The 461,373-nt window shown below is 64.7% G+C and carries 391 protein-coding genes, 8 pseudogenes and 1 other annotated feature (2 of these 400 only partly in view); of the genes and pseudogenes, 184 read left to right on the forward strand and 215 right to left on the reverse strand.

Annotated features, from left to right (window positions below):
• On the forward strand, positions 1-101 hold the end of the coding sequence (locus DBO33_RS24245; RefSeq protein ID WP_107657108.1) for an aromatase/cyclase. Its footprint begins 742 nt before the window's first position; 101 of the gene's 843 nt are visible here — the last part of the coding sequence; its start codon lies off the left edge, out of view; the stop codon is at positions 99-101.
• Complete coding sequence (locus tag DBO33_RS24250; RefSeq protein ID WP_107657109.1) at positions 98-847, forward strand: cyclase family protein; 750 nt, start codon at positions 98-100, stop codon at positions 845-847. Before DBO33_RS24245 ends, DBO33_RS24250 begins: the two co-directional genes overlap by 4 nt.
• Before the next feature lie 32 nt (positions 848-879).
• Here the strand turns inward: DBO33_RS24250 and DBO33_RS24255 are convergent, their stop codons facing one another.
• The 3 genes from DBO33_RS24255 to DBO33_RS24265 form a co-directional block, all read right to left on the reverse strand.
• Positions 880-1,425: an acetyl-CoA carboxylase biotin carboxyl carrier protein gene (locus DBO33_RS24255; RefSeq protein WP_107660550.1), complete on the reverse strand. Its 546-nt coding sequence runs from the start codon at positions 1,423-1,425 to the stop codon at positions 880-882.
• Between the two features lie 36 nt (positions 1,426-1,461).
• Positions 1,462-2,646 carry a GGDEF domain-containing protein gene (locus DBO33_RS24260; RefSeq protein ID WP_107657110.1) on the reverse strand — a complete coding sequence of 395 codons (1,185 nt, stop codon included), beginning with the start codon at positions 2,644-2,646 and terminating at the stop codon, positions 1,462-1,464.
• Between the two features lie 207 nt (positions 2,647-2,853).
• A complete protein-coding gene (locus DBO33_RS24265) occupies positions 2,854-4,287 on the reverse strand; it encodes a M14 family zinc carboxypeptidase (RefSeq protein ID WP_107657111.1) in 1,434 nt (477 codons plus the stop codon).
• 452 nt (positions 4,288-4,739) lie between these two features.
• Between DBO33_RS24265 and DBO33_RS24270 the strand changes: the two genes are divergently transcribed.
• On the forward strand, positions 4,740-5,687 hold the full coding sequence (locus DBO33_RS24270) for a LysR family transcriptional regulator (RefSeq protein WP_107660551.1): 948 nt from the start codon (positions 4,740-4,742) through the stop codon (positions 5,685-5,687).
• 188 nt (positions 5,688-5,875) lie between these two features.
• The gene (dnaE, locus tag DBO33_RS24275; RefSeq protein ID WP_107657112.1) at positions 5,876-9,436 is read left to right on the forward strand and encodes a DNA polymerase III subunit alpha; all 3,561 of its coding nucleotides are present in this window, start codon (positions 5,876-5,878) and stop codon (positions 9,434-9,436) included.
• A gap of 31 nt (positions 9,437-9,467) precedes the next feature.
• On the opposite strand, the gene DBO33_RS24280 is transcribed toward dnaE, so the two are convergent.
• Together DBO33_RS24280 and DBO33_RS24285 are read right to left on the reverse strand one after the other, a co-directional pair.
• Positions 9,468-9,764 carry a DUF6300 family protein gene (locus tag DBO33_RS24280; protein WP_234391390.1) on the reverse strand — a complete coding sequence of 99 codons (297 nt, stop codon included), beginning with the start codon at positions 9,762-9,764 and terminating at the stop codon, positions 9,468-9,470.
• A 148-nt stretch (positions 9,765-9,912) separates the two neighbouring features.
• Positions 9,913-10,689, reverse strand: coding sequence for a phytanoyl-CoA dioxygenase family protein (locus DBO33_RS24285; RefSeq protein WP_107660552.1), 777 nt, complete (start codon positions 10,687-10,689; stop codon positions 9,913-9,915).
• A gap of 189 nt (positions 10,690-10,878) precedes the next feature.
• Here DBO33_RS24285 and DBO33_RS24290 point away from each other — a divergent pair, with 189 nt between their 5' ends.
• Both DBO33_RS24290 and DBO33_RS44455 read left to right on the forward strand, forming a co-directional pair.
• Complete coding sequence (locus DBO33_RS24290) at positions 10,879-11,808, forward strand: alpha/beta hydrolase (protein ID WP_199856741.1); 930 nt, start codon at positions 10,879-10,881, stop codon at positions 11,806-11,808.
• Between the two features lie 256 nt (positions 11,809-12,064).
• The gene (locus tag DBO33_RS44455; protein ID WP_107657115.1) at positions 12,065-13,522 is read left to right on the forward strand and encodes a matrixin family metalloprotease; all 1,458 of its coding nucleotides are present in this window, start codon (positions 12,065-12,067) and stop codon (positions 13,520-13,522) included.
• A 71-nt stretch (positions 13,523-13,593) separates the two neighbouring features.
• Here DBO33_RS44455 and DBO33_RS24300 read toward each other — a convergent pair whose 3' ends face one another.
• Complete coding sequence (locus tag DBO33_RS24300) at positions 13,594-15,537, reverse strand: YhgE/Pip domain-containing protein (protein WP_107657116.1); 1,944 nt, start codon at positions 15,535-15,537, stop codon at positions 13,594-13,596.
• Positions 15,534-16,226 carry an ATP-binding cassette domain-containing protein gene (locus tag DBO33_RS24305; RefSeq protein WP_159080457.1) on the reverse strand — a complete coding sequence of 231 codons (693 nt, stop codon included), beginning with the start codon at positions 16,224-16,226 and terminating at the stop codon, positions 15,534-15,536. Before DBO33_RS24305 ends, DBO33_RS24300 begins: the two co-directional genes overlap by 4 nt.
• A 189-nt stretch (positions 16,227-16,415) precedes the next feature.
• Here DBO33_RS24305 and DBO33_RS24310 point away from each other — a divergent pair, with 189 nt between their 5' ends.
• The 3 genes from DBO33_RS24310 to DBO33_RS24320 all read left to right on the forward strand — a co-directional run bounded on the left by DBO33_RS24310 (position 16,416) and on the right by DBO33_RS24320 (position 19,358).
• The gene (locus DBO33_RS24310) at positions 16,416-16,814 is read left to right on the forward strand and encodes a hypothetical protein (RefSeq protein ID WP_159080458.1); all 399 of its coding nucleotides are present in this window, start codon (positions 16,416-16,418) and stop codon (positions 16,812-16,814) included.
• Between the two features lie 100 nt (positions 16,815-16,914).
• Positions 16,915-18,027, forward strand: coding sequence for a PLP-dependent cysteine synthase family protein (locus DBO33_RS24315; protein ID WP_107657119.1), 1,113 nt, complete (start codon positions 16,915-16,917; stop codon positions 18,025-18,027).
• Positions 18,024-19,358, forward strand: a complete 1,335-nt coding sequence (locus tag DBO33_RS24320; protein WP_107657120.1) for an MFS transporter — start codon at positions 18,024-18,026, stop codon at positions 19,356-19,358. Before DBO33_RS24315 ends, DBO33_RS24320 begins: the two co-directional genes overlap by 4 nt.
• Here DBO33_RS24320 and DBO33_RS24325 read toward each other — a convergent pair.
• A complete protein-coding gene (locus DBO33_RS24325) occupies positions 19,258-20,508 on the reverse strand; it encodes an oxygenase MpaB family protein (RefSeq protein WP_107660553.1) in 1,251 nt (416 codons plus the stop codon). The genes DBO33_RS24320 and DBO33_RS24325 overlap by 101 nt on opposite strands.
• A 134-nt stretch (positions 20,509-20,642) precedes the next feature.
• Here DBO33_RS24325 and DBO33_RS24330 point away from each other — a divergent pair, with 134 nt between their 5' ends.
• Positions 20,643-21,200: a TetR/AcrR family transcriptional regulator gene (locus DBO33_RS24330; RefSeq protein ID WP_159080459.1), complete on the forward strand. Its 558-nt coding sequence runs from the start codon at positions 20,643-20,645 to the stop codon at positions 21,198-21,200.
• A 266-nt stretch (positions 21,201-21,466) separates the two neighbouring features.
• Positions 21,467-22,432, forward strand: a complete 966-nt coding sequence (locus tag DBO33_RS24335; protein WP_107657122.1) for an alpha/beta fold hydrolase — start codon at positions 21,467-21,469, stop codon at positions 22,430-22,432.
• 65 nt (positions 22,433-22,497) lie between these two features.
• Here DBO33_RS24335 and DBO33_RS24340 read toward each other — a convergent pair whose 3' ends face one another.
• Together DBO33_RS24340 and DBO33_RS24345 are read right to left on the reverse strand one after the other, a co-directional pair.
• Positions 22,498-23,706 carry a PucR family transcriptional regulator gene (locus tag DBO33_RS24340; RefSeq protein ID WP_107657123.1) on the reverse strand — a complete coding sequence of 403 codons (1,209 nt, stop codon included), beginning with the start codon at positions 23,704-23,706 and terminating at the stop codon, positions 22,498-22,500.
• Positions 23,707-23,961: 255 nt separating this feature from the next.
• The gene (locus tag DBO33_RS24345) at positions 23,962-24,597 is read right to left on the reverse strand and encodes a TetR/AcrR family transcriptional regulator (protein ID WP_107657124.1); all 636 of its coding nucleotides are present in this window, start codon (positions 24,595-24,597) and stop codon (positions 23,962-23,964) included.
• 105 nt (positions 24,598-24,702) lie between these two features.
• Here DBO33_RS24345 and DBO33_RS24350 point away from each other — a divergent pair, with 105 nt between their 5' ends.
• Entirely contained in the window at positions 24,703-26,079 is a 1,377-nt protein-coding gene (locus tag DBO33_RS24350; protein WP_107657125.1) for an ABC1 kinase family protein, read from the forward strand.
• Positions 26,080-26,126: 47 nt separating this feature from the next.
• Here the strand turns inward: DBO33_RS24350 and DBO33_RS24355 are convergent, their stop codons facing one another.
• Positions 26,127-27,155 carry an RICIN domain-containing protein gene (locus DBO33_RS24355; protein WP_107657126.1) on the reverse strand — a complete coding sequence of 343 codons (1,029 nt, stop codon included), beginning with the start codon at positions 27,153-27,155 and terminating at the stop codon, positions 26,127-26,129.
• A 700-nt stretch (positions 27,156-27,855) separates the two neighbouring features.
• Between DBO33_RS24355 and DBO33_RS24360 the strand changes: the two genes are divergently transcribed.
• The 4 genes from DBO33_RS24360 to DBO33_RS24375 all read left to right on the forward strand — a co-directional run bounded on the left by DBO33_RS24360 (position 27,856) and on the right by DBO33_RS24375 (position 32,955).
• Entirely contained in the window at positions 27,856-29,271 is a 1,416-nt protein-coding gene (locus DBO33_RS24360; protein ID WP_107657127.1) for an FAD-binding protein, read from the forward strand.
• A gap of 1 nt (position 29,272) precedes the next feature.
• Positions 29,273-30,292: a 3-hydroxyacyl-CoA dehydrogenase NAD-binding domain-containing protein gene (locus DBO33_RS24365; RefSeq protein WP_107657128.1), complete on the forward strand. Its 1,020-nt coding sequence runs from the start codon at positions 29,273-29,275 to the stop codon at positions 30,290-30,292.
• A gap of 39 nt (positions 30,293-30,331) precedes the next feature.
• Complete coding sequence (locus tag DBO33_RS24370) at positions 30,332-31,510, forward strand: hypothetical protein (protein ID WP_107657129.1); 1,179 nt, start codon at positions 30,332-30,334, stop codon at positions 31,508-31,510.
• A 113-nt stretch (positions 31,511-31,623) separates the two neighbouring features.
• Positions 31,624-32,955, forward strand: a complete 1,332-nt coding sequence (locus DBO33_RS24375; RefSeq protein WP_234391391.1) for a UDP-glucose dehydrogenase family protein — start codon at positions 31,624-31,626, stop codon at positions 32,953-32,955.
• 76 nt (positions 32,956-33,031) lie between these two features.
• On the opposite strand, the gene DBO33_RS24380 is transcribed toward DBO33_RS24375, so the two are convergent.
• Both DBO33_RS24380 and DBO33_RS24385 read right to left on the reverse strand, forming a co-directional pair.
• On the reverse strand, positions 33,032-34,036 hold the full coding sequence (locus DBO33_RS24380; protein WP_107657130.1) for an alpha/beta fold hydrolase: 1,005 nt from the start codon (positions 34,034-34,036) through the stop codon (positions 33,032-33,034).
• Between the two features lie 48 nt (positions 34,037-34,084).
• Positions 34,085-35,659 carry a carboxylesterase/lipase family protein gene (locus DBO33_RS24385; RefSeq protein ID WP_107657131.1) on the reverse strand — a complete coding sequence of 525 codons (1,575 nt, stop codon included), beginning with the start codon at positions 35,657-35,659 and terminating at the stop codon, positions 34,085-34,087.
• 144 nt (positions 35,660-35,803) lie between these two features.
• Here DBO33_RS24385 and DBO33_RS24390 point away from each other — a divergent pair, with 144 nt between their 5' ends.
• Positions 35,804-36,400 carry a TetR/AcrR family transcriptional regulator gene (locus DBO33_RS24390; RefSeq protein WP_107657132.1) on the forward strand — a complete coding sequence of 199 codons (597 nt, stop codon included), beginning with the start codon at positions 35,804-35,806 and terminating at the stop codon, positions 36,398-36,400.
• A gap of 19 nt (positions 36,401-36,419) precedes the next feature.
• Here the strand turns inward: DBO33_RS24390 and DBO33_RS24395 are convergent, their stop codons facing one another.
• The 8 genes from DBO33_RS24395 to DBO33_RS24430 all read right to left on the reverse strand — a co-directional run bounded on the left by DBO33_RS24395 (position 36,420) and on the right by DBO33_RS24430 (position 45,439).
• Positions 36,420-37,208 carry an aminoglycoside adenylyltransferase domain-containing protein gene (locus tag DBO33_RS24395; protein ID WP_107657133.1) on the reverse strand — a complete coding sequence of 263 codons (789 nt, stop codon included), beginning with the start codon at positions 37,206-37,208 and terminating at the stop codon, positions 36,420-36,422.
• A gap of 63 nt (positions 37,209-37,271) precedes the next feature.
• Positions 37,272-38,888: a flavin-containing monooxygenase gene (locus tag DBO33_RS24400; protein WP_234391008.1), complete on the reverse strand. Its 1,617-nt coding sequence runs from the start codon at positions 38,886-38,888 to the stop codon at positions 37,272-37,274.
• Positions 38,885-39,511 carry an SRPBCC family protein gene (locus DBO33_RS24405; protein ID WP_107657134.1) on the reverse strand — a complete coding sequence of 209 codons (627 nt, stop codon included), beginning with the start codon at positions 39,509-39,511 and terminating at the stop codon, positions 38,885-38,887. Before DBO33_RS24405 ends, DBO33_RS24400 begins: the two co-directional genes overlap by 4 nt.
• A gap of 27 nt (positions 39,512-39,538) precedes the next feature.
• Complete coding sequence (locus DBO33_RS24410) at positions 39,539-41,092, reverse strand: flavin-containing monooxygenase (protein ID WP_107657135.1); 1,554 nt, start codon at positions 41,090-41,092, stop codon at positions 39,539-39,541.
• A gap of 28 nt (positions 41,093-41,120) precedes the next feature.
• Positions 41,121-42,176: an alpha/beta hydrolase gene (locus tag DBO33_RS24415; protein ID WP_234391009.1), complete on the reverse strand. Its 1,056-nt coding sequence runs from the start codon at positions 42,174-42,176 to the stop codon at positions 41,121-41,123.
• Positions 42,173-43,717 (reverse strand): flavin-containing monooxygenase, encoded by a 1,545-nt coding sequence (locus DBO33_RS24420; RefSeq protein WP_107657136.1) that lies wholly within the window; start codon positions 43,715-43,717, stop codon positions 42,173-42,175. The genes DBO33_RS24415 and DBO33_RS24420 overlap by 4 nt, the downstream gene beginning before the upstream one ends.
• 7 nt (positions 43,718-43,724) lie before the next feature.
• Complete coding sequence (locus tag DBO33_RS24425; RefSeq protein ID WP_107657137.1) at positions 43,725-44,585, reverse strand: SDR family NAD(P)-dependent oxidoreductase; 861 nt, start codon at positions 44,583-44,585, stop codon at positions 43,725-43,727.
• Positions 44,582-45,439, reverse strand: coding sequence for an SDR family NAD(P)-dependent oxidoreductase (locus DBO33_RS24430; RefSeq protein ID WP_107660557.1), 858 nt, complete (start codon positions 45,437-45,439; stop codon positions 44,582-44,584). The genes DBO33_RS24425 and DBO33_RS24430 overlap by 4 nt, the downstream gene beginning before the upstream one ends.
• A gap of 187 nt (positions 45,440-45,626) precedes the next feature.
• Here DBO33_RS24430 and DBO33_RS24435 point away from each other — a divergent pair, with 187 nt between their 5' ends.
• Genes DBO33_RS24435 through DBO33_RS24445 form a run of 3 tightly spaced genes read left to right on the forward strand, consistent with a single transcriptional unit; the run spans position 45,627 to position 49,191 of the window.
• Positions 45,627-46,301 (forward strand): TetR/AcrR family transcriptional regulator, encoded by a 675-nt coding sequence (locus DBO33_RS24435; protein WP_159080460.1) that lies wholly within the window; start codon positions 45,627-45,629, stop codon positions 46,299-46,301.
• A gap of 50 nt (positions 46,302-46,351) precedes the next feature.
• A complete protein-coding gene (locus DBO33_RS24440; RefSeq protein WP_107657139.1) occupies positions 46,352-47,797 on the forward strand; it encodes an ABC1 kinase family protein in 1,446 nt (481 codons plus the stop codon).
• Between the two features lie 20 nt (positions 47,798-47,817).
• A complete protein-coding gene (locus DBO33_RS24445; protein ID WP_107657140.1) occupies positions 47,818-49,191 on the forward strand; it encodes a serine hydrolase domain-containing protein in 1,374 nt (457 codons plus the stop codon).
• 15 nt (positions 49,192-49,206) lie between these two features.
• Here DBO33_RS24445 and DBO33_RS24450 read toward each other — a convergent pair whose 3' ends face one another.
• Both DBO33_RS24450 and DBO33_RS24455 read right to left on the reverse strand, forming a co-directional pair.
• Positions 49,207-50,355 (reverse strand): MCE family protein, encoded by a 1,149-nt coding sequence (locus DBO33_RS24450; RefSeq protein ID WP_107657141.1) that lies wholly within the window; start codon positions 50,353-50,355, stop codon positions 49,207-49,209.
• A 116-nt stretch (positions 50,356-50,471) separates the two neighbouring features.
• Positions 50,472-51,455: a LysR family transcriptional regulator gene (locus DBO33_RS24455; protein WP_159080461.1), complete on the reverse strand. Its 984-nt coding sequence runs from the start codon at positions 51,453-51,455 to the stop codon at positions 50,472-50,474.
• A gap of 730 nt (positions 51,456-52,185) precedes the next feature.
• Between DBO33_RS24455 and DBO33_RS24460 the strand changes: the two genes are divergently transcribed.
• Positions 52,186-52,557 (forward strand): hypothetical protein, encoded by a 372-nt coding sequence (locus DBO33_RS24460; protein ID WP_107657143.1) that lies wholly within the window; start codon positions 52,186-52,188, stop codon positions 52,555-52,557.
• Positions 52,558-52,709: 152 nt separating this feature from the next.
• Positions 52,710-54,095, forward strand: a complete 1,386-nt coding sequence (locus DBO33_RS24465) for an FAD-binding oxidoreductase (protein WP_234391010.1) — start codon at positions 52,710-52,712, stop codon at positions 54,093-54,095.
• Between the two features lie 49 nt (positions 54,096-54,144).
• Here DBO33_RS24465 and DBO33_RS24470 read toward each other — a convergent pair whose 3' ends face one another.
• The 4 genes from DBO33_RS24470 to DBO33_RS24485 form a co-directional block, all read right to left on the reverse strand.
• On the reverse strand, positions 54,145-54,492 hold the full coding sequence (locus DBO33_RS24470) for a DUF6766 family protein (RefSeq protein WP_107657144.1): 348 nt from the start codon (positions 54,490-54,492) through the stop codon (positions 54,145-54,147).
• 102 nt (positions 54,493-54,594) lie between these two features.
• Positions 54,595-55,728 (reverse strand): 4-hydroxyphenylpyruvate dioxygenase, encoded by a 1,134-nt coding sequence (gene hppD / locus DBO33_RS24475; RefSeq protein ID WP_107657145.1) that lies wholly within the window; start codon positions 55,726-55,728, stop codon positions 54,595-54,597.
• Positions 55,725-56,267 (reverse strand): EF-hand domain-containing protein, encoded by a 543-nt coding sequence (locus tag DBO33_RS24480; RefSeq protein WP_107657146.1) that lies wholly within the window; start codon positions 56,265-56,267, stop codon positions 55,725-55,727. The genes hppD and DBO33_RS24480 overlap by 4 nt, the downstream gene beginning before the upstream one ends.
• Before the next feature lie 162 nt (positions 56,268-56,429).
• Entirely contained in the window at positions 56,430-56,831 is a 402-nt protein-coding gene (locus DBO33_RS24485; protein ID WP_107657147.1) for a hypothetical protein, read from the reverse strand.
• A 182-nt stretch (positions 56,832-57,013) separates the two neighbouring features.
• Between DBO33_RS24485 and DBO33_RS24490 the strand changes: the two genes are divergently transcribed.
• A complete protein-coding gene (locus DBO33_RS24490; protein ID WP_107660559.1) occupies positions 57,014-57,958 on the forward strand; it encodes a GlxA family transcriptional regulator in 945 nt (314 codons plus the stop codon).
• Positions 57,959-58,041: 83 nt separating this feature from the next.
• Here DBO33_RS24490 and DBO33_RS24495 read toward each other — a convergent pair whose 3' ends face one another.
• Positions 58,042-58,581, reverse strand: coding sequence for a hypothetical protein (locus tag DBO33_RS24495; RefSeq protein ID WP_234391011.1), 540 nt, complete (start codon positions 58,579-58,581; stop codon positions 58,042-58,044).
• 195 nt (positions 58,582-58,776) lie between these two features.
• Between DBO33_RS24495 and DBO33_RS24500 the strand changes: the two genes are divergently transcribed.
• Positions 58,777-60,417 (forward strand): hypothetical protein, encoded by a 1,641-nt coding sequence (locus DBO33_RS24500; protein WP_159080462.1) that lies wholly within the window; start codon positions 58,777-58,779, stop codon positions 60,415-60,417.
• Positions 60,418-60,438: 21 nt separating this feature from the next.
• Here DBO33_RS24500 and DBO33_RS24505 read toward each other — a convergent pair whose 3' ends face one another.
• Complete coding sequence (locus DBO33_RS24505; protein WP_234391012.1) at positions 60,439-61,776, reverse strand: DoxX family protein; 1,338 nt, start codon at positions 61,774-61,776, stop codon at positions 60,439-60,441.
• Positions 61,773-62,459 carry a M15 family metallopeptidase gene (locus tag DBO33_RS24510; protein ID WP_107660562.1) on the reverse strand — a complete coding sequence of 229 codons (687 nt, stop codon included), beginning with the start codon at positions 62,457-62,459 and terminating at the stop codon, positions 61,773-61,775. The genes DBO33_RS24505 and DBO33_RS24510 overlap by 4 nt, the downstream gene beginning before the upstream one ends.
• Positions 62,460-62,548: 89 nt before the next feature.
• On the opposite strand from DBO33_RS24510, the gene DBO33_RS24515 reads away from it, so the two are divergent.
• Together DBO33_RS24515 and DBO33_RS24520 are read left to right on the forward strand one after the other, a co-directional pair.
• On the forward strand, positions 62,549-63,244 hold the full coding sequence (locus tag DBO33_RS24515) for a response regulator transcription factor (protein WP_107657149.1): 696 nt from the start codon (positions 62,549-62,551) through the stop codon (positions 63,242-63,244).
• Positions 63,245-63,254: 10 nt separating this feature from the next.
• Positions 63,255-64,313 (forward strand): sensor histidine kinase, encoded by a 1,059-nt coding sequence (locus DBO33_RS24520; RefSeq protein WP_107657150.1) that lies wholly within the window; start codon positions 63,255-63,257, stop codon positions 64,311-64,313.
• An 11-nt stretch (positions 64,314-64,324) separates the two neighbouring features.
• Here the strand turns inward: DBO33_RS24520 and DBO33_RS24525 are convergent, their stop codons facing one another.
• The 4 genes from DBO33_RS24525 to DBO33_RS24540 form a co-directional block, all read right to left on the reverse strand.
• Positions 64,325-65,776: a hypothetical protein gene (locus tag DBO33_RS24525; RefSeq protein WP_107657151.1), complete on the reverse strand. Its 1,452-nt coding sequence runs from the start codon at positions 65,774-65,776 to the stop codon at positions 64,325-64,327.
• The gene (locus DBO33_RS24530) at positions 65,773-66,393 is read right to left on the reverse strand and encodes a TetR/AcrR family transcriptional regulator (RefSeq protein WP_107657152.1); all 621 of its coding nucleotides are present in this window, start codon (positions 66,391-66,393) and stop codon (positions 65,773-65,775) included. The genes DBO33_RS24525 and DBO33_RS24530 overlap by 4 nt, the downstream gene beginning before the upstream one ends.
• 177 nt (positions 66,394-66,570) lie before the next feature.
• Positions 66,571-67,218 carry a hypothetical protein gene (locus DBO33_RS24535; RefSeq protein ID WP_234391013.1) on the reverse strand — a complete coding sequence of 216 codons (648 nt, stop codon included), beginning with the start codon at positions 67,216-67,218 and terminating at the stop codon, positions 66,571-66,573.
• Positions 67,219-67,314: 96 nt separating this feature from the next.
• Entirely contained in the window at positions 67,315-67,683 is a 369-nt protein-coding gene (locus tag DBO33_RS24540; RefSeq protein ID WP_107657154.1) for a VOC family protein, read from the reverse strand.
• A 62-nt stretch (positions 67,684-67,745) separates the two neighbouring features.
• Between DBO33_RS24540 and DBO33_RS24545 the strand changes: the two genes are divergently transcribed.
• The gene (locus DBO33_RS24545) at positions 67,746-68,198 is read left to right on the forward strand and encodes a MarR family winged helix-turn-helix transcriptional regulator (protein ID WP_107657155.1); all 453 of its coding nucleotides are present in this window, start codon (positions 67,746-67,748) and stop codon (positions 68,196-68,198) included.
• Between the two features lie 101 nt (positions 68,199-68,299).
• On the opposite strand, the gene DBO33_RS24550 is transcribed toward DBO33_RS24545, so the two are convergent.
• Entirely contained in the window at positions 68,300-69,058 is a 759-nt protein-coding gene (locus tag DBO33_RS24550; RefSeq protein ID WP_107657156.1) for an LGFP repeat-containing protein, read from the reverse strand.
• Positions 69,059-69,185: 127 nt separating this feature from the next.
• Positions 69,186-70,622 (reverse strand): MFS transporter, encoded by a 1,437-nt coding sequence (locus DBO33_RS24555; protein WP_107657157.1) that lies wholly within the window; start codon positions 70,620-70,622, stop codon positions 69,186-69,188.
• A 142-nt stretch (positions 70,623-70,764) separates the two neighbouring features.
• On the opposite strand from DBO33_RS24555, the gene DBO33_RS24560 reads away from it, so the two are divergent.
• From DBO33_RS24560 to DBO33_RS24570, 4 genes are all read left to right on the forward strand, one after another.
• Entirely contained in the window at positions 70,765-71,448 is a 684-nt protein-coding gene (locus tag DBO33_RS24560) for a winged helix-turn-helix transcriptional regulator (protein WP_107657158.1), read from the forward strand.
• A gap of 186 nt (positions 71,449-71,634) precedes the next feature.
• Complete coding sequence (locus tag DBO33_RS24565; protein WP_407670626.1) at positions 71,635-72,414, forward strand: SDR family NAD(P)-dependent oxidoreductase; 780 nt, start codon at positions 71,635-71,637, stop codon at positions 72,412-72,414.
• Positions 72,415-72,554: 140 nt separating this feature from the next.
• Positions 72,555-72,731, forward strand: a complete 177-nt coding sequence (locus DBO33_RS42970; protein WP_159080463.1) for a hypothetical protein — start codon at positions 72,555-72,557, stop codon at positions 72,729-72,731.
• Between the two features lie 152 nt (positions 72,732-72,883).
• A complete protein-coding gene (locus tag DBO33_RS24570; protein WP_159080464.1) occupies positions 72,884-73,156 on the forward strand; it encodes a hypothetical protein in 273 nt (90 codons plus the stop codon).
• Between the two features lie 19 nt (positions 73,157-73,175).
• On the opposite strand, the gene DBO33_RS24575 is transcribed toward DBO33_RS24570, so the two are convergent.
• The 3 genes from DBO33_RS24575 to DBO33_RS24585 all read right to left on the reverse strand — a co-directional run bounded on the left by DBO33_RS24575 (position 73,176) and on the right by DBO33_RS24585 (position 75,937).
• A complete protein-coding gene (locus tag DBO33_RS24575) occupies positions 73,176-74,564 on the reverse strand; it encodes an MFS transporter (RefSeq protein ID WP_107657161.1) in 1,389 nt (462 codons plus the stop codon).
• Positions 74,565-74,705: 141 nt separating this feature from the next.
• Positions 74,706-75,290 carry a dihydrofolate reductase family protein gene (locus DBO33_RS24580; protein ID WP_107660563.1) on the reverse strand — a complete coding sequence of 195 codons (585 nt, stop codon included), beginning with the start codon at positions 75,288-75,290 and terminating at the stop codon, positions 74,706-74,708.
• A 77-nt stretch (positions 75,291-75,367) separates the two neighbouring features.
• Positions 75,368-75,937, reverse strand: coding sequence for a QsdR family transcriptional regulator (locus tag DBO33_RS24585; RefSeq protein WP_234391014.1), 570 nt, complete (start codon positions 75,935-75,937; stop codon positions 75,368-75,370).
• A 100-nt stretch (positions 75,938-76,037) separates the two neighbouring features.
• Between DBO33_RS24585 and DBO33_RS24590 the strand changes: the two genes are divergently transcribed.
• The 3 genes from DBO33_RS24590 to DBO33_RS24595 all read left to right on the forward strand — a co-directional run bounded on the left by DBO33_RS24590 (position 76,038) and on the right by DBO33_RS24595 (position 78,213).
• Entirely contained in the window at positions 76,038-76,685 is a 648-nt protein-coding gene (locus DBO33_RS24590) for an SGNH/GDSL hydrolase family protein (protein ID WP_199856743.1), read from the forward strand.
• Between the two features lie 51 nt (positions 76,686-76,736).
• Complete coding sequence (locus DBO33_RS43630; protein WP_199856744.1) at positions 76,737-76,898, forward strand: hypothetical protein; 162 nt, start codon at positions 76,737-76,739, stop codon at positions 76,896-76,898.
• Between the two features lie 109 nt (positions 76,899-77,007).
• The gene (locus tag DBO33_RS24595) at positions 77,008-78,213 is read left to right on the forward strand and encodes a glycoside hydrolase family 76 protein (RefSeq protein WP_107657163.1); all 1,206 of its coding nucleotides are present in this window, start codon (positions 77,008-77,010) and stop codon (positions 78,211-78,213) included.
• A 135-nt stretch (positions 78,214-78,348) separates the two neighbouring features.
• Here DBO33_RS24595 and DBO33_RS24600 read toward each other — a convergent pair whose 3' ends face one another.
• The 6 genes from DBO33_RS24600 to DBO33_RS42975 form a co-directional block, all read right to left on the reverse strand.
• Positions 78,349-79,098, reverse strand: a complete 750-nt coding sequence (locus DBO33_RS24600) for a P-loop NTPase (RefSeq protein ID WP_107657164.1) — start codon at positions 79,096-79,098, stop codon at positions 78,349-78,351.
• Positions 79,099-79,156: 58 nt separating this feature from the next.
• Positions 79,157-80,419: a YcaO-like family protein gene (locus tag DBO33_RS24605; protein ID WP_107657165.1), complete on the reverse strand. Its 1,263-nt coding sequence runs from the start codon at positions 80,417-80,419 to the stop codon at positions 79,157-79,159.
• Positions 80,416-80,730 (reverse strand): PqqD family protein, encoded by a 315-nt coding sequence (locus DBO33_RS24610; protein WP_159080465.1) that lies wholly within the window; start codon positions 80,728-80,730, stop codon positions 80,416-80,418. The genes DBO33_RS24605 and DBO33_RS24610 overlap by 4 nt, the downstream gene beginning before the upstream one ends.
• Positions 80,731-80,740: 10 nt before the next feature.
• On the reverse strand, positions 80,741-82,672 hold the full coding sequence (locus DBO33_RS24615; protein ID WP_107657167.1) for a phenylacetate--CoA ligase family protein: 1,932 nt from the start codon (positions 82,670-82,672) through the stop codon (positions 80,741-80,743).
• Positions 82,669-83,697 (reverse strand): SagB family peptide dehydrogenase, encoded by a 1,029-nt coding sequence (locus DBO33_RS24620; protein WP_107657168.1) that lies wholly within the window; start codon positions 83,695-83,697, stop codon positions 82,669-82,671. The genes DBO33_RS24615 and DBO33_RS24620 overlap by 4 nt, the downstream gene beginning before the upstream one ends.
• Before the next feature lie 149 nt (positions 83,698-83,846).
• Positions 83,847-84,113, reverse strand: a complete 267-nt coding sequence (locus DBO33_RS42975) for a hypothetical protein (protein ID WP_159080466.1) — start codon at positions 84,111-84,113, stop codon at positions 83,847-83,849.
• 327 nt (positions 84,114-84,440) lie between these two features.
• On the opposite strand from DBO33_RS42975, the gene DBO33_RS24625 reads away from it, so the two are divergent.
• Entirely contained in the window at positions 84,441-85,574 is a 1,134-nt protein-coding gene (locus tag DBO33_RS24625) for a protein-L-isoaspartate O-methyltransferase family protein (RefSeq protein ID WP_159080467.1), read from the forward strand.
• A 73-nt stretch (positions 85,575-85,647) separates the two neighbouring features.
• Here DBO33_RS24625 and DBO33_RS24630 read toward each other — a convergent pair whose 3' ends face one another.
• Both DBO33_RS24630 and DBO33_RS24635 read right to left on the reverse strand, forming a co-directional pair.
• The gene (locus DBO33_RS24630; protein ID WP_107657170.1) at positions 85,648-87,192 is read right to left on the reverse strand and encodes a GMC oxidoreductase; all 1,545 of its coding nucleotides are present in this window, start codon (positions 87,190-87,192) and stop codon (positions 85,648-85,650) included.
• An 82-nt stretch (positions 87,193-87,274) separates the two neighbouring features.
• Positions 87,275-88,174, reverse strand: a complete 900-nt coding sequence (locus DBO33_RS24635) for an acetoacetate decarboxylase family protein (protein ID WP_159080468.1) — start codon at positions 88,172-88,174, stop codon at positions 87,275-87,277.
• 403 nt (positions 88,175-88,577) lie between these two features.
• Between DBO33_RS24635 and rph the strand changes: the two genes are divergently transcribed.
• Entirely contained in the window at positions 88,578-91,166 is a 2,589-nt protein-coding gene (gene rph, locus DBO33_RS24640; RefSeq protein WP_107657172.1) for a rifamycin-inactivating phosphotransferase, read from the forward strand.
• Positions 91,167-91,282: 116 nt separating this feature from the next.
• Here rph and DBO33_RS44735 read toward each other — a convergent pair whose 3' ends face one another.
• The 5 genes and pseudogenes from DBO33_RS44735 to DBO33_RS24660 form a co-directional block, all read right to left on the reverse strand.
• A complete protein-coding gene (locus DBO33_RS44735) occupies positions 91,283-92,254 on the reverse strand; it encodes an MSCRAMM family protein (RefSeq protein ID WP_234391392.1) in 972 nt (323 codons plus the stop codon).
• A gap of 12 nt (positions 92,255-92,266) precedes the next feature.
• Positions 92,267-94,567: pseudogene (locus DBO33_RS24645) on the reverse strand (MMPL family transporter); the annotation flags it as partial.
• 641 nt (positions 94,568-95,208) lie between these two features.
• Positions 95,209-95,790: a hypothetical protein gene (locus tag DBO33_RS24650; RefSeq protein ID WP_107657173.1), complete on the reverse strand. Its 582-nt coding sequence runs from the start codon at positions 95,788-95,790 to the stop codon at positions 95,209-95,211.
• Positions 95,791-95,912: 122 nt separating this feature from the next.
• Positions 95,913-96,317: a hypothetical protein gene (locus DBO33_RS24655; protein ID WP_199856745.1), complete on the reverse strand. Its 405-nt coding sequence runs from the start codon at positions 96,315-96,317 to the stop codon at positions 95,913-95,915.
• Between the two features lie 186 nt (positions 96,318-96,503).
• A complete protein-coding gene (locus DBO33_RS24660) occupies positions 96,504-97,127 on the reverse strand; it encodes a hypothetical protein (RefSeq protein ID WP_159080469.1) in 624 nt (207 codons plus the stop codon).
• 184 nt (positions 97,128-97,311) lie between these two features.
• Between DBO33_RS24660 and DBO33_RS24665 the strand changes: the two genes are divergently transcribed.
• The 6 genes and pseudogenes from DBO33_RS24665 to DBO33_RS44740 all read left to right on the forward strand — a co-directional run.
• Positions 97,312-98,208 (forward strand): hypothetical protein, encoded by an 897-nt coding sequence (locus DBO33_RS24665; protein WP_199856746.1) that lies wholly within the window; start codon positions 97,312-97,314, stop codon positions 98,206-98,208.
• Between the two features lie 392 nt (positions 98,209-98,600).
• Positions 98,601-99,500 (forward strand): M23 family metallopeptidase, encoded by a 900-nt coding sequence (locus DBO33_RS24670; protein ID WP_159080470.1) that lies wholly within the window; start codon positions 98,601-98,603, stop codon positions 99,498-99,500.
• A 217-nt stretch (positions 99,501-99,717) separates the two neighbouring features.
• The gene (locus tag DBO33_RS24675; protein WP_107657178.1) at positions 99,718-101,670 is read left to right on the forward strand and encodes a GMC family oxidoreductase; all 1,953 of its coding nucleotides are present in this window, start codon (positions 99,718-99,720) and stop codon (positions 101,668-101,670) included.
• Positions 101,671-101,891: 221 nt separating this feature from the next.
• Entirely contained in the window at positions 101,892-102,278 is a 387-nt protein-coding gene (locus tag DBO33_RS24680; RefSeq protein ID WP_107657179.1) for an SseB family protein, read from the forward strand.
• A 21-nt stretch (positions 102,279-102,299) separates the two neighbouring features.
• Positions 102,300-102,920, forward strand: a complete 621-nt coding sequence (locus DBO33_RS24685; protein ID WP_107657180.1) for a type VII secretion target — start codon at positions 102,300-102,302, stop codon at positions 102,918-102,920.
• Positions 102,921-103,018: 98 nt separating this feature from the next.
• Positions 103,019-103,591 (forward strand): annotated as a pseudogene (locus DBO33_RS44740) (putative T7SS-secreted protein); the annotation flags it as partial.
• Between the two features lie 587 nt (positions 103,592-104,178).
• Here DBO33_RS44740 and DBO33_RS42985 read toward each other — a convergent pair.
• On the reverse strand, positions 104,179-104,361 hold the full coding sequence (locus DBO33_RS42985) for a hypothetical protein (RefSeq protein ID WP_159080472.1): 183 nt from the start codon (positions 104,359-104,361) through the stop codon (positions 104,179-104,181).
• Between the two features lie 903 nt (positions 104,362-105,264).
• Positions 105,265-105,813 (reverse strand): hypothetical protein, encoded by a 549-nt coding sequence (locus tag DBO33_RS42990; RefSeq protein ID WP_159080473.1) that lies wholly within the window; start codon positions 105,811-105,813, stop codon positions 105,265-105,267.
• A 112-nt stretch (positions 105,814-105,925) separates the two neighbouring features.
• On the opposite strand from DBO33_RS42990, the gene DBO33_RS42995 reads away from it, so the two are divergent.
• From DBO33_RS42995 to DBO33_RS24705, 4 genes are all read left to right on the forward strand, one after another.
• Positions 105,926-106,156: a hypothetical protein gene (locus tag DBO33_RS42995; protein ID WP_159080474.1), complete on the forward strand. Its 231-nt coding sequence runs from the start codon at positions 105,926-105,928 to the stop codon at positions 106,154-106,156.
• A 116-nt stretch (positions 106,157-106,272) separates the two neighbouring features.
• A complete protein-coding gene (locus tag DBO33_RS24695; protein WP_107657182.1) occupies positions 106,273-110,349 on the forward strand; it encodes an RHS repeat-associated core domain-containing protein in 4,077 nt (1,358 codons plus the stop codon).
• On the forward strand, positions 110,346-110,759 hold the full coding sequence (locus DBO33_RS24700) for a hypothetical protein (protein ID WP_107657183.1): 414 nt from the start codon (positions 110,346-110,348) through the stop codon (positions 110,757-110,759). Before DBO33_RS24695 ends, DBO33_RS24700 begins: the two co-directional genes overlap by 4 nt.
• Before the next feature lie 78 nt (positions 110,760-110,837).
• A complete protein-coding gene (locus DBO33_RS24705; RefSeq protein WP_159080475.1) occupies positions 110,838-111,572 on the forward strand; it encodes a hypothetical protein in 735 nt (244 codons plus the stop codon).
• Positions 111,573-111,629: 57 nt separating this feature from the next.
• On the opposite strand, the gene DBO33_RS24710 is transcribed toward DBO33_RS24705, so the two are convergent.
• Positions 111,630-111,878 (reverse strand): F0F1 ATP synthase subunit C, encoded by a 249-nt coding sequence (locus DBO33_RS24710; RefSeq protein WP_107660564.1) that lies wholly within the window; start codon positions 111,876-111,878, stop codon positions 111,630-111,632.
• Between the two features lie 135 nt (positions 111,879-112,013).
• Here DBO33_RS24710 and DBO33_RS24715 point away from each other — a divergent pair, with 135 nt between their 5' ends.
• Positions 112,014-112,604 carry a TetR/AcrR family transcriptional regulator gene (locus DBO33_RS24715; protein ID WP_107657185.1) on the forward strand — a complete coding sequence of 197 codons (591 nt, stop codon included), beginning with the start codon at positions 112,014-112,016 and terminating at the stop codon, positions 112,602-112,604.
• A 73-nt stretch (positions 112,605-112,677) separates the two neighbouring features.
• On the opposite strand, the gene DBO33_RS24720 is transcribed toward DBO33_RS24715, so the two are convergent.
• From DBO33_RS24720 to DBO33_RS24730, 3 genes are read right to left on the reverse strand one after another with little or no spacing between them, the layout of a single operon-like run.
• Entirely contained in the window at positions 112,678-114,174 is a 1,497-nt protein-coding gene (locus DBO33_RS24720) for a PP2C family protein-serine/threonine phosphatase (RefSeq protein ID WP_107660566.1), read from the reverse strand.
• Positions 114,175-114,178: 4 nt separating this feature from the next.
• Entirely contained in the window at positions 114,179-114,940 is a 762-nt protein-coding gene (locus tag DBO33_RS24725) for a GAF and ANTAR domain-containing protein (protein WP_234391016.1), read from the reverse strand.
• On the reverse strand, positions 114,941-115,270 hold the full coding sequence (locus DBO33_RS24730; RefSeq protein WP_107657186.1) for a hypothetical protein: 330 nt from the start codon (positions 115,268-115,270) through the stop codon (positions 114,941-114,943).
• A gap of 235 nt (positions 115,271-115,505) precedes the next feature.
• On the opposite strand from DBO33_RS24730, the gene DBO33_RS24735 reads away from it, so the two are divergent.
• The 3 genes from DBO33_RS24735 to DBO33_RS24745 all read left to right on the forward strand — a co-directional run bounded on the left by DBO33_RS24735 (position 115,506) and on the right by DBO33_RS24745 (position 118,661).
• Complete coding sequence (locus DBO33_RS24735) at positions 115,506-116,363, forward strand: type II CAAX endopeptidase family protein (protein WP_107657187.1); 858 nt, start codon at positions 115,506-115,508, stop codon at positions 116,361-116,363.
• Between the two features lie 128 nt (positions 116,364-116,491).
• Positions 116,492-117,091 (forward strand): hemerythrin domain-containing protein, encoded by a 600-nt coding sequence (locus tag DBO33_RS24740; RefSeq protein ID WP_325050738.1) that lies wholly within the window; start codon positions 116,492-116,494, stop codon positions 117,089-117,091.
• 118 nt (positions 117,092-117,209) lie between these two features.
• Complete coding sequence (locus DBO33_RS24745) at positions 117,210-118,661, forward strand: MFS transporter (protein ID WP_107657188.1); 1,452 nt, start codon at positions 117,210-117,212, stop codon at positions 118,659-118,661.
• On the opposite strand, the gene DBO33_RS24750 is transcribed toward DBO33_RS24745, so the two are convergent.
• Together DBO33_RS24750 and DBO33_RS24755 are read right to left on the reverse strand one after the other, a co-directional pair.
• On the reverse strand, positions 118,632-119,123 hold the full coding sequence (locus DBO33_RS24750) for a glycine-rich domain-containing protein (protein ID WP_199856747.1): 492 nt from the start codon (positions 119,121-119,123) through the stop codon (positions 118,632-118,634). The genes DBO33_RS24745 and DBO33_RS24750 overlap by 30 nt on opposite strands.
• Before the next feature lie 12 nt (positions 119,124-119,135).
• Positions 119,136-120,353 carry a hypothetical protein gene (locus tag DBO33_RS24755; RefSeq protein WP_107657190.1) on the reverse strand — a complete coding sequence of 406 codons (1,218 nt, stop codon included), beginning with the start codon at positions 120,351-120,353 and terminating at the stop codon, positions 119,136-119,138.
• A gap of 472 nt (positions 120,354-120,825) precedes the next feature.
• Between DBO33_RS24755 and DBO33_RS24760 the strand changes: the two genes are divergently transcribed.
• The 6 genes from DBO33_RS24760 to DBO33_RS24785 all read left to right on the forward strand — a co-directional run bounded on the left by DBO33_RS24760 (position 120,826) and on the right by DBO33_RS24785 (position 126,090).
• Positions 120,826-121,182, forward strand: a complete 357-nt coding sequence (locus DBO33_RS24760) for a hypothetical protein (protein WP_107657191.1) — start codon at positions 120,826-120,828, stop codon at positions 121,180-121,182.
• Between the two features lie 425 nt (positions 121,183-121,607).
• Positions 121,608-121,739 carry a keywimysin-related RiPP gene (locus DBO33_RS43000; RefSeq protein ID WP_159080476.1) on the forward strand — a complete coding sequence of 44 codons (132 nt, stop codon included), beginning with the start codon at positions 121,608-121,610 and terminating at the stop codon, positions 121,737-121,739.
• Positions 121,740-121,984: 245 nt separating this feature from the next.
• The gene (locus tag DBO33_RS24770; RefSeq protein ID WP_159080477.1) at positions 121,985-123,619 is read left to right on the forward strand and encodes an asparagine synthase-related protein; all 1,635 of its coding nucleotides are present in this window, start codon (positions 121,985-121,987) and stop codon (positions 123,617-123,619) included.
• Positions 123,616-123,864 carry a lasso peptide biosynthesis PqqD family chaperone gene (locus DBO33_RS24775; protein ID WP_107657194.1) on the forward strand — a complete coding sequence of 83 codons (249 nt, stop codon included), beginning with the start codon at positions 123,616-123,618 and terminating at the stop codon, positions 123,862-123,864. Before DBO33_RS24770 ends, DBO33_RS24775 begins: the two co-directional genes overlap by 4 nt.
• Positions 123,865-123,872: 8 nt before the next feature.
• Complete coding sequence (locus DBO33_RS44745; RefSeq protein WP_107660568.1) at positions 123,873-124,310, forward strand: lasso peptide biosynthesis B2 protein; 438 nt, start codon at positions 123,873-123,875, stop codon at positions 124,308-124,310.
• Positions 124,300-126,090 carry an ABC transporter ATP-binding protein gene (locus DBO33_RS24785; RefSeq protein ID WP_107657195.1) on the forward strand — a complete coding sequence of 597 codons (1,791 nt, stop codon included), beginning with the start codon at positions 124,300-124,302 and terminating at the stop codon, positions 126,088-126,090. The genes DBO33_RS44745 and DBO33_RS24785 overlap by 11 nt, the downstream gene beginning before the upstream one ends.
• 130 nt (positions 126,091-126,220) lie before the next feature.
• Here the strand turns inward: DBO33_RS24785 and DBO33_RS24790 are convergent, their stop codons facing one another.
• The 3 genes from DBO33_RS24790 to xylA form a co-directional block, all read right to left on the reverse strand.
• Positions 126,221-126,526, reverse strand: coding sequence for a hypothetical protein (locus DBO33_RS24790; RefSeq protein ID WP_107657196.1), 306 nt, complete (start codon positions 126,524-126,526; stop codon positions 126,221-126,223).
• A 77-nt stretch (positions 126,527-126,603) separates the two neighbouring features.
• Positions 126,604-127,800, reverse strand: a complete 1,197-nt coding sequence (locus DBO33_RS24795) for an ROK family protein (protein WP_107657197.1) — start codon at positions 127,798-127,800, stop codon at positions 126,604-126,606.
• Between the two features lie 43 nt (positions 127,801-127,843).
• Positions 127,844-129,025, reverse strand: coding sequence for a xylose isomerase (gene xylA / locus DBO33_RS24800; protein WP_107657198.1), 1,182 nt, complete (start codon positions 129,023-129,025; stop codon positions 127,844-127,846).
• A gap of 177 nt (positions 129,026-129,202) precedes the next feature.
• On the opposite strand from xylA, the gene DBO33_RS24805 reads away from it, so the two are divergent.
• The 4 genes from DBO33_RS24805 to DBO33_RS24820 all read left to right on the forward strand — a co-directional run bounded on the left by DBO33_RS24805 (position 129,203) and on the right by DBO33_RS24820 (position 131,349).
• Positions 129,203-130,015 (forward strand): Imm49 family immunity protein, encoded by an 813-nt coding sequence (locus tag DBO33_RS24805; RefSeq protein WP_159080478.1) that lies wholly within the window; start codon positions 129,203-129,205, stop codon positions 130,013-130,015.
• Positions 130,012-130,437 carry a hypothetical protein gene (locus DBO33_RS24810; RefSeq protein ID WP_107657200.1) on the forward strand — a complete coding sequence of 142 codons (426 nt, stop codon included), beginning with the start codon at positions 130,012-130,014 and terminating at the stop codon, positions 130,435-130,437. The genes DBO33_RS24805 and DBO33_RS24810 overlap by 4 nt, the downstream gene beginning before the upstream one ends.
• Before the next feature lie 136 nt (positions 130,438-130,573).
• A complete protein-coding gene (locus tag DBO33_RS24815; RefSeq protein ID WP_107657201.1) occupies positions 130,574-130,900 on the forward strand; it encodes a DUF3618 domain-containing protein in 327 nt (108 codons plus the stop codon).
• A gap of 83 nt (positions 130,901-130,983) precedes the next feature.
• Positions 130,984-131,349, forward strand: coding sequence for an STAS domain-containing protein (locus DBO33_RS24820; protein ID WP_107657202.1), 366 nt, complete (start codon positions 130,984-130,986; stop codon positions 131,347-131,349).
• 22 nt (positions 131,350-131,371) lie between these two features.
• Here DBO33_RS24820 and DBO33_RS24825 read toward each other — a convergent pair whose 3' ends face one another.
• Positions 131,372-131,830, reverse strand: a complete 459-nt coding sequence (locus tag DBO33_RS24825) for an ATP-binding protein (protein ID WP_107657203.1) — start codon at positions 131,828-131,830, stop codon at positions 131,372-131,374.
• Between the two features lie 117 nt (positions 131,831-131,947).
• The gene (locus tag DBO33_RS24830; protein ID WP_107657204.1) at positions 131,948-132,886 is read right to left on the reverse strand and encodes a helix-turn-helix transcriptional regulator; all 939 of its coding nucleotides are present in this window, start codon (positions 132,884-132,886) and stop codon (positions 131,948-131,950) included.
• 310 nt (positions 132,887-133,196) lie between these two features.
• Here DBO33_RS24830 and DBO33_RS24835 point away from each other — a divergent pair, with 310 nt between their 5' ends.
• Positions 133,197-134,012, forward strand: coding sequence for an RNA polymerase sigma factor SigF (locus DBO33_RS24835; RefSeq protein ID WP_234391017.1), 816 nt, complete (start codon positions 133,197-133,199; stop codon positions 134,010-134,012).
• 23 nt (positions 134,013-134,035) lie between these two features.
• Here the strand turns inward: DBO33_RS24835 and DBO33_RS24840 are convergent, their stop codons facing one another.
• The gene (locus tag DBO33_RS24840) at positions 134,036-134,791 is read right to left on the reverse strand and encodes a D-alanyl-D-alanine carboxypeptidase family protein (protein WP_234391393.1); all 756 of its coding nucleotides are present in this window, start codon (positions 134,789-134,791) and stop codon (positions 134,036-134,038) included.
• Here DBO33_RS24840 and DBO33_RS44070 point away from each other — a divergent pair.
• Together DBO33_RS44070 and DBO33_RS24845 are read left to right on the forward strand one after the other, a co-directional pair.
• Positions 134,688-135,065, forward strand: coding sequence for a hypothetical protein (locus tag DBO33_RS44070; protein WP_234391474.1), 378 nt, complete (start codon positions 134,688-134,690; stop codon positions 135,063-135,065). The two genes, DBO33_RS24840 and DBO33_RS44070, sit on opposite strands and share 104 nt — an antisense overlap.
• A gap of 493 nt (positions 135,066-135,558) precedes the next feature.
• Positions 135,559-137,019 (forward strand): flavin-containing monooxygenase, encoded by a 1,461-nt coding sequence (locus DBO33_RS24845; RefSeq protein WP_107657206.1) that lies wholly within the window; start codon positions 135,559-135,561, stop codon positions 137,017-137,019.
• 98 nt (positions 137,020-137,117) lie between these two features.
• Here the strand turns inward: DBO33_RS24845 and DBO33_RS24850 are convergent, their stop codons facing one another.
• The 4 genes from DBO33_RS24850 to DBO33_RS24865 are packed head-to-tail and all read right to left on the reverse strand — an operon-like array spanning position 137,118 to position 141,036.
• Positions 137,118-138,137, reverse strand: a complete 1,020-nt coding sequence (locus DBO33_RS24850; protein ID WP_107657207.1) for an ABC transporter substrate-binding protein — start codon at positions 138,135-138,137, stop codon at positions 137,118-137,120.
• A 16-nt stretch (positions 138,138-138,153) separates the two neighbouring features.
• Entirely contained in the window at positions 138,154-138,975 is an 822-nt protein-coding gene (locus DBO33_RS24855; protein WP_199856749.1) for an ABC transporter ATP-binding protein, read from the reverse strand.
• Between the two features lie 10 nt (positions 138,976-138,985).
• Positions 138,986-140,023 carry a FecCD family ABC transporter permease gene (locus tag DBO33_RS24860; protein WP_234391018.1) on the reverse strand — a complete coding sequence of 346 codons (1,038 nt, stop codon included), beginning with the start codon at positions 140,021-140,023 and terminating at the stop codon, positions 138,986-138,988.
• Positions 140,020-141,036 carry a FecCD family ABC transporter permease gene (locus DBO33_RS24865; RefSeq protein ID WP_107657209.1) on the reverse strand — a complete coding sequence of 339 codons (1,017 nt, stop codon included), beginning with the start codon at positions 141,034-141,036 and terminating at the stop codon, positions 140,020-140,022. Before DBO33_RS24865 ends, DBO33_RS24860 begins: the two co-directional genes overlap by 4 nt.
• A 318-nt stretch (positions 141,037-141,354) precedes the next feature.
• On the opposite strand from DBO33_RS24865, the gene DBO33_RS24870 reads away from it, so the two are divergent.
• The 6 genes from DBO33_RS24870 to DBO33_RS24895 all read left to right on the forward strand — a co-directional run bounded on the left by DBO33_RS24870 (position 141,355) and on the right by DBO33_RS24895 (position 146,084).
• Entirely contained in the window at positions 141,355-141,801 is a 447-nt protein-coding gene (locus tag DBO33_RS24870) for a hypothetical protein (RefSeq protein ID WP_107657210.1), read from the forward strand.
• A 57-nt stretch (positions 141,802-141,858) separates the two neighbouring features.
• Positions 141,859-142,086, forward strand: coding sequence for a hypothetical protein (locus DBO33_RS24875; RefSeq protein WP_159080479.1), 228 nt, complete (start codon positions 141,859-141,861; stop codon positions 142,084-142,086).
• A gap of 817 nt (positions 142,087-142,903) precedes the next feature.
• Positions 142,904-143,245, forward strand: coding sequence for a hypothetical protein (locus DBO33_RS24880; RefSeq protein ID WP_107657212.1), 342 nt, complete (start codon positions 142,904-142,906; stop codon positions 143,243-143,245).
• Positions 143,246-143,272: 27 nt separating this feature from the next.
• Positions 143,273-144,169, forward strand: a complete 897-nt coding sequence (locus DBO33_RS24885) for an esterase/lipase family protein (RefSeq protein WP_107657213.1) — start codon at positions 143,273-143,275, stop codon at positions 144,167-144,169.
• A 575-nt stretch (positions 144,170-144,744) separates the two neighbouring features.
• Positions 144,745-145,407 carry an RNA polymerase sigma factor gene (locus tag DBO33_RS24890; protein WP_107657214.1) on the forward strand — a complete coding sequence of 221 codons (663 nt, stop codon included), beginning with the start codon at positions 144,745-144,747 and terminating at the stop codon, positions 145,405-145,407.
• Positions 145,404-146,084: a hypothetical protein gene (locus DBO33_RS24895; RefSeq protein WP_107657215.1), complete on the forward strand. Its 681-nt coding sequence runs from the start codon at positions 145,404-145,406 to the stop codon at positions 146,082-146,084. The genes DBO33_RS24890 and DBO33_RS24895 overlap by 4 nt, the downstream gene beginning before the upstream one ends.
• A gap of 18 nt (positions 146,085-146,102) precedes the next feature.
• Here DBO33_RS24895 and DBO33_RS43005 read toward each other — a convergent pair whose 3' ends face one another.
• Entirely contained in the window at positions 146,103-146,285 is a 183-nt protein-coding gene (locus tag DBO33_RS43005) for a hypothetical protein (RefSeq protein WP_159080480.1), read from the reverse strand.
• Positions 146,286-146,837: 552 nt separating this feature from the next.
• Here DBO33_RS43005 and DBO33_RS24905 point away from each other — a divergent pair.
• Together DBO33_RS24905 and DBO33_RS24910 are read left to right on the forward strand one after the other, a co-directional pair.
• Complete coding sequence (locus DBO33_RS24905) at positions 146,838-150,257, forward strand: WD40 repeat domain-containing protein (RefSeq protein ID WP_159080481.1); 3,420 nt, start codon at positions 146,838-146,840, stop codon at positions 150,255-150,257.
• A gap of 183 nt (positions 150,258-150,440) precedes the next feature.
• Positions 150,441-150,848 (forward strand): hypothetical protein, encoded by a 408-nt coding sequence (locus DBO33_RS24910; protein ID WP_199856750.1) that lies wholly within the window; start codon positions 150,441-150,443, stop codon positions 150,846-150,848.
• An 87-nt stretch (positions 150,849-150,935) separates the two neighbouring features.
• On the opposite strand, the gene DBO33_RS24915 is transcribed toward DBO33_RS24910, so the two are convergent.
• The 3 genes from DBO33_RS24915 to DBO33_RS24925 all read right to left on the reverse strand — a co-directional run bounded on the left by DBO33_RS24915 (position 150,936) and on the right by DBO33_RS24925 (position 153,567).
• Complete coding sequence (locus DBO33_RS24915) at positions 150,936-152,048, reverse strand: alkaline phosphatase PhoX (protein WP_107657218.1); 1,113 nt, start codon at positions 152,046-152,048, stop codon at positions 150,936-150,938.
• Between the two features lie 266 nt (positions 152,049-152,314).
• Entirely contained in the window at positions 152,315-152,710 is a 396-nt protein-coding gene (locus tag DBO33_RS24920) for a VOC family protein (RefSeq protein ID WP_234391019.1), read from the reverse strand.
• 302 nt (positions 152,711-153,012) lie between these two features.
• Positions 153,013-153,567, reverse strand: a complete 555-nt coding sequence (locus DBO33_RS24925; RefSeq protein ID WP_107657220.1) for a GNAT family N-acetyltransferase — start codon at positions 153,565-153,567, stop codon at positions 153,013-153,015.
• Between the two features lie 197 nt (positions 153,568-153,764).
• On the opposite strand from DBO33_RS24925, the gene DBO33_RS24930 reads away from it, so the two are divergent.
• On the forward strand, positions 153,765-154,289 hold the full coding sequence (locus DBO33_RS24930) for a histidine phosphatase family protein (protein WP_234391394.1): 525 nt from the start codon (positions 153,765-153,767) through the stop codon (positions 154,287-154,289).
• A 69-nt stretch (positions 154,290-154,358) separates the two neighbouring features.
• On the opposite strand, the gene DBO33_RS24935 is transcribed toward DBO33_RS24930, so the two are convergent.
• Complete coding sequence (locus DBO33_RS24935; RefSeq protein ID WP_107657221.1) at positions 154,359-154,808, reverse strand: nitroreductase family deazaflavin-dependent oxidoreductase; 450 nt, start codon at positions 154,806-154,808, stop codon at positions 154,359-154,361.
• A gap of 239 nt (positions 154,809-155,047) precedes the next feature.
• On the opposite strand from DBO33_RS24935, the gene DBO33_RS24940 reads away from it, so the two are divergent.
• A complete protein-coding gene (locus DBO33_RS24940) occupies positions 155,048-155,461 on the forward strand; it encodes a nuclear transport factor 2 family protein (protein ID WP_107657222.1) in 414 nt (137 codons plus the stop codon).
• Positions 155,462-155,510: 49 nt separating this feature from the next.
• On the opposite strand, the gene sigJ is transcribed toward DBO33_RS24940, so the two are convergent.
• Positions 155,511-156,398 carry an RNA polymerase sigma factor SigJ gene (gene sigJ, locus DBO33_RS24945; RefSeq protein ID WP_107657223.1) on the reverse strand — a complete coding sequence of 296 codons (888 nt, stop codon included), beginning with the start codon at positions 156,396-156,398 and terminating at the stop codon, positions 155,511-155,513.
• A gap of 133 nt (positions 156,399-156,531) precedes the next feature.
• Here sigJ and DBO33_RS24950 point away from each other — a divergent pair, with 133 nt between their 5' ends.
• From DBO33_RS24950 to DBO33_RS24985, 7 genes are all read left to right on the forward strand, one after another.
• Positions 156,532-157,116 (forward strand): NADPH-dependent FMN reductase, encoded by a 585-nt coding sequence (locus tag DBO33_RS24950; RefSeq protein WP_107660572.1) that lies wholly within the window; start codon positions 156,532-156,534, stop codon positions 157,114-157,116.
• A 9-nt stretch (positions 157,117-157,125) separates the two neighbouring features.
• The gene (locus tag DBO33_RS24955) at positions 157,126-157,584 is read left to right on the forward strand and encodes a YybH family protein (protein WP_107657224.1); all 459 of its coding nucleotides are present in this window, start codon (positions 157,126-157,128) and stop codon (positions 157,582-157,584) included.
• Positions 157,585-157,953: 369 nt separating this feature from the next.
• A complete protein-coding gene (gene coaD, locus DBO33_RS24965; protein WP_199857016.1) occupies positions 157,954-158,460 on the forward strand; it encodes a pantetheine-phosphate adenylyltransferase in 507 nt (168 codons plus the stop codon).
• Positions 158,461-158,554: 94 nt separating this feature from the next.
• Positions 158,555-159,547 carry a hypothetical protein gene (locus tag DBO33_RS43010; protein ID WP_159080482.1) on the forward strand — a complete coding sequence of 331 codons (993 nt, stop codon included), beginning with the start codon at positions 158,555-158,557 and terminating at the stop codon, positions 159,545-159,547.
• Entirely contained in the window at positions 159,537-159,848 is a 312-nt protein-coding gene (locus DBO33_RS24975) for a type VII secretion target (protein WP_107657226.1), read from the forward strand. Before DBO33_RS43010 ends, DBO33_RS24975 begins: the two co-directional genes overlap by 11 nt.
• Positions 159,845-160,738 (forward strand): hypothetical protein, encoded by an 894-nt coding sequence (locus tag DBO33_RS24980; protein WP_107657227.1) that lies wholly within the window; start codon positions 159,845-159,847, stop codon positions 160,736-160,738. Before DBO33_RS24975 ends, DBO33_RS24980 begins: the two co-directional genes overlap by 4 nt.
• Entirely contained in the window at positions 160,735-161,295 is a 561-nt protein-coding gene (locus DBO33_RS24985) for a hypothetical protein (protein WP_107657228.1), read from the forward strand. Before DBO33_RS24980 ends, DBO33_RS24985 begins: the two co-directional genes overlap by 4 nt.
• A 233-nt stretch (positions 161,296-161,528) precedes the next feature.
• On the opposite strand, the gene DBO33_RS24990 is transcribed toward DBO33_RS24985, so the two are convergent.
• From DBO33_RS24990 to DBO33_RS25025, 8 genes are all read right to left on the reverse strand, one after another.
• A complete protein-coding gene (locus tag DBO33_RS24990) occupies positions 161,529-162,260 on the reverse strand; it encodes an alpha/beta fold hydrolase (RefSeq protein WP_159080483.1) in 732 nt (243 codons plus the stop codon).
• A gap of 290 nt (positions 162,261-162,550) precedes the next feature.
• Positions 162,551-163,492 (reverse strand): CAP domain-containing protein, encoded by a 942-nt coding sequence (locus DBO33_RS44460; RefSeq protein ID WP_107657230.1) that lies wholly within the window; start codon positions 163,490-163,492, stop codon positions 162,551-162,553.
• 256 nt (positions 163,493-163,748) lie between these two features.
• The gene (locus DBO33_RS25000) at positions 163,749-165,425 is read right to left on the reverse strand and encodes a hypothetical protein (RefSeq protein WP_107657231.1); all 1,677 of its coding nucleotides are present in this window, start codon (positions 165,423-165,425) and stop codon (positions 163,749-163,751) included.
• A gap of 130 nt (positions 165,426-165,555) precedes the next feature.
• On the reverse strand, positions 165,556-165,966 hold the full coding sequence (locus DBO33_RS25005) for a cupin domain-containing protein (protein WP_107657232.1): 411 nt from the start codon (positions 165,964-165,966) through the stop codon (positions 165,556-165,558).
• Positions 165,967-166,005: 39 nt separating this feature from the next.
• On the reverse strand, positions 166,006-166,836 hold the full coding sequence (locus DBO33_RS25010) for a phosphoenolpyruvate hydrolase family protein (protein WP_107657233.1): 831 nt from the start codon (positions 166,834-166,836) through the stop codon (positions 166,006-166,008).
• A complete protein-coding gene (locus DBO33_RS25015; RefSeq protein WP_107657234.1) occupies positions 166,826-168,064 on the reverse strand; it encodes a Tm-1-like ATP-binding domain-containing protein in 1,239 nt (412 codons plus the stop codon). Before DBO33_RS25015 ends, DBO33_RS25010 begins: the two co-directional genes overlap by 11 nt.
• A gap of 19 nt (positions 168,065-168,083) precedes the next feature.
• Positions 168,084-169,265 (reverse strand): acyl-CoA dehydrogenase family protein, encoded by a 1,182-nt coding sequence (locus DBO33_RS25020; RefSeq protein WP_199856751.1) that lies wholly within the window; start codon positions 169,263-169,265, stop codon positions 168,084-168,086.
• Between the two features lie 510 nt (positions 169,266-169,775).
• Positions 169,776-171,422, reverse strand: a complete 1,647-nt coding sequence (locus DBO33_RS25025) for an MFS transporter (RefSeq protein ID WP_159080484.1) — start codon at positions 171,420-171,422, stop codon at positions 169,776-169,778.
• A 1,492-nt stretch (positions 171,423-172,914) separates the two neighbouring features.
• Between DBO33_RS25025 and DBO33_RS25035 the strand changes: the two genes are divergently transcribed.
• The 5 genes from DBO33_RS25035 to DBO33_RS25055 are packed head-to-tail and all read left to right on the forward strand — an operon-like array spanning position 172,915 to position 183,355.
• Positions 172,915-173,937 (forward strand): DUF1702 family protein, encoded by a 1,023-nt coding sequence (locus DBO33_RS25035; protein ID WP_107657237.1) that lies wholly within the window; start codon positions 172,915-172,917, stop codon positions 173,935-173,937.
• Positions 173,934-175,913 carry a CRTAC1 family protein gene (locus tag DBO33_RS25040; protein WP_107657238.1) on the forward strand — a complete coding sequence of 660 codons (1,980 nt, stop codon included), beginning with the start codon at positions 173,934-173,936 and terminating at the stop codon, positions 175,911-175,913. Before DBO33_RS25035 ends, DBO33_RS25040 begins: the two co-directional genes overlap by 4 nt.
• Positions 175,910-176,971 carry an enediyne biosynthesis protein gene (locus DBO33_RS25045; protein ID WP_107657239.1) on the forward strand — a complete coding sequence of 354 codons (1,062 nt, stop codon included), beginning with the start codon at positions 175,910-175,912 and terminating at the stop codon, positions 176,969-176,971. The genes DBO33_RS25040 and DBO33_RS25045 overlap by 4 nt, the downstream gene beginning before the upstream one ends.
• 3 nt (positions 176,972-176,974) lie before the next feature.
• Positions 176,975-182,872, forward strand: a complete 5,898-nt coding sequence (locus DBO33_RS25050) for a type I polyketide synthase (RefSeq protein ID WP_107657240.1) — start codon at positions 176,975-176,977, stop codon at positions 182,870-182,872.
• A gap of 3 nt (positions 182,873-182,875) precedes the next feature.
• Positions 182,876-183,355: an acyl-CoA thioesterase gene (locus DBO33_RS25055; protein ID WP_107657241.1), complete on the forward strand. Its 480-nt coding sequence runs from the start codon at positions 182,876-182,878 to the stop codon at positions 183,353-183,355.
• Between the two features lie 12 nt (positions 183,356-183,367).
• Here the strand turns inward: DBO33_RS25055 and DBO33_RS25060 are convergent, their stop codons facing one another.
• The 6 genes from DBO33_RS25060 to DBO33_RS25085 all read right to left on the reverse strand — a co-directional run bounded on the left by DBO33_RS25060 (position 183,368) and on the right by DBO33_RS25085 (position 189,443).
• Positions 183,368-184,066 (reverse strand): winged helix-turn-helix transcriptional regulator, encoded by a 699-nt coding sequence (locus DBO33_RS25060; RefSeq protein WP_107657242.1) that lies wholly within the window; start codon positions 184,064-184,066, stop codon positions 183,368-183,370.
• A gap of 390 nt (positions 184,067-184,456) precedes the next feature.
• Positions 184,457-185,371, reverse strand: coding sequence for a homocysteine S-methyltransferase family protein (locus DBO33_RS25065; RefSeq protein WP_107657243.1), 915 nt, complete (start codon positions 185,369-185,371; stop codon positions 184,457-184,459).
• Positions 185,368-186,498, reverse strand: coding sequence for a trans-sulfuration enzyme family protein (locus DBO33_RS25070; protein WP_107660575.1), 1,131 nt, complete (start codon positions 186,496-186,498; stop codon positions 185,368-185,370). Before DBO33_RS25070 ends, DBO33_RS25065 begins: the two co-directional genes overlap by 4 nt.
• A gap of 5 nt (positions 186,499-186,503) precedes the next feature.
• Positions 186,504-187,376, reverse strand: a complete 873-nt coding sequence (locus DBO33_RS25075) for a class I SAM-dependent methyltransferase (RefSeq protein WP_107657244.1) — start codon at positions 187,374-187,376, stop codon at positions 186,504-186,506.
• A 15-nt stretch (positions 187,377-187,391) separates the two neighbouring features.
• Positions 187,392-188,711 carry an aminotransferase class V-fold PLP-dependent enzyme gene (locus DBO33_RS25080; protein WP_107657245.1) on the reverse strand — a complete coding sequence of 440 codons (1,320 nt, stop codon included), beginning with the start codon at positions 188,709-188,711 and terminating at the stop codon, positions 187,392-187,394.
• Between the two features lie 33 nt (positions 188,712-188,744).
• Positions 188,745-189,443, reverse strand: a complete 699-nt coding sequence (locus tag DBO33_RS25085) for a crotonobetainyl-CoA--carnitine CoA-transferase (RefSeq protein WP_234391020.1) — start codon at positions 189,441-189,443, stop codon at positions 188,745-188,747.
• Between the two features lie 66 nt (positions 189,444-189,509).
• Here DBO33_RS25085 and DBO33_RS25090 point away from each other — a divergent pair, with 66 nt between their 5' ends.
• On the forward strand, positions 189,510-190,163 hold the full coding sequence (locus tag DBO33_RS25090) for an NHL repeat-containing protein (protein WP_107657247.1): 654 nt from the start codon (positions 189,510-189,512) through the stop codon (positions 190,161-190,163).
• Here DBO33_RS25090 and DBO33_RS25095 read toward each other — a convergent pair.
• The gene (locus DBO33_RS25095) at positions 190,150-191,448 is read right to left on the reverse strand and encodes an ABC1 kinase family protein (RefSeq protein WP_107657248.1); all 1,299 of its coding nucleotides are present in this window, start codon (positions 191,446-191,448) and stop codon (positions 190,150-190,152) included. The two genes, DBO33_RS25090 and DBO33_RS25095, sit on opposite strands and share 14 nt — an antisense overlap.
• 5 nt (positions 191,449-191,453) lie before the next feature.
• Positions 191,454-192,503 carry an adenosine deaminase gene (gene add / locus DBO33_RS25100; protein ID WP_107657249.1) on the reverse strand — a complete coding sequence of 350 codons (1,050 nt, stop codon included), beginning with the start codon at positions 192,501-192,503 and terminating at the stop codon, positions 191,454-191,456.
• Between the two features lie 371 nt (positions 192,504-192,874).
• On the opposite strand from add, the gene DBO33_RS25105 reads away from it, so the two are divergent.
• The 9 genes from DBO33_RS25105 to DBO33_RS25145 all read left to right on the forward strand — a co-directional run bounded on the left by DBO33_RS25105 (position 192,875) and on the right by DBO33_RS25145 (position 202,670).
• Positions 192,875-194,203, forward strand: a complete 1,329-nt coding sequence (locus DBO33_RS25105) for an aminotransferase class V-fold PLP-dependent enzyme (protein WP_107657250.1) — start codon at positions 192,875-192,877, stop codon at positions 194,201-194,203.
• Positions 194,200-195,903: an ABC transporter substrate-binding protein gene (locus DBO33_RS25110; RefSeq protein WP_107657251.1), complete on the forward strand. Its 1,704-nt coding sequence runs from the start codon at positions 194,200-194,202 to the stop codon at positions 195,901-195,903. Before DBO33_RS25105 ends, DBO33_RS25110 begins: the two co-directional genes overlap by 4 nt.
• Positions 195,904-195,999: 96 nt before the next feature.
• Positions 196,000-197,568: a sensor histidine kinase gene (locus DBO33_RS25115; protein WP_159080485.1), complete on the forward strand. Its 1,569-nt coding sequence runs from the start codon at positions 196,000-196,002 to the stop codon at positions 197,566-197,568.
• The gene (locus DBO33_RS25120; RefSeq protein WP_107657253.1) at positions 197,569-198,258 is read left to right on the forward strand and encodes a response regulator; all 690 of its coding nucleotides are present in this window, start codon (positions 197,569-197,571) and stop codon (positions 198,256-198,258) included.
• Positions 198,248-198,622 (forward strand): hypothetical protein, encoded by a 375-nt coding sequence (locus DBO33_RS25125; RefSeq protein ID WP_107657254.1) that lies wholly within the window; start codon positions 198,248-198,250, stop codon positions 198,620-198,622. The genes DBO33_RS25120 and DBO33_RS25125 overlap by 11 nt, the downstream gene beginning before the upstream one ends.
• Positions 198,623-198,945: 323 nt before the next feature.
• Positions 198,946-199,479 (forward strand): EF-hand domain-containing protein, encoded by a 534-nt coding sequence (locus DBO33_RS25130; protein ID WP_107657255.1) that lies wholly within the window; start codon positions 198,946-198,948, stop codon positions 199,477-199,479.
• Positions 199,480-199,786: 307 nt separating this feature from the next.
• Complete coding sequence (locus tag DBO33_RS25135) at positions 199,787-200,224, forward strand: SRPBCC domain-containing protein (protein WP_107657256.1); 438 nt, start codon at positions 199,787-199,789, stop codon at positions 200,222-200,224.
• A gap of 325 nt (positions 200,225-200,549) precedes the next feature.
• Positions 200,550-201,395 carry an SAM-dependent methyltransferase gene (locus DBO33_RS25140; protein WP_107657257.1) on the forward strand — a complete coding sequence of 282 codons (846 nt, stop codon included), beginning with the start codon at positions 200,550-200,552 and terminating at the stop codon, positions 201,393-201,395.
• Positions 201,396-201,413: 18 nt separating this feature from the next.
• Positions 201,414-202,670 carry an MFS transporter gene (locus tag DBO33_RS25145; RefSeq protein ID WP_107657258.1) on the forward strand — a complete coding sequence of 419 codons (1,257 nt, stop codon included), beginning with the start codon at positions 201,414-201,416 and terminating at the stop codon, positions 202,668-202,670.
• 80 nt (positions 202,671-202,750) lie between these two features.
• On the opposite strand, the gene DBO33_RS25150 is transcribed toward DBO33_RS25145, so the two are convergent.
• A complete protein-coding gene (locus tag DBO33_RS25150; RefSeq protein WP_234391396.1) occupies positions 202,751-203,644 on the reverse strand; it encodes an NAD(P)/FAD-dependent oxidoreductase in 894 nt (297 codons plus the stop codon).
• 183 nt (positions 203,645-203,827) lie between these two features.
• On the opposite strand from DBO33_RS25150, the gene DBO33_RS25155 reads away from it, so the two are divergent.
• Positions 203,828-204,370, forward strand: coding sequence for an EF-hand domain-containing protein (locus DBO33_RS25155; protein ID WP_107657260.1), 543 nt, complete (start codon positions 203,828-203,830; stop codon positions 204,368-204,370).
• 58 nt (positions 204,371-204,428) lie between these two features.
• Here DBO33_RS25155 and DBO33_RS25160 read toward each other — a convergent pair whose 3' ends face one another.
• The 4 genes from DBO33_RS25160 to DBO33_RS25175 all read right to left on the reverse strand — a co-directional run bounded on the left by DBO33_RS25160 (position 204,429) and on the right by DBO33_RS25175 (position 208,764).
• Positions 204,429-205,775 (reverse strand): cytochrome P450, encoded by a 1,347-nt coding sequence (locus DBO33_RS25160; RefSeq protein WP_107657261.1) that lies wholly within the window; start codon positions 205,773-205,775, stop codon positions 204,429-204,431.
• Between the two features lie 33 nt (positions 205,776-205,808).
• Positions 205,809-206,348, reverse strand: coding sequence for an SRPBCC family protein (locus DBO33_RS25165; RefSeq protein ID WP_107657262.1), 540 nt, complete (start codon positions 206,346-206,348; stop codon positions 205,809-205,811).
• Positions 206,349-206,441: 93 nt separating this feature from the next.
• Positions 206,442-206,927 (reverse strand): SRPBCC family protein, encoded by a 486-nt coding sequence (locus DBO33_RS25170; RefSeq protein WP_107657263.1) that lies wholly within the window; start codon positions 206,925-206,927, stop codon positions 206,442-206,444.
• A 106-nt stretch (positions 206,928-207,033) separates the two neighbouring features.
• Positions 207,034-208,764, reverse strand: coding sequence for an ABC transporter substrate-binding protein (locus DBO33_RS25175; RefSeq protein ID WP_234391021.1), 1,731 nt, complete (start codon positions 208,762-208,764; stop codon positions 207,034-207,036).
• Between the two features lie 76 nt (positions 208,765-208,840).
• Between DBO33_RS25175 and DBO33_RS25180 the strand changes: the two genes are divergently transcribed.
• Complete coding sequence (locus tag DBO33_RS25180) at positions 208,841-210,553, forward strand: ABC transporter substrate-binding protein (protein ID WP_107657264.1); 1,713 nt, start codon at positions 208,841-208,843, stop codon at positions 210,551-210,553.
• Positions 210,550-211,809 (forward strand): DUF885 domain-containing protein, encoded by a 1,260-nt coding sequence (locus tag DBO33_RS25185; protein WP_107657265.1) that lies wholly within the window; start codon positions 210,550-210,552, stop codon positions 211,807-211,809. The genes DBO33_RS25180 and DBO33_RS25185 overlap by 4 nt, the downstream gene beginning before the upstream one ends.
• Here the strand turns inward: DBO33_RS25185 and DBO33_RS25190 are convergent.
• The 4 genes from DBO33_RS25190 to DBO33_RS25205 form a co-directional block, all read right to left on the reverse strand.
• Positions 211,796-212,434: an NHL repeat-containing protein gene (locus DBO33_RS25190; RefSeq protein ID WP_107657266.1), complete on the reverse strand. Its 639-nt coding sequence runs from the start codon at positions 212,432-212,434 to the stop codon at positions 211,796-211,798. The genes DBO33_RS25185 and DBO33_RS25190 overlap by 14 nt on opposite strands.
• Positions 212,434-213,240 carry a 50S ribosomal protein L11 methyltransferase gene (locus DBO33_RS25195; RefSeq protein ID WP_234391022.1) on the reverse strand — a complete coding sequence of 269 codons (807 nt, stop codon included), beginning with the start codon at positions 213,238-213,240 and terminating at the stop codon, positions 212,434-212,436. Before DBO33_RS25195 ends, DBO33_RS25190 begins: the two co-directional genes overlap by 1 nt.
• Positions 213,241-213,436: 196 nt before the next feature.
• Positions 213,437-214,639: a DUF6004 family protein gene (locus tag DBO33_RS25200; RefSeq protein WP_107657268.1), complete on the reverse strand. Its 1,203-nt coding sequence runs from the start codon at positions 214,637-214,639 to the stop codon at positions 213,437-213,439.
• A 201-nt stretch (positions 214,640-214,840) separates the two neighbouring features.
• Positions 214,841-217,336, reverse strand: a complete 2,496-nt coding sequence (locus DBO33_RS25205; RefSeq protein WP_107657269.1) for an ATP-dependent Clp protease ATP-binding subunit — start codon at positions 217,334-217,336, stop codon at positions 214,841-214,843.
• A 163-nt stretch (positions 217,337-217,499) separates the two neighbouring features.
• On the opposite strand from DBO33_RS25205, the gene DBO33_RS25210 reads away from it, so the two are divergent.
• From DBO33_RS25210 to DBO33_RS25225, 4 genes are all read left to right on the forward strand, one after another.
• The gene (locus DBO33_RS25210) at positions 217,500-218,213 is read left to right on the forward strand and encodes a DUF899 family protein (protein WP_107657270.1); all 714 of its coding nucleotides are present in this window, start codon (positions 217,500-217,502) and stop codon (positions 218,211-218,213) included.
• Positions 218,214-218,350: 137 nt separating this feature from the next.
• Complete coding sequence (locus DBO33_RS25215; RefSeq protein ID WP_234391023.1) at positions 218,351-219,016, forward strand: TetR family transcriptional regulator; 666 nt, start codon at positions 218,351-218,353, stop codon at positions 219,014-219,016.
• 188 nt (positions 219,017-219,204) lie between these two features.
• Positions 219,205-220,539, forward strand: a complete 1,335-nt coding sequence (locus DBO33_RS25220) for a lipase family protein (protein ID WP_107657271.1) — start codon at positions 219,205-219,207, stop codon at positions 220,537-220,539.
• A gap of 141 nt (positions 220,540-220,680) precedes the next feature.
• Entirely contained in the window at positions 220,681-222,261 is a 1,581-nt protein-coding gene (locus DBO33_RS25225; RefSeq protein WP_107657272.1) for a GMC oxidoreductase, read from the forward strand.
• Between the two features lie 259 nt (positions 222,262-222,520).
• Here the strand turns inward: DBO33_RS25225 and DBO33_RS25230 are convergent, their stop codons facing one another.
• From DBO33_RS25230 to DBO33_RS25245, 4 genes are all read right to left on the reverse strand, one after another.
• Positions 222,521-222,979, reverse strand: coding sequence for a hypothetical protein (locus DBO33_RS25230; RefSeq protein ID WP_107657273.1), 459 nt, complete (start codon positions 222,977-222,979; stop codon positions 222,521-222,523).
• A complete protein-coding gene (locus DBO33_RS25235; RefSeq protein ID WP_107657274.1) occupies positions 222,979-223,326 on the reverse strand; it encodes a GntR family transcriptional regulator in 348 nt (115 codons plus the stop codon). The genes DBO33_RS25230 and DBO33_RS25235 overlap by 1 nt, the downstream gene beginning before the upstream one ends.
• A 277-nt stretch (positions 223,327-223,603) precedes the next feature.
• Positions 223,604-230,029, reverse strand: a complete 6,426-nt coding sequence (locus DBO33_RS25240; RefSeq protein WP_107657275.1) for a PA14 domain-containing protein — start codon at positions 230,027-230,029, stop codon at positions 223,604-223,606.
• Between the two features lie 1,337 nt (positions 230,030-231,366).
• The gene (locus DBO33_RS25245; RefSeq protein WP_107657276.1) at positions 231,367-232,260 is read right to left on the reverse strand and encodes an NADP-dependent oxidoreductase; all 894 of its coding nucleotides are present in this window, start codon (positions 232,258-232,260) and stop codon (positions 231,367-231,369) included.
• Positions 232,261-232,346: 86 nt separating this feature from the next.
• Between DBO33_RS25245 and DBO33_RS25250 the strand changes: the two genes are divergently transcribed.
• Positions 232,347-232,931: a TetR/AcrR family transcriptional regulator gene (locus tag DBO33_RS25250; RefSeq protein ID WP_107657277.1), complete on the forward strand. Its 585-nt coding sequence runs from the start codon at positions 232,347-232,349 to the stop codon at positions 232,929-232,931.
• A gap of 30 nt (positions 232,932-232,961) precedes the next feature.
• Here DBO33_RS25250 and DBO33_RS25255 read toward each other — a convergent pair whose 3' ends face one another.
• Positions 232,962-233,099 carry a hypothetical protein gene (locus DBO33_RS25255; protein WP_159080486.1) on the reverse strand — a complete coding sequence of 46 codons (138 nt, stop codon included), beginning with the start codon at positions 233,097-233,099 and terminating at the stop codon, positions 232,962-232,964.
• 1,249 nt (positions 233,100-234,348) lie between these two features.
• Positions 234,349-235,491: a PucR family transcriptional regulator gene (locus DBO33_RS25265; protein WP_107657280.1), complete on the reverse strand. Its 1,143-nt coding sequence runs from the start codon at positions 235,489-235,491 to the stop codon at positions 234,349-234,351.
• Positions 235,492-235,615: 124 nt separating this feature from the next.
• On the opposite strand from DBO33_RS25265, the gene DBO33_RS25270 reads away from it, so the two are divergent.
• Together DBO33_RS25270 and DBO33_RS25275 are read left to right on the forward strand one after the other, a co-directional pair.
• A complete protein-coding gene (locus tag DBO33_RS25270) occupies positions 235,616-236,527 on the forward strand; it encodes a poly(ethylene terephthalate) hydrolase family protein (RefSeq protein ID WP_199856752.1) in 912 nt (303 codons plus the stop codon).
• Between the two features lie 803 nt (positions 236,528-237,330).
• Positions 237,331-238,515 (forward strand): cytochrome P450 family protein, encoded by a 1,185-nt coding sequence (locus DBO33_RS25275; protein WP_107657281.1) that lies wholly within the window; start codon positions 237,331-237,333, stop codon positions 238,513-238,515.
• 105 nt (positions 238,516-238,620) lie between these two features.
• On the opposite strand, the gene DBO33_RS25280 is transcribed toward DBO33_RS25275, so the two are convergent.
• From DBO33_RS25280 to DBO33_RS25310, 7 genes are all read right to left on the reverse strand, one after another.
• Complete coding sequence (locus DBO33_RS25280; RefSeq protein WP_234391024.1) at positions 238,621-239,871, reverse strand: cytochrome P450; 1,251 nt, start codon at positions 239,869-239,871, stop codon at positions 238,621-238,623.
• Positions 239,872-240,061: 190 nt separating this feature from the next.
• Entirely contained in the window at positions 240,062-241,831 is a 1,770-nt protein-coding gene (locus DBO33_RS25285) for an acyl-CoA dehydrogenase family protein (protein ID WP_159080487.1), read from the reverse strand.
• Between the two features lie 1,167 nt (positions 241,832-242,998).
• The gene (locus tag DBO33_RS25290; protein WP_159080488.1) at positions 242,999-243,424 is read right to left on the reverse strand and encodes an Rv0361 family membrane protein; all 426 of its coding nucleotides are present in this window, start codon (positions 243,422-243,424) and stop codon (positions 242,999-243,001) included.
• Between the two features lie 50 nt (positions 243,425-243,474).
• Complete coding sequence (locus DBO33_RS25295; RefSeq protein WP_159080489.1) at positions 243,475-243,717, reverse strand: hypothetical protein; 243 nt, start codon at positions 243,715-243,717, stop codon at positions 243,475-243,477.
• On the reverse strand, positions 243,714-244,190 hold the full coding sequence (locus DBO33_RS25300; RefSeq protein ID WP_159080490.1) for a hypothetical protein: 477 nt from the start codon (positions 244,188-244,190) through the stop codon (positions 243,714-243,716). The genes DBO33_RS25295 and DBO33_RS25300 overlap by 4 nt, the downstream gene beginning before the upstream one ends.
• Positions 244,178-244,909, reverse strand: coding sequence for a hypothetical protein (locus DBO33_RS43015; RefSeq protein ID WP_159080491.1), 732 nt, complete (start codon positions 244,907-244,909; stop codon positions 244,178-244,180). The genes DBO33_RS25300 and DBO33_RS43015 overlap by 13 nt, the downstream gene beginning before the upstream one ends.
• Before the next feature lie 521 nt (positions 244,910-245,430).
• Positions 245,431-246,078, reverse strand: coding sequence for an MspA family porin (locus DBO33_RS25310; protein WP_234391025.1), 648 nt, complete (start codon positions 246,076-246,078; stop codon positions 245,431-245,433).
• Between the two features lie 697 nt (positions 246,079-246,775).
• Between DBO33_RS25310 and DBO33_RS25315 the strand changes: the two genes are divergently transcribed.
• The 5 genes from DBO33_RS25315 (at position 246,776) to DBO33_RS25335 (ending at position 256,214) form a co-directional block, all read left to right on the forward strand.
• Positions 246,776-250,636, forward strand: a complete 3,861-nt coding sequence (locus DBO33_RS25315; RefSeq protein ID WP_107657286.1) for an AAA family ATPase — start codon at positions 246,776-246,778, stop codon at positions 250,634-250,636.
• On the forward strand, positions 250,633-251,979 hold the full coding sequence (locus DBO33_RS25320) for a family 1 glycosylhydrolase (protein WP_107657287.1): 1,347 nt from the start codon (positions 250,633-250,635) through the stop codon (positions 251,977-251,979). The genes DBO33_RS25315 and DBO33_RS25320 overlap by 4 nt, the downstream gene beginning before the upstream one ends.
• Before the next feature lie 464 nt (positions 251,980-252,443).
• On the forward strand, positions 252,444-254,399 hold the full coding sequence (locus DBO33_RS25325; RefSeq protein WP_199856753.1) for an MMPL family transporter: 1,956 nt from the start codon (positions 252,444-252,446) through the stop codon (positions 254,397-254,399).
• 2 nt (positions 254,400-254,401) lie between these two features.
• The gene (locus DBO33_RS25330; RefSeq protein ID WP_107657288.1) at positions 254,402-255,568 is read left to right on the forward strand and encodes a sensor histidine kinase; all 1,167 of its coding nucleotides are present in this window, start codon (positions 254,402-254,404) and stop codon (positions 255,566-255,568) included.
• 1 nt (position 255,569) lies between these two features.
• Complete coding sequence (locus DBO33_RS25335) at positions 255,570-256,214, forward strand: response regulator (protein WP_107657289.1); 645 nt, start codon at positions 255,570-255,572, stop codon at positions 256,212-256,214.
• A gap of 53 nt (positions 256,215-256,267) precedes the next feature.
• Here the strand turns inward: DBO33_RS25335 and DBO33_RS25340 are convergent, their stop codons facing one another.
• A complete protein-coding gene (locus DBO33_RS25340) occupies positions 256,268-257,020 on the reverse strand; it encodes a TetR/AcrR family transcriptional regulator (protein WP_107657290.1) in 753 nt (250 codons plus the stop codon).
• A 112-nt stretch (positions 257,021-257,132) separates the two neighbouring features.
• Here DBO33_RS25340 and DBO33_RS25345 point away from each other — a divergent pair, with 112 nt between their 5' ends.
• On the forward strand, positions 257,133-257,789 hold the full coding sequence (locus tag DBO33_RS25345; protein ID WP_107657291.1) for a carboxymuconolactone decarboxylase family protein: 657 nt from the start codon (positions 257,133-257,135) through the stop codon (positions 257,787-257,789).
• 91 nt (positions 257,790-257,880) lie between these two features.
• Here DBO33_RS25345 and mug read toward each other — a convergent pair whose 3' ends face one another.
• The 3 genes from mug to DBO33_RS25360 all read right to left on the reverse strand — a co-directional run bounded on the left by mug (position 257,881) and on the right by DBO33_RS25360 (position 259,598).
• Positions 257,881-258,444: a G/U mismatch-specific DNA glycosylase gene (gene mug / locus DBO33_RS25350; RefSeq protein WP_107657292.1), complete on the reverse strand. Its 564-nt coding sequence runs from the start codon at positions 258,442-258,444 to the stop codon at positions 257,881-257,883.
• Positions 258,445-258,573: 129 nt separating this feature from the next.
• A complete protein-coding gene (locus tag DBO33_RS25355) occupies positions 258,574-259,143 on the reverse strand; it encodes a hypothetical protein (RefSeq protein WP_199856754.1) in 570 nt (189 codons plus the stop codon).
• Between the two features lie 32 nt (positions 259,144-259,175).
• Positions 259,176-259,598: a hypothetical protein gene (locus DBO33_RS25360; RefSeq protein WP_199856755.1), complete on the reverse strand. Its 423-nt coding sequence runs from the start codon at positions 259,596-259,598 to the stop codon at positions 259,176-259,178.
• A gap of 94 nt (positions 259,599-259,692) precedes the next feature.
• Between DBO33_RS25360 and DBO33_RS25365 the strand changes: the two genes are divergently transcribed.
• A complete protein-coding gene (locus tag DBO33_RS25365; protein ID WP_159080492.1) occupies positions 259,693-260,295 on the forward strand; it encodes a TetR-like C-terminal domain-containing protein in 603 nt (200 codons plus the stop codon).
• 239 nt (positions 260,296-260,534) lie between these two features.
• On the opposite strand, the gene DBO33_RS25370 is transcribed toward DBO33_RS25365, so the two are convergent.
• The 10 genes from DBO33_RS25370 to DBO33_RS25415 form a co-directional block, all read right to left on the reverse strand.
• Positions 260,535-261,302 (reverse strand): CmcI family methyltransferase, encoded by a 768-nt coding sequence (locus DBO33_RS25370; protein WP_159080493.1) that lies wholly within the window; start codon positions 261,300-261,302, stop codon positions 260,535-260,537.
• A gap of 258 nt (positions 261,303-261,560) precedes the next feature.
• A complete protein-coding gene (locus DBO33_RS25375; RefSeq protein ID WP_267897921.1) occupies positions 261,561-262,979 on the reverse strand; it encodes an amino acid permease in 1,419 nt (472 codons plus the stop codon).
• Positions 262,980-263,038: 59 nt separating this feature from the next.
• Positions 263,039-264,253 carry an MFS transporter gene (locus tag DBO33_RS25380; RefSeq protein ID WP_107657296.1) on the reverse strand — a complete coding sequence of 405 codons (1,215 nt, stop codon included), beginning with the start codon at positions 264,251-264,253 and terminating at the stop codon, positions 263,039-263,041.
• A complete protein-coding gene (locus DBO33_RS25385; RefSeq protein WP_107657297.1) occupies positions 264,253-265,284 on the reverse strand; it encodes an endonuclease/exonuclease/phosphatase family protein in 1,032 nt (343 codons plus the stop codon). Before DBO33_RS25385 ends, DBO33_RS25380 begins: the two co-directional genes overlap by 1 nt.
• 36 nt (positions 265,285-265,320) lie before the next feature.
• Complete coding sequence (locus tag DBO33_RS25390) at positions 265,321-266,460, reverse strand: nucleotidyltransferase family protein (RefSeq protein ID WP_107657298.1); 1,140 nt, start codon at positions 266,458-266,460, stop codon at positions 265,321-265,323.
• On the reverse strand, positions 266,457-266,720 hold the full coding sequence (locus DBO33_RS25395) for a hypothetical protein (protein WP_159080494.1): 264 nt from the start codon (positions 266,718-266,720) through the stop codon (positions 266,457-266,459). The genes DBO33_RS25390 and DBO33_RS25395 overlap by 4 nt, the downstream gene beginning before the upstream one ends.
• Before the next feature lie 29 nt (positions 266,721-266,749).
• Entirely contained in the window at positions 266,750-267,949 is a 1,200-nt protein-coding gene (locus DBO33_RS25400) for an NAD-dependent epimerase/dehydratase family protein (protein WP_234391398.1), read from the reverse strand.
• Positions 267,925-268,947 (reverse strand): Gfo/Idh/MocA family protein, encoded by a 1,023-nt coding sequence (locus DBO33_RS25405; protein ID WP_159080495.1) that lies wholly within the window; start codon positions 268,945-268,947, stop codon positions 267,925-267,927. Before DBO33_RS25405 ends, DBO33_RS25400 begins: the two co-directional genes overlap by 25 nt.
• Positions 268,944-269,984, reverse strand: a complete 1,041-nt coding sequence (locus tag DBO33_RS25410) for a FomB family phosphonate monophosphate kinase (protein ID WP_107657302.1) — start codon at positions 269,982-269,984, stop codon at positions 268,944-268,946. The genes DBO33_RS25405 and DBO33_RS25410 overlap by 4 nt, the downstream gene beginning before the upstream one ends.
• A gap of 4 nt (positions 269,985-269,988) precedes the next feature.
• Positions 269,989-270,480: a CYTH domain-containing protein gene (locus DBO33_RS25415; RefSeq protein WP_199856756.1), complete on the reverse strand. Its 492-nt coding sequence runs from the start codon at positions 270,478-270,480 to the stop codon at positions 269,989-269,991.
• A gap of 371 nt (positions 270,481-270,851) precedes the next feature.
• On the opposite strand from DBO33_RS25415, the gene DBO33_RS25420 reads away from it, so the two are divergent.
• The 8 genes from DBO33_RS25420 to DBO33_RS43025 all read left to right on the forward strand — a co-directional run bounded on the left by DBO33_RS25420 (position 270,852) and on the right by DBO33_RS43025 (position 277,004).
• Positions 270,852-271,901, forward strand: coding sequence for a myo-inositol-1-phosphate synthase (locus tag DBO33_RS25420; RefSeq protein WP_107657303.1), 1,050 nt, complete (start codon positions 270,852-270,854; stop codon positions 271,899-271,901).
• 14 nt (positions 271,902-271,915) lie between these two features.
• Positions 271,916-272,521 (forward strand): DJ-1/PfpI family protein, encoded by a 606-nt coding sequence (locus DBO33_RS25425; RefSeq protein ID WP_107657304.1) that lies wholly within the window; start codon positions 271,916-271,918, stop codon positions 272,519-272,521.
• The gene (locus DBO33_RS25430; protein ID WP_159080496.1) at positions 272,518-273,306 is read left to right on the forward strand and encodes an SDR family NAD(P)-dependent oxidoreductase; all 789 of its coding nucleotides are present in this window, start codon (positions 272,518-272,520) and stop codon (positions 273,304-273,306) included. The genes DBO33_RS25425 and DBO33_RS25430 overlap by 4 nt, the downstream gene beginning before the upstream one ends.
• Positions 273,299-273,730 carry a RidA family protein gene (locus DBO33_RS44750; RefSeq protein ID WP_107657306.1) on the forward strand — a complete coding sequence of 144 codons (432 nt, stop codon included), beginning with the start codon at positions 273,299-273,301 and terminating at the stop codon, positions 273,728-273,730. The genes DBO33_RS25430 and DBO33_RS44750 overlap by 8 nt, the downstream gene beginning before the upstream one ends.
• The gene (locus tag DBO33_RS25440) at positions 273,720-274,658 is read left to right on the forward strand and encodes a carbohydrate kinase family protein (protein ID WP_107657307.1); all 939 of its coding nucleotides are present in this window, start codon (positions 273,720-273,722) and stop codon (positions 274,656-274,658) included. Before DBO33_RS44750 ends, DBO33_RS25440 begins: the two co-directional genes overlap by 11 nt.
• A 2-nt stretch (positions 274,659-274,660) precedes the next feature.
• Positions 274,661-275,677 carry a nucleoside-diphosphate kinase gene (locus DBO33_RS25445; protein ID WP_159080497.1) on the forward strand — a complete coding sequence of 339 codons (1,017 nt, stop codon included), beginning with the start codon at positions 274,661-274,663 and terminating at the stop codon, positions 275,675-275,677.
• Positions 275,678-275,802: 125 nt separating this feature from the next.
• Positions 275,803-276,204 (forward strand): hypothetical protein, encoded by a 402-nt coding sequence (locus tag DBO33_RS43020; protein WP_159080498.1) that lies wholly within the window; start codon positions 275,803-275,805, stop codon positions 276,202-276,204.
• The gene (locus DBO33_RS43025; protein ID WP_159080499.1) at positions 276,204-277,004 is read left to right on the forward strand and encodes an inositol monophosphatase family protein; all 801 of its coding nucleotides are present in this window, start codon (positions 276,204-276,206) and stop codon (positions 277,002-277,004) included. The genes DBO33_RS43020 and DBO33_RS43025 overlap by 1 nt, the downstream gene beginning before the upstream one ends.
• 352 nt (positions 277,005-277,356) lie before the next feature.
• Here DBO33_RS43025 and DBO33_RS25455 read toward each other — a convergent pair whose 3' ends face one another.
• Both DBO33_RS25455 and DBO33_RS44465 read right to left on the reverse strand, forming a co-directional pair.
• Positions 277,357-277,746: an Imm7 family immunity protein gene (locus tag DBO33_RS25455; RefSeq protein ID WP_107657310.1), complete on the reverse strand. Its 390-nt coding sequence runs from the start codon at positions 277,744-277,746 to the stop codon at positions 277,357-277,359.
• A gap of 18 nt (positions 277,747-277,764) precedes the next feature.
• Positions 277,765-278,418, reverse strand: coding sequence for a restriction endonuclease fold toxin (locus DBO33_RS44465; RefSeq protein ID WP_107657311.1), 654 nt, complete (start codon positions 278,416-278,418; stop codon positions 277,765-277,767).
• Here DBO33_RS44465 and DBO33_RS25465 point away from each other — a divergent pair.
• The 3 genes from DBO33_RS25465 to DBO33_RS25475 all read left to right on the forward strand — a co-directional run bounded on the left by DBO33_RS25465 (position 278,392) and on the right by DBO33_RS25475 (position 281,807).
• The gene (locus DBO33_RS25465; protein WP_107657312.1) at positions 278,392-279,753 is read left to right on the forward strand and encodes a carotenoid oxygenase family protein; all 1,362 of its coding nucleotides are present in this window, start codon (positions 278,392-278,394) and stop codon (positions 279,751-279,753) included. The genes DBO33_RS44465 and DBO33_RS25465 overlap by 27 nt on opposite strands.
• 670 nt (positions 279,754-280,423) lie before the next feature.
• Positions 280,424-280,825: a DUF4232 domain-containing protein gene (locus tag DBO33_RS25470; RefSeq protein ID WP_159080500.1), complete on the forward strand. Its 402-nt coding sequence runs from the start codon at positions 280,424-280,426 to the stop codon at positions 280,823-280,825.
• 103 nt (positions 280,826-280,928) lie between these two features.
• Positions 280,929-281,807, forward strand: a complete 879-nt coding sequence (locus tag DBO33_RS25475; protein ID WP_199856758.1) for a PaaX family transcriptional regulator C-terminal domain-containing protein — start codon at positions 280,929-280,931, stop codon at positions 281,805-281,807.
• A gap of 21 nt (positions 281,808-281,828) precedes the next feature.
• On the opposite strand, the gene DBO33_RS25480 is transcribed toward DBO33_RS25475, so the two are convergent.
• The 3 genes from DBO33_RS25480 to DBO33_RS25490 form a co-directional block, all read right to left on the reverse strand.
• Positions 281,829-282,986 carry an NAD(P)/FAD-dependent oxidoreductase gene (locus DBO33_RS25480; protein ID WP_107657314.1) on the reverse strand — a complete coding sequence of 386 codons (1,158 nt, stop codon included), beginning with the start codon at positions 282,984-282,986 and terminating at the stop codon, positions 281,829-281,831.
• A gap of 14 nt (positions 282,987-283,000) precedes the next feature.
• A complete protein-coding gene (locus DBO33_RS25485; RefSeq protein ID WP_107660586.1) occupies positions 283,001-283,984 on the reverse strand; it encodes an alpha/beta hydrolase family protein in 984 nt (327 codons plus the stop codon).
• Positions 283,985-284,591: 607 nt separating this feature from the next.
• A complete protein-coding gene (locus DBO33_RS25490) occupies positions 284,592-285,725 on the reverse strand; it encodes a hypothetical protein (RefSeq protein WP_159080502.1) in 1,134 nt (377 codons plus the stop codon).
• A gap of 398 nt (positions 285,726-286,123) precedes the next feature.
• Here DBO33_RS25490 and DBO33_RS25495 point away from each other — a divergent pair, with 398 nt between their 5' ends.
• Positions 286,124-286,984 carry a haloalkane dehalogenase gene (locus DBO33_RS25495; RefSeq protein ID WP_107657316.1) on the forward strand — a complete coding sequence of 287 codons (861 nt, stop codon included), beginning with the start codon at positions 286,124-286,126 and terminating at the stop codon, positions 286,982-286,984.
• A gap of 9 nt (positions 286,985-286,993) precedes the next feature.
• Here DBO33_RS25495 and DBO33_RS25500 read toward each other — a convergent pair whose 3' ends face one another.
• Positions 286,994-287,857, reverse strand: a complete 864-nt coding sequence (locus DBO33_RS25500) for an alpha/beta fold hydrolase (protein WP_107657317.1) — start codon at positions 287,855-287,857, stop codon at positions 286,994-286,996.
• Between the two features lie 147 nt (positions 287,858-288,004).
• Positions 288,005-288,478 (reverse strand): GNAT family N-acetyltransferase, encoded by a 474-nt coding sequence (locus DBO33_RS25505; RefSeq protein WP_107660587.1) that lies wholly within the window; start codon positions 288,476-288,478, stop codon positions 288,005-288,007.
• A gap of 301 nt (positions 288,479-288,779) precedes the next feature.
• On the opposite strand from DBO33_RS25505, the gene DBO33_RS25510 reads away from it, so the two are divergent.
• From DBO33_RS25510 to DBO33_RS25525, 4 genes are all read left to right on the forward strand, one after another.
• Positions 288,780-289,670, forward strand: a complete 891-nt coding sequence (locus DBO33_RS25510; protein ID WP_159080503.1) for a hypothetical protein — start codon at positions 288,780-288,782, stop codon at positions 289,668-289,670.
• Between the two features lie 239 nt (positions 289,671-289,909).
• A complete protein-coding gene (locus DBO33_RS25515) occupies positions 289,910-290,416 on the forward strand; it encodes a hypothetical protein (protein WP_159080504.1) in 507 nt (168 codons plus the stop codon).
• Positions 290,417-290,708: 292 nt separating this feature from the next.
• Positions 290,709-291,095, forward strand: a complete 387-nt coding sequence (locus DBO33_RS25520; RefSeq protein ID WP_107657320.1) for an effector-associated constant component EACC1 — start codon at positions 290,709-290,711, stop codon at positions 291,093-291,095.
• Positions 291,092-295,513, forward strand: a complete 4,422-nt coding sequence (locus DBO33_RS25525) for a caspase, EACC1-associated type (RefSeq protein ID WP_107657321.1) — start codon at positions 291,092-291,094, stop codon at positions 295,511-295,513. Before DBO33_RS25520 ends, DBO33_RS25525 begins: the two co-directional genes overlap by 4 nt.
• Positions 295,514-295,522: 9 nt before the next feature.
• On the opposite strand, the gene DBO33_RS25530 is transcribed toward DBO33_RS25525, so the two are convergent.
• Positions 295,523-295,810, reverse strand: coding sequence for a hypothetical protein (locus DBO33_RS25530; protein ID WP_107657322.1), 288 nt, complete (start codon positions 295,808-295,810; stop codon positions 295,523-295,525).
• A gap of 149 nt (positions 295,811-295,959) precedes the next feature.
• Between DBO33_RS25530 and DBO33_RS25535 the strand changes: the two genes are divergently transcribed.
• A complete protein-coding gene (locus tag DBO33_RS25535) occupies positions 295,960-296,694 on the forward strand; it encodes an IclR family transcriptional regulator (protein ID WP_199856759.1) in 735 nt (244 codons plus the stop codon).
• A gap of 18 nt (positions 296,695-296,712) precedes the next feature.
• Here DBO33_RS25535 and DBO33_RS25540 read toward each other — a convergent pair whose 3' ends face one another.
• Together DBO33_RS25540 and DBO33_RS25545 are read right to left on the reverse strand one after the other, a co-directional pair.
• Positions 296,713-297,225: a flavin reductase family protein gene (locus tag DBO33_RS25540; protein WP_107657323.1), complete on the reverse strand. Its 513-nt coding sequence runs from the start codon at positions 297,223-297,225 to the stop codon at positions 296,713-296,715.
• A complete protein-coding gene (locus tag DBO33_RS25545; RefSeq protein ID WP_107657324.1) occupies positions 297,222-298,019 on the reverse strand; it encodes an SDR family NAD(P)-dependent oxidoreductase in 798 nt (265 codons plus the stop codon). Before DBO33_RS25545 ends, DBO33_RS25540 begins: the two co-directional genes overlap by 4 nt.
• A 101-nt stretch (positions 298,020-298,120) precedes the next feature.
• On the opposite strand from DBO33_RS25545, the gene DBO33_RS25550 reads away from it, so the two are divergent.
• Complete coding sequence (locus DBO33_RS25550) at positions 298,121-299,233, forward strand: LLM class flavin-dependent oxidoreductase (RefSeq protein WP_159080506.1); 1,113 nt, start codon at positions 298,121-298,123, stop codon at positions 299,231-299,233.
• 6 nt (positions 299,234-299,239) lie between these two features.
• Here DBO33_RS25550 and DBO33_RS25555 read toward each other — a convergent pair whose 3' ends face one another.
• A complete protein-coding gene (locus DBO33_RS25555; RefSeq protein WP_159080507.1) occupies positions 299,240-300,052 on the reverse strand; it encodes an IclR family transcriptional regulator in 813 nt (270 codons plus the stop codon).
• 117 nt (positions 300,053-300,169) lie between these two features.
• Between DBO33_RS25555 and DBO33_RS25560 the strand changes: the two genes are divergently transcribed.
• From DBO33_RS25560 to DBO33_RS25605, 10 genes and pseudogenes are all read left to right on the forward strand, one after another.
• Positions 300,170-301,513: an NtaA/DmoA family FMN-dependent monooxygenase gene (locus DBO33_RS25560; protein WP_159080508.1), complete on the forward strand. Its 1,344-nt coding sequence runs from the start codon at positions 300,170-300,172 to the stop codon at positions 301,511-301,513.
• Positions 301,510-302,538 (forward strand): NAD-dependent epimerase/dehydratase family protein, encoded by a 1,029-nt coding sequence (locus DBO33_RS25565; protein ID WP_107657328.1) that lies wholly within the window; start codon positions 301,510-301,512, stop codon positions 302,536-302,538. Before DBO33_RS25560 ends, DBO33_RS25565 begins: the two co-directional genes overlap by 4 nt.
• Positions 302,535-304,205, forward strand: a complete 1,671-nt coding sequence (locus tag DBO33_RS25570) for a thiamine pyrophosphate-binding protein (RefSeq protein ID WP_107657329.1) — start codon at positions 302,535-302,537, stop codon at positions 304,203-304,205. Before DBO33_RS25565 ends, DBO33_RS25570 begins: the two co-directional genes overlap by 4 nt.
• A 14-nt stretch (positions 304,206-304,219) precedes the next feature.
• Positions 304,220-305,389, forward strand: coding sequence for an LLM class flavin-dependent oxidoreductase (locus tag DBO33_RS25575; protein ID WP_107657330.1), 1,170 nt, complete (start codon positions 304,220-304,222; stop codon positions 305,387-305,389).
• The gene (locus DBO33_RS25580; RefSeq protein ID WP_107657331.1) at positions 305,379-306,719 is read left to right on the forward strand and encodes an LLM class flavin-dependent oxidoreductase; all 1,341 of its coding nucleotides are present in this window, start codon (positions 305,379-305,381) and stop codon (positions 306,717-306,719) included. The genes DBO33_RS25575 and DBO33_RS25580 overlap by 11 nt, the downstream gene beginning before the upstream one ends.
• Complete coding sequence (locus DBO33_RS25585; protein ID WP_107657332.1) at positions 306,716-307,291, forward strand: 3,4-dihydroxy-2-butanone-4-phosphate synthase; 576 nt, start codon at positions 306,716-306,718, stop codon at positions 307,289-307,291. The genes DBO33_RS25580 and DBO33_RS25585 overlap by 4 nt, the downstream gene beginning before the upstream one ends.
• A complete protein-coding gene (locus DBO33_RS25590; protein WP_107657333.1) occupies positions 307,288-308,091 on the forward strand; it encodes an SDR family NAD(P)-dependent oxidoreductase in 804 nt (267 codons plus the stop codon). Before DBO33_RS25585 ends, DBO33_RS25590 begins: the two co-directional genes overlap by 4 nt.
• Positions 308,088-309,410, forward strand: coding sequence for an LLM class flavin-dependent oxidoreductase (locus DBO33_RS25595; protein ID WP_107660589.1), 1,323 nt, complete (start codon positions 308,088-308,090; stop codon positions 309,408-309,410). The genes DBO33_RS25590 and DBO33_RS25595 overlap by 4 nt, the downstream gene beginning before the upstream one ends.
• Positions 309,411-309,427: 17 nt before the next feature.
• Positions 309,428-309,622: pseudogene (locus DBO33_RS25600) on the forward strand (cupin domain-containing protein); the annotation flags it as partial.
• 208 nt (positions 309,623-309,830) lie between these two features.
• On the forward strand, positions 309,831-310,763 hold the full coding sequence (locus tag DBO33_RS25605; protein WP_107657334.1) for an aminoglycoside phosphotransferase family protein: 933 nt from the start codon (positions 309,831-309,833) through the stop codon (positions 310,761-310,763).
• Positions 310,764-311,477: 714 nt separating this feature from the next.
• Here the strand turns inward: DBO33_RS25605 and DBO33_RS25610 are convergent.
• From DBO33_RS25610 to DBO33_RS25625, 5 genes are all read right to left on the reverse strand, one after another.
• The gene (locus DBO33_RS25610) at positions 311,478-313,562 is read right to left on the reverse strand and encodes a TerD family protein (protein ID WP_234391029.1); all 2,085 of its coding nucleotides are present in this window, start codon (positions 313,560-313,562) and stop codon (positions 311,478-311,480) included.
• Positions 313,559-313,849 (reverse strand): hypothetical protein, encoded by a 291-nt coding sequence (locus tag DBO33_RS25615; protein ID WP_107657335.1) that lies wholly within the window; start codon positions 313,847-313,849, stop codon positions 313,559-313,561. Before DBO33_RS25615 ends, DBO33_RS25610 begins: the two co-directional genes overlap by 4 nt.
• A 37-nt stretch (positions 313,850-313,886) precedes the next feature.
• Positions 313,887-314,066, reverse strand: a complete 180-nt coding sequence (locus DBO33_RS44095; RefSeq protein WP_234391030.1) for a hypothetical protein — start codon at positions 314,064-314,066, stop codon at positions 313,887-313,889.
• 85 nt (positions 314,067-314,151) lie between these two features.
• The gene (locus DBO33_RS25620; RefSeq protein WP_107657336.1) at positions 314,152-315,414 is read right to left on the reverse strand and encodes a hypothetical protein; all 1,263 of its coding nucleotides are present in this window, start codon (positions 315,412-315,414) and stop codon (positions 314,152-314,154) included.
• Positions 315,411-316,604 (reverse strand): coiled-coil domain-containing protein, encoded by a 1,194-nt coding sequence (locus DBO33_RS25625; protein ID WP_159080509.1) that lies wholly within the window; start codon positions 316,602-316,604, stop codon positions 315,411-315,413. The genes DBO33_RS25620 and DBO33_RS25625 overlap by 4 nt, the downstream gene beginning before the upstream one ends.
• Before the next feature lie 237 nt (positions 316,605-316,841).
• Between DBO33_RS25625 and DBO33_RS44755 the strand changes: the two genes are divergently transcribed.
• Positions 316,842-317,237: a phospholipase A2 gene (locus DBO33_RS44755; protein ID WP_407670531.1), complete on the forward strand. Its 396-nt coding sequence runs from the start codon at positions 316,842-316,844 to the stop codon at positions 317,235-317,237.
• Between the two features lie 363 nt (positions 317,238-317,600).
• On the opposite strand, the gene DBO33_RS25635 is transcribed toward DBO33_RS44755, so the two are convergent.
• From DBO33_RS25635 to DBO33_RS25670, 8 genes are all read right to left on the reverse strand, one after another.
• Entirely contained in the window at positions 317,601-318,317 is a 717-nt protein-coding gene (locus DBO33_RS25635; protein WP_159080511.1) for an SNARE-associated domain-containing protein, read from the reverse strand.
• Between the two features lie 66 nt (positions 318,318-318,383).
• Positions 318,384-319,622 (reverse strand): SAM-dependent methyltransferase, encoded by a 1,239-nt coding sequence (locus DBO33_RS25640; RefSeq protein WP_107657340.1) that lies wholly within the window; start codon positions 319,620-319,622, stop codon positions 318,384-318,386.
• Positions 319,619-320,893: a class I SAM-dependent methyltransferase gene (locus tag DBO33_RS25645; RefSeq protein WP_407670532.1), complete on the reverse strand. Its 1,275-nt coding sequence runs from the start codon at positions 320,891-320,893 to the stop codon at positions 319,619-319,621. The genes DBO33_RS25640 and DBO33_RS25645 overlap by 4 nt, the downstream gene beginning before the upstream one ends.
• Positions 320,872-321,543 (reverse strand): DUF1365 domain-containing protein, encoded by a 672-nt coding sequence (locus DBO33_RS25650; protein WP_234391032.1) that lies wholly within the window; start codon positions 321,541-321,543, stop codon positions 320,872-320,874. Before DBO33_RS25650 ends, DBO33_RS25645 begins: the two co-directional genes overlap by 22 nt.
• Positions 321,544-321,578: 35 nt before the next feature.
• Entirely contained in the window at positions 321,579-322,865 is a 1,287-nt protein-coding gene (locus DBO33_RS25655; protein WP_107657343.1) for an NAD(P)/FAD-dependent oxidoreductase, read from the reverse strand.
• A gap of 58 nt (positions 322,866-322,923) precedes the next feature.
• Positions 322,924-324,207: an oleate hydratase gene (locus tag DBO33_RS25660; RefSeq protein ID WP_234391033.1), complete on the reverse strand. Its 1,284-nt coding sequence runs from the start codon at positions 324,205-324,207 to the stop codon at positions 322,924-322,926.
• Positions 324,204-325,028: a patatin-like phospholipase family protein gene (locus tag DBO33_RS25665; protein ID WP_107657345.1), complete on the reverse strand. Its 825-nt coding sequence runs from the start codon at positions 325,026-325,028 to the stop codon at positions 324,204-324,206. Before DBO33_RS25665 ends, DBO33_RS25660 begins: the two co-directional genes overlap by 4 nt.
• The gene (locus DBO33_RS25670) at positions 325,025-325,717 is read right to left on the reverse strand and encodes a lysophospholipid acyltransferase family protein (RefSeq protein ID WP_107657346.1); all 693 of its coding nucleotides are present in this window, start codon (positions 325,715-325,717) and stop codon (positions 325,025-325,027) included. The genes DBO33_RS25665 and DBO33_RS25670 overlap by 4 nt, the downstream gene beginning before the upstream one ends.
• An 830-nt stretch (positions 325,718-326,547) precedes the next feature.
• Between DBO33_RS25670 and DBO33_RS25675 the strand changes: the two genes are divergently transcribed.
• Positions 326,548-328,644, forward strand: coding sequence for an NACHT domain-containing protein (locus DBO33_RS25675; RefSeq protein WP_107657347.1), 2,097 nt, complete (start codon positions 326,548-326,550; stop codon positions 328,642-328,644).
• Positions 328,645-328,848: 204 nt separating this feature from the next.
• Here DBO33_RS25675 and DBO33_RS43035 read toward each other — a convergent pair whose 3' ends face one another.
• The 4 genes from DBO33_RS43035 to DBO33_RS25685 all read right to left on the reverse strand — a co-directional run bounded on the left by DBO33_RS43035 (position 328,849) and on the right by DBO33_RS25685 (position 330,760).
• Positions 328,849-329,067 (reverse strand): hypothetical protein, encoded by a 219-nt coding sequence (locus DBO33_RS43035; RefSeq protein WP_159080512.1) that lies wholly within the window; start codon positions 329,065-329,067, stop codon positions 328,849-328,851.
• 422 nt (positions 329,068-329,489) lie between these two features.
• A complete protein-coding gene (locus DBO33_RS25680) occupies positions 329,490-329,948 on the reverse strand; it encodes a B-4DMT family transporter (RefSeq protein WP_107657348.1) in 459 nt (152 codons plus the stop codon).
• A 154-nt stretch (positions 329,949-330,102) separates the two neighbouring features.
• On the reverse strand, positions 330,103-330,279 hold the full coding sequence (locus tag DBO33_RS43635) for a hypothetical protein (RefSeq protein ID WP_199856760.1): 177 nt from the start codon (positions 330,277-330,279) through the stop codon (positions 330,103-330,105).
• A 226-nt stretch (positions 330,280-330,505) separates the two neighbouring features.
• Positions 330,506-330,760 carry a hypothetical protein gene (locus tag DBO33_RS25685; protein ID WP_159080513.1) on the reverse strand — a complete coding sequence of 85 codons (255 nt, stop codon included), beginning with the start codon at positions 330,758-330,760 and terminating at the stop codon, positions 330,506-330,508.
• 420 nt (positions 330,761-331,180) lie between these two features.
• On the opposite strand from DBO33_RS25685, the gene DBO33_RS25690 reads away from it, so the two are divergent.
• The gene (locus tag DBO33_RS25690; protein WP_234391034.1) at positions 331,181-332,458 is read left to right on the forward strand and encodes a PucR family transcriptional regulator; all 1,278 of its coding nucleotides are present in this window, start codon (positions 331,181-331,183) and stop codon (positions 332,456-332,458) included.
• 6 nt (positions 332,459-332,464) lie between these two features.
• On the opposite strand, the gene DBO33_RS25695 is transcribed toward DBO33_RS25690, so the two are convergent.
• Positions 332,465-333,838 (reverse strand): ABC1 kinase family protein, encoded by a 1,374-nt coding sequence (locus tag DBO33_RS25695; protein WP_107657351.1) that lies wholly within the window; start codon positions 333,836-333,838, stop codon positions 332,465-332,467.
• A gap of 109 nt (positions 333,839-333,947) precedes the next feature.
• Between DBO33_RS25695 and DBO33_RS25700 the strand changes: the two genes are divergently transcribed.
• On the forward strand, positions 333,948-334,610 hold the full coding sequence (locus DBO33_RS25700) for a TetR/AcrR family transcriptional regulator (RefSeq protein WP_107657352.1): 663 nt from the start codon (positions 333,948-333,950) through the stop codon (positions 334,608-334,610).
• Positions 334,611-334,761: 151 nt separating this feature from the next.
• Positions 334,762-336,840 carry an AMP-binding protein gene (locus DBO33_RS25705; protein ID WP_107657353.1) on the forward strand — a complete coding sequence of 693 codons (2,079 nt, stop codon included), beginning with the start codon at positions 334,762-334,764 and terminating at the stop codon, positions 336,838-336,840.
• Positions 336,841-337,256: 416 nt separating this feature from the next.
• Here the strand turns inward: DBO33_RS25705 and DBO33_RS25715 are convergent, their stop codons facing one another.
• Genes DBO33_RS25715 through DBO33_RS25760 form a run of 10 tightly spaced genes read right to left on the reverse strand, consistent with a single transcriptional unit; the run spans position 337,257 to position 347,399 of the window.
• Positions 337,257-337,922: a hypothetical protein gene (locus tag DBO33_RS25715; RefSeq protein ID WP_234391035.1), complete on the reverse strand. Its 666-nt coding sequence runs from the start codon at positions 337,920-337,922 to the stop codon at positions 337,257-337,259.
• 8 nt (positions 337,923-337,930) lie between these two features.
• Positions 337,931-338,560 (reverse strand): hypothetical protein, encoded by a 630-nt coding sequence (locus DBO33_RS25720; RefSeq protein ID WP_159080514.1) that lies wholly within the window; start codon positions 338,558-338,560, stop codon positions 337,931-337,933.
• A 28-nt stretch (positions 338,561-338,588) separates the two neighbouring features.
• The gene (locus DBO33_RS25725; RefSeq protein WP_107657356.1) at positions 338,589-339,830 is read right to left on the reverse strand and encodes an MCE family protein; all 1,242 of its coding nucleotides are present in this window, start codon (positions 339,828-339,830) and stop codon (positions 338,589-338,591) included.
• Positions 339,827-341,077 carry an MCE family protein gene (locus tag DBO33_RS25730; RefSeq protein ID WP_107657357.1) on the reverse strand — a complete coding sequence of 417 codons (1,251 nt, stop codon included), beginning with the start codon at positions 341,075-341,077 and terminating at the stop codon, positions 339,827-339,829. The genes DBO33_RS25725 and DBO33_RS25730 overlap by 4 nt, the downstream gene beginning before the upstream one ends.
• Complete coding sequence (locus tag DBO33_RS25735; RefSeq protein ID WP_107657358.1) at positions 341,074-342,303, reverse strand: MCE family protein; 1,230 nt, start codon at positions 342,301-342,303, stop codon at positions 341,074-341,076. The genes DBO33_RS25730 and DBO33_RS25735 overlap by 4 nt, the downstream gene beginning before the upstream one ends.
• Before the next feature lies 1 nt (position 342,304).
• On the reverse strand, positions 342,305-343,318 hold the full coding sequence (locus DBO33_RS25740; RefSeq protein ID WP_107657359.1) for an MCE family protein: 1,014 nt from the start codon (positions 343,316-343,318) through the stop codon (positions 342,305-342,307).
• The gene (locus tag DBO33_RS25745; RefSeq protein WP_107657360.1) at positions 343,318-344,391 is read right to left on the reverse strand and encodes an MCE family protein; all 1,074 of its coding nucleotides are present in this window, start codon (positions 344,389-344,391) and stop codon (positions 343,318-343,320) included. Before DBO33_RS25745 ends, DBO33_RS25740 begins: the two co-directional genes overlap by 1 nt.
• Positions 344,388-345,719, reverse strand: a complete 1,332-nt coding sequence (locus DBO33_RS25750) for an MCE family protein (protein WP_107657361.1) — start codon at positions 345,717-345,719, stop codon at positions 344,388-344,390. Before DBO33_RS25750 ends, DBO33_RS25745 begins: the two co-directional genes overlap by 4 nt.
• A gap of 15 nt (positions 345,720-345,734) precedes the next feature.
• A complete protein-coding gene (locus tag DBO33_RS25755) occupies positions 345,735-346,601 on the reverse strand; it encodes an MlaE family ABC transporter permease (RefSeq protein WP_107657362.1) in 867 nt (288 codons plus the stop codon).
• Positions 346,602-346,604: 3 nt separating this feature from the next.
• Positions 346,605-347,399: an MlaE family ABC transporter permease gene (locus tag DBO33_RS25760; protein ID WP_107657363.1), complete on the reverse strand. Its 795-nt coding sequence runs from the start codon at positions 347,397-347,399 to the stop codon at positions 346,605-346,607.
• A 147-nt stretch (positions 347,400-347,546) separates the two neighbouring features.
• Between DBO33_RS25760 and DBO33_RS25765 the strand changes: the two genes are divergently transcribed.
• On the forward strand, positions 347,547-348,116 hold the full coding sequence (locus DBO33_RS25765) for a MarR family winged helix-turn-helix transcriptional regulator (protein WP_107657364.1): 570 nt from the start codon (positions 347,547-347,549) through the stop codon (positions 348,114-348,116).
• Positions 348,117-348,178: 62 nt separating this feature from the next.
• Here DBO33_RS25765 and DBO33_RS25770 read toward each other — a convergent pair whose 3' ends face one another.
• From DBO33_RS25770 to DBO33_RS25780, 3 genes are read right to left on the reverse strand one after another with little or no spacing between them, the layout of a single operon-like run.
• Positions 348,179-350,800: an aminotransferase class III-fold pyridoxal phosphate-dependent enzyme gene (locus tag DBO33_RS25770; protein WP_107657365.1), complete on the reverse strand. Its 2,622-nt coding sequence runs from the start codon at positions 350,798-350,800 to the stop codon at positions 348,179-348,181.
• A 23-nt stretch (positions 350,801-350,823) separates the two neighbouring features.
• Positions 350,824-351,867 (reverse strand): 3-oxoacyl-[acyl-carrier-protein] synthase III C-terminal domain-containing protein, encoded by a 1,044-nt coding sequence (locus DBO33_RS25775; protein ID WP_107657366.1) that lies wholly within the window; start codon positions 351,865-351,867, stop codon positions 350,824-350,826.
• Position 351,868: 1 nt separating this feature from the next.
• A complete protein-coding gene (locus DBO33_RS25780; RefSeq protein ID WP_159080515.1) occupies positions 351,869-353,923 on the reverse strand; it encodes a fatty acyl-AMP ligase in 2,055 nt (684 codons plus the stop codon).
• Between the two features lie 257 nt (positions 353,924-354,180).
• On the opposite strand from DBO33_RS25780, the gene DBO33_RS25785 reads away from it, so the two are divergent.
• The 3 genes from DBO33_RS25785 to DBO33_RS25795 are packed head-to-tail and all read left to right on the forward strand — an operon-like array spanning position 354,181 to position 358,271.
• Entirely contained in the window at positions 354,181-354,894 is a 714-nt protein-coding gene (locus DBO33_RS25785; RefSeq protein ID WP_107657368.1) for a 4'-phosphopantetheinyl transferase family protein, read from the forward strand.
• 15 nt (positions 354,895-354,909) lie between these two features.
• Complete coding sequence (locus DBO33_RS25790; RefSeq protein WP_199856762.1) at positions 354,910-356,055, forward strand: hypothetical protein; 1,146 nt, start codon at positions 354,910-354,912, stop codon at positions 356,053-356,055.
• A gap of 11 nt (positions 356,056-356,066) precedes the next feature.
• Entirely contained in the window at positions 356,067-358,271 is a 2,205-nt protein-coding gene (locus tag DBO33_RS25795) for an MMPL family transporter (RefSeq protein ID WP_234391036.1), read from the forward strand.
• 71 nt (positions 358,272-358,342) lie between these two features.
• On the opposite strand, the gene DBO33_RS25800 is transcribed toward DBO33_RS25795, so the two are convergent.
• Genes DBO33_RS25800 through DBO33_RS25840 form a run of 9 tightly spaced genes read right to left on the reverse strand, consistent with a single transcriptional unit; the run spans position 358,343 to position 370,479 of the window.
• Complete coding sequence (locus DBO33_RS25800; RefSeq protein ID WP_107657370.1) at positions 358,343-358,660, reverse strand: RedY protein; 318 nt, start codon at positions 358,658-358,660, stop codon at positions 358,343-358,345.
• 14 nt (positions 358,661-358,674) lie between these two features.
• The gene (gene redW / locus DBO33_RS25805; RefSeq protein ID WP_107657371.1) at positions 358,675-359,832 is read right to left on the reverse strand and encodes an L-prolyl-[peptidyl-carrier protein] dehydrogenase; all 1,158 of its coding nucleotides are present in this window, start codon (positions 359,830-359,832) and stop codon (positions 358,675-358,677) included.
• A gap of 5 nt (positions 359,833-359,837) precedes the next feature.
• On the reverse strand, positions 359,838-362,525 hold the full coding sequence (locus DBO33_RS25810) for a beta-ketoacyl [acyl carrier protein] synthase domain-containing protein (protein ID WP_107657372.1): 2,688 nt from the start codon (positions 362,523-362,525) through the stop codon (positions 359,838-359,840).
• Positions 362,526-362,531: 6 nt separating this feature from the next.
• Entirely contained in the window at positions 362,532-365,195 is a 2,664-nt protein-coding gene (locus DBO33_RS25815; protein ID WP_107657373.1) for a PEP/pyruvate-binding domain-containing protein, read from the reverse strand.
• Positions 365,192-366,241, reverse strand: a complete 1,050-nt coding sequence (locus DBO33_RS25820; RefSeq protein WP_107657374.1) for an SAM-dependent methyltransferase — start codon at positions 366,239-366,241, stop codon at positions 365,192-365,194. Before DBO33_RS25820 ends, DBO33_RS25815 begins: the two co-directional genes overlap by 4 nt.
• Positions 366,238-367,008: a thioesterase II family protein gene (locus DBO33_RS25825; protein WP_199856763.1), complete on the reverse strand. Its 771-nt coding sequence runs from the start codon at positions 367,006-367,008 to the stop codon at positions 366,238-366,240. The genes DBO33_RS25820 and DBO33_RS25825 overlap by 4 nt, the downstream gene beginning before the upstream one ends.
• A gap of 47 nt (positions 367,009-367,055) precedes the next feature.
• Complete coding sequence (locus DBO33_RS25830; RefSeq protein WP_107657375.1) at positions 367,056-368,591, reverse strand: amino acid adenylation domain-containing protein; 1,536 nt, start codon at positions 368,589-368,591, stop codon at positions 367,056-367,058.
• Positions 368,588-370,225: an aminotransferase class I/II-fold pyridoxal phosphate-dependent enzyme gene (locus DBO33_RS25835; RefSeq protein ID WP_107657376.1), complete on the reverse strand. Its 1,638-nt coding sequence runs from the start codon at positions 370,223-370,225 to the stop codon at positions 368,588-368,590. The genes DBO33_RS25830 and DBO33_RS25835 overlap by 4 nt, the downstream gene beginning before the upstream one ends.
• An 8-nt stretch (positions 370,226-370,233) precedes the next feature.
• Complete coding sequence (locus tag DBO33_RS25840; RefSeq protein ID WP_107657377.1) at positions 370,234-370,479, reverse strand: acyl carrier protein; 246 nt, start codon at positions 370,477-370,479, stop codon at positions 370,234-370,236.
• A 278-nt stretch (positions 370,480-370,757) separates the two neighbouring features.
• Here DBO33_RS25840 and DBO33_RS25845 point away from each other — a divergent pair, with 278 nt between their 5' ends.
• Positions 370,758-371,627, forward strand: coding sequence for an AfsR/SARP family transcriptional regulator (locus DBO33_RS25845; protein WP_107657378.1), 870 nt, complete (start codon positions 370,758-370,760; stop codon positions 371,625-371,627).
• 14 nt (positions 371,628-371,641) lie between these two features.
• On the opposite strand, the gene DBO33_RS25850 is transcribed toward DBO33_RS25845, so the two are convergent.
• Both DBO33_RS25850 and DBO33_RS25855 read right to left on the reverse strand, forming a co-directional pair.
• Complete coding sequence (locus DBO33_RS25850; RefSeq protein WP_107657379.1) at positions 371,642-372,829, reverse strand: PucR family transcriptional regulator; 1,188 nt, start codon at positions 372,827-372,829, stop codon at positions 371,642-371,644.
• Between the two features lie 357 nt (positions 372,830-373,186).
• Positions 373,187-374,326 carry an epoxide hydrolase family protein gene (locus DBO33_RS25855; RefSeq protein ID WP_107657380.1) on the reverse strand — a complete coding sequence of 380 codons (1,140 nt, stop codon included), beginning with the start codon at positions 374,324-374,326 and terminating at the stop codon, positions 373,187-373,189.
• A gap of 105 nt (positions 374,327-374,431) precedes the next feature.
• Between DBO33_RS25855 and DBO33_RS25860 the strand changes: the two genes are divergently transcribed.
• From DBO33_RS25860 to DBO33_RS44100, 3 genes are all read left to right on the forward strand, one after another.
• Positions 374,432-375,136 (forward strand): TetR family transcriptional regulator, encoded by a 705-nt coding sequence (locus DBO33_RS25860; protein WP_159080516.1) that lies wholly within the window; start codon positions 374,432-374,434, stop codon positions 375,134-375,136.
• The gene (locus DBO33_RS25865; RefSeq protein WP_107657382.1) at positions 375,129-375,749 is read left to right on the forward strand and encodes a pentapeptide repeat-containing protein; all 621 of its coding nucleotides are present in this window, start codon (positions 375,129-375,131) and stop codon (positions 375,747-375,749) included. The genes DBO33_RS25860 and DBO33_RS25865 overlap by 8 nt, the downstream gene beginning before the upstream one ends.
• A 427-nt stretch (positions 375,750-376,176) precedes the next feature.
• Positions 376,177-376,452, forward strand: a complete 276-nt coding sequence (locus tag DBO33_RS44100) for an HAD family hydrolase (protein WP_234391037.1) — start codon at positions 376,177-376,179, stop codon at positions 376,450-376,452.
• Here the strand turns inward: DBO33_RS44100 and DBO33_RS25875 are convergent.
• Positions 376,440-376,865 carry a helix-turn-helix domain-containing protein gene (locus tag DBO33_RS25875; RefSeq protein ID WP_107657383.1) on the reverse strand — a complete coding sequence of 142 codons (426 nt, stop codon included), beginning with the start codon at positions 376,863-376,865 and terminating at the stop codon, positions 376,440-376,442. The genes DBO33_RS44100 and DBO33_RS25875 overlap by 13 nt on opposite strands.
• Positions 376,866-376,904: 39 nt before the next feature.
• Here DBO33_RS25875 and DBO33_RS25880 point away from each other — a divergent pair, with 39 nt between their 5' ends.
• On the forward strand, positions 376,905-377,732 hold the full coding sequence (locus tag DBO33_RS25880; RefSeq protein ID WP_107657384.1) for a class I SAM-dependent methyltransferase: 828 nt from the start codon (positions 376,905-376,907) through the stop codon (positions 377,730-377,732).
• 179 nt (positions 377,733-377,911) lie between these two features.
• On the opposite strand, the gene DBO33_RS43040 is transcribed toward DBO33_RS25880, so the two are convergent.
• Complete coding sequence (locus DBO33_RS43040; protein ID WP_159080517.1) at positions 377,912-378,079, reverse strand: hypothetical protein; 168 nt, start codon at positions 378,077-378,079, stop codon at positions 377,912-377,914.
• A 192-nt stretch (positions 378,080-378,271) separates the two neighbouring features.
• Positions 378,272-378,658, reverse strand: coding sequence for a hypothetical protein (locus DBO33_RS25885; protein WP_107657385.1), 387 nt, complete (start codon positions 378,656-378,658; stop codon positions 378,272-378,274).
• 489 nt (positions 378,659-379,147) lie between these two features.
• Between DBO33_RS25885 and DBO33_RS25890 the strand changes: the two genes are divergently transcribed.
• A complete protein-coding gene (locus DBO33_RS25890) occupies positions 379,148-379,708 on the forward strand; it encodes a hypothetical protein (protein WP_107657386.1) in 561 nt (186 codons plus the stop codon).
• A gap of 591 nt (positions 379,709-380,299) precedes the next feature.
• Here the strand turns inward: DBO33_RS25890 and DBO33_RS25895 are convergent.
• Together DBO33_RS25895 and DBO33_RS25900 are read right to left on the reverse strand one after the other, a co-directional pair.
• The gene (locus DBO33_RS25895; RefSeq protein ID WP_107657387.1) at positions 380,300-380,617 is read right to left on the reverse strand and encodes a hypothetical protein; all 318 of its coding nucleotides are present in this window, start codon (positions 380,615-380,617) and stop codon (positions 380,300-380,302) included.
• 104 nt (positions 380,618-380,721) lie between these two features.
• On the reverse strand, positions 380,722-383,154 hold the full coding sequence (locus DBO33_RS25900) for a NucA/NucB deoxyribonuclease domain-containing protein (RefSeq protein WP_159080518.1): 2,433 nt from the start codon (positions 383,152-383,154) through the stop codon (positions 380,722-380,724).
• A 1,134-nt stretch (positions 383,155-384,288) separates the two neighbouring features.
• Here DBO33_RS25900 and DBO33_RS25905 point away from each other — a divergent pair.
• Together DBO33_RS25905 and DBO33_RS25910 are read left to right on the forward strand one after the other, a co-directional pair.
• Positions 384,289-385,962, forward strand: coding sequence for a recombinase family protein (locus DBO33_RS25905; RefSeq protein WP_234391038.1), 1,674 nt, complete (start codon positions 384,289-384,291; stop codon positions 385,960-385,962).
• 607 nt (positions 385,963-386,569) lie between these two features.
• Positions 386,570-387,217 carry a HEPN domain-containing protein gene (locus DBO33_RS25910; protein ID WP_159080519.1) on the forward strand — a complete coding sequence of 216 codons (648 nt, stop codon included), beginning with the start codon at positions 386,570-386,572 and terminating at the stop codon, positions 387,215-387,217.
• 142 nt (positions 387,218-387,359) lie between these two features.
• On the opposite strand, the gene DBO33_RS25915 is transcribed toward DBO33_RS25910, so the two are convergent.
• Positions 387,360-389,777, reverse strand: coding sequence for a P-loop NTPase family protein (locus tag DBO33_RS25915; protein WP_107657391.1), 2,418 nt, complete (start codon positions 389,775-389,777; stop codon positions 387,360-387,362).
• A gap of 650 nt (positions 389,778-390,427) precedes the next feature.
• On the opposite strand from DBO33_RS25915, the gene DBO33_RS25925 reads away from it, so the two are divergent.
• The 4 genes from DBO33_RS25925 to DBO33_RS25945 all read left to right on the forward strand — a co-directional run bounded on the left by DBO33_RS25925 (position 390,428) and on the right by DBO33_RS25945 (position 396,553).
• Complete coding sequence (locus DBO33_RS25925; RefSeq protein ID WP_159080520.1) at positions 390,428-392,314, forward strand: hypothetical protein; 1,887 nt, start codon at positions 390,428-390,430, stop codon at positions 392,312-392,314.
• 218 nt (positions 392,315-392,532) lie between these two features.
• Positions 392,533-392,751: a hypothetical protein gene (locus DBO33_RS25930; RefSeq protein WP_107657393.1), complete on the forward strand. Its 219-nt coding sequence runs from the start codon at positions 392,533-392,535 to the stop codon at positions 392,749-392,751.
• Between the two features lie 553 nt (positions 392,752-393,304).
• The gene (locus DBO33_RS25940; RefSeq protein ID WP_107657395.1) at positions 393,305-395,323 is read left to right on the forward strand and encodes a hypothetical protein; all 2,019 of its coding nucleotides are present in this window, start codon (positions 393,305-393,307) and stop codon (positions 395,321-395,323) included.
• A gap of 237 nt (positions 395,324-395,560) precedes the next feature.
• Positions 395,561-396,553 (forward strand): hypothetical protein, encoded by a 993-nt coding sequence (locus DBO33_RS25945; protein WP_159080521.1) that lies wholly within the window; start codon positions 395,561-395,563, stop codon positions 396,551-396,553.
• 418 nt (positions 396,554-396,971) lie between these two features.
• On the opposite strand, the gene DBO33_RS25955 is transcribed toward DBO33_RS25945, so the two are convergent.
• The 4 genes from DBO33_RS25955 to DBO33_RS25970 all read right to left on the reverse strand — a co-directional run bounded on the left by DBO33_RS25955 (position 396,972) and on the right by DBO33_RS25970 (position 400,883).
• On the reverse strand, positions 396,972-398,108 hold the full coding sequence (locus tag DBO33_RS25955; RefSeq protein ID WP_107657397.1) for an Eco29kI family restriction endonuclease: 1,137 nt from the start codon (positions 398,106-398,108) through the stop codon (positions 396,972-396,974).
• 267 nt (positions 398,109-398,375) lie between these two features.
• Positions 398,376-398,816 (reverse strand): NUDIX hydrolase, encoded by a 441-nt coding sequence (locus DBO33_RS25960; protein WP_107657398.1) that lies wholly within the window; start codon positions 398,814-398,816, stop codon positions 398,376-398,378.
• Between the two features lie 157 nt (positions 398,817-398,973).
• Positions 398,974-399,552 carry a GNAT family N-acetyltransferase gene (locus DBO33_RS25965; protein ID WP_107657399.1) on the reverse strand — a complete coding sequence of 193 codons (579 nt, stop codon included), beginning with the start codon at positions 399,550-399,552 and terminating at the stop codon, positions 398,974-398,976.
• Positions 399,549-400,883 carry a helix-turn-helix domain-containing protein gene (locus DBO33_RS25970; protein WP_107657400.1) on the reverse strand — a complete coding sequence of 445 codons (1,335 nt, stop codon included), beginning with the start codon at positions 400,881-400,883 and terminating at the stop codon, positions 399,549-399,551. The genes DBO33_RS25965 and DBO33_RS25970 overlap by 4 nt, the downstream gene beginning before the upstream one ends.
• A 217-nt stretch (positions 400,884-401,100) precedes the next feature.
• Between DBO33_RS25970 and DBO33_RS25975 the strand changes: the two genes are divergently transcribed.
• Positions 401,101-401,463 (forward strand): hypothetical protein, encoded by a 363-nt coding sequence (locus DBO33_RS25975; RefSeq protein ID WP_107660594.1) that lies wholly within the window; start codon positions 401,101-401,103, stop codon positions 401,461-401,463.
• Between the two features lie 556 nt (positions 401,464-402,019).
• On the opposite strand, the gene DBO33_RS25985 is transcribed toward DBO33_RS25975, so the two are convergent.
• Positions 402,020-402,217 (reverse strand): hypothetical protein, encoded by a 198-nt coding sequence (locus tag DBO33_RS25985; RefSeq protein WP_107657402.1) that lies wholly within the window; start codon positions 402,215-402,217, stop codon positions 402,020-402,022.
• Positions 402,218-402,485: 268 nt separating this feature from the next.
• Positions 402,486-403,007 (reverse strand): hypothetical protein, encoded by a 522-nt coding sequence (locus tag DBO33_RS25990; RefSeq protein ID WP_159080522.1) that lies wholly within the window; start codon positions 403,005-403,007, stop codon positions 402,486-402,488.
• A gap of 43 nt (positions 403,008-403,050) precedes the next feature.
• Between DBO33_RS25990 and DBO33_RS43045 the strand changes: the two genes are divergently transcribed.
• From DBO33_RS43045 to DBO33_RS26000, 3 genes and pseudogenes are all read left to right on the forward strand, one after another.
• On the forward strand, positions 403,051-403,224 hold the full coding sequence (locus DBO33_RS43045; RefSeq protein WP_159080523.1) for a hypothetical protein: 174 nt from the start codon (positions 403,051-403,053) through the stop codon (positions 403,222-403,224).
• Between the two features lie 214 nt (positions 403,225-403,438).
• Positions 403,439-403,810 carry a hypothetical protein gene (locus DBO33_RS25995; protein ID WP_107657404.1) on the forward strand — a complete coding sequence of 124 codons (372 nt, stop codon included), beginning with the start codon at positions 403,439-403,441 and terminating at the stop codon, positions 403,808-403,810.
• A gap of 116 nt (positions 403,811-403,926) precedes the next feature.
• Positions 403,927-404,412, forward strand: a pseudogene (locus DBO33_RS26000) (Tn3 family transposase); the annotation flags it as partial.
• Between the two features lie 216 nt (positions 404,413-404,628).
• On the opposite strand, the pseudogene DBO33_RS44910 reads toward DBO33_RS26000, so the two are convergent.
• Positions 404,629-405,045 (reverse strand): annotated as a pseudogene (locus tag DBO33_RS44910) (IS6 family transposase); the annotation flags it as partial.
• A gap of 221 nt (positions 405,046-405,266) precedes the next feature.
• Between DBO33_RS44910 and DBO33_RS43050 the strand changes: the two are divergent.
• The 7 genes from DBO33_RS43050 (at position 405,267) to DBO33_RS26035 (ending at position 418,703) form a co-directional block, all read left to right on the forward strand.
• Complete coding sequence (locus DBO33_RS43050) at positions 405,267-405,593, forward strand: hypothetical protein (protein ID WP_159080524.1); 327 nt, start codon at positions 405,267-405,269, stop codon at positions 405,591-405,593.
• 134 nt (positions 405,594-405,727) lie between these two features.
• Positions 405,728-412,402 carry a type I polyketide synthase gene (locus DBO33_RS26010; protein ID WP_107657405.1) on the forward strand — a complete coding sequence of 2,225 codons (6,675 nt, stop codon included), beginning with the start codon at positions 405,728-405,730 and terminating at the stop codon, positions 412,400-412,402.
• On the forward strand, positions 412,399-413,397 hold the full coding sequence (locus tag DBO33_RS26015) for a zinc-binding dehydrogenase (RefSeq protein ID WP_107657406.1): 999 nt from the start codon (positions 412,399-412,401) through the stop codon (positions 413,395-413,397). Before DBO33_RS26010 ends, DBO33_RS26015 begins: the two co-directional genes overlap by 4 nt.
• Positions 413,397-415,706, forward strand: a complete 2,310-nt coding sequence (locus DBO33_RS26020; RefSeq protein WP_107657407.1) for a TIGR03617 family F420-dependent LLM class oxidoreductase — start codon at positions 413,397-413,399, stop codon at positions 415,704-415,706. The genes DBO33_RS26015 and DBO33_RS26020 overlap by 1 nt, the downstream gene beginning before the upstream one ends.
• A complete protein-coding gene (locus DBO33_RS26025; RefSeq protein ID WP_107657408.1) occupies positions 415,703-417,202 on the forward strand; it encodes a flavin-containing monooxygenase in 1,500 nt (499 codons plus the stop codon). Before DBO33_RS26020 ends, DBO33_RS26025 begins: the two co-directional genes overlap by 4 nt.
• Positions 417,203-418,111, forward strand: coding sequence for an alpha/beta hydrolase (locus DBO33_RS26030; RefSeq protein WP_107657409.1), 909 nt, complete (start codon positions 417,203-417,205; stop codon positions 418,109-418,111).
• Positions 418,112-418,166: 55 nt separating this feature from the next.
• The gene (locus tag DBO33_RS26035; protein ID WP_107657410.1) at positions 418,167-418,703 is read left to right on the forward strand and encodes an acyl-CoA thioesterase; all 537 of its coding nucleotides are present in this window, start codon (positions 418,167-418,169) and stop codon (positions 418,701-418,703) included.
• Positions 418,704-418,724: 21 nt separating this feature from the next.
• Here DBO33_RS26035 and DBO33_RS26040 read toward each other — a convergent pair whose 3' ends face one another.
• Positions 418,725-419,489, reverse strand: a complete 765-nt coding sequence (locus DBO33_RS26040) for a GGDEF domain-containing protein (RefSeq protein ID WP_234391039.1) — start codon at positions 419,487-419,489, stop codon at positions 418,725-418,727.
• A 355-nt stretch (positions 419,490-419,844) separates the two neighbouring features.
• On the opposite strand from DBO33_RS26040, the pseudogene DBO33_RS26045 reads away from it, so the two are divergent.
• Positions 419,845-420,771, forward strand: a pseudogene (locus tag DBO33_RS26045) (dioxygenase).
• A gap of 138 nt (positions 420,772-420,909) precedes the next feature.
• Here the strand turns inward: DBO33_RS26045 and DBO33_RS26050 are convergent.
• The 13 genes and pseudogenes from DBO33_RS26050 to DBO33_RS26105 all read right to left on the reverse strand — a co-directional run bounded on the left by DBO33_RS26050 (position 420,910) and on the right by DBO33_RS26105 (position 439,069).
• Positions 420,910-421,836, reverse strand: coding sequence for an IS3 family transposase (locus DBO33_RS26050; RefSeq protein WP_407670534.1), 927 nt, complete (start codon positions 421,834-421,836; stop codon positions 420,910-420,912).
• Positions 421,744-421,872: a sequence feature (AL1L pseudoknot), on the reverse strand. Its footprint overlaps the gene before it by 93 nt.
• Complete coding sequence (locus tag DBO33_RS44770; protein WP_407670535.1) at positions 421,833-422,156, reverse strand: transposase; 324 nt, start codon at positions 422,154-422,156, stop codon at positions 421,833-421,835. (Overlaps the previous feature by 40 nt.) The genes DBO33_RS26050 and DBO33_RS44770 overlap by 4 nt, the downstream gene beginning before the upstream one ends.
• Before the next feature lie 52 nt (positions 422,157-422,208).
• Positions 422,209-423,144 carry a lipase family alpha/beta hydrolase gene (locus DBO33_RS26055; protein ID WP_107657412.1) on the reverse strand — a complete coding sequence of 312 codons (936 nt, stop codon included), beginning with the start codon at positions 423,142-423,144 and terminating at the stop codon, positions 422,209-422,211.
• Complete coding sequence (locus DBO33_RS26060) at positions 423,092-424,657, reverse strand: beta-N-acetylhexosaminidase (protein WP_107657413.1); 1,566 nt, start codon at positions 424,655-424,657, stop codon at positions 423,092-423,094. Before DBO33_RS26060 ends, DBO33_RS26055 begins: the two co-directional genes overlap by 53 nt.
• Complete coding sequence (locus tag DBO33_RS26065) at positions 424,654-426,198, reverse strand: CocE/NonD family hydrolase (RefSeq protein WP_159080527.1); 1,545 nt, start codon at positions 426,196-426,198, stop codon at positions 424,654-424,656. Before DBO33_RS26065 ends, DBO33_RS26060 begins: the two co-directional genes overlap by 4 nt.
• Before the next feature lie 551 nt (positions 426,199-426,749).
• Positions 426,750-430,499 (reverse strand): Pls/PosA family non-ribosomal peptide synthetase, encoded by a 3,750-nt coding sequence (locus DBO33_RS26070; protein WP_107657415.1) that lies wholly within the window; start codon positions 430,497-430,499, stop codon positions 426,750-426,752.
• Positions 430,500-430,859: 360 nt separating this feature from the next.
• Positions 430,860-431,840: a LysR family transcriptional regulator gene (locus DBO33_RS26075; protein ID WP_107657416.1), complete on the reverse strand. Its 981-nt coding sequence runs from the start codon at positions 431,838-431,840 to the stop codon at positions 430,860-430,862.
• Positions 431,841-432,015: 175 nt separating this feature from the next.
• Positions 432,016-434,025: an ArnT family glycosyltransferase gene (locus DBO33_RS26080; protein WP_107657417.1), complete on the reverse strand. Its 2,010-nt coding sequence runs from the start codon at positions 434,023-434,025 to the stop codon at positions 432,016-432,018.
• A gap of 34 nt (positions 434,026-434,059) precedes the next feature.
• A pseudogene (locus DBO33_RS26085) lies at positions 434,060-434,908 on the reverse strand (glycosyltransferase); the annotation flags it as partial.
• 101 nt (positions 434,909-435,009) lie between these two features.
• Entirely contained in the window at positions 435,010-435,942 is a 933-nt protein-coding gene (locus tag DBO33_RS26090) for a UTP--glucose-1-phosphate uridylyltransferase (protein ID WP_107657419.1), read from the reverse strand.
• A gap of 124 nt (positions 435,943-436,066) precedes the next feature.
• Positions 436,067-437,608 (reverse strand): sensor histidine kinase, encoded by a 1,542-nt coding sequence (locus DBO33_RS26095; RefSeq protein ID WP_107657420.1) that lies wholly within the window; start codon positions 437,606-437,608, stop codon positions 436,067-436,069.
• Positions 437,586-438,290: a response regulator transcription factor gene (locus DBO33_RS26100; RefSeq protein ID WP_107657421.1), complete on the reverse strand. Its 705-nt coding sequence runs from the start codon at positions 438,288-438,290 to the stop codon at positions 437,586-437,588. Before DBO33_RS26100 ends, DBO33_RS26095 begins: the two co-directional genes overlap by 23 nt.
• A 257-nt stretch (positions 438,291-438,547) precedes the next feature.
• Positions 438,548-439,069: a phenolic acid decarboxylase gene (locus tag DBO33_RS26105; protein ID WP_107657422.1), complete on the reverse strand. Its 522-nt coding sequence runs from the start codon at positions 439,067-439,069 to the stop codon at positions 438,548-438,550.
• 118 nt (positions 439,070-439,187) lie between these two features.
• Here DBO33_RS26105 and DBO33_RS26110 point away from each other — a divergent pair, with 118 nt between their 5' ends.
• From DBO33_RS26110 to DBO33_RS26120, 4 genes are all read left to right on the forward strand, one after another.
• A complete protein-coding gene (locus DBO33_RS26110) occupies positions 439,188-439,619 on the forward strand; it encodes a MarR family winged helix-turn-helix transcriptional regulator (RefSeq protein WP_159080529.1) in 432 nt (143 codons plus the stop codon).
• A gap of 83 nt (positions 439,620-439,702) precedes the next feature.
• The gene (locus tag DBO33_RS26115; RefSeq protein WP_107657424.1) at positions 439,703-440,863 is read left to right on the forward strand and encodes a GGDEF domain-containing protein; all 1,161 of its coding nucleotides are present in this window, start codon (positions 439,703-439,705) and stop codon (positions 440,861-440,863) included.
• Positions 440,854-441,030 carry a hypothetical protein gene (locus DBO33_RS43055; RefSeq protein WP_159080530.1) on the forward strand — a complete coding sequence of 59 codons (177 nt, stop codon included), beginning with the start codon at positions 440,854-440,856 and terminating at the stop codon, positions 441,028-441,030. The genes DBO33_RS26115 and DBO33_RS43055 overlap by 10 nt, the downstream gene beginning before the upstream one ends.
• A gap of 262 nt (positions 441,031-441,292) precedes the next feature.
• Complete coding sequence (locus DBO33_RS26120; protein ID WP_107657425.1) at positions 441,293-441,526, forward strand: hypothetical protein; 234 nt, start codon at positions 441,293-441,295, stop codon at positions 441,524-441,526.
• Between the two features lie 305 nt (positions 441,527-441,831).
• Here the strand turns inward: DBO33_RS26120 and DBO33_RS26125 are convergent, their stop codons facing one another.
• The 3 genes from DBO33_RS26125 to DBO33_RS26135 form a co-directional block, all read right to left on the reverse strand.
• Positions 441,832-442,623: a hypothetical protein gene (locus tag DBO33_RS26125; protein WP_107657426.1), complete on the reverse strand. Its 792-nt coding sequence runs from the start codon at positions 442,621-442,623 to the stop codon at positions 441,832-441,834.
• 8 nt (positions 442,624-442,631) lie between these two features.
• Positions 442,632-444,029 carry an FAD-dependent oxidoreductase gene (locus DBO33_RS26130; RefSeq protein WP_107657427.1) on the reverse strand — a complete coding sequence of 466 codons (1,398 nt, stop codon included), beginning with the start codon at positions 444,027-444,029 and terminating at the stop codon, positions 442,632-442,634.
• Between the two features lie 138 nt (positions 444,030-444,167).
• Positions 444,168-445,898: a phytoene desaturase family protein gene (locus DBO33_RS26135; RefSeq protein WP_159080531.1), complete on the reverse strand. Its 1,731-nt coding sequence runs from the start codon at positions 445,896-445,898 to the stop codon at positions 444,168-444,170.
• 1,443 nt (positions 445,899-447,341) lie between these two features.
• Here DBO33_RS26135 and DBO33_RS26145 point away from each other — a divergent pair.
• The 4 genes from DBO33_RS26145 (at position 447,342) to DBO33_RS43060 (ending at position 455,445) form a co-directional block, all read left to right on the forward strand.
• Positions 447,342-448,691, forward strand: a complete 1,350-nt coding sequence (locus DBO33_RS26145) for an acyltransferase domain-containing protein (protein WP_107657430.1) — start codon at positions 447,342-447,344, stop codon at positions 448,689-448,691.
• Complete coding sequence (locus DBO33_RS26150; RefSeq protein WP_107657431.1) at positions 448,688-454,420, forward strand: type I polyketide synthase; 5,733 nt, start codon at positions 448,688-448,690, stop codon at positions 454,418-454,420. The genes DBO33_RS26145 and DBO33_RS26150 overlap by 4 nt, the downstream gene beginning before the upstream one ends.
• Positions 454,417-454,965, forward strand: coding sequence for an acyl-CoA thioesterase (locus tag DBO33_RS26155; protein WP_107657432.1), 549 nt, complete (start codon positions 454,417-454,419; stop codon positions 454,963-454,965). Before DBO33_RS26150 ends, DBO33_RS26155 begins: the two co-directional genes overlap by 4 nt.
• 165 nt (positions 454,966-455,130) lie before the next feature.
• Positions 455,131-455,445: a hypothetical protein gene (locus tag DBO33_RS43060; RefSeq protein ID WP_159080532.1), complete on the forward strand. Its 315-nt coding sequence runs from the start codon at positions 455,131-455,133 to the stop codon at positions 455,443-455,445.
• 86 nt (positions 455,446-455,531) lie between these two features.
• Here DBO33_RS43060 and DBO33_RS26165 read toward each other — a convergent pair whose 3' ends face one another.
• The 3 genes from DBO33_RS26165 to DBO33_RS44110 form a co-directional block, all read right to left on the reverse strand.
• A complete protein-coding gene (locus tag DBO33_RS26165) occupies positions 455,532-456,524 on the reverse strand; it encodes a spirocyclase AveC family protein (protein ID WP_159080533.1) in 993 nt (330 codons plus the stop codon).
• 369 nt (positions 456,525-456,893) lie between these two features.
• On the reverse strand, positions 456,894-457,892 hold the full coding sequence (locus DBO33_RS26170; protein ID WP_107657435.1) for an NAD(P)/FAD-dependent oxidoreductase: 999 nt from the start codon (positions 457,890-457,892) through the stop codon (positions 456,894-456,896).
• Positions 457,893-458,256: 364 nt separating this feature from the next.
• A complete protein-coding gene (locus DBO33_RS44110; protein WP_234391041.1) occupies positions 458,257-458,916 on the reverse strand; it encodes an NAD(P)/FAD-dependent oxidoreductase in 660 nt (219 codons plus the stop codon).
• 237 nt (positions 458,917-459,153) lie between these two features.
• Here DBO33_RS44110 and DBO33_RS44470 point away from each other — a divergent pair, with 237 nt between their 5' ends.
• Both DBO33_RS44470 and DBO33_RS44115 read left to right on the forward strand, forming a co-directional pair.
• A complete protein-coding gene (locus DBO33_RS44470) occupies positions 459,154-459,288 on the forward strand; it encodes a hypothetical protein (RefSeq protein ID WP_267897895.1) in 135 nt (44 codons plus the stop codon).
• Positions 459,289-459,300: 12 nt separating this feature from the next.
• Positions 459,301-459,498, forward strand: a complete 198-nt coding sequence (locus DBO33_RS44115; RefSeq protein WP_234391042.1) for a hypothetical protein — start codon at positions 459,301-459,303, stop codon at positions 459,496-459,498.
• Positions 459,499-459,513: 15 nt separating this feature from the next.
• On the opposite strand, the pseudogene DBO33_RS44775 reads toward DBO33_RS44115, so the two are convergent.
• Positions 459,514-459,663, reverse strand: a pseudogene (locus DBO33_RS44775) (hypothetical protein); the annotation flags it as partial.
• Positions 459,664-460,753: 1,090 nt separating this feature from the next.
• On the opposite strand from DBO33_RS44775, the gene DBO33_RS26180 reads away from it, so the two are divergent.
• Positions 460,754-461,373 carry the 5' portion of a spirocyclase AveC family protein gene (locus DBO33_RS26180; protein WP_107657437.1) on the forward strand. 397 nt of this gene lie beyond the right edge of the window, so 620 of the gene's 1,017 nt are visible here — the first part of the coding sequence; the start codon lies at positions 460,754-460,756; its stop codon lies off the right edge, out of view.

Below are 461,373 nucleotides of genomic sequence, written 5' to 3' on the forward strand. Positions count from 1 at the left end.
TGCTGCAGGCCGCGGTCGAGCGCAACAGCGTCGCCGATCTGGCCGCGGTCAAGATGGAGGCGGAGCGAATCACCGCGGAATTGGCCGGGACCGCAGCATGACTCGCCTGATCGATCTGAGCGTGGTGCTCCGGGACGCGCCGAGCGAGGCGACGCCGGTGAAGATCGATCTGCTCGATCATCGCAGCGGTGCGACCGTGCTCGGCCTTGCGCCCGAGGACTTTCCGGACGGGACGGCGATCTCCAACGAGACGGTCACGCTGACCACGCACACCGGAACCCACATGGACGCACCGCTGCACTACGGTCCGCTCTGTGCGGGGCAGCCGGCCCGCAGCATCGATCAGGTGCCGCTCGAGTGGTGCTACGGTCCCGGCGTTCGCCTGGACCTGCGGGCCGTGCCGGCGGGCGACGCGATCACCCCGGCGGATCTGGCCGGTGCGCTCGACAGCATCGACCACCAGCTGACCCCCGGTGAGATCGTGCTGCTGTGGACCGGTGCCGACCGGTTCTGGGGTACGGCGGCCTACCTGGACCGCTATCCGGGCCTCAGCGGTGAAGGCACGCAATTCCTTGTGGAGCAAGGGATTCGGGTGATCGGCATCGACGCGTGGGGTCTCGACCGGCCGATGCGGCAGATGATCGACGAGTACCGCCGTAGCCGCGATCCCCGCGCGCTGTGGCCCGCCCACATCTACGGGCGGCAACGCGAATACCTGCAACTGGAGAAGCTGGCGCATCTCGAAGAACTGCCCACCGCTACCGGGTTCACCATCGCGTGTTTCCCGATACCGGTGGGCGGGGCAGGCGCGGGCTGGACTCGCGTCGTCGCCATCGTGCCTGCCTGAGCTCCTCCGCGGCCAGCGCCTGAACGAAGTGTTCAGGCGGTGGCCGCATCCGGTTCGATGGCGAACAACGGCTCGTCGAACTCGACCGGGCCACCCTCCGGGCCCAGCACCTCCGCCACCCGTCCGGCGACTCCGGCGGGCACCGGGATCATCAGCTTCATGACTTCGACGATCGCCACCTGGGTGTTCGGCTCGACGTGGTCGCCGACGGCGACGAACGGCGCGGCGCCAGGTTTGGGAGCCCGGTAGAACACACCGACGGAAGGAGCGCGCACGACATGACGCGCGTCCACCGCCACCGCTCCCCCGTCCTCGACGGAGTTCGAAACATGCTGGTGCGCAACGACGCCCAAGTCAGGCGCGGCGGCTTGCGCCCACTCGGCCTCGACCGTGACCTCCCCCGCGCGGATGCGCAGCACGCTCGGCGGGACACCGAAGTCCGCTTGCAGGCGCAGCGCGTTGGCGCGCACATGATCGAGCAGGTCGTTCAGTTGCGCCACCTCGGCGGCGTCGGGTGGTCCGGCACGACCGTTGTCGACCGCGGCCGCGGGCCTGACGTTGTCGGACGCTGCTGTCATCGCTGTATCCATTCCTCGTGGGTAGACCGTACGAGGTCAGGATCGGCGGTGCTGCTCGTATCGCGGTCGAGTGAGCCTGGAAACCTCGGCGCCGGCCTTGGCGAAACAGCTCGGGTCCGGCTCGGGTGCGGTCGGACCCACCTCGGTGAGGACAACGGTGTTGCCGCCCAGTCGCTTCGCTCGATACATCGCCGCATCGGCGGCGCGCAGGACCTGCGGATGCGGCGGCAGCTCGCCGGTCCGGGACGCCGTGAACAGTGCGGCGCCGACGCTGGCGGTGATGGTGATCGGCAGGCCGGGCATCGTCGCGATCGCGTCACGCAGCCGCTCGGCGACCACGGCGGCCGGCACGTCGCGCACCCAGCCGACCACCGCGAACTCCTCGCCGCCGGTACGCGCGATGAGGGCATCGGAGTCGGCCGCCGATCGCAGCCGATCCGCGGTCCGCTGCAAGACCTCGTCGCCGAACGGGTGGCCGAACGTATCGTTCACGGCTTTGAACCGGTCCAGGTCCAGCGCGATCGCGTAACCCGTTGGGCGCCCGGCCCATCCGGTGCGTTCCGACCAGTGCGAGTCGAGACCGCGCCGGTTCAGCAGTCTGGTGAGCGGATCGGACAGCGCGTCCATCCGCAGCAGCCAGTGCGAGAGCTGCACGGTCGGCAGGACCACACCGATCACCGCAAGATTGGCCACCACGACCGCGATGCCGAGCGCGATATCGCCGCGCCATCGTCCGGTGCCGAGCACCATCGTGGCCGACAGCACCAGGATCGACAGCAGCGACCAGCCCAAACTCAGGGCCAGGATCCGCGGACTGTGGAAGACCGCCACGTAGGTGCCGGTCGCGACCAGCATGATGGTGCCGAGGGCGCCCAGGACACGATCCTGGACGAGCATGCTGTCGACGGTGGTGATGACGTCGATGGCGGCGATCCAGGCCAGCGATTCGGCCTCGCGCGGCCACGGCAGCGTCCACCAGCGCACCGCCCACAAGCCGCCGATTACGGCGGACAGCATGGTCACCGCGGTACCGGCCCTGCCGTGCACACCGGCGGGCGAGATGGCCATCAGCGTGGCGTTCACCAGCATCAGCAGGCCACCCGCGCCGATCACGACCTTGATCCGGCCGAGCACGGAATGGTATTCGAGAAAATCGACCACCCAGCGGTAATCGACCCGGTATTGCCACCGGGACCGAAATGACAAGCGGTTGTTGGTCATCGCGATACCGCCCTTACTTCGGCGGTGAGATCATGACCGGAATTCGACTACCGGCCAGCGATCGCCCGCGTGGCGCAAGCATGGCCAGCACAAGCTATCAGTTTTACATTCGAAAGAATCTGTCCAGTTACCAACGTCACCGTTCCCTGAGCACGCAGCCGCGCGCCGACCCGGTCACCAAGGACCAGGTCGGCGCGCGGAATGGAATCAGTTACCTGCGGGAAGCTGCTGTGTTTGGTTGTCGGCGGGACTCGGCTGTGTTTGCTTGTACGGTGCGCCCGCGGATTGCGCCGCGGTGGTGAACGCCCGCTTGATCTGCGGCCAGAAGGTGTCGTTCACGCAGGAGTAGCGGGGCATGAAGCCGCCACAGGACGACGAATTGTTCGGGCCGATTTCGATGGTGAGGGCGGCCAGCCCCAATGCGCCGTGGGCCTGATCGTCGGTTGTTCCGGTGGTCGAGTATCCGACGGTTTCTTCGGAGGTGCCGACGGTGAACCCGGGAACGATCTTCCTGGCCAATGCGCGCAACTGGCTGGCATTCTTCGTGGTGGCGCCGCTCGGAATGATTCCGTAATTACCGTAGGCGTGCAGATCGATCACGATTCCCTTGGCGGTATCCGGAACATCCCGGCTGCCCGCGGGGCGCTGATTGGTGAACAGGCTCGCGTAAAGCCGCTGTACCGCTTGGGTTTCCGGTTCGGAAGCGGCGCGCGGACCCTGGAACGTCTGCGAGCAGGGGTTCCGCGAGTCGCCACCCCAGCGGATGGTGAAGTTGCGGTTCAGATCGACGCCAGGACCGTTGCCGGACCCGTCGACCACCGAGCAGGACGAGGGAGTCTGGGTGTTGTTGACGTTCTTACGCTGCATCTTCGGCCGGTTGCCGCCGCTGGCCGTCACGTCGACCCCGTCCGGGTTGGTCACCGGGACCACCCAGATCTCGGTGTTGTCCAGGATCGAGGTCGCCGTGGCGTCGGTGCCGTAGCCGTTGGCGAGGTAGTCGATCCACTTCCAGGCCAGTTCGCCGGTCGCCAGCTCGCGGGCGTGGATCTGCGCGGTCAACAGGAAACGCGGCTTGGTCGAGGCAGTGGGCGACATCGCGCAGCCGTTCGGGGCGAGCGTCGTTTTCGCCGCGGCCTTCTCCTGATCGGTGGCCTGCTTCGCGACTCCGGTCAGGCAGATGACCTTCATGGTGTGCCCGCCGGTGCCTCGTTCGGCCTTCCAGCTCTTGCCGATGTCGTGCACCTGGGCGATGCCCGGGTATTTGGCCGCCACATCCGAGGCGTGCTTGAGCAGGTCCGCCGCGGTGTGATAACCGCCGTAATACGTAGCGTCCGGAGCTTTTCGCTCCTGCGGTAACGACTTGTAAACCGGCGCACCCTTTTTCGGTTGAAGTCCGCGTTCCCGCAGCGCCTTGGCGGTCGCCTCGTCCGCCGCGATGGTCACCTGCCCCGGGCCCGCCGGAACCATTTCGATCCCGGCCTCCTCGATGATGTCCTTCTGCGCCTGCGTCGGCACCGGGACTTCCCAGTAGTAAGGCGAATCATCCTGGCCGTTCGCCGTCGCCGGATTCAGGGCCAGCGTCGAAAAACCGCACACCGTCACCGCGGTCAAAGATGCCAGAATATTGCGTACTCTGCTCATGGACTTCCCTTGTCTCTCGCACAACCGCCGGCCACCGCAGTGCGCGGCGCGACGTTGTTCGCAGTCCCCGGCGCGGACTTCGCCTGTCCCGATGCCCGCCGCGCCCGCACACAGGACGCCGCCCGGCACGAGGCCGGGCACCTGGATCGAGTCGGCCGGAAGATACGGGACATATCGGCTCCTCCAAAGGGACGTATGAATTCCCGATGGGCGGAGATTAAGCCGCGGCATCGGCTCGGTGAAACCCCAGATGACGAGTGGGGAATACAGCTGCCGTCGCCGAATGACCTACTTGCGAGAAAATATGTGTTGCCCGAAAGACGCTGCACCTCTTGCCGATGCACGGCCGCGCCCCGGCAATATTTCGGCGACCCACCGGAGCTGGCTGTCCACGCCCGGCACGCCTAGTGTGGCTCTTCGGCTGACAACCCCCTGTTGTGAAAGGAACCGAGTTGGAACTGGATCTCGGCGCGGTCCGAGCCTTCCTCGTGCTCGCCGACCACCAGCATTTCGGCGCGGCAGCAGACCATTTGGGGCTGACCCAGCAGGCCGTCTCCAAGCGCATCGCGAAGCTCGAAACCGCGCTGGGCACGGCACTGTTCCACCGCACGCGCCAGGGCAGCGACGTCACCGAAGCCGGGGCTGCCTTTCTCGTCCACGCCCGCGCTCTGATCGCACTGGCCGATCAGGCCGTCGCCTCGATACAGGGCAACGACCGCCCGCTGCGGGTGGACGTGCTCGGCACCCGCCTCGCGCCCACCGAGCTGATCAGGACGTTCCACGAGACCCATCGCGGGGTGGAGATCGACATCGTGACGTCCAGCGGGCTGCGCAGCGGCCGATCCACCCTCGTCGACGGCACCATCGACGTCGCCTTCGCGCGAGTGGTCGGCGCGCTGGACCCCGCCATCGACCACATGCCCGCCTACCTCGAACCCCTGCACATCCTGGTAGGCCACAAACATCATCTGGCCGATCGACGCCGGGTCACGCTTGCCGACCTCGCGGGTTCGATCGCCCGAATGCCCGGCAACGAGCCAGGCAGCGAATGGGCGCAGTTCTACGACGATCTCGCCGAGGACTTCGGGCTCACCATCGATACCGCGGGCCCGGACTTCGGCCTGGACCACCTGCTCGACGAGATCGCCGAGTCCGCCGACGGCTATCTCTTCTCCGGCGAATTGTTGCGCGTCCCTTGGCATCCCGATATCCGCCGGATCCCGCTCGCCGAGCCGACCCCCTGCTATCCGCACTCCATGCTCTGGCTCCGGAGCAACCGGCATCCCGTGCTGCCCCGCCTCCTCAGCCATATCGCCGCCTACCTCGACCCGTTCGACCCCGAACGCCACTGGCTCCCGCCGACCGAGATCCGCAGCGACAGCTGGGGCCGATCCGCTTGACCGCGTGCCGTGCACGGGCAAGACGGTCGGCACCGGCACTTCGGGCCTGCGAACGGAATGGCTTGCGGCACAGGGCCAGCCAGGACAACCACTGGTTGTCACGAGGTGCGTGTTGATTGTTTGACCCGCGATCGCCCGCTCGGCTCGAATAGGCCGATCCGAGTCCGAGTCGCGCCTGGAGGCCTCCGTTGTCCTCGTTCGTTCACCTGCATGTGCACACCGAGTACTCGATGCTGGACGGTGCGGCGAAGATCCAGCCGCTGTTCGAGGAGGCCGGGCGGCTCGGGATGAGCGCAGTGGGCATGACCGATCACGGGAACATGTTCGGGGCCGACGAGTTCTATCAGGTCGCCACGAAAATGGGCATCAAGCCGATCATAGGGATCGAGGCTTATCTCGCCCCGGGCAGTAGATTTCACAAGAAGCCGGTGTTCTGGGGGCAGGCGAATCAGCGCGGGTCGAATGGGGAAGGCGTCGGCGGCGACGTCTCCGGTGGTGGTGCGTACACGCACATGACGATGCTGGCACGCGACGCGCACGGGTTGCGCAACCTGTTCAAGCTGTCTTCGCTGGCCAGCATCGAGGGCTACTACCGTAAGCCGCGGATGGACCGGGAACTGGTCGCCGGGCACGCCGAAGGCATCATCGCCACCACCGGCTGCCCGTCCGGCGAGGTGCAGACCCGGCTGCGGCTCGGTCAGCACGCCGAGGCGATCCAGGCGGCCGCCGATTACCGCGACATCTTCGGCAAGGAGAACTTCTTCGTCGAACTGATGGACCATGGTCTGCCCATCGAGCGCTCGGTCCGCGACGGGCTGCTCGAGATCAGCGCGAAGCTGGGCATTCCGCCGTTGGCCACCAACGACTCTCACTACGTCACCAAGGATCAGTCCGAGGCGCATGCCGCGCTGCTGTGTGTCCAGGCGGGGAAGACACTCAGCGATCCGACGCGGTTCAAGTTCGACGGCGACGGTTACTACCTGCAGTCGGCCGAGGAGATGCGGGCGTATTGGGATACCCAGGTGCCCGGCGCGGCCGACAACACGCTGTTGATCGCCGAACGGGTCGAGTCGTACGCCGAGGTGTGGGAGCACACCGATCGGATGCCGATCTACGAAGCGCCCGAGGGTTACGACGTGACCTCGTGGTTCCGCGCGGAAGTCATGCGTGGCCTCGCCTGGCGGCTGCCCGGTGGGGTGCCCGAGGAATATCTGCGCCGCGCCGAGTTCGAGATCGACATCATCGTGCAGAAGGGGTTTCCCGCCTACTTCCTCATCACCGCCGACCTGATGAATTACGCTCGCCAGCAAGGCATCCGGGTCGGCCCGGGGCGTGGTTCGGCGGCCGGGTCACTGGTGTCCTACGCGATGGGCATCACCAATCTGGACCCCATCCATCACGGCCTGCTGTTCGAGCGATTCCTGAATCCCGAGCGCATGTCGATGCCCGATATCGATATGGACTTCGACGATCGCCGCCGCGGTGAGATGGTGCGTTACGCGACGGAGAAATACGGCAGCGACCGCATCGCCCAGGTGATCACCTTCGGCAAGATCAAAACGAAAGCGGCGATCAAGGATTCGGCACGGGTGCACTTCGGCCAGCCGGGTTTCGCCATCGCCGACCGCATCTCCAAGGCGCTGCCGCCGCCGGTCGCCGCGAAGGATATTCCGCTGTCGGGCATCGTCGATCCGAAGCACGAGCGCTATCCCGAAGCGGCCGAGGTGCGTTCGCTGATCGAGACCGACAAAGACGTCGCCACCATCTTCGAGACCGCGCGCGGCCTGGAGGGCCTGATCCGCAACGCGGGCGTGCACGCCTGCGCGGTGATCATGTCCTCGGAGCCGCTGGCGAACGTCATCCCGCTGTGGCGGCGCGAGGACGGCTCGATGATCACCGGGTGGGACTACCCGTCCTGTGAGGCCATCGGCCTGCTCAAGATGGACTTCCTCGGGCTGCGCAACCTCACGGTGATCGGCGACGCGATCGAGAACATCGAGGCCAACCGCGGCGAGACGGTCGACCTCGACTCGCTCGGCACCGACGACCCGAAGACCTACGAGCTGCTCGGTCGCGGCGACAGCCTCGGCGTCTTCCAGCTCGACGGCAACGCGATGCGCGAACTGCTTCGGCGATTGGGGCCCACCGGGTTCGAGGACATCATCGCCGTCAACGCGCTGTATCGGCCCGGGCCGATGGCGATGAACACGCACAACAACTACGCCGACCGCAAGAACGCCAGGCAGGCGATCGAGCCGATCCACGCGGAACTGGCCGAGCCGCTGCGCGACATCCTCGCCGAGACCTACGGCCTGGTCGTGTACCAGGAACAGATCATGCAGATCGCCCAGCGGGTCGCGGGCTTCTCGATGGGCCGCGCCGACGTGCTGCGCCGGGCGATGGGCAAGAAGAAGCTCGAGGTCCTGGAGAAGGAGTTCGAGGGCTTTCGCGCGGGCATGCGCGAGAACGGCTTCTCCGACGAAGCGGTGCAGGCCCTGTGGGACACCGTGCTGCCGTTCGCCGGATACGCGTTCAACAAGTCGCACGCGGCGGGGTACGCGCTCGTCGGTTACTGGACCGCCTACCTCAAGGCCAACTATCAGGCCGAATACATGGCGGCACTGCTCACTTCGGTGGCCGACAACAAGGACAAGTCCGCGATCTACCTGGCCGAGTGCCGTCAGCTCGGCCTCAAAGTGCTTGCGCCGGACGTCAACGAGTCGTCGCTGCGGTTCTCCGCCGTCGGCACCGACATCAGGTTCGGACTCGGCGGTATTCGTAACGTCGGGGCCAATGTGGTCGAGTCGATCATCAAGACCCGCACCACCAAGGGCAAGTACACCTCGTTCGCCGACTTCATCGAGAAGTCGGAACTGGTCTGCTGCAACAAGCGTGTGCTGGAGTCGCTCATCAAGGCCGGCGCGTTCGACTCGTTCGATCATCCGCGCAAGGCGCTCATCGACGTGCACGAGGAAGCGGTGGACGCCGTCACCGGGCTCAAGCGCCAGGAGGCGATGGGACAGTTCGACTTGTTCGGGGTCGAGAGCGGCGCCGAGGAGACGTCCAGTCATTCTTCACCGCTGAGCCATCTGAAGTTCGACGGCGAAGAGTGGCCGCGCAAAATCTTGCTCGGGCTGGAGCGAGAAATGCTGGGGCTCTACGTTTCCGGGCATCCACTCGACGGAACGAATCACATTCTCCGCAAGGCGGCACCGAAGCCGATTGCCCATGTGCTGGCCAACGCGCCACGAGAAGGGACGATCGTGATTTCTGGCATGATCTCCGCATTGGAACGCCGGGTCAACAAGAAAGGTGAAAGCTGGGCGATCGCGGTGATCGAGGACCTGGACGCCTCGGTCGAAGTCCTGTTCTTTCCGAAGAGTTACAACCTGTTCACGACCGATCTGGTCGTGGACGCCGTTGTGGCAGTGGAAGGCCGAGTGAATTGGCGGGAGGACAGGATGGGCATCTTCGGCACCCATCTGGCTCCGCTCGATATCAGTTCAGTGGAACGCGGCGAGCACGCAGCTCCGCTGATGCTGGAAATCAATGCGGAGTCCACTCGCCGCGACAGTGTGCTCGAATTGAAATCGGCGCTGCGGTCACACCGCGGCGGGACCCCGGTGCGCCTCGTGCTGTGCTACCGCGACCGGCGCACCACGCTAGCGGTCGACAACTACCCGGTGACAGTCAGTTCGGCGCTGCTCGGTGAACTGCGGGCCGTACACGGCGTCAAAGTGCTGACGTGACAGGCGATTTCGGCACCGTCCGCGTCGACCGTCAGGTGCGGACGGTGCACTCGGCCCGGAGCAGCGCCAGCTGAGCGTCGTCGATCCGCGCGGGCAAGACCTCGCGCAGCCAGTCCCCGAGCAGTATCGCCGCCTCGGGCTCACCCGCCACCTCGCCACAGCCCGCGAAATAGTCGATGAGCGCTCGGGCCGCCGGATTTTCCTTGTCGCAGCCGGCGCAAAGTCCTACCGTGCGAGTCCCACTCACCTCGGTACCGTCGGCGCGCAAAAACGAATGCGGCACCCGCACCGCGCAGAGCAAAGCGTCACCGCACCGATGGCATGGCATATCCAGCAATACGAGCTCGCAATCCAGACCCGACACGAAGTTGATTCGACTCGATTCGCGGCCCGGTGTCCAACAAACGACACGCACCAATCCCCAACCAGCAGTTGTGAACAGCACGCACCGATAGAACGTTGCAACGGTTTTCGCCTTACTGCATACCGAGCCCCACCCGAATGGCCTCCTCGACAGGTGAATAGGTGCCGTCGGCCCGATCCAATTCCAGCGGAGCGGCGGGTTCGAGGGTGGGGGTCGCCATGAAGCGTGGCGTATCGCCGTGATGGGCCTGGGCGGCGTGGATCAGGAAGGGGTGACACAGATAGACATCACCGGCGCTGCCGGTGGCGTAAGCGACCGGCAGGTCGGCGGTGGCTTCGAGTACGCCGGTCTCGTCGATGCGGGTGGCATCGATGCCCGCGTCTCCGTAGCGGCGCAGTCGGCCGGGTAGAGCCAGATGGGAGCCGACGCGAATTCTGGTCGGTGCGTCGGACTCGGCGACATCGGTGAACAAGAACAGCATGAGCAGCGCGCAGCCACGGGAACGGTAGTTGGTGAACGAGTGCCCTTTCCAGCCCTCGGGGAGGTAACTGCCCTCGAAGTGCCAATAGTCGTCGCCCGGCGGATCGGTGTGCGGGAAACGGACCGGGATGGGGCCGATACCGGACCTGCGCAGCCACCGACGGGGGCCCACCAACTGGTCGAAAGCGTGTTCCAGATCAGGCATCTGCATGGCGGTGCGGAATGGCTCGTCAGTGCATTCGGGCAAGCGGACGAGCGGCTTTGTCCAGGTGGTGCGATCGTGCGGAGCACATCCGGTGCACGACCACATGATCTCCACGCAGCGCTCAGCGATCGCGCGCGGAAATGATCCGGCTACGTGAACGAATCCGTCCTCGATGAACTTGGTGAAGTGTTCTGCCTCGAGCATCGCGCGGAACCTCACTTTTTGTGTGGAGATGGGCTATTTCTCCCGGCATACCCGGCTGCGGCCCCGGGTCACCGACTGTCAAGCAGTGCATAGCCATTCGATAACACTGCTGCGTGGCGCGCGTGTTCGGCGCCGACCAGCGATTCGTGCGACGGTATAACCGAGAGGATGGCGAATTCACGGTGTTGGATGGCACTCGTCAGCGTGCTGGTGACCGCAGTCGCGGTCACCGCCCTCTCGGCGCCCGCAACCGCGGCGCCCGCCGAGGTCCGCGTGATCAGCGAAACGCCGATCACCCGGGCCGTCACCCGCATCGACATCTACTCACCGTCGATGGATCAGGTTGTCAGCAATCACGTGATCCGGGCGGCCGACGGCCCGGCGCCGACGCTGTACCTGCTCACCGGCATCGGTGGCGGCGAGGACGGTATCTCGTGGTGGCACAACACCGAAGTCCGGGACTTCTTCGCCGATAAGAACGTGAATGTGGTGCTGCCGATCGGCGGGGCGTTCAGCATGTACACCGACTGGCGGGCCGACGATCCGATCATCGGGCGCGCCCGCTGGCAGACCTACCTCACCCGCGAACTGCCCGCGATCGTCGATGCCTACCTGCACACCACCGGCCGGAACGCGATCGCCGGGGTGTCGATGAGCGGTGGCTCCGCGGTCGATCTCGCGATTCAGGCTCCGCACCTGTACCGCGCCGTTGCGGCGTACAGCGGATGCCCGTGGTCCGCAGACGTATTCGGGGTGGCGATGATCAGCGCGCAGGTGTTACGTGGCGGCGGCAACCCGGTGAACATGTGGGGTGCGCCGGGCTCGGACGGGTGGCGCGCGCATGACGCGTTCGCGCGGGCGGGCGCGCTCGCCGGAAAAGCCGTCTATCTCTCGGCCGCGTCCGGTATCCCGGGCGTGATCGATCGCAGCGGTCTGCCCATGCCACCGATCGAGGCGATCGCGAGCCGGTGCACCGCCGCCTTCGCGGGCAGATTGGCTGCGCTCGGTGTGCCTGCCGTCCATGTCGACCGGCGGACGGGGTCGCACACCTGGGGTCTGTTCGAAACGGACCTGCGCAACTCCTGGCCGCAGCTGGCTGGCGCGCTCGGCACCCGTTAGCCCGAAAGTACTGGGCCGCAATCGAACTAACAAATCTTGCAACGCAGGCTTAACTGCTCCGTAGATATATCTTCACCAGTTAAGACCTCCCTTACATATTGTGCTCATTCGCCGTTTCCTCGGTACAGTCGTGCGTGCCGATCACGAGCACATAACGCGCTCTTCATGATTCGCGGCTGATAATAGTTCCGGCATCAGCCGCTATTCGGGCTCGGCAGAAATCCCACCTTTAGCACTCATCGGAGGTCTCCGCGCTATGCCGCCCGCTGCCAACCGTCGCCACTACCGCGGAAAACATCGCGCCAAGAAGTCACCCACGAATGCCACACCCCGGCTATTCGCCGCCCTGGTCGCAGGCACCCTGATCGGGCCCGCCGCGCTCAGCCTGACCAGCACCGCCACCGCGGCAGCTCAGGCGCCCAACTTCGGCTTCCGAGCGAAGACCCAGGGCTACGACTCCGACGGCAGGGCAATCATCCACTACAACAACAAGATCAAAGACGCGGGCATCGAGAACGCCGTCAAACACCTGAACTCGACGCCGGGCCTGAACTTCGTGTTGAAGCCCGGAACCGGCAACGGCGCCATCGACATCAGCAATGAAACATTCCAGGGTGATGTGGCCGGCCTCGGCGGGTGGGACAACGGCCCATTCGTGAAACTCGACCCGAAGACGCGCAATTACGATCCGGCGGACCGCACCGAGGTGGCCGCACACGAACTACTCCACTCCATCGGCCTCGATCACAATGACAGCGGCTGTAGCATCATGGCCAGCTCGGTCAACCGGTGCAACAATGGCCCGACGCCGCTGAGCAAAAATGAGATCAATCAGCTGAACAGCATGTATAAGTCTGGGAAGCCCGGTAATTCGAGCGACCCGGCCAAACCCAACAAGCCGAACGATCAGACAAAGCCGGGCGATAGCAGCAAACCGGGCGACAGCGGCAAGCCGGGTGGTCCGAACAATCAGCGGCCGAAGCCATCGCCGGGTCAGCCGGGGCAAGACGGCGGGGATGATCAGTCGAGCCAGCCCGGTGACGGATCCGATCCGTCCGGCGACGGCGACAACGCCTCCGACGGTGGGAACCCGTACGGCGACGACAGTAACCCCTACGGTGACGACAGCGGCGACGACAGTAACCCGTACGGCGATGACAGCGGCGACGGCAGCAACCCGTTCGGTGACGACAGCAACCCATTTGGTGACGACAGCGGCGACGGCAGCAATCCATTCGGTGACGACAGCGGCGACAGCAGCAACCCGTACGGCGATGACAGCGGCGACGGCGGTGACCTGTTCGGTGACGGCGACGGTGGCGACGGATTCGACTGGTCCGACGACAGCTGGACCAATGATTCCTCCGACGGCGGCGATATGTTCAGCGACAGCGGCGACAGCGACATGTTCAGCAGCGACGGCGATAACGACATGTTCAGCAGCGACGGCGGCGATACATTCAGTACCGGCGGCGACATGTTCAGCGATGTCGGCGACATGTTCAGCGGTGGCGACAGCGGTGACATGTTCAACACCGGCGACCTGTTCAGCAGCGGCGGCGATCTGTTCAGCGGCGGCGGCGGTGACGACTTCGATTGGTTCGGCGGTGGTGGCCGGCGCAACCAGTCCGGCGGCGGAGATCTGTTCGGCGGCGGCGGATTCGGCGATCTCGCGAGCGTCGGCGGCGGATTCGACGGCGGCGGCCTCTTCTAGCCGGTTACCGCCCCAGGCACGCAGCTGGCCGGACTCCCTTGTACCGCAAGGGAGTCCGGCCCTACCGCCACTCAGACCTCGACGGCGGGATGCAGGCGGTTGATCGTCCAGACCCGCTGCCGGCGCACCACGAGAGCGGTGCATGCGAGGGAGCCGAGCAAGAACGCGAGCAGAATCACGCAGTCCCGCAGCAGGTTACCGGTGAGCCCACCGGAAATCGTGACCCGCAGCCCATCGACGAGGTAGGTCATCGGCAGGAACGGATGAATGATCCGGAACGGCGCAGGCGTTGTTTCGATCGGATACAGACCGCCGCAAGAGGTCAGCTGCAAGATCAGCAGTACCAGCGAAAGTGCCTCGCCGACAACACCGAACGCGACGCGCAGGAAGTGGTCGATCGCCACGAAAGCCGCCGCGGCGAGGATCATCAACCCCGCGGTCTGTATCGGACGCACTGGGTCGAGCCGAAGCCCCACCTGGACCACCCCGTAGAGAATGAGACCGCCCGCAACAGCGATCCCCGCCACCGGCAGCCACCCGGCGACCGCCACGGTCCACGGACTGACCCGGCTCGCCACCGCGCGTTGATTGAGCGGTTGGATGAACAGGTAAGCCAGCAATCCCAGCACCCACAGGGCGATCGCGAAGAAGAACGGCGTCAAACCACGCCCGTACAACCCGGCCGGGTTGAGATTGTGGCTGACGATCCCCACCGGCGAGCCGAGTACATCCGCTGCGGCCGCGGTCTGCTCGGGACTGGTATCCGGAATCTTCACCAACGCCGAGTCGACGGTGTCGGCGACTTTGGTTGCCCCGGAATGTAATTGGTCCGCGCCGGTCTGCAACGTGCGACTGCTCGCCTGCAAGGATGCGAGGCTGTTGGTGATCTGGATGGCGCCACCGGACACGGTCGAGGCGCCCGCGGTCAGGGCGTGCAACGGTGCCGCGGCGCCGCGCAGATTCTGCCGCACGATATCGACACTGCCCGCCAGCTGACCCGCCTGGTTGCTGGCCTGCGCCGCGGCATCGTGCGCCTGCCGCGCGGTGTCGGCGACGCTGCCCGCGGTCGATCCGACGGCCTGCACGTGGTCGAGCGCCTGTCGGAACGTGGGGTCGAGCAGTAGTTCGGGGTGCGCGACCGCCAGCTGGCGCAGGTCGGCGCTGCCCTGGTCGGCTTGCTGACGCACCAGATCGGCACCGCCCCTGACGAGTTCGAGCGATTGCGCGGCGGCGCCGGTCGCGTTGGACAGTGCCCCGGCGGCCGTCGGCAGGGTCGCCGTGCCGGTATCGACGAGCTGGGTCACCGCGGTGTCGACCTCGTTGCTCGCCTGCGCGAGTCGCGCGACCCCGTCGGAGATCTGGGCCGTGCCCGCGGTCGACCCGTCCAGTCCGGCGGCCAGCGCGGCCGTGCCCTGCTGGGCGAGCACCGACGAGTCCACCAGCGCGTGCACGCCGGTTGCCGCGACCTTGAGCTGCTGTTTCACCAGCGTGAGGTCGCCGTAGATGGCTTTGGCGTAGGCCGCGTGGGCGGCGCTGTTCACTTGGTTCTGTAGCTCGGAGCGCGCCACGTCGGCGACCACGCCGACGATGAAATTGTTGGCGTCGTTGAGCGTGATGCCGAGGGTGGCCCGTTCCGGGATCGGTTTCTCGGCGCTGATCAGTTTCCGGCTGAAGTCCGGCGGGACGGTGATGGTGAAGTAGAAGCGCCCGTGCACGAGGCCGTCCTCGGCGGCGGGCCGATCGACGAAGTGCCACTGGAACTTCGGGGTGGCGCGCAACTGTTGCTCGAACTGTTTGCCCGCGTCGACCACCTGCCCGTTCGCGGTGACCGGGCGGTCTTCGATGACGACGGCGACCGGGATCTGATCGGTTTTACCGTAGGGATCCCAGTTCGACCACAGATACAGCGAGCCGTACAGCAGCGGTATCAGCGCGAGCCCGATCGGCACCAGCTTGCGCAGCAGCGGACCGCGGAATCGCCGGAACTCGAGCAGCGCCAGCCGTAGTGCCTTCACGCGTTCTCCTGGAGGTCGGATCGGTCGGCGGCCCGCGCGTCCGCCGTGCGCGGTGGGGTCAGGGTGAGCACCGTGATGTCGTCGAACGGCGGCGGCGCGGTGGCGGCGGCGAGCACGGTGCAGCCGTGAACGGTCAACTCCCGCAAGCACTGCCAGACCCACCGCGTCTCGCTGCTGGTGCAGCCCGCGCCCACGTCGTCGACCACCACGGCGCCCGGTTGCTCAGCGGCCGCCAAGGCCACCGCGAGTACCAACGCTTCGCCGGGCGCCAGCTCCCCCACCAGGCGCTGTCCGGCGGGTGCGGAGGTTCCCATCGCGGCGAATGTCGTCGCCAACGCGGACTCGGTGAACCGTGGTCCGCCGATCAGTGTGCGCTCGGCGATCACCTCCTCGACCCGCAGCCACGGATCGAGCACACAGCCCGGTTCGAGCCGCGCGATCGCCACCGAATCCTGGATCGCGCCGGGTTGTTCGTCGTAGCGGTGACCCCCGACGACGAGGCGACCGGTGACCAGCCGCATCCGCCCCGACAACGCCCACAGCAGCGACGTGCGGCCCGAGCCTGCCGACCCGACGATCACCGCCAACTGACCGGCCGCAACCTCCAGGTCGACGTTTTCGAACGCACACCCCGACGACCCGCGTGCAGCGAGATTGTCGGCCACGACCTCAACACCCACCCATGTCACTCGACCGATCATAGAGACCGTTCCGTATGCCGAGCGGCAACGCCGCACCCCTACGATTCATGCGCCAGCAATCTTGTACAGATGGGTTGGTGCGCTGGAGGTGACGGCTCGCCGAACATAATGTGAAACGGCAGCAACTGGGGAGCCACCGGCCTTGGTACCGCGTTGTTTTCCGCTATCGTGAATTTCGTGACAGTGCGAGTCGAGGCACCACGCAGGCGTGGCATCGCCGTCGTGCTCGGGGCGGCCGCGCTGTTGCTCGCCCACGCACTGTTCATGTGTGTGCTGGGACTGCCCGGCGTTTCCGGGACGGCCGAGCCGGTGTCCACGCTCGTCGCCGCGGAGAAGTCGCTCGGCACGTCCACCCATGCGGATCCGGCTACCGAGGGCCACGAGCAGGGTTGTCTGGCCAGAACGCCACAGCGCGCGGCCGAGTATGAGGTCGGCACCACCACGACAGACCTCGATGGTGCTGACGCACAAGCGGATACGAGCCGGCGGCCACGATTCGCCGGCTGGGGGCCGTGGCGGATCGCCGCGCCGGACGGCCGTGGCATTTTGCGAGATCTCTGTATCGATCGGTGCTGACGGGCACCCGGTCGGCCGCCGGAAACGGCGGGCCGACGCGCGGGTTCGTCCGATACTCACCCGGCATCCGGGATGCCGATTCGATGCTAGGAGTTCACGCATGTGCAGTGCCGTTGTCGATCGTGTCGTCTTGTCCGCCGATCATCTCCACGCTCAGGAACAGGCGCGCCGCCGCCCGGCGACGCTCGTCGGGGACACCCCGGTGCTCTGGATCGGGGAGCCTTTCGCCATGGCCGGGCAGGGTTTCTGGGCCAAACTCGAGGGCCATAATCCGGGCGGGATGAAGGACCGCCCCGCGCTGCACATGGTCGAACGCGCGGTGGCGCGCGGCACGCTGCGGCCGGGCGCACGAATCATCGAATCTACCAGTGGCACACTCGGTTTGGGATTGGCGCTGGCCGGTATCGCGCATCGCCATCCGGTCACCCTGGTGACCGACCCCGGCATGGAGCCGATGCTGCGACGGATGCTGACCGCCTATGGCGCGACCGTCGACCTGGTCACCGAACCGTGCGCGATCGGCGGCTGGCAGCAGGCACGTCGCGATCGGGTGGCGCAGCTGCTGGCCACCTATCCGGGTTCCTGGTGCCCCGATCAGTACAACAATCCGGACAATGTCGACGGCTACCAGTCGCTGGCACTGGAGCTGCTCACCCAGCTCGGGCACATCGACGTGCTGGTGTGCTCGGTCGGCACCGGCGGCCACTCGGCCGGGGTGGCGCGGGTGCTGCGCCGCTTCCAGCCCGACCTTCGGCTGGTCGGGGTCGACACGATCGGGTCGACCATCTTCGGGCAGCCCGCCGCGGCGCGGCTGATGCGCGGGCTCGGCTCCAGCATTCATCCCGCGAACGTGGACTATCCGGCCTTCGCCGAGGTGCACTGGGTCGCTCCGCACGAAGCCGTTTGGGCGGCCAGAACATTGGCGTCCACACACTATTGCAGTGGCGGGTGGAGCGTCGGCGCGGTGGCGCTGGTCGCGGGGTGGCTGGCGCGCACCCAGCCGGCGGGTACCCGGATCGCCGCGGTGTTCCCGGATGGACCGCACCGCTACACCGACACCGTCTACAACGACGACTACTGCACCGAGCACGGATTCTTCGACCTGCCGGTGCCGACCGAACCCGACGTGGTCGGTGACCCGAGCGAGCAGGTGGTACGGCACTGGACCCGCTGCACCACGGTCGTCGCACCGGCCGCGGCGGTGCCGCGATGAGCGGGTTGTGGCGGCGCTGGGCCGCCTTCGATCGGCCGAGCCAGGTGCTGATGGTCAACCAGTTCGGCATCAATCTGGGCTTCTACATGCTGATGCCCTACCTCGCCTCGCACCTGTCCAGTGGGCTCGGGATGGCTGCCTGGACAGTTGGTCTCGTGCTCGGCGTGCGAAACTTCACGCAGCAGGGCATGTTCCTGGTCGGCGGCACGTTGGCCGACCGATTCGGCTACAAGCCGCTCATCGTTGCCGGATGCGCCTTGCGCACAGCGAGTTTCGCGTTACTCGCACTAGCCGACACCTTGCCCGCCGTGCTGATCGCGGTAGCGGCAACTGGATTCGCGGGCGCGCTGTTCAATCCCGCCGTGCGCGCCTACCTGGCCGCCGACGCCGGCGACGAACGCCGAGTAGCGGCCTTCGCCATGTTCAACATCTTCTATCAGGCGGGCATCCTCGCGGGCCCGCTGGTCGGATTGGCTTTGACGGCCTGGGATTTCCGCGCCACCGCCGGCGTGGCCGCGGTGGTATTCGCCGTCCTCACGGTGGTGCAGCTGCGCTGGTTGCCGACCACCCGCGACACCGACCGCACCGGCACGCGCGATTCGGTGCTCGCCAATTGGCGCTCGGTGGTGCGCAACCGGCCGTTCCTGTTGTTCTCCGTCGTCATGGTCGGCTGCTACGTGCTGTCCTTCCAGGTGTACCTCGCCCTGCCGCTGCAAGCCGGAATCGTCGTCGGCCCAGGCAGATCCGACACCGGGCTGATCGCCGCGATCTTCGCGGTCAGCAGCATCGTCGCCATCGCCGGACAACTGCCGATGACCAGATGGCTCGCCCGCCGCGGCGGCTCCGGCCGCGGCCTGGTGCTCGGCATGGCTCTCATGTCGACCGCCTTCATTCCCCTACTCCTCGCCCCGAACGCCACCATCCCCGGCGGCCTCCCGGTCGCCACCACCGCCCTACTCACCTGCGCCGCCCTCTTGGCCCTAGCCACCGCAGCCGTATTCCCCTGCGAGATGGACACCGTCGTCACCCTCGCCCGCAACCGCCTCGTCGCCACCCACTACGGCTTCTACAACACCATCGTCGGAATAGGCATCCTCCTAGGCAACCTCACCACCGGCGCCATCTTCGACCACCTCACCAAATCCGGCCACCCATCACTGATCTGGGCAATCCTGACCCTCATCGGTGCCACCTGTGCCGCCGCCCTGTGGGCACTGAACCGCTCGGCTGTCAGCGGCGGAACTCCTCGATCGGGCGGAACTCCGCGTGCCGATCACCGACCTCGTGGCGGTACCACGCCTCGCGTCGTCGGCACTGGATCCGGTCGGTGAGGTTGTCTACTCCGGGGAGCGTGCGGCGCAGGGTTTCCCAGGTGAAGATGAGGGGGGCCTGGGCTATTGGGTGGAGGATCCATGGGAAGCGGTGGGGCATTGCGTGGTTGGCGTAGGTGGTGGGGGGTAGCCAGACTGCGGTGTAGCCGATTTGGATGCGGTAGTTGAGTTCGTCGCGGAGGCGTTTGCGCCAGGGGGTGACGGGTTTCGGGGCGAAGGCGGGGAGGTAGGACTCCACGAGTTCGGCGCCGTCGGTGCCTGCGGTGTTGGCGCGTTTGACCATCGCGGCGAACATCAGCTGGGCGCCCTCCTTGAAATCGGTGGGGTACCAGTCGGGTTGGACGCCGAGGAGGTGTCCGACGTAGCGCCAGAAGTGCATGGTGGCTTCGATCTCGCGGATGGTGGTCTGGTAGCCCAGGCTCCAGAGCGCGAGGCCGGGCACCACGCTGCCTGCCATCAGGGTGAGGGTTGCGTCGCCGACGCTGATGGGTACGCCCCAGGCGTCGAGGTCCCATTCGGGGCGCTGCATCAGTTTGCGCCGGATGAACACGTGCATGATCCGTACTCGCATCGCGGTCTGGCGTCCTCGGGCGCCGGGTGCCAGGCCGCCCGCGTCGGAGACGTCGATCCAGAATCGCACGGTTTCGAGCTGTCGTTTGTGGGCGCGTTCGCCGGCGTAGCCGCCGGTGTAGGACAGGGGTTTGGCGATGGAGCTCTCCGAGTACATCTCCAGGGTGCTCGTCGTGGCAAAGCTAAAAACCGATGTGCCCCAACGGCGGAAGACTCGGGCGCCGAGGTCCACCAGCTCCTGGTCCAGCCAGGGTGGTGCGGTGTCGAACTCCTCGAACAGGCGGACCAGCGAGCGAGGTGCGTCGGGCACCGAGCCGATGCCGTGGGTGAGGGCTTGATCGAGCATCGCCCGGCCTGCCTTGGGGCCGAGATCGCCCAGGTACACCTCGTCGACGAAGGCCTCGGCGACGGGGTCGGCCTGATAGTAGGCGGCGGCGAAATTCCGGACCAGTTCGTCGTCCGGTTGGGGATCGAATCGTGCGACGCGTCGAACCAGTCGGCGCATCCGCTGTACGCGCGGATCGGTGATGCGCGCCCAGTAGCGGAACTCGGCGGGGGCCCGTTCGGCGTCGATCGTCATGAATAGACTGTAAGTTGAGTAAATGCTCACCTTCTACTCCAGTTTGTGACGGCCATTCGATGACTCCGAGCGACCGCCCCGATCAGCGGAAACGTCCGCAGCAAGCCCGCTCCCGAGAAACCCGGGACCATATCGTGGCCAACGCTGCTCAGCTTTTTGCCGAACGCGGCATCGCCGAAACGTCGACCAATCACATCGCCGCCCGAGCAGGCATCAGCATCGGCTCGCTCTACCGCTATTTCGCCGACAAGAACGCCATCCTCGACGTGCTGCGCGCCCAGCTGCTCACCGAGTTGGAGGAGCGTTTCGCCGAAACCGTGGTGACCGGAGTGACCGTCACGCCACGGGAAGCGGTGGCGAACAGCCTCACCGCGGTGCTGGACGTGGTGTGCGAGCGGGAGGGTCTGGTCCGGGCACTCGCCGCCGACGCCACCGCGCACGGCGTCGGCCTGCCCGATCTCGAACGCCGCCTACTGCTGCTCACCCGGGCATATCTGCTGCACCGACTCGGACCGACACCACAGCAAGAACTCGACGTCAGAGCCTTCGTGATGGTCAATGCCGGGCTGGCGGCGTGCTTGCGCTTCGCACTCGGCCCGACGCCGGATCTGAACCGCGATCTCCTGATCGCCGAAACCGCCGACATGATCGGCGACTGGCTCGACGCCGTCGTGCAACGGCAGAACGGCTGACTCGACCAGCTGCCGTTCAGTCCCCTAGCCAAAATTCCGGCTTCCTTCCGGGCCCGCAATACCGTTGTCCCTCAGCGTTGTTCGAGCCTCCGACCAGCGGCGCGCCGATCCAGCGGCGGCCATGCGGATCGATCCAGCGCCCAACCGAAATGGACAACAGACCAACTCCTTTCGGGTCGCACCCTTGACGCAATGAGGTCCGCGGCCGCAAATTTATCTTCCGAGATACGAAACACCGTTTCTCACAGTGAAACACAGGAGTTACGTTGGTCATCATCCAACGTCTGCTGGTCGCCATCGGCCTGAGCGCCGCCGCCACCGCATTCACCGCCCCCGCCACACACGCCCAATCGACGGCGACCAAGGTGGAGAACACCGTCGAAATCCGTTGCGCGTTCACCATGCTGCGCCAGAGCAGCGACTGGTATTTCCCCGCAGGCACCCCCAAGGCGCTGCTCTGGCTGCAGCACGGCTTCGCCAGTTCCAACGACGCGGTCGACGAGACCGCGAGAAAGTTTGCCGCGCAAGGCTTTCTGGTTTTCTCCCCGACCCTGCCCACCGCCAATATCTTCGGCTGCACCGTGGAGAACCTGGCCAACAACACCAACTTCCTGCACAACGTGGCCGATCTGTTCGGTAAGTCCGCCGACCCCGGCGACAAACTCGGCCGCAGCTTCGCCGATGCGAAGAAGAAAGCCGGACGACCGGATATGGCACTACCGAACGCCAAGGTTTTCGCCGGGCACTCCGCCGCGGGCGAGGCCGTACCGTACGTCACCCAGGTGCTGCGCGCGGATTATGCCGCTGCGTTCGGCTCGGTCCGCGGACTCATCCTGTTCGATCCGGTGAAGAGTTTCCTCGGCAACAACCTCAGCAGTTCGCTCAATCATCTGAGCAATACCACGTTGCCGATCCTGGCCATCTCCGCTCCGCCGTATAGCTGCAATCGCGACGGCAACGGCACCGAGGAGCTCATCGAACAGATCTCCCGGCCTTTCCGCGGTGTCCGGCTCACCAGCGGATCGCATATCGATGTCGAGGCGTCCAGCGCACCCGCCCCCGACAAGGTCAACTGTGGCACACCGCAGGCGAAGAACGTGTCCGCCCTGCAAACGCTCGCCATCGCCTGGGCGGGCGATTTCGTCACCGGCGCGCCAACCGCCGACTACTACCCCGGCGGCACCTACTACGAAGCCCAACGATCCGCCGGGACCATCCAAACCCTGCAATAGCCCACACAACTCGATCGGGGGCCAACGGAACCCGTTGGCCCCCAGACCGAGTCGGCGCGGCCGAGCTAGCGCGAACGCCGCCGACCGTGCGCCGCACCCATCCGGGCAACCAATGCCGAACGCAGGTACCAGACTCCGCTGGCTCGGGCCGGATCGAAACCGGTGAGCTCGCCGATGCGGCGCAGACGGTAGTCGACGGTGTTCGGGTGGATGCCGAGGCGTTCGGCCGACCGCAGCCTGCTCAGATCGGTGTCGATGTAGATCTGCAAGGTCTCGCGCAGTTCGGGGTGGTCGTCCAACGGTGCGAGGTGGTCGCCGAGCAGGTCACGGGCGGCACCGGGGCGGCTCAGTTGGTGTTGCAGGGCCAATTCGGCGAAACGGTGCACACCGGGCTCCAGTCCCATCCGTTGCGCCGTATCGAGGAGTTCGTGGGCTTGACGCGCCGCGGTGGACACCTCGTCGGGGCGGGCGGTGACCACGGTGGCGGTGATCGGCACGCACGCCGCCTCGGCCAAAGCCTGTACCAGGTCATCGAGTTCGGCGTCGGTCCGCGCGGTGGTCGGCACGAGCACCGTTCCCCCGTCGACGGACAGCAGCGACAGCGCCTCGCCGCCGAGCAGCGTCGCGAGCGCCGATTGCAGGCGGCGCAGTTTACGCCGGGCGACGACCCGACGATCGAGGCCGGGACGGCTTTCGTCGGGGTGCGCGGGCAGTGCGATGGCGAGCACGAAATACTCTGCGGCGAACCGCATTTCCGGCGGCATCGGCTGACCGCCGAGCAGCACCGACGTCAAGTTGTGGGTGGCGGTGTGATGTTCGGCCGCGTCGGCTTTGTGTTCGCGCACATAGGCTTTGCACACCGTGGCGGTCACCAGCTTGGACAGTTCGACGACCCGGCCCATGCCGGTGACGACGCCGAGCATGTCCGCCGGACCGGATCGCGCGATCAGGTCGAGCCCCATCTTGCAGCCCACATTGACGGCGTGCAGCACGGTATCGACGGGAACACCGGCCCGGGCACAGCCTGCCGCCGCCGCTTCCAGCCCGTCGGTCGCGGCGCGCACCGGGTGCCCGTTCAACCGGTGGATCAGCCAGCCGAGGCAGATCCGGACCACGACTTTGACCTCGCCGTGTAGCGCGGCCGCGGGCAACGGCCCGGCCGCCGCGACATGGTCTAGCACGGCGCGGGTCAGTTCATCGAGATCGCGCGCCGTCGACGAGATCTGTCGCTCGAGCACACCGAGCTCGGGTCGGTCGAGACTTTCGATCGTCACCGGTGGCCTCCTTCTCTGCCGTGAACCGCAGCGACTGGGGGCCGGCCGCAAGCAACTGAGCGTCTGCCACGGCCGAGAACTTCGCTGTTATCGGACTCTTGCTGTTTGGAAGCAACGGTAAACCGAGCGCCCGCTCACCTTCTACTCCTCTTTCAACGCTCGTCGCCGAAGGCATTCCGACGCGCTCACCAGGCGAAATACCGAATCAGTAGTAGTGCTGTGTCGCGGCGAACTCGACAGTAGATAGCGAGGTGCTCACTTTTTGCCGTGTACCGCTCGAGTCTCCACGTCGACCCACGCTGCGATCATGCGCGCCGTCATCTGCAGCGCCTCCGCCCGCGCCGCGCTGTCCACCTCCAGCGCCGTCGCCCGCAGCACCGCCGCGAAGCCGGTGTTGATGATGACGAAGGTCATCACGTCGTACTCGTGATCGTCGCCGGGACCGAGCATTTGGATCACCATCACCTTCACCAGCAGCCGCAGCCGTGGTTCGAATTCGGGGATCCCGCTGCTGTAGAACTGCACGCCGGCGACCAGTGCGCGGACCAGCTGGGCGTTCTCCACCAGCTCGTCGGCGATGACCTCCAGGATTCCGCTGATCACCTCGACGCTCGGCTTCTCGCCGAGGCCGAATACCCGCTGGGAGAACCGTTGTTCGATGTTCTCCAGCAGGCGCCGCAGCAGTTCTTCGACCATGACCGAGCGGTCGGCGAAATACCGGTAGACCGTGCCGATGCTCACCCCGGCCGCCGCCGCGATCTTGTTGGTCGAGGTATTGGCGATGCCGCGTTCGCCGAACAGCTGCGCGGCGGTGTCGAGGATGTGCTCGCGGGTCGCCTTGGCCCGTTCCTGCGTGGGACGGCGGCGCTGACCCACAGCTTTCGGCGGCATCGCGTACTCCTTCGAAGTGAGCTTTGCTCAGTTTAGTCCGGGCGTCGAGTGTGCGAGAGTGATGCCACCGCGACGAGCGGCCGGTGGGCCGATGGAGGTACGACAGTGGGCGATCGGGTGCCGAAGGGTCGCCTCGCGCGCGGGAGCAAGCTGGGCCGATTGGCGGCTGGCCAAGCGCTGCGCGGGATGGGCACGCGGTTGTCGATGCTCGGGCGCACCGAACAGGCACGGCAGGTGCTCGCCGAACGGTCGACTTTGCAAGCGGCGCAACAACTGGTCACCGTCCTCGGCGGGCTGAAGGGCGCGGCGATGAAGCTGGGCCAGATGCTGTCGGTGCTAGACGTGGACCTGCTGCCGGAGGCGCACCGGGAGATGTTCCGGGCCAAGCTCGCCGAGCTGCGCGATCAAGCACCGACCGTGGCGTTCCCCGCTATGCGGGCGGTGATCGACGGCGATCTCGGGCCGATGGCGCGCGTGTTCGCCGACTTCGACGAGACGCCGATCGCCGCGGCATCGATCGGTCAGGTGTATCGGGCCCGGCTGCACGACGGGCGTGCGGTCGCGGTCAAGGTCAAATATCCGGGCGTGGACGACGCCGTCGAAGCGGACATGCGCAATCTGGCCACGTTCAGCAGGCTGTGGAAGTCCATGTTGCCGAGCGCGGCCGACACCGACGTGCTCGACGAGATCGCGCGCAACATCGGCAGCGAGCTCGACTATGTGCGCGAAGCACAGACCCAGCATCGGGTCGCCGGGCGGTATCGGGGCCATCCGTTCGTCACGGTCCCGGACAGCATCGAAGAATATTGCGGGCCACATGTTTTGGTGACGGAGTTCCTGGAAGGCGAACCGTACCAACGGATCAGGGCGCTGCCGGACGCGGAACGCAATCGGATCGGCGAGCTGATCTATCGTTTCTACATCAGTGCACTCTTCACGGACTTCGAGTTCTGTGGTGATCCGCATCCCGGCAATGTCATGCTCGCGGCGGACGGCAGGCTCGGTTTCGTGGATTTCGGGCTGTACCACAGCATGGACCCGGTGCATGTCGAGCTGGAGCGGGCGTGCCTGCGGGCCGCGGGCGAGTACCGCGGCGACGACCTGTACGGCATGTGGGTCCAGCGCGGCATCGTCGACCCTCGATCCGATGTCACCGCACAGGAGTGCCTGGAATACGTCTGGGCGGCCGCCGGCTGGCATCTGGTCGACGAGGAGATCACCATCACGCCCGAACTCGCCACCGGCGCTTTGATTCTCGCCGTCGACCCCAGGGCCGCGGAGTTCCGCGGCATGCGACAGCAGCGACTACCCCCCGAGCATGTGTTCTCGCGCCGGTCCGACCTGTTCACCTTCGCCGCCCTCGGCCAGTTGGAGATCACCAACAACTGGCACCGGATCGCCAGGGAATGGCTCTACGACGAGCCGCCGGTCACCGAGATCGGGCGGGAGACGGCGCGCTGGCGCGCCGGTGCGCAGCCGTAATACGCTACGCGGGAACGGGTTTCAGTCCGGCTACCGCAACCGCTCGGTTACGCGGGCGGGATGAGGTGGATCAGGAATTCCTGGTCTCGGGCTCCGGAACATCTGCCCTGTACGATCTCCGCACCGTCGACGGTGTCCTGGTCGCGCAGCGCCAGGCAGTGGTTGGTGGCGGTGGTGCGGATGCGAAAGCGTGCCGCGGTCGTGGGGCCCGTCGGCTCTATCCGGAACTGCTGGGCGGGGTTGTCGTCGGCGCAGTCGTCCCGTGGTTCCAGCAAATCGTCGCCCGGCCCCTCGACCAGGACGGTGAGGCAGCCGATGCCGTATCTCGAGTGGTGCCATTGGATTTGCACCACGCCCTCGTCGATCGGGTCGAGGTAGACGCGGGGCGTCGATTGCGAGCAGGGGCGCTGCGCCGCGATGGCGGTGGGATAACGCTGGGTACGGTCGCGCCCCTCGGCCAGGCACAGTTCCGGTGTGCGGGCCGGTTGGATGCGTACCCAACTCCCCACATCGGCGAGCGCCAAACCCGCGACCGGCTGACTCGCCGTGGGCACGGTGTCGTCGCGGGTGTGCAACACGAGGTCCTGCACACTCAGGGTGACCGCGACGCCGAGCACCGCGGCCACCACGAGGTTGACGAACTGCCACCAGCGCGAAACACGGCGTCCCGGAGGGCCTTCCGATGTCTCGGCGACCGCTTCCGGCTCGTCGGCGGGAACGCTCTCGGCGGCGGCCCTGACCTGCTGCGACTGGTCTCGCACCGCGATCCGCCTGCGGGCATCGAGCCACTTCTTCACTTGGTCGTCGTCCAGCCCACACGCGTGGGTGAACGCGATGACGAATCGTTCCCGGGGCAAGGTGTCGCGCCCCAGCGTGGTCGCGATCGTGCTGGACGGCAGCACATCGCCGGACGCCGCGGCCTTGCCCTCCAATTGCCGGTAAGCCAACCCGGACCATGCCTTCAACAGCCGCAGTGCGGCGATGAACTCCGTGGGAGAACCGACCCCTTGCGGCTCGGGTAGGCAGGTCGACGATAGGGCGGGTTCCCCCTCCTCACGCTCCATAGCCTCCAGCATGGCAGAAGTTTTTCGAATCGGTATACCCAACTTCACCCGTCTTTAACGTCCCGAACCGATTGGTGCGCAACAGATTGCACCGAATCGCCTAGTAGCAGGTACTTGCCGTTGCGCAAATTCACTGCGCCACTTGTGTTTCCAAGACCCCCCATTCGGGGCTAACCGCATAGCGTTGTCCGACACCGTATTTCACACATACTTTGCGAGTGCGAGCGGCCAGCGCCGGACCGAACGTTCGTTCACGCCCGAATTCGGACAAGGGCGCGGCACCGCCGGAACCGCGGCTGCCGAAACCGCGCGTCGATGCTGGTAGCCGGGGCAAGCCGAGGCGGCCGGCGGGCGTTCGAGCGCGTTCACGAACATGCCCGATTTGTCCCGAACACGGCCTGAACAGCGCGAACGCTTGTCGGGCCGCAGCGCCCGCCGCAAGACTGAAACGACCACACGCCGCTGCCGGCCGCCCCGCCGGAGCTCGGATGCCGGAGGGATCTCGAACTCCCCGACGGAACCGCGCCCGCTGGACCACGGATATCCACCCCGGTCATCGGTTCACCCACGATGGGCCCGCCCGCGCACATTGCGGTCCGCGAGCAACAGCCCATCCCCACTCGAGCAGAAGACGTGCGTCTCACGGCGCTTACCGGCTATTCGGCGATGCCGCCTACTGCCCCAGGGGAATTCACCTAAAGGAGGGTCCTGAATGAATGCCCGAAAAAGTATCCCACATGAATGGCAGGTCGTTGTCGTCGGGGCAGGAAATGCGGGGCTCTGTGCGGGAATAGCGGCATTGCAGGCCGGCGTGAATTCTGTCGCCGTCCTCGAGTCGGCGCCGAAAGAACTGCGCGGCGGAAACAGCGCCTTGACGAAGAGCGTGCGATTCCCCTGGCACGACCGGTCCTACATCGCCACCTTGCTCGGCGAGCCGGACGACCACCGCGTGGATGACCTGCTGGCCGGGCGGCGCGAATACACCGAGGACGACTATCTCGACGACTGGCTCCGCGTCTCCGGCAGCCAGGTCGACGCCGCGCTCATCGAGTCCATTATTCATCGCGCCAACAACGCCATTACCTGGCTGCACGGCCTCGGCCAGCGGTGGGTACCGAGGAAGAATCCGCTGCCCGGCGACGTACCCGTGGTTTTCGACGGCGGCGGGCAGGGCCTGCAAGAACGAAACTTCGATCAGTACGAACGCCTCGGCGGTGTCGTCTGTTACGACAGTCCGGTGACGGGCATCGAGCCGGTCGGCGGCAAGTACCGCCTGCACGGTTCCGGCCCGGCTTTTCCCGTCGTCTGCGATGCCCTGATCCTCGCCTCCGGCGGATTCGAGGGAAACGCGCAGATGCGCGGACACCACCTCGGGGAGCCGTGGCGAGAGGTGAAACTGCGCGGCGTGCCGTTCAACGACGGACTTCCGCTGGCGGCGGCCATCGCGGTCGGCGCGGACACCGCGGGCAACTGGCGGAAATGTCATACGACGCCGCAAGGCATCGGGCTGCCGAGTTACCTGCTGCCAGGGCAGATGTCGAGGTCCCATGAACTGACGCGCTACGCCTTTCCGCACGGCATCGTCGTCAACCGATCCGGGCGCCGATTCTTCGACGAGTGCGCCGAATACAGCAATCTGGCCTACGTCACGCTCGGGCAGAAGATCATGGACCAGCCGGGCAAGATCGCCTATCAACTATTCGACAGCAAGGTGATCAACGCTGGGCTGCTGCCGGACAGCTATTTCAGCGATCCCGCCTCCATCATCACCCCGACCCTGGAGGACGGCGCGCGGCAGCTCGGCATCGATGCCGGCCAGCTGCTCGACGAGGTGAAACGCCTGAACAGTGACCCGCAAGCGGTCACGCATCTCGACGCGCCACCGTTCCTTTTCGTTCCGGTGGTCTCCGGATTGACCTTCACCTACGGCGGGCTCTCGGTGACGGAAAACGCCGAGGTGCGCGGTGGTGGCGAGCCGATCGACGGACTGTATGCGGCCGGCGTAATAGTCGGCGGACTATACGACCAAGGTTATCCAGCAGGCACCGGACTGATGGCCGGTGCGGTGCTCGGCCGCGCGGCTGGAACGCACGCCGCCGAATACGCCCTTCGCGCCAGGGCGGTCTGACATGCGCATCATTGTCATCGGCGCCGGAATGATCGGCGCACGGCACGCCGCGTACTTCGCGCAGGCGGGTCATCAGGTCAGCACCGTCGACCAGCAGGCCGCGGCGGACTTCGACCGATTGGCGCTGGTACCCGACCCGGCGGAGGTGGCGGCCTGGGTCGTCGCCACGCCGACCGCCACGCATCTCCCGGTACTCGGCGAAGTGCTGAGTTACCAACGGGACGCCCGCATCCTGCTCGAGAAACCCGCGTGTTACCCAACGGAATTCGCCGATCTGACGCGGCTGGTCCGGCGGTATCCGCGCGCGCGAATCGTCGTCAACGACGTCTACGCCTACAGCGCGGCCGTGCGGCGCTTCACGGAGTCGGTGCGGCAGTTCGGCGCATCGGATCAGATCAGGAAGATCACGATCGAGTTCACCAAGAATCGGGAGCGCGACGTCGCGAACGGCAGGTTCGTCGATACGCAGTACGGCGAGCCAGGTTACGAGTTCTTCCACATGCTGAGCATTCTTCGTTCGGTCCTGCCGACCGACCAGTATCAGACCTACCTGCGCACGGTGCCGATATCGGTGACACCCGAGATGCGGGTATGCACGTCGATACCGGGCATGCCCGAAGTCGAGATCTACGCCTCGTCGAAGGGCGTGATCGGATTCGCGGAGCTGGCCGGTTTCGCCTTCTCCGGAGATATCGCGAAGGACCACATCCATCGTTCGCTGATCCCCTACGGCGACGAGCTGCGCTACCGCTTCGCGGACGTGGCGTTCGCCTCCGGCAGGCACGTGACCCTGGTATTCGAACCGCATTACGGCGTGGCGGTCGACTACAAGAACGAACACGCCGTCCATATCCGCGATGCCGCGTCGCAGCATCGTTTCACGGTCTCCGGAAACCATTTCAAGGAGGCGTTGCTCATCCAGTTGGATCTATTGTGCCGCACCGCGGTATCCACTCCCCCGCTGCGGCTGCCGGAGCATCAGTTCATGGCAGACCTCGGCGGTCAATTCATCAAAGTTTAAGGCAATGCGATGTATTCGCACGATCGAAAGAGATTCACCATGCAAACCTTCGAGGACGTTTCGACACTCCTGCGTGTGGCCCCCGACATGCTGCCCGAAGTCACGGATGTGGAGTCGGCTCGCACGCGGATCGCGACCGAGATCAAGTCCGCGGAGTCCGCATACGACTTGTTCGCGCAGGCTTGCCGATTCGAGCACCCCTACACCGTGAGCTGGGTGCACCGGCCCGGCGAACGGTCGGCGTACCTGTCGCTGGAACTGGCCGCGGAGTCGCTGGACGACGACCGGCACCGGGCCCTGCTGGCCGGCGTCGTGCTGTCGACCTCGATGTCCATCCCCTACGACTATCGAGCGCACGCCGCCGAGGAGCTGGTCCGGCTCGGGCTGGGTGCGTTCGCCGGCGCATTCCAGGAGGTCGTGGACTCCTACGTGCCGCTGCCCGCGCGCAGTCTCGAGGCGAAGATCAACGTGCCGACCGACGGCATCGATCACCTGTTCACCATTCCGGACACCGCCGAGGCGCGGATCGATCTACTGATCACCGCGAGCAAATTGAAGACACTCGAGACCCGATACCTGCTTGCCGGGCGGGTCCTCGGGCACGCCCAGGTGCCGGCCACGACCACGGACGCGGAGCGTCTGATCGTGGAGGATGCCGGCACGACCATGATCGCCCCGTCGGACTACCTGGTGCCCTGGGACCAGGAGTTCCCCGGTCCGGACGGCGCCGGGATCACGCTCGCGGAACTGATGCGAATCGTCCTGCTGTGCCCGGAGTTCAAGCTGCCCGACGCCAAGGTGCGTCCGATCCTGGTGGACTTCTACAAGTCCATCCTGCGGATCAGCGGCCGCTCGATCATCGGCCTCTCGGCCGGTGTCTTCCACGTCGAACACGGCACCCTCGCCACGCCGTCCTACTACTACCAGGGTCGCGATTCCATTCTCGGCAAGGGTTTGGTGATCGACTGCGTCGGCGGTGCGATCTTGCAGAACGGTTCGTTCCTCGGCGGTGGCTTCATGCCCATCCTGATCCACACGCACAAGCACATTCGTAAGAGCGGTGGCTCCGGCGCCTCGGAACGCAAGACGATCCAGCCGTGCATCTTCGCCGCCGAGGCCGGTGCCCGATTCCCGATGGACGCGGTCGGTCTGTTCGAGACCGTCGACTATCTCGGAAAAGAGGCTCCGTTCAAGGGCATTCGAGCCATTCCGCTCTGAGCTCGGCCGTCCGTATTCCGCTTTACCCCTTAGTTCGTGAGATTTTCTCTGCCCGTAGGCCCCGCGTGTCACTCGTTCACTGCTCGGTGCTGGGAGGTGAGATGTTCAAGGAGATGAATGCTGTGTTCAATACTACTGTCGCCGTGGTCGGCGCCGGCTATGTCGGACTGACGACGGCGGTGTGCCTGGCTTCGCTGGGCCACCGAGTGATCTGCGCGGATGTCGATCCGGCGAAGGTCAAAACATTATCCGGCGGTGAATCCACCATCGCGGAGCCGGGCATGTGCGAGCTCGTCGTGGACGGATTGGCTACCGGGCGATTGACTTTCGTGCTCGGCGCCGGTGCGGCGGTCGCCGAGGCCGAGTTCGTCATCCTGTGCGTCCCGACACCGATGGGGCGCGACGGAGCGGCGAATCTGAGCACGCTCGAGTCCGTCGTGGCGGAGTTGCGGCATCAGCTGCTGCCCGGTTGTGTCGTGGTGAACAAGTCGACCGTGCCGGTGGGTACCGCGGTGCGCATCAACGATCTGATCGGCCGCGAGGATGTCACGGTCGTATCCAACCCGGAGTTCCTGCGGGAAGGGTCCGCGATCTACGACTTCCTGAATCCCGATCGCATCGTGGTCGGCTCCGACGATCCGGACTCCGCCGAACGTGTTGCCGCGCTGTACCGGCGGCTCGACGCGCCAGTTCTGCTGACCGGTTCGGCGAGCGCGGAGATGATCAAATACGCGGCCAACTGCTACCTGGCCACTCGCCTGTCCTATGTGAATGCCATCGCCGAGTTGTGCGAGTATCTCGGCGCGGACATCAGCGACGTGACCATGGGCATGGGGTACGACCAGCGCATCGGCAAGGAATTCCTGCGCCCCGGTCCGGGGTGGGGCGGGTCCTGCCTGCCCAAGGACACGGTGGCGCTGTTGCGATCGGCGCAGACCGTCGGTTGTGAGTTCCCGCTGCTGCGCGCCGCCATCGACACCAATACCCGGCAGCACGAGCTGGTGGTGGACAAGGTTCGCCATGCGGTCGGCGGCCGATTGGCGGGGGTCCGAATCGGCATGCTGGGGTTGACCTTCAAGGCAGGCACCGACGATCTACGCGACTCGCCCGCGTTGGCGATCGCGCAGCGGCTGGTCGCCGAGGGCGCGGACTTACGCGCGTACGACCCCAGCGTCCGGAAAGCGGTGCCGGGCAGCACCGATGGCGTGCGGGTCATGGAGACCGCGTACCACGCGGCACACGGTTCGGCCGCGATCATGGTGCTCACCGAGTGGCCCGAGTTCCGCGACCTGGACTGGAAGCGGATGGCGGGCTTGCTCGTCGGCCGCTCGGTGATCGACGCCCGCAATCACCTGGACCCGCTGGTCCTGCACCTCGCGGGACTGTCCTGCGAACGTGTCGGTCGCGGGAGTCCGAAGGTGTCCGATCTGGATCTCGCAGGCTGACAGAGCATCTCGCGGGATGACGCGAAAGGCCTGGAACCGCCCCCGGTTCCGGGCCTTTCGCGGTGTTGTGATCCCGTCAGCGCACTCTCGCGAGGAATGCGGCTGTGTCGGAGGCGATCTCGTCGGGATACTCACCGATGATCGCGTGCGACGCGTCCGGGTAGACCCGCACGGTGGCGTCGGCGAGCACGGACTCGGCCCGCCGAGCCGCCGCCGCGCTGTCGTGCATCACCGACCGGCCCGCCAACAGGACCAGGATGGGCATCTTCAAACTCTTCAGCTGATCATCGGAGAACTCCGTCGGCGCGGGCAGATGCAGCGCGTAGGTCTGCATGCCCGCTTCGATCATGTCCGCGACGGGGACATCCTCGACCGGCGCGCCGCCCGCGGTCCAGCTGTTGAAGTCGTCGCGCCAGCTCTTCGGAAACCAGCGCACGGAGGCCGGTATCGACCGGATGATCGTGCGAAACGGCATGCCCGCGAACGTCATCGCCGGATCGAGCAGGATGACGCCTGCGATCTTGCCCGGTTGCCGGATCGCGAGATTGGTGGCCGTCCAGCCACCGATCGAGACGCCGAGCAGGTACAGCTGCTTCTCGGGCAACTGCCGGAGGGCCTGATGTAACCAGCGCGCTTGGTCATCATCGTGCTCGATGGGGCGGGTCTGGATACTCGCACCTGGTTCACCGAGCAGGTCGATGGCGTAGACGGTGCGCAGCTTGGTCAACGTGGGCAGGTTGTCCGCCCACATCGGTGTCGCGGCGGCGCGTCCGGGCAGCAGCACCAGTGGGGGCGCGGTCGGGTCGGCGCCGTCGAAGCGATACACCCGGACCACGCCGTAGTCGGTCCGCAGATCCAGTGTGGCGCTCGGTGCGGGCAGGTCGCGCATCGCTCGCGTGTAGGCGTCGAAGAATCGGTCGTGGCCCGCCGCGGAGGTGAAGTGGCCGACCGGGGAGGTGTCACGGACCGCGAGCCAGGCCACCAGGCCGAGCGTGACCACTCCCGCGGTGATTGCCAGCAGTCGTCGTTTGCCCCAGCGCCGCCGAATCGCGTTGGGCGCCGGTTCCTTTTCGTCGTTCATCGAGCACCTTTCGATAGGGCCGTGCACAGTTCGCAGCACCGGATCGCGTCAGCGGTGCCCGAGGCGAAGCCAGAAGTCGATGTGGTGTCCGGCGTCGAAGTCAGTGGGTCCGATCCCGCCCGGCCCCGGGGCCAGCGACTGAACGAACGGCCGCTCTCCTGCGACCGGCGCCCACGCGGGCCGGTTCGGGACAGCGGGCACACCGTCGTGCGCGAACGCCGACCAGTAGTCGATCATCGCATCGGCGAGTTCGCGTTGCGCGTCATCGAGTCCGCGCGCCAAACCGGGCAGGTCGAACAGGTAAGCCAATTCGGCGCCGTGGTAGGCGCCGTACGGAAACGGTGCGGCGGGCAGGTCGGTGAACTGCGGCGGCGCCGGGTCGGCGAACTCGTAGGCGAAGACGGTGGCCGACCGGGCCAGGGCGTCGCGGGCGTTCCTGGTCGGGTACGCCCAGGTGCGATCGGTGTTGAGCTGGGCCAGCGTCTTCGCGTTGTCGCCGGGCTGCGCGGGGTAGGCGGCGGCCACGGCGTCGGCGTGGGTGCCGAAGTCGGCGTCGAGCACTCGCCGGTATTCGGCCGCGGTCAATGGTGACGGCACCGAACCGACGATCGATACGCGCGCCTCGTCGCGGTTGTTGCCCAGGATGATCGGCATGCGCGCGAATCGGCCCTCGCGCAACGCGATTGCCGGGTGTTCGGGCAGCAGTGCGTTGCCGTAGCTGGGGCCGAACTGTGCGTGGCCGGCCAGCAATCGGTCGGTCGGGGCTTGCCGGAGGCAGGTGAGGTCGATACCGTGCGGCGGGCAGCCGAGGCGCTCGGACAATGCGCGACCCTGATCTTCGGCGTATGCCGGAGTATCGAACGCGGTGCTGCCGGTGCCGTCGGCGGCGTAGGGCGGCCACTCCGACATGCAGGTCCCGCTCTGCATGACGGCCTTGTGGAACAAACCCGTTGCGGCGGGTGAAGTGAGCTGCGCGCAGGTGCTCATCGCGCCCGCCGACTCGCCGAACAGGGTGATATTGCCGGGATCGCCGCCGAATGCGGCCGCGTTGGCCGCGGCCCAGCGCAGGGCCAACTGCTGGTCCTGGAGTCCGAACGTGCCGCCGTCGGCCAGGCCGGGCAGGCGCAGGAAGCCGAAGACGCCGAGGCGGTAGTTGGCGGTCACCACGACCACGTCACCCTGACTCGCCAGCCGGGCCGCGCCGTACTCGGCCGCATTGCCCTGATAGAAACCGCCGCCGTATAGCCACACCATGACCGGTCGTGGACGGGTGGGTTTCGCTGCCGGAGTGGTGACGTTGAGGTACAGGCAGTCTTCGGATTGCGGCCCCTCGGACGGATCGGCCGGATTCTGCATGCACAACGAGCCTGGCGTGGTCGCGTCTCGTTCACCCGTCCAGGCTGGTGCGGGTCGCGGTGGCTGCCAACGCAATTCGCCGACGGGCGGTTGCGCGAATGGAATCCCTTGAAACAGGCGGTGATTCGGCTGCACCGCGCCGCGAACAGTGCCACCAGTTGTTTGCACCACCGCCGGGTCGGCCCGTTCCTGCGCACACGCGGTGAGCAGGAATGCGATCAGCACTGCGGCGAGTGCGCAGCTTCCGGCAGCGAGACGTGACTTCATCGGACGGCCTTTCCTGATTTCCGGCGGATCTCGGCCGGCGGTCTGCCGCCTGTCCAATACAGGCAAACTCCAAAATAGGACACTACTGTCTCATAAACAACCGTGTTCGTCCCATCGATTCCTTGGGGGTGCTAATGTTCGGCCATGGCCAGCCGCGGAGACGTCGACGCGTCGCCCACCCCGTCGAGCGGCGTTCGGAGCCGCACCCGGACCGCCATCATGACCGCCGCGCTCGCGGCATGGACGCGCGACTTCTCCGCTTCGCTCACCGACATCGCCGATCGCGCCGGCGTCAGCCGCAGCACGCTGCACCGCTACTTCCCGGAACGGCAAGATCTCGTCGATGCCGTGCTCATCGACTCGTTGCAGGTCGTCGATGCGGTGGCGACCGCGGCGAACAACGGGACCCGCGCCCCGCTCGACCATCTGATCTACCTGCTGCGGTCCCTCGTCGAAGTCAGCGACCGCGTGGTCTTCCTCTTCGCCGACCCACGCCGCTTCGCGGGCAACCCGCACTGGGGCGATGCGAACGATGCGAGCGTGCGGACGCTCATCGCCGCCGCACAGGCCGAGGGCACGCTCGACCCCGAGTTACCGACGGAGTGGATCGACGGCGTCTACAACGCGCACATCTTCCTCGCCGCCGAAGCCGCCCAGCGGGGTACCGCGCCGTCACATGCGGTCGCGGACAACGCGATTCGCACGTTCCTCGGCGGTGTGGGCGTTCCGCGGTCGACCTAGCCGCAAGTACTCGGCCGAATCATCGTTCGATCGCGGCCTTTTCGACCTGACCGCGCACCCATGCCAGGAACGTCTGCACGTCGGCGGCGGGTAGCGCCAGCGCTGCCGTGCGAGGGCGCTGGAAGCTGCGCAATGCCGCGTCGATGAGATCCCGGAAGTCCGCTTCGGATTCCATCATCAGCTGCGCGGCTTCGCTTTTGGCGAGCCACCGCCCGGTGCGGCAGAACGCCACCGAGCGGCAGCCGTTGAGTACCTGGTTGTCGCTCAGATGGCCCTCCCCCGTGGCGTGCTCGCGGACCGAGGCGAGGAGCGCGGCGAAAAGGTCGCGCGGTGCGGGTGGTGCGAGCACCTGCCGCACCGGGCTGCCGTAGAGGAGGCATCCCGTCTGATAGGCGATCGACCGATCGATGACATACCAGAAGTCCGATGATTGCCCCGGATCGAAGCTGGCGCGATTCGACAGCAGCGGACCGGTATTGAGATCCAGCAGATACCCCGCTGCGGCGGCGGGCTGGGCGGCGAAAGTGGCGTCGTAGACGACCAATTCGAGCCCGGCCGCAGGACACGGCAGAGCAGGGTGCGCGAGCGCTTCGGCCAGTTCGCGTATCGCGGATGCGGGTAACGACGGTTCGACCACGAGGATCACGTCGATGTCGCTGCGCCCGTGGCGGTAATCCGCCAGCGCGATCGATCCGACCGCGAAGGCGCTGCGCAGCTGCTCCCCGCACGTCTTGTGCGCCCGCTGCACGAGCTCTGCCAGGTACGGACGCACCTCGGCGGGCACCGCGGCTGGGTCTACGAGAGCCATGCGGCCAGTATCCATCAGCGCCCCTCCGCCCAGCCGTCAGGAGGGCGGAGGGGCGCGGCCGGGCTACCCGAGTTCGGCGTCGGCCAGTTCGACCGGCGCGGTGTCGATCGGGTCGTCGTAGCGGACCGCATGGCGGTAGCTGTAGTCGTCACGGTCGAAACGAACGGCCTTGCGGTAGGTCTTCAGCAACGACCACGGGCGGATATACGGCGACTTGCCTTGGGAGTTGACGAAGTAGCTGTTCGACCCCTCGCAGCGAGTTTCCAAGTAGTACGACAGGTTCCGGCCGCTACGCAGCATCTCCTGATGGAACCGCTCCTGCGCTTCCGGCCGCACCTCCACCGTGGTGGCGCCGCGCCGCCGGGTCTCGTCGATGACGGTGGCTATGTGGCGCATGGCGTTCTCCACGAAGTAGTGGAACGCGGTGCCGGTCCAGGAGTAGGGGCCGATCATGATGAAGCGGTTCGGCACGCCGGCGACGGAGGTGCTGTAGTAGGCCTTCAGCTCCTCGGTGTTGTAGAAGACGCCCAGGTCGAATCCGTCTCGGCCGATCACGGTTCCGGGTTTGTAGCTCTCCGGGTCGGAGAACACCTCGTAGCCGGTGGCCAGCACCAGCGCGTCGATCTCCCGCTCGACGCCGTCCGCGCTGCGGATGCCGTTCGGCTGGATCTCGGCGATGCCCGCGGTGATCAGCTCGACATTGTCGCGGTTGAGCGTCGGCAGATAGTCGCCGCCCGCACCGCCACGGATGCATACGATCCCGAAGCCGGGCCGCAGCACACGTCGGATCTCCTTGTCCTTCACCTTGATTCGCAGCCACCCCGCGTAGGCTGCGCGTCCGACGGCATCGACCAGCCGAGCGCCCATTTTCCACAGCGGCGCGGGCGTGAAGACCGCGATGCGCAACATCGTGTCGATGACCGTCTGCGCGATCCCGTTGACGGCAGCGGAACCGCCGGGCAGCGCGAGCAGCCGTTGCATCCACGGGCGCAGGACGAAATCCGGCTTCGGCAGGTACACCTGCGGCGTGCGCTGATAGATGTCGAGCCGGTCGACCTGCGCGGCGAGCTTCGGCGCGATCTGCATGGTGCTGGCGCCGACACCGATGATGGCCACCCGCTTGCCGGTGAAGTCGAAGTCGTGATTCCAGTCGGCCGGATGCATGGAAGTCCCGGTGTAGGAGCCCAATCCGGGGATGTTCGGCTCGGTCTTCGGGTTGATGTAGGCGCCGACCGCACTGATCACGAACCGGGCGGTGATCACCTCGCCGGTGTCGGTGTGCAGCCGCCACAGCGCGTGGTCGTCGTCCCATTCTTCGCGAACGATGGTGGTGTGGAAGCGCATTCGGCGCGGCAGGTCGTGCTCGGCGGCGACCTCCTGGAGATACTGCAGGATCTGGTCGCGTTTGGCGAAGAATCGGTCCCAGTCCGGTTTACGCGCGAAGGAGAATTGATAAGTCGTACTGGGGATGTCGCAGCCCGCGTCGGGGTAGCTGTGGCTGTACCAGGTGCCACCGAGTCCGCCGATCCGGTCCACGATCAGGAAGTTGTCGACGCCGATCTCCTGCAGCTTCACCCCGGCACAGATGCCGCCGATGCCCGCGCCGATCGCCACGACCTCGTACTGCGGCGTCTCCACCGTATCCACGAATTCTGCTGCGATACCGTTGGTTTCGGTCACTGGACGCCTTCCTCGGCACGATGGGTACCCTGTGGGTCGGTGGTCCGGCCATTGGTGGGGATGTCGCGGGGCGGACCGGTGCGCACGACTTCGTCGACGCGACGGCGAAACAGCGGTCCCAGTCCGGCGATTCGATAAGCCGCCCGCCACAGCGGTGGGAACCACGTCGCGAAGCGCAACGGCAGGCGCGGGGTGACCGCGACCGTCCACGCCACCCTCGTCTGATCGGCGCCGACATCATCGAAGGTCATGTTCTCGGCGTACTGGCGGACGAGTATGTACTGCAGCCAGGTGGCGCTCACCACGCCGAAGGTGATGCGGCGGTTCGGTTCATAACGCCAGAACCGTTCGCGTTCCACCCACAGGACCCGCAGCGGCGCGAAGACCGAACCCATCTCGCGGATCACGCCCACGCCGCGAGCCGGCGAGTCGTAGCGCACGCCGGTGCGCGGAATCGGCAGCCACCGCCACGCGTGCTCGTCGTCCAGGGCGGTCCACACTGCCCAGCGTGGTGCGTCGAAGACGTCTTCGACGGTGAACACCAGTGCGGCGGTGTCGAAGACGGAATCGTCGACGGGCTGTACCGCGGGATACTGCTTCTGCAAGAAAGAGGTGACACTCATGATCGTCTCCGATTCGGGGAATAGTGCTCAGCGAGCGACGGCGTGCCGGGGCGCGGCATCCGCGTCGACCGGCCGGGTGGTCGTGTACCGGTAGTGGTCCAGCGGGAAATGCCGGTTGCTCCAGTACATTCCGAGCTGGGTGGTGGCCCGGAAAGCCGGACCGTCACCCTGATAGTTGATGTAGTAGGTGCGTGACTCCGCGCATCCCTGCTTGAACAGGTAGGTGTTCTTGTTGCGGGCATACATTCGGGTGAAGTACTCGTCGTGCGGTTCCCGGCGGATCTCCGCGCGGGTGGCGCCCCTGCGCAACGCCTCACCGATGACCCGCGCGCTGTGCGCCGCGGTGGCTTCGATGAGCGGGATCACCGAACCCGGTGCGTAACCGTAGGGCCCGAAGATGTGGAACATATTGGGGAACCCAGGCACCGACACGCCCTCATAGGCCTGGTACCTGTTCGTATGCCAGAACTCGCCCAATTCGGTTTCGCCGCAGCCATATACGGGGTACGGCGGGGTCGCGCCCCGGTCCATCACCTGGAATCCGGTGGCCGTCACCACCAGATCGAACTCGCGATGCACAGCGTCCTCGGTGACGACGCCGCGCTCGGTGAACCGCTCGATCGCCGTGGTGACCAGGTCGACGTGCGGCTTGGTATAGGTCTTGAAGTAGTTGTTGGAAATCGACGGCCGCTTGCAGCCGAGCCGATAGGTGGGCGTGAGCGCACGCCGCAGCGCGCGATCGCGGACCTGGGTGAACAGGTAGGCCTTCAACGCCACTTCGCCGGCGCCGAGCACTGCGGAGGTCAGGCGCGGATAGTCCGACAGCGCGAACCCGACCCCGAGGAACGCGTTCACGGCGACATTCCCGATCAACCGGACCGCCTGCTGGGCGGGCGGCAAGTCGAGCACCCGATTGCTCAGGCTGCCCAGCGGAAAGTCCGGCTTGGGGGCCACCCAGATGGCGGTGCGCTGGAACACGGTCAGCTGCTCGGCCTGCGCGGCCAACTGCGGAATCACCTGCAGGGCAGTGGCTCCGGTGCCGATCACCGCAACCCGTTTGCCGCGATAGTCGTAGGAGTGGTCCCAGCGCGCGGTATGCATGAGGGTGCCCGCGTAGTCGGCTATGCCCGGAATCGCCGGCGGTTTCGGCTGTTCGAGCGCGCCGACCGCGCTCACCAGGAAACGAGCGGTGATCTCGGCGCCGTCGGTGGTCCGCACCCGCCACAGGTCGGCCGTCTCGTCGAACCGTGCCTCGACCGCGCCGCACCCGAGCCGCAGCTTGCCGCGCAAACCCTGCCGGTCCACCACTTCCTCGGCATAACGCTGGATCTCGTTGCCGGGGGCGAAGAATCGGGACCAGCGCGAGCGCTGCTGGAAGGAGAAGTTGTAGATCGGTGACGGAACATCGACGGCCACACCGGGATAGGTGTTGGCGTTCCAGGTACCGCCGACCCGATGCCACTTGTCGATGATCAGGAAGTTCTCGATACCCGCGCGGCGCAGCGCCGCCCCGGTGCCGATACCGCCGAATCCCGCGCCGATCACGAGCACGTCGTGCTCGGGAATGCTGGTGGAGCTCATGGAAACCTACCCGTGGTCGTGCGGCGGGTCATGCCGCGGTGGTCTGGTCGGTGGCCCGGCTCGGGGCCGACGCGTCGAGCACACGACGCAGGAACGCACCGATCTCGGCGATGGCCGCGCGCGCGTCCGGCAGCAGGTCCGCGCCCGCGTGGAAGACGTGAATGGCGTTGTCCCAGATCTGCAAGGTGTGCGGCACACCGGCTTGGGCGCAGCGGCGGGCGAGCGCCTCCGAATCCGGCAGCAGCACTTCGAGATTGCTCACCTGGATCAACGTCGGTGGCAGGCCGGCGAAGTCGTGGTTCACCGGCGACCAGGCCGGATCGAGCACGCCCTCACGGGCGAAGCCGATCAGGGCAGGCACCGCGAGGGCCCGCGCCGACAGCAGCGCGTCGCGCCGATCGTTCGGGTGCTCCCGCCGGATGGCCGGGTCGAGATCGGCCCACGGCGCGATCGCCGCGATGGCCGCGGGCATGGGCAGCGCCAGGGTGCGGGTGGCGAGCGCGGCGGCGAAGGCGATACCGCCGCCCGCCGAATCACCGGCGAAGACAATACGTTCGGCGGCGAACCCGCTGTTCAGCAGGTGACGGTAGGCGGTGATCGCGTCGTCGACGGTGTCGGTGATATGCCCCTTGGGCAGCTGCCGGTAATCCACGTTCAGCAGCGCGACACCGGCCGAGCGGGCGATCCGCGCGGCCAGCCTGCGATGGCTGTGCAGGCCGCCGGCCAGAAATCCGCCGCCGTGGAAGTACAGGATGGCCGCACCCTGTTCCGTGTTGTCGGGACCGAGATGGTCGCGGTGCCAGAGCCATTCGGCGCGAAAGTCCGTAAACAGGACGGCTCGGCGCTTGGTGCCGCGGGCAGGCCGCAACGGGATCGCTAGCAGCTCGGCCACATTGGCTATCCGGAAGGCCCGGCTGCCACGCAGCGCGGCCGACTCAGCGAAGACGCAGAGCAGGTCGACGGCGGGCCGCAGCGTGCCACGCAGCAGTGCGTGCGCCAGGCGCAGCCGCAGGCTGGCCCGGCTGGCGAACTCGACGTGCACGCCGTCGCGGGTCGTGGGCAGGGCGAGCGGCGCGGCGGTCACGACGACGCTCCGGCCAGCGCAGGTACCTGGTAGCGGTAGTCGTCGAGCGGGAATCGACGGCTGCCCCGGCGCGCTTCGAAGAACCCCGAGGGCCGGACATAAGTGCTGTCGCCCTGCGAGTTCCGGTAGTAGGTCGGGACGTGGCCGTTGAGATCGGCCAGGTAGTAGCGCAGCGACTCGCCCCTGCGGTGGATCTCGCGGTGGTAGGCGTCGGCCGCTTCCTTGCGCACCTCACACCACACCGCACCGCGGCGACGCGCTTCGCCGATGGCGCGCACCGCGTGATCGGCGGTCATCTCCACGAAGGCGTGCCAGCCCGAGCCGGTCCACGAGTACGGGCCGACCAGCGTCCACCGGTTCGGCAGACCGTGCACCGAGACGCTCTGGTACGCCTGCAAGCCTTCTTCGTTGTAGAACTTCGCCAGATCGAAACCGTTGCGGCCCAGTACTGTTCCGGGCCGGTAGGTCTCCGGATCGGAGAACACCTCGTAGCCGGTGGCCAGGATGAGCGCGTCGAACCGGTGCAGCGCCTTATCGTCGGTGCGGATCCCGGTCGGCGTGATCTTCTCGATCGGCGTGGTCACCAGGGTGACATTGTCCCGGTTGTAGGCCCGTAGATAACTGTTCGACAGGGTCGGGCGCTTGGCCACCAGCCCGAAGTTCGGCGTCAGCGCCGCCCGCGTCGCCGGGTCGGTGATCACACGCGCGAGGTAGCGCCGATACAACGCCTGGCACACCGCGTCGAAGCGGTCCATCACCGGATGCACCACGCCGCCGGGCAGGCCGACGATGGCGCGCAACGCCAGATCGACCACCACCAGCGCGCCGCCGTGCAGCATCGGCTGGAGTCCGGGCACCCCCAGAACCCGTTGCAGTGCAACGGGAATGCGGAAGTCCGGCTTGGGCAGCGACCAGACCGGCGTGCGCTGGAAGACGGTCAACTGCCCGACCTCGGGCGCGATGGACGGAATGATCTGCACCGCACTGGCACCCGTGCCGATGATGCCGACCGCCTTGCCGGACAGGTCGTAGTCGTGATCCCAATCGCTGGGGCGCAAGACTTTACCCTTGAACGACCGGGTACCGGGGATGCCGACCTCGTCCTTGGGCCGGACGAATGCGCCGACCGCGCTGATCACGAAGCGCGCCGTCACCACCGACCCGTCCGTCAGGCGCAGCTTCCAGTACCCCGAGTCGTCGTCCCACTCCTCCCGATCGACCTCGGCGCCGAAGCGCACCCGCTCGCGCACGCCGAACCGGTTCGCGACGTCGACGTGGTACTGCTTGACCTCCGGCCCCAGCGGAAACACCCGGCTCCAGTTCGCCTTGCGGGCGAAGGAGTACTGGTAGGCCAGCGCCGGAATGTCCACGCCCAGACCGGGATAGTGGTTCTCGTGCCAGCTGCCGCCGACCTCGTCGGAGCGCTCCAGCACGATGAAGTCGTCGATGCCCGCTTGGCGCAGTTTCACCCCGGCCGCGATGCCGCCCGGGCCCGCGCCGATCACGGCGACCTCGTATTGCGGCTCTGCTGTGTCTTTCATGGCTGTCTCACTTCGTGATTCGGTTCAGCAACGGCTGAATGCGGGGTAGCAGCTTGTCGGCCAGATCGAAGGACCCGATGCTGCCGACCGTGCGGATCAGGCCGGGCGACAGGCGGAACAGTCCGTACCCGAGCCAGGCCTCGGGATTCACCGGCACGATCGCCCGATTCCGGCGGATCGCGCGTTCGATGGCGCGCGCGACCTTGTCCGGCCCGGCAAACGACAGACTCTGGACCCGGCCGATGTCCGCGCGCCAGGCCGCCTGCTGATCGGCGTCGAGTCCCGCGCGCTCACCGTGGGCGAGCAGGTCGGTCCGGATGGCGCCGGGACAGATGGCCGTGACGCCGATCCCCTTGGGCCGCAACTCCACCCGCAGCGCCTGGCTGGCCATCAGCACCGCGGCCTTGGCCGACGCGTAGGCGGGGATGTACTTGGCCGGGAAGAACGCTGCCCCGGAGGAGACGTTGACGATGTGCCCGTCGATACCGGCATCGATCATCTGCCGGGCGAACGCCCGCGACCCGTAGATCACGCTCATCAGATCGATGTCGACCGTGCGCTGCCACTGCGCCGCACTGGTTTCGTAGAACCCGCCGGTATCCATGACTCCCGCGTTGTTCACCAGGACGTGCGCCGGTCCGAACTCGCCGCGCACCCACGCGGCGCACGTGTCCCATTGCGCTTCGCTCGCCACATCCAGCCGATAAGGATGCCCGCGCCCGCCCGCGGCGACGATCTCCTCGGCCACCGACTGCGCGGTGTGCTCGTCGATATCGGCCACTACCACTCGATATCCGGTGTCCGCGAGCAGCAGTGCGGTCTCACGCCCGATGCCCGCGCCACCACCGGTGACGATCGCTGTTCTCATCGCCGCTCACCCAGCACTCGATCCGACAGCTGAACTGCGCGCTCCGCCAACGGCATCCGGGCCAGCCCGACGATGCCGCGCATGAGCCCCGGCGACAGGCGCGCCAGATACCAACCGGCCCAGGCTTCGAGGCCTACCGGCACGGTGGCGAGGTTCCAGCGCACCGCCCGCTCGACCGCCGCGGCGACTCGGTCCGGGGAGCGGCCGAAGATGCGCTGCCCGCGCGCGAGTTTCGTGGCCCACTCGGTGCCGTGCTGCTCGTCTGTGCCCGCCCGGGTTCCGTTGGCGGACAGGTGCGTATCGATCAGTCCGGGGCACACCGCGCTCACTCGGATACCGCGACCGGCGAATTCGGCTCGCAGCGCCTGCGTGCCAAGCCACGCACCGGCTTTCGCGGTCACATACGACGGCGCCAGCGGTGTGGGCAGGAACGCGCCGACCGAGCAGATGTTGACGATGGCGCCGCGCTTGCCCGCCTCGACCATCTGCTGCACGAACAGCCGCGACCCCAGCAGCGGACCCATCATGTTGATGGCGATCATGCGCCGCCAGTCGTCACCGGTCTGCTCGAGGAAGCCGCCCGAGATCAAGATGCCCGCGTTGTTGACCACCACGTCCGGGACGCCGTGTGTCTGCGACACCTGCGCGGCGAACACCGCCAGGTCGGCGGCGTCCGCGACATCGAGCGGGTAGTACTCCGCCTGGCCACCCGTCGCGCGGACCAGCCCGGCCGTTTCCTTACCGCCGCGTTCATCGATGTCGGCGACGATCACCGTCGCGCCGCGCTTCGCGAACCGCAGGGCGGTTGCCCGGCCGATCCCGCTACCGGCCCCGGTCACCACCGTCACGGTCATGATCGACAACCTGGTCGTGCACTGGCGAACAAGGGGAAATGAATCATGCCGCGACTCCTGTGTCGTCCTCTGCCGGAACAGCCGATCGAGCAGCGATCAATTAATCGACGCTGATGTCACTAAAAGTAAACTGTCTCAGACAGAAGCGCAAGAGAAGGTCTGCCGCCAGGGGCATACGATGTGCGGGATGACCGAAGCAGCCAAGCGCGGCCGCGGGCCGGGCAGGCCGCGCGACGAACAGAACACCGAGCGACGCAGGCGCGAGCTGATCGCCGCCGCCTACCAGGTGTTCACCACGAAGGGTTATGCCGCGGCGTCGACCGCGGACATCACCGCGGCGGTCGGCATCGGCTACGGCACCTTCTACCGCTACTTCGACAGCAAGCGAGCCATTCTCGACGAGGTGGTCGACTACGGCCTCGATCGGATCCTCACCGAGATAGCGGACGACGTGTTCGAGCCCGCCTCGATCGAGTCCGAGATGACCGTCGACCGGCTGGTCCAGACCTGGTCCGGCGCGGTGGACCGGATGTGCCGGATCGCCGAATCCGACCCGGCTCTGATGCAGGCGATGCTGTTCGAACTGCCCGGCATCGACGACGAACTCAACACCCGGCTGATCGGGCTCGGCGGCATCCTCGCGGCCGCGGTCGAGCGCTTCCTGTCCCGGGCCGTCGACGCCGGCGTCCTGCGCGCGGACGTGAACACCACCGATGTCGCGTGGATGCTGATGGCGCTGACCATTCCCCCGGTGATGCGCACCTTGCAGGGCGGCGGCGAACTCGATCGGCGCCGGTACACCGACACCGTGCTGGCCGTGCTCACCCCCGGGCTGCGCGGCACCGAACCAGCGGCGAATTAGTCGACATAGACGTCTGCTAATCTCGGCCGATCCCTGCGGAAGGGCGTTCGATGGCGGAGCAGATACCCACCTCACGAGTGCGGCGCGGCGCCGTGTTCGGCAAACTCGTTGCCGGACAGGCGGTTCGCGGTGCGGGCGTCAAGCTGTCGATGGTCGGCGACACCGACGCGGAGCGGATCGCACGCACCGAACGCGCGCTCGCCGACGCGGCCGAGGACATCGTCACCGTGCTGGGCAGCATGAAGGGGCTGGCCATGAAGGCCGGCCAGCTGCTGTCGATGTTCGATCTGCTGGCCGCGTTCGGCATCGAAACTCTGCCTACTGCCCAGCGCGAACGATTCCAGCGCAAGCTCGCGGCCCTCTACGACCAGGCGCCGCAGCTGCCGTTCGCGCGGATGCGCACGGTCATCGAGGACGACTACGCCCGCCCGCTCGGCGAGGTGTTCGCGGAGTTCGAGCCCGAGCCGATCGGCGCGGCCTCGATCGGCCAGGTCTACCGCGCGCGGCTCACCGACGGCCGCCCGGTGGCGGTCAAGGTCCAGTACCCGGGCATCGACGTCGCGGTCCGGGCCGATCTGAAGAACCTCAGCCTGGTCATGCGGATGCTGCGCACGGTCGCGCCGGCGGTCGCCGACCACGCGCTGTTCCGCGAGCTCACCACACATTTCGCCGACGAGACCGACTATCGTGCCGAAGCCGAGCATCACCGGCTCGTCGCTGACGTCTACCGCGACCACCCGTTCATCCGCATCCCCGAGGTAGTGACCGAGCTGTGCACGGCCCGGGTGCTCGTCACCGAACTGGTCGAGGGTCTGAGTTTCGACGAGATCGTCGCGCTGCCCGATCCGGAGCGGGACCGCGTCGGCGAGATCCTGCACCGCTTCTACCTGGGCACCATGGCGCGGGAACATTGCTTCTCCGGCGATCCGCACCCGGGCAACATTCTGCTCGCCGCCGACAGCAAGGTCGCCTTCCTCGATTTCGGCCTGTTCAAGCACATGGACGAGTCCGCAGTCGAGTTCGAGTTGCACTGTGTGCGAGCGGCCGCCGAGTATCGCGGCGCCGACATGCGCGCGCTACTGGTGGAATACGGTGTGCTGGAGCAGGATTCGCTGGCCAGCGCGGACGACTGCCTGCGCCTGGTGCACGAGGTCTCCGGCTGGCTGCTCACCGACGCCGAGATCCGGGTCGCCGAGGACGCCGCGGCGCACGCCGTGCTCGCCTTCGTCGACCCGCGCCGCGGCTACTTCGACCGCTGGCGGCGTGAGTACGCGCCCGCCGAACACGCTTTCGCGCGCCGGGTGGAATACGGCACCCTCGCCCTGCTGGGCAAGCTCCGCGCCAGCGGCAACTGGCACCGCATCGCTCGCGAGTGGTGCTACCACGAACCACCCCGCACCGAACTGGGCGTGCTCGAACATGATTGGCTGACTCAGCGGAGCAGGCCGGCGACCGACGGTGCGCTGCCGGTCGCGGGAAACGCCGATCCGTCCTAGTACCGAAGGGAAGTCGCAGGATGCTGTTGCCATCGACCGAGCGGGCGTTGTTGCACCGGGTCGCCGTCGAGCAAGCGGAGTACCGGGTGCCCTCGCTGATCGCCGCCGTGGTGCGCGACGGCGAGCTGGTGTGGTCGGGGGCCAGGGGCCGGGTCGACGGCGGTCAGCCGACTATCGATACCCAGTACCGCATCGGCTCGATCACCAAGTCGATGGTGGCCACCATGGTGCTGCGGTTGCGCGACGAAGGCAAGCTCGACCTGGCCGACCCGCTGACCAAGCACGTGCCCGGCGCGCCACTCGGGGATCGCACTGTCGCCCAACTGCTTTCGCACACCGCGGGCCTGCGCGCGGAGTCGCCCGGCGACTGGTGGGAGCGCACCGAAGGCGGGGATTGGGCCGGCCTCGCCGACAGCATGAACGGCGACCCGGGCAGCAAAGCACTGTTGCATCGGGCGGGCCGCCGATTCCACTACTCCAATGTCGGTTTCGCCGCGCTCGGCGAGTTGGTCGCCCAGCTGCGCGGCCACAGCTGGTTCGAGGCTTTGCGCGCCGAGGTGCTCGTCCCGCTGGGCATGGGCCGCACCACCGTGTCGCCCGTCGCGCCACACGCCACCGGCTGGGCGGTGCATCCTTGGGCCGACGTCGTATTGCCGGAGCCCGCTCACGATCACGGGGCGATGGGCGCGGCGGGTCAGCTGTGGTCCACGGTGTGCGACCTGGCCCGCTGGGCGGCGTTCCTCGGCGGCGACACCGGCGACGTGCTCGCCGCCGACACGCTGGCGGAGATGCGCGAGCCCGCCATCGTCACGGACGGCGACCGGTGGGACGCGGGCTACGGGCTCGGCCTGCAATTGCAGCGCCGCGACGGCCGTCGGCTGGCCGGGCACACGGGGGCCATGCCCGGCTTCATCGCCGAGGTCTGGGCCGACCCGAAGGACCGCACCGGTGTGCTGTTCCTGTCCAACACCACCTACGGCGGTATCCGCGGCAAGCTGGGCGGTGGGATGCTGGACATCCTGGCCGAGCACGAACCGAACCTGCCCGAAGAGTGGTTGCCCGCGCCCGAGGTGGACCCGAAACTGTTGGCGCTCACCGGAACCTGGTACTGGGGCAGCGCCTCGATCGCGCTGCACCTGCGGGCCGATGGTCTGCTATCACTCGAAGCCCTCGCGCACGGCGGGCGGGAGTCGCGGTTCCGGCCAGAGGCCGACGGCTCCTGGACCGGACTCGACGGGTACTACGCCGGTGAACGCATGGAGGTCGTGCGCGGGCCCGACGGCGTGGCCGAGCGGCTGGAGCTCGTGAGTTATGTGTTCACCCGGGCGCCCTACGAGCCGGTCGAGCCCATCCCTGGTGGAGTCGACCCGGCGGGCTGGCAAGGACGCGAATAGGACGTCCCACGCAGATCACCGATGGCCACCCGATACCCGGGACTGCACGAGTTGCAGCACCTGAATCAGGCTGCCGACGAAGTCCTGCAGATCCGGTAGCAATTGCCCCTTGGGATCGGTCAGCGCGCTGACGTCCAGCGCGGTCACGCTGAAGAAGATGCCGATGCTTTTGCCGCGGAAGGACGCGTCCAGCTTGGGACGCAGCGTGTGCATACGATCCAGCATCGTACCGAGATCGTCGCCGGCCGCGGCCAGCTCGCCCATCAACCGGCGGGTGTTGTCCAGCAGGTCGGCGAGGTGCCGACCGGAGGTATCGGCGTAGTCGCCTAGCGCCGCGGTGGTCGCCGATACCTTTGTCAGCAAATCGCCGATGGCTCTGTTGTTTTGGGCGAGCGTGCCGAGCAGGTCGGGCAGCGCGCCCGCCCCCCGGCCCAGCTCGGCGTGCCGGGCCTCGATACTGCCTGCGAGCGTGCTGAACTCGGTGAGCACCGCGTCCACTCGGGCGCTGTTGTCGTTCAAACTGCGGACCACAGCGGTCATTTCGGTGGTCAGGCGGGACACCTGACCGCCACGACCACCCACGATCGCGTCCAGCTCCGAGGTCAGCTCGGCGAGTGCGGCCAAGCCACCCCCGTTGAACAGCAAGGAGATCGAGACCAGCAGCTGTTCGGCGGACGCGGCCGAGGACGTCTTGTCGAGACCGAGGGTGGCGCCGTCGCGCAGCATCGGCGCACCCGGTGCGGTGGGCGGCGTGGACACCGCGACGAACATCTCGCCGAGCGGGGTGTCCTGGCGCAGTTCGGCCGTGCTGCCCTCGGGCAGCTCGACGGCCGTGCTGATGGTGAGGTCCACGAGCGCCCGGAAGTTCTTGGTGCTGATCTTGGTGACCACTCCGACATTCGAGCCGCCGATCCGCACCTTCGCCTGGTCCGCCAGGCTCAGCGCGTCCTCGAATATCGCGTGCACCGTGTAGGTTTCACCGGACATACCCGGCATGGGCAACGGCAGCTTCTGCACCGTGAGACCGCACCCGGAGATCACCGTCACCGCGACGATCGCCGCCAAAACCCTGATCGCCGTTCGGACGCGGCGGCGAGCAAGGCCGGTCTGTGTGCTTTCCGGGTTCGCGTGCTCCAGCGTCTCGACTTCGAGCTCTGCCCTCATGTCCGACTCCCCCCACCGCAGCCTGAAACTACCAGTCGGAAGCACCCCGCCGGGCCGGAATCGAAGTCCCATGCACTTCGAAAGTTCTTCTCCCGCAGCAGAAGAACGTCGGCACGTCAGGTGGGCAGGGGACCGATCGGCATGGTCGGGCGGTGTTGCCCGGCTGCATGATCCGGGTTCCGGGTTGCCAATAGGCCTGCGACACCGAACTTTCGGATGAGTTCCGGGTCGCTGATGACCTCGAGGAACTTCACCACCTGAGGTGACTTGTCTCGCGCGTGCACTGCCAGCTCGCGCCGGACCGGACGGGACAGCCGAATGACCGACAGCAGTCTGGCCGAACCGTGCAGTGCCATCCGCGGCACCAGTGCGATGCCGACGCCGTACTCCACCATGCTCAACGCGGTGGACACATCCGGCGCGCGGACCGCGAATCGGATCGGTACACCGGCGCGGGCCCCCTCACGCAACAACGTGTCGGTGAGATCGGAGTTCGCGCCGCAGCGGATCCACGGCGCCTCGACCAGTTGTTTCCACGAGCCGTCGAAGTTGCCGCGCTGGCTGGGGTGGCACACCACGACGAGCTCTTCCTCGCCGAAGCAGTGCACGAGGCGCGAGCCGGCCTGTCCGAGCGGTCCGACGGCGAGATCGAGGCCGCCCTCTTCCAGCGTCGCGTCGAGCTCACGGAGATCGGTGAACGCCCTGACCTCGACGCTGTCGAGATGGCGTTCGTGGCGCATCCGGTAGACCAGCGGCGGCAACAGCTTCTGCGCGATCGTCGGCGTGGTGCCGACGGTCATCACGCCGTCGCCGAACGACTCCCCCATGGCCATCGCCTGCCGGGCGGATTCGACGACTTTCGAGGCCTGGACGAAGAACGCCCTGCCGAAATCGGTGAGCCTGGATCGGCGCGACTGCGGATCGAACACGTTGCGGCCCAACGAGGTCTCCAGCACATCGATCTGCTGCGACATCGCGGACGGCGTGATGCCGAACCGCCGCGCCGCCGCGGACAGCGAACCCAGTTCCACCGCGTGCACGAAGTAGTCGAACTGTCGCAGCGTGATCGCAGTGGAACTGAGTACAGGGTTTTCAGACATCGGCAACCTTCGTGTCGAGCCATCGGCAATCCACAGCCACGGTCCATTCGAATTCTTTTGCGCGCCGTTCATCCTATGAATTCGAATAGCGAGTCCTCGACGGAGCCGCCGTCGAGTTGTTACTCCGGCTTGCGCAAGCAGTATCTACTGGAGACGACTGTTAGTCAAACCTCGGGTAACACTAATTCGACTGTTGCCTGGATCACCGTTCAGCTCGAGGCCGGATCGTCGGATCTATTTGAAACCCACCTTTCGATTTGCCGATTTGTGAGGTCGGGTTCCAGCTGCTCTGTGCCCCGGTTGCGTTGCCGCACAAGGTAACCGGCCGCCACTATTTTATCGATCGTCGAATTGGTCAAGCGTCCACTCCGGTGGCGCCGCCCGATTGAAGCAGAGCTCAATGGTGGTAAGTCGGCATTCTCATTACCGAGCACGCATATGTGCAGAAACACAAAGGGGCGGACATGCCTTCATGCACTTTTATCAAAACCGCCTATCGGCGGCACCGAGAATTTGCCGGACGTGAATCGAGACCTGTCGGATATTCGGCCGACGCGGCTCAGCCGGCGAGATAAATCGCCGACGGCGGGTCCGTGCGGCTCGGGATCTCGGCCGGCCGCGGCATAGGACGCGAGGATCGCCTCGCCGGGAACAACCCGGTCGTGGCGAAATCACGGTTACGCGAGGACACTGGTGGCGAAGCGACGAATCCGTCTCGAGGAGCAATGTGATGGCACCTGACAGACCTTTTGGGATCGGTCCGGAAGACCTCGAACGCGCGTTGCGGGAGGCGGGGATCGAAATCCGAGACTTCCTCGGCAAGGTCGACCGCACCGGCGTGAATACACTGGCGTCGCTGTTCGGCCAGTTCGTGCAGCCCGAGCGCGCGCAGCCGCCGAAGCCGGAGGACGAGACCACCGGCGAGACCGGCAGCGGGGTGTGGGTCATCTACCGCGTCGACGACGCCGGCGAGGCCAGGGTCGAGCAGGTGTTCCCGAGCGAACTCGAGGCCTTGCGTGCGCATCGCGACAATACCGACGAAAACCGTCGCGTGCGGTTCCTGCCCTACGGTGTCCCCGCGACCGTGCTGGACTTGCCCTGATATCGGCCGACCAACGCTGCCGCCACCTCTGACGGGCCCCATCGAGCTCGCCTCCATCGACACATAGGTTTGGTTCCGCGACGCCGATCGCCAGCGGCGGCCGACGCGCGGGATCTACCATGCGAACACGGGGTCGAGCGAGGGCGGCCCGGATGGAGGACCATGGTGCGCACGATGTCGGTTCCGCGATGACCACCGCGTTCGACGGCCCGCCCCTCGAGATCGACACTCGCCCAGCGATTCTCGACCAGTACACGGTCGATGAGACCGGCCGGGCCGGGCAACGGCCGCGCGGCGTCGTGTACCCGGCCGACGTCGACGAGGTGGCCGCGACGGTCCGGTGGGCGCGCGCCACGGGAACACCGCTCATCTGCCGGGGCGCCGGAACCAGCCTGGAAGGTCACCTGCTCGCGCAAGGCAACGAACTCATCGTCGACCTGTCGCAGTCGAATTCGATCCTGGACGTCTCCCCCACCGACTTCACCGCGACGGTGCAACCCGGGGTCACCCGCACGCAACTGAACGCGGCTACGGTGGCATCGGGTTTGCAGTTCACGGTGGATCCCGGGGCCGACGCGTCACTGGGTGGCATGGCAGCGACCAATGCCAGCGGTACCACCACCGTTCGCTACGGTGGCATGCACACGAATGTCCTTGCATTGCAGGTGGTCCTCGCCGACGGCACGGTGACGCGGCTCGGTCGCGCGGTCCGCAAATCGTCGAGCGGCTACGACCTGAAAGATCTGCTCATCGGCTCGGCCGGCACGCTCGGTATCATCACCGAACTCACGGTTCGGCTGCATCCGATCCCGGAATGCCTGCGCTCGCTGCGCGTTTCGTTCCCCTCCGTGGCGGCGGCGGTCGACGCGGCCGTCGAGATGCTCGGTGCCGCACTGCCGGTCAGCAGACTCGAACTCGTCGATGCCCCGGGTATGGCCGCGCTCAACGCGTTTCGCGGCGCCGACCACTACGCCGAGACACCGGCGCTGTTCATCGATATCGAGTCGTCGTCGGAACCGGCCGCCACCGCCGAAGAGCAAGAGATCCAGCGGATCGTCAAGGCGCACAACGCCCTCGACCTCACCGCGGCCCGCTCACACACCGAACGGCACGCACTCTGGGAAGACCGGCACAATCTCTTCTTCGCACTCAAGGCGCGCCATCCCGGCAGCCGTTTCATGGTGACCGACACCGCTGTCCCCTACTCACAGATCGCCGCGGCGGTCGACACCGCGACGCGGCTCGGCGACGAACTCGGCCTTGCGGTCAGCGTCGCCGGACACATCGGCGACGGCAACGTGCACACCATCGTTCCCTACACCGATCTGAACTATGCTGCGGTACAACAGTTCTCCGACTCCTTGGTCCGACACACCCTGTCGGTAGGCGGCACCGCGACCGGCGAACACGGTATCGGCCTCACCAAGAAGAAGTACCTGCGCGAAGAACACGGCGCCGCCGTCGACCTCATGATCGCCATCAAACGCACCCTCGACCCCCACAACCTGCTGAACCCGGGCAAGGTGCTCGACACATAACAGGGGCGCGCCCGTCGCCTGGGGCGACCGGCCTTATCCGAACTCGGCGTCAATCGTGCGGGACCGGCCGCTGCCGTTCCAGCGGAACCAGGTACGCCCGCAGATCATCGATCTTGGCTTCGATGCGTTCGGTGTTCTCCGCGTCGACCCGGAAGATCCAGTGCTTGGCACCCAGCAGCAGGATCGCCTGGAAGACGAGCTGCAGCCATTCGCTCTGCCAGTTCTCGAACGTACTGGCCAGGAAGTCCGGCCAGTAGCCGGACCATTCGAACGGTTGCCCATGGTCCTGTTGCGCGTTGCGATATTCGATGAGTTGAGTGAAGAACTGGGCGGCCCACGATCCGAGAAACAACATGAGCAGCACATAGACAGCTCCCCAGCGCCTGAAATGTGTCATACCAGGCGAGTACCCCGGCCACGGGCTTCGACTCGCTACCCGATAGCTACAGACGGGGTTCCAGCCCGAGGTGATCCCGATCGTCGAGCCCTGACGCCGGGTTCACAGGTTTCCGCGGCGGTCCTGTTCGCGTTCGATCGCCTGGAACAGCGCGGCGAAATTGCCGACGCCGAAACCCTGCGAGCCGTGCCGTTCGATGAGTTCGAAGAACCCGGTCGGCCGGTCCAGTGGCGGGCGGGTGAGGATCTGCAGGAGGTGGCCGTGTTCGTCCCGGTCCACCAACGCGCCGCGCCGGGCGAGTTCAGCGACCGGCGTGGTGATGGGCCCCAAGCGGTCGAGCATTTCCGGATCGTCGTAGTAGGTGTCCGGTGTCGGCAGGAACTCCACACCGCCTGCGCGCATGCCATCGATGGCCGCCAGGATGTCGTCGGTGGCCAGCGCGACGTGTTGCACTCCGGGGCAACCGTAGAACTGAAGGAACTCATCGACCTGACTGTTGCGGGCGGACTCCGCCGGCTCGACCACCGGGAATTTCACTTGCCGCCGCGGGTCGGCGACGACTCGAGAGCGCAGCGCCGAATATTTCGTGGAGATCTCCCCATCGACGAACTCCGCCATGGTGGCGAAGCCGAGGACTCGCTGGTAGAAGTCCACCCATTCGTCCATGCGGCCTGCTTCCACGGCGGCCACACAGTGATCGACCGCATGGAAGTACGGGACCGCGGCACCGGACATCGCGAATGTCGCTGCCGCATAGCCGGGGAGATGGACGCCACGATAGCGGGACCGGTCGACGAAGGTATGCCGGACCTGCCCGTACGCCGCGATCGACGCGAGCATCACAGTCCCATCCGCATCGCCGATCCGATGCGGCTCGACCAGCCCGCGCGCGCCCTGGGCTAGCGCGTGGTCGTAGGCGGCACCGACATCGCACACCTCCAGACCGACGTCGACCACCCCGTCGCCATGCTGATGAACGAACTCACCCAGTTCCGTGCCCGCTCGGGCCGCGCCGGTAACCACGAAACAGGCTGTGCCGGAACGCAGTACATACGAGCACTCGTCCAGACACCCCGTCTCCGGCCCTCGGTACGCCACCGGCGACATCCCGAAGGCACTGGCGAAGAAATGGGCGGACTGGAATGCGTTGCCCACCGCGAACACGATCGCGCCGAAGCCGAGTACGTCGAACGGCCCCGTCGTGGTCGCGGTGGCTACGGCAACCGGGGCGTTCAAGCGTTCGCAAGCAGGTCGGCCACCGGATCCTGCGCGGAGCTGGAGTAGTACCTGCAGATCACCTCGACCCACTCCGTTGCGGGGATTTCGCCGGCACCGGCAGTGTCGAGCTTCGCGAACATCGCGGCGGCTTTGTCGGCGTCGAAGCCGACCAGCCGCATGTAATCGGTGTACTCGGCCCGGTCGATCATGCCGTCGTCATTGCGGTCGCACATCGCGACGACCGCCTCCGCATACGGTCGAAGGTAGGCCGTGTTCGCGGACGGGTCGGTGACCGCGGCGAAGTACTCCTCGATGCTCACCACGCCATCGCCGTTGGTATCGGCGTGGGCCGACAAACCTTGCCAATAGCCTTGATGCGCAGCCACCAGTGCCCGCGCCTTCGCCGAGGTGGGCGGTTCGCCGAGACCGGTGATGATACGTTCGGCCAGCAGCTGGAAATCCTCCTCCTCCAGCACGCCGTTCCCGTTCGCATCCAGCAGGTCGAACCGCATACGGATCCTGCTCGAAGCGGCATCACTCATAGCGTTATTGCTCATGATTCCGATCGCCTTCCACTAGGGAGCGAGACAGGTCACAGCGGAATCGAGCATAACGAACCGACCTATGTTTGCCGACGGTTTCCCGAAGTATCAATAGCCGCCGCTTTCGCGCTCCGACGTACCGGTGCCGTCGGCCGAGCGCTGACGCTTGCGAGGTGGTCAGGGGGTCGGGCAGGCGCTGTCGACCTTGGCCAAGGCTTGCATGAATTCGGAGTTCTTGTCCTGTGGGGTTTTGAGGAAGACCTCGTCGGATTCCGAACTGAGCCGATCCATCTGACCGGCGGCTGTGCTGAGCGTGCGCTTCAGTTCAACGTCGTCCGCCTTGGCCGCCACGTCGGTAAAGGAGGCGCTCGTACCCTTGTAGACCTTTTTCAGTTTGGCGGTGTATTGCGGATCGTCGCCGTTCAGAGCATCGATGTCGTTGTTGAACTTTGTCGCGATCTGCACTACCTCGGCACATGATGCCGCACGGTCCGCCGCACTTGCGGTGCCGGCCGTCCCCAGGGTGTATCCGCTGATCAGGGTGGCGAAAGCGGCGGAAGCAAGGATCGTTTTACGCATGGGGTTCTCCTTCGACTAGAGGTCAGGAGTGGCAATTTCGAATTTGCTAGCTATTTGCCATATTCATAGTCGACCGACCATGGCCGGGTTTCCATATCAGCGAGCGCCACTATCCGATCAGATCGTGCCAATGGCGCGGCGCGTTGGGCTGCACCGCCGTTACCTGGCCATACGATGGCGAGATGCATGTCGTGGCGGCCGCACTTCCGGATCGGGTGGAGGTGTTCGACCTGGTGCTCGCGCTCCAGGTTTTCGCGGTAGCTCGACGGGCCGACGGCACCAAGCTCTACGAAATCCGAGTCTGCGGAGACGGCGAGACGACGGCCATGGCTCGTGGCCAGCTGGGTTTCGGTCTGCGACCGTCATGGCCGTCGTCCGCACTCGATGAAGCGGATACGGTGCTGATTGCGAGCGGGCAACCGCCGTACGACACCGAACAGTGGGTGCTCGATCGCGTGCGTCGAGCCGCCCAGCGCGGCGCGCGGATCGCCTCGTTGTGCACCGGCGCGTTCGCGCTGGCCGCCACCGGGCTGCTGGCCGGGCAGCGGGCGACGACCCACTGGCTGGCCTGCACCGAACTCGCCGATCGTTATCCGGAGATCGACGTCGACCCCACGGTGCTGTTCGTCGACAACGGCTCGGTGCTCACCTCCGCCGGGTCGGCCGCGGTAATGGATATGTGCCTGCATATGGTTCGCAACGACTACGGCGCCGAGATCGCCGCCGACGCCGCCCGATACCTGGTGATGCCCTTGCAGCGCGACGGCGGCCAAGCCCAGTTCATCCCGCGCACCCCGCCGCCCACCGATCGGTCGGCGTTGCAGCCGGTGCTGGAGTGGATCGAGCAGAATCTCGAACGCCCCCTGGCCCAGATCGAGATCGCGCGCGCGGCCGGAATGTCGGTGCGCAGCTTGCAAAGACACTTCCACGACCAACTCGGCACCACCGCCCAGCACTGGCTGCTGCACGCCCGCCTCGACCGGGCCCGGCAATTACTGGAAACCACCGAGTTGCCCATCGACCAAGTCGCCGAGGCCGCCGGCTTCGGCACCTCGATGACGTTGCGCCGCCACTTCACCCGCGAAGTCGGCACAGCGCCGCGCGCCTACCGCAACGCATTCCGCTGACGGTGCGCATTTCTGCGTGAGAAACGTATCTCGACGCGCGCCGTCACCGCGTCGAGATACGTTCCGGTGCAATATTGTTCGGATTAGCGGATGTCGATGGTGCCGTCGAAGATCATCGGGGTGGGACCCGGGTTACAGGTCCGGAGCATGTTCGTCGGCATCGGCAGGCCGTAACCGATCATGTTCGGCTGACCGCCTTGACCTTTGGTGACGGTGATCTGGATGGCCATCGCGTCAGGCGCGAACACCATTACGGGTTGGGCCGTGCTGATCGGATAGACCAGTGACACGGTATTGCCGACGACCGTCAAGCACGTCACGGGACCGGTGACCTTCACCGGCAGTGGCATATTCCCGAGTTGACCAACGGCCAGATAGGTTCCGGTCGCGGGTCCGTCCCCCTGCCCCTGCGCCTCGATATGCAGGACGTTCATGCCCAGCACCTGCATGTTGCCGTTGATCGACACGCTGGCGGGCGCTGCCGCCGCCTGCCCGGTCGCCGCAACCGCCGCCGCCCCGGCGACAGCCATGGATAAAACGAAGCGAGTAAGCCGATTTGCCATTGAAAACACCTTTCTAGGGTGGGGATATGCCCGGCGGATACCCGATGCCCGAAAACCCATGCGACGCAATCTCAGGTGGATAATCAAGTCGATTTTTCACGTTCCGACCGGTCGGGATCTTACTTTTATCGGCGGGGCCGCTCGAATCGTAGTGCGACCGGTACGAATTGGGCATGCAACCAGCACCGGAGGCGCGACCCGGCAGCGGTATCCTGCGGTCAACTCGTCGAATTGAACGAGCAATAGGGGCAAGTGTTGGGCGTCAATGCGATTCGGAATTTTTCGTCCTATCGCGGTCAGTACCTGATCGGGGTATTCCTGGCGCGGGTCCGATGCCGAGTCGATATCTCCGGTTCCGCCGACGACCGTCGGCGGGCGCGCGAGGCGCTCGTCGCAGGCGGCTGGTCGGCGGTGACGCATGCGGACAGCGACACCTACGTACGGGATATTCGAGGTTCGTTGTCCAGCAGCACAATTGAAGAGGTGGTGCGCCACGTCCACACGCATATCGTCGATACGCACTCCCGGGCCGCCATCGACAAGGCCTCGCTGGAGCGCATCCGCTATGCGGGCCTGCGTTTCACCCATCGGCCTGCACCGCTCGAGCACGATGGTAAGCGGGTCGACGCACTCGCCGAGATCTCGGTTGCCCCTACTCCTCTCGTCCAGCAGCAACAGCCGCCACCTGCGCATCCGCCGCGTACCCTGCTGGCGCGACTGACTCGGATACCGGCTTTCTGGTATGACTGTCTCGAAAAGAGCGCCAGAATCATCGCTCGGATATTTCGGCGCACCACACCACTATGGTTCCGCCAGCTGGCTATTCGCGTCATCGCCGATGACTCGGCACGCTTTATCTGGGTTCGATTCGGGCTACTCGCCGCCAGCGGCGGTCTCGGTGTAGCCGCCGGGGTGGCCGTCGCCGACCGGTTCCCCGACCGGCCGACCGGCCCGGAGCCGGCCTTGGGTCTTATCGGCATCTCGACTGTGCTGCTGCTCGTTCTCGGCGCATTGAACCTATTCACCAGGGTCGCCGTGCATCGAGCGGATGCCGCACTGCCCCAGGGCTATTCGCGTTGGCAAGCGGAGCGCTGGGCGAACGCCAACCGAACCGATGTGGCGCGTTTGATCGGCGCGGAACGCCACCATGCCATCCGAATGTGCTGGACGGCGGGCACTCTCGTGCTGCGCATGATCGCGATGGCGGGCGCGGGGGCGCTGCTTTTCCTTTCGGTGCAGACGATCTGGTTCAACTCGCGGTTGATCGCCGCGACACTGCTGACCGTTGGCTTACTGCTGGCTTGGATTCTGGTCATCGATGCGGTGCGCCCACGCCAACGTTCGGGCTCTCGAATCATCGTCCGGCGAACGGCCGCCTCGGTCCTGCTGGCGGGAGTCGGCGGAGCCATGGTGCGTTTGCCGTCCTACTTCTTCTACCAACCGCTCGGCTACCCGGCGTTCGCCTTCGAAATCGGTTGGCACGATGTCATTGTCAACGCGCGCGGATTCATCATGGCCGCGCTCGGATCAGGAGCGTTGATCGCGATCTACTGGCTGTTCTCGCCACGAATCACCCCGGTATGGCGATCGGCCTTCGCGCTGTTGTTACTCATGTGCGCAACCGTCGGAATGCTGAGCGCCATGGTCGAGGCAGGCAGACCAGCAGAGCTGATCGTGCAGCAGCAATCCGTCACCGCAGGCGGCACCCGCTACGCCGCCTGCCTCATCGACAACGGCCGAGAGCAACCGATCTGGATTATCGGCCAATCCGCGGGCCGCTTCCTGATCGGCGACAGGGAAACTCCGACCGGCGACCCGTCTCGGATCACCAATGTCCGAATGCGGCCGAGCGGCATCGAATATCGCATCGTGGCCGGCGCCACTCCGTGCCGGTAGCGGAATATGCTTCGCATTCGGCTAGCGGAAGTACGGGTAGTCCTGCACCCAGTGGAAGCCGCGGCTGCGCAAGGTGAAGCTGTTCAGGTCCATGCGTTCCAGAGTGATCACCACCGTCTGGTCCTGCAGTCTCCCGCGCAACAGCAGCCGGTCCGGGGTGGGGCGTTCACTGGTCAGCGTGGCGAATGGTGGCTGCGGCCCGGTCTTTCCGTCGATTGTGGCGAGTTCCAGTTGTCCGTTCGGCCGGAAGTCGGCGTGCGCAGGCACCAGTTCACCGTTCATCCGCTGGTACGTCGCTTGCTCGGGGTCGTCGAAAATGAGACGCTGCCAACGCCTTTCGTCGGTTATCAGCGGCGGCACCGGTTGCCCGTCGACGATGAAGTCCCGCACGTTCCAAATTCCGTACAGCTCGGACTTGGGGCTGGCGGCGCCGTACTGTTCCTGCCACACCACCCAGCGGTCATAGCCGCCACCCAGCGCGATCCAAATGCCCAGTGCCACCTGAATCCACACAGCGATGCGGTTCTTCCGGTCGTCCGCGAACAGCGCGGGCTGCGTCAGCGGCTCGCACTTGCGTTGCAGCACCAGCACATCGGCCAGTCGCGGCAGGTACGGGGCCAGCAAAACCAGGCTGATCAGCAGCAGGTGTGCGGCGAGCAACTTCTCCGGTATATCGAACGTCATGTTCAGCAGGAGGATCTGCGCCGTGCTCACCAGACTTGTCACGGCGCCGAGTACCGCGGTCCTGGGCACGAACAGCAGCAGCCCCGCCACGACTTCCACTGCGCCGAGCGCCATTTCATACGGATAGGAGCTGCCGACCTGCAACCACAGCACCGAGGCCGGGCTCAAATCGCCGTACGGTTGCAGCAACTGTGCCAGCGAGGGAGCAGGCATCTGCGTGGGGATCACCTTGGCGAACCCGAACCCGACCATCTGTACGCCCAGACAGACCCGGAGGAACAGCGTGAACCAAGCCAGCAGGCGCGGGTAGCAGGAACGACGGTCGAGAACTGTCCACACAGCGGCGGCCGCCACCGCGACAACCAGGATGCAGAAGACCTGTACCCACACGGCCGTCTGGTCGCCCGCTCCGGAGTCCTGGCGCAGCACCGCGTCGACGCCGAAGACCGTGGTGCCCACCCACCGGGTGACGGGGTTCAGCAACGAGGTCACCCCCCACGGCCCGATGAATCCGTGCAGCGAGCGACTCAGCGGGCCGAGCAGCGCGAACGGGATCATCGCGAGGAGCAGGCAGTACAGGCCGAAATAAACGACACAGAATCGGAACGCGATCCGCGTCCACGGAGACCAGCCGGCCACGCCCGAGGCGGTGTCGGTGTCGACGGTACTGCTCACTGATGCATCCTCGGGTCCTGAGTGGGATCGGCATATCGGGCCGGACAGCCGCGCACGGAGGCTTCGGGACGAAGCTCGTAATGCCAGGGTTCGTTGGTATAGATCTGGCACAACCCGTACTCGGCGCCGTGCCTGGACAACCACGCCGCGGCCGCAGCGGGCCCGATGTCGACCGCCTCCCCCGACACGTGCGCGGACGTCTCGGGAGCGGCCACCCACCGGGCGGCTTCCTGCTCCGAGCCGTACTTCGAGACCGCCTCGCGCAGTAGGCGGGCCTGATACTCCGGCGAACGCCAGCCACTGTTGACGACGAACTCGATCCCGTCGTCCGCGGCATCCGTGGCGGCGCTGCGCAGCGCGGCCAGCAGGTCGGGGTCGAGGTTGGCCACGGACGGAATCTCGTCGTCGAATACCGTCAGGCCGCTCGGCACAGCGCCCTCCGCGACGGTGCCCCCGGGCTCGGTCTCGCCGTTCAGCCACGGTAAGTGCGGGCGCGCCGCACCGGGTGGACCGTGGCGGTCACCGAACGGAAGGTCGAAAGACCATGCGGCAGAGGTCGATAAGGAGTTCAACGACTGGTAGACGAGGATACCGACGGGCGCCGCGCTGACGACGACGAGACCGGCGAGCATGGTCGAGCGGATGCGGCGCGAGGCCGTGCGTGCTGGTTTGCTGTTGTTCATGCCGTCAGTCAAGACAGCGTGCTGTTGCCGGCCCGTATGCGGTTTTCGATACGCCGCCGATATTGCCCGGCTGGGAGAATCGGGAACCTATGCGCGTATTGATCGTCGAGGACGAACCCCTGCTGGCTGCGGCCATCCGCGATGGCCTGCGGCTCGAGGCGATCGCCGCGGACATCGCCGGTGACGGCGACACCGCGCTGGAGCTGCTGACCATCAACGCCTACGACATCGCCGTCCTCGACCGCGACATCCCCGGTCCCTCCGGCGACGAGATCGCCGAACGCATCGTCGCCTCCGGCAGCGGCATGCCGATCCTGATGCTCACCGCAGCCGACCGGCTCGACGACAAGGCGACCGGGTTCGCGCTCGGCGCCGACGATTACCTCACCAAACCCTTCGACCTCCGCGAACTCGTGCTGCGGCTCAGAGCACTCGACCGCAGGCGCGCCCACAGCAGACCACCCGTGCGGGAGATCGTCGGCCTGCGGCTGGATCCGTTCCGCCGGGAGGTCTTCCGCGACGGCCGCTACGTCGCGCTGACCAGGAAACAATTCGCGGTGCTGGAAGTTCTCGTCGCTGCCGAAGGCGGGGTCGTCAGCGCCGAGGAGCTGCTGGAACGGGCCTGGGACGAGAACGCGGACCCGTTCACCAACGCCGTGCGCATCACGGTCTCGGCGTTGCGCAAACGCCTCGGCGAACCCTGGATCATCGCCACCGTGGCCGGCGTCGGATACCGCATCAGCACCCAGCCGGACACCGAGCGTGCGGCAGGCGCCCGTGGATAGAGCTCCGGGTTTGAGCGTCCGGCTCAAACTCACCCTCAGCTACGCCGGGTTCCTCATGCTCGCCGGGACCTTGGTGCTCGCGGCCGGGTTGGTCTTCTACCTCTACTTCATGCCCGACGGCTGGCTCGACACCACCGGTAACTTCTGGATCAACCGCAAGGTTCTGGTGCGCGCCTTCGCTCCGTTCATGGCCGTGGTGCTGGCCTTCCTGCTGGTATTCGGTCTCCTGGGCGGGTGGCTGCTAGCCGGCCGCATGCTCGCCCCGCTGACCCGCATCACCGAGGCCACCCGCACGGCCGCGGACGGCTCACTCGCCCATCGGATTCGGCTGCCGGGCCGCCGCGACGAGTTCCGCGAACTCGCCGACGCCTTCGACACCATGCTCGCGCGGCTCGAAGCACACGTCGCCGAACAGCAGCGATTCGCCGCCAATGCCTCGCACGAACTGCGCACCCCGCTGGCGATCATCCAGACCCTGCTCGACGTGGCCCGCAACGATCCGGATCGCGACACCGGCGAACTGCTGGCCCTGCTGCACGCGGTCAACACCCGAGCGATCAACCTCACCGAAGCCTTGCTCGTGCTCAGCCGCGCCGATCAACGGTCCTTCGCCCGCGAGCAGGTCGACCTGTCCCTGCTCGCGGAAGAAGCGACCGAAACACTGCTGCCCCTCGCGGAAAAACACGGCATCACCCTCGAAACCTCCGGCGACATGGCCAGTGCCTTCGGCTCCCCCGCCCTCCTGTTGCAGCTGACGACGAACCTGGTGCACAACGCGATCGTCCACAATCTGCCCGAGCAGGGCGTCGTGTGGGTCACCACCAGCGCGCACGCCGAGTCCGCGGTGCTTACCGTTGAGAACAGCGGCGAAAAGCTCACCCCCCACGGGGTTTCCACGCTGGTCGAGCCATTTCAGCGCGGGAACCAACGCATCCGCACCGACCATGCGGGAGTCGGTCTCGGGCTGGCCATCGTCAAAAGCATCACCCGAGCACACGCCGGAACCCTCACCCTCACCCCGCGCCCGGCCGGCGGCCTCTGCGTCACGGTGCGACTACCCACGCAGTAGTGCGATGTGGGTCAGTAGGAAACGACAGAGGTCGCGAAGGCCTCGAGTACGGCGGTGTTGTCCGCCAAGGTCGTTCGATGCCCGTCGGCACCGACCTGGTCGAAGTCGGCTCCCGCGCCTATGTCGGGGACGGTCACGGTGACCGGTTCGGCGGTCTTGTTGACCAGGAGGAGTTTGCGGCGGCCGGTGGCGGTGACGAAGGCTTGGGCGTGGATGCGGGGATCCGGGAACACGCCAGTTGTGGTGGCCGCCAACGCATCTCCCTCAGCGAAGTGCCGTAGTAGCAGTGCCAGCGCGTGGTAGCGGGCGTTCGGGGCGCCGGTTTCCCAGTCGAGGAGGCTGACGCCGGGGATCATGCCGGGATAGTCCATGAACTCGGCGATGCCGACCAGGTCGATGCCGAGTTCGACGAGCTTGCACCACAGGTACGACTGGACCGAGGCACTCAACGCCCAATACATGTCGGGGATTTCGGGTGCCGAATTCATCACGTCGGCCGGGTACGTGCCCAATTCGTTGATGAATGTGGCGGTATCGGGCGCCAGGCGCCGGCGAATGGAGTCGATGAAGCGCACCTGGTCGAGGAAGGCGTCGGCTTGGGCGTAGAAGATGTCGCGCCAGTGTTCGCTGGGCGCGTTTCCTGCTGGACCGAAGGGGTTGGCGATCTCGGGTTGAGCATAGAAGTGATAGGAGAACGCGTCGATCCGGACGCCGTGGGCGTGGTTGGCGGAATCGAGGAAATGCCAGAAGTATTCGGGCTGGTGGTGGACGTGGCTGAGGGAGAGTCCGACGAATTTCATGACCGGGTCCAGCGGGGCCAGCCGCGCTACGACGGCGTCGTAGAGCTTGGTGTAGGTCTCCGGCGAGAGCCGGTGGCCGATATCGGGTTCGCAGAGCACCTCCCAGTAGGCGAAGCGGTAGCGGTGGCCCGACTCGTGCCGTCGGCCGTGCTCGTCGGTGAAACCACCGGCGATGTACCAGCTGGCGAGCCGGTAGAAGTAATCGGCGACTTCAGCGCAGGTGGGGTCGCGTAACTCTGAGCCCTGCTCGTAGTGCCAGTGGATTTCGTCGGGATCCTCGGCGATTGCCACGGGCTCCGGCGTGACGAACATCCAGGTCGGGATCGTAGCGAAGTTCGCGACGATCGGCCTGCCCTCCGAGGCCTCGACGAAGTCTTCTACGAAGGGGTCGAGCAGCTCGAAGTTCCATGAGGTATCGGTGGCGGTCGGCGGAGCGAGCTCGGGCACCGCGACCCGCGGATGGCTGAACCACGGTAGGAAGCGCGCGAAATCGACACGCAGCTCACGCAGGGCGTCGAAGGCTTTGTCGTGGATCGGCGATTCGCGGCGCAGCGGTGGCGCCGTCCACAGGTGGGTGGTGAGGGTCGTCCGGGAGGTACCGATCGTCTCTTCCCAATTCACCTGCACCGTGGCGGGCGGTGCCACGGGATCGATGGAGGTCATTCAGGGCTTCCTTCTGACGTGCGCGCGAGGCCGAGGGCAGGCAGGATCGCCTGGTCGACAATCGCGGCAAGGGTGTGCGCATCGGGCAGATTCCCGGTGTCGATCTGATGTTTGATCACGAGTGCTTCGCCGATGTCGACGACGACCGGGGTGACCAGCCGTGCGTCGATGTCACCGTGTTCGGCGTAGTGCTCGATGACGGTGCGGGTGAATCGGTTGCCGTGGGTGTCGAATACTCGGGTGTAGAGGGCTTCGACGAGTTCGGGCCGGCGCTGCCGCTCGGCGATGATCGCCGCGACGGCGGCGGCGTTGGGGCCGGCGAGCCAGCCGACCAGCTGTTCGAGCGAGCGCAGCAGATCCGCGCGCAGACCGCCGCCGTCGAGGGTGACCGTCTCGACGGGATGGGCGTGGTCGAGTGCGTCGAGCAGGAGTTCCTCGATCGACGGCCAGTGCCGGTAGATCGAGGTCTTCGCTACCCCGGCTCGGCGGGAGATCCCTTCGATCGACAGCCGCCCCAGTCCCGTCTCCGCCACTTCGGCGATCACGGCGGTCCGGCAGGCATCGAGGACATCGGCGAGGGAGCGGCGGCGTCCGGGTTGCTCTTCGATCTCGGGCATACCGCAGACTTTAGCTACGGCTTCGTAGCTCCGCAACCGTAGCTATTTGGGTGTAGCTAGCGAGGAGCGCGTCGCCTGGCGTCCCATGCCCTGATGGGTGCGCAATGCCGAAAGCCGAAATCCCTGGCCTACAAGGGATTTCGGCTTTCGGTGATCGGTTTTAATCAGAACTGCGGGTCAAGCGTGCCCGCCACCCAATCCCGGCTTGTGCAGTTGGGGTTGGGTGCCGAAGGCGGGCCGTTCGGTGGTGTCCACCGGCTCCGGCCGCTCGACTATGGCGCCCCGGGTGTCCGTCCGGGCGGCGGTCCTGGCATCGACCTCGCGTCGCGCAAAGGCGATATCGCGTGCGCTCCGCACGGACAGCCGGCCGAGCGAGGTCGCGGCGAAGAACAGGATCAGCGCGCCGAGGCCGTAGAAGAAGGTCAGTTGCAGGACAGCGCGTTTCAGGTCGGAGGTCGCGACCGGATCGCCGAGTGCGCCGATGTTCAGCAGGTCCGTCAGGAATGGCCCGATGATGAACCACAGGCCCGCCGCCGCGGCCAGCCAACCCCCGAAGCCGGCGACCAGACGGTTGCGACTTGCCAGCATCAGCAAACCGCCAACGATCGCGGTGATGCCGGGAAGCACCTCGAGCCAGCCACGCGCCGAGGTCCACACCCAGGCGTCATCCGGCGTGAACGCGAAATCGAAGTACGGCCCGAGGAACGGAATCAGCGCACCCCAGACTCCCAGGAGTAAGACCGCGAGCCCGCCGAGGGCTCCCCGGCTACGCGGAATTCTGAGCGCCGGACCGCGGTCTGCGGAAACTTTCTCGTCGACGTTCATCAGAGCCTCCATTCGTCGAAGTAGCTGCTTGTACCGCCTACCCTCGACGCGCAGACATATGCGCAGGATGCATAAATGGTTCGGCCGTCGGCCGGGTCAGGTGCGATCGTGCAGCGTGATCTGGTAGCCGTCGGGGTCGGCGAAGGTGAAGGTCCGGCCGAACGGGCCGTCGATCGGCGCGGAGACGATGGGGTGACCGTCGGCGACGAGAGCATCGTGAATGGCCTGCACATCGGTGGCGTGCAGCCAGATCGCGGCGCCGATGCCGGGTTGTGCAACGGAGTCGAGGTCGGTGCCGGGAAGGACGTCGCGGAGCGCGAAGGCGATCGGCTTCGTCTCGAAGACGACGGCGTGCGGCGGTCCGGCCTGCGAGCGGACGAGGCCGAGGTACTGCTCATAGAACGCTTGCGAAGCGTCGAGGTCGCGCGCTTGCAGCGAGAGGAAGTCGGGGCCGGTGGCGGGCATGGTGTTACTCCTTCTTTCGTGTCAGTCTTCTGACACGGGTCAATGTATGTCAGAATACTGACATGAGTCAAGACGGCGTCGACCTGGACAAATCACTGGGCTATCTGATGAAAGAGGCGTCGAGCGCGCTACGCGCGGCCATGGAGGAGGCGCTGCGGCCGCTCGGGATGAGCGTGACGCACTACTCCTGCCTCGAACTGCTGGCGCAACGACCGGGCTTGTCGAACTCCGAACTCGCGCGGGGCGCGTTCGTGACACGGCAGTCGATGAACGTGCTGCTCCAGAACCTGGAACGAGAAGGCCACGTGACCAGGCCCGCACAAGCGCCCGTCGGGAAGGTTCTGCCCACGCGGCTCACGCCCCGCGGCCGCCGGAAGCTCGAGAAAGCGAGCGCAGCGGTCCGGTCCGTCGAGCTCAGAATGCTGGCCGGGCTGACCGAGACCGAGCAGTCCGCCGCGTTCCGGATCCTGCGCAGCATGATCCACTCGCTGCGCGATGACGCCGACGGTGCGTAACTCCGCTCGAGGCACGGCAACCCACATGTCCGGTCAGCCCCGGCGAAATCCCTTGGCGCGCAGTGCCGACACGGTGGTCCGCGGCCAACGCTCCGACTCGATCAGCGGGGCGGCCGCCATTCGATACGCCCACCCTGGAAGTCTTGAGCGCGGCCGTCGTTGTAGTCGTATTCGTCGCTGATCGGGTAGCCGTAGCGGCCGTTCTCCCAGTTCTGGCTCGCCCAGATGTCTCGGATCGGCCCGGCGACCACGCGGGCGCCGGTGTCGACGGACCAGTAGATCGAACCGCCCTCGAAATGCTGTCCGGCCCCGTTGTTCCTGGCGTCGAACTCGTCGATGACCGGGAAGCCGAGTCTGCCGTCTTCCCACGAGAGGGTGGCCCACTTGTCGCGGATCGCTCCCCAGGTGTTGTGCGCGCCGGTGGCCCGGGACCAGTGGATGGTGCCGCCCTCGAAGTGGCCGAACCGACCGGGTTTACGGGTCGGCAGCTCTCTGCTGGTGGGATAACGCAACGCACCGTTCTCCCAGCCGAGCTCGCCCCATTTGGCGCGGATCGCACCGCCGATCTGATTGGCGTGACCGCCGGACACCAGCGGATGCCAATAGATCGAGCTGTCCTTCTCGAACGCTTGCCAACGACCACCGCGTGCGGCATCGGACTCCGGGTTGATCGCGTTGCCGAAGAAGACGAACCCACCGGCCTCGTCGTATTCGACTCGGATCGCCCCGTAGATCGGATAGGGCTGCGCGACTGCCTGGGGCGCGGCGAGGGCGGTGAGCGCCGCGAGAACGAAGGCGGCTCGCACGACTCGGGCGGACCGGCGCCGCCCGTGCTTCTGATTTCGCGGACCGGGTGACATAGCCCCTCCTTGCGCGCCGTATATGGCAGCCATTTTACTTGTGGCCGAGCGTCTTCGACAGTGCCGAGGCCCCCACTCGACAGCTGGGTGCACAGCGAAAAACGCCGGGAGACGGAATGTTCCACGGTTACATAGGTGCGTCGTTGCTGCGGGTGTTGTAGGTACGCAGCCCGATCACCGCCGCGACGAGGATAGCGATGCTGCTGGCCAGCAAAGCACGACCGAACCCCGAGGCCAGCGCCTCCGGCGGCGCCGTACCGGTAGCCAGCAAATCGGTTGTGCACGAGGTCGCCACGGTGGTCAGCACCGCCAGACCGAACGCGCCACCGAGTTGCTGGGAACTGTTCAGCAACGACGCCGCCAACCCCGCTTTGTCCGCCGGCACACCAGCATTGGCCGCATTCGTGACCGACACCATCACAAACCCCAATCCCACCGACATCACCATCATCCCGGGCAGCAGATCCGTCACATAGTCACCATCGCCCGGCAAACCCGACAACAAGAACACCCCGATCGACGCGACCACCGACCCACCCACGATCAACGGCCGCGTCCCCACCAATGGAATCAGCTTCGTCGCGACCAGAGCACCGATGCCGACACCCATCGTGACCGGCAGATAGACGATCCCGGTCCGCAACGCCGAATACCCAAGCACGTTCTGCATATAGAGGCTCAGGAAAAAGAACATCGACATGAACCCCGCGATCGCGATCAACTGCGTCGCATCAGCGGCCGCGAGCCCACGAACCCGGAAAATCGACAACGGCATCAACGGATTCGGACGACGGTGCTCGTTCACCACGAACGCCACCAGCAGCAGCACCGCACCCGCGAAACGAGCGATCGTGCTCAAAGAGTCCCAACCCGTATGCGGCGCTTCAACGATGGCATACACCAACAGCAGCATGCCTCCGATCCCGAGCACCGCACCCGGCAAATCGAAACTCGCCCGCGCGGCACTGCGCCGATCGTCAGGCAGCAACCCATAGATCGCGACCAGCAGCAACACACAAATGATCGGATTGATCAAAAGCACCGAACGCCAACCGAAATACTCGGTCAGCACCCCACCGAGCAACACCCCGCTCGCCGAAGCCGCCCCGATCATGCCGCACCAGACGCCCAGCGCCCGATGCCGATCCGTTCCCTCCTTGAACGACGTCGTCACCAACGACAACGCCGCAGGCATCATCAACGCCGCACCCGCACCCTGAACAATGCGTGCACCGACAAGCAGTGCCGCGGTAGTAGCGAACCCACCCACCAGCGATGCCAGAGCGAACACCACCACCCCGGCAACGAGCACCCGCCGGCGTCCGACCAAGTCCGCCGCGCGCCCACCGAGCAGCATGAAACCGCCGTAGGTCAACAAATATCCGGTCGCCACCCACTGCAAGCCCTGCTCGGAGAACCCGAGCTGATGCTGTATCGACGGCAACGCCACATTCACGATCACCGCGTCCATGAAATCCAGGAAGCCGATCGAACACAGCAGGACCAGAATCAGCTTGCCGCGCCTGGTCGACAGAACAGACGAGTTTTCCACCGCGCGTGTCATCACAGGTGCTCTTTCTCAGATGAAAGTTCTTCGAATCAGGTGTCCCCAGTACCGATTTCAGCCAGACACCACGACGGCCGGTCAGCTGATGCGGATCTCCTCTGCTCGAGGTCCATCCTTGCGGTTGATATAATCAACCGTGATGGATGAAGTCAAGCACGAATCCAAGAGTCCCCGCTCCTACGGGCAGTTCTGCGCACTCGCGCGCGCCCTCGACGTCGTGGGTGAGCGCTGGACCTTGTTGATCGTGCGCGAGCTGCTCCCCGGCCCGATGCGCTACACCGAACTGAAGACTTCCCTGGCAGGGATCGCGACCAACCTTCTGGCGGAGCGGCTGCGGACACTGGAGTCGAACGGCATCGTGCAGCGGCAGCTCGGCGACGCAGGAGTTTTATACGCCCTGACGCCATGGGGTGCGAGCCTCCGAGAGCCCATGGAGGCGCTCGGCAGATGGGGTGCGCCGCTGCTGATGACAGGACGTAACGACGATTCGTTCCAGCCGCGCTGGCTGGCACTCGCTCTCCCCGCCCTGCTCCGTGGGATCACCGCGACTCCCCCGGTGGAGCTCGGCATCGAGACGGACGGATTCCGCATGGTCCTGCGCATCGACGCTGGCGGGCCCAGCGCGACCGCCTCGCCCGAGCAGCAGCCGGATACGGTCTTCACCGCTGCGCCGGAGGTCGTCGTCGGGCTCGCGGCAGGCGGGCTCACGATCGACCAGGCCCTCGCCGTGGGAAATCTGCACGGGGACAAGCGAATCCTCAGCACGGCGTTTCCGCCGGGACGGGCGGTCGCCGCCACCGGGATGCCAGCGACGGACGACTGACAGCTCACGCGATTCGCGAGGAATCAGCCGAGCAGCGTAGGCGGCGCTGTCACGTTGCATCGCAAAACTTACAGGTGTTAGCTCTTGTCTTAATTCGACTTACAGGCGTAGCCTTACGGGCGTTAACGCAACAGAGTCGGTCGAATAGAGGCAGGTCACGTGAGCAAGGTGTGGTTGATTACCGGGGTGTCGAGGGGGCTGGGCCGGGAGTGGGCCTGTGCCGCGTTGGAACGAGGCGATCGGGTGGCCGGAACCGCTCGCGATATCACCGCACTGGCCGATCTGGCCGCCGCATTCCCGGAAACGTTCCTGCCGTTGTCATTGGAGGTGACCGACCGGACCGCTGATTTCGCGGCGGTCGAGCGAGCCGCGCGACATTTCGGACGGCTCGATGTAGTGCTGAACAACGCCGGGTTCATGCAGTTCGGCATGGTCGAAGAACTCACCGAGCAGCAGATCCGGGCGGAGCTGGAAACGAATCTCCTTGGCTCGCTGTGGGTTACGCAGGCGGCGCTGCCGATCCTGCGGGCGCAAGGCAGCGGCCACATCATTCAGGTTTCCAGCCTCTGGGGAATTGTGGCCTCGCCGAATGTCGGAGCGTACAACGCGTCGAAGTGGGCGTTGGAGGGGTTGTCGCAGTCCCTGGCCGCCGAGGTGGCCGGCTTCGGCATTCACGTCACCCTGCTCGAACCAGCCAGCTACGACACCGGATTCACGTTGACGACCTTCGCCACCGAGAATCCCGCGTACGACCAGGTTCGCGCCGACCCCGATTACGCGGCGCAGCGCTTCGGCCTCTCCAGCGCGACCCGCGACGCCATTCTGGCCCTGGTCGACGCCGATAAGCCGCCGCTGCGCCTGCTGCTGGGAGCCGAAGCCCTGCGGATCGTGACCGAGGAATACGAAGCCCGGCTTGCCACATGGAACGAATGGCAGATGGTTTCTATTGCAGCGCAGGGTAACTGACCCGGCGGCCTGCTGCCCTTCTCCCGGAGTATTGGAGATTCACCTATGTCCGCAGTCATGTCACAGACTGTCCGCCGGCGCTGGCGGTGGTTCCTGTGGAGCCTGCTGGCCGTGCTGGCGATCTATATCGCGGTACGCAGTTGGCGAAAATCATTCCGTCGCTGGAGTATCGGGATATCTATACCGCCAGTGCGTGGGCATCACTCCTGGGCAACGTGCTTGTCGCCGAGTACTTCATCGTCCAGCGCACCCTGGCCCCGTTGATCCGCCGGAGCGATACGACGCTCACCGAACTGCCGCAGCCGTTGAACCGCTGATCACTCGCCGCAGCGTATGCCGAACCGTTGCCGACATCGAGTCGAGCTGTCGCCGACCCCGGCGTGTCGCCACGTAACGTGTTGTTCCCCAGCGCGATTGATCCCACAGGCGACGGCAGGACTGTGGGATGGACAAAAGTGGACTATCGCCGATGCGGCGCTTATGGCAACGATGGCAACTGACGCGAGCGTGGTACACCACGCTCACCTCGCAGCCACCACTCAATCTGTTGCGGCCGCTGATCGGTGCGGTGGCGGCGCTCGCACTGACCATCGGCGGAATCGTCATAACGCTCGAGCACACCGGTTACAGCACCCCCGTCGAGTACACCCAGCACACCGAATGCACCCAATTATGGGTGGAGGGCAGCACACTGCCAGAGTGCCCAATCATGCTGCTGGTACACGTAAGACTCCTGACCTGACCACTGGCGTCCGATGAGCTCACCGTCGGGATTTCGATATCAGGAATGGAAGTATGGCGGTGGCTAGGAAGGTGCCGGTCGCGATGAGGAAGCCCGTTTCGTGGGCCGCCTGGGTGGGCCAGTGGGTGCCCAGCACCTGATCGCTGCTGAGCACGGCACCGGTGACGGCGCTGCCCGCGGCGGCGCCGATGGTGCGGAATACCACGTTCATTCCGTTGGCGGCGCCCAACTGGTCGAGCGGCACGGCATCGTTGATGTAGGCGCGGATCGCGGTGAAGGCGAATCCGGTGCCGATACCAAACAGTGCACTGGCCAGGTAGAGGTCGAGTTCCGTGTTCTGCTTGATGACGAGGAGAGCCACTCCGGCCGCGCTGAGTATGCCGCCGAGCACCAGTGTCGGACGAGATCCGAACCTGTTGAGTAGTACGCCACCGGTCATGCCCGCGAGCAGGTTCCCTGCGGCGCTCGGCAGCAGCATCAGGCCCGCCCCCAATGCCGTTGTGGTGAAACCGGATTCCCTCGGCGTCTGCGCGAGGCTGCTGATGGCGATGAACGATCCGTACATGCCGAAGGCGCTCAACGCGGCGGCGATATTGCCGAAGGCGACCGGGCGCATCGTGAGCAGCGTCATGTCGACCACCGGGAATCTGACCCGCCGCTCCACCACGCACCACAGGATCACGAATACCATTGCCGCGCAAAGTAAGCCGGGCACGACCCAGTCGGTCCAGCCCCATGTGTTGCCCTGACTGATCGCGATGAGTAACGCCAGCAACCACAGAGCCAGCGTGAGCGCTCCCCACGGATCCGCGCCACGCTCGGTGCCGGGAACTCGGTCGGCGGGCAGACCCCACACGACCGTAACCAGCGCGAGCAGGCTGAGTATCAGCAACAGCCAGAACACCGACTGGTAATTCCACCGCACCATCAGCACCCCGCTGGCAAGGATGCCGAACGCGGCGCCGACTCCCGTGCTGACGCTGACCAGTGCGAGCCCACTCGCCACCCGCTTCGGCGGCAACTCGGCCCGAATCACACTGATCGCGGGCGGCAACACGCCCGCTCCGGCCCCCTGGAGCACCCTGGCCGCAATCAGCAGCCCGTAGGAATCGCTGAGCGCAGCCAGCAGCGCACCGACTGCCGCGATCGACAGACACAGGATCAGCACCAGCTTGCGGCCACGCAGATCGCCCAGCCTGCCGAACAACGGTGTGCCCACCGCCGCCGCCAACAGATTCGCGGTCATCACCCAACTGACCGCGGCGGCGGATACGCCGAATTCGCCCGCCAGAGCGGGCAACATCGGCATGACAGCCGTCTGCGCCATCGGTGCCACAACCATCGCCAGCAGCAGCACAGCCAGCAGCAGGCGCGACCGTCGTACCGGCGCGACGACAGTTCCGGTCATCTGTCACACAGTGCCGGATTTCACGGCACTTCGCCAGAGTCCAGGTGATTACTCCTTCGCCGAATTACGTTGACCGGTAGCGATTTTCAGTGCATAGCCAGCACCCTCAGCGCTGGCATATCCTCAGTCCGATATATCGATTCAGATATGCAACGTGGGCCGGTAAACAAGCTCTTGGGTGCGTCCATCGAGCGTTCGACTCTCGAGCAGCTCGAGATCGAAGTCGGCCGCACCCTGGAAAATCGGATCCGTTCCGGTTCGACCGGTGATCACCGGAAAGACCGTCACATGCACGCGGTCCACCAGGCCGGCGGCCATCAGCGCCCGGTTCATCGACAAACTGCCGTGCGAGCGCAACGGCACTGCGGATTCCTCCTTGAGCCGAGCGACAACGTCGACCGCATCACCACTGACCACCGTCGCGTCCGGCCGGTCGAGCGGTCCTTCCAGCGTGCGCGACACCACCGTGGCCGGCAGGTTCCACATGCGCGTGACCCACGGGTCGAATACCTCGGAGTCCGCCGCACTAGTGGCCAGCATCTGCACGAATTGCCGATAGGTGTTGGCCCCGAACACCATTCGCTGCTCCGCGCCATACACCGCAAGGCGATGTTCGAGCAGCTCGGGTCCCTGCTTGCCCCAATAGCCGCCCCAGTCGCCGTCATCGCCGCAAGAGCCGAAGCCGTCGAGGCTGGTGAAAACGTCGAAGGTGTAGGTGGCAGCCATATGATTCTCCTCAAGTGCGATTGGTCGGTTGTACCCATAGAGACCGGGCATCTCGGCGAAACTCATCGCTGCCGAAGCTATTCGAGCAGTCGGCGAATGACCGCCGCTGCGGCATCGATGTCGTCGGGTTCGCCGGTGATCAGTTCACGGAAGTAGAAGGATTCGCCGATCCGCACGATGGCGTAGGCGAGGGTGTGGGCGTCGATGTCGTCGGGCTCGCCGACATCCTCGCGGATGACTTGCGCGATGGAGGCCACGAACCGTCGCTGGATGACACCGTCGCGGGAGGTCAGGACCCGTAGTGCGGTCTCGGTGTGCTGGGCAACGAAGGTCCGCATCGCCGGGTAACCGGCGGCCAAATGCAGGCTGCGCCGGACTATTTCAGCGACGCCGGCCGCACCTTGCCCACCGCACTCCCGGCGGATGTCCTCGAATCCTGCGGTGGCGATGACCCAGATGACTTCGCCGAGTATGCGGGTGCGGTCACCGTAGCGCCGATACAAGGTCGACCGGCCGATACCGGCTGCGGCAGCCAGCGCCCTGGCGTCGATCCAGCCGTCTCGCAGGAACATTTCCACGGCGGCGCGCAGCACCGCATCGACCGAGGTCAACTGGGGAATTGGGGACGCTGGCGGTCGAGCGGTCATCGATCCTAGTGTGACATGGGACACCATTGAATGAGTGTCCCAGTCCGGCCGATCGCACGGGCCGACAACACTTCGCACTGAAATGCACAGGAGAATTCCGATGTACAAGCGACCGATTTTCACGGCCATCCTGACAACCCTCGTCGCGGGCACCGTTGCCGCGCCGGTCGTTTCGGCAGCACCCCCGCCCGCGTACCCGTCCTACGTCGCGCTCGGTGATTCCTACACCGCGGGCGCGTTCCTACCAGTGGTCGAGCCCCGCTGCGGCCGCGCCGACCGCAACTATCCCCGCCTGGTCGCCGCTGCGATCAAACCCGGATCCTTCACCGATGTCAGCTGTATCGGCGCGACCACCAAGGCCATGACCGACACCCAGTCGCCCACCGGCAATCCGCCGCAATTCGAGGCGCTGAAGCGGGATACCGCACTGGTCACCGTCGGCATCGGCGGCAACGATGTGCCTGCGTTCGAGGCCGTCTTCAACTGTGCGGTGCGGGGCGCGTCGGTGCCGCACGGCTCCCCGTGCAAGGACTTCTACACCAGAAACGGCGTCGACACACTGGCCGAGCAGGTCCGCGCGGTCGGCCCGAAAGTCGGCGCGGTGCTGGACGGCGTCCACCGGCGATCGCCGAAGGCCCAGGTGCTGCTGGTCGGCTATCCGGTGCAACTGCCCGAAACCGGCAACGGTTGCTGGCCGATCGTCCCGATCTCCGACGGCGACGTGCCGTTCCTGCGGGAGAAGACATAACTGCTCAACCAAGTCCTGCGCGAGCAGGCAACCAGGCACGGCGCCACCTTTGTGGACACCTACACCAGCAGCATCGGCCACGACATGTGCCAGGCGCCGGGCACGAAATGGCTCGAAGGACCCATCCCCACCGACTTGGCCGCCCCTGTTCACCCCAACGAGCTCGGCGCGCAGGACCAGGCCCGGCAGATCATCGCCACGCTGCGCCGGTAGTCCGCCGGCGAGCGGTCGACGCCGCGCCGTGCCGGTAGTTCCGGGATAGCATCTAATTGCACGGTTTCCGGCTCAACTGCTCGTTGTTCGAAAGAGGGAGTCCGCGCGAATGGATCGCCGGAACACGGGGATCAGCCGACGCCGAGTGCTGATGGCGGCAGGGGCCTCGATCGCGCTCACCCCCATGGCGCAGCCGACGGCCGCGGTGACGATCACGCGGGCGACGTCCGCCGGGCCCGAGGACCCCGCGCAGCGGGCGGACCTGGCGGAACGGGCGCTGGTGCAGCGGCACGTGCGCGCGGTCTGGGGCCAGCCACAGGTGCGGCTCGGCGCGCTGGTCTGGCCCTCGTCGCTGCTGGACGAGTCGTTCGTGAAGTGGTGTTACTGGTGGCAGGCCCACCTGGTCGACTGCGCGGTGGACGCCGCGTACCGCGCCCGAACGCCCGAACGCATCGCCCGGGTCGGGGCCATCGCCCGCGGTATTCGGGCGCGCAACATCACCGGCTGGACCAACCGGTATTACGACGATATGGCGTGGCTGGTGCTGGCGCTCGAACGCGCGGACCGATTGCTCGGCGTCCGGTTCGGCGACGCGGTCGGCGACTTGACCGCCGAGTTGATCGATGGCTGGAACCCGGACGTCGGCGCGGTGCCCTGGCGGTCCGGCGACAAGTACTACAACACTCCCGCGATCGGTCCGACCGGTCTGGCGATGGCCCGGTTGGGTGAGCTGCCGCGGGCCCGGCAACTGGCCGACTTCCTGCACACCCGGCTGCGCGACACCGACACCGGCCTGATCCTCGACGGCGTGCACGAGCCCGGCGGACGGGTAGAGCGCACGGTCCTCACCTACAACCAGGGTGTGGCCATCGGGCTGGAAACCGAACTCGCTGTACGCACCCGGGAATCGCAGCATCGCGAACGCGCGGCTGCCCTGGTGGCCGCCGCTGAGGGCGGGCTCACCCACGCCGGGGTCATCGCCCCGGCCGGCGGCGACGACTCCGGCTTGTTCATGGGCATCCTCGCCAGGTTTCTCGCGGAAGCCGCACTGGCCCTGGGCGACCGCACCGCCGCGAAGATCGTGCATGCTTCCGCGCGGGCGGCCTGGGAACACCGCGCCGAAGTGGACGGGCTACCACTGTTCGGTGTGGATTGGGGCCGCCCGGTCACCGTGCCCGCGCATTCGGGAGTCTTTCCCCAGCTGATGCATTCGTCCGCCGCTTCGTCGGCGAACTTCAGCCGCGATCTGTCGGTACAGCTGAGCGGGTGGATGTTGCTCGAAGCGGATTATCAGCTCACTGCTGCGGGGTACTGAGGCACAGCGAACACAGCCGCCCGCCGAGACAAGACTGCTCGGTGCCGCCCGGGATCAGCTCCAGCAGTATCCGGGGGGAATCAACGCCGTCCAGATCAAGGCAGCCCACGTTGAAATCCCAACGGGGACTGTCGATCAGTCGTCGCGAGCGAGGTAGTCACGAACGACGGTGGTGACCGGTGCGAGGTCGGCGATGGTCGGTATGTTGCCCGGCCGATAGGGCAGACTGGCAAGCTTGCTGATGCCGCGATGCCAGATGGTGCGATCGGCCGGGGTCGGCGGATGCAGTTCGATCTGGTGCGTGCAGTCGGGACAGCTGAGAAACGCCATGTTCTCGATACCGCCGAGCACTGGCACTTTCAGATGATTCAGCACGGTGGTGAGTCGATGGCTGTCGAGGTGCGACACCTCGGCGGGCGTGACGACCAGGATGACGGCGAGGCGCCCGGCGATCCGCAGTGCGTGCCCGACGCCGGTGGTTCCGGGTGGCAGGTCGACGAGCAAGATGTCGCGGCGGTTCCAGCGAGTACGGGTGATCAGCCGGGCGAGCAGCATGTCCGCGATGCCCTCGCCCGCGGTAAAGGCTTGCGTGCCCGCCATCATGAATCCGGCGGAGACGATCTCGATGCCGTCGACCTCGATCGCTTCGAGATCGGCGCGGTGCGAACCGAAGTCGGCGATGCGCAGCGACGCGGTCGGCACATCGCGGCGTAAGCCGACCATCCGGGGAATATCGGGACCGGAGAGGTCGGCGTCGACCAGGCCGACGCGGACACCGCCGGCGGTGAGTGCCCGCGCCAAGGCCAATGCGACGCTGGACTTACCGACACCGCCTTTTCCGCTCGCTATCGCGACGATGGGGGTCGCCGAGATCGGTGAGGTCACGCGTGCACGCTACCGGCCCGGTCGGTCGGGAGCGTTCGAAGGTATGGACGCCAGGTGGTCACGGGTAAGGGTGGGGCCGGTAGGGGCCTGGTGTTGCGGCTGTGGTCAGTGCCGGTGCCGGCAGGCAGGCGCAGCTCTCCCGGACTTCCATGTGTGGGAGTCGGGTGGCCCGTACACGAACGACGGCCGGTCCGTCGGCTGTTCCGCCGGCGAGTTCCACTGCTATCACGCGGGATCCGGCTTCGGTGAGCCGGCCGGCCAGTTGGGCGTCGTCCTCGGTGGGCCGCTCGATCACTTCGTCGGAGGGCGGACCGACCAGGGTGTCGAGGTCGGCGAAGCGGAGCGGGTGGCAGTAGTAGGTGAGATGGTCTTGGAAGCTGGTCAGCGTATCTGTGCTGTTGCCTTGCTGGAGACTGGCGAGCAGCCGAACCTGGACGGCTTCGGCGAGGGCGTGCCGCAGGCGTTCGGCCGGGTCGGGGTGAGCACTCAATCCGATTCCGAACGCCGGGATTTCGGTGTGCCGGGTCAATGCGACGGCCACGCCGGTGCCTGCGGCAGACCGCGCTTGCAGCAGTTGTGTGTGCCAGCCCAGCATTTTGTCGGTGGCCAGGAAATCGGTGTGGTCGACTATTGCAGCGCCGGTGAGCAGTTCGAACGCACGGTGGGTCTGCCAGTAATCCATGACGGTTGCCCGCTCGAGCATTTCGTAGAGGCCGTGGGCGGCGGCCTGCCGGTAGCTCGACCCGGCCGCGAGTCCGACGGTGGTGACCTCACCGAGGCGTTCCGCCGGGGCCGGGGCGCCGAGACCGACCAGGGACTCGGGCACCCAGATCGGGTCACCGTCCGGGTAGCAGCGGGCCTGCGTCCAGGTCAGGGGTCGGTCCGCGGTGAAGCGTGGGTATGGCCAGCGGTCCGGAAAGACTGGTGCGCCAAGGTAATCGGCGACCGGAAATGCATCCTCCGGTTCGAAGCTCGCGACTGTTGCACGCTTGGGGGTGGGATTGATCCATGCTCGGCCGAGATGGCGTTCGACCAGTTCGCCGACGCAGGAGGTGGCGGCGGCGTCAGGGTCGACCGCGCAGCCTGCGACTTGCATCGATGGTTGATTCGGCCCGAGATCGGACTGGCCGAGCAGGAGGACGTGGCCGTGCAGTTCGGGGCGGCTGTGGAAGTACCGGATATCGATCTCGGACGGTGGTTGCCAGATCGACTTCCATTGCGCGAAAGCGTCATTCACTGCTGGTTCGACTCTGGCCAGCTGGTCGGGGTTGCCGAAGACGCGCAGGCGTAGCAGTTCCTTGGCGCGCTGGCGCTCACTCACGCCGTCTCCCTCGGAGTTTCAACGGATTGCGGGTTCGAGGTGTCGGGGCGCAGGAGGCCGCGCTCGGTCCACTCCTGCAAGGTGTCGGCGATGTCGGTGCGGATGCGGTCGGGGACTCCGGCGTATCGGCGGGCGCATTCGTCGGCCAACTCCGTTGCTGAACGGGGTTGGTCGAGCAGGCGCCAGAGGGTGGCCGCGCTTCCTTCCAGCACCAGGTAGGCGCCGTTGAGTGGGGCGAGCAGGATGCGGTCGCCCAGGTCCTGGGCAGTGATCGTCGGGTCAGGCAGGTATCGGGTGCTGCTCGTCGTCATGGTCGTGATCTCACTTTCGGAGTCGATGAGATACCTTGCCGCGCAACCGGAGTAGGACATTAGTGGCGCGGAAAATGAGTCGCTGGGTGATCGCGGCGGTGAGTACGAGAGGCAGCGGTCTACGTCGTTGCTGGGACGAAATCAGCCAGCGGTCTGCCGCGGCGACGATTCGGCCGGTCCGTTGGCTAAGCCGGTCGGTGAGGGAAACAGTGGTCGGGCCGGCGCGGTACGTGGTGGTTGCCGCGGTCACGGTGCCGAGTACGGAGTCCAGCGGCACCCAGAACGCGGAGAACGGGTTGTGCCGGTCGTAATTGTCCGCGAACTGCAGTATTTCCGGGGTGCCATCACGGATACGCCAGTCGGCGACCCGGTGCGCGGCGAGAATGTCCTGCGGGAGCTCCACCAGGACGATGGTGCCGACTGCGGCCGCCGGGTCCGGTTTGCCCCAGGCGACAGTGACTCGGGTGGCGGTGTCGAACAGCGGATACATGCTGCGGGAAGCATCCAGGATCGGGATGTCGGTGGTGGTCGCCGTGGCTTGATAGCGGTCGCGCAGCAGGCGCCGGGCAATGCTGCGCGGCGAACCGGCCGCTGCGCCAGCCGATTCCGGTGGTTCGCGCAAGGCGTGGATGCGGGGCGGCATCGTTGCCGTCGCGTCGGCGCGGTAGGGGTGTCGCGGTGCCACCGCGAGTAGGCGACCGCCCGGACGTGCCAGATGAGCCAGCGGTCCTGCCAACAACTGAGTGTGTACCGCGAGCTCGGGGAGTTCGGACCGCACCGCCTTCGCCGCGCGTTCCGCCTGGTCGTGTGGGCCCAGATGCACCACAGTTGTTGTCTCGCCCCGTTGTTCGAGCACGAACCCGTGCTCGGTGACCGCCGAGACCGCGTCCAGCAGTTGCCCGGCCGGTACTCCTCCGATGGCGTGGTTGGTATCCGGCAGGCGACCGAGCACTTCCACCAGCGGCAGCATCCGCCCGCAGCCGCAGGCCGACGGTGGCCGCAGTATTCCGGCGTCGCCGATCAGGTAGCGCAGCAATGGCATTGCGGTGTTGGCCAGATCGGTGACCACCAGATGCCCGGCCCGGTGGTAGTCCTGCGGCGTCCCGTCGTCGTCGACGATTTCTACATACAGGTAGTCCGCGTTGACGTGCATGCCGCGGCACCCGGGGAACGAGAAGGCCAGTGGCACGCAGATTTCGGCGGCGCAGTACATCTCGACCAGCGGCGGCGCCCCGGACGGCCAGTCGCGCGCGTGTCCTGATCGCAGCACTTCGAAAGACGATGCCACGGCAGTGATGTCGCCCCAATCGGTCACGCGTTGCGCCACTGTCGGCAGCATGTCCGGGCTGACGAGCAGCAACTCCCCCACCGAACGGCCGCTGCCGAGCCGGTCGAGCACAGCATCGAGGCCTTCTTCGCGATAGCCGACTCGAGGATCGCGCACCGTGGTGTTGTCGCGGCCTTGCCCCGCCCATGGTGTAGCGCAGGTCAATTCGAATACCCACGGCAGGCCGAGCTCGTGGTACCAGCGGCGCTCACAGATCGCGCGATGATGCAGCGATGCGCGGGGGCGCACCACGTGGCTGGCCGCGCCATTGGTGCCGGAGGTGAACGTGACATCGACGTCCCGCGCGGGTATCGCCGTATTGACGAGATGAGCGGCGTTCGCGCGGAGTGTATTTCGTGGCAGCACGGCCAGCCGGGGCAACTCGTGTGCGTGAGTGAGTTCCGTCAGCGCGGCGTCGCCGAAGGCGCGCGGATAGTAGGCCGTGTGACGTGCGGCAGCCATCACCTCGGCCAGCAGGGCGTCGCGGTGTTCGCGAACCGAGCCGGCGTCCCATTGCCTGCGCAACGCCCGGCCGGCTTCCTGGCTGCTGACGGCGCGGATGCGTGGGCCGGACAGCCAGCGTGCCGCGAGGCGGCGGTAGCGGAGGGCGGTCACGGCTGGTCCCGGGTGGTCAGCAGCTCGGACAGCGGGTCCTGGTAGCGGTCGTCGCGCGGGGTGCCGAGCAGGAAGCCGCCGACATGACATTCGATCAGCGGGTCCAAACCGAGCATTCGTGCGTTGACGAGCTCGTTGCCGCCGTTGAGTACGCAGCCGCCCAAGCCCAGCGCCGTCGCGACCAGGTACCACGTTTGATAGAGCGCGCCCAGATCCTGGTAAATGATGCTGAGCCCGTTGTTTTCGTATTTCCACATGGTCCGGCCGGCCACCGCGGTCACCAGGAGCACCACTGCGGGATCGCCTTCGAGCAGGTCGCTTTGCCGCCGGAGCTGTTCGGGCATTCGGGCGAACCATTCGTCGACGTCGCTGTGCCTGCACAGCACCGATTCGAAGGGGTCGTATCGATAGATGGCCGGTGCGAGATCGGTGACCTGGACCGGCCAGAGGTAGACCTCCAGTGGATGCCTGCCGCCGCCGGACGGGGTCGGTCGCCAGTTGACCCCGCTCCCATACGATTCCGCGCTGTGCTGCACCGACAGCGACCTGCGCAGGAAGGCTCCGAGGGTCGGCAGGTCGAGGGGTTGGTCAGCGAATCGGCGGCAGGAACGACGGCGCGACAGCACGTCTGCGAAGAATGCGGGATCGGTGTCGAGGGCGGTCGTCGGCAGTGTCACCACCTCATCCCGCAGTGGTTTGCGCGGTGACGGCATCTCCTCGGCCTGCAGCGTCGGCCGTTTGCGGCCCGCGCTGCGCATCCGTTGGATCACCAGCTCGTGCGGGTCCCACCACGAGCGGTCCGGCAGCCGGTCCGGGTCGATCAACAGTTCCGCGGCGATAAGGGCCAGCACCACGTCCAGGCTTGTGCCACCCGTTTCGGCCAGCTTGTCCGGGGTGGCGGGCACGCCGGCCGCGAGCAGGACCTGCCGTGCCGCTTCGCTCAGCCGGTGCCGCCTGCCGCTGGTGCCTGCCACCGCGATCATGTCGGAATCCGACAGGTACACGGTGACATACGGGGAGCGCACTACGTATTTGGTTGGGTTCTCGCTCGAAGAAATGCTCAACAAGTCCCCCGATGCCGGTTGTGAATGGTGCAGGCACGTGATGGACCCGGCCTGAATCGGCCGGGCCCGATCACAGATTCAGCTCGCCAGGCCGCGCCTGGCGACACGCCTCAGTTGAAGTCCGTGCACAGCGTGATCACGGCAAAGGCAACGTCCAGTTCCGCCATACTTTCGAGTTCGGCGACCGGCAGTTCCCGCACACGCGGCTTCTCCCACAGCATCTTTTCCATGATTGCGACCCTCCCTTCTGGTGTATCGAGCGAGCCGACCGGCGCAGTGCGAATCCCCAAAAGCGCAGAGCTCGAACATACTTCGATAACTCCCCGTGCCGGAGCTCCAGGCTGGTCGGCAGCTTCATCGTACTGGGGATAGATCATGTGGGCAATGGTCGAAAATGGTTGTGCACCAAGGGATAACCCACGGCAACCATTCCTGTCGGTGAGTTGTTCTTTGCAAAGTTCCAAGTGGAACTTGCATACTGTGTCGCGCCGAGTGCTATCGCGCGGAACTTTCGGCGAAGAGGTATGCAAACGGCTACAGTGCAGCATATTTCGCGGTTTCGGGTTGTACGGTGAGATATTCGACCGGGGCTCCCAGGCGGTGCAGGCGTGGGGGGCGGTGTGTGAGCGTGGTGTGACGGTGTCGTGGCGGCTACCGTGACCTCAGCGGAGACCGTTGCGGCAAGCATGGAAAGGGGTTATGGCGTGAACCGAGAGATGTCGTCCGCGGCTGCGCGGGCGGGCATGGTCGCCGAGTTGCAACGGACCGTCGCCGGGCTGCCCGACGCTATCGGCGCCGCACTGTCCGAGATACCGCGCGAGGATTTCCTGCCCGCCGAGATCCCAGTCGAGCTCGCTTATGCGGATAGGCCGGTGACCTTGGCCGTCGGCGACGACGGGTTCCCGCTCAGCACCGCCAGCCAGCCGACGATGGTGGCTGCCATGCTCGAGCAGCTAGCCGCCGAACCGGGCGACCGGATACTCGAGATCGGCACTGCCAGTGGCTATAACGCCGCACTGTTGCAGCACCTCGTCGGTGCCGACGGCCGGGTTTACAGCGTCGAGATCGATCCGTCCCTCGCCACCGCGGCCGAGACACGCCTGCGAGAACTCGGCTTACCGGTCAGCGTGCACGTCGGCGACGGGTGGGACGGGCTGCCCGCGGCGGCCCCGTTCGACCGAATCATCGCCACCGTAGGCGTTTTCGACCTGTCACCACGCTGGCACGACCAACTCCGCGAAGGCGGCACCCTGGTCGCCCCGCTATGGCTGCGCCCAGGCATCGAGCTCTCGGTGCGGTTCAGCAAAACCGACGGCGTGCTCGTCGGCCGATCCGCAGTGCACTGCGCGTTCCTGCGCCTGCGCGGCGAGCACGCCGGCCCCGACAGCTACCGCAGCATCACCGACACCCAATTCGCCACCTGCGAAGGATTGTCCGCCCAGCGCCTGAACACCCTTCGCGCGCTGCTCGCCACCACCCCGACCACCGAACCCATCCCCACCCTGTCCGAACACTGGTTCGCCACCCTCGCCCTGCACGATCCACGCGCCATCCAGGTCTTCACCCTCGCCGACCCGGTCGACATCTCCTTCGGCCTGCTCGACGCGGACCAGCACAGCCTCGTACTGATCGGCGCCGACGGACTTCGCAGCTACGGCGGCCCTTCCGCGAGGAACGAGTTGAATATCGCGCTGGCGCAGATGCATCCGGTCGACCCAGCCCAGCTGACCATCACCGCCACCCCGATCGATCAGCCGGAGCCCCCACCGCCCGATTCGGAGTCGACCGTCACCATCGTCCGCCGCCACTTCCGGTACACGATCAACGCTCGGCGATGAAAGAGCCTGCGGCCGAGGTTTCCCATGAGCTCGGCGGACGTTCCGACCACGCGGTGCTGGGACCTGCGAGACGCTATCGGACGACGTCGGCGATCACTCCATCCATCACTCGTTCCGCGATTCCGGCGATCGTGAGGGACGGGTTGGCGGCTGCGCAGTTGCCTGGAATCAGTGCGCCGTCGATGACGTACAGGTTCGGGTAGCCGATTACGCGTCCGTCGATATCTGTTGCGCGGCCGATCGGTACGCCGCCGAGGGGGTGGGCGGTGAGTGACATTCCGGGGACGAAGGGTGCTCCGCCTGCGCGGGACAGTGCGCTGGCGGCCGCGCCGACCCGCTCGTGCACGCGGAGCGCGGCGGACAGGGAAGCGCGCCAACTGTCCGGCGCGAACGACAGGGTCGGTTCGGAGCCTTGCATGGTCCAGGAGGCTCGGTTCTCCCAGTCCGCGGTGGTCGACAATTGGGCAAGGATCGGCGCTTCGCCGGGAGGACCGGGGAGACCGATCGACTCGACGCGGATCGGCGGGTGGTCGGGTTCGTCGTCGACGAGGGCCGAGGTGACGATCGCGCTCGCTTGCGGGCCTGCGGCGGCTAGTTCGTCGGCGACGCGCCAGGTCACTTGGTCGCCGTTGTCGCCGACCATCGTGCCGAGGTGCTCGTTGAGGTCGGGTAGGCCGCCACGTGCCCGGGACCGGAGCAGCAGACGGGTGGTTCCGATAGCACCGGCAGCGACGAAAAGGTGGTTACAGGTGTAGGTTTCGCTGCCGCCGGTCTCATCGATCACCGCCACATCGATGACGAACTTGCCGTTCTCGTGAGCGATGTTCTGCACGTCCCGCAGCGGCAGCAGACTCCAGTTGGGGCGCTCGGCGGCCCAGCGGAGATAGTTTCGGGTCACGGATTTCTTCGCGGAGTTCCTGTTCCAGGAGCACCCCGCCGTTTCGACGGTCGGCGACCCACCAGGGCGACCGAATACCTGTCGCACGATGTCCCAGTCGAACGTGGACCGCACCGGGTCGGTCAGCATTCCCGCGCGCGTCAGCTGCGCGTCGGCCGACCGTACGTGCGCGAAGGGTGCGCTGCCGAGGAGGTCGGCGGGTGCGTGTGTCGCGTCCAAACGCGCGAGAACCCGCGGCCAGTACACCGTTTCGAGTTCGTCGTAGCTCAGTGCCGCCGGAAAGATCTTCTCGAAATACCGGCGGACCGGCGGCACCGTTGCGCCCGCGTAGATGATGGACCCGCCGCCGACACATGCCGTGGTCGCGACCCCGACCGAGCCCGCGAGGTAGGGCTGCATCAGGCCCGATGTCCTGGTCAACTTCGGCTCCCACAACCAGCGCGGGTCGCGGTAGTCCAGGGCGGAGTCGAAGACGATCGCGTCGTCGCTCTGGCACCAGGCGCGGCCGCGTTCGAGGGTCAGAACATCGACGCCTGCCGACGCCAGCCGATACGCCGCGATGGCCCCGCCGAAACCGCTACCGATGACGATCGCGTCGTGGTGCGTCCGAGACTGCGCCCGCGCCCGTGCCGTGAGCAGCAGCGGGGCACTCCACGTCGCGGCGGCGATCGCCGCGCCACGGGTCAGCAGGGTGCGGCGGGTCAACGATGATCGGTGCATCGAGATTCGAGTCTCCTGAGACGACACTGGGACAGCACTGATCAGGCGACGCGCCGCCGCCTGATCAGTGCTGCAGAATGTGCTAGTTCATACCGGGCTTGTCGAAACCCAGATGATCGAAAGTGATATAGCCGCCCGGATATACACCGCTCGGCAGCAACGCACGCAGCTCGTCACTGCCTTCCGTTTTCACGGTGATCAGGGCAACTTGCACCGACCCCGACATGCCACCGAGACGCAGACTGCGCATCTTCTTCGTGCCGCACGCGGGCGATGGTTGTTCGAACGATATCTGCTCCGGCATCTGGATATAACCGAGGAATTCGGGGAGCGTCATATGGATATCGAAGAGCAGTGGCTTCGAGGACACCGACACCGACCAGCCTTCACCACTGGCGGTGAGCGTTTCACCGATGCGCGGGGTCCCGACGAAGTCGGCCAGCGACTTCGGGAAGCCCCAGTTGTTGCGTCCGTTCTTCGCGGTCTCCGGGCTGTCCACCACCATGAACGGGGAGTGCGCGAACATGCCGGGGTTGCGCAGGCGCGCGTAGGAGAGCATCCCGGTGATCTCGTTGTAGGGACCGACGGGTGTGTTCGAATACCTGGTGGCGAAGCCATATTTCGCCAGCGGCAGCGCGCCGTCGGCGACTTCCTTCGGCAGCAGCGACGGCCCGCCCAACCGGGGCGCCATCGCCCAGATGACGAACCCGTCGGTGGAGCTCAGATCCCACGATCCCCCGACATCGGGTCCTTTGCGGATCTGCTGTCGCATCGAATCGGTGAGCCGCGCCTCCGGAATGGTGGAGGTTATCGATTCCCAAGCGTTCGTTTCACAATGATTCGGCGCGGCGACCGCGGCCGGACTCGTTGTGTTCATCGTGAAGCCGGCCAGTAGGACTGCGGCAATGATGTTGCCGATCCGACGATTCCGGCGCGGCGCATTCCGGCGGCCCTGTCCACGCACCGTAGTGTTGCGAGTCACCCACACTCCTTTCCTTGGGTAACGAACGTAACAGTTTCTACAGTGTCATGCAGTGCCGAATTCCAATCGAGGCGGGATAATTAGTTCGGCGATTGATGGAGTGAAGCTGAGCTTAAATTCCACCACGTAGCGAGCCGCAATGACGATGCAAAGGAGGCCGGGACCATGAAAGTCGCAGCCGCGCAGCGATAACTGCCTCATCAATGGATTTCCGGAAACCGCCTGCTACGACCTCGAGCTCACACCTGTGGCAGATCGGCCTGACGCCGACGGTACTGACGCAGCCGGGGCATCGTCCCCTTCCCCCTTCTATTTTATACACGATCCGGGGTCCTCATGAGCAGCCGATTTGTAGTCCATAATCGCTCGCGATATGCGAAACCACCAGGTGAGGAGTAGCGGGATGGCCTATGTGCTCGGCTTCGGGGAGATCGACCGGACACAGATCGCGATCGTCGGCGGCAAGGGTGCGAACCTCGGTGAGCTCGCCCGGATCGATGGCGTGGAGGTGCCGGACGGCTTCTGTGTATCCACAGACGCCTTCGCACGAACCTTGGCGGGCGCGCCGTCGATCGCGGACCTGATCGGCGAGCTGTCGCGCCTCGAACCACATGATCAGGAGGCTATCCGCGCACTGAGCGCGCAGATCCGATCCGCGATCGAACAACTTCCCATTCCGGAAGACGTCGCCGCCGAGATCATCGAGGCGCACACCCGGCTCGGTGCGGAGGACGCCTACGCGGTCCGCTCCAGCGCAACGGCCGAGGATCTGCCTACCGCGTCCTTCGCCGGCCAGCAGGACACCTATCTCAATATCGTGGGATCCGCCGCGATCCTCGAACATGTCAGACGCTGCTGGGGCTCACTGTTCACCGAGCGGGCCGTCACTTACCGTCTACGAAACGGATTCGGTGACAAAACAATTCGCATGGCGGTGGTCGTGCAACGGATGGTGTTCCCGCGCGCCGCGGGCATCCTGGTCACCGCCGACCCGCTCACCTCCGACCGGACCGTCGTCTCCATCGATGCGGGCTTCGGTCTGGGCGAGGCCCTCGTGTCCGGCCTCGTGAACGCCGACGTCTACCAGGTTCGCGACGACATCATCATCAGCAGCACGATCGCGACCAAAAAACTCGCTGTCGAGCCGGCGCCGACAGGCGGCACACAGGTGCGGGAGATCGCCGAGCAGCACCGCACCGAACCGGTGCTCTCCGACGCCGAGGTGCTGCGACTCGCACGACTGGGCCGCCGCATCGAAGCACATTTCGGCAGCCCGCAGGACATCGAATGGTGTCTGGACGACGCGGATATCCGCATCGTGCAGAGCAGGCCGATCACCACACTGTTCCCCATTCCGGCGGCGGCGGACGAGGAGAACCGCGTCTACGTATCGGTCGGCCACCAGCAGATGATGACCGATGCGATGAAACCCCTGGGCATTTCGCTGTGGCAGCTCACCAGCCGGGCACCCATGCGGGACGCGGGCGGCCGGTTGTTCGTAGATGTCACCACAGCGCTGTCGTCGCCGACAACCAGCTCCGGCCTGGCCGCGGCACTCGGCAAATCGGATCCACTGATCGGTGACGCGCTGCAAGCCGTGATCGACCGTGACTTCGTTCGTCAAGTGCCGGAAGAAGATTCGGCCCAAGCACCGCCGCCCCCGGTCACACCTCCGGCCATCGAGACCGATCCTGGCATCGTCACCGAGCTGATCGCGGACAGCGAGGCCTCCCTCACCGCCTTGAAACGCGACATCCGGACCGAGTCCGGACCGGCGCTGCTCGTCTTCATCCGAGCCGATATCCAGGAGCTGCGCCGAGTCCTGTTCACCCCACGCGGTTTACAAGTGATCACCGCCGCGATGGACGCGTCCGAGTGGCTCAATGATCGGCTGCGGGAATGGCTGGGCGAGAAGAACGCCGCCGATGCGCTCACCCAGTCGGTGCCCGGAAACGTGACATCGGAGATGGGCCTGGCACTGCTGAACGTCGCCGATGTCATCCGGCCGCATCCCGAAGTGGTCGCTTACCTACAGCAGGCGCCGGACGGTTTCCTGGACGAGCTGAGCGAATACCGCGGCGGCCGCGAGGCACGAGCCGCGATCGAGGACTTCCTCGAGAAATACGGCATGCGTTGCGCCGGCGAGATCGACATCACCAGGCCACGGTGGAGCGAAAGCCCCGTCACCCTCGTGCCGACGATTCTCGGCAATATCAAGAACTTCGGGCCCGGCGCGGGCAGGCAGCGCTTCGAGGAGGGGTTGCGCGACGCCGAGCAGAAGAAGGAGCAACTGCTGAAACGCTTGCGCGCCTTGCCGGATGGCGCGCAGAAGGCGGAAGAGACCGAGCGGATGATCAACCGCGTCCGGACGTTCGCCGGGTATCGGGAGTATCCGAAGTACGGCATGATCAGCCGCTACTTCGTCTACAAGCAGGCCCTATTGCGTGAGGCCGAACGCCTGGTGGCGGCCGGTGTTCTTCGTGCGCCCGAGGACATCTTCTACCTGAGATTCGATGAGCTCCGCGAGGTGGTGAGCACCCAGCGCGCAAGTGCAGAGCTCATCGATGAACGCAAAAGCGAGTTCCGCACGTTTCAGGCGCTCACTCCGCCGCGCGTGCTGACCTCCGACGGTGCGGCCTTCACCGGCGCGTATCGGCGCGCGGACCTGCCCTCGGGTGCGCTGCCCGGTATGGCGGTGTCCGCCGGGACGATCGAGGGCCGCGCCCGCGTCCTGTCCGACATCGCGCAGGCCGATCTCGCAGCGGGCGACATCCTGGTCACCGCCTACACCGATCCCAGCTGGACCCCGCTGTTCGTGGCGATCAAGGGCCTGGTGACCGAAGTCGGCGGCCTGATGACGCACGGCGCGGTGATCGCCCGCGAGTACGGTCTGCCCGCCGTTGTCGGCGTGGAGCACGCCACCGAGCTGATCCGCGACGGGCAGCGCATCCGCGTGAACGGCACGGACGGATACGTCGAGATCCTGTCGTAGCGGGACGTAGGCTCTCGACCGCCGCCTGCCATCCAGGTCGAAGGCCACCGTGCTCGGCTGGGTGCCGTGCATCCGCGAGTACCCGGATCACCCTGTCCTACGCGAGAAGCATTGGGTCACAGCTGGTTCACGTACTCGTCGACGTCGAACCCCAGCCGGACATCGTGGTCGACTCGGCTGCCGGTGATGGTCACCCGGCCGGTCACCAGCGGATAACCGCGAGTCAGCACGGTGTACTCGCCCTCGGGCAGGTCGGTCACCGCGTACCGGCCGTTCTCGTCGGTGTGGGCGGTGCCGACGGCGGTACCGGACCAGTCGAGCACGGTGACCCGGGCGTCGCACACCGCCCGGTCACCGGCCCGAACCGTGCCCCACAGCATCGCCATCGGCGCCAGCTCGACGTCGAAACGCAACCGGCCGCTGTCCGGCACGGTCAATGTCGTTGCGGTGGGCCGCATCCGGGCGGCCACCGCCACCAGCGTGTAGGTTCCCGCCAGCACACCCTTGCAGGCGTAAGCGCCGTCCGCGGCCGTCACGGCGCAGCCGACCACCTCGCCGGCCAGGTCGGTCACGGTGACCGTGGCATCCGACACCGGCTCGCGCGCAGCGGTGCGCACCACACCCGACAACTCGCCTGCCCCTTGCAACGTGACGTCGACGTGCTGCGCAGCCCAGCCCGAGGCGGTGACGTTCACCGCGGCCGGTTGATGCCCGTTCGCCGAGACGATCAGGACATAGCTGCCCGGGGTGGGCGGTTCGATGTCGTAGTTACCGTCGCCGTCGCCGGTGCTGCGCGAAACCTGTTGCCCACGTTGGTCGATCAACGTCAAGGCCGCGTCCGGTACCGGGTGCCCATCGTCCCGGCGAATGCAGCCGCCGATCGTCCGGCGGCTGGTCGAGGCGACGGACTTTTCGGTCGCGATGCTCGACAGCCGTTGCGACCCAATATTGTTCGTGGCTTCATGGGCAGCTGTGGCCGGCACCGGATCCGGTTCGGCGATGGCCGGCGCGGCAGGTTCCCAGATCTCCTCCCCGACCCGCACCGACTCCAGTGGCTCGGAGTCCGCAGCGACAATCGGTCCGAACACCGACTCGCGTGGGGGTTCGGGTTCGGGTTCGGCGGGAGCGGAGCGCAGTTCGCGCAGCTTCGCCCCCTCCACATCGATGTCCGGCAGCATGCGGTCGAGCCACCGCGGCATCCACCAGGACGCCCTGCCCATGATCACCAGCAACGCCGGGACCAGCACCATACGCACCACGAAGGCATCGATGGCGACACCGCAGGCCAAGGCGAAGCCCATCGACTTGGCGGTGGCGTCGGATTCCAGCAGGAACGAACCGAACACCGAGATCATGATGATCGCCGCCGAGGTGACCACCCGGGCGCCGTGGTGGTAGCCGGAGATCATGGCGTACCTCGGCGACTGGCCCTGCACGTATTCCTCGCGCATGCGGGTCACCAGGAAGACCTGATAGTCCATCGCGAGCCCGAATACCAACCCGATCAACATGATCGGCAGGAAGCTGACGATCGGCTGCGGATCGGCGATCAGGCCGAAGGCGCCCTCCTGGAAGATCAATACGGTCGCACCGAAGGTGGCCGCCATCGACAGCAGGAAACCCAGGGCCGCGGTGAGCGGAACCAGGATGGACCGGAACACCAGGATCAGCAGTACGAAGGCCGCACCCGCCACGATCGCCAGGTAGGGGACGATCTTGCCGAGCAGGACGTGGTCCATGTCGGCGTAAATAGCGGTGGTGCCGGTGATTCCGTACTCGATGCCGTACTGCTCGGTCAGTGCGCCTTCGGCGGCGCGGGCGTCGCGCACCAGATCCTTGGTGTCCTGGTTGTTCGGACCCGATTTCGGGACACCGCTGAGCATTACGCCGAGTTTGTTCGCACTGAACTGCGGCGTGGTGACGTAGTCCATCACCGGGAACTCGGCCAGCCGGTCGCGCAGCGCGGTGACCGCGGCTGCGCGTGCGCTTTCCGGCACGTTTTCCAGGTCGGCGGCCACGGTCAGGACGCCGTTGCTGCCTTCGCCGAAGCCCTGCGTCCGGATGTCGTAGGCCTGGCGGACCGTGGATTCGGGCGGGAAGCTGTCCTCACCCGGCAGACCCAGCTGCAACCCGAGCGCCGGAATGGACAGTGCGGCGAGGGCGGCCACGGCGATGGTCAGCGCGATCCATGGCCGCCTGCCGATCAGTCGGCCCACCCGCATGCCGTTGGTGACGGAGGTGTCGTCCTCCGGATCGTGTCGAGCGACCAGCGGGAGCTTCGGCTTGAACAGGAAGCGTCCGAAGGCGCCGAGCAGCGCGGGCATCAGGGTGATGGCGGTGAGCACGGCGAACAAGGCCGCGATGGCGCCACCGAGGCCCATGAAGGTCAGGAAGTTCACGCCGACGATGCTCAGCGCACCCAGGGCGACGATGACCGTGAGGCCGGCGAACACCACCGCCGATCCTGCGGTGCCGACCGAAATGCCCGCCGCCTCCTCGGGATTGGCCGAGACCCGCAGTTCATGCTTATAACGCGAGACGATGAACAGTGCGTAGTCGATGCTCAGCGCGATACCGATCATCGACGCCAGGAACGTCGTAAAACTCGGGACCTCGATGACCGAGGTGCTCAGCGAGATCAGCAACATGGCGGCGCCCAGGCCGACGACGGCGGTGATGATCGGCACGAACGCGGCCACGATGGCGCCGAAAGCGATCACCATGACGACCAGCGCCACGCCCATGCCGATCATCTCGGCCTGGCCGCTCGGCTGCTCCTGCTGCTGCTCGATGGCTCCGCCGAGCTCGACGATCAAGCCCTGCTCGCGGGCCGGGTTCGCCACATCGTAAGCGGCGCGGCGTTCTTCGTCGGTGATGTCCATCGACGACGCGATGTCGAACTGCACCGACAGTACGGCGACGGTGGCCGGTGCGTCCGCGCTCAGCACATTGAGCGGGGCACCGGCGCACACGGCCGGGTCGGCGCTTTTCAGACAGCCCATCGCCTCGGTCGCGGCGACCGGGTTCTTCAGCGCCGCAGCGTCTTTCTCGGCGACCAGCTTATGGCCAGCTACCGACAACGCCTTCAAGTCGGCGATCAACGCATCGATGGCGGCGCTGTTCTTCTTGTCCGTCAGCTTGGTACCTTCGGGCGCCTTGATGACGTAGGTACCGCTGACCGCGTCGATGCTGAACTGATCCGACATGCCCGGGAACTGCTTGTCCAGGATCTGCGTGGCACGTTCCGACGGCAGCGACGGCATGCTGAACTCGTCGCTCATCGCAGTACTCAGCACACCGCTCGCGGTGCCGAGCGCACCGAGCAGCACGAGCCACACCGGCAGAACGATCCACTTGCGGCGGAAGGCGAATTTGCCCCACCGATAGAGGTATACGGACACGAATGGGTTCTCCTAGAGGTACCGGATAGTGCTGAGTTCAGGGCCCGTACAGCACCTTCGCGGCCCGCCGTGCATGCGAACGACTCCCCCGACGCCCGCTATCCACCTCGTGCAGACACAGCCGTAAACGGAGGAGCAACCTCAAGTTCCGAGAGCTTAACGCACGATCAATCAACACTGCCCGCGGCTGGGCCGGACTCGCCGCCCGAGTCCACTACCTCGAGACCCGCAACCATCGCACCGACACCGGCCAACCCGGCGAGATCCGTTCCCGGACCAGCCAACCACTGGCAGCCACCACGGCGATGTTGTACCAGATACGGCGTCGTTGCGTTCGGCTTTTCGGCGAATTCACCCGCCTTCCCCCGCGACTCACACACCAAAGACGCGGCCCCCGCCGACGTGCGATACCTATGCGAGGCGACCGCAGTCATGCCGCCGCTACCGCCGCGATCGCGGCACCGTCTTTGTGTTGGTCGGTTGATCAGGGGGAATTGAGGATGGTATCGGCCGAGAGGCGAGTTGCATCAGTTCCTCCTGATCGATTGTCCAGCAGTGCATCTCGGGAGTTGCAGGTTTGGCGTGGTCAGGTGGGGTCGATCGCAACTCTTTCGAGCGGGCTTGGCACCGCAGCCATGCGTTCACGACTTCCGCTGATCGCGGAGCCACTCATCTGCCAGGGCGCAGGCTCGTTTCGGGCTGGGATCGGACTTGATCATTGCGCTGATGCGCTGGGCTTGTGCGGTGGTGGGCAGGAAGCCGACCAGTAGGGCGGGGAGGAAGAGGCGGCGGGCCAGAAGTTCTTGTGCTGATGTCATTTGTGGTCTGCGGACTACCGAGATGTTGACGCGGATGGCGTGTTCGTTGCCCGGGGGGACGCCTGGGCGGTCGGATTCGATTGCGGCGTAACGGAATCCGTGCGCGAGGTTGCAGGTGGAGCAGTTCATCGGACCGCGGCTCAGGCGGCTGCCGCATTCGTCGCAGACGATGCGGTCGAGTGCGGCGTCGACGATTCGCCAGTCGTGCCGGTCGGGTTCGGCGGCAATCAGGCGGGCGACGTCGTGTTCGTTTTCGCCCTGCCACTGCTCGAAGAAGTGGTGCCACTCGTCCTCGATGATGGCGTCGACCAGGAGCCTGCATCGGCGGCAGTCGGGGGCGCCGCCGTATTCATATCCGCCGCACTCGTCGCATCGGAGCAGAGCGGCACCGACTGCGGGTCTCATAGTGGCTATCATCGTGCCCGCTCGTTGATCAGCGCCACCGAATTGATCCAGAGGTAGCGCTCCTGACCGGAGGGTCGGCGTCACCGCAGCAGACGATCTCCCCGAGACAACCTCGTCCGATCTCAGCTCTCGACGGGCTGGACCCAGCGGCGCAGCGCATCGATCGTGGTTTCCGGAGAAGTGTTGAAACACAACCGAATTCCGGGATCGATCTCGGTGACCACGTTCACCAGACGTTCGAACAGCAAGGTGTGCTCGGGTGCCATGCGCACGCCCGCACCGATCATGGCGACCCGGAACGAGCTGCCTGCGGCTGACTCGCGCAGCTTCGCCTCGGCGGCGTCGGGGTCCGCGGGCACCTGGCACGAAACAAGGTCGAATCCCGCTGCACGGAGCGCGTTTTCGCCCGCCTCGATGCGGGCGGTGAATGTCGCTTCGTCGAGATCCGGATAGCGACTGTAGTCGATGGCGCTGGGGGCCAAGCCGATCGACAGCACGGTGGCGTTGCTCGAATCCCGTAGTTCCACTGGGTACTCCTCCAACTTGTTCGCGGACATGAACAGCGTTAGGCACAGGTCCGACGGAGCGAGGACGAGCGCTGCAGCCTCACTACGCATTCCTACCGAAGAATCCGCCGAGGTGCCCGCTACGGCTCTGGCCGGGAAGAACTACGCGAGTGGATGTACCGCCGATGACAACTCCTCGCCCATCGGCTACGGCCAGGCTCGGCGGGTGGGCCGCTGATCTCGCAGATCCATGACGGTCACCCGGTCGTCCCGTGCGTGCAGCAGGTCTTCGGCAGCTGGCAGCACTGTAGTCGCAGGAAAATAGTCGCGGTCGAGCTCGCACGTGATCCGGGTGCCGAAGCTCTCGGTCGGCTCCTGTTCGCGTGGGGGTTCGACGGGCTTTGTCCCCGCAAACTCCTGCAGCCAGTGTCGATCCGCGGTTCGGATCTCGATCCAGGTTCGTGCGCTGACCGCAAGCAACGCGCCGAGTGCCCATCGATTGAATGGCAAGCCGTACTCGTCGAGCTTGCCCATCTCGTTGACAACGTTGTCCGTGACGGTGAATCGGTGGTCCGACTCGATGACCACTTCAACCTGCAGGGCCACTTGGTCCGGCAGCGACAGCGTATCCGCCACCACCGCATCGACAACCGCGCCGGCCAGCCGGGGATTCTCACGGCGGCAGCGCCCGAAGTACATTTCAGGCCGGGCTCGAATCAACTCACCGAACGGACGCAAGACAATTCGCACGTTCGAGTAGTCCTTCGGCTGCGCTCCCACGACCTCCATCTTTCCAGACAACGCCGCGCTCCTAGCGTCTGCGCGCTCCACGGGCACTGGCGATTCTTCCCCATCCGAACCGGCTCGCTCCGCATCGACGGGTCCGAGGGCTCAGTTGCCCGGCTCGGACCACTGTACAGCCGCCCGTTACACCCCCGCCCGAATGATCTTGTGGTGCATAGTGGTCCGGTACATCGGCAGAGACTTGCGGGCTGGGCGAGACAGGGAGCACCTGATGGCTGACGGACAACCCACAGCAGGGACCACGAACCATCGCACGGAGGCGCACCCTTCCGCGCAGCAGACCATGACTCCCTTCGACAACATCTACGACCAGCCCGACCCGCGAGCCTACTTTCGCGTACTGGGCGAGTTCGATTACCAGACCCCGCAGCACGCCCAACGGATTTTTCGCCGCCTGGTCGATACTTACCCGGCGACCACCGGCCTCGCCGGCCCGATTGCGGTGCTCGATATCTGCTGCTCATACGGAATCAATGCCGCCCTGCTCAACCACGACCTGACACTGAACGACCTGTACGCCCATTACGTCTCGCCTGCGGTGACCACGCTGACGACCGCACAGCTGATCGAATACGACCGTGCCTTCTACGCGGCCCATCGGCGCCCCGACCCGGTCCCGGTCATCGGACTCGACGCGGCCCGCAACGCGATCGACTACGCCACCGCCGTCGGCCTGCTGGATGCGGGCTTCGCCGAGAACCTCGAGACCGCACCGCCAAGCCAGGATTTTCGCCGCGCTGCCCGGCAGGCCCGCCTGATCACCATCACCGGCGGAGCCAGTTTTCTCTCGCCCCGCACCTTCCAGCCGATTCTCACCGGTATCGACGCACCGGCATGGGTTGCCGCGTTTGTCCTGCGGACCGGGTCTTACCAGCCGATCGCCGACGGATTGGCCCGCCATGAACTCATCACCGAGACAGCTGCTTCGACCTTTCCCCAGCGCCGCTTCACCAGCACCGAAGAACGGCAGTACGCCATCGAGGGGGTAACCGCGATGGGGGCAGAACCCCGAGGCAAGGAAACAGCAGGATATTTCCACACCGCCCTGCACCTCTCACGTCCCGCAGCCGACATCGCGGCACTCCCCCTGAGCGCCCTGTCGGGTTGAGCGTCATACCGCCACCGAAACACGGCGAAGTTTTGCACCAGCGCGAAACGCGCGCGTCCGCAGACACAAACGAATGGCTACACGCCGCACCACAGCACTGAAACGTGCGCGAATCCTATAGGCAGTCTAGCCGTTTCGGAATACTCCCCACTTCCATTGGGGAGCTTCGAACGCAGACCGGAGATTTACAGTGAGGTATGTCCCCGACCGGGCATATTCGCCCGAGCACAGGGCTTACGTGGCAACCACACAAGCGGCTCGAATACGCGAATTGCAGGTCGGCACAACATCATTCCCACACCGAACGCAGCACCCTCCAGAAAGCGTGCAAGGCAATGGAATTCAACAAACGGAGATCCACCAGGCGGCTTACCCGCAGCATTATTCTGACAGTGACCATCGCGATGGCGATGTCCCTCCCGCTGACCACCGCACAGGTCACCGCCGCACCACCGGGATTGGACGAAGCTGTCACCGCCACCGTGCTGGAGCAGAAGAAGTCCGATCGCGCGCGCGCACCGGCGCCGGTGATCGACCACATGCGCGAGCAGGGCAACTGGGCTTTCGGCGCCGCGACGATCCCTGTCGGAAACGCCGACGAGGCGCCGACCTCCTCGTTGTATGTCGCCGAACGCAGCGGCGACAAATGGAAGGTAGCGCTGGAAGGGACCGCCGAGTTCGGCAGCATGGTTCAGCGCGCGCCCGAATCCGTCGTGAGCAGTGGCGAAAAGAGAGCTTTCACCGCGCCGCAGACCCGCGGCATCAACATCGGGATGGCGTTGCCCTGGCGGCAGGGCGACAGCTGGTACATGGGCGGCGGACCGCACGGCTACAGCGGTAACAGCCGCCCCTTCAACTCGATCGACTTCAACGGCGGTGACGGGCGAGTACTGGCTCCGCGCGCGGGCCGGGTCTACAAGACCTGCGTGCGCGCCAACAGCGCGGAAGTCAAACTCGTGCACGACAACGGCTACACCACCACCTACTACCACATGACGAACCTGATCAACGCCCAGGACGGTACCCAGATCGCGGCAGGCACCTACCTCGGCAGGATCGGCACCCAGCTGCCGTGTGGCGGTAGCGCCAGTGGCGCGCATGTGCACATGTCGCTGTACAACACCAATGGTGGCGCGGTCGCGGTGAACGGTAAAACCCTTGGCGGCTGGACCTTCTACGAAGGCAGCAGGGCCTACGCAGGCTATGCCGAACGCAACGGCGTCCGGGTGAACACCGGCGGCCGGCTCACCAACTACGGCGCCGACGCCGCTTCGGCAGGCACCGTCCGCTAACTGAGCCGAGACGACTGAGGCGTGGCGCCTTTGGCCCACGCCTCGGTTTTCTGCGTCAACCACCGTCCTCGCTATCCCGGATCGACGCGAGTCCGTCCCAGCAAGTGAATTGCCATTCCGCATTTGCAACGCTCCCACCTGCATCTTCGCCTCAATCAGTGCGCCAAGTCGGGCCGACATGATTAACTCGACCGCCACTGGAAAAGGGGAGTTTCACATGGAGCCTACGGCCGCGCAGCGGGCAGCGCTGAGCATGATCTGCGATACCTTCGTTCCCGGCGACGGATCGACCTTGCCACCGGCGAGCGAGCTCGGCGCGGTCGACACCGTCTTCCGGTTCTTGAGCCGCAGCCCGCGGGAGGCCGATCGCAAGCAGCTCGCAATGCTGTTGGGGTGGTGGGATTCTCGGCTCACCGGGTTGCTGCTCGGTGCGGGCCCGCGCCGGTTCTCCACCCTGTCCCAACCGGAGCGGGAGCGGGCGCTGCTGCGCCTCGGCGATTCGCGATTGGCGCCCGTGCGCGCGATCTTCCAAGCGCTCAAGCAGGCGGCGCTGTTGTCCTACAACGTGACTCCTGGCCCCACCGGCACCAATCCCCTGTGGAAAGAGATCGGCTATCCGGCACCGACCGGCGCGCTCAGCACCGCACCACAGCCGACCCTCGCACCGACGCGGTATGCCGAGAACACCACGCTCACCTGTGATGTCGTGATCGTCGGCTCGGGCGCGGGCGGCGGCACCGCGGCGGCCGTGCTGGCCGAAGCCGGTCTCGACGTGATCGTGCTCGAACGCGGAAACTACTACGACGACAAGGATTTCGGCGCGGGCGAACTTGCCGCCCTGGAACAGCTCTACGCCCCCGGCGCCAGTTCATCCGAGGGACAGATCACCCTGGTCGCCGGAACCTGCCTGGGCGGGGGCACCGTGGTCAACTGGAGCACCTCGCTGCCCACCCCCGATGACGTCCGCACGGAATGGGCCCAACTGGGTGCGGCACAGTTCGCCGAGGCCGAGTTCGGCGAGGCCCTCGCAGCGGTAAACCGCAGACTCGGCGTCACCGGTACCCGTTCGCCGCTGTCGGCCCGCGACGCCGTCCTGGAACGCGGAGCGCACGGACTCGGCTGGGCAGTAGACGCGTTGCCGCGCAACGTCTCCGAGGTTTGCGATGCCGGAACCGAATGCGGCAGCTGCGGTTACGGCTGCCGTCTCGGTGCCAAGCAGTCGGCCACCAAGACCTGGCTCGCCGATGCCGCCACGGCAGGCGCGCGACTGGTCATCGATGCGAACGTCCGTCGCATCGAGGTGAAAAACGGTCGGGCCGAGAGCGTTTCGGCGATCACCCCGTCCGGAGCCCAGATAGAGGTGCGGGCCCGCGCCGTCGTGGTCGCGGCGGGCGCGGTGCAGACACCAGCGCTGCTGCGCCGCTCCGGCCTGCGCAACGAGAACATCGGCCGTCACCTGCGCCTACATCCGGCCGCCGCGGTGTTCGGCGTCTTCGACGAGGAGCTGCGCGGCTGGGAGGGCGCGCTACAGGGGCGCATCTGCCGTCAGCACGCGGATCTCGACGGCAACGGCTACGGCGTCATCTACGAGACGGGTCCGGTCCATCCCGGCCTGGCCATCGGCTTCATGGGCTGGCGCGGCGCGGACGCGCACCGCAGCACGCTGCTCGACTTCGCCCGCACCACCCCGATCGGCGTCATCACCCGCGACCGCGACTCGGGCACCGTCACCGTGGACAAACCCGGCGACCCGACCGTCAACTACCGCCTCTCGGCCTACGACGCCGCCCACTTGCACACCGGAATCGAAGGCGCCGCAAGCATTCTGGAGGCAGCAGGCGCCCGCCGCATTTTCTCCGGCCATCAGACCGGCGTGGCCTACGAACCAGGCCGCCGCGGCTCGCACGCCGAGTTCGCCGCATCCTGCCGCGACGCGGGCTACGGGCCCGGACAGTGCGCGATGGGCGCCCTGCACATCATGGGCTCGGCCCGAATGGGCGGCTCCCCGCAACTCTCGGCCACCGATCCCGACGGCGCCACCTGGGAAGTCGCCAATATCGTCGTCGCCGACGGCTCTTGCTTCCCCACCGCCTCCGGCGTCAATCCGATGATCTCCATCGAAGCGATCGCCTATATGAACGCGAAGAGGCTGGCAGCCCGGTTGACCTGAGCGGAGAATGAAGACTCTGTGCCCCCAGTTCCATTGGCATCAGCCAATGCCCGAAAATTGCCAGAACGTGTCGACCGGCATTGCATCCCAGCTCAGACCGGCTGCACCACGGAAACTGCGGGAGCAATGGCAAACACCTGGCGTATCCGGTGCACCGGCGGGCATGCTTACACTTTGATGAGCTCGTTCAGCGGACAGTGCACACAGGGAAGGTTCGGGGGATGTCCGACACCGACGGCCGGGATACTCTGCGCAGTGAAATCCACGCGTTCTATGCCGGTTTCGGTCAGCCGGAAGCCTTACAGGCCGCATTTCGCCAGGCGGCGCTGTTCGTGCCGGTGACCGACGAGGAGCGCGTCACTATTTCGCACTTGGGCGGCATCGATTGGCTGTGTGCATTCACCAGCATCGAGGAGTACGCCCGATTCATGATGACGCGCGGCTACCTGACCGAGGGCGGCATCGAGGCCGAGCGCGAGTATCGATATCACACGCTGTCGGGCCGGCGGCTGCTCGACTACGCCGAGTCGAGAGACCAGCCCACCGGCGTCGCGGTCGACATCATCGGGTCGACCCCCATGGCATTTCCGCCCGAAGTAACCGAGTAACAACCGAATCGAGGGGGCGTCGTGACGCAGCAGGTAAAGCTCGACCCTGCGGTATTGCAGCAAGCCGCTAAAGGGATCCAAGCCACCATCGGTGAGCTGTCGAGCATGGGCATCGGCGAAACCGGCAACATGGGGCGCGGGTTCTCGCTGCTGACGCTGTCGACGATGGAGGCGGGCAAGCACACGGTCCAGAAGACCTTCGAGGAGTTCACCGAGCGGTGGTCCTGGGGCGTGCGCGCACTGGTGCAGGCAGGCAACTCGATCGCCAAGACGCTGGGTTTGGCGGCCGGTCGGTATCACGAGATGGACGCCAAAGCCGAGGGCATGCTGAAGAAGATGTGGACGCATCTGGCGGGCAACCCGCACCTGACCGATGAACAAATCACCAAGCGGTCGTGGGGAGATACGTTCGCCGACAACTCGTTCAACCATATTCGCAATGCGGACTACAGCATGCAGTCGTTCGAGAAAGCGAACAAGACGATACAGACGAACTTCAAGGTGATCGAAGCGGTCGGCCCGCAGGCCTTCGCGAATATTTCCCCCGTCACCGGCAGTCTGCTCACCGGTCAGACACCCGGCTGGAACACCGGCGCGTCGGAGCAGGCGGCGAAAATCATGAAGGATGCAGAGGGCAAGTAGCCTTGGGACTCTGGGATGTCGTCAACGATATCGGCGATGCGATCGAGAAGGGCGTCGAGAAAGTTGTCGAAGGCGCCGGCCAGGTCATCGACGACGGTTTGGACGTCCTGTCCGACGGCGCGAAGTATGTCGGCCTGGACGACCTCGCCGAAGGACTGGACGACCTCGGCGACAACATAGCCTCGGGCACCGGTGGCGCCGTCGACGAGGAGCAACTCGGTGAGACCGAGGATCCCAAGGAACTCGTCCGCGGCGAGCCGTCCGAAATCAGTTCCACCGCAGAGACATTGCAGAAGATGGCCACCGCCATCGACTCCACCGGCCAGGCGCTCAAACAGATCGACGCCGCCGACTGGTCCGGCCAAGGCGCGGACGCGTTCAACGCGATCTACGACAAGCAGCCGAAACTGTGGTTCGACGCCGCCGACGCGTTCACCTCGGCGGCCAAGGCCATGGAGGCCTGGCACAACGAGGTGAAAACCGCGCAGGACAAAGCCGCCGACGCCATCGATAAATGGAAGGCCGCCGACGCGGAGGAACGCAGGCAGAAGAACTGGTGGAACTCGCTCACCGGGGAACAGCAGGCGCAGACCACGCTGGTCGATACCTGGACCAGCATGCGCAACGAGGCGCGAGAGATATTGCGCGGCGCACGAACTCAGCGCGACAACGGTGCCTCCATCGCGGTGAGCGCCTTCGCCGCCGCTACCGACAAGGCGCCCAAGGAACCACCATTCACCGACCGGTGGATCGCCAATATCTCGGATATGGGCGGGGTGCTCGAACACGGGGCGTTGAACTTCACCTCCGGCCTGCTCACCAGTCTCACCGGGCTCGTGCAGTTCGTGCGCCAGGTCAATCCGACCGACATCTACAACCTGACCCATCCGGCCGAGTACGCGACCGGGCTGTCCAATCTCGGCACGGGATTGGTTGTCGCAGTGGCGGATCCGGGCGCGACGGTCAACGCGATACTGTCCGATGCCCGAAAGAATCCGTTCGAATTCCTCGGTGCGTTGACCGGTGACGCGCTGCTCACCGCGGCCACCGGCGGTGGCGGTAGCGCCAAGGTCGCGCTCAGCGCGCTGCGCAAGGTGACCGATGCCGGTCGGCTCGCCCGCGGTGCCGACAATCTCGGTGACCTCGGCCGGCTGCCCAACACGCACACGCCGAACTCGATGTCCTCGCCTGATCCGGGAAGCCAGTTCGGGACGCCGTCGCATGCGTCGATGGACACGACCCAGCGGCCCGGCCCCGCTCAGGTCGACACCGGGCACAGTCCAGAGAACAACCCGGTCCAGGCGAGCAGCCGACCCGAGTCCCCTGCCCCGCGGACCGAGAACACCGGCGGCAACAACTCGACGTCCGAACCGCCCAGCACGCAGCGCTCGGAGCCGTCGTCGTCCAGTCCGGCAAACAACTCCCCCGATCCGGCACCCACCCGTCAGGCGGACCCGGCACCCACCCGTCAGGCAGACCCGGATCCCACGCCTGTCACGCACAGCGANACACTGCACCGCCGCCGCGTGCGGATCCCGAGCCGTCGCCTGCCACCCGGCCCGGGCCGGACCCGGATCCCGGGCCGACGCGGATCGATCCTCGGCCCGAGGAGGTTCGCCCGGCTTCGACGGTGGACAACACTGCGCCGTCACCGCGCACCGAAGTCGATTCGACGCCGAGCCCACGCACCGAAGTGGACTCCACACCGAGCCGCACCGACGTCGACTCCACACCGAACCCACGCACCGAAGTCGACTCCACACCGAGCCGCACCGACGTCGACTCCACACCCAACCCACGCACCGACGTCGACCCGGCACCGTCTCCGCAAGCGAAGTCCGATGTGCCGTCGCCGGTTCGTACCGACGCAGACCACACGCCGGACACACGACCGGACACGACGCCGACCACGTCCGCCGACCGACCACCCGCGGCAAACGCTGATCCCGATGGGACATCGCCGGTTCGCACAGACCCGACCCCGGACGCCCGCCCTGCCGCAACGCCGGATTCGAGCACCACACCAACCCCCGGCCCCGCATGGCATCCGGGCGCGACACCTCATGCCGATAGCCCGACACCGCAACCGCGCACACAAGCGGACTCCCCGTCGGGAACGCGTCCTCAGCCCGATCCGGTACGTCCACACAGCGACGCCCCGGCGCGTCCCGAACCAGGGCCCCGTCCCCAGCCCGACCGTTCACCCGCACGACGCGCGAATCCGGACCCCGCGCCCGCGAACCGCCCCCAGCCGGAGGCGCCGGTCGCACGGCCGCATCGCGATCCGGTACCCGCGGGCCGCGCCGATCCGCAGTCGTCACCCGCTGCCCGCTCGCAGCCCAATTCACCATTGCACGCGCCACCGACTCCGGACCACACCCCGCCGCGCACCCATACCGACCCGCCGATGCGAACCGACCCGGACACACCACGGCGACCAACGGATCCCTCGGCCGACCACCGCGGTGACGGCCGACCAGACACCACCTATACCGATGAACCCGCCCCCCACGATCGCGATCCCGAGCTCGCGCATTCCGGTGGTGCAGTTCGCCCCCGCGACGACTTCGCGGCCTTCGAATGGGCCGAGGACGCCTACGACCATTTCCGCAGGCACGATCGCGACATCGACGACATCACCCAGGTTCTCGCCGATCACCCGCATGCCGACGGCTCGACCTTCACCCGCGCCGACATCGACCAGATCAAGCAACACCTGTTCCGTGAGGAACATCCCATCGTCGACTACGACGGCACCCTCGAGCACCGCAGGTTCGACGCCGATCCGGCGATCGCCGAGGCATGGATCCGGCTGCGCTCCGGTCGCCCACTGCCTGCGGATATCGTGTTGCTCAGGCACGAACTCGCCGAGTCCACCTACCTGCGTAACCATCCCGGGTCGACCTATCAGGATGCACACGCGCACGCGAACACCAACCACAACTGGTCCAACGACATCCCGCCGCGAACGGGCGAACGCTACGACACACACTGGGGAGCGAACGATGGCACTACTGATCTACTACAACCAGATTCGCAACGACCCGAACGAGGTGGAGTACCAGTTCGGGGAGACGAGGGACACCCTCGACCGCACCCTGACAATCGACAAGACGAACCACACCGCCCAGACGGCCACTCCGGAGGACGGCATCTTCCGCACCGCGGCGGGCCAGATCATGATCCGAGCCAAACGCGAGAAAACCTGGCCCCCGAACGGAGTGATCGCCTCGTAGACCCGGCCCCGTCCTCCCACGCATCCCCGAATCACGCCGACGCGACGCATCCCGATTCGCCATCGCACCCGCGGTCCTCGCCAGACCCCATCCCACGTGCCGATACCGACCCGCCGATGCGAACCGACCCGGATGCACCGGGACGGCAGCGGGATACGGATCCGCCCTTCGGCCGAGGATCGGACGGCGACACGAAACCGCCTACACCACACCATGATCCGGACCGGTCTCCCGATCGCAGCGACAGCAACGACCGTCCGCACGGGCCGGAGGACCCGTCGCGGGATCGTAACCCGGATCGCGATCGAGAACCGGATCGCGACCGCCAACCCGACCGCGACCGCCAGCCAGACCGCGACCGCCAACCCGACAACGACCGCCAACCGGACCGCGAATCAGACAACGACCGCCAACCGGGCCGCGACCGTGATCCCGACCCTGACCACCCCACGGCGCAGGATCGAGCCGACGCCGACCGCAATGCCCACGAGCACGCCCGCGACTCCGGCCCGGAATCCGACCGCACCCCGGAACAGAAGACCTGCTCCACCGACCCGGTCGACATCAGCACCGGCGAATTCCTGCTCCCCGAAACAGATCTCGACCTCCCCGGCGTCCTGCCGCTGACCCTGCAGCGGGCACACCATTCGAACTACCGGTTCGGTCGCTGGTTCAGCCCATCCTGGTCCAGCACGTTGGACGCCCGGATCGTCGTGGAGGAAGCAGGCGTCACCTTCATCGGCGAGAACGCGATGATGCTCGCCTACCCGCACGCCGAGGTCGGCGTCCCCGTGCACCCGCTCAACGAGGGTCAGCAATGGTCGTTGACCCGCACCGATGCCGGCGGCTACCGCGTGAGAGATCAACGGCGAGAGGTGATCTGGCACTTCGCCCCCGAGCTCGGATTGGACGGCATCGAAGCCAAGTTCGGCAACTACGCGGTCTCCGCCATCACCGACCGACACCACAACCGCATCCGCTTCCACTACGACGCCGACGGTGTACCGACCGAGGTAACGCACTCCGGCGGATACCGCGTCCGGATCCACTCGGATCGTGCCCGCATCACCGGCCTCTCACTGATCACCGACGATCCGGACCTCGGCGAATTCGCCACGCCGGTAATGGAATTCATCTACGCAGACGCGGATTTGGCCGCAGTGATCAACGCCGACGGAGCAGCAACCCGCTACACCTACGATGCCGAACACCGGATGACATCGTGGACCGACTCCAACGGCAACCAAATGGTCAACACCTACGACGAATCCGGCCGCGTCGTCTTCCAACGCGGCACCGCCGGAATCCTCAACTGCGACTACGACTATCTGCAACTCCCCGACGGCACCGGCCGCCTCACCACCGTCACCGACTCCCTCGGCGCCACCACCTCCCACGGCTTCGACCGCGAACTACAACTACGCGACCTCATCGACCCGACCGGCGCCCGCACCCACATCGACTACAACGCCGACCGCAGGCCACTGACCATCACCGAGCCCGACGGAGCAATCACCCGCTACGTGTACAACGACGCGGGTGACCGAACGGAAGTCATTCGCCCCGACGGGAAATCGACCGAGGTCGAATACGTCTGGCGCCACCGGGCCAGCAAGATAACTTTCCCCGACGGTTCCGTCTCGCGCCGCGAATGGACGACCGACGGCGACCTCGCCGCCGTCATCGACCCCGCCGAAAACCGTACCGAGTTCACCTACCACCCCAACGGCGCCCTGGCCACCATCGTCGAATCCAACGGTGCCCGCACCACCATGCAGGTGGACGCAGCCGGTCTTTTGATACAAATCACCCAGCCCGACGGCGCGGTGACCCACATCCGACGTGACTCCGCAGGCCGACCGACCCACATCACCGATCCGCTCGGCGCAGTAACGCGGTATGACTGGTCGCCGACCGGAAACCTGCTCCGCAGAACCGATCCCGACGGCCACACCGAATCGTGGACCCACGACGGCGAAGGCAACATCCGCACGCATACCGACCGCGCGGGTGGTGTCACCCAGCTGTCCTATGGCGATTTCGATCTCCTGCACTCCCGCATCGACCCCGACGGCTCGATCACCCGATACACCTGGGACTCCGAACGCCGCATCACCGCCGTGCACAATCCCATCGGGCAAAGCTGGACCTACGAATACGACAGTGCCGGAAGGATTATCGCCGAGACCGACTACGCCGGGGCGACAACGCGATACACCTACGACCGGGCCGGACGAGTCGGAGCGGTCACTCCGGCCACCGGCACAACTCGCCGCCACCGCTACGACATACTCGGTCGAGTCACCGAGATCGCCGCCGATGACGAGTGGATCCGATACACCTACGATCCGGCGGGGCGTGCCCTGTCCGCGGTCAACGGCATCGGAGCGGACCGTACGCACTCCCTCGAATTCGCCTACACCGCAGTCGGAAGCGTGGCATCCGAGCAGGTCGACACCCGGCAGCCGATGCTGTTCGAGCATGATCAGCGCGGCCACCGGATTCGCCGGACCACGCCCTCCGGCGCCGTGGCCACCTGGCACCACGATGTCTCCGGCCGCTTGGACCATCTCAGCGCCGACGGCCACGACATCACCTTCGACTACGATCCGCTCGGCCGGCTTACCAGCTGGCGGGTCGGCGAACTTGCGGTGACCCGCGGTATCACCGCGCGGGGTCAGGTGACCCACCATGAGGTGACCGCTTTCCCCGCCCGAGCCCTGTCTCTCGGCTCCGGCTTGTCCGTCCGGCCTGCCCCGCACCGACTCCGTCGCGACGAATTCACTTATCGCGCAGACGGTTACCTCACCACGCATACCATCGACCGCGCGCAGCACGACCTCCTACAGCGCGACTACAGCCTCGACGCTGCCGGTCGTATCACCACCGTCGCCATGAACGGCGCCCCCACCGAGCGATACACCTACGACGCACTCAGCAATATCACCAACTCCGCCGTATCCAGCACCCCATCGGCTTCGACACCCGCTGCCGCACCGCATCTTCCGGTCTACGACGGTCGCCGCGAATACCGCGACAACCTCCTCATTCGCGACGGCCGAACGCGCTACCACTACGACCCCGCGGGTCGGCTGATCCGCAAAACCACCGTCCGCCTCTCCCGCAAACCCGACGTGTGGCACTACCGCTACAACGCCTTCGGTGAGCTCGCCGATGTCTGGACCCCGGACAACCAGTGGTGGCACTACACCTACGACGCCCTCGGCCGCCGCACCACCAAACAGCACCTCGCCCACGACGGCACCGTCCTCGAGCGCGTCGACTACCACTGGGACGGCATTCATCTCATCGAGCAGGCCACCAATACCAGCACCATTCGCTGGCAGTACCAGCCCGGTTCCCACACGCCGCTAACCCAGACCACCGATGAGGCCACGATCGACCGCGAGTTCTACGCGATCATCACCGATCTCGTCGGTTCCCCGACAGAACTGATAGACCCCGGTACCGCCCAGCCGGCGGCCGCCGCAAGCGCCGACCTATGGGGCCGGACCCACTGGCGCGGAAAAACAAGCTCGCCGCTCCGGTTCCCGGGACAGATCCATGACCCCGAAACCGGGCTGCACTACAACATGTTCCGGTACTACAACCCGGACACCGGTCAGTACCTCACGCCTGACCCGCTCGGCCTGTCCCCCGCGCCAAACCCCTACGCGTACAGCGTCAACCCGCTCCGGTTCATCGACCCGCTCGGTCTGACACCGACAGCGTGCGAGCGGTTCGAGAACTTCCATAGACAGGTCACTCCAGGAGAGCTCGAACGTGCGCCTGCCCCATATCCAGGGGGCAACGAAGGGCACGCGTATTCGAAACACCGCGTCACCCCCCAGGTTCAGGCTTCCATCCTCAACAACCCGGATCGGATCTTCTCCGGGACCTACCATGGCGAGAATTACATCACCGGTCAGCCCTACACCCGCGAGGTCGACGTCTACTACCGGGAAGGTTCCAGAGACCCCAACAGAGGTTCCGTGGTAATCACCGAAGCGGGTAACAAGAACTCCGTCATCACGGCCTATGGTTTGATCGACAGGAGTGTCCCGAAGCCGAAGGGGGTCAAAGTGGATAACTGGGCGGGCAACCCGCATTACGTAGAGATCCGCACCAATAACGGTGCCCACGAAGTGGTGTTTCCCAACCGGGAGAGCTGGGAAAGGAACGACTGGCAGTGACGGTAGACGATGGCCCAGAGGACAACCCGCCAGTCCGGTGGCTGTCGGCGATCAACGCCCTCGCCGACAGTTTCGCCACTCATCTCGGCGAGCAGGTGAACGTGGTCGACGCGGGCGAAATGGAGGATGCATTCTCCTGCCTCCTGCGAGGCCCTGAGCCGTCCAATCCATCCCTCCAGGTCACCTGGGAGGGAGTGCTCGGTATGCAATACACCGATGGACAGCCGCGCGTCAGCGTCTCGCTGTTCCTGTACAGCCGAGGTCGCCGCCTGCGGCTCGACGACCAGCCCGGCAGTTATCTGGAAATCGTCTACGAAGGTCCCATGGACGGCTCGGGGACCTGGCGCGATCTAGGCTGGCTACGAGACGATTTCGGCGAGTTCGAAGCGTACGACCATTACAGCGGCTGACCGCCCACGCGACGACCATCACTTCCGCCATTGAAGAGGTGGACCCCACACACCGGCTGGCCCCGAAAGGCATGGAGAATGAACACTCTCAATGCCCCGCCCGCAGAGTTGCGCGAGTCGCTGGCGGCAATCGACCTCCTTGCCTGCACCAATGAAATAACAAGCGTCCCTTCACCTCGACAGGCGATGCAGGCCGTGAACGGCGGGGAGGTGAAGCCGAAGTACGCAGTCCCTTACCGATCGGGCGAGGTGCCTGGCGACCTCGACACGCTGTGGCATGCCGAAGCCGACGCGGTGTCTCTCTACACGGACACCGGCGAGTTTCTCCTCGTACTTCCCGGACCAGGCAGCAGCCGCGGGGGCTGGCTTTGCGTCCGGGACACGGTAGGCGAAAGGCTGCCATCTCGGATCGCGACGATCACGAACCAGCCGGAGTTCATTGCGATGTCGCTCGACGGCAGGCAAGTCTGTGCGACGTCACGGGAAGAATACGAGTACTGGATCATCACCCACAGGTTTCCTGACGATTTCGAGACCGAAGACCACAAGCAGAGCGTCGTCTACCCCGAGGTTCGCCGGCTCATGGAAAGCGGCACGACGTGGGTTGATCTGTTGTCCTACTTGAAATCTACGGGTGAGTTCAAAGGCCATAAGATCGAGCTGATGGGTATTCTTCGCGAAGGCGGCGGAATCCCGATCCCCGCGAGCCGCGAGCTGCTGTCCCTGCTCGACCAGCAATGCACGCCGATGGTGCCGGCAGACGAGCTGGAAGCGAAATGGCGACAACTCCTTTCGGATAGACGGCACGGATGAAACGCATTCCACCCCTTCCCCCGCGCGAACCGGGAGCGGGGGTTTCGAGGGTGGCGACTACGTGCCCGGCGTGGCGAAAACGATCAGCGCCATGAACGCGAGGTTGATGAAGTAGGTACCCTCCACCAGGCCGACGGTGATGAGAAACGGTGTCATGAGGCGGCTTTGGGCCTCGGGCTGCCTGGTGCTTCCGGCGAGTAGTTGACCGCCGGCGAAGCCGTCGCCCAGGCAGGCGCCGGCCGCAGCACCGCCCATCATCAATCCGCCGCCGATGAACGCCCCTGCGGTGATCACTGCTTTCACCATTTCCGGATCGGATGCCATGTCGGTGCCTCCCCTCGGCCGACCCGGGAGTCGGCCAGGTACTCTTTACAATGCAGTTGCATCGTAACCGGACTTGGTGAGTTATGGCAATGCAAACGCATTGCGAAAGGGAGAACCTTGCCGAAACAGGTGGACCATCAGGAGCGCCGCCAGCAGATCGCCGCCGCGGTGTGCCGATTGGCGGCCGCGCACGGACTCGAGGGCGTGAGCCTGCGTCATGTCGCCGCCGAGGCGGGGGTGTCGATGGGCCGGGTGCAGCACTACTTCAAGACCAAGGACGAGATGCTGTTGTTCGCTTTCGGCACGATCAGCGAGGGCGTCGAACAGCGTGTCACCCAAGCGTTTTCGGCCTTGCCGCAACCACCGGACGCCCGCTCGCTGGTGCGTGCGCTCCTCATCGAGATGATGCCGATCGGCGACCACGCCAAAGCCGAAATGCCCATGTGGGTAGCCTTTTTCGCCCGCGCGGTGGTGGAGCCGCAGATGGCCGAGCTGCTGCGGCAGGGCACTCGTTCGCTGCACGGGTTCGTCGCCGAACAGATCGGCAATGCCCGTCCCGCAAGCGATTCCTGCGACGCCGCCAGGGAAGCCGACATCCTGCTATCGCTCACCGACGGACTGATGATGCGCCTGATGGTCGGCGGGATCGATGCCGAAACCGCCTTGGCCGCACTCGACCATCAGCTCGACCGCGCCTTCGGCACGTAACCGTCGCATCGGACCGAGCAGACGCATTCTCCAAACATCCTGTGACAGTCGCCCTTCCGGAAGATAGTTGCAGTCAGTCGTGGTCCTCATCCGCCGATCGACCCGGTCGCGACGGCGGACGCAGGATCCTCGTACGGTGGTTGTCCCAGCGAGCAAGCAGAACGGTGGCATCGTCTTGCAGCATGTTCTCTTGATGAGCGAGCACCGCATGAATCAGCCTGCGCGCGGTTTCCGGCGGCGGATGCCCGGCGGCCGCCTCCCGCCGCAGGAAGTCGACCAGGCGCCCCTCGCCGAAGAACTCCCCACTGCTGTTGCGCGCCTCGGTAATACCGTCGGTGTAGAGGACGATCCAGTCGTCGGGCTGCAACGACTCTTCGCCGACCACCAACTCGCCGCGCCCGAGCCCGAAGGGTGGACGTCGGCCCGCCGCAAGGGGTTTGACGACCTTGCCCGACCGCATGATGAGCGGCGCGGGATGACCGGCGTTGACATAACGAACCCTTCCGGTAGCGAGGTCTACCTCGGCCAGCACACCGGTCGCGAATGTGCCGACCCTGAAGTGGTCTCGGATCGCCCGGTCGATCACCTGGGCTTGCTCGTAGAGGCCGTGGCCCGCGTGCCTGGCGCTGCGATAGGCGGACAGCACGGTGGCCGCGATCAGACCACTGCGCAGATCATGGCCGACGGCGTCCACGACGAGTAACCGGGCGGTGGTCTCGCTGAGGTCGTAGTCGAAGGCGTCACCGCTGTTGCTGCGGCGCGGTTCGACGATCGCCGACACGACGAAGTTGTCCACGCCCGCGGTCAGCGGCGGCAGCAACGACCAGATCAGTTCGCTGCCGATGGTGCGGTCCGTCGGCTTCCTGACCCGATCCAGGGCGTCGCCGTACTCCGTCATCGCGGTCGCCAGATGCCCGGCCAGCGAGGACAGCCATCGGCATTGAGCACGCAGGGCGGGGTCGTAACAGTCGTCGACCTCCCCGACGCGCACCTCGAGCACGCCAAGACGTTCGACGCCGTCGAGCAGCGGAACCCACAGCCTGGGCCGCGGTGTGTCCTGCGGCAGGACACGAACCTCCCGGAAGGCGCGGCCCGCGAGCGTGGTGTCCACGTCCAGCGCGCCGTCGCCGGAATCGGCGGCGTCGGCGGGGCGCAGGAAACGCTGGTCGTAGTCGATCAGGTACATCGTGATCTCGACGTCGAGCACCTGCCCGGCCGCGTCGACCAAGGCGGGCAACCGATCCGGCGGAGCCAGTTCGGCGGACTCGAGCAGCGACACCAACGCGCGCAGCATCGGCCCGCGCGGCCGGCCCTCCCGCACCGGCCGGGAGTAGGACGCGCGATACGACCAGCTCAACACGTCGAGTCGCTCGTTCACGGTGTGCGCGAGCACATCTCGTTGCAGCGGTGGTAGCGAGCCGCGGCCGTTCAAATAGGCGTCCACCTCCGCCATCCCCGCATCGCCGCCGAGAGTGAAGTATCGCAACCACAGTTCCTCGGGGCTGAGTCTGGCGCGTTGCAGTGCGATAGCGATGCTGCGCTGCTGCCGGTCGGCATCGTCCTGTTTCATGTCATCACCGACGCCGCCGGACCGTCGAGCTGACGAGGCGTTCGGCACTGCGCTGCAACGTGGTTCGGTGCTCGTGGGCCCAGTCGGCGAGTTTCAGGAACGCGCCGCGCTCGTCGACGCCGTCGCGTGCCATGATGATGCCCTTGGCCAACGCCACCACCTCGCGGCCGCGCAGGCTCTTCTTCAGCACTTCGCTGGCGTGCTCGACTTCTCGGGCGGTATGCACGTTCGCCAGCAGAATGGCGGCCTGGGTGGCGAACAGCGTGAGCCAATGCTCATGCTCGGGACCGTAGCTGTTCGGTTGTGCGGCATAGACTTTCAAAGCACCCAGCGGCGTCTCGCCGGCCACGAGCGGAGCGCTGAGCGAGGAACGCAGGCCCATCCGCGCCGCCGTCGCCGCCCACTGCGGCCAACGGTCGTCGGTGTGCAGGTCATCGATCCGCACGACGCGCCGCTCCTCCCACGCCGCCAGGCACGGCCCTTCGCGCAACCGATACTGCTCCGCGTCGGCCTGCTCGACCATGGCGTCGGTGGCCGCGGCAGTGACCCGTTCACCCTGCTGGTCCAGCAGGGTGACTCCCGACCCTGTCGTGCCCGGAATCGTCAGCGCGGCAAGCGAAGTGATCAGCTGTAGCGCCGTGTGCACGGTATCGGTCGACAACAGCAAGCCGGACGCTCGGGCGAACGCCGCGGCCAATTCATCCGCCGACAAGGTGTCCGCAGCGTTCATCTCGACCTCCCCCGCGTCGCGGGCTCTGGTGCTCACTCAGCTGACATTGAAGTTCTGCTCGACCTCACCGGCCAGGCCGTGCAGCGATCGGTCGAGGGCAGCGCGCAAGGCATCGGCGTCCAGCTCGCCGCTGTCGTGCACCCCGAGCTCGGCCTCGCTCGCGCCGGCGCCCGACTCGGTCACGCGTAGCCAGCCCGACCACGTGTCGGCGCCGTGCGGACGCCAGCGCACCAGGTGCTCGTCCGCACTCAGCCTGATCTCGTAGTGCTCTGCCGCGTCTTCGGCCGACCGGGTGATCGGTAGCCATGCGGCGGCACGGGCGGGATCCGCGGCAGTGTTCAGCACGATGTCCGGGTCCGCAGCCATCGTGCGGCTGCGTCGGCCGGCGTGATCGGAGAGTGGGGACACGTGATGGTCCTACCCCGGTTTCCGCAAAAGATGCGCAAACCCGAACGCAGGCCGACATATCGTTCCCCGGTGGGATGGGCGGCCTGCGGCCCATCGACGGTGCCAGGTGCAGTTCACTCCCGAGAGTGATGCCTGCTCGCGGCACCGGTCGATAGGTTCGCAGGCGCCAGCACCCCGGCACGGAAGCCAGTCGATGAAAACGCACCTCGGTACAGCACCGCGACAACGCCTCGTCGCATACTTCGTGCTGGCCTTCGTGTTCACCTGGGCGTGTTGGATACCGGCAGGTCTCATCGAACAAGAAATCGTCGCCACCGGCATACCGCCGATGGTCCTGCTGATCATCGGCGGCCTCGGCCCGGTGGCGGCCGCCCTGGTGTGCTCGAGTAGCGCGCTCGGCGGGCAGGGCGTTCGACTATTCCTGCGCAACGCTTTTCGATGGCGGGCACCGCGCCGGTCCTATTGTCTGGCGACCGTCCCGATAGCTGTTCTGGTGCTGGGCACGATTCCGGTCCAGCTGGCGATAGGCGCCGAGTGGGATGGTGCCGGCCTGATAAGGGGCATGTCTGCACTGGCGACGATGTTCGTATTCACCTTCCTGCTGGGTGGCGGTATCGATGAGGAGTTCGGTTGGCGCGCGTTTGCGCTCCCGGGATTGCAGGCGTCGTTACCGCCCTGGTCCGCGAACTTGATACTCGGCGTGCTGTGGTCGCTGTGGCATCTACCGCTGTGGTGGAATCCAGCTGTAGCGCAGTACGACTCGAACTATGCGATGTATATCGTCTCCACGACAGGGTTCAGCTTTGTGCTCGGCTGGCTGTACAACTCGTCGCAGGGAAACACGATGGTCGCGGTCGTGGCGCACACGGTATCCAATGTGAGCTACGGTCTGCAGGCGGCGGCTCTGAATCCGGTCTTCCAGTGTATAGACGTCGTGGTTATGGGGAGCGCGGGACTCGCCATAGCGATCGCGACCCGCGGCACGATCGGTCTCCGGCCTAACCAGCCGACTCCCGGTGAGGTCACCGGCGGCACGGATCAACACGGATGAGTCGCGGCCGCTCGGCAGGTGCCGGTGCCGAATACCGTTCAGACAGACAGAATTCCCCGCTGGTTTTCGCGCGCACTCCCGGGGTAGGCGTCCGATATCGGACCTCGACCGAACTCTGAGAAGAGTTGATGTTCATGCACAACAACGACATGGATGCGTTGGCCTTCCTCCGCGCCGATCATGAAAACTTGCTGGGGATACTCGAGTCACTCGAACGCGGGCGCGGCGACGGTGAAGCTGGATTGCGCGCGCGAGGCGATATGGCGACGAGCCTGGTGATGGCGGCGTCGCAACACGAGGTGGTGGAAGAGGAGTTCTTCTGGCCTGCCGTGCGGCGCACACTGCCCGACGGGGACGAGCTCGCGGATCAGGCGATCGCTCAGGAGGAGGCGGCCAAGGAGCTGCTGCAGCAGATAGAGAAATCGGCGGTGGGCAGTACGGAATTCGAGGAGGCGCTCACCGAGTTCAGTGCATCGGCGCGCCTGCACATCGATTTCGAGCAGGGCCAAGTCTGGCCGCGCTTCGCCGCGGCGGAGCGGCCCGAGACGTTGACGGAGCTGGGACGGAAGATGGCGGCCGCACGAAAGTTGGCACCGACTCGCCCACATCCGGAGACACCCGCGAAGCCTGGTGTGCTGAAGACGGCGGGGGTGGTGGTAGCCGCGATCGACAAGCTGCGGGACTTGACCAGCGGTAGGCGATCGAAACAACCCCCGCCGCCGTCCTGATTTCGCGGTCGTCGTGCGGCTCGAGTCGGTTCGGCACCGCACCACGACAGATCGACTCGACGCGGCCTGCTGCCCTGCGGATCGGCGCAGTCTTGCTGCTGCGGGTAGCGTTCGGCGGGTGGTGGGCAGATACTCGCAGGTGTTGCGCAACCTGAATTTTCCGGCCGGTTCTTTCTCCGGACGCAAAAACGACGAACGAGTATTGCGCACTTCAGGAATTCTGCTGATTCTTGCTTGCGCGTTCGTACCGATGATGGACACCTTCATCGCGGGTGTGGCGTTACCCGGCATCCGGCGCGACTTCGGTATCGAGCAAGGGTCGGCGCTGCTGAGTCTGGTGCTGGTCGGATATATCGCGGCATTCGGTTCGCTGCTCATTGTCGGTGGACGGGTCGGTGACCGCTTCGGGCGTCGCCGGGTGCTGTGGGTGTCGGTCGCGGGATTCCTGGTCACTTCGGCGCTCTGTGGATGGGCGCCGAGTTTCGAAGTGCTGGTAGGAAGCCGAATACTGCAGGGCGCCACGGCGGCGTTCGTGATGCCTCAGGTGCTGGGATTGGTGACCGCGCATGCCGGCGCCCGCCGCGAACGGGCGATCAGCTGGTATTCGTCCATGAGTGGAATTTCCGCGCTCGTCGGTCTCATCGGCGGTAGTGCGCTGCTCGAGCTCGCGGGCGGCGGTGGCGCCTGGCGGTGGTTGTTCCTGATCAACATTCCCGTCGGGGTCATCGCATTGCTGCTGTTGCCCCGCCTGGTGCCGGATACCGAACCGAATCGCGGTCAATATATCGATGGGCGCGGCGCGGCATTGTTGTCGCTGACGGTGCTGTCTTTCTTACTGACACTGTCGATGTCGACCATCCTCGGCGCGGGGACCATCGCCCTCGCGGTGGCCACGGTTGCCATCGGCTGGGCCTGGCTCGCCCATCAGCGTCGATGCGCCGCCGGGGGTAAGGCGGCCGTGGTGCCGGAGGGCATGTTCGGCAATCCCGACCTGCGGTGGGCGCTGGCCCTGATGTTGCCGTTCTTCGCGGGTGCGGGCGGATTCCTTTATGCCCTGCCGCAAACATTGCAGGAAGGGCTGGGACATTCGCTTGTCGTCGCCGGATTGCTGACCGCGCCGATGGCGCTGGGATTTCTGGTTTCGTCGTTCGCGGTGCCGCGAATCCGCGGTCGGCTCGGTGTCCGGGCGATCGCGTTGGGGGCGGCGGTGCAAGGCGCCGGGTTGGCAGGCATGGCGGTCGGCGTGACCGCGGCGAACGCGCCGCTGATATGCGTGGCGATGCTGTTGATCGGGACCGGGCAGGGCATCACGCTCGGTTCGATGAACGCGCACATGTTGTCACTCGTGCCCGCCGAGTTGGCCGGGATGGGTGGTGGTGTGCTGCTCACCGCACAGCAGGTCTCCATCGCTACGGGCGCAGCGGTTCTCGGGACGGTGTTCGGCGTGGTCGTTCAGGCGTCCGGGCACCAGACGGCCATGGTGACGGTGCTGGTGGTGCAGGTGCTGTTGGCGGCCGTGGTGATCCTCGCGAGTCTTCGATCAGCTGCCGGGCGCGTCGACCGGTTGTAGCGACGAGATCTCGTGCAGGCTGTGGCCCATCTGCTCGTTCAGGAAGCGCACCATTGTCCACCACCGGCCACCTTCGGCGTCGAACTCGCCGAACCTACTGCAGTACAGCGGAATCCAGCGCAAGAACTGCTCGATCATGACCTCACGCGAGGGCTGCTGCCGACCGTAGTCACCGTAGGAGATCGACCGGTGATGGATGAAATAGCCGCCGGGGAGCCGGTTTTCGCACAGTTCGGTATATTCGCGGGTCTGCAGGATGAGGTAGTGCCACACCTCGTCGATCGCCTGCTCGACGGGCAGGAACAGACCGCTGAGCTCGTCGCGGTGCGCGGACACCAGCGTCAGGTAACGCACCGCCTCGCGGACCTGGATGCGGGCGGTGGGCTCGTCGACCCGATTGTGTTCCCGCACATAACGAACCGTCTCCTCGTACAGGTCGCCGAGAATCTCTTGTTCGGTCATCGGCATGCTCCTTCAGCGCACAAGCCAGGCGTACTTGCCGGACTTGCCGATCGCAATGTGGGTTCTATGCACGGCAATCACCGTCGTGCCGGTCAATCCGCTTGCCGCAGCGGCCAGCTCATCGGCGGACGCACGGTCGAGGGCCGCGCCGTCGAAGGTGGTGTAAGCCAGCTCCGCCTGCGAACCGTCGACGCGCAGCTGGTAGACGAACACCTGCGGACTGATGTCGGCGATGACATCGTCGAGCTCCGCCTGCGAGGTGATGGCGGTGTCGGTGACGAGCAGTTCCTTCTCGCGGCCGCAGAATCGCACGATCTGCCGCGGGTCGGCTGAACCGTCGCCGGTATGCACACAGTCGCCGGTGTTGTACCGGAGCAACGGCATGAACGGGTTGCGGATACTCGATACGACCAGGCTGTGGATACCGCGACTGCCGGGGATCGGCTGCAGCTCGACCTCCATGTCGACCAGGTGCGGGTGGTAGCGGCCCTGCGTATCGCCGTAGTACAGGTACCCGAGCTCGGTACTTCCGAAAAGCTCGACGACCGGGCAGCCGAGCCGTTCGGCAAGGAAACGGCGGACGTTGCGGGGCGTGAATTCGTAACCGTGGATGGCGCTGACCGGGTGCGGGAACCGGTCGCCCGCCGCACGCAGCAGGTACGCGGCGTGATACGACGAACAGTCGAGATGGTAACGGCCGCTGCCCTTTTCGGAGCGAACCGCATCGATCTCTTCGAGCATCCGATCGATAGCCGACGGCGACCAGCAGGCCGGGTCCAGCTCTTGGTTGACATACACCGTCCGGTCATCGAGCCAGCGCCGCGCGATATCGGAGGGCTCGCCACCTTTGGCTTCGTTGACCCGCGCCACATGGTCGGTCGCCAACCGCGTAGTGACAGAGACCCGAGGCACTCCAGCGGCGAACGTGTCGCCGATCTCCGGATGATCGCGCCACACCGCGTAATAGGTCTTCAGCAAGAACAGCGGAGGCCGGATGAGCGGCATGCGGGCGTGATTGGTACCGGTTGACCAGACATACTGCGCCGCACCGGTTTCCAGTGCGGAACGGACCTGTGGGGTCATGAACGAATCCGGGAACGTCTCGGCGAGATCGGATTTCGTGATGATCGGGAAGGAGTTCGCCGCCGCCCATGCGCGATAGAACGGGATGTCGCGGGTCGCCTCGACGAACTCGTGCGGAAGCGGGCGCGTGATACGAGTGTCGGTCATAGTGTCCGGGCAGCCTGGGCCGAGCCGAGCAACCAGCCCGGCCCACGGCCTGCGACTAGGAGATGCAGCCCGCCTTGGAGATGCATCCGTCCTTGGCCCCGGACTCCGAGTTCACCTCGACCCACTTCTCCCAGTTGGCATCTTGAGCGAGGGTCTTGATCAGATCGTTCATGGCGCTTCCCTTCGATCGATGGAACCTGCTTGCAGCGCCCATGGTAAAGCATGAGTAAAGAGATTGCCTGGTGTATGTTTTCGCTCACCGAGCGGAGTTTCTATAGCCAAATCGCATGACATCCTGCGCGATCCAGTCGCGAAGGTTTCGTCACCTGCGGTGATGCCCGGAGATCGGGCGTTATTGCTCCCCCTCCACCTCGACCGAGGAAGCGGCTCCTCTCTGCCTCCACGGTCGAAAACCTGACGAAAGATCAGCAAACTCTACGATTCACCTACGGAGACCAGAGAGTGGGCAAGCATGCAGATCGAAGAACGTCGAACGAGTGTGCCCGCGCTGTGTGCGGTGGCAGTGTGGGGTTTGATTACCGCAGTTCTGACCGCTCCGCTCGCCGCGGCCCTGGTCGGACTGGTCTACCGGTTTCCGATCCCGTTCGGTGACGATGCTCGCGGCATCGAAGAGTTCGGGAATGCGGCAATGGCATCGGTGTACTACCTCGTCAAAGGTGAGGGACCCGTGCTGGCAGCACTCGGTGGCGGCACGGGCTACCTCATCGCGCGGGCCTTTGGACCAGGGTTGCTTCGCGCACTGGCGCTCGCCGTCCTGACTGCTTTCGGCTTGGCCCTGCTCGGCGCCGTAATCCTCGCCGTAAGTTGACAACACAGCGACCTCTCGCGTTCGGACGCGGCGACCGCGATTCGCAGAGCCGTAGCCGGTCAAACCGGCCGCGGCTTCTCGTGGCGGTGATGCGCGCAGGCATGTCTGCCATTCTTCTGACGATATGTCGCTGCCACGACTGCCAATTTGCGCTTTACCGAGCGTTACGAGTGACTTTCCGGGTCGACCACTTGACCGGCTTTAGTTTGCGGCGCAAAATAGTGATCGGGGACGGAGATCACGTCGACAGACGATATCAGGGGAAGTGATTCGCAAATGTGCTGAAGCCCACTGCGATGCGGCGACAGCACATCAAACGCGACAAAATTCTTGTACGGACGCGATCAAGTCTTCCGAGTCGGAGTCACCCGACTCGGAACGAGAACGCCTCCACGGGGGAGTGCGATAAATGGAAGGAAAGAAAAATGGAAAAGAACTCGGAGAAGAAGACGTACGAGAAGCCGGTCGTCGCCAAGTACGGAGATTTCCGTACGCTGACCGGCGGGGTCTTCACCACGCAATCCGACTTCTTCGTCGGACGTCGCGGAATGATCTGATCCGAATTCATCCGGTAATCAGAATTCCAGGGGAGGTTTAACAGATGACTGGCGATGCCCGGACAGGATTTGTCGTACTCCCTGACCATGCGGCGGGAGCGGGCATCGCCAGGCGTCTTCTTCCGTGGGGTCGAACAGTCGCCGAACATGCTTCGGGGCGGCCATGGATAGTGGGCGACTGCCGAGACCGGCCGATCATTCACAAGGTCGGGCCCGCAGCGCGGGTAGCCATACTCGGCCACGCCTTGATCGATGACGATGCGGTGCGTGGGTATGCCGCGTCGGTGAGCTCGGCAGTCCGATGGCGCGCCGTGCTCGACGCCATCGATGGATCCTTTCACTCCGTCATCGAATTATGTGGCGACATCTATGTCCATGGCTCCACGTATGGATCTCGCGGCCTGTACCGGTCCCGAGTCGACGGAATCGACATCGCCTCCGACACAGTGCACGCGCTACAGCACCTCGTAGAAGGGGCGCTCGATGTCAGCGCCCTTGCCGCCCACCTACTCGAGCCGATACCCCATCACCTCGCCCAGCGCCCGTTGCTCGCGGGAATCGAGCCGATATCTCCCGGCACCGGACTGGTCATCACGCCGAACGGGACATCCCGGCCGCTCGAGGGCCCGACAGCGACCACTCCGATTCGAGGCATAGCGGAGGGGGCGCAAGAGGTTCGGCGCCGGCTCGTCGGCGCGGTGTCTGCGCGCACCACTGGCGGCGGCACGGTAACGTCCGAACTTTCCGGCGGCTACGACTCGACATCATTGAGTTTCATCGCCGCGCGAGGCCCTGCCGAGATCAAACTACTGACAGCGCGTGGACGCGACTCCGCGAACGAGGACATCGGCTGGGCGTTGCGCGCCGCCCGGCACCTGCCCGAGGTCGAACACACGATTCTCCCCGAGTCCGAGTTGCCGCTGACATATGCCGGGCTGACGGATGAGCCGACCTGGTTGAACGAACCGTCGCCGCTGATCGTCGGCAGAAGTCGGATGGGCGCAATCGCCCGTCTGGCGTCGACTTTCGGGCCGAGCGTGCACCTGACCGGTCACGGCGGTGACCACGTCTTCAGCGGTTTACCCACGCTCTATCGCGATCTGCTGTGGCGCCGCCCGTTCACGGCATGGCACGGATTGCGAGGCTTTGCCGCGCTGGGTGGATGGCGATGGCGTGACCTGGTGTACGACGCCGTCGAGCCGACCGGTTTCCGCTCGTGGTGGTCGAATAATGCCAGCCCGGCCGTCGGCATGCCCGAGAAGCGCAAACCGGTATTGGGCTGGTCGCTTGTGCCGGCCTTGCCCGGCTGGGCAACCGAAGTCGCCGCACGAGCAATCAGCGAAGGAATCCGATGGATGGCATACACTGCCGCCCCGCTGGCACCTGAGCGCGGACGTCACGTTGAATTGGAGACGATCATCGAGGGCGCCAGAACCGTGGCCGTGTTGAATAAGATGTCGTTGGCTTCGGGTGGACCACCGTTGGCGGCCCCGTATTTCGACGACAGGGTAATCGCCGCTGCCCTGTCCGTGGATGTCCGACACCGCGTCAGCGCATGGACATATAAACCCCTGCTCGCGGCGTCGGTACGCGGAATAGTTCCTGACGAGGTCTTGCAACGCCAGACGAAAGACGACGGCTCGCACGACGTCGAGCTCGGATTGCGAAAACACCGAGACGAACTCGTCGCGTTATGGGAACAGTCACGGCTCGGCAGTGTCGGACTCATCGATGCGAAGAAGCTGAAGCAGTTGTGCGCGAACCCCAGTTCGTTCGAATTGGAAGACGGAACGATGTATACGACGATCGCTTGCGAACTCTGGTTACGCGACCTGGAGCGAAGTTTCATCGGACCGCAGCACAGTAGGGGGATATCATGACACCGAGACCTGGCTTGTCTTTCACGAGAACGGAATACGGGGGCGTGATTCTCGATATCCAGCGTGGCGAGTACTGGCGACTGAATCCCGTTGGGGCGGAAGTGTTCGCATCGCTGGTCGTGGACAGCGGCGCCGACCTCGTCGCGGCGGTGCTCGCTCAGTTCGACATCGATGCGGAAACGGCGCGGCGTGACGTAGCAGAACTGGTCGACCACCTGCTGGACGTTGGATTGGTGGTCGCATGAGTCAGCATATGGCCCTGGGGACCGGATACGAAGCGGATGCGCGCAGGGGCGAAAGATGGTTTGCACGATGGGCCGTTCGAGCCGCCAGGCTTCTGGTCATGTTGCCGCCGCGGCGGATCGAATGGACCTTGCGGCAGTTACATCGAGGAAGTCGTCCGGCGTCGTTCGAAGACGCAGAACGATGGCGACGTCGGGTAGTTGAGGTGAGCCCCGACGCCGCCGGGCGATTCGGGTGCCTCACCAGGTCCGTCGCGACTACGCTCCTGAGCCGACGTTACGGGGCCTGGACGACCTGGTGTGTCGGCGTTCGCACGGAACTACCGTTCGCGGCGCACGCCTGGGTCGAAGCAGACGGCAAACTTGTCGGAGAAGCGGGTGACATGACTACATTCAGCCGATTGATCGCAGTCGGCCCGCAGACGAACGTGGGGGAAGATGTCTACTGAAAACGGCGATGCTCAGCAGCACGATTCGTGGCCACGTCGAGTCCGCGCTCTGCTCGGATTGATTGCACCACAGCGATATTCCCTGCTGGGCGCTACAGCGCTTCTTCTCATCGGCACCGGACTGTCACTGGTGCAACCGCTGCTGGCCGGACAGGTCATTCGCGACGCCGGCGCGGGCAAGACCATCGCATGGTCCCTTGCGGCGCTGGTCGGGGCGTATCTTCTGCACGCGGTCACCGATACCGGTGGCCTCTACATCCTCGAGCGATCCAGCGAGTCCGTGCTCCTGTCGGTACGCAATCGGTTGGCCGGACATCTGTTGAGGTTGCGAATTCCCACACTCGAGTCGCTCCGGGTCGGGGACCTGATTTCGCGCGTGACGCTCGATTCGACGGTGGTGCGTAATGCCGTCGGGTCCAGTCTTGTCCAGATATTGACCGGGACGATCACCCTTGTCGGCACCGTCTCGGTGATGATCTACCTCGACTGGGTACTGTTCTCGATCGTCTTCGTCACCATCGCCATCGCCGCGAGCGCGATGTTGCTGGTGATGGTGCGCATCGAAACGGCCTCGACGCGGCTGCAAGAGAGCGTCGGTGCGCTTTCCGCAGACATCGAACGCGCCCTCACCGCGGTACGTACGGTCAAAGTCAACAACGCCGAGGACCGAGAGCACGAGCACTTGGCCGAGTTGGCCGGTGCGGCATTCACCGCCGGCGTGCGGGCGGCCAGACTGAAGGCCTTGGGAAATCCGGCGATGCACCTGGCGGTCACCGGCTCGTTCGTTGTTTCCCTGCTGGTCGGGGGCGTCCGGGTGGCAAATCATCAGATGGAACTGAGCAGTCTGGTGACGATGATGCTGCTCGCGATGAATCTGCTGATTCCGGTCGGCGACCTCTTCAACGGCTCCGTCGGTTTGCAGCAAGCCCTTGGCGCGCTCAGCCGGATACAGGCGACACTCGCGCTGCCCGCCGAGGACGTCGACGACGCTCTGGAAGGCCGAGCCGAGGCCGGTACCAAGTCGGCGGGTACAACAATCATCAAAGCAACGGAAAATGGGCACCCCGCGCTCGAGTTCCGGAACGTGCACTTCTCCTACGATGAACGAACAATCCTCAAAGGTGTGAATTTCTCCGTTCCACAGAACGGTCATATCGCCTTGGTCGGCCAGTCGGGTGCCGGAAAATCCACGGTATTCTCGCTGGTGAGCAGATTTTATAATCCGGACAACGGTGACATTCTGTTGCGGGGTCGGTCCTATGCCGACCACACTCGCCGGGCCTGGCGCTCGGATATCAGCCTGTTGGAACAGAACGCGCCCCTGCTGTTCGGCAGCCTTCGAGACAATCTGACATACCGGCAACCGGAACTGGGCGACGACGACCTACAGCGCGCAATCGAGCTCGCCGGCCTGACCGACCTTGTCGCCCGACTGCCTCGCGGCCTGGACACCCCCGTGGGCGAGCACGGCATTCTGCTCTCCGGCGGCGAGCGCCAACGCGTCGCTTTGGCACGGGCATTGATCCGCCGCCCAGTACTGATGATGCTGGATGAGCCAACGGCCATGCTGGACGCCGAGACCGAGCAGGCGCTGCACGTGACCATCCAAACAGTGCGAAAAGAATGCGCACTGCTGGTCATTGCCCATCGCCTGTCGACGATCCGTGAAGCAGAGACCGTTATTTTCCTCAAGGACGGGCGCATCATCGACAGTGGCCCGCACGACGAGCTGATCGCGCGGAACGCGAACTATCAGCAGTTGGTCGGCGCGAAGGGGTGACCCACCAGGCGCTATTCGAATCCGGTCAGGTCGGCGATGGAGTAGATGTTGCCACCGCTCTCGGTCTTGCTTCCGTGGATGTCGTCGAGCCATGCCAGCGCGATCGGGCCGAGAGATTTACGTCCGGATGTCAGGTCGTAGTGCGAGAATTCGGCGTTCTCTCGCCGGCGGCGAGCACGCGATTGTTGCTGACCGCCGCACCGAGGTCCCGCCCGATCACCTTGCCATCCGCATCGAAGACGAACAGCAGCGAACGGTCTTCCTGCCCAACCGATTCCATGGAGAGCGGTCCGACGACCACCGCTCCGACGGCCGCCGCGGGCAGCCTGCGCAGGTCGTCGCCGGGATAAACGGGAGGATCAGAGCACGAGACCGTCAACCCGATCAATGCGGCGGCACATACACTCGCCGTTCGCCGGGCCCTGGCTTCGACCATGCGCTAGGAGTTCCTCATCTGCTCGTTGAACACGAGATAACACGGTCAGGCGTGGGTCCGGTTGATCGATATCAGGACTATCCCAGTAGTTCTCCGGTCGTCAACTGCTTCGGCGGCAGCAGGAGGTTCGGTTCGAGGCAGCAGCGGCGGGTGATGAGGGCGGCTGCGCCGCGGGTGACGGCGGTGCTGCCGAAGGCGGAGATGGTGAGCTGAATGGGACGGCGTGCCGCGGCGAGTACGCCGGTGCCGAGTTCGGTGCGGACGCCATGGGCGAGGTGGTCGAACAAGGTTGCGTAGCTGCCGCCGAGCACTGCGGTCGCGACGTCGCAGATGTTGATCAGCGAGGCGAGGGCGGCGCCGAGGGCCTCGCCGGCGTTCTCGACGGCGGTGCGGGCGCGGGTGTCGCCGTGGTCCAGGGCGTGTAGGAGTGCGTCGAGGTTGCGCTGGCCTGCGGTTCGGAGAATGGCGTGCAGTCCGGCGTATTGCTCCACGCAGCCACGGCTGCCGCAAGGACAGGGGCGGCCGGGGCGGGCGATGGTGACGTGGCCCAGTTCGCCGGCGAAACCGCTTCGGCCGCGAAACATGACTCCGCCGATCACTATTCCGGCGCCGATGCCGACATCGCCGGAGACGTAGACGAAGTCGTCGCCGGAGAGTCGGTGTGGCCACACGTGGGCGAGGGCGGCGAGATTGGCTTCGTTGTCCACCGCCACGTTCGTCGCCGGTCGCCCGAGATCAGCCGCGAGTTGATCGCCTGGTCGGATTCCGTTGAGGCCGGGCACATTCGGGGTATGCACGACGGTTCCGTCCTGGACAATGCCGGGTACGGCGAGCCCGATTCCGAGTGGGTCCCGGCCGCATGCGGCGATCGCGGTGCGGACCAGGCCGGCGAGCCGGGGCACGATGTCGGCTGCGGCAGCGTGGCGGTTGTCCACCTCGATTCGCTGCTCGAATTCGGTCGAGCCGTCCAGCCGCTGCACCGTGACGGCGAGGTGCCGTACGTTGATTTCCGCGCCGATCGCGACGGGTCCTGCGGCGGCGAAGTGCAGTGGTCGGGACGGTCGGCCACGTCCCGTGTTCAGCACGGCGCCTTCGGCGAGAATCTGCTGCTGCAGTAGAGGTTCCACGAGGCTGGCGACGGTGGCTTTGGTGAGGCCGGTGCGCTGGGCGAGTTCGGCGCGCGACGCGGGGCCGTCCAACATCGCCACCAGCACCGCCTGGAAGTTCCCCGTCCGCACCTGTCGCAGGTGCACCGGGCTGGACAGGTGCGTCATAGCTCGCGGAACCGAGTGACCCGGCACCACTGTCCCGCAACGCTCACCGTGCGCCGATAAGATGTTCGAGCGCCAGCTGATTCAGCCGGACGAAGCCGTATCCGCGCTCCCCCGCGCGGTCGGCGTCGAACTTCGCCGTCTCCGCATCGACCAGCAGGTCGGCGTAGGTCTCCCCCGCCGCCAGGGTCGGGGTACGCAGCTCATCGACACCCGCGGTCGCCAACGCTTCCCGCACATCAGGATCCGCGCGGAAGGCGCGGGCGCGCTCGCGCAACAGCAGATAGGTCCGCATGTTCGCAGCGGCCGAATCCCACACTCCGGCAAGGTCTTCGGTTCGTGACGGCTTGTAGTCGAAATGCCTTGGCCCGTCGTAGGCCGGTGCGCCGTCCGACCCGCCGTTCTCCAGCAGGTCGACCAAGGCGAAGGCGTTCATCAGGTCGCCGTGCCCGAAGACCAGGTCCTGGTCGTATTTGATGCCGCGCTGGCCGTTCAGGTCGATGTGGAACAGCTTGCCGTGCCACAGCGCTTGCGCGACGCCGTGCGCGAAGTTCAATCCGGCCATCTGCTCATGCCCCACTTCGGGATTGACGCCGACCAGCTCCGGATGCGCGAGCGTGGTGATGAACGCCAGCGCGTGCCCGACGGTCGGCAACAGGATGTCACCGCGTGGCTCGTTGGGTTTGGGCTCGATCGCGAACCGGACGTCGTATCCGCGGTCCCGCACGAATCCGGTGAGCACGTCGAGACTTTCGCGGTAGCGGTCCAAGGCCGCGCGCACATCCTTGGCGCTGTCGTACTCCGCGCCTTCGCGCCCGCCCCACAGCACATAGGTCCGCGCGCCCAGCTCAGCCGCCAACTCCACATTGCGCAGGACCTTGCGCATCGCGAACCGGCGCACTTGCCGATCGTTGCTGGTGAATCCGCCGTCCTTGAACACCGGATGGGTGAACAGATTGGTGGTCACCATGGGAACCACGAGCCCGGTTTCGGCCAGCGCGGTCCGCAGTCGCGCGATGCGGCGGTCTCGTTCGGTGGCGGACGCGCCGAACGGAATCAGGTCATCGTCGTGGAAGCTGAGACCGTAGGCGCCCAGCTCCGCGAGTCGATGCACCGCGTCGACCGCGTCCAGTTCCGGTCGAGTGGCGTCCCCGAACGGGTCCCTCCCCTGCCACCCCACCGTCCACAATCCGAAGGAGAACTTGTCGGCGGGAGTTGGCGCAACCATATCGATCCTAGAGTTAATTCAGATATTGAACTAAGCATGTTCGAGCGTACCCGCTACCTTGCGCTCAGAGGCTGGGGTCGATGTCATTTGTCTGTGCGACAAGCCATTTGGGGTCTGCACCGCAGGATGCGTCGATTGCCGGATCGGTGGCGTATGTCCACCCACTATGTTGGTCGCATGAGTGCCGCCCCCTCACCCCACACCGACAGCGCCACCCTGACCGCGTTGTACGACGAGCTGGATCGTGCTGCGGGAGCGACGGATCAGGTCGGCGCGGCGGGGCTGCCGAGCCTGATCGAGGCGTTGTGGAACTACCTCGAAGCGATGGCGGCCGAGGACCCGGCAATGACGCACCGGCACGCACGACCCGCCGTGCTGACGTTGTCGAACGCGACCAGTTCATATTTCGGCGCGCGGCTACGGCACACCTCGGATACGGCGCGGTGCGACCTACCGCTGCTACGCATGTCGGTGACAACGGGCCGTGACGAAGAGCTCGGCACACCCTCGGTGCACGAGTGGATCGAGGCATTCGAACTGACGCTGATCTGCCGCAACGGTCCGCGTGACTTCTATCTGCGCAGCCAGTTCCACACGATGTACCACCCGAACCTGTGGACACTGGCCGACGCCGCGGAGCTGCGCGTGCCCTACGCCTACGCCGCCGCCCTGTCGGCGCTGCTGCAGCGGGCCCGCTGGCCACGCAACAAGGACGTCAAAGCCGCTGTCGCCCAATTGCTTCCGCCCGCGCTGGATCGGCTCGCCGAGGCACCGGCCGATTCGGCATGGCTGCCACGTATCCGGATCATCGAGCGACTCGCCGCCAAGAAGGACATCAGCCAGGAGCTGGCCGACGCGATGCGCAACCCGCCGCGGTCTCGCATCGCCTGGCCGCTGCTGGCGCTCGCCGCGCTGGCACATGATCTGAAGGTCCCGGCAGCCATCGAATCCGATTATCTACCAAGCCGATTCGTCGACTGGAAGTCATGACCGATCCGATCGAGCTGCCGAGCAAGCGCGGGCACTACCGGCTCAAGCGTCAGAAGGGCGGGATCGGATACTTCGGCGAGGTGACCGTGGCGGTGGGCGCAGCAACGAAACCCATTCGAAACCAGGCTGTTTGGGCCGTAGACCCCGCCGATACCAGCTCGATCCAACCGCGGTTGGACCCAGAACTCGTCGACGCGGCGCTGCGCGGGGCCGAGGACGGGCTCGGTCTGCTCTCCCGAATCGGAGTCGACGTATCGAACCTGGTTGTCCACATCACCCATGTTCAGCTCGACCTCACCGACATCGAGGAGACCGCGGTCCGGACCGCCGCGGCGCTCGCCGTCGCAGGCAGTCACGCACCGCCGGGTCGATTCTCGGCCGAGTACGACGGCGGCTGGCGGGCCGTGGTGCGCCCACTCTGACCACACACGGCCATATCGTGCTGCGGCATCGTGCCGTGCCGGTCGAACCCTGAAGACGCCGGGTTTGGGAATCGCGAAGCGGGCCATTTCGGTCTTGTAGGAGCCGCTCCCCGGCGATCGAGAACGGACAACAGCGATGAACGATAAGAGAAACCCGTCCGCTGAGTCACCCGAGACGGAACTGCTGCGGGCCGACCGCGACCTGACCCGCGAGGAGTTGGGCCAGACCATCGCGGAGCTGACCGATAAGTTCGATGTTCGAGGAAGGGTCGAGGGCAGACTGCGGGAAACCGCCGAAACCGCCCGAGCGAAAGCGACCGGGGTGACCGGCGTCGCCCAAGACAGGGCAGTCCAGCTCGCGGCCGTGGCAAACAGCAGGCGGGTGCCACTTGCTGCCGCAATCGCGGTAGTTGTCGCGGCCTTGGCCGGCTGGCTGATCCTGCGCGACCGCCGGAGCAGCTGAGGCGGTCGGTCAGCCGAGCGCGGCGCGACTGCGCCGCTGGCAAAGTGCGGGCTACGCACCGACGATGGCTTTATAGTGCCCAGGTGACTGAGCGTGAGCAGGAGTTGTCGCCGCTGCAAGTCGAGCATCGCATGGTCGGTGAGGTTGCGGTGGTAGCGATACGGGGTGAGGTCGGCACCGACACGGCTGAGCAGCTGGCGACGGCGGTCCGGGCCGGGCTGGATCGCACCCGCGCTGCGTTCTGTGTGCTCGATCTGACCGATGTGCGATTCCTCGGTGGCGCGGGCTTGACGACCCTCGCCGCGACCAGCAGGGAAGCGGAAACCCGCCGGGAGCCGCTGCGCATCGTCGTCGACGCCAATCGCCCGGTCATTCGTCCCCTCGAAATCTCGGGTCTCGAGCGGTTTCTGGCCCTCTACCACAGCGTGGAAGACGCCCTCGCCGCGTGACTCGGACCTGTCGAGACGACGTCTAGATACCGGGTGCCGGGTCCTGCGGATCGGGCGCCGGGGCCACGGGTGAAAGCCGGGGCCGATCGAGCGGAAGCTCAGCCCACACCGTCTTGAATCGCTGATGATGCACGACTCCCCAGGCGAGGGCCAGTCGGTCGAGCAGAATCATCCCGCGCCCACCGGTCAGATCCGGCTCGCGCACGTAAGGGTCCCCCCGTCCGCCGTCATCGACCTCGATCCGCAGCCGACCCGAGCCCGCGAACACCGTGAGGCGGCAGCGCCAGGGTGGGCGTGCGTGCTCGCGGGCGTTGGCGACCATCTCATCGGTGACCAGGACCGCGTCCTCGACAACGACACTGTCATCCGGTGCGAGCAGCGTCCGTACCGCATCCCGAATCCGCCAGTCCGGCGTGACCTCGAGGTCGAACTCCAAACCCTGTTCATCATCGTTCGGGATCGGCCACGCGGGCGTCCTCATTCCGGCTTCCTCCGCTCGCCGTAGGCCAAAGATAACGTCTGGCTACCCATGAAGCTTGCCAGGAAACCTGGCTGCGGCCCGGCTCGGGCGGCAAGGTCGCTCCAGCTGGACGTTTGGTCAGCTGTGCAGGGTTCGGCTCGGATGCTCGCCGTAGGTGCGCTTGTAGGCGACCGCGAAGCGCCCCGGATGCGTGAATCCCCAGTCGTACGCGACAGCGGTCACGGTGGTGCTGTCACCGGGACCAGCGGCACGGAGTTGCTGACGGGCCGCGTCCAGGCGCAGCCGCCGCAGGTGCGCCAACGGGGTGGTGTCGAGGTGTCTGCGGAAGGCCAGTTGCAGTGCCCGCACCGTGACGGACGAGGCCGTGGCGATATCGGCGACGGACAGATCGTCGCGGAGGTGGGACTCGATGTAGGCGAGGGCGCGGCGCACCGCGGCCGGGTGGGCGTCCCGCCGGTCGGCCGCGGTCGGTTCGATCGCAACCGTGGTCGGCATGGTGTCGAGCACGGTCGCGACCAAGTAGTCCGCCGAGGTCGCCGCGACGAGATCGCCGGCCGCCGGGTCCGCCGCGACCTGCTGCAGATGCTCGACCACCCGAGCCAGGCGGTGTCCCGCACCAGCGGTGATCGGCCGACGTTGAATGGGAAGTCCCGCCACTGCGGGCGCGCCGACCCTGGCGAACAAGGCCGAATCGAACATGGTGATGCTGTACCGGGCCGAGCGGATCATCCCGCGGTGCGGTAGGTCGGGTGCGCTCAGCAACCCGATCTCCCCGGCGTGCAACACGTTCGGGCCCGAATAGCGGTAAGCCTGCTCGATCGTGCCGGTATGCACCGAACACAGACATATCTTCCCGAGTCGATCGGCGTCGTAGCTCATGTCGAATCCGAGATCCAACTGATCCAAGATGACCGGGCCGAGCAGGTCGCGCCGGATATGCGCCGACGCGCCGCGCCGTCCGCCGTTGCCGATGCCGATGCTCATCGTTGTGTACGCACCGTTGAGGAACACCTCGATCGCAGCGAGGTCGTTGCTGTCGAAAACCAGAGTCCCCACGATCCGTTCTCGTTCCTGTGTCGGGCGGCATCAGTCGATCAAGCCCTGCGTAGGGAGCGTGGTACTGCCCCCTGGCGCTGCGTGTCAGCAAGCTTGCGTACTAGGCGAAATATCCGAACTCGAATCCCTCAAACGGTGAAACCTCGTGGTCGATTCTTCGTTATCTGTCCTGCCGCGGCACGTAGCGTTTCGCAATCGGTGCTGACACCCGCTGCTCGCTGCTGAAATGCTCGGGTGGCGTCCAGTCGGATGAGAACGTTCAGACCCCAGAGCGGAGCTCACGGCGAAGGTTGACGCGCGGAGGTTTGTCGTGACCCCCCTCAGTACTTCCCGTCCCCGCCCGGCCCGCCGCCACGGCCGCAATTCCTATGACGGAATCGAAGAGTGGCTGACGAAGCTGGCGGACCTGCCGCCGGGTTCTGCCGAACACTCCCGCATGCGCACGGAGATCCAGCATTTGTGCCTGCCGCTGGCCGATCACATCGCGCGGCGCTATTCCGGACGCGGACAGCACTACGAGGACCTGTATCAGGTCGCCAGTCTCGGGCTGGTCGCCGCCATCGACCGCTACGACGCCGCTCGGGAGACGCCGTTCCTCGCCTTCGCGGTGCCCACCGTTCTGGGTGAAGTTCGTCGCCACTTCCGCGACCACGGCTGGTCCGTGCGAGTTCCGCGGCGCACCAAGGAGATTCAGCTGGCCTTGGCCCCGGCCATCGAAACCCTGTGCCATCGGCTGTCCCGGATGCCGACCGCCATCGAGATCGCCATCGAACTGGGCGTCGACCTGCTCGAGGCGACCCAGGCCATGCTCGCCGCCAACGCCTACACCAGCGACTCGCTCGACACCTCGGCCTACGACAACGATGACGAGTACGCCCCCAGCGTGGCCAACACCCTGGGCACAGAAGACTCCGGGTACCGGATCACCGAGGAGGCGCTCACGCTCGCTCCGCTGCTCGACGAACTTCCACCCCGCGAGCGGCTCGTGCTGCATCTACGGTTCTTCGGCGACCAAACCCAAGCACAGATCGCCGAGCGGTTAGGCGTTTCGCAGATGCAGGTCTCGCGCATCATCAGCAGAACGCTGGCTCAGCTCAGAGAGCGCGCGCTACCGCGAGAAGACTGACTCTCTGCAGTACCGCTGCACCGCTAACCGATCGGCAGCGCGCTGAAGATCGGGCCGTAAAACCAGTCCAGCATGCGTTCGGCGTCGTCCTTCGCGGCGACGGCGCCGTGGGTCGAGCTGTGCAGGACCACGCCGACCAACGGTATTCCGGCGCGCACCGTCTGGAACAGCAGGCACGTTCCCGCAGCGTCGGTGTATCCGGTTTTGATGCCGACCGCGCCGGGATAGTCGCCCAGCAGCATGTTCGTGGTGTGCCAGTGGTGCTCACGGTTGCCGGGGCCGGCGGGCAGGTGATAGCTGTGCGTGCCGACGATGTCGCGGAACACCGGTTGGCTCATCGCGCGCAGGCCCAGGGTCACCAAGTCCGCCGGTGTGGAGGAATTCGAGTCGTCGTTCGGGACGGGAAGACCACTGGGGTCGGTGAAATGCGTTCCCGCCAGGCCCATTTGACGCGCGGTGTCGTTCATCCTGGTGATGAATCCGTGCTGGCCGGGCCCGAACGCCTCAGCCAGCGTGTAGGTGGCGTCACAGCCCGACGGCAGCATCATCGCGTAGAGGAGCTGGCGTGCGGTGAGCACCTCACCGGGGGCAAGGCCCGCGGTGCTTCCGTCGTGCCTGACGCAGTAGGCGATGCTTTCGTGCGGCACGGTGATAGTCCGTTCGAGGTCACCGGCGTTGACCACCACCAGTGCCGTCATGACCTTGGTGATGCTCGCTATCGGAACGACCGTGTTCGGCTGCCGCGACCACAGCACCGTACCGGCAATCCCCTCCGCCAGCGCCGCCGCCGACGCCTGTACGCCATCCGGTTCTGCACTCGTCCACGGCAATTGCGGCCAGGACACCTGGCTCTGGGCGGGGGTAGCCGCGACGCTCTGCCCGACTGCCACGAGCAGCACTCCGGCGACCACGCTCTGCAACAATCGGGCAAATATGCGCATGGTCGACATTCTGCCGCGCCACCTCGCCGATCAGCGGGATTTGATCGACGAATCGACCCGCGATTCCGTATCCATGCCCATCACCATCGAACACCGGCAGCAAACACAGTGAGCGGGGTGACCCGCGAGCGGAACGCGGGGGCGTCGGCCCGCGGCGAGCAAGTACCCCTACTGCGATAGCGCCGCTCGACCGACCATATGCCGAACGCGGCCGACGAGTGCACCGGTCGCGAAATCATGAGATCCGCCGGGACTCTCGGCCGCAATAGCAGCGTCAGCTTCAATATTCACGGAACGGGCGGCGGACCCATTCCTATTGAACGTGTCAATTCATGCGCGACCCACCCGTGCGAGGTGGGCAAAGTTCCGAACGGAAGTGTGGTAAGAAACTATCGACTGCGGAGGCTGTGCGCCGATTGCCGGCAATAGCATCCGCTACACGTCTCGATAATCTGCCGGTGGGCCAACGTCTCCGCCTGCCAAAAACTTGATTGTTCCTGGAGCTGTGGATGCGCGTTGCTTGCGTATCCCTGATGAAAGGCGTGGTGCTGCGGTGCATTACACGGCGATTGTGGTGGGGGCGGGGTTCGGGNGGGGGGATCGGGATGGGGGTTGCGCTTAAACGGGCTGGTATCGATGATTTTCTGATCCTGGAGAAGGAGAACGGGGTCGGCGGCGTCTGGCGGGACAATGTCTACCCGGGGTGCAATTGTGATGTCCCGTCTCATTTGTATTCGTTCTCCTTCGCGCCCTACCGCGATCGGCACATTCGCTATCCGGGACAGGAACAGATTCTGGATTATCTGAGCAGGGTTGCCGCCGATGAGGGTTTGCTACCGCACCTTCAGGTGGGTTGTCCGGTCAGTGAGGCCACGTATCTGGAAGATCAGGGTTGTTGGGAGGTGATCACCGCGGCGGGGCTGCGCATGGTGGCTGATGTAGTGATCTTCGCGGTCGGGCAGCTTCATCGCCCGCAGCTACCCGAGTTTCCCGGCGAAGCCGACTTCGCCGGTCCGGCGTTCCACACCGCGCGGTGGGATCACCGACATGATCTACGCGGTCTCGATGTCGCGGTGATCGGCACGGGGTCGAGTGCGGCCCAGATTCTGCCCACGCTGGCCGAGACCGCTGGCCGTGTGCGTGTTTTTCAACGAACCGCGCATTGGGTGCTACCGAAACCGCGGAAGGATTTCGGGCGTCTCGCCCGAGCGGTCTTGGCGCTACCGGGCGGGCACCACTTGTATCGGCAAGCACTGCATTACAGCGCCGATACCGTGCTCGCCCCGGTGATGTGGCGCGGCTGGTCGGCGCGACCTGTCGAATGGCTGGCGCGCTGGTATCTGCGTCGCACGATCTCGGACCCTGCGCTGCGCGCGGCCGTGACACCGGACTATGCGATCGGCGGCAAACGCATCGTCCTCGACAGCGAGTACTACGCGACACTGGCATATCCGAATGTCGAGCTCGTCACCGCGCCGATCGCCAAGATGACGAAGGAAGGGCTCGAAACCACCGACGGTGCGCAACACAAGGCTGACGCCGTTGTTTACGCCACCGGCTTCAAGGCTCCGGAATTCCTGGTGCCGGTGCGGGTGCGCGGCCGCCGCGGGGTCGAGCTGGCAGCACAGTGGACCGGCGGCGCGAGCGCCTTCCTGGGAATCGCGGTCCCGAATTTCCCGAATCTGTTCCTGCTCGCCGGCCCGAACAGTTTCAACAGCGCAGGCAGTAACCCTGCGATGAAAGAGCTTCAGATGCAGTACATCCTGGAATGCCTGCGCTGGCGTGATCGGGTCGACGCTGCCGCAATCGAGGTCACCGAGGCGGCAATGGACAATTACCAGCGGTGGCTGGAACAGGCGATCGCCACGACGGTGTGGCCGCCCGCGTCCAGCTGGTATCGGCATCGCAGCGGGCGCGTCACAAACCCGTGGCCGGCGTCAGCCCGCACCTATCGGCGCATGCTGGACAGCTATGGCCCGGAATCGTGTTTCCATGCGTCGAATAGACGGCGCGACCTCGACATGCCCGAAGCCGCAGTGTCTCGGCCACCGCGCGCTGTTTGTTGAACGACGCCGACCGACAGCCGACCCATGAAGCGAGAAGAGCCGAAACCCTTATTTTGCAAAGGGTTTCGGCTTACCTCGAAGGCTCTCGTCTGCGACGCTCAGCCCAGGAACTTGCCGAGATCGTCGAGCACTCGCATCGCGCCGATCGGACCGAGTCCGAGGAACCACACCTCGTCATCGACCGCGATGGCGTGCCCGGCCTTGACCGCGCTCATGTTCCGCCAGATCGGGCCCTCGGTCACGGCCTTCTGGTCCGGCGAGACATCCGCGCCGTAACTCGAGTAGAAGATCCAGTCTCCGGCGGCCTGGTCGATGTTCTCCTTCGAGACCTCCACCGCCAGCTCGTCGACGTTCTGATTCGCCGGTCTCGGCAGGCCGATATCGGCGAGGATGACGCCGATGAAGGACTTCTTGCCGTACAGGCGGATGTTGCCGCTCATGTAACGAACGAGTGAAATCGTCGGCGCGCCAGTCAGTTTGGCTTTCACCTGATTGGCCTTGGTCTGATATTCGTTGAGCAGCTTGGTGGCCTGCTCCTCCGCGCCGAGTGCGGCGCCGACCAGCAGGAAGTTCTCTTTCCACGGGAAGCCCGGCCGGATCGAGAAGACGGTCGGCGCGATGGCCGACAACTGCGGATAGAGGTCGTTGACGCGTAACTTGCTGCCCAGGATCAGATCTGGTTTCAACGATGCGATCTTCTCGAGGTCGAGCGTGTTGGTCGGGCCCACCGTCGCGATGTTCTGCACGCGGTCGGCCAGATACGACGGCACTCCTTGCTGTCCGGCGGTGGTGGCCATGCCGACCGGTGTCACGCCGAGTGCGAGGACGTCGTCCAACTCGCCGGAGTCGAGGACGATTACCCGCTCGGGCTTTTTCTCGATGCGAGTCTGTCCCATTGCTTGGGTTACCGTGCGCGGAAATACGCCGGGCCCGACGTCCGCTTTGAGTTTGGCGGTCTCGGTATCGGCGGTGGCGAACAGTGCCCCGCCGGTGGCGGCATTCTTTTCACCGTGACCGGGGTCGCCCGCGCCGGCGGGGGTGGTGGCGGGATCGGTGCCGCATGCGGCGAGCAGTGCGGCGGCGGCCACGGCGACCACCGCTTGTGTCCATCGGACCATTGGTGTGATTCCTTTCCTAGGACTGGGTGGCGGGCACGGCGGCCCGGCCGGAGCGATGTCGTCCGATGGGAACGACCATCGGGGTGCCGGATACGGGGTCCGGGATGATCTGTGACGGAATGCCGAAGACGTCCTCGACCAACTCCGCGGTGAGGATGTCGGAGGGGGCGCCCTCGCAGGCGATCTCGCCGGCTTTCATGGCGATGAGGTGATCGCCGTAGCGGGCGGCCAGGTTGAGGTCGTGCATCACGATCACCACGGTGGTGCCGTCGGTGGTGTTCAGATCCGCGAGCAGGTCCAGCACCTCCACCTGGTGGGAGATATCGAGGAAGGTGGTCGGCTCGTCCAGCAGCATGATCGGGGTGCGCTGGGCCAGTGCCATGGCGATCCACACCCGCTGGCGCTGGCCGCCGGACAGTTCGTCGACCGAGCGCGACGCCAGCTCGACGGTGTCGGTGACCTGCAAAGCGCGCGCGACCGCCGCGTCGTCCTCGGGTGACCAGCGGCGGAACATGCCCTGGTGCGGATAGCGTCCGCGACCGACCAGATCCGCGACGGTGATCCCCTCGGGCGCGACCGGGGATTGTGGCAGCAGTCCCAGCTCTCGCGCGACGTCCTTGCTGCGCAGCGAGGAGATCGGCGCACCGCCTAAATAGACCGCACCGTGTGTGGGCGCGAGCAACCGCGCCAGGCCGCGCAGCAACGTCGACTTTCCGCACGCGTTGGTGCCGACGATCATCGTCACCAAGCCCTCTGGGATGCGCACGGTGAGGTCGTTGACGATCGTCACCGGTCCATAGCCGAGCCGCAGGTTCTCGGTGTGCAGAGTTGGTGTCACGACATCCCTTTCAGACACGCCCGGCTCGGTTGGCCGCGGCGAGCAGCCACAACAGATACGGCGCGCCGACCGCACCGGTGACCACCCCGACCGGCAGCGGGTTGCCGAGCAGATGCTGTGCGACGAAATCGGCGAGCAGCGTGACCAGCGCGCCGGTGAGCGCGGCCGGTACCAATGCCGTGCGACCACCGCCGGTCAGCCGGGTGGCGATCGGGTTCGCGACGAAGGCGACGAACGCGATGGGGCCGGCGACCGCGGTCGCGAAAGCCACACTGGCGGTGGCGATCAGCAGCAACAGCAGCCGCGTGCGTTCGACCCGCAGGCCCAGGCCGGCCCCGACGTCGTCGCCGAGCTGCAATCCGTTGAGCGCGGGGGCGAGCAGCGCGGCGGCGGGCACCAGCACCACCAGAGCGATCGCCAGCGGCATGACCGCGTGCCAGCTCCGGCCATTGAGGTTGCCGATCATCCAGACCAGCGCCTGCTGGGCGAGCGCGACATCGGCCCACGTCATGAGGTACGACACGATGCTGGTCAGCACCGCGCCGACACCGACGCCGATCAGCACGAGACGAAAACCGTTCACTCCGCCGCGCCGTGCGAGGCTGTAGATCACCGCGCCCGTGACGACCGCGCCGACGAAAGCGGCCAGCGACAACGCCGTGCCGGACAATCCGAAGACGATCAGACCGGCGACGGCGGCCGCGCTCGCGCCCTGCGAAATGCCGATCACATCCGGACTGGCCAGCGGGTTCCGTAACAAGCGCTGAAACAGCGTGCCGCCGATGCCGAAAGCGATACCGACCAGCGTGGCGGCGACCGCTCGCGGCAACCGCAGCTGCCTGACCACGAACGCGTCCTGCCCGCCGCCGCCACCGAGCAGAATGTTCGGAATATCGCTCAGCGGAACCGAATACGAGCCGACGGTGAGTGACAGCGCGAAAACCACCACCAGCGCGAGGAACAATGCGAGCGCTACCAGCCGTGCGCGAGTCGTGCCGCTGCGTCGAGCATGGACGACGGCAGCCAGCGAGGCCGTATCGATGCTCACGCCTTCACCAGCTTCCGGCGTCGCACCAACATGACCAGCAACGGCCCGCCGATGACGGCGGTCACGACACCGACCTGCACCTCGGCGGGTCGCGCGATGACACGGCCGACCACATCCGCGACCAGCAGCAGGATCGCGGCGATCACTGCGGAATACGGCAGCAGCCACCGGTGATCGGGGCCGGTGATCAGCCTGGCCGCGTGCGGAACCATCAGGCCGACGAAGGCGATGGGTCCGGCGATGGCCGTCGCCGCGCCGCACAGCACGACCACCGCGAGCGCGGCGACACCGCGGGCGACCGGCACATTCTGGCCCAGCGCGCGGGCCACGTCGGTGCCGAGCGCCAGCGCGTTCAACATTCGCGCCGACATCGCCGCGAGCAGGATGCCGACTGCGAGGAACGGCACTGCCTGTGCAACGGTCGGCAGATCACGCTCGGCGAGCGAGCCCACCTGCCAGAAACGGTACTGATCGAAGGTGGTGGTGTCGGTCAGCAGCAACCCGCTGGTCACCGACTGCAACGCGGCGGTCACCGCGGCTCCGGCGAGCGCGAGCTTCATCGGCGTGGCACCGTCGCGGCCGAGCGAACTGACGAAATACACGACCGCGCCCGCGACCGCGGCACCTGCGAAGCCGAACCACACGTAGCCGGTCACCGAGGTCACACCGAGCACACTGATCCCGAGCACGACGAACAAGGCTGCGCCTGCGTTGACACCCAGCAGTCCGGGATCGGCGAGCGGGTTTCGCGTCGCTCCCTGAATGATCGATCCGGCCAGTCCCAGCGCGATACCGACCAGCACGCCGACCGCGGTGCGCGGCAGCCGCAGATCGCGCACGACGGCGTGATCGACATCGACCGGGTTGTAGCGGAGCAACGCGTCCAGCACGGTCGTGAAGGTCAACGCACGTGAGCCGACGCTGATGCTCAGCACCACCGCGAACGCGAGTACTGCCAGTAGCAGCACCAGCCCCATGGCGAGCGGGAGCGTCCTGGTGCGGGCGCGATCCATCTGTGTCGGTCACCTTCGATTTCGATCAATACGGTTTGCCTACCCTAATTGACCGGTGGGGGTCCTGAGCCACCGGCTGGCAACATTGGTTGGGTCCAGATCGAAACTCGCTGGGGTCCGGTCACCCCACCGCGGCGGTCAACGAACCAGGAGCAGCTGCGCGGAGCGGGTCGTTCACCGATGCGTGTTCGGACTGGTTCCGTGCCAGACTCGACGCAGCCACCGACTGATCCGCGAGGCGGGCGGCGCACGCTTTGGCTACAACGTTGGCGTGCCGTACTTTTCGCGCCGCTGTGCGAGCTGAACGAAGGAAGCACTATGCCGATCGTCACGGGTGAGATGGCCACGATGCTGAACGTTCTCGGACTTCGCAAGGGAGACAACCGGATTCTCGACGTGATCGTGCTCGTCGGTCCCGATATGGAGGTCGAGAACGTCGACTGGGGCGACGTACAGTCGACGTACTACCTCTTCCGCCCGGCGGGGACGGAGCTGCTTTTCGAAGACGAGGTGCTCGTTTCGGCGATGGTGCGGACCCAGCCGGACAGCGCGGACGAAACCTACGGGCCGTATCCGAGGCCGGGCAACTTGCTGGAAGGCCTGTGCCCCACCGCAACCCGGGCCGAAGTGGCAGCTTTGCTCGGACAACCGGAGCGCACTGGACCGAACTTCGACAGGTACGAGGTGAACGACCGCTACCTGCACTTCGAGTTCGACGCCGCCGGACGTGTCGCCAAACTATCGGCGTTGCTCGAGCCGGTTTAAGTGCGGACCCGTCGGTTCGCAACCGGCAAAGCCGTACCACCTGGCATGATCTCCGGCATGCGAACAGTATGGGGATCATTGGCAATCGGTGCCGCAACGATGCTCGTTCTCGGTGCGGCGGCAGGCAACGCATCCGCCGAAGGTGTGTTCATCGACCAGTTCGAGACAAACGCCGAATGCGTGGCAGCCGGGGAGCAGTACCGCAGCTCCGACACCTGGCCCGACTGCGTGTATGGGCAGCAAGGCAGCGGCTGGCAACTGTGGGTCCGTTCGGCCGGCGGGTAGTCCGGGGCGAGTCGTCGGCAAACAGTCGAGATAGTTCGAGCTGAATCGTCAGTAGCGCAACATGATTCACCTGCGCGAACTGGCGATCGTCGTAGGTGAGGCAGCGGTGCCGTGCCGGGAAGTTCCCCCGGCACGGCGCGCGCCGATCGCCGCGGTTTGCTCATCGCAGAGTACCGCCAGGACCAAGGATGCCGACCCGACATTGCCCTGCCCATCAGCGTCCCCAGCTCCGTCGGCAACAGGAGGCCAGCCCGATATCCGACGAATCACGCTTCTTATCACCGAATTCCCTACAGTTCACCCATGCCTAGCGCCCTGCCAGGCAAGTGTGATTCCGGAACCGCTTGTCCAGCAGCGTAATCCGTAGCATCATACCCTTTCTGGTGACTTCACGGACCACTCAATGCCTACACTGCAGCGCAAGGTCTAGGTTGCCTGGATCGTCGCGCACAACCCCCGTTCGCTGTCCGGCTGATTGCCTCGCCCGACTGGGTCTCTCGCTCGACTGGGGGCTGGATGGCAGACCAGCGGCGCCGCCCTTTCCTTTGCAGCGCAACACGATTGCGGGACCCGAACCGGTCGAGGCACCGGAAAATCGCAATACGATCAAGTGCGATTTCACTGCGGCAGCGGCAGTATGTGGTAGCGCGGAACGTTCCACCGCCACCTCGGACGCCGGTGAACCAAAAGGGCGGCAATCGCATCTAAGAAGTAACGGCGCCCGTCGATTCGCAGCGCGCCCGCTCGCAGCAGGGAAACATACATGAGGTCACGCACGTCCACGCCAGGAAAAGCATCTCGGGCCATCCGATTCGCGATGGCAGCGACCATCGGGATGTTGATAGTTTCCGGTGGCAATCCATCGTATGCCGCAGCCGACCCAGGCGTCTGCCCGGACAAATTCGTCTGCTGGTACGGCAGCCCCTACTACACATCCAATGGGGCCTTCCCGCAAAACCAGGGCGCGCTTCAACCGGTAACGCCGGGCTCGTGCGCGAAGACCTCCGACTACATCCGTGCGATCGTGAACAACAGCGAAGTCATGCAGGTGATCTGGATGCGCGATGACTGCAAGGGCGCGCCGATTTCCGTGCCTCCACACACCTCGCTCTCGACCGGCACCGACAGCAGGATGCTCGGAACGTCGATCGGTGGGTGAGTTCCCCAAGGTCCGAACGGAGTAGACATGAGACCATCACCATGGATGATCGCAGCCCTGATCACAGCCGCCGTCAGTGTCCTGAATCCCGTTGACGCGACGGCGGACCCGGCCCCGCTGACCTTCGCGGCTCAGCGTGACTGCCAGCTAACGGCACAGCGCCCGAACCCGATCATCACACTGCCAGGCGGCGGCGGGCCGGCAGTGGCCGTCGACGAGCAGGACATCGCGGACGACGGATTCGTTCAAACCATGCTGTCGGCGGGTGCGTGTGTATTCGGCATGTTCTATGGAGTTGTCGACGGTCTCGGGGTCGGCGCGGCGCCGATCGCAACGTCGGCCGCACAACTCGCCGACTATATCGAGATAGTGAAGGCCGAGACCGGCGCCATTCAGGTCGATATCGTTGCCCACTCCCAAGGTGCTCTGGTCGCGAACTACTACACGAAAGTCCTTGGTGGAGCAGCCAATGTGGGCAAGGTGGTGTCTTTCGCGCCCGTCACACATGGATCCCGCGCCGACCGTCCGCTCGCACTGATCAACGAGAATCTTCCCGAGTACCGCCTGCCCAACCACGGAGGACTCGCTCAACTCTTGCCCGGTGGCCCTATCCTGTCGGCGGTCGCGGACCTCACGCGGGCGCCGGGCTGGTTGGCTTGCCTCGAAAGATCCGATGTCATCCAGCGAGTGTCCGAGGGCGGTATCACCGTGCCCGGTGTCCGCTATTTCGTCATGGCCACCCGCGGTGACACTGTGAACACCCCCGCCGGCGATGCGTCGTTCATCGACGAACCCGGCGTCTCCAACGCCTACTTCGAGGATCTCTTTCCTGCGGCAGGGCCGACGACCCATCGGCGCCTACTCGCGCAACCTCAGGCGTGGCAGTGGACCATCGACATGCTCTACGGTCCAAGGCCCGCGTAGCCCGAACACTGCTGCGGCGTGCAGCCCAGCGGAGATTGCCACCACGACGAAAAGCCGAGGCGCTGAACGGAATCGGTCACTGTCGTTGACTGCGCCCAAGGCCGATCGCATCTCCATACCAGAACCCAGATGCACGTCAATCGCTCCGGTCGAACTTGGTATCTCTACATGTCCGCAGACTGTTCTGACAACGGTTCGCCGATGCAGACGGTCGCCGACGGAGAATGGATCGGCCAAACGTCTTATCGAATAAGAGCATACGGCGCTTAGTCGAGAGGAGCCCGTGATCGCCGGTGAGTTCCAGCAGGCTGTGCAGCCCGCAGTCGGCCTGTGTCGGCCGCGGGCTTCATTCGTCCGGCGGTGCGGGCAGCTCTGGCGCATAACGGTTCCGCATCACTGCTCGAGGATCCGAACTCACATTGCTGCTACGAGCATCTCTGTTGTTGAGGGTCAGTCCAAGTCCACCGCAGAACGATTGAGGATTCAGCCTTGAAGTATCCACCGTTCGATAGTCCGGACAGGAGTAGCGAGGCTGTCCTGGACTGCCTGGGTGTATCGGCAACAGGGGGTCGGCAATGAGCGCACCTACAACTGAGTCACTGGATCGGTGGCTGGGTCGGTCGATCATCGACGTTCCGACCACGCTGCAGTTGGCAGTGTTCGAATACATTGTTGGTGTCGGTCTGCTCGAAGCCGCGACATACGCGGCTCACAAGGCACGCTATGTGCTCAACGAGTTGGACCCCGAAATGTGTGACACCTACGAGGACATCGCCCAAGATGTCATCGTCGATCTCACCGAGACGCTGCCGCACGAGCGCATCAGGCACTGGCGGGCTGTGCTGCTCCAACTGGTGAAGTGGCGAGTGCTGCACCTGCGCCGGAAGCGCCTCACAGCCAGACGGCATCCGGGTCGGCGGGTGGACTACGACACCGCGGTGTCCCAGCTCGACGAGTCCGCCACCGCTGCTGATGACTACGAACGGATGATCCTGCGCGACCAGCTCATCGGCGCGTTGGCCGCAATCCCGCACGAGGAGACTCGCGCGGTTCTCGCCGCAACCTTCGTGATCCCCACCCATGACATGGGCTACGACGTACGTACCGTCGCCGAAGTTGCGCAGCTGCTCGGAATGAGCGAGTCCAAGGTGAAACACTTGCGCACCGCGGGTGTACGGATACTCCGAAGACTTCTCGACCCCACAGTGCGACCGGAGCAAGGAAGAGGCGAATCATGATCCCGCACAACGGCGATGACCAGGGAACCCAGTCGCCGATCGACGTCGATGATCTGCTCGGAGCTCTCGTAGACCACGGGACCGAGGTTTACGACATCGAGGATCGGGCAGCCGGGCAGCGGATCGCGGACCGGCTGACTGAGCGATGGACGCATGCCGCACCGGAGGTCGCGACCGTCACGGCGATCGACGCAGGTCGCATGCCTGTGTTGACAGTGCCCGCGTGGACAGCACACGAACGTGCTGCCGCCTCGGGCATTTCCGGGCCGATGCAGAGTGTGATCGACCACGAGTTCGGTATCCAATTTGTTCGGTCCGCGGCCGACGGCGACGAAACGGCGGTTTCCGTGAAGTCGTTCGGCGATCGGCTGGGTTCCGGTGACATTGTTCGTATCGAAATCACCAGTGGGCACGAGCACTGCGAAGTGCTGGTCGTGCTGTATACCGGTGCGGACAACCATCCGACCGGGGAGATCGCCACCCGAGCGATCACGATGTCGGAGGATCTCGCGATCGCGATTATCCCCACGTCGTCGCTGACTGCCGACCACGCGACGGCTGTCACCCAGGCTGTCCGCAGCTCACGGACCGCCGGCCGTAACGCCTGGCGCCGGATCGCCAAAGGGCTGCCCGATGGTCATCCAGTGCGGACCGCGGTCATGGATGGCCTGCGTTGACGGTCGAGATGCCATTGCTCACCGGCACATGGGAGATGTCATATCGAACACGATCAGCAGCTGACATCCCCATGCCTTCTCGACCTTCCATTTGCCGTCCTCAGCGACGAAATTCACCACAATCGGCTGTGGCACAACGCCGTCGATGGTCCACGTTCCGGCCGCGACCATGCCTGGCGCACCAAGCGCGGTCGTGGTCACAGTGACCTCGGCGTGGTATTGCTGCGCGACTTCGGCGAGTCGGTTCGGTAGATCCGGGTCTACTCGTACGCCTTGGATGCTGTCGTGTTTCTCGGCGTTCGGGACCGTGGGGTCGAGCAGTCGCCGCAGTAGTGCCGTGACATCCTCAGCGCTGGGCAGCGGGGGTACCGATGCAAGCGCGGAGGACGGAGGTGGCGTAGGAACGCTCGTCGTGCCGGTGGTGGTGCCATTCCGAACGCATGCGACGCTCAGCTGCATCACGGCGATGACTATGCCGGCCAACACGATTCGTTTGATGCTTCGGTGTCCCAAGACAGTGCCCTTCTACGTGTCAGCCAATGAGAGGGACGATGGCGAGGGTTCATCCGGATCCTTCCGCCGCGCGCCAACACTGTCATATCCGATCACGTTGTGCGTGCCGATTGTGTGTACCGGGAACGTCGTTCGCTCGTAGCCTCGAGGTGTATTCAGCCAAGCCGTGCGGGTTTTCGGCCACGTCACCGTCCGGAAAGGAGTTCGATGGATCGTGCCGACAGTCCAGATGAGAGAGCTGTGAACGACGTATCTTCCGCCAAGGAGGACGATGCGTTGCTGGCGGAACTCACTGGTGCGCAACAGCTGTGGCTGGCGCAGTGCCGCGAGGCTACGACTACTGGAGCGGCAGCGACAACGGAGTTGCTCGGCACAAGCCGTGAGACCGGTGTGTTGGCCCGGCGATCGCTGGCCACCTGGAAGCGCGTAGCACGCACGACGAGCGGTGCTGACGGCACCGACGAGGCGATTCTCGAAGAAGAGAGTGAGCGCCCCGATCTGCGGGAGGACTCGATCACCGCAGACGTGTCAGCCGCGCGAGCGATGGCGGTCATCGCCCATGCGCTCACCGGCGCGGTCGACGTGACGGAGGCGTGCGCGACTTTCCTTGCGCATGCCGATCGGGCCGGGCTGCATTCGGTGGGTACGCAGTTGATGCCCGCCGGAACCTTCGTGACCAGCGACAGCGTGCCACTTCGCGATATCGCCCTACATCTACTCGGCCAAGGATCCGAGCCCGCCCGGGGGTACGGCATTCTGGTCGCACTCGAGATCGCAGGGCGTCGGCCGATGACGCTGCGCGTCACCGACATCCGGGTTCTGTTCGCCAGCTACGGCAACGGTGGCCGCAGCGGCGAGGCCGGAATACTGCACCTGGAACAGGTGCACAAAGGTCCCAGCGGTCTGCACGCCGATCCTGCCGTGATGGGCTTCCTGCAGGCCGACGAAGCCTTCACCGACAGCCTTGCCGAGGCGTGGCGCACCAGTCGACTCGCCGACTCCGATGCCTGCGTGCTGTGGTCCGTCACGCTCGAGCGCGGCACACCGGCGAATGTCATCACTGGTGCGTCGATGGCCGCCGCACTGGCGGTGGCACTCGATGACCTAGCGCCACGTCGTCAGCGTCTGCGCCAGTTGCGTCCCCGGCGGCTGGACCCAGCGTGTGCGGTAACGGCGGGACTGTCCGGTACGACTCTCACGGCGGTCACCGGCTACGCGGACAAACTCAAAGCAGCGCAACAGCATTCACTGCGTGTCATTGTCGCAACCGACGCACTGACGACCGCCACCCAACAAGCGCCTGCTCACTACAGCGACCGCATCACCGCCGCCGGTACGGTCGCCGAAGCAATCCGGTGCGCACGCACCCGGATCAATCACGCCCTGTGGGTGGTCCTCGTCGCCGCTGTTGTCGTCGTCGCGGCTGTCACCGGCACTGTCACTAAATTTGTGCACATGCGGCACGAAGCCGCGGTCGCCCAGGCGGAGGACCGCTCCCGCCTATACGCGAACGTCTCCCGTTACGCCCGCGAGGTCGATCCGGCAATCGCTCAACAGCTCGCGCTCGCCGCCTACCGTACGCGCGACACTGCTGACGCTCGATCCGCTCTACTCGAGAGCACTGCCACCAATACCCCCATACGGATAGCACCCGGCAATGCAAACGGGCGGGGCATGGTCTTCCTCAGCGACAGCCCGCAGCTGGCGACCAGTCCCGGCGGTGACATGGTCGCGGTGGGTGAGGGCGATGGCACCGTTGAACTAGCGCGCGTTACCGACACCGGAGTCGCTCGGTGGCCGCGGTTTCCGACCGGTAACGGCCACATCCGTGGACTCGCGATCAGCACCGACCAACGCTGGCTGGTCACCGCGGGTGACGGGGGGTCCTCGGTGTGGGACATCACCGACCCGGCGCAACCCGAGCGCGTGACCGACCTGCGGACCGAGGGACATGAGCCGTGGACGGTCGCGTTGAGTCCCGATACCAGCCACCTCGCTATGGGGACCCAGCACGGGGCGATTCTCGTCTGGCGACTGGGCGCCGACCCCAGCCGTCCGGCCTTCCTGTCTACGTTGACCGTGCTCGGAGGTCAGCATATCCGTGTCGCACTGAGCAATCGGGCGCTGGCAGCCATCGCGCCGATGTCCGCGCTGCCTGCGACCTTTACCACCATTGTGCGGATTTGGCACACGGGCACTCTCGCGGACAACCAAACGCCCGCAATCGACCATCGACTGGAGCGACCGGACGGGGCTTATGGTCAGGCAGTCGCTTTCAGCCAGAACGGCGCATTTCTCGCGGTCGGCCTGAACCCAGGCGAGGTCGCGCGGTGGCGCATCCGCGAGAACCCCGCGATAGCAGAGCCACTGCCCTCGCTATCGGGGCTCGGGTTCGAACTGTTCGACATCGCACTCGATGCCGACGGCAAGCAAATAGTTATCACCAGCGGCGGTCAGAAGACGAGGATTCTGGATCTGGAGACCGGGAATGAGGTCGCGGTCTTTTCGACGCCGATGATCTCCAAAGCCCTGTTCCTGCGTGGCGGCAGATCGCTGGTGACCACCAGTCTCGACCATTCGGTACAAGTCTTCGACCTGCCCGGTCCCGTCCTGCATACCGGGCCACGCACCCTGTTCCGCTTTCCATCAGGCTCATTCGACCAGCGAGCCGACGCGTCACTGCAAGCGTTGCTTCTGCGGCTACGGCCGCTGGCCAGGTCCCCCACATCGCACGAACAAAACCAGCGTGAGGGCGATCCATCCGGGTCGATCGACATAGTCACGACGTCACCCGACGGTACTCGGGCGGTCACGGTGAACGAATTCGGCATACAGGTGTGGAACATCGAGAACCGCTCTGCGCCAACTCGATTAGGGGCGCCGCTCGATGTCACATCGATCGAGCTCCACGGCTTCGTGTTCAGTCCAGACGGCAGGCTCGCAATCGGGCGGGGGCTGAACGCGGCGGTCGAAATCTGGAACGTCGCAGGACCCGACCAGCCGATTCTGCAGTCCACCATTCGATACCCTCGCGGATTCCCTACCGTGGTCGCATTCAATAATGACGGCGGTCTACTCGCCATCGGCAGTCACAACACCGGCACGGTCAGCGTCTATGACATCCATGATCCCCGCGCCGCGCGTTCGGTCGCCGACATCGCGGGGCTCACCACCTACGGGCGCGTCATGTCCCTGGCATTGAGCCCACAGAACACTCTTGCCATCGGAAACTGGAGCGGCGTCGACCTCTACGACATATCGCACCCGGGCGCGCCGCGCCGTCTCCCCGTCCCCGGCGGAGCCGACTACGCCGTCGCCTCGGTCGCATTCAACGACAACGGCACCCGCCTCGCCGCCGCCGCAGTGATTACCGGAACCGGCACAATTCGCATGTGGGACTCCAGTGACACTCTTCATCCGACCATCTACGCCACCCTCTCCGGCGGAAAGCCGCGCCAGAAACAGACGATGATTTCGTTCACTACCAGCGGCACAGTCCTCACCGAATCGGCGATCGACGGCACCGTGCGCCTATGGCGCACCGACGCCGCCGCCGAAGCACGGCGGATCTGCGCAAGCGGTACGACACCGATCACCCGAGAGGAGTGGATTCGAGCTCTGCCCGGTACCCCATATGTGACGACTTGTCCCCACGGATGACCACTCGACGCAACAAATACTTTGCCCACCAAGCGAATAGAGATGACCCGACAGGACCGGTCTGAGGAAAACAGCGGAAATGGCGAACCGGAATCACCACCGTAGGCATCTCAGAGATATGAATACGCACTCTGCGATGATGCTCTCCGCCAGCGCGCTCGCACTGCCCCACCGGAGGCACCGATGAGCGTTCACGCCACCGAATGGAGCATGGTCAGCGACATATCACCCGAGTCCGCGTACCGCGAGATCGGTTCCGGCGCCGCAGTTTGGCAGCTGAGCTGGCTGCCCGGCCGGCCGCTCACCCGCGAACAGGCGTTGGCGGGGATGGAGCTCGATGAGCTCCTGAGCAATCTCGACAGCGTGCACGATGGCCACGCTCAGGTACACGCGGCCATGCTGGCCGGGACGGTCGGCATCATCTGGGAGCACGCGGTAATCCTGCTGTTCAAACGGATTCTCGCTCGGTTGCAGGGGTGTCCCGCTGCACCTCAGGGCGGCACCGACCCGGCGGACGGTAACGCCCAGAGCGCGCCCCGCCCCCATCGGAGGTCGCGGCACGCCCATAGCTCACCGTCGGTGTTCCGCTAGCGTGGGACTGCGAACCCGTGACGAGGCACTTCGGTTTCGCGCGAACCCTGCGGCTGATCAAGCGATCTACGATCAGGCGCCACGTTCTCAGCGGCGGAAGGGGCCGGTCACCTCGTAGGTGATGCCGGCACTACTCGAACCTGAAGTGCCGCGCTGCGAGGAGAAATAGAGTCGGTCGCCTGCCGGGTTGAAGGCTGGGCCTGCGATCTCCGAGCCGCTCGAGTTGGCGATTTGCAGGAAGGGCGCGACGACGTCACCGGCGATGAGGCAGATCTGCATGTCGCCGCCGTCTTCGGCGATGAACAGGTCGTTGTTCGACGCCCCGGTCACGTTGTCCACTCCGGACAGTGGTGCACCGTTTCCGGGCTCGTAAGTGATCGAAAGTTGGTTGCCTGCAGCGTCATACGCCCAGACCTTGTTGTCGCCCTTGGTGGTGAACCAGCACGTGCCGCCGGCGTAATAACAGCCTTCGCCGCCGTTGAAGACCTTCGCTCCGCGCACCTGTTGCCGCGTCGGCCTGGATCGCGCCGACGGGTCCGGGACCGGTTTCCAGCTGAGATTTCCCGAGGACTCGACGAGCACCTCGAGTTTGCCGCTCGACAGGTCGCCCCAGGACGTCGGAACGAATCGGTAGAAGCAGCCGTCGCGGCGGTCCTCGGTCAGATAGATGACCTTGCGATCCGGGTCCGCGGCGCACGCCTCGTGTGTGAACAGTCCCATCGCCGGTCTGCGGGTAGCCGTGTTGCGACCCCACGGGTCGGTTTCGAACACCGCGCCCTTGTCGACTTCTTCGCAGGACAGCCATGTGTTCCACGGCGTGGCACCACCAGCGCAGTTGCGATTGGTACCCGACAGTGCGCGATGCGCGCCGACGATAGCCCCGTCCGCACCGAAGACGATCGCGCCGACCCCGCCGGTACGGTCGACCTCACTGTTGGAGACGTAAATCCACCCTGAGCCGTCGGCGAAACAGGCGCCGCCGTCCGGGGCGGGATGCCAGGTGTAGTTCGAACCCGCCACCCGCTGTCCCGAGCGGGCAACGATCCGGCTGGTGAAGCCCGAGGGCAGGAACACCCCGTTGGCGTCGGGTGTCTTCGACAGCGGTCCGTACGGCGACTCGCCGGAAACGGCGCCCGCGCTGAAGGCCTCGAGCCACGCCGCCCCACCGAGCGCGACACCGCCTCCGCCGATCACGCTCACCCGCAAGAATTTCGTCGGTCCACGAAGCACCTCCAACACGGATTGAATCCAGCCCGGCAGAGCGCCAGTGCGGCCGGTAGTGCCGTCACCCCATCAATCGGTGTCGCAGTGTAATCGTCTGCGGTAAGCCGAGGTTCGAAAGGAGTGGAACACGGTACAGTCAGTTTACCGAATTGGGTTGGTGTGCATTTCGTTTCAAGAAGTCGATCAACGGAACAATGCTTGAACTGCGGTCCGCAGCTCGGGTCGACGAGCTCGCCGACGCCTTACCCGGCTGACGAATCTTCGCCGAACACCCACGGCGTCAGCACCACAAGCCACCCGTCCGGATCCTCGAACAGCAACGCACCGCGCCGTGCCCAGTATGGATTGGCCGGCGCGACCGATCGATGCCCGCGCGCGCTCAGCCGATCCACCGCAGCCCGCAGCGCCTGTTCGCCCCGCAAATACAGCACCAACTGGTTCTCCGGATGCGGCGACGGTATCACCGGTGGCGACCCGTGCTGGGTGATCTCCAACTGCACCCCCGCATCGGGCAGCCCGAACACGATCCCGTCGTATCCGTCGTGATCACGCCACTGCGCCAGCACGGCCAGCCCGAGATCATCCCGATAGAACGCCACCACGTCGTCGAACCGCGCCGTAGGGCGTGCGAACCGCACCGCTCCGACACTCAAATGTTCAGGCCACACATCCACCCCAACACCACGATCCAACCGATCCATCCCGACGAGTCGCGCGTGGCCCGCGCTGAGCCGCAGTTGCTCTCACTGCCGCGTGAGTTCGCGTATGCCGCAGCAACTACCTCGCTTGGTCAACGCGCGATTAGGGCTGCTCAAGATTCGGTGACATCGAATGTGCCGCATCGCAGCGGGTCCGGTCCGGTCCGGTCCGGTCCGGTCCGGTCCGGTCCGGTCCGGTCCGCAAAGCTCGCACGTGAGGGTGGAAGCGGTTGATGCGCCTGTCAGATCGAGTTCTCAGCTGCTCTACGCACATGTCGATGCCCTTCACCAGGGAAGGTGGGTGGTTCGGCGGGGAGCAGGTCCTGCAAGGTGTATCCGCACTTGTTCGCCACTCGGCAGGAGGCATGGTTGTCCTTTGCGTGGAGCAGCTCCAACTGGTTCAGTCTCACCATTTCCTGTTCGGCCAGCGCCCACCGGGACACGGTCTCGACGGCGCGGGCAGCGATACCTCGACCGCGAGCGTGGGCTGCGGTCCAATACCCGACTTCGGCTACCCCGGCGGTGGTCGCTTTCACCACCACATGGCCGACGGGCGAGTGATCGTCGTCGGCGGTGACCACAGCGAAACTGAACCGTGTGCCATCCATCCAGCCGTCGGCTTGGGCGTCCAACCAATCCCGGGCAGCGGTTTCGTCGACCAGATGGCCGGCCAGCCAACGACGCAAACCCGGATCACGATGTGCAGCAACCAAAGCTGGCAGGTCGTCGAACCGCCATGGGCGTAGCCGCAACGCCGCCGCACCCCCGGTCCGCGGCGCAGACAGGATGATCTTCACAAGCACGCATTATCGGCTACTGATGCGTCGCAAACTTCGGTGCCACGGGCGATCCCGCGCTCAGAACAACCGCCCAACCCGGCGTGGTCGACCCCCGATCTCTTCAACGGCAGGATTGCTTCGTGAGTGGTTTCGTGCGGGTGTGGTGCCTGCGTCATGCCGAATCGGAGAATGTTGTCGCGGGTGTGTCCGGAGCTGTGCCGTTGTCGCCGTTGACATCACGCGGTTATCGCCAGGCTGCGGCGGCGGGCTGCGTTTTGGCCGACGAGCCGATTGCCGGGGTCTATTGCAGTACTGCGCTGCGTACTCGGCAAACCGCCGCCGCTCTGCTCGAGGGCCGCGATATCGACATCGTGGCGTTGCCCGAGTTGGTCGAGGTCGGGATCGGCGCGGCAGAGGCGACGGTCGATCCCCGCGTTCGGCGGCTGGCCGCAGAAGTCTTGCGGCGGTGGATAGTCGACCGGCAGCTCGAGCGACGAGTCGCCGACGGTGAATCCGGAACACAGGTATTGGCTCGGATGACAACGGCTTTGGAGAAGGTCAGGCGGGCACATGAGGGTGAGTCCGTTGTGCTCATCGGTCATGTGGCAAGTCTGAGTGTGACGTTGGCGCCACTCTGCGGCCTTGGCGCTCGGGTGTGGGGCCACCCGCTGCCGCATGCCGTGCCGTTTATCGTCGAATGGGACGGCAGATCCTGGCAGTGTCAATCTTGGCCCACGTAACCGCCGTCAACCCGCGCGAGTCGCGACGTAGCGGATTGAGTTTCGATGCTTCGACCTCTTCCGGCACCGTCAGGTGGGTTCGACGCGGAATATCGCGATGCGCTCGGCTGCGGCGGCCAGCGCCTCTGGTGTGGCTTCCTCGATCAGGCCGGTTTTGACGAACCATTCGTCGAGCTTCGCCGGGCTGTTCGCGACATGGTCGCGTAGCAGCGAACGGCGTTCTTCCACAGGAAGTTCCACCATTCGCACTACTGAGGAGCGTCGGCCACGGGCCAGCGTGACTGTCGGCGAGGCCCGAACGTTGGCTACCCAGGCCGACTTTGGATACGCCTGGAAGATATAGCGTGCGCCAGCGAGTCGGAGTACCGAGACCGGCACCTCACGCAGCGCACCGGTGCGTCGGCCGACGACTGTGAGGATGTGCATGTCCGAGAAGGCGACACCCCGCTTCTGGAGCAAGGTGACCAGCCTGTTGAGTCGATTTACATTGCGGCGCAGTCGTTCCGGCTGTCGAGTCATAGTTCGTCCTTAACGGTTTCAGGCATACAACGATGATCGGCGAGTGTTCTGGCGTCGCTCTTGCGCGGCACTGTCGTGGTATTGACCTTGGCTGCTGCGGCCGTGGGAATAGGCGAAAACTACCGACGCGGGTAGTCCGCACAGCCAGCACAGTGGTGGCACACCCGAACGCACTGCCGCTTCATGGTCGACCACCAGGGTCACTCACCCATGGGGCACCCAACAGCAGGAGGACAACAATGACCACCGCGACCCATCCAGCGCGCACCGCCAGCCAAGCCTTGCACGCCGCGGTCCGGGCGGGCGACAAGGATGCCTGGTTGGATATGTTCGCCGTGAACGCGATCGTCGAAGACCCGGTCGGCCCTTCGCATTTCGACCCGGAAGGTGCGGCACACCGAGGCCGCGACGCCATCTCGGCGTTCTGGGACAAGGCTATTGCGCACAACGAGTCGATCGAGTTCCTGTTCGAAGACTCCTTCGCCTGCGGCAGCGAAGTCGCCTACATCGGCAAGGTCCGCAGCCACGCCGCTGGTCAAGTGATCGACGCCGAGGGCGTGTTCATCTATAAAGTCGACGAGGCGGGCAAGATCCTCGCCGTGCGAGCCTTCTGGGAGGCCGAGCGCACCATGGCGACCATGAGACCTGCCTGACGCCAGTCGCTTTCACCGGAAGACGTATCAGGGCCGTGCGATCATCGGTTCAGGGGGCCGTCCAGGAACGTAACTTCTCCGGGTTCCGGATCGCCCAGATGCGACTGATTCGGTCGTGGGTGATGTCGAAGGCGTAGACCGAGACGATGGTGCCGTCGAGTTGCGCCACTAGACCGGGCTGGCCGTTGACGGTTCGTTCCAGCAAGGTGACGGCGGGGCCGTAAGTGGCGATTTCGATGAACGCGTGGGCGATCTGGTCGCCGCCGTTGATCGGGTCGCGGAAGGCTAGTGCCAGGCCGCCGCCGTCAGCGGTGGCGATCGCCTGCGGGTCGAGCAGGCCGATCAGGGCCTCGATATCCTTTGTTTCCCAAGCTTTTTTGAAATCACGCACAACCTCGGAACGCTCGGTGCCCGATGGGCTTCGTGAGGTATCGATGCGGCGGCGGGCACTGAATGCGAGCTGGCGGCAAGCCGCCGGGGAGCGCCCGACGATGTCGGCGACCTCGGCGAAGGAATACCGGAAGACGTCGTGCAGCACGAACGACACTCGCTCGGCCGGCGTCATGGAGTCCAGCACGATGAGGAATGCCATGCTGATCGACTCGTCGAGGGTGATCCGGTCGGCCGGATCGACGCAGGCGCGACCACCGCTCGAGGACCGATCGGGTACCGGCTCCGGAATCCATTCGCCCACATAACTTTCCCGCCTGGCGCGGGCCGAGCCGAGCAGGTCGAGGCAGATGCGGCTTGCGACCGTCGTCAACCACGCCCCCGGCACCGTCACTTCCGCTCGCTGCCCCGCGGAGAGGGCGTACCAGCGCGCGTAAGTCTCCTGCACCACATCCTCGGCCTCGGCCAGCGAGCCGAGCAGCCGGTAGGCGACATTGATCAGCTGACGGCGCTCCTTGATCACCTCGGGCAGGTGCGGGTCGGTCATGGTCGGCTCCTTCGGTCTGTGCGCGCTCACTGAATCGACGAATCAGCGACCCGATTTGTGAGGCGGCCTGACATTCCGGGCGGCTGTGTCGTCGGAAGGTCATGACATCTTCAGCGAACCAGAGGTTCCGGCCATGAGCAGCATCGGCATCATCCTCGGCAGCACCCGGCCCAACCGCCGGGGTGAGCAGGTCGCGCAGTGGGTCCTGAATACGGCAGCACAGCGCGGCGACGCCGAATTCGAACTGATTGATCTGCGCGACCATCCCCTACCGCATCTGGACGAGCCCATGCCGCCGATGCTCGGACCTTCGATACATCCGCACACCCGCGAATGGGCCGAGCGGATCCGCCCATTCGACGGCTTCGTGGTCGTGACCCCGGAGTACAACGGCGGCATGCCGGGAGTGTTGAAGAACGCCATCGACCACCTGTGTAAGGAATGGGCCGACAAGGCGGTCGGCTTCGTCTCCTACGGCGTGAGCGGCGGTGCGCGCGCCGTGGTGCAGTTGCGCATGGTGTGCAGCACGCTGGGGATGGCCGATGTGAGCCGCCCGGTGGAGATTTCGTTGCTCACCGATTTCGAGAACCACACCACCTTCACACCGCGCGACCACCACCACACTGCACTCGACACCATGCTCGATCAAGTCGTCTCCTGGAGTACCGCGCTCGCGCCGCTGCGCGCGGCCGCCGAAACCACTCTCGTCGATTCCTGAGGAGCCGACATGACTATTCCCGACACCTTTCAGTCCCACGCTGAGCTCGACGAAGTAGCGCTTCGCCGGCAAATCAACAAGCTGATCGAAGCGCTGTGCGCGAAGGATCTCGACGGCGTGAAACGGCATTACACGACCGATGTCGTGTCCTTCGATGTCGAACCGCCGCTCCAGCATGTCGGAATCGCCGCCAAACTCGAGAACTGGGCGAGAGTATTTCTGCTCTTCGAGACAGTGAACTACGAGATCCGCGATCTCACGTTCACCGTGGGCGGTGACGTGGCATTCGGTCACGCCTTCGCACGTCTGCACGGCACGCTGAACAACGGAGAGACAACGACCGGAATGTGGGTCCGGGCCACGTTCGGCATGCGCAAAATCGACCACACTTGGTTGATCGCGCACGACCAAGCCTCGGTTCCGTTCGAGATCCACAGTGGCAGAGGCGTAGTCGACCTCGAGCCCTGACGAGACGCCACTTCGAAACAGGTCGGCGCCGGGATCGCCAGGCGGCGGACTCGTCGCCGTCGATCTCGACCAGTCCGCCGAACTTTCAGCCGAGTACTCGGTTGCCGCGGACTCGGCGAGTTCGGCGATCAACTGGTCGAGATCATCGACCACTATCGGGCCGATCGTCGCGCGGTAGCGGTCGGTGTGCTCGGGTGCGCCTGCGATGAGCAGGAAGTCACCGATCGCGGCGAAGTCGGCTTACTCGAAGGTGAATCGCAGATCGGCGGACGTGCCGACGAGTTTCTCGTAGGTCGGCAGCGCGGCGTCGAGATCGGCTACGAACAGGCGGGCGTAAGTCTTCAATATCTGCACCTCGGCGAAGCTACGGTGGAGTGCACCGGGTCTTTCGACCCGGTTACCAATGGCCATCTCAACGTGTTCGAGCGGGCGGCAGCCCAGTTCGACGAGCTCGTGGTCACGGTCATGGTCAACGCATCCAAGAAGACGATGTTCACCATCGACGAGCGGATCGAGATGCTGCGGGAAGTCACCGCTGGCATCGGCAATGTTCGGGTGACGTCCTGGCAGGGACTGCTGGCGGACTTCGTGCGTGCGGAGGGTATCACCGCGATTGTGAAGGGACTGCGCTGCGGCGACCTCGATTACGAGCTGTCCATGGCACGGATGAACCGCGCGCTCACCGATGTGGACACGATCTTCGTTGCCAGCGACCCTACCTACGGGTTCCTGTCCAGCTCGTTGGTCAAGGAGGTCGCTGCATCGGGTGGCGACCTCAGCGACCTCCTGCAGCCGGCTGTGCACAATAAGCTGCTGGAACGACTGGTGGAACTGCAGGTCGGGTGGGTGCTCGAGCTCGGCGGCGAGGACGGCTAGGCGCAGCGACCCGAATCGGGGTCGGCCAGACCCCTCATCGACAACAACTCGGTCACAGAATTCAGCAGTGGCGCGACGTGCCTACTCAGCTGGAGTGGCAATTAAGCTGGCGGCCAAGCAATTCGACGATGAGAAAGATCATTGTCATCTTGACAACCAGGGCGACTCCCGAGAGGGTGGCAGGCAGTCGTCACCGTGGGGCGTGGCCAACTACAGGAGGGGATTCGATGTCATTACCAACCACAGCAGGGCGCAGTCCCGCACTGTGGTCAGAAGGCTATGCGGTGATGTGATGGCGGCCGGGGGATACTTCAATCACTACGACGATCCCGATGAGTACTGGGATGAAGAGCCACTTGTACCGACGAGGTCCAACGCCGCTCAGCCCGCTTCTGTGCCCCCTGTCGAGCTTAGACCGTCGTCGGCAGTCACAAAGCCGTCGCCGCCACCGGCTGAGGAATCCTTCGTGGTGGCCGACTCATCCGCAACACCCACCCGTATCGGGTCATCCTTCGCCTCGATGGAACTCGACCGAGGATGCCTCCCGATCCGCATTCTGATTCGTCCACAGTGGGGCCGCTACGTCGCCCCACAAGAGGTAGGCGACGAACTCATGGCGGCCTACAGAGCTGCCGTGGAGAGGCGCCTAGACCAGTTGTACGCATCTGGTCGTCGGCCGAGTCCGCAAGAGATTTCGGAGGCAGCCATCCCGGATCACCGGACGATGCTGATGGTATTGCTCGAGACGCGGACCTGGGAACAATACAGCATCGTGTCCAGCAGTATGATAAACAGCGGCCATTTTGAAGCGTCAGGTCAAGTCATATTTCACGGACAACATCCCGTCAGGATCACCGCTGACGTATCCCGGCTGCTGTCGATCGAGGTGCAAAATGAGTGGGCAGCGACCGCGGAGCCCGATCGAATCGTAGACGAAATCCTGTGGTGCGCTGATCAGATCCGTTCCATGCGTCCGAAGTACATCGTACGGGGAGACTATTCGCGTTATTCGGACGATGATCTTGAATATCAGCTGGACCACCATCGGCTGCGGCTTCTAGAAGAACGGATGGGCAATGGCAGATAAGCTGACCCTGAACCTGAGAGCGATGAGATTGGCCGCCACCAGCTGGGGTGAAGCCGCCGCAAATCTCAAGGCCGGAGTTGAGACAACAAAAAGACTTGAAATCACTGCGTCAGAAGCAGGCACGTTCGCGGAAGCCCTGTCGAAGTATCAACCAGCCCCCGGCTACTTCCGAGACAGGCTGAATGAGGGTGTCACTGTTTTCGAGGACATCGGTAAGGTCCTTAAAACTGCAGCCGACACATATGAAGCGGAAGACCTCGCCAATAAAGGAAAGCTGGCGAAAATCGAGGGGGAATTATGACAGTCGCAGACGACAGGCGCAGTTTGCTCGAAAAGTCATCGTATCTGCGCGCGAAGGTAATCGAAGTGGGAGATCTGCCGGCAAAGGTGGACTCAGCCTGCGGACATCTCGTCAAGCTTGTTCGGGCGAACGGGTACGCCGGCGGGGTTGTCAACCCGGTGGGGGTATTGACCGGGTCCGTGGAAGATATGGTCGACGAGATTTGGGCCGAACGCGACAAGGCAAATACTGCCATTCGAGAAACCTGGCAAAAACTCAAGGCGCTCGAACCAGATCTGGATGTTCCAGTGAAGTTCATCGACGTCGCGAACGATTGGCGCAACCTCAGGAATAATGTGGTCGCCGCAGGAGGCGACTTCATCGACACCAAGCTCTCCGAGTGGTCGGGCGATGCCGCTACCAGGTATGAAGAAATGCGCACAACCAGACAGCAGCCGGCGCTGGACAACTTACCACCAGAATTTGAGAAGATCGCCGTCAGCTTGGAGGCTATTGCTGCGGGGGAACTGACTCTCTATGGGGAGATTGCCACGAAAGTGCAGGAGATGATCTCCAAGGTTGAGGACGGCTTTTTCAGCAGCGTCAAGAGCCTTCTTTCCATATCGTTCTCAGGTGCGCTTTCCGTTGCGCAGGAGCTGGTAAAGGTGGTTGAGGCCGCACGGACTCTCGTCATCGGCCTGGTAAAAAGCATGGGGGAATCCGCAAAGACAAATATAATCGAAGGTAACAAGATATCGCAGATCACGGCGATTCAAAAAGGCCTTCCTGACAACAAATGGCCCAGTGGTGTTAAATCTTCCTACGGTGCTGGTATCGAAGGAGTTCGGGAAGCGATCGGCGACGCGTCTACGAAAGACGGCGACAAATCGGATTGGACGGTGCCTCAGTGAGGATTGGCTTGCTAGCCGTGGTCACCACTGTTGCGCTGGCTTTGGCCGCCGGGTGCTCCTCGTCGCAGCCTGCTGCCCCACCCACGTCGTCGCAGGCTCCACCGCCGATAACGCAGGGAGAACTGTGCAATGTTCTGAAGAACTTCTTCACAACCGAGCTGCACGCAGTCGATGCGCGAACCATCCCAAACATCTCTACAGACGCCCTCCTCAAGCACGGCGGAGTGTGCGAGCTCGCCCAGGGGCAGAACCCAATCGGGAGCTACTCAGTGCGAAACGCACCGGACGACGCGGACCCAACATGGGGTCGCCGCGGATTCGTGATGACGCCAGAGTTGGGCGAGGCAGTATGGGTGTACGACCAGCGAACAGATCAGGGGAACCCTTCAAACACGGTGCGGTTTGCTACCCGGATCAACAAGTGGAACGCAGTTCTCGAGATCCGAGATACCGAAATCCAGACGGACAAGGGCGAACTCCACCTGACAGATGACGACAAGCGCAAATCCGTCAAATTCCTCACTGAGCTGACCACAAGGTTGGCAGTCGATAGGTAGACGATTCGGGCGAGCACCCACCCGACGGCGCCGACGTCTACACGCAGGTGGCCGCCTACCTGAGCCGTCGACCCGGCAGCTAGGTGCTGGTCTGGCGGCTATCGTCGCGGTTCAGGTGAGCTGGTCGAGGAGGGCCGCCAGTTCGCGAGCTTGGAGAACAACACCTATGTGTCCGGCCGGGAGGCTGTGGACGTCGAACGGGTTATCCGGTGTGAGATGGTCGGCGTCGTCGATCATTTCGTGGTCAGGGCTGCGGAGATGACGTTGTCTCGGGTGAGGCGGATATAGCTGCGGGGTATCCGTCCCCATGTGTCGGCGTCGACGCGAGCGTCGGCGAAGCTGGTTTGGGCGCCGTCCTCGGGTTGCATTCCGTAGTTGATCACCGGGAGCATTTGTTCCAGAGTCGCCTCGGGCATGTTGGTCAGCCGGAAATCCTCGAGGGCTTCGATATCGGCCGACCGCAAGTCGAAGCGGATGAGGCCGCGGGAGACCGGCTCCATTCCCAGGAACAGCGAATGGTCCGAGTTCGGTGTGGGGACGTCCTTCATGGCTTCGGGCGTCTGGCTCAGCGCCATGGCGCTGGGGGCCTCAGCGGTGGACGGGCAGAACGCGGAGAGGTAGACGATGCGATAAATGGCCTCGGGTATGGCGTTGCCGACCAGACCGATCGTAATGCCGCCGAGGCTGTGGCCTACCAGGACGACCGGTCCGTGCCGACGTACACGCTGCACCACGTCGATGACGTGGGCGACGTTGTCCTGCACGGTGATCGCGGCCATCGGTGACGGTCCGGCGGTGAAAGCGGCGATGTCGCGCGTTTGATAAGACACAGGAATCGGGGCGTCGAGCCCGTGCCCGGGTAGGTCCACCGGCAGGCTGCGGTGTCCGAGCAATGCCAGTTCGCGGACCACGGGCGTCCAGTAGAAGCTGTTGCTCGTCAGGCCGTGCACGAACACGAATGTCACAGCGGCAGTTGAGGTGTCAGGACGTTGACGGACAGGCTCGGGCACGGATCCCCCCGGATGAGATGACGACAGTTGCTGGGTTCTTACCCACACCGGACTGCGGCCAACCCTCCCGATCAAGCTGGGGCAGGTGATTCGGCAGTTGCTGCGAGGGACCAGACGTGCTCTCGTGGCCGCGTATGCCGAGGAGCTGGCGCGGCTTCTTCGGCTGTGCCCCGACCCGGCCGGTCACCTGCTTTGGAGGTGCACCAAAACCCAGCCACCCCAACAACTTTGCGCACTCGCAGTGTTCAACGTGCCCCGAACATCTGCGTCCACCACGGCCCGGTGTCGAGCAAGGAACTTCCGCGCCCGGTGCCGGGTAGCGCACCGACACCGACCGACTTCCAGGAGCAGTTGAGCAGTTCCTCGCGGTGGCCCGAGCTACTCATCCAGCCCTGCATCGCCTCCTTGGGTGAACTCGCCCCCAGGGCAATGATTTCCGTGACCTCGGACTGATAACCCTGCGCCTTCGCACGATGCTCGGGGTAGCGGTGACCGGGGTCGGGGCTGATGTGGTCGAAATATCTGCGGTCGCGCATCTCTTGGTTGTGCAGGCGCGCGGCGCGGGTCAACCGTTCGTCCAGACGTAGTGGCTGACAACCCTTCTTTCTTCGCTCGGCATTGGTGAGGTCGAGGACCTGCTTTTCCCACGCGGTCGCGCCCTGCCCTTCGCCGGGGGACGGTTCTGCCGGCTCGTCCGGCTTGGTCGGCTCCTCCGGTTTCGTCGGCACGTCCGGTTTCGTCGGCACGTCCGGTTTTGTCGGCACGTCCGGTTTCGACGGCTCGGGTTCGCCGCCCGCGCAGTCGGGTGCCGCAGGCTCGTCGGTTCCGGTGTCGACGAAAGCGTCACTGATCCATCGACCGCTGTCGAGCCGGTCCCACACGTCGGTCGCACCCCAAGCACCCTTGACCCGGTCGCCACGGGTCGTGCAGACGATCGTCACCCGCGCGCCGTGCCGAACTCGGCCGACCTTCGAGCTCCGCAAACTCGGACCGGACCGCAAGTTGACCGGCCAACGCCAGTTCGGCGACTCGACGGTCCCCGTCGCCGGCTCGTCCGGTTCGGCGGTCGCCGGGCCTGCCATCGCACTCCCCGCGACGACAACCCCCACGCACACCGCACCGAGCACGGCACGTGACTGACCGAAGCGCTCCCGCAACCTATTCCACATCTTCGCCCCTGCGTTCATCGACACTGCTTCTCCCACTGCGGATTTGGCGAACGGAGGTGATCGCAATTCCTCCGTACTCGTTCTGATCAGTGTTGAAGCCGCCTTGATCCACCTACCGATCAGTACCGAAGGGTAGGGACCGATAACGGAACGGTCGAGTTGCGTAAGGTCTCGTTAATTCGAGTCAAGGCCAGTCTGAAACCACCAGGAAATAGCGCGGCCGGATCAATGACCAATCGCGCGATAGGTGAGTTGCCGGAACGGAGGGCCGGAACTACTCCGGCACCGCCGATCGCGGCTGTGCCAGAACACTTTCCACCGCAACGGCGACGAAACCGCCGCGGACCACCACGATTCGATCGGCCGCCTCGCTCCAGTACAGGGCCGAGTAGCTGGACCGGTCGTCGAACATCTCCGGCGGCAACGAAATGTAGGTGCCGTCTTCCGGGAAGTAGAGGACCCCGACATCACCCTCGTCGTTTTCACCGAACTTCAACAGCAGACCGCCGTCCGGTCCCGGACGCACGGCCATCACATTCGTCCACGCTTCGACATGCCGGATCGGTGTACCACCGCGATGGATTTCGTACAGGTCGCGGTTGGACAGATAGAAGAATCCGTCGTCCCCCGCTGGCACCGAGGTGAACGCGACGTGCGAGCGCTCGGCGCCCATCTCGAAGGAGCGGACGCAGCCGGTGCCCGTCGCATCGAGCTCGTAACCGTTTCCGTCCCAGATCAATACGGTGCTGCCGTCCGCCAGCCGGGCGCCCCCGGTCATCGGCAGCGCGGCGTCGCCGAGCACACTCTTCACCACGGCGGCAGCCGGAATGCCAGGAATCTGCTCCCACGCACCAGATTCCGCGAGCCACAGCGGACCAGGCAGCGGGTCACCGACATTCAGGCCGCCGAATCTCAGCAGGTGCCGCTTCACCTCGTGCAACACCACGGGACGCGCGCCGAGAACGTAGCATTCGTGCGCGTTGAGGTCGGCCTCGCCCGGCCCCTTGGCCGGCAGTAATTTCGGCGCGTCGTCCGCCCCGTCCACCAGGATCGGCCCGAACACGCGCGGGCGCGCCTTCGTATCGTGGGTCGACATCGCGAGCCATCCACCGGTGGGCGTCCGCGCTGCCGCTACCCAGAATTCGTTGCGCTGCAACGACAAACGCGGCGGCCACACCGCGAGATCCCACAACTCCACCCGCGGATTCTTGCCGTCGCTGTGCGACAGCAGGAAGCCGTCGACGATGTCATCGAGCACGCTCGCGATCGGCGAAGCCGGTGCGGTCTCCACCGCGGCGGCCGGAGTTCCGTCGTTGCCCAGGTACTGCGCCCACATCAGCTCCGGATCGCCCGGGAACTCCCCGGCCGCGGGCACCGCGAGATCGGTTGCCTCCCAATACCCCAGCTTGCGGTCGGCCGCCGCCCGCAGCGTCGCGACGATCCCCCGGTACTTCCGCCGCTCCCCTTTCGACAATGGTACGAGCTGCTCTTGCACCCAGTCCAGCACGTCCGCCACATGATCAGCGGGCACATACAGACCCGTCGAATAGTTCCCGCTGAACCATGCCGACGAAAATTGCCGATGAAGTTGCGGATGCGCCGCAACAACTTCGGTGAACAGCCCGTCCGGCGCGTACTCGGCCTTCGGCACGAACACCGAGTCCGGGAACACCCGCCCTTCTTCGAACGCGAGACTCAGCGCCAATCCTCGCTCGTACCGGTACGGCAACATCGAAGCACTGAACATCACCGCCGCAACGGATACGGCCTCCGCCGCCGCCCGCGCGTCCGCTCCCAGCAACAGCTCCCGCACTCGCCGCCAAAGGTCCTCGGCACCTGGATGCACCCGATCCAACGCTGTCGGCTCGGTAGAACTCCCCAGCAACCGGGGCACGAACTGCTCCCGGATCGCGTCCTCGTCAACCAGATGCAATGTGCAGTCGTATCCCATGATCCTCCACCTCGTCCTGCCCCCCACATGCAACCATGGGCACGGACCCGGTCTCCACCGGTGGGTGGTCAGCACACTCGGCGCAGGCCATTCCGGGCCCGCGCCACGACCGCCGTTCGGCTCGCGGTAGTCAGGAGTCTTGCGCCCACGTCGGGAACTCCCCCGGTGCCAACTCGACGAAGTCCGGCAGACCACGAAGGGCGGCTTCCGCGCCACCGGGGGTATAGGTTGCCACCAATCGAAGCGGGCGCCAGCCGGTGTTGTAGGTGGAGTGCAGGGTGCCGCGCGGTATCCACACTGCGTCGCCGGCCTTGATGGCGAATTCGTCGCCGTCACCGACAGTTTGGCGCCCCTCGCCGTCCACGACATAAAGGATTTCGTCGGAGTCGGGATGGTCGTGGCGGTCGTGGCCTTTGTTCGGGTTGATCACCACCTCGCCGAGCGTCGACGACGCACCGTTGACGTTGTCGGGCGTGACAAGCCATTTGATCGAGCCCCAGTCGAAAACCATTGTCGCGACAGTGTTCGGATCGCGGTACATAAGACTCTCCTTCGTCGAGCCTCGCGGGATATTCGTGACTCACCGGTGGCTGGTGGGGATTTCCTTGAAGGCGCGAAGCTGGTCGGAGATGGCGCGTTCGACGGGCAGCCGCTCCATCGATGACGCACCGAAGAATCCCGCGACACCGTGCGTGCGCTCGAGAATGTAGCGCACGTCGCCGGGATCGGCGATCGGGCCGCCGTGACACAACACGTGGATATCGGGGTCGACCGCCGCAGCCGCGTCACGCATCGCCTGCACCCGCACCACCGCCTCATCGAGAGTAATCGCCGTTGTCGCGCCGATACTGCCCTTCGTCGTCAAGCCCATGTGCGGCACGATGATATCCGCGCCGGCCTGCGCCATCGCGGTAGCTTGCTCCACGTCGAATACATATGGTGCGGTCAGCAACTCGCGCTCGGCTGCCAACCGGATCAACTCGATTTCGAGATCGAACCCCATGCCGGTCTCTTCGAGATTCGCGCGGAAGACACCATCGATCAGACCGACGGTGGGAAAGTTCTGGACACCGGTGAACCCGATTGCGTGGATCTCATCGAGAAACCGCGGCATCTGCCGGAACGGGTCGGTGCCGCAGACACCGGCGAGGACCGCGGTCTGCTCGACGACGGGAAGAACTTCGGCGGCCATCTCCATCACTATCGCGTTGGCATCGCCATAGGGCATCAGGCCGGCGAGGGAGCCACGACCGGCCATCCTGAACCGCCCCGAGTTATAGATGATGATGAGGTCGGCCCCACCCATCTCCGCGGACTTGGCCGACAGTCCGGTGCCCGCGCCGGCACCGATCAGTGGCTGACCGGCATCGAGTTGGCTGCGAAATCCTGCGAGAGCTTGTTCACGATTCACGATGTGCGCTCCTGATCAGTCGGTGCAGATGCTCGGCGGCCGCTGTCGCGAACGCCGAGCTGTTGATGTCCTGGTCGCTATCGATCACCTCGACGCGGGTTCCGGCCACCGCCTCGAGTACCGAGTCGATGCACGCCGCGTCCGCAGCAGGGTCCCAGAATGGTCCACCGTCCACGTCGACCGCGGACAGTCCGCCGCGGGGGATGAACAACGCGGTGGGACCGGTGGCCGCTGCCAGCTTCCGGCCGAGTACGTCACCGATCTGGGCCGCTTCGACGGCACTCGTACGCAGCAACGTGACGGTCTCGTTGTGGACGAGCAGGTTTCGGTCGCTGAACCGCTCCGGCACGGTGTCCTTCGGCCCGAAGTTCACCATGTCCAAGGCGCCGAGGCTGACGACCTGTGGAATGCCCGCCTTTGCGGCTGCGGTGAGCCGATCAGGCCCGGCGGACAACACCCCGCCGACGACCTCGTCGGCGATCTCCGTAGTGGTGAGGTCGAGCACGCCGACGAAGTGCCCGTCAGCGGCCAAATTCTCCATGGTGCGACCGCCGGAGCCGGTGGCGTGGAATACCAGCACCTCGTACCCCAGTTCCGCCAACCGGCGCCGAGCGGTATCCACGGCGGGGGTGGTGACGCCGAACATGGTGGCGGCGACGAGGGGCTTGTCCTGTGCCACAGCACTTTTCGATCGCCGACTCTCGTAAGCACCGGCCATTCCCGCGATCGCAGCCGCGGCGTTACCCAGCACCTGACGGGATATCGAATTGATCCCCGCCACGTCGACGACGCTGTACATCAGCGTCATGTCGATCGTCCCGACATACGGCGAGACATCCCCACCGGCCATTGTCGAGACCAGCAGCTTCGGCAGGCCGACAGGCAACGCTTGCATGACAGTCGCGGCAATCGCGGAACCTCCGCTACCACCGAGGGCGAGCACACCACTGAGCCGACCCTGCGCGTACAGACGCTCGGCGATGGTAACGGCGCCGGCCGCCATCACCGCGAGGGCGACACCACGGTCACGCCGGCGTCTGAGCTCCGTCAGATCGGCGCCCGCCGCGGCAGCGACCGCGGCCGAGTCCACGTCGGCGACGAGGGACGAGGTCCCCAAGACACCGGTGTCGACCAGCACGACGTCCTTGCCGGATTCGACGATCAAGTCACGGACGTACGCGTACTCCTCCCCCTTCGTGTCGAAGGTTCCCAACAGCATGATGGCCATGCGCCACTCCTCCGGGTGATCAGTCGACCAGGTCGAGGAACTCCCAGTGCGCCTCGGGTTGGGCGCCGCTGAGCCACTTTCCGCAATTCTGCAGGACTATCGGGCCCGAGGTGATGTGCTGGGTGCCGGTGTTGAGGTCGCGGAGGAAGCGTTCGATCGGGCCGCGGCGGATCGCGGTTGTCGCTGCCCATCGGTGCACGGTCTGGCCGATGTCGTATGCGGTCCACGTGGTGTGGTTGAGGACCAGACGGATCAGCGTCTCCTGTTCGGTACTCAGCAAGTCACCTGCGGCGAGCGTTTCTTCATTGTCCTGCCAGGCTTGCAGCACCCACGCGCGGGCGGCGCGCAGCCTGGCTTCGGCGGTCGCATAGTCGGCGTGGAATTGCGCGGTGTCGACGGCGGCGTGGAACGTACCCGACTTCTGCGCAGCGTAGAGCTTCAGTTCGTCGAGCAGCCGTCGGCCGACACCGAGTGCCCAGCCGGTGTGCACGATCGCGGACATGTTCACGATGCCGATGCGATAGATCGCGCCGCCGTTGGCGGGGGCCATCGTGGTCGCGCGATACGTGTGCGTCTGCGGCACAAAGACATCGGTGCAGTGATAGTCGATGCTGCTGGTCGCGCGGAGTCCGAGCACGTCCCAGTTGTCGACGAGAGTCACCTGCGACTTGGGCATCGCCAGTATCCGGGGCTCGCCGGTCCCCTCGACCTGGATCGCACTGTGGATATGCGTGGCCAGCGCCATACCGGAGGCGAACTGCCATTCCCCACTGACCAGGTAGCCGCCGTCCACCGGGACCGCCCGGCCGGGCCGGGTGCCATGGCCGGAGAGCAGGGCGTGTTCACCGCCCGCGATATCGGGGAACAGATCAGCGGCCGCGACGGCGCCGAGATAGGCCGCAGTGGTGCCGGTCATCATCTGTAGCGCCATCATCGTCCATCCGGCCGCGGCGTCGTGGTAGCTGAGCCGCTCGATCGTGCGAATCAACTGACGCGGGGAGAATTCGTAACCGCCGAGATTCTCCGGCAGACCTGCCCGGATGATTCCCGTGCCCAGCAACGACTTCGCGACGTCCGCGGTGAGCCTGCCGAGTTCGTCGGCCGCCGCCGCGTCCGCTTCGATGGACTCGCCGAGCGCGTCGATCCGTGCCAGCATCGCCGGGAATTCTTCGCTGATGTGTAGCCGAGCCGAGGCTGTCACACGCTTCCTCCTGGATTCGAAACCACAGTGGGGACGGCACCTTTCGCCAGCCCGGTCGCTCTTGCGCGCCAACCACCACTCTCCGGTGCGAACCCTGCCCGCGCAACGTGCGTGGTCGGCTCAGCGGACCCGTTGGGGACTGGGGAGTTCGCATTCAGCTCGGCAACCTCGATCAGTACCGCGTTCAGGCGCTAGCACCCCCGGGCAAGTTGAATCCGGAGTGGGCTCTGTCCTCCCTTGCTATCCTGATCGGCATCGCGACGTGCCGCCCTCAGCAGAGGTCCAATCCGTAGGCACCGCAACGTATATGGCTCCACGAGAGTGCCGCAGTGACACTCGGTGCACGATCTGACAGTTTCTTCGAAGCACAGCTGACTCGCCGTCGGGACGGGAGACAGAATGAGAAGGTACCTCTCAGCGCTCCCCTGGCTGATCGTTTATGTCGCCCTCTGCGGTGTCGCGACATGGCTGCTGGCGGTCGGTTGGCTGCACGTCTACCCGTAGCGCGCATCACGCGATGGCCCGTAGTTCCTCGGCGGTGATCTCCTCCAGTGAGCGCCTGCGCGTCTCGACCAGGAAGGCGATGCCCGCCGCGGCCGCGATGGTCATCGGGACGGCACTGATGAGCGCGGTCATCGAAATCGACGGTGCCGCAACGGCGAGCACCACGAGCGCGAGCACGATGATGCCGCCCGCCTTGCTCATGCCGGCCGCCAATCCGGTGCCGCGGGAACGTATTCGCGTCGGATACACCTCGGCGCCGTAAGCGACGAGCACCGCCACCACCGAGCTCGCGCCCCAGATCGGTGGAATGAGTAGTGCGTAGAGCAGAGTCTTGTTGTCCGCGATGCGATCTCCGAGCGCGACGAACCCGAACAGTGAAACCGCAAGCAGCGCACTGAGTATCACCATCGTCCATTTCGATGAGCGGTGGTAGCAGTAGGCGACCAGGAAGTTGAGGGGGAAGCCGATCAGCGCGGAGTCGCGCAGGATCTGATCGGCCGAGACGCCGCTGTACCCGAGTTGGCGCAGGTTGGTCGGCAGCCAGAGCTGGAAGCCGTAGACGACCAGGCCGACGCCGAGACCGACCAGCACCAGGACGGTGGTGATCCCACCGAACGGCGCCTGCACCAGACGACGGTATCCCCCCTTGACACCGGATTCGATGGTGAGTTCGGAGTTTTCGACCTCGGTGATCGATGCGTTGTAGACCCGCAGCACCTGCTCTGCCTCCCGGCGGCGGCCCAGCGCCAGCAGGAAACGCGGTGACTCGGGGATCCATCGGGTGAGCAGAATAGTCAGCAGGCCGGTCGGGAACCCGATCAGCCACATCACCCGCCAGCCGTAACTGTCGCCGACGGTGGCCGAGAGCCAACTGGTGATGATGTAGGCGCCCGCGATATCGCCACCGATCAAGACCATCAGCCAGCCCCGATGCCGGGCCGGAATCGTCTCGGCGAGCAGCGTGAACGCGATCGGCAGCATGCCGCCCGCGCTGATGCCCATGATCAGGCACATCAGCAGATTCAGCTCGAAACTCGGCATCGCACCACACACCGACGTGGCCACGAAGAACACCCCGGCCAGCAGAATCGCCGCCTTGCGGCCGATCTTGTCGCTGAGCCAACCCCAGAGGAACGAGCCGATCACCGTGCCGGTGATCCCCGCGAGCGGCAGCAGCGCGGCGGGCAGACCACCACCGGGATTGGTCGCGGTCCGCAACCCGTACTCCTCGGCGACCCCGGGCACGACGAACGCCAGCGTGGTCGGCTTCATCACGTCGATGGTGATCGCCGCGGCCATCACCAGCAACAGAATCACATGCACGCGATTGATCGGGGCGTCATCCAGCGCGCGCACCCGCAGGTTTGCCACCTGATCACGCTGTGCCCCAACAGGAACCAGGCCATAGGCGGTAACGACGAGACCGACGACGATCAACACCATTCCTGCGATCATCGATGTATCCATGGGCATGTCGGCCATGTGATAACCCATGTGCCTGGACTCCCAGTACATCGGAAAGTGCAGCGCGGTGCCCAAAGTTGTTGCGGCGAGCCCGAACCAGAAGGCGCGGGTACGCCGCCGAATAGGCGCCGGACGAGGGCCGTCGTCGGATTGCTCGATCGATGAGTCGAAATGTCTTTGGCTACACACAGATATCTCCGTTCTTTACCGCATGGGCAGCGGGCGAAATGAAAGCGGAACCCACGTACCAAAACGGCAGTGACACGACGAGTAACAGCCGGGGCGTGGCGCGACAGCCGCACCGCAGAGGAGCCGAAAGCCGGGCGATACGCCGGTGGTCATAGCGTGTCGGCATGGCTGAGCCGATCGAGGCGGTGCCGACCGGGCCGAACGGTCGCGGCTCACAAGCCTGCTCGAGTTAAATCGGTGAATGCCGTATTCAAAGCTGCGGCAGTGCCAGCAAAAATGGCGCGGTCCGAATCGTGCGTTCGGTCAGGGTGATACTGATTTCGAGTCGATCGTTTTTCCGGAGTCGGAACTCGCAGATTCCCGTGCGAACATCTCGGGTTACTCGACGATTTCTCTCGTCGCGAACTGTAGAGACCGCGATCGCGCGAGCTATCCATTTCCCGGGCGGTACACAGCTCAAGCTGAAAGCTCCTTGGTTGGCGACGATCAGCAACGCGGCGGCGGAGGTCAGTGGGTTCGCGGCGGGGAATATGCTCATGTACCTTCGGCTCGGTGCCGCTCCCACCGGATCAGATAGTTTGCCGCATAATAACGGCATGCTGGGTTCCCGACCACATTCATGCTGCTCGGACCATTTCAACGGAACCTGCTCGCCGCGGACGTAGCGACGATACTGCGACGGACTCAGTCCGACCGCTTCGGTGAACCTCGACGTGAACGTGTTTTTTTTCAAGCAGAAGACGGCATACGAGATGTCGGACACTCTCATCGAGGTGGAGGCCAATAGTTTCTTGCTTCGCGCCAGACGGATTGCGGCGAGGAAACGGGCGGGTGACCAGCTGGTTTCGGCGCGAAACCGTCTGACGAAGTAAAACTTGCTGCATTTTGCGACGTCGGCGAGGTCATCCAAGGTAACCTGTTGCCCGCAGTTTTCCCACATGTACTTGATGCTGTCAGCAATATGGTCGGACACGAACTCTCCCAAACTCATAACAATCCAGGATGCCTGAGCCGGTGACAGCAGAAGTGAACCTACCGCAGCCGTTCGACTGCGGGATAACTACGAAATAGCGCCTTTGCTAGTGCGAGGAAATATGGCCGCTGCCGCTGATGGTGGATCTGACCGGCCGCCTCTGGCACCGAGGTCGAACCATTCAGGTGTCGCCGCAAAGGCCGCACGCCATTACCAAAATGCCGGTGGCCCCTCTACTGCGGGATGAACGCTCGGCAAGTGCAGCCGTCGAATCCGCAGTGGCGGTTGCATTACTTCCGAGTACCCCCTTAACCCGTAGCCCCGACGCAAGCCCCATGGCCCCGATGCAGCGAGGCAGGCGAACGGAGTGCCCGACGGTGGCTCAGTTCGCCACCATGATTCATGTTATGCAACTGGTCGGTAGAATACTTCCGTTTTATAGATTGAGCAACGAGGAAGAAGCCCCAGACGCGGCCGGATGGGAACCTTGGGTACAGGTTCTGCGAAGGAGGGCTTCAGATGGTCTCCGCTCTGGGTGGGCTCCGCCGGAAGATCTTGACACCGGACGCGCGACAGGCCTCGTTGCAGGTTCGTGGCTTCCCTGCTCGTAATCCACACGCCGCAGCCTGCCTGGAGAAACCCGGGGCGACGTTCATCGAAGGATTCGGTGTCGGCGCCGAACGTGCCACGGCGGCCGAGACTTCGGCGTTGTTGTCCGAAATAGAAAGCGACCGAAGGGGTTTCGCTTTCGAAGGCGCCGGGATGGCGATGGCGATCCGCGACGCGCTGCCGATCGGCCACCGCCATCATGTAGCCGACTTCATCACTGCGGCAGGCGAACACCTCTACATGATCTACGTCGGCGTCGGCTGGGCACTGGCCAGGCTCCCCCGTGCACTGCACCGAGCGGCGCTGACCGGGGCGACCGATCCGGTGCTGGTGTGGCTGGCCCTGGATGGCTACGGGTTCCACCAGGCCTATTTCCATACCGATCGCTACGTGAATCAGCAGTATGTGGATCCCACCCCGCCCGTCGTATCGGCCCGGCACCCGAACTATGTGCCGCACGCGATCGATCAGGGGATCGGCCGCGCGATGTGGTTCGTCGCAGGCGCCGATCCAGTCACCGCATGCCGGATGATCGGCGAGTTCCCGGCGGACCGGCGGCCGGACTTGTTCGCCGGGCTCGGCCTGGCGGCGACCTACGCGGGCGGCGCCACCGCCGGCGAGCTCGCCACGTTGCGCGAGCAGGCCGCGGCCTATCGCGAAGACATCGGCCAGGGTGCGACATTTGCCGCCGAAGCCCGTGCCCGCGCCCACATCGTGCAGCCGAATACCGTGACCGCCGTAAGAGTTTTCACCGGCAGACCCGTCGATGACGCATCCAAGATCGCGATCGAGACGCGGCCCGCGGAGCCGACGATCGGCGGCCTGGCCGGTTATGAGGTCTGGCGACAACGGATCCGACAACGGTGCCTGACCGGCGAACCTCCCGACCCGACCGCTTCAGCCACGGAAACAACCGCAAAGGCCGAATCATGAACGCTCGTATCAGAGCCCTGGCGCCGGCGATCGCCGCGGTGGTGCTGCTGGCATCCGCTTTCCTCGTCGCGCAAGCACAGGTCGCCACCGACGATCCGGACACCGTAGCGCAGGACTACAAGCTCGAATCCATGGCGATCGCCATGCCTGCCGGATACGACCAGCTGCCGATGAAATCCGTGCGCGAGGTGAACCCGGCATATCACCGCATTCGCTCGTGGATCTCCTCGGTCGGTGCCTCGATTGCCATCAACGACCTGGTCGGGCACGGGCGCTCCGACGGCATGTGCATCGTCGACACCCGGACCGACTCGGTCATCGTGACCTACACCCCGACCGCACCTCAGGCCGACCGCTTCACGCCATTCGTGCTCCGCCCGGACCCGATCACGATGGATTCGACGATGGCGCCGATGGGTTGCGCCCCTGGCGATTTCAACGGTGACGGCGGAATGGATCTCCTCGTCTACTACTGGGGACGAACACCGATCATGTTCCTGCACCGGGCCGATGCCACCGATCCGGCGCCGAAATATGTACCGACCGAGGTGATCCCGTCGGGGACCACGCGCGATCAGTACCACGGCGAACAGTGGAACACCAATTCCGTGTCGATCGCCGACTTCGACGGCGACGGCCATCCGGACATCGTCTTCGGGAACTACTTCCCGAACTCCGGTGTCCTCGACCCGAACGGGCGTCCCGACGTCGTCATGAACGACTCGTTGTCGAACGCGAAGAACGCCGCGGGCGAGCGCGTATATCGATGGAACGGCAACGACGCCGCCGGACGCCCGGAATACGTCGAGCAGAAGGGCGCGATCCCGTTCGGCGACAGCACCGGCTGGACCCTGTCGCTCGGCGCGGGTGACCTGACCGGCGATCTGCTGCCCGAGCTCTATGTCGGCAACGACTTCGGCCGCGATCATCTGCTGTACAACCAGTCGACGCCGGGCACTATCCGATTCAGCACGGCGACGGGCAACCGAACCTGGACCGACCCCAAATCTTTTGTGCTCGGGCATGACTCGTTCAAAGGTATGGGCGTCGATTTCGTCGATATGTACGATCGCGGGCAATTCGACATGGTGGTCAGCAATATCACCACCCCATGGGGCATTCAGGAAAGCAACTTCGTCTGGCGCAACAATACGAGCACGCCCGACGACATGCGTCGCGAACTCGCTGCCGGACGCGCGCCGTTCTCGCAACAGGCCCAACAGCTCGGACTGGCTTGGACGGGCTGGGGCTGGGATATGAAAGCCGCGGATCTGCGCAACTCCGGCACCCTCGACGTGCTGCAGACTTCCGGGTTCGTCCAAGGCGACGGCGGTAACCGATGGGCTTGGCTGCAGGAGCTCGCGACCACCAACGACGTCGTGCTGCACGACCCGGTGATGTGGCCGCGAGTCGCCCCCGGCGACGACATCGCGGGCGGGCACCCGATGGCGCTGTTCGCCAAGGGTGGTAACGGCAAGTACGTCGACATCACCGAACAGGTCGGCACCAACGCGAAGATACCCACGCGCGGGGTCGCCATCGGCGACACCACCGGCACCGGCACCCTCGATTTCGCGGTCGCCCGCCAATGGGGGCCGCCCGCGTTCTTCGCGAATCAATCACCGGACCTGGGTAACTCGCTGACATTGCGGCTGTATCGACCGGCGCAGCCGGCCACCGGTACGCCCGCGACCGTCGCCGGACAGCCTGCTTACAACGCGGTCGTCACGGTGCGCACCGCCGACGGCCGGACCACCCGCAGCCAACTCGACGGCGGCAGCGGTCACAGCGGCAAACGCAGTTTCGACGTGCACTTCGGACTCGGCGCCGCCAGCGCCCCGGTCGCGGCCGATATCGAATGGCTCGACACCGCCGGTGCCCGTCATCACCAGACACTCCAGCTCACGCCCGGCACGCACACGCTGATGCTGACCGATACGGCCACCGAGATCGCCGAGGGGATCACGAAACCATGACTCTGCTCAACCGTAAACACAGCCTTCGCGATCAGCCATCCGCACCACCCCGCGGCAACGGTGCGACCGCAATCGCACCGCCCACCACCAACGGTGCCGCGCCGACCACCGAACCGGTCAAAAGAGATGTGCGATATCTGGCGCTACGAAATTTCGCCCTCTCGCTGACCGTGCTCAATATTGTCGGCTACACCATCCTCGGTTTCGAACAGCCACCGCTGTGGCCGATTCTGGCGATCTTGTCGGCTTACGTGATCGATCTGGTTTTCGAGATGATCACCGCGTGGGCGCACAGCACGTCACCGCGATTCCTCGGTCGCGGCGCCCGCGGTGTGTACGAGTTCCTGCTACCGGCGCACATCACCGCCTTGGCGGTGAATATGCTGCTCTACGCCAACAACCAATTCTGGCCGGTCCTGTTCGCCGTAGCGGTGGCGATCACCAGCAAGTATGTGTTCCAAGCCCCGTTCGCCGGGCGGATGCGCCATTTCCTGAACCCGTCCAACTTCGGGATAACGGTGGCGCTGCTGTGCTTCAGCACCTGGATCAGCATCGCGCCGCCCTACGAATTCGGCGAGAACATAAATACGATGTTCCGGATAGCGGTCCCGCTGGTGCTGCTCGTCGCGGGCACGGTGATCAACGCGACCCTGGTCCGGCGGGTTCCGCTGATCATCGGCTGGCTCGGTGGGTTCGTGATTCAGGCCGTGGTCCGGCACGCACTGTTCGACGTCGCCCTGGTCGCCGCGCTCGGCATGATGACCGGCACCGCATTCATCCTGTTCACCAACTACATGATCACCGACCCCGGCACGACGCCCTTCCCGGCCCGAGCCCAGTTCATGTTCGGCGCATCGGCCGCCACCGTGTACGGACTGCTGATGGTCTTCAACGTCGTCTACACCTTGTTCTTCGCCGTCACGATCGTCTGCGCGATCCGGGGCGGCTATGCCTGGGCTGCCCACTGGACGAAGGCTGCCAGAGCCCGTGCCGCGGAACGCCAGAGCACCGAACGGGTGCCGGTGTTGTCCCCCGGCCCCACGATTCAGCGAGCATGACCGATGGTTCGACTAGCGATCGTCGGTATGGCGTGCCGATTTCCCGACGCCGCGACTCCGGCCCAGCTGTGGGACAACGTCCTGGCCCGCCGACGCGCATTCCGGCCGATCCCACCCGCCAGGTTGAACGCGGCCGACTACTACGCGAGTGATCCCGCGGCGGCGGACCGCCACTACGCGACCCATGCGGCGGTCATCGAAGGCTGGACCTTCAATCGGGCCAGACATCGCGTCGCCGCCAACACCTTCCGGTCCACCGACATCGTGCACTGGCTCGCCTTGGACACCGCGGCGGCGGCGCTCGACGACGCCGGCTTTCCCGCGGGCGAAGGCTTGGACCGAAAGCGCACCGGCGTCATTCTCGGTAATACGCTCACCGGCGATATGACCCGCGCTTCGGGCATGCGGCTGCGGTGGCCATATGTGCGTCGCACGCTGGCCGGCGCACTGCATCGCACAGGCTGGCCCGCGGCGCAGATCGCCGCCTTTCTCGACGAGTACGAGGCGGACTACAAGGCACCGTTCCCGGCGATCACCGAGGACAGTCTGGCCGGCGGCCTGGCGAATACGATCGCCGGGCGCGTCTGCAACCACTTCGATTTCGGCGGTGGCGGTTTCACCGTCGACGGCGCCTGCTCGTCGTCGCTCTTGTCGATCGCCCAGGCCGGTGACGCCATGCTCGCCGGTCACCTCGACGCCGCGATCGTCGGTGGTGTCGACATCTCCATCGACCCGTTCGAACTGGTCGGCTTCGCGAAAACCGGCGCCCTGTCGACCTCGGAAATGCGCGTGTACGACCAACGTTCGAACGGCTTCTGGCCGGGCGAGGGCTGCGGCATCCTCGTGTTGCTGCGCGAGGAGGACGCGATCGCCCGTGGCGCACGGATATACGCGACGATCGCAGGCTGGGGCATCTCCTCGGACGGTCGCGGTGGCATCACCCGGCCCGAACACAACGGCCACCTGCGCGCCATCGAACGCGCGTACCGCATGGCGGGATTCGGGGTGGACACCGTCGACTATCTCGAGGGCCACGGCGCGGGCACCGTCGTCGGTGACCGAACCGAGCTCGAGGTGTTCAATACGGCCGTCGCGGCGCGCAGTGCGGGCAGGCCACCGGTGGCGATCGGATCGATCAAGGGCAATATCGGTCATACGAAGGCGGCGGCCGGCATCGCGGCGCTGATCAAGACCACGCTCGCCGTGCACCACGGCACCATTCCGCCGATCACCGGTACCGACCGGCCCCATCCGGTCCTCAGCGACGTCGAGAATCGACTTCGGCTGCCCGACAGCGCATTCGGATGGCCGGACCCCAACGATGAGCACACGACACTGCACGACCCGAACACCGTGGCTCCCCGGCGGGCCGGGGTCTCCTCGCTGGGTTTCGGCGGCAGCAACGCCCATGTCGTGCTGGAGAGCCGACTGCCACCGCACACGCTGTCGCGCGCGGCCAGTACCCGCCTGGCGCGCAGCGCGCAGGATGCGGAACTGTTCGTCATGTCAGCGGCGACACCCCTCGAACTGGCAGCAGAGCTACGCAGGGTCGCCGCACTCGCCGAGCGTTGTTCGTTCGCCGAACTCGGCGATCTCGCCACCGAGTTGACCCGGATCGATCCGCGACTACCGATCAAAGCGGCGGTGGGCGCCACCGGCCAACGACAGGCCGCGGACCGGTTGACCGAACTGGCCGACGTCCTCGTGGCCGGTGAACGGCCCCGGTTCGCTCCGGGCTCCGGCCAATTCCTCAGTGCGGGAATCGGATCCGCCCCGCGCATCGGGCTGATGTTTCCCGGGCAGGGCGCCCCCGGGCACGGCGACGGCGGCGCACCCGCTCGCCGATTCGCCGTGATCGCCGACCTGTACCAGCAGGTGGGCGTCCACGCCGAAGGTGCGGCCACCGAGGCGGCGCAACCGCGCATCGTGACGGCCTCGCTCGCCGGCTTGCGACTGCTCGACTCCGTCGGCATGCACGTCGTCGGCTGCGTCGGGCACAGCCTGGGGGAATTGACCGCGCTCTACTGGGCGGGTGTGTTCGATGAAACCGAGCTGGTGCGCACAGCGGCGTTCCGCGGCAAGGCCATGCAGACCGCTGCCGTGGCGGAGCCGGGCACCATGGCAACAATTTTCGCGGGCGCTGATCAGGTGGCGGCCTTGCTGAACGGCAGCCCCGTGGTGATCGCCGGGTACAACAGTCCGAAACACACCGTGGTCGCCGGGCCCACCGACGCGGTCGACGCGGTGCTGGTGAGCGCGCGCGCAGCCGAAATGCGCTGCCGCACACTGCCCGTTTCGCATGCGTTCCACTCACCGTTGGTCGCGCCCGCCGCCCACGCCTTCCGCCGCTATCTCGATGAGATCGATCTCGGCAAGGTCAAACGGGCCGGCTTGTTCTCGACCGTCACTGCGAGCCCGCTGGAGCCCGGCTGCGCCGTAGCCGATCTGCTCGAGCGCCAGGTGCACGCACCGGTCCAGTTCGCCGCCGCGCTGTCGCAGCTCGCGCAGACCTGCGATCTGCTCGTCGAGGTCGGCCCGGGTTCGACGCTCTCGGCCCTAGCGGCTGATGTCTGCCCTGGAATGCCCACTGTCGCAATGGAAACCGATGGCGACTCCGTCGCCGGGATCCTGCGCACCCTCGCCGCCTGTTATGTGCTCGGCGCCCGGCCCGACCTGGACGGGTTCGCCGCCGAACGCTTCAATCGGACGATCTCGCTCGACAAGCAGTTCGTTTTCATCGAAAGCCCTTGCGAGCAAGCACCGAACGACTCGTTCCTCCCCCGCACGCAGCCCATCGAGCACGGGGTAGCGCAGCCGGCGGTGGCCGATCAACCCGACCCGGCCTGGGCTGACGACACCTCGTCCTTGCCGACGTTGCAGCGGCTGATCGCCGAACGCGTCGAACTGCCCATCGAGGAGATCACCCCCGAGATCCACCCGCTCGACGATCTGCATTTGAGCAGCATCACCATCACGCAGCTGGTCGCGGACGCGCTCGCGCTGCTCGGCGCCGAAATACCGGAACCGACCACCAATGTCGCCACCGCGACGATCGCGCAGCTCGCCGAGGCGATCGATGACCTCGCGCACACGGCGCGCAATGATGCACCGGCGAAGCCTGCCGACGAGCTGACCGGCGTCGATATCTGGGTGCGGCCGTTCACTATCGACCTGGTCAGCTCCGCCGTGCCGCCGGTCACCGACCGTGGTGACGAGCCGGGACGGTGGCGGGTGTTCGCGCCGCAGGACGATCGGTTCACCGCGGCCATCCAGCACCAGCTCGACACCGCTCGACTCGGCGACGGTGTGCTGCTGCGGGTCGGTGCGGCCGAACCGGCCGAAATCGCCATCGACCGTATGCTTTCCGCGGCTCGATCAGCGATCGACACCGGGTCTCGTTTGGTCGTGGTCGACGACGGCCGAGACGCGGCGGCACTGGCCAAGACAGTGCATCTGGAGGCCCCCGCCGTCCGGACGACTGTCGTCCATCTAGCCCCCGACCTGGCGCCCGAGCACGCCGCGCGGCTGTCGTGCGCTGATATCGCCGCGACCACCGCCTTCCGGGAAGTCCACTACGACAAGGCGGGCAACCGAACCGAACCGATACTTCGCGAGCTACCGCTGGCCGAGGCCGATCTGCCACTCGGCGCGAGTGACGTGGTTGTGGTCACCGGCGGGGTGCGCGGCATCACCATCGAATGCGCTGTCGCGCTGGCGAAGCAGACCGGATGCGCGCTTGCGCTCATCGCTCGAAGCCCCGCCGACGATCCCGACATCGCCACGAACATGACCCGGCTCCGCGAATCCGGTATCGCCGCACACTATTTCACCGCCGACGTGACCGACCCGAACCAAGTCACCGACACGATCGCCACGATCCGTCGCGAGCTCGGTGCGATCACCGGCATCCTGCACGGCGCCGGAATCAACACCCCCGCGGCGATCGCATCATTGACCGGTGACCACATGGCACGAACTATCGCGCCCAAGGTCGACGGCCTACGCAACCTTCTCGAATCGCTCCGGCCTGCCGAGCTTCGCCTGGTCGTCGGCTTCGGCAGCATCATCGGCCGGGCCGGGCTGCGCGGTGAGGGGCATTACGCGATCGCCAACGACTGGTTGCGCTCGGCCATCGATACCCTCGCCGTCGAACAGCCGGCCTGCCGGTGCCTCACCATCGAATGGTCGGTCTGGGCAGGCACCGGGATGGGTGAACGGCTCGGCGTGCTGGATTCCCTTGTCCGGGAAGGGATCGAGCCGATTCCGACGGACGTGGGCGTCGAGCTCATGCTGGATCTGCTGCGCACCCCGGCCTGCCCGACCAGTGTGGTCGCGATCGGTAGGACCGGCGGCTTGCCGACGATCCGATTCGACGAGGTCGAACTTCCGCTGCTGCGGTTTCTGGAGCGTCCGCGCCTGCATGTGCCCGGAATCGAGTTGCTCGCCGACGCCGACATTTCGACGGCGACCGACCCCTATCTCGCCGATCACCAATTCTCCCGCGACGCATTGTTTCCCGCGGTGATGGGAATGGAGGCGATGGCGCAGGCCGCCACCGCGTTGTTCGGGGCACGGCGCCCGGTGCAGTTGCACGATCTCGAATTCCTCCGGCCGATCATCGCCGCACCGGAGGGTGTCACGACGATCCGGGTGGCTGCCCTGAGATCGGGCGACACCGTCCGGGTGGCGATCCGGTCGAATACCACGGCATTTCAGATCGACCATTTCCGCGGCGTCTGCCGGCACGACGACATGGTGGTCCCTGCCATCTCGACTTCGGCGACCGAACCACTCCAGCGGCTGGCCGAATTCGCGCACACCGCCGCCACGACGACCTCCGGCCTCGGCATGGCGGTCGACACCGACTTCTACGACCGAATCATGTTCCACGGACCGATCTTTCGGTCGGTCGAGGATTACCATCAGCTGGCCGCCCGGCAATGCGTCGCCCGAATTCGCGTCGGCGATCAGCGCTGGTTCTCCCCGATGTTGCCGCAATCGCTGGTGCTGGACGACCCGGCGGCCCGCGACGCGTTCATGCACGCCATCCAGGTCTGCGTGCCCGACTCGACACTGCTGCCGTCGAAAGTCGCACGCGTGCTTTCCCTTCCGATAGCGCCCGACGTCCGGACGGTCGTTCTGGCCGCGCGCGAACGGTCCCACGACCAATCGACGTACATATACGACGTCGTTGTGCGCGACGAGAACGGCGCAGTCGTCGCGCTCTGGGAGGCGCTCGAACTCTCTGCGGTGGCACCGATCGCGTCACCGTCCGGATGGGTGCCTGAGTTGCTCGGTCCATATCTACAACGGCGGCTCGATAGCCTGCTCCCGTCGCCGGTTCAGTTGGCGATCGTGCGCGAACGGGCGCAGCTACCGGTCGCCGACGACGACACCAACCCACGGATGTCGGGCCGCCGCGAAGCAACCCGGCGCGCGCTGGCCGCCGCACTCGGGCGCGCGGTGGTGATCAGGCACCGGCCCGACGGGCGGCCGGAGATACCGGACGGGCACGCGAGCTTCTCGCACGGCGCCGGTCTCACCGTCGCCGTGGTCGCCGCATGCCCGGTCGGCTGTGACATCGAACCGGTCCAGGAACGCACACAGGCGCAATGGACCGGCCTGCTGGGCAATTCGGGTGTCGCGCTCGCGCAGCTGTGCTGCCGGGCCACCGGCGAGTCGTTCGCCACCGCCGCGACCCGGGTCTGGAGCGCACGCGAAGCGGTGACGAAACTCGGCGGCACGGTCACCAGACCACGACTGACCCTGGACAACCGTGCCGCGGCCGACGGCTGGCTGGCCCTGCGGCACGGCACCGACATCGTCTGGTCCTTCAGCACCACCCTGGCGTCACCGACACCGCAGCAACCGGTGGTGTTCTCGGTGACCGAGAAAGGTTGATACGTGCGCTCTTACGAGATTTCCCACATCGTCGGCTTCGAGGAAACCAACCTGGTCGGCAACGTCTACTTCGTGAACTACTTTCGCTGGCAGGGTCGCTGCCGGGAGATGTTCCTGGTGGAGCACGCGCCCGATGTGCTCGACGAAATCAACCGGGACCTCAAGCTTTTCACCATCAAATGCGAGTGTGAGTACTTCGCCGAACTGACCGCGTTCCAACGCCTCACCATCCGGATGACCCTGGTCGACCTCACCCAGACGCAGATCGAATTCGCCTTCGCCTACCTCGAGATCGATGACCGGACCGGGACCGAACACCTGGTGGCGCGGGGTCGGCAACGAGTTGCCTGTATGCGCGGCAACGGAACCCGGGTCGAGCCGACCCGGGTACCCGAGAGTCTGCGTCGCGCACTCGAGCCTTACGCCGAACCCGACCACCTGGGCAACGACGTGCGGGTGCTCGCCGGCCGCCGCGCCGACTGAATCATGGTCGAATCAGCTGACGTCGGCGTGCGCCTCGGCAGCGGCCTGCGTCGTCGACGTGAGCTCGAGGTCGAGCAGTCGCAAGCAGCGCGACAGCGAGGTCGAATCACCGCTGACCGTCAGGTTGCCCGACAGCATCGCGTCGAGGATGCCGAGTTGCTCGGTGCCGATCCGGATGAACGTCTCCGGGTCGGCGGTGACGACAAGCGTGGGGTCATCCGGGGATCCGTCGACGACGCGAGCGGTGCGGTTCTCGCACAGCACATGGAACACCTCGTCGCCGATCCGGAACTCGTACGACTCGTCGACGTCGGGCGGCGGCCCGACGGTGATCATCGCCTCCAGCGCCAAGCGCCCCCACTCGGAGCGCACGAGTCCGTCCTGCTCGTAGGAGGAGATGTGCGACAAACCCCACGACGCCAACCCGATGATCACCGGTCGCAGCGCTTCGCCGCTGGCCGTGAGCCGGTATTGCACACCACGGCCGTCACCGGATACGGACTCACGCTGGATTACTCCGTGTTCGGTGAGCATCTGCAACCGCGCCGCAAGCAAGTTCGGTCCGATGCCGACCAGCGTCTCTTCGAGCAGCTGGTTGTACCGCTTCGGACCGGTCATCAGATCGCGGATGATCAGCAGGGTCCAGCGCTCACCGACGAGGTCGAGCGCAGCCGCGACTGCACACATCTGCGCGTAGCGCTTCGTTCCCATGTGAGCACCTCGGATGTTAGGTCACTACAACTTACTAGTGACATTGATACTACGGTAAATGTTCCCCTCCGGTAGCTGCGGCCAACCTACCCGGCAGTCAGTACCTAGCGAGCTAACGGTGTGGCACCGGCGTCACAGGACCGGCCGCAGCCTGTTCAGCGGGAACTCATGCCATCCGGAAATAAGACTCGGCGCTGGGGGCCGAGGGAAAGCAGCCGGCGCGGCCGGAGTTCATCCGAGCCGCTCGGCCCTGGCCGCGGACCTGCCTATCGACGGTCGCCCGACAGTCCGCAGCACATCTCTACTGCAAGAATATCTTAATATATAGTAATCTGCGCTACGCCACGCAGCGGGCAACTACGCATCCGGCCCAGATCTCTGGCCAGACCCTCACGTCGTGACTGCCGTACTCCACAACCTTTTCGCCGCCGCCAGGTGGTCGGGAGAGGTGCCGCAACACCCGCCGATGATGTCCAAGCCGTAGTCGGCGCGCCACCGCGCGACCAGTTCCGCGAACTCGTCGGGGGCCAACCCCGACGGCACGGCGCGATCGACATGCTCGTAGGCGGGCAGGCCGGTCCGGTCCTCGATATTCGGATAGGCACCGATCAGCCCCGACCGGCCGCGGCACAGCGCTTTCAGCGCAACTTCCGTTCCGTGCGGCGAGGTGCAGTTGACGAGAACGGCCTCGGCGCCGTCGCGGGACACCGCGTGCACCGCACCGGTCACCGGCTCCCCGGACAGCAGCGTCGCGTCATCGGCACACACGAACGACACCCAGGCCCGTCCGCCCGCGGAAAGCACCTGCGCCAGCGCGATTCTGGCTTCTCGAATGTTGTTCATCGTCTCGATGAGGAACAGGTCCACACCGGCCCGCGACAGCTCGCGCACCAGCCAGCCGTGCTCGGCGCGCAGTTCCGCGTCGGACGGCACCAGATCCGGTCGATAACAGTCTTCGACGGGTCCGATCGAGCCGGCGATCCGCGCATCGAGCACACCGGCCTGTTTCCGCGCGGCCTGGGCCACCCCTACGGCGGCATGCACGATCCACGCCCGGCCCGCGTCGTCGAGCTTGGTCCGGCTCAGGGCACGCAGGTTCGCCCGGAAGGTGTTCGCCGTGATCACCTGGACGCCCGCGGCGAGATACGCCTCGTGCACCGACTGCAGCACCCGCCGGTTGGCGTCCGTGAGCAGGGCCGCGGAGGTCCACCACGGCGGGCGCACCGGCAACCCGGCGCGTTGTAGCTCACTCGCATTGCCACCGTCGAGCAGCTGGAATCCTTGGGTAGCAGCAGAATTCGTCATGAGTCACCTTCCAGCGCAGTCGTCAGATCTTCGAGCAGATCGGCCGGATCCTCGATCCCGATCGAAAGCCGGATCAGGTCGTCGGTGAGGCCGGCCGCGTGCCGGACCGCACGCGGTATCGGTCGGTGCGTCATCAGAGCCGGGCACTCGATCAGCGATCGCACGCCGCCGAGGCTCACCGCGCAGGCGAACAGCTGCGTCCGCGCCATCAGTTTTTCGGGATCGCCGCGGTAGCGGAAACTGATGATCGAGCCCGGTCCCGACATCTGCCGGCCGGCCAGGCGATGCTGGGGATGCGACGGCAGACCGGGATAACAAACCTCAGTGACAGCGGGGTGTTCGCACAGCTCCTCGGCGATCGAGCGCGCGGTGACGGTCTGGCGAGTCACCCGCAAGGACAGCGTCTTCACGCCCCGATGCACCAGATAGCAGTCGAGCCCGCCGGGTACGCCGCCGGTCACCGTGCGATGTTCGACGAATCCGGCATGCAACGCCTCGTCGTCGCACACCAGCGCACCACCGAGCACGTCGGCGTGGCCCGCGATGAATTTGGTTGTGCTGTAAAGGCTTACATCCGCGCCCAGCGCCAGGGGGCGTTGCAGGGCCGGACTCGCGAACGTGTTGTCGACGACCACCACCGCACCCCGCGCATGGGCCACCTGGCTGACCTCCGCCACGTCCGTGATCTTCAGCAACGGGTTGCTCGGCGTTTCCACCCACACCATCGCGGTGTCGGTCGCCAGCGCACGCCGCACCTCCGCCGGATCGGTCAGATCCGCATAGTCGACCTGGATCCCGAGTCGACCCAATGTCGCGAGCAATGCGTAAGTTCCGCCGTACACGTCATCGGAGGCGACCACTCGCTGCCCGGGCGTCAGGACGGACAGCATCGTGGTCGCGGCCGCCTGCCCCGACGAGAAGACCGCGCAGCAGCGCGCGTCCTCCAGCGACGCCAGGCATTCTTCCAACGCTTCCCTGGTCGGATTCTCGCCACGAGAGTAGAAGTGCCGCAGTGGTTCCTGCGCGAAGCGATCGTAGGTGGTGGCGACATGGATCGGCGGCACGATGTCACCGGTGCCGGGCGACGGCCGCTGCCCGCTGTGCACGAGCCTGGTGTCGAAGCGCATGATCATCAGCCGATCGGCGCGACGGCCCGCAGCAGCAAGGCCTCGCTCGGCAGGGCGACCTTGCCGTCGGACGTGCGGTAGGGCTCGGCGGCCTGGCCCACTGCCGCCCAGGTCTCCGGATCGTCGGCACTGCCGAACCTGTCCCGCAGCATGGTTTTCAGGCCCGGTGGAATCACCACCTTGTTGAATTCGATGAAACGCTCCGGGGATTCGAGCACGAACGGCACCCGGAACGAGGTCACCTCGACCTCGCGGAAACCGGCCTTGGTCAACTCGGCGCCGACCTCCGCCGGGTCGCCCATGCTGAACGGCCCGGGCGCCCCCGGTGGCGGGGGTGGTAGTTCGAGCCGGCCTGCGATCACCTGGAAGCCGAGGGACATCATCGGCGCTGCCGAGCCTGGAGCGGACCATACGGCGGCGGCGAGTGTGCCGCCGGGCACCAGCACCCGCGCCAGTGTCCGGAACGTCTCGACGTGATCGACCGCGAACATCAAGCCCCATCGGCTGAGCACGACGTCGAACGACGCGGTGGGGAAGTACAGCGATTCGACGTCACCGACCGCGAATTCGACATTGCCCACACCGCGTGCGCGGTCCCGGGCCCGGCTGATCATGTCCGGCGCGAGGTCGATGCCGGTGACCGCTCCGGTCGCGCCGACGACGGCGGCGGCGGACAGCGCCGGTTCCCCGGTCCCGGTACCGACGTCGAGCACCCGGAGACCCGGCCGCACGCCGCCGAGTTCGAGCAACCGCGCGGTCACCGGTGCGCCACCCGTTTCGAAGTCGTGCGAGCAGGACAGCCAGCCTGCGCTGATCGCATTCCAGTTGGCGCGTTGCGTCCGTTTGAAGCTCACCGGATCGAACTCGGCAGTCGTCATGGCACACCTGTCCCGTCAATGCTGGTTCTGGGTGGCCGGATCGGTCGCCAGGAACCGTTCGGTGGGATGCTCCGCGGTCCAGAAACCGGGCTGCACGGTCGCCAGTGCGCGCCGGACCAGATCGATCTCGGCTTCGGTGTTGTACACCGCGAACGACAGGCGAACTGTGCCGACTTCGCCGAAGGTGTCGATGAAGACGTTGGCACAGTGCACCCCGCTGCGCACCGCCACACCGTGCCGATCCAGGTGGCCGCCGACGTCGTAGGGGTGGATGCCGTCGACGACGAACGAGACGATCCCGCTCGGCTGGGCCGCCGGGTCACCGAGAATCCGAACTCGCGCAATGCTTTCCAGCGCTTCGATCGCGGCGTACACCAGAAGGTCGTCGTGGCGCTGAATTTCGGTCCACCCGAGCTGTTGCACGTAATCGAACGCCGCGGCCAGCCCGATCGCTCCGGCGATGTGCGGCGTGCCCGCCTCGAGCCGGGCCGGCACCGGAACGTAGGCGACCGGCTCGTCGAGGGTCACTCCTTTCACCGTGCCGCCACCCACTTGATAGGGCTCGAGCCGGGACAGCAACTCCCGCTTGCCGTACAGCACGCCGATGCCCATCGGACCGTAGATCTTGTGCCCGGAGAAGCAGTAGAAGTCGGCGTCGAGGTCGCGGACGTCCACCGGCCGGTGCGGTACCGCCTGGGCACCATCGACCAGCACCGGAATGCCGTGCCGATGCGCCTCGCCGATCATGTCCCGAACGGGGTTCACCGTGCCGAGCACGTTGGACACATGCGCGACGGCGGCGAGTTTCACCCGAGGTCCGAGCGCTGCGGCGAACCGGTCGATCGCTACGCGCCCCTCGGGGCCGACCGGAACGACGACCAGCTCGGCGCCGGTGGTCTCGCACAGTCTTCGCCACGGCAGCATGTTGGAGTTGTGCTCCATACCGGTGACGACGACCTGGTCGCCGGCGGAAACAGCAGACCGGCCGAAGGTATCGGCGAGCAGGTTGACCGCCGCGGTCGTGCCGGGGGTGAAAACCACTTCGTCGGCGTGCTCCGCGTTGATCGCGCGTCGAATGCTGTCGCGCGCCGCTTCATAGGCATCGGTGGCCGCCATGCTGAGCTGGTAGTAGCCCCGGCCGATATTGCTGTTGACGTCGCAGTAGTAATTCACCAGCGCGTCGAGCACGGCGCGCGGCTTCTGCGAGGTGGCCGCATTGTCCAGGTAGACCAACGGATTCGGGCCGAAGCGCCGCTCCAGGATGGGAAAGTCCGGCCGGACCGACTCCCCCAGTGTCGAAGTGCTGATCTTCCCACTACTCACCAGATCAGTCATAAGATCACCATATCTAAATGAAGCTACTTTTGCCTAGAGTTTGAACAGTTTCCGGAACTCGGCGAGATAGTGACCGGGGAACTCGAACACCTTCTGCGGCGGGTACCGGCGCTCGTGCGCGCGCGGGCCGAAGAAGAACCAGCAGATCTGGGCGATCTGCTCGGTGAACAGCACCGGGTGAACATCGGCGGAGTACATCCCCATGTGGCAGAAGGCGGCTTCGAACTCGCCGCGAGCGGAGAACCCGCGGCCGGACAGCACATGCCCGAAGACGTCGTGCACGACCCGGAACACGTCGTTGTGGCTGAGCGCTACCCCGTCGACCACGATGCCGGACGATTCCAGCATCGGGTGAAACTCGTTGTCGCGCACCGGACCATGGCCGGAGCTCGTCAGGTATACGTAGAGCTCACCGGCTTTCCGCACGGACGTACGTAACTCAGCCGAGCGCCGGTAGGGCTGACCCGCAGCCAGCCACGGCCGCACCGTGATGCCCGCATCGACAACCACCTGGTACTGCTGAAGGTTTTCCCGCTTGAACCGGTCGTAGCGCTGCGCGAGGGCGGCGTCGTAGGCCAGTCGCGGGGCCTGCTCGAAGTATGCGGCCACCCGGCGGCAATAGTGCTCGTCCCAGTCGAGCGAGCCGGTCGCCGGTGCGGCGATCCGGTATCCGGTCGAGGGCCGGTGGCGGTCGACGTACGCCTGCGCAAGATCGGCCAGATCGGCTTCCATCAGCATCACCTCTAGTTCACAATATATTCTTGAAGTTAGATTGCCGCCAGGTCAGGAGAGGCCGAGATGACCTACTGCGAATCAGCACCCATCGTCAGAACACTGCCCGCGCCCACCGCCTACCTGTGCGGGCTCACCTGGGACGGCTCGATGCTGTGGCATTCCGACCAGGACGCGGGCACGATCTTCGCCATCGACCCGTCCGACGGAACAGTCACGCGCTCCTGGGCCTGTGCCCGCGTCCGGGCCGACCTCGGCTACGACGGCACGCGGCTGGTCCAGGTCGGCGGGCGCCCCAAACGGCTCCTGCTCATCGACCCGGAAACCGGGGAATCCGCCGGCGAGAAGGCGGTGCTGCCCGCCAGCGGCAGGCTGACCGGGATCGAATTCGGCCCGGAGGGGCTGTGGATGTGCCTGCGCGGGCCGACCGTAGTACAGCTGCGCAACTACACGACCATGGAGATCGAACGCGAATACCCGGTGGGCGGCGAGTCCCCCTCGGGCCTCACCTACGTCGATGGCCTGGTGCTGCACGGCGACTTCGGCGATTCGATGGTCCGAGCGCTGAACACGCAGACCGGTGCGGAGGTCGGCTCGTTCCGCGTCCCCGGCCACCCGACCGGCATGACCTGGGACGGCCGTCACCTCTGGTACTGCGACTTCCCCGCCCGCGCGCTTCGCGCCGTCGAACTCGACTCGGTGCTGGTCAACCGAGCGTAGGACGGCCGCCGTCGGTACCGAACAGGCCGCGCATGAGCTGCGGCTTGGCCGCCTCCTGGAAATCCATGTTCGGATCGAGTTCCCGGATGGTGCCCTCGATCACCAGCAACGACAACAGCGGGAAGATCAGCTCGGGCGCGGCGTGAATGCCGAAGCGGCGCTGCAGGTCGAACATCTCCATGGCGAAGGCGATCAGGCTGAACTCGCTGGCGGGCTGGCCGTGGCTGCGCTCCACGAGATCCGCCATCCGCACGGTGAACCCGTCGAGATCGGCGTCGTCGGTGACCCTGGCCGCACTCCGGATGACGATCTCGGCGGCATGGCGCCCGCGTCCGATCGCCATGTTCATGAAGAACTCGGCGAACAGGCGCCGCAGCCGGTCGGAGAGCTGAACGCTGAAGCCCGCGTCGAGCACCACCACCTGGGCGCTGCGCGTGAAGTAGAGATTGCCGGGATGCATGTCGCAGTGCACGAAGCCGTCTACGAACAGCATCTGATACATCGCCGCCATCCCGGACGCCGCGAAGCGCCGCCGGGTGACCGGCGAACACTGATCGGCAGTGCCCACCGCCAGGTCCGGGATGAACTCCATCACGATGCACCGCGGCCGACAGGCCTCCGGATACACCTTGGGCACCCAGACCCGCGGCACCTCGGCGAGGTTTTTACGCAGCCGACGCAGATTGTCGGCCTCCCGTTCGAAGTCGAGCTGCCCGAGGATGGCGCCCGCCATATTCGCGACGACTTCCTCGACCGGCACGCCGCGAAAAACCGGCAGCCGCGCGACGAACTTCGCCCCGCCCCGGATCAGCGCGAGATCCTCGGACATGGTCCGTTCGATACCGGGCCTGCGCAGTTTGACCGCGACATCCTGCCCCGAGCACAACCGCGCCCGATACACCGACGCCACACTGCCGGACGCGACCGGTCGCGGATCCACCGAGGCGAACACGTCATCCACCTCCGCGCCGTAGGCCTCGGCCAAGGCGACCGCGGTCTGCGCTGCATTCAGTGGCGCGACCGAATCCTGCAACAGCGACAGCTCGTCACACAGCGCGGGCGGCAGCAGATCGCGGCGGGTACCGAGCACCTGTCCCGCCTTGACGAAGGTCGGTCCGAGCAGCATCAACAGCGCGACCAGCCGATGATAGACAAACCGCCGGCCAGCAGCGGGGCCGTGGCGCAACCGGCGCACCGAACCACCGGCCAGCGCGGGCACGCCGACCGCGACGACGGTGCCCGTGACGCGCACCGCGCGCAGTGTGAGCGCGAATCGTGTTCGCATCGGCCTCATCTCCCTGTTCTCTGCGGTCGATCGAACCGCTGACGCGCCTGCGCGAGGTCACGGCGAATGTCCCTGGCCACGTGCGCCGGACAGAAGGCCGCGTCGACCCCCGCGGCCACCACGTCGGCGAGCATGGCAACCGAAAGGCCGAGCCGGTCGTGGCACAGCTGATATTCGCGGGTGAGCGACGTGCCGAACATCGCGGGATCGTCGGAGCCGAGCGTCACCGGGACACCGGCGGCGAGTAAGGCGGGCAACGGATGCTCCTCGAGCGCGCGCACCGCACCGGTGCGCACATTCGACGAGGGACAGACCTCCAGGGTGATATTGCGATCCGCCAGATAGGCGAGCAGACCGGGGTTGGCCACCGCACGGATACCGTGCCCGATCCGCACCGCGCCCAGATCACGGGCGGCAGACCAGATTTCACCGGCATCGGAGGTCTCCCCCGCGTGCGGAACCGCGTGCAGCCCATTGGCCCTTGCCTTCTCGAACGCGGGGTGGAACAGCCGGCGCGGCGCACCGAGTTCCGGGCCGCCGAGCCCGAACCCGACCGTTCCGTCGGGCTGGTAGCGCAGCAGCCAGTCCAGCGTGGCGAAGGCGCCGGCGATACCGTCGTCCGCCGACACATCGAAGATCCAATTCAGGTGGATGCGATGGCGTTCGGCCACGAGACGGCGGCCGATCGACAGCGCCTCGGCGAGTTCGGCGGCGGCGATACCCATGCGCAGATGCGACAGCGGCGTCACGGTCACCTCGGCATAACGCACGTTGTCCAGCGCCAGCTGGTCGCCGAGGCCGGTCACCAGCCGCACCATCGCAGGACCGCTGGTGACCAGCCTGTTGACCGCGGTGTAGACCTCGATGAAATGCGCGAAATCGGTGAACCGGTAGTACCGGCGTAGTTCGGCCGGGTCGGCGGGCACCCCGAGATCCGGTCGGGCTCCGGCCAATTCGGCTACCGTGTCCACCGCCGCCGAACCCAGCAGGTGCACATGCAATTCCACCTTCGGCAGCGCCGCGAGCAAGGCCGCCACACCCTCGTCGCCGTTCATCGCGGCACCACTGGGCCGGCGCTCGGCTCCGTCAGGCAGCGAGCTGACGGTGCGCCACGAGGCCGACTTCGGCTTCGGAAGCCCTCCACGAGATCAACCATAGCTTTTTGAAGCGATCTAGGCGAGGTCGAAAACGGATCCGCAGCCGACTGAGCGCAAACGGAGCCCCCAGCGCCGTGAGTGGCTTACGAACGGCCGGGGGCCGCAAAAGCCAAGAGCCGCAAAATCTGGAGAAAACTTATGTAACATATAGCTAGTTGTACGTCGGACACGCGCGGAGGCGATGGCCAGCCGAAGGTCGGCCGACCGGGCGGACCGGCGACGGAGTTGAACGGCTCGAGCTGGCCGAGCCCATCGTGGAAGAGGTTCCCATGAACGGCGCCGTCGATCCCATCCCAGGGCACCGAGCAGCGACGATGATCGCCGAGCGATCGCCGAACCTGCGCAGCGCGGAGTGGTCCGAGATCCGCGGGCTGTTCGCGCTGGATCCCGGCGCCATCCACCTCAACACCGGCACCGTCGGCGCGATGCCGCACGCCGTGCTCGAGACGGTGGACCGGGTGACCCGGCAGTGGGCCGGCGGTCTCGGCGATGTCTATCCGCCGGGCATGTATTCGGACCACCGCGCCACCATCGCCAAGGCCTACGGGGTCGATCCGGACGAGATGGTGATAACCCACAATGCGACCGAGGGCGTCTCCCGGGTCATCCACGGTCTGGATCTGCACGCCGGCGACGAGGTCCTCACCACCACACACGAGTGCTACTCCGTGCTGTCCAACTTCAACCTGCTACGCAACCGTTTCGGCATCAAGCTCACCACGATCACCCTGCCGACCGGTTACGACGTGCACGCCGAGCAGATCATCGAACTCTTCGAGGCGGCGATCACCCCGCGCACGAAAGTGCTTGCCTTCGCGGGGATCACACTGTTCACCGGCACCAAGCTGCCGATGCGCGCGCTGTGCGAGCTCGCGCACCGGCACGGCCTGATCACGGTGCTCGACGGCGCGCTGCTCCCCGGCATGCTCGATATCGACATGCGGGCGATCGGCGCGGATTTCATCTCCTGCTCCGGATCCAAGTTCCAGTGCGGCCCGCTGGGTACCGGATTGCTCTACATGCGCAACAAGGTTCACCCGCAACACAATCCGCTGCCGCTGCCCACGTTCTGGCCGATCATCTCCACCTGGTATCCGATGAAGGGCAGCCCGCCGCCCCGGACACGAACCTCGATCGAGAGCGACAACATCGCCGACTACGTGCAGAGCGCGGGCAGTGCCAGCATCGCCCGCGGAGCCGCGCTCGCCACGGCTTGCGAAATGTGGGACGAGATCGGCCGGGCTCGGATCGAGCGAAGGATCATGCTGCTCGCCGACTACGCGCGCGAACTCATCGCCGAGCGTTTCGGACGGGAGGCGATCTACTCCCCCGGCGCGGATCCCACGCTGCGGTCGCCGTTGATCGCCTTACATCCGTTCCAGCGTCCGGAAGACGCGTGGAACGTGAAGAAGGTGCACGAGTACACCATGCGGCTCCAGCGCGAGTACCGGCTCTTCACCAGGTGGACCGAGTTCGACGTCGCCGGATCGCCACACCAGCACTACGCGTCACGCATCACGACCCACATCTTCAACGACCAGGACGAGATAGCGCGGGCCGTCGACATCATGGCCCGGCTGGCCGCGGAGATGTCATGACCGATCCGACCATCCTGCGCCTGTACGGTCCCGGCGCGCTCGACCAGTTGGATCCGGTGTGCTGCCCGAGGTTTCCGATCGACCGGGTCGTGCGGTTGTTCGCCCGGCAGCTGTTCACCTATCGAACGCAGGCCGACCTGCGCACGTGGCAGACCGTGGCGCCGACACCCGATCTGGCGACCGCGGTGCCGTCTATGTACAACGCCGGAACGGGCGCGAGCCATACGAGCTATGTGGTCCATCTGCGGCCCGGCGTGTACTGGGACAGCAACCCCGAGCGCCCGGTCACCACTCATGACGTGGTGCGCGGCTTCAAGCGGATGGGTAATCCACTGCGCCGCAGTGCGTTGCTGTCCTGTTTCACCGACACCATCAGGGGAATGGCGCAGTACTGCGACGACTATGCCGCCGCGTTCGCCGGTACCGTGCCGACCGGGCCCGAATTGGCCGAATACCAGAACTGCCATGACATTCCGGGTCTGCTGGTGCTCGACGACGAGTCGATAGTCTTCGAATTGACCCGGCCCGCATTGGATTTCATCGACATGCTGGCGTTGCCCTGCGCCTCGCCCGCGCCGGTCGAGTACGACCTGTTCGTGCCGGGCAGTGTCGAGCTGTGCCGCAACATAAGGTCGAACGGCCCGTACCGGCCCATCGATTTCACCCCGGGCCGGGAACTACGGCTGACCCGAAACCCGGTGTGGCGCGCGGAGTCCGACCCCGTGCGGCGTCAGCAAGTCGAAGCCGTCGAAGTCAGCTCCGAACAGGTCACCGCCGGCGAGGTGGCGCACCGGATCCGAACGGACCGTGCGGATCTGGCGTGGGGCGCCCGAATCGCCGATCCCGCAACGCCGGTCGAACACCATCTCGGTTTCGCGCTGGACCCCTACCTGGTGTTCAACACCCGTAGCCCCAACGCCGCGGGCGCATTGCGGAAGGTACCGGTGCGCCAGGCGATCGCCCACGCGATCGACAAGGCCGCCATCGCGGTGGAGATCGCCGCACTGGGCGACGATCCGATCATCCGCATCGCGGGCTCGGTCGTCCCGCCGAACAACGACGGCCACCAGGATCTCCACCCCTACTCGACGCCGGACTATCGCGGCGACCCTGCCACCTGCGCGGCAATGCTGGCCGCCGCGGGCCACCCGGGCGAGCTGCGGATCACCGCGATCCATCCGGCAACCGAGCGCGCACGCCTGGTCGCCCGCCGATACGCCGCCGACCTGGCCGAGGCCGGAATCACCGTCGAGTCAGTCGAATTGGCCGAATCCGAGTGTCTGGATCTCCTGGCCGACCCGGCCCGGGCGGAGTCCGGCGCGTGGGATATCGCGCTCGCCTCGTGGTCGCCGGCCTGGCTGCACAACAACGGTCGCGTCTTCCTGCAACCGCTGCTGCAATCCGACTCGCCCGCCAACTTCGGCCGCTACCACAATCCCGAGGTGGACGCGCTGATCGAACGAGCACTCCGCGCCGAGGACCGCGAATCGGCCGACGCCGCATGGCGCAAGGCCGAGCGCGTCGCGCTGGCCGATGCCCCCATCGTGCCGCTGCTGTTCCAGGTCCCCACCACTCGCGAATCGAGTGGCCGCCGCGTTCGCGCCGCCGCCATGTTGCCCACGCACGGTCTCACGGTCGACCTGACCACCGTCCGGCTCGACCCACCCTCGACGGAACCGACCGTGCCACCGGCCGGTTGAGCGGACGCGGTCGAACAGTGGATGTGAAGGACAGCAGCAGTGGATGAGCACGACGCGCGCCTCCTCACCGTGATGGCGGCCAACCCCTCGGTATCCATGTGGGCGGCGGCGGGTCCCGAAGCCAACTACGCCATCCGGCTGTGGACCCGCGGTGCCGAGCGTCTGTACGGCTATTCCAGTGACGAAGCCATCGGCGAGAACTATGTCAACCTGTTGACGAACAAGCTCGAACGCGACCAGGCAATAGCGGATCACGACAATATCGTGCGAACCGGCACGGTGCTGCGAAACCTGGTAGACGATGTCGTACTCTCCGGCTCGCAGCGATTGCTGCTCACGATTCGTTTTCCACTCTTCGACAAGTCCACGAATTCACATCTGCTCGCCGAGACCGGCATCGAGGTGACCGACGTTTCCCTCGAGGACGCGGTGTGGCTCACCAGGACACGCGAAGAAGCGATCCATATCAGCGAAAGCGCGGCGCGAGAGGATCTCTCGGAGCAACTGCGCCGGCTGGTCGGCGCACTGACGTTGTCGGGCACCGGCGAGGACGAGCGCGCCGCGCTCGCCTTGGGCGTGGAACTCGTTCGGCAAGCGATCAATGCGCAGGCCGAATCGAGTGTGTGGCTCGCAGGCCGGGGCGAGCAGTTCAGCGAAGTATTTCGGAGCACCGGCTGGCGAGTTCCGCCCGGCTTGGACATCGCCCGCGCGCTGGAGTGGTTCAGATCGAACACCAAGCCGATCCTGCACGATTCCAGGTCCCGTCCACACCGGCTGCTCAAACAGCTCTTCGACACCCACCAAGGGCCGCTCGACACGGTGGGCATGATTCCGCTGCACGCCGAAGGGGTATTCCTGGGATTGCATTTGATCCGGGTGCCTGCCCCGCACACGTTCACCCAACTCGAGCGCGATGCGCTTCCCGTCCTGTCGTCGGCCGTGCTGGCGAGCGCACGACTCGCCGCCGAAGTTCGCAGGCGGCGAGAGGAAGCTGCCGAGTCGCGGGCCGAGGCGACCAGATTACGACTCAACGGCGACTTCGCCCATCGAATACGCAAAGCGGTGGACCCGATCCTGCGTGACGTGCATGCGATACGCGAGGAACTAGAGCTGCGCGGCGTGAAATTGGATGGCGAACTCGAGCAGTGGATCGACGACATCACCGAAGGCTGCACCGAATTGGCCCGCGCGCCTGCCGAACTTCATCGCGCCCAGAAGGTAGCCCGCATCAGTGTGCGCGGCGTGCTGACGGCACTGCGCAATCGGCTCGGTCTGGAGTTTCCGGACAGCGTCATCGAACTCGATCTCGATGACATAGCCGGCGTGCTCGTCCGTGGCGTCAAGGGCGATGTCACGGCACTGTTCGAGAACCTGCTCTACAACGCCATCGAGGCAATGGACTGCAAGGGGCGCGTAACGGTGAGTGCGACGGTATCCGGCAGGTCCGTCTCCATCGCCGTGTCGGACGAAGGCCCCGGAATCAAACCCGAGGATGTCGCCGGTGTATTCCAACTAGGGTTTTCGAAGAAAGGCGAAGGTCGTGGCCTCGGCTTGGCCCGAGCACGAGAAATTGTTACAGACCTGGGCGGCCAGATCACCGTTGACGTCGAACGCGCGCCCGGCGCCACTCTTCTGGTTGTTCTGCCTATCTGCAGGAGGGCGTAGATGGCGATCGTATTGTTACTCGAGGACAATCTCAAATTTGCTCGGGCGGTGCAGCGCGTACTCCGTGGCCACGAGGTACGACACGTGACCAGGGTCGATGCCGCGATCGATGAGCTGCAACATCCCGAGGTGGACTGTGCGCTGATCGATCTCAACCTCACCGACGAGGACGACTACTCCGGTTACGAAGTCTTGTCCTACATTCTTCGTAACAGGCCCGATTTGCCACGCGCTGTAGTGACGGGGTCTCGCTTGAAAGGCGCGATCGCCAAAAATATCCTGCTCCGGTACGGCGTCGGCGACATTGTGATCAAAGGCGATGTCGACCGGGAGGGCTACGGGACCACCGATCTGATCGATACGGTGAGCGACCTGCTCGCCGGATCGGATCGGCAACGCCGGGAAATGGCCCGAAACGAGGTCACGTCCATTTCGCTCGCCGCGCAGACCGAATTACGCCGTCGCATCAATGGACTGCAGCAACTCTCGGAACAACTCCGTAGCGGTAGCGGCACCAAGCGCCGCGACCCGACGGCGAACAGCCGCACCGCATTGACCCGGCGAGCCGAGAAACTGATCGAACTGGAGGCGGCGGCGAAGGCCAGGTGCGACGTGGTGGCGCTGGGCGAGCTGGCGCGTGAAGTGGAATTGTTCGAGGCGGAATCGGCGAGGGTGCTGGATGATTCGTAAGATCAGCGCCAGCCTCGGCTCGGTCCACCCGGGCGCCTTCTACCTGGCCAGTGCCGTGGTGCTGTCATTGGCGGCGAATGCGTTCACCGAGGCCTACGGATCGGTTCCCGCTCCGCCGAATCAGCGATCGCTGGCGCTGTGCGCGCTCGCGGCATTCGTGTCGGCGGTGGCGTTGTCGACGTTGGGCTGGCGAATCGAGACCATCAGATCCTTGGCCATCGAGCGCGCCGCGGATGTCGGTCTACCAGCGCGACATCTCATCGGCGAAGCGACGAAAGCATTCTTCGTCGAAGTATTCGTGAAACTGACGATCGGAGTGGTGACCGCGGTGCTTTCGGTCGTTTTCATGCTTGCTCGATGGTAGGAGACTCTCGCAAACACCCAGCGTCATTTGCGTTTTCGCGGCGGCGGCCGGCCGCGCGTCTTGCCCGAGCAGCTCCCCGATGCGGGCTCGTGCCGTGCACGCACCGAGCACACCTGCCGCCGCGCGCCCTGGCGACGACCGCCGGCGGCCGCGTTCATTCCCTCGCGACGTTCGGACATGCGCGCACTTCACATTCAATGTGCGCAGCCACCCGAACTAACTTCACTAAACTATAATTACCTCTTGAAGAGCCGCCGACCCGGCAGTAAAGTAGGGATAGTAGAGGTCCGCACACTGGCAGACTGGATGAGATAGGGAATCCCATGGTCACGAAAGCCCAGCAGCAGAAATTCGCGAAGCACTTCGAGCGCTACGATGCCGATAGAGACGGCAAGATCGATCAGTCGGACATCGACGCGTTGATCAACAGGTGGTGCGACGCATTCCACATTCCGCCCGGCTCCGACAAATGGCGGAGCACCATCAAGCGAGCCAACCGACTGTGGCAAGACCTGCAGGGCCACGCGGATGCCAACGGCGACAAGGTAATCAACACCGAGGAATGGATCGCCGCACACGAAGATCCCCGTTTCGTCGACGAGGTCGCGATTCCACTGGCTCAGCTCACCTTCGAACTCGGCGATGTCGACGGTGACGGCAATGTGTCATTGAGCGAGTGGATGACCTTGCAGTCGATCTCCGGTGTCAGCCAGGTCGACGCGTTGAAGATGTTTCAAGCGCTCGACGGCGACGGCGACGGGTACATCACTACCGACGAGCACGACGCGGCGCTTCGTGAATTCTTCGGCAGCGATAATCTCCAAGCCGCAGGGGCTCAATTGGCAGGCCATCTGTAAGAGGTCGCACCGGCCAGGAGATCCGAGACCTGCACGGGGGTTGTCGTCCCGTCATGACGTCGGCCCCCGCGCAGCATGCTGTCTGCGTCGACATCACGAGGATACGAACAACCTTCTCGGTTCTCGCCCGTGCGAAGTCGGTCGGCATCGCAAAAGCCCTCCGACGCTAGGACATTGAGCACAGATCTGCCGTCGGGCCCGATTCTCTGTCGGCAGAGCACCGAACGCGCTACCTTAGGACTGCACTCCATCGCCACAGCGAACATCCTGCCGCACACAGTATTGCCGCCCGGAGAGGAGATTCCCGATGATCACAGCCGACAAGATCGAGCACGAGGTGGACATCAACGCATCCGTCGCACGGGTGTGGGAGCTGGTGACCGAACCGGGCTGGTGGGTCGGCGACGGTGACCGATCCGGTCAAAGTCGCAGGCGCGAAGGCGATTTCGAAGTGATCGAGGACCCGAAGTACGGCCGGTTCCCCGTCCGGGTCGAGACGGTGCAGCCGCAGGACTACGCCTCCTATCGGTGGGCGTCGGCCTTCCCCGGCGCGATGCCCGGCGACGGCAACTCCACCCTGGTGGAGTTCCACCTCGCCGAGCGCGACGGCGGTACCCGCGTGCGGGTGATCGAGAGCGGCTTTGCCGCACTGGCCCTGCCCGACGATGAGCGGGCGAAGCGGGCCGAGGAAAACAAGGGCGGCTGGAAAATGCAGTTGGACGTCCTCAAAGCCAACGCGGAGTAGCTCCGGGCCGCAGCGCCACGAGATCCGCAGGCCGCCTGCACGTTTCCGGCAGGCCGTGGTCGAGCCTCCGACGGATCCTCGAGAATACGGGCCTCGTCCCGGGTCGCACGCAGGGCGTGAATTGCACTACCGAGTCAGTCAGTGCCCCGCACGAATTCGCCCACGCGCTGCGGCAAATCCACTGCGATAGATCACGACTTACTATAGATTACGGTAGTATTCAATCCGTAGGCACCACACGGCGGGCTGGGCCTCCTTCGCGGAAGTCGACCGAACCCTGCGGCCTCAATCGAACAGCGGTCCGGCAAGAAACGCGGAGGTCATCATGGCCGAGAAACCAGTCGACACCACCGATGAGGTCGGCGAGTACTACGACGGAGTCGGCGAACTGGTGCAGGTCGTCGGCGGCAACCTGCACCTCGGCTACTGGGACGACGACCAGGACGACCCACCATTCCTCGAAGCCATGACCAGGCTCACCCGGATGATCGCCGAACGTCTCCCCCTGCACCCCGGCCAGCATCTGCTCGATGTGGGTTGCGGCGTGGCCGAACCGGCCATTCAGCTGGCCGGGCGACTCGGTATATCGGTCACCGGCATCACGGTGAGCGGCTGGGAGGTCCAGGCTGCGACCGACAGTGTCGCGCGCGCCGGCCTGTCCGAGAAAATCGCCATCACCTGGGCTGACGCCGCCGCGCTCCCCTTTGCGAACGACGAGTTCGACGCCGCCATCGCCTTCGATTCGGTGCCCAACTCGCCGGACAAGAACAAATGGCTCGGCGAGATATACCGAGTGCTCCGGCCGGGCAGTCGGTTCATCTACTCGGAGTACCCCTTAATCGCGGACGTGACTGCGGCCCAACGGGAAGTACTCCGGGCGAACACCGTGCCGGACCCGCCGACCAGCATGGATGCGGCCGTGGCGCCGGCCGTCGCGGCCGGATTCGAGGTGATCGAGGAACTAGATTGCAGCGCCAACGCGCGCCCGTTCTATGACGCATTCTTGAACCGATTCGCCGAACAACGGGCCGACTTGATCGCGGCCTATGGAAAAGACCGGATCAATAACTTCGAATCCGGCATAACGACAATGTTCGAACTCTGTCGCGAAAAGATCGGCTACTACCTCATCGTGTGCCGTAAGCCTGAGGTCGTCGGCACAACTATATAAAAAGGAGTGTGATCGAGCGTGTCCGAGATCCGACGGCGGCTGCTCAAAACGACAACGCAGGAAGATCACACCACCGCCGAACCCCGCACCTCCAAACGCCTACCGATCGGCGTGTACGTCCTCGGTGCCAGCGTATTCGCGCTGGGCACTTCGGAATTCATCGTGTCCGGGCTGGTCGATCAGATCGCCGGCTCCCTCGGGGTCTCCGTACCCCAGGTCGGCCAGCTGATCACGGCCTTCGCGCTCGGCATGCTGATCGGCGCTCCCTTGATGGCCGTCCTGACCCTCGGACGGGACCGCAAGACCGTGCTCCTGGTCGCCGTGACCGTCTTCTGCGTCGCTGACCTACTGACGGTGATCCCGGTCTTCGGTCTCATGTTCACAATGCGATTGATCGCGGCCATGGCCTGTGCGACCGCGCTGACCGTGGCCCAGGTGATGGCCGTCGCCCTCGCCGGGCCCGGGCGGATGCCGCAGGCGATCGCGGTGATCCTCGGCGGCATGACGCTGGCGAATGTGGCGGGCGTACCGCTCGGCAGCCTGGTCGGCGCGCTGTTCAGCTGGCAGGTCATCTTCGTGCTGATCGGCGTGATGAGCGCCATCGGCGCCGTACTCGTCGCATTGTTCGTGCCAAGGCTGCCGCGCGACCACGGCCCCGAGGTCGGGCTGGGCACGCTGGTCGCCCGCGAACTGCGGTCCCTGGTCCAGGTTCGGGTCTTCGTCGCCCTCGCCACCATCGTGCTGTTCGAGACGGCCCTGTTCACCGTGTACGCCTACGTCCAGCCGCTACTCATCGACGCCAGCGGTATCAGCGTGCATGAGGTGCCGATCGTGCTGTTCCTGTTCGGTATCGGGTTGTTCGTCGGCAATACGCTCGGTGGCCGGCTGGCACAGTTGAACGCCATGAAAAACGTCATCGGCAGTCTGGTGGCGATGATCGTCATGCTGCTGGTGCTGCGGGCCGTCGTGCACCACGGGATCGCGGCGGCCGCCGCGATCACCATCCTCGGCGTGTGCGCGTTCTCGATGACCGCCGCGCTCAGCTCGCGCGTGATCGGTTTCGCGGTGGCGGCGCCGACCCTGGCCGTCGCAATTGTCATGTCCGCCTTCAATATCGGCAACGCGATCGGTCCGGCGATCGGCGGCGTCGTTATTTCTCGCGCGGCGATCGCCGACGTCATCTGGGTCGGCGTGATCATCGCGCTACTCGCGCTGGCCACCGCATTCGTCTCCGTCGTTATCGAGCGTCGGCGGGCGTTCGCACCGGCTCCGTGACGACAGCTCAGCGCCGGTGGCCGAAGCCGCCGGCGCTGAGCTTTGTCAACCGCTGAGCCTGCCAGCCGCAGGGCCTGCTGCTACCTCGAGCCGGACGCCGCTCGCCGGGAGTCGACGGCGCCGCGCACTTCCTCCGAGATCAGATCGTCGATCATCGCGACCGCGACCTCGGCGCCCATCGCCGCGGCGCCGATCAGCTGTTTGGCCGGATCGGCGACGTTTCCCGCAGCCCAGACGCCCGGCACCGCGGTGCGGCCCGCGGCATCGGTGGCGATGTAGTCGCCGATGCCGCTCGGGTGCGCGGTCGGGGTCAATCCGAGCGGGGCGAGCAGGTCACCGCGCGCGGAGAAGCGCGGCCCGCACACGAGCGCCTGCAACTCGACGACCTCACCGGTACTCATCCGAACACCGGTCAAACGATCATTGGCGACCTGCAAGGCCGCCACCTCGCCGGGGATGATCGCGATATCGCGCGCGGTGAGCTCTTCGATGTCGGTGTCGCTCAACGCCGGTCCGGTGTGCGGCAGGAAACGCAGCTGGGCCGACCACTGCCGGAACAGCATGGCCTGGTGCATGGACATCGGGGTGGTGGACAGCACGCCGATGATCTGATCCCGGACCTCCCAGCCATGGCAGAAGGGACAGTTCAGCACGTCCCGGCCCCAGCGCTCGGCGAGTCCGGGGAGCTCGGGCAGATCATCGGTGAGACCGGTCGCGACCAGCAGGCGGCGTGCGTGCACGGTGCCGGAATCGACGACCTGTACGCGCACACCCTTGTCCGACGCCGACACCGAAGTCGCCACGCCGGTGACGAATTCGACGCCGTACTGGCGTACCTCGGCGCGACCCGCTACCAGTAAGTCCGCTGGCGGCATGCCGTCCCGAGTCAGGAACCCGTGCATGTGCGTGGCGGTGGCGTTGCGCGGCTCGCCGCTGTCGACGACAACTACCGTGTAGCGCGCACGGGCGAGCATCAGAGCGGCACTCAAGCCCGCCGCGCCACCGCCGACGATCACTACATCGCAGTGATATCCGGACTCTGGGATCGTCACTCCGGCCTCCTGTAGTCAGATAGATATATAAGATGATAGCATTTGGTAGCTGATCGAGTATCGGCAGCACTCCAGCATCCGGTTCGAATACACGGAGATAACGCGATGACCAGTGCACTGAGAATAAGTAAACTCCGCAAGGTGTTCGGCGCATACGATGTCGACCAGGACGGCGTCATGGACGAACTGGATGTCACGGCGCTGGCCCAGATGTGGTGCGACACATACGATCTCCCGCCGCGATCGGCGGAGTGGAACAGAATTCATCGACAAGCCCACCGAATGTTCCGGGATATGCCGGGGTCCGTGGACGCCGACGGGATAAAGAAGGTAACCGTCGACGAATGGCTGGCGTGGGGTGATCATCCGGAATTCCGGCAATTCGTCGAATCGTCGGCGATACCGTTCAGCATGGCGGTGTTCGCGGCCGCAGACAAGGATCAGGACGGGCGAATTTCCATGCCGGAAATGATGGCGGCTCAACTCAAAGGCGGAATGTCCGAGCAGGAGACGAGCAAGGTATTCTCACTATTGGACGCCGACGGCGACGGTTACGTCACCACGGATGAATACGTCGAGGCTTCCCGAGAATTCTATTTGAGCGACGACCCGGCCGCACGGGGAAATCATATTGCCGGTGAGCTGTAGCTGGTTCTTACGAAGAAGTCCGGCCGGATGCTCATCCGGCCGGACTTCTTCGTAAGGCCTAGGCGGCGCCCCTGCGGTGCACCGTCATCGGCAACGCGTCCACCGGCATCGTGACCGCCGGTTTCGGCTTCGGCTGGTGCCCCGGCACGGAGACCAGCCGCCAGCGCGCGGCGATCGTCGCGAGCACGATAATCAACTCGGCCCAGGAGAACGACTCACCGATACAGCCGTGCACGCCCGCCCCGAACGGCATGAACGCGTTGCGCTGAACGCCGGTCACGCGCTCGGGCAACCAGCGGTCCGGATCGAATACCTTCGGCTCGGCGAAGATTTCGGGATTGTGGTTGAGCGCGTAGAAGCTGTAGAGCACCACCTCGTCGGCCGGTATGCGGTAGCCGCCGAGTTCGGTATCCCGCGTCGTCGTCCTGGTCTGGAAGAAGCCTTGGGTGCGCAGGCGCAGCGTTTCGGTGAGCACCCGGCGGGTGTATTCCAGCTGAGCGACATCGTCGTATTCGGCGGCCCGACCGGCGAGCACGCGGTCCACTTCCTCGTGCAGCCGCCGCTCGACCTCCGGATGGGTGGCGATCTCGTGGAATGCCCACGCCAAGGTATTGCTGATCGTGTTGCTGCCCGCGATGAAGAAGGTCAGCACCTCGTCGTGTATCTGCTGATCGCTCATGCTCGGCGTGCCATCGTCGTCGCGGGCGAGCAGCATCATCGACAAGAGATCGCCGCGGTCGACGCCGTCGGCCCGGCCCGCCCGGATCGTCTCGTGAATGGTGCGCCGCAGATACTGCTCCGACTCCCGATATCGGCGATTCGCCGCGGTCGGCAGCTTCGTCAGCAGGCCGGTGGTGTCGGTCATCTTCCGGAAGAGTCCGCCGAGCACGGCTCCGGTGGCGTCCATGAATCGACGCTGGTCCAGCGCGGTACCCGGCGCGAAGATCACCTGGGTCACATTGGCCAGCGCGAGTTCGTCCATCTCCCGCTCGACCCGAAGGGTTTCACCCTCGGACCACGCCTCCATCGTCGCCACGGTCAAACCGCTGATCAGCGACGAGTAATGGACGATCCGCTTGCGGTGGAAAGCCGGCTGCAGCAGGCGGCGCTGGCGCCGATGGAATTCGCCGTCCGAGATCCCGAGGCCGTTGCCGAACATCACGCGGAACCGTTCGGTGATCGGGCCGCCCCTGGCGAATATCTCCGGTGCGCGCATGACCTGCCGCATCAGGTCGGCGTCGTTGATCACGTACATCGGCCTGCGGCCGAGCCGGATCATGGTCACCGGATCGCCGGACTGCAAGGAGAGCAGCAATTCGCCTGGACGTCGTTTCATCTCGAGCCCGTGGCCGAGTAGCGGCATACCGCCGGGCGTAATCGCCGGCTGTCGAGCAATAGTGGTCATCGGTTCGCCACTTTCTGAATCGGGCCGCGCGACTTATTCGTCGCCGCGCGTGGCATGGGCGGCCGACGGCACGGTGGCGAGAACCGTTCCGGTTTCCAGCAGGGCTTTGAGATTGTTCATCAGCCCCGGCCAGCCACCACTGCCTTCGAGTTGGCCGCTGATCGCCCGATACATGACACTGCCCGGCTCGAAGCCGTCGTGGGTCACCGTCAGCCGGACCTGGCCTTCGCTCTCGGGTTCGATGTCGAAGGTGACCCTGGTGCGCGGTTCCTTGGCGTACTCGGCGAACTCCTCGTCCGTCCAGCCGAAAAGCTGGGCGTGCGCGGGTTGCAGAAGGTGCCAGCTGTAGGAGAGCAGGCGAGGCGGGTCCGCTGCCAGCACGACCTGGCCCAGATCCTGGAATTCTTCCTCCGGCATGTTCTGCCATTTCACCGGCGATCCCACTCGCCAATCGGATTGCATTCCGACGCCGAACCAATATCGGCGGGTGAATTCCGGTTCGGTCAATGCTGCCCAGAGCTGCGCGGGTGTCGTCGCAATGCGTGTCGTATAGGTGAATTCCATGGTGCTCATCCTTCTGCACATCAATGCTGCTATAGCTGATCGTGGTCGGCTGCCCGACCGCATCACGACGTCACCCGCTACCCGTACTACCTCATCTGCGAATTACCGCCGCAGGTTCGGTGGATTCTCGTCCAGCACCAGCCGGAGGGTGACGTCGTGCTCGAGGGCCGCTTTCAAACTGGCGACCAGGTAGGCGAATCCGGCCGTCGAATCCCGGACCCCGTCGATCTGGGCTTGCAGATCGCCGCCGTACCCGCTCTCGGTGATATGCAGGTACGTGGAGTCGTTCTCATACGGTGTGAACGAGAACTCGACGGTGGTCGGCTCGTCGGGATTGTAATTGTCCCAAGTGAATTGGATACTGCTGTCCGGGTCGAATTTCAGAACCCGAATCGTGCGCGCCACGCCGTACATCTCCCATTCCCAGGTGAGTTCGGCACCCTCTGCCATCCGGCCACTGCTCTTCGTGTACCAGAATTTGGACGTGATCGAGGGGTCTGCCAGGGCCTCGAAGACGTCGTGCGGCGCACGGCGGATGAGCATGCCGAGGTCAACGGACGGGGGTTGGATCGGCTGCGGCGCAACCATGGTGTCTCCTGTTCGGTGAAGGGAATCGATAACTCTTTCGGTAGTGGTTCGGATTCACCGTAACGGTGGATGGGTGTCGTCGTGGGTCATTCGAGCATGTGAGGGGTCACTTTCCGTCGAGCCACAGGTTGGTCAGATCGCCGTTGAGCACCGGATAAGGCAGCCAGTTCCGCACGGTCGTCGCGTGGAACCAGTACTGGTGCGCGAAGAGGATGGGCACCACGGCGGCGTCGTGCAGCACCTCGGCCTCCATCCGGCGGAACAGTTCGCCGGATCGTGCTTCGTCGGCCGAAGTGAGTGCGGCGCCGAGCAACTCGTTGACCTTCGCATTGCGATAGCGGCCGAAGTTCGAGCCCCAGTCACCGTGTTCGACCACGCCCCGGCTGTCGAACAGCGGTTGCAAGTAGGTTCGGGCGTTGTTGCCGTACCAGTCCGGCTCCCAGCCGGTAAGGGCAATGTCCCAACTCTTTTGAGTGACCGAGGTGGAGAGGTAGTCCGTGAAGAGTTCGTTGATCGAGACGCCGACCAGCTCGACGCGGATACCAGCCCGGGCCAGCGCCGTCTTCACCGCCTCGGCCGTCTCGGGGTGGATGTCGCGGTCGCGGAAGACCAACCGCAGCGTGAGCCCGTCCGGGTAACCGGCGGCGGCGAGCAGTTTTCTGGCCAGCTCCGGATCGCCACGGCCGCCTTCGGTTTCGTACGGACGAAATTCGCGGTGCGCGGTGCAGAGCGGAGGCAGGATCTGATCGGCGATGTCATTGAGCCTCGGACCACCCCACACTCGCGACACCGCAGCCTTGTCCACCGCGTACTGCAGCGCGACTCGAACCTCTCGGACCGTCATGACGGGGCTGGCGAAGTTGATCACCAGATAGGGACTGAACAAACCGGCGGGATACACCTCCAGCCGCGGGTCATCGCCGTGCAGTAGTGGCGGGAGTTCCTCAGTGAGCGGCTGGATGTCCCACAGCATGTCGGCCGCACCGGTGGCAACCAGATCGTGGGCCGCACGCTCGGACATGCCCTCGCGAACGACGATGGAGTCCACATAGGCGGCCCGCAGGCGATCGGACTTCGGTTCCCATGCGGGGTTGCGCTCGAGCACGATCCGTTCTCCCGGAACGTAATTCACCACCTGGTAAGGGCCGAGCGAGGCGAGGACGCGGTTGAACTCGTGGCTGCCGGGGACGTAATCCAGGTACTCGACCGGTGCGGGCGTGGCGAACGGCAAGGCGAGCATGTTCAAGAAGTCGGAGGTGGGATAGCGAGTGGTGAGCCAGATCTCCCGGTCCCCGCGCACGCGCACACCGCGAATCTCGGTGTGCTCCATGGTTTCCGCAATGGTGTCGCGCGGCGCGGCCGCCACCGCGTCCCGGAACTCGGTCAGGCCGTCGATCGTGCTCAGGTAGTAGGCCAGGCCGGGACTGCTCGCGAGCGGATGAGCCAGTCGCTTGATCCCGCGGACGACATCGCCGGCGACGAGCGGGCGGATGCCCCACGGGGTATTCCACCGGAGGTCCTCGGCGAGGGTGAAGCGATACTGCGTGCCGTCCGCGCCGATCCGGCCGTTCGCCACGGTCGGCACCTCGGTTGCCAAGTCCGCGACGATCTTTCCCGCCGCCGCGCGGTTGCGGCTCGCGACGTAGCCGACCAGCTGCCGCGTGTAACCACGGACGATGCCACGGGTAGCCGTGTGGTACGCCAGCGCGGGGTCGAGGTAGTCGACGTCGCCGGCCCCGACCAGGGTGAGCGTACCGCCGCGCCGGGGCGCTTGCTGCTCGGTCGAGCCAGCAGTTCGAGTCGTTGTTTCCCGCACTGCCACACCGCCTTTCCGCATCCGCCCCAAAGTATACTTCTATTACATATAGTGATCTAGAGGATCTTTCGGCGCGGTCCGAACCAGGAGGTCGGCAATGAGCGGTGATCAGCCACGGTACGGCGGCATCTTGCGCCTGTACGGGCCGGGAAGCATGGACCATGTCGACCCGGCGAGCTCCTATTACATGCTGTCCGGGCAGATCATCAGACTGTTCACCCGTCAGCTGTTCACCTATCGTCCGGTGGCGCACCTGAACGACTGGAACCAAGTGACGCCGGTACCCGATGTCGCGCTGGAGATCCCGACGATCGACAACGGCGGTCTCAGTCCCGACCACCTGACCTACACCGTCCGCCTGCGCCCGGGGGTCCTTTGGGACACCACCCCACCGCGCGAGGTGACCGCAGCGGACTTCGTCCGTGGCTTCAAACGCATGTGCAATCCCGTGCTCCGGGCCGGCGCGATCCACTACTACACCAGCACCATCAAGGGCGTAGCCGAATACTGCGACGACTACGCCGCCGCTGTGCCGCAACGGAATCCGACGCCGGCCGAGCTGGCGCGGTTCCAGAACTCCCGCGAGATCCCGGGGATCACCGCGGTCGACGATCGGACCCTGGTGTTCGAGTTGATCCGGCCTGCACTGGACTTCATCCACATCATCTCGATGATGTTCGCGTCACCGGCCCCGGTGGAGTATGACGACTTCGTCCCCGACAGTCCCGAATTCCGTCGGAACGTCAGGTCGCTGGGCCCTTACCGGCTGACCCACTACGACCACGGCGCGGAACTGCGCATGGCCCGAAATCCGGTGTGGCGCCAGGAGACCGATCCCGTCCGGCACCAGTATCTCGACGGTGTCGAGGTCATCATGGAGAAGGCGACACCGGAGCAGGTCGGGCAGCGGATCAGAGCCGGGCACGCGGACCTGTCCTGGGCGTCCCCCGTCACCGAAACCTACGACGAGAATCCCACCGATCCGGGTAACAACCTCGGCTATGCGTTGAATCCGTACGTTGTGTTCAACACGGTCAGCCCGAACGCCGACGGCGCCATGGGCAAAGCCGAAGTGCGCCAGGCGATCTCCTACGCGATCGATAAAACGACGATGGTCGACATCTTCGACAAGTTGAGCGTCGGTACGGTGATGTGGCCCGCCCACTCCGCCATTCCGCCGGGCAATTACGGCTACGAGGACTTCGATCTCTACGCGACACCGGGCGATCGAGGTGATCCGGCGAAGGCGCGCGAACTCCTCACCGCCGCAGGTTATCCGGACGGCCTGACGTTGACGGTCGTGCATCGTGATGTGGACGCGAACCCCGAGGTCGCCGACGCACTGGCCACCGACCTCGCGAAGATCGGCATCACCCTGCGTTTGATCGCGCTGGGCCACGCCGACTTCTACCCCTTCCTCCGGGATCCGGCCAATGCGCGGGCGGGCGCCTGGGACATGTCGACCCCGGCGTGGACCCCGGATTGGTTCGGTAACAACGGGCGCGCCTTCCTGCAACCGATGTTGCAGACCAACGAGGTTCGCGGTACCGGCAACTACGGGTGCTACAGCAACCCCGACGTCGACCGCATGATCGAAAAGGCGCTCTCGGCAACCGATCCGGCCGACGCGCACGCGGCATGGCACGCGGTGGATCTGCAGGTGATGCGGGACGCGGCCATCGTGCCGATCCTGGTGCACGCACCGACTATCCCGCACATCCGCGGTGCCCGGGTGCGCAATGCGATCGCCATGCCCACCATCGATCGCTGGTTCGACCTGTCCAACCTCTGGCTCGATACCGGCGAATGAACGTCCCCGATCCCGATCAGCCGTGCTACGAGCCGGTGGTCCGCGAGTATCTGTTGCTGGGTTTGCGCCTGGGCAAACTGATCGACGGTTTCGTGGACTGCTGGTTCGGCGATCCCCGGCTCTCGGCTCGCGTCGACGAGGAATCGCCCGCCAATCCCACCGAGTTGGCTCGGCACGCGGCCAGGCTGCGGGCCGAACTCGCCGATTCGGGTCTGCCCGACGTGCGGCAGCGGTATCTGTCCGCGCAACTCACGGCGCTGGAATGTGTGGCAAAACGGCTGTCCGGCAAGGACATACCCTTCCTGGACGAGATTCGTCAGTACTTCGACGTCGACATCACCATCGGCGATCCCGAGTGTTATGCGAACGCGCACAAGGCGATCGCCGACTTATTACCGGGCAGCGGAGGCTTGCAGGAAAGGCTCGACGCGTACTACGAGCGCAATCGCATTCCACCGGACCGCTTGCAGCGAGCCGTACAAGCTGTCTCCGACGAACTGCGTATGCTCGCACAACCGCTGTTCGGCTTGCCGGCCGGCGAGCGCGTCGATTACGAGGTGGTGCATGGCAAGCCCTGGAATGCCTTCAACAGGTATCTGGGTGGCTTTCGCTCCGAGGTCGCGCTCAACGACGAGGCCGGGCGCGCGATCGCGGCCCTGCCGATCCTCGTGACCCACGAGTCGTATCCGGGCCACCACACCGATCATTGCCTCAAGGAGGCCGGGCTCGTGCGCGAGCAGGGGCACGCCGAACAGCTCATCTCGCTGGTGAACACGCCGCAATGCCTCATCTCGGAGGGTACGGCTGAACTCGCGCACGTGGCCGTCCTCGGCTCGGGGTGGGGCGAATGGACAGCGAGAATCCTTGCCGCAGAAGGTATATTCAGCGACGGTGCGCTCGTCGAGCGAGTGCGGACACTGGTTCAGCGGCTGTTGCCCGCTCGCCAGGATGCGGCGATCATGCTGCACGACCGGGGAGCGGATGTCGACGACGTCACCGACTATCTCGAACGGTGGCTGCTGCTTCCGCGCGACCGAGCCCAGCACATGGTGAGCTTCCTGACCGACCCGCTGTGGCGGGCATACACGGTCACCTACATCGAGGGAGCGCGACTGGTCGGCGCGTGGTTGGAAGCGAAACCGGCGAATCAGCCTGTCGCCGAACGTTATCTGAGCCTGCTCCGGAACCCGTTGCTGCCGTCCGACCTGCAGCGCGAGCTGGACGCGACGAAAGTGTCACCGGCTATTGGGCACTGATGCCGGGCACCATGATCGCGCGCAGCTGCAAGGTGGTGTGGTCGCAGTACCAGATCCGGCTGCCGTCCCAGGTCAGCCCGGTCGGGTTGCCGGCGACATTGTACGAAGCGACCTCGCGACGCGTCTCCAGGTCGACGAGATTGATCATGGCGCCGTGGTAGTCGGCGTAGGCGAGGTAGTCGTCGGAGACGGTGACGCCGGCGGGCGGCGCGTGCACGGGAATGGTGTCGACCAGCTTGAGCCCGTCGGTAGTGCGCAGATCGATCGACTTTCGATTCTCGTAGCCGAGCCACACCCCGTGCTGGGCCGCCTCGAGTCCGGACAACCCTTCGCCCGGACGGGGATTGGGCAACTCGGTGACCGTATCGCCTGTCGCTGGGTCGATTACGCGTAGTACCCGGTCGTCACCGACGACTTGGACCAACTGGCCACCCATCGTGGTGAGATCCGAACGCACTGCCGCGCACGGGATTCGGTGTTGAACATCGCCCGTCGCCGGGTCGACCGCGATGATCTGGTTGAGCACACCTTCGGAGAACCAGAGCAGATCCCCCGACCAGGTCAAGCCGCACAGCTTCAGCGCGCGCACGGGGATGTCGCGCACTGTTCCGACAGAAATCGGCATTACCCTTCCCCTCCCCGAGCGATGGTGCAGTCCAGCCGCCAGTCGGTGACCACCCGGGATTGTGCGGAGCCGGACGGTCTGTGCACCGTCGCCCGGACGGCGTCGCCGCCGGTCACCGGGGTGTGCCGCAGCGGCCAGATCCACACTGCCCAGTTACATCCTTGATACGAAGGAAAATTCGACAGGGTGACGCCCTCGACGAGGTCGGCGGTGAAGAACCCCATGATGGCGTGCAAGTTGCCAGCCTGTGTGATGGGCAGGGTCACGCGGTCCGCGATCGGCACGGCATCGCTGAGCAGCCGCGGTTCCCGCTGGAAGAAGTGCAATTGGGCGTGTGGCTGGGCGAATTCTTGCACGGCGTCCAGCCGGAAGCCGTGAAAATCCTGCCCCCACATCCCCCAGCCTTCGTCGTCGAATTCGATCGCGGCGAGCGTGGTGGTCAGCTCGCGCGGGATGATCCGGCCGTCCGGCTTCAGGTTTTTGCGAGCGACACTGTCCAGCACCCGCATCATGTTCTCTTCCGGGCCGAGATTGCCCATCATCTCCGAGACGATGACGTCGGCCTTGCGCGGTAACCGGACCGCGCGCGCGTCACCCTGGATGAGGGTGAGCTGATCCTTCAGGTCGTTGGTCGCGATGATTCGTTCGGCCACCGCCGCCACGTCCGGGTCGGCCTCGATCGCGTACACATGTTCGGCACCGTGTTTCAGCGCCAGTAGCGACAGCGCCAAAGTTCCGGCGCCGACGTCGATCACGATCGAGCCGGGCTCGACGGCCTGCTCCAGCGCCTGATCGTAAGCGTTCATCCTCGGCCGGTCGGAGAGCATCACCTGATGCATGAGAAGGGTCAGCGGATCCACAATGCCTGCCTCCGGTCGCGGGTGCTGGTCCCTCCCGCACAGCGCGGTGAGGGACCAGCAGGGCCGAGCTTTCGCTATTGATAATTCTAGGGAACTCGCCCGAGCGGCCGGCGTCAAGCGACGACCGCTCGGAAGAGCCCACCTACACGTTGACGGCGGCGTGCTCGCCGACAAACGAATCACGCATGACCAGATTGAGACCCGTCAGCCTGGCCTTGACCTCGTCCGCCGTGGTGACCAGCGCGGTATCCGTGCCGTTCATCTGCAGCTGGGTCCCGGTGGCCTCCATGCTCGCCAGCTTGCCGAACACGTGCACCGGGTTCGTCGCGTACAGCGTCACCTCGGGGGTGACCAGCTCGAACTCGGTGTCGATGTGCAGCTCGCTCGGGTAGCGGATGCGGCTCAGGCTGTCTTCGCTGCCTTCGCCGAGGGTGCCACCGGACACGCGCGGGAAACTCACTCTGAGCATCACGCGTCCGCCGAGCTCGGCACAGTGGCCGGAGATCGCGACGCGCGAGATCTGTGCGAGCACACCGGAGCCCTCGTCGTGCTTCTCCGGTCCGAACAGCAGGATCTCCGTGCCCGCCGCGTGCTTGTAGTCGCCGGCCAGGTCGACGGTCACCTCCTTGCCGCCCACCTCCAGTTTGGCTTGGCCCTCCAACGACACCTGCATGATCATCGACGGGTCGACCAGCATGGAGATGCACGGCCCGGCGCTTGGCATGAAGAACATGCTGGGCGTGATGCCCACCGGCTCGTTCTCGTCGTTGGCGGGGTACCAGGCCTCGGGCAGCGTGGTACCGCGGACCACGTTGGGCCCCACGATCACGTCGAACGGACCGTCACCGCGCGGCTTGCCGAGATACGGGCCGGTCAGTGGCTTCTTGAACGGCGGGATATGGTCGACGACACCGTAGATGTCGATCACGTTGCGGTGTGCCAGCCGCAGCGTGCTGGACTCCAGGATGCCGAACCGGCGAATGTTGAACTCCGCGGGGAAGTTCTTGCCGGGCGTGATCTGGCGTACGTGACCGGTGTTGGGCAGGAACGGATTCGACAGCACCTGGATGCGGTCGTCCAGCTCGTAGCTGTAGCCCTTGATACCGACCTCGGGGGCCGAGATCAGCTCGGTCTCGAACTCCGCGTAACCCCTTTCGTCGACGCGATGCTCGAACCCGGGCATCGGCCACTTGTTGAGTTGGACGAAGCCGGAGAGGTTGATCGTCTCCTTCCGTGCCGCGTAGTAATCCTCACCGAATGCCACGGTCGCGGCGGCGAGGATATGCGGACGGATCGGCTTCGGTTCTAAGTTCAGTGATTCGTACGTCTCTTTGATGGCGCTCAATCCAGACACCTCCAGCGTCTGTGGAACTAGTTGGAACGATGCCTTTAACTATATGTTTTTGAACTGATCTGGGCAATGATACGAGCCCTACCAAAAGGAGAAGTATCAAGATTAATTTCCGAACCCGCTGAATTCGCGCCGGCAAATGGCATGCCGAAGCCGCGCAACACGTTTCGTGTTGCGCGGCGGCTGCCGGCGGAATCAGGTCAGTGACTTCTCCTGGTTTTTGACTCGGAATACGAACGTCGCCGCTTCCGCACCGTCCGGATCCGCGACACCGTCCCAGCCTTCGACGTCGACGTAGACGATTTGGCCGGGGCCGATCTCGCCGAAGAGGATCTTCTCCGAGAGTTGGTCTTCGATCTCGCGTTGGATGGTCCGGCGCAGGGGCCGGGCACCGAGCACGGGGTCGAAGCCACGCTTGGCGAGCAGGGCTTTGCCTTGCTCGGACAGCTCCATCGACATGTCCTTGTTCTTCAACTGGACCCCGACGCGGCCGATCATCAAGTCCACCATCTGCACGATCTGATCGGTGGTCAGCTGGTGGAAGACGATGACATCGTCGATCCGGTTGAGGAACTCGGGCCGGAAATGCTTCTTCAGCTCGTCGTTGACCTTGAGCTTCATCCGCTCGTAGTTCGACCCCTGAATGTTGGACTGAGTGAACCCGAGCCCGACCGCCTTGGAGATATCGGAGGTGCCGAGGTTGGAGGTGAAGATCAGCACCGTGTTCTTGAAGTCCACGGTCCGGCCCTGACCATCGGTCAGACGACCATCCTCGAGGACTTGCAGCAGGGTGTTGTAGATCTCCTGATGGGCCTTCTCGATCTCGTCGAACAACACCACCGAGAACGGCTTACGCCGCACCTTCTCGGTCAGCTGCCCACCCTCCTCATACCCGACATACCCGGGAGGAGCACCGAACAGGCGTGAGGCGGTGAACCGGTCATGGAACTCGCCCATGTCGATCTGGATCAGCGCATCATCATCACCGAAGAGGAAGTTCGCCAGCGACTTCGCCAGCTCGGTCTTACCCACACCCGAAGGTCCGGCGAAGATGAACGACCCCGACGGACGCTTCGGATCCTTCAACCCCGCACGGGTGCGGCGGATCGCCTTCGACACGGCCTTGACCGCATCCTCTTGGCCGATGATCCGCTTGTGCAGCTCATCCTCCATCCGCAGCAGCCGGGTGGTCTCCTCCTCGGTCAGCTTGAACACCGGGATACCGGTCCAGTTGGCCAGCACCTCCGCGATCTGCTCATCATCGACCTCAGCAACCACATCGAGATCACCGGAACGCCACTGCTTCTCCCGCTCAGCACGCTTGGCGACGAGCTGCTTTTCCTTGTCCCGCAGCCGTGCCGCCTTCTCGAAGTCTTGCGCGTCGATCGCGCTTTCCTTCTCCCGGCGCGCATCAGCGATCTTGTCATCGAACTCACGCAGATCCGGCGGAGCGGTCATCCGACGGATCCGCATCCGCGCACCCGCCTCATCGATCAAGTCGATCGCCTTGTCCGGCAAGAACCGATCATTGATATAACGATCCGCCAAGGTGGCCGCGGCCACCAGTGCGCCATCGGTGATCGAGACCCGATGGTGGGCCTCGTAACGGTCGCGCAGACCCTTGAGAATGTTGATGGTGTGCTCGACCGTCGGCTCACCGACCTGGACCGGCTGGAACCGGCGCTCCAGCGCGGCGTCCTTCTCGATGTACTTGCGGTACTCATCCAAAGTGGTGGCGCCGATGGTCTGCAACTCGCCACGAGCCAGCTTCGGCTTCAGGATCGACGCGGCGTCGATCGCGCCCTCGGCGGCACCCGCACCCACCAGAGTGTGGAGCTCGTCGATGAACAAGATGATGTCACCACGAGTGTTGATCTCCTTGAGGACCTTCTTCAGCCGCTCTTCGAAATCACCACGGTAACGGCTACCCGCCACCAACGAACCCAGGTCCAGGGTGTAGAGCTGCTTGTCCTTCAGCGTCTCCGGCACCTCACCATTGACAATCGCCTGGGCCAGGCCCTCAACAACGGCGGTCTTACCGACACCGGGCTCGCCGATCAGCACCGGGTTGTTCTTGGTGCGCCGGCTCAACACCTGCATCACCCGCTCGATCTCCTTCGAGCGCCCGATCACCGGGTCGAGCTTGCCCTCCAGCGCGGCCTGGGTCAGGTTACGGCCGAACTGATCGAGCACCAGCGACGTCGACGGAGTACCCGCCTCACCACGCGAACCGGATTCGACCGGTTCCTTGCCCTGATACCCCGACAACAGCTGGATGACCTGCTGACGCACCCGGTTCAAATCAGCACCGAGCTTGACCAGCACCTGCGCGGCCACGCCCTCACCCTCACGGATGAGCCCGAGCAGGATGTGCTCGGTACCGATGTAGTTATGGCCGAGCTGCAACGCCTCACGCAGACTCAACTCCAGCACTTTCTTGGCCCGCGGCGTGAACGGGATATGACCCGACGGAGCCTGCTGGCCCTGCCCGATGATCTCCTCCACCTGGCTACGCACGCCCTCCAACGAAATGCCGAGCGACTCCAGCGACTTCGCCGCGACACCCTCACCCTCATGAATCAGCCCCAGCAGGATGTGCTCGGTACCGATGTAGTTGTGGTTGAGCATCCGGGCCTCTTCCTGGGCCAGGACAACGACACGCCTCGCGCGGTCGGTGAACCTCTCGAACATGCCGCGCTCCTCACCACCGTGCAGGTAGGTATATAAACCTATAGTAACTGTGAACATGGCTGAGGCAACCCCGAGTTCGCGGTTCTCTCGCGCGCTAGACGCCCGTGCTCTACCGTGACCAGCGGCAGGTTCACTATCCGAAACCAAAGGAGATCAACCCGTCATGGGCGAAGTGGATGCCGCAACGATGGAGCCGATGTGGCCCGAGGGCGCGAGCGACGAATACATCGCGGCCCGTATCGAACTGGCGAAAGCCGAGCGCACGCTACGCGATCAGATCGAGGACGTGGCCGCCGCGCGCCGACGAGTACCCCCGGGACTCCTCGTCGACGACTACTCCTTCGCCGAGGGCCCAGCCGACCTCGGCCGGCCTGAACCGATCCGGGCCACGAAACTGCGAGAACTGTTCGGACAGCACGAAACTCTGGTCGTCTACCACTTGATGTTCCATCCGGACGACGACGAAGCCTGCCCGATGTGCTCGCTGTGGGTCGACGGATTCCAGGGCGTCGCCCATCATTTGGCCCAGCGCACCAGCTTCGCCGTCATCGCCAAGGCGCCGCTACCGAAGCTGCGCGGGTGGGCCCTGCGGCGCGGCTGGGACGGGCTGCGCATCCTCTCCAGCCACAACACAACCTTCAACGCCGACCTGAACGCCGAACGGCCCAACGGTGATCAGCGACCGATGATCAGCGTCTTCACCACCGAAGGCGACCGGGTACGGCACTTTTACACACTGCCCGCGAACTTCCACGACGACGCCCAACGCGGCATAGATCTGCTGTCCCCGGTGTGGAACGTCCTCGATCTGTTGCCCGCAGGCCGCGGCGAGTGGTACGCCGAAAACCACTACGCCGGCCGTGCGCGCCGGGGCTGATCGGTACCCGCGCCGAACCTTATGCGGCACGCGCGAACTCAGCGCGCCGAGGCCGTCGCGCTGGAGGCGTGGTTCGGCACCTGCGACCCGCCGGACCGGAGTGGTAGGCAGCTCCGATCCGGCGCTACCGTAAGCGAGTGGCAGCAAAGGCGATTTCCACGGCGCAGGCCATCATCGATGTAGTGCTCGAGTTGCTGGAATCCGAGGGGTACGACGCCGTTCAGCTCCGGGAGGTCGCCCGTCGCGCGCACGTCTCCCTGGCCACGGTCTACAAGCATTTCCCGGATCGCGACGCGTTGATGATCGCCGCCGTCGAGCGTTGGATGGCGACCAACAGTTACGCGGGCATGGAACAACCGCCCGCGCACGAAAGTTTGTACGACGGATTGATGCGCGTCCTGGGGTACGTCTTCGAACCGTGGGAACGCAATCCGCGAATGCTCGAGGCCTACCATCGGGCCCGGGCCACCGAGAACGGACACCGGCTCGACAATCAAGGCATCAACGCGATCTTGCCGGTCGCCTCACCGCTGTTCGAGCGCGCCGATCCCTCCTACCTCGAGGACGTCGCGTTGATCCTGGCCAATATGGCCTACGCGCTGATCGGGCGGTACGCCGACGGCAGTCTCGAAATCACCGAGATCTTGCCTATTCTCGAACGCACTGTTCGTCGCCTGACCAGTGATAACAGCGCAGAGGCCGCGGCGGCGACCGGTCCCGCTCCTGGCAACGATGCGCCCCGCTGGAGCGTGAATCCGGCTCTCGCGGCGCCCTTTCTGCCGAGCCCGCAACACGGCAGCTGAACCGGCGGTGCGTCCGCAGCCCAGTTCGAGTCTGCGTGACCTTCAACAGTTTCCGGCGGTTCCGCACCGGCCAGTAACCGTGTTACTGTTCCGGGCATCGCGGCGCTGTGACCCGAGTCATACGTCATAGCTATCGCGACTCAGTTCAGGGCGGCGACGACGCCGGGCAGGAAGCGGAGAGTCATCACATGTACGAGCAGCACGGGTTGCGCACGCGGGCGAAGGCACTGTCTCGGGTGGCAGCGGGTGCGGTGGCAGCGGCATGCGCCGTCGCCATCGGCGGAGTCGGCATCAATCCACAGCAGGCGGCAGCCGCCCCGGTGAGCACGTTCTACACACCGCCCGCGCAGATTCCGGCCACCCCGGGCGCGATCATCAAGGCCGAGCCCATGACCATCCTCGCGACTCCGCCCACCGCATCAGGCTGGCCGGTCAAGGCGCAGCACGTCATGTACGCGAGCCGACTCCAGGACGGCACGCCGACCGCGATCACCGGAACCTACATCGAGGCGTCCGGCCCATGGCGCGGCGCGGGGCCGCGCCCCACCGTCGTCATCGGTCCCGGCACCGCGGGTCAAGCCGACCACTGCGCCATGTCGGTGGCCTTCTCCAGCGGCGTGACCCTCTCCGCCGACCCGTCGGTGTCCCTGTCGGCCAACCAAGAACTGCCCTCCTCCGCCGTATGGAGTGCACTCGGCGCCCGCGTCCTGGTCACCGATTACATCGGACTCGGCACGCCGGGTATGCACACCTTCGCCAATCGCATCGAAGGCGGGCACGCGATCCTCGACGGCGCCCGCGCCGCCAACAACCTCGGCGGCGTCGGCCCCGAAACTCCGCTCGTCTTCTGGGGTTACTCCCAAGGCGGCGGCGCCACCGCGGGCGCCGCGGAACTGCTCCCGACATACGCACCCGAGCTGAATCTCAAAGGAACCTGGGCCGGCGGACCCGTCGCCGACCTGACGGCCGTCCTCGAGCGTATCGACGGCGCATTGATCGGCGGCGCAATCGGATTCGCCATCAATGGCCTGCTCGCGCGCTACCCCGAGTTGAACGCGGCGGTCGGCCGGGTCACCAGCCCTGCTGGGCGCGACATGCTGCACACCCTCAGCACCGAATGCATCGGCGACGTGATCGTCAAGCAGCCGTTCCTGAAAACCAGCTCGCTGACCATCGACGGCCGCCCACTCATCGAGCATCTGCACGACATCCCCGAGGCCGCCCCCGCGCTCGCCGAACTGCGCGCGGGCAGCGTCGCACCCACCACCCCGGTGCTGATCACCAGCGGACTCAACGACGACACCGTCCCCTACAACCAGGCCCGCAGGCTCGCCGAAGACTGGTGCGCCAAGGGCGGCACCGTCACCTTCCGCACCAACAACCTGCCCCCGATCTTCTCCGGCGCCACCATCCCCAACCATTTCGGACCCGAAATGATCGACGGATTCGGGCCGGACAATGCGATCACCTACCTGCTCGATCGCCTCGCCGGCAAACCGGTCGCCGGCTGCACCATCGACTGAATCACCCTGCGCCGCTGACGGATCGGCGCTAACCCACATTTGAGCCGCCATCTACGGCTCGTGCCTCGCCATGCCCTCATCCGCTCCGGGTAGAGGTTCAGTGCTCGGTTTCGACCGACGATTACCACCGAAAGCTTTGTTATGACAGCGATTTCGCGCCGGTCACTATTGACCGGTATCGCCGCGACCGGCGCCGCCGCCATGGTCCGGGCGCCGCACGCCGCCGCCCAGGTGAACCACATTCCGCTGACCCACGAGGACCACCGCGTAGTGATCGTCGGCTCCGGCTTCGGCGGCGGCGTCAGCGCGCTGCGGCTGGCCCAGGCGGGCGTACCCGTGACCGTGCTCGAGCGCGGGCTGCGCTGGCCGACCGGGCCGAACGCCGAAACGTTCCCGCGCGCGCTGGCGCCGGACAAGAGGTTCCTCTGGTATCGCTCCAGCCCCAACGTTTTCGGGCGGCCGATGGTGTTCGACCCCTACACCGGCCTGGTGGAGGCAGTGCCCGGCGAGAACATGACCGCACTGTGCGCGGCCGGCGTCGGCGGCGGATCCCTTGTCTATCAAGGGATGTCGCTGCAACCCGCCGAGGCGGTGTTCAATACCCATTTCCCGCAGGAGCTGGATTGGGCGCTGATGAACCGAGTCCACTACCCGAGGGTCGCGAAGATGCTCGGCCTGGCCGAAGCACCCGATGAACTGATCGCCTCCGAGAATTACCGGGCCGCAAGGGTATTCGCCGACCGAGTATGCAACGCCGGGCTACCGCTGTCGAAGATTCCCATGCCCATCGACTGGGATTTCGCCCTGGCCGAGCTGCGCGGAGAAATGAAGCCGTCCTACACCAACGGCGACGGAGCCATGGGCGTCAACAACGGCGGCAAACACTCGATCGACGTCACCTACATCGCCGCCGCCGAAGCCACCGGTCTGGCGCGAGTCGAAACCCTGCACGAGGTAACCGATGTCGAACGAGCAGCCGACGGTCGCTGGAAAGTCCATGTGCAACGACTCGACACCACCGGCACCGTAGTCGAACACAAGATCCTGACGACCGGCGCCCTGATCATGGCCGCCGGCAGCCTGAACACCACCCGCCTACTGATGCGGGCAGGCGGCAAGGGCCTGATCCCCGACCTACCCGACGCCCTCGGCCAGAACTGGGGCTCCAACGCCGACCGCATCTACGTCTGGACCGACCCGTCCGCGGAATTCGGTGCGCCCCAAGGCGGCCCGGTAGTCTTCGGCAGTCTCAACTGGACCGATCCCAACACCGCCCACACCGTCATCCAAGCCTCCATCCCCCCACTCTCCCTCGACCCCCGCAGCACCATGCTGGTCGGCTTCGGCGTCAGCGAAAGCCGCGGCACTTTCACCTACGACCCCGGCCGCGACGACGCCATTCTCCGCTGGCCCGCCAACGGCGACAACCACATCCAGCACCACTACATCGGCCCGGCAGTACACAAAATCGCCGGCCCCGACAGCACCCTCATCGACACCAACACCCTCTTCCCCACCACCTGGCACCCACTCGGCGGCGCAAGCATGGGTGCAGTCTGCGACCTGGAAGGCCGAGTCCACGGCCACCCCGGCCTCTACGTCCTCGACGGAGCACTGATGCCCGGCAACACCGCCGCCTGCAACCCTTCCATGACCATCGCCGCCGTCGCCGAGCGCGCCCTCGACCAGATCGTCGCCCACGATATCGGCTCGCTGATCTGACCGATGGATGGCGAAACCCGCAGGTGCCGACGCGGATTCATCGACGGTACCGACTTGTCTCAAATGATCTACTACCACGAAAACGGGTGGTGGGTCGCTGAAATTCAGCCACCACCACCTGGGTGCGTATTGGTCGTGTCCAGTTAGGGACACGACCAATACGCACACCTACTTCACCAGCAGGTATCGCTGGAGATTGGCTCCTGGCGGCGCAGCCTCCACTCACCGCGCCGCGACCAGATTCAAGAGCGGCCGAGGCTCATGGTGTGAAGCCCATCGCCACCAGGGCGGCTGCGGGTTCGGGCATCGAGACGGTGACCATTCGGCCGTTGGTCAAGGTCAAACGCAGCGCAGGGCCCCAAGTCGGAGTCAGGAACCATCCGCGTTTTCGCGTCCAGTACACACCCACGCGACTCCAAAACGTGACCGGCAAATCGATGATCTCGGCGCGGGCGATGCTCGCTCGGGCAACGGTAACGCGAGGAAGGCCAAAGGCACCCAAAGTCACCGTCAGGCCACCGGGCCCCGCGCTGACGCGTTGACTGGTCTCGACTATCGCCTTCACTAACACGATGATCCAGAGCGCGGTGAACAGAAACCTCAGCACCGCAGAATGTAATACCGAACCGAGGTAGGTCATGGAAACGAAAACTACGACACCGATCCACAACATCGGCCAATTGGTGACGCGGCAGGTGTAGACCATCGCAGCGGGCATCACATCAACTCCTCGATCAAGCCGAGCACCTCGGCCTTGCTGTAACCATTCACGCGTGCGGATTCGATCAACTGGTGAACGGCTTGCTCCACCGGCGCCGAGGTGGGCGCAGTCGCAGTGACCCGCACGCCACGCCCACGTCGGAAATCCACGACCCCCTCCTCCCGCAGCCGCCGATACGCCGCCAGTACCGTATTACGATCGACAGACAGCGCGTGCGCCAATTCCGTTGCGGGCGGGAGCTGTTCGTTGACCACCAGCTCCCCGGCTGTGACCGCACGCCGGACGCACGCCGCGATCTGGTCTTGCAGCGACGCCCTGGAGGCCTGATCAATATGCCACAACATGGTGCTAGTGAGACTAGCATTACTTCCGGAATACGGCGACGCCAGCGGTACGGTGCGAGCACCCCTGACGACGCCGCAATCACAGACCCCCACACCCGACTCACGTATTGCTGTGGGGGTCACGAGCGGGCACTGCCTGTGGCCTATGACGCTCGGCGTCCAGTGATCCTTCGAGCGCCCGCACTCACCGATGCGGAATGGACGGGGTCGCGGCATGCGGGTGCACTGTTTGGGGGACGACCCCTTCGCCGGACGCCCTAGCACTCTCACTCCAGCTTCAACGCTGGGGCCCTGGAGTCCACAGAGGCCAACCGGGGAATCTATATATATCCGCCGAACCGTCCTTGTTTTTGCCCAGCACAATCACACTAACCTGAATCCCGATTAGTGCAGCGAATATCGCCGCCGGCGGCTTCGCACCCATCGCAATCAAAAGGCCGAGTAATGACCCACTTAACAGCGCCCCAGGCTCCATTTTGCTAACAATCCCGGGATCGAGGTGCAGGTGTTCGAAGAGTAAAACTCTCTCGTAGTAACTGCCGTTGCCGAATTCCCACCGTGACGAACCGATCTCGTCACCTCGCTCGCTACCGGATGGTTGATTGCCGAAGATTTCACCGATCATCGCTCCGATTTCAGCGACCGCAGACACCACATCCTGTATGGCCCGTTCGATATCTTGTTGGGCTGTCGTGCCCGTGAGGTCGAAGGTGTTGATGGGGTCGGCGTTGACGTAGTCGTAGCTGTTTGCAGATCCGCCGAGGACTGGGTCTACCTGCAGGAATCGACCGAGGATGGGCAAGTAGGTGCGTACGCCCATTTCCAGTGCTTGTTGGCTGGCGACGTGCTCGACTGGGACGGTGTTTTGGCCGAGCCACCCGAAGTCCATGCCGCCTTCGGCGGTGGCTGATTCTGGGATGTCGCCGAATGCGCCAGTGGCCGGGTCGATGTTTTGGCCGTATGGGTCATACAAGCGGATGGTGCCGGTACGGGCCGCGGCTCCGTCTGCGGTGAACAGGATGTCGCCGTGAATGTTGGGGTAGGACCAGTTGGTTGCCTTGTCCTGACTGTAGTTCTTGGTAAGTACCGCCCCACCAGGCAGTTTCAGTACTCGTTGGCGAAGGTTGCTGGACCCGTCGAGGATGAGATCGGGGCCACCTTTATCGGAGGTGAAACCGTATCGGGTGACTTGTGCAGGTTCGCTACCGTCGTTGACCGTCCGGGCCACGATGCGGTCGTCGACCTCGCGGGTGTAGGCGACCGTGCGGCCAGCGGCTGTACTGGTGAATACGTGCCGCAGAGTGGAGTCGTAACCGAGAGTGTCAGTGCCGACCTTGGTTGCGTTGCCATAGTTGTCGTAGGTGAACGACAGGTTAGTGGCGCCTGTGGTGGACAAAAGGCGGTCGGCGTCGTCGTAGCAGTAGTTGGTGGTGACTGCGGCGGCGCCGTTGAAGACGTCGGTGAAGGAGGTGCGGTTGGTGTTCAATCCCGCCTTCTTATTCGGCCCACAGCCGTTATCGCCATCGAAACGATAGGTCAACTGATGAAAGGGCACGTTGGCCGCGATCAGGCGTCCCACACCGTCGTAGGTATAGCCGTAGTCATAGGACTTGCTGGGATTGGCTGTGTCGGTCACCTTTTCGTCGATGATGCGTTGGTCTTGAGAGCGGGTTACCGTGCTGGTGACCTCGGATCCAGACACCTTCCAGGCAAGGGCGGCCGACGAGCCCGCATCGTTGTAGGAGAGCGCAAGGTTCGATCCATTGCCGTAGGCGACACCACCGAGCACACCAGCAGCGTAAGCGGGAGTAGCGACTACAGCTCCGTCGAGCTTGACCTGGGTCAACCTGAAGGCGTCGTCCCACGCGTAGTTCACCGTCGAACTCACGTTCTTGATTGTGCTGGTCTCACTGATCTTTCGACCGGCTCGGTCGTAGCCAGTAGTGGTGGTAGCGCCATTGGCGTCGGTGTAGGACACCGGCCGCTGCAGGAGATCGACAACAGTTGTGGTGGAACCACTTCCGTCGCTGACCTTTCTCTTCAGCGGGTCACCGCTGGCAGCATGGTCATATGTGACGGTCCGCGCCGGTTGGTCACCCATCGCCGGGAACGTCTTTTTGACGATGCGTCCGCGGGCGTCATAACTGACACACGACCAGGGTTCATTGTTGGTACGAGTGGCAACCATCAAGCCACGAGCGTTGTACACCGTCTCGATGACACTCGCCGCGCCACCTGAGTTTTTGGCTCCAGTGGCTGTTTTCACCCGGCCGCCCTGATAGACGGCCGCGGAGTTGGCCTCACACGGATTGGCGCGAGATTCGTTGCCGCCGTAGTAGACCGAGGTACCGCGCTTGTCCGGGTTGGTGAGGTCGCCGGCCGGCAGGTTGGCGGCGAGTTGTCGTAGGAACCCCTGGCCGGGCTTCTCGAACAACTTGCGGCCGATCAGGTTGACTCCGCCCGGGTCACCGATGGTCGAAACGGCCAGACCGAAAGCCGGGTCGATCCCGTTTGCCGGGTCCGAAAACTCGGTCGATACCTTCTTCGCGGGTGCGCGTTCTGAACCGTTATGGCTGATGTCGCTTGTCTCCAACCCGTAACGGGGTGCCAGGTTCTGGCCCGGCACAGTCACCGCACTGCCGGAACCCGGTGGTGTCCAGGTGAAATCGAGTGCGCCGGCGGTGCCGCTGCGGTTGTAGTAGTCGACCCGGACTCGATGCCAGCCACCGGGGGTGGTGTTGGTGTAGGTGCCGGGAACGGTAGCGGTGGCGGCTTTGTCGGTCCAGCTGTCCACGATCAGCAGGTCATCGATCCACAACCGGACACCGTCGACCACGGTGAATCCGAGCTTGTACTCACCGGTCGCGGGGAACTTGACCTCACCCATGAACCGGCCCGACCAGCCATCACTGTTCGCCACCGGCGGCGTCGAACCCCAACTACGTTTCAAACTGCCGTCGGGGCTGCCGACACCGGTGCCCCACTCCTTCGGGACACCTGACAAGAACCGGTTGTCGTAGAACGCGGACTCCAACCCGACCAGATTCTCGTCAAACCCCTTGCTGACGTGCGGCATGGTCTGCGCGCACTCGGGCTTGGGCAATTGCCCGTTGAAACAATCGCCGGGGGCCGGACCGTACTGGTCCGTCGGGCGATCGGCATGGTCATAGATCACCGTCGAGCGCCGACCAGTCGTGTCGACCTTGGCCGTCTGTTTGTCTTTGGCGTTCCATTCGGTGCGGACGGTGTCTCCGACTCCATCGGTCGAGGTAAGTATGCGGCCGGCGTCGTCCCAAGTCACCTTGCGGACACCCCATTTGTCGATGCCGCTGACATTGAGCAGTGCAGACTTACCTGTGATGTTGTATTGGTAGCCGTGGACGAGTCGGAAGCCCGTGTCGGCGCCGTCTGATTTAGGGGCGGTGAGCTTGATCGCCCGGGAGTGTGGGGGCCGGGGTATTTCCGGGTCGTCTTGGAAGGCGTCGTATTCGATCAGATAGCGGTCGGCGTTCGAGTTGTAGGCTCCCTGTGTGGCCCGCCAGTCCGCAGCCAAGCTGTCACGGACCTCGTCCAGCGACCCGACAGCGTCCATGGCCTTCTGCTTTTTCTCGGTATTGTTGCCTGCCTCGTCGTAATCGCGTTTGGCGTTGATCAGGTTCAGGTAGCTGTAGTCCCGGATTTCCGAACCCGGGTTCTCGATCCGGCCCAGAGCACCGACGATGTACCACAAACGGGTCTCGGTACCATCCCAGTACTTGATCCGGCACAGCTTCTGCGCGGGCGCCGAGTACGCCCCCGGCGGCAACGATGTCCCGCCGTAACAGTTGTTGCTGTTGTCGGTGTTGTAGTACAGAGCGTGCGACCGCCCCGAGACCGGGTCCTTGATCTCAGTCAACCGTGACGGGGTGCCGTTATAGACGTACTGCAGCGACGCAGGCTTCTTGCTGTCGGCCACCTTCGACACCGCGGCCAGGGTGCCGTCGACGTTGAAGACCGACACCACACCGTCCTTGGTTACCGAAACCCGGCCCTCGGCATCAACAGCGAGGACACCGTCCTCATCCCTTGGTGGGGTATAGCCGCCCGCAGAAGCCTTGGCCCAGCCGTGCTTACCGCCTGAGGAATCGGTGAGCACGACCGACCCGTCGAGCATCTGGGCCGAGACAAACTCGCTGCCCATCAACCCGAGTGTCCATCCGCCCGGCAACGGCAACGGGTCCTGGGCGAACAACCAATCCGTCGTTACGATCTGGGGATTCCAGTTGTGGGTCCGTGCGGTACTGGCACCCGTGGTGCTCTTGGCCCATAACACCATCTTCGGCCGCTCGGTCGTGCGGTGATACAGCTCGATCTTGATCGGCACTCGCTGCCCCGCGGTCAGCGAGACATCGGTGTTCTTCTTCGGGGTCGCGGTGGAGAAATCGCCGCCGACCGTGGCCGGGTTCGCGTTGTCGTAGGCGAGGTTGTTGTCGACCCAGATCTTCGCGCCATCGGCATGCGAGCCCGCGAAACTGAAATCACCCGTCACCGCTGCCCGGAAGTACCCTTCCCACCGCACGACGAACCACTGCTTGTCCAACGCGGCCGGCATCGGATCTTCCTTGAACGGGGAGTTCTCGGGCACGTTGCTCCAGATGTTTCCCCAGTCCAGATTCACCTGAGCTTCGTTGCGCACCATCACCGGTGTCGTATCCGCGGCACCGTTATGGTCGGCGTCGTTGAAATACGATGCGCGCACACCATTCCCGTCTCCGCCCTGTCGCGAGTTGTAGGCGAAGGTGACTCCAGCGGCCCCGCCGACGGCCTCGAACACCGGCCCCGCCGCACTGGTCTGAGCGTTGCCGTTGAACAGGTTGACCGTGACCGGCCCCATCTGGTCCGTCGGCGCCGGCCCCGGCTGACCGACGCGCTTGTCAATGGTGAAGTGGCCGACCCATTTCGATGGTGTCGGGGTTGTCGCGCCGGATGCCACGGTCGCAACGGTCCAGCTGTAGCGGGCGCCGTCAGTTAGTACATGCTGCGGCACGGTCCAGTTCGGTGCGCTCAAGCAACCGGAATCGACCACGCTGCCCGAGCGGCCGTCGAAGCCGGTGGAGATCTTGAAACAGTACTTGGTGCCGGACGGGGCCGCGCTCACCGCCAGCGTCGGTTCATCGGTTGCGATCACCGAATCCTCCACCGGTGCAATCATATTCACCTGTGGACCTGGAGTGGGATCAGTCGGGTTGGCGCCGTCGCCGTAGTCGACCAACAACGCGGCTTGTAGTTGTTTATAGGTGTACTGAGTGCCCTCGGCGCCACCGAGCATGAGCCAGGTGTTCTTGTCGGTGGCTTTGACACGGTCACCGAGGTAGGTGGTCAGTGCGGGTGCCGTCAACGAGCCTGATTCGCCGATGCTCGCCGAGGCCAGCTCCGGGCCGATCGCTGCGTAGCCCAATGGGGTGGTGGGCTGGTACAGGGTCACCTTGGAGGGGAGCTTCATATCCGCCAGCGGGGTCGCCAGCTTCAAGTCCATGCGCGCGCCGGTGACGGTCTTTCCCGCCAGTGGTGCGAGATCGTAGCGAATTGCTGACCGCCACAACGAATCTTGACCCAGTACAGACCTCGCGTTGCCGGTGCGGATGCCGCAGTTGTCTTCTGCCGCGCAAGCGCCGGCTCCGTCGCGGTATGCGATCGCCTCGGTGTGACCGCCGAATCCGAAGGCGTAGGACGGATCGACCATCACCGGGAACTTGCGGGCAGACTCTTTCAACCACTTCTTGTCCACAGCCACCGTCAGCTGCCACGCCTCACCGTCACGGGCGAGCGTGTAGTCGCCGCCGGTTCGCGCCGAGGGCTTCTTGTCGTCGCCCGCCGAATCCCAGACCTCGATCGGAGGCAGCGCGGCGACCACCTTGCCGGACTTGTCGGTGATCTTCACGATCTTGCCGTCTACCTTCGGCGTCAGCGCACCGGTGTCCAGCTTGAACACCCAACGGCCTTCGCCCACAGCAGAAGCGGACTTCAGAACGATCGACTCTCTGATCGCGGTCGCCGAGACTTCGTAGGTCAGGTCCGTGTTCGGCAGCGCGTCGGCATACGTCGCGGTCGACCCGGTGACCTTCCGACCAGCCTTGGCCGCGCCCTTCAACTCGAGCGTCACCAGTGTGCCGTTCTGATTGACCCGGAACAACTTCGGGTCGTTGGCGTACTCCGCCAAGTCGATCCCGACACCGGTACGCGCCGCAATGGCCCGCTTGGAATCTTTCTGCTCGACCAGCCGGGTATCGATCGGATCCCAACCACCACGGCTGTTACGGACACTGACCGGCACCTGCGACAACACCACCGTCTTGGTGCCGTTGGCGTTGGTGAACTCGACCGAATCCTCAGTCCGCGCAGACTCTTTCGACGTCTTCGGATCGAACCCACTCTTCCCTGGGGTAGCAGCAGCGCCCCCAGCGAGAAATGGCGTGAAATCTGCCTCCGGCTCGGCCTGCTTACCAGCAAGGGAAGGCTTCGAAACAGCCTTCGACAGCATCAGCGGAATGTCGCGCGGATTCTTGCCTTTCGGTGCTGCAGCGGCCTCGGGTAAAACAATTACCTGCACCAACGTAGCGATCAACGCGGCAACCAGCACGGTCGACCACGAAACCACCTTGAAACGATGCAAATTAGCGGGTAGCCAACGCGCCAAGGCGTCGCTCCGACGGTAGATCTTCATCTCACTCCACAATCACCGAGCCCGTCAAAGGGCATTCAAATCGGGCAGAACAGTCTCAACGGCAACCAACTCTCAATGAAATTGGGCGCAGCGGACTGAACACACTGCGAGTCGCGCCGTAGCGTGGGCATCAGCGTCTTACTGCAGGTGCTTATGCAGGAATTAGTACTTCGGTTCAACACCAGGCCGACATGTTTCGGATTAGTTTGTCGGCCAAATTGCGTGGTCGCTCGAAAATACCTGGGAGCCAGGCCGGACCGGATCCATACACATGCGGGTAGCCACCGCAAACAACTCAATCGGTGCGAGGTGAAATGAATTTAACTTCAGAACATCTCGCAGTATCGAGCGCATGCGTCGCCACACACAGACGTAGACCGGTGCGGCGCAGCCTGTTTGAGGGACTTAATTCGGGAACGACGTTTATAGACCAATACTCCCCCCAGTGCCTAAATTTGTGTCCGAACAACCTTGGGACCGAGATCGGTCGCACGAACAACGGTACAGAAAAAACCAAATGGGGAGTAGACAGCTGCGATAACTGGGGATCTTGATAGCGCTCCGGGAACCTGCGGACACGCCAGCCGCTCGAGTCGCTCCATAGCCGGGCATCAAGAGCCGCACGATGACGAGATCGGCGGCACAGCAAGGGCTCTGGCGACCGCACCACGAACAGTTGCGGCTCTGATCGCCAAGGATCAAGGTCGCAATCAAACAGTCACCAAAGGGTTTGCTGGAGAATGAAGTCCACCAAGTCAGGGACGAAGGCACAACTGTGGCACCACCAAGATCATCACCTAAGCCGCAGCATCTGTCAATCTCCTGCTGCTCAACCGTGCCTCACCACAATCCCATCGTGGTCGCGAAACCGTCTCGGCGGCAGCGCAATCCGGCTGACCAGCGAATGCGGTCCGGCCGACCTGCGGGGCCGATCACGCGCGGGCCAGCGGCCGGGCGGCGCTAGATGGTCAGCTGGCCAGCCTCGATCTCGCTGAAGGTGACCGGAGTCGAACCTGCCGCGAGTGTCTTGGACGATTACCGCGGACCCCTGACCGGCGAGCAACAGCGAGTCGGCGACAATTTTTTGGATAGCGCCGGTAGGGGTCCGCGCGGTCTCAGGAGTGCGGTGCAGCAGGACCAGCCAGCGGACGTCGCCTGCTGGCCGGCAGAAGTCGCCGGTGAGGGTGTCGTCCCCTGGTGGTCATCTTGACGTCGGCGTCGATGCGAGGTCAGTACACAATGGTCTCCTCAGAGGTCGACCACGGGGTGCGCGCCAGGCTCAGGCATCGACACTGCGAATCGACGCTGAATCCGACTGTGCGACTGCGTGAATCGACTCAGACGAGCAGAACTCGGCGTCCGCGCGTGTGTCCGGCCTGGCTGTCCGCGTGCGCGGCGGCGGCTTCGGTGAGCGGGTAGGACTGCGCGACCGGGATACGGAGTTTGTCTCGGGTGATGAGGTCGACGGCTTGGGCGAGTGCCTCGGGCATGTTGCCGCCGGTGCCGGCGAAGCGGATGCCGAGCATGGGGGCCTCGAGGTCGGCGATGGTGACCACCTTGTCCGGGTCACCGGTCAGGTCGAGCAAGCCGCGAATCACACCCGCTCCGTTGAGATCCAGCGCGGCATCGACGCGGCCGAGCGCACGTACGCGTTCGATCCAGCCCGGGCCGTAGGTGGTGGCGTGGGCGCCGAGGCTGCGCACGTAGTCCTGGTTGGCGGGCCCGGCGGTGCCGATCACCGTGATGCCCCGGTCGCGGGCGATCTGCAACACCGCCGACCCGACCCCGCCGGCCGCGCCACTGACCAGCAGCGTCTGGCCGGGATGGACGCCGACCAGACGGAGGATCCGCAGCGCGGTCTCGACCACCGACGGGTACCCGGCCGCTTCGGCGAAGGTCAGCCCCTCAGGTAAGCGCGTCCAGGAAGAGAGGACGGCGAACTCGGCGTAGGTGTTCGAACCGCGGCCGAGCACGGAGTCACCGACCGCGATGCCGCTGACTCCGATGCCGATCTCGTCCACCACACCGGACGCGTCCTGCCCGACGCCCGCGGGCAGCTGGATCGGGTTGATCCGCTGGAACTGACCCTCGCGGACCCGCCAATCGTGCGGATTCACGCCCGCCGCACGCACGGCGATTCGTATCTGACCAGGACCAGGATGGGGTTCGGCCACGTCTACCAGTTCGAGAACATCCGGGCCGCCGTACTCGGCGAAGCGCACTGCTTTCATGTCTCGAACATAGCGCTACCCGTTAGTGTTTTGCAACGGTTAGCTGTTTGCATCGGTTGCTGTTTCGCACCTGATAGCATCAGCACGTGACAGCGCCGACCGTCGGACGTCGCGAGCGCAAGAAGGCCGCGACCCGCCAGAAGATCGCCGATACCGCCCTGCGGCTTTTCCTGGAACGCGGCTACGACGCGGTAGGCATCCGCGACGTCGCCGCCGAAGCCGACGTAGCCGTCACCACCCTCTTCTCCCACTTCGCCTCCAAAGAGGCCCTGGTCTTCGAGCAGGAAGAGAACTTCGACCGACGCCTCACCCTGGCAGTCACCGACCGCTCCCCCGACGAGCCACTCATCCCCGCACTGCACCGCGAAATCCGAGCCATCGTGCGGCACTGCGCATCCGACGAAGCCGGCCCGCTCTGGGACATGATCGATCGATCACCCGCACTGCGGCAGTACGAGGAGTCGATGCGGTTGCGCTACGCAGAGTCGCTGGCCACCGTGATCGCCGCAGACCTCGACGTGCCGCCGACTACGACGCACTGCCATGCCATCGCGAGGTTCGTGATCGACGCGTACGCGCTGGCCCGCACGGCCGCCGACCCGGACGCCGCGTTGGACGAGATGTTCCGGATGATCGAGGCGGCTTGGAAGGTCGCCTCCTCGAATCGCTGAGGGACGGCGACAACGCCGGATCGACGCTGATTAGAGCCGATCAGACACGCCGGCGCACTCGGCGAGGACTGAATCCATCGTCGCGTAGTCCACGACGGCACCGCCCTCGCCGACGTGCATACCGAGCACCTCTACGTCGCCGGGCCAGCCGGGGAGCTGGCGAGCCAAGCGCCGCGTGGTCTCTGCCCGGCACACCAGATCGCTCGACTCGCCCGAACACACGAACGGGCGGCTATTCGACGCAGCGATGGAGTCAATATGCAGTGCACCTTTCCCCTGTGACGATCCCACTACCGTCCCCGGCATCCACGGACCAGCACAGCAGGTCCATCCTGCGTTTGTACGTCTTTTCCCCCTTCGTCAATTCCCCGTCTTTTGTACTGATCAACGCGAGGCCTGCCGCCCCGGTACTGGGAGTGGAGCCGAGAGGCTTACAGCTGGAACCAACGGCATTGACGATGACTATCTCCGTATAATAGAAACCCCCTTCCTTGGGGTCGATATGCTGGCGCCGCTCCTTCCCGACGTCCCGCGCTATGACCTTTTCGCACTCGTACTGGTTGCCATCCGATCCCTCATCGGCATGGCAAACGGCGGAAAAAGATACGGCTAACGCGGCTGCGGCACTCGTGCACCGCATCACCCTCGAAGTCAGCATCGCTTTGCTCCCTACAGAGTTGGTTGATGTCTGCCAGAGATGGACTCACCATGACCGTGCGGGCCTTTGACCAATCCAGATCGAATTCGTTGCCGCGACGAGGAAGGATGGGTACGACGTACCGGCCAACGACAGCAACCGCAGAGCAGGGCGCATACCGGCCGCTGAGCAGGCGACTTCCCGACGAAGCGCCGATCGTCTGACTCAATCTTTCTTCGACAGTTCAGTAACGATATTGAGCTCTCGACAGCGTATTCGAAGCCACGAATCCACCGGCGTGGACACACCGCGCGCCAGTGCGATCAACTCTTGGTTGCATTCGGCGGCACGCAGTGCTCCGACCCCACCCACCGCGACGTAGGAGATAACCTCGGTCCATGGAGTCGCCGATACGCTACTGCTGATGGCCAGCGCTTACATCGCATCCGACTCGGACGGCCGAATCCACTGCGCCGCACGGTCATTCTGGCACTCTTGCCACAATGGCGTATTCGAGCCCTTCTTCGTGGCAGGCAAAGACGACGGTGGCCAGCCAGCCACCGTTTCCACGGAGACAGCCTCCGCGCCCCCAACTTCCTTCTCGGGTTTCCTGGTTACCACCAAGGAGCTCGAGATCCACGCCATGACCGAATGGCCAAATCGGGTCGCAAGTTCAAATCCATCTCCGCGCCGCACGTAAACCCCTTGCTGGCCAACTGCATTGAGCGAAGCTGAGCTGATGTCGGTGTCGCCACCGGAGACCACCGGCACCGACAATCCTCAGCGCGAGGGCGGTCCCTCGGCGGGACGTGATTGCAGCAAGTCCGAAGCAGTAAGCGCAGCTTGCAGAATGCGGGGGTGCGCGGGTTCGGTCAGGTCGAGACCGGTGAGCACGGCGATGCGGTGCAGTCGATATTCGACGGTATTGCGGTGGACATACAACTCGAGGGCGGTCTGGCGGCGGTTGTAGCCGGTGCGGACGAACGCGCGCAAAGTGTCCATCAGATGCGGATGCTGAACGAGCGGCTCGAGCTTGGCGGCCAGCCGCTCGAGCCCGGCGCCGGGGCGGGCGAGCTGGTATTCGACCAGGACGTCATCGAACCAGTACAGGCCTTCCTGGCGGCCGAGTCTGGTGAGCAGGGCCATGACCTCGCGTGCCTCGGCGGCCGCGGCGGGCAGCTCGGTGGTGGGGGCGGTGGCGGCGGCAGCGAGCACGGTGGTCGAAAGTGCTTGCCGCACATGGGTAACCAACGCGCCGACGTCGACGCGGGCGGGCAGCAGTGCCAGGCCCTCGGTGTGGTCGGTCAGCACGTGGGTTCCGGCGTAGGCGTCCAACGCCGATTGGACCAGCCGATCCGGCCGCCGCGTCGCGAGGTGGAAGACCAGGACGCTGTGGCGTGCGGCCACTTCGATCTGCGCGGCTTGGGCAATGGCTTGATGGGGGCGCCCGTGCAGCAACGTGGCCAGTAGTTCGTTGCGGAGCCGATGGTCTTGGCTACGCAGATCCTCTTGGACCTGCACGTGCGCCAGGACAACTCCGGGCATCGCGATCGCCAGGCCGTCGAGCAGGAACGTGCCTGCGGCAGGTAGCTCATCGGGCCCGGTCAGCTCAGTGATCGTCTGCCACCACACTTTAGCGCCCAGCAGGTATGCCGCCAGGGCCGCTTCCAGGGGAACATGGTCGAGTGCACGGCGCCCGGACAACTCCACCAGCCGGGTCAGCTCGTCGGCGTGCATGGTGTCCTTGTCGCGCAGCAACCTCAGCAGAACGCCCAAGGCAGCTGTCACCGATTCGGTGACCGGACCCGCGAGCGTCTCGGCGGGCAGCTCGCGGTAAAAAGGCACTTCGACCGCGCATCGGCAGACCACCTTGCGGGCCATTTCCGGGAGTCTGGGCGCCAATCGGTCATACAGCTCCGCCATCGGCAGATCGTCACATCACCCAAACGAGACGGTCAATATCTGAGCTGGCGGCCACTGCCGCGCCGGGCCTGGCCGGGCTCACACTGTGCGGAAGGAAGCCACTTCAGCTCTGAAGGAAGCGTTCATGTCTCTGCCATCACGCAGCGCCCGGCCCGGTCCCCGTCGCCTCTCCCCCGCCCACCCGTCACTGGTGAGTCTGGTGCTCGCCGTAGTGTTGTCGGCTGCGGCGATGCTGTCGAGCGCAGCACCCACCGCGGCCCAGCCCACCACTTCACCGCAGCCTTCGGCCCCGGCGCCCTCGGCGAGCGGCGATTTCGGCTCCGAGGGACCGTACGCCACCGCGGTACGGGTCGGGGCATTCCATACCCTGTACTACCCGCGCGACATCAGCGCCAGCCCCCGGCGTCACCCGGTGATCATCTGGGGCAACGGAACTTTCGCAGCTCCGCTCCACTACCGCACTCTGCTGCTGCACTGGGCCAGCCACGGCTTCATCGTCTCGGCGGCCAACACTGGTCAATCCGGCTCCGCCTACGCCATGCTGGCGGGCATCGACGCCCTCGGCCGCGCCGACGCGGACTCCGGCAGCGAGTTCTACCAGCACGTGGACCTCGCGCACATCGCAGCCGCCGGGCACTCCCAGGGCGGCGCCGGAGCCATCGTGGCCGGAGCCGATGAACGCATCGACACCGTGCTGCCGATCGCACCAGGCCCGCTGGCCGACATCCGCGACGTCCACGGTCCGGCGTTCTTGATGGCCGGTCAGACCGACCTCATCGTCCGGCCGTGGCTGGTCCAATCCTTCTATAACGCCGCCACCCAGATACCGGCGATCTACGGCGAGCTGCGCCGGGTCGGGCATTTCACCATCGGCCTCGACCCGTCGGTGTACTTCACGTCCACCACCGCCTGGTTGCGGTTCCAGTTGATGGACGAACCCTCGGCCCGCGCGATGTTCTACGGCCCCTCCTGCGGCATCTGCACCGACTCCGACACCTGGTCGGAAGTGCAACGCAACGCGCTGGTGCCCCAATAGAACCACCGACCGCTCCGACCCGGTGCGCCGGCACAACAGCCGACCAACCGGGCCGAGTGACATGGCGGCGACCGGGTTTCTCCGTATGGGACAACGGAACATTCGGTGACTTCGCCCCTCACCCCGGACCGCGCAGCGTTTCCGGGATCCTCCGCCGCACCAGAGCAGCCGCCGTAACCAATTGTGCGCGCACCATCTGCTCGGCCGTTGCCCAGCCGTTGCCGAGCTGGTGGTCGACTCACCGCGGCCCGCAAGCACTCCGGCTCGGCGGATTCGACCGTAACCCCCGCCGCCGTCAGCGCCGATAGTTTGCCGCGCTGTCCGACAAAGCGCGTCGAGCACGCGGCACAGGCGTCCGACGACACCGACCGCGATGAACTACAGTGACCGACGATTCGGGCTGCGGACGCTGCCCGAGATTAGTATGCTCGGACGCGCTCCATCGAAACACGCTGTAGTCGAACATATTTGGATGTACCGGTCGGTTTGCTTTGCGCGCCGAGCGGCCATGGGAGAACGAGCAGGGAGGCGCAACGTGTCACGGTCACGCCGAACAGATCGATCCCTGAACTCCCTGCGGTTTCGCCTGCTATCTGTGCGCTGACCCTGTCTCTGCTGCCGTGCGGTCAGCGTCGGACAGTCGAGGCATGCACGACCTTACTGCTGTGCAGATCTACGTCAGCCGATATTTTCCGAGGAGTAACTGTCATGGTCCTGTTGCCTGCTCCGGCACGACCGACGACCGAGCACGCTTGTCCGCCAGGCGATCTGCCGACGGTGCCGCCCGCCGATGAGTCGCGCGCGTGACGCTGCATACGCCGGAGTTCGCGGCGGACCCACACAGCGCCTATCAAGCCATGCGCGACCATTACGGCCCGCTGGTTCCGTTGGAACTGGCGCCCGGGATTCCCGCGACGTTGATCATCGGCTACCGGGAAGCGTTGCAAGTGCTGAGCGACCCGCTGCATTTTCCGGCCGACCCGCGGGCATGGGAGTCCGGTCGCGCGGCGGGTTGTCCGGTGTTGCCCACCATGGGGTGGCGCCCCGGCGCGCCGCGGACCACCGATCCGGAGTACGCGCGAAACCGCAGTGCTACCACGGATTGTCTGAACCAGGTCGACCTGTACACGCTGCGGGTCACAGTCGAACGCATCGCGTCGAGGCGGATCGACAGTTTCTGCGAGGCCGGCTCGGCCGACCTGCTCAATCAGTACGCCATTCCGCTGACCGTCGAGGTACTCCACGAGGTGCTGGGGTTCGGGCCGGAGAGCGGCCGGAGGGCGTTCGCCGGCCTGATCGCATTGCGCAACGCCGCCGACGCGGCGTCCGCGCAACGGGGCGATGAGATGTTGACCGCGGCGATCGCGGACGCGGTGGCCGCGAAGCAGGTCGCGCCGGGCACGGACGTCATATCGTGGCTGCTGCAGCACGGCGCGGGTGCGGACGAGAAGGCACTGGTAGATCAGGTGGCCACGTTGTATGTGACGGGCACCGAACCGACCTGGAATCTGATCGCGAACACAGTACTGCTGCTGGCCAGCGATGATCGGTTCGGCGGCGAACTACTCGGCGGCGCCTTGTCCATCCGAGACGCGATCGATGAAGTGCTCTTCACCGACCCGCCGGTAGCGAATTCGTGTTTCAGCTATCCGCGGCAACCGCAGATCGTGGGGAACACCTGGCTGCCGGTGGATCAACCGGTCCTCATCAGCCTGGCCGCCTGCAACGCCGACCCCGCCGCGGCGGACGGTGACCGCACGGGCAACCGCTCGCACCTGTCCTGGGGCGCGGGCGCGCATTCGTGCCCGGCCCAGTCGGTGGCGATGGTCATCGCCCAGGAAGCGCTCGACCAGTTGCTCGATGCGTTACCCGAGGTCCGGTTAGCCGTACCCGAAACCCAGTTGCAGTGGCGCACAGGCGGTTTCCACCGCGCGCTGGCCGCTCTGCCGGTGCGGTTCCCACCGTCCCCGCCACTGAATCTCGGCTGAGGCACCACCAGGGTTCGCTGAGCCGGCGCCGGGCGGCTCAGCGAATCGATCTACCGCGAAAGCCGTGGCTGCCTAACGGCTTTCAATTGATCCGGGCGACCACCTTCACAGCGGCAACGGCGCAGTAGGCGGGAACACCACCGGCAACGCTGTCAACGCTCGGTGGAACGGGCCGGGTCGCCACACGAGATCCTCTTTGGCAACCGCCAGCGCCAATTCCGGAAGTACGTCCAGGAGTTGATCGATGACCTCCCGGGCGAGCAGCAGTCCGTACGGCCGAGCGTGCGCGGGGCAGGCATGCGGGCCCGTGCTGAACGCCAGATTCCAGCCGTTGTCCAGAAATTCTCCGGTGTTCATCTCCGGATCGGTGTTGCAGGCGGCCATGCTCACGATGACCGGCTGATTCGCGGGCAGCCACACGCCTTCGATGATGACCGGCTGCCGTGGATAGGTGATGCAGTAGTTCGCCATGGGCGGGTCGGTGGCCAGCCGCTCGTCGAGCGCGGTCTTGGTCGAGAGCGGCTGGCCGTTGTCGATGGTGGTGAACCGGGAGTCGGTCAGCATCAACAGCAGGGTATTGGCCACGAGGTTCAGTGGCGGTTCGACGCCGGCCGCGAACAGCAGGACCAACTGATGCACCATCTCCTCGTCGGTCAATCCGGCGGAATGCTGGACCAGCCTCGTGGTGACGTCATCAGCGGGGTGCGCGCGCTTCAACGCGGTGAGATCGAGCAACGCCGAGCCCATGATCGCGTTCACCGTCTCGGTGTCCACACCGTCGAACATCGCCGCACTGGCCTTCGCGACGCGCTCGCCGATGTCCGGCGGGCAGCCGAGGACCTCACAGAAAACCGAAAAGATCAGCGGAAGTACGTACTGGCTCAATACGTCGGCGTTCCCGTCCCGGCAGAACGTATTGATGATCGGGACGGCGGATCTCTCGACAATGGATCGCAGAAAGTTGAGGTCCATTCCGGCCAGGGCGTCGTTCAACGCATGGCGGTAACGAGCGTGCTCCGCACCGCTGGTACGGATCGCGTTGGGCCGGTATTCGATCATCGGCATGATCGGGATATCGGTGGGCGCAGTCTTCTGCCAGATCCTGGGATCGGCGGGAAAAAGCTCGGAGTCGTTGAGAATTCGGACGGCGGTGCGATATTTGATAACCAGGGTTGCGGGCACCCCCGGCCACATCTCGACCGGGACCAAGGGTCCGTAGTCCTTACGCATCCGGCGGTAGAACTTGTGCGGATCGGCCGCGAATTCTTCGCTGCAAATCGAGATTCGGGGCCCGGCGAACTCGATCGACGGGGTCGAGGCGGGGGTGGAGCCATGAAGCGTGTGCTGCGGATGCACTGCCGTCTCCTTGGTGTCGGTTTCGCACAGCATCGTACCCGCGACGCGCGAGTAACATCATCGCTATCTTGTTACCTGTCAACGAGATCCGACACCGTAGCAGATTCGGACATACCTCGCCGGATGGATGCGGCCGCGGCGCACATATCGGGCGCCACAGCCGCATCGAGTGTCCTGGTGGAGGGCAGGATCAGTGTCGCTGGGAGCTCTCGCAGCGCGAGTCCCAGGCGGCAGGCAGATCATCGGACAAGACCGGCGCCCCGAGGATCTCGTCGTCGAGCTCGAAGGCGTCAAGCACCGCAGACAGGTTGTCGGCCAGATTGTCGATGGCGTGCCGGAGTTGTTGTTTCGTGGCTTCGATCGCGGCGATGTCGAGCAGGCCGTGCGTGAGGTACCACGTGGCCTGGTCCAGCAGGTGGTGCAACGCGAAAACATCACGGACGGCCGCTATTTCAGGATGGCCGGCCTGCTCGTCGAGCAGCCGCAACGCCGCTTCGGTGCAGTACGCCTCAGCGAGGTCGAGTGCCTCGGGAATGACCGCCAACCGGTCCGCGAGCGCCGGTGTCGCCAGATGCCGCTGCGCCTCCTGTGCGATCGTCAGGGTGCGCGCCCTGAGCAAACGCACGCGGTCGTCGGGGTCGGCGGGGTCGTGCACTCGGACTGCGGGGGGCAACGTACCGGCCAGTTGCCTGGCCAGTACCCGACCGGCCACGGAACCCAGGACGTGACAGTCGCCTTCGCCGGTGATGGCGGCGTGGCAGACGCCGAGGTAGTCGGCGACGCGGTTGGCGCTGAACATGCCCTGCGCGCCCATCTTGATGCGACAGTGCGTGACCGTTTCCAGCGCGTGGAGCTGGATGAAGTGCTTGGCCAACATCACCGAGACCACCGTGTCGCGATCAGTGAGATCGCTACCGGCGAGCGAGGTTTTGATCGCGTTGCCGTAGACGGTCCGGGCAACAGTGCCTGCCAGATCGGTGAGCAAGGTGTCGCGTACGTGCGGAATATCGAACATCAACGGGCTGTCGATTGCGGTCAACGGCACCACCCGCTTGGCGGCGTAACGGAGCGCGATGTACAGCGCCGCGCGGGCCGTAGCGTTCAAGCAGGACGAGAGCGCCAAACGTCCGACAGTCAGTTGGCTGATCGCCGACGAGAACCCCCGACGCCGGCTGTTCTCATCGCGCCACGTCAACACGCCTTGCTCATCAATGGTAGCCAGGTCATTGCTCAACCAGGCGCTGCGCTCGACCCGCAGGCCCTCGAAGCTGATGACCGAGTTGTCCATGATGACCAGCGGCTGATGGTCGAGCTGGGTGATCCGCACGCCCGCGCAGGGCTCGCCGTTGGCGTCGCGTAGTCGCGCGGTGAACAGATGCACACCCTGGTCGACGCCGGCCGCGTCGATGAACCGCGCACCGATGACACAGACCCGAGCGACCGGGATGCCGACGCTCGGCATGAACTTGCGCGCCCGCGGGTTCGGCGTGTCGAGCACGAACCCGTCGCCGTCCCACCTGGCGGTGGTCTGCATGAAGCCGATGTTGGAGCCGCACCCGTACTCGGTCAGCAGCATCACACCGATGCTGGACGCGTCGTCCAAGTCCTGCAGATACGGTGCGGCGGAGTCGGAATCGGTCAAGGTGGCCAGACTGCCGGAGGCCAGGTTGTAGTGGCCGGAGATCAGCGGGATCAGATCCGTCGCCAGCACCGCGGACCAATCGAACACCGCGAACAACTCAGGCAGGTCGGTGGCGACCGCACGGGTGCTGCCGATCCCCTTCACCAGGTCCCGGAGTTGATCATATGCGTTCTGGCGCCGCCGTTCCTGGCTCTGCCGCTCCGTGACGGCGAAGTCCGGATTGCACAGAATCCGCTGCAGTTGTTGGTGGAACTCTCTGTCGCCGTGCCGAATAAGCCCAGCTAGCGATGCACTATCCCGGAGCATTTGCGTAACCATTACCGCCTCCTACTTCATCCGATCCCAGCGGTCGCTCATCCACCGTCGGGCATACCTGGGCCATCGCTACCGAGCTACGACGTTCCAGAACCGGCGTTACCGCACAGCTATGCGGACACCGCCAGGAACCGGCACAAGGAAGCCGGAACGATCACCTGTCAAAGTTCACTGAGCCACATACCTTTTCGTAAGGTTTCGTTCACCTCATCATTGAATTCGCTTGCAGCACTGCGAACTCGATGTTCCGATCCAGCTCCTACAGCGGATCACGTACTCGGGAATTGGTTGCGGCCAGACCGGATTCACATGGCCATCATTGTAGAGCGCCCACTGTTGAGTTTTCAACCAGGAGAACGCATTTCGGCGTTTCCGATAAAACGGTACGCGGGATCGCCGAAATAGCCCCACTCAGCCGAACCGGACCGGTCACCACCTGAAACGTTGGACGCCAGGGGATGTGATCATCGCCGGCACAGAACTCGGTGCGGAAGAAGATGTTCGACCGGGCATGCGCGCCTCGGCCTCGGCTGCGGCCCGCCCGCCGCGGGCCCGAATGGTCGGTGTCGTCTACCCATCACCCACCTTTCCCAACAGATCCAGGGTACGGTCGTTCGCCGGGGAAAGCAGGACGTTCAGGACGAAAGTGTCGAATTACACGACAGCGGTACGACTCCCGGACGTGTCGTCACAGGCGACATTCGAGCGTGCCGTAGCGCTCCTCCCCCGCTCGACCCGAGAGCGAATTACCTGGTGCTGACCGGAACCGAGCCCATCGACTGCGCAATCCCGTTGTCGGCCAGCCGATTCGCGGACCTGATACCGAACACAAGTTCGGATGCTACTGCCCGACAGGCTGGCCTGTCCGCGGCCGCATGACGGTCACGGATAGCGCTGTGACACCCTGAGGCAAGCGAACAGGATGCTCGTGTCGCGGTGGCCGGACAGGCCGGCTTGTAGTCGATTGCAATGATGGTGGAAAATCTCTCCGGGAAGACGACAACGCGAAAACCGTTGCGCCAGGAACGAGTGGAAAGATCGAATCCGACGAGTCGATATACGGCTTCTCGTTCGTAATTCCGAGGTTCCGAGTCCTGATGGAAGTCGTGGCGTCGTGCGGGCCAGGTGAGGGGTTTATCCGGAAGCGCTCAGCTACAGCAGCGGCGCGGGTTATGGCGTGACGATGGTTGCCGTGCAAACCTTCCAGAGATTGTCTGTGCGTGCGAGGCCGAACAGTGCGACCTGGTCGATTCCTGCGGCGCTACCCAGTTTTCCCTGAACACGAGCGTAGGTGTAAGCGATGTCGTCGACGACGGTGGTGTAGTGGAAGTCATCGATGTCGATGCTCGCGGTGGCGAGGTGAGGGTCGGTGGCGACCTTCGCCGTGGTGAGGACTTGCCGATCACCATCGGCAATGCGCAGTCCTAGATCACCGCAGGTGCGCGTGGACAACGTGGAAATATCACCGGTGTTCGCCGCGGTCACCACGGTCCGCACAGCCTGGGGAACCTCGGATGCGTCGGTGGCCGAGTCCTGGTGGGTGCGCAGCAAGGCGATCGCAACGACCGCAGCGACCGTAATGACGATCGCGCTCATGACAATCAGTGATTTGCGAACCGGTCGGGGGCCGCTGCCGGACGGTGTTGTCATAGTCGATTCCTCTGCTGACGATAGCGGCGGGTGAGCGCGATCGCAGCGATCACCCAATTGATGGTCACCAGAATTGCCAGCACCCAGTCCAACATCGAACCGCGCCCGCGGACGACATCGATGAACGGGCCCGCGCCCACGACGGTGACCAACGCAGTCATCACCAAAAAGTAGGTGTCTGCTTTCGGTATCGCGAAAAAGCCTTTCATGACCTGGCCTTTGCTGGTTGAGGGGCTCATCGACAGTTGTCGAATCGCCAGCCCTGCGGGGTCCGCGCCCAAGTCCGGCCGGATTCGGCATCGGGTTCCGCGTCGATATCGTTGTATTTGAACACGACCGTGGCAGAGTCACTGTCAGCGCGCGCCGAGTAGCTGGGCCATCCAGCGGCAAGATTGCGGTTGCCGTAGATCTCGTTCATCGCCGCGGCGAACTCGGCTGATGTCAGGACAGCCTTGCACCTATCGGATCGGTACTCATAGGCCCTGACGTAGTCGCCATCGGCGATCGCGGTGTACATCGCCACCACCGACTCCTGCAGATCGCCATCCCGGTTTGCGGTTGGTTGGCCGCGCTGGGTCACGCCGACAATCAGAAGTACCAGCATCGTAGCCGCGAGCAACCAAGCCGATGTGGCACCGGCGCGCAGCCGCAGCAACCGCGCCGAACTGGGCCGAGCTGACATGAGACTTCCTTCCTGAGTCACGCTGCGCACGCAGGCCATGGTGTGCATCGCCCATTTCCCGGGGGCGGCGTGGCCGGCGGAGGTGGCGGGTTCTGCGGGGTTTGGACCGGGGCAGGAGTCGGTGCCGGAGGCTGACTGGTCGGGGGCGCGGTGGGCTGAACCGTGAGCGGCGGCGGGCTGCTGTTACCTCCGCCTTGGTTACCGTTGCCGCCACCCTGGTTGCTGCTATTTCCCCCCTGGTCGCCGTTGCCTCCGCCATTTCCGGTGCCGCCTGAATCACCACTTCCTTCGCCCAGATCAATGCCGAACAACGGCAGACACATACTCAGAGCAAGGCCGAGCCCGGTGATCGACAAGAAGATATCCCAGAATTTCGGGTCCTTGGCCAGTTCTTTGAGCAGCTTCCACACCTTTTCGGGGCTGCGGTCCTTGCCCTTTTCCAAGTCTTCGAGGATTTCGGCGATACGGTGAGCAAGCCGTGGAACACGGGCGGCGACTTCTTCCAAAATCTTGGTGATCCGGGCGATGCGCAGCAGTGGTATCAACAGCACGCCCGCTGCGCCTACGCACTTCATTACCTGAGTACCATTGCGCAACATACACTTCCAGTCGCAATCGTCGAAAAGCCCGACTGATTCGCTGTTCCCGCCAGCGGCTTGTCGCAGCGCCAGCTCGAAGTAGTCGTAGGGCGCGGCGGCGACCCGCTGCGCCGGCTGTCCCTGCTCGGTCTCAACTTGTGTCGGCGGCATAGCCGGAGGCAGAGCAGGAATCGAGGAATCGACGGGGCTATCGGCGTCATTGCGTGGCGGGGCAGCAGGGCTCGGTGCCGCGGGCGGTGCGCCGGGCACGGGCGGCAGGGCTGCGCCCGGGACAGGCACGATGGGTGTGCCGGCGCCGGGGCCGACTGGTGGGGGTGTGAGTGCGCCCGCGCGAGACCCGCCGCCGGTGCCGGGTTGGCTCGGTGCCCAGGTCGGCAGCGGCGGTTGTGAGGGGGGGGGGGGGTGGGGGGGGTCGGGGACATCGACGCACGGCCAGCCCGGGTGCATCTGCTGCCACTGCTCACACGGAATGTAGGGCCCTGCCAACGCAGGCGGGGCGATGGGATCGATGGTGGTGAGCACAGCTAAACCCACCAGCAGCGACCCAGTCGTGGCCAGAGTGACACCGGTGCGGCGCCATGCTCGCCATCCTCCCCGACTGCTCGTACCCGTCTGGCGCATGCAACGGCCACGCTCCTGAATGCGTTTGGCAGGCACGGTCTTTGCGCTGTTCACAGGTACACCGGGTCGCCGTAGACGGTGACGGAGTTGTCCGCGGCCGGGGTGGAGATCCGCGCGGTGGCGTAGGAGCGCAGCGACACCGGACCCATGCAGGCGTCGATTTTGACCTGGACTTGTTCGGCGGTGATCGACGCGCGTGGACCGGCCAGGGGTTTGGTACCGAAGTCGATGGTGGCGATGGATCCGGGCTTGAGGGTGGTGGAGATGTTCGGTGACACCGACGCGCTCGCACCGAGACTCACACTGGGCGGCCAGCTGATGTTCAGCGAGGCGTTCGGGCCGACCGAGAACCCCATGCCCAGGCTCAGACCCGTGGACACATCGACTTGGCAGCCGATCTGATACCCCAACGCCAGCGAACCGGCCGAGACCGGCGCAGCTCCCGCCCCGGTGACCTCAGCGATCGCTTTGAGGCTGACAAAACCCTCGCGGGTGAACATGGTCGAGGCCAGATTCGGATACCGATCCAGATTCTCCTCGGTCTTGGTGACCGCGAGAGTCCACCCATCATCGGTGACAGTTTCGCGATGCTTGTCGGCCACCGGATCCGCCCCGGCAACACCCCCAGCCCACATCCCCGCCAGCAGCACCGTACTGCTCGCCGCGACACACGCCACGGTTCGCGCAATCCTCCCCATCAGTCCCTCCCCTTCCGAAACCATCGTCAGCAAACTATTAGCTATCTTCCGTGAAGGGTTGCACGACCTTCCCGCCGGAACAAATGTTTGTGACCGCAGTCATATGGGCTCCGCGAGCGACATCGACCACCTGGGACCGTCTGGAAGCGGGAGGCTCTCCCCTCCGGAGCCTCCCACCTCCAGCCGTTCCTACGGAACCTCTCCGAGCTGCTTCGTGGGTCGGTGAGGTCCTGAGAAAAAGCCTGGCGCAGCGGCAGCTACGGGACGATCGTTCCCCCGTGAACAGACGGGCGAAGTTGCTGGTAGGGCAATGTTTTCGCGTTTCCCGGTCCGGGAGTCGACCATGGTCGGCGCAGTGGCGCGTGCCGTGCAGCATCTGCACTGGTGGAGCCAGGTTACTGTCCGGCCCGGAGGAGCTGATCAGCTAGTTCGCCAAAACACCTGCCGCGCACGCCATTCAGGTGCGCCAACCACCGTTCGACCGCAAGCATCGGCGACCCCTGAGCGGTATCGCTCAGTACACGACTCGCCCGGATTTGCTGACGCGCAGAGGATTCCGGTTGAGAGACGGATCATCAGCGCCCGTCGGAGGTATCGTCGAAGTGGTTGTGCGGCAGGGGAAGATGTCGATACGGGGGAGTTGAGACGTTGATGTCCGGAGATCACTTATGGCGCTGGCACAGTAGATGTGCGGCCAATGGTTGATACGCCATCGGATCAGGGAGTTGGTAGTTCACCTCGCAAGGTTTTCACCCGGCAGTTCAACAGCCTGTGGGAACGCGCGGGGAATCCCGTCCTCGACCGGGTGGCACGCACGGCCAACAAGCGTGAGGAGGCCGCCAGAGGCAACGCCGGGACGGTCACCACTCAGCGGCTCAGCGATTGGCGTGCCGGTGCTATCCCAGCCCGGTGGGAAGTGCTTCGACCGGCGCTGCTGACGCTGATCGACCTGGCGAAACACGCCCAAGGGCGCCCTCCCGCAGGACTTCTCAACCTGCGGGAGTGGCAACGCCTGTGGTCCGACGCCAATGCGTGGAAACCTCCGGAGGACCTCGATTGCCCGTATCAAGGTTTGGCACCGTACTTTCCGGGCGACGCCGAGCGGTTTTTCGGCCGCGAACGCGCGACCGACGACCTGTTGGCGCTGGTCCGATCGACCGACCGGGCCGGTGGCGGGATCGTCGTTGTATTCGGCGCCTCGGGCGCGGGCAAGTCGTCGCTGCTCGCCGCGGGGCTGATCCCTGCTCTGGGGCCCGAATGGACCACCACCACCAGCACACCGGACTCGGACCCCGCTGCGATCGAGATCCCGTCGGATCGGCGCGGTCGGCGCCTGATGGTCGTCGACCAGTTCGAGGAACTGTTCACCGCGGCAATCGGCGACGACGTACGCAGGGCGTTCATCGACCGCTTGCCGCGCTGCGCGGATCAGGGTGTCACGGTGGTGATCGCGGTGCGGGCCGACTTCTTCGCCCCCTGCCTGGACTATCCGGTGCTGGCCGACGCCATCACGCGGCGCCCTTTCCTACTGTCCGCGATGAGCAGCGACGAACTGACCGATGCGATCACCAAACCGGCAGCCAGGGCGGAACTGAAGCTGGAACCGGGCCTGGTGGAACTGATCCTGACCGAGTTCAGCGGACTGGGTGACGTCACCGATGGTGACAGTTCAGGTGCGCTGCCGCTGCTGTCGCATGCCATGGAGGCAGCCTGGCATCGTCGCAAGGGACGCAAGCTGTCCGTCGCCGGTTACCGGGCCGCGGGCGGTGTCGCCGGGTCCGTGGCCCACACCGCCGACACCGCGTGGCAGAAACTGGACGACCCGCAGCGGGCAGCGGCCAAAGACATGCTGCTGCAGCTGGTCACCGTCGGCCACGACACGCGCGATACCCGACGCCGGGTTGCCCGCGCTGATCTGCTCGCACATACCAGCGACCCCGATGCCGCGGCGACGGCGCTGGAAACCCTTGCCCAGGCACGGCTGATCACCCTCGACGCCGATACCGCGATCCTCACCCACGAAGTGGTGATCGAGGCATGGCCGGAGTTGCGGAAATGGATCGACGCCGATCGTGAAGGCCACCTCATCCGCCAGCGGGTCGCCGCAGATGCTGCGGAATGGTCCGCGTCGCAACGCAATCGAGCCCTGCTGTATCGCGGCACCCGCCTGGCACAGGCTCGGGAACATCAACCGAGACCGACCGGGCAGACCGGCGAATTCCTCATGGCAGGCATTCGCCAGCGCCGCAGGCGCGTCGTCACGCAGGCCGGGCTCGCGGCGGCGGTGGTCGTGCTGATGGTCGCCGCGCTGACCAGCGTCGTCCGTGCCGACCTCACCGGCAGGGAGCGCGACGAGGTCTTCTTCACGACCGTGCTGAGCGAGGCCGACCGCCTGCAGATCAGCGAACCGACGCTGTCCGCCGAGCTCAGCCTCCTCGCACAGCGACTGCGCCCGGGTAGTCCTGATGCCGCCGCACGTCTTGTCGCGAGCCAGAACCTGCCGGTGGCACGCACCTTCAGCGACCACGACGGAAACGTCACCGAGCTCGTCTACCTCGACAACGGTCTGCTGGTCACCGCGGGCGACGATCATGTCATCCGGGTCCGCGACCCGGCCACGACCGGCCTGACGGCAATGATCCCCGACCCCACCGGCAAACTCACTGTTCTCGATGGGCATGGATCGACACTGATTGCGGGCAGCGCCGACCACTCCGCGCGAATCTATGACCTGTCCATCCCGGAACGGCCCCGCTTGCTACACGTCGTCGACACCGGGTCCCCGATCACGAGCCTGGCGCTCTCGCACGACGGCCGCACTGTCGCCATCGCCCACGCCGACCAGGTCACGCTGTGGGATATCACCGACCCACGGACAGCCAAACCTCGCTCGCCATCGCTGACCGTCGGTGAAACCGTCTATGGGGTCGGATTCAGCAGTAACGACAAAACGCTGGGGACGGCAAGTGGAACGGTGCAGGGCTTGTTCGGCCATACGCTCACCGCTCGGCTGTGGGATCTCGACGCACCACCGAGCACCCGCACCGGAACACAGGTCGCGCACGTCGTCGACGGACGAATGCCCGTGGATCTTTCCTCCAGCACGCCTCTGCTGGTCACCGCGGGCCGGTCGCCTTCGCAGCCACCAGGCAGCGACGCGGAGATTCGGTTCCTGAACATCGAAGACCCCCACCATCCGCACCCTGCAGCCGCAAGCTTCTCCTTCCCCTCCGCGTACGACCTGGTCACCATCGTTCTCAGCCCCGACAGCCGGACCCTTGCGACCGTCACCTCCTTCGGCACCCAACTGTGGAACCTCGCCGACCTCGCTCACCCCACCCCCTTGGGACCGCCGCTGGCCGCTGCCGCAAACTGCCTCGGCGCATCCGGCAACCGGCGATGCTCCACTATCCCGGCCGGCGTTGCCTTCAGCCCCGACGGACGCTACTTCACGATCGCCACGGTCGGCGGCACGGTGCAGCAATGGTCGCTGCCGAGCACCAACCCGGCTGGGCAAGCCGGACAGATCCATCCCCCGGCGGTCAGCGCCGACGGCACCCGGATGATTACCACTGCCCACGGCGCCGCCGCCCGCATCTGGGACATCCACGACCCCGCGGCACCGCAGCTACGCGGCACCGTCGACAACGTCACCGGAATCGCAGGCTTGTCGGGCACCAGCTACCCCGTCGTCAGTTTCGACGGCCGGTTCACCGCACTAGCGATCAACGGGGTGATCACGCTCATCGACATCTCCGATCCGGGCAGGCCCCGTGCGACACACCGTTTTCCGGAAGCCGCGGGTGTGGCGTTCGCCCTCGACCAGCAGCTACTGGTCACCCTCTCCCGAGGGCCGGTCGCGACATTGATGGCCTGGGACTACGCCGACCCCGACCGGCCGGTGCAGCGCAGCCCAGCGATCGTCGTACCGTCATCGGGCCGACTGTTGCGCACGGGATTTCGATTCGCCGCCAGCCGCGACGGCAAGATCGGTGCCACACTCGCCGACAAACTCAACGTCTGGGACACACCGCTGTCGCTGCAGCACTCCACCGGGCCGATCGGCACCGCCGTCGCCGACTGGCTGGGCGACGGTTTCGGTCTCGCGGTCAGCCCCGACCACCGCACCGTCGTCGCCGGTTGGGACGCAGGCACCGCCCGCGTCTTCGACATCACCGACCCGGGAACCATTCGACCACTGGGAGATCCACTGGCGGCCAGCAGAAGCGCTGTCTCCTCGGTGGACATCAGTCCCGATGGCCGGCGCCTGGCTACCGCAGGCACCGACTCGACTGTCCGGCTTTGGACCTTCACCGATCCCGAACACCCCCGCCCCTACGGCCCGTCCCTCATCCCACCGGGTTCAGGCCGGTGGCATGTCGCTTTCCACCCGAAAGCCAACTACCTCATCGGCACCGGCGGCCAAGGCGCACTTCGCTTCTGGGACCTCGAGCCCGAGCACGCCGCCGACCGCATCTGCACCCTCACCGCCAACACCATCACCACCGACCTCAGTACCTACTTGCCGGGACGGAAGCTGCCGACGTTATGTCCATGACCCGATTCACCCGGCGCACCGCATTCGGTCTCGCGTTGGCCGCTCTGGCGGGCACCGTCCTCGGCCGACCACCAGCTGCTGCCGGGCGGCCCGCACCGCCTCTCGATCTGCCACCACTGGGTGACGAATTCCTCTGGGGCGTCGCATGTTCCGGATTTCAGAGCGAAGGTCACACACCCGACAGTCACCAGGGGCGGCTGTTCACCCAACACACCGCACTCGCCCGATTCCCGGATTCCGTGGACTTCTACACTCGGTACCCAGCTGATATCGCGCTGGCCGCAGGCCTCGGCGTCGGGGTGTACGGCGTCAGCATCGAATGGGCGCGGCTGCAGCCGAGGCCCGGCGAATGGGACGAGGCCGGTTTCGACTTCTACGACCGTGTGCTGGATGCCATGGCCGCCAACGGAATCCGCCCGATGCTCACCCTCGACCACTGGGTGTATCCGGTGTGGATCGCCGAGCGTGGCGGTTGGGGCGATCCGGGCATTGTCGAGGCGTGGCTGGACAATGCCCGAAAAGTGGTGGACCGCTACGCACCCCGAGACCCGCTGTGGATCACGGTGGCGAACCCGGGCGCATACATGAAGTTCGAGTCGCGCGACACGCTACCGGCCACCGGCATTTCGACGATGGCGTCGCGGCTCGCCGATGTGCACAACGCCATCTACGACTACATCCACCTGGTGCAGCCCAGCGCTCAGGTGACGATGACGACCAATGTCGCGGCAGCCACCATCGCGGACGCTACCGAAAGCCTGATGTTGGATAAGGTCATCGACCGCTTGGACTTCGTCGGTCTCAGTACCTACCTCAGCTTATCGCTGGACACGCTGCCGCAGCTGACAGAGCACACGCTGACCGCCCCGCAAGACCTGAACAACCCGCTCACGCACGCGGTACAGCCGGAATCGATGTACTACGCGCTGCATTATTGCGCACACAGATTTCCCGGCAAACCGGTGTATGTGGTGGAAAGCGGGATGGTGACGCGGAACGGCCTGCGCGAAGACGGGTACAGCCGCGCCGACCACCTGCGCGACACCGTCTACTGGTTGCAGCGTGCGCACGCCGACGGCATCAACGTGATCGGCTACACCTATTGGACACTCACCGACAGCTTCGCCTGGGGCAGCTACACACTGCGTTTCGGCCTCTACACCGTCGATGTCGTCACCGACCCCACCCTCACCCGCAAGCCCACCGACGCTGTCGCCGCCTACCGCGCCATCACCGCGTCCAGCGGAGTTCCGCGCGACTATCGACCCACCCGGCCACCGGCCACCTGCTCGTTCGTCGACCTCCCCGACAGCTGCACCGACCCGGTGACCGTGCCGCACTGAACGCATCCCAGTGACCGGGATCATGCAGGGCCGACGTGCGCGGCCGCACCCGCCGGTGTCCACCGATCGGTGGACACCGAGTTCGACCGGTCGAGGCTGTCGGCGACGGCAGGCGACCGAGCAGTATTCGGGGCATGCGAAATCGCTTGGTAGCTATAGCTGGTTGGAGTGCGCGTCGCCCGTGGCTCGCCATTGCCGGATGGTTTGTCTTCGTGGCGCTGTGCCTCGGGATCGGGGTGGGGATCGGCGGGAAACCCGCGGCGACCGAGGATTTCTGGATCGGTGAGGCGGGTGGCTCTTTTTCACCTCTGCCGCTGCCGCACACAAGCAGGGGGTGAGGGTCTCGGGGGGGTGCGCCCCTTTGCCAAAACACAACGCCCCACCGATCACGAGGTCGCTACACGAGACGTCACACNGGGCGCGGGGAGGCGATAGCGGCCTCGGGGGGATTGCAGCAGCGGGCAGTGGAGCGGGTGCTGATCACCGACGACGGGATGCGGTTGGATGCCGCTGCCGAGCGCGTCGCGCGGGAGATCACCGACCGGATGCGAGCGCTGCCGGAGGTCGATTCTGTTGCCGCGCCGGTGTATTCGGCCGATGGGACGGCATTGCGGGTCGATGTGACCATGGTGGGCGCGGAGCTTGATGGCGATAAGCATGTAGGGGCGTTGCGGGCACAGACCGAGGAGGTGGCGCGAGCTAATCCTGGGCTGCTGATCGAAGAGACGGGTGGCCCCTCGGTCAGTAGTGGGGTCGACGCGTTGCGCGGCCGAGATCTGGCTCGTACCGAGATGATCGCGGTGCCGATCACCTTGCTCACGCTGCTGGTGGTCTTCCGGTCGCTGGCGCTCGCGCTGGTGCCGTTGCTGCTGGCCGTATCTTCTATTGTTGCCGCCATCGGGCTGGCGATGCCCGCGTCACATCTGTTCCCGGACAACGGAGTCGGCACCAATATCATCCTGCTGATCGGACTGGCGGTCGGCGTCGACTACACGCTCTTCTACCTGAAGCGCGCACGGGAAGAGCGCGATCGCCCCGGCGCAGCGCTGGATTCGCGGGCGGTGGTGGCGGTGGCGGCCGCGACTTCGGGCCGGGCCGTTGTGGTGTCGGGGCTCGCCGTCGCGGCCTCCACCGCGACCCTGTACCTCGTCGACGACGTCATCTTCTCCTCTATCGCGACCGCCGCGATCCTGGTGACCCTGGTCTCGGTGGCCAGCTCGCTCACCGCGTTGCCCGCACTGTTGACGGTGCTCACCGATCGGGCCGCGCGCCGAGCGGCCGGGCATGCCGCACCGGTCCGCCGCACATCGTCGCGCGGGCGGTTCACCGGCTTCGTGCTGCGCAAGATCGCGGCGAAGCCCGCTGCCGCACTGACTATTTCGGTTCTCGCCATGCTCGCGCTGACCGCGCCGGTCCTCGGCCTCGAGCTCACCGATATGGGGCGCGAGACCCATCCGCGCACCATCCCGGCCATGCAGACCTTCGACCGGCTGAATGCCGCCTTCCCGGAACTGAAGTCGATGCACCAGGTCGTCGTGGCGGCGGATCCGGCACGGGCGAACGAGGTCACCAACGCGCTGCGCGCCTTGGCCGAGCGAGCCACGCACGATCCGGCGATGATGCCGCCCGACGAGCCGCGCACCTCGGCCGACGGCCGGGTCACGCTGCTGGAACTGCCTGTCTCGCATCACGTCAGCGACGACGCGGCGCAGCGGTCACTCGAACGAGTTCGCGCGGACTACGTTCCCGCCACGATCGGCGCACTCCCGGACATCGACTACGCGGTAACCGGTGACGTGGCCCGCTATGCGGACTATCCCGAGCATCAGAAGCAAAAACTGCCGCTGGTGATCGCGGGGTTGCTCCTGGTGACCTTCGCGCTGACCGCCGCGGCATTCCGTTCCATCGTGCTCGGCCTGGTCGGTGTGGTGCTGAACCTGCTCTCGGCGGGTGCCTCGCTCGGCCTGCTGACCTGGGGTTTTCAGCACACCTGGGCCGAGCGCCTGCTCGATTTCGACTCGACCGGCACGATCGGATCCCGAGTCCCGTTGCTGCTCTTCGTCATCCTGTTCGGCCTGTCGATGGATTATCAGGTCTTCGTGCTGAGCCGGATCAAGGAAGCCGTCGACAACGGTGTACCGACCCGTCAGGCCGTGCTCGACGGTGTCGCTGGTTCGGCGGGCGTGGTCACCAGCGCCGCGTTCGTCATGGTGACGGTGTTCGCCAGTTTTGTTCCGCTGCACATCATGGAGATGAAGCAGATGGGCTTCGCGCTCGCGGCGGCCGTGCTGCTCGATGCCTTCGTTATCCGGATCGTGATTCTGCCCGCGCTGCTGCTCCTACTGGGTGATCGAACCTGGTGGCCCGTACGCCCGGCCGTCACCCCCGCGGGCCGCGTGCCGGTGAAAGTAGGCTCATAGAAATGCCCCAACGGCCGCGCACCGACGCCCGGTTCCGGATACTGCGGCGGTGCTATCTCGGGTGCTGGCTGCTGTTCGGTCTGTGCCCGCCGCTGGTCGCGGTGCACGACCGCATCGGCGTCGTCAAGTACGGGACGTGGGCGCTGGTGGCCGTGCTCGCCGTGAGTTACCTGATCCTGCTGTCGTTTCCCGGCAATCCCCGGGTGCGGTCGAGCGACTTCCTCGGGCTGCTCGTCCTGGTGCTCGGTGCGACGGCAATCCTGCTCGAGGGCGGCGCGGCGTTCTTCATCGTGTCGCTGCCGATGTTCTGGCTCTACACCGCGACCCCGCGGCAGGCGATCGGCTACATCGGCGCGGGCGCGGTGGCCACGCTGATCGGGACGGTCGCGGGGACGCGATTCTCGCCGGGCAATGCCGTGTTCACACTGATCGGCCTGGCCGGCGGCGTGCTCTTCGGACTGTGGATGGACCGCGTGATCAAACGGGGTGACGAACGCGCCCACCTGCTCGGCCTCGAACTGGAACGTACGCAATCGGAACTGGCCGCGGCGCACCAACGCCAAGGCGCGGCCGAGGAGCGCGAACGGCTCGCACGTGAAATCCACGACACGCTCGCCCAAGGCTTCGCGTCCATCATCGTGCTGGCGGAGGCGGCCCGGAGCGGTATCGAGACCGATCCGGTGACGAGTGCCAAACAGTTGCTGTCGATCGAGCGCACGGCCCGCGAGAACCTCACGGAGGCGAGAGTTCTCGTCGGTGCGGCGCCGTCGGCCGGTGGCGCGACCGAGCGCATCGCGCAGTTGCTGCGGCGAATCCTGGATCGCTGTGCCGAGGACACGGGGCTGACCGTGCATGCGGAGTTGGCCGACATCGAGTGCGACCAGCCCACCCGGATCGCGCTGCTGCGCTGCACTCAGGAATCGCTGGCGAATGTGCGCAAGCACGCGGGGGCCAGCACGGTAACCGTCGTCCTGACGCGCGGTCCATTCGACGTGGAACTCGAAATCACCGATGACGGAATCGGATTCACCCCCACCGAAGCCCGCGGCTTCGGCCTCGAAGGTATGCGCAACCGCCTAACCGAACTCGGCGGCGAACTCACCGTGACGAGTGCACCCGGCGAGGGCACCCGAATCTTCGCATCCCTACCTCCGAACGATCGGAACTGACATGGCCGAACGCCTCCGCCTGATCCTCGCCGACGACCACGTCGTCATGCGCGCCGGAATCGCGGCCCTGCTGGCCGCTGAACCGTCCATCGAAATCGTCGGCGAAGCGGCGGACGGCAGCGAAGCGATCGCACTGGCCGAACGTCTGAAACCCGATGTGGCACTGCTCGATCTGCGCATGCCGATCCAGGACGGGGTAGCAGCCACCCGAGAAATCACCACCCGCACCACCACTCGCGTACTGATCCTCACCACCTACGACACCGACTCCGATATCGAACGCGCCGTCGAAGCCGGAGCGATCGGCTACCTCCTCAAAGACACCACCCGCGACCAACTCGTCGCGGCCATCCACGCCGCATCCCGCGGCCGCACCGTCCTGGCACCCCTGGTCGCCGAACGCCTGGTAGCCCGCATCCGCCGCCCCGCCCCGATCACCCTGAGCCCCCGCGAAATCGACGTCCTGCACGCAGTGGCAGACGGCCTCTCCAACCCAGAAATCGGCCAACGCCTCACCATCGCCGAAGCCACCGTAAAAACCCACCTACTACGCATTTTCGCCAAACTCGACGTCAATGACCGCACCCACGCCGTCGTCGTCGCCCTGGACCGCGGCCTGTTGTCTCGAACCACCGAGACCCCGTAGCCGTGCCACTCGCACGTGGCAGTTGATCCGGTCTCGGCGTCGCACGGGTCCAGCTACGATCGCGGCGCGGGAGGGTCGGTGCGTTCGGGCCGGAAACCCATGCCCTGCAATACCGTTCGCAGGTGAGTGTGGAACAGCCCGTCGGTGTCGGTGACCAATCGGGGTAGGTTGCCCCACAATTCGGAGATGACGAATCCCAGGACGGCGGCCCAGCCGTTGTGCGCCGCCGCGGCCGCAGCGGGGGTCAGTTCTGCGAGTGCGGATTTGTGCGGCTCCAGCAGGCGGGTACCGAGTCCCCCGAGTTCCATGCCGTCCGGTGGATCGATGTCCGCGGTGGTCGCGGCGCCGGCTGCGAGGGCGTGCAGATAGGTCTGCATGATCGCGGTCATGGCTCGGCCCGCGGCGGGTCCGGTGGCGGCTTCGGGGGCGTGGTAACCGGGGATCGGGGTGCCGTAGATGAGGGCGAAATCGGCCGGATTGGCCAGCGCCCATTGCCGGATAGCGGCGAAGACCGCTCGCATGCGGGCGACGGGTGGGGCGGCCGACGCGTCGGCGCGTGCGGCGTCGAGCGCGTCGGCGAGGTCGGTGTAGGCGTCCACGCATAGGGCGGTGATCAGATCCGCCAGGGTCGGAAAATAGCGGAACACCGCCGGTGAGGTCATGCGCATGTCGCGCGCCAGCGCCCGCAGCGACAGCCCGCCGTAACCGTTGACGATCAACTGCTCACGGGCGAGTCGCTTGATCTCGTCGATCGTCGCTTGCCGGCGTTCCTCCCGGCGAGACGGCCCGGGCCGGGAGCTGGACATGTCAGCAGTTCCCTTCGTCTGTGATTCAGCACTCTCTTGACAACTCGCAGAATACCCGAGACCGTTATCAATAGTAAAAGAGTTATCGGCGATAACATAAGGAGGCTGCGTGATGATCGCTCCAACAGCTCGAGATACGTCCCCCACACCCGGCTCGGACCCTTTTCGCAAGCGCTTTTACACCCTGCCCCGGATGCTGGCCGATATCCGGGCGGTGGCCGGGCGCCGAGCGGACAGACAGGCAATCCAGGGTCTGGACCCGCAGCTGCGTGAGCGGGTGATGCTGGCCGTGTCCGAGGTCAACGGGTGCGGTTTCTGCACCTACATCCACAACGAAACGGCGTTGGCCGAAGGCGTTGACATCCGGGAGTTGGCCGAGTTCGCCGGCCTGGACCCCGACGCCGTAGCCGAGGACAACGTGATCGCAGTCCTGTGGGCGCAGAGTCGCGCCGAGGCCGGGCTCGGCCCCGCCGGTCCGCATCTCGAACACGCCCTGGCGACGCGGTTCACCGACCACCAGCGTCGCCACCTCGACACCCTGATCCGGCAGATGACCATCTCGAACCTCGCAGGCAACACCGTCGAGGCGCTGATCCGGCGAGTCAACGGCCGAAAGGTGCCCGACAGCAGGCTGTTCGACGAAGTGATCATCAGCGCCGTGTACATACTCGGCTCGATCCCGACCGGCCTGCGAACCGCCCGCAGACGAGGCAAGTCCCTTCGCGAGGCAGCGCGTGAAGCCGCCGCAACCATCCGCGCCCACGCCTGACACCCGCAGTACCTCGCCCGCGCCATCGTGCTGCTGCCGGTGGACTACACCGTGCTCGGGCCCGCCGACGTACTGACTCAGCTGCGTGTGGTCAGCCGGTTTCGACCACCTCGCGCAGCGCGCGGAATTCCGTGGCGAGGGCGTCGAGTGTGTAGTGGGCGTTGAGCCCGCTGGGGTTGGGCAGCACCCACACCGCGGTATCACCGATCCGCTCGGTTTGGGGGCCGATTGTGCTGCGCGGACGACCAAAAGCCGTGCGGTAGGCGCCGATACCGAGTACGGCCAGCACTCGGGGTTGATACTGCTCGACCCGATCGACCAGGGCACGCCCACCGGCACGCAGTTCGTCGGCGGTCAGTTGCTCGGCTTTGGCGGTCGTGCGTGCGGCCACATTCGTGATCCCCAAGCCCAGTCCGAGCAGTTCTTCCTTTTCGTCGGGCCGCAGCAGGCGCGGCGTGAAGCCGGACCGAAACAAGGCCGGCCAGAACCGATTTCCCGGACGAGCAAAGTGATGACCGGTCGCCCCAGACCACAGGCCCGGATTGATTCCGCAGAACAGCACACGCAAGCCAGGCCCGATCACATCGGGAACAGTCTTGTCCTGCGCCGCGGCCAGATCCGCGGGCGACGGCCGAGCTGATGAACCAGAACCCATTCCTTCAGTCTGCCGGGTGCACAGCCGACCACCTGCCGGCCGGGGTGCTGTCGGCCGGAAAAGCGCCGTCGCTCTTCGTCGGACGATGCCGCGATGCCCGCGAGGTGCAATACGGGAGCGACGTGGCAGTCATCCGGTGCTGGCCATGACGATGGCAGCGACGCCGAAGGGGATGTCGAGCACGAAGCAGAATTCGGCCAGGGAACGCGGGGCTACCGTGTTGCGCCGCCAGTGCACGTAGTCCCATGCGGCATGGCCGGCCAGGGCGATACCGGCAATGGCAAGGCCCAAGCGTGGGCTGACCAGCACCGCCGCTACGGCGAGGCCACCGAACCCCACCAACGCCAGAATCTGCGCGGCGAAGGGACGGACCGGCGCCCGGCGCAGCACACCGGCCACGACCAACACGGCCGCGAACACCACCAAGCCCTGCCACCAGGCGATACCGGCGATCTCGCTGAGCACCACCACGACCGAGCCCGCCGGGATGCCGGCCCAGGCGATCCAGGGTCGGCCGAGCGCAGCCGCGGCCAGGTAGCAGCAGGCCGCGACCGTGACCGTGATCGCCACCGCGTCGGTCGCCACGCCGGTCACGATCTGGAAGGTCGCAGCTGCCGCTCCCAACGCGGCCGGCCAGTAACTCGACACCGGACGCTTGGCATGGGCGATGTCGGCGGCCGCGGTCGTTGACGAATTCATGGGTGCCTTCTTCGTTCTGGGATCCGCAGGCGTCATGGCGTCGCGACGTTCCCGACCTGATCCGGCTGCACGACAGTCCCGTGCCGGTGCGTGTAGTCCGAGCGGCGCAGCAGCATGGCGGCGAGCATCGTGCCGAACATCAGCACGTGTCCGACCATCATCAGGGTGTCGGCCGTGATGGCTCCGGCCACGAGCGGCACCAGCAGCACCACGAACGGCGCGACCATCGCCACCGACATCTCGGCGATCATCCGTCGGCTGTGCCCGCGTATCGCCATCCACCCGGCCATGCCGATCGTCATATCAGCTGCCATGACCAGCGTGCTGGCCACCGGTTGGTCGTGCAGGCCGGGCCAGACCAGCATCCATAGCAGAGCAAGCAGGCCCATGCCGATAAACATCGCCAGCACCATCTCGAGGTAGTGGCCGACGAACGTGAAGATCTGTCGTCGCATGACGCCCTCCGAACTGTAACGCGAAAATCCTCGTGTTAGTGACGGTACGCAGGGTCGCGCACTAATGCAAGAAATCTCGCGTTATGATCTCGGTATGGATGACGGTCGAACCATGCAGCGGCCCGGCGGACGGTCCGCACGCGTGCGCGCCGCAGTCCACGCAGCAGTGCTCGAGCTGCTGGAGACACATCCGTGGGAAGAGCTGAGCGTCCCGTTGGTCGCCACGGAGTCAGGGGTGCACCAGGCGACGATCTACCGGCGCTGGGGAACGATGTCAGCCCTACTGCACGACGTGGTCGACGAGTGGTCGACCACCACCGCGTCACTTCCCGACACCGGCGCCCTGCACGATGACCTGCATCGTTACGCCGCCGCCGTAGCGACCTCATTGCGGCACGGAAATGTCCCACTGATTCTCCGGGCCGTAGTCATGGAAATCCGTCCAGGACAACAACGTCGACGTTCCCCGGCGTTCGCCGAACGCGAGCGTCAACTGCAAGCGATGCTCGACCGCGCGCAACAGCGTGGTGAGCCGGCCCCCACACTGGCCGACCTGGTCGAGCTCGTCGTGGCACCCCTGTACTTCCACGCCTTGTTCACCGAACCGATGACCGACGCCGAAGCAGCCCGTCTCGTCGACCGGCTCCTCGACATAGTTACGCAACGCAGCTCCACTGCCTCGGCGACGCGCGCTTGAGTGATATGACCCGCGACAACTGAAATCAGCCACGTGGCAGGACTTTCCTGGTGCGATCAGCCGAGGTCCCAGCCTCGGCTGGCAGCACGATCGCGGACCCAGCTACCACCGCTTCGCGACCGCGGGTAGTCGGTTCAACGCGATACCGAACAGATCGCGGTAGCACTCATCCAGTTGACGCGCGGGTTCAGCCGAGCCTGTCCAGCAGTATCCCTGGGCGCGCGTCCACACTCAACCTGTCAAAGCCGCTTGAGCACTCCATCCAGAGCGCTTGTCGAATTCTCGCCGAACATATCGACATATCGCCTATCCAGTAGATAGCCGTTGCGGCTCCTTGCCAGGAAATCGAGAACGTTCCTTCGGTTCGAAGGGCTGTTGCTGTCCTCGATCACCAAGTAGTCACCGGTCCCGAGCCGGTCATCGAAGAAGTCCAGAACGTCCGGCACATTGACATGGGCGTCGTCGATGACCAGCCACGGCTTCGGCAGTGCTTTGATGACCGAATCCTTCAAGGCACTACCAATTCTGGTGATATCCGCCTTGATGAAATCCACCCGAGGGTCGTCGATCTGTGGCCGAACTATATCGATGGAAACGATCCTGGGCGACATACCATGCGCGTCGGCGACGTCGGCGAACCACAGTGCACTAGCTCCCGAGCCGGAGCCCAGCTCGATGATCGACCGCGGCTTCAACTCGTCGATCAACATCGGGTAGATCACGAAATCGTACGCAGTCTTGATCAATGGCAAGCCGCGCCAGGACGGCACCTCGCGAAAACCTTGCATCGTTCGATACGCGCGTTCGTCTACTACCCGTTCAGACCACATAGAATCGACAGGCCTGCGTAATCGTTCCGCCGGGTCGACGAACCGCGGCGACGCCGACACATCGAGAAAGGCATCCAATTCTCGCTGCACGGCATCTATTTCAATACCATCGACCTTGCTACCGGCACGCAATCCAGTCACAAGTCTGAGCAGGCGGTTCTCGTAATAGTTGGGCACTCCCCGATCAGAGACTCTGGCGTCTACTATCGATTCGACCTCTGTCGCGAGAGCATCCGACGTGGGATTCCCCGTAGCGAGCAGACCCGATAGTGACGTGGATTCAGCGTCCAATTTTTCATCCATCTCACGTATCACTTTCCATTGAGTTTTTCGTTTGTAGGTCGAGGCGGAGGCCATCGGCCCCTCGGAGGTCAGAAATCACGCTGGGCCGCCACAGCCGAGCCGTGATCTCGCAGAACTGGGAGTGGTCGATCGTCACGCGTCCACCGCGGCGTGCGGGTCCGGCGACTTCCTTGTCTCTGCTTGTTCTCGTCGACGTCCTTTTCGATCTCGGGCACACATGTCCGCCGTGGCTGGTCGACGCTCGTGCAACCCGGTTGCCCGGTACACCACTGCCAGCAGCAGCAGAAACGGCAGGCCGATGGCGATGGACATCGTCATTGTGTGAACCGTGCTTGCGGTGGCGACGACCGCGAGCACGCCGAGGATGCCGAGGATCGCGGCCGGCTTGCCTGCCGGTGCCCAGCACCGCTGCAAACCTGCGGTGTCATCGACACTGTCGCGGAAGCGCAGGTAGGACGCGAGGATCAGCAACCAGGTAACGAGAACCCCGAAGATCGACACCGACGTCAGCAGCACGTAGATGTTGCTGACCTCGGCCATCGTTAGGGCCGCGGCGGCGATGGTCCCGGTCGCGGCGAGCGCCACCGCCGCCACTGGCACGCCCCGACGGGAGGTGAACCGCAGCAGTCGAGGTGCCATACCGTCGAGTGCCAGGGAGTTGATCAAGCGTGTAGCGCCGTACATGTTGGCGTTGGCCGCCGACATCGCCGCAACGAGTACAAGGACATTCGTGATCGCAGCGGCTGTCGGAACGCCGGTTGTGCCGAATACCTGGACAAACGGGCTCGATCGCAGATCATCACCGACGGCGGCCTCCGTCCATGGCATGACACAGACCACGATCGCGATCGACGTGAGATAGAAGAACGCCAGCCGCCAGGTGAGTGTGCGCATCGCTGTCTTGATGGCGCGCTGCGGATCCCTCGCCTCAGGGGCCGAGATGGCGATCAACTCTATGCCGACGAAGCCGAAGATCACGATCGACATCGACTCCCACACTGCTTGCCATCCGTGCGGGACGAATCCGCCATGTTCGGTAAGGTTTCCGACGCCGACCGCGTCGAAATCCGGCACACCGACGAACACAAGCAGGAATCCGAACAGTATGAACAGCGACAGTGCGATGACTTTGACGCTGGAGAGCACGAATTCCACCGCTCCGAACGAGCCGACGCTGAAGAGATTGATTGTCACGAGGATCCCGGCGACGGCGGCAACGCCCATCCACAGTGGCAGGCCCGGCCACCAGTACCTGAGATAAGTTGCGGCCGCGGCCACTTCGCTGCCTACGGCGATGATCGCCGCAACACTGTACGACCACCTCGCGACATAGCCCGCGAACGGCGAGAGGAACCGTGCGCACAGCGCCCCGAACGCTCCGCGCTGCGGGTATCGAGCCGTCATTTCCGCCAGGCACGCGGCAATTGTTCCCGCTGTCGCAGCGCAAATGACATAGGCGACGATCACGGCGGGCCCGGCCAGGCTGATGGCCGCCCCGGAACCGAGAAACAGTCCCGTTCCCAGAGCTGAACCGAGTCCGAGCATCGTCATTTGACGATGCCCGAGCAACCTGCGCAGGTCCGCGCCGCTCGGGTCGGTGATGGTCTTCACTACGAGTTCCTGTCGAGGTGGGAGAGACGAGACAGCTGGCTGCGGGGCTCAACGCTCTGGGAGAATTCAGGTGGTCTTCCGCCGTGTGATTTCACCGCTGCTGTCACGGCGCAGGCGGCCGTCGCGATCACCGCCGAGGCCAGCGCAATAGACCGGGCGCCGGCAAAATCGAGAACAACGCCACCGAGATAAGCCCCTAGCGCAGAGCCCAATGCCGCCGCAGCGACATTGATACCGAGAACAATCGCCGTTCGATCGGGATTCATCAGCGTCAAGGCGTGGATCTGAGTTACACCGATCATCCATCCGCTGAATCCCCACATGCCAGCGATCACGACCGTTGCGACCAATGAATGCGCGAGCATCCACCAGAACAATCCGGTCACAGCGAACATCAGCATGGCGACCACGGAGGTGTACTTCCATCCGTATCGATCGCACCAACGTCCTGCGACGGTGGACCCGGCGATTGCGCAGCCCCCGATGCTCAGCAGCACAACGGCGACCCGACCAGCATCGACTCCGGCAGCAAGGGTGAGCGCGGCGATATAGGTGTAAAGCGAGTAGTAGGCAGCACGGGAAAGCAGGCTCGCGGCCACGATCAAGCCGGAAGGCAGCGAAATCCCGCGCACAGCAAGGAATCCGGTGTGATCACGGCGCTCGGACCGCTCAGCAGGGGCTGCCATTCGCGCAATCACGACACCGGCAGCCGCCCCGAGCACACCGACGGCAGCGATGATCCACCGCCAACTGATCGTCTGTGACAACGCCGCCGCAGCAGGTACCGCTAGCAACAGGGCTACACCCATCGAGGCGTGCAGCTGGCCCATTATTCGGCCCCGGTTCTCGACCGCCGAAACCCTTGCCGCACTGACGAATGTCACGTTGACGATTCCGGCCGCGCCGATCGCTGCCACAATTCTGGCGCATGCGCCGAGGCCCAGGTTCGGTGCCAGACCTACCGCGCAGTTGCCGATCAAGAACAGCATTGAACAGCCCGCAGCGATAACCCGTGCGCCGAATCTGCCTGAGCACAAACCGATCACAGGCGCGGCGATCGCGCTGGCAACCGCGAAGGACACCACCAGAAGGCCAGCCTCCGATAGCGAGGTAGCGAATGAGGCGGCAATTCCCGGAAGCATCCCGATGGGCGCGGCCGCGTCGAAGGCCGTCGCGAATGTCGCCACCATGAGACCGGCAATACCCAACCTCATCACTGCTTCGTCCTGGCCGAAATATCGAGATCGGAGATGATCAACTCGTGGTCGGAGATCGCAAAGCCGACGGAGTTCACTGCAGGCAAGACGCGCGAGCCAGTTGCGCCGACCCTGCGAGCGAAGAACCAGTCGTACCGCCGGTGCGGCGCCTTGGGCAGTCCGTTCGCCAACGTCCGCCTCGTCGCCTCGTCGGTGTTGGCCGCACTCCATTCATAACCGTGCCGCCGCAGTACACCGAACAACGGCTCTTCTGCCTCGATCCGGCCAAGGCCCCGATTCGAGCCGTCAGGCAGTGGGGCGTCGTGCGTGTTGAAGTCTCCGCCTATGACATCCGGGAGCAAGTCATAGGGACGCCACGCATCAAGCATGGCGGTCACTTCCGCTGCACGTTGATCAGCTGAGGACAAGCTTTCCAGATGGACACTAGCCACGGTCGCAGCATGTATCGGAAGCTCAATCGTGGCTGCCAGAGCCCTGCGCCCCCCGACCCTTCGATGATGCCAGTCCAACGCGTACCATGCGCCGTCGCGTGGGCTCGATACCGCATGTGCCGAACTAATCGGATACCGGGACAGGATCGCATTTCCATGCAGCCCCCGGCTGTTTCTTTCGTCGGCGAATTGAAGCGACTCGGTCTGGTTGCCCATACCGATTTCTATGAACTCCACACAGAACGCGTAGCCGAAGCCGAGTCGGTCCGCGAGCTCCCTGGTGGTGTGCAAGTTCCCGGAACGCGCCATGCCGTTGTCCATCTCGGACAGCAGCACCACGTCACATCGCGCACTCATCAGCCGTGCTGCAGTCGCCTCGATGTATTTGCAACGCTCCAGGTTCCACGCGCCGATCCGCAACGATCCCCTCAATGCCTTCGACGAGCCGGATAGTGGCTGCCGGACCTCCACCACGTCGAACAGCCCAGAGTCGTGCCGAAGTTTCGTGTGCTCGGCGGCAGTGCTCCCGGCAGCCTTCGCGCGTTCGAAAAACTCTTCGGAGAGCATGGCCAGCTCGTCGACCAGATGATCTTTCACCGCGTCACCGCTTGTCCTTATCGCGTTTCAGATCTGCTAAGGGCGCAGGTAGTCGACCAATGATGCGTGCGACACTCGACTGACCAACTTGCCCATGCAGTTTCCCAAGTCATATTCCGGTCTCTGTTCCAGCTGTCGGCGATAGTGCTCGATTTCGGCGGCGGGGACTCGACCCTCACATCCGGTGATCGAGTCGATCTCGCTCAGGACATAGAAGGCCGCCCCGTAGAGTCGGTATTTCTCGGTCAGGTGGCGCAACTTCGCCCAATTGACCTCTGCGTGAACTATCAATCGTGTCGACTCGCAGAGGGTCTGCATCGAAGGGTAGTTGAAGGCGTGGGTGACGCTATAAGTCCTACCGAGATATAGGCAGAGATAGGCTTCGATTCCGAGCCCCGAATACGACCTACCGTCATTCATCGTAACCCGTCGACTGGACGGCCAGATGTCGGTCTGCTCGAAGCCTGCGGCGATCGAATGATGCAGATCAATGTTCGCTTCGACTATCGGATGATCGCCAACAACCGGGACGAGATCGTACTTCCGGATCAGATCCAGATGTTCAGAAAGCCAGTGTGGCGCGGAGAACGCGAAATATGGATGCAGTTCGTGATGGTTTCGCAGCACCCAGTCGAGGTCCTCGACTGGTACCGGGTCCAAATGCAATCCCGTACCGTCATCGTTCAAGCGTTTCTTGTCGATCCAACCCTGTCGGTATCCCGACGCGGTGAGGATCTCGTGGGCGCGCGAGAGGTCTTCGAACGGAACGAGGGGGTCTATATCCCCCATCAACCTACGGCCGACTCTATTCGGAAACGAGTGCAGGAGATCTATACCTTTGTACGGCATCACGTCGATCCCCGCGTCCTGTAACACGCCGAAGGAAGGCATCAGCAACTCGAGCCGTTCATCGGTGATGCGGCAGGATAGGTCGTACACTGCTCGCAGCTCTGGAATTGCCCGATCGGCGAGATCGGGAAGGACACACTCCAGGTACCCCATCCCTTTGTTTTCCAGCAGGAAGGTAATGAGTTGTTCCGGCGAGTTCGCCAGCGAGCCGAGATCGCAGTATTCGAGTAACTTCGCGGCGTATTCGTCTACGGACGGGTCGCCGACCGAACGCAATCCGGCCGCAAGTACGAATAGCTGGGCGGCCGTTCGGGCCTCTGTGATCACTGGTGCCCCGTTTCCGCATTATCGAGCGCTTGTGCTTTACATAGTTCCTCGACGGTCCCGAACAAGGCGGATTCCATGTCGATGCCGCCTATCGGGTATCCACTGAAACCAACGTTCTGATGGATGCTCTCCGCGGCGATATGGAAGCTCGTGTAGAAATAACCCATGCTGATGCCGCCTATATGACACACACGCTGTGCCGTCGCGCGCAGGTAGCCTGACTCGGAAGCCACCTTGGGTGGCTGTATCGAATATTTCACCGCAGTCCCTCAACTCTCTCTTTCACTGATCAGCTACGCAGTGCGGACTTCGGCAGAATCACGTCTCGGTCCGCGCGATGTGCGAACTGCGCAGCAATCCGGTGTTCGTCCCGCACAGTTTCCGGCCCAATGGTGCGGGCAACCAGACCGAGTGCTCGATAGCTATCCGCATCGACGCGCAGGCTGTTCGAAGTGTTCTCGATGCGCGGGTTGTCTACACAAGAGATCCCCGCACCGGTGGCGTCGGCAACAATCTTGGCAACGTCGGCCACGCACATACTCTCGGAGACTTGATTTCTCACCAGTACTCGGTCTCCGCGTCGTGGCGAATTTCGTAACGCCAGATCGATGCACTCGACTATATCGGCGATATGAATGAAAGCCCTTGTCTGCTCGCCCGTTCCATAAACCGTCAAATCCTGTCCGACCGCGGCCTGGAGGATGAAACGGTTGACGACCGTGCCGTAGATCGCGTCGTAGTCGAAACGATTGACCAGCGCCGGCGCGCCGATGGTGAGCACCGTCTGGGATCCCCACACGATCCCCTGATGCAAGTCGGTGATGCGCAATCCGAATGTTCGGGCGTAGAACTCGAACATCTGAGCGTCCATCGATTTCGTCAAGTGGTATGACGACACCGGTTCGAACGGGTGCATGATCTCGTGAATGTCGTTCGGCGCAACGGATGCGGGGACAGTGACACGGAGGTAGCCCTCCGGCATGGTCCACGGTTTGGTGCTGTACCCGTAGACCCCGATCGAGCCGATGTGAACGAGATGTGCGTCGGATGCCGTGTTCTTGATGGCGGTGAGCAGGTTGTATGTCCCGATCGTGTTCCGCCGGAACGTGTACCGAGACGTCTCGGCGGACAGCATCGAGTACGGTGCCGATCGTTGCTCACCGAAATGCAGAACCGCATCAGGCCGGAAGTCGGAGAGCACGGACTCGAGCCAGTCCGCGCTGGTAGAGATGTCGAGTTCGGTGACCCGGATACTGCGTCCGGTCGTCGACTGCCACGCTGCGACTCGCTCCGCAATGGAAGTGATGGGGGTCAGCGAGCTGGTTCCCAATTCGGCGTCGATCTTCCGGCGGCTGAAGTCATCGATGATCAGAACATCGGCGCCTCGCGCGGATTGGTCCAACGCCGTCGGCCAACCACAAAATCCATCGCCTCCGACAACGACAATCCGCTCGGCGGCGAACATCAGTTCAAGTCCTTTCTGCTGCACAAACAATCGCTGAGCATGCGTTGCGCAGCGAGGCCATCGGCGAATAGGGCTGGTACATCGGTGCGGCTCGTCTCATTCAACGCAGCGAGAATCGCCGGGTACGGATTCATCGACTGCGCCGCGTAGCGAGTTGTCTGCCACTCGCCCGTAGTGCGCCCAGCGATGCGCAGCACTGCGGAACCGTCCTCGACATCAATGGCCGCTTCGGCTGTCCCCGAGGTCCAGAGCGCACGGACCCTGATTGCCCTGTCCGCGAAAGTCACCCGTGAGGCGAGCACCCGAGCCGCAGCCGACGGCACCTGCCCGGAGGCCAGTCGAACCTGGGCGATATCCTCTGTCTCGCAAGAGATCACCGAGTTCTGATGGGTGCGCTGGTTCCAGGCTACGGAACAGTCGGCATCGGATACTCGCCACTCGGCACCGGTTACGAACCGCAGCAGGTCGAACAGGTGCACGCCCTGATCGGCCAAGGTGCCCGCGGTCGCCGTCGCTCTGGAATGCCGCCAAGGCCAGGCAGTTGAGGCTCCGGACAAAAAGTCGTGGTGGAACTCGAGATCGATGTGCAGCAACTCGCCGAAACTGCCGGATCCATGAAGCGCGCGCAGGGCACGGACGACGGGGTGAAGCCGCCATTGGAAGGTGACGAAACCTAGTGTTCCCGCGACGGAAACCATGCGCTCAGCTGCGGCGACCGACCCGGCCAGCGGCTTGTCACAAATCACCGTCATCCCTGCGCGAGCTGCCGCCGTCGCGAGGTGTTCATGGGTATCCGGCGGTGTCGCGACAACGACGCCATCGACACTCCCCTCCGAGATGATGCGCATGGGGTCGTCCGTTGTCGACGGAATGTTCAACTCGTCGGCAACTATTCGCGCGCGGGATCGATCGACGGAAAATCCCAGATATTCGACGGACACTTCCGGGCACTCGCGCAGCCACCGCGAATGGACGGCGCCGAATCCAGCGCCGACAACCATAAGACGTTTCGGGGTGCTCACGAGTGCAGGACCCCCAATGCCTCAGCCCGTACGGATGGGTCCATCATATCGACGTTCACAAGGTAGAGATCCGCATGGGTAACGAGATGCCGCATTGCTTCTTTCATATTCGAGTAGACTTCAACATAGCGATCGAGATCTCCATCGACATGAGCGAGCAGATCGTCCTTCAGTCCGTACGTACTCGGTGGGAACGCGAACTGGTCCAGGAAGTGAAAGAAGGTCTCGGCCTCGAGCCGACGGATTCCGGGACGGCGATCCGACCGATAGTCGATGATACAAAGGTTTTTCACCGTCGCACTGCCTACAATGTCGGGGAATGCATCCCCAGGGTTCAGTACATACTCATCCGACTGAAGATGCTGCTGCAGACGACAGCTGCGGATAATACGGCCGAAGCACGCGTCGTCACGGACACGTAGCGCCGAAGGAACCCCAACGGCGCGCGCGCCATCTATGACCACGTGAGTATTGGTGAGAAATGACATTCCTGCCATGCACGCTTGGGCCAGGAATACTGTCTTGCCCGCGCCGCCGCGGCCGAATAACAGCGTAGCCTTATCGTCGGGGCCTACAAAACCCGCACCTTTCAAGTGCAGGAGTCCACGATCTGCAGCCAGGTTAGTCAGTAGCTGTTTGACATAGTAGGTCCATACAATCTTTTCCAATCGTCGCCCGAAAATTGTTGTCCGGCTACCCCGTGTGGCAATCCAAGCCGGCGCACCGTAATGGTGGGTCAGATAGAAGCCGGTAGCAAATCTTTTCGCACGGAACGTCCGGTCGCTGACAGCATCCAGAGCACCACTATCTATGGCCTTGACATCGAGATCAACACAATCCAGACGATATTCCGGCGCTCGCTCCGTGTCGAGCCGCGCGAAGTAGTCATAACCGGAAAAATCGGAAGTATTCGATTGCAGCATGAAGCTGCATATGCCCAGGTCGACGGACTGCCCAGCTAGTTCGACACCATGCTCTGCGAGCAGCTCGTCGATATCGGTAGAATCACTATATCTATTCACTGCCAATTGCCCCATCGGATCAACGCTTCGGCACCGTTCCACACGCTGCGAGAGAATGGTTTCGGTACGCTGGTTCAACGGTGATCTCGCTACCGAACCAGGCAGGCGGCACGAACGCGTCGGCAGCCGCGACAGAATCGAACTCGACCTCCGCTGTCAGCAAGCCCGTCAACGAGCCGCGGTAGATGTCCAGCTCGATGGTCGTTCCCTGCCAGCCGATTCGGTACCTGCTTTTCTCGACCCTGCGACCCTCAGTCGCTGGCCAGAGGGCGCGAAACTCGGCAAGACCCAGTCGCACCTCGTATTCAGCCCGAACCAAACCGCTACCCCGCTTCGCGGTGAGCGTCAACTCGTCGGCAGCTCTTCGAAGGCGCACATGGCCACCATTCGATTCCACTGCCAAATAGCCTTGACTAATTTCTACATAAGGATGATCAGACAAGGATAACGGACGACCCGAAATCAAAAACCTTCGCTCGATCTCCACCATCGTGTCGTCATTGAACGCCACGCAGACCCCCTCACGCTCACCGTTGAATCTCCACCCATTGCGACATTGGACGGTCAAGGGTCTCGCGACTCCATGCGACTACCGACTCAACCGGTCCGGGAAATGACGTTCCCACATCCTGGACAGGATGGCAAATCCCAGGGCAATGACTGCACTACGGTAAACCGTCGGTGAACAACATATGTCCCGTACCCGGCATTTTTACTTCCAACTGGTATTACTACGTCCTCAGCCGACAAATTTGGCCTCGACCACGTTTCGATGTACGATCGCTTCACTCGCGAAGGTTCCCGGTGGCCAGTAGTGTCCGGAATGAAACCACATCTGCGAGAACTTCATCACTGATCTCATCTAATACTCTGGGGAGAGTTATGTCTGTTGCGCTGAAACTTGCCGTCGCCGGTATCGGCAACAATATTTCCGCACTGCTCCAAGGCGCGTATTTCTATCGTGTACTCGCCGATGAGTTACCCGAGGACAGCTTTCCCGGTGTACTCCGAGCGCGAATCGGCGGATTGTCCGTCTCGGACATCGCGTTCGTTGCGGCGGTGGACATCGATGCCGCGAAAGTGGGCACCGATCTCGCTGACGCGATCTTCGCGGGCCCCAACAACTACCCGACGCTCGATGTCTCGGTGCCCGCGCAGGGAGTGACAGTGCACGCAGGGTTGGCCCGCGAGCACACAGACGCCGATCTGGACCAAGTCGCCGCGATCTTCCGCGACTCGGGAGCAGAGGTGCTGCTGTACTCCTTGCCGACCGGGCTCCAATGGGCTGCGGACGCCTACGCCGAGGTTGCCTTACGCGCCGGACTCGCGTTCGTGAACTGCACACCAGAGGTCGTTGCCCGCAACGAGAAGACACTGGCCGAGTTCGTCGACGCCGGACTCCCCCTGGTCGGCGACGACCTCGCGAGCCACCTCGGTACCTCGATCGTCCATCGCAAGCTCCTGCAACTACTCGGCGAGCGTGGCATCACGCTGGAGAACTCGTATCAGCTCAACCTCGGTGGTAACGAAGACTTCCGCAACCTGCGCGAGCACGGCTCGAGCAAACGCCAGTCCAAACTCAATGCACTGGCGGGCGACTCCGCAACTCTCGACAAGATCGAGGTGATCGCCTCCGCCGGATATGTCTCACACCTGCGCGACAACAAGGTCGCGTATCTCAATGTGGAGGGGCGCGGCTGGGCGAACACACCGGTTTCCCTCGAGCTACGCCTTCGGGTTCAGGACTCGAGCAACGCGGCAGGGGTAATCATCGACCTGATCCGAATCGCGGCCGCGGCAAAGCGTTCCGGCCTCTCCGGCTACATCCCCGCAGCGACGATGCAGCTGAAGTCGCCCGCACACGGCCATCACGCTTACACGACTGCCATCATCGACGCGAGTCTGGCCGAGCTCGACCACGTCGCCGTCTGACGACCCGGGCTGACATGCAAGGCCCAACTCGGACGATACAGATCGGCGTACTCGTCTTCGAAGGTGCCGATGAACTCGACGTCGTCGGCGCCTTCGAACCCGTCGCCAAGGCCGCACGCTGCGCCGAGCATCAACCGCGACTGGCGCCACCCCGACTGTTCGGGCCCACCAGCGATGTCACGTGTTCCAACGGTCTGCGGCTCGGGCCGGTCGAACCGTCGAGCGCTTCGGCATCGTGTGACGCACTGGTCGTTCCCGGCGGCGCCGGTGCCCGCGACGCGATGGCCTGTGAAGACCTCACCAGCGCGGTCCGAGACACCTATCTCCGTGGTGGTCCGGTGTATTCGGTGTGTTCCGGTTCGTTTCTCTTGGCCGCGGCGGGGGTACTGGACGGCCATCATGTCGCGGTGCACCGCGCTAAAACCGCGCAGCTGCGGCAGCTCTGCGGTCCCGGTGTCACTGTGTCGAGCGCCGGGCTCGTCGAAGACGGACAGCTCACCAGTGCCGGTGGTGAGGGGGCCGGCGTGAAAGCGCTGGCGATCGGGTTTTCGATCATTCGCCGTTTTGCCCCGTCATGCCTGGAATGTATAAGTGCCCGAATGGAAGTGAGAATGATATGAGCATCGTCACCGACACGAGCTCAGGGGCAGATCCGAAAGGGTATGTACTCGTCAGCGGCGCCAGTCGAGGTATCGGCCGTGGGATTGCGCTCGCGCTCGCCCGCGCGGGATTCGACCTGGTTCTCTGGGGACGGGTCAGAGCCGATCTCGGCGATACGGCTGTCGCCGCCAGAGCACGGGGCGCTGAAGTGATCTGCGCAGGTGTCGATGTCTCGGATCCCGACTCTGTCTCTACTGCAGGTGCCGAATCAGTTGCGCGACTGCACTCGTTACGTGGAGTTGTGGTCAACGCAGGCGGCGCCACGTGGAGCCCGATCGCTCGAACAGCAACCACCGAGTGGCGAAATACGCTGGCAACCAACCTGGACGGCGCGTTCTACACCATCCGCGCAGGCCTACCGCTGCTCAGCAACAATCCCTGGGCGCAGCTGGTCGGTATCTCCTCCGACTCCGCTAGTTTCTCGTTCCCGACCAGAGGGGCATACTGCGCCGCCAAGGCCGGACTCGCCTCGCTGCTGGAGACCGCGCGCCGCGAACATCGCGGTGCGGGCCTTCGCGTCTCCGCGCTCGCGTTGAGCCGGGTCGATACCCACTTCCGTGGTAAGCAACCCGGGGATCGCCCCGAGGCGATGTCGATCTCGGAAGCTGCCGCCCTGGTCGCGAACGTCTTTGCGCTACCTCGCCGGATCGAGATACGCGAGCTCAAGGCGTCCTCGATCACGACGACCTTCGGTCCGTATCCTGAACATCAGGCCGATGCGACGCGGTGCACCATCGATGGCTGATCACGTTGTCTTGCAACCGCCGTCACACAGCCGGCCGATCGGGCAGTATTCACCCGGTGTCGGGATCCCCCTCGGCGATGGTCGAATTCTAGTCCACATCAGCGGTCAGGTTGCCACGGATCAGGCCGGGAATACGCTGTCCGTAGGCGATCCCGGCGACCAAACTGCCGTCGTCTTCGAGCGACTCCGAGCAGTGCTCCGTGAGGTGGGTGGGGATCTGAGCGATCTGGTCAGCGTGGTCATCTACGTCACGAACATGCGGCACTTCCCCCAGATCTCGGCAGTCAGGAACGATTTGCTCGACGTCAACCCACCGGCAAGCACCCTCGTGGAGGTCGCACGTCTCGCGGACCCCGATCATCTCGTCGAGATCTCTGGTACCGCAGTGGTATCAGCCGGATTGGTGTCGGCCCATGAACGGTAACCGCGACACTTCCCTACCACGAATTCTCGTGGCGGGCGGTCTGAATGAGGACCTGCACCTGCAGGTCGGCACAAGACCGGGCGACGACGGCACGGCACGCATCACCAGGTGGACCCAAGGACCCGGCGGCCACGCAGGCAACTGTGCATTCGCACTCGCCGCGCTCGGTGCCCCCACAGCACTACTCGCTGCTGTTGGACAAGACCGTTCCGGCAGACGCCTCGTCGATGATTTGCGTGCGGCAGGTGTCGACGTCGATCGGATCGAGCGCACAGTCGGAGCCGAAACGGGCCGAGCGGTCATACCATCGTTCCCTCATGAACGCTCGATCCTGTTGTATCGCGGAGCCAACGACATGCTCCTTCAGGATCACACCGACGATATCGACGTCAGTTGCTTCGACGCCGTCGTCATGTTCGACGCGGCACCCCGAGCGACGACTGCTCTAGTCCGCGCGACCGCGTCGGCAGCGGTGCCGTTGTACTGGAATCCCGGAGGCCTACCTCATGTTCCGATCGATTCGGTGGCAACCGCCGTCGGCGAATCCATGACCCTCCTGATGAATCGAGTCGAGTTCCGAACAACATTCGACATCGACGCGGCGCCGGACCCGGTGAGTGCCGTGCGAAACCGGCTGGGCATCCGCCAGTTGGTTGTCACGCTGGGGGCACAGGGCGCGCTACTCGCTACCGCAGCTGAGACATCGACCGTGCCCTCTGCGGCCACCACCGTCGCCGACGGCACCGGTGCCGGGGATGCGTTCACGGCGGCATTCGCCTTGGCGCACTTAGCAACCGGGGACCACCTTCACGCATTGCACGTCGGCTGCGCTGCGGGTGCAATGGCGGTAGCGACCTTAGGCGCCCGCGTACGGTTGCCACCGTTGAGCGAGCTCATCACCAGCACTGCATCAGCGGCAGGTAGATGACGATGCGCTCGGAGAACCTGCCGACGGGCTTGTCCCGCCTCCAGCACAAGCTCGACCTGATTTCGGTCGATCCCTATTTTCGTGATACTTGGGACGACGTCTGCGAATCTCGCGGCGAACCAGCACAGTTCATCCAACGCCTGAACCACCATGCGCCACTGGTACTGCGACCGGACGCCCTTGGTGCCGGGCGGGCGCACGACGTGCTCGAATTCGTGTACAGCCACGGCTTCCGGCCGGTCGCGTGGTCCTATTTCATCTTCACTCGCCATGTGATCCGCGAAACCTGGCGCTACCAGCTCAACATCGCGACGACCGACCGTATCGAAGCTATGGACCTGCTACTTCGTGGTGAACAAGCCATGTACATCCTTCTTGAACGACCTATGCAGACCCACGAGGGCGCCGCCACCACGCTACTGAGCAGGATGAAGGGGCCCAGCGATCCCGCGCTGCGGACCGAACAGCATTTGAGATTCCGCGCAGGCGCCGCCCAGGAGTCGGTCATCACGTATGTGCATGTGGCTGACGAGCCGATAGATATTCTGCGCGAGATGGGCGTCTTTTTCGACAGATCCGAACGGCGCCAACTGTTCGAATCGATCGAAATCGGTGGCGACATAGGCGAACAACTCCGCGCTGAGGTTGCTGCCCACTGGTCTGTCGAACGATTCGGCCTCGACTTCGACCGTGCGATGCGGCGTCTGACCACGTTTGCGGACACGGCACGCGCGGATGACGTGGTGCACACGCTCATCGCGCGAATCAACACAGGCAACGGCGCGCAGTGGCGGCAACTGCTCGACCGTATCGAACAAATCGGCGTGCCTCTGTCCCGATGGGACAGGGCTGCCCTAGCCGCTCGGCTCAGTGCCCGCCACGTCGATGCGGCACCAGTCGTTCCGGACATCACCGACCACCAGAAACTGGAGATCCCATGTCCCACAGTGCAGCAACAGTCGACAAGCTCGCCATCGCCAAGGGAATCCCTGCCGAAGCCTTGCGACAATTCGGATTGACGGACAGTCCGGTCGGCGTCCGGTTCCGATACCTTCAGATCGACGGATCGAGCGGCCGGACACGTCTTCGCGCCGGAATGCGCGGGGCCGGCGGATCCCGATGGCTCGACGGTACCGAGCCGGTAGTGCCCTATCTACAGGGTTTCAGTCAGGCACTCGCCGAAGAGCGGGGCTATCTTATCGTGGTGGAAGGGGAATCGGACTGTTGGGCTGGCTGGCACCATCGCTTCCCCGTGCTGGGAATACCCGGCCCGGACCAGATCTCCGCGCTCGCACTCGAGCACATCTCCCCAGTGCGGACTATATTCATACAGACCGAGGCGGCGAACTCGACCACCTATCCGGCGGGAGTTACCCACTACACAAATGGATTGATCGAACACATCCGGACTATCGGTTACCAGGGAGACATCCGTCTGTTCGAGCACGCCGCAGGCATCGACGACCTAGCAGATCTGCACACGCGTCATCCGCACGACTTCTCTACGCTGCTCATCGATACTTTGGCTCGCTCGGTGAGGCGCTGATGCATACCAGCCACGAACCCGACCTGCTCAGCTTTGCGGTCGAATGTGCACACCGTGCCGGCGTTCTCGTTCTAGAGTTGGTGAATTCAGCAGCACGTACTGTCGAATATAAACGTGGGTCAGAACCGGTGACACCAGCGGACTCGAGGAGCGACGCGCTTATCGGCGCGTTGATCAGTGAGAGGTTTCCCGACCATCGCATCCTGTCCGAGGAAGCCGCCTGGAGCAAGTTTCGCGACGACATGCGCGGGCCCGTATGGATAGTCGACCCGATCGACGGTACGGCGAACTTCGCCCGCGGCCACCGCTACTATTCGATTTCCATCGCATTCTGCCTCAACGGCACGGTGCAATGTGGCGTCGTGCACGCACCCAGCCTGGGCGAAACCTTCACCGCGGTCAGCGGAGGGGGCGCGCATCTCAATGGTGCGCCGATATCCGTGAGCGGCATCGCGGACCTATCCCGATCTGTCATCAGCACTGGGTTTCCGCACAACCGCGACGATATCTCGACGCTACTCGCCCGGGTCGGCAAGCTGCTCACCCACTGTCAAGATATCCGCAGAGCCGCCTCCCCAGCCCTCGACCTGTGCTGGGTCGCATGCGGCAGACTGGACGCCCATACCGAATCATTGGCTCCGTGGGATCACGCTGCGGGAGGTTTGATAGCCGTCGAGGCAGGGGCTACCCGCGCGAACCTGCCCGGTGCCGTTGCTGACTGGCCGAATCAGCTCAACGGCGCCGACCTGGTGGTGTCCGCGCCCGGAATCCACAACCAATTGATGCGCCTGCTCTCATGAGCACTGTCATGTCCGATCCCATCGGTCACTGCGCAAATTGACAAGCTGCAGCTCGCACAGCACGACTAGCGACGCACCCGGAACGACTGACGAACCAATCATGCACCGATGTCCACCAGCCACGGACGGTCCAGGCCACGCGCAGCACGAGATGACCGACCGCCGGACGGACGCACCCGCCGTCGTACACACCGGAAGCCAGTATCGCAACCGGGAAGAAAAGCCGTATCACTTTGCGCTGCACCCACTTTCGGCTCGCACTGTGCCAGAGGGGACGGGAACGCTACGCCCACATACCAGCAAACATCACGAACCTGCGTGGCCGCGACCGCTACCGGACGCTTCTCGCGTTCTATCCGTCTTCGTTCTCAATTACCGGCACGCAAGGAGAAAGTAGGGTGTCCGTCTCCACGGATACCTGCCCGCGTCTCATTACTATTACCTGGAATTCATTATACTTCTCGGGGTCTTCGTCGTTCCGGATCCATAGCGTGCCATAGGAACCTGGCGCTATTGCCCCGATCTCCTTGAATCCTTCTACCGCACTCCAGTGCGGATGGTTCTTATATCCGGCGAAATGCAACTGGATCTCACCGTTGACTCGCCGAAGGTCCACGAGCCCGGACCCGGTATCGAACTCCGCCAAGCGAGCTTCCACCGCCGCATACACGGCTGCGCTGCGAGCCTGGTCATCGTACTCGACATCGTGTTGGACAGTGAGCCAACCGTGGTACTCGAACATTTCACTCTCCTTGCCTGATCAGAACGGAGCGGTGTCGATCACTACATCGACTCCGTATCGCGCCGAGTACTCATACAATTTGTCGATCACTCCCTGACCGGGCTCTCCGTCGAAATGGTAGTACACTTTTCGGCCAGTCGCTCGAGCCGCTTCGAAGGATTCTTTGCCTTGATTCCTGAATGCCGAACCGAGTTGCTGCCCGCCGGGTTTCGCCTGCCCGATGAACTCGTTGCTGACCGCATCGAACTCTCGCCCACTCGGATCATTGCCGAACTTCACCTGCGATTCATCACCGATCCGATCGGCTACCTTGTCCGCGTCAGGGTCGCGCGACAGTCGGCTGCGGCGAACTGCGGATCGTCGGTGAAAGCGTGCCGTGCGGCGATGCGCTGAGCAACTCGTCGACGACCGCCCGACAATTCGATCAACCGCTCCGTGACGACTCTGATCAACGCGCGGATCCGGTCGCTCGGGCGAGTCCCACGTGGAGCCACGAGTGCTCTGTACCGCCGGCCGTGGACGGGGTTGCGGCAAGTTCATTCTGTGACCTGCGCATGTTCCGACCGGCTGACGGCCTCGGGAAGAACAAGACTGTTTCTGGGCGAATTGCCGCTGCATCCTGGAGCGTGCAGCGGGAGGACAGTCATGACACAGACCGATGGACCTTTGCATTTGGCGGGCAACAACGCCCCGGTGGTGGACGAGTTGACGGCGGTACCGGCCGAGGTGATCGGCGCGATCCCGGCCGACCTCGACGGTGTGTTCCTGCGCAACGGTCCGAATCCGCGCACCGGAACATCGCCGCACTATTTCGCCGGGGACGGCATGGTCCACGCGGTGTCACTCGAGCAGGGCCGGGCGGTTTGGTATCGCAACAGGTACGTGCGAACTCCGTTGTGGGCGAATCCCGGGAAGTCCCGGTTCGAGCTGGCCTTCGACTCCGCCAGCGGCACAATGGATTTCCGAGTCACGACGGCGAACACCCACGTCGTGTCCCACGCCGGGCGATTGCTGGCACTCGAGGAGGGCGGCTTCCCCTACGAGATCACCCCCGACCTCGACACTGTGGGACCGTTCACCTTCTGCAACGCGCTGGACACACCCATGACCGCCCACCCCAAGATCTGCCCGACAACCGGAGAACTGCTGTTCTTCGGGACCAGGCTGCGACCACCATTCCTGACCTACTACCGAGCATCTGCAACGGGAAAATTGTTGCAAGCACAGCAGATTCCCGTTCCGCGTGCCACCCTGATGCACGACTTCGCGATCACCGCGTCGTCGGTGATCTTCCTGGACCTGCCCGTCGTCTTCGACCTGGCCGCCGCTGCCGCCGGGCTGCCGTGGCGGTGGGACGACACGCACGGCGCGCGATTCGGTGTCATGCCACGCCAGGGCGGCAGCGTGCGCTGGTTCGATGTCGAACCCTGCTTCATGTGGCACACGATGAACGCGTTCGACGCGGGAACCACGATCACCGTCATCGGCTGCCGCGTACCAACCCTGTGGCGCAACGGCCCCGGCGATGTCGGCGGCGGACTCCCGAGGTTGCACCGATGGATCCTGCACCTCGAGACCGGCGCAGTCACCGAAGAACCCCTCGACGACGCCGATATCGAGTACCCGCGCATCGCCGACGCCGACGTCGGACTACCCCACCGATTCGGCTACGTGACAAGCTTCTCCTTGGCCGCACAACCGTCGCATTCCCAGATCCACAAATACGACTTGACGCTCGGAGCCACACGGCAAACCTTCCGACTACCCGCCGGAAACACCTGCGGCGAAGCAGTATTCGTGCCTCGCACCGGCGCCGACGACGGATACCTGCTGACCTTCGTCCACAATCGCACCACCAACGCCAGCTCCCTGACCATCATCGACGCCACCGACCTGACCAGCGACCCCCTCGCCGAGGTTCGCCTCCCGGTACGCGTACCCAACGGCTTCCACGGCACCTGGCTCCCGAGATCGCAGGCCAGCCGCAGTGAACGAGCTGGCCGTTGATCGTGCGGACCAGAGGATTCCGGCAGGCTTCAGATCCCGGAGTGCCGACGATGGCGGGGACTGAGAATCGGCTGCGACCTGCGCGGCTCAGGACTTCTGACGGCCCCCACTTTCTGGGGCGCGAGTTGCAGCGCTCGGTGTTAACACTTTGCCCGAAGGTGGCTGGAGCAGGCAGTATCGGACAGAGCTACGGCGAATGGCGTTGACTTGCAGCTTATTACCCAGATCCTTGCCGATCGCAGTAGGTAACGGGAACTGGCACACCTCGATGTGCAGCTTGTATACCGAACGGTCGCAGTATCGAACTCGAGGGAATCTCATGCGGATCAAGCCACTGATCGTCGCCGGCTTCGCGGTGGGCGTCGTCATCACCGCCAGCGGTTGCAACCTGAACTCGACACCCGGGCCGCCGCCCACCCGAACCCCGATACCTTCAGCACAACCCGGGCAGCCCACCCANGTATCGCGGTCCGTATCCAGCTGCCTTGGGTGAAACGCGCCGGACCGAACGCTGGAAGTGGCGGGGGGTGCTTGGCTCGGCGGGCGGGGGGCGAAGGCGGGCGCCGGGGGGGCCCCGGGGGGCGGCCCCCCGAAACCCCCCGCCGTACCCGCGACCAGAACCGCCGTCGCAGACCCGACGACTCCCGCCGACACCGCTCCCCCGAAATGCGTGACCGCTCAACTTCGCCTGGACAAGGGAGTCGGCGGCCCGGTGGGCGGGACCTGGTTCCTGAGATTCATCAACTCCAGCTCACGAACCTGTGTCCTGCAAGGATTCCCGGGTATCTCGCAAACCAACGGCCCCACCGGTGAGCCGGTAGGCGAGCCCGCAGTTCGGGACCAAGGCCCACAGGCACCCAAGCCCGCCCCGGTCACGCTTCCACCGGACGGCGCGGCGCAATTCGAGTTCATCTCCTATCCCAAGCAGATCAACGAATGCGCGGCCCTGCGCACCAACACCCTGCGCGTCTACCCGCCCGACAACACCGAATCGCTGTGGCTACCTTGGGACAACCTGATCTGCCCGAGCCCACAGCGCATGCTCGTCGTCCGGGCGATCACACCGATGTAGGCGCAGCTGCGGACACGTCTACCGTATAGTAGACGATCGACACGCAATCGAACGTACGAGATACGATAGCTGTAGCTCGTCGGCACGCAGAGCAGGGGCGAATGTGGGCGAGGGCCAGTTCCATGACACCGACATCTCCACCCGCACCCTGGTGGAGAGTCTGGTTCGCGAGGACGCGACGATCGCTGCCGGCGAACTCTACGACGTCGCCAATGCACTCAGCATGAGCGATCAACAGGTCCGGCTCTGCATCAAGCGGCTCGTGGCGGAGGGCAGGTTCGTTCAGGAGGGTCGCGGGCGCAAGGCCGTGCTGCGCGCGACGGAGCTGACCCGCAACAGTCTCGAACCCGATCTCGATTTCGTGCGTTACATGTACGCCCAGGATCGTGGCGAGGTTTCTTGGGACGGGCGCTGGCACCTGGTGGCGTTCGGCGTTCCTGAATCCGCGCGGCATGCCCGCGATTCCATGCGCGACACCATCCTGCGGCTCGGTGGCGCGCCGATTCAGGGCGGCCTCTACGTTTCGGCGAATCCGTGGGAGGATCGAATCCGTTCCGCCGCAACAACACTGGGCGTTTCCGACCACATCACCACGCTGACAAGCACCGACCTGGCCATCGGCCGACATGTCGCGCCACGCGATATTGCCGAGCAGTTATGGCCGCTCGACCGCATCGCCGACGGTCACCGGCGGCTGCTGGAGTCCGCTGAGCAGTATTTGCAGGAGCTACGGGAATACTCGCACGTCCGGCATCTGACGATCGCCGTCGCATTGGCCGCGGAGTTCACCCACGCCATGGAGCCGGATCCTCTGCTGCCACCCCAGCTGCTTCCTCAGCCGTGGGTCGGCACGGCCGCGCGCGCGGCGGTAGCGGCCTGCTGGGCAGAACTTCTCAAATCCGAACCCGCGCAACCTTTTCGATTGTTCCGCTGGTATTCGAAGGTCACCGGCGCGGCTATCGATTCCGCTCACGCGTCGTAGTTCGGGACTGTTCAGCGAAGATCAGATCGCAGCGAGCTCGGCGGCGCCGATGATGTGGTCCAGCACCCGGCGAGCAGCGGCAGGTGCCAGGGTGACTCCAGAATTCATGCAGGCGACCAGCACCTGAGGGGCGGTGCGCAGGGTGCCCAGATAGGTCCGGCCGGCAGTGGGCATCGCTCGGAAGCCGACGCGAAAATCCATCAGCTCCAGGAAATTTCGCAGGCCGAAATCGCGGCGGATGGCGTCGAGTGCCCGGTGCACCCGCAGCACGGGTCGATACGGATCTTCCGTCGCCGTGTAGCTCTCCGCACCCAGATACGTTCCCCGATGCCAAGGCCGGATCTCGTAGTCCGGACCGGACAGGACTCGTCGCGACAGCTGCGCACGGGTTCGGAAGGTGTATCGGATCGCCGGTGCGGACTCGACCGCAAGCACGGTTCCCACCTGCGCGGCCAGCCGTGGGACACCGAGCCCGTTCGCCAGCACCACATATCGCGCAGGGAAGACGCCGGCATCGGAGATGACCTGTGCCCGACCGTCGTTCCCGACCGCGATTTCGGAGACGGCGGCCTCCACGACCCGGGCACCGAGATCTCGGGCAGCGGCCAGCAGGGTTCGGCGCATTCGTCCCGGTGCGACAGCACCTTCGTGCGGCGCGTACGCCGCGATGTCCGGTCGGCTACCCAAAGTGGGCTCCAGACGTGTGAAGCCTTCGGCATCGACGGCCTCGATCGGGAATCCCAGTTCCTGCCGTGTTCGCACGAACGATTCGGTGTTTTCCGGCGTTCGGAACCAGGTGAGCGACCCTGCCCACGAGACCGATAGCGCGCCTTCGAGATCCGCGTCCAGCGCGCGGAAGTCAGCGATCGCATCGCGGTGCAGGTCGGAGCCGCTGCCGGTGCGCGTAGTACCGATCCACCCGAACGCGCTACCGGTCACTCCCGAACCGCGAACCTCGAGGTCAATACAGGTTACGTGAATGCTGTTGCGCGCCAAGGCATACGCGATGGCAGCTCCCAGCACGCCCGCTCCTATGACAATGACGCCGGTCGCTGCCTGTTCGAGGTCTCGCGTGTGCGGACTGCGCTGCCGGACGGCGTCGATCCCGCAGCGGTGATCGATGCCCGGGTGCCACGTCGGCGTTGACGGGGTGGCGATCCCAGCTGGGTGCACGACCATATCTCACGCTCTGTTCAGCGGACCACTTGGTTCCCGGCGTACTCACGCAAGGAATCCAGATAGCCGGGTGCGTACAGCTTGCGTGGCGCGAATAGCGCCACCACCGCCGCCCGCCAGTCCTGGTCATTGTCGAAGCCGGCCTTGACGATGTTGTGCGAGGCGTTCGGATAGCGCTGCACCGTGAGCTGTTGCGGCGGAAGGATCTCGCGGTAGACGCGTTCGGTCTCGTCGACGTCGACATTGAGATCGTCATCGCCCAGCACCAGCAGCACCGGCACCTTCACTTGCGGCAGAACCGCGGTCACGTCGGAGCGATAGTTCCGTTGAACGAAGTTCCAGCGATCTTCCGACATCGGGTCCGAATCGTGTTGGGCGGCAAGATATTGCTCATAGGTGGCGTTCTCGCGTAGCGCCCGCAAACCGGCGTTGCGGCGATCGAGAGCAGCGGCGATATCGGCCTGAGAAGCGCCTCGGTGCCGCAGCTCGGCGAGCAGGTTGTACTCCCCTTGCCGCAACCAATTCACCGCCGCGCCAACAAGAACCACGAACTGTAGATCAGGAAGTTTCGCCGCCACCTCAGGCACGACCCACCCACCCTGACTGATCCCCCACATACCGATCCGGCGCGGATCGATATCATCGCGCTGACGCGCCCACGCAATAGCCGCCTCGGCCTCGGCCGCCCGATCGTACATGCTCTGATCGAGCCAATTGCCCGGCGCCCCATCGACTCCCGGCTTGTTCCAGGACAGCGACGCGTACCCGGCCTTGGCGAACGACTCCCAAATCGGTTCGTAGAACGAGTCCCGGCTGGCATTGGCAGGCCCGTCCCCATGCACGAACACAACCAGGCCGTAAGGCCCTTTCCCGTGCTCGGGCAGCGCCAAAGTCGCTTTCAACGGCTGGGTAGACCCGGGAATCGTCAACTCCTCCTGCCGGATGGCGAAGTCGTTCGCGTAGATCACCCACCCGCCCGCGCCCACCACCAACGCCACCACGCNGTTTGCGTTGGATGAGGACAGCACTCCAGAAGACACACACCCTGCATATCGTCGGCAGCGTCAGATGTGTATAAGGGCCAGACGTACGACGTAGCCACCGCCGAGGCCTGCCCGCGGCGCCCCGGGCCGAAGACCCCGCAGGGGAAGACAATGCACCACCTGACCTATCCATGTATCTAACGTATCAGAAACGATCGTACATAGTTCGTGCGTTATAACCTCCAGCATGTCAGCTACCCAGAGCGCTCAGCCGTTCAGAACAGCTCCCGATCAGCAGCAGGCGCATGCACACCGCAGCGCCCGCCGGCCGAGGGAGATCAAAGATCAGCCTGCGCCGTATCACCGCGCGCACCGTCGCCGACATCAGCACGGGCCCGTTCTACGAAAGCTCGGCTTCTTGCCCAACGGTGCCTTCTACGGTGATGACGACAACGAAATCGACATCGCGCTTCGCCGGTAGCCCGCAGTCACCTTGGACAACGCACCACAACGCCGCGGCGCGCGTTGGTCAGCCATCCAAACCCGTTGGCTGACAACACTTCCCAAACTCGCGCTCGTGACAAGGGGCGGATCTAGCGGAAATAGCGGTGCGGGCACCAGTCGATCAGCACGTCACTCCATACCGCTTCACCAGTGGCAGTTCAGCCGGAGTGGGCGGGTCGTCGCCGATGTGGCAATTGCCGAGGGTGATACGCAGGCCCCGGTCGTGGTGATAGCTCGCGAGGCTATCGCGGGGGTCTGAAGAAGCCAGGTAGGAGACGCCGCGCGATCCCAGCTCCGTCGTGGCGGGAAACTGGGCAAGCAGCTCCGCGACGATCGGAATGTGTTTCTCAGCAAGCATTTTCGCGTCTTGGAAGTCTCGCGACTGGAGCCGCTCGATCACGTCAGGCCATGCCGGTTCTCTCGATGGGGTGGATTTCAAGTGCATCAGCACCTTGTGGGCTGGGTTTTGGTCGGCGTTCAGGCGATCCCAGACGGACAACTCGAGTTCGGTCGGGTACCGGTGGCCTATCTGCAGGAGCCCGCTCTCGGGGGCTGAGGTCTTGATCTGCCATGCGGCGTTCGAAAGTTCAGGGAAGTCCCGCATCAAGCGTCGATACGCATCGCCTACCACCTTGAATTCGCCCGCGTGATCGAGGTTCAGTGCAATGTCGCCGACCCCGTCGGCCCCCTCCGAGATCGTGTCGTCGGGCCCGTAACCCCGCCGTAGGTGGGTGGACCACTGGTAGGTCCAGCGCAGCTCGTCTTCGGGAAAGGCGTGGCTCAGGGCATGCCATTGGGCAGTATGGTCCGCCGCGGTAGCGAACCCGTGTTTTCCGACTTTGAACGAGCTTTTCTCATCGCGTCGTCGGACTTCGATATCTGCCCGCAACCCCTGGAGTTCTGGAGCGGCTGCTGTCCAATCGTGGAATGTTTTGATCACTGTGTTGATTTGGTCGACCGATGCTTCCTCGGTCAGCACGACCAACCCGGAGAAGTTGTCGCCGATCGTAATCGAAGTCCGGTGCACCCCCGGCATCTGGCCGAGTATGGATTCAACATCCCTTGCCGCCTTGGCGTGCGCCGGATCGATCGCGCTGCCGCAAGAGGATACGAGGACGCCGGCCAATGCGATCACTGCCCAGGTGAACCGAGGCCGCCTCCGACCTCCTGCGTGATTGAACATCACCGCGGCGGCGAAGGCGACCCAGGCCGAGCGGATCACATCCTTGCGCACCGCAGATTTCACACTCGACATGCGGGTAAGTTAGCCGCACCGCATCGCATCCACATGCCCCCTAAACCACCGTCCTTGCGCTCCCGGACAACCGAGCATGTCGATGGTGAGCACGCCCCAATCGGGCCACCGACCCGCGTTCCGCCGATCGGCTCGCCGCCCCCGCCACGGTCAACTCGCTACCACCCTCACCGCGCCGCAGCAGCACGACGAGCCGGACGAATGGTATTCGAGCGGCAGTCTATGCCGGTGAGCGGCATAGACGGAGGCGAGATCGGTTGCGGCGCAGAATGTCTGCGCTTGCCGCCTACAGCGCGGTTGAAACTCACCGGAACCGCGGGCCTGTTCAGCGGTCTCCTGGCGGGGTCTACCGCACCCCGGTGGACCGCATGTAGCCTCGCGCCAGAGGGAGGGGCCTGATGATGATCGACTTTGTTCCCGACGGGGATCTGTACCCATTCGAGTCGCGCTGGTTCGACTCGTCTGCCGGCCGGGTTCATTACATCGATGAGGGCACCGGACCGGCCATCCTGTTCTGTCACGGTGCTCCGGCGTGGAGTTTCCTCTACCGCAACATCGTGAAGGACCTGCGCGACCAGTACCGGTGCATCGCCGTCGACTACCTGGGTTTCGGATTGTCCGAACGCCCTGCGCGTTTCGGCTACACCATCGCCGAGCACACCGCGGTCCTCGGCGAGCTGATCGATCACCTGCAACTCGACGACTTCGTTGTGATGGGACACGATTGGGGTGGACCCATCGGTCTGGGCGCGGTCACGCCGCGCGCGGACCGGGTACGGGGAATCGTGCTGGGCAACACCGTGTTCTGGCCGATCGAAGCGTTGGCTAATCGGGCTTTCAGCGCGATCATGAGCAGCCGTCCGATGCAGCGGCGGATACTGGAACAGAATTTCCTCGTCGAGCGCGTCCTGCTCGCAGAGCTGAGGCACACACTCACTGCGGCCGAGGCCGACCACTACCGCGCGGTGCAGCAGACTGCGGAAGCCCGGCGCGGACTCGCCATGATGCCCAAAGAAATTCGTGCCGCGCGCCCGCTGCTGGACCAGCTCGCCCAAGACGTGCCCGCCCTGCTCGGCGACAAGCCAACCCTGCTGGTATGGGGCATGCGGGACATGGTGTTCCGCCCGAACCACTGCATCCCGCGGATGAGGGCCGCCTTCACCGATCTCGACGTGGTCGAGCTGCCACACGCCCGGCACTTCATTCAGGAACATGCATCGGACGCGATCGCAGCGGCGATCGCAAAGCGATTCCCGTAACCGTGGCACCTATTGGAGGAATCGGATAAGGGTTTCGGCGAGTTGAGCCGGGTTTTCCTCGGCCATGTGGTGACCGGATTCGATGCGCGCAGAGGTCAACTCGCCGCTCACCCAGGATCGCCAGATGTCGGCGGGGTCGCCGTAGAGATCTTCCATGTCGTCCCTGGTGGACCAGGCGACCAAGGTGTCGCAGGTGATGGTGCGTCGTGCTGCTCGGTCCGCCTCGTCGTTTGTGCGATCGATGGTCAGTCCGGCTCGATAGTCCTCCAGCATGGCGCGCACGGTGGCCGGATCGCTGACCGCGCGTGTCATATCGCGGTAGTTCTCGTGTCCCATGGTGTTCTCGTCGGGGCGGTACCAGGCGAGGGGGTTGGCCGTGATCACACGCTCGGCGTGCGGGGCGGTGCCGAAGAAGAACCAGTGCCACCATTTGGTTGCGAACCGGGCGTCGGCGCGTTCGAGTGCCTCGAGGATCGGCACACTGTCCAAGACGACAAGGCGTGTTACGGAGTCGGGGTGATCGAGGGCGGTTCGGTAGGCGACGTAACTGCCGCGGTCGTGGCCTACCACGGCGAATCGATGATGACCCAGACTGCGCATCAGGGCGACGATGTCGGCTGCCATGGTGCGGTCGCAGTAGACCTCGTGCCTTTCGTCGGGTACGGGTTTGGATGACCGGCCGTATCCGCGCAGGTCGGGACACACGACGGTGAAACCCGCCAGGGCAAGCTGCGGGGCCACTCGGTACCAAGTGGTGTGGGTCCGGGGGTGTCCGTGCAACAACACGACCGCCGGCCCCTGGCCCCCGCTCTTCCCATGAATGGTCACGGAGTCACCAACCGAGACGTCCCACTCCTCGAAGCTGTCGAACACCGAACCATGGTCTCACCGTCGAGCACCGACCGCTCATACCGGGCTCACCGGTGAGATCCGCTGCGGCGCAGAGTATCCGCACAAGCCGACATGCGTCTCGCCCAGGCGAGACGGAACTCCTGACGTGGGGCCATTGAATCGAGCAGGTCAGATCATCATTTCCAGGATCAATTCGTCATGGATCTCGATGCCATAGTTACCGATATCGGGAATGCTGGATTTGCGGGTGCGGGCGCTGTCCACGGCGCCGGGCGTTACTGCGCTGATCCGCATGCCACGGCGTTGATAGAAGCGCAGGGCGTCGAGGTTGTCGTTGGTGGTGACCAGCCAGACCCGTCGAGCGCCGGCCTCGCGTGCACACTCGACGGCCGCGCTGAACAGGGCGGTGCCGATTCCAATGTGCTGTTCGCTCGCGTCCAGGGTGACGATCTCGAGGCTGTCGCTTCCCAGGGTGTAGGTCAGCAAGCCGACGGGGCGGCCGTCTCGTTCGGCTAGCAGGGCCGGTAGCTGAGAGGCATCGTAGCTGGTGCCGTGGGCGATCACGGTTGTGCTACTCCAGGACTCGGTCAGCAGAGTGGCGATGGTGTCCAGATCGGTAGCGATGGCGGGGCGAACGAGCATGCGTGCCATCATGACGTTGGTCGGGGTTCGTGGTCACCCAAATTTGCGGTGTCCCGCACCATAACCGGCGATCGACGCCGAGCCGATCGATTTCTGGGCGTGGGTTCCCACCTGTCCAGGACAGCCAGATTGAGCAGGTCACAACCGTTTGCGGCGCGCTCCGCGCTGTAGCGCTGCCCGCCAACGGAACTCATGTCCCCACCGCTCCCCCCAGAATGCAGGACAGAGTGGTTAGAATCTGTGGCTGAGTTCACGACTTGGCGTGGGGCGGCCCCGTCCGAGCCCGGGAGGGGTTCTAGGCATGACTGATCCGCCGCGCGAATCCAGCGATCAGCCGAGCGCGGGCAGCACTGATTCTGCTGCGCGACAACCGGATCCGCCGACAGACGGCTGGGCGGGCCTGGATTCGAGCGTCCACTCTCGTATGTCCGCTACAGCGTCCGGCCAGCACCAGCACGGCAGTCAGGGACATCGGCCACCACAACAACCACCGGCGTATCCGTCACCGTCGGCCGGCCTCGGCAAACCGCTGCTGATCGTCGCTGGAGTCGTCGCATTAGTGGTGATGCTGTCGATCGGCGTCGCAATCGGTTTCGTCGCCAAGGGCCGAGACAGCTTCGGTATGCCCACCGACGCCTCGCCTACGACACGACAGGGACCGATCACCTATTCGATGAGCGGCATCACCAACGCATGCGACCTGGTCGATCCGACGCCATTGACCAAGTGGGCGTCCGCACCGCGACTCGATCCCGACCAGGAGAAAACTCCGCAGTCCGGCACATTCGGTGTCCTGCGCTGCAGTGTCTACTACGGCAATTCGGCCGGTGACAGATTTCCGATGAATCTTGCCGAGATCAGCGTCCGGGCCGATGTCACGGACGGTTCGGCGGCACGCCGGTACGACTATTGGAAACGCACCGCCGCCGACCTCGCCGACGACGGATCGGTGGTGGCGTCCGGAGAGTTCACCGGAGTCGGCACGCAAGGCTACTGGCAGTTCGAAGCCGATAACTTCGGTGGCATCGTGGACTCCAAACACTTCGTGTGCGTATGGGACGGCGGCGTCGCGGTGCAGGTAACCATCGACCTCTCACGTGAAAAGGAATCCCCGGCAGTAGACAGGGACGAACTCGATGCGGTCGCGAGGTCTCAAGCCCGCAAAATACTGGACGGACTGCAACAAAAATGACCGCTCCGCCGCCACCCCAACCTCTCACACCGCAGCACCCTTCCCCCGGTAAGCCAGTTATGGTCGCGGCGGGTGCCGCGGTGCTTGTCGTAGCGCTGGGCGCTGGCGCGGTGATCGGCATCAACATCGCCGGCAACGATGGCAACCAGTCCCCCGCTGCGACGGCCTCGTCGAGCGCGCCGACAACATCATCCACGACTACAACCCCGCGCCCAGAACCCGCACCGGGAATCTATTCGATGAACGGGATCTCCAACGCGTGCGACCTGGTAGACCCCACCCCGCTGCACAAGTGGTCGTCCACCCCGGATCAACCGCCCTACCATCACGAAACCGCACCGAGCGCCCGCGCCCCTGGTCGCCTGTCCTGCCAATTCAGCTACAAAAGTCTCGCCGGCGACGGCACCCACTGGAATCAAGCGGCCATCGACCTCAGCGTCGAGTTCACCGCGACCGGAGCCGATCCGGCCTACAACCAATGGAAACACAAGGACACCAACGGATCCGGGTCGAACTTCGGCGACATCACCGGCATCGGCGCCCAGGGTTACTGGCACACCGTGGTATCGGATTCCAGCCACACAATGGGAACCGACTACGTCGTAGGTGTGCAGGACAGCAATGTTTCGGTGCGAGTACGAATCCCCATCCTGCGCCAGCACGGCGAGCCCTCGCTAGATATGGATGCGCTCGGCACAATCGCCAGAAACCAAGCCCAGCGAGCCTTGGAGGGGCTGAAGAAATAGCCATCACCGGTCGAGAACAATCGCCTCAGAGGCGCTGGCGAAACATGGCGCCCATGCCTTCCGTCCGCACAACCGTTGACGATGTCCACGCGCCTGGCAGACCCTCGAGGTTAGAGGTCGACAGGGCGCAGCGGCCGCGTTGCCACACCGGCGCCGGTGCGAGAGATACCGACCCGCCGGATTTCCGCCGACGATCGGCGAAAGTTACCGGCTGATAAAGGATTCGGGGAGTTCGTAACGTCCGCGACCGGCTTGCGACATCCTTGTTGTCGGCGGGCGGAGGGAAGAAGCGATGGACGTCCTCGTTGAGTCGGTTGGACCGGACGGCGCAGATGCGCTGCAGGAGTTCGACAAAGAGCTACTGAACGATGCGCGGTGGCGCGGCCGGGTCGCCCTGGTCGAGCGTCCCGCGCCACCGGGGACCTTGGGTCCCGTGCTGGAGGCAGTGCGGATCGCGCTGGAACCACAGACGCTGGCCCTGCTTGTGACCGCGGTGATCTCCTATCTGCGCTATCGCACCACCGACCTCGATCTGAAGATCGTGCGCACCGACAGCAAAACAGAAGTCGTCTTGTCGGGCAGGCGAATCAAGGGGCACGACCATGCGGCGCTGGCTCGCGAACTCGCGGACGCGGTCAGCCGACTCGAGCCGCCGGACGCCGACGACCCGCAGCCATGACCGGGTTGAGCGGTGCAGGAACACGCGTACTGCTCATCGGATCCGGACACACGCCGAGCGCCAAGTTACCGGACGTGCCTGCCGTGGCAACGTCGCTGCGGGATCTCGAACAGCGGCTGCGGGACTCGTGCCAGATTCGGCCGGAGCACATCCGAGTCGTCCTCGATCCGCCCGATCCGGTCGCCTTTTACGCCCACCTCCGGGCCACCGCCGCCGAGGCCACCGACGTACTGCTGATCTATTACGTCGGGCATGGACTGAAACGCGATAACGAGCTGTTCCTCGCCACCGCGGCCACGACGGACATCACCAAGAACCGAGCTGCGAGTGAGGCATTGGAGTTCGCCGCGATCCCAGCGGTGCTGGCCCAGTCGACGGCGCGCACGATGATTGTGGTGCTCGACTGCTGCTATTCCGGGCTGGCCCGGCTGGATTCCCGCGTCGACAACGGCCTGCTGCTGGTGTCGGCAACGCAGTTCGAGCCCGCGCTGTATCAGGCGGGTGCACCGCACACCGTGTTCACCGGCGCACTGTTGGCGACACTGGCCGCCGGGGATCCGGACGGCCCACCGTTGACGACGCTCGGCCGACTGACCGACCTGCTGGATCGCGCACTGTCAGAAAATAAGTCGTCACCATGCCGACCTGTGATCGAATTCCGTGGTAACGCGAGCCGACTCGTCGTCGCGGAAAACCACGCGCACAAGCGTCCCGAACAGGAGGACCCCGCCGACACGGCGGCCACCGACGGCATCAACCCATATCGCGGACTGTTCGCCTATGAAAAAGGCGACGCACCAATGTTTTTCGGGCGCACGGCGACCGTCGCGGCGTTAGCCCGCACCATCGCCGATCGCGCGACGGATCTGGTGGTGCTGACGGGCGCGTCGGGCGTCGGAAAGTCCTCCGTGCTCGGCGCCGGGCTGCTGCCGCTGCTCGACGTGGGCGACGAGCTGCCGGGCTCGGAGACCTGGCGCCAGGTCGCGCTGACCCCGGGCGCAGATCCGCTGGACGCGCTCCGCAGCAGCCTGGCCAAGGCCCTGCGGATCTCCCGCGAAGCCGTCACCGAGCTGCTCGCCGACGCCACTCTACTGAACGAAACCTGCACCGCTACGCCCATTGCCGTGCTGGTCGACCAGTTCGAGGACGTGTTCGCCCATCATCTTGCGGACGCCGACGAGTTCATCGAGACACTGACGCGACTGGCCCGGGTGGCTCGACTGACCGTGGTCTGTGTCCGTTCCGATTTCCTGGGGCGCTGCCTGCGCTATCCGATGCTCGGCCCGGCGGCCAGGGCCGCCGTGGAGGTGGCGCCGATGTCGCTCAAAGACCTGAGGGCGGTGATCACCGAGCCCGCGATCCTGGCGGGACTCGTGGTGGCGGACGACCTCGTCGAGGTCATCCTGTCCGACGCCGCACCGCGCGCCGACCGTTCGGTGGAGGTCCTGCCGCTGCTGTCGCATGCGCTGGCGGCCACCTGGCGGGAGCGCAGGGATCGGGTGCTCACCGTGGCCGACTATATCCGCGCGGGCCGCATCGATAAGGCGGTGGCCAAGACCGCCGAGGCCGTCTACGACGGGCTCGACGAGAACGGCAAAGAGGAAGCGCGCCAGCTGTTTCTGGCCTTGCTGACGGTGGACGGCAACGTCCGGACGACGAGCCGAGTCGTCGAGCTGGCAGAACTCGAGCTCGATGCGACCGGCGCGACCGTGCTCGATGCCTTTGTCCGAGCCCGGCTGATCGGGGTCGGCGGTGGGAACCATCGTGTCCACCGATGCGATCAGGCCGACCGAGGCACGGTGTTCCTCATTCACGATGCCGTGCTCGAGGCCTGGGACCAGCTGCGCGATTGGATCGCTCAGCATGGGGCGGCGACCCGGGAGTGGCAGCGGGTCCGGAGCCGGGCCACGGAATGGAGCGAGCGCAAACGTCATCCCGCCCTGCTGCTGTCCGGGCCTGCGCTGGATACGGCATTGCTGTTGCGCACCAGGCCGATTCGGCTCAGTAAACCGGAGCGGGAGTACCTCGACGCGAGTGCGCGCAGGCAGCGGTTCACCACCAGGCTGAAGTTCGCCACCATCATGTCGTTGGTGTTGCTCACCGTGTTCTCGGTGGCGGGCGCCACGCTGGCATTCGACCACCAGGCCAAAGCCACCGCGAGTGCGAACGACGCAGCGGTCCAGCAGTTGCAGCTACTCGGTAAGTCGTATGCCGACACCAACCCCCGCGCGGCGCTGAGCTTTCTACTCGCCGCGGCACGGCGATCGCCGACCGACAAGAATCATGCGGTATTGGCCAGGGCGCTGATCAGCAGTCCCTTCGGCGGTAGGGTCACCATGCCCGACCTCACAGAGGGCTACGACGCCGTCGAGGAGGTCGCCCTCAGTCCCGACGGCAGGCTATTGGCCGCCGCCGACGAAACCGGTCAGGTAGCGCTGTGGCGGATCGAGGGACATGAGTTGAGCGATACCGCGATCGGCAGGCTGAAGGTCAGGCAGGTGCACGAACTGCGGTTCGACGCGACCGGCCGCAAGCTCGTGGTTTTCGGCAACGAATACGACCGGAGCAGGCCGGTAGACCAGCGCGAACGCAATGTGTGGTGGTGGGACGTCAGCGATCCGGCGCACCCAGCGCTCGATCACGTCGACGGCGGGGGCGGCATCGGGGCGGTCTCCCCCGACGGGACGACGGGTGTGCGGATCGTCTCGGCCGGCGACAAATCCGTGACGACTCTCGTCCGTATCGGAGAGCAGATCACCGAGGGTGCGCGATTGGACAGTCCGGGCCTGATGCTCGGGTTCAGTAAGGACAATTCGCTGCTCGTCACCGCCGACGACGCGGGACTCGCGCTGTGGGACACCAGTGATCTCGGCAATCCTATTCGGCTGGCGAACGTTTCGACCGCGCTGTCGGTGGACACCGATCCGGCACAGTTCACGATGGTCACCGGCGGAACGCGGGACTTCGCGTCGTTCAGCCCCGACAACCGTCTCGTCGCGATCGGCGGACGCGGCGCCGCCGTGACACTCATCGACCTCACTGACCGCGCGCGGCCGAAGGCGGTCAGCACACTCGCCGACGCGCACCGCATCGCACTGATCGAACCCAGTGCCACTCGGGCAGAGTTCAGCCCGTCCGGGCACACCTTGACCATGGGGGGAAGCGGTGCGGGCGTACAGCTTTGGGACGTCCGCGATCCGCTGCATCCGCACGTGATCCGCAGCCTCGGCACGGAGCTGGCGGGACAGATCCGAGCACTGGCCTATTCCGCGAACGGCCGCTCGCTGGTGTCCGGCGGGCTCGGCGGGGAGGTGGCGCTGTGGAACGTCGAGAGCGGCACCGGAGTCGTGGTCGACAAAGAATTCGAAGCCCGCGGTGACGACGGATATCTCAGCCCGGACGGTATGACGCTGATCGTCGACGAAGGGCCGGTATCACTGGACGACCCTGGAACACTGGCGATCTGGCGTCTCACCGATCCGGCCCGTCCCGCGGTGGTCGGGCGAATCCCGCAGCACGCTGAGCGAACTGCGCATGTGAGCATCGCCCGCGACGGTCATCTCGCCGCGGTGCGCAACGGCGACGGATCGACCTCGCTGTGGTCGCTCATCTATCCGGCCAACCCGGTGCTGGTCGGGACGGCCGCGACGAACTCGATGATCGGCATGACGTTCCCGAACACCCACACCATGACCGTGCGGATGGACCACGCGGGGAAGAGACTCGCGGTAGAGCGTGAGAACAATCAGCTGCAACGCATCGTTCAAGTGTGGGATATCAGCGACCCGGCACACACCAAGCCGGTCGCCGACATCGTCACCGCAGGTTGGAACCCGCCAAGTTACACCCTGTCGCCGGACGGCCGGATGCTCGCCGCCACCGTCGCGGCGACGGGCACCGAACTCTGGGACGTCAGCGGACGCAACCAGCCGAAGCTTCGCGCGCAACTGCCTGGAGATGCGGCGAGTCTGGCATTGAGCCCCGACGGCCGAGTGCTGTTCCGCACCGGGCGAATCGGTGACGAGCAGGGCACCGAACTGTTCGATCTGACCGATCCCACCGTGCCGAAACTACGAAAGGCCGTGCCGGATAAGACAGGATCCCCCGCCTTCAGTGCGGACGGCCGCATCTTCGCCACGGCCTCAGGGCGCGATCTGATTCTGTCGCCGACCGACAACCTGGAGAGCACCTTCGGGCTCCCCGGCCACCTCGGCACCGTGACCGCCCTGCGGCTTCGGCCCGACGGCCTGCTCGTCTCGCGCGACCCGCGCAACGTCCGTATCTGGGATGTCCGCGGAGCCACCCGAACACTGATCGATCCAGTGACAGCAGCCTGCGCTCGGCTTGGATCCGCTGTCTCGGACCGGATCTGGCAGCACTACGCGCCGAACCTGCCCTACGACAACGTCTGCGGGTAACCGCCCCGACTACCGGACGACGATGTCTTCCGCCCGCATCGCAGTGTCCGGCGGCGGCACCAGCCCGGTGCGCCTGCTCTTCCTCGCCGTATCACCGAAGTAGCCGGCCGCGCCATGATCAGCCGGCTCGACGTGGCCCGGTAGCCGTCCCCGGGCGTCTCTCGTGTTCGAAGAGTACAGGGCGTTGAAGTCTTGGGCGGCTCCGGTGAGCAGAGTCTTGCCGTCGGGGGTGAAGGCGATATCGCTGGCGTCGGTGAGCGGTTCGCCCAGCTGCTGTGCCCGACCGGAGTCGGACAAACCCCACAGCGCGACTGGCGCGCCCGACTGCTGTACCGCGATCGTCCGCCCGTCCGGCGGGAGTTCGCGTGCACTGCGGTCGAAGGGACGCCCGTCGAAGCCGACAATGCTCTTCTGTATTGCAGAACTACTGCATACAATGTTCTGCTATGGAGAACTTCCCCTACCGCGTCGAATCGGTGGACAACGCGTTGCGACTGCTGCTCATGCTGCAGCGCAACCCGCAGTTGCGGTTGTCGGATGCCGCCGACGAGCTGGGTATCGCTCGTTCGACGGCGCATCGACTGCTCACCACGCTGCGCAACCGCGACTTCGTCACGCAAGGCGCGGACAAGCTCTATCGCCCGGGGGCGGCGATGTACCGCTTCGGCACGCCCCGCAATTCCTGGCACACGCTCGTCGACGCGGTGCGGCCGCATTTACGTTGGCTCGCTGCTCAATTGGGTGAGACGGCGCACTTGGTGGTCCGCGACGGCAGCGACGTGCGGTTCCTCGACAGTGTCGAGAGCGAGCGACCGTTGCAGGTCGGTTCCCGAATCGGCGTCGTTTTTCCGGCCCATCTCACCTCCGGCGGTAAAGCTTTGATGGCGGAGCTGCCCGAGCCGCAGCTGGCCGAGGTGCTGGCGTCGCGCCGGGTGGCCGACCCGAGCACGGTGCGGCGGGAGCTGAACACCGTGCGCCGCTGCCGCTTCGGGATGAACAACGGCGAAAGCGAGCCGGGCGTCACCGCGATGGGAATGTGCTTGCGCGACAGCGGGAATCACTGCACGGCGGCGCTGACCGTCTCCACGCCGACGATGCGGTTCCGCCGCGCACAGATTCCGGCCATCGCGAAGCTGCTCACCACGGCGACGCAACGTGCACACGCCGACCTCACCCGGTGAGCAGCTGACGGCGAATCCTTATGCGAGGCTGCGGAACCGGCTGCCATGGAAGACGAGCGGCTCGGGGTCGAACAGCGTCAGGCCGTGCAGGGCGAGCACGACTATCCGGTGGTCCCCGGCGGTGACCTCGTCGTGGATCGAGCAGCGAAACCACGCGCTCGCGCCCTCGATCAACACCTCCCCGCAAGCTCCGGCCGACCACGGCACGCCCGCGAATCGATCCACGTTCTTGGCGGACAACTGACGGCACAACCCAGCGTGCGTATCAGCGAGTACGCTCAGCCCCAGCCGCGGTCTGTCTCGCAGCAACGGCCAGGTCTGCGACTCGTTGGCGATGCATACCGACACCAACGGCGGCGCGAGCGAGACCGAGGTGAACGAGTTCGCGGCGAGGCCGACGGGTGTCTCGCCGTCGAGTGCGCACAGCGCGACAACCCCGGTGGGATAGCGACCGAACGCGCTGCGCAGCGTCGCGGCGTCGATCTCGGCCACCTCCTGCTCGATAATCTTTCGGCTTCCCTCCGCGCTCATGCCCACGCCGTCATCCCGCCGTCTACCCGGATGTCGACGCCGGTGATCCAGGCCGCCGCGGACGATGCGAGGAACAGCGCGGTGTGCGCGACGTCGGCCGGCTCGCCGATGCGGTCCAGCAGGGGACCCTGCGCCACCGCCGCTGCCATCTCCGCATCGACGAGGGCGGCGGCCATCGCCGGGGTACGCACTGGACCGGGTGAGATCGAGTTGGCTCGAATGCCGTGCGGCGCACCTTCGATCGCGAGCTGGCGGGTCAACGCGATCACCGCACCTTTCGCGGCCGCATGGGCAGCGGTGGCGAACAGTTTCGAGCCGCGATGGCCGGCGATCGACCCGACGGTGATGATGGAGCCACCGCCGCGCTCGACGAGTGCGGGCCAGGCGGTCTGGCAGGTGAGAAAGGTGGTCTCGAGTTCCTGCCGAAGCGTGAATCGCCAATCCTCCAGCGAAAACGACTCCACCGCACCGAATCTCGCGGTTGCCGCGTTCGGGTAGACGATGTCCAGTCCGCCGAATCGGCTGACCGCGTGCTCGATCAGCTCCGCCACCGCGGCGGGATCACTGACATCGCAGGGGGCCAGCGTCGACATCACGCCGCCCGCCTCGCGGACCAGCCGCGCCGTCTCCGCGGTGCCGTCGACCACGAGGTCGCAGCCGACCACGCTCGCTCCGGCACGGGCGAACAGGATGCTCGCCGCCCGTCCCTGCCCACCGGCCACGCCGGTGATGAGGGCGACTTTGCCGTCGATCCGATTGTCTGCCGGGTCGAGTCCCGGAATGCCATTCGTCATGGTGACCTCCCGGTTCGACGGTAACCCGGAATCGCTCTGGATGTCCTGCTGTGCAGATGCTTATTCTGCTATTAAGAATTCGATCTATCGCGGGAGACGTCATGACAGCAGCAGCGGCCCACGGCCTGCTCGCCCCCACCAACAAGCTCCGGCTCGGCACCTTCGGCACCAATGTCGAAGGCGGCCCGGCCCTGACCACCATTCCCACGCGCTTGCGCACGGAGTGGTCTCAGGTGCGCGCACTGGCGATCACCGCCGACCGCATGGGCTTGGACGCGATCGTCCCGGTCGCGCGCTGGCGGGGCCATGGCGGCGCCCACAACACCCACGGCAGCACGTTCGACACGTTCACCTGGGCGGCCGGTGTCGGCGCGGTTACCCAACGGGCACAGGTGTTCTCGACCTGCCACATGCCCGCCGTCCATCCGGTGGTAGCCGCGAAGCAGCTCGCCACCATCGACCACATCACCGGCGGCCGGGCCGGGGTCAACACCGTCGGCGGATGGCTGCGCCCGGAACTGGAGATGTTCGGTGCTCCGATGCTGGAACACGATCGCCGCTACGACCTGGCCGACGAATGGACGCGGATCCTGCGCTCCCTCTGGGCCGAGGACGAATTCGACTTCGACGGTGACTTCTTCACCATTCGCCGCGGTTTCTCCGAACCGAAACCCGTTGGGCGACCGCCGATCATGAACGCAGGCGGCTCGGAGCGCGGCCGTCTGTACGCGGCACGATACGCCGATATGGCCTTCGTGCTGCTCACCGGCGACGACCTGGCGTCGCAGCGAGAACAGGTGCAGTCGCTCAAACGACTCGCCCGCGACGAGTTCGACCGCGACATCCAGGTGTGGACGAGCGCCTACCTGGTGTGCCGCGACACCGTGGCCGAGGCCGAGCGGTATCTGTCCTGGTACGCCGACGAACACGGCGATGTCGAGGCCGCCGACAGCGCTTTGCGGACGATGAGCGTGGAATCGGAAGTGCTCGGCGCACAACGGTGGCAACAGGTGCGACGCGGCTTCATCGCCGGCGCCGGTGGGGTGCCGCTGGTGGGCACCCCGGAGATGATCACCGCGCGGCTGGCGGAACTGTCCGGGATCGGCATCGACGGTTGCCTGCTCGTCTGCGCGGAATGGGAACCCGAATTGGACCGCCTCGACCGCACCGTGCTGCCGCTGCTCGAGCAGGCCGGGCTGCGCGCCCCGCGCTGAGGACGCTCACCACGGCAGCGCCTGGGCGACTCGATCTGCCGCTGCCACAACGGCTTTCCCGAGTCGCCGCACCGCATGATCGTCCATGCGCGCGCTCGGCACGGCAACGACGATCACGAAGGTCGCCCGGCCGTCGGGGTCCTTGATCGGCGCGGCGACCGCACTCACCTCGGGATCGATCTCCCCCAGTTCCACCGCGTAGCCGCGTTCCCGCGTGCGCGCGAGCTCACCTTCCAGCCCGGCCCTGGTTCGTCCGATACCCGCAGGCTTGGGCAACCGTGCCTGCGGGTAGAGCCGCCGCAGTTCGTCGCCCGGCATCAAGGCCAGCACGGCTCGCCCGGCGGCGGTGGAGTGTGCGGGCAGCGCCGCCCCGACCCGCCCGGATACCCGGACCCATCGGTCGGACTCGATCGCCTCGATGCAGACGACCTCGCGCTGCTCCTGCAGCACCAACAGCCGCACGGTCTCAGCGGTTTCCGCGCCGAGCGCCTCGAGCACGGGCCTGGCGTGCGTGCGGATGTCGAGGCTGCGCACCACCTGCAGGCCGATATTGAACAGCACCGGACCCGCGCTGTAATCCCGGGATTCGGCGTCGCGCGCGGCGAGCCGGTGGAACTGCAGCATCTGCATCAGCCGGTGGGCGGTCGAACGCGCGACGCCCAATTCTTCTGCGGCTTCAGCGATTCGGATCCGTCGGCGCTCGGCGAGCAGGATCAGCAACCGCAACGCACTGTCCACCGAACCGATCGGATACGCGGGCGGCTCGGGGTCGGGCTGGCCGGGCTGGGTCATGGTCTCCTCGCTGGACGAAGGCTGCATGGTCGGACAGTGTTCTGTATAGCAGAACCGAACCTTGACCGCGTCGACGGCCGCTCGTACCGTCCAATAAGCAGAATGAAGTTCTGCACAGCAGACATTACGGTTGAGGGTGCACATATGACAGGCGACGACATGCCGGACCGCCGAGCGATCCTGTTCTTCACCCCGGAATGGAACGGCATGCATCCGGGCGCGTGGCGGCTGCGCTCCAGCGACGCCGACGGCGCAATGGATTTCGCGGTGGTGTCGCGCCTGGTCCGGGCCGCCGAGGCGGCCAAGTTCCACGGCTTCTTCCTGGCCGATCCGCTCGGCTTCCGCCTGCATATCAGCCCCGCCGCGCTGGCCCGGACCGCGACCGCGGTGCGCTACGAGCCGTTCACGCTGATGGCCGCGCTGTCGCAGTGCACCGAGCACATCGGCTTGTTGATGACGGCCCAAACCAGCTATGACGAGCCGTATCACGTGGCGCGGCGGTTCGCCTCGCTCGACCATCTCAGCAAGGGCCGGGCGGGCTGGAATGTGGTGACCGCGGGCGATCCGTCGGGCTCTGTCCTGTTCGGCCGCCCCCGGCATCTCGGCCATTCGGAACGCTACCGGCGCGGCGCCGAATTCGTCGAGGCGGTCACCGCGCTGTGGGACACCTGGGACGACGACGCGTTCGAAATGGACAAGGAGTCGGGCCGCTATTTCGACACCTCGAAGCTGCACATCGCCACCAAGACCGGGGAGTACGTGCACGCCGCCGGGCCGTTGAACGTACCGCGCCCGGTGCAGGGGTATCCCGTTCTGGCCCAAGCGGGTTCGTCGCCGTCCGGCCGCGACTTCGCCGCCCGCTACGCCGAGGTGATCTTCACCCTGCAACCCGACATCGACCACGCCAGGGACTTCGGTACGAAGGTCCGCCAGGCGGCCACCCGGCACGGCCGCGACGGGGCACACCTGAAGATCTTGCCCTCGCTGACCTTGGTCGTTGCCGAATCCGACGCGGCAGCCGACGCGCGCTTCGCCGAACTCGACGCCTTGGTCGACGACCGACTCGGGCTCGAACTACTCGGCGGATTCCTCGACGCCGACCTGAGCGGTTGCCATCCCGACGACCCCGTCCCCGACGTCGCGGAAACAGCTGGCTCCCAGACAGTTCAAGGTTTCTTCCTCGCCAAAGCCCGCCGCGACAACCTCACCATCCGCGAGCTGATCGGGTTCATGCTGCGCTGGGGCGCCATCGGCGGATCACCGACGACCATCGCCGATCACATCGAGGAGTGGATCCGGGCGGGCGCGTGCGACGGATTCAACGTCACGTTCGCCGATCTACCCGACTCGATGAACCTCTTCGTCGCAGAGGTCATCCCGGAACTGCAGCGGCGCAACATCTTTCACCACGACTACGAAGGAGCCACCTTGCGCGACAACCTCGGCCTGCCCCGGCCGGTCAACCAGTTCCAGGCGGTCCGGCGATGAGCGGCCGCACCATCCTGGTCACCGGCGGCACCGGCGTCATCGGGGCCTGGGCCGTTCGAGAGATCGCCGAAGCCGGCGACACACCGGTGATCCTGACCCGCGGCAGCACCGGCGTCGGCCGCGCGATCCTCGGCGAGCACGCCGACAAGCTCGTCCAGGTGCACGCCGACCTGACCAATCCGCTGGCCCTCGCGGACGCGGTGCACCGTTACCGCCCCACCGTGATCGCACACCTGGCCAGCGCGAAGCCGTGGCAGATGGACGCGGGTTATGTGGCGCACCTGGACCCCGCGCTCGGTGTGCGCACGATCATCGACGGCACCACCAACATTCTCGAGATCGCGCGGACCTTCGGCGTGCACCGTGTCGTCTACGCCAGCTCCAAAAGCGCATACGCGCCCTTCACCGGGCCCCATGGCGCGCCGGACTACCGGCCGGTGCGCGAGGACTATCGGCGCGAGCCCACCGAGATCTACGGAATCACCAAGCTGGCGGCCGAGCAGCTCGGCGACTACTACCGCGAACACCTCGGCGTGGATGTCATCGCCCTGCGGTTCGCGAGCACCTACGGCCCCTTCAAACGCGGCGCGGGCACCGCACCCGCGGGCTTGATCGCCAACGCGATCGACGGCGTCGCCACCCGCGCGAACTTCGGACGCCGCGCCTATACCGAGCAACTCGACGAATTCGTCTACAACCGAGACGTCGGGCGCGCGATCCGGTTGGCCTGCACCGTCGAATCGACAACCGACTCGGTATTCAACATCGGTACCGGCATCGGCTCGTCGGTCCGCGATGTCGTCGAGGCGATCCGTGCCGTACCCGAGGTCACCGCTCCGGAAATCACCGTGGAGCCGGATTCGCCGGCCAACGCGCGGGCCCATCTGGTGCAGTCCCACGCCGGGGTGCTCGACGGCAGCGCCGCCGCCGCGCAACTCGGTTTCACCGCCGCCTACGACCTGGTCGCCGGTATCCGCGACGCGGCCGAGGTCGTGCGCGCCGCCCGAACGGAGGTTCCGGCATGACGACCAGAATGAGCTGCGCCGAGGCGACCTTGCGCACGATGGCAGACCTGGGCTGCGAGAAGTTCTTCAACATCCCGGGCCGGGGGATCTATCCGCTGCTGTCCCGGCTGCCCGCGGTCCCCGAACTGGACTACGTCACCGGGCTGCACGAGTTCCCGCTGGCGGCCATCGCCGACGGCTATGTGCGCGCGTCCGGGTCACCCGCGTTCGTCAATCTGTACATGAGCACCGGCACTCTCAATGCCGCGAGTTCGATCTTCCTGTCCCAGCGCGACCGCATTCCCATGGTGGTCACCGCAACGCAGGCCGAATCCTGGGCGGTCGGCGCCGACCACCGTGCCGAGATCAGCGACATCGTCGCCGCGATGCGCCCGATCACCAAGTGGGCCTGGCAGCCACCGAGCCCCGAGCGCGTGCCGGAGGCCCTCGTGCGGGCGTACACGATCGCCACTACTCCGCCGATGGGGCCGACGTTCGTCTCGATCCCGGTCGACTTCTGGGACGCGGAGATCGAGTACACCCCGCCGCGGCGCACCGTCGCCCTGGCACCCGGCGGCGACGCCGCGGCGGATGGCCTGCAACCCTTGGTCGAAGCGGTAATCGCCGCGCAGGCACCGTGTTTCGTCGTCGGCTTCGAAGGCATCGCAGCAGGCATCGCCCCTACTGTCCAACGGCTCGCGGCCCACCTCGGCGCGGCGCTGGTTGCCGAGCCGGAACCCGGACGGCTGCCCGCGGGGACTCGTTTCCCGCAATTCGCCGGCTCGGTCGCCGAGGCCTGCGAGGTGATCGAGCACGCCGACGTGATCGTGCACATCGGCACCAACAGCTACGAGGCCTTCCACCGCGAAATCTTCGCCGCAGGCGGCGCCAAGACGCAGCTGTGGATCGGCACCGACGGCCGCGAGCTGAACAAGATCATCCAGTGCGACCTCGCGGTGATCGCGCCGATCGCACCGGTCATCGAGGCGATGGCGCAGCGCATATTCGACACGGCCACCGGCGATTTCGCCGTACGCGACCGGGTGCTGCGCGACCGGATCGCCGCCGAACGCGATCCGATCCACACCACGCAGCGGCAGGCCTGGGACGACGAACCACTCGGGGTAGCCAGGGTGTGCGCGGAACTGCGCGCCGCACTGCCACCGGAGACCGTGCTGCTCGATCACAGCACCACCGCGGTTCGCCTGGTCCGCGAGTACTTCCCCGTGCCGCAGGGCGAGCAGTACATCTCCGCCTCCGGCAGTTGCCAGGGCTGGGGCCTCGGCGCGGCGATCGGAGTGCAGCTGGCCGATCTGGATCGCCCGGTAGTCGGCATCGTCGGCGACGGCGGATTCATGTTCGGCGTTCAGGCGCTGTGGACAGCCGTGCAGTACGAGTTGCCGATCTTGATCGTCGTGCTCGACAACGGCGGCTGGAGCAGCATGCGCACCAGCCTCGCCCGCACCGCACCACAGGTGGTCGAGGCGGGCATGGACCTGCACTACGGCTGGACCGGTGACTATGCCGCGCTGGCAAGCAGTCTCGGTGCGGCGTCGGAGACGATCGAGTCGGTCGCGGCCCTGCGCAAGGTGCTCGCCCGATCGCTGCCGCTGCGGGCACCACTGGTCCTCGACGTGCGTGTGCGCCGCGAGAAAAAGACCTCGGCCTCACCGTTCGTCGGCTACTGAACACGGACGGCGTGATGTCCGCATTCCCGCATGCTCGCGAAATCCGCGCGGCCAACCCGGTATTCGGTCGTAACCGGCTCAAACTCGGTGTGTTCGGTCTCAATTCGATCGGATGCGCGCTCACCCTAGTCCCGGAGGCGTACGAGCCGAGCTGGGACGGATCGCTGGCCGCGGCCACCGCGGCCGACGCGGCAGGCTTCGAGGCGATCGTCCCCTACGCCCGCTGGCGCAGCTACCTGCCGGACCAGCCTGCCCACCGCTCCAGCGTGGCCATGGAGTGCTTCACCTGGGCCGCCGCGGTGGCCGCGCGTACAGAGCACTCGGCCATTTTCGCGACTTGCCATGTGCCCGTTGTCCATCCGATCATGGCCGCCAAGCTCGCGAGCACCGTCGACCAGATAGCGCACGGCAGATTCGCGCTCAATGTCGTGGCCGGATGGCACGAACCCGAGTTCCGCATGTTCGGTGTGACCCTGCCCGATCACGAGCACCGCTACGACCAAGCGGCCGAATGGGCCGAAGTGCTCCGGCGCGCATGGCAACCCGAGCCGTTCGACTTCGAGGGCGCCTACTATCGCGTCGACGGCGGCTACCTCGCGCCCTCCCCCGCCCAGGCGCCCGCACCGCCCATCATGAACGCGGGCGGGTCGGCCCGCGGCCGCGACTTCGCCGCCCGCTACGCCGATCTGGCCTTCGTCATGATCGAGAGCGAACGGCCCGAAGACATTGCGTCCGTGGTGCGTTCATACCGCGCACACGCCCGGGACACCTACGGCCGCGACCTGCAGATCTGGACTCCGGCCCACGTCGTACTCGCCGACACCGACCGGCAAGCCCGCGACTATCTGCAGCGCTACGCCGTCGACCACGGCGACTTCGCCGCGGCCGACGCCTTCATCGCGGGCCAGGTCGCCACCGGGTCCAACCTCTCGCCGCCGGCCCTGGCTCGGTTGCGCGCGCGAATCGTGCAGGGCGGCGGCGGCTTTCCCCTCGTCGGTGCCGCCACGACCATCGCCGACCGGCTCACCACCTTATCGGCGGCCGGCCTCGACGGCGTTCTGCTCAGCTGGGTGGACTACGAGCCAGGTATTCGCCGCTTCGCCCGAGAAGTACTGCCGCTGCTGGAATCCCGCGCGCTACGCCACCCACCGACCACCGAGATTGGAACCACCGATGACCAGTGACAAGAAAGCCGTCCTGTTCTTCTTCCCCGAATGGGGCGGCATGCACCTGACCGCCTGGCGCGACCCCGCCGCACCGCAGGACCCCACCATGGATTTCGCGACCATCAAGACCATGGTGCGCAAGGCCGAACAGGCCAAGTTCCACGGCTTCTTCCTCGCCGACACCCTGGCCATCCGCCACTCCCTCAGCAGCCGGGCACTGAGCCGGACCGCCAAGGCCGTGCGATTCGAACCCCTCACCCTGATGGCGGCCCTGAGCGGCTACACCGAACACATCGGCCTGCTGATGACCGCCAGCACCACCTACAACGAGCCGTACCACGTCGCTCGCCAGTTCGCCTCCCTCGATCACCTGTCCGGCGGCCGGGCCGGCTGGAACGTCGTCACCTCCGGCACCCCGGCCGAGTCGTCGAACTTCGGACGCGAGGCGCATATGCCCCACGATCAGCGATACCGCCGCGCCGGCGAATTCTTCGAAGCTGTCACCGGGCTCTGGGACAGCTTCGACGACGACGCCTTCGAACGCGACAAAGCCTCCGGACGCTACTTCGACCCCGGCAAGATGCACGAGCTGAACTACCGAGGCGAATTCCTTTCGGTCGCTGGACCATTGACGGTAGCCCGGCCGATCCAGGGCCGCCCGGTGATCGCGCAGGCCGGATCCTCGGACACCGGGCGTGCCTTCGCCGCCGGTATCGCCGACGTCATCTACACCCTGCAACCGAGCCTCGAGCAGGGCCGTACCTTCTACGCCGACGTGAAAACCCAAGTCGCCGACCGTGGTCGCGACCCCGACCACGTCAAGGTGCTACCCGCCTTGGTCACCGTCATCGGCCGCACCGAAGCCGAAGCCCAGGACATGCTGGCACTGTTGGATTCCCTCGTCGACGACCATGTCGGACTCGAGCAACTCGCCGCGGTCCTGGAGACCGACCTGTCGAGCTACCCGCTGGACGGGCCGGTCCCCGACATCCAGGAAACCGCCATCGGCGCGAAGACCCGCCAGCGCTACTTCCTCAGCAAGGCGCGCGAGCAGAACATGACCGTGCGCGAACTGATGCGGTTCGCCGCACGCATCGGCGCGGTCGCGCACACTCCCGAAAGCATCGCCGACCACATCGAAGAGTGGCTGCACGCCGACGCCGCCGACGGATTCAACATCACCTTCGCCGATACCGGTGCCTCCCTGGACAATTGGCTGCATTTCGTAGTGCCCGAGCTGCAGCGCCGCGGTCTGTTCCATGAGGATTACTCCGGTACGACATTGCGCGAGAACCTCGGGATTCCGCGTCCGCGGAGCCGCTATGTGGCCGAGGCCGCACGATCATGACCACATGCCAGGCCGACCTCCATGCCGGGCGCCCCATCGTGGTGCTCGGTGGCGAGACCGGCGGACTTGTCCTGGCCGCCTGCCACGCCTCCCCCGCGACCGTCGCGTTCCTTATTCGGCACGGCGCCGGATTCCTGCGGGTGGCCCTCTTCGATGAGACCGCCGACCGGCTGAATCTGCCGCTGATGTGGCAGACCGACCCGCGCGCACAACGATTCACCGTCAGCGTCGACGCGGCCGACGGCATCAGCACCGGCATCTCGGCCGTCGACCGCACCCGCACCATCCGCCTGCTGGCCGACGCCGGAACCAGGGCCGACGACCTGTGCCGACCGGGCCACGTCGTGCCGATCCGAGTTACCCGCGCCGCCGCACCGTGCCCCGGTGCGCCCGGTTACGCACTGGCACTGGTGCATTCGGCAGGCCTGCCACCTGCCGCGGCGCTGACGGAGCTGATGCAGCCCGACGGATCCCTCGCCGACGACGACGCGCTGCGCGAGTTCGCCCATCGATACGAACTCACGGTCGTCGATCCCCGCGTGACCGAACTACCCGAAAGGGTGAGCAGATGAGCTCAGCAACCGCCGGGCCGCCACTGGACCCGGCCGCCAATCGGCTGGACGGCAAGATCGCACTCGTCACCGGCACCGGCGGCGGGCAGGGTCGCGCCGCCGCCCGCCTGTTCGCGGCGGCCGGAGCCCAGGTGATCGGCTGCGATCTGAACGCCGAAAACGCCGAGGAGACAGTGCGAATCGTCGCCGCCGACGGGTACCGAATGACGTCGTGCCATCCGTGCGACCTCGCTGATCCGAGTGCGGTGGCGACGCTGATCGCGTCGTCGGTCGAGACACACGGCGGCCTCGACGTGCTCTACAACAACGCGGGCAGCGCGACCTTCGGCCCGGTCGGCGCCATTCCACTCTCGGATTGGCGGCACACGATCCTCAACGAACTCGAGATCGTCTTCACCCTCACCCAGGCGGCCTGGCCGCACCTGCGCGCCCGAGGGCGGACATCGATCATCAACACCTCCTCGGTCGCCGCCCACCGTGGTTTCGGTCATCTGGCCGGTCTGAGCCACGTCGCGGCGAAGGGTGGCGTCGTGGCCATGACCCGGCAACTCGCGGTCGAGGGCGCTCCGCACGGTATTCGGGTCAATTCGGTCTCACCGGGTCCGGTGGTCACGCCCGCGTCGCAGGAGCAACTCGGTGACACCGAACATGCTCGCTACGTGCTCGATACGCTGCTGTCGAACCGGCTCGGCAGCCCCGCCGACGTCGCGCAGGTGGCGCTGTTTCTCGCCTCCGATGCGTCGGCCTGGGTCACCGGATCCGACTTCGTGGTCGACGGCGGACGAATGGCGTGGGCATGACCGCCGAGTCGGCACTGCTGTTCTGCACTCCCGAATGGAACGGAATGCATCCGGGCGCCTGGCGCTACCCGGGCGCACCGGCCGACGGCGCGATGGATCTCGACGTGGTGACCGCGCTAGTTCGTCGCGCCGAGGACGCCGGATTCCAGGCCCTGTTCCTCGCCGACGCACTCGGTTTCCGCCTCGAGATCAGTCATGCGGCACTCGCACACACCGGCGCGGGTGCCCGTTTCGAACCGTTCACCCTCGCCTCAGCGCTGGCCACGAGCACCGACCGCATCGGGCTGATCGTCACCGCAAACACCACCTACGACGAGCCCTATCCTCTCGCCCGGCGCCTGGCCTCGCTCGATCACCTCAGCGGCGGCCGCGCCGGTTGGAACGTGGTGACCGGCGGCTTCGCCAGCGGGGCAGCACATTTCGGCCGGACCGAACACGTGGATCACGCCACCCGTTACGCCCGCGGCGTCGAGTTCGTCGATGCCGTCCGCGGTTTGTGGGACAGCTGGGAAGATGACGCGTTCGTCCGCGATCAAGCCGAGGGATTGTATTTCGATCCGGCCAAACTGCACGTCCTGCGGATGCGCGGCGAACACCTGTCGGTCACCGGGCCACTGAATATCCCGCGCCCTCGGCAAGGACACCCCGTGATAGCCCAGGCCGGCTCCTCGGGTACCGGGCGCGCCTTCGCCGCCCGCTTCGCGGAGGTGATCTTCACGCTGCAACCGACTTTGGCTGCGGCACAGCAGTTCTACGCGGAAGCCAAACAGGCGGCGGCTGAGGCGGGTCGCGACCCGGAACACGTCAAGATCATGCCGTCGCTGACTGTATTGCTCGCCGAAACCGCCGAACTGGCTCAGCGCAAAGCCGAGCGGATGAACGACCTGACGCATCCCAGAGTCGGACTCGAACTTCTTTCCGCCTTCCTCGAGACCGACCTGACCGGATACCGCCTGACCGACCCACTGCCCGCTGTTCACCATGACGCCAAGGGCACCAAAACAATTCAGCGCTTCTTCACCGAAACAGCCGAGCGAGAACGTCTTTCGATCGGCCGGCTCATCCCCTCCGCATTGAACTTCGGCGCCTTCGTCGGCACACCCGCGCAGGTCACCGACCACATCGAGCAATGGATCAGCGCCGACGCCGCGGACGGGTTCAACGTCACCTTCACCGACCACCCCGAGTCCTTCGACCTTTTCCTCGATCGCGTGATCCCGGAACTTCGCCGACGCGGGCTGTTCCGACCCGCGGCGTCCGGACGCACACTGCGCGAGAACCTGGGATTGCCCGCGCCACCGAACGTACACGCGCGGTAAGCGAACAGATGATGCGCGATCGGGTGCCCGCCCAGCCGACGTCGAACGCCGACCCACACTGCTGGCGCTGGTCGACCCTGGCGCCGATGGCGCGCAGGGCAGGCGAATTGGTGCCGGTCGGCCGCGGCGGTGAACGCCGGGCGATCGCCTTGGCCAATCCGGGACTGGCCGGCGCACCCTACTTCTCACCCACTATGTGGGCGGCGATCCAAGAATGCCGGCGCTGCGGGCATAGCGCCGCCGAAAACATCACCGCGGGCACCTCCCCGCTGATCGAACGCGAACGCGAGGTCCTGGCCACCCCGGCACACTGAACATGGTCGACTAAGGTGGCCGGTATGCGTTGACCCCTGCCCGGCAGCCGGGCACCACCTCACCTCCTTCGTGTCCACATTCGGAACCTACGAAGGAGATTCGACGATGAGCACGTCGACCCGCATCGACGTCCCCGCCGCCTTGGCGGCGTCCCACAGTGCACACGACGGCGCGTCCGGTCGCGCCTGGATCGCGGCGTTGCCCGCCCTGGCCGCGGGGTTCCTCGACCGCTGGGCGTTGCGCCTGGACGCTCCGGCACGACACGGCATGGTGTCACTGGTGCTGCCGGTGATCCAGGCGGACGGCACGCCCGCCGCGTTGAAACTACAGCCGGTCAACGAGGAGAACGTCGGCGAGCCACTCGGCCTGCGCGGCTGGAACGGCGACGGCGCCGTGCGCCTGCTCGACCACGATCCCGACACCGGCACGCTGCTACTGGAACGGCTGGACGCAGCCCGCCCACTGTCTTCGGTGACCGACGACCGCGCCGCACTGCGCATTCTCGCCGAACTACTGGCCCGCTTGGTCGCGGCTCCCGCACCAGCCGGGCTACGGCAACTGGCCGACATCGCCGCCGCCATGCTCGAACAAGTGCCCCGCACCGTGGCGGCGTTGCCCGACCCTGCCGAGCGGCAGCTGGTTCGCACCTGCGCATCCGCCGTCGCCGAACTGGTCGATCAACCCGGCGACCGGTTGCTGCACTGGGACCTGCATTTCGACAACATTCTCGCGGCCGAGCGGGAACCGTGGCTGGCCATCGATCCGAAGCCACTCGCCGGCGATCCCGCCTTCGAACTGCTGCCCGCGTTGAGTAATCGCTGGGAAGAGATGGTCGCCACCGGCGATACGGCGCGCGCCGTGCGCTACCGCTTCGACCTGCTCACCGAGGCGCTCGGCCTAGACCGGCGGCGGGCGGCGGGCTGGACGCTGGGTCGCGTGCTGCAGAACGCGCACTGGGACGTCGAGGACGGCCACACCGCCCTGGATCCGGCCCAGGTCACCATCGCGACCATCTTGCTCGACTCCCGGCTGCGCTGAGGTCGGTCTGCCCTGACTACGGCAATACGACGCACGCGGGACCGGAACTGATGCCGGTCCCGACGGTCACCGACGTGAGGAAGTAGGCCTCGCGCTCCTGGATGCACTCGATCCAGCAGTCTCTCGCCGAGAATAACCGAAAACTCAACAGCTACAGGGCAGCGCAGGAAGCTGGCACAGACCCACAACTCATCGCGAACTGGACCAAACCAGTCCAATCCGAACGAGAAGTCGGCGTCGCACAACTCGCCGCGCGCAGACCGCAATGCAAGCACGTCCCCGTTGAGCCGCAACGAGATTCGTCAACTCGTCGAATCCCTGGGCGACCTAGTGCAGATCTTGCAGCGCGTCGACGGCACAGCCAAAGCTCAAGGTCTATCGCCAACTCGGGCTCAAGATGACCTACAACCACGAAAACGGGTTGTGCTAGCCGAAGTTCAGCCAACACGACCCGTGGACGTACTGGACGTGTCCGGAGGGGACACACGCGCTAAACACCAATCCAACTGCGGAAATACTGATACATGTCAGCTGCTGACGGTTCGGAAGTTGCTGCCGTGCTCGGACCATCGAGTACTTCGACTCCGCGGCCAGAATCGTCCTGAACGTCTGCGGGTCGGAAGCAGTTGAGAGCTGCGGACTCGGCCAGTCGGTTGCCGCGTTCTGTCGAGCAAGCGACTGACTATGCCGCAAACGCTGTACATTGCCGGAGCCTTAGTGCAGCGGCGCCCATGCGGTTACTACTTGAATGTGTTGCCCAGCTGTCACTATCTCGGACCATTCGGCGCGATCACCAAGCGGCAGATGCTCTTCAGCTTGTTCTGTAATTGTTGTGTACCAATCGCCGTTCTCCCACCCGTCAGCTCGAACATTGACGGCTGCGATGTATGTATCGCTGATCGCGAACCGGATGACCGCCAGATGTTCGCGGACCCGTGCGTCGCCGTGTGGATCGGTCGAATCCCATGCGGTCGCAATATCGAACCTGCGGACTCGTGACGCCAGTTGGGGCCAGGACATTGTTTCGTTGATCGCCCCGAATTCTCCAGTTGCCGTGGTTTCCCATCGGCTGCCGCGGCGGACTGCGACATAGTTGTAGCGACCTCCGCCCTTGTCGAATCGCACCAGCGAGCCGTCCGATGGTTCCGCCGGAATGGGTGGTGGGGGCACAGGGCGAACCGGTTCTAGCGGTTCGAGTTTCAGCCGCAGCACGGTGAGGTCGTAGCTCAGCGAGTCCGGTAATCCGGGCACAAGCGTCGAAATGGTGATCGGAGGTCCGTTCAACACCTCGTCGCTTGCTTCGTTGGCTTTGATTGCGTCGATGCGCACTTTGGCAGAAACCGCGGAGGCTGCGATGTCAGCCCAGCAGGCCGCGACAAGCCCCCGTTCGCGGAGATGGCGAACCATCGGAAGGAAGCGTTGGCTCATCGGCGGGGTCAGCTGCCCGATTCGACGATAGTCCACACGCACCTCAACGTGATGTTTTGCTCGGCCGACACTCGGCGCGCAGTCGTGAAGGGTAGCAAACAACAGTCCATATCCTTTGTCGGACACGAACTTCCGTACGGCGTCGAAATGCTCATCTTCCTTCGTTACCTGAATAATCGTTGACCGCGGCAGCATGGTGTACGGGACTGCGGGGGGATCATTCAATGGAATGGCATGTTCAGGCTCCCCGAGGGCGATCTGTACGTATGCGTTGAATTCGATGCCATCGAATCCATCATATTCTCTTGCCCAGATTCGGCTTTTCGTAGTCGGCACGAACCCCGACGCGACGATACGTCTAAGAACTCCTGCCCAACGCGGGGCATCCTCGGGTCCGACATAGCCGATCGTCCGACCATCCGTTCGAACCGATATCGCCCACTGCCCGTGTGGACCATCGGGTTCGGGAATAAGTTCGACGACCGGCGTTAGTTCTCTGTCCTTCTCCGGAAAATCCGGTGGGTACAAGCTGCGAAGTGCTGGTAGAAACTGCTGCTCGACCGTGAGTTCGTAGTCGCAGTACGTCCTGGCCTGCGTCCACAGTCGGTACGGAGAACCAGCATCATGCTGGGCAAGCTCCACAGAGGGCATCGCTGGTTGAGCTGGTTCCTGTGTTGACGAATTTATGTCGCTCGCGGCCGCCTCGACGACGGCTCGGCTGGCAGATCCGATCGGCCGTATGCTCTTCGGCGGCTCCTGAGTTTCCGCGGCAGTCGGTAGAACTTCCCCATCGATGTTGACGCCAAAATCCGTTGCTAGACCCGCAAGTCCGGATGCCCAGCCCTGCCCGACCGCCCTGACCTTCCACACGTCGCCGCGACGGTATACCTCACCGAATTGAAGTGCCGACTCGGTAGTCGCGTCAGACATAACGTAGTCCGCTAGCACATCCTCGTTTTCGTCGACGAATGTGAGTGTGAGCGCACCGAGTTCTCCGAAACGATGCGAATCGACGCTACCGACCACAGCCACGGTGTGGGTCGTGCTTGGCAGCGTCGACAAGTCGATCGCGATAAGCGCCCGTGCACCGTCGTCAGTGACCCTGAGACCCAGGGATCGGACGGAACCACCCGGCGAGGCCGGCTGGTTGTAGAAGACGAAATCTCTGTCCGAGCTAACCTTCCCGTCGCTCCCGAGTAGCAGAGCGGACGCGTCGACGTCTATCTGCGGGTCCGTCCACCCGATCGCAACGCAGATACGCCGCACGCGCTGAGGCAACAGCAGATTCTGTCCCTTGGAGAGTCTCGGAGCGGCCACTGTGACCAACCCTTCTTCGATTCGGTATGCATCATCAGTGCTGGTTGAGATCACCGGTATCTGTCGTATCGGTCCACGAGCATGAGATATTGCAACAATCTTTGCCAGCGACGGCGGGGCATGCTGAGATCAGTGGTGATGGGCGCGTGGTCGACCTGCAGTTCCGTGAGCAACACGACCTTGAGATTGCCTCCAGCATCAAGGACAGCCCGAGCGAACACCGAGTCGGCACCGCGGGCGATGCAGCTGACATCAACCAGCCCGGTGGAATCCTCGCGCTCCGCGAGCAGCTTGCTGATCGCGTCATACACCAGCGGTGCAGTGCCTTCGGTGATGTTCATATGCCCAGTACCCCGATGCGCACGACTCAGCTCTTCCTCATCCCGTCGCGAGCAGCAACGGCTTCATCTGACCGCGCAGCTCGGCAACTCGACCGACTCGCGCGAACTGTTCCGTCGCGCGATACACCTTGATCAGCTTCTTCTGCACCCGGTCCGACGCTGTCTTGCCGACCGCTTCGACGGCCGGTCCCCCCGATCCCGCACGCCTCCTCCACATCGCCCTCAATGAGCAGGGCCTGCGCCATTCCCGTTGATCCAGCGGGGCACTACGCCGCCGACCCGGAGGGCGCATCTGGATAGAGTCAAGCGAACTCGGGGCAGTCCCAAAGGTCCGCGATGGCGACTGCTTCGGGCAGGGTCCAAGTCGCCGCTTCGTCAACGAGCAGCTTTTCCCACGATGGTGCACCAGCTTCCGCGCGGTCCGCGGCATCGGAGCGGACTTTCAGCGCAAGCATGCCCACCCGCATGAGAACAGGAATGTTGAGATGTCGAGCGGCGACTACGGTTTCGCCAGCAATCGCCGCGGCAGCGGTCTTCGACATACTGATTGCTCCGGCTGCGGCGTGTGCGGCGAGCAGCATCTCCGTGTGTTTGGCCGCGGCGGAAGTCGCCAGCCGTGGAGTGCCCGTGGAACGGTATGCCCCGAGGTGCGTGTGAGTTCGGATGACGACCTCGGTCGCGAGCATCCCTAGACCAGGCGTCAATATTCCGGAGCGAAGGTTCAACCCGTCGCCGGAGTTCGTTCCGGCGTAAGCGTCATTGGCAAACTTCCGCAAGTCTGGGTTCGACATCTCGCCGAAAAGTGTCCAACCCGGCAGCGGCAAGTTCATCGGGGTGACAAAATCCGCCGCCCAGTGTTTCAACAGAAGGGCGACTGCGAGATGCCGCTCGGGCGCTTTCGCGAACGGTAGACCGGAGCGAGTTGTCGCAACCTCTTCGAACATCCGCCGTCCGTCTTCCCACCACGTACCTTCGAAGGTTCCTGTGCGGATCTGATCGAGGGCGCTGAAGAACCGGCCGATGTCATGGCCGGCCGACCGGACACGATGTGCCGGACCGCCGAATTTGGGGCCGGTGTAATCGATGGCGAGTCGGGCGGTCTCCCTCTCCCACCGGCGCAGCAGGTCAGTCTTTTTCAACAAGGACAGGCCGCTGAGCACCGCAGCGTCTACCTGGCTGTCATAGAGGTTTCCGAGTGCGCCGATGAGCCCGGAGACACCCACGACGACCAGGTCGCCGCGTTCCCACGGAACCCTTTGGGTCGCCCGCCACCCATCGAGTTGCCGCAGCGCGATCGGGTCGAGGATGTCGGCAATGTCGGACTCGCCCCATCCCTCGACTTCGCGACGCTGCTGATGGTGGGCCGTGAGGTCGAAATAGGTCAGGCCAGTCGAGGTGCCCACGATGCGCTGCGTCGCCGCGTGGTCGATCGGCTTGTCCGAAAGCGCTGCTGCGGCGATCATTTCGATGTCTCCGAGGTCGCGCGTGAGTGCGTCCAAGTTGCCGACGTAGTCGTCATCGATCGGCGAGACCCGGTCGCTGGAGTCACCGTCAGTCGCGCTCACGCTGCTTCCTCGAGGTCGTCAGCGAGGACAGAGACTCCCTGGGCAAGGGTCTCAACGGTCTTCTTCTCGCCCTCGACTTCTTCGAGTTCGGCCAGCAAGGCCTGGAGTTCATCATTCTCGGGTCCTGTGACACGCTCCTTGAGCCGGTCAGCGACGCTCCGGAAGCGGGCGATGCGGTCTTCGGCAGCCTGGCGTTGATCTCGCTCCGCGTTCAACTCCGCCTGCTTTGTCTCGAGTTGCGCACGAAGGATTTCGATTCGCTCGGCGAGAGTCACGACGGTCTTGCCCAGGTTTGTCACGCGTTCGCGGAGACTGACAATGACAGCCTTTGCCGCCTCTTCGTTGCCGTCGACATCGCGCAGCACGAGCTGGGTCACCACGTGGAGTCGAATGGCGTCGGCTGCGATGCGAGCTGCCGTGAACCCGGCAGCCTTTCCCGCCAGCGTGACCGCCCCGACTCCTGCGGCGCCGCTGAAGCCGGTGATGAGCGCGGCACCACCGGCCATGCCGAGACCACCAGCAGCGATGGAACCGCCGCCGATCGCGGCCAAGCCCGCCGAAGTAGCCACCGCGCCTGAATAGCCGAGGACAACCGCTCCATACGCTCCGGCAATCGCTGGTGCGGCGAGGCCACCGGTCAGGACGCCCAGTCCGAGGCCGGCACCGGCGAGAAGTGCGTATTTCGTCCAGTTGCTTGCCTTCGACAGCTTCTTGATCGCGTCCTTGTATGCGGTTTCCACAGCAGAGAGGTCTTCAGGATGAAGTTGATCCATCGACCGATGAGCGGCGGCGAGAACTTCGGCGCGGACAGCCTTTTCCCATTTGCCCTCCACCCACGGCTCGAACCCATACAAGTCGATCAGCAGAAGCAGTGCCCGTGACCGTCTCGCCACGACCGAGGAGATCTGTGGCCCAGCGGATTCGAGTGCCTCGAGATTCGGAGACTCACCATCCTCGGCGATCTGGTGAACGATCTCTGCAACAGCGGGCGACCAGTCGTCCTGGTCGCGTTGCACGATGGCCGCAATGGCGTTGTCGCGAAAAGAGTTACGGGTCTCGCGCTTGGACGGAAGATGCTTGCCCTTCGATGCGGCGATGTCGCGCTGCATCATCCGGTACTGCCACGCCGTGAGGACGAAGTCCTCATCGGGAGAGAGCTCGAGCTTCTTCTGTACCTGCACCGCGTCCATCCGCGTGACACTAGCGACAGGGCCCGACACGCACTTGCGGATCGGAGCGAAACGCAGGACGAGGTAGGAACCAGCACCGCCCGTCGTTCCTGGCTACGATTTCCGGCCGACCTGGCCACCCGCAGGTCGGTCGAACGGGGGACAGACGCAGCATATCGGTGGTCCGTAGCGTCGGGGGACCAGTTCAGGTCCCCACGGCAGCAGCACGGGACCGAGCACCGCGACAGGAAGGTCCACATGTCGGCATACACACAACGCCTAGTCGGGGCAGTAACTGTTCTCCTACTCGCCCTCGGCTTTTCGCTATTCGGCGGCACCAGTGCGATCGCGGAATCACCCCCGGCGATCGCGGTGACCCCCGTCGCCTGGCAACCGAACGGATGCACATTCTCTCCGGACCGAACCGCCGACGGGGTGAACTTCAAACCGGCATGCGACCAACACGACAAGTGCTACCACTACCACTGGGCGGGTGACGATTTCAACGGCTTCGCAACCTGCAACAACTGGTTCGAGAACGACATGCTCCGCGCCTGCAACGGCAAATCCGGCTGCCGCGCCACGGCATATTGGTACTCAGGCTGGGTGAAGACGTACGGCTGGCCCTTCTTCCTATGCCGTGCATGCCGCTGAGCCCGGTACAAGCACAGAAACTGACCCAAGCACGGCACCCAGCCTGCTTGGGTCTTCTGGGCGCTTAGCCCAGAAGCAATTGCGGCACAACCTTACCGCTGGTCAGCCACGAACCGTCAGTTCACACCGGCCCGCCATTGACGTCGCCGGCAGGTGCCCACATGGACCTCGTGGAGGTTCGAATCGCCTACCAACACAAGAAGAGCCGACCTCCGTTGCACTGGATGATATTGCGGCTTTCAGAGTGTCCGGAGGGGAACCACACGCGCTAAACACCCAAATCGACCTGCGGAAACTGCGCGATAGAGCTGACAAGCCTCCGTAGCCTGCAGACAAAGATCTGAACCCTTGCAGCGAGCCCACCTAGGCCGTGCCCGATTCAGAGTCGGACTCCGAAGACCGTTTGACGCTGCGGTAGCGGAGGTATATCGAAGCACCGAGCGTGACCAGTGTACCGGTGACGAACACCACGGTGAGCCAATCAGCATTTTGATCCATTTTGCTGACTATTGGCACCAATGTCGCACTGTTGGAACGGAGAACCAGACAGAGCACGACGACCCGGATCACCGTGCCGGGCAGGTGCGCAGCGGCAAACACTGCCGGCCGCATGCCTAATGATCCCGCAAGTAGACATACCAGCTTGTTGGACAAGAGAAAGACCGCCGGAAGCGACCATCGGGCGAAATTACCCTCGATTCGAAGCACGCCCTTTCCAACCCGCCCGGCCAGCCAGCGGAGAGCGATCTCGCCGTACCACCGGCCCACAACGTAATAGAGGAAATGGACAGAGAACCGCCATATTACTGCCACCGTAATGAGCTCAATAACACCGAGTTTCGGGCTTGCCAACACGATGTCCCGTGTCCGGGCGTCGAGAATCACGAGGAGAAGAGGATGATCTCGCAACAGCGTCGGCAACCCGGCCTTTGCCACGAGCTGCCCGACCCACACGATGATCAGCGAGAGTGCGATCAGGATCGACCGCAACCTCACTCTCCGCCGGTCTGCCGTGCTCTCCTTCGGGAGGAGCAACTGCGACTCGAAAAGTTGCCAATAGCGGCCGATGACTGAGCGCACAGAATCATCCTCTATCCGACTGCCAGCGACGTGAATCGGCGCGGACATTCACTTTCGAAACACGTTCTACCTGGATTTCTTCATCAGAATCTGATCGACGCCCATCCGCCCTTGCCGAAAGGCCATGCCGCCGCCGGCGAGATAGAGTTTCCAAACTCTCGCAGTCGCGACACCGACCGTCTCGACGACTTCATGCCACTGTCTGTCGAGATTGTGCGACCACTCGTCCACAGTCCAAGCGTAGTGTTCACGCATGTTCTGCACGCCAACGACTTCCAGACCTGTCCGTTCGAAATAGGAAATCGTTTCACCTACTGGTCGCATTGTCATATCCGGCGCAATGAACGACTCTATAAAAGGACCGCCACCGGCATGCCTGCCGCGGCGACGGGACATCTGCTGGATCAGGATGCGGGCATCGCGTGCCGCTCTCCGGCACAGCACCCCGGCAAAGATCTCATAATTCTTCTCGCCGACATGCTCGCCCATCTCCAGTGAGACGATGGCATCGAAATCTGCCTCATCGATGTACCGATAGTCCTGCAATTTGATCTCGACAGCGCCTCCCAGGCCCCGGCGCGTCGCTTGCGCGTCGATATAGGCCTTCTGCTGCCGGGAAATCGTGACACCGGTGACCTGTGCGCCGTAGTGCTGCGCAGCGTGCAGGCTGAGCCCACCCCAACCACAGCCGATGTCGAGCAGCCGCATGCCGGGTTCTAGGCCGACCTTGTCACAGACCAGATTCAACTTGTCGATCTGGGCCTGCTCCAGACCGTAGCCCGGATCCGCCGGCGTGCCGGGAATATTGCGCGTGAAGAAGGCACACGAATACGTCATGGTCGGATCGAGTATCCGCGAGTAGAACTCGGGCGGTAGATCATAGTGATGGCTGATCACCGCTCGGTCGCGACGCGGGCTGTGCAATCGTCCACCAATTCTGGCCTGATTCTCCGGCGGCGGCAACCGTCTTCCGATCGCACCCAAACCGATCGAAAGCTCGAGCAGTCGAGCGATGTTCGCCGGGCTCCGCCTAGCCTCGCGCAGACTTGTATTCGCCGGAACGGCCCGAACCTGCTCGAGGACAGCCTTGGGATCGCCATCGATCTCACCTAGAATGTATGCCTGCGCCAGACCCAACTCGCTCGGGTTCCACAGCAGTCGGCGTAGCACATTGCTCGACTTCACCGTGACGAGCGGCGCGTCCGGCGGACCGGTCACACTGTCGTCCCACATCTTCAATCGGATCGGCAGCCGACCACCGACGATCGGTTTCAAGGCCGCGGCGACCTCGGTCGCTATGGTCATCTCCGCCCCCGGTGTTGCAAAGCGAACTGCTGCACATCGAGGTATCTCGACCTGAATCCGGCCTCGCAGTATGCGAGATAAAAATTCCACATGCGTCGGAAAGTACGATCGAAACCCAGAGTCTGAAGAACATCCGAACGCGCGCAGAATCGCTCACGCCAGAGCCGCAGCGTTTCGGCGTAGTGTGCGCCGAAGTCGAGTCGGTCGATGATATCGAGAGAGGTCTTCGACTTCGTCAGCTGCTCGATCGCCGTCACGGACGGTACCGATCCACCCGGGAAGATGTACTTTTGGATCCACGTATGCGTCCCACGAGTAGCGAGCATTCTTTCATGGGGCATCGTGATGGCTTGAAGTGCGATTTTTCCTCCTGGAGCGAGAAGTGATTCGAGTTTGGTGAAATAGGTTTCCCAGTACCGAAATCCAACGGCCTCGATCATCTCGGCGGACACAATGGCGTCGTAGGTGCCCTCGACCGCTCGGTAATCGAGCAGATCGAGCTGCACCGAACTCTGATGGCCGGCATACGCGATACGATGTCGTGCCAGCGACAGCTGCTCACGTGAGAGTGTTACCGAGCGAACAGTAGCTCCACGCGCCGCTGCCCGGATACACAATTCGCCCCAGCCGGAACCTATCTCGAGCAGTTCCGTACCGGATCCGACGTGAGCGAGATCGAGCAGTCGGTCGATCTTCCGGCTTTGAGCGTCGGGCAACTCGTCCCAGGAAGCGCGGCTCGGATCGAGAAACAACGCGCCGGAGTACGTCAAAGTCCTGTCCAGGAAGAGTTCGAACATGTCGTTAGACAGATCGTAGTGTCGCGATACGTTTTCGCTCGCGGTGGCTTCCGAACCATATTCATGAACTGGCGGCTTCGTGACATAGGCCGAACGAAATCGCTGCAGTGGCGCCGGCACCAGAGTTGACATATCGGCCGCGAAAACGGTCAGCAGGCCGACGAGGTCGGGCGAGGTCCACTCTCCCGCCATATATGACTCGCCCAGGCCAATAAGCCCGTAGTTGCCGAGCCGAAGAAAGAATTCCCTCGGACGATGAATGAACATCTGCGCCCCGAGGGCGGATCCCGCGCCCATGACGTCTCCACCGGCTAGGGCGATTTGCACGGCCGATCTCGAACTCACACGCCGGAACAGCGCTTCCCCTCCCCGGGCGAGCAGACGAGCCCTTGGGCCGCTCGGCAGACGATCGAGATCCAGCGATCGGGCGACGGAAAGACCGAGACCGGTGCTCACGACGTCCCGGTTTTCCATCGAGTCCTCGAATTCATCGTTCCGATGACAGGCAAACCGCGAAACCATAACCCGAGCCCCTGCCAACGAATCCGAATCGAGGTCGCGAGCGCAGGGTTGCAGAAGACAGACCATACTGCGCTCAGATGTGTGTCCGCCGCAGCCCCGGTCATCGTCGCCACGAAGAAGTCACCGCGCCCATCGTGCAGCACGATCCGAACGCTCAGGTTGTGCGCGGGTTCGGGAGCGGTCACGCCGTAGTATCCGGACACATCGTTGAACGGCGAGACTCGGAACCGCTTGTCGACTTCCGCATAGCCTCGCTCGTCGGGAGCGGTCACGTAGCAATAACGATCACCCTCGGTATTGTGCACTTCCAACAAGATGTGCGTGACCGTCTCGGAGTCATCATGGCACCAGAATATGCTGAGCGGATTGAAGACATATCCGAACGACCGAGGCGCAAGCAGCGCTGTTATTCGTCCGGTGTCACGAATCCCGTTGTCGCTCAGTACCGCGTCGACACGCTGACGCACGGTTTTCCCCGGCGGCGCAAGGTGGTCCTCGGCGCGGAAGCGCGCCAACACCGGAATGTGGGGCAGCTCGTCGATGTCCACGTACCAGCTGACGCTGTTGTACTGAAACGCGTGCGTCAGCGGTTCGGTTCGCACATGCCTGATCTTCGTGCGGAGGACTGTCGGTGTGTTCACGGTGCCAGGACCAACCCCGCGGCACCGACACGCTGCGCTGCTTTCAACCCGGACAGCGCGCCGTCCTCATGGAACCCCCAGCCGTGGTATGCCCCCGCGAAAGATACGACGGGGCCGTTCAACTCGTGCAGTCGAGCCTGTGCCGCCACCGACTTCGGGGTATATATCGGATGGTGGTAGATCATCTCGGCTATGACGGCGTTCGGCTCGACAAGATGAGCACCGCCCAGAGTGACGAGGAATCGGCGGTCCCGCACACCCTCGATCCGCATCAGCCGAGTCAGGTCGTACGTGACGATCACGCTACCGGTCCGGTCCTTCGGGATCAGATAGTTCCATGCGGCGCGCGCCCTCCGTGCCCTCGGCAGCAGCGACTCGTCGCTGTGTAGTTGAACATGATTGGTGGAGTACGGGATCGAAGCCAGCAAGTTCTTCTCCAGCGGCGACGGTTGCGCGAGCATCCGCAACGCCTGGTCAGGATGAGCCGCGATCACAACGGCATCGAACTGCCGCTCATCACCGTGGATGTCGGTGATCCGTACACCGTCCTGATTTCGGTCGACACGGACCACACGGGTCGACATCAATACCTCATCGATCCCCGCGGCGATCTTCTCGACATAGCGTGACGACCCATTCGTCACTGTTCGCCATGTCGGAGATCCGAGTACGGTGAGCATTCCATGGTGGTCCAGAAATCGAAACAGATACTGCGCCGGATACTGCGGAGCGACTTCGGGATCGCACGACCATACGGCAGAGATCAGTGGGCGCATGAAATGTTCGGCAAAATAGGCACCGAACCGATTGCGCCGAAGGAACTCTTCGAGCGTCTCATCGGTCGTGCTTCGCAGCGTCGAACGCGCGGCACGATGAAAGCGAAGGATGTCGAAGATCAACCCGAGATAGCGCCTGTCGACCATCAATCGAGGTTGCGCGAACAAGCCGAGCGGGCCCGTGCATCCTGCGTACTCCAGCCCGTCGCGGTCAGACCGTACCGACAACGACATATCTGTTGTCTGCGTTGCCACCCCGAGCTCGTCGAACAGACGCGTCAGAATAGGATAGGTGCGGTCGTTGTGGACGATGAACCCTGTGTCGACCCTGACTCGCCGGCCGTCGTCCAGCACCAACTCGTGTGTGTGCGCATGCCCACCGAGTCGGCCGTCGGCCTCGAACAAGGTGACGTGGTCGCGCTTCGCGAGCAGGTATGCGGCAGTGAGCCCGGACACTCCACTGCCTATTACAGCGACACTCCGGTCTTTCAAGGTCAGATCTCCCATTCGAATTAACTCCGTCTATGTTTCACATCCGCGACAACTGCGGGAATCCTCCACGCCGCTACCGCGCGTAGCATTCGGCACATTCGAGATCTTCACAACGTCGCGTCCGAAGATGTCGAATTGTTCGGCCGAGGCGGGTTCCGGTGAATGGGCCGGGAAGTCTCGGGCCTGCCGGACCGCTCGCAGTATCGGCCAGGAGCCGGCTGACCGCTGCCCGCGCGGATCGTGTCGCGGCCTCGCCCGAATCGAAGGGGTAAACCATCTCCATGGCCGACCCGGCGAAATAGAGTCCATTGTGGTGCTGGACCAGGACTCGCGCTGGATCTATGGGTGAGGCGCAGTAGATCGCCTCGCTCACCGCGCTATTGGCACGCACACCGATGAGTGAGACCTCACCAAGGTCCGCACACATTTCTCGTACCCGGTCGGTCACGTACTCGTCAGAGGCGTTGAGCGGACTGGTACAAAAGGCGGTACATCGCGCCGCTGGTCTCTGCAACATCACACTGACACCGTTTCGAGCCAACAGCGCGTACTGCGGGAAGTCCGCCCCCAGATTCTTGTCAGCATAACTAAACGTGAGCACCTTGAAGTGCAGGTGCTCGTTGTCAACTGAGATCCTGTGTGCGAGTGCCGACGCATCCAGGACAGAAGCCAGATCTCGAGGCACGAGTGTCGATATGACGGCATCGAATTCCAGCGTCGAATTGCCGGCTGTAATACCCCACGTACACTCCCCGGGACCGTTACGGATCTGTGCGAATCTGGTCACTGTGGTCCTGAATCGGAAGGCGACACCCCGTCGCTCGAGAAATTTCAGCCAAGGCAGAGTCAACGTCTCGTCGGTGCGGCCGGGTAGACACATGATCATGTGCGTACTTTTCGACGACAAAACGAACAGCGCCAGCGACTTCATGTCGAAATTCCGGAACATACGGAGGGTCTTCTTGTACGATTGCACTTTGTCAGCCAGGAGTACGGACTTGCGGCGTTCGTTGATCACATGATACTTCTCCCAGAAAGTCAGCTCTCTGGACCAGATCGCGTACAACCTCGATATTCTGCGCCATTCGTTACCGACATGGACCATCCTGCTGACCGGACGCATCGACTCATAAATTGTCATACCGCCGCCAGCGGGAATCTGTCGCAGGATATCAAAAAGCGCAACGTAATCATCGATGAAGAGGCGCTGGCAATGCTCCGCATCATCGATGATGTTTGCGCGCCCGCCGACCTGTGGTTCACGTTCGAATACTGTGATTTCCACACCGGGATAGCTCGATAAATATGTGGCCGCCGACAGTCCGGCGATACCCGCCCCTATAACGGCGACTCTCATCCGTGACACCTCAATTCTTCTGTCGCTCGCAGCCATTGGCTGGTCACTTCGAACGACTCAGACATCAGTGCCGGACCACTATCGAAGCGTCGTCGTGAGGTTTTGCGGAGTATGGGCACTGCGGGGAGCGTGTACACCCGAGCAGTCGTACAGCGTTGCCTCGCGCTGTCGGTGAGCTGGCGAGACATGATGACAGTCGCCGCTCTCCTGGTGATCGACCACCAATTCTTTGGGACCTCACTCATGGTGACGGGAGGGCTCGTCAGGAGCAGGAATATTTCGCTGTGACCGTTTTCGATGGCCTGATGAACAGGCGCCCCATATAGAAGTCCGTCGACATACAAGCTTCCATCAATATCGACAGGAGGGAAGAAACCGGGCACGGCGCAACTGGCCATCAGCGCGTCGGCCACTGCTCCGGATTCGAACAGACGCTCCTCACCCGTCAACAGGTTGGTCGCGACTATTCGAAGCGGAATAGGCGCGTCTTCGATCGCGGCGTAGCTGAGCCCCGCGGCCAGCCGTCCACGAATCCCTTCCACCGAGAAGAGCGAGGGTGATCGTCCTGCCAGCGCTGCGACGACGTCGGCGATCGAAGGCCGCAGCGGCGGGGCCAGAGCCGATCTCGTCCATTTCTCCGCCAGTGCGTCGATCGACTTCTTGTTGAAACCTTGGGCGAGTGCCGCGGCATTCACCGCCCCGATGGAGGTACCGTAGAGTGCGTCCGGAGCGATACCGGCTTCGAACAATGCGCGCGCCATGCCGACTTGCACCGCTCCATGGCTCCCACCGCCGGATAACACGAACGCCGTCCCCGTCATACGCGAACCTGCAAGGTGGCTAGCCGACGGTGCGCTTCCGATTCGGCGGCAGCAAGACGGTCCGATATCAGCTCGTGGGTGCTCGAAATGTCAGTAGCAGGCACTACGATCTCGAAACACACCACAACCACGGGTGGTCGCCTGAGCGATCCGAAAGTTGTCAACTTTCCACGCTGCCACAGAGCTTCAGATCCGGCCGAGCCGAGGATTACTACGGGGGCGCCTGTCACTGTCGCCAAGTGCGCGGCTCCCGTGCGCAGACCGTCTCGATGGACGTACCCCGATCGCACAACACGCCCTTCGGGCATAATCGCCACCGACCGGCCGGCGTGTAGAGCAGCTGTCCCTGAGTCGACCAGCGCCGACCTACCGCCGGCGCCTGCATCAACCGGGAGCAGATCCAGGGAATTCCAGTCGCACTGTCGCGTACTGATCTTTTCGAGGTGCGGCTTCGACACAACCAACAACGGCGTGACATCGAGTTTGCCGAATGTCACGATACCTGCCGGTAAATCGAACATGCTCCGATGCGGCGCGATGTAGATCGCGGCGACATCCGGTTGCTCGATGATATTGAACAGGTGATACTTCGCCGCAATTCGCACCGCAAACGATGACGTCGCACGAGCAACCGCCTTGGCCGCACGGTACCGAGGAGCGACATGTGGCCGCCCCATGACCTGACTCATCCCTGGTCCGCGGTTTCGAAAGACAAGATACCCACTCAGTTCCCTCTACGAATCGTGCCGATCGACGGCCCTACGGGTCGCCGTCACGTACACCTTCTACTTGACGAAAAATGCGCCCGACTCTACGATTCAGAGTCCTCAGTTCGACGAGCTGGCCCAATATCCTCAAGAATATTGAAATTTTCTGTAACGCAACATCGGCTATTCGAATGACATCCGAATAGCAGTCCCCGCTCACAAGGGCGTCCGCGCGACTGTCGCGGGCACCAAGTGCAACGCACCACAAAGCCAACACCTGGTGTGACGCTGGGTCGATCACCCTCGACAAGCACTGCGTTGACCTGGCCGGCATGCGACGGTCCGTACCGCTTGATCGCCACCGCCTCTACCGGTCCCGTCAGGGCCGACAACGCACACCATCCAGCACGATCGGTAACCGACGATGTCGACCGAACGCACGACAGCGCTGAATCCGGCTCGGACGGTACACTATTGCCGTTTCAGCGGTCGTAAGTGCCTTACCGTGAAAGTTGATATGAAATCTGCAATATTGCTCGCAATTTTCGCGACACTGCCGATCGGCGGGCCCCCTTTCACTCCAGTTGGCGGCCACATGAATCAGGGCAATGCCACTCCCGGCAACGGCGGCTCACATCCGTGGTGAATTCATCCCTCGATCGCGAGCGGGGTGCTCGACGGAACAGGCCGGCGGCGACGTTTCGGTCGCAACAGGACTGTTCGATGTCAATTGTGACTGCAAGTATTTCGGTTCGTGGAGCACCATTGAAACTATCCCGACCGCAACGGTCTTTACTCAATAGAGTCTTCGTATGCAATTAATTCGGCTGAATCGTCGCACCGCGGCTGTCTCCGTAACTTTGATTCTGCTCGCGGTATGTGGCGGGCTGTTGGCGGTAGTCCTCAAAGTTGGAGGTCTCGCCGATGCGGCGAATATAGCGCAATTGGCTAGCATACCGCTCGGTCTTGCCGCAATTATCAGCCCTGTATTTACTGCCGGACATCGTCATGCCTCCCAGGTTCCATCAGTCGAACAAGTACGCCTTGCGCACCAAACACTCGCGGGGTTGGTCAAGGGACAATGGCTGGTGGAAGCCGGGGTGCGCGGAGTCGGAAATGTCCCAATGCCGGTGCGGTGGAGGGTGTCGCAACGCCTGGTGGCTGATCCCTATCTCCTGATCCCAGGCGACTCGGTATTATCGGGACGCAGCGATCAGATTGCCGTGTTCGCCGCGAGGTTCCGTGCGTTGTCACCCCAGCGGTTGATCATTCTCGGCGAAGGTGGAACCGGCAAGACGACCCTTGCTATCCAGTTGCTCCTGGAACTTCTGAAGTCCCGCCGTGAGGGCGACCCTGTCCCGGTGCTGCTGTCGCTCACCGATTGGGACACCACCGTTCAGCCACGACTGAGTGATTGGCTTACCTCCCGGTTGGCGGAGATCTATCCAGCTCTGGCAACCGATACCTACGGCGCAATGGCTCCACATGCGCTGGTCAGCCAGGGGCTGATCTTGCCGGTCTTGGATGGTTTGGATGAGTTGCCCGTCCGCCTACGGGTGGGAGTGCTGTCCGCACTGAACTCGTCGTTGAGCCAGTCCGATCCGTTGATTCTGACTTGCCGGACCGCGGAGTACGTCCGTACCGTGGCCGGTGCCAGCGATGTTCTCAGCGCGGCTCTCGCGATCGAACCACAGGAGCTAACCCCTACCGACGCGATCGATTACCTGACCGACTGCATCCCCTTACCCAACCCATCGTGGCGCAGAATCGTGGAGGAGTTGGGCGCCGGAACCTCCCGGGCCCTCGCCTCGGCACTGTCGAAACCGCTCGGGCTGTGGCTCCTGCGGGCCGCCTACCCGCCTACCGGCGACCCAGCCGAACTGTTGGACACTAATCGTTTTCCCGATGCCGCTACCATACGAATTCACTTGTTAGCGGAGTTGATCCCCGCGCTCATCCGTGCCAACCGACCCAGCACAGACTCCGCCGAGCTATTTCGGCCGCGTTACTCTTGGGATGCGGAAAACGCACGCCGTTGGCTCAGCTTCCTGGCTCGCCATGCCGAGAACCGTAGCTTCGCGTGGTGGCAGATAGCCCACTTCACGGTACGACCGAGCTTCTTCCGAAGGTTCTTTACACTCGCGTCAGTGCTCGCAATGGCACTCACCATCGGTTTGGGGGCCGGGTCAGTCAATGTGTTTGCCGGCGGCTTAGTGTCGAGGCTGCAGGACGAGGTCACTGCCTGCCTTTGCGGCGGATTCACGATCGGCATCGGCGGGGCGATTGCCTACTGGCTCGCCTTCGCTGACAGCGCGAGCAGATGGCTGACCTCCGATTACCTCAGGGTCGAAGAGCAGCTGCGTACAGTTATGCGTCGCCAATTCCTCACCGGCCTCGGCACCGGGATCACCTATGGAATCATGGCCGGCGTCATCGTCGGGCTCGCAAGAGGGCTCACGTTCGGGCTCGTCCTCGGACTCACCGCAGGAGCCACGTTCGGTATCGCCAGCCAAATAGTGCCAAACCTGATTCGGTCGGCAGAAAACCGAGCAACCGCGCGCAATGCGAGTACGGCAGATTCGACCTGGCGCGCCGACAGAAGACTGACAGTTCTGTCCACCTGCACTGTCGTTGTCACTTTCAGCCTCACCTTCGGCATTACAGTCGGCTTGGCATTCGGTCTCAGTAATATTCTCGCCGGCGGGCTCGATCCCAAGAGCTGCCCATGGGCGCTCTGCGTCATGGCAAAGGCATACGCGGCAATCAGGGGGCAATTGCCATTCAGATTGATCCCTTTCCTGGAAGACGCTCATCGCCTCGGGCTGTTACGAGCGATCGGTCCGCGGTACCAATTCCGCCACGCCGATCTACAGGATTATCTCACCCGATCCGGCGGCATTTACAGGTAAATAACAATTAGTCGTGAAGCCCTCTATATAGGTCAGACAATCCGACTGCTCACGAAATACCGAGCAGGATGGACCCCGGGAAGTTGAATTCGAGCGATGGCTATCAGAAGTGGCGTGGACTGCGTGGCTTCCGTGCCTGGTGACCGAACCTCAGCGTCGATACTCTCAGTCCTCGATCGTGTGTCACTATTGGCCGCATTTGGTTCAAGCAGGAACGGCGACAGCCAGCGCCTTTGGAATGGCACCGGCATGGCGATTGATCATGAAAGGCAATGAGCCGTTTGCCGCCGGGCGAATCGCCGAAGTCAACTCCGCCGCAGAGGGATTGAGCAGCGGTCCGTCCACACCGGTCGCCGATTCCCAGCCACCCAGCCGCGTAAAACTCCCATACAGACGCTCAGCCAGCCCCTCGAAGAATTCCAACCGGGGCGTCGCATTCCGACCCCACCACCAGCGCCAGCCTGCCTCCCACCCCCGCGAACATACCCCCCAACCAGGCCCACTCCCGATCCGATTCAACAAAGGCAGGTGACAGAGTGAGCCGCAGATGTGTGCGGGGAATTACTGACGCGGCGGCGGCATAGGCGCTGCGCTCAGGAACTCCCTGCAATGGTGTCCAGCATTTCGGCATGGCCGTGGTCGATTGCGTCGTACGCGTCAAGGTCGAAGACCTTCATCCGCCGACCGGGAATAATGCGCCGTCATCCGCGCGTGGGCACGCAAGCACGGGCCACGAAGTGGACAGCCGCAGGTATGACTCGGCCGAACTCGCCCCTGCCTACAGCGAAGTGAACCCGTTTGCCTGGCGCCGACCCACTCCGGTCTGGAGCGGTCACGAAGGCCGACTAGCGACGTGCTGACCGGAGGTCGCTGGTTGTCCTGCGTCGGCGGCCTGCCAGCATGCGGCCGACAGCTACTCCTAGGAGCGCGGGAGTAAGGATCAGGAGGGTTAGGAAGGCGGCGTTGCCGGTGAGTTCTTCGACAATGCCGTAGTCACCGAGGTACAGGCCAGGCATCCTGTCCAGGATCCAGGCAACCAGGCCGCTGCCGAACCCGGCCGCCGCCGCAGTCTTCAACCACGGGATGGTCAGGTCGGAGCCGGTCTCCAGATCCAGCTGCGTGGGCCGATCGGCGCGTCCGTCAGCCGTACCCCACCACCCGATGGTTGTCAGCAATAGGAACAAGCACACCGGCGGGACCAGATATGCCTGCGTCGGCCAATGCACCGTTGCGAATCCCAGCGCGGCACGCAATATCAAAATCAGTGCACCAATTGCGGCGGCTCGCAATACCCAAGTCTTCATCTACTCCACCGTGAACATGCAGGCAGTCAATGTGAATTCTCGCGTCGGCTCAGTGATGCGGGCGGACGCTTTGTTCGCCGGGCGGCGGCGACTCCGAACGGGAACCGGGAATCCTGCTCGCCATGAACGGTGTCGCCGCCGCGTACGACTCGGGCTAGCCGCCCAGCGGCAGGCAGAGGGTGTTCTCGGCCGAACCGAGCGGGATCGGGAGACACAGTTCTACCGAGCCAGAGCTCGAGCCGGAGCCAGCCGAGGCCGGGCCGGCGCTCAATGCGACTGCCGACAGCGCGAACATGGCGACGGCGAGCGGACGGATCATTTTCGAGTTCATACGGTCATCCTCGTTGTGCTGTGTGACGTGCCCCGGAATCGAGGCCGCCCAATCAGAACACAGCCGGGATGGTAATTGCTCCCCCGTCGGCAGATTTCAGGTTTTCGAACTATCAGTTTGCCGAATCGTCGTGGAAATGCCCAGCAATTCCAGCGACGCTCACACAATAGCTGCCTCGTGGAGATACACGAACATTCTTCGAATCAATTGTGGCTTTTGCCGACGCTCAACCATAGGCACGGCTGACCACCGCGATGAGGTCATCGAGGAGGCTCGCCGGAGCGGCTGGCTCGCACCGGACGTTCCATCCATCGTCGATGGCGTTCGAGGCCGAACCATGTCGATCGAGCGCCGACATCACACTTTCGGTGACCGCCGCGTGGACAACCTCGATCGGGACGCCATCCTGCGCGCAGCGTGTCGCCGCGTGCTCGAGCCAGTCGAATGCCAGGACACCCGAGGCGTCGGCAGCGGCGACCACGACGAGCGCCCGTTCGATGCCGCGCTTGAGAATTCGGTCCGAGCAGGTATGTCGGGAACTTCCATTTTCGGCCGACGTTGCGCCCGCCTTTCGGCGTTCGTCGTGCGGACCCATCACCATGGCGCTCCCCTCCGCAAGTCTCCAAGCGTCGACGGTACGTGCTGATCGCTGCCCTCTCGTGCTGACCGGCTCATTTTCGTGATCCCACAAACCAGCGCCGTCAGAGTTTGTGAACACTGCCTACGATCTCGGCACCGGCAAGGTGCGCAGGGGATAAGGCGCTTCTGTTCTGTGATCGACCACAGGGTTGCCGGACGGGTTTGATCACAATCCCAGCCGCCGCGAGTGCCGGGCCGGGCCCGCGATCCCAGAGTTACCGTGATGTGCTTCGCCATGCTGCGGGGATGGAAAGGAGTCACAATGACCGTCACCAGTTCAGCCCATCGGGACTTGATCTTCTCAGGCCAGCCCGTCACGTCGCCGTTGAAGGACGTCCGGACTCTCTCTCGGAAGATGGTCGGCCATTTCATCGAGAATGTCGCGCTGTGCCGGACATTGCCCGGTGAGACGCTCAATGGCGATATCACCACGATCACTCGGATCTGCCTCGAGCTCGCCGTGAAAATGCTCGACGGTTCCGATGGCAGCGAGAGCACCCAGCAACTGCGGGCTGCCGCCGAAGGCTGGGCTCGCGAAGGCATCCCGATCGACACTATCCACCACGCGGTGCACGAAGGGTTCAAGCTCGGTTTCGACCTGGTCGTCGCCGATGCGACGGCGGCGGACTTCGACAGTCTCAAATCCGCCAGCCGACGACTATTCGAAATCCTCAACACGATCACCACCACTGTCTCCCACGCCTACGTGACGGAACTGCGGACCGTGCTCAGCGATGACCGCACAACCGCGTACACACTCACGTCAGCTCTGCTCCGTGGCAACTGCACCTCGACCATGGCGCGGGAATGCGGAATAGAGATCGCCGACTCCTACTGGGTTGTCGCCGTGGCGTTCCCGCCGCACCCCGAACAGAGCAACGCTCGCTTGGATCCCAAAGCCGCTGCCCAGCGCAGACTTCGGCGCATACAGGCCGCGCTCGCCGAGAAGTGCGCCGGCAATCCGCTTTCATTACTCAGCGTCGACGGCGGCACGATCCTGCTACCCGCGACCCTGCTACCCAACGAAGACCTCGACGTGTTGATCGATGAACTGTCGGTCGCCGCGCACGTCCCCATCACCGCCACCGTCATCACCGCCCAGACGGCGCAGATTCCTGGTGCCGCCGACCAGGCACACGAACTCCTCGACATGGTGCAGTGGCTGGCGTATCCGGGCGGGCTCTATCGACTCGATCAACTCGCCGTGGAGTTCCAGCTCACCCGCCCTGGTCCAGGTCTCGAATGGCTTCGCACAGTCCTGAACCCACTCGACGAACATCCCGAACTGCTCGAAACACTGCAACGACACTTCAGCGCCGACCTCAGCCGACGGCGTACAGCCCAGGCGCTACACATCCACACCAACACCGTCGATTACCGGCTCAAGAGAATCGGCCAGCTCACCGGTTTCGACCCGAACAAACTGTCCGATATCTTGCACCTCCGAGCAGCACTGCTCGCCCGCAGATACCCACGGCACACCCCTGACACCGCCGTCGGCTCCGCGCCCGATATGCCGACTGCTCGAACACGACCATAGGCACCGCTACGATGCGGCTCGCCACCGTGCCATCACTTGTCCGATCTCGGTTGCGGGCGGCTCGCCATAGAGCCATTCGCGAGCGAGGGTGTGCCAGTTCGCAGTTGCCTCCAGTTGGCCGAGGGCGGCGAAGGTGAACAGGTCGGTGCGCCGGGAGAAGACGGTTTCCGGGGGCAGCATTTGCTTGCGGATTCCGCGGAATTCGCCGGCTCTCGGGTCGATCGCGAGCACCACCGCACCGGTGGCGAGTTCGGAGGTGACGGTGATCTCCTCATCCATGAGGTGCCAACCCGCTGCAGCCCAGACGTATTCGAGGCATTCCTCTGCGGTGACCCCCGAGGCGGGATCAAGAATGCCACGGTCGATCCACTGCTGGTAAAGGTCCTCGGCCCGGTGCTCTGCTGCGGCCTGCAAGGCCTCCCGCTCGTACTCGACGTGCACCGGGTCCATACGGTGAAAGAGCCCGAAGTCCACAAAACCGACCCGGCCGTCCTCGGCCAGCAGGACGTTGCCGGGATGCGGATCGCCGCAGAATTCATGATCGGCGAAGATCGAACCGATGTAGAAGCGGTAGATCAGCTCCCCGACCCGGTCCCGATCCGCGGCGGGCAGAGTCCGGATCTCGTCGAAGGACTTCCCTTCGACGAACTCGGTCACCAGAACGTGGTCCCCGCAAAACTCCTCGATGCTGTCCGGCACTGTGATGAGGGGATGGCTGCGGAAACGTGATGCCACTCGATGCTGGGTCCGGGCTTCGCGCACGTAGTCGAGTTCGCCACCGATGTTGCGGCTGATCTCCTGCAGTACGCCGGAATCGGCAGCACTGGGCAGCACGGATTTCAACACCACGCTGAATAGCTCGAGATTGCGCATGTCGGCCAGAACCGCTTGATCCACACCCGGATACTTCACCTTCACCGCAACGACGCGCCCGCCGTGCAAACGCGCCCGGTACACCTGGCCGATAGATGCGGCGGCGATGGGAGCCTCGTCGAAATCGGCGAAGACCCGGGATAACGGACCGAGGTCATTCTCGATGACCGCCCGCATCGCTGGGAAGGGCACCTCTGGTGCGCGATCGCGCAGTTCGGCGAGCTTAAGCCGGAACAGCTCACGATGCTCTTCCGGGACCAGATCAACGTCGAGCACCGACAGCATCTGGCCCAACTTCATTGCCGCGCCCTTCATCCCGCCGAGCACGGTGACCAGCTGCTGCGCGGCCTGCAGTGCCGAGCGTTGGGCCAGCACCTGTCGTGCTTGTTCGGTGCGACCGAGCATCGACAGCCGCGTCCCGACCCCGCGCGCAGCCTGTTCGGCGGCCAGCAGACCCAGTCTGCTCCCGCGCGCCAGCCGACTGCTGGGCACTCGGCCGACGACCATAGGTACCTCCGTAGGAATCCGTCCAGCAAGAACGTACTGCCGCAATGGTAGGCATCCGCACCTATACCATGATCGATGCTCACTATTCACCGCACCCTGGGAGGCTGTATTGCCGCCGAAGGTTGTCCGGCAACGGAGCCGACCGACTCAGCGCCGCGCGAAAGAGACGCGGGAACAGATCCTCGACGCCGCGGCAGAACTGTTCGGAGAGCGCGGGATCGCCGAGACGTCCACTAATCGGATCGCGACGGCGGCCGGGGTCAGCATCGGCACCCTCTATCGCTACTTCCCGGATCGCTCCGTCATTGTCGACGCGCTGCTGGAGCGGATGCTGACCAGCGCTGAGGAGCGCTTCACCACGTGGATGTCGGGTCGGCCGCAGGATCCGATCGCTGACTTGCTCCCCGCAATACCGCAACTGACCACCGAAATCCTCGAGGTGTTCACTGATGTACTGGCCGGCAGCGCGAAACTGGTGAGTGCCTTGATTTCGGGCGTGGAGTTCGAGCGCAGCGGCATCCCCGCGCTCGAACCGCGGCTGCGGTTGCTGGTCAAGGTTTTGCTGATCCAGGTACTCGGGCCCGGTAACGATCACAAGTACGACATGATGACGTTCGTGCTGATCAATACCGGCTTCGCAGCGGTGCTGCGGGCGTCGCTACCGTCTGTCGGCAGCGAGGAACGCCACGAGGCCATCGCCATGACCGCCGAGATGATCAGTGCCTGGATCCATGCGCAAGTGCTGGCCACTCAACCACCAGCCGGGGCGTAACAGCACGCACATCGTGGCGAAATCCCAGTTCCAGGCCATGCCGCTGTGTATTCGGCCAAACCTGCGCTGAACCCGACGAGGGCGGCCTTCGACAGCAGTAGCCTCCGGTTTGCGCCGAACGTCAGATCATCGGTGCAGTGGGAGTTGCGAAATGATTGCCGAAGTCGTCGAAGTGGTTCACGAGTTGCCACTAGCCAGGCAGGTGGTCTGGAACATCCTCATCCAGCCCGAGAATTACGCGCGGTTGTTCAGCGGCATCGGCGGGCTGGAACAGCTCGAACAGGATGGAAGTTACTGGCGCACAACGTTTCGCGCAGGTTCACTGGCGATCGGCATCGAAACCGTCGAAGTACGTCTGACCGTCGGGCGGTGGTACGAACGCCTGGAGCTGTCCGCGCCGCAGGTCGGCGCCCTCGCGGCGGTTCGGCTCGAACGCAAGTTCGTCGGCTACCACCAGGTGGAGCGGACCACGGTACGAGTGACGTACTTGGCGCCGGGGCGGGTGCATCCGGGCCTCGCACGCATGTCCAAGCACGCGGTGCTCGCCTGGACTCGGGCGGGGTTGTGCCACGTGCTGGAACTTGGACAGGCGGCCCCGAAATCCGTGCTGATCAACGGCGAGAACGTGCCGATTCGCCGGAGCGCGGATGTGGCCGGGCAGATCATCCGGACCGGAGTGATAGCGCCGAGCCGGCCGGACCGCAGCGTGCGGCAGCTGGCGGGACTGGCCAAATGGCGGTTCACCCTGCCCGGCGGATACGCGGCCGGAGCCGCGCTCGACCCGGACCGGCCCGCCCTCATCGATGACTACGGCAGCCGGACCTTCGCCGAAATCGACCGGCGCACCAATGCGCTCGCCACGGCCATGGCCGATCTGGGAATCGATGGCCATCATTCGATCGGCCTGCTGGCCCACAACCACACCGGAATGGTCGAAACCATGGTTGCCGCCGGAAAACTCGGCGCTGATCTGGTGCTGCTCAATGCTGGGCTATCCGGCAGTCAGCTCGAGGAGATCGCCCAACGAGAACGTTTGGCGGCGCTGTTCGTCGACGCTGATCTCGAACCGCTCGTGGGCTACCTGCATGACGGCATTCCGCGTTATACGACGGGAGCGCGGCGGGGACCGGCCGATCGGTCGACGATCGATGATCTGATCGCGTTGGGGCGCAGTCGAATCCCCAGACCCGCTCATCCCGGGCGGCTGCTGGTACTGACCTCCGGCACGAGTGGTGCCCCGAAATGTGCACGGCGGCCGCATCCGAAGGGTTTCGGCACGATCGCGGCGCTGCTGTCGCGAATCCCGCTGCGCATACACGAAACGATGCTCATTCCGGCGCCGCTGTTCCACACCTGGGGGCTGGCGGCGTTGCAGCTCAGTACCGCTCTGCGCGCCACCGTCGTGCTGCCCGAGGAGTTCGACGCCGAGGACTGCCTGCGACTGATCGCCGAACATCGAGTCACTTCGCTGATCGTGGTACCGACCATGGTGCATCGCATCCTCGCCCTGCCCAGTGCTGTCCGCGCTCGCTACGACACCAGCAGTCTGCGGGTCGTAGCCAGTTGTGGCGCACCACTTCCCGCGGCGACCGTGCTGCGGTTCCTGGACGCCTTCGGCGACATCCTCTACAACATTTACGGCTCGACCGAGGTGTCGTGGGCGACCATCGCCGGGCCCGAGGACCTGCGCCTGTCCCCCACTACTGCGGGCCGTCCGCCACTGGGAACCAAAGTCGCGGTGCTCGACGCCGACGCACGCCCGGTTCCGATCGGTGCGGTAGGGCGGATCTTCGTGGGCAACCACATGCTCTTCGACGGCTATGTCAATTCCACACCGCCGGCTGCCGCTGACGGCATGCTCGACACCGGCGACCTCGGCTACGTCGACGTGGCAGGCAGGCTGTTCATCGCCGGACGTGACGACGAGATGATCATCTCCGGCGGTGAGAACGTCTTTCCCCGACCGGTCGAAGAGGCCCTATCGTTTCTGCCGTATGTGAACGACGTCGCCGTAGTCGGCGTGTCGGATTCCGAATTCGGGCAACGCCTGGCCGCCTTCGTCGTCAAACACCAAGATTCCGGTCTTGATTCGGCCATGATCCAGACCTACATCCGAAATCGCCTGGGCCGCGTCGCGGTTCCCCGCGACGTGTCATTCCTGACCGAATTGCCGCGCGGCGCGAGCGGCAAAATCGTTAAACGACTGCTGGCTACCGAACAGGTGACATAGCCCGGCGATCAACGCCAGAGGCAGCGGCAGGGCAACTGCCGCAGGCCCGGCCGGACTTGACCGTCGATGGTTACCAACAACCCGAAATGCTGTGCAGCTGCGGCGAACTCGGTCCCCTCCTGCCACGTCGCACGATATTCGAGCACCATGCCAGGACGGGAATCCGGCCGGGGGAAATGGACGGTGACCCGGCAGCTCAGGATTTCGTCCGCTGGGTCGTCTATTGCGGAATTCGTGTATCGCGCCATTGCGTTGCGTTCCTTCGACTACTTTGTCAGCTACCCGATCTGATCGACAGAGTCAGGCAGCGGCCGCAATTCAGACGCTATAGTTTCATCGTCGGCTGGTGACGGAAATGGCTTTACGCTGGATGTTTCACAGCCGAGCACTGGATGCGCTGTGGGGCGCAACTGTATTCATCGATCGAGAATCTCGCCCGCCAGCCAGGTGTCATTCACCTTTTTCATGCGCAGCACGACGGTTCCGGTGACACTCTGCTGGGCGATGCCGTCTTTGGTTGCGGCGACCGTGAGATTGACGAGCAATTCGGCGTGATCGGTGGTGAGCATGCTTACCCCGACAGGGTCGGCAGCGGCCTGCACGCTCGTCTGGGCCTGTTTGATGGCCTCGACGGTGGTGGCCGAGAACTTGTCCAGATCGGTCAGCATCTGGCCGGTGACCACCTCGCGCACAGCGGCGTCGTAGCGATCGATGGTCTTCACGTCGTAGCCGTAGATGGTCAGCAGTGCGTGCACCGCCGCGGCCTTCACTTCCTCGGTCGCCGCCGTGTCGACCAGCGCGGCGTTGGCGTCGTCCACACCGGGCTGCGTGGCCGCGAATGCCGCGGATCCGCCGAGCACCACGGCGCCTGCTGCCGCCGCGAAGACCCGACGCCACGAGCCGGTCCGGCCGAAGTCGAGGCGAGGAACCGAGATCCGGCGAAGAGGTTTCTTTCCTGATCCCTTCGCCCGACTTACCGGCGCTGGGGTGGACTCGTCCACATCGATGGGCTCCGGTGACGCGGCTTCGGCGTCTACAGATCGGCGTTTGGTGGTGACCCGGTTGACCGGTCGATTTGCCATTGGAACTCCTACGATCCGGGCCGTGGGGCGGGTGCCGCCGGTACCGGCGCCGGCGGTGTGTTGGTCGCGCCGCCGGAGTTGTCCAGCAGCACCGGCTGAGTCAGCGAAGCCACCTGCTCGGTCTTCCAGACATCACCTTCCTTGGTCATGTCCAGGCTCCAGGAGTAGCGGTAGCTCGATGCCGACTTATCCTGCTTGACCTCGGTCACCTTCAACACCACCAGCGCTGTGGCCTTGTCCAACTCGCTGTTCAGCGACGTGAGCGCGGCCACCTGCACCTGGGATTGCATACCGACGGCGGCCTGCTGTGCCATCTCCTCGGATTTTTGCCGGTTCTGGTTGGCCGAATCCAGGATCTTGCCGGTCATCGAGGACCGTGCCAGGGCCAGCGAACCCGGAATGTCCTCGACCTTGATCGTGGTCATATTGATCGCGGCCTGGCTCGCGGCGGCGAGTGCGGCGTCGCGGGCGTCGGCACGCGGGCCGTCGGTGAAGAAGGCCGCACGGGCCCAGCTCCCACCGAACCAGAGGGCCGCGACCAGCGCCACGGCCAGCGCACCGACTGCGGCCGCGGTGACCACCCTGGGCGGTTGCTTGTCCTGGTCCGTCGCCTCTGCAGCTTCACTCGTTTCACTCACCACATGCACCTCACATCATCGTTGTCGGTTACCGCTTCGGCGTGACGCCGAGCAGGGTCGCCACCTGGACGGCGATCGGGCTCACGTCGAGCTTGTCCGGGTCGGTCTTCGGGGTGTTGTCCCAGGGCTGCGGGATGCTCGGGTCGGCGTACTCGGCGCGCGCCCCACCGCGCACCGCGGTCGGGTTACCGAAGGGCACGGTGCATTGCGCATCGGTGTTGAACGGGAAGTCGTCTCGGGTGTCGTCGAACTCCGGATTCGCGGCCTTCATATCCGCCAGGATCTTGTGTGTGCCCTCGTAACCAGCTGAGCAGGCAGGCGGGTAGTTCAGCTCGAAGACGTAGCCGAAGTGGGTGGTGCCATCGCCGGGCGCGGCGGCCGACCCACCGAAGGAGATCGGCGGCATCATCATGAGAATCGGTTGCAGCGCATAGAATTTCGGCGACACCGTCTTCAACAGGGTGCGTAGCGAGGCGAGGTTCTCGGTCACCTTGTCCCCGCTCTCGATCAGCAACCCGTCGATCTCCTGGCCCGCCTCGGCGCCGGTGCCGATCAACCGCCGCACATCCGGATCGCTGTCGCGCAACTGGGCGGTGAGCCGGTCGAGACCGTCGCTGAATTCGCGGATCGCGCCGGATTGCTCAGCCTGGGTACCGAGCGCGATCCTGCCGTCGCGGATGAGCTGGATGGTCTGCGGCAGCGCCGTGTGGAAGTCGGTGGTGATGTTGTTCAGCGACTGGACCAGAACCTGCATGTCGTCGCCCTTGCCGTTGAAGGCCTTACCGAGTTCGGTGATGCTGGTGTGCAGCGCGGCCAGGTCCACCGACTTGGTGAAGTGGTCCACACCGGCGATCAACTGTTCGACCGGAACCGGTGCAACCGCACCGTGAATCACCGAATTGTCCTGCAGGAATGGGCCGTTCGGGCTGTCCGGCTGCAGGTCCAGGTACTGCTCACCGATCGCTGAGCGGTTGGCGGCCACCGCCGTGGCCGAGGCCGGGATCCGTGGTGCACCCGAGCTGATGTCGAGCCGCATCACCACACCCCCCGCGGTGAGTTCGAGTTCACCGACCCGGCCCACCGGGACGCCACGGTAGGTCACTTCGGCTCCTTGGTAGAGGCCGCCGGTTTGTTCGGCTTCTACCCTCACGTGATAGACGCCGAACCCGAACATTTCATCGAGCCGGACATATCGGGCACCGACATAGCTGACCCCGATCACGGCGATCGCCACGAAGGCGAACAGCTGATAGCGAACCAGACGGGTCATCGCGGACCACCTTCATCGGCGGGGGCGGGGACCACCCCGAGGTTTTCCAGCATCGGTGTCAGCAGGCCCGGCAGGCCGGGTAGCTGGGGTACTGGCAGCGTCGGCAGCAGCGTGATCGTCGGCCATCCCGGACGTGGGCCGTTGCCGTTGTAATACGGGTTGGCCGGATTCACCGGAACCGGCGGCCCGAACGGAGGCGGCGTGTAGACCGGATCTGGCTTACCCACACCGAAATTGCTCATCAGCACACCGATCTCCATATCGACCGATAGCCAGGTGTTCACCGAGCCGCCGAAGGTGCTCTCCAGCGCCGCGTCCGGGAACGGGTATGTGGGGAAGAGCGGCAGCGCGTTCACCAGATCCTCGGACCCCTTGCCCAATTCCTGCAGGATGGGCCGCAGTGCCGTCAGATCCGTGATCAGGTCGTCTTTGGCGGTGTCCAACACGTCGAAGCCGGCCTGCCCGACCCGGTCCAGCTGGGTCAGCAGCGACATCAACTGGGGCCGCTGCTCCTCGAGGATCTCGATGCCCTTGGGCAGCTCGTCGAGAGCCGCGCCGATCTTGTCGGTCTGGGTGCTCACTCGCCCACTCAAGGTGGCGAGGCCATCGATCGCCGCAGTGATGTCGTGCACCTGAGTGTTCAGGCCCGCGATCAGAGTGTCGGCCTGCTCGAGCAAGGACCGCGCCTTGTCCTCGCGCCCGCCGAGCGCCTTGTTCAGCTCGGCGACGATAGGTTGCAGCTGAGCCACGCCGCCACCGTTGACGAGCAGCGACATCGCGCCGAGCACCTGCTCGACCTCGGTCGCGTGGCGGGTATTGGCGACCGGGATCACCGAACCATGGGTCAGCCGCGCCGTCTCCGCGCCTTGCGCAGGCCGGGAGAGCTCGATGTACTTCTCGCCGAGCAGGTTCGACTGCCGAACTTCGGCGCGGGCGTTGACGGGCAGCTCGACCGAGGAGTTGACCACGGTGCGCACACTGGCGGTCCACATATCCGCGCCGAGGGTAATCTCCTCGACCCGGCCCACAGGTACGCCGTCGACCTTGACGGTGGACTGCGGTACCAAGTCGAGCACATCGTCGAACTCGATCGCGATGGTCATCGGCCGGTCCCCGATATCGGCACCGCCGGGCAGGGCGACACTGTATATCCCGTCGGAGGCGCACGAGCTCACCATCGCGGCGGCCGCCACAATCACCACCGTGGCGCCGAACCCTCTTGCTGTGCAGCGAATTCCGCTCATCATCGATCTCCCTGTTCCGAGGGCGGAAGTTGATTGGAGGGGGTGCCGGGCACCGTCCCGGGCACCGGGTCGCGCTGCAAGTTCTCATTGCTGAGAATGCCGAACGGCAGGATCATCGGCGACTTCACCGCCGCAGCGAGGGAGGCGGCGATCGTCGAGCAATGGTCGAGCAGCGGTCGCAGTTGCCTGCTGACTTGGTCGAAGGTCGGATTTCCCGGGATCAGTTTGCCCAGATCCATCATCTTGCAGATCGTCCCGAACGGATTCTGCAGCTGGTCGGGGAAATTGGACCGCATGTCCAGGGTGCCGGCTTCACCGTTGTGGATGCCGATCACATTGCTCATCGCCACCGGGATCACCGGCAGTGCCGCGGCGATGTCGCCCCGATGATCGGCGAGGTTCTTGGTAAGCGCGGTCAGCGCGTCGGCGTTGTCCGCGATCATGGCTCGGTTGTCGGCGAGGAAACCGGCGACATCGCCGAGCGCTACCGAGAGCAGATGCAATGCGTTGCCGAGGGTTTCGCGCTCCCCCGCCAGGAAACCCGCCAAATCCGCGAGCTGGGTGTTGAATTGGCGAACCTGCTGATCGTTGGCGGTCAGCATGGAGACGAACGTCTGCAAGTTCTTGACCGTCGCGACGATGTCGCCGCGCGAATCCGACAAGGTGTGCGCGGCCCGGGAAAGCTGCGTGATGCTGTCGGCCATGGCCTCGCCGTTGCCTGCGAGGTTCGCCGCGCCGGTTCGGACCAGTTGATTCACCGCGCCTTCCTTATTGGCACCGTTGGGGCCGAGAGCGTCGGAGAGTTCGGTGATGCTCTCGTAAACCTGGTCGACCTCGACCGGGGTCACGGTGCGTTCACGGGGAATCGTGGCGCCGCGCGCCATTTTCGGGCCACCGCGGTAGACCGGCGCGAGCTGGATGTAGCGGTCCGAGACCACCGACGGGGTGACCAGCGCAGCGCTGGCGTCCGCGGGCACGTCGAAGCGATCCTCCACGCGCAGCACGACTTTCACCTGGTCGCCGATCGGCTCCACCGATTCCACCGAACCCACCGGCACGCCGAGGATCCGCACATCCGAACCCTGATAGATGCCGACCGTGCGGTCGAAATAGGCGGTGATCCGGGTGCTGTTGACCCTGTTGAATCCCCACCACAGCGTGCCGGCCGCGACCAGCGCGATGACCACGACGAGCGCGAGACCGGGCAGCGAGCGAATCCTGCTAACCATGTCAGTTACCTTCAATACGGCGGATCGGCGGCCGGACACCAGGAATTTCCGGCAATGCGGGTGGGGAAAGATTCACGATGACGGCCTCGAACCAGCGTCCGTTGCCCATCACGTTGGCGTAGAGCCGGTAGAACGGCGCGGCGAGCTCGAGGGTCTTGGCGATGTTGGCCTGGTTGTCGTTCAACATGCCGATCGCGGTGCGCAGGTTGGTCAGCGCGGTGCCCATCTGGTCCTGGTTGTCCTGCACCAGTGCGCTCAGTTCCGCGGCCAATGTCTGTGCACCGGTGAGTAGTTGGCGAATGGACTGCTGACGGAAGTTCAGCTCGGCGAGCAACGCCCCACCGTTGCCGAGCAGCCGCTCGAACTCGGCATTGCGATGCGCCAGCACCGCCGTGGTGCCCTCGGTGGCGTCGAACATCTTCCGCAGTTGCTCGTCGCGGGTGGCGATGGTCGCCGAGAGCCGAGCTATTCCGTCGATGGAGCCGCGGATCTCGGTGGGCGTGGTCGCGAATGCCTCCGAGAGCACCTGCATGCTGGTGGCCAGCTGTGCGGTGTCGATGCGATCGATGTTGGTGGCGGCATCGGTGAACGCGTCCACCACGTCGTAAGGAGACAGGGTGCGCGACAACGGAATCGGTGTGTCCGGATCGGCCGGTGCGGTTCCCTTCGGGTCCAGGGCCAGATACTTCTGGCCGAGCACCGTCTTGATCTGGATCGAGGCGGTGGTCTCGTTGCCGATCCAGGCGCCGTAGGTGCGGAAGTCCACGAGCACCTTGTCACCGTCGAGGCGCACGTCGGACACCTGGCCGACCTTCACCCCGGCGATGCGGACCTCGTTGCCCTTCTTCAGACCGGCGGCTTCGGAGAATTGCGCGGTGTACCCCGTGCTACCTCCGAGGAACGGCACTCGGTCCAGAAAGAAGACAGCGACCACGGCCAGTAGCACCAGAACGATGCCGAGCCGACCCACTGTGGCAGGACTGCGTGTGCCGCGGTGCAATGTCCGATATTCCATCAGCGGGCCTTTCCGTGACAGCGCGGGGCCGGGTTCGTGTACAGGGGTTGGTTGATCGTCGGCATCGTCGGCAGGTTGAGCTGCGGCGCATCCTTGGCGCCGGTACCGAGCTGAATGTCGAGACCGCACAGATAGAACTGGAACCAGCCGCCGTAACTGCCGACGCGGCCGAGCTTCTCCATCTTCACCGGCAGGGTTGCCAGTGCGGCGTTCACCTCGTCGGAACGCTCGTTGAGGGTGCCGGTGAGGTCACTCAAGCCCGCGATAGCGCCCTGCAGGGTCGGGCGCACCGGAACCAGCAGGTCCGCGGTGGCCGTGGCGAGATTGCCCATCGAGGTCACCGACCTGCCGACCGTGTCGCGTTCGGCGGACAAGCCGCTCACCAGCGTCTCGATGTTCACGATGAGCTGGTCGAACTGGTCGTCGCGTTCGTTCACTGCGGTGAGGACGGTCGTGAGATCACGCACCAGGTTCCCGATCACCAGGTCCTTATCGGCGATCTTGTTGGTCAGCGACGCCGTCGAAGCCACCAGGTCGTGGATGGTGCCCTGCTCACCCTGGAACACCTGGATGATCTCGTAGGACAGCTTGTTCACGTCTTCCGCGGTGAGCGTGCGGAACAGCGGACGGAATCCGTTGAACAGGGTGGTGAGGTTCAATGCTGGCCGGGTGTGGTCCAACCCGATGGTGGCGCCCGCGTTCAGCTTTCGGCCCTGCTCGCCGACGCTCTGTTCGAGTGCGATGTAGCGCTGGCCCACCAGGTTTCGGTATCGGATGGTGGCCGTGGTCGAGGCGGGCAGCCAATTCCGGTCGTGCAGTTCGAATTCCACTTCGGCCTCGCGCCGGTCCACGATTCCGACCTCGGTAACCTTGCCGACCCGCACACCGGCAATGCGAACCTCGTCGCCGGGAGCCAAGGAGGTCACATCGGTAAATCGGGCCTTGAACGCGGTGCCGCCGCCGGTGTAGTTGGCGATCGACAGGGCAAGGACGGTGGTCGCGAACAGCGTCACGATCACGAACACGGTCAACTTGACGAAGGGGCCACCGAGGCCACGCCAGCGTCTGCTCATCGGACGCTCACCTCACTGCCACGGAAGGCGGGCGCGGCAGCACCGGTCAGCCAGCTGGGCACGGTGTCGGGCGAAACACCATGCGCCGCACCGTAGATCGCGCCGAGCGAATCCTGTTCACTGGGAGAACCGGCCAGGGTCGGCTGCTGTGCGGCGGGGAAAACCCGCAGCTGCGGCTCCGGCAGATATCCGGTGGTCTGGTCGCCCGGGTTGCGGCTGGGCGGCTGGTAGCCGCCGTCGTTCGGGGGACCGCTCGGATATTGGCCCGGGTCGATACCGAGGGGCATCTCGGGCAGGCACCACGGGCCGCGCGGATCGAACCAGCGCGGCTCGTCCTGGTTGGGCAGATACCGGCCTCGGTTGTTGACGAGCTCGATCGTCACCCTGGTACCCGGCATATTCGTGCCCTTACCGAAGAGCTCGTCGATGCGTGGCTTGATCTGAGCGAAGTTCGCCAGCGTGCAGGCGTAGGCCGGGGAGAATTTGGCCAGCGTCTCCATCGCCGGACGGGAATCGGCGGCGACGTCGATAATGTTGGCGCGGTTAGCGATCAGGAAATCGGCGAGCCTGGACGAGCTCGGTGTCACCACCGCGTAGAGGTTTTCGATATCGGTGCGACGCTCGACGACGGTCGCGTTGGTGGTGCGGAAGTTGTTCAGCGCCTCGACCAATTGTGGCGCGGCATCGGAGTAGGTGGCCGCCGCGGTAGCGAAGTGCTGCAACCCCTCCTGGAGTTCCGGCATCACCGCGTTGACATCGCCGAAGATCGTGTCCAGCCGGTCCACCGTCACCCCCAACGCCTCGCCTTGTCCTGACAGTCCCTGCGAGAGCGCGCCCAGGACGGCGGCGAGATCCTGCGGTGGAATGGCCTCCAGCAACGGCATCAGATCATCGAGCAGCTTGCCGACCTCGATGGCGTTGCCGCTGCGGTCCTGGTGCAAGGTGACGCCCGCGGTCAGCCGCGCCGGGCTGGGGTCAGCCGGAATGACCAGTGCCACATACCGTTCGCCGAACAGGGTCTTCGGCAAGAGCCGGGCGGTCGCGTTCGCCGGGATCAAACCGGCCTTGCGCGGGTCGATCGCCAGGTCCAGGGTCACCTGCCCGCGTTCGGAGCGGCTGGACCGCACCTCGCCGACCGTGACACCACGAACCTTCACATCCGCGTTGCGGGCCAAGGCATTTCCGGCGCTGTCGGTGACCAGCGTGACCTCGACGGTGCGGACGAAGGTCTTGTTGTAGATCGCGACAGTCGTCCACAGGAACAGACCTGCCGTCGCGAAGAACGCGATGCCCGCCAACCTGATACGCGTCTTGCGGGTCCTACTCATTGTTTGAACTCCTGCTCATCCTGCGATCCGGACGGTGGTTGTCGTGCCCCAAAGGGCCAGTCCGAGAAATAGATCCAGCACCATGACCAGCACGATGGCGGCGCGCACTGCTCGGCCGACCGCGACTCCTACCCCTGCGGGCCCGCCGGTGGCGTGGAACCCGTAATAGCAGTGCACCAGGATGATGACGAACGCGAAGACCAGCACCTTCAGGAAGGAATACAAGACGTCCTCCGGCGGCAGGAACAACCCGAAATAGTGGTCGTAGGCTCCGCTGGACTGGCCGTTGAACCAGATACTGATCAGCCGGGAGGCGACGAAGGTGCCGAGCAGTCCGACGATGTAGAGCGGGATCACCGCGACGAAACCGGCAATGACCCTCGTGGACACCAGGAACGGCACACTCGGCACCGCCATCACCTCGAGCGCGTCGATCTCCTCGGATATTCGCATCGCGCCCAGTTGCGCGGTGAAACCACAGCCCACCGTCGCCGAAAGCGCTAGCGCCGCAACCAGAGGCGCGATCTCGCGGGTATTGATGTAGCCGGTGAGGAAACCGGTCAAGGTCGAGCTGCCGAGTGCGTCGAGCGCCTTGAAGCCCTGGAGTCCGACGACGACGCCGACCGAACCCGACATGAAAACGATGACGCCGATGGTGCCGCCGATCACCGCCAGCGCCCCGGTCCCGAAGGTCACTTCGGCCAGCAGCCGCATGACCTCCTTGCGGTAGTGCACGACGGTGCGCGGTATCCAGGCGATGGTGCGCGAGTAGAACGACATCTGCTCGCCCGCCCGGTCGATCACATCCAGCGGCGCACGGACGATTCCGCCAAATCGCCGGGCCGGCTTCGCGAGGAGCGGAGGCCGATACTTCGTCGCCATGGATCACGCCCCCTTCGCGGGGATGACTTGGAGGTAGACCAGCGTCACGATCAGGTTCACGAAGAAGAGCACCATGAAGGTGATGACCACTGACTGATTCACCGCCTCACCGACACCCTTCGGGCCACCGCCGGGCCGCAGGCCCTTGTAGGAGGCGATGACGCCGGCGAGGAATCCGAACAGCAGTGCCTTGATCTCCCCGACCCACAGGTCGGGCAGCTGGGCCAGCGCCGAGAACGAGGCGAGGTACGCACCGGGCGTACCGCCTTGCAGGACAATGTTGTAGAAGTAGCCACCGGCGATACCGACCACGGAGACCAGCCCGTTGAGCAGCACCGCCACCAGCATCATCGCGAGGACGCGAGGGACGACCAGCCGCTGGATGGGATCGATACCGAGCACCTCCATGGCGTCGATCTCCTCGCGGATGGTCCGGGAGCCGAGATCGGCGGCGACCGCCGAACCCGCCGCACCGGCGACGATCAAAGCGGTGACCACCGGGGCGGCCTGCTGGACGGTGGCCAGCACGCTGGCAGCGCCGGTGAACGACTCGGCACCGAGTTGTTTGATCAGCGATCCCGTCTGCAGTGCCACAACGGCACCGAACGGGATGGCAACCAATGCACTCGGCAGGATCGAGACACTCGCGACGAACCACGCTTGCTCGATGAACTCCCGAAATTGAAATGGCCGCTGGAATGTCTTGCGCAGCACATCGATCGATAGTGCGAAGATATTGCCGACCTGGCTGAAGGCGGGCTCTAAAGAAGGCCGCAAATGTGCCGGGTTCGAATTCACGAGGCGAACGCTACCCAGTGAATTGCTCTGCGGTACCTGGCAATTGCGTTTGCTGTGGCGGCTTGTAGCGCGGATCGGCGACCATTGTGGGAGATCACTGCGCGGGCACGACCCGCTGGTCACGATGCGCGACATACGCTTTCCGGCATGCCCGAACTATCTGCGATGACGCACCTGAACCCACGTCTCCACCACCACATGAGCCGCGCCCAGGTCGCCGAAACCACCGACCGCGAGCCGCGCCGGCACCGCGACGTGACGGCATTAGCAGCGGCCCTGCAGATCGTCTCCGGCCTGATCATGCGCCGTACCCGCAACGACACCGCGATCGCGGAGCTGTCGCTGACCCAGGTGTCGATTCTGGCCCGCCTCGAGCGCGGCGGTGCGATGTCCCATGCGGCGCTGGCGAAGATCGAACGGCTCCGACCTCAGACAATCCGCAATGTCGTCGACGGTCTGCGTGCCCGCGGCCTGGTCGTCGGTGAGCGCGACAGCGTGGACGGCCGCCGCATCAGGCTCGCCCTCACCGAGGCAGGGCGCGGCTGGGTGCGCGGCGTGCGGACCACAGCGCAGGACAGCTTCCTCACCCGTACCATGGCCGAGCAGCTCAGCCCGAAAGAATTGGCCACGCTCGCCGAGGCGCTGAAACTATTGGAACGCATCGCCTTCGCTCCGGCCGGCTCACACAGCACTCACCGCGATACTCCGTCGGGGTAGAACGGAGTACCGCGGTGAGTATTTCGCGATGGATCTGGCGGGCGGCTGCCAGTCCATCACGTCTAAGTGACGAACAGCTGGTCGGCCAGCATTTCGTCGAGGCTCTTCTCGAATGCATGCGCGATCTGGTCGAGGTCTTCGACATCGTGGGCGGCGCTGATCAAGAAGCTGTGCATCTCGGGCAGATAGACATAGTGCTTGCGCATGTAGTAGGCCAGCGCGATCGTGGCCTTGAAATTACTGCCTGCCATTCTTTCCCGGTATAAGCCTGCGGCGCGGTGGCTGAAGTTCAGCGAGAAGATCGAGCGTTCGGCATTGATGCGGCAGGCGATTCCCCGCGACTGTGTCGCCGCACGCAACTGCTGCGCGAGCAGCTGGGTGTTGGCTTCGAGCCGGGGATAGATGTCGCGGTTGCTGTCGAGGTGGTCCAATACCGCGAGACCCGCCGTGCAGGTGAGCGAGTTGCCGCTCAGGGTGCCGCCCGCGAACACCTTGTTCTCGTAGTCGTAGAACGGATCCTGCGAGCTCTTGGCCATGTCGATCAAATATTGCTTGCCGATCACCGCCCCGCACGGCAGTCCGCCGCCGATCACCTTGCCGAGGCAGGTGAGATCGGGGTGCACGTCGGCGAGTATCTGCGCGCCGCCGTAAGCGACCCGGAAACCGGAGACCACCTCGTCGAAGATCAGCGGGATATCGAGTTCGGTACACAGCGCGCGCAGTGCCCGCAGGAACTCCACGTTCAGCGTCACCACCGAGGTCGGCATAGGTTCCAGGACAACGCAAGCCAGCTCGTCGGCGTGTTCACGCAGCCGGGCCAGGCCGGCGATATCGCCGTACTGCAGCACCATGGTGCCCTCGACGGCAGCCGGATCGGTGCCGAGCGAACCGGCGACCGGTTCGGGCCGGTCCTTGGCGCCGGAGAACCGGAACCACGAGCTCACCATCGCCTGATCGGAGAAGCCGTGGTAATGCCCCTCGAACTTCGCCACCTTGGTGCGCCGCCGGTATCCGCGCGCCATCCGGATGGCGAAAAGTACCGCTTCGGTACCCGAATTGCACAGCACCGCCTTCTCTGCGGCGGGGAAGGCACCGACCAGCTTTTCGGCCAGCTCGAGCTCAGGCGTGTTGCCGATGCCGTTCACCAGCCCTTTGGACAGACCACCTGCGATCGCCGCGTTGATTGCCGGGTGGGCGTAGCCGAGCAGATGCGGCCCGTAGCCACCGGACAGGTCGATGAAGGAATTCCCGTCGCAGTCGGTCACGCTGCCGCCGGAGGCTTCCGAGACGAATACCGGGAAACTGCTCGGGAAGAAATAGCGGTCGATGTGCGTCGGCGCTACCAGTGTCGCCTGCGCCCGATCACGCATGGCCAGCGATCCCGGCATCTGCTCTTGGAATTCGGCCTCGAACCGCTGCTCGACCTCGGCGCTCATGTACGGCGAGTAGCGATCGGTGAACTTGCGCGCGTTCGACCAGATATCGATGTCGGGGTCGATTTGGGTCGCGAAGCCCTCACCGGACAGAAAGACCAACTCCACCTTGGTGAACGTGGTCGTGTATTGCGAATCGTAGCGCCGCAGGATCGCATTGACGTCGTTGAAGTAGGCGACGGTAGACCACCGGTTGCTGGAGACGTCGAAATGCTGGCGCAGCACCGCCACCATTTCCGCCTCGTAGGAAGGGCGAAGCTCGGTCAGTGCCGGCGCGGCGTTCACGAAATGCCGGGTGAACCGGTCGACGGCGATCACCCATTCCTTGCGGCTGCACGCGTAGTAGAACGAGGACAGGCCCCATTTCTCGTCCTCGCTCAGCTCGGCCGTGACACCGTAGTCCACCAGGATCACTTCGCCGTCGGCGGTGAACATCACGTTGCCCGGATGCGGGTCGCCGTGGCAGATGCCATGCATGTACAGCATCGTGTAGATCACGTCTTGGAGCCGCTGCGCGAGACGCTCGCGGGGGAACCCCACCGCGTCGGCGAGCCGGCCCGGAATGCCGTCCATGTACTCCATCACCAGCATCCGCTCGGTGACTAATTCCGGCAGCACCGCAGGGACTTTCACGAACGGATGCGACGCGAAGTTGGCGTGGATACGCCGCTGCTGGGTCGCCTCGTGCGTCATATCCGACTGTGGCCGTAGCAGTCTGGCCACTTCATCGAACCGTTTGGGCAGGTCGAGATACCGTATCGGCCACACAACGGCGTGGGTCAGCCGCACCGCGGTGCGCAGTGAACGCAGACTGTCCTCGATCTGCTCGGGAACCGAATCCTTGACCAGCTTCACCGCGACTCTGCGTCCGTCGAGCAGTTCGGCGGCGTGCACCTGAGCCACGGAGGCGCTTGCGATCGGCTCCAGGTCGAAAGACCGAAAGGTTGCCTCCAGGGGGGCGCCGAGCTCTCGTTCGATGGCTCGCCGGGTCTGGTCTTCGGGCATGTGTGGCGTGTGGTCTTGCAGCACACGCAGTGTGTTCACCCAGGATTCGGGTAGCAGGTCCGATCGCGTGGCCGCGATCTGTCCGATCTTGATATATATCGGACCCATGCGCAGCAGGAAGGCGAGCAGGGCGTCGGCCCGGCGCTGCTCCGAACTACCCCTGGTGCCCGGTCGTATCGAACCGATCGAGTATTCGGCAGCGCCGAGTGTCGCACAGCCGACGGCTTTGGCGAGATGTGTGAGCATATAACCACCGTTTTCGATACTCGTCAGAGGACGAAAGAGAAAGCGCCGAACGACATTCCGGCGCTGCCGACCCAACCGACCGCGCGCTCGCCGCGTTGCAGCACACCGGATTCGATCGCCGAAGCCATCGCGGTGGGCACCGAGGCCGACACGATATTTCCGGTTGTGGGGAAGACGTGATGGATCACCTTGCCGAGCCCGACGGTGTCGGCCATCAGCTGCCACTGGCGCTTGCTCGAGGCATGGGTGAACAGGGCCGACACATTCTCCGGATCCACGTCCAGACTCCGGAAGACGCTCAACGTGTCGGGCACGCCGATCTCGTGCATCTCCGCCCCGAACGAGGTGAAGTACCCGGTGCCGTTGGCGGCCACTTTATCCGACGGTTCGCAGAACCCTTCGTAGCCCGGCAATGTCACGTTGCACAGTGGTGCCAGATCCGGGCGGGAGATGAACCGGAAATTCCACGGGTCGCCGTCGTCGGCGCTCAGCACCGTCGCCGACGCGGCCTCCCCGAGGGTGTAGGCCGGGAAGATCGATGCCAGCGACTCCGCGTTGGGCAGCGTGAACAGGTGCGGGAACACCATCCCGCCCATCCGTAAACTGAACTCGGCGTTGACGATCACCGCGGTGCGATACTGCCCCGACCGCAGCATCGACTCGGCCACCTGCGCGGCGCGCGTCCAGCTCATGCACGCGTCGATGATGTCGAAGCAGTGCGCCTTGTCGAATCCGAGCGCGGCGGCGCAGTGGTAGGCGCCGCCCGGTTCGAGGAACCCGCGCCCGATACCGGTGTAGATGAGCAGATCGACCTCGCCGGCGTCTATCTCCGCCTGGCTCAGTGCGGTGGTGGTGGCGTCGCGGAGCAGCTCGAGTGGGCGCTCCCCCGTGTCGAGCCAGTGCCGTTCGTCCGAACCCGTGTAGCGCAGATAGGTGTCGATCTTGCGGAGCGTGTCGTCGAGGTCGCCGTCGAATCCGACCGAGCTGTGTTCGGCTATCAGGTCGAGGATGTCGGCATTGGTGACCGTTCTAGACGGCAGGCCGGCCGCGACAGAACAAAGTTTCATCTCACATCCTCGCGGTCGCGGGGCTGAGGGCTTCCGCGATGGCGTCCACCATGTGCGCGACAGACTCCGATTCCCAGAGCAGTTCCGGCGCGAACCGCTGACCCGCCCACGTCTCCAGGCTCTCGTGTAGATCGATCTGGTCTATCGAGCCGAAGCCGTGGTCGATGAGTGATCGGCTCAGATCCAGGACGGGTTTGCCGGGGCCGGGTCTTTCGTCTATCCAGGCGCGCACCCGCTCGATCAAGCCGAGCCGAACGAGCTCGGTCATGCTGTGCGATCCGGAGGGCTCCGTAGCGCGGTTCTCGTTCTCGGTAGTTTCACTCATCGTCTGCACGCCTTCCCTGCGATAGATCTCGGATAGCCGACCGGCTTGAAAATCGTTGCGGCACTGTTGCCGACGCAGTTTGCCGCTGGTCGTGCGCGGAATCGTGCCGGGGGCGATGAGCACGACCGTCCCCGCAGCGATGCCGTGCCGCTCGGCCACGAGCTCGTGCATCGCGGTGACCAGCGCGGTCGGTTCGGCAGTGCTGTCCGGCCGATATTCGGCGACCAGCACCAGGCTCTCCTGCCCGTCCTTTTCCACGCCGAAGGCGAGCACGCTGCCCGCGCGTAGCTCGTCGTGACCGTCGGCGAGTGTGCCCTCGATGTCCTCGAGGTAGTAGTTCACCCCGTTGACGATCATCATGTTCTTCAGACGGCCGCAGATGAACAGCTCGCCCGCGTACAGGAATCCGAGGTCACCGGTCCGCAGCCACGTGGTGCTCTCGCCGTCGATCCGGGCGCCGAAAGTCTGTGCGGTGTCCTCCGGTCGCTGCCAGTAGCCGGGCGATACGGCTGGCCCGGATACCCAGATCTCGCCGACCCGGCGGTCGGGCAGGCGGAACGCGGTCGCCGGGTCGACGATGGCGAGCTCGGTGGACAAGGCGGTGACGCCGAGACCGACCAGGTCGACGCCGTCGTCATCGGCGGCGCTGGGTTCGGCCTTGCCCGAACCCAGCGCCGACCGATCGAACCGCTCCGACAGGCGTCTGCCCCGCACATCGCCGCAGGTCACTTTGAGGGTTGCTTCGGCGAGTCCGTAACCGGGGGTGAGGGTGGTCGCGCGAAGCCCGGACGGCTCGAACGTAGCGTGGAACCGGTCGAGTGAAACCTTTCGCACGGGTTCGGCACCGTTGCTCAATGCCCGCCAGCTGCGGAGGTCCAGCGCGGCGCGCTGCTGCGGCGTGGTTTTTTCCACGCACAGATCGAGTGCGAAATTCGGTGCGCCGCTGTGGGTTCCGCGGTAGGTGTGGATGGCATCCAGCCAGCGGACCGGATTCTTGACGAAGGTGGACGGCGCCATGAGTACGGCAGTGCACCCGGTGTAGACGGGCAGCAGTATCCCGGTGACCTGTCCGAAGTCGTGGAAGTGCGGCAGCCACGACACGATGGTGTCGTCGTGGCCGACCTGCCAGCAATGTGCCATATCGGCGCTCTGGTGCAGCGCCATGGCGTGATCGATGATCACACCCTTGGGCGTGGCCGTGGAGCCGGAGGTGTACTGCAGATAGGCGACGGTGGAGCCGTCGGCCGCAGCCGCAGGGTCCACGTCGTCGGGACCCCGCAGGGTATCGGTGGCGACCCGCGGCAGGGCGGTAAACGAGTAGCCCGAGTCCAGCGAATCCAATTCGAGGACAGCCTCGCGGGTGGTCAGCACCGCGGCGGCGGCGCAATCCCGTGCGACCGCATCGATCTGCCCGGCTCGGCCGCGGGCCGGCTCGTAGAGCGGCACGGCGATCAGTCCGGCATAGAGGCAGCCGAAAAACGCGGTGACGTAGTCCAGCCCGGCCGGGTACAGCAGCAGCACCCGGTCGCCGCGGGCGAACCGCGCACCGAGGGTGTGCGTCAGTATCCGGGCGCGCCGATCCAGCTCACGATAGGTGAGAACGTCGGATTCCCGACCGTTCTCATCAAGGAAGGTATATGCCGTGCGATCACCGAGTTGCCGAGCTCTCGTACTGACGAGATCGACCCAGTTTCGCGCGGTGACTACAGAATCCATGGACAAGGTCTTCATGCCAGCCTCTACGTAACGAACCCAGAAATATTCAGCGAATCGGAGCAATTGCGAATCAGGGCCGTTTTTCATAGTCGATTCGAACGAACTCCGGCCAAGCTACCCACGGAATCAGCAGCGCGTCAATACTTTCCGCAATCATGGCGTGGAACATGCGCATCCGCCGTCAACCAGCTCGAATTCGTCAGCAATCGGTCAGTCTTATCGTCAGCAACTACCCGGATACTGTCGTCATTCACATACTGGAGAATTACCGAATGCCGCTACGCGAGGCCAGCATTATCAACCCAGCACCGCCACTGCACATTTCCCATGCGATCGGCGGGCCGACTATCGCCGTCGTATCGATGAATTCGGCGCCCACGGCAGCACACATGTCCGCCGCCGAGGCGGTCCACGCGGCAACGTTGCCGATTCCGAAGCGGCGCACCGAGTGGCTGGCCGGCCGGTTGGCGGCCAAGCTCGCAGTGCAGGAATACCGGCGGCGGCACTTCGGGATTCACGACGCCACCCGGGACATCGTGGTGAGCACCATCAGCGCCGGACCGCGCGCGGGCATGCCGGTGGTGGATGGCGCTGCCGGGATCAGCATCTCGCACTCCGGCGAGTTCGCCGTTGCCGCGTGCGCGTCCGGTCCGGTCGGGATCGATCTCGAGCGACACCGCCCATTCGCGCCCCTGCTTCGGGCCGAGTTAGGGACACCGATCGTCTCGGAGCCGAACAGCAGACACGCGCGGCTCGACACCATGGGGACACCGCTGCGGTGGGCGTGCCGGGAGGCGGTACTCAAGTATTTCGGGTTCGGCCTGCGCATCGATCCCCGCGAGGTCCGGCTCACCGGATGGCGAGCCGACGGCGAATTCCAGTGGGCGGCAGGGCCTTCCTTGCGGCACATGGCCGCCGCCCTGCGGTGGCCGCACCGGGCTCGGGCAGTCGAAGGCCAGGACTACTGCCTGGCCCTGGTTTGGTAGAGCGCGGAGATGAGCATGACACCACCCAGTTCCTTTCGGCAGGTGGAGCTTACGTTCACGGAATCGCTGGCGGTCGCCACCGACATCGCGGTACGAGCCCCGTCGTCGCACAACAGCCAGCCGTGGGGGCTGGGCCACGTGGTCAGCGACCTGGCTCGCCGCCGGGCCGCGGCACTGTGCGGCGAATCCGGTGCGGGCAGCGAGTTCCTGCTGCTCGCGGCAGATCAGGCACGTGAACTTGTGGCCCTGCCCGCCCATCACGCGGAGATGCAGCTCAGCTGCGGGTTGTTCTGGCGGTTGTTGCAGCGCGCGCTGGCCGCCCAGGGCTGGCTGGTGCGGGCCGTTGCGACCCCGGCGGATGCCGATCTCGGCGTGCTCGGCATCCCGCCCGGTTGGCGACCGTTGCGGCTGGTCCGGTTCCAGCGGACCGGCGCGAGCACCGAATCCCTCACGCTGCTGCGGCATCTCGCCACCACGCGGCACACCGACCGGGGTCCGTACCTGGATAAGGCCATCCCTGCGGCGGTGCTCGATCGGCTCGCGGACCTCGGCGCCGACGGGCAGCGCCGCCTTCATGTCCGGTATTTGACGTCCAGAGACGATCGCGCCCGGTTCGTTCGCTTCGTCGCTCGGCACGCGGGCCGGGACTTCGCGCACCACAGAGCGTGGCGAGAGACGCATTCGTTCATCCGCCGTACCGCGGCCCAAGCATCCGAATGCGGCGATGGCTTCACCTTCGAGCACTTGTTCGGCCCGCTGTCGTACCCGCAGATCCTCCTGCGACGCATCGCGCTGGCCCCCTTCACCATGCGGGCGCTGAGTCGGACCGGATTCCCGCGGATTCTCGCCGAACAGCTGGCCACCGTCGTGCGCCGTTCCCCGGCCGTGGTCACGCTGAGCCTGCCGGCTTCGGCCGGCGGCGACGACGACCTGCTCACCGCCGGAGAACTGGTCGCCGACTTCTGGCTGCTGGCCACGGCGGCGGACCTGACGCTGCATCCGATCAGCATCGTCGTCCAGCACGAGGACCTGCGCGATCTGTTGCAGAGCGAGCTCATGCTGAGGGGGCAGCTGCTTTTCGTTGCGCGCCTCGGTTATTCGAAGCACCACTACCCCCCATCACCCCGCCGGGATCCGGCCGCATCGTTGCGTGCGCTGTGAGGAGAACAAGGATGAGACACCGCAGCTGGGGTGCCGTGATGGCACGCCACCGCCGCCTGGTCATCACGATCTGGGTCGTACTGATCATCGCGTGTGGTGCAGTCTTCCCGCTGGTGACCAGCCAGCTGAAGGCTCCGAACTACGGAGTGGACCAAGCGTCGTCGACGCGCGCCGCGGCGTTGATCCAACAGTATTTCTCGGGCCTCGGCAACGAACAGGACGTCATCGTCTTCGACTGCCCGGACGGCGATATCGGCGATCCACCACGCCGGGCCGCCGTCGATCGAGTGCTGGCGGCCGCACGCGCCGAAACCGGCGTGGTCACCGTGATCGGTCCGTTCGACGCGATGTCGAAGAATCAGGTATCCGCGGACCGGCGCGCGGCGCTGGCGCTGGTCGGGTTGCAAGGCGACACGACCTCGCTGCCCTCCCGAGCGGCGGCGTTGCAGCAGGCCATCGCCGATGCGGCCGGCGCTGGTGTCACCGCGAATCTGACCGGCTTCTCGCCGATCACCAACGACCTCACCGCGGTGGAAACCGCGGCGACGACCGAGGCCGAATCCCTCGGTCTCCCACTCGCGCTGGTGATTCTGGTGCTGGCCTTCGGCGCGGCGCTGGCCGCCATGCTGCCGCTGCTGCTCGCCATCGCAGGGCTCACCCTCACCTTCGGTGTGCTGTACCTGCTGAGCTTCGGGCTCACTTTCGATGCCTTCCTGATCACCATTGTCACCATGATCGGCACCGGCATCGGCATCGATTACGCGATGTTCATCGTCAGCCGGTTCCGCGAGGAACTGACCCGGCGGCGCATCACCGGGGCAGATCCGGCGGCGATCGCCGAGGCCACCGGGGTAGCCGTCGCCACGTCGGGCCGCACTGTCGCGTTTTCCGGTGTGGTGGTGGGAATCTCGGTGTGCTCGTTCTTCATCATGGAGTCGCCGATCTTCCGGGAAGTCGGCACAGGTGTCCTGGTCTCGGTAATCTGCACCCTGATTGCCGCACTGACGCTGTTGCCCGCGATCCTGGCTGTCCTCGGCCCCCGGGTGAACAAATGGCAGTTGCCCGCCCGCTGGCGCCCCGCCGATGTGCGCTCGGATTCCGCTGCCGCGCACGGCCTCTGGGCGCGATGGGCGCACGTGGTGATGCGCCGGCCTGTCCTGTTCGCCACGGCGGCGGGTGCCATCCTGGTGCTTGCCGCGCTCCCGATCGGGAGCCTGCGCTACGGCATCGACCTCGGGACCGCGTCGATGGGCGATCAGCCGACGGCCCGGGCTCAGCTGGTCCTCGACCGTTCGTTCTCCCCCGGCGCGGTGTCGCCGGTGCAGATCGTCATCACCGGTCCCGGCGGTGACGCACTCGACATGGCGGGACGGCAGCAGACGCAGGCCCTCGCGGCCACCTTGTCCGGAGATCACCGTGTCGGTGACGTCGAAACGCTGAGCAACAACGATCGGATGCTGCTCAACGTGGTGCCGACGGTGGCGATCGACTCGAGCGACGCGATCGCGCTGGTCCGCTACATTCGCGACGAGCTGGTCCGGGACCTGCCCGACGCCCAAGTCCTCGTCGGTGGGGCGACCGCGGGTTTCGTCGACCTGTCCGACGAAACCACACAGAAGCTGCCCTGGGTCATCGGACTGGTCCTGGGCATGTCACTGCTGTTCCTGTTGGTGATATTCCGCAGCATCGCCCTGCCGGTCAAAGCTGTGCTGATGAATCTGCTCGCCACCGCCGCGGCCACCGGGCTCACTGTCGCGGTCTTCCAATGGGGTTGGGGTGCCGGGTTGCTCGGTTTCACCAGCCCCGGGTTCTTGCAGGTCTACATACCCATTACGGTTTTCGTGCTGCTGTTCGGATTGTCGATGGACTATGAGGTCTTCCTGATCCGCCGCATCCAGGAAGCCTGGGAGAACAGCCGCGACACCGACGCGGCCATCGCCATCGGCATCGAGCACACCGGCCGCCCTATTACCGCGGCGGCGGCGATAATGGTCGCCGTCTTCGGCAGCTTCCTCATCGCTCCGATCCCCGAGCTCAAGCAGTTCGGCTTCGCGCTGGCCATCGCCATCGCCATCGATGCGACCATCGTGCGCCTGGTGCTGGTGCCCGCGCTGATCAAACTGTTCGGTGCCTGGAATTGGTGGCTGCCCGCCGGTCTGGACCGCCTGCTCCCCCGCCTCGGGAAGCAGGCACCAGAAAACGTTGATCTGGACTGAAATGCGTTGGGAAGCAATCAGTCCCGGCGACCACACCCTCGTGGGGTCGCCGGGACGTTTTGCGTGAGCTGTCAGGCGGCCAAGTAGCCGGGGTCCAGGCGTACCCCGGCGAACTCCTGCACAACCGACGCCATCGTGTCGAAGGCGCTCACCAGAGAGGCGAAGGTCGGCGTGCGCATGTCGGCCTCGAATTCGCTGTGGCCACTCACGTGGATGATCTCGAAATACTGCCAGGGCTCACCTTCGGTGTGGACCGCGCGCTGCACGCTGAAGGCGCGGACGCTGGGCAGCTCGGGGCAGGTGACGTAATCGACTGTCCGCACCCACGATTCGAAGGCTGCCGGGTCGGTGTCCGGGTGCAGCTGAATGAGATGAACGATGACGTGCATAGGTCGGCTTCCTTTCAGCGACGCCGGGCCGGACGGCGGCCGAATCCCAGGGTGCGCGCAATGTTGTTCTTCTGGATCTCGTTGGTGCCGGAGAAGATTCGCGACGGTAGCGCGTCGCGGAGCAGGGTCTCGGCGGCACCGTCGGTGATTCCGAGGCCGCCACGCACCCCGATGGCGTCCAGGCCCAGCTGCACTGCCGCTTCGCTGACTGCGATCTTCGCCAGCGCCGACCACACTTCGTTGTTGCCGCCGCGCGCTAGTTCTGCGGCGGCCTTGAACAGCAGCAGTCGCGCGGACTCCATCCCCAGCATCATGTCGACGATGCGATGGCTCACCGCTTGGAACTCGCCGATGGGGGCTCCGAATTGCACACGCTCACCGGCGAATTCGATGGTGCTGTCGAGCACTCGCCGCATGGCGCCGAGGTAGACGCCGAACAGGCAGGTGCGCTCCCACTTCATCGAACCGGAGAACACCGCGGCACCAGCGCCCCGGCCGCCGAGCACATGCTCAGGCGGCACGTGGACATCATCCAGATGCAGCTCGCCCGTGGGCGAACCGCGCAGGCCGACCTTGTCGTAGGCCGGTCCGGCATGCAGCCCTGGCGTCCCGGCCTCGATGATGAAGCTGGTCAACCCGAAGAATCCGCCGCCGGGTTCGGTGACGGCCTGCACGATGAACACGTCGGCGATGGGCGCGTTGGTGATGAACGCCTTGGACCCGTTGAGCACGTAAGAGTCACCACGCAATTCGGCGATGGTGCGCATGGCGAAGATATCGGAACCGGCCTCGGTTTCGGTGATAGCGTGCGCGGCGATCAACTCACCAGAACTCAACCGCGGTAGCCAGAGCAGTTTCTGGTCGGGGGTGCCGAATTCGACGATCGGCATCAGGCAGGCGAACAGGTGCGCCGCCACCGAGAAGCCGAAACCGGTGTCGGCCGTGCCGATGCCAAGGGCTTCCATCAGCGCGACCGCCGACACGGCGCCCAGGCCACTGCCCCCGTGCTCCTCGGGCACGGTCGCACCGAGGATCCCCTGTTTACCTGCGAGCTGCCAGCGCCGCCGGAAGTCCTCGGGGACAAAGGTTCCGGTGCCGCCGAGGTCGCGGCGCGCGAAGGCGGTCAGTGCCGCGCACATCGCCTCGGTGTCCGCGGGGAGATCGAAATTCATCTGGTTCAGTCCTGCCGGTGCTCTTCGAGGAGAAGGTGATAGTTGATGCCGCCGGTGCCGAAGGAACTCACCCCGGCCCGGCGTGGCCTGCCCGGTTCCGCCCGCCACGGGGTCGAATCCCGCGGCAGCACGGCGGGGATATCGCGCAGCGGCAGCTCCGGGTTGATCGTGGTCAGGTGCGCGTTGCGTGGGTAGATGCCGGCCCGCATGGCCTGCAGCGCGTGCAGCAGCCCCGCGCCGCCCGCCGCCGCGAAGGTGTGCCCGATCAACGACTTCACCGAGCCGATCACCAGTGGCCGGGCGCGTTGCGGTGCGCCGTAAACACCAGCAGCAGCCGCGATTTCGACTCGATCACCCACGCGAGTACCGGTTCCGTGCGCTTCCAGATAGTCCACCGTGGCGGGCTCGTAGTCCACCTGCGCGAACGCTGCCCGCATGGCCCGCATCTGGCCATCGACATCGGGGGCGATCAGCGACTTCGCATCGTTGGCTGCCCCGACACCGCGGATCAGACCGAAGATCTCGTCACCGTCGCGGCGTGCGTCGGAGTAGCGCTTGAGTAGAAACAATGCGCAGCCGTCGCCTGGACTGAACCCATCGGCCGCGACATCGAACGGGTTGATCCGGGTAGGCGACAGCAGCCCGAGAGCGGAGCAGAGCACTAGATCCCTTGGCGTGCAGGCAAATTCGACGCCTCCTGCGAGCGCATAGTCGATCTTCCCCAGCCGCAGGGCGGTGACCGCTTGGTCGAGGGCCGCCAGCGCCGATGCGCAGGCAGCCTCGACGGCCACGGGCACGGCGGAGAGCTGGTATTCCCCCGCGATGACACCCGCTACCCCGCTGGCGAGCCAGCCGTCCAGGTCCGCGGGCAGCAGCGGCTCCGTGTCGGGGCGGTAGCCGTACCTTGCTCGCTCGAGCAGCCGGGCACGGTCGGCGGCGGGCAGCTGGGCGATGGCGTCGACTTCGGCGGCGGCCGACTCCAATTCGTGCAATGCCCGCTCGCCGGCCCGCCTGCGTTCTGTTGCCAGACACAACGTGCTCCCGATCGCCACCAGACCGGCGCGATCGGCCAGCTCCGTCGCCCGCCCGTACCGGCGAAGCGTTTCGTCGGCCACGGCGAGCGCGACGCGTTGTGCGGGGTCCATCGCCCCGTAGCGGCGCGGAGTCATGTGTAGTGCGCCCGGGGGTCGGTCCGGTATCGGCATTGCCGCGCCGATGTCGGAATAGCTGTGCGTGAGCGTAATTTCACCCGGCGCGAAGTAGAGGTCGCGATCGAGCACCGTCGCGGGCACCGGGCCGATTCCGCCGCGACCGGCCCGGCTGTTGTGCCAGAAGCTCGTCGCGTCCGCCGACCCGGCGAAGGCTCCGCCGAACCCGACGATCGCGATCGGTTCAGTGCTCGCTGCCGTGCGGCGGGGCACGGTAGTCACCGATCGGGGAACCGCAAGTCCTTCGAGCAGTAGGTAGCTCAGGGTGCCGCCCAGCGCCGACCCGTGCACGGCAGCGTACCTGGACCCGGATTCTGCTGCAGCGAGCCAGCTTTCGCTGCTCCCGAGGGCGCCGAGCTGAGGAGGCAACCGGCGACGATGCAGCGCCAGCGCGGCTTTGGTGATCGCGACCAGCCCCGCGTTGGCGAAAGTGTGGCCGAGCCGGTCGATGGCGCTGCCGAAGACCACCGAAGCCGGTGCGCTGTCACCGAACAACGTGGCGAACCCCTTGGTGTCGGCCGCTCCGACGACTGGGATCCCGGGTGCCACGCCTTCGACATAGCGCACCGAAGCGGGGTCCACCGCGCTGGCCTGATGGCATTGCTGCGCCAGCAGATAACGCGACTCGGCCGTCGTCGAGTATCGGAAGGCACCACGGGACGGATCATGGCGCAGGCCGCACTCGACAATGGATGCGTAGATGCGGTCGCCGTCGGCGACGGCGGTCGATTGCCGCTTCAGCAGGAGCGCGCCGATGCCGTCGGACAGCATGAAGCGTCCGCCCCCGCCTGTGCTGAGACCCTTCGCTGCCAAGGCTTCGTCGTTGAGCGAACTAGTGTTGTGCTGCCCGGTCACCACCAGTACCGCGTCGCAGGTGCCCGCGCGCAGGTTCGTCATCGCGGTGTCCACCGCAACGAAGGAGGTCGCGTCGGCGGCCTCCAGCGCGACAGTGCGCCCGAGCAGCTGGAAGATCGACGCTATGCGGGCCGGGATCGTACTCGCCATCTCGCCCACCCGATCGTGGCGTGAGGCGCCGAGCCGGTGTGCGAGGCGGTCGCGCACGTGCCCGGTCAACCGCCTGGCAGCGCTCCGGACCCGAGCGTCGGCATCGGCCGAGGCGGCGTACTCGAGTTCGCGAGCGTAGCGGCCGCCCTCGATCCGCAGCGCGTTCGCGTACTGGCGGTCGAGCCCGAAACAGGTTCCCACCACGACATCGGTGCGTTCGCTCGGCAGCGGACGGTCCGGGTATCCGGCGTCGGCGAGGCACTGACGGGCTGCCTCGGCCATGAGAATCTGCAGCGTGCTCATCGAGCCGCGCTGGACCGGCGGAATACGGAACGCGGCGACATCGATGTCGAGGTCGGCCAACCTTACGGGTTCGTTCGCCGGTGCACTGGTGTCGAACAGCCGCCAAAGCTGTTGGACACCAAGTGCTCCTGGATAGAGGCCCGCCATCCCGACGATCGCTACCGGCTCGCTCGGCATGTCGTCTCACTCCTCGACTATTTCGACCACACCGCGGTCGCCGTCGACCAGGATCAGGTCTCCGGTTTTGATCACGGTGGTGGCATGTCCGGTGTTGACGACCGACGGCAGCCGGAATTCGCGCGACACGATCGCGGAGTGCGACAGCATCGAACCGATATCGGTGACGATGCCGCCGGCGATGGCGAACAGTGGGGTCCACGAGGAGTCGGTGTATCGCGTCACCAGGATCTCGCCAGGCTGGAATTCGTCGGCCTGCCAGGCCAGATCCTCCACGACGCGGGCGCGCCCGACGGCGGTGCCTGGACTGGTGCCGAGGCCTTCGAGGCTGGAGCCGTCCGGTACCGGCCGGACTGCTTGGGTGAGGTCCCATTCGCCGACGAAACTCAGTGGCGGCGCGGGCAGCCGAGCATAGTTCTGGAAGGTGCGCCGGGCCTCGTCGATCGCGGCGCGGGGGAAGATCTCGCGTGGATCGTCCTCGCCGGCCAGGTAGCGCAGGACATCATCGAAATCGAGATGGCCGACCTCGTCGGTCGAACGCAGCACCCCGGCTGCGACCAGCCTGGCACCCACCTCGTAGACAACTTCCCGTACCAGCCACACCGAGGTGATCATCGACATACGCGCGATCTCGCGCAGCGAACTACATTTCTCGTACAGCGCGATGACAGTTTTCATGGCACGGCGTTTGACCAGTGGCAGCCGTGCTATCGCCGCGCTCGCCTCGGCGGCGCCGGGGTCGGGCTGGGATGCGACGGCTTCGTCGAAGGAGAAACCGTCCTCGGCATAGCGGCGAATCATCTTGACCACGTAGGACAGATCATCGATCCAGCGTGGGTGCGTGAGTTCCATTTCCTGCTGCGCTCGCACGCCGTTCTCCCGCAGGAACGGCTCCATATGCGCCGTCCAGAACATCCGTCCCACCCGGTCGGCGCGCAGCCGTTCGGCGACGTCGGCCGCCGAACCGGAGGCGACGATCCACAGCACCCTCGGGTTTCTGCGCACAATTTGGGCAAGGTCCCACACTTCGCGCGCGGCGGCGACGGTCCGCAGGTTCGACATATCGGTTTTCAAGCGGTTCTGTAACCGCTCCCCCGGCGCACCGAGCCATGCTCCGCACATCGTCTCGAGCGCACCGTAGAGCGTGAAAGCGTTCAGGAAGTACGGCATGTAGCCGACATGCATGTCATGGAAGAACTTCAGTCGGTGCTGCATTTCGGCGTGCAGGGCCCTGCGGTCGAGCGTGGTCAGGTCGAGGCCTAGGGCACGGTCGAACTCGCGGATACGTGCGGTGACCATCCGGTCGGCGCGCTTGCTCATATCGCGCAGCTCCGCCACGGTCGCCTTGCCCCAGAACGCCGTCGACCTGACGGTGGGGACACCGGTCCGATAGCTGCCGAAGGGATTGCGGTAGGCGGCCAGGTCGACATCTTCGCTGGCGAAGCGCGCGGTGATGCGCTCCTCGTCCCTGGTTGCGACGCTCTGGCTGAGCAGGTAGCTGGTGTAGGAAACGTTCAGATAGACGTAACCATTGAGGTACCCCATCTGCCCGGCGATATCGCCGGTATCGCGCACGCCGGTCGCCCGCACACAATCGGCGTGCGCGTGGTGCTGGTAGTACCGGGCGAACGAAATGCCCAGCGGTGTCATGACTCCGGTGAAGATCTCACCGATGTCCTTACGCGACCAGAGGGTGCCCTGTTGCACGGGTTCGGGCTGGGAGTCCCGGTAGGGACTGCGGGGCATGGGCCGCGACGTTTCCACGGTGATGGGACGGGTCTGCAGCAGATACAGCGCGCCGCTCTGCACCGCCCATTCGATATCCTGCTCGGTGCCGTAGTGCTCCCGCACCACGACCGCCAGCGCGGCAAGCCCGGTGAGTTGCTCGGATGACAGGCAGGCCACGCCGCGTAGCTCTTCGGGCACTTTGACCAACTCTACGACGCCAGGCGCCACCGATACCGTCTTGGTGACTTTGTACCGGATGCTCTGGTCGAGCACGCGCAATCGGTCCGGGTCCACCGTGAACGAGTCGGTGTTCACCCGGCCCGACACGAGGCCCTCACCGAGTCCCCAGCACGCATCCACCACGAAACGGTCGGTGCGCCCGCTGATCGGGTCGCGGGTGAACAGCACACCGGCGGCCTCGGCGTGCACCATCTGCTGGATGACCACGGCGATCGAGCCGACTTCGGCGGTGCCACGATAGACGGAGGCCCGATCCGACCAGAGCGAGGCCCAGCACGCCTGGACGGCCTCGATGACTCCCGCGCCGTCGGTGACATCGAGCACGGTGTCGTGTTGTCCGGCAAAGGATTGCGCGGCCGAATCTTCTCGGCATGCCGAGGACCGCACCGCGACGTGCGGCGCGTCGAGTGCGGCGTAAGCCTCGAGGATGGCGGCGCGGATGTCCACGGGCAGCTCAGCACGGAGCACTTGATCTCTGATCGCTTCGGGTTCGGCATCCAGCGCCTCGCCGTCGAGCCCGATCGCGAGCCGGAAGCGATCGAACAACTCGGTGGTGAGGCAAAACCCCGGCGGCACCGGCAATCCGATCCGAATCATCTCGTCGAGGCGAGCTCCCTTGCCGCCCAGCGTTTCCGGTGCCGCGGTCACCGGTCCGCCGAGGGTTGCGATCAGGTCATGCGCGGGCCGATGCGTCGCGGTCATGACAGGCGCTCCTCGGCGGCAGTTGCTGAAGACGGGTTGCGGCCGACGAAAGAGCAGAACTGCTCGCCGGGAATCAGGCGACGCATCTGTATATCGGTGAAACCTGCGTCCTTCATTTGCAGGGCCAGTTCTGTGGTATCGGGCAGCGGGCCACCGAAATCGGCGAACTCGAACCACAGGCCCAGAACTTCGGTACTGAGGTTGCCGCCCTTGCACGCACTGGTAAGCAGGAGCCGCCCACCGGGTTTCAGCAGCGACCGCATGTGCGCGAGCAGTTCGGTGCGCTCGTGTGCGGCGAAGTAGTAGATGTTGTTGTGCATCGTGACCAGGTCGAACCGTTCGGTGTCGGCGACCTTCCGCGCATCGGCTCGTTTGACCTCGACGCGATCGGCCAATCCCCACTGCGCCAGATTCGCGGCGGCTTCGGCGGCGACCTCGTCCTGATAGTCGATGGCGACGGCGGTCAGCTCGGGATTCAGCGATGCGGCGTGGCGAACGTATATTCCACTGCCACAGCCAATTTCCAGCAGTCGTACCGGCCCGGTGCGGGCCAGCACCCCCTCCACCGCCTCTTCGAGGAACGGCTGCACGATCCGGCTGGAGCGAGCGATGATCGAGCCGTCCTGATCCGACATCGTCAGCCTGGCACCGCTCTGCAACATGGCCGGCGCGTTCAACAGCACCGGAAAGTGGAAGCGCACCACTTCTTCCAGTGCCGCGGCGACGGCGTCGTTGCGGGGCCTGGCCAGAGCTTTGGCCCGGCGGCTCGCCAGCCGATAGCGACCGTCGGTCACCGCGAGCTCGCCGAGTCGCACGCCCAGATCCAGCCAAGCGCACAGTAATTCGCGGTGCCCGGTGATGCCGAGGGCCTCGGCGATGGCGTCGGCATCGCGGGCGCCGCCGGAGAGTTGCTGCAACACGCCTTTGTCCAACGCGGCGACCAGAAAGCTCGCGCGATACAGCGGGGTGGCGAAGCTCTTGGCCAGCGAGAGCAGCAGCGGCAGGCTGCCCGCGGCATTCGCCTTGGCCAGCGTGGAGAATTTCATTGGTGTTTCCTTCGGCGGGCGGGGGTGAATCGAGCGAGGTCGTCGCTCAGCTCACGGAGCAGGCTGAAACGGTGCGGGCCGACCAGATAGAAGTGGCCGCCGGGAAAGTGCCTGCGGCGCATTGCGCCCGTGGTGTAGGAGCGCCATTGCTCGGTCTGCTCCAGGTCGGCGATGAGATCGCCCTCGGCGGAGAAGACGGTCAAGGGACAATCCAAGGGTCGCCGGCGTTGCGGGCGATAGCTTTCGCACGCACGCAGATCGGCGCGCAGGGTCGGGAGCCGACGGTCGAATTGTGTTCGGGTGCCGGAGCCGAGCAGTCCGCCCAGCTCTCGCACCCAGGCCAGAAGTGCGTCGTCGGACATTTCGGTGCCCAGTGCGGTCCCGTACAGATGCGGGGCCCGGCTACCGGAAACGAACACCCGCTCGGGTGCGGGCGCGCCCCGCTCGCGCAGGACGCAGGTCACCTCGTAAGCCAGCAGCGCACCCATGCTGTGCCCGAAGAACGCATAACGATCGAGGAAGCCCTGCTCGATCAGCGCCGTGGCGATATCGCGCGCCAGCGCACCGATATCAGCAGAGGCGGGCTCCCACAGGCGAAGTCCGCGCCCGGGCAACAACACCGGAACAACCTGCACATCAGGACCGAGATGAGCGGGCCAATCCCGGAATACCGACGGTGCGCCGCCCGCATGGGCGAAGCAGACCAGCTGGATCGCCGCCGGACTCGCGGCGATACCGGAGAACCACAGACCATCCGGGTCCGGCACCGGCTGTCGTGTGTGGGTCCCGAGTGGCGCCGCCGGCCTGGTTCTGCTCACCCGGCGAGCCGCCGATAGTCGATTTTGCCATTCGCATTGCGCGGCAACGCTTCCACGCATGTCGCCGCCGCCGGCACCATGTACCGGGGCAGGTGTTCGGCGCAGTGACGCTTCAGGCCGATGAGCGTCAAGTCCAGTGCACCGGCACGCAGGGTATAGAAGACCTTCAGCCGTGCGGTCGAGCCCGCTCCGGAGGCGATCACCGCCGCCTCCTCGATCGAGCAGTGCCGCAGGATCACCGACTCGATCTCACCGAGTTCGGCGCGGTACCCGGACAGTTTCACCATCCGGTCCTTACGGCCGCGATAGATGATCTGGCCATCGATACAACTCACCAGATCGCCGGTGGGGTGACGATGCCGCCGATGCTCCTCGGCGAGCAGTTCGCGCCGCCAGTATCCGGGAGTGACGCAATCACCTTCTACCACCAGCTCGGAGTAAACACCGACTTCATCGAACGCCGGCACCTCCTCGTCGACGATCAGCAGGCGGGCATCGCCGACCGGCAGCCCCAGCGGCAACGGGTCTTCGCTTGCCAGATCCTGCGCCGTAACCCGGTGGTACATACACACATTCGTCTCGGTGGGCCCATACAGGTTGTAGAGCACGGTGCGGTCGTGCAGCAGTGTGGCCAGCTCGGCGAGCCGGGGTTTGGGAAACACCTCTCCGGCGAACAGCACATAACGAAGACTGCGGACGGCGTCCGGTGTCAGCGAACCGGACGTGGTGAGCAGAGTCAGCACCGAAGGCACCGAATACCAGACCGTCACACCATGTTCGCGGATGCCGTCGGCCAGCGCCACGGGGTCACGCGCCTGCTCGTCGGAGATGATCCACACGGCCGCGCCGACCGACAAGGCGACGAACACATCGAAGGTGCTGAGGTCGAAGTTGAACGACGCATGGTTGGCGAAGACATCCCCGGAGCCGACAGCCAGCTCGGCACAGGCCCACTCGACGAACACAGCGAGATTGCGGTGGGAGATCTGCACACCCTTCGGCTTCCCGGTGGAGCCGGAGGTGTAGAGGATCGCGGCCAGGCTCGACGGCGTGATCTCCGCGCGCGGCACCCGGACCGTCTCGGTGTTCGCGAGGAAGTCGGTCCAGCCGACGGTCGGCACCGTCGCGCCGCCGCCGTCGGCCTGTCCGACCACGGCTACGGTCCGAATCGACTGCGGCAGTGTCATTTCCGCGACATCGGGCAGACGCCGCTCGTCGATGACGAGCAGGATGGGTTCGGTATCGGCCACGATGGTGCTCAACCGGCTCGCCGGATGTGCGCCGTCGACAGCGACATACGCGCACCCGGCATGCAGGGCGCCCAGCATCACCTGCACGTATTCCGGGCGTTTGTCCATCCAGATGACCACGCGGTCCCCGATCGTGGCATCGAGTTCGCGCAGCCGGTGCGCCACCGCGTGCACGGCGGTCTCGAGCTCACCGTAGGAGTACGTGCTCCGCCCTAACAGCGCCGGCCGGGCAGCGTGCTCGGCAGAGCAGATATCCGGCAGCCCGATAACGCGGTCGCTCATGGCAGCACCCCGGTTTCGCGGCCCGCGTCGACAAAGATCTGGGCCGCCAGGGCAATGTCCTCCGGCGTGTGCTCGGAGGTCACGCTGACGCGCAGCCGGGCCTCGCCGAGCGGGACACCGGGGAAAACTACTGTCTGACAGAACAACCCGCGAGCCCGCACTGCCCGGCCCATCTCCATGGCCTGACGCTCGTCGCCGACGACAATCGGCAAGATCGCGCTGCGGGTGCGCTCCAAGTCGAACCCGGCATCGGTGAGATATTTGGTCAGGCTGTGAATGTTGTTCCACAACATGGTAATTCGCTCAGGCTCTCGCTCCATCACGTCGATCGAGGCAATCAGCCCCGCCGCGACACCGGCCGGGATGGTCGCGGCGAACACGTAGGAGTTGGAGTAGAAGCGCAGGTAATCGATCACTTCCTCGTCACCGACGACGAAGCCGCCCATGCCGGCCAAGGTCTTGCTCATGGTGCCCAGCTCCAGGTCGACCTCACCCTTCAGATCGAAATGCTCGGCGGTCCCCGTACCGCGGGCGCCGAGGACACCGGTGGCGTGCGCGTCGTCGACCAGCACCCGCGCACCGAAACGCCGGGCCAGTCGCATGATCTCGGGCAGCTCGCAGATGTCACCGTGCATGCTGAACACGCCATCGGTGACGATCAGCATCCCCCGGGCCTGCTCAGCACACAGCTCCAGCACGTTCTCGAGGTGCGCCATGTCGTTGTGACGGTAGATCCGACGCAGCCCACCCGACAGCTTCCAGCCGTCGACGATGCTCATATGGTTGAGCTTGTCCACGATGACCGCATCGTTCGCCCCGACCAGCGCCGAGATCGCGCCCAAGTTCGCGGCGTAACCGCCCGGGTACACGATGGCGGCCTCGCGCCCCTTGAAAGCGGCGAGCCTGCGCTCCAGCTCCTTGTGCAGGTGGTTGGTGCCACCGATGATCCGGCATCCGGTGTTGGTGGCGCCGTAGGTGCGGGTTGCTGCGCAGATCGCGTCGATGACCTGTGGATGGTTGGCCAGGCCGAGGTAGTTGTTCGAGCCGAACATCAGGAATTCGCGCGTGCGACCGGAGATTTCGTCATAGATCCGAGCCCGGTTGGTGCACCGCGACCGCAACGGCATGCCATACCAGTAGAGGTGCTCGGCTTCGCGATCATGACGATGCGCGGCGAACTCCGCGGCCTTGGCGAACAGGTCGGGTTTATCGCTGACCAGGAAATCGCGCATCGAGCGGCCGTCCCACTCCGTGACTCCGGCGGGCCCGATCGGATCGAGCTCGCCGATCGCCGGCTCTGGCTCTGGATCGGTCCCGGCGAACACCGGCGCCGCGTCGACGGGCGCGCTGCCGGCGTAGGTTTCCAGTTCGGTGATCAGCGCGCCGAGCGTAGTGACAGAGATATCGGACGCGAGACCAGCGGGCAGGCCCAGTTCCTTTGCCGCGTCCCCGATGATGGAGATGAGCACGACCGAGTCGATACCCAGCTCGCCCTCGAGATCGGCCGCCAGATCGAGTTGGTCGCGCCGATAGTGCGTATGCCGCATGGCCATCGCGACGACCACCTCGGACACCGGATCCGCCGCCGTGGCATTCGGTTCGAGATTCGCCACGGTACCTGTTAGATCAGTCATCGAATGTCCTAATTCTTGCGAAAGCGTTCGATCAGGTCGGCGATCACCGCGACGGAGCGGAAATTCTCCGGCCGGACCTCCTGGAGCGGAATGACAATGCTGAACTCCGATTGAATGGCATGGACCAGATCGAATACTTCGGCGGAGGAGATGATATTGAGTTCCAGAAGCGGTGTGTCCGCGGACAATCCCGCACTGTTTCCATCCAGCCACGAATCGGCGATGCACTCCAGCAGGAAATCTTGCGCTGTCACAACTACTCCAATATCGCAGTGAGCGGCTACGGACGTCTTCTCGACAACCGACCTTGACCTACGTCACTGACCGACCCCCTGACGAGCCGCTGACCCACCGGCGGGGGTCGGCGGCCCCCAGCCCGCGCCGCACGGGTGGGGGCAGGTAACCAATAAGCAAACCGGGCGATGGGTGTTACCGCTCACTAGAGGGTTGCTGGCCAAGGAAAATCGCGATGAGGGCTTCAGCGACTTCGCCCGGGGGGATTCATATCGAATACCAGCAGAGAGGTTGACTAATGGCTCTGAGCCGGTCCTGGGACGCACCCGCCGTCACTACACCCGAAGAGGACGACGTCGTCTATATCGATCTACTCGGGCCGATTTCCCTCGTCACCAGCGGTGGGCGCACAGAACTGCGAGCCAGAAAAATTCGAACGATGCTGGCCATGCTCGCCCTCCAGGCCGAGCGCACCGTCTACCACAACGAGCTGTCCGAAGAATTGTGGCCGGGCGAAGTACTCAAGAATCCGCTGAACGCACTCCAGGCGCAGGCCACACGGATTCGGCGAATCGTCGGGACATCGATCGAGTTGCGTGCGGTGCAGAGCGGCTACCTGCTCGATACTCCACGAGATACCGTGGACGCCAACCGATTCCTCGATTGCACCGCACGCGGCTTCCGTGACCTCACCTTGGATCCGAAGCGTGCGCTGCGGTCACTACAGCAGGGCCTGCAGCTGTGGCGCGGGCCGGCACTGTTGAACACCCACACCGGCGAACGCTGCCGATCCGCCGCCGCCTTCCTCGAGGAACAACGGGCTCTTGCCTGGGAGGACCTGGTCACCGCGCATCTGTTGCTCGGTGACAATCGTCAGGCAAGCGTCGAACTGCAACGACTCCTCGCGGCGAATCCGTTGCGGGAGCGCCTGTGCGAGCTGCTGATGCTGGCCCTCTACCGCTCCGGCCGCCAGTCCGAGGCGCTGCATCTGTTCCATCGGACCAGGCAGCGCCTCGACGCGGAACTCGGTGTCGAACCGGGACGAGCCCTGCTGCGCCTCTACGAGGGTATCCTCGCGCAGGACCGCGCCCTCGACTCGGCAAGGGCCGTGCTCAAACGTGCCGAAGGCGGTCTGCGCCCGGTGCCGAAGAATCGGCTGACAGCCTGATGAGCGAGCCGGATCTACCCGGAATCATCCTGGGTGCGCTCTCGAAACGAACGGGCGATGAGAGCCGAACGCAGTTGCCATAGACCGGAAGTCGTGAGCGGGTCGATACCGATGATTCGGCCGATACGGCGGAGCCGGTAGTCGACCGTGTTGATGTGGATGTGCAACAACCGGGCCGTGCGCGTGCGATTGAGATTGTTGCTGATGTGGCTGCGCAAGGTTTCGAGCAGCTCCGGATGCTCGTCAAGGGGGTCCAGCAGCGAAGCCAATCGCTCCCGGCCCGGACCCGGCCGGGTCAGCTGGTACTCGAGCGCCATATCGGCGAATCGGTAAACCCCGGGGGCGAACTGCAAACGCTGCACCATATCCAGCAATTCGTGCGCGCAGTCTGCGGCGCCGGGCACTTCGGCGACCGCGGCGATGACGACGGCCGCGGTGACCGGCACGCGCGCGGCGGCCGAGAGCTGGGTGAGGAGTTCATCGAGACCCGCATCGGCGCACGCCTGGGTCGGAAGAAGGATCGTCCCCCCGTCCACACTGAGCAGAGCCAGCGCGCTGTCACCGCAGCGGGTGGCGAGTTCGGCCTGCAAACGGCGCAGTTTGCGGCGGGCAACGACCTTGCCGTCGAGCGTCGGATGGCGCTCATCCGGGTGCTCCGGAATGGCCAGCGCCAGCACCGTGTACTCCTCGGCGAGGGCGATTCCGCATTCGCGGGCCATGGTCGAGGTGGGATAGCCGCCCAGCAAAGCGGAGGTAAGGGTGTGAACGGCGTTGTGATGCTCGCTCACCACCGCCTTGTTCTCCCGGACATAGGAACGTGCGACCGTCCCGCTCATGGTGTCGAGCAACTCCACCACACGTCTCGCGCCCGCCATCAGATTCGCGTAATCCTTTGCCGTCGCGGAAGATACGATGAGATCCATTCCGACCTTGAAGCCTTCGTGAATGGCATGCAGGATCGTGTCGATCGGCACGCCCTCACGAGCCCACTCTGCGGCCGCCACGGCCAGCCGTTCCGTCTTGGCCGGGATATCGCGGCCGTCGAGCATGCTGACCGACAGCTCCAAACAGATCCGGGTGACCGTGGTGACATCACCAGCGATGACGTCGCCGGGCAACGTCCCACAGGGGATCACGTTGTCGACGAAATGCCCGACCAGCTGCCGCGATATCGTCCGGACATCTCGCAACGGTATAGACATCGGTTTGCCCGAAACTGTCAGCCCCGACCGAGGTTCCTCAGTGGTTGTCATCGTCGACTCCCTTCCGCCCAATCGCTGCGGTTCTTGCGGTGGTCGAACCTTAAGATGATCTAGAACTCGTGTTCTACTCCGCTTTGGCTCACAAACGAGGTCTCGCCGAAGTAGGGCGACAACCTGCGGTTTCTCGCCAATTCGCGCCGTTCCAAAGCGATCTCGCAGTAGTGAATCGAACATGAAGCTCACTTTTCGGGGCATGCTCATACATCGAGCGCCTGCGGGCTCCCGGAGCTGTGGCATGCTGAACTTCGGGCCTCATCCGCTGGTGGCGGGCCTGCCCGTCCGGGTGCGATCGCCGGGTCAGTTGGTGTCGAGTCGGCCGAAGAAGGCGCGGATATCGCTGGTCAGTCGCGTGGGCTGTTCCAAGGCCGGGAAGTGACCGCCCTGCGCGAATTCGCTCCAGTGCACGATGTTGTCGGTCTGCTCGACAAAGGCCCGGACGGGCAGGGTGATGTCGTGGGCGAACACCGCCATCCCGGTCGGCACCGTGGAGATCGTCACCGCACCTCCGCTATGGGTTGACTCCTTGTACAAGCGACTCGAGGACCCCGCGGTGCCGGTCAACCAATACATCATCACGTTGGTCAAAAGACGGTCGCGACCGACAGCACTGTCCGATGTTGCGGTCGGGTCGGTCCATTCCTTGAACTTCTCCACGATCCAGGCCAATTGCCCGACAGGAGAATCGGTCAACCCGTAGGCCAGAGTCTGTGGCCGAGTCGCTTGAACCGCGGCATAGCCCGAACTCTCCTGCTGGTGACGATGCCAGCCGCGCAGGCGTGCGGCATCGAGATCATCCAGACCCTCCGCCTCGCCCGACGGGATCGTCGGTGAACCATTGAGATGGACACCCAGCAGCCTGGCCGGCGCCATGACTCCCAACTCGCGAGAGATACCCGCGCCCCAGTCACCGCCCTGGGCGCCGAACCGCTCATACCCCAGTCGCGTCATCAACTCCAGCCACGCGGCGGCCACCCGACGGTAGTCCCAAGCGGACTCGGTCGTCGGTCCGGAGAATCCGAAACCGGGTAGTGAAGGTATGACGACATGGAAGGCAACACGAGGGTCGGCGCCGTGTGTACGCGGATCGGTCAGCGGAGCGATGAGATCCATGAACTCGACGATCGATCCCGGCCAGCCGTGGGTCAGGATTAGTGGAACCGCTGTCGGCTCGGGTGACCGGACGTGCAGAAAATGGACGTTCGCACCGTCGATACGGGTGGTGAACTGGGGATGGCCATTGAGCTCAGCCTCCGCCGCGCGCCAGTCATAGCCCGTGCGCCAATAGTCTGCCAACTCGCGCAGATAGGCGATAGGGACCCCGTAGTCCCAACCGACGCCGGGCAATTCATCCGGCCAACGCGTGGCTTCGAGTCGAGCCGCCAGGTCGTCGAGGTCGCGCTGGGGGATCGCGATACGGAATGGATAGATCTCGTTCATGAGTGTCCTCGCCTCGGTTATTTGAACCGTCGTTCAACCTACACCGGGACAAAGCGTGGACATCGGGTAGGGTTGAACTATCGTTCAAAATCAGAAGGAGGGCGTGTGCCCAGAACGCCAGAAGCGGCGGCAACAGCCCGGGCCGCCACCCGTGCCCGGATTCGCACCGCCGCGATCCTGCTCATGGCCGAGCAGGGCTTCGGCGCGACCACCCTGCGGCAAATTGCCGCCAAGGCCGGCGTAGCCGACGGGCTGCCTTCGCATTACTTCGGTAGCAAGAACGGCTTGCTCATCGACATCGCCGATCACTGGCGTGAGCGCACCCGCGCAGCTCTGGCAGAACTTCGAAACGAAGGGCCCGAGGCTGGGCTGCGACTGCTGGTCCGCTCCGCGCTGCAAGGGCTCGGCACCTCCACGGAGGAGATCGAGGAAGGCCGTGCGACCGCGGCCCTGCTCGCTGATCCCCAAGTACGCCGGATATTGCGTGCTGCCGGCGCGGACGACGAGTCCGCCGACCTCCTGGCGGCCGTGGCCCAAGCGCTTCGCGACCTCGGGTCACCCGATCCCGAAGCAGACCGGGTCTTGCTGACCGCCGCCATCCGCGGTGGCCTCTCCCTAGCCGCGGAGGACCCCGCATTCCCCCTGCACATAGTCGAAGACGCGCTCCTGGCCCATCTCACATCCCGCACCGACCCCGCTGCCGGCACTGCTGCCGCGACAGCGCCGAAGCACGGGAGCGCAGGAGTGCTGCGCACATCCAGGCAGTCGGCTGCGCCCATGACCTCACAGTCCGGACTCCCCCATGGCTGATCGGCGCGAAGGTGAGCACGCAGCGCCGACCGAGAGCACAATCCGCGGCCAGGACTGGTACGGGCGTGTGCTGGTCGGCGACAACCACGCCCGCGTCGAATTCCTCGACGTCGACATGAGCGAAACCGTCTCGCGCAACACGATTTTCACCGAGTGCGCCTTCCGCAATGTGAGTTTCAATCAATCTCGGCACACGAATACGGCATTCTTGAACTGCACATTCACGGCTTGCACATTCTTCGAATCCCAGTTCACCAGCTGCAAGCTCACCGGCAGCATGTTCGACCGATCAACCTTCACCCTGCTCACCGTGACCGGCGGCGACTGGTCCTTCACCGGCCTACCCGGCGCCGACCTGCGAAACACCACCTTCGACAACGTGCGCATGCGCGAAGCCGACCTGACATTCGCGCGCTGTCACAAGGCCAGCTTCCGCAACGTCGATCTCTCCGGCGCATGGCTCAGCAAAGCCGACTTCACCAGCGCGGACCTACGCGGCAGCGACATCTCGGCCCTGGACCCCCTCACCACCACGATCGCCCGCGCGATCGTCGACCCGAACCAAGCGATCGTGCTCGCCACCACCCTCGGTGTGCAGGTCCTTCCAAACTAGTGAGCCGCATCCCGCGATGGCTGTCCGCCCGTGAAGGCTGCACGAGCTTCCTTACGGCTCGCACACCCCGAGGCTCGATGAACTCTTGGGTTCGAGACGCCATCAGAAGCACTCAACGAAGTGTTGCGATGACCGCCTGAACCCACACCGCGTTCCGGGCGTTCGCTGAGCTGCAACCGTTGGGCGGCAGCCGATCTCGCGAACATCCGCATCTGCCGAAGAGCGTGCCGCTGCCGCCGCTGATGGAAGCAGCTCCGCCGCCGCCGCGGCAGCGTCCGACCGCCGCAGCAGAAAATAGCTGACGTCACGGCGGCGACATCGACGGATCCGAAACCCGCGGACGACGTCTTGAAGGTTGGCGACGCCGCATCGGCGAACACCGACACCGCGTCGCACACATCATCTACGACCAGGCGGGAGGCAACCGATGACCAACGCTGTCCCGCAGCATGATTCGCCGCCCACGGCACTTCTACCACCTGGTGCTCCCGTGCTGACCCCGGAAGGCCCCGGCACGGTGTTTACCGTCCACGTCGGTGACATGCAGGGCGCTCGCGCGGCCGAGGTGCGCGCCGTAGGGGTCGCCACCGGCCCCTGTGATGCGGCGGAACTGCGTGCGGCCGGCGCCGATGTCATCCTGAGCAGCCTGACCGAATTCCCTGCCTGGCTCGCGAATTACCGAACCACCGCTCACCTGTCCTGAATCGATTTCCGGCGTGGGGCGCCCGCGCTCGGGGCCTGGCCCAGGATTCCGAGGAACTTCGGGCATTCCATATGGCTCGGCGCCGGGCAGGCGGCGGCATGCCGGAGACCGTCGCGCATCGCGGTGAGTTCGCCGATCTTGCGGTCCAGTTCGTCGGCTTTGGCGGTGAACATCTCCCGGTCGAGGTGTGGCTGCCCGTCCGAACCGAACATGCGGGCGATCTCGTCGAGCGAGAATCCGGCGCTGCCGGCCACGGTGATCAGCGAAAGGCGTTGCAGCACAGCCGAGTCGAACAGGCGGCGCAGACCCCGGCGCCCGGTCGAGGCGATCAGCCCGCGCTCCTCGTAATAGCGCAGCGTGGAGGCGGGCAAGCCGGATCGCCGGGCGACTTCCGCAATGTCCAGAACGTCCATGATTGACCTCAAGTCGACTTGAATTGACACAGTCTAGGCATGGATCCCACGCAGCGGAATGAAGACCAGCAGGCGCGCTGGAATGGACAGGCGGGCAACGCCTGGGTCGAGGCGCAGCACGTCGCCGATCAGGTGTTGCGGCCGTTCGAGGAGATACTGGTCGACACGGCCCGCAAGCTGTCGGCGCAGCGGGTGCTCGACGTAGGCTGCGGCACCGGTGGCACCTCGATCGCCGTCGCCGACGCGCTCGATACGAGTCAGGTTGTCGGCGTGGACATCTCGGAGCCGATGATCACCGCTGCCCGCGCCCGCGCACCGCATCCGGCGGTGACGTTCGTGCAGGCCGACGCCCAGACCCACTCCTTCGAGCCAAGCTTCGATCTGATCATGTCCCGCTTCGGTGTCATGTTCTTCCAGGACCCCGTGCAGGCGTTCACCAACCTGCGCCGCGCCGCGACTGGCACCGGCGAGCTGCGTTGCATCGTCTGGCGCGGGCCCGAGGAGAACCCCTTCATGACCACCGCCGAACGCGCCGCCGCCCCACTGCTGCCGAACCTGCCCGCCCGGATCCCGGACGCCCCCGGCCAATTCGGCCTCGCCGACAAGGACCGCACCGCGGGAATCCTGCGCGACAGCGGCTGGACCGGCGTCGCCGTCGACCCGATCGATGTCGAATGCACCATGCCCGAGGACGTCCTGACCTGGTACTTCTCCACCCTCGGCCCGGTCGGCATTCTGCTGGCCGGGGTGGACGAGACCACCCGCGCCCGTGTCGTCGAGACCGTGCGCCCCGCCTTCGACCCCTTCGTGCACGGCGACCAGGTCCGCTACACCGCCGCCTGCTGGATGCTCAGCGCCCACGCCTGACTCGCCGATGATGCCCTCCGTTCCTGGACCATGGGTGGAGGGGACGTGCCACCACAGTGAGCCGTCTGGCAGCAGCAACTTGATTCCCGCGTAGTTATCAGGGGTATTGCGGATCACGAAGCCCGCTGGAGACCACCGTGCAGGCTGGTACCACTGACGTTTCTGTTTCGGACTGATCTTCACTCTCCTGGGTTGGATTTTTCTTCCCGGTAGGCGGCGAGATCGGCGAGTGCCAGCTGGATTTCGTCGGCCGCTGCGGCCTGGCACTGTTGCTTCTCAGCCTCTGTGTCGACGCGTTTCGCGACCTCATTCCGACAGTCGTGCGAGTTCGCGTTCGACGGACTCATCGAAGTCCTTCATACGGGCGGATGGTACTCAGGAACTGTGGGGTACCAACGGGTATCGGTGGGGGCCGGCCGGGTCACAGGCCGATGGCAAGCGAGGTCCGGCCATCGGCGTGAGCGCGCGTCGGGAAAGCTTGTCGACCAACGGATCTGGACGGCGGACCAACGCGCGCTCCGCGGCATGTGAGTGCGTTCTCATCGGAGATCGGCGAACGTGTCTTCCCCTGGACGCCACACATCACACATGTTAGAGAACCCGTCGAGCATCGCAATCTCCGGGCCGGTGAGTTCCGCTGATTTCGGGTGGATCGACAGTGCGCTGGTCGCGAACCGCAGCAGAAGACCCCTGCCAACGGCCTCCTCGGTGGACACCACGGTCTGATTGATGAACGCACACAGCGCATCTCGATACCCGACGTCTCCCAAGTACAGACTGCTACCGCCCACATGGACGGTCGGCCACACATAGCTGGTCAAACGCGGCCCGTCGAAGTGGAGTTGGAGGTAGTCGCGGACGAAGACCACCGCGACCAACTCGAGGCCGATCAGTCGAATGAGCAGCGAGTCCTTTGGAGCATTCATCGGCCCTTCCAAGGTCGTAGGCGTTCGGGCCGGGCGTCCTGAATGCCGAGGACGCTCGTTCCGGACGGGCGGAAGCGAATGGTATCCAAGAACATAGCGGTATCCGGCGGTCCGCTCGAATACCATGAGGTCGCTCCGGAACCGGTAAGTCGAGGGCACGGTCATCGGCAGATCAGTGCGTTCGTCGGCCGGCGCCACGGCTCTCAGGATCGCGCGCTCCGCGGCATGGGAGTGTGTTCTGCTGAGTCTGGAAGTTGCGGGTTGGCGACGCGGCAGGCCAAAGCCGACGTCACCGGAGGGTAGATCCCCGAGGAGCATCTGAGCGAAGGCGCGAGCCTCACCCGGACGACGTACCGGAACATCCGACATTGCCGCTCAGGCGGTCAGCGCGAGCCGGTGAAAATAGCGGCTCATGACCGGACCGGCGTCGTAGTAGCGTGCGAGGTTCTCTTGCACCACATGGTGCTTCGTTGTCGTTAGGGATATCGAATGGCAAAGTCGCTGTGCTTCGCGCGAAAGCTCTTGATCTGGGTTGCCCTGGCATTGGGCGGTCTGGCGACCGCCTGTGGAAGCGACGGCGCGGACACGAGTTCTGTTGGCGGGCAGCGGTATAGCACTGAGCGCGTCGCCGGTGGCTGCGATCTGATCGATCTGTCGGTCCTGGACAGGTGGGAACTCACGCCCAGAAATCGTTCGGGCGACAAGAAAAACACCGAGCTTGGCACGGAGCTGGCGTGTCATGCGGAGAACAGCTCCCTCGACACCGACCACTTGGCGGCAGTGAAGTTACGGACGGTCCTGCACACCGACAAGGGTCAAGCGTTGACCGGCTATGAGATGAACCTGGACTTCGCGAAACGTGCCTCGGGCGTCAACGCCGAGGTCGCCGTGCCCCTTCTCGGCGAACGTGCCGCCTATGTATACGAGAAGAAGGACTCGGCCTCGACCAGCAACTTCCGGTTTCCGAGGTCCACTCTGCAACTGTCGCTATTGGACGGTTCCCTGGAGGTCCGCCTGATCATCGTTGTCGCCGCACCGACCACCGAATAGGAACTGCTCGCTGTCGCCACCGAACAGATGCGGCGAATCACCAACACGTTGGAAGCGTGAGAAGAAAAGCGCAGTCCTCGGCATTCATCGACGTTACTCGGCTCGCTGCTCAGGCATCAGCGGACAGGGTGCGGGGCAACTACAGCGCATCAGCTGATGACAGGCGGATGTTCGCGGCCTGAACCTGTGCGTTTAGCTAGCAGCGGTCTGTCTGCACTGCATTGAAACTCGGCACATCCTGATGTTCTACGTGTGTTCGGCCGACCGTGTGGTCAGGGGTGTGTCGAACGCCCGCACATCGGCATTATGGGATGTTCCGACTGCGCTCGTCTGCCCTGCCTGACCTCCGGTAAGGGCCGCTTACCGGATGCCACGAATATCGGGCCTGCGAGGTGAACCTGCGACGATGTCATCGAAGCTTCGAGTAAGAATCGTTCGGCACAGAAGCAACGAGGGTGCAGGTCAACGACCTGCACCCTCGGAAACCGTGGATTATGCGTCCAGCACTCGGATGCGCACGCAACTGACCGAGCCTGAACGTGTCGCAAAGCGCGGCCCAGAACTGCTAGGAAGCACCGCCAGTACGATTATTCAGTTACCCGGCCCGGTTGCTGTCCATCCACCGTCTTGCTCGGTCACTGCAGGGCCGTGCGGAGTGAGTTCCTCCGGTCCGGTGCCAGGTCCAGGTTTGGAGTCCTCGACGAAATCTTTGGCAGAGCGGGGGATGGGCCCGTCGACGTTGGGTTCTTCAAGGTCGTCGAGGCCGTCGGTCTGTCCATCGAGCGGTTTGTTGGTATCGACCACTGTGTAGTCCTTCGGGTTCGGTGCCGGCTTGCTCGTCGAGTTGGAGATCATCACCACGCCCACGGCCGAGGCGGCCGCAACAAGTGCGGTGATCAGCGCGATCATCGGCTTTCGTTTCATCCGCCCCTCCTCGGGCTGGGCCTATCCTGCGGCTGCCTACGTCGCTGTCCACTGTAGGTGTCAACTACGTGCGGGGCGACAGACCACGGTCAGGGCAGGTGTCCTCCCGCGGCGAGCACGTAGAAGCTGTCGTTATCGATGACTCGGTTCGATCCGTAAAAGCTACCCAGCCAGCTGCCGGCTAGCCGATTCTGCGGATCATCAATCATGCACACACTCCAGCCTGTGGCGGTCGAGCCGTTCAAGTCCGGGACGTGGCACTGGGGATTGAAGGTCCTGCCGGAGCTCGGTGCACGGTTGGCGCCTTCCTTGGTCGAGGCGAAGGGGAATTCGTCACAACTGCGGCCGGTGATGCCGTTTTGTCGGTCCCGCATGATTACGGTGCCCGACGGACACGCGACGCGTCGGTTCTGGTTGCGGGCAGCGACGTTAGCTTCTCGATGCAGTGGGCTCGAGCTGGTACCCGGGATACCCGCGGCCAATGCCTCGCGGACGTGACCGACGGCTTCCGGGTAAAGCGCGGGGTCCATGTCGAATGCTGGTGTAGTACTTGGGAAGACACAACCTTGCCGGAATCCGGTGTTGGTGCGCATCGTCTTGTCACACCGCAGGGTGTTCATGTCGAACCAGACTTTGCCTGTGTCGCTGTAGGTTGCATCGAAATTGCCGAACTTGACTTCCAGCCGGGTACCACGGGTGTCGATTGCGCCGTCGTTCATCGCTTGTTCGTCGAACCACATCTGTACCGTCAGGCTGCCGCCTTGGGGTACCGGTGTGCCTTGCTTCGGTCCGGCGTAGCGGGAGTTGTTCTTGTTGAAGTTCGCCCCGCTGACCTTGTACAAGAACACCGGTTGCCCTACCGCGCCGGTGGCCGTGCCGAATTCGAATTTGAACTCCTGAACGAACCCGCCGGACTTGTGCGAGCTGCGGAGGCCGCCGGTGACCGTGACCGGGATGGTGCTGGTGGTGTTGCCGCGGATGTATTTGATCGGCTCCTGATACCGCAGGCACCCGAACTTGCGTCCTCCCCGCCATTGCTTGTCGGTGGGCGCGTTGAAGCACCGTGGATCAATCACCGCATCGGAGGTGTCGATGTCGGGCAGTGTCGGCTCCTCGAGGTCGGCGAGATTCCATCCCACGCAATTCGGTTCGCAGCTCTCCTTGCCTACCGATGGCCCGGACACCAGCTGGATACCTTGGTTGGCGGGTGTGCCCGCTCGCGAGTCGCCGGCGAAGCCAGCGACCGTCGTGGGGCTCGGTCCATCGACGTTCGGGGAGATCTCGCCGTCGTCGACCACCGCGGCGTCGGCGATCTGTTGGGTGGGCCAGCTCATGCGGCCGTATTCGAATTGCTGGCTGCTGTTGGACCCGTTGACCGTCTGGTCCGCGGTGGGATACCCCCAGCTGCCTTGCTCGTAGCCGGAATAGGACCATTTGGTCAGGATTCCGCCGCTGACCGGGTGCGGTCCGAACTGTGGCGTCCAGTAGATGACGCCGTGCTCGAATCGGTTGAACCGACCGACTCCGTCAGCAGTGCCGGTTTCGTCGCTGATCGGGTAGCCCAGATACCCGCCTTCCCAACCGGTTTCACCCCACTTGTCCCGGATTGCGCCCGCGACGTAGTAGGCCTCGTTGAGCTTCCAGTAGATGGTGCCGCCCTGGAAATACTGACGACGCCCGATGTTGTCGGGGTTGACGGGCTCATCAGACGTGGGATAGCCGAGGACTCCGCCTTCCCAGCCGTTGCGCTGCCAAGCCGCGAAGAAGTGATTAGCGACGGGGTGTGCACCGCCGGCCGGGGACCAATAGATCGGCCCGTTCTGGAACGTCGATCGTTTGCCGACGCCGTCGGGGTTGCTCAGCTCGTTGGAGGTCGGAAACAACAGGAAGCTGTTCGGCCCACCCAGCTCGTTGTATTTGTCGCGGATCGCGCCACACACCTCGTAGGGCGCCGGCCAATACACTTGGCATCCCGGTGCAGCGAGCGCCGAACGCTGCTGCGGCCGGGACACGACTGCGGCTTCCATCGTTTCGGCCTTGTCCGCCTGATCCTTACTGAACCCCTCGGGAATTTTTTGGCAGTCCGAACGCATCTTGCCTGGCACCACACTGGCCTGCGGGTTTTGGGTCGGCTCCCATTTCTCTGGCGCACGCGAGCGCGCGTTCGGTGCACATGCGACGCCCGTCGGCGGTGTGGTCGTCGTAGGCGTGGTTGCTGGTGGTGTGGTGGTCGTTGGTGGCAGAGCCGATTTTGTCGGCGAAGATCGTTGCGTATCAAGGGGAGCCGGGACTGTGGTGCCCGTCTGACCGGGAGGCAGTGAGGTCGAGGCTGGTGGCGCGGGCGAAGCGGGTGGCGCCGTTGTGGTCGGAGTCTGCGCCGGTACGGTCGACGTTGGCTGGGCGGCCGCGAGCTGTGTGCTTGCTGTGATCATCAGGGCTGCAGCACTTGCCACACCGGCACGCGGCAGGACCCGAAAGAGCCATCGCTTGTACTGAGGCGTGAATGAACGTGACTGTTTCACCGAATCCCCTCCCACAAGATTGCCAGCGCATTGCCAGCCTGGGTACAGGCTGTCACACACACATGCGCTTGTCACTACTACCCGACTGGGGAATCCGACTGGGGCAGCCCACTCCAGCCAAATCTGACCATGCGTAGAGCACACAAGACTGCGGCGAATCATGCTGGTTCTGCACGGGTTAGGGCCGACTCCGCATCCGTGACGGTTCGCTCGACCGCATCTCGACACTTCAGCCCGACCACCACAGCCGGTGCCGGCCACCCGCGGTCGACGACAATCGCTGATGGTTTGCCAACTTGCGAAACTGTTCATATTTTGAGTTCGGCGGTGCGCCAGCTTCGGCTGCGACAGTGCTCCGCGGCGAACTACAGGGCACGGCCGAACCCTGCTCGCCTCGCCGCACTGCCGGGCGACCACGATCTGCGGGACGAGTACCCTCTATCCCAAATACGCTCTGGGGTAGTTGATTTCGATAGCGCGGCTATCGTCGGCCCATGCGCCGACAGGATGCACACGCACAACACTGGCGTCGTGGTCCAATGTCGCCCCGCCATTGTTCGAGCACCCGACGGTTCGGCTGATTGCGCCTCTGGTCGTGCGGTCGGGGGCCTCACCCCGGAAGGTAGGCCATCGACACGCGGGCGAAGATCAGGTTTCATGGAGGATGGACGGGAATCTGTGGGACGGGTCAGAGAGTGACTTGTCATGCCTCCGGTTTCCCTTCGGCCCTCCGGTCGTCCGCTACCGCCTAACCTCGTAAACGGTTCGCGCAGTCACGAATCGCGGTATTGCAGCGAGCGGCTGCTAACTCCCGATCTGGATCCCTCATGAGCGGCGGCGAACGCCAAGACTCAGACGGCTCCGACCACAGCACCGACGACGTCACAGTCATTTGCCCAGACAGCGCGCCCGTGCTTGACCCAACGGCAGCCTCGGCACTCATGCAGCTGATCCTCCGCCACACCCGCGCCCGCCGCGGCACAACGAATAGGATCGATCAAGCTCAACGTATCGATCGCGAATCACTGCCCGACACTACAGATTTGAGCGCGCAGCGGACTGCTCGCGCTGCGACGGGGCCCGGCCGAATGCATGTATCGGGTGCGCCCCCGAGAACCGGAAGGCGGCGTAGCAATGATCCGATTCGCATTCGCAGGACGGGTATCGACCGAAGATCAACAGGACCCAAACGCCTCCCGCAACTGGCAACTCGGACGGGCCAAGGCCCTCATCGATCATCACGGTCACATCGTCACCGAGTTCTTCGATGTCGGGCAGTCCCGGTCGATTCCGTGGAAGCGTCGCCCGCAGGCCTCACGGTTGCTCGACATGCTCGCGCGCCCCGACCGCGGGTTCGACGCGGTCGTCATCGGCGAACCCCAACGCGCCTTCTACGGCAACCAATTCGGGCTCACCTTCCCCGTCTTCGTCCACTACGGAGTGCAACTGTGGGTCCCCGAGGTCGGCGGTCCGATCGATCCAGAGTCCGAAGCCCACGACCTGATCATGTCGGTCTTCGGCGGCATGTCCAAAGGCGAACGCAACCGCATCAAAATCCGTGTCCGCGCTGCCATGGCCGCCCAAGCCCAAGTCGAAGGCCGCTACCTCGGCGGCCGACCACCCTACGGATATCGGCTCGCCGACGCCGGCCCACACCCCAACCCCAGCAAAGCCGTCGACGGCAAACGCCTCCACACCCTCGAACCCGACCCCGCCACAGCGCCGGTCGTCCAGCGCATCTTTCGTGACTACCTCAACGGTTTCGGCATCTTCGCGATCGCTCAACGCCTCACTGCCGAAGACATCCCCTGCCCGTCGGCTTACGACCGCAAACGCAACCAGCACCGTTCCGGGATCGCGTGGTCGAAAAGCGCTGTACGCGTGATACTCACCAATGCGCGCTACACCGGACACGAAGTGTGGAACAAACAGCGCAAACAGGAATCCCTCATCGACGTCAACGACGTCGCCCTCGGTCACCAAACCAGACTCACATGGAACCCGACCAAGGACTGGGTGCGCTCCGATCAACCGTCCCACGAAGCACTCATCAGCAAAGAAACCTTCGAACAAACCCAGCTGCGCCTAGCCGCCCGAAACCAACGATCAGTCCGCAGCAAAGTCCGACTCCAACACCCCTACGCCTTCAAAGGACTGCTGACCCACGAAACATGCGGACGCCGGATGCAAGGCAACTGGAACCACGACAAAGCCCACTACCGATGCCGCTCCCCCGCCGAGTACGCCATCGCCAACAAGATCGACCACCCGACAGTGGTTTACCTCCGCGAAGAACAAATCATCGACCCGATCGACACCTGGCTCGCCCAAGTCTTCCGCCGTGATCAGATCGAGCACTCCCTCACCATGCTCGAAAGCGCCCAACCAGACAGCAGCGCGGCAGACGCCTCCATGCTCGCTATCCGGCAGTCACTGACCGACTACGACCGCAAACTCAGCAGCTACCGCGCCGCGCTCGAAGCCGGCACCGACCCTCAACTGATCGCGACCTGGACCCGGCAAGTCCAATCCGAACGAGAGGTCGCTGCCGCGCAGCTGACCGCACTGGAAGCAGAAACCAAGGCTCGCCCTAGGTTGAGCCGCAACGAGATTCGCCAACTAGTCGAGTCCTTCGGCGGCCTCATCAAGATCCTGCGAGCCGCCGACCCGACCGACAAACTCGAGGTCTACCGACAACTCGGCCTCACGATGACCTACAACCACGAAACACGGGTGGTGGTGGCTGAAGTTCAGCCACCACCACCCGTGTGCGTATTGGTCGTGTCCGGAGGGGGACACACGCGCTAAACACACAAATCGACCTGGGGAAATGGTGACAAGCTCCGCATATGTTGACGTTAGAGCGCCCCGGAATCGAGACCTCCCGGCTCTCCCAGTGGTCTGGTCAGACCTCGACGCCCGGGTCGGGACGGGAAGCGCGGAGGCGCCCAATAGCTGGATACTTCCCGCCCGCTAGGCGCCGCTCCCGCCCCGAGCGTCACCGCCTCACCGCGGCCCAAGTTCCGTTCGCCCACGTCGGGCGACCGCCTCGAATTCGAGTTTATGAGCAGCTCTCGGTCGGGTTCACAACCGCCCTGACAAGATCTGGCCACTATCTCAGCCGGCCCATCAGCGCTGACCGCCGGGCAGATCAGCGCCATTTCTTGCCTGATCGCAGGGCACCGCTTGTTTCCTCGCATTTGACCGAAATCTAATGTGGGCCTGGCTTCTTCGGACCAGTCTCGGCGATGTGTCGCGGCACGAATTGGCTGCATACGGCTCCGAGGAAGTTCGTGTCGGCGTGTCTCGGACACTGCCATGGCTGGTAAGTGGGCCCCGCCTCCTCTGCTCTCGTCCCCTATAGGGAGTTAAACGCTCGATGTAATGAGATAGACTCTTTGGTCGATTTACCTGTATGTCGACGCCAGCTCTGGACGCACTCCAAACCGCGCTATCGGACGTAGATCGCCTGCTCGCGCATCATCCGAAGGCAACCAGCGGTGGGCGCGGTCGACCTTCCAGCGACGAAGGGCCATTGCTTCGCTCCAGCTTGGTGCTGATCTATGCGGCATGGGAAGTTTATGTCGAAGACAGCGCAGTTTGGGCAGTTGAGGAGGTGGCGCGCGATGTCCCAGACGTGGCTATTCTGCCCCAATCGATCAAAGATTTTGCGAGCAAGCAAAAGGAAGTCGACCCTTGGGATCTTGCGGGTGACCACTGGCGAACCAAGGTGTGTGAGCTAGCCCGACTTCTGGTCTACGGAGACCCCACACGAAGCCAATTTGGCATCAACACCGCTGGCCCAGGCCAGGTCGTGGACTTGCACCACAGGCTGTTAGGGACGGATCTTCTGAGCAAATGTCGGTGGCAGAAGATGTCGGCCACGCGTGTCAAAGCCAATCTGTCCGATTTCATCAGCATTCGAGGTGAGATCGCCCATAAAGGCAGCACGCCAGGCGCACTGCACCTCAAAGGCGCCCAATCGTGGAAGAATTTCGTATGGCGACTTGCGCAGGCGCTTGATAGCAAAATCGAGGATTGGGTTACGAACGCGCTTCCATGAACCAGAATGTGGTAAACTAATCATCCTTGGGTGATGCGCGTGCGAGACACCGAAATCGCGCCCAGGACTTTATTCGCTCAGCCGTATTACTACCGCTTGTTCATGCGAATCACTTGAGGATCAGCGGTTCTCGCAAGCTCCATTAATACAAAAGTTGGCCATATTTCGTTGGTGGGACTATCCGTTGGAAGTCATGCAAGGCTGCGGCGATGGCCTTCAACTTGGGATGATTCGCACCGTCCTCCAGTAGATTTCGTACGGTAGCAGATCCGACGGCGATCGCCGCGCCGGTGGCCTCTGGGTGGCGGTCCGCTGTTGTGGGAATCATCGCGATCAGTCTCTCGAGGGATTCGATGATGAGGGATGTGTCATGGTGTGAGTGGTCGGCGAGGTTGTAGAACGCACGAGTTGTATACGCCACGGACTGGATCAGCAAGTCGCCGACCTCGCGGTCGGTAAGGTTCTCGAGGCAAGCCTGCTCCATGCAGAGGTAATGGACCGCCTCACCCCATTTGCCTAAGCAGGCAAGAGTTCTGGCGATATTCCCCCACAGTTGTGCGTTAGCCTGGCTGACCGGGTCCATTTCGTAAGCGAGTGCCGACACCGCGACGGCGTGATGCAGGAGGCTGGCAGTTAGCTCGATATCGCCCCCCGCACCAAAGAACGTCATCCATGCTTGTGTGGAGTAGACAGCCCGGAACAGTGCGGGTTCGGTTTGGTCTTCATGTTCAACCAGTTGCCGTACAACCAGTTGCACGATGTCATTCATCGCGACTGTAACGTTCAACAGCCGAACCGGGCCGCGTGCTCCGGATCGGGAGATAGGGATCTGTTCGTCCACGGTTACAAGGCAATCGCGTTGTATTGCGCGAAGTACCTCGCCCGCAGGCGGATCGGCCAAGGCGTAGTGCGGAAACTGTTGATCGACATTCTCTCCGGCGCACCCCAGCAGCAGATTGACGGGAATCTGTCGTGACGCGAGGAACGTTGCGGTGCGCAGCGCATTCGCTGCCAGGATGTCAGCGACACCAGTTCGAGCAGTGAGTCTTGCCCACGTCATAGTGATGGCACCGACCACAGTGAGGGGGTAGTCGCGGTAGCCCATGGGCGCAGAGGGCAGGTCGGCCATAGCCCGTTCGAGCAGATGCTCGAACCCTGCAACCGCACCGGGAATGTCGTCGTGATCGAGTTGGGTGGTCAGCAAGTACGCGGCGGCGATTTCGAGAGCGAGCGGCCAGCGGTGCAGGCGAGCGGCCAGTTGATCAAGCGCTCGTTGTTCACGCCCGTTTGGCAGTCGATGATGGAGCAAACGCAGGGACAGCAAGCGGGTAGCCTCGGCAGGTGCCATGCCCCCCACCTCCAGCTGCGAGGTATGCGAGCCCGATAGCGGAGTCCGGTCAGTGCTGGTTACAACGACGTGCCCGTGCCCTCGCTGCGGAATCCAAGGGCGGATAACGGCCTGGTCGGAACAGTTGTCGAACACCATCAGCCACGGTCTGGCACTACGGGCCAGCGCTGCGGATACTCGCCGTTCGACGGGGACGGCTTGGTCGCCGGCGATCAAACCGTTGTCTTCGAACCACCGTGCGACGATGTTGTATGACTCCCTCATTCGAGGCTCATTGGTGGCGTCGATCCAGATGATCGCCCAGTACGCGTAGGCGTTCTCGTCCGCCCACGCCGCGACGAGGCTGCTCTTGCCAATTCCGGATAGACCACTGATCAGGCATACAGGCGCTGCATCGCGCGGGATGGGGATGGGCAGGTGGTGGGCCAATTCGGCAAGCAGATCCCGGCGGGCAACCTCCGTCGTACGTGGAGGTGGTGTGACGTGAACGGCCCAGTCTCGTTGGTGCATCAGTGATTTCACCTTGTCGGCGTCGAAACACAATGCCTCTGACAGTTCAGCCCTGGACAGAGCCGTCTTCTGCGGTCCGGCGGCTCGCGTCATCACCCCGCACACCAGGTAGCCCGTCAACAACCCAGTCGCGTCCCACCCCACCGATGCCGGCGCGACCCGATGCCGGGCAGTCCGGACCAGCTCCTGAACATCGGCTCTCACCTGTTCGATGTCGCGATGATCGAGCCTGATTTCAGTACGGCGCAAGCACTCCCAAAATTCGCGCCCCGCTACCGCGAGATTGTTAGCGACATTTGCCCGCGAAACCAGGGAGAGAACCTGGGTGCGAATATGTGCGGTGCCGCCTGTCATCAGCTCCAGCAGCTCGACGAGGTTGCCCCCTGCCGCACGATTCGTAACCACCAAGTACCGATGCGCTTCTTCGTGGCTGTACATTCGCCCAAGCATCACCAGCACATCAGCGGCGGACAGGGTGCTCCCCGGTCGGCCGCTCTTGACCTGCGCGACGGTGTGATCACGAGACCCCGAAACCAACGAAAAGTCGATGATCTCCTTGTCCGTCTCCAGTTTCGAAGTCCGCACACCTTCGATGTGAACATCGGTGAACTCCGAATCGGACGGAAGCATCATGACCAGCGCATACTCCAACGTGATGAGATACTGGTACTCGAACCCGTGTGCCGCGTCCCGTCCACTCATCCAGATCCCTGCCCTATAAGTCGACGCTCGACCGAAGCGAACTTGGCTATAGCCGAACAGTATCTGGCGACACCGACATGTTCGGGCCGGTTCGAACACTGCGCGAGCTGGATATCGACTTGCCCACAGTGCGACGAATCCGGGCCCGTGAGACTTCACTGGCCGAGTCACCGCAGCACACACGGCCGCGCTCGAAGCACAGATCCGGGTCCTCGGGCTGCGGCGGGCGGTATTTCAGGCAGTAGCCAGCCCGGAATCGACCCCACAGGAGTGGACCTGGTGCACAACTGGCGAAGGTGAATGTCGGTGTCGAACGGCATCCTTCGCTCACGCGGAGCGGGGACAATGGTTGGATGGCCCGCCGGTCCGGACCTCGCACGTGCCTTGCCTGTCGGGCACTACTTCCTCGCAACGCTCGTCCGCGGCGCTGCTACTGTTTTCCGGCCTGTGTTGCCAGAGGCTATCGGGCACGCAAGAAGTTCGGCGCTGTAGACGGCCTTGGGCTGGCGTCGTATGTCCTGGTTGTGGTGGACTGCGGCAAGCCGCAAGGAAACTCGCCCGCGATCGGGCCGAACCTTTGTGGGATCGGCACACCCTGGACATATCCTTCGATCTGCCTGTTCCTATCTCCCGAGTCGAGCGAGGTGCGAGTGACCATCCCAGAGGACGAGCGATGGCTCAGCGAGCTTGTCGCGATTCTGAACGAGCAGGTCGTCGTCTACACCGATGTGATGCCGATCCCCCACGCCGCCGTGGAACTGCTGGCATGGCTACACGACCCGCGCGACTTCCGATCGATTCAACACCGCGACTGGCAATCGGCGATTCGAGACTATAAGGAGAGCTTCCGCCTCACTGGCCCTCGACTGCGAAGGTTGTTGCACAACGAGCACCGTATCCTTGAATCTCACCTGTGCAGTCTGTTCACGGAGACAAACGGCAAGCACGAACTCGATGAAACTGCCCGCGCCGCAGCAGCGGCAGCGGCCGACAAACTTCTCGCGGCGACGGTCTCCGACCCAGCGGTGATCGCAGCCTGGAAGGACATGATCAGGGAGACTCGGAGCACCGCCAGGCACACCGACTGTCTGGAGTCCCGCAGGCAATGTTGGTCAGCGATCATCGAGATGCGTCGACAGAGCACAGACGAAATCGTCGGCCGGTGCACCGAGATCCTGAACGACAGCCCCGCGGCCCCCCAACATCTACTCAGTCTCCTCACTGCGGACAAGAAGCAAGACCTCGCGATCGATGGATCCGGACCACTCCCCCCATTCCAGAAACTGGCGCTATGCGAAGCCGTACTCACCGCCCCGAGTCCGACCGGCGACTGCGTGGTATGGCTGCGTTTCGACGACGCCCACATAAGACAGATGGAGATCGCGCACGGCAACATCAACCTCTATGCCGCACAACTCCTGGGTCCGCTCGTCGGACGTGTCGATTCCAGTTCTGCCGTCAAATTCAGGCCACCCGAACTCGCGACACCCATACGAAACCCTCGCACAGGCGAGGAAATCCGGTGGGACGAGGATCCCGGAATCGTCTACGTCCGCGTATCATTGGACGCTATCCCGCTGCATCTGGCGGTGCCACAAGCCAGAGCGATCGCCGCCACACTGGTCCAAATCACCGACCCGCTCCCCGGCACCTGGCATCTGCACCACAGCCAAACCGTCTACACCGACGGAAAACTACGACGCGGTGGAATCTGGCCCCAACCAAGTGCAGCTGCCCGACAGGCTCGTCGCCCCATCGATGACATCGGTCACCGTCTCGAGGATGTCGGCGCCATAACCACAATCACCGGTATCGCGACCATCGAACAGGTCGAGGTCGCGCTGAGTTTGCGTTCGGCACTGACCAGCGCATGGGATACCGGGCCAGTCGAATTGGTGATGGCTGCTGTCCGAGCGCTCGAACACGTGACCGCATGGGCGGGTGATCACGACTGGACGACGTTTCTGAGCAAACGATTCCGCAACGCGGTCTCCCACGTTCAACTCATCGAATTCGTCAACACTGTGATGGAGGCAACTGCGGCGAACAGTCCTTCCAGTGAACTATTCGCAGAGCCCCCCGAGGAGTTGCGGCGATTGACGAACGACCTCCACGAATGGAACGGCGAGGCAGACCAACTGATTCCTCTTGCGGCAATCGGTCACGCGGCCGCGCTACGCGATATCTTCGCTAGCCATTGGCTGCACCGTGCCCTGGCCGAGGTAGCGGGCGCCTTCGAGTCCGGTACCGCACTAAACGCGAAACTGGAAGCAATCGACCGGCGGTTCGACCGCCACCTGGATCGCCTACGCCGCGTACGCAATTCCGCAATCCACGGCGGCCCGATCACAACCGGAACCTGCGAAACAATCGCCAGTTTCGCTTTCCACCTCAGCCGATACTGCCTTGAGCAGGCTTTGCTCGCGAACCTCACCGGAGGTGATATTCGCGACCACATCGAACGATTTTCCGATGACCAGGCATCTCGACGACACATGGCAATTACGCAGCAATCCTACGAACGACTGTTCACCTAACCTGTCCAGTGCCCGCACGGCCCTTCCGAGAGGGTGGGACCACTCTGGGTATCGATAGAAACGCAACCCGGACGTGATGATCGCGGACAGGGAATACTCCTCCGTCGCGAATCGGAAGATATTGCGCCGCCGAAGTATTCGCACCGTCGTACCCGAACGTGCCGACCAGATCGCCCACCGCAAGAGACCGGTACCGAACCCGCGCAAGCCTGCACTCGATGTGGGCTCACGTCCAAGCCGGGCTGTGGGATCGCAGCTACTTCCTTTACGTCTCCGAGAACTACACCGACCGCGACCGCGATCTGCTCGCACCTTCCTCACCGGTCACCCGTGCGGGTAGCGCCCAACAGGGGCGCTACGCCGCCCTCGACGATGCCGCCCAGGCCCTCCTCAAGGAGAACACGACTGACGGAGGGGGAGGTACTCGCCGCCGCTGAACCAACTTGTCCAAGGGGGACACACGCGCTAAACACACGAATCGATCTGCGGAGATGATGACACGGCTTACCTGAGGTGCAACCGACCACAGCACCAACGGACCAGGACCCTCCGGCTCCGACACTCGACGTTGTCTGGGTCGACGACCGCAACCATGGGTACACCGTCGTGGGAGCTCTCGCGGCGATGACGGGCAAGCCGCACACGGCGGAGCCGGCGCCGGGCAAGGTCACACTGGGTGCCGAGAAACGGGGCGCCACACGATAACCCGCCGGTTCCGTTCAAGTGGGCACGCACTAGCCAGCAAACGCAGCCGTTGGTTTGGGGCCCGTAAGCCGGGTCCACTGCGGGCGGACAACAAGATCGGCGGCATGAACGGGTCCGCAGGTGGACCGTTGGCGCGTTGGCAGAGTCGAACGCTGTGCCGCTACATCGCCAGGCTTGCACTGCCCGGAGCCTCGACCAGCCGCTGTTGAGCGTGAATGCTGCAGCCATGCCTAGTATTTCGCACATCTCCACAATGCTTCTGGCCTCAGTCGCTACCGTTCTGACATGAACTATCACGTCGGTGCTGGCGCTGCTGACTATGGACCGTTCGCGTGGCGTGACCGGATTCAGACTGTTCCCTCCTTGCCAGGCTCCGGCGAGCAATGGATCAATAATCTGACACCGCTGCTTCGTGCCCTGGCCAGCGCGGGCCAGGCAGACGAAGCCGTCACTGTGGCTGGCTTCAACGGACCCATAGCCGTCGCAGAACTGGTCAAAAAGTTGGGACCGAGTCTCGTTGCCCGTCGCGATAATAGGGTCGTTCTGGCCGAGGGCGTTGAGCAGTGGATACACACCTCGGATCCAGAGTTGCTGATTCTGCATCTCCATCGGCATGTTCGCCTGGTGGGCGAACTGCTGAGCTTGCTGAGCGACGGTCCGTGCTCTCACGATGACCTTCGCGTAGTCGCCAACGCGCGGTATGGGATGAACTGGGACGCCCTCGACCAGCTGAGGAAGAGGACAACCTGGCTACGGGCATCCGGACATATCGAACTCTACGGTGGAGCGGTGCACCTGACCACGGCCGGCGCGGCACTGTCGGCTTGGCTTCCGCTCGGAGAACCCGAGGATATGGCTCCTGGCAGCGTCACCGAGGTAGCGAAGGCACACCCCGTGATCGGTCAGATCCTTGAATCTCTTAACACGCAAGGCCATGGTGTTCGGACCGAGGCGAGGAGCCTGCTCCTCGCCAGCCCCGACGGCGTAGGACAACTTGAAGTACTCAGCAAGGCAACCTATGCCGCCACTTCCGAGGTTGGGGAAGAAGCTCTGGACGAGCTGTTTCAGCGTTACGGTCTAGCGCTTGCATCCGCGCGGCAGGCGCGAGCGTCGTTGAGGTTCCTCGGGCTCATCGAAAGGGTCGGGATGGGTCGATGGTCTACCACTGCAGCAGCTAGAGCATGGCTGGAAAGTAATGATGATCTCGACCTCGTACGCATCGTCCACGCAAACGTATGGTTCATCGGCGAGATCCTCCACGAACTACACAACGGTCCCGCAGACGCGGCAGCTCTTGCGGCACGAAGCACGCAATACGGCCGAGACGGATTGCGAGTCCCAGGAATTCGTACCCGGTTTGCGCTCTTGCGCGCGTGTGGAGTTCTGGAGAAGTTCGACCACCAACGCTTCCAGCTCACTCCAGTCGGTCGTGCCCTTCTCAACGATCTTCCATGCGCAGACAGAGTCGAAACTGGCTCGCAGTCAACCATTCCGACATCGGGCACCGAACCCACCGTTCAGGAACCGACAACGGCGGCTCGCATCGCGGACGAACTGATCGAGGCGATGCACGATAGCCGCCACCCGACGCGTTTCGAGGTGGCTGTCCGCGACGCGCTGCGCTACCTCGGACTTGAGGCTGAGCACTTGTCGGGCAGCGCGCAAACCGATGTGGCCGCAATCTTGCCGCTCCCTGCAGAGAAGCTCGTTCTGGCTGTAGAAGCCAAGACATCGGCAGACGGCCCCGTATCTGATCATGAAGTCAGTTCCCAAGGGCTTCGAGAACATCGCGCCAAAATCAGTGCTGCGACAACAGTTCTCGTCGGTCCAGAATTCCATCGACGTGTCCATGCCGACGCTGCCGCTGATTCATGTCTTGCGGTCCTACACGCCCGGACCCTCGCTGAGGCGGTACTTCTGCACTCGCAGGCCCCCTTCTCACCGCACGAGTTGCAAGCGCTATTCGCTACAGAGATGACCGCCGACGATCGAGGCGCCGAACTACAACAACACCATGAGGCACGCTTGCGTCAGTTGGGAGTACTGAACGCCGTCATCATGCAGCTGGACCTTGAGATGCGGGACGAGAATCCCATGTACGACGGAAACTGGCTAGGCCCTAATGAAATTCGACGCGACCTGCGCAAACTCGGAATACTGCACGAAACCATCGTTCAGGCCCTGCAATTTCTATCCTCGCCATTCATCGACGCGCTCGAAGAGCACAAAGGACGATACCGCCTCGTGGGTCCCGCAGAACTTGTTGCGGCCCGACTACAGTCAGCCATGAAAAGTCTGCAATAGTCGTATAGCCCCGGTACGCTCGTGTGCTGCACTGCGCCCAGAAGCGCCCTTGCGACACCCAGCGCAGGGGGGTGTTCGGCGTATCAGTCCAGCTACCAAGAAACAACGAGCCGGACGATCTTGATGGATTGCAGCCGATATGCTCGCAGGCAGGTACTCGATGGGACTGCCGACAACGAGGCAACACGGCGGTATTGCGCGCTCATTACTCGGATCCACGGGGCGGAGGAGGACCCAGTGAAAGCTACCTCCACAATCATGCTCGATACGAATCTATGGTCATCTATCGGCGACGACTGTGCCTCCTCAGATTTCGATGCGCTGGTACGATCCCGATCGCTTCAGGTGATGGTCGCACCGAGCACGTTGATGGAGGTTGCGCGCCATCCAGTACCACAGGTACGGCAGCGGATCATCAGCGCATTGGCGCGTTATCCGCGCGGTCGCCTGTCAACCGAGGCAGAGGTGGAGTCCGCGGAGGTAGTCGCCGAGATCCGTCGCCTGCGCCCGCAGTGGATGCGAACGATGCCGGATACCGCGAAAGCGGCTTCGCTGCACACTTTTTGGACCAGACGTATTTGGCGAGCGGCAGTACAGGATGCCCAGCGGATTCATGATCACGAAGCCGCCCAGAAACCGATCTTCGATGCTGCAGTAGCGCTGCAGAAGAAGAACCGGTCGTTGTTGTTGCAAGGCAATCTCAGTATGCGGCCACTGACTGCGCTACTGGCCTCTGGCTCGGCGGAGGTGGCCGCGCGGTGCGCGCAAGGATGGAATGGGGATCCGATTGAGGCGTGGAGGCTGGACTCGCGGATGGTGTTCTGGCAGCAGTTGGTCGAGGTTGTCAGCCGCGCGCCATTCACCGCCGAGGACACCACCTTCGCCGACTGGGTAGGCGCATATGTCGACCTGGCTGCCGTGCGGTCGGATCCGATCGACTTCACCCGGTTCTGGTTCGAGGAGGTGGCCTTGGCGGCAGTTCCGCGACAGTGGATTCGGTGGGCAGTCGACACTGTACAAACCGACCGGAAGGTCACCGGCGGCAATCCGGCCGATCAGCAGCACAGTTCATACCTACTCGACTGCGATGTGTTTCTTTCTGCGGACGCAGCCTTCGTCGCAGTGCTGCAGGCGGTGCGTGAGGACGCGCCGTTCAGCCTCGCCGAACCACGGCTAGTACGTGGCGACCGCACCATACCGATCATGGAGCGGCTGAGGGCAGTGCTGTGAGGCCTTCGTCCTCCTAGGCAGGTTACTCACGGAATCTACGGAGGCGCGCGGCGCCACGGCCGCCAGCAGTACAGCGGGCTCCGGGCCACAGTCCCGGGGGCGCTAGTGGGCTCGAACGCCACGCAATCGTCGAGATCCGGTAGGCACCCGAAGTCGTCCAGTCTATGCCCCTTCAACCAAACTCGGCCCGCGACACCGAGGCAAGCTCGTCACCGTCGTCGAGAACACCTACCTGCACATCTTGCACGGTGAGAAAGAGATCGCCGGCCGGCCAAGACGAAGGACCAAGCCGATTACTCGATTCCATCTCTCCGGCGCCGGAGTCAAACCCGACGAGAGCCGAGCATCTGCTGATGACAGATCGCCAGGAATGTTCTGAGCCCTACGCCAACAAAGCCGTCCTGGACACCCTGCTGTCCTACGGGTTCGAAGGCTCCGCTGGGGACACAGACGACCATGACCGACTCTCGGGTGCCTTCAACATATTCTTAAAATGAGCCTGGACAAGAGATTCCAACTCCGATACGGTCTCTGCCGACTCCAACGAGTCTGCCCGTTCACGCCCAGGATGCAGGGTGTCCCACCGTGACTTCCGCCCGGCCTTCCGATGTGAGCCGGGGCTATGGCTACCGAAACCGCGCACCACCCTGTTCCAGATCGGCGACGATTGCTGAACAATAAACTGCTCGGCAGCATTGGCCCATATATCGTCAACCACAAGGCGACGCCAGGTGAAGTCGTGCAGAAACAGCCGATGCTCACACTCGCTGGGTGCCCGATGCTCAACCTCCCTGATAATGTCGGCCAGCAACTGTAGGCGTCGCGACAGGGCTGACGGGCTGGTTGGGCTCACCTGCCCGTCGCCAAAACGCCTATTCGACGCCGCTGCGCCGACGTATAAAGGTAGAGCAGGGTCCCCGTTCGCTATTGGGCAGTAGAGCTCGTCAGCGCCCGAGTAGTAGAGGCAGTACAAGCCGGTCCCGTTGACCAACTTCCGACTTCCCAACGGTATCTCGGGAGCGGCGAACAATTCGCGGGCCACAGACTCGATCAAATCTCGTTTGTCGACCAGCGCCCCCAACGGTCCGCGCGTGCGGCGGGAGGCATTGTCGGCCGCGTCAGTTAATGGCTGCACCGCAGAGCTGTCAAGGACGTGGACCTTCGGGACTCGCAGCTTCCAGTAGGTTCCATCGGACTTCTCGACCGTCGACTCCGTCACCAGCTGCCAGTGGCACAGCCTGCTGTCCAGGTCGACCAGTGCGATAGCCACCGGAATCGCGAAGTCGAGCCAGTACTCGAAGTGATCGGCTTTCGCGCGGAACCACCAGCCACCCTTGTCTGCAGGTGTGCTGAAGTAGCTTCGGCCGGCCTTGATCTGTAGAGCGACCAACTTGCCGCGCACAGTGTCGTCGTCGACCACCTCGATGTGAGCGTCGATCCCGTAATCCTCAAGCGGCTGCTCACGAAACAGCCAGCCCATGCCCGTCTCGACCGCGTGCCGAGTCTGCGTTACCCCAGCACTCGCGATCCGTGCCGAGTCGGTACGACGCACCATTCAACCATCTTCCCGTACTAGGCAGCCCACCAGCCACACCTGCCCTCCTCCGCGGCGGCTTGGCGCTCAACCGGTATCGCGTCGGCCAATCCGGCAAGTGTCCCGGCCCATCCTCTGCCAGCCAACTGAAGCACCGGTGCTCACGACATGCCCCCTGCCACAAGTCAATCCACAACGGACACCTGAGCGCGGCAGGTGGCGATAGCCTTGCGGAGCCAGAGCCGCTCACGAAAGGTCAAGCCATCGAAGGTTCTTTTGCCATACAAATCAAACAGTCGGACACATGCGAAGTACTTCCTTCACGGCGTCGCTGACTGGTGGCTCTTCAGCCAAACTGGTCCAGGTGTAGGCATCGTGTTCGGTCAACTCGACTGGTTCAGGGCTGACGACATCGACCGCGAAGTTGAACTGTCGGCTCTTCTTGCCGCTGCCGGATCGGTAGTCGAACTCGCCCAAGTACTCTCGGATACCCGCGATGTCGAGGCCGGTTTCCTCTCTCACCTCCCGGACAAGCGCCTCATCGAGAGCTTCACCCGAATCGACCTTGCCGCTGGGCAACTCCCATATGCCACCGATGAAGTCGCCAGCCGGTCGTTTCAGCAGCAAGACTTTGCCTTCGTGCACGACGACCGCTCCGACGACGAGCTGTTGCACCTGGTCGCGTTCGGCGTCGCTGGTCAGCGTCTCCAACAGCGTTGTTTCGATCATCAACCTTGTCCCTTCAACTCGGTGTGGACAGCCATACTTCGAGCCGTATCCGTCGGCGTGCTGGCAAGCAAATATGTTGCTCGTTGTTGAACGGGCTGTTTCAGGATCGGTGACCGCCCCAAACTGCGAATTGAGCTATGTCACAGTCGTGTTGGCGCTACTCGAGGTCTCGAATCAGAGCATCGAATGTCGGCGCATCCGGCCAACCAGGCCGGAGTGTTCCGACTCGGTACCAGCCCCACTTCCGGTACGTCTTGTACGCGCGATCATTGTCGGGCCGCACGAGCAACGTCGCGCGACGTTCGCGCCTGTTCCTCAGCAGTTCGTCATGAAGTGCGTGCGCGATGCCCCGACCGGTCAACTCGGACAGCACCATGATCTCGCTGAGGGCGAATGTGCGTGAACCATCCTCAGTGGTGAATGCGGCAAGATCACCATCATCGAGACACAGCCCACCCCACCACGCGGCGTTCGCCGGTAGCGGCCAGCCCCATGCCTGGCCGCATGGATTCCCCTCGAATCTAGCCATCACAAGCTCGAATTCACCGTCACGCCCTGGATCGGTGTAGTTGTCGAACCGCCGCATGAATGCCTCGGGCGTGCTGAACGCCCTGCCGGACTGGGTGTACGAGCCTCGGAAGATCGCTTCGACCACCTCACGCTGCTCGCGCGCTTCCGCAGCGGTGTAATGCTGAAACTCGATGCCGTGCAGTGTCTGTGCTCTGCCGATGCTCATACGGAAACCGCTGCCTTCCGCGCCAACTCGTCGAATCGTTCCCGGAATTCGTCCCCTAGCCGGTCGTCAACAGCGCTACGGACTGGCTCGAGAAGGCGCAATGTGCGGGTGGACGACACCGATCTCTCGAGGTCGCCAACGACCGAAAGCCCTTGTGCAACAGCAGCGTTGATATCGCCAGCTTTCGCCAGTGAAGCCGCCCAGCCCGCCCGGTAGTTCGCAGCGTTACGAGCACCTGCTTGATCGAGCGCTAGTCCCGCCGACAAATCAGCAGACTTGGAGAACTGTCCGAGTTCGCCGAACCCGCGAGCCTCATGGCACCGGACCTCGGCCGAGTTGACGAACCGTAGCCACTCCGGGCACTCATCGACAAACTCGTGCTCCAACGCAAAGTCCAGCTCACGCCATGCTCTCGATATCGCCCGACCGAACCCGACTCGGTCACGTATGACTGCGTATGCCTGCGCTTCTCGCGTTGCGATCAGCGTGTGGACACGGCCAGGCGGATCACCGCGGATCAGGTCGCGCGCACGGGTGACCAAACTGAGCGCACGGTGGGGATTTCCCTGACCTCGATGACTAAGGGATATCAGCTGACTCGCGGCATTGAGGCACGCATGCACCGTCAGATCGTTGTCGGCGGCCTGATTCGCCAGCGAGAACGCGTCGGCGTAGCAACGGCGTGCGAGACTATGCAGGTCTGCGTCGTAGGCTAGCCAACCGGTTGTCGTGGCAAGATTGGCTACCGCACTCATGAACGCTCTTCCAGCCGCCTCGTCAAAGGTGCAGGTATCGAGGCTATTTTTAGCGAGCTCAAGGCACCCTACTGCCTCCTCTACGAGTGTGACGCCGCCAATAGCCTGCTCACGGTGCCTCAGCCGCGCAACGCCGTCGATGACTCGCTTCGCGTCGCCGAGTCCGATACGGCTGCCTGTGAATATAGAACTGTCGACGAGCGCAGCCGTGAGGAGAGCCTCGAATTGTCGCCGCTTCACTACGTCGTCCCCGGCTCCTCGCGAATCGAGGGGTCTGTCCCCTAGCTCTACGCTGTCCGCAATTATGGTGCGATCGGCCACGATGGGCACGACCGCGACACGCTCAACCGTCGCCGCACGGAACCGCGCTCGCTGATCATCATCGAGTCGCGCCAGCCAGGTATCCAGCGCTTGCGCGGACTCGCCGCGAACCGGTCGGTCCTTCGTGGCACGTTCCCACTTCCGGATCGTAGGCGGTTTGAAGCCGAGCTTTTCGGCGAACTGCTCTTGCGTCAGCCGCAGCGCATCGACACGCAAGGCCAATACCTCAACGCGTGTCCACGAGTTATTGATCATCGCTGCCCCCGCTCGCGCCGACAACTAGCCGTGTCGCAAGCGTATCGCTGGTGTGCGGTTCTGTGGCTGGGATCGAAGCACCAGGTCAGCGACGCTCGAATAAGCCCCAAAGCCGAGTATGAGGTGTTCCGTCACCTACACATTGGGCCGTCAATCGATGTGTGCTGCCTCGGCGTGGGGCGCGTTGCAACCGACGAGCATCCAGGAGGCGCGAGCAATGGGTTCGGATGACGAAGAAGACCACGATGACACGACACCGCAGCAGCACTGCTACCGCCAAGTGCACTGGCTTCGGCACTATGGCACGAATGAGCAACTGGCGAAGTACACGGCCGGTGGGCCGCCCCGGCCCAGCAAGAAGGATGGGGTAATCGGCAAGATTCTGTTCTACGAGGTGAATACGCCCACGGTCGATGAGGTCGCCGCGCTGCTCGAGGAGATGGAACGGGCGGGCTGGATCACTAGCACAATCCGGAAATCCATCGCACAGCTGTCCACACACGAGCTCATGGCTGAGTTGAAAGCTCGCATGATCGAACGAGATTCCGGGCCAGGGTTATCAGCGGCGGGGATGGAGTGACCCGCCGTGGAGAACATCGAGATTCTCCGATCCAAGCAAGCCGCGGCCTTGGAGTCACAGCGCAGCTTCTATCAAGTCGCATGTGGATTGCCCGCCCGTGTACGGCTGGACTTGGCACGGACCGTTTTCATAGTCGGAAGTGTCGGCGCGGTCACGATGCCCGCCCACATCGGTGCGCTGGTCAAGGTGCATATGCTGGCACAGTCCAATGGCCGTGTAGGGCCGATCATTTGGCACCCGCGCTCGAAGAGGTGGACGTTCCTCGTGTGTCCGGACATCCCGGGCGAGACTGCGCTGTTCGCAGAGTTGTTCCGCCACAACGTATCTGTCGTACCGGTTGGTGGTGAGGTCGCGTTGCCTTCGCCATTCGATTCGCGGTTGGGGTATCGAGAGTGGGTGCACGAGCCCACCGACGGATTCCGGCCTCCGGGCACTGTGGTGGTAGCGGCGATTCGGTCATGCCTATCCACAGGCAGGTGAAAGGCTAAGACCGGGGTCGCCGCGGCCTCTACGAGACCGACGTACACCTGTCGAGCCAATTCCATGCGCTGCGGGGTCAGCGGCCGGGAGCGGTCGAGGTCCATCCACCGTCTCGCTCGGTCACACCAGGACCGTGCGGAGTGAGCTCCTCGGGCCCGGTACCGCGAGCGGGCTCGGAGTCTCCGACGAAGTCCGCGACCGATTTGGGGATTCGACCGTTGACGTCGGGTTCTTCGAGATCATCGGCCTGTTCCTCGATACGTTTGTCGGCCACTGTTTAGTCCTTCGAGTTGGATGCCAGTTGAGACCGACCGCACACGCGCCCCTCAGCCCATTTATCCACATCCGAGCACCCGGGCGACACCGTTTGGCGCTGATTGCCCGCCTCGTGGGGGTCCAACTCGCCCACCGATACAAGAAAAGCCGAAATCCCTTGCGTTGCAGGGGATTTCGGCTCGTACTGTGTCCGGAGGGGGACACACACGCTAAACACACGAATTGACCTGCGGAAATGATGGTGGGGATCCAAGTCGGAGGGTGACTCACTTAGACAAGGTCTTTTGTCCGAGCGAGATGTACTCGCTTCGTTTCGCCTCCACCTTGCCCCAAAGCCGCTGTGCGCGTGCCTGTCTGGCATCAGTGTCCTCAGCCGCGCGGTCGACATACCACTGGTCGGTGTGGCTGGATAAGACCTTGAGCGCGTCATGGAAGGCGACTAGTTTGACCTCCAGCTCAGGCGGCCCGGCGATTTGCGCGCTGCCTCGGGCGTCCGACATTGCTACCCAGGCTTCAAGATATGCCACGTTAGTAGAGATGAGTACCTCACCAGGGCTTCGGTCCAGCAACCTTTCCCAAAGCGACCGGAGGCTTTCTTGAAAGCGGTCGGCACGAGCCAGGAAGTCGATGTGGGCCATGTACCTCCGGTCTACGACCGCCTGTGATCGTGTTTGCTCGGCAAGCTTGCGCTGGTTGCGGGCAGTCAGCCAATTGACAGCGAATGTCGCACCACCACCAACAGTCGCGCCTGCGAGAGTGAATAACCCGGTCGCAATCTCAAAGGCCATGGACATAGGTTAACTGGCTATATTCCTGGACTCCTTCGGGCTGATGCCGCTGCTGCACACCAACACGCGTGCCTGGCCTGAGACCGTCTTCGCGGTTATCGCCTTCGGCGCCGCAACCCGGCCATCGCAGCTCAGCGGCCTGGATTCGACCATCGTGATCTACCCGACCCGCGCCTTGGCACTCGGCGGCTCATACCCCGCCCTCACCGCCTCCTAGACAGACGAGCACCCGCTGTGGGGATGGGTATGGCGGAAGAAAAGGTCGATGCCCAGGGTTTGCCCAAACCCTGAGGAGCGAACGGCGCGGGTGAGAAGATGGGTGGGGATACCCGGTCATCAGCACCTCGTGCGACGTGTCGGGTTCTCCGGCTCCCCGCGCCCCTACGGTGTCCCGGATCAAGACGCCTGGCCCAGTACGAAGGTGAGCCTCGATGACCGAGTGCCAGCGGGTGGCGGTCGCCTTCACCCTGCGCCATGCCGATCCCGCCGGTCAGCGATGGTTCCAACACCGTATCGCGGCGATGGCACGCAAATACCACCACACCCTGGTGCGAACCGTCGATATCGGTCCCCGCATGGACCGTCCGACCGGACGGCTGCTCGATGCGATCGACGCGCTGCTCGTCGGGGCGGCCGCTCGCGGTGAACCGCGCCCGACGATTCTGGTCATCACTCCCGACCTCGACCACATCGACGGCACCCGCGCCGTGATCTGCGCGGTGGCCGATCTGCTCACCGTCACCCCTGAACGAGTGTGGCGGCGTGAGCAACACCCGAGCTTTCCGGTCGCAGTCGACCGATAGACGCGGGCAGGCCAACCCGACCCGCAGTAGAACCGCAAACCTCAGCTGGTAGGTCAGTGTCGGTGATGGCCGTCGTGGGAGCGGGTGTGCGTGCCAGGTTGTTCGAGGTGGTGGTCCTGTGCGTCGGCAAGCTCTCGGCGTCCGCGCGGCAGAACACCCTGGCCGCGGCGTTGAAGGAGTACAGGGCGCTGCGGCGCACCGTCTACGCCGCGAAATACCCCTCCGACCCGGACTACCGGCGCAAGATCTCGCGCCAGCTCAACAAGGGTGAGTCCCTGCATGCGCTGCGCCGGGATCTGCTCTATGCCCACGAGGGCACGATCCGGGCCCGCCAGCTCGCAGACCAAAGCGAGCAAGCCCGGTGCCTGACATTGGCGACCAACGCCGTGATCGCTTGGACCACAAAATATTACGGGCTCGCGGTCGAGCACATGCGCCGGGCCGGGCAGCGTATCGACGATGAGGTCCTGGCCCACTTCAGCCCGGCGCACAGCGCCAACATCAATTTCTTCGGCGCGATTGAGGTCAACATCGACGCCGAGCTCGCCCAACTCGGCCCGACCGGGTACCGGCCGCTGCGGGTACGAGACATGCTGTTCTGATCAGATCGCCGGTGAAGGGCGGGGCGTCCGGTTACCCAGGGCCACCGCGACCGCCGGTAACGCCCAGCGGTCGATGGCGGCCCGGCCTCCGGTGATCTGTACCGCACGAGACTCCGGCGGCGATCTCGGTCACTGTCAGGTAGAAGACCGGCGTTGTCAACTGATTGGTCACTTGGTGGGTGAGGGCATAGCCGGTCGGGGTATCGCCCATTGTGGTCAGGCTGCCGCGGTCAGGCCGGTGGCCTGGTTCCAGGTGGTGAAGCGGGTGGTCATCTCGTCGCGGTAGGCAGGGCACCCAAGCGGTGCCTGCGGGGCCGGAAGTGCGGGGATATCCGGCTGAACACCGACAGAAACCGTTGTGCCCCACCGGGTGAGCGGAAGCCCTTCATGGCGTGTTCACGTTGCCGGGTGGGTTGATGGGAGTTCTCGGCCCGGTTGTTGAGGTAGCGAGACTGCCGGTGTTCCACCGACCGCATCAACTCCCGGTGCGCCACTCCGTAGGAGCGGAGCTTGTCGGGTGACCAGCACCTGCGGCACCCGGCACTGCTTGCGCATCAGCTTGGCCAGGAAACGCCTGGCCGCCTTGGCGTTCCGCCGGGACTGGACGAGGATGTCCAAGACGTTTCCGGGCTCCCATGAAACTTGGGGCCAATTTTATTGGGCCCATTATCTGACAGCGCGCTGGACAATACAGGAATGTCGTTTGAAGATCTCATTCACTCTGTTCGGATGGCGCACCAACCTTTGATCAGTCCGCACGCGGACCGGTTGGATAGGGACAGCGCCCAGTGGTTGGCCGACTGCGGGTTCGACACGGCTGACGACCGTAGGCGGCGGGTCGGAGGCTGAGCAGCATGGGCGATATGCCTCGTACATCCTGCACCGAGAACGGCAGTTTTCACTATCCTTGGAACAAGTTTCAGAACACTGCCGGGCCACTACAATACATTACGAGCCCGGAATCAAGCGCCGACAACATTGAACCTGATCGCATTCTGCATAAAATGACCCACGAAATTCCGGCATTGACACAGGAAACCATTATTCCCCAACGTAAGCTGCATCTAATTTCGAACTATATAGTGGCATTCGCCGGATCATACGTTGGCGACGCTTCGCATGAAGCCAGCTTCGCTGCGGGCGTCGAAGCAGCCCGAATTGCATCAGAGGCGTATGACTGATCGGAGGTTACCCGGGTCGAGAATTCCGAAGCGGCCAAGCCAGTGTGGCCCGACTTGAAGGGCGCTCTGGTTCTGGGCTGTTCGTGAGTTCGATCCATCAAGTGATTACATTCGAATCTCCGAGGTGGAAAATAATGAATGCACGTTTTGAGGCGCCGCCCTTGAATGGGAGCCCTGATCCCATCGCGATAGTGGGAATGGCTGGCCGGTTCCCCGGAGCGGATGATCCGCAATCGCTGTGGCGGTTGTTGATGAATGGCGAGGAAGCCGTATGTCAGGCCCCACCCGAACGATCGTGGCTGAAGAACCTCCACGGCGACCTGCGGGCTCCGGGGAAGGTTGCCACGCCGCGTGCCGGGTTCCTGCGGGATGTGGCCGCGTTCGACGCCGCGTTCTTCGACGTGTCGCCGCGTGAGGCGATGCGCGTGGACCCACAGGGTCGACTGCTGCTCGAAGTGGCGCACGAGGCATTCGAAGATGCCGGTATCGCACCGGAGCACGCCACCTCGTCACCGGTGGGCGTATTCATCGGATCGACCTACAGTGACTATTGGCTGCGGCAGATCTGGGACATCGATGATCTCAATTTCTACACAGATATTGGAACCAGTCGAGCCACCTTGTCGGGTCGGCTGTCTTACTGTTTCAATCTGACCGGCCCTTCGCTGACGGTCGATACGGCCTGCTCATCTTCGCTGGTAACGGTGCAGTTGGCCTGCCGAAGCCTGCAGGCAGGAGATTGCGATCTCGCGTTGGCCGGCGGCTGCAATATGATCTTGACGCCGTACAATTCGATTACTTTCAACGCTGCGGGGGCGCACTCCGCGGATGGCCGGTGCAAATTCGGTGATGCGTCGGCGGACGGGTTCGTCCGTGGTGACGCTGTCTGTTTGGTGCTGCTGAAGCCGCTAGCGAAAGCACTTGCCGATGGCGACCGAGTGCATGCGGTCATACTCGGCGGCTCCAGCGGGAATAACGGTTTCACAGGCAGTGGAATAGTCGCACCGAGTATCGAAGGCCAGATCCGAACTCTACGGGCCGCGTATGCGACGGCAGCTGTCGATCCTGCCGATCTCGATTTTGTGGAGGCGCACGGCACCGGCACCGCCGCGGGAGACCGGGTTGAGCTCACGGCCCTGGCGACCGTTCTCGGCGAACGCCCCCACGATCGAGGCCGGTGCCTCGTGGGAGCGGTGAAAGCCAACGTAGGTCACACTGAGGCCGCTGCGGGTGTCGTAGGTTTGGTCAAAGCGATTCTCTGCCTGCGGAACCGAGCGGTGCCGCCTTGTTTGCACATCGACCAGCTCAATCCTGCGATCGATTGGGACGACGCTCCGATCGAACTCCCGCGAGCCGCCGTACAGCTCCCTGATCGGCGTTTGCTGGCGGGTGTCACCAGCTTCGGCGCGTCGGGATCGAATGTGCATCTCGTGTTATCTTCCCCGCCACCGGTGTCGGCTCCCGAGCAGAGACCGGACCGCAGTGAAGTCCTGGTGTTGTCGGCGCGCACGAGACCGGCTCTGCGCGCGCTGGCCGAGGCGTACCGGACAATGCTGCATGTCGACGGATCGCGCGTGGCCGACGTCGGCGGCATTTGCGCGGGTGCGGCGATCGGGCGACGGCATATGGAGTGGCGGCTGGCGGGCGGCGGCGAGCGCCCCGAGCAGATGGCGGAGGGCTTGACTTGCTACCTGTCCGATGAACAGCATCCCCGCGTATGGGCGTCGCAGCAGGCCGTGCTCGAGCGCCCCCGCATAGTGTTCGTCTTTCCGGGGCAGGGTTCCCAGTGGCCGGCCATGGGACGCGAGTTGCGTTCCAACACCGCGGTATTCGCGGAAGCGCTGGCCGATTGCGATCGCGCCGTCGTACAACAGATCGGCTGGTCCCTGATCGACGCGGTCGATCGGGAGGATACGGCGTGGCCGCAACTGACCAATTTGGTCCAGCCCGCATTGTGGGCGATGGGTACAGCGTTGGCACGAACTTGGCGGGCATGGGGGATCGAACCGGATGCGGTGGTCGGTCAAAGCCAGGGTGAGGTCGCTGCGGCACATGTCGCGGGTGCGTTGAGCACTCAGCAGGCCGCGACGGTCGTGTGTGCTCGCGCCCAACTGGCGGCGCGACTGTGCCCGCCCGGAGCGATGGCCCTGGTGCAACTGCGGTCCGATGCGGTGGAGGAATTGCTCAACGACCAGGAGTTCGACGTCTCGGTTGCGGTAATCAACAGTCCGAGTTCCACCGTAGTTTCGGGCGCTCCGACGCAGATCGATCTACTCGACAGTTTCTGTCGGGACCACGGGGTGGACTGTCAGATCATCCCGGTCGACTATGCCGCCCACAGCGCGATGGTCGATATCGTGCGTGAGCCGCTCCAACAAGAATTAGCCGGCCTGAGGCCTGCAGACACCACTACACCGATGTATTCGACGGTGACCGGGACCGTGATCGCCGGAACGGAACTCGGCGATGAGTATTGGTGGCGCAACCTTCGCGAACCGGTCCGGCTCGCCGGCACGCTCGCCGCAGCGATCGATGTCGGCCCGACAGTCGTGCTGCAGGTGTCCCCGCATCCGCTGCTGACGCCGGCGATCGAAGAGATCGGTGCGGCGACGGCTACTCCGGTGACGGCGCTCGGCTCATTGCGCCGCGACCAACCTCAACGCGAGGGCATGCTCGGATCCTTGGCAGCACTGTATGCCATGGGCTGCTCAGTGAATTGGGCTGGCGTGTACGGGGATACCCGTCGTGTATTCGATCTTCCACACTACCCGTGGCAGCACACCCAATTCTGGCACCAGGCTCCCAGCTGCCCGTGGCCGGCGCTCGGCTCGTCGGGCGAGCCGACCACGCGATCCTCCGCTGCGCCCCCTGCCCAGACCATGCCCGTAATCCAGTCCGCCACCAATGGCGCAGGCAGCGTGGGCATTTCCGGCGACCACCACAACGTGGCCGACGCACTGAGCGGCACCACACAGCACGTTCGAAGCAAGACACTTGATCACCAACGGGACCGATTCCTCCTCGATCACCGGGTCGCCGGACGGTCGGTGATGCCCGGTGCTGGATTCGTCGACGCCGCGCTGTCGGCGGTTGCCGAGGTGTTCCCCGACCGGCCGATCACTGTGGAAAGAGCCGAATTCGTGGATCTGCTGCCGCTGGACGCTGCCGATCTCGCCGATATCGAGTTGACGACCAGCATCGACTCCACGGACCGTCCCATCCGGTTGACAGTGGCCAGCGCCCTGCGTTCCAGCGCCCGGACAGTCAACATGCGCGCGACCGTGCGTTCCGACTCGATCGAAACCTCTACTGCTATAGACGCTTTGGCGCAAGCGCGAGGCCGATGCACCCGATGGCAGGCAGGTGAGCAGTTCTACCGTGAGCACGCGCGCAGTGGAAACGAATGGGCAGGGGCGTTCCGCGGGATAACCGAAATGTGGCGCGGATCCGGGGAAGTGGTGACCAGCATCCGCGCTGCCGCCACAGAGGGCTACCGGTTCCACCCCGCGGCGCTGGATGCGTGCCTGCAAACCGCATTCGCCGTGATGATCAGCGCGACCAAGGCCGATGGGCGCGGTGGGGTCCTGGTCGGAGTCGAGGAAATCCAGCTGCTCGCGCCCCGGATCGGTGGGCCGCTGTGGTGTCATGCGCGCACGGCCACAACCAACTCCGAACCGCGGGCCGACGTCACGGTTTTCGATGCGAGCCAAACGCCGGTTGCCCGCCTGATCGGTGTTCGGGCACGACTTCTGAGTTCGTCGGCCGATAGCCCGGCCCGCCCCGAATCGACTGCCACGGTAGACCGATATCGCATCGATTGGCAGCAGGCGAGCCTAGCTCAGCGTCCCTCTCCGGTTGGCGCGTGGCTGGTGATATCGAACGGCGGCGAACAGGTGCGTGCGCTGGGCGACCGATTCGCCACTGCCGGCGCGACAGTCCTGTCGTGCCCGTCCGATAGCGACGCCACCGAGATCTCCGTAGCTCTCGCGCAGCTGCCGCCCGGCACCGAGCTGGCGGGTGCCATCTACCTGGCCGCACTGTCGGACGGTATTGATGCCGGCGCATCCGAGCAGGCAGTGCAGTGGGTCGCGGCGGACCTGTGCACCGGTCTGCGTAACCTCGCACTGGTCCTGCAAGAAGCGGGCCGAACGACGACTCCGGTGGTTGTAGTCACCCGCGGTGCGCAGGCGGCCGCTGCCGATCCAGCCTGTCCGGCCCCATGGCAGGCCGCGTTGTGGGGGCTCGCACCTGTGCTCGGACAGGAGCAACACCGATCGCTGACCTGCGTCGATCTCGACCCTGCCACTGTCGACCCCGTCGATGACGCCGACCGGATTCTCAGCGTGCTCAGTCGTTGCGACAACGAGAATCGTCTCGCCGTTCGGCGCGGACGCTGGTACGTGCCCCGATTGGTTCCCGCCGGGGCCGCGCCAAAAACATCAGCGGCGCCCGATGCCCAATCCGACGCCGGTGGGAAAATGCTGCGCAGTCGAGGCGGTTCCGATGCGCTGGAATGGGTCGACTGTCCCCGGCCCTTGCCTGCGGCCGGGCAGGTCGAAATCGAGGTCAGCCACGTCGGACTCAATTTCCTGGACGTCCTCACGCTGACCGGACTGGAACCCGACATCGGCCACCGGCATCGGATCGGGCTGGAGTGCGCCGGGGTGGTCCGTTCACTCGGTGCGGGCGTGCACGACTTCGCGGTGGGTGATGCTGTCATCACTTTCTTGCCCGACGGGACCCGGTCGCACGTCGTCGTGGACGCGCGGATGGTAGTGCCGCGCCCGGCCAACATCTCTGCTGCGCAGGCCGCCGCGATCCCCATCGCGTACTGCACCGCGTACCACGCGCTCGTCGAACGCGCCGCGGTCACCGCGGGCGAACGCGTGCTGATTCATTCAGCCAGCGGTGGGCTGGGAATGGCGGCACTGCACATCGCACATTGGCGGGGAGCCACCGTATACGGCACTGCCGGAGACGAGGCCCGACGCCAGTTCGTGCGCCGATTGGGTGCCGCCGACGTAGGCGATTCACGGTCCGTCGGATTCGCCGCCCAGTTCCGCCGCCACGACCGCGGGCAGCGCGGCACGGTCGACGTGATACTCAATACCCTGATCGGCGACGCTGTGGAGGCCAATTTCTCCTTGCTGGACCCGCTGTTCGGTCGTTACGCCGATGTCACCAATGCCGCAGACGGGCACCGCCTGGCGGTGTCGCTGCTTTCGCACGGCCGCGGCTATCTCCACGTCGACGCGCTCGACTTCGTCGAACACGCGCCTGATCGAGCGGGACAACTGCTACACACCGTTGTCGATCTGATCTCTAACGGCACGATTGATCCACCCGAATGTCGAGAGTTCGCACTCGCTGAGGCCAGCGAGGCGTTCGGTCTCATTATGCGGGCGGGGCACACCGGCAAGCTCGTTCTAGCATTGCCGCCCACCTCGGCCGACCGCACCGCGATCGATGGACGTCACACGGCGATCAGGAAGGACGCGAGCTACCTGGTGACCGGCGGACTCAGCGGTCTAGGCGAACTGTGCGCGCAGTGGCTGATCGACCGCGGCGCCACCACAGTGGTGCTCACCGGGCGGCAACGGGTCGACGCCGAAGCGACCGACGACCCGAAAGCTGCTGCCCTGCAACGCCTGCGCACCCGCGGCGCGAAGGTTGAGTACGCCGACGTCGACGTCGCCGACTACCCGGCGATGGCGGCGCTGCTGGATCGACTGGATCGCGCGGGGTTGCCGCCGATCGCCGGGGTCGTCCACTCCGCCGCGGTTCTCAACCCCGCCAATATCATCGATCTGACACCCGGTGAAATCGACAGCACCTTGCGGCCCAAAGTCGCAGGCACCTGGGTTCTGCACAAGCTGTTCGGCGACAAGCCACTGGATTTCTTCGTGTTGTTCTCCTCTGGCATAGCGTTCCTCGCGGGCACCACCATCGCCCATCAGCTCGGCGCCTATGCCGCGGCCAACGCCTTCGTCGAGGCACTGGCGGATCATCGGCGTTCGCGCGGGCTACCGGCCACTGCGGTGGATTGGGGCTATTGGTCCCAGGTCGGATTGGCCGCACGGCTGAGTGCGGCTGCCGGAAAAACCGTTCGGCCGACCGGTATGCATCCTATTCACCCTGAGAACGCTCCTTTGCTCTTCGACGACATGCTGCGGCAGCAGCATCGGATGATCCACTTGCCTGCCAATTGGGGTGAATATCGCGTCGCCTATCCGCAGGACGCAGCAGTCCCGCTGCTGCAGGAGTTGCTTAGCACGGACGAAAGACATCGCGAACACCAATATCCACCGTCAGCAGGGGAGCCGCTCTCCGAGAGGAACGTAGTTGGTCGGCCCACGCCGACCCCGGTCGCCGTCGCCCGGAGCTCCGAGTCAGGACACTCCATCGCCGGATCGGAGGCGCTCGAGCAGTATCTGGTCGAGCAGATCGCATCGGTTATCGGGCTTGCCGTCGCTGATCTGGACCGGTCGCGGCCACTGAATCGGCTCGGCCTGGATTCGCTGATGGCCGCCGACGTCCGCAGCCGACTGCTACGTGACCACCAGATCGAGTTGACGGTCCCGCAACTACTGGCCGCCAACAGCATTCACGATCTCGCCGCAACACTCGCACCACCCACCGCGGCNGGCCTGGATTCGCTGATGGCCGCCGACGTCCGCAGCCGACTGCTACGTGACCACCAGATCGAGTTGACGGTCCCGCAACTACTGGCCGCCAACAGCATTCACGATCTCGCCGCAACACTCGCACCACCCACCGCGGCGGCAGATCGGGTAGGTGCGCTCGGATGAACACCGCCATCAGCACATCTGTCCGGGTCGGCAGCCGGTTGTGGACCGACGGCGGGATCAACAACCTCCGTTTGATCGATTGCGACCGGCTGGATCCCGGGGCCCGAGAGATCGAAATTGCCGTCTCGCACGCGGGTATCAACTTCCGCGACCTGCTTGTCGCTGTCGACGGTCCGGACGGCGCCTACTTCGGCGCTGAATGCGCGGGGGTTGTCACCCGAATCGGAGGCCAGGTTTCCGGCGTCGCCGTCGGCGACGCCGTGCTCGCATACGCGCCCGGCGGATTACAGTCCCACGTCGTCGTCCCGGCCGAGGTGGTCGTTGCGCGGCCCGATTCGATCCCGGCCGCAATGGCGGCGGCGGTGCCGATCGTCTACGGCACCGCCTATCACGCCTTGGTGGAACGGGCGCGTGTTCGATCCGGCGAACGGGTGTTGATCCAGTCGGCCACCGGCGGTCTCGGGCTGGTAGCCGTGTCGGTGGCGCGCCGGGCCGGGGCCATCGTCTACGCCACGGCGGGCAACCCGGCGCGGCGAGAGCTATTGCGTCGACTGGGTGTGCGTCACGTCGCCGATTCGCGCACCCTCACCTATGCCGAAACCTTCCGCGACCCGGCCGGCGGCGGTGTCGATGTCGTTCTCAGCGCACACACCGGCGACTCGGTGGAGGCAGCCCTGTCCTTACTCAATCCGTTCGGTCGCTACGTCGACGTCACGATGCCCGACAACAGTCCTTTGCGGATTCCGGTTGCGGCGCTGTCGCACTGTCGCAGTTACCTGCAAGTCGAGTTGCATGACCTGTTCGACTACGACCGATCGCGACTGCGCACGATTCTGCAGAAGGTAGTCACGATGGTCGAACAAGGCGAACTGCCCGAACCATTGATTCGGGTCTTCCCAGTCGAACAAGCCGCCGACGCGTTCGGGCAGATGCTTCGTTCCGAACACCTCGGCAAATTCGTTCTCGCCTTTCCCAGTCCCCGAACGGAGCCGTGATGACCACGCACACCCCGTCGATGTCGACACCGCGTTCGATTCTGCTCACTGGGGCCACCGGAAACCTGGGTAGCCGTCTGTGCCAGGAATTGCTCCTTGGTACGCCGCACGTAATCTACGCGCTGGTCCGGGACCGCGACACCGCTTCGGCCCGCGCACGGTTGCATCAACGACTCGCCGCGGTCGGCGAAATGCCCGCTACGACCGGGCGGCTGCACACAGTTCTCGCCGACCTCACCCAACCCGCACTCGGCCTCAGCGCCCGCGACTACGACGCCCTTGCCGAGACCGTCGACACGGTTGTGCACTGCGCCGCATCGGTCAATCTGGTTCACTCCCTCGATCAACTGGAACCGATCAACCTCGCCGGAACCCGCAAGCTCGTGGCTTTGGCCCAACGCCGCAGGATTCTGACAGGACGAAGTCCCGCACTGCACCACATCTCAACCATCGGCACGCTGGGCCTCGCTGTGGACTCCGGACTGGATGAGGTGAGCGAGGAAACCTCATCGACAGTGCGGACGGCGGGGACGCTCGGCTATCCCCGTTCGAAAGCCCTAGCGGAGTTAGAGCTTCGACACGCACACGAACAGGGATTTCCGGTCACGATCTATCGCCCCGGACTAATAACCGGGGACTGGCGAACGGGAGAAACCAACGATACCGACGCCCTGGTTCCACTGACCCACGCCGTGCTGGCACTCGGGGCCGCTCCGACCGCAGGGGGACTCCCCGCTGACACCATCGACACTGTCGTCCACGCAATTGTTGCGCTGATCGACCACCCCGACAGTCCCGGCCACACCTATCACCTAGTGCGACCGCACCCCTTGAACTTTGTCGATGTCTTCGATGCCATCCGGCGCGCGGGGCGCCTTCTCTTTGCAGAAGAACCAGCCGCCTGGTGGCAGCTAGCAGAAGCGCACGCCCATCAGCCCGCCATCCGCCCTGTCCTGGCGATGTCGGAGACCTACCAGAAAATGCTCGGAATCGACCCCATATCCCGTCCTCCCCGCATCCGGTGCGATACCACCTGGCGCGTTCTCCGCACCCTCAACGTCCCGCAACGACCGCTGGACTCCGCCTACTTCGACCGGCTCGCCGCAAGCATCGTCGACCGCTACACCCCCTCGGGAGAATCGATATCCATGACTCCGGCACCGGCTCGTCATCCTCGAGACACCATCGCCCCGCTCGCAGTCCGAATCGACGCAGTGCTGGACCCCCAATCGTTCCGTGATGTTACTACTGGAGCCGCCGAGGCGAGCGCCGCATGCGAAGCCGCAGGCTACGGCACCATTTGGGTCGAAGAGCACAGGCACGACCCCTTCCTCGTTCTAGCCGCCGCCCACGCGGCAACCACCACCATCGGAATCGGCACGAACATCCTGGTAGCACTGGCACATCGGCCGATGACAGTCGCCCGTGCCGCCAACGATCTGCACGCGGGGAGCGGTGGACGGCTCACTCTCGGCGTCGGCACACAGATCGGCGTCCACCTCGCTAACCGCTATTCCGCGCCGCCGGATCACCGGCACGCTCGCATCCGCGAATTCGTGGCGGCCCTGCGCGCGATCTGGGACACCTGGAACGAAGGGAAACCGCTCAACTTCCGCGGCGAATTCTTCAACCACACCCTCATGACTCCCTTCTTCGTCCCGCCACCGAACCCGTACGGTTCGCCCCGCATCAATATGGCCGCCGTAGGACCCCGGATGGCGCAAGTCGCAGGCGAAGTCGCCGACGGCATCACCATCCACTCCATCCTCAGCCCCGACTACATCGGGGAAGTGCTGCTCCCCGCCGCGATGCGCGGCCTGAAACGGTCCGGCCGCTCACGCGACTCGTTCACCGTCGTATGCATGCCCTTCATCGTCACCGGCCGCACGACCACCGAACGAGACGCGGTCGCCGCGCGGATTCGCAATTTCGTCGCCTTCCTCGGCAGCACCCTCGACTACCGCCGGGCCCTCGACGTCCGCGACCTCTCGACACTCGCGGACCGACTCGCCGACCTCAGCGTGACTGACGACCCGAACAAATGGGAGCGCATGACCGATCTGATCGACGACGACGTCCTGAGCCAGTTCGCCATCGTCAGCGAGCCCGCCGGCGTCGGCGCCGCGATCCGCGCGACCTACGGAGCGCTCGTCGACCGCGTCATCATTCCCACCGACGACGCAACGAACCCCGGACTGTGGACCCCGTCGACACTCAACCTCCAGCACGCCGATCCGACCCTGCATACCGACTCTTCAGCAAGCTTCGCAACCGAAGAAGTAGTTTTACGGAGGGGGGCATCCGCATGAACGCAGAGAACGCTACACACCAGCCCAGGCAGCCGAGAATCGTTGTCGTAGGCGCCGGAGTTTCCGGCATCTGCGCGACAATTCAGCTACTACAGGCCGGATTCACAGATATTACGGTCTGTGAGAAGGGCGACGAATTCGGCGGCACCTGGCGCGAAAATACCTACCCGGGCCTGGCCTGCGATGTGATGTCGCGGGTCTACCAATTCACCTTCGCAAAAAATCCGGACTGGTCGCACTTGTTCTCGCCCGGCTCCGAGATCAAGGACTACTTGGCAGAGGTGGCGCGAAAGTACGGCGTCGACCACCACACAAGATTCGGCACTCAGGTGACAACTGCCGAATTTGCAGCGGGGGAATGGTGGATCACCACCGCAGAAGGGCAGCGGACGGCCTGCGATTTCCTGGTGTGCGCTACCGGCTACCTCCATCACCCTCGATTGCCGGATATCACCGGCCTGCAACAGTTCGTCGGCTCGACGTTCCACTCAGCACGGTGGAACCATGAGACAGTCGTCCAGGGGATGCGGGTCGGCGTGATCGGCACCGGTTCGACAGGAATCCAGCTGGTCAGCGCGATGGCCGGCGTCGCAGCCCATCTGGTCCTGTTCCAGCGCACCGCGCAGTGGATTGTGCCTGCCGTCAACTGGCGCTACTCACGCATCGCAAAGTTCGCGCATCGTCGAATTCCGATGCTGGGCAATCTGGCCTACCGTTTCGGACAGCAACCCTACGGGCTGATCGCGCGCGCTACGGCCCGACCGGGGCTGCAGCGCCGCCTGATCGGGTGGGCCTGTGCCCGGTATCTTCGCACCGTGCGCGATCCGGAGTTGCGGCGCAAGTTGACACCGGACTACGCGCCGATGTGCAAGCGGTTGGTAATGGCCAACGGGTTCTATCGTGCGATACAGCGCCCTGATGTCGAACTCGTGACCGCGAGTATCGATCATGTCGCGCCGGACGGCGTTGTCACCGTCGACGGCAGTCGGCACAAACTCGACGTGCTGGTGCTGGCTACCGGCTTCGATGCCCACGCCTTCATGGCGCCCATGGCGATCACCGGCCCGAACGGAGTTACCCTCGAACAGGTTTGGGCGGACGGCCCACGCGCCTTCGAGGGCATGATGCTGCCGGGCTTCCCGAACCTGTTCCTGATGAACGGTCCTTACAGCCCCTTCGGCAACCATCCGATTATCGCGATCTCCGAAGCTCAGGCGCACCGAATCGTGTGGTGGGCACGGCGATGGCGGAATGGCGAATTCAGTAGCGTCGAACCGACGGACGCGGCTATGGCGCGATTCCATGACCGGATGCGCGCCGCAATGCCGGGCACGGTGTGGACCTCGGGATGCCAGAGCTGGTATCTGGGCAAGGACGGGCTTCCCGAGTTGTGGCCGTCAACCGGGCAGGAATACGAAGAACTGATAGCACGGCATCCCGACCACGCCGACTATCAGCTGGACCGCTGGCCGGTCGCGGCGAAGGTGGTGAGCTGAATGTCACTCGACATCTCGCCACCTCTGCTGCGGGTGGGGATGCGCGCACTGGCTTGGTCGCTGTTCATCGGTAATGCGGATTTGCCTCGGGCCCGTAGGCGGTTGAACTTGCTCAGCAGTCCGATTATGCGAGTACCCGCGGGTGTCGGGATCGAATCGGCTGAGCTGGACGGCGTGCCGACCGAAGTGATCACCAGTTCAGACCCGGGCTCAAGGGTGGTGCTGTATTTGCACGGTGGCGTATTCACCCTTTGCGGCCCCCGCACGCATCGCGCGATTACCGGGCACCTCGCAGCGGCGATACCGGCGACCGTATACGTGCCCGACTACCGTCTGGCACCGGAACATCCGTATCCGGCCGCGGTCGAGGACAGCCTGCGGGCGTACCGAAGTTTGCTCGCGCGTGGCATATCCGCCGCGCGCATCGCCGTAGTAGGCGACTCCGCGGGCGGCTGTTTGGCGCTGGAACTTGCATTGCAAGCCCGGAAAGAAAACCTCCCCGCTTCCGCTGTGCTGGGATTGATCTGTCCCATGGTCGATCTCACCGACACGTCGTCGGGGCTGCATCCGCGCAACAATCGCGAGCCGGTGCTCTCACCCACACTCATTACCCGTTCGCTGGACGCCTATCTGCCGAGCCACTTGCGACATACGGCCTCGCCGCTGTACCGGGACCTCTCGGGCCTGCCACCCATCGTTCTGCATTCGGCAGGCGAGGACCCGCTGGCGGGCGACGCGGCCCGCCTCTCCGAGAATCTTCACAAAGCTGGTGTACCACTACAACACTACGATCGCACCGGGATGTGGCACGCGTTCCACCTGCTATCCACGGTACTGGCTCCAGCACGCGAGGCACTCGACGCACTGACAGACGCGCTGACAACCGCTACCAACGGGCGGCGAGAGTAGGTCGGTTACGGCCCCCGAACTCCCCAAGTTGAGCCACCCCGGTGAGTCTCCGGACATGCCGGGGCGATTCACATCGGGACACCTCGATCCACCGGTAACACAAGGCTCGTTCACTACCGAGCACACCGTCACCGCCGGCGACACCAGCGCTGTCGGCCCGGTCTACTACGCACGCCTCATCGACTGGCAAGGCCACTGCCGCGAACGCGCCGGAATAGCAGGCGCACCCCTGTTCAGCAGCGACATCACCGGCGACTACGCCGTACTCACCCAGTCCTGCCACTGCGAATACATCAAGGAAATCTCCTACGGCGACCTCATCGCCATCCGCCTCACCATCGTGTGGGTCCGAATGCACCTGATGAAAGCCGAATTCCGCTACCACCACATCAATATCCCTGGCGAACCCGGCGGAGAACTCGTCGCCCGCGGCGAACAGACCTGGGCCAGCACCCTGCTGGTCGACGGACACTACGAGCCCTGCCCCTGGCCCCACGACATCGCCTCCTGCGCAGCCGAACTCGGAGCCGACATGAACCGCGCCCAAATACAGGACCCGCCCAACTACCTCGAGGCCAGGCTCCAGCGATGAACCCAACTGTCCCGTCCGGCCCTACGTGGTAGCTGTGTTGCCAGCGATCACCACGGTGTTGCCGCCCAACTGTTTCGCCTGATACATGGCGGAGTCCGCGCCGTAAAACAGACTGTAGTGCCGCGACTCCGTTTGCGGCGCTATGTTTTCCGCGGATTCACAGACCGCGGCTCCGACGCCGGCGGTGATCACGATCGGCAGACCGGCCATCGACTCGATCGCGCTACGTAGCCGCTCGGCGACCACGCCGATGGTCTCCCCCTGCAGGTAACCCACGATGGCGAATTCCTCACCGCCGGTACGTGCGACGGTGGCGCAGGCCGGGGCCGCGGTGCGCAAGCATTCGGCCGTCCGCACCAGCACCTGGTCGCCGAAAGCGTGGCCGAAGGTGTCGTTGACCGACTTGAATCGGTTTAGATCCAGCGCCACGACGTACACATCGCCGTGCACGCGGTGTCCGGCGAACCGAGCCAGGTGCGAGTCCAGGCCGCGCCGGTTCAGCAGTGCGGTCAATGGATCCGACAATCCGTCCAGTCGAAGTAGCCAGTGACACAGCTGCACCGTGGGCAGCACCACGCAGGTCACGATGACATTGCTCAGCACGATCCCGGCGGCGAGGCCAGGGTCTACCGTTCCATGTCCGGTGTGCGCGGGTACACCGATGACCATCAGGATCACCAGCGCCGCGATGGACAGCAGTGACCAGCTCACGTGCGCGGCCAGGACTCGTGGACCGTGGAGAATGGTTACGTCGCCCCCGCCGGTGACCAGCATGACGGCGCCCATCGCTCCTAGCAGCCGGTCCTGGATCATCACGTGGTGGGCTGTGACGGCGATGTCGATCACCGCGGTGCAAAGCGGCAGGTAAGACGGCCGTCGTTCGGTACGGCGCGCGACATCTCGCGAGAATTCGTGTTCACAGCTGGCTCACATCCACCGCCCAGGCTGGACATGAATTCGGCCGCGACTATTACCGTGCCGGTCCCGCACTCCGCGGGGCCTCGATCCCGACGACAGGTAAGCAACCGCCCAGACCGCATTGTGCGAGGTCTCAACTACTCACCGAAGTCCAAGGAATCGGAAACAACGTCTCATCGAACGCCGCCTGAAATGGCTACTGAAAGCATCCGGAGGTCTATCCATGAAAGACAATGCCGCCGAGAGCACTCCGCCCACGCCGAGTGAACCTCACGAACACCATCTCGGTCTCGCCTATGACCTAGGGACAATGTCACGGCGCAGGGCCCTGTCCTTTTTCGCCGTCGGCGCCGCCGCGGCGGGAGTAGCGGCCTGCGCACCGGACAACTCCACCGGCGAGACGAGTTCGTCCGCGACCGCGAGCACCACCGCATCCGCGGTGGCCCAAGCCACGCCGCAGGAAACTACCGGACCTTATCCCGGCGACGGATCGAACGGCCCTAACGTGCTCATAGAATCCGGTATCGTCCGCAGCGACATCGTCTCGAGCTTCGGCAGCTATACCGGGACCGCGCAGGGCGTGCCCACCACCATCCGGTTGACGCTGCAAGACCTCGCCAAGGGCGGCGCCGCGGGTTCAGGGATGGCGGTATATGTGTGGCACTGCAACCGCGACGGCGAATACTCCCTGTACGGCACAGACATCGCCGACCAGAACTATCTACGGGGAGTGCAGGTCGCGGATGCGAACGGCGTCGTCAGCTTCACTTCCAAATTTCCCGCCTGCTACGACGGCCGCTGGCCGCATATCCATTTCGAGGTCTACGACTCACTCGCGGTCGCCGTTGCCGGTGACAACGCGCGCCTGACCTCCCAAATCGCGCTACCGCAGGAAGCATGTAACCAAGTCTTCACCTACGACTCCGGATACGCCGAGAGCATCACGAATCTGTCGAAAACAACTCTCGCGACCGACAACGTATTCGGCGACGGGTGGACAGCCGAACTGGCCACCGTGACCGGCACGCCGGCCACCGCCATGGCCATCACCCTCACCGTCGGCGTGGCTGCGAAGACCTAGAACACCCAGTCTGACAACGGAGGAGATGACAATGGGGGTCCCAGCGCACCGCCTACCGGCGGCCGTTGACCCCCTCGCGACGCCTCGGCGCCCGGGTTCAAGCCTCGAGCGCCGAGGCGTCCCGCCATGGGCCAGGCACGCCATCATGTTGTTGCCGGGGAAGCCCCTAGCCGGCGTTCTTGAACCGTCACGGGTAAGGGACCGGCTTCAGGTTGTGACCAGCGCCGGTCGGCGTGGTGGTTGTTGAGCGTAGTACGCGGTTTCGTATTCGATCGGTGTCAGGTAGTCCAGACGCGAGTGCAGGCGGGCGTTGTTGTACCAGTCGACCCATTCCATGAGCGGGAATTCGACCTCGGCATGGGGCTTGAACGGGCCGTGCCGGTTGACTACTTCGGTCTTGTAAAGCCCGATGATCGACTCGGCCAGTGCGTTGTCATACGCGTCACCGACACTGCCGATCGATGCCGAGAGCCCTTGCATGGCAAGTGATTCGGTGAACTTCACCGATGTGTATTGACTGCCCGCGTCGCTGTGATGAATCAATCCTTCGGTGATCGTATTCCCGTAGTGGCCGCAGCGCCAGATCGCCATGTTGAGGGCCTTGGACACCAGTGCGGTGGTCTTGGCCGCCGAAACGGTCCAGCCCACGATCGCCCGGGAGAAAGTGTCGAAAACGAAGGCCACATACGCCCATCCGGTCCAGGTCGAGACATAGGTGAAGTCGGCGACCCACACCAGATTCGGCGCGTCGGTGGTGAAGTTCCGGTTGAGTTTGTCCCCGGCGCGGATCCCGCTCTTGGCTGGGATCGTCGTGCGATGTCTTCGCCCTCTGACGACCCCGTTCATGCCCAGATCACCCATGATCCGGTCAACAGTGCAGAACGCCGCACCATGGCCCCGGCGGCGCAGATATCGGGTCATCTTGCGACGTCCATACATTTGCTCGGGACTGCCCTGCAGCTCACGCAATGCGTTCTCCAGGTAGGCGTCGGCGACATCACGGTCGGCCGGCGGCCGGAAACGGGCTTTGCGGTAGGTCCGTGGCGCGATCTGGACACCGTGCTCGGTGAGCGCGGCGCAGATCGACTCGACGCCATAGACCCGGCGGTACTCATCGATGAAACCGACGATCAACGGTGTCGCGGGTCGAGTTCCCGCGCGAAAAAAGCTGACGCCAACTTCAGAATCTCGTTGGCCTGCTTCAGGTCTCGGTTCTCCTTACGCAGCCGGTCGAGTTCTGCTCGTTCAGCCGAGGCCAACCCCGGCTCGCGCGGTTGCGGCCTCACCGGATCCGACTGCGCCTTGACGATCCACACCCGCAAGGTCTCCGGATGCACATCAACCATCGGCCCGATGGCCTGCGCCGCGGCATACGCAGATGAGTACTCGTCGAGATGATCGAGAGCCAGACGCAACGCCTTCTCACGAACCTCGGGCGGGTAACGCTTCGCCATGATGACCATCTTCCTCAAGAAGGAAGTCGGCCCCAAACCCGTGACGGTTCATCTACCCAGGCTCGGCCAAGGCGAGTTGAGTGAGTACCCAGTGCATGGCGATCGGATCGCGCGGCAGTTGCTGATGCGTCGTTTTCGATGTGGGGCAAAGGTCTTGGATGTACTGGTTGGTGACTCCGGGTTCGGCGATGAAGGAGACGGGTCCTGCCGGGGTGACGACAGTGTCGTAGCGGGTGGCCAGGACCGCGTAGCGGACGCCGGTGTGCGCGATCGGGCCGGTGTCGAGGGCGGTGATGAACGCGGAATTCGCGGTCATGTCGGCGCAGGCGGGGCAGATGACGTTACCGACTGCGGCGTCTACGGTCTCGCGCACTGCCCGGCTATGGTCGGCCAGGGTGACCAGACCGTTGAACGTGGTGCCGTAGGTGGGCGGTGCGAGCATGATCGCCGCGTGTACCTGTGCGGCCCGGCCGAGGTTCTTGGTGTAGTACTCGGCGATCACGCCGCCTTCGGAATGTCCGACGAGGTCGACCTGTGGTGCGCCGGTTCGTCGGAGTACCTGCTCGATGAATCCGGCGACCTGGTCGACCGATCGGGCGACCGGGCCGATTCCGTACCCCAGCAGCGGGGTTCGGGGACCGTCGCCGTAATTCAGCGAGTAGACGCAGTACCCGTTCGTGCTCAGCAGCGGAGTGAGCGCATCCCAGACTCTGTCGCTGTCCATCGTCCCGTGCAGTAGCACAACGGGATTCGGATGCGATGCCGAATGACAGTCCGGATTTGCGGGCAGCTGTGTCTGGCCCGCGTGCGCGGTCCCCGAAAGGGCGCCTGCGAGTACTACAGTGGCCAGCAGCGCTGCTGCGAGCGCAGAAGTCCTTGTCGGGCAGTGCATTCCGGTAGTCCTGTCGTCTGTGCATGGCTGGGTGCAGGTAGCGCTACGGCAACCCGGCCGCCTGCACTCGGTCGGTGAATATCGGATAAGGGGCATCGCCGGTGCCAGACCATAACTGCTGGGCCATGATCGGTAGCCGGGCGAGCAGGGGTGCGGTGATTTGGTCTTCGGTCATCGCAACGGGGTCGTCGCACCAGATGTGCAGTTCAGAACCGAGTAGGTGGTCGTGTTGGGCGGGGGTCAGGCGCTGGCCGTTGATGAAAAGCCCAGGGTCCCAGGCATACAGCAGCTCCGGTGCGGTGTTCAGTGGTGTCGCGTAGCCACCGGTGGCGAAGTAGGTCGGGGTGAAGGCCGCGTTTTGGATCGATCGGCCTTCGTCTACGAACTGCCCTGGTGTTTTGCCGGTCCCGATCCACGGCGTGATGCCGCCGCCCGCGGTCCAGTAGTCGACGACGATGGACGGGTCGACCGGAACACGGGTGTCATGGGCTATTCCGTCGTTCCAGATGCGGGTGGTCTTGCCGTAGGACCGCACGATTGCGTTGGCCCAGTTGAAGAATGCGGCGGGCACATCCTCGGGCCCGTAGCCTGGACCGAGGACGCGGTGAGCGTATTCGGCAAGCTGGGGGAAGCGACTGTAGTCGGTGACGTATTCGTCGCCGCCGATGTGGAAGTACCGGCCAGGGAACAGCGGGATGAACTCGCGGAAGATATCTTCGATCAGCGAATAGGATCGCGGGTTGGTCAAATCCATCCGGCCATCGAGGCTGCCCGCCAGCAGCCGATCGGTCACCGCGTCGGCGGGTGAGGTCGACGCGGGCTGCAGTTTCAGTTCGGGGTGGGCGGCCAGGAAGCCGTTGGTGTGGCCGGGAAAGCCGATCTCAGGGACTATTTCGACACCGAATTCTTCTGCGTAGGAGACGATTTCGCGGATGTCATCCTTGCTGTAATGCTGCGGCGAGGTGATCTCTGGGTGATTGTCGCTCTGTACCCGGAACCCGCCGGTATCGGACAGGTGTAGATGCAGCGTGTTCATCCGGTAGTAGGCCAGTTCCCGAATTCGTTGTTTCACCCATGCGACGGTGAGGAATTCGCGACCGACGTCGAGCATCAGCCCACGTTCGGGATAATCGGGCCAGTCCTGGACCGTACCGCCGACGACGGCCGGGGACTGCCGTAACCACTGAAGCATGGTCTGGGAGGCCGAGATCGCGCCCTGCCGCGTCCGGGCGCTCGCCGAAAGTGTGGTGCCGATATCGATCCGATACGATTCGGGCCGGTCAGGCGCGACCGGGTCGATGCGCAGTGCCAACTCCCCCGGCTGAGCTACTCCACCGATCACCACCGGGTACGCTCCCCGACCGGCCCGGGCAAGGTCGGCGGCGAATTGCTGTGCCACCGAAGCGAGTTCCGGACTCGCGCGGATCCGCGCAGCCGCACTGAGCGCGAAACCCTCGCCGCCGGGTCGCCAATCCTGAACACTCGGCACGGTCGTGGGCAGGTTCGGATTCGCCTGGGCGACAACTGATCCCGCCGACTCGACGATCGCCGCACCCCAGAGCAGCAAGGCCGCCAACACCATGACCACCGGTCGACGCGCGACGCTCATGGAGCCGCGACAGGGAGATCAATACTCGACGGCGCGGCGAGGGTGACGATGCTGCCCAACGGTGTCGCGCTGGCATAGGCGACGGGGTCCTGGGTGGTGACGACGAACGTAAGCCGATGTCCGGCAGCCACATTCCAGTCCGTCGGCCCCAGCTCCCAGGCGATCGCGGTCGGCTCGCCCGGACGCAAGCCATGTCGGGTCACCGGGAACTGGCTGATCACCTTCCCGCCGCTCTGATCCTCGTCGTAGAGGATGCCGATCAGGGTCAAGTCCGGCGTGGACGGGATCACCGTCAGGTTCGGGCGTGGCTTGCCCGCTAACCGCGTCCCGCCGTCGAAGGGCGCGGAACGCCAGACTGCCGCGGCATTACGATCGATGCCGTCGAGCGGAAACGTCGGTGCCACACCGAGTTGCGCGGCGGTACCGGTGAGGTAAGGGACCACCGAGACGGCGATGGTGGGGCCGGACACCAGCGGCTGCGCCCACGGCACACCCGGGTTCGCGCCGAGCGTGCCCGCCACGGGGGGCGAGAGCGGATAGGACCGGATCGGCTCGGTCGCCGCGGCGACGGAGTCGAATGGCTGGTAGTCACCGCCGTTTGCCGGTTTGTAGAGCACCGTCGGCTCCCGGTCGATGCCGTTGTCGGCGCCGTTGAGATAATGGTCGAGCCAGCGTTCGGCCCTGTCCCACACCGGATTCGGCAGCCCGCCCACCTGCCCGGCGCCACCCCCGGTGGAATGATCACCCGGCTGCATCATCAACTTTTTCGGCCCGGTGAGCCGATCGAAGATATCCATCGACGGCCCCGGTGGCAGCAGCGAATCCTGCCAGTCGTGCGCCAGGAACACGGCGGTGTTGTTCGCGTTCAGGCCCGGCAGTGCGTATTCGGCGACCTTGTTCTGCGGCAACGCTTTCACCGAAGACGGATCGTTGCTCGAGATCAGTTTCAGGCCGAGTTCGGTCAGCGGCACGCCGAACCGGTTGGTCGACACGCCCGCTGCCGCCAGGACTTCGGGACTGGCGGACTTGACCGTGTCGTTCGGCGCGATGGAGAAGGCCAGATCACCCGGCGGTGAATCCGCGACGATCGCCTTGATCCGCGAATCATGCGCCGCCGCGATCAACGCCATACCCGCACCGTAGGAGCCGCCCGCGACGCCGACCCGCTGCGGGTCGACATTGAGAGTGGCCACCGCCCAGTCGATGATCGCCGACGCGTCGGCGGCGTCCTTCGCACCGAACAGATCGACCTCGCCCTGCGACAGGTACATCCCGCGCGCGGTGTACTCGATCGACACCACGTCGTTGCCGGTCGCCAGCTTGACCGCCGAACCGAGGCTGCCCATCGCGGGCATGCCCCATCCGGACGGCTGCAAGACCAGCGCGTTGCGGTGCGCATGCAGATCCGGCGGCGCCAGCACGACCGCGTTGAGCGCAACCCCATCCGCGCCGGGGATGAAAACGGTCGTCGCCTGACCGCCGGGGAACGGCACAGCAGTCGCGGCGGGACTCAGCGCGACGAGGGTCGCGGCGGTCGCCATAACAGCGCCAAGACAACCTAAGGCTCGCATGCCCATCAGCGTGCCCCTTCCCGCGACCATGGCCGCTATCGAATCGCCGCAAAGAACGCGATGACGTTCTGGATCAACGAGTAAGGCTGCAACAGGACCCATCCGACCACGGTCCCGAGCAGGTCAGGCGCGGGCAACTGATCATTCATGAAAGCTCCGCTTCAGAGTGTTGATCGTATTTGCAATTTTTACGTACCAATCAGTCAGATTCGAGCACAGTATCCCGCTGTTGCGGATACCGCAACGGTGAAATTGCTGTGACCTTCGTTCCGCGCACATCCAGGTAATAGTCGTGGCCCGCACCGCTTTGTCGGCGCCAACGCGCGGCACGATCCGATCGTGATTACCAAGGGATGGCTGGAACCAGTGTCGACGGCCCACGATGGGCTCGCGATGCCGAACAGCGTGGAGGTGACGGCGAGATCGGCGGACGGGCATGGGGCGTGTGCGCACTGCGCGCGGTTTCGACCGCAATGACGAATCCGCCGTGGCGCGAGTCACAACGGCGAACTGACCCTCCGTCAGCGCGTCGGTGCGACTGGGTTACCGGCGAACCGGCCGTACGCGCGCAGCGTTTCGCCGCGCATGACCAGTGAGTTCGCGCTGACCGAGCTGGCCGTTCCGAGGTCGGTATCCAACAGCGTGATCGAATGCGGCCCGAGGGTGCTGCCTGCGGCGAGTCGTATGGTGCCGAGTCGCAGTATCCGATCTTGGAACAGATGGGTTTGGATCACGCAGCCACGGTTGATCACCGCGCCGTGGCCGAGGGAGATGAGGTCGGGTTCGGGCAGCAAGCTGGTTTCACAGATCACACCTCGGCCGATCTTGGCGCCGCGTGCCCGCAGCACGATGTTGAACAGTGGGCTGCCCAGCGTCGTCGGGCCGAGCCACCGTCCTACCAGTTCCTCGTGGTAGACAGCGGCGAGTTCGTTGCGCCAGACGAAGTTGCTCCACAAGGGATGTTCGCCGGGATGAATTCGCCTGAGCAGCAACCATTTCGCCACGACATCCAACCCGAGACCGACTAGGCCGGCGGCCAGTACGACCGCACCCGAGCACAGCACGGCAGGCAGCAGGCCTTCGGTGGTGATCAGTTGGGCCAGCACGAGGAACACCGCGTAGGCCAGTGCGGTGTTGAGCGCGAGTGGCACTACCCGGGTGGCTTCGACCAGCGCCCTGGCCAGTACCAGACCAGGACGTGGTCGGTAAGTCCGGTCCTGGTCGGTGTTTTCGGCCTGTCGGGGAAGCACGATACTCGGCCTGCCGAGCCACGAACTGCCCGTGGCCGAGTCGGCGGGGGCGGCGGACAGCACGCCGATCAGTGCATCGGCGCCGACGATGTGGTTCGCGGGGACCTCGGCGGAGTTTCCGATGAAGGAACGGTCCCCCACCGTGGCTGGACCGAGCCGTACTCGACCACCGCCCAGTTGATAGGGCGCGAGCACTGAATCGTCAGCGAGGAAACCGCCCGCGCCGACCGACATCAGCTGTGGGATACCGACGACGGTGGACACCTCGGTGCGCTGTCCGATGCGGGCGCCGAGCAGCCGGAGCCAGACCGTGGTCGCCATACTGGCGTAGATGGGGAACGCGGTGTTCCGCACGCTGGTCGTGGTGCGTTGAATCAACCACGCGCTCCAGCCTGCCCGGCTATGCACCGGGTGGTCACCGGCCTGGAGACCACGCCCGGCGACCCGGATCAACACAGCCGTCAGCAGCAAGTTGACCAGCAGGTAGACCACCGCGAACAGGGGCACCATCCAGGCCGAGTGCGTCAGCAGATCGCCGCTGCCGGAACTATTCAGCCAGGCGTCAGCGAACGCGCTGGGCATCAGCGCCAGCACGGTGATCGAGCCCGAAAGCACCGGGGTGAGTGCGTAGGCCAGTCGCCAGCGCCATGTCCGCCGTGGCTTCCCAGAGCGTCGCGGCTGGGCTGGTACGACGCCGTCCACACTGGTTCCTGGCGCTACCCGTGCGCCGGTTCCGACCACGGCGCCGGGCATCAGGGTGGCTCGGCCACCCACGGCGGCGCCCGCGCCCACCTCGACTGTGCCGACCCGCAGCACATCGCCATCGAGCCACCAGCCGGAGAGGTCGGCCTCCGGTTCCACGGCGCAGCCGTCGCCGAACCGGCCGAGCCCGGTGATCGGTGGCAGCGCATGCAGGTCGACGTCCGCACCGATCTTGTTTCCGAGCAGCCTGGCATAGGCGAGGTTCCAGGGAGTGCCGGGCAGGCCGGTGAGCCCGACCACGACGGCGAACCGTTCGGCGGTCCAGAGTCGCAGATGGTGCCAACTTCTCTTGCGGTATTCGCCGGGACGCAGCCGCGCGGTCAGTACCCGGGCGACCGCCGCGGTGAGCAGCAACCGGCCCGGCGTGGACAGCAGTATCAGCACACCGGCGCCGAGGGTGAGCCAGCGAGGCGTCGAGGTGGTGCCGGTGCCGGTCAGCAGACCGAATACTGACGTACTCAGCAGCACAGCGAGGGTCCATCGCACACCGACGAAGCACAGCAGAGCCAGTGAAAGCAGGCTGTGGCCCACCGCCGCGACCCTCGATGGTGGACGGACTGGAGCTACCGAACGAACCCGATCCTCTGTGTGTCCGAACGAAGCGAGCCGTTCGCCGAGCGCGGTGAGGGTCGGATAGTGGTAGATATCAGTGACTGCGGCTTGGGGAAATCGCTGCCGCAGCAGCGAGATCAGCCGCGCCGCGGCAAGACTCGTCCCGCCGAGGCCGAAGAAGTCGGAGTCCGGTGCCGGTTCGACACCGAGCAGTTGCCGCCAGTGCCCAGCGATCCAACCGAGGTCTCCGGTGAGTTCGGCCGACGCCCCGGTGCTCGGCAACGGCCAAGGCAGCGCCTTACGGTCGACCTTGCCCGATGCGCTCAACGGAAAGCTCGCCAGCACGGCGAGTGTCGGGGCCACCCCGTGCGGCAGCCGCCGGGCCAGCAATTGCTGTGCCAGCTCGTGATCGAAGTCCTGGACCTCGTTGTCCAGCAGTAGATAGCCGACCAGGACCACGTTGTCGCGCACCACGGCGGCCGCCGCGCTTACGCTGGGCAGCTCCAGCAGCGCCGATTCCACCTCGCCGAGTTCGATGCGCCGGCCGCCGATCTTTACCTGATCGTCGGCCCTGCCGACGAAGACGAGACCTTCGGGCTCGGCCCGGACCAGGTCACCGCTGCGGTAGCCACGGGACCAGCCCAGTTCCGGCCACGCGGGGTATGCCTTGGTGTTCTTGGATTCGTCCAGGTAGCGCGCCAAACCGACGCCACCGATGATCAATTCGCCGGTCTGCCCCCAGTTGACCGGAGTACCGGCCGGATCCACGACCGCGGCCGACCAACCGGTAAGCGGCAGCCCGATTCGTACCGGTTCGCCCGCTCGTAGCCGCGCGGCCGTGGTCACCACGGTCGCCTCGGTCGGACCGTAGGTGTTCCACACCTCGCGGCCATCCCGGTCGAACCGCTCCACCAATTCGGGTGGGCACGCCTCCCCGCCCAAAACCAGCAGCCGGACACCGGCCAATGCCTCCGGCTGCCACAGCGAGGCCAGGGTCGGCACCGTCGAGACCACCGTGACCTTCCTGTCGACCAGCCACGGACCGAGTTCCTCGCCGCTGCGTACCAACGATCGCGGGGCAGGCACCAAGCAGGCTCCATGCCGCCAGGCCAACCACATTTCCTCGCACGAAGCATCGAATCCGACCGACAGTCCGGCCAGCACCCGGTCACCTGGGCCGAGCGGGGATTCCTGGAGGAACAGTGACGCTTCGGCGTCGACGAACGCGGCCGCGGCCCGATGCCTGACACCGACCGCTTTCGGTGTGCCACTCGAGCCGGAGGTGAAGATGATCCAGGCGTCATCGGTGGGTTCGGGTGCGTGATCCCGGCCGCTCGGCAGGGCGAGATCGGCGCGCAGGCGCAGCGTGTTCCCGGCGCCGAGAACTGTGCACACCCCTGCCTCACGAAAAATCATCTCGGCACGCTCGGGAGCCTCATCGGCGTCTACCGGCACATAGGCCGCACCTGCTGCCAAAACGGCGAGAATTCCAATGTATAAATCGGCCTTGCCGGATGGCGAGGATATTCCGACCCGATCGCTGGGACCGATCCCCGCCTGGCGTAGCTCGCGCGCTCCGCGTGCCACCCGCTCAGCCAGCGCGTGGTAATCGAGCCTGGTCTGGCCGTCATCGATCGCCGCGGCGGCAGGGAACGCGGCGGCTGTCGCGGCGAATATATCCAGCAGCGTGCGCTGCGGCGCCGCCATCTCTTCGGGGTAAACCGCCCATTCCGGAGAGGCTCTATCCGAATATCGTGAAGAGGATCGAGTTGTCACGGATGAATTTGTCATGAACACTCCTCGAATTGCCGTGCGCAGGTTGGAGGATCGCTTTGGAATGCACCAGCCAAACCTATAAAAGGACTCTTAACGGATGGTTGCCGCGACCTGTGTATCGCCTGTGGCACACCGGCGATAAAGGGGTTCCATGGCATGCCCGATGAATCGAATTATGAGCCGATCGGCAAACCATCCATAGAGTTGACATGGTTCGGCATAAATTCTCGACAAACCAGACAACAAGAAATTAGTAGACCGCCGTGGTCCGATATCTGCGTATCAGCAGTGTCACCGGGGCTGGCGCCCGACTGGCGATGGTGGGCGACGTACCCCTTCGGGCTCCGTCCGCCGGACCTCCAGCAGACCCGTGGCGCCGAGCTTCCGGACGAGTTCCGAGTCGCTGACGACCTCGAGGAATTTCTCGACATGTACCGATGCGTCTTGGGCGTGCACCGTCAATTCCCGATGAATCGGACGGCAAAGTCGAATGATGGACAGCAGCCTGGCCGATCCGTGCAGTGCCATCTTCGGCACCAGGGCGATTCCGACTCCGTGTTCCACCAGGCTGAGCGCGGTGGTCACGTCAGGGGCCAGGACAGCGAAGCGAACATGTACGCCCACGCGGCCCGCCTCACGCGAAACGGTGTCGGCGAGATCGGAATTCGCGCCGCAGCGGATCCACGGCGCCTCGACCAGTTGTTGCCACGAGCCGTCGAAGCTGTTGCGCTGGCTGGGGTGGCAGACGACGACAAGTTCTTCCTCGCCGAAGCAGTGCACGACCCGTGAGCTGAACTGCCCCAGCGGTCCGATGGCGAGATCGAGCGCACCTCCTTCCAGGGCCGCATTGAGCTCGCGGACATCGGTAAACGTCCCGATCTCGATGCCGTCGATATGTCGTTCCTGCCGCATCCGGTAGATGAGCGGTGGCAGCAACTTCTGCGCGATGATCGGGGTGGTGCCGATAGTCAGCACCCCTTCTCCGAAGGTCTGCCCCATGGCCATTGCCTGCCGAGCGGACTCGACGACCTCGGCGGCTTGGGTGAAGAACTCGCGGCCGAACTCGGTGAGCCGCGACCGGCGCGACTGCGGTTCGAAGACGTTTCGGCCGAGCGAGGTCTCCAACGCGTCGATCTGTTGCGACATCGCGGACGGTGTTATTCCGAACCGCTTGGCGGCGGCCGTGAGTGAGCCGAGTTGAACCGCGTTCACAAAGTAATCGAACTGCCGCAAAGTGATTGCATTAGAATTAAGCCCTGGATAATCAGACATCGGCAACCTTTACATAGAGCCGTCAGCTCATCTGTAGCGCATTTCGGTCCGTCGCCGAAATTCACACTGCTGGACCGAAGAGCAGCATTTTCCTCGACAGCACACTTTCTCGACGTGACCCCGGGAAAATCGATGCCGCATAGCTTGGCAGCGGCTGCGTCCAAGCTGTGGCAATTCAGGAACTGATCGGCTTATTGAGGTCGTAGACCGTGGTGCCACCCACAGTCACCGCGGTGTAGTGCGCCTGCACCCATGCGGTGATCTGGTTCCCGGCACTGTCGGATGTCGCGTTCCGCTCGCCCATACCGCCGCCGGCGATGAAATAGTCGATATCGCCGTTGGCGATGTACTGCTGGAATTGGGCCAGGGTCGGCGAATTGTCGCTGCCGGTGAAACCGCCGATCGCCATGATCGAAGTGCCGGTGGACAATTCGAGGCTCGCCGCCGACTGGGAGCCGACTGTCGCGGCCGCCCAACGACTGTCGGTGTTGCGCACCAGCTGCTGCAGTTCGACGCTGTTCGACACCGAGCCGCCCCGGCCACCCTCGCGGTCGGTAGCAGCGTCGGTAGGCGGCTGGTCGGTCGCGCTCGCATCGGATGACTGTGCGTCCGACGATGATTCGTTGTAACCGCCCGGACCGCCCGGCCCACCCATCCCCATACCCTTGCCTGCCACGACCGGACCTGAGGTAGGAACGGAACCGGAGTGCGGCGTCGCTACCGTCTCGACCGCGTACGCGGTGGTGCCCGCGAGTCCGAACAGCAGTCCGGCGATCGCGACGGCGGCGGTGAACTTGCCGAGCCGGTGCGCGCCGATCACCACGACCGCCGCGATCAGGATCGAACCGATCAGCACGACCCAGCGCAGCGCTGGATACCAGTCCGGCGTGCGGTCGAGCAAGATGAAGTTCCAGACTCCGGTCGCTGCCGACATCGCAGCGAGTGCGATACGCGCGGTGACGAACTGGCGGCTGCGCCACAGCTCGACCACCGAGATCCCAACCAGCGCAGCGATGGCCGGCGAGAGAGCGACCGTGTAGTACGGGTGGATGGTGCCCTGCATGTAGCTGAACACGACGCCGGTGACGAGAAGCCAACCGCCCCACAGCATCAGCGCCGCGCGCGTACCTCCGGTGCGCGGGGTCCGGCGAGTGGACCACAGCCCCGCCACCAGACCGATCAGCGCGGCGGGCAGCAGCCACGAGATTTCGGTGCCCATCGAGTCCCCGAACAGGCGGGTCAGGCCGGTGCTACCACCAAAAGCGGTGCTGTTCGCGCCCCCTCCGTTGCCGCCGCCGCCGTTGCCTTCCCCGCCCAGGACACGGCCTAGACCGTTGTAGCCGAGGGCGAGCCCGAGCAGGCTGTTGTCGGTCGATCCGCCGATGTATGGGCGCGAATCAGCGGGCCACAGACTGACCAGCGCGACGAACCAGCCTCCCGAGACCACCATCGCCGCGCAGGCGCCGATCAATGCGACGACGCGCCGCCAGAAGCCGATCGGGGCCGCGACCAGGAATACGAGTCCCAGTGCCGGCAACACCAGGAATGCCTGCATCATTTTGGTGAGAAAGCCGAAACCCACTGCCACACCGGCCAATGCGATCCAGCGTCCGCTGCCGTGCTCGGTGGCGCGGACCGTGCAGTAGGCCGCCGCCACGAGCAGCAGCACCAGCAGCGCGTCGGGATTGTTGAACCGGAACATCAAGGCGGCGACCGGCGTCAGCGCGAGCGCGGCACCGGCGAGCAGCCCGGCGGCCGGGCCACTCCAGCGCCGCACCGTGCCATAGACCAGACCGACCGATGCCACACCCATCAGGGCCTGCGGCAGCAGCATCGAGAACGAACTGAAGCCGAGCAGCCGCCCGGACAAACCCATCACCCACAGTGCGGCCGGCGGCTTGTCCACGGTGATCGCGTTGCCGGCGTCGAGTGAACCGAACAGCAGCGCCTTCCAGCTCTGTGTGCCGGCCTGCACCGCGGCGGCGTAGAACTCGTTGGCCCATCCGGAGGCGCTCAGACCCCATAGATACAGCCCTGCCGTAGCCGCGAGCAAGATCAGCAGCCCAGGGCGTGACCATCGGGGCTGATCCGGTGAGCCGAACAGCAATTTGTACGCGCGGGTCTGTCGGTGGTCATGGGACCCCGGACGTTCCGCGTGCTCAACCGGCGCTTCGGTGATGGTCATATTCGAGCCTCTCGTGGTCGGCAGGTCAGTGGGTGGCGAGGCGACGAGTCGTGCCGAGCCGGTCGGCAATCGCTTGAATGGGGATGGCGCCGGTCGCGAACCCTCTGCGCAGCCGGGCGATGCCCTTCAGATCCGCGGTCGCGGTGGCGACGATGTCGACGCGGCTGTCCGGGTCGTCGATCCAGTCGACCGGGACCTCATGGATCCGCAACCCGCTGCGTTCGGCGAGCACCAGCAGTTCAGTGTCGAAGAACCAGCCGGTGTCGGTGACCAGCGGCAGCAGATGGTCGGCGACATCAGCCCGGATCGCCTTGAATCCGCACTGGGCATCCGAGAAACGAGCCGACAAGGTCGAGCGGAGCAGGAAGTTGTAGCAGCGCGAAATCAGTTCGCGTTTGGGTCCGCGGACCACGCGCGAGGAGCGGCGCAGCCTGGTGCCGATGGCGAGATCGGAATGCCCGGAGACCAACGGCGCGACCAGCGGCATCAGCGCGGCTAGATCGGTAGACAGGTCGACGTCCATATAGGCGAGTACCGGCGCGTCCGACGCCGACCACACCGCGTGTAAGGCCCGACCGCGCCCCTTCTGCTCCAGTCGGACGGCGCGGACCTCGGCGAATTCTGCCGCGAGCGCCGCGGCGATGCCCGGGGTGTCATCGATGCTGGCGTTGTCTGCGATGGTGATCCGGAACGGGTACCAGAACGTCTCGGTGAGATAGCGGTGCAGTCGACGTGTCGAATCCGCCAGCGTGGCTTGTTCGTTGTACACCGGCACGACCACGTCGAGCACCGGTACGCCGCGTGACCGGGCGTCCTCGGCGGCGTTGGGCCGGGATTGGAATGTGGTGGGTCCCGAGTGAGACCTGAAGGTAGCGATAGTCATAACACCATGGTCTGACCGTGCTGTGGGTCCGATCTTTGCCTCAGCTATGCGCTGGCTGTGAAAATCGGCGCGCCCGAGTAGGTCGCGCCGATGAGGTGTCTTCACGCGGCACCGGAGTGCCGCACGTCATCGACACCCAGCCGATCGAGCAGCCAAACCCGCAGCCCCGCCGCGTATTCGGTGCGATTCAACGCGAAGTCCACCGCGGCACGCAGATACCCACCGGGATTGCCGAGATCGTGCCGGGTTCCCCGATGCACGACAACGTGCACCGGGTGGCCCTGCGCGATGAGCAGGGCGATGGCATCGGTCAACTGGAGTTCGCCGCCCGCGCCGGGGCCGATGGCACGCAGTGCGTCGAAGACGGCGCGATCCAGCAGGTAGCGACCCGCTGCGGCATACGTCGACGGCGCGTCCGCAGGGGCGGGCTTTTCCACCATTCCGTTGACCCGCAACACATTCGGATCCCCGTCGGCGGGCGCGACATCGAAGACGCCATAGGCGCCCACTTCGGCCCGCGGCACGTCGAAGGCACAGAGCACGCTGCCGCCGTACCTGCGCCGCACTCGCGACATCGCGTCGAGTACACCGCAGGGCAGGACCAGATCATCGGGCAGCAGGACGGCTACGGAGATCTCGTCCGGGTCGAGCGCCTGTTCGGCTTGTAGTACCGCGTGCCCGAGTCCGAGGGGGCGCTGCTGCAGTACGGTTCGTACGGTCAGCAGATTCGGGGCGTGGCGCACTTTCGCGAGCAGGGCGGTCTTACCGCGTTCGACCAGCGTCTGTTCCAGTTCGCGACTTTCGGCGAAATACGCTGCCAGACTTTCTTTTCCGGGCGCGGTTACCAGAACCAGCCGCTCGGCGCCCGCCGCGGCGGCCTCTTGTGCCACCAACTCGACACCGGGGGTGTCGACGATGGGCAGGAGTTCTTTCGGCACCGCCTTCGTGGCCGGTAGGAAGCGCGTGCCCAGACCCGCCGCGGGCACAACCGCGGTACGGAACTGGCGCACGAATTCGGTGGCGGGGTAGCCCATTTCGGTCTCCTTCAAGCTTCGATGAGGATCAGATCGCGAGGTCGCTAGTCACTCTTCGATCTTGGTGGCCCCACCTGGTCACCACCCATGCCGGCGCTGTGACTCAGCTGTGTGACGGTCACGCTCAGCGCGCGACGGCGACCTCGGCATCGGGCAGCCGGACGGTGAATTCCGTACGCCCCGGGCGGCTGTCGACCGAGATCTCACCACCGTGTGCGGCAACGACGGCGGCGACGATCGCCAGCCCGAGTCCGGTACTGCCGGCCCTGCGGGAACGCGACGAGTCACCCCGGGCGAAACGCTCGAAGACCTCCGACTGCAAGGCTTCCGGAATCCCAGGTCCGTCGTCGCTCACCCGCAACACCGCCCCCGCACCGTCGATCTCCAGCGACACTGTCACCGTGGTCCCAGGTTCGGTGTGGACGCGGGCGTTGGCCAAGAGGTTGGCCAGCACCTGGTGCAGCCGCGATGCGTCGCCCGCGATCATCACCGGATCATCGGGCAGCTCCAGATTCCACTGATGCCGCGGCCCGGCGATATGCGCGTCGCTGACGGCGTCCACCGTGAGCTGAGTCAGATCCACCGGCTCGTGTTCGAGACCACGCCCGGAATCCAGCCGGGCCAGCAACAACATATCTTCTACCAAGGCGGTCATCCGCCGGGATTCCGAATGCACTCGGCTCATCGCGTTGGCGACATCGGCGGGCACCTCGGCGTGTTTGCGTTGCGCCAATTCGGCATAACCGCGGATCGCGGCCAGTGGGGTGCGCAGTTCGTGGCTGGCGTCGGCGAGGAATCGGCGAACACGGGTCTCGCTGTCATGCCGTGCCGACAGCGCGCAGGTGACGTGATCGAGCATCCGGTTGACAGCCGAGCCGAGCTGACCGACCTCGGTACGCGGATCAGCATCCGCCGCCGCGACCCGCACAGCCAGCGCCACCTCGCCGCGAGCCAATGGCAGATCGGCCACCCGGGCAGCGGTCGCCGCGACCCGATCCAACGGTGCGAGCGCACGTCGAATGAGCCAGATACCGACGGTCAGCGCCACGATCAGCACGATGACCGTGCCGATCACCAGAACAACCAACACCCGCACCATCGTGGCGTCCACAGCGGCCAAAGGTAAAGCGAAAACAACGATTTGGCCCGTCCAGTTGGCGGAGGCGACCACCCGATAGCGGCCGAGGCCGTCGACGTCGATCGTCACCGGATCACCTGTCGCCGGGACCACCGCCACCTGCTGCAAAGCAGTGCCCGACAGCGTTGATTGCGTACCGTCTGAACCGATCTTCGCCGCCTTGGTGACAGTCCCTTCGTCGACGATCGCTCCGACCGCGCCCGGTGGTATACCGCGACGATCCAGGAAGTCCGGCGCCGGGCCCGTACTCGCGGGGGGTCGTACACGCTGCGGCGGTTGGTCGACCGGTGGCGGTCCGAGACTGGGGCCACCACCACTGTCGGCGAGGGAACGCTTCTGCAGATCAATCACTTCGCTATCGAGCTGGTGCACCATGAACTGCCCCAATACCAGTTCGGTGGCCACCCCGATGCCGGCGACAACCGCTACCAGCAAAAGCGCTTGGCCGAACAGCAAACGCGCCCGCAGTGACCATTGTCGCGGCGGCCGTACGCGCCGCACCGGCTCAGCCTGCGGGCTTGAGGACATATCCGGCGCCGCGCAGAGTGTGGATCATGGGTTCGTGCCCGCTGTCGATCTTCTTCCGCAGGTACGAAACATACAGTTCCACGATATTGGACCGGCCGCCGAAGTCGTAGCTCCACACTCGGTCCAGGATCTGTGCCTTGTTCAGCACCCGCTTGGGATTGCGCATGAAGAAGCGCAACAGCTCGAATTCGGTAGAGGTCAACGTGATCAGCTCACCCGCCCGGGTGACTTCGTGGCTGTCCTCGTCGAGCACCAGATCACCGACCACGATCCGGGCCCCGCTATCTTCGGTGGTCACCCCGGTGCGGCGCAGCAGTGCGCGCAACCTCAGCACCACCTCCTCGATGCTGAACGGTTTGGTCACATAGTCGTCCCCGCCCGCCGTCAGCCCGGCGATGCGATCCTCCACCGAATCCTTCGCGGTCAGCAACAGCACCGGCAGGTGCGGGATCTGCGCACGCAATTTGGCCAGCACCTCGAGCCCGGTCATGTCAGGCAGCATCACATCCAGCACCACCACGTCCGGGCGGGTGTCGCGTGCCTTGCTGACGGCGGTACGCCCGTCACCGGCGGTCGTGACCTCCCAGCCCTCGTAGCGCAACGCCATCGACATCATCTCGGCGAGCACCGGCTCGTCATCGACCACGAGCACGTTGATGGCGCTGCCATCGGCTCGTCGCATGACAACTCGTTCCGCCGCACTGTTCCCAGTGGTCATTGTGGACATCGTCCCACCATCACCCCGAACCCTCGGTGCACACTGTGGTGTGTCTATGTGCCGGCTGTGAACCGGCAGACTCATCGGATCCAGAACTGGCACATTGCGTACGCCCGGTTCTGGCGCCGGCCTTCGTTGATCGCTGATGGACCAACTGGTGAAACACCAGTGGTGTCCGGCCATCGTGCGGCGCGCCGCTCATGTATGCCTCACGTGCTCGGTTAGTTGGTCCGGGCCGTATAGCCCGCGGGCAAATCCTTGGGATCGCAGGCGATCACGGTGTCGTCGTCGGGGCCGCAGTCTTCGAGGTAGGTGATGTCGGCGGATTCGGAGACGACGTAGATCGGGTAGGTCGGACCGTGGTCACGGTAGGTGGCCATCTCCTTGAGATGCTCGTTCTGGTAGCACACCGTGCGGTCGGGGTGCTGCTGGATCCATTGCGGGAAGAAGATGACGGCGTGCAGACGCCGCCGTGCGGGCTGGGCGGTGACGCTCACCGAGGTGCCGGTGGGTTCGGTCCAGGAGATCTTGTAGTCGTCGGTGCCGAGGCGGACGAGGTCGACCTCTTGGCCTGTGACCCAGCGGCCGCCGACCATGCCGTGGTGAATGCGGTAGTCGATCGTGGTGGCGTTCCGGACGTACATCTCGTACTGCCAGCCGTTGTCATAGGTGTAGATGAGGTGTTTGCCCACCACGCCCGTCAGGTCCTGGTCGACGGTGGCGAGAGGGTTGGATGTGGTCATCGTGACTCCGTTTCAGGGGTTGTGAGGACTTGCTTCGGACGCAGCATTGCCTTATCGTTCCGTATACGGAAGTTCCGTACACAGAATGTACCGGGGCATGGGAAGGATGGCAAGCATCGTGGGAACCGATTTCACGGACGGTATTGCGCATCAGCTACGCCGGGCGTCGCAGTCCGCTACCACGTTCTGGCAGCTACAGGGCCGGGATCTGACCGCGCCGCAGTTCTCCGTGCTCGCCGCGCTCACCGAATACGGCGCCCAGGATCAAACCTCGCTCGGCAAACTGACCTCGATCGACAAATCGACCCTCGCCACCCTGGTCGACCGCCTCAGCGATCGCGGCCTGATAGACAAGACCACCGATCCAGCCAATCGCCGCCGTCGCCGAATACAGCTCACCGATGCAGGGCGAGACCGCTGTGCCCGCGCCTACGCGCAAGCCGCAGCGACAGAACAATGGATCACTGACGTGCTCGGCGACACCGACGCCCGCCAATTGCGAACACTGCTACAGAAATTGGGCGACGCACAGCCGCCCACGCGGTCGTGACGAACTCGACCGACACAGTCTGACAACAACCATCTCCCCCAACCGAGCGGTGACCGGTATTGCCTAAGTGAGGCGGTGACTCGATGACCGATATCTGTTCAATGTTCCGAGCCTGGTGGCGTGACCGGGGCGACTACCGCTGGCTGATCGAGACGCTGGAATCCCGTTCCGCGCTGCGCCCGTTGCGATTGATGATCGGCTCTGGTGGCGTAGGAATGGTGCTGATCACCATGCTGACCTTGAAGTCGGATGCGGGTCAGCAAGGGCCGGTGGGGCATACGCAGGCAATCGCAGGGGCCGCAGTGGCCGGAGTGTGGACAGTGCGCTGGTGGTTGTTGCCGTGGCCGCGGGAAGCGGAGTCGCTGGCGTGGGTGGCGGTCATGGATATCGGCATCACCGCGAACAACGTGATGGTCCAGGACCGGCTACTCGGAGCGTTGGGCGTCGTCATGCTGGTCCCCGCTGGTGGGTACGTGACGATTTTCCATGGTCCGCGAGTCCTGGCGACGCATTTCGGTTGGTCGCTGTTATCGGTTGTGTTGATGGCCGCCTTGCTGGTCACCGGTGGGCCCGCGCACACCGGACATGGTGCGAGAAATTTCGCCCTCGCCGCATCGGTCGTGGTGGCCGATCTGGTGGTGACCTGCGTTGTGCTGCCCACCGTGCAGTTCTGCCACTGGCTATTACGGCTCGATGCCTTGTCCGACCCGTTGACCAAGCTGTTGAACCGGCGTGGTTTGGACTCGCAGTTGGCGCGGTTCGTGGGACGCGGCGTCAACGACGATGTGTACGTCGTGGCGTTGGACCTGGATCGGTTCAAATCCGTCAACGACACCTTCGGTCACGCCTTCGGCGACGAGGTTTTGGTACAAACCGCCGAATGCCTGCGCGCCGCAGCCCAGCCCGATGCGACCGTCGCACGCACTGGCGGTGAGGAGTTCGCCATCGTGGGCTACCTACAAGGCGCGGCTATCGACGTCCTCACCGAGCGGCTGCGCAGCGCCATCGAGACGATGCCCGGTCTACCGATCACGATCACCGCCAGCGTTGGAGCCGCAATGTGTGCACCGACGGGGCCCGGGTTCCAGCACCTCGGGCCCCGACCCAGAACGTTGTTTCACCGCGCGGACTCGGCCATGTATCAGGCGAAACAGTTGGGCGGCAACACCGTGGTGATCGCCGAGGATACGACGCAGGCTACCGCTACGGCACCGACATCGCAGATACGGCAGCCATGCGTGTGAACAACTCCAGCTCCGCACCTGCGCCGATACGCGACCCCCGGAATCGCGAGAACAAGGACAAGCGTGCCCGGTTCAACGACGAAGACGGCGACGGGATCTCCGCCGACTTGCGCGTCGGCGTCCTGTTCGCGGTCCGGCTGCTCACGGACCAAGACTTCGACCACTGACGCCCGTTTCGACGCGCGCGACCTCAGGCTGGAGGGGGTTGGGATTGCGGCGAAGCCGAACGCCCCTGGTCGCGTGGTGCTGCGAGGCGGTGGATGAAACCGGCGCGCCGCCGCATCGTTGGTTCCATCCGCTAGTAGTGCCGGTGACGAATGCTGGGAGGGCAACCGCTGCTGGGGTGACCTACCCGCAGTTGCTCGACGCCGGGCCGTCCCGGGGTCTTGTTCGCCAGGAATACGTCCGTAAATTTGGGAAGGGATTCGAATGCGCAAGATTCCGATCACAGCCGCCGCGCTGGCCATCCTCGCAGCGGCGGGTGCCCTGTTGGCTGGTCCCGCCACCGCAGTCAACGGCGACACGATCGTGGCCTGCTCAGAGAAGTCCAAGGATTTCAAGGCCTTCCAGAAATGCCTCCACGACGAGGGCGAGAAGGATCGCAACCGGCCTCCGAGTAACCACAACGCGCCGCCAAGCAACGACGACGACTCGAACAGCTGAGAAGTTGACCGTCGAAACGTCTGCCAGGCTCTGGCAGACGTTTCGCTCGTCGCTGCACTTCGCGAATCAGTCTGATGCAGTAGGCAACCCGAACCATATGACCGGCGCACCGGATCGGGGCGGTAAGGACTCAGCCCTCTATGAGTACGAGATCGGCCACCCGCACAATCCACCGATAACGACCCGGCGCGTCTTCAACCGGGTCGACGACCGCTCGGTCACGCTCGATCTCTACGACCTCCACCATATCGCCGCGGAACTCCTCTGGATAGGCCTGCGGCGAGGCCCAGCATCACACGACAGCTCTATCCGCGCCGATTCGTCTCGGCTCCCTTTGCCGTATCCGTCCGGCCCAGTAACGAAGTGAACGCGTAAAGCGTAATCAGCATGCACCCGATGCCGCTGATAGTGACCATCCACTTGGGAAATCCTCCGGTATCCGTATGCAGGGCGATAATAGCGGGCCAGGCGGCGAGAAAGGCGAATCCCAGGTACCCGGCGGACAGCATAGGGATGGCCAGGAATATACGCGGTCCCGGCAAATGTTGCGCTAGCAGGAACAGAAGGCCGCCGATGATGACGGTAGCAGTCACATATACCAGCGGCCACACGATGGGAAGTTTGAACACCTCGAGAGATTGGCCGCCTTTATAGTTATACATGTTTCCGACATGAAGTGCGAGGTATTCTATGGCCGCCTCAGCAGCGACGAGTGATGCAATTGTGGTAACAAATCTGCGCCTAGACCATTCATCACTGAACGCTCGAAAGACGATATACCCACACAAGGCGATGTAGGTGGGGTAGGCGGACGCGATCACCAGCAATGTCTCATTACCGAACTGGCGCGCGAGGACAATTGTCTTCACTCCCGGCAAAATGTTGAGCATGGTCATCGCATTGCCGGCGCCATCATTGATGGACGCAAAAATTGAGCTGATCATCAAGACAGCCAAGTACGGCCCCCTGCCTCGTCGCCATTCCACAACGGCCCATACAATCGACACTGTGGCCATCAAAGTAAAGAATGTCAATACCAGAACGACGAATACATTCTGCCGACGAGTGCCATCCAGAAATTCCGATGCAAGTGTCATGTTCCTGTCTATCGATCGATGGGGTCGACGCTCAGAGATGTTCCAGGTTCAGGTAGCCGCGCTGCCGTCTCGGATTGATGGGAATTGGCGGCAAACCTTGTCGCACGGTAGGTTCGAAGGACAGTTCTGGGCGCCAATAGAGACGTCGGCGATTGCAGCATGTTGTACATCGCGAGGAACCGTGACTGGACCTCGGGATCTTCGGTGCCCGCTATCAGAACACGATCCAGGTACCTGCCCGCGATCCGCTGAGCTGCCGACAGGGGCGGACCGTCGGTGTGCGGTGATCGGGCATCAGCGGTGGTGGCCAGCATCCATGCCCATCTGGTTTTGGCCCTGGCCTGCTGGTAGTAGCGATGGGCCAGGTTGTCCAGACCTGGTCGTTGGTCGAGGCAATGGCCCAGTAGCACCGCGGCGATAGCGGCCATGGTCATGCCCTGGGCATAGATGGGATTGAAACAGCAGGCCGCGTCGCCGACGAGCACGAAGTTGCTCGGGGTATCGGTAATGTGCCGGCGACGATTGGTTGTCGATCGATTGGCGACCACCTCCGACAGCGGCTCGGCGTGTGAAATCGCTTCGGCGAGAACGGGGCTGGACAACCGGCGCGCGAAGGCAGCGAAGTCGTCCTCGCGACGTGGTTGGTCGGGCCCGGCACCGAGAAGTGTGACCAGCCATTGGTTGTTCTCGATCGGAAGCAACATGCCGCCGCGTGGCTGGTTCGGACCCAGCTGGAGATAACATGCTTTCCAGCCGGTGGGATGTTCTGCCGGAATTCGGTATATCCGACTGGCGTATCCCACGTGCGGGTCGACCGTTTCCTCGACCGGCGCCCGGCAGCCGAGTTCGGCCAACCATCGACCGGCGCGAGAGCCACGCCCAGTAGCGTCCACCACCAGATCCGCGGTCAACGGAACCGCCTTGTCGTCGTCGGTGGTCCGCAGTAACACGGCATCGACTTGGCTGTTGTCACCGACCAGGCCGGTGGCCGCGGACTGCGAAACAACGCTGACATTGGATAGCCCGGTAACCTTTTGCCGAATCACCAATTCGGTCAGACCACGACTACCGCAGACCACGTGCAGCTCAGAGGGAAACTGTCGTGCCCACCCGAACGGGTGGCGGATAGCGAAGTCTGCGCCCAGGTCCATAGTCGTCGCGCCGAGCGCGACCATGTCGTCGCTGAATCCGGGAAGAAGTTCCTCCACGATCCGCCTACCGTGTACGGCGAACGCGTTGATGTGGCTGCCTTGCGGCACGCCGCGTCGTCGCACCGATGTGTCCGGCAGTTCGTCCCGTTCAACGACGGTGACCTGGTCGAAGCGCGCGGCCAGCACCCGGGCGGTCAGCAAACCCGCGATTCCGGCACCCAGCACGACCGCATGGCGGGTCTCCCTGCGAGACATAGGATTCTCCTTTTACAGGCAGGTACGAGAATCGATCGATTTTCCTCACGAAGTTCCGGCATCGAGCGGGCTGGTTGGCCAGCGCGCTGAACCCCATTACACGGTCACGGTGATGCGGCGTGGCGAGCAACGCTGAGTTCAATTGGGCACTCGCAGGGCTCGGAGAGCGGGACTGGCGAGCCGGCGAGAGGCACGCAAGGGATCCCAGGCCAGGCCGCCGGCGGTGAGTCGAGAGGAGTCGGCGAAGACAGCTCCCTGGCGGATCTGCGCGAACAGGTTCCGTCCAAGGATGGCGCTGGCGGCAATAACGCCACTGGTGGTAACCCCTACGATGCCAGGACCAGACCGATTGCTGGCCCCGGCCAGATAGAGGCCACGAATGTGGGTTGCCGATCGAGGCCTGCGGGGACCGAATTGATCGATGGCCAATTCGATGCCGAGACACGCGCCGGCGCTGGCGAGCGTGTAGCGTTCTTGCGTGATAGGCGTGCTCGCTTCTTGCCAAGTAATATGTTCCCGGAGATCGGGAAATACCCTGGTCGCCAACTCGATCATGTCGCCGGATATCTGTTCTTTCCGCGCACAGTAGACGGGGTTGCGATGATAACGCTCCCCACGTGCTGGCCCTTGTGTCAGGTTCCACACCGAATAATCCGGCGATACGTAGCTCATCAATTCCACAGCCGCGCACCCGGGAGGGGCGACGTGTTCGGAATCCGGGTCTTTCACCGAAGCGGAACTGATGAACACCCCGCCTACCGTAGGTGTTTGACCATCCCCGGCCGTGCGAAGCCCGCGGAAGAAGCTTCCGGGCGAGGTGCTCGAGTGCACCCAGTAGTTGGTATTGGGCATCCGGCACTCGAGATCCATGTCTAACCCGAGATAGACGATGAAGAACGGCGGGGCCATACGATAGCCGTCGACTTTGCGGACTAGGCGGGCGGGCAAATGCTCCGGTCCGACAAGCTCCAAGTAGGTCCGTTTGATGTCGGCATTGGATACGACCACGGAGGCGGGTACGAATCGCCCATCTGCCAGGAGCACTCCAGTAGTTCTGCCTGCCGTGACACATATCCGTGCGACCCGGGTGTTGGTCTGAATACTTCCACCATGGCTGGTGATCACATCGATGAGATGCGCTGCCAGTACCTGGCCTCCACCTTTAGGGAAATAGGCACCCGTTTTGATGTAGTGGTTCAACAGGAAAGCGTGGACCGCGGCAGGAACCCTCGCGGGTGCCACACCGTAGTCACCGGACTGGCCACAGACGACGGCTTGCGCCCGCGTGCTGAGGCCGCAGGAGTCGAGCAGCACCTGCAACGATCGCATCGACCAGTACGCCACGCCGGGATTCCGGGCAACGAAACGTGCTGATTCCCACGGTGTCTCCGGAGTGGTGCTGCGGTCGAAAGCTCGCCCGAGCTGCCGGAACACCCGGACACACGCGCGCAAACCTCGCTCATCAGCGGGGAACGCCGCGATGAGGGCGGCGAGGTAATCATCCCAGCCTCGAGGTACCCGGAACGTCAGATCCGGGAAGACGAGGGTGTCGAATCCATCAGGATCCATCGGCAGAAAGTCGATCTTGCCGTCGAGCCCGAGACCACGCAAAATCGTAGGAATAGTGCCGTCGGGCTGGCAGTCCCCGAGATAATGCACCCCCACATCGAACTCATATTTCCGCCGTCGACGAAAGACATGGGAGCAGCCGCCGGCGACATCCCATTGCTCCAGCACCAGCGGTCGGCGCCCATTGGCGGCCAAGTAGGCAGCAGCAGTGAGGCCCCCGAGGCCCGCGCCCACCACGACCACATCCCAATCGCCGGAAACAGAACTCTGCAGGTGCGACGTGCTGGTTGTCAATACCATCAGTCTCTCCTCAACGCGGGCGATACCCGGCAAATCTACGATTCGATTCGACACCGACATGATTTCCTAGCGTCTACTCGGACAGCCCGAGGAGAATCGCTGCACTGCCACAACGATGAAATCCTTCCGGGCAACACAGCCGAATGGCTGTCATCACCCGTTGGCTTATGTCAACCGGACATCCGCGACATGCAATTCGGGACACAGCGGTGCCCGACAGTCCGTTAGACGCGGACCGTTTTCCATGGGTCTATTTCAAATGATCTCGAATGGCCCGGTAACTTTCAGGCACCTACTGCGGAGCAGATACGCCACCTCAGCAATCACAAACTCATAGTGCGCGGTCACCGGCGATAGCGCAACAGCATTGCACGCAGAGTCAATTTGCGGCCAGTTCGCTGAACCCCGTACGTCTGCCCCGAAGCAGCATACGTGAACAACCGGTGGGCGGCGAGCGCGCTCAATGATGCCCTATGCCGACCGATCGCTATAGATCGAATACACCGGGCACATCGTGCGGACACATCCGCGTGTCCGGCGGGAACACGCCGACCGCGTGGGCCAGCAGCAGCTCACACCTCGGCCGAGCGGTCAACCGACAGCTGGCATTCCGTCACCAACCACCCCGGACAATCGCCCCATGTGACTACAGCTGTTCATCCACAGCGCCACGACTGCCGGCCGACATCGTAGGGCCACCCGGTAAGCCAGGCTGTCGCCGACGGCAACACGCCCAGGTAAACCAGGGATCGCCGTTGTTGCGGATCTGTTACCTATCGGCGACAAGGCGTAGCTGGCATCGTGCCAGCCGGGCAAGTTCCCGCATTTGCCGTGATAGAGACCGCCCAGGACCGGATTGCTGTCAATTTGCGTGCTCGTGACCGATTGGTGACCTACGGATGACCAGTACGGTTCTCGCGAATTTCCGCCCTCGACGTTTGCAGCTAGTTGGCTGAGGATTAATGCAGAGCGTTCCTTTTCGGATCCCCGCACCTGACCTCGCCAACGGATGCGCATCGTCATTCAAGGTAGCGGTAATTCGCTTCACCCCGGTCAAGTTTACCTGCTCGACACGTGTCGCATTTTGCGGGAGGTAGCCATGGAAGCCGTCGACGATTCCCTACTGCGACAATCGGATAATGCACCCGATCGAATATTGATAGTTTTGACAGACGCTCCCCCGGGAATGCGTAACGTCATGGCGGTAGTGGCGGGAGAAATATCAGAGGGGCGCATTACGGTGGATTACCGTGGCAGGCACCTGCATTTCATCGCCACGGATGGGCTCGAAATGGTAGGGCAACCCCCTGCGATCACTATGGCTCAAATCTATCGCCTGTCCTACGTGACAAGCATCGCCGAGTAACTTTGCCGCCCAATGATCGCGTAACAGCTCACCAACTGTAGATATCGAGTTATCGATGGAGCGAACGAGGAGTGTTGATGGGTAAGCATGTCGTTATTCAGTTTCCGGGGCTGGGCGGTTACGTCCCGGGAGTTCTTGCCGATTTGGTCGCGCATAACTCGCAAGCCGGCGCGGTGCTGGCCGAGATCGACCAGGTGGCTGCTGAGTACAACCTGGGTCCGGTGTCGGGGCCGCTGAGCGACCCGGCAGGCCCGGCTATCGAAGAGCTCGCGCAAACCCCGACGTTGCTGCATTTGGCGTCGTTCGCTTCCGGCTATCTGCTCTATCAGGCGTTGCGTGAGAAGAGGATCGCCGGTGATGTGTTGCTCGGGCAAAGCACCGGCGAGATCACCGCGCTGGCCGCGGCGGGTTCGCTCACTGTCTCCGACGCCGCACGGGTGCTGTGTGAGCGCGAGGTGGCGTTGGATGGTGTGCGGATTCTGGGCGGGCTCGTCGCGGTGCGCGCCGGCGCGGCTCGCGCGCGGCGGCTGTGCGGTGCCGCCGGTGGTTGGTCGTTGACCGTCTCATTGTCGAATTCCCCTGAGCAGTCCGTGATTTCCGGGATCGAGCAGGATCTGCCGCGGCTGGAAGCGGTGGCGCGGGCCGCAGGGGTGCACGCGACTCGGTTGCTGGTGCGCTACCCGCATCACAATCCTGCTCTGCGTCCGGCCGCGCGCCGGGTTGCCGCGGCTACCGCCGCATTCTCGATCGTCGATCCGGTCGAACGAGTGTATTCCCCGATCCTTGGCCGTTTCGTGGTCGCGGCTTGCGACGCGCGTCGTATTGTCGATCGGCATCTGACAGATCCGGTGGACTACCTGGGCGCGATCCGGGTGCTGTACGACGAGTTCGGGGTGCGTGAATTCCTCGAGGTCGGTGCGCGTTCGGTCTTGACAGAGTCCGCCCGCGAGAGTCTGCCTGCCACAGTCGAACTGCGCGGTGCGCCACCGAACGCCCTTGCGGCAGAACAGATCCTGGACGCGCTGGCCGGGCAGCAGGTACCACAAGCGCCGGTGCGTGCCACGTCGCCCATCAACGGCTCGGCAGAGCAGACCCCCGAGCCGAGTTCGCACCTCGTCCCACCGGCTCCGCGTAACACCGCCGCGGCCGGAGCGGTTGGTCTGCCCGAGCGTTCGGAACTGTTGGCTCGCTTGCGCGTTACCTTCGCCGCGGCGCTCGGTTATCCCGAGGACGTCTTCACCGACGAAGCTCACCTCGAGGCCGACCTCGGCATCGCTTCGGTCAAGAAGACCGAGCTGCTGGTGCGCCTGCTCGACGAATATCGGTTGCCCACCCCGCCCGCACAGCTGCGAATGCGCGACTACACCACGCTGCCGAAGCTTGCGGGATTGATGGAACAGCTTGCTGCCGAGCAGGTCTCAGCATGACCAGCGCGCTGGACGGACCACACACGGCCGTCGAGCAGGGGCATATCGTCGTGCAGTTCCCAGGTCTGGGGGGATATGCGCCGGGCGTGGTCGGGCGATTGGTATCGGATGCGCCGAGCCTGGGCGCGATCCTCGGCGAGGTCGACCGGGCGGCCGCCGCCTACCGGCTCGGCCCGGTCTCAGTGCCGTTGCTGGCTTCGGATGGTCCGGCACTCGACGAACTGGCCGATTCACCGCTGCTGCACTTGGCTCCATTCGCGGCGTCATGTGTGCTTCTGCAGGCGTTGCGCGACAAGGGATTAGACGATGCCATCTTTCTCGGGCACAGCACCGGCGAACTGACCGCGCTGGTCGCAGCGGGGGCGTTGTCGATCGCGGATGCGACCGGAGTGTTGTGCGCGCGCGAAGTGGCATTGATCGAGGCCGGCGTACCCGGTGACCTACTTGTCATGCAGACCGACACCGCGCACACTGCGCAGCTGTGTGGCGCGTCCGGTGGTGCGTCGTTGGCCATCGCGGTGTCGAATTCACCGGAGCAGACAGTGGTTTCGGGGACAGACCCGCAGCTCGATCGGCTGGCCGAGGTAGCACGCGCCGCCGGTGTCCAGGCGACCAGGTTGTTCGTGCACTATCCGCACCACAATCGTCTCCTGGCACGAGCTGCGCGTCAGGCCGCCAGGGCGACCGCTGCCTATCATGTGACCGATCCCACCGCACGGGTGTACTCGCCGATTCTCGGTCGTTTCGTCGAGAATGCCGCGGACGCGCGTCGCGTCATAGATCGGCAACTGATCGATCCGGTGGACTACTTGTCTGCCGTGCGTGCGCTCCATCACCTCGGCGTTCGCCGCTTCGTCGAGGTGGGCGTGCGTTCGGTGCTGACCGAGTCGGCTCGCAGAGCCCTGCCGGCCGATGCCGCTGTGTGCGGTCCGCCGCCGAACGCCGCGGAGATCGTCGACGTACTGGCGCAAGGGGTGGGGTCGAAGCCGCACCCCCCGCGCCGTCACCACGACCATGGTGTGCATCCCGATCAGCCGGGCACGGTCGCCATCGTAGGCATCGGCATCGGTGCACCGGGAGTCAATGGGCCCGAGGACTTCTGGCGGATCCTGCATTCACCGACGAACGCGCTGTGCCTGCCCGAACATATCGACCTCACCCACTGGTTCAGCTCCGACCGATCGGCACCGGACAAAACCTATGCCGGTGTCGCGGGCTTTCTGCGTGGCTTCGCACCGCATCACCGGCTCGCCGAAGAACAGTCCCGAGGCCGTTGGGACGGCGCCGACGAGACCACGGTGTTGCTGCGCCACAGCCTGTTACAGGCCATGGACTCCGTCGTCATCGCTGCACAGGATCGATGCGGCGCCTACATCGGGGCACAACCGGGCGGGCTGGCGCTCGAGGATGCCATCTTGCTCGGCACCGCCATGGACGCACTCGGTTCACCCTCGGATGACGACAATCGGCTGTTGCGCAAGCACTATCGGCACGCACCGGCACAGACCGCTGAGGCTTTCCCCGACCGGATGGTGCGTGCGGCATGCCAGGACTTGCTGCCCGCCAACAGTGATGTGCTGGTGATCGATACGGCGTGCTCCTCATCGCTGTACACCATCGATCTCGGCGTCAAGAGCTTGCTGGCCGGCGAACGGGACGTGGTGTTCTGTGGTGGGGCCATCACCGGCTCGCGCCGGGATCTGGTCCTGTTCGCCAAGCTGCAGGGGCTGGCGCCGAATGGGGAAATCAGAGCGTTCGACCGCGGTGCCGCCGGGGTGCTGTTCTCCGATTCCTCGGCCGTCGTCGCACTCAAACTGCTCGACCGAGCGCGCGCCGACGGTGACGAAATTCTGGGCTTGCTCAGCGGTTTCGGCGGCGCGACCGACGGGCAGGGTAGCCTGGTCGCGACCTCACAGGTCGGCCAGCGCTTAGCGCTGGAACGCGCCCACACCGTCGATCCCACCGCCGCCGGCGCGGTCGAGTGGATCGTCGCGCACGGCACCGGAACTGTGCTCGGCGACGACGTGGAGCTCGAAACACTCGCCGACGTACCAGGGTCCGGCCAGTTGTGGTGCACCTCGAACAAGCCCCTGATCGGGCATGGCGCGTGGGCGGCCGGCGCGATCAATGTCATCCATGCGGTCCTGGCCATGCGGCACGGCGAAATTCCCGCCGAACAGTACTTCACCGCACCACGGGATGATGTGCGGTCCGGCCGCGTCACCGTGCCCGTCGCACCCGTGCCGTGGCCGGCGCGACCCGACCGGCGCCGAGTGGCCGGCGTGTGCGCGTACGGCCTCGGCGGCACCAACGCGCATCTGCTCGTCCAGGCCCCGGACCCTGGATTCGACCCGCCGCAATCGGCACGACCGCCTGCGGCCGGGCCGCACGACGATCCCATGGTGTTGGTCGGCACCGCGGTGCAGTTCCCCGGCGAGGCGTCCGACGCGCGGATTCGCCGCTGGCTGCGTGGCGACGAATCCGCACCGGCGCTGTCATTCGGCGCGGAGTATCCGCTGCCGCCGTTCAAGCAGCTACGGATGCCACCGGTCAGCGCGCGCAGCATCGACCGAACTCATCTGATGGCGCTCGCTGCCGTGGACAACTTCGTGGACGAGGCCGGCGAATTGTGGGACGAAATGCGGGACCGCACCGGTGTTTTCACCGCCCACACCGGTCCTAGTCGCTGTATGGCCGAGTACACGGTCCGGGCGGGCGCGGACGATCTGCGGGCCGCGCTGCCACAGACAACCGGCGACCGGCGGCGACTCGAAGACGAGCTGGCAGCGTTGTGTGCCCGTCTGCCCGAGGCCAACGACGCGAGCATGACCGGCCAGCTCACCAACATCATCAGTGCAACGGTGGTGAACCGGCACCGGCTCAACGGTGCGGCCATGAATATCGACTGCGGCCGCTCGTCCACCCAAGGTGCACTGCACGTCGCCGAACGCTACCTGTGCTCGGGTGAGCTCGATTTCGCGCTTGTCCTCGGCATCCACGGCAACAGCACCTCTCAGATGGCGGAACTGAGCGGCATCACGACCGAGGACCTCGGTGAAGCAGCGGTCCTGCTGGCGCTGACCCGCCGCTCGGTCGCCACCCGCAACGGCTGGCCGGTACGTGCGGTCGTGCGCACCGACGCGACCCGATCCGGGCAGCACTCCGGTCTCGCCGCTGCTCGAGGGCGCTGTTACTTCGGCGCCGAGGGCGCCCTCGCGGTGTTGCGCGCGCTGGACGGGCGCACAGGATCGGTCAGCTTGCGCAACACCGACTCCGCGCCCCACGTCGAGATCGAGCCACTCCCGCACCCCGGGACGCGCGCACCGGTTCCGGATCGTTCGGTCGTGGTGTGGCGCCGCCACGACCCGCACCCTGATGGCGTGCGACGCCCCGCGATCGAACCCGCCACACTGATCCTGACCCACCGTGCCGATCTCGCGCGCCAGCTGGAACCGCTTGCGCGAGCGGCTGATTCGTGGGTGCTGTGCACAGATCCGGTGGCTGTCGAAAGCGACCGGATCACCGTGGCCAACGGCGCGGGTCCCCACACCACCATCGAGTCCGCAGTCATGGGCGGTGACCTCGAGCATGTGCTCATCATCGCCTCCGTCCGCACACCGCAGGCCAGCTGGCCGGCCCCACCCTCCTCGGAACTGCTCGCCCTGCAGGAGTACGCACTGGCCGCCACCGCGGCCCTCGGTGAGTGCCCCGATCGCGACAGCACGATCCGGGCATTGCTACTGGATCCGTTGCACCGCAGCGTTATCCATCCACATCTCACGCTGATCACCGGATTCCAGCGCGGCTTGGCCCATGAGATTCCGAATCCGGTCTACGCGATCGTCACCGACGCCGAACTCGGCTCCGGACTCGATCAGCTCAGCACGGAGTCTGCTCAGCCGCGCGACCGGACCGTCGTGTATTACCGGCAAGGACTGCGATATCTCGAACAGCTTTGTCCCGCACCACTTCCCGCGGCTCGACAGGCTGGGCCGCTGCCGTTGCCGGACAATCCGGTGATCGTCGCGACCGGCGGTGCCCGTGGCGCCACCGCGGTGGTGGTGAAGGCCCTGGCCGATCGGGTCCACCCGTCCGTGTGGCTGCTCGGCACCACTGCGATCGCCGACCTGCCCGAAGACCTGATCGCGGCGGCCGACCATGAACTGATCCGGCTACGAGCCGAATTTCTCTCCAGGGAGCGCGAACTCGATCCCGCTGCCACGATCATCGCCCTCAACAAGCGCTTCGACGCCGCGCTGCGCGGCCGAGAAATCCACCGCACGCTGCGTGAGCTCGAGCGAACGTGCGGCGTCGGCAACGTCCATTACCTGATCTGCGATCTGCGTGACCGCGAACAGGTGATCAGAGCGGCGAAATCGGTGTACGCCCGGCACTCTCGCGTCGATCTGCTCATTCACGGCGCCGGGCGCATCCGGTCGGTCGCCACCGCCCACAAATCCCTCGCCGACTTCCAGGAAATCCGCGACATCAAAGTAGCGGGCTATCACCACCTCAAAGAGGCATTCGCAGACCCGGCGCCCGCGCTGTGGTGCAATTTCGGCTCCGCCACCGCCCTCATGGGCTGTGCCGGGGACACCGATTACGTCGCCGCCAACGAATACCTCTGCGCCGCAGCCGCATACGGTGCTGACGATACCGAGTTCACGCCGGCCTGGGGGCTGTGGACCGAAACCGGCATGGTGGCTCACCTGGCTGGGCAATTGAGCCGGGAACTCGGGCTCACCGGGATCGACAACGAGCACGGCGCGGATCTCATGCTCGCCGAACTCGCGACGCCACGCCCGCTGGACGCGGTCCCGATGTACGGCCTCGCGAATTCCTGGCCGCAGCAACATGACCCGGTCGAGGCGCTGCTGGGCGATTCGGACTCACCCGGCGTGTGGACCTGGCGGCCCGACTCTGTGCGCGACGCCTATCTCGGCGAACACCTCATCGACCGCCGACCGGTGCTACCCGCGGTGATGATGCTGGCGCTGGCCGCGGAGGCCGCGTTACGACGGCATCCCGCCTCGCACGTCACAGCGATGCGCCAGGTGCAGATCGAGGCACCGGTCTACACCGACGTGCCGGCAGCCGCGTGCCGGATTACCACCGAACGCGTTGTGCCCGGGACCATCCGGGTAGAACTGCGATCCGACGTTGTCACCCCGGACGGGCGGATCCTGGTTCGCGACCGGCTGCACTGCCGAGTCGATGTCGATGTCGCTGTCGGTGCCCTCCCGTCCGCGCCGCCGGCCGCACCCACATCTGTCATGCCGGCACTCGCCGAGGATCCGGCGGTCCGGCCCGATGTGTCCGCCCAGCTCTCCGGGGTCTGGAAAACCATGCATCAACCAGCAGCCGACCACGCCGGTGCCCGAGCCCGCTGCCGACCACATCCCGAGCCACACAGCGTATTCGCCCAGCTCCGGATTCCAGTGCTGTTGCTCGACTCCACACTGCGCCTGTTCGGCTATCCGCCCCAACCCGACGGCCGCCAGATAATGGCCGTGCCCATCGCCGCCGAACGAATCGACTTCTACACCAACGACACCGACGTCGTGCTCGCCGAACGCCTTCCGGCCGGCATCGACCTGTCCTACAACGCCACCGAACACCGGGCGATCGCCGCCGCCCACGGCCACGTCCTGCTGGCTGTCACCGGGTTGACCATCCGCACCGTCACCACCGTCCCAGCAGAAATCCCCTATCAGGAGTGGCGCCCATGACCATCACCGAGCAATCATCGACTCGATCACTCTCCCTCGATCCACCGGTGCAACAAGGCTCATTCACTATCGAGCACACGGTCACCGCCGGCGACACCAGCGCTGTCGGCCCGGTCTACTACGCACGCCTCATCGACTGGCAAGGGCACTGCCGTGAACGCGCCGGAATAGCAGGCGCACCCCTGTTCAGCAGCGACATCACCGGCGACTACGCCGTACTCACCCAGTCCTGCCACTGCGAATACTTCAAAGAAATCTCCTACGGCGACCTCATCGCCATCCGCCTCACCATCGTGTGGGTGCGAATGCACCTGATGAAAGCCGAATTCCGCTACCACCGCATCAATATCCCTGGTGAACTCGGCGGAGAACTTGTCGCCCGCGGCGAGCAAACCTGGGCCAGCACTCTTTTGGTCGACGGACACTACGAACCTTGCCCCTGGCCCCACGACATCGCCTCCTGCGCAGCCGAACTCGGAGCCGACATGAACCGCGCCCAGATACAGGACCCGCCCAACTACCTCGAGGCCAGGATCCGACGATGAACCCAAACTGGCGAATATCCCGTCGGGCCCTACCTCAGCACCACAGTGTTGCCGCCCAACTGTTTGGCCTGGTACATGGCGGAGTCCGCGCGGTAGAGCAGGCTGTAGCGTCGCGGTCCGATGTGCGGTACTTCGTTTTCCGCGGATTCGCTTACCGCGGCGCCGATGCTTGCGGTGATCGTGATCGGCAGAACGGACATCGACTCGAGCGCGCTACGTAGCCGCTCGGCGACGACGCCGCATGAGCGCGCGTTGAGCAGCCTTGTCAACCAGAGGATCTGGACGCTAGATCGACACGCACTGCGCGGCACGACCGTGCGTTTCACAGCGGGTCAGAACGACCGATGCGTCGCGGCTGCTTCGGGGTTGTATACCCGGGCTGTCGACTCCGGCTATTCGACCGACAAGGGAGATCGCCTGCTGCTCACCGCGATGGGCTCCGCGGAGATCGCGGGTTTCTATAATGCGTGGCTGCCGTGATCGCCACGATCCTGCTGACCCAAACCACATGACACCCTGCATCACCGCCCATGATTTCGGCGGTGGCCCACCCGACTGTGTAAGGGTCAGCGGAAGTGTGGTGGTAGGTCCGGGGGCAGGGCGCCGCCCGGGATCGCGATGAGTAGCCAGCCACCGACGGTCAGTGCCAGGACGCACAGGTTTGCCAGGCCACTGAGGGCCAAGGTCTGCACGTATGGCCGCACGCGGGCGGGAAGGTGGTTGATGCCTTTGAGTACCAGCGTGGCGTCGGGTCCTTTGGCGTGGTAGATCTGGCGGACCACCATCAGGATGCCGAACCAGAAGATCCCGATGATGACCGAGTGGTAGAGGGGGATCTGGTACCAGTGCCCCGGAAACAGGGTCAGGGCGGGTATTGCCTTGCGGTAGCAGTAGGCGCCGGAGGAGATCCAGCCGACTTCCATCAAGAAGTCGGCGATGATGCAGGCGACGAGTAGTGCGGCAATGTATCCGGCGTTGATGGTGATCGGCTTGCGTCGGAGTCGCCAGACCCAGTTGGTCGCGTATAACGCGATCAAGCCGAAGAAGATCCCGGTTCCGTAGGCGAAGCCGTCCACCAGGACGGGTTGTATTTTGTCGGCTGCGTCCGGTTGCGCCCAGCGGCTCGAGGTCGGGTAGTAGGTGGCCCACGTGGGCAGATACCAGGCCGCCGTCGTGTAGTGGGCGACTACTCTCGCGTCGATTACGGGCCCGTACAACGACTGGAGCAGGAAGGCGATGTAGAGGGAAGCATCGAAGGTGAGCCGTCGTTCGCGTAGACACTGCCGGATGACCCACACCGCAAGCCAGGCGCAGACGATGAAGATGGTCGCTTGGGCCGCCCAAATGGTGACTGTACGAATGGGGCTGAGCTGATAGTCGCCGCCTATGCGCAGGTGTGCGTTGCCCGCGGCTGCCCAGCGCGTGAGTGCATAGCCGCTGGTCGCGAGTAGGAGCACCCCCACCGCAGCCCAGTACACGACAGGCTGGGCAAACACCCGGCGGACGGTGGTCGGCCGCTCGGTCGGCCCGAGTGACACTGGGGCGGGGGGGCTGCTCATCGGTCCTCCATACGGTTGTGGTCTAGTCCGCGTCGACTTCGGCCGAGATGTTGCGTTCATGGGTTCACCAGGCGCGCACTGGGTTTCGCTGTGCTCGGGGTTCGGGGGTGGCGAAGCAGCGATGCGCCGAGTACGGCAGGATGTGCGGTCAGGTTCTGCACGGTGATGAATCGTCGATACAACTCGGGGTCCTCGGGTATTCGATCGACGATGTGGCGTACCAGGCGATGAACGAGGGCGGGGGCAGAGTACGGGCGCAGGGGGCTCCAGCCGATATCGCTGTAAGCGGCCAGTTGCCACGGGGTTCGCAATGTCGTTGGCACGGCGCGGCGGAACTTCGTGGTCAGTTGTGACCGGCGCTAATGGTGGTCAGTCCAGCAGCCGATCGAGTGTTTCGGCCTGCAGCGCCGCAACCGTCATACCGTGTCCGTAGATCGGGTTGAGAGTGCAGACCGCGTCGCCCGTGACCAGCAGCCCCTCGGGCCATCGCCGCATCGTGTGGTGCGGATGCCAAATGTTGTCCAGTGGTCCGTAACGGCGAATGGGCCCCGCGGGTTCGGCGCAGGTGATGACATCGAGCAGATCTTGGTTGTGCAGGCTGGCGACGTAGTCGTCGAATCCGTTGTCGTCGGTGGGCGGCTTTTCACCGTCGACGCCGATGAGAGTGACAAGAATCTTGTCGTGCTCGACTAGAACCGCCGCGCCGCCGCAGCGGCGGTCGGGGGCATAGGTCAGCTGGACGGTCAGCGACCATGCCGGTTGGCATGCGGGAGTACGTCGGTACGCTCTAGTCGTGTAGACCATCTGGGCGCGAATCTTGCGCGGCGGTTCTTGTCCGTCCAGCTGTTTGGCCAGCCGAGATGCTCGGCCGCTGGCATCGATCACCAGCTCGCCGGACCAGAGGTTGCCGCGTGCGTCCTGGATGCCGGTGACCGCTCGATGGTCATCGGTGGTCAGTCGATCCGCTCGGACCCCGTCGACGAGTTGTATACGGGGGTGGGTGAGGATGCGTTGGCGGAGTATATGTTCGAGTTCGGGCCGCGAAAGCGCATGGTAATACACCGGCGCGGCGACCTGTGGCGCCCATCCACCGGGGAATCGGACTCGGGCGTGCATGCCGAATTCGAAGACGCGTCCACCAGCCTGCTCCCGGGCGACACCGAGCCCCGGCAGTAGCCGTTCCAGAGTCTCGGCGCCGCGATGCAACAGCGCGTGGGGGTGATGGTCCTGTGGGGTGCCGCGACGGTGAGTAGCGTTGCCCGGCAACGGGTCCTGCTCGACCAGGAGGACTTGCAGTCCGTGCCGAGCCAAGACGTGGGCGGTGAGTAATCCGGCGATCCCGGCGCCGACGACGATAGCTTCACGCATCGGCACGACTCCCCACGGCCGGCTCGGTGGCCCGCGGCGTGAACCCCATGCTTGCCAGGTCCGTGTTGGTCGCGACCGCGGCCCGATCCTCGAGAACAGATCGCTGATACAACATGCGGGCTACCAACATCATCAACTCCTCTTCGATACAGCGATATCTGTGGTTCGATTCGAGCCGCCGCGGTCGCGGGAAAGAGCCCGGTCCAGGGCCAGGACCTATTGCTACAGGCCCTCCTACAGGCGCCGGGGTTTGCGTGCCTATCCGCACTGTTACGCATTGCAAATTGGTTGGGAGATCCTGGCCCAAATATGTGGTATAGCCAGCGCTCCCCGAGGAACCCCATAGAGTAACGGCGCCAGGTACCTACGAAGTCGAAGCCGTTCTGAACTCTGGCCAAGGAGGCCGATGCAGCAGCGACTGGGTCAGCAGCCTTGGGCTCAGGAGTGCCCGGGGAGGCTTGGTCAGGTGCAGGACCTGGATGAGAGCGTCCTGTGCCCGCGCATCACGTGTTCCGGCTGCGAGGACACCATCAAGGTAGTCGGCGAGCAGAGATTGTAGGGAACTGCGGGGCAGCTCAGCGCAATTCTGATAACGAAGGTCAGCGGTTGTAGCCATCAGCCATGGCGTCCGGTATACGGCACCGAGCCGACGGTGGACGCGGTAAGCAAATCCCTGGCGGGTGAGCGTGTCTGTGGCGAGTTGTTTACTCAAGGCCCGTGCGCTGAGGGCTGCCACGGTTATGCCCTGCCCGTAAATGGGGTTCAACGTGCACGCAGAATCACCGATCGCAATTACATTGGCGGGGAGTTTGGACGCGTGTTCGAAGTAGAGTCTTCGGTTGATTGTGGAGTTGCTGCACACCACGGCCGTAATCGGTTCCGCGGCAGAGAGTACGTCTGCGAATTGGGGATTTGGCAGCGACTGCGCGAAGGCGAGAAAGGTATCGTCCGATGGTTTCGGACAATGGCTACCGGCACCGTAGAGAGTAACGATCCAGTCGCCGTTTTCGGTGGGCGCGATCATGCCGCCACGTGGAAGGGTAGGGCTTGCCAGGAGATAGAACACCGTCCACGGGGGTGCGGCAAGAGGGGGACGAAATCGCCGCGTCGCATAACGGAATCGAGCGTCCACCTCAACACGGGGGACGGGAGGGCAACCAATTGTGGCAAGCCATGTCGTGAGGCGCGAGCCGCGTCCGGTGGCGTCAACAACCATGTCCGTCGCGATTTCGCTATATGTGTTGGAGTCCAGATCACGAACTTGGACAGCCGTGACTTGTTCTACGGTGCCAGTCAGACCGAGCGCTTGGTGCCGGGTGAGGTGCCGGACGGTTGGGCGGGCGAGCACGCGTTCTCGCAGGACGGTTTCCAGGAGTGGGCGACTCGCTCCGACTAGCGGGATTCCCGCGTGGAAGCGGACTCCTTCACCAAAGATACTGGCGAGCAGAAGGTCACCACCCAGGTCGATGCGGCGGCCACCTCGGCGGCAGACCTCTGCGGCGAATCCGGGCACAAGCAGTTCCACGGCCTGGGTACCACGGCCGAGAAGGCCGTGCAGATGCGCGCCTTGGGGAACGCCTTTCCGCTGCACCGCGTCATGAGGTAACCGGTCGCGGTCTACGAGCAGCACTCGAACACCCCTGTCGGCGAGAACTTGTGCGGCCAGAAGGCCCGCGAAACCGGCGCCAAGGACGGTCACATGCGGTAATGCTGCCGACCGAGTGCTGAGAAGGAGTGGCATCGGGGCGTCTTTTCTGCCTGCCTCGGTCATCGCATCTCCTTCTCATCCTTGTATGGCGATTTGATGGACGACGTCGGCATTCTTGCGCTCGCAAGCCGGGGGCCCTCGATCGGGTTCTTCTTGGCATGGTTTTTGTGGCGCTACCGCAGTTGGTCATATGTGTTGCGAGATTTGCTGAAGTGGGACGGCCCCTGCTGGGCCGAGACCGAAAATGGGCATGTCCGTACTGCCATTCGGGTGCATGCAGTAATGTGTTCGCCGAAGTAGTTCGGCCTGGTCATTTCTATTACGATCGAGGTCGTGGAGCGTATGCTGCGTATCCTGTTCGTCCTGCTCAAATGATGTGATCAACATGGCGTCACATATCCGTGGGATGAATTAAGAAATCGACGATGGTGGCGTGCCGGGTGAATTCTTGGAAACTTGGCGACCTCGTCTTTCAGTCTAATCGACCCGTCGGCCAGCTTTGCAACGAGCGTGGGACGTCCATTTTGCGAGAAGCTGGGTCCCGATAAACGGAGGACTCCGCGTGCCCACTGATAGACCGTTCCAGCACACAAAATTATTTGGGCTCCCGGCCCGAATGCGTGGTATACGCGCGGTGCGACCCGCCAACTAGATGAGTCCTACGTCGAGTCGCCCGAACGAGCGGTTCCGTATTGGATCCAAGAAACGCGAGGAAACGATATCCAATAATAATTGAAGTCGGTGCCGCGGTGATGCATCATCCTTACATCACTGCGGCACTCAACGACGCTCCGGTAGGGGCGTAGCACTGGCGCAGTATGCGGCATGAACAGCACCTTCAGAGCCTGGGCCCGGCACCGTCGACTGGCCTGTGCAGCACCGATTGTCGAGGTGTTCAACATGCCGCGTACACCACCAGCACTCGCTACCCCGGCCATGCTTGCGCGCACCGGCCGGCCACCGTCGCTACAGCCGATACCCGCCGAACCACCGGGAGCCGGTGGCCCGGCAGGCGAGGCCGAAGGGCTTCACCGACCCCCACTCGCACACGTTCTCCAGCACCGGTTTCTGGAAGCGGAGGCCCAGCAATGAGTACGAGTGCGATTTCGGGCACTGTCCGCACCTCGTAGCGTCACCTCCCAGGCAGGACGTCATGATCAGCAACCCGAATCCCCCCGACCTGACCGGTCGTGCGGCCGTCACAAAACCCTCAACCGCTCGACGGTGGACAACTCCGCTGGCGTTGTGGGCCGGCTTCGGCACGATCTTCGTCGTGTTGCAGAGCATCGTGTGGATCCGGGTGCTCGTCGGTGGTCTCCATCGTGTGAACTACCCCGCCGATGAGCATCAGATCTCGCCCGTTCGCGAATTCCTGCTCCGCACAGGCGAAGTCAGTGTCGGCATCCTTGTGGTCGTGATGATTGTGTTCATCGGGCGCAGCGCGTGGAAGAAGCGGGAAGTCAGCTTCGACATGGCGATCTTCCTCGGCTGGATTCTGGCGATCTGGCTCGGACCGTTCTACAACTACAAACATTCGGTCAACGGAACCTTCAACACCCATGCGATCGCTGTCCCGAACTGGGGACCCTACATCCCGGGCTGGGACCCACCGCAGAGCGGAATGCTGGTAGAGGCGGTATTCGCGGGAGCGATGCTGGCGTACCCCGCGATGATCCTGTGGTATTGGACGCAACGGTGGACGACGATGCCGATCCTGCTCCGGAACCGCCACTGGGGGCGGCTCAAAGTGCTTGCAGTGCTCGCGATTTCGGG

The organism is Nocardia suismassiliense (assembly GCF_900269665.1).
Taxonomy (GTDB): Bacteria; Actinomycetota; Actinomycetes; order Mycobacteriales; family Mycobacteriaceae; genus Nocardia; species Nocardia suismassiliense.

Bases quoted from the DNA above. Each gene is read 5' to 3' on its own strand.
- DBO33_RS25065 (WP_107657243.1), bottom strand. From the start codon at position 185,371: ATGACGAATTCTGCTGCTACCCAAGGATTCCAGCTGCTCGACGGTGGC.
- DBO33_RS24735 (WP_107657187.1), top strand. From the start codon at position 115,506: ATGAAAACGCACCTCGGTACAGCACCGCGACAACGCCTCGTCGCATAC.
- DBO33_RS26020 (WP_107657407.1), top strand. From the start codon at position 413,397: ATGACCACGCACACCCCGTCGATGTCGACACCGCGTTCGATTCTGCTC.
- DBO33_RS24865 (WP_107657209.1), bottom strand. From the start codon at position 141,036: ATGGATCGCGCCCGCACCAGGACGCTCCCGCTCGCCATGGGGCTGGTG.
- DBO33_RS24740 (WP_325050738.1), top strand. From the start codon at position 116,492: ATGTTCATGCACAACAACGACATGGATGCGTTGGCCTTCCTCCGCGCC.
- DBO33_RS25695 (WP_107657351.1), bottom strand. From the start codon at position 333,838: ATGGTCGTCGGCCGAGTGCCCAGCAGTCGGCTGGCGCGCGGGAGCAGA.
- DBO33_RS24540 (WP_107657154.1), bottom strand. From the start codon at position 67,683: ATGCCCGCCACCGGCCCCGACTTCCTCTCGCTGCAAGCGCGCGACCTC.
- DBO33_RS25835 (WP_107657376.1), bottom strand. From the start codon at position 370,225: ATGACTGATCTAACAGGTACCGTGGCGAATCTCGAACCGAATGCCACG.
- DBO33_RS24755 (WP_107657190.1), bottom strand. From the start codon at position 120,353: ATGACCGACACTCGTATCACGCGCCCGCTTCCGCACGAGTTCGTCGAG.
- DBO33_RS26165 (WP_159080533.1), bottom strand. From the start codon at position 456,524: ATGAGCAGCCCCCCCGCCCCAGTGTCACTCGGGCCGACCGAGCGGCCG.
- DBO33_RS24460 (WP_107657143.1), top strand. From the start codon at position 52,186: ATGGCACCTGACAGACCTTTTGGGATCGGTCCGGAAGACCTCGAACGC.
- DBO33_RS25810 (WP_107657372.1), bottom strand. From the start codon at position 362,525: ATGCCGAGCGAGCCGGTAGCGATCGTCGGGATGGCGGGCCTCTATCCA.
- DBO33_RS43055 (WP_159080530.1), top strand. From the start codon at position 440,854: ATGCGTGTGAACAACTCCAGCTCCGCACCTGCGCCGATACGCGACCCC.
- DBO33_RS26100 (WP_107657421.1), bottom strand. From the start codon at position 438,290: ATGCGACGAGCCGATGGCAGCGCCATCAACGTGCTCGTGGTCGATGAC.
- DBO33_RS25890 (WP_107657386.1), top strand. From the start codon at position 379,148: ATGGCAAAGTCGCTGTGCTTCGCGCGAAAGCTCTTGATCTGGGTTGCC.
- DBO33_RS25095 (WP_107657248.1), bottom strand. From the start codon at position 191,448: ATGCGAACACGATTCGCGCTCACACTGCGCGCGGTGCGCGTCACGGGC.
- DBO33_RS25540 (WP_107657323.1), bottom strand. From the start codon at position 297,225: ATGAGCGCGGAGGGAAGCCGAAAGATTATCGAGCAGGAGGTGGCCGAG.
- DBO33_RS26065 (WP_159080527.1), bottom strand. From the start codon at position 426,198: ATGGCGACCGCCGCGACCCTCGTCGCGCTGAGTCCCGCCGCGACTGCT.
- DBO33_RS25895 (WP_107657387.1), bottom strand. From the start codon at position 380,617: ATGATCGCGCTGATCACCGCACTTGTTGCGGCCGCCTCGGCCGTGGGC.
- DBO33_RS25455 (WP_107657310.1), bottom strand. From the start codon at position 277,746: ATGTTCGAGTACCACGGTTGGCTCACTGTCCAACACGATGTCGAGTAC.
- DBO33_RS24880 (WP_107657212.1), top strand. From the start codon at position 142,904: ATGGCAGCGACCATCGGGATGTTGATAGTTTCCGGTGGCAATCCATCG.
- DBO33_RS25045 (WP_107657239.1), top strand. From the start codon at position 175,910: ATGACTCTGCTCAACCGTAAACACAGCCTTCGCGATCAGCCATCCGCA.
- DBO33_RS24585 (WP_234391014.1), bottom strand. From the start codon at position 75,937: ATGACCGCTCGACCGCCAGCGTCCCCAATTCCCCAGTTGACCTCGGTC.
- DBO33_RS26105 (WP_107657422.1), bottom strand. From the start codon at position 439,069: ATGACCACATCCAACCCTCTCGCCACCGTCGACCAGGACCTGACGGGC.
- DBO33_RS24875 (WP_159080479.1), top strand. From the start codon at position 141,859: ATGCGAACAGTATGGGGATCATTGGCAATCGGTGCCGCAACGATGCTC.
- DBO33_RS25035 (WP_107657237.1), top strand. From the start codon at position 172,915: ATGGTCTCCGCTCTGGGTGGGCTCCGCCGGAAGATCTTGACACCGGAC.
- DBO33_RS25615 (WP_107657335.1), bottom strand. From the start codon at position 313,849: ATGAACATCACCGAAGGCACTGCACCGCTGGTGTATGACGCGATCAGC.
- DBO33_RS24325 (WP_107660553.1), bottom strand. From the start codon at position 20,508: ATGACGATCGACGCCGAACGGGCCCCCGCCGAGTTCCGCTACTGGGCG.
- DBO33_RS26095 (WP_107657420.1), bottom strand. From the start codon at position 437,608: ATGTCCTCAAGCCCGCAGGCTGAGCCGGTGCGGCGCGTACGGCCGCCG.
- DBO33_RS25745 (WP_107657360.1), bottom strand. From the start codon at position 344,391: ATGAGCAGACGCTGGCGTGGCCTCGGTGGCCCCTTCGTCAAGTTGACC.
- DBO33_RS24490 (WP_107660559.1), top strand. From the start codon at position 57,014: ATGCATGTCGTGGCGGCCGCACTTCCGGATCGGGTGGAGGTGTTCGAC.
- DBO33_RS24710 (WP_107660564.1), bottom strand. From the start codon at position 111,878: ATGGTGAAAGCAGTGATCACCGCAGGGGCGTTCATCGGCGGCGGATTG.
- DBO33_RS24680 (WP_107657179.1), top strand. From the start codon at position 101,892: ATGTCCGACACCGACGGCCGGGATACTCTGCGCAGTGAAATCCACGCG.
- DBO33_RS25875 (WP_107657383.1), bottom strand. From the start codon at position 376,865: ATGGACGTTCTGGACATTGCGGAAGTCGCCCGGCGATCCGGCTTGCCC.
- DBO33_RS24345 (WP_107657124.1), bottom strand. From the start codon at position 24,597: ATGCCGCCGAAAGCTGTGGGTCAGCGCCGCCGTCCCACGCAGGAACGG.
- DBO33_RS24370 (WP_107657129.1), top strand. From the start codon at position 30,332: ATGCAAACCTTCGAGGACGTTTCGACACTCCTGCGTGTGGCCCCCGAC.
- DBO33_RS25990 (WP_159080522.1), bottom strand. From the start codon at position 403,007: ATGGCCTTTGAGATTGCGACCGGGTTATTCACTCTCGCAGGCGCGACT.
- DBO33_RS26155 (WP_107657432.1), top strand. From the start codon at position 454,417: ATGACCATCACCGAGCAATCATCGACTCGATCACTCTCCCTCGATCCA.
- DBO33_RS42990 (WP_159080473.1), bottom strand. From the start codon at position 105,813: ATGGTTACGCAGGTAGGTGGACTCGGCGAGTTCGTGCCTGAGCAACAC.
- DBO33_RS25135 (WP_107657256.1), top strand. From the start codon at position 199,787: ATGATCACAGCCGACAAGATCGAGCACGAGGTGGACATCAACGCATCC.
- DBO33_RS24975 (WP_107657226.1), top strand. From the start codon at position 159,537: ATGGCAGATAAGCTGACCCTGAACCTGAGAGCGATGAGATTGGCCGCC.
- DBO33_RS25740 (WP_107657359.1), bottom strand. From the start codon at position 343,318: ATGGAATATCGGACATTGCACCGCGGCACACGCAGTCCTGCCACAGTG.
- DBO33_RS25715 (WP_234391035.1), bottom strand. From the start codon at position 337,922: ATGGCAAATCGACCGGTCAACCGGGTCACCACCAAACGCCGATCTGTA.
- DBO33_RS25465 (WP_107657312.1), top strand. From the start codon at position 278,392: ATGACACAGACCGATGGACCTTTGCATTTGGCGGGCAACAACGCCCCG.
- DBO33_RS43025 (WP_159080499.1), top strand. From the start codon at position 276,204: ATGCATACCAGCCACGAACCCGACCTGCTCAGCTTTGCGGTCGAATGT.
- DBO33_RS25220 (WP_107657271.1), top strand. From the start codon at position 219,205: ATGTACGAGCAGCACGGGTTGCGCACGCGGGCGAAGGCACTGTCTCGG.
- DBO33_RS25775 (WP_107657366.1), bottom strand. From the start codon at position 351,867: ATGAAACTTTGTTCTGTCGCGGCCGGCCTGCCGTCTAGAACGGTCACC.
- DBO33_RS44100 (WP_234391037.1), top strand. From the start codon at position 376,177: ATGACCAACGCTGTCCCGCAGCATGATTCGCCGCCCACGGCACTTCTA.
- DBO33_RS24265 (WP_107657111.1), bottom strand. From the start codon at position 4,287: ATGAGCAGAGTACGCAATATTCTGGCATCTTTGACCGCGGTGACGGTG.
- DBO33_RS25480 (WP_107657314.1), bottom strand. From the start codon at position 282,986: ATGGTCGTGCACCCAGCTGGGATCGCCACCCCGTCAACGCCGACGTGG.
- DBO33_RS24485 (WP_107657147.1), bottom strand. From the start codon at position 56,831: ATGCGTAAAACGATCCTTGCTTCCGCCGCTTTCGCCACCCTGATCAGC.
- DBO33_RS25800 (WP_107657370.1), bottom strand. From the start codon at position 358,660: ATGCACGTCATCGTTCATCTCATTCAGCTGCACCCGGACACCGACCCG.
- DBO33_RS25140 (WP_107657257.1), top strand. From the start codon at position 200,550: ATGGCCGAGAAACCAGTCGACACCACCGATGAGGTCGGCGAGTACTAC.
- DBO33_RS44770 (WP_407670535.1), bottom strand. From the start codon at position 422,156: ATGGCGAAGCGTTACCCGCCCGAGGTTCGTGAGAAGGCGTTGCGTCTG.
- DBO33_RS25910 (WP_159080519.1), top strand. From the start codon at position 386,570: ATGTCGACGCCAGCTCTGGACGCACTCCAAACCGCGCTATCGGACGTA.
- DBO33_RS25645 (WP_407670532.1), bottom strand. From the start codon at position 320,893: ATGGAAAACCGGGACGTCGTGAGCACCGGTCTCGGTCTTTCCGTCGCC.
- DBO33_RS24280 (WP_234391390.1), bottom strand. From the start codon at position 9,764: ATGCCATGCCATCGGTGCGGTGACGCTTTGCTCTGCGCGGTGCGGGTG.
- DBO33_RS24445 (WP_107657140.1), top strand. From the start codon at position 47,818: ATGCTGTTGCCATCGACCGAGCGGGCGTTGTTGCACCGGGTCGCCGTC.
- DBO33_RS25855 (WP_107657380.1), bottom strand. From the start codon at position 374,326: ATGAACGAGATCTATCCATTCCGTATCGCGATCCCCCAGCGCGACCTC.
- DBO33_RS25205 (WP_107657269.1), bottom strand. From the start codon at position 217,336: ATGTTCGAGAGGTTCACCGACCGCGCGAGGCGTGTCGTTGTCCTGGCC.
- DBO33_RS25765 (WP_107657364.1), top strand. From the start codon at position 347,547: ATGCCCGAACTATCTGCGATGACGCACCTGAACCCACGTCTCCACCAC.
- DBO33_RS24595 (WP_107657163.1), top strand. From the start codon at position 77,008: ATGGATCGCCGGAACACGGGGATCAGCCGACGCCGAGTGCTGATGGCG.
- DBO33_RS25075 (WP_107657244.1), bottom strand. From the start codon at position 187,376: ATGACGACTGCCGAGTTCGATCCGGTGAGCTTCAAACGGACGCAACGC.
- DBO33_RS25510 (WP_159080503.1), top strand. From the start codon at position 288,780: ATGACTGATCCGCCGCGCGAATCCAGCGATCAGCCGAGCGCGGGCAGC.
- DBO33_RS44750 (WP_107657306.1), top strand. From the start codon at position 273,299: ATGGCTGATCACGTTGTCTTGCAACCGCCGTCACACAGCCGGCCGATC.
- DBO33_RS24495 (WP_234391011.1), bottom strand. From the start codon at position 58,581: ATGGGTTTTCGGGCATCGGGTATCCGCCGGGCATATCCCCACCCTAGA.
- DBO33_RS43635 (WP_199856760.1), bottom strand. From the start codon at position 330,279: ATGAACTCGAAAATGATCCGTCCGCTCGCCGTCGCCATGTTCGCGCTG.
- DBO33_RS24940 (WP_107657222.1), top strand. From the start codon at position 155,048: ATGACCACCGCGACCCATCCAGCGCGCACCGCCAGCCAAGCCTTGCAC.
- DBO33_RS24650 (WP_107657173.1), bottom strand. From the start codon at position 95,790: ATGAGACCCGCAGTCGGTGCCGCTCTGCTCCGATGCGACGAGTGCGGC.
- DBO33_RS25495 (WP_107657316.1), top strand. From the start codon at position 286,124: ATGATGATCGACTTTGTTCCCGACGGGGATCTGTACCCATTCGAGTCG.
- DBO33_RS25005 (WP_107657232.1), bottom strand. From the start codon at position 165,966: ATGTACCGCGATCCGAACACTGTCGCGACAATGGTTTTCGACTGGGGC.
- DBO33_RS24250 (WP_107657109.1), top strand. From the start codon at position 98: ATGACTCGCCTGATCGATCTGAGCGTGGTGCTCCGGGACGCGCCGAGC.
- DBO33_RS25310 (WP_234391025.1), bottom strand. From the start codon at position 246,078: ATGGGGAGGATTGCGCGAACCGTGGCGTGTGTCGCGGCGAGCAGTACG.
- DBO33_RS25185 (WP_107657265.1), top strand. From the start codon at position 210,550: ATGAACGTCCCCGATCCCGATCAGCCGTGCTACGAGCCGGTGGTCCGC.
- DBO33_RS24980 (WP_107657227.1), top strand. From the start codon at position 159,845: ATGACAGTCGCAGACGACAGGCGCAGTTTGCTCGAAAAGTCATCGTAT.
- DBO33_RS24590 (WP_199856743.1), top strand. From the start codon at position 76,038: ATGTACAAGCGACCGATTTTCACGGCCATCCTGACAACCCTCGTCGCG.
- DBO33_RS25505 (WP_107660587.1), bottom strand. From the start codon at position 288,478: ATGCTCGTTCGCCCCGCCATCGCTACCGATCTGGACACCATCGCCACT.
- rph (WP_107657172.1), top strand. From the start codon at position 88,578: ATGGCCTATGTGCTCGGCTTCGGGGAGATCGACCGGACACAGATCGCG.
- DBO33_RS43050 (WP_159080524.1), top strand. From the start codon at position 405,267: ATGGGCGATATGCCTCGTACATCCTGCACCGAGAACGGCAGTTTTCAC.
- DBO33_RS25845 (WP_107657378.1), top strand. From the start codon at position 370,758: ATGGCTCTGAGCCGGTCCTGGGACGCACCCGCCGTCACTACACCCGAA.
- DBO33_RS25535 (WP_199856759.1), top strand. From the start codon at position 295,960: ATGGAGAACTTCCCCTACCGCGTCGAATCGGTGGACAACGCGTTGCGA.
- DBO33_RS25430 (WP_159080496.1), top strand. From the start codon at position 272,518: ATGAGCATCGTCACCGACACGAGCTCAGGGGCAGATCCGAAAGGGTAT.
- DBO33_RS25105 (WP_107657250.1), top strand. From the start codon at position 192,875: ATGAACGGCGCCGTCGATCCCATCCCAGGGCACCGAGCAGCGACGATG.
- DBO33_RS25585 (WP_107657332.1), top strand. From the start codon at position 306,716: ATGACCACATGCCAGGCCGACCTCCATGCCGGGCGCCCCATCGTGGTG.
- DBO33_RS25085 (WP_234391020.1), bottom strand. From the start codon at position 189,443: ATGGAAGCCGATCTGGCCGATCTTGCGCAGGCGTACGTCGACCGCCAC.
- DBO33_RS44095 (WP_234391030.1), bottom strand. From the start codon at position 314,066: ATGTGGAGGAGGCGTGCGGGATCGGGGGGACCGGCCGTCGAAGCGGTC.
- DBO33_RS25155 (WP_107657260.1), top strand. From the start codon at position 203,828: ATGACCAGTGCACTGAGAATAAGTAAACTCCGCAAGGTGTTCGGCGCA.
- DBO33_RS24285 (WP_107660552.1), bottom strand. From the start codon at position 10,689: ATGCTCGAGGCAGAACACTTCACCAAGTTCATCGAGGACGGATTCGTT.
- DBO33_RS25730 (WP_107657357.1), bottom strand. From the start codon at position 341,077: ATGATGAGCGGAATTCGCTGCACAGCAAGAGGGTTCGGCGCCACGGTG.
- DBO33_RS24360 (WP_107657127.1), top strand. From the start codon at position 27,856: ATGAATGCCCGAAAAAGTATCCCACATGAATGGCAGGTCGTTGTCGTC.
- DBO33_RS25570 (WP_107657329.1), top strand. From the start codon at position 302,535: ATGACGACCAGAATGAGCTGCGCCGAGGCGACCTTGCGCACGATGGCA.
- DBO33_RS24885 (WP_107657213.1), top strand. From the start codon at position 143,273: ATGAGACCATCACCATGGATGATCGCAGCCCTGATCACAGCCGCCGTC.
- DBO33_RS24550 (WP_107657156.1), bottom strand. From the start codon at position 69,058: ATGTCACCCGGTCCGCGAAATCAGAAGCACGGGCGGCGCCGGTCCGCC.
- DBO33_RS24430 (WP_107660557.1), bottom strand. From the start codon at position 45,439: ATGACCGTGACGGTGGTGACCGGGGCCGGTAGCGGGATCGGCCGGGCA.
- DBO33_RS24795 (WP_107657197.1), bottom strand. From the start codon at position 127,800: ATGACGCACCTGTCCAGCCCGGTGCACCTGCGACAGGTGCGGACGGGG.
- DBO33_RS25590 (WP_107657333.1), top strand. From the start codon at position 307,288: ATGAGCTCAGCAACCGCCGGGCCGCCACTGGACCCGGCCGCCAATCGG.
- DBO33_RS25975 (WP_107660594.1), top strand. From the start codon at position 401,101: ATGGGTTCGGATGACGAAGAAGACCACGATGACACGACACCGCAGCAG.
- DBO33_RS25180 (WP_107657264.1), top strand. From the start codon at position 208,841: ATGAGCGGTGATCAGCCACGGTACGGCGGCATCTTGCGCCTGTACGGG.
- DBO33_RS25315 (WP_107657286.1), top strand. From the start codon at position 246,776: ATGGTTGATACGCCATCGGATCAGGGAGTTGGTAGTTCACCTCGCAAG.
- DBO33_RS25865 (WP_107657382.1), top strand. From the start codon at position 375,129: ATGGCTGATCGGCGCGAAGGTGAGCACGCAGCGCCGACCGAGAGCACA.
- DBO33_RS24895 (WP_107657215.1), top strand. From the start codon at position 145,404: ATGATCCCGCACAACGGCGATGACCAGGGAACCCAGTCGCCGATCGAC.
- DBO33_RS25655 (WP_107657343.1), bottom strand. From the start codon at position 322,865: ATGGGAGATCTGACCTTGAAAGACCGGAGTGTCGCTGTAATAGGCAGT.
- DBO33_RS25755 (WP_107657362.1), bottom strand. From the start codon at position 346,601: ATGGCGACGAAGTATCGGCCTCCGCTCCTCGCGAAGCCGGCCCGGCGA.
- DBO33_RS26120 (WP_107657425.1), top strand. From the start codon at position 441,293: ATGCGCAAGATTCCGATCACAGCCGCCGCGCTGGCCATCCTCGCAGCG.
- DBO33_RS24450 (WP_107657141.1), bottom strand. From the start codon at position 50,355: ATGAGGGCAGAGCTCGAAGTCGAGACGCTGGAGCACGCGAACCCGGAA.
- DBO33_RS26015 (WP_107657406.1), top strand. From the start codon at position 412,399: ATGAACACCGCCATCAGCACATCTGTCCGGGTCGGCAGCCGGTTGTGG.
- DBO33_RS25355 (WP_199856754.1), bottom strand. From the start codon at position 259,143: ATGAATTCGTCAACGACCGCGGCCGCCGACATCGCCCATGCCAAGCGT.
- DBO33_RS26115 (WP_107657424.1), top strand. From the start codon at position 439,703: ATGACCGATATCTGTTCAATGTTCCGAGCCTGGTGGCGTGACCGGGGC.
- DBO33_RS24535 (WP_234391013.1), bottom strand. From the start codon at position 67,218: ATGAACGTCGACGAGAAAGTTTCCGCAGACCGCGGTCCGGCGCTCAGA.
- DBO33_RS25930 (WP_107657393.1), top strand. From the start codon at position 392,533: ATGTGGGCTCACGTCCAAGCCGGGCTGTGGGATCGCAGCTACTTCCTT.
- DBO33_RS24435 (WP_159080460.1), top strand. From the start codon at position 45,627: ATGACCGAAGCAGCCAAGCGCGGCCGCGGGCCGGGCAGGCCGCGCGAC.
- DBO33_RS25040 (WP_107657238.1), top strand. From the start codon at position 173,934: ATGAACGCTCGTATCAGAGCCCTGGCGCCGGCGATCGCCGCGGTGGTG.
- DBO33_RS24760 (WP_107657191.1), top strand. From the start codon at position 120,826: ATGCAGATCGAAGAACGTCGAACGAGTGTGCCCGCGCTGTGTGCGGTG.
- DBO33_RS24480 (WP_107657146.1), bottom strand. From the start codon at position 56,267: ATGAGCAATAACGCTATGAGTGATGCCGCTTCGAGCAGGATCCGTATG.
- DBO33_RS24470 (WP_107657144.1), bottom strand. From the start codon at position 54,492: ATGACACATTTCAGGCGCTGGGGAGCTGTCTATGTGCTGCTCATGTTG.
- DBO33_RS25375 (WP_267897921.1), bottom strand. From the start codon at position 262,979: ATGACGATGCTCGGACTCGGTTCAGCTCTGGGAACGGGACTGTTTCTC.
- DBO33_RS24675 (WP_107657178.1), top strand. From the start codon at position 99,718: ATGGAGCCTACGGCCGCGCAGCGGGCAGCGCTGAGCATGATCTGCGAT.
- DBO33_RS26035 (WP_107657410.1), top strand. From the start codon at position 418,167: ATGCCGGGGCGATTCACATCGGGACACCTCGATCCACCGGTAACACAA.
- DBO33_RS25675 (WP_107657347.1), top strand. From the start codon at position 326,548: ATGCAATTAATTCGGCTGAATCGTCGCACCGCGGCTGTCTCCGTAACT.
- DBO33_RS25340 (WP_107657290.1), bottom strand. From the start codon at position 257,020: ATGTCCAGCTCCCGGCCCGGGCCGTCTCGCCGGGAGGAACGCCGGCAA.
- DBO33_RS25580 (WP_107657331.1), top strand. From the start codon at position 305,379: ATGACCAGTGACAAGAAAGCCGTCCTGTTCTTCTTCCCCGAATGGGGC.
- DBO33_RS24365 (WP_107657128.1), top strand. From the start codon at position 29,273: ATGCGCATCATTGTCATCGGCGCCGGAATGATCGGCGCACGGCACGCC.
- DBO33_RS44110 (WP_234391041.1), bottom strand. From the start codon at position 458,916: ATGATCGCGCCCACCGAAAACGGCGACTGGATCGTTACTCTCTACGGT.
- DBO33_RS25770 (WP_107657365.1), bottom strand. From the start codon at position 350,800: ATGCTCACACATCTCGCCAAAGCCGTCGGCTGTGCGACACTCGGCGCT.
- DBO33_RS26040 (WP_234391039.1), bottom strand. From the start codon at position 419,489: ATGGGCGCCGTCATGCTGGTCACCGGCGGGGGCGACGTAACCATTCTC.
- add (WP_107657249.1), bottom strand. From the start codon at position 192,503: ATGAACGGCGACGAGGGTGTGGCGGCCTTGCTCGCGGCGCTGCCGAAG.
- DBO33_RS26090 (WP_107657419.1), bottom strand. From the start codon at position 435,942: ATGGGCTACCCCGCCACCGAATTCGTGCGCCAGTTCCGTACCGCGGTT.
- DBO33_RS25120 (WP_107657253.1), top strand. From the start codon at position 197,569: ATGGCGATCGTATTGTTACTCGAGGACAATCTCAAATTTGCTCGGGCG.
- DBO33_RS25735 (WP_107657358.1), bottom strand. From the start codon at position 342,303: ATGGTTAGCAGGATTCGCTCGCTGCCCGGTCTCGCGCTCGTCGTGGTC.
- DBO33_RS24510 (WP_107660562.1), bottom strand. From the start codon at position 62,459: ATGAACAACAGCAAACCAGCACGCACGGCCTCGCGCCGCATCCGCTCG.
- DBO33_RS25175 (WP_234391021.1), bottom strand. From the start codon at position 208,764: ATGCGGAAAGGCGGTGTGGCAGTGCGGGAAACAACGACTCGAACTGCT.
- DBO33_RS44465 (WP_107657311.1), bottom strand. From the start codon at position 278,418: ATGCAAAGGTCCATCGGTCTGTGTCATGACTGTCCTCCCGCTGCACGC.
- DBO33_RS24395 (WP_107657133.1), bottom strand. From the start codon at position 37,208: ATGGCTCTCGTAGACCCAGCCGCGGTGCCCGCCGAGGTGCGTCCGTAC.
- DBO33_RS43015 (WP_159080491.1), bottom strand. From the start codon at position 244,909: ATGCCGCCGACACAAGTTGAGACCGAGCAGGGACAGCCGGCGCAGCGG.
- DBO33_RS42975 (WP_159080466.1), bottom strand. From the start codon at position 84,113: ATGATCTATCCCCAGTACGATGAAGCTGCCGACCAGCCTGGAGCTCCG.
- DBO33_RS25150 (WP_234391396.1), bottom strand. From the start codon at position 203,644: ATGCTCGCCCGTGCGCGCTACACGGTAGTTGTCGTCGACAGCGGCGAG.
- DBO33_RS25165 (WP_107657262.1), bottom strand. From the start codon at position 206,348: ATGAGCACCATGGAATTCACCTATACGACACGCATTGCGACGACACCC.
- DBO33_RS24420 (WP_107657136.1), bottom strand. From the start codon at position 43,717: ATGAAAGACACAGCAGAGCCGCAATACGAGGTCGCCGTGATCGGCGCG.
- DBO33_RS25820 (WP_107657374.1), bottom strand. From the start codon at position 366,241: ATGAAATTCTCCACGCTGGCCAAGGCGAATGCCGCGGGCAGCCTGCCG.
- DBO33_RS25265 (WP_107657280.1), bottom strand. From the start codon at position 235,491: ATGGCGGAGCTGTATGACCGATTGGCGCCCAGACTCCCGGAAATGGCC.
- DBO33_RS24610 (WP_159080465.1), bottom strand. From the start codon at position 80,730: ATGACGACGAGCAGCACCCGATACCTGCCTGACCCGACGATCACTGCC.
- DBO33_RS24390 (WP_107657132.1), top strand. From the start codon at position 35,804: ATGGCCAGCCGCGGAGACGTCGACGCGTCGCCCACCCCGTCGAGCGGC.
- DBO33_RS24950 (WP_107660572.1), top strand. From the start codon at position 156,532: ATGAGCAGCATCGGCATCATCCTCGGCAGCACCCGGCCCAACCGCCGG.
- DBO33_RS24910 (WP_199856750.1), top strand. From the start codon at position 150,441: ATGAGCGTTCACGCCACCGAATGGAGCATGGTCAGCGACATATCACCC.
- DBO33_RS25440 (WP_107657307.1), top strand. From the start codon at position 273,720: ATGAACGGTAACCGCGACACTTCCCTACCACGAATTCTCGTGGCGGGC.
- DBO33_RS24790 (WP_107657196.1), bottom strand. From the start codon at position 126,526: ATGGTCGAAGCCAGGGCCCGGCGAACGGCGAGTGTATGTGCCGCCGCA.
- DBO33_RS26075 (WP_107657416.1), bottom strand. From the start codon at position 431,840: ATGTCTGATTATCCAGGGCTTAATTCTAATGCAATCACTTTGCGGCAG.
- DBO33_RS24695 (WP_107657182.1), top strand. From the start codon at position 106,273: ATGCGAACCGACCCGGATGCACCGGGACGGCAGCGGGATACGGATCCG.
- DBO33_RS25940 (WP_107657395.1), top strand. From the start codon at position 393,305: ATGAACTATCACGTCGGTGCTGGCGCTGCTGACTATGGACCGTTCGCG.
- DBO33_RS25345 (WP_107657291.1), top strand. From the start codon at position 257,133: ATGATCGCTCCAACAGCTCGAGATACGTCCCCCACACCCGGCTCGGAC.
- DBO33_RS24290 (WP_199856741.1), top strand. From the start codon at position 10,879: ATGGCACTCGTCAGCGTGCTGGTGACCGCAGTCGCGGTCACCGCCCTC.
- DBO33_RS25665 (WP_107657345.1), bottom strand. From the start codon at position 325,028: ATGACGGGGACGGCGTTCGTGTTATCCGGCGGTGGGAGCCATGGAGCG.
- DBO33_RS25560 (WP_159080508.1), top strand. From the start codon at position 300,170: ATGACAGGCGACGACATGCCGGACCGCCGAGCGATCCTGTTCTTCACC.
- DBO33_RS24785 (WP_107657195.1), top strand. From the start codon at position 124,300: ATGTCTACTGAAAACGGCGATGCTCAGCAGCACGATTCGTGGCCACGT.
- DBO33_RS24440 (WP_107657139.1), top strand. From the start codon at position 46,352: ATGGCGGAGCAGATACCCACCTCACGAGTGCGGCGCGGCGCCGTGTTC.
- DBO33_RS25555 (WP_159080507.1), bottom strand. From the start codon at position 300,052: ATGCAGCCTTCGTCCAGCGAGGAGACCATGACCCAGCCCGGCCAGCCC.
- DBO33_RS26150 (WP_107657431.1), top strand. From the start codon at position 448,688: ATGACCAGCGCGCTGGACGGACCACACACGGCCGTCGAGCAGGGGCAT.
- DBO33_RS25690 (WP_234391034.1), top strand. From the start codon at position 331,181: ATGACCGTCACCAGTTCAGCCCATCGGGACTTGATCTTCTCAGGCCAG.
- DBO33_RS24255 (WP_107660550.1), bottom strand. From the start codon at position 1,425: ATGACAGCAGCGTCCGACAACGTCAGGCCCGCGGCCGCGGTCGACAAC.
- DBO33_RS24455 (WP_159080461.1), bottom strand. From the start codon at position 51,455: ATGTCTGAAAACCCTGTACTCAGTTCCACTGCGATCACGCTGCGACAG.
- DBO33_RS24630 (WP_107657170.1), bottom strand. From the start codon at position 87,192: ATGCACCGATCATCGTTGACCCGCCGCACCCTGCTGACCCGTGGCGCG.
- DBO33_RS25170 (WP_107657263.1), bottom strand. From the start codon at position 206,927: ATGGTTGCGCCGCAGCCGATCCAACCCCCGTCCGTTGACCTCGGCATG.
- DBO33_RS25320 (WP_107657287.1), top strand. From the start codon at position 250,633: ATGACCCGATTCACCCGGCGCACCGCATTCGGTCTCGCGTTGGCCGCT.
- mug (WP_107657292.1), bottom strand. From the start codon at position 258,444: ATGGGTTCTGGTTCATCAGCTCGGCCGTCGCCCGCGGATCTGGCCGCG.
- DBO33_RS24465 (WP_234391010.1), top strand. From the start codon at position 52,710: ATGGAGGACCATGGTGCGCACGATGTCGGTTCCGCGATGACCACCGCG.
- DBO33_RS25285 (WP_159080487.1), bottom strand. From the start codon at position 241,831: ATGGTTACGCAAATGCTCCGGGATAGTGCATCGCTAGCTGGGCTTATT.
- DBO33_RS25015 (WP_107657234.1), bottom strand. From the start codon at position 168,064: ATGGCCATCATGCTGTTGGGAACCTTCGACACGAAGGGGGAGGAGTAC.
- DBO33_RS24405 (WP_107657134.1), bottom strand. From the start codon at position 39,511: ATGAGTGTCACCTCTTTCTTGCAGAAGCAGTATCCCGCGGTACAGCCC.
- DBO33_RS24560 (WP_107657158.1), top strand. From the start codon at position 70,765: ATGGATGAAGTCAAGCACGAATCCAAGAGTCCCCGCTCCTACGGGCAG.
- DBO33_RS25885 (WP_107657385.1), bottom strand. From the start codon at position 378,658: ATGAATGCTCCAAAGGACTCGCTGCTCATTCGACTGATCGGCCTCGAG.
- DBO33_RS25575 (WP_107657330.1), top strand. From the start codon at position 304,220: ATGTCCGCATTCCCGCATGCTCGCGAAATCCGCGCGGCCAACCCGGTA.
- DBO33_RS24665 (WP_199856746.1), top strand. From the start codon at position 97,312: ATGGCTGACGGACAACCCACAGCAGGGACCACGAACCATCGCACGGAG.
- DBO33_RS24575 (WP_107657161.1), bottom strand. From the start codon at position 74,564: ATGACCGGAACTGTCGTCGCGCCGGTACGACGGTCGCGCCTGCTGCTG.
- DBO33_RS25290 (WP_159080488.1), bottom strand. From the start codon at position 243,424: ATGAGCGCGATCGTCATTACGGTCGCTGCGGTCGTTGCGATCGCCTTG.
- DBO33_RS26060 (WP_107657413.1), bottom strand. From the start codon at position 424,657: ATGAGCGTCGCGCGTCGACCGGTGGTCATGGTGTTGGCGGCCTTGCTG.
- DBO33_RS43045 (WP_159080523.1), top strand. From the start codon at position 403,051: ATGCCGCTGCTGCACACCAACACGCGTGCCTGGCCTGAGACCGTCTTC.
- DBO33_RS24705 (WP_159080475.1), top strand. From the start codon at position 110,838: ATGAACACTCTCAATGCCCCGCCCGCAGAGTTGCGCGAGTCGCTGGCG.
- DBO33_RS25190 (WP_107657266.1), bottom strand. From the start codon at position 212,434: ATGCCGATTTCTGTCGGAACAGTGCGCGACATCCCCGTGCGCGCGCTG.
- DBO33_RS25225 (WP_107657272.1), top strand. From the start codon at position 220,681: ATGACAGCGATTTCGCGCCGGTCACTATTGACCGGTATCGCCGCGACC.
- DBO33_RS25130 (WP_107657255.1), top strand. From the start codon at position 198,946: ATGGTCACGAAAGCCCAGCAGCAGAAATTCGCGAAGCACTTCGAGCGC.
- DBO33_RS25235 (WP_107657274.1), bottom strand. From the start codon at position 223,326: ATGTTGTGGCATATTGATCAGGCCTCCAGGGCGTCGCTGCAAGACCAG.
- DBO33_RS24385 (WP_107657131.1), bottom strand. From the start codon at position 35,659: ATGAAGTCACGTCTCGCTGCCGGAAGCTGCGCACTCGCCGCAGTGCTG.
- DBO33_RS25050 (WP_107657240.1), top strand. From the start codon at position 176,975: ATGGTTCGACTAGCGATCGTCGGTATGGCGTGCCGATTTCCCGACGCC.
- DBO33_RS25060 (WP_107657242.1), bottom strand. From the start codon at position 184,066: ATGGGAACGAAGCGCTACGCGCAGATGTGTGCAGTCGCGGCTGCGCTC.
- DBO33_RS25365 (WP_159080492.1), top strand. From the start codon at position 259,693: ATGGATGACGGTCGAACCATGCAGCGGCCCGGCGGACGGTCCGCACGC.
- DBO33_RS26125 (WP_107657426.1), bottom strand. From the start codon at position 442,623: ATGACACTTGCATCGGAATTTCTGGATGGCACTCGTCGGCAGAATGTA.
- xylA (WP_107657198.1), bottom strand. From the start codon at position 129,025: ATGGTTGCGCCAACTCCCGCCGACAAGTTCTCCTTCGGATTGTGGACG.
- DBO33_RS25880 (WP_107657384.1), top strand. From the start codon at position 376,905: ATGGATCCCACGCAGCGGAATGAAGACCAGCAGGCGCGCTGGAATGGA.
- DBO33_RS26070 (WP_107657415.1), bottom strand. From the start codon at position 430,499: ATGGCGGCGCCGCAGCGCACGCTGCTGGATATATTCGCCGCGACAGCC.
- DBO33_RS25550 (WP_159080506.1), top strand. From the start codon at position 298,121: ATGACAGCAGCAGCGGCCCACGGCCTGCTCGCCCCCACCAACAAGCTC.
- DBO33_RS24355 (WP_107657126.1), bottom strand. From the start codon at position 27,155: ATGCTGGAGGCTATGGAGCGTGAGGAGGGGGAACCCGCCCTATCGTCG.
- DBO33_RS25995 (WP_107657404.1), top strand. From the start codon at position 403,439: ATGACCGAGTGCCAGCGGGTGGCGGTCGCCTTCACCCTGCGCCATGCC.
- DBO33_RS25680 (WP_107657348.1), bottom strand. From the start codon at position 329,948: ATGAAGACTTGGGTATTGCGAGCCGCCGCAATTGGTGCACTGATTTTG.
- DBO33_RS25725 (WP_107657356.1), bottom strand. From the start codon at position 339,830: ATGACCCGTCTGGTTCGCTATCAGCTGTTCGCCTTCGTGGCGATCGCC.
- DBO33_RS26055 (WP_107657412.1), bottom strand. From the start codon at position 423,144: ATGCCCCTTATCCGATATTCACCGACCGAGTGCAGGCGGCCGGGTTGC.
- DBO33_RS25125 (WP_107657254.1), top strand. From the start codon at position 198,248: ATGATTCGTAAGATCAGCGCCAGCCTCGGCTCGGTCCACCCGGGCGCC.
- DBO33_RS25245 (WP_107657276.1), bottom strand. From the start codon at position 232,260: ATGAAAGCAGTGCGCTTCGCCGAGTACGGCGGCCCGGATGTTCTCGAA.
- DBO33_RS24870 (WP_107657210.1), top strand. From the start codon at position 141,355: ATGCCGATCGTCACGGGTGAGATGGCCACGATGCTGAACGTTCTCGGA.
- DBO33_RS26170 (WP_107657435.1), bottom strand. From the start codon at position 457,892: ATGCGTGAAGCTATCGTCGTCGGCGCCGGGATCGCCGGATTACTCACC.
- DBO33_RS25090 (WP_107657247.1), top strand. From the start codon at position 189,510: ATGACCTACTGCGAATCAGCACCCATCGTCAGAACACTGCCCGCGCCC.
- DBO33_RS25640 (WP_107657340.1), bottom strand. From the start codon at position 319,622: ATGACCATAGCGACCGAGGTCGCCGCGGCCTTGAAACCGATCGTCGGT.
- DBO33_RS25525 (WP_107657321.1), top strand. From the start codon at position 291,092: ATGACCGGGTTGAGCGGTGCAGGAACACGCGTACTGCTCATCGGATCC.
- DBO33_RS24750 (WP_199856747.1), bottom strand. From the start codon at position 119,123: ATGACCGAACAAGAGATTCTCGGCGACCTGTACGAGGAGACGGTTCGT.
- DBO33_RS25070 (WP_107660575.1), bottom strand. From the start codon at position 186,498: ATGCGCTTCGACACCAGGCTCGTGCACAGCGGGCAGCGGCCGTCGCCC.
- DBO33_RS25785 (WP_107657368.1), top strand. From the start codon at position 354,181: ATGCCGCTACGCGAGGCCAGCATTATCAACCCAGCACCGCCACTGCAC.
- DBO33_RS24810 (WP_107657200.1), top strand. From the start codon at position 130,012: ATGACCGATCCGATCGAGCTGCCGAGCAAGCGCGGGCACTACCGGCTC.
- DBO33_RS24380 (WP_107657130.1), bottom strand. From the start codon at position 34,036: ATGAACGACGAAAAGGAACCGGCGCCCAACGCGATTCGGCGGCGCTGG.
- sigJ (WP_107657223.1), bottom strand. From the start codon at position 156,398: ATGACCGACCCGCACCTGCCCGAGGTGATCAAGGAGCGCCGTCAGCTG.
- DBO33_RS24410 (WP_107657135.1), bottom strand. From the start codon at position 41,092: ATGAGCTCCACCAGCATTCCCGAGCACGACGTGCTCGTGATCGGCGCG.
- DBO33_RS25000 (WP_107657231.1), bottom strand. From the start codon at position 165,425: ATGGGATACGACTGCACATTGCATCTGGTTGACGAGGACGCGATCCGG.
- redW (WP_107657371.1), bottom strand. From the start codon at position 359,832: ATGAATTTCGATCTCCCCGCGGACACCGAGGCGATGTGCGCGGCACTG.
- DBO33_RS26025 (WP_107657408.1), top strand. From the start codon at position 415,703: ATGAACGCAGAGAACGCTACACACCAGCCCAGGCAGCCGAGAATCGTT.
- DBO33_RS24890 (WP_107657214.1), top strand. From the start codon at position 144,745: ATGAGCGCACCTACAACTGAGTCACTGGATCGGTGGCTGGGTCGGTCG.
- DBO33_RS26135 (WP_159080531.1), bottom strand. From the start codon at position 445,898: ATGGTATTGACAACCAGCACGTCGCACCTGCAGAGTTCTGTTTCCGGC.
- DBO33_RS25905 (WP_234391038.1), top strand. From the start codon at position 384,289: ATGATCCGATTCGCATTCGCAGGACGGGTATCGACCGAAGATCAACAG.
- DBO33_RS24815 (WP_107657201.1), top strand. From the start codon at position 130,574: ATGAACGATAAGAGAAACCCGTCCGCTGAGTCACCCGAGACGGAACTG.
- DBO33_RS24525 (WP_107657151.1), bottom strand. From the start codon at position 65,776: ATGACCTCCATCGATCCCGTGGCACCGCCCGCCACGGTGCAGGTGAAT.
- DBO33_RS25750 (WP_107657361.1), bottom strand. From the start codon at position 345,719: ATGAGTAGGACCCGCAAGACGCGTATCAGGTTGGCGGGCATCGCGTTC.
- DBO33_RS25790 (WP_199856762.1), top strand. From the start codon at position 354,910: ATGACACCACCCAGTTCCTTTCGGCAGGTGGAGCTTACGTTCACGGAA.
- DBO33_RS24320 (WP_107657120.1), top strand. From the start codon at position 18,024: ATGAGCGGGTTGTGGCGGCGCTGGGCCGCCTTCGATCGGCCGAGCCAG.
- DBO33_RS25815 (WP_107657373.1), bottom strand. From the start codon at position 365,195: ATGACCGCGACGCATCGGCCCGCGCATGACCTGATCGCAACCCTCGGC.
- DBO33_RS25380 (WP_107657296.1), bottom strand. From the start codon at position 264,253: ATGAGGTTGGGTATTGCCGGTCTCATGGTGGCGACATTCGCGACGGCC.
- DBO33_RS26030 (WP_107657409.1), top strand. From the start codon at position 417,203: ATGTCACTCGACATCTCGCCACCTCTGCTGCGGGTGGGGATGCGCGCA.
- DBO33_RS24850 (WP_107657207.1), bottom strand. From the start codon at position 138,137: ATGGTCCGATGGACACAAGCGGTGGTCGCCGTGGCCGCCGCCGCACTG.
- DBO33_RS25240 (WP_107657275.1), bottom strand. From the start codon at position 230,029: ATGAAGATCTACCGTCGGAGCGACGCCTTGGCGCGTTGGCTACCCGCT.
- DBO33_RS25425 (WP_107657304.1), top strand. From the start codon at position 271,916: ATGCAAGGCCCAACTCGGACGATACAGATCGGCGTACTCGTCTTCGAA.
- DBO33_RS25795 (WP_234391036.1), top strand. From the start codon at position 356,067: ATGAGACACCGCAGCTGGGGTGCCGTGATGGCACGCCACCGCCGCCTG.
- DBO33_RS25520 (WP_107657320.1), top strand. From the start codon at position 290,709: ATGGACGTCCTCGTTGAGTCGGTTGGACCGGACGGCGCAGATGCGCTG.
- DBO33_RS24720 (WP_107660566.1), bottom strand. From the start codon at position 114,174: ATGAAACAGGACGATGCCGACCGGCAGCAGCGCAGCATCGCTATCGCA.
- DBO33_RS25270 (WP_199856752.1), top strand. From the start codon at position 235,616: ATGTCTCTGCCATCACGCAGCGCCCGGCCCGGTCCCCGTCGCCTCTCC.
- DBO33_RS44745 (WP_107660568.1), top strand. From the start codon at position 123,873: ATGGCCCTGGGGACCGGATACGAAGCGGATGCGCGCAGGGGCGAAAGA.
- DBO33_RS24555 (WP_107657157.1), bottom strand. From the start codon at position 70,622: ATGACACGCGCGGTGGAAAACTCGTCTGTTCTGTCGACCAGGCGCGGC.
- DBO33_RS24530 (WP_107657152.1), bottom strand. From the start codon at position 66,393: ATGCCCGAGATCGAAGAGCAACCCGGACGCCGCCGCTCCCTCGCCGAT.
- DBO33_RS25420 (WP_107657303.1), top strand. From the start codon at position 270,852: ATGTCTGTTGCGCTGAAACTTGCCGTCGCCGGTATCGGCAACAATATT.
- DBO33_RS25605 (WP_107657334.1), top strand. From the start codon at position 309,831: ATGAGCACGTCGACCCGCATCGACGTCCCCGCCGCCTTGGCGGCGTCC.
- DBO33_RS25915 (WP_107657391.1), bottom strand. From the start codon at position 389,777: ATGAGTGGACGGGACGCGGCACACGGGTTCGAGTACCAGTATCTCATC.
- DBO33_RS25660 (WP_234391033.1), bottom strand. From the start codon at position 324,207: ATGAGAGTCGCCGTTATAGGGGCGGGTATCGCCGGACTGTCGGCGGCC.
- DBO33_RS25515 (WP_159080504.1), top strand. From the start codon at position 289,910: ATGAACGGGATCTCCAACGCGTGCGACCTGGTAGACCCCACCCCGCTG.
- DBO33_RS25445 (WP_159080497.1), top strand. From the start codon at position 274,661: ATGCGCTCGGAGAACCTGCCGACGGGCTTGTCCCGCCTCCAGCACAAG.
- DBO33_RS25970 (WP_107657400.1), bottom strand. From the start codon at position 400,883: ATGATCAATAACTCGTGGACACGCGTTGAGGTATTGGCCTTGCGTGTC.
- DBO33_RS24845 (WP_107657206.1), top strand. From the start codon at position 135,559: ATGGGGGTTGCGCTTAAACGGGCTGGTATCGATGATTTTCTGATCCTG.
- DBO33_RS25360 (WP_199856755.1), bottom strand. From the start codon at position 259,598: ATGCGACGACAGATCTTCACGTTCGTCGGCCACTACCTCGAGATGGTG.
- DBO33_RS25545 (WP_107657324.1), bottom strand. From the start codon at position 298,019: ATGACGAATGGCATTCCGGGACTCGACCCGGCAGACAATCGGATCGAC.
- DBO33_RS25965 (WP_107657399.1), bottom strand. From the start codon at position 399,552: ATGAGCATCGGCAGAGCACAGACACTGCACGGCATCGAGTTTCAGCAT.
- DBO33_RS24315 (WP_107657119.1), top strand. From the start codon at position 16,915: ATGTGCAGTGCCGTTGTCGATCGTGTCGTCTTGTCCGCCGATCATCTC.
- DBO33_RS43040 (WP_159080517.1), bottom strand. From the start codon at position 378,079: ATGAGTCCGTCGAACGCGAACTCGCACGACTGTCGGAATGAGGTCGCG.
- DBO33_RS24515 (WP_107657149.1), top strand. From the start codon at position 62,549: ATGCGCGTATTGATCGTCGAGGACGAACCCCTGCTGGCTGCGGCCATC.
- DBO33_RS44755 (WP_407670531.1), top strand. From the start codon at position 316,842: ATGTCGGCATACACACAACGCCTAGTCGGGGCAGTAACTGTTCTCCTA.
- DBO33_RS24805 (WP_159080478.1), top strand. From the start codon at position 129,203: ATGAGTGCCGCCCCCTCACCCCACACCGACAGCGCCACCCTGACCGCG.
- DBO33_RS24825 (WP_107657203.1), bottom strand. From the start codon at position 131,830: ATGAGGACGCCCGCGTGGCCGATCCCGAACGATGATGAACAGGGTTTG.
- DBO33_RS24425 (WP_107657137.1), bottom strand. From the start codon at position 44,585: ATGAGAACAGCGATCGTCACCGGTGGTGGCGCGGGCATCGGGCGTGAG.
- DBO33_RS25670 (WP_107657346.1), bottom strand. From the start codon at position 325,717: ATGAGTCAGGTCATGGGGCGGCCACATGTCGCTCCTCGGTACCGTGCG.
- DBO33_RS25080 (WP_107657245.1), bottom strand. From the start codon at position 188,711: ATGACTGATCTGGTGAGTAGTGGGAAGATCAGCACTTCGACACTGGGG.
- DBO33_RS25625 (WP_159080509.1), bottom strand. From the start codon at position 316,604: ATGGACGCGGTGCAGGTACAGAAGAAGCTCGAGCTCTCTCCCGATGAG.
- DBO33_RS44455 (WP_107657115.1), top strand. From the start codon at position 12,065: ATGCCGCCCGCTGCCAACCGTCGCCACTACCGCGGAAAACATCGCGCC.
- DBO33_RS24955 (WP_107657224.1), top strand. From the start codon at position 157,126: ATGACTATTCCCGACACCTTTCAGTCCCACGCTGAGCTCGACGAAGTA.
- DBO33_RS44460 (WP_107657230.1), bottom strand. From the start codon at position 163,492: ATGAACGCAGGGGCGAAGATGTGGAATAGGTTGCGGGAGCGCTTCGGT.
- DBO33_RS43000 (WP_159080476.1), top strand. From the start codon at position 121,608: ATGGAAAAGAACTCGGAGAAGAAGACGTACGAGAAGCCGGTCGTCGCC.
- DBO33_RS26145 (WP_107657430.1), top strand. From the start codon at position 447,342: ATGGGTAAGCATGTCGTTATTCAGTTTCCGGGGCTGGGCGGTTACGTC.
- DBO33_RS24580 (WP_107660563.1), bottom strand. From the start codon at position 75,290: ATGGCTGCCACCTACACCTTCGACGTTTTCACCAGCCTCGACGGCTTC.
- DBO33_RS25955 (WP_107657397.1), bottom strand. From the start codon at position 398,108: ATGGTGCGTCGTACCGACTCGGCACGGATCGCGAGTGCTGGGGTAACG.
- DBO33_RS25960 (WP_107657398.1), bottom strand. From the start codon at position 398,816: ATGATCGAAACAACGCTGTTGGAGACGCTGACCAGCGACGCCGAACGC.
- DBO33_RS25705 (WP_107657353.1), top strand. From the start codon at position 334,762: ATGATTGCCGAAGTCGTCGAAGTGGTTCACGAGTTGCCACTAGCCAGG.
- DBO33_RS25110 (WP_107657251.1), top strand. From the start codon at position 194,200: ATGACCGATCCGACCATCCTGCGCCTGTACGGTCCCGGCGCGCTCGAC.
- DBO33_RS24570 (WP_159080464.1), top strand. From the start codon at position 72,884: ATGCGGCGCTTATGGCAACGATGGCAACTGACGCGAGCGTGGTACACC.
- DBO33_RS25595 (WP_107660589.1), top strand. From the start codon at position 308,088: ATGACCGCCGAGTCGGCACTGCTGTTCTGCACTCCCGAATGGAACGGA.
- DBO33_RS25160 (WP_107657261.1), bottom strand. From the start codon at position 205,775: ATGACCACTATTGCTCGACAGCCGGCGATTACGCCCGGCGGTATGCCG.
- DBO33_RS25230 (WP_107657273.1), bottom strand. From the start codon at position 222,979: ATGCCCGCTGCGATGGTCTACACCTGCCGCGTCACCAATTGGCCGATG.
- DBO33_RS24775 (WP_107657194.1), top strand. From the start codon at position 123,616: ATGACACCGAGACCTGGCTTGTCTTTCACGAGAACGGAATACGGGGGC.
- DBO33_RS25565 (WP_107657328.1), top strand. From the start codon at position 301,510: ATGAGCGGCCGCACCATCCTGGTCACCGGCGGCACCGGCGTCATCGGG.
- DBO33_RS25330 (WP_107657288.1), top strand. From the start codon at position 254,402: ATGCCCCAACGGCCGCGCACCGACGCCCGGTTCCGGATACTGCGGCGG.
- DBO33_RS24545 (WP_107657155.1), top strand. From the start codon at position 67,746: ATGAGTCAAGACGGCGTCGACCTGGACAAATCACTGGGCTATCTGATG.
- DBO33_RS24730 (WP_107657186.1), bottom strand. From the start codon at position 115,270: ATGGCTGCGGACCCGGACATCGTGCTGAACACTGCCGCGGATCCCGCC.
- DBO33_RS24935 (WP_107657221.1), bottom strand. From the start codon at position 154,808: ATGACTCGACAGCCGGAACGACTGCGCCGCAATGTAAATCGACTCAAC.
- DBO33_RS26130 (WP_107657427.1), bottom strand. From the start codon at position 444,029: ATGTCTCGCAGGGAGACCCGCCATGCGGTCGTGCTGGGTGCCGGAATC.
- DBO33_RS25115 (WP_159080485.1), top strand. From the start codon at position 196,000: ATGTGGGCGGCGGCGGGTCCCGAAGCCAACTACGCCATCCGGCTGTGG.
- DBO33_RS25335 (WP_107657289.1), top strand. From the start codon at position 255,570: ATGGCCGAACGCCTCCGCCTGATCCTCGCCGACGACCACGTCGTCATG.
- DBO33_RS25410 (WP_107657302.1), bottom strand. From the start codon at position 269,984: ATGGGGCAATTGGCAGTGAATAGATATAGTGATTCTACCGATATCGAC.
- DBO33_RS43060 (WP_159080532.1), top strand. From the start codon at position 455,131: ATGCTTGCGGTGATCGTGATCGGCAGAACGGACATCGACTCGAGCGCG.
- DBO33_RS25210 (WP_107657270.1), top strand. From the start codon at position 217,500: ATGGGCGAAGTGGATGCCGCAACGATGGAGCCGATGTGGCCCGAGGGC.
- DBO33_RS25850 (WP_107657379.1), bottom strand. From the start codon at position 372,829: ATGTCTATACCGTTGCGAGATGTCCGGACGATATCGCGGCAGCTGGTC.
- DBO33_RS25780 (WP_159080515.1), bottom strand. From the start codon at position 353,923: ATGAAGACCTTGTCCATGGATTCTGTAGTCACCGCGCGAAACTGGGTC.
- DBO33_RS26080 (WP_107657417.1), bottom strand. From the start codon at position 434,025: ATGACCATCACCGAAGCGCCGGTTGAGCACGCGGAACGTCCGGGGTCC.
- DBO33_RS25830 (WP_107657375.1), bottom strand. From the start codon at position 368,591: ATGAGCGACCGCGTTATCGGGCTGCCGGATATCTGCTCTGCCGAGCAC.
- DBO33_RS42995 (WP_159080474.1), top strand. From the start codon at position 105,926: ATGGCACTACTGATCTACTACAACCAGATTCGCAACGACCCGAACGAG.
- DBO33_RS24375 (WP_234391391.1), top strand. From the start codon at position 31,624: ATGAATGCTGTGTTCAATACTACTGTCGCCGTGGTCGGCGCCGGCTAT.
- DBO33_RS24260 (WP_107657110.1), bottom strand. From the start codon at position 2,646: ATGACCAACAACCGCTTGTCATTTCGGTCCCGGTGGCAATACCGGGTC.
- DBO33_RS25490 (WP_159080502.1), bottom strand. From the start codon at position 285,725: ATGTCGAGTGTGAAATCTGCGGTGCGCAAGGATGTGATCCGCTCGGCC.
- DBO33_RS25195 (WP_234391022.1), bottom strand. From the start codon at position 213,240: ATGAACGCTTACGATCAGGCGCTGGAGCAGGCCGTCGAGCCCGGCTCG.
- DBO33_RS25295 (WP_159080489.1), bottom strand. From the start codon at position 243,717: ATGAGCCCCTCAACCAGCAAAGGCCAGGTCATGAAAGGCTTTTTCGCG.